The organism is Pseudomonas sp. JV414 (assembly GCF_032424305.1).
GTDB lineage: Bacteria > Pseudomonadota > Gammaproteobacteria > Pseudomonadales > Pseudomonadaceae > Aquipseudomonas > Aquipseudomonas lini.
Genome location: NZ_VYKC01000002.1, coordinates 459014 through 793974, shown reverse-complemented (window position 1 = coordinate 793974; position 334961 = coordinate 459014). Strand labels below are relative to the sequence as shown.

The 334961-nt window shown below is 58.0% G+C and carries 325 protein-coding genes, 2 tRNA genes, 4 pseudogenes and 2 riboswitches (1 of these 333 cut by a window edge); of the genes and pseudogenes, 160 read left to right on the top strand and 171 right to left on the bottom strand.

Going from position 1 to position 334961, the window contains the following annotated elements; genetic code table 11:
- Positions 1-524: 524 nt before the first annotated feature.
- The 11 genes from F6R97_RS04640 to F6R97_RS04590 all read right to left on the bottom strand — a co-directional run bounded on the left by F6R97_RS04640 (position 525) and on the right by F6R97_RS04590 (position 9567).
- Entirely contained in the window at positions 525-2018 is a 1494-nt protein-coding gene (locus F6R97_RS04640; protein ID WP_315866129.1) for a cytochrome D1 domain-containing protein, read from the bottom strand.
- The gene (cobA, locus tag F6R97_RS04635; protein ID WP_315866128.1) at positions 2015-2854 is read right to left on the bottom strand and encodes a uroporphyrinogen-III C-methyltransferase; all 840 of its coding nucleotides are present in this window, start codon (positions 2852-2854) and stop codon (positions 2015-2017) included. The genes F6R97_RS04640 and cobA overlap by 4 nt, the downstream gene beginning before the upstream one ends.
- A 70-nt stretch (positions 2855-2924) precedes the next feature.
- On the bottom strand, positions 2925-4103 hold the full coding sequence (gene nirJ / locus F6R97_RS04630; RefSeq protein ID WP_315866127.1) for a heme d1 biosynthesis radical SAM protein NirJ: 1179 nt from the start codon (positions 4101-4103) through the stop codon (positions 2925-2927).
- A gap of 26 nt (positions 4104-4129) precedes the next feature.
- Positions 4130-4633, bottom strand: a complete 504-nt coding sequence (locus tag F6R97_RS04625) for an Lrp/AsnC family transcriptional regulator (RefSeq protein ID WP_038982754.1) — start codon at positions 4631-4633, stop codon at positions 4130-4132.
- The gene (locus F6R97_RS04620) at positions 4608-5051 is read right to left on the bottom strand and encodes an Lrp/AsnC family transcriptional regulator (RefSeq protein WP_048397889.1); all 444 of its coding nucleotides are present in this window, start codon (positions 5049-5051) and stop codon (positions 4608-4610) included. The genes F6R97_RS04625 and F6R97_RS04620 overlap by 26 nt, the downstream gene beginning before the upstream one ends.
- Entirely contained in the window at positions 5044-5559 is a 516-nt protein-coding gene (locus tag F6R97_RS04615; protein WP_048397891.1) for an Lrp/AsnC family transcriptional regulator, read from the bottom strand. Before F6R97_RS04615 ends, F6R97_RS04620 begins: the two co-directional genes overlap by 8 nt.
- On the bottom strand, positions 5556-6014 hold the full coding sequence (locus tag F6R97_RS04610; protein WP_038982748.1) for an Lrp/AsnC family transcriptional regulator: 459 nt from the start codon (positions 6012-6014) through the stop codon (positions 5556-5558). The genes F6R97_RS04615 and F6R97_RS04610 overlap by 4 nt, the downstream gene beginning before the upstream one ends.
- Before the next feature lies 1 nt (position 6015).
- Positions 6016-7194: a cytochrome D1 domain-containing protein gene (locus F6R97_RS04605; RefSeq protein ID WP_038982746.1), complete on the bottom strand. Its 1179-nt coding sequence runs from the start codon at positions 7192-7194 to the stop codon at positions 6016-6018.
- On the bottom strand, positions 7191-7517 hold the full coding sequence (locus F6R97_RS04600) for a c-type cytochrome (protein ID WP_038982744.1): 327 nt from the start codon (positions 7515-7517) through the stop codon (positions 7191-7193). The genes F6R97_RS04605 and F6R97_RS04600 overlap by 4 nt, the downstream gene beginning before the upstream one ends.
- Positions 7518-7533: 16 nt before the next feature.
- A complete protein-coding gene (locus tag F6R97_RS04595) occupies positions 7534-7851 on the bottom strand; it encodes a c-type cytochrome (protein WP_038982742.1) in 318 nt (105 codons plus the stop codon).
- 24 nt (positions 7852-7875) lie between these two features.
- Positions 7876-9567 carry a cytochrome D1 domain-containing protein gene (locus tag F6R97_RS04590; protein WP_409999784.1) on the bottom strand — a complete coding sequence of 564 codons (1692 nt, stop codon included), beginning with the start codon at positions 9565-9567 and terminating at the stop codon, positions 7876-7878.
- A 199-nt stretch (positions 9568-9766) separates the two neighbouring features.
- On the opposite strand from F6R97_RS04590, the gene F6R97_RS04585 reads away from it, so the two are divergent.
- From F6R97_RS04585 to F6R97_RS04575, 3 genes are read left to right on the top strand one after another with little or no spacing between them, the layout of a single operon-like run.
- Complete coding sequence (locus tag F6R97_RS04585; RefSeq protein WP_038982739.1) at positions 9767-10558, top strand: CbbQ/NirQ/NorQ/GpvN family protein; 792 nt, start codon at positions 9767-9769, stop codon at positions 10556-10558.
- Complete coding sequence (locus F6R97_RS04580) at positions 10542-11129, top strand: cytochrome c oxidase subunit 3 (protein ID WP_050682843.1); 588 nt, start codon at positions 10542-10544, stop codon at positions 11127-11129. The genes F6R97_RS04585 and F6R97_RS04580 overlap by 17 nt, the downstream gene beginning before the upstream one ends.
- Positions 11130-11140: 11 nt before the next feature.
- Positions 11141-11398, top strand: coding sequence for a cytochrome C oxidase subunit IV family protein (locus F6R97_RS04575; RefSeq protein WP_050682844.1), 258 nt, complete (start codon positions 11141-11143; stop codon positions 11396-11398).
- A gap of 15 nt (positions 11399-11413) precedes the next feature.
- On the opposite strand, the gene F6R97_RS04570 is transcribed toward F6R97_RS04575, so the two are convergent.
- Genes F6R97_RS04570 through F6R97_RS04555 form a run of 4 tightly spaced genes read right to left on the bottom strand, consistent with a single transcriptional unit; the run spans position 11414 to position 19002 of the window.
- Entirely contained in the window at positions 11414-12544 is a 1131-nt protein-coding gene (locus F6R97_RS04570) for a hypothetical protein (RefSeq protein WP_315866126.1), read from the bottom strand.
- Positions 12528-16142: a toxin VasX gene (locus tag F6R97_RS04565; protein WP_315866125.1), complete on the bottom strand. Its 3615-nt coding sequence runs from the start codon at positions 16140-16142 to the stop codon at positions 12528-12530. The genes F6R97_RS04570 and F6R97_RS04565 overlap by 17 nt, the downstream gene beginning before the upstream one ends.
- Positions 16139-17005: a DUF4123 domain-containing protein gene (locus F6R97_RS04560; protein ID WP_038982842.1), complete on the bottom strand. Its 867-nt coding sequence runs from the start codon at positions 17003-17005 to the stop codon at positions 16139-16141. The genes F6R97_RS04565 and F6R97_RS04560 overlap by 4 nt, the downstream gene beginning before the upstream one ends.
- Positions 17002-19002 carry a type VI secretion system tip protein VgrG gene (locus tag F6R97_RS04555; RefSeq protein WP_315866124.1) on the bottom strand — a complete coding sequence of 667 codons (2001 nt, stop codon included), beginning with the start codon at positions 19000-19002 and terminating at the stop codon, positions 17002-17004. The genes F6R97_RS04560 and F6R97_RS04555 overlap by 4 nt, the downstream gene beginning before the upstream one ends.
- A gap of 300 nt (positions 19003-19302) precedes the next feature.
- Here F6R97_RS04555 and F6R97_RS04550 point away from each other — a divergent pair, with 300 nt between their 5' ends.
- The 3 genes from F6R97_RS04550 to F6R97_RS04540 all read left to right on the top strand — a co-directional run bounded on the left by F6R97_RS04550 (position 19303) and on the right by F6R97_RS04540 (position 23094).
- Positions 19303-19743 carry a c-type cytochrome gene (locus tag F6R97_RS04550; protein WP_038982840.1) on the top strand — a complete coding sequence of 147 codons (441 nt, stop codon included), beginning with the start codon at positions 19303-19305 and terminating at the stop codon, positions 19741-19743.
- Positions 19744-19746: 3 nt separating this feature from the next.
- Positions 19747-21174 (top strand): cbb3-type cytochrome c oxidase subunit I, encoded by a 1428-nt coding sequence (locus tag F6R97_RS04545; protein WP_315866123.1) that lies wholly within the window; start codon positions 19747-19749, stop codon positions 21172-21174.
- Positions 21175-21252: 78 nt separating this feature from the next.
- Complete coding sequence (locus tag F6R97_RS04540) at positions 21253-23094, top strand: nitric oxide reductase activation protein NorD (protein WP_315866122.1); 1842 nt, start codon at positions 21253-21255, stop codon at positions 23092-23094.
- Between the two features lie 217 nt (positions 23095-23311).
- Here F6R97_RS04540 and F6R97_RS04535 read toward each other — a convergent pair whose 3' ends face one another.
- Positions 23312-23512 carry a hypothetical protein gene (locus F6R97_RS04535; protein WP_038982834.1) on the bottom strand — a complete coding sequence of 67 codons (201 nt, stop codon included), beginning with the start codon at positions 23510-23512 and terminating at the stop codon, positions 23312-23314.
- Positions 23509-24192 (bottom strand): Crp/Fnr family transcriptional regulator, encoded by a 684-nt coding sequence (locus F6R97_RS04530; RefSeq protein ID WP_008075049.1) that lies wholly within the window; start codon positions 24190-24192, stop codon positions 23509-23511. The genes F6R97_RS04535 and F6R97_RS04530 overlap by 4 nt, the downstream gene beginning before the upstream one ends.
- 617 nt (positions 24193-24809) lie before the next feature.
- On the opposite strand from F6R97_RS04530, the gene F6R97_RS04525 reads away from it, so the two are divergent.
- A complete protein-coding gene (locus F6R97_RS04525; protein WP_038982832.1) occupies positions 24810-26000 on the top strand; it encodes an NnrS family protein in 1191 nt (396 codons plus the stop codon).
- 28 nt (positions 26001-26028) lie between these two features.
- Positions 26029-26466 carry a hypothetical protein gene (locus tag F6R97_RS04520; RefSeq protein ID WP_315866121.1) on the top strand — a complete coding sequence of 146 codons (438 nt, stop codon included), beginning with the start codon at positions 26029-26031 and terminating at the stop codon, positions 26464-26466.
- A 75-nt stretch (positions 26467-26541) separates the two neighbouring features.
- Here the strand turns inward: F6R97_RS04520 and ytfE are convergent, their stop codons facing one another.
- Entirely contained in the window at positions 26542-27216 is a 675-nt protein-coding gene (ytfE, locus tag F6R97_RS04515) for an iron-sulfur cluster repair protein YtfE (protein WP_038982829.1), read from the bottom strand.
- Positions 27217-27370: 154 nt separating this feature from the next.
- On the opposite strand from ytfE, the gene norR reads away from it, so the two are divergent.
- The 7 genes from norR (at position 27371) to F6R97_RS04480 (ending at position 34150) form a co-directional block, all read left to right on the top strand.
- A complete protein-coding gene (norR, locus tag F6R97_RS04510) occupies positions 27371-28900 on the top strand; it encodes a nitric oxide reductase transcriptional regulator NorR (protein ID WP_038982827.1) in 1530 nt (509 codons plus the stop codon).
- A gap of 78 nt (positions 28901-28978) precedes the next feature.
- On the top strand, positions 28979-29626 hold the full coding sequence (pdxH, locus tag F6R97_RS04505; RefSeq protein WP_315866120.1) for a pyridoxamine 5'-phosphate oxidase: 648 nt from the start codon (positions 28979-28981) through the stop codon (positions 29624-29626).
- Between the two features lie 247 nt (positions 29627-29873).
- Complete coding sequence (gene moaB, locus F6R97_RS04500) at positions 29874-30428, top strand: molybdenum cofactor biosynthesis protein B (RefSeq protein ID WP_315866119.1); 555 nt, start codon at positions 29874-29876, stop codon at positions 30426-30428.
- Complete coding sequence (gene glp / locus F6R97_RS04495) at positions 30425-31660, top strand: gephyrin-like molybdotransferase Glp (RefSeq protein WP_315866118.1); 1236 nt, start codon at positions 30425-30427, stop codon at positions 31658-31660. Before moaB ends, glp begins: the two co-directional genes overlap by 4 nt.
- Positions 31661-31792: 132 nt before the next feature.
- On the top strand, positions 31793-32788 hold the full coding sequence (locus F6R97_RS04490; protein ID WP_052964423.1) for a peptidase U32 family protein: 996 nt from the start codon (positions 31793-31795) through the stop codon (positions 32786-32788).
- Positions 32789-32798: 10 nt separating this feature from the next.
- Positions 32799-33689 (top strand): U32 family peptidase, encoded by an 891-nt coding sequence (locus F6R97_RS04485; protein WP_315866117.1) that lies wholly within the window; start codon positions 32799-32801, stop codon positions 33687-33689.
- Entirely contained in the window at positions 33683-34150 is a 468-nt protein-coding gene (locus F6R97_RS04480) for an SCP2 domain-containing protein (RefSeq protein WP_038982817.1), read from the top strand. The genes F6R97_RS04485 and F6R97_RS04480 overlap by 7 nt, the downstream gene beginning before the upstream one ends.
- A 900-nt stretch (positions 34151-35050) precedes the next feature.
- On the opposite strand, the gene F6R97_RS04475 is transcribed toward F6R97_RS04480, so the two are convergent.
- The 4 genes from F6R97_RS04475 to F6R97_RS04460 all read right to left on the bottom strand — a co-directional run bounded on the left by F6R97_RS04475 (position 35051) and on the right by F6R97_RS04460 (position 38731).
- Positions 35051-35449, bottom strand: a complete 399-nt coding sequence (locus tag F6R97_RS04475; protein WP_038982845.1) for a putative zinc-binding protein — start codon at positions 35447-35449, stop codon at positions 35051-35053.
- 74 nt (positions 35450-35523) lie between these two features.
- Positions 35524-36198 carry a Crp/Fnr family transcriptional regulator gene (locus F6R97_RS04470; RefSeq protein ID WP_038982846.1) on the bottom strand — a complete coding sequence of 225 codons (675 nt, stop codon included), beginning with the start codon at positions 36196-36198 and terminating at the stop codon, positions 35524-35526.
- 86 nt (positions 36199-36284) lie between these two features.
- Complete coding sequence (gene narL / locus F6R97_RS04465) at positions 36285-36932, bottom strand: two-component system response regulator NarL (protein ID WP_315866116.1); 648 nt, start codon at positions 36930-36932, stop codon at positions 36285-36287.
- Positions 36929-38731 carry a HAMP domain-containing protein gene (locus F6R97_RS04460; RefSeq protein ID WP_315866115.1) on the bottom strand — a complete coding sequence of 601 codons (1803 nt, stop codon included), beginning with the start codon at positions 38729-38731 and terminating at the stop codon, positions 36929-36931. Before F6R97_RS04460 ends, narL begins: the two co-directional genes overlap by 4 nt.
- Positions 38732-39035: 304 nt before the next feature.
- Between F6R97_RS04460 and F6R97_RS04455 the strand changes: the two genes are divergently transcribed.
- From F6R97_RS04455 to F6R97_RS04405, 11 genes are all read left to right on the top strand, one after another.
- Entirely contained in the window at positions 39036-40340 is a 1305-nt protein-coding gene (locus F6R97_RS04455; protein ID WP_315866114.1) for a nitrate/nitrite transporter, read from the top strand.
- On the top strand, positions 40318-41715 hold the full coding sequence (locus F6R97_RS04450; protein WP_315866113.1) for a NarK family nitrate/nitrite MFS transporter: 1398 nt from the start codon (positions 40318-40320) through the stop codon (positions 41713-41715). The genes F6R97_RS04455 and F6R97_RS04450 overlap by 23 nt, the downstream gene beginning before the upstream one ends.
- A gap of 69 nt (positions 41716-41784) precedes the next feature.
- Positions 41785-45558, top strand: coding sequence for a nitrate reductase subunit alpha (locus F6R97_RS04445; protein ID WP_315866112.1), 3774 nt, complete (start codon positions 41785-41787; stop codon positions 45556-45558).
- 1 nt (position 45559) lies between these two features.
- Complete coding sequence (gene narH, locus F6R97_RS04440; protein ID WP_038982852.1) at positions 45560-47098, top strand: nitrate reductase subunit beta; 1539 nt, start codon at positions 45560-45562, stop codon at positions 47096-47098.
- A gap of 2 nt (positions 47099-47100) precedes the next feature.
- A complete protein-coding gene (narJ, locus tag F6R97_RS04435) occupies positions 47101-47856 on the top strand; it encodes a nitrate reductase molybdenum cofactor assembly chaperone (protein ID WP_048392506.1) in 756 nt (251 codons plus the stop codon).
- Positions 47849-48529, top strand: a complete 681-nt coding sequence (narI, locus tag F6R97_RS04430; RefSeq protein WP_052964413.1) for a respiratory nitrate reductase subunit gamma — start codon at positions 47849-47851, stop codon at positions 48527-48529. The genes narJ and narI overlap by 8 nt, the downstream gene beginning before the upstream one ends.
- Positions 48530-48539: 10 nt before the next feature.
- A complete protein-coding gene (locus F6R97_RS04425) occupies positions 48540-49499 on the top strand; it encodes a peptidylprolyl isomerase (protein ID WP_315866111.1) in 960 nt (319 codons plus the stop codon).
- 25 nt (positions 49500-49524) lie between these two features.
- Positions 49525-50517 carry a GTP 3',8-cyclase MoaA gene (moaA, locus tag F6R97_RS04420; protein WP_315866110.1) on the top strand — a complete coding sequence of 331 codons (993 nt, stop codon included), beginning with the start codon at positions 49525-49527 and terminating at the stop codon, positions 50515-50517.
- A gap of 275 nt (positions 50518-50792) precedes the next feature.
- On the top strand, positions 50793-52808 hold the full coding sequence (locus tag F6R97_RS04415) for a ribonucleoside triphosphate reductase (RefSeq protein ID WP_038982859.1): 2016 nt from the start codon (positions 50793-50795) through the stop codon (positions 52806-52808).
- A gap of 32 nt (positions 52809-52840) precedes the next feature.
- Positions 52841-53008, top strand: coding sequence for an anaerobic ribonucleoside-triphosphate reductase (nrdD, locus tag F6R97_RS04410; RefSeq protein ID WP_048392521.1), 168 nt, complete (start codon positions 52841-52843; stop codon positions 53006-53008).
- Positions 53005-53700: an anaerobic ribonucleoside-triphosphate reductase activating protein gene (locus F6R97_RS04405; protein WP_173667524.1), complete on the top strand. Its 696-nt coding sequence runs from the start codon at positions 53005-53007 to the stop codon at positions 53698-53700. Before nrdD ends, F6R97_RS04405 begins: the two co-directional genes overlap by 4 nt.
- 15 nt (positions 53701-53715) lie before the next feature.
- Here F6R97_RS04405 and F6R97_RS04400 read toward each other — a convergent pair whose 3' ends face one another.
- From F6R97_RS04400 to F6R97_RS04380, 5 genes are all read right to left on the bottom strand, one after another.
- Positions 53716-55095, bottom strand: coding sequence for a 4Fe-4S binding protein (locus F6R97_RS04400; protein ID WP_315866109.1), 1380 nt, complete (start codon positions 55093-55095; stop codon positions 53716-53718).
- Positions 55083-55937, bottom strand: a complete 855-nt coding sequence (locus F6R97_RS04395; protein ID WP_315866108.1) for an FTR1 family protein — start codon at positions 55935-55937, stop codon at positions 55083-55085. Before F6R97_RS04395 ends, F6R97_RS04400 begins: the two co-directional genes overlap by 13 nt.
- Positions 55938-55959: 22 nt before the next feature.
- Positions 55960-56292: a cupredoxin domain-containing protein gene (locus F6R97_RS04390; protein ID WP_038982869.1), complete on the bottom strand. Its 333-nt coding sequence runs from the start codon at positions 56290-56292 to the stop codon at positions 55960-55962.
- Positions 56293-56823: an iron transporter gene (locus tag F6R97_RS04385; protein ID WP_038982871.1), complete on the bottom strand. Its 531-nt coding sequence runs from the start codon at positions 56821-56823 to the stop codon at positions 56293-56295.
- A gap of 87 nt (positions 56824-56910) precedes the next feature.
- Positions 56911-57270 (bottom strand): hypothetical protein, encoded by a 360-nt coding sequence (locus tag F6R97_RS04380; protein WP_315866107.1) that lies wholly within the window; start codon positions 57268-57270, stop codon positions 56911-56913.
- A 159-nt stretch (positions 57271-57429) separates the two neighbouring features.
- Between F6R97_RS04380 and F6R97_RS04375 the strand changes: the two genes are divergently transcribed.
- Positions 57430-57666: a DUF3079 domain-containing protein gene (locus F6R97_RS04375; protein ID WP_050681133.1), complete on the top strand. Its 237-nt coding sequence runs from the start codon at positions 57430-57432 to the stop codon at positions 57664-57666.
- A 65-nt stretch (positions 57667-57731) separates the two neighbouring features.
- Here F6R97_RS04375 and F6R97_RS04370 read toward each other — a convergent pair whose 3' ends face one another.
- On the bottom strand, positions 57732-58406 hold the full coding sequence (locus F6R97_RS04370) for a polysaccharide lyase family 7 protein (protein ID WP_038983693.1): 675 nt from the start codon (positions 58404-58406) through the stop codon (positions 57732-57734).
- A 286-nt stretch (positions 58407-58692) separates the two neighbouring features.
- Positions 58693-59484 (bottom strand): S24 family peptidase, encoded by a 792-nt coding sequence (locus tag F6R97_RS04365; RefSeq protein ID WP_082157780.1) that lies wholly within the window; start codon positions 59482-59484, stop codon positions 58693-58695.
- A gap of 300 nt (positions 59485-59784) precedes the next feature.
- On the opposite strand from F6R97_RS04365, the gene F6R97_RS04360 reads away from it, so the two are divergent.
- Positions 59785-60147, top strand: a complete 363-nt coding sequence (locus F6R97_RS04360) for a DUF6463 family protein (protein WP_315866106.1) — start codon at positions 59785-59787, stop codon at positions 60145-60147.
- A gap of 494 nt (positions 60148-60641) precedes the next feature.
- Here F6R97_RS04360 and F6R97_RS04355 read toward each other — a convergent pair whose 3' ends face one another.
- From F6R97_RS04355 to F6R97_RS04340, 4 genes and pseudogenes are all read right to left on the bottom strand, one after another.
- The gene (locus F6R97_RS04355) at positions 60642-61121 is read right to left on the bottom strand and encodes a hypothetical protein (RefSeq protein ID WP_038982879.1); all 480 of its coding nucleotides are present in this window, start codon (positions 61119-61121) and stop codon (positions 60642-60644) included.
- Between the two features lie 206 nt (positions 61122-61327).
- A complete protein-coding gene (locus F6R97_RS04350; protein WP_007895617.1) occupies positions 61328-61528 on the bottom strand; it encodes a hypothetical protein in 201 nt (66 codons plus the stop codon).
- Positions 61529-61546: 18 nt separating this feature from the next.
- A pseudogene (locus F6R97_RS29525) lies at positions 61547-61612 on the bottom strand (transcriptional regulator); the annotation flags it as partial.
- 840 nt (positions 61613-62452) lie between these two features.
- Positions 62453-63346, bottom strand: a complete 894-nt coding sequence (locus F6R97_RS04340) for a LysR family transcriptional regulator (RefSeq protein WP_038982881.1) — start codon at positions 63344-63346, stop codon at positions 62453-62455.
- A 94-nt stretch (positions 63347-63440) separates the two neighbouring features.
- Between F6R97_RS04340 and F6R97_RS04335 the strand changes: the two genes are divergently transcribed.
- From F6R97_RS04335 to F6R97_RS04325, 3 genes and pseudogenes are all read left to right on the top strand, one after another.
- Entirely contained in the window at positions 63441-64607 is a 1167-nt protein-coding gene (locus tag F6R97_RS04335; RefSeq protein ID WP_048392538.1) for an MFS transporter, read from the top strand.
- Between the two features lie 216 nt (positions 64608-64823).
- Positions 64824-65144: pseudogene (locus F6R97_RS04330) on the top strand (PLP-dependent aminotransferase family protein); the annotation flags it as partial.
- A gap of 62 nt (positions 65145-65206) precedes the next feature.
- Positions 65207-66754 carry a phospholipase D family protein gene (locus F6R97_RS04325; RefSeq protein ID WP_048393559.1) on the top strand — a complete coding sequence of 516 codons (1548 nt, stop codon included), beginning with the start codon at positions 65207-65209 and terminating at the stop codon, positions 66752-66754.
- 468 nt (positions 66755-67222) lie between these two features.
- Here the strand turns inward: F6R97_RS04325 and F6R97_RS04320 are convergent, their stop codons facing one another.
- Genes F6R97_RS04320 through F6R97_RS04295 form a run of 6 tightly spaced genes read right to left on the bottom strand, consistent with a single transcriptional unit; the run spans position 67223 to position 70166 of the window.
- The gene (locus F6R97_RS04320; protein ID WP_315866105.1) at positions 67223-68272 is read right to left on the bottom strand and encodes a tyrosine-type recombinase/integrase; all 1050 of its coding nucleotides are present in this window, start codon (positions 68270-68272) and stop codon (positions 67223-67225) included.
- Position 68273: 1 nt separating this feature from the next.
- A complete protein-coding gene (locus F6R97_RS04315; protein ID WP_315866104.1) occupies positions 68274-68516 on the bottom strand; it encodes a DUF4224 domain-containing protein in 243 nt (80 codons plus the stop codon).
- Between the two features lie 37 nt (positions 68517-68553).
- Positions 68554-69051: a hypothetical protein gene (locus F6R97_RS04310; RefSeq protein ID WP_315866103.1), complete on the bottom strand. Its 498-nt coding sequence runs from the start codon at positions 69049-69051 to the stop codon at positions 68554-68556.
- Between the two features lie 53 nt (positions 69052-69104).
- Positions 69105-69422 (bottom strand): hypothetical protein, encoded by a 318-nt coding sequence (locus tag F6R97_RS04305; protein ID WP_315866102.1) that lies wholly within the window; start codon positions 69420-69422, stop codon positions 69105-69107.
- Positions 69419-69784 (bottom strand): hypothetical protein, encoded by a 366-nt coding sequence (locus F6R97_RS04300; RefSeq protein WP_315866101.1) that lies wholly within the window; start codon positions 69782-69784, stop codon positions 69419-69421. Before F6R97_RS04300 ends, F6R97_RS04305 begins: the two co-directional genes overlap by 4 nt.
- A gap of 49 nt (positions 69785-69833) precedes the next feature.
- A complete protein-coding gene (locus F6R97_RS04295; protein ID WP_315866100.1) occupies positions 69834-70166 on the bottom strand; it encodes a hypothetical protein in 333 nt (110 codons plus the stop codon).
- Between the two features lie 150 nt (positions 70167-70316).
- Between F6R97_RS04295 and F6R97_RS04290 the strand changes: the two genes are divergently transcribed.
- Positions 70317-71279: a HEPN domain-containing protein gene (locus F6R97_RS04290; RefSeq protein WP_315866099.1), complete on the top strand. Its 963-nt coding sequence runs from the start codon at positions 70317-70319 to the stop codon at positions 71277-71279.
- Between the two features lie 184 nt (positions 71280-71463).
- Here F6R97_RS04290 and F6R97_RS04285 read toward each other — a convergent pair whose 3' ends face one another.
- Positions 71464-71964, bottom strand: coding sequence for a hypothetical protein (locus tag F6R97_RS04285; RefSeq protein WP_315866098.1), 501 nt, complete (start codon positions 71962-71964; stop codon positions 71464-71466).
- Positions 71965-72092: 128 nt separating this feature from the next.
- Here F6R97_RS04285 and F6R97_RS04280 point away from each other — a divergent pair, with 128 nt between their 5' ends.
- Entirely contained in the window at positions 72093-72959 is an 867-nt protein-coding gene (locus tag F6R97_RS04280; RefSeq protein ID WP_315866097.1) for a hypothetical protein, read from the top strand.
- 317 nt (positions 72960-73276) lie between these two features.
- On the top strand, positions 73277-73537 hold the full coding sequence (locus tag F6R97_RS04275; RefSeq protein ID WP_315866096.1) for a hypothetical protein: 261 nt from the start codon (positions 73277-73279) through the stop codon (positions 73535-73537).
- 33 nt (positions 73538-73570) lie between these two features.
- Here the strand turns inward: F6R97_RS04275 and F6R97_RS04270 are convergent, their stop codons facing one another.
- Positions 73571-75376 (bottom strand): DNA cytosine methyltransferase, encoded by a 1806-nt coding sequence (locus tag F6R97_RS04270; RefSeq protein ID WP_315866095.1) that lies wholly within the window; start codon positions 75374-75376, stop codon positions 73571-73573.
- Positions 75377-75444: 68 nt separating this feature from the next.
- Here F6R97_RS04270 and F6R97_RS04265 point away from each other — a divergent pair, with 68 nt between their 5' ends.
- The gene (locus tag F6R97_RS04265; protein WP_315866094.1) at positions 75445-76134 is read left to right on the top strand and encodes a hypothetical protein; all 690 of its coding nucleotides are present in this window, start codon (positions 75445-75447) and stop codon (positions 76132-76134) included.
- 119 nt (positions 76135-76253) lie between these two features.
- A complete protein-coding gene (locus tag F6R97_RS04260; RefSeq protein ID WP_315866093.1) occupies positions 76254-77057 on the top strand; it encodes a putative phage abortive infection protein in 804 nt (267 codons plus the stop codon).
- Here F6R97_RS04260 and F6R97_RS04255 read toward each other — a convergent pair whose 3' ends face one another.
- The 14 genes and pseudogenes from F6R97_RS04255 to F6R97_RS04190 form a co-directional block, all read right to left on the bottom strand.
- Complete coding sequence (locus tag F6R97_RS04255; RefSeq protein WP_315866092.1) at positions 77058-77396, bottom strand: hypothetical protein; 339 nt, start codon at positions 77394-77396, stop codon at positions 77058-77060. It lies immediately after the preceding gene.
- A gap of 156 nt (positions 77397-77552) precedes the next feature.
- Complete coding sequence (locus tag F6R97_RS04250; protein WP_315866091.1) at positions 77553-79388, bottom strand: hypothetical protein; 1836 nt, start codon at positions 79386-79388, stop codon at positions 77553-77555.
- A gap of 138 nt (positions 79389-79526) precedes the next feature.
- Positions 79527-81158 carry a YqaJ viral recombinase family protein gene (locus F6R97_RS04245; RefSeq protein WP_315866090.1) on the bottom strand — a complete coding sequence of 544 codons (1632 nt, stop codon included), beginning with the start codon at positions 81156-81158 and terminating at the stop codon, positions 79527-79529.
- Complete coding sequence (locus F6R97_RS04240; protein ID WP_315866089.1) at positions 81155-82012, bottom strand: ERF family protein; 858 nt, start codon at positions 82010-82012, stop codon at positions 81155-81157. Before F6R97_RS04240 ends, F6R97_RS04245 begins: the two co-directional genes overlap by 4 nt.
- A gap of 274 nt (positions 82013-82286) precedes the next feature.
- Complete coding sequence (locus F6R97_RS04235; protein ID WP_315866088.1) at positions 82287-82481, bottom strand: hypothetical protein; 195 nt, start codon at positions 82479-82481, stop codon at positions 82287-82289.
- Positions 82481-82669 (bottom strand): hypothetical protein, encoded by a 189-nt coding sequence (locus tag F6R97_RS04230; RefSeq protein ID WP_315866087.1) that lies wholly within the window; start codon positions 82667-82669, stop codon positions 82481-82483. Before F6R97_RS04230 ends, F6R97_RS04235 begins: the two co-directional genes overlap by 1 nt.
- Positions 82666-83085, bottom strand: coding sequence for a hypothetical protein (locus F6R97_RS04225; protein WP_315866086.1), 420 nt, complete (start codon positions 83083-83085; stop codon positions 82666-82668). Before F6R97_RS04225 ends, F6R97_RS04230 begins: the two co-directional genes overlap by 4 nt.
- Positions 83086-83523: 438 nt before the next feature.
- Positions 83524-84336, bottom strand: a complete 813-nt coding sequence (locus F6R97_RS04220) for a hypothetical protein (RefSeq protein ID WP_315866085.1) — start codon at positions 84334-84336, stop codon at positions 83524-83526.
- A gap of 374 nt (positions 84337-84710) precedes the next feature.
- Complete coding sequence (locus F6R97_RS04215) at positions 84711-84962, bottom strand: DUF1654 domain-containing protein (protein ID WP_050681156.1); 252 nt, start codon at positions 84960-84962, stop codon at positions 84711-84713.
- 151 nt (positions 84963-85113) lie between these two features.
- Complete coding sequence (locus F6R97_RS04210; RefSeq protein WP_315866084.1) at positions 85114-85599, bottom strand: hypothetical protein; 486 nt, start codon at positions 85597-85599, stop codon at positions 85114-85116.
- Between the two features lie 442 nt (positions 85600-86041).
- Positions 86042-86254, bottom strand: a pseudogene (locus tag F6R97_RS04205) (hypothetical protein); the annotation flags it as partial.
- 81 nt (positions 86255-86335) lie between these two features.
- Entirely contained in the window at positions 86336-87172 is an 837-nt protein-coding gene (locus tag F6R97_RS04200; RefSeq protein ID WP_315866083.1) for a DUF3037 domain-containing protein, read from the bottom strand.
- Positions 87169-87912: a HipA family kinase gene (locus F6R97_RS04195; RefSeq protein ID WP_050681160.1), complete on the bottom strand. Its 744-nt coding sequence runs from the start codon at positions 87910-87912 to the stop codon at positions 87169-87171. Before F6R97_RS04195 ends, F6R97_RS04200 begins: the two co-directional genes overlap by 4 nt.
- 144 nt (positions 87913-88056) lie before the next feature.
- The gene (locus F6R97_RS04190) at positions 88057-88719 is read right to left on the bottom strand and encodes a LexA family protein (protein ID WP_050681161.1); all 663 of its coding nucleotides are present in this window, start codon (positions 88717-88719) and stop codon (positions 88057-88059) included.
- A gap of 87 nt (positions 88720-88806) precedes the next feature.
- Between F6R97_RS04190 and F6R97_RS04185 the strand changes: the two genes are divergently transcribed.
- The 8 genes from F6R97_RS04185 to F6R97_RS04150 all read left to right on the top strand — a co-directional run bounded on the left by F6R97_RS04185 (position 88807) and on the right by F6R97_RS04150 (position 94228).
- Positions 88807-89022 carry a YdaS family helix-turn-helix protein gene (locus F6R97_RS04185; RefSeq protein WP_050681162.1) on the top strand — a complete coding sequence of 72 codons (216 nt, stop codon included), beginning with the start codon at positions 88807-88809 and terminating at the stop codon, positions 89020-89022.
- Positions 89023-89076: 54 nt separating this feature from the next.
- Positions 89077-89697 carry a hypothetical protein gene (locus F6R97_RS04180; RefSeq protein ID WP_050681163.1) on the top strand — a complete coding sequence of 207 codons (621 nt, stop codon included), beginning with the start codon at positions 89077-89079 and terminating at the stop codon, positions 89695-89697.
- Positions 89698-89928: 231 nt separating this feature from the next.
- On the top strand, positions 89929-90648 hold the full coding sequence (locus tag F6R97_RS04175; protein WP_082239547.1) for a Rha family transcriptional regulator: 720 nt from the start codon (positions 89929-89931) through the stop codon (positions 90646-90648).
- A 1-nt stretch (position 90649) separates the two neighbouring features.
- Positions 90650-91621 (top strand): phage replication protein, encoded by a 972-nt coding sequence (locus F6R97_RS04170; protein WP_315866135.1) that lies wholly within the window; start codon positions 90650-90652, stop codon positions 91619-91621.
- Positions 91608-92396 (top strand): hypothetical protein, encoded by a 789-nt coding sequence (locus F6R97_RS04165; RefSeq protein WP_315866082.1) that lies wholly within the window; start codon positions 91608-91610, stop codon positions 92394-92396. Before F6R97_RS04170 ends, F6R97_RS04165 begins: the two co-directional genes overlap by 14 nt.
- Positions 92389-92976 carry a DUF1367 family protein gene (locus F6R97_RS04160; RefSeq protein ID WP_129444647.1) on the top strand — a complete coding sequence of 196 codons (588 nt, stop codon included), beginning with the start codon at positions 92389-92391 and terminating at the stop codon, positions 92974-92976. Before F6R97_RS04165 ends, F6R97_RS04160 begins: the two co-directional genes overlap by 8 nt.
- Positions 92973-93554 (top strand): recombination protein NinG, encoded by a 582-nt coding sequence (locus F6R97_RS04155; protein WP_315866081.1) that lies wholly within the window; start codon positions 92973-92975, stop codon positions 93552-93554. Before F6R97_RS04160 ends, F6R97_RS04155 begins: the two co-directional genes overlap by 4 nt.
- Positions 93551-94228, top strand: a complete 678-nt coding sequence (locus F6R97_RS04150) for a hypothetical protein (RefSeq protein WP_315866080.1) — start codon at positions 93551-93553, stop codon at positions 94226-94228. The genes F6R97_RS04155 and F6R97_RS04150 overlap by 4 nt, the downstream gene beginning before the upstream one ends.
- Before the next feature lie 113 nt (positions 94229-94341).
- Here the strand turns inward: F6R97_RS04150 and F6R97_RS04145 are convergent, their stop codons facing one another.
- Positions 94342-94587, bottom strand: a complete 246-nt coding sequence (locus F6R97_RS04145; RefSeq protein WP_315866079.1) for a hypothetical protein — start codon at positions 94585-94587, stop codon at positions 94342-94344.
- Positions 94588-94830: 243 nt separating this feature from the next.
- Here F6R97_RS04145 and F6R97_RS04140 point away from each other — a divergent pair, with 243 nt between their 5' ends.
- Positions 94831-95154, top strand: coding sequence for a phage holin, lambda family (locus tag F6R97_RS04140; RefSeq protein WP_007941834.1), 324 nt, complete (start codon positions 94831-94833; stop codon positions 95152-95154).
- A gap of 85 nt (positions 95155-95239) precedes the next feature.
- Here the strand turns inward: F6R97_RS04140 and F6R97_RS04135 are convergent, their stop codons facing one another.
- Both F6R97_RS04135 and F6R97_RS04130 read right to left on the bottom strand, forming a co-directional pair.
- Positions 95240-95743 (bottom strand): MbeD/MobD family mobilization/exclusion protein, encoded by a 504-nt coding sequence (locus tag F6R97_RS04135; protein ID WP_315866078.1) that lies wholly within the window; start codon positions 95741-95743, stop codon positions 95240-95242.
- Positions 95744-95753: 10 nt separating this feature from the next.
- Complete coding sequence (locus F6R97_RS04130; protein WP_315866077.1) at positions 95754-96074, bottom strand: hypothetical protein; 321 nt, start codon at positions 96072-96074, stop codon at positions 95754-95756.
- 106 nt (positions 96075-96180) lie between these two features.
- On the opposite strand from F6R97_RS04130, the gene F6R97_RS04125 reads away from it, so the two are divergent.
- The 5 genes from F6R97_RS04125 to F6R97_RS04105 are packed head-to-tail and all read left to right on the top strand — an operon-like array spanning position 96181 to position 101093.
- Entirely contained in the window at positions 96181-96795 is a 615-nt protein-coding gene (locus F6R97_RS04125) for a putative metallopeptidase (RefSeq protein ID WP_315866076.1), read from the top strand.
- 31 nt (positions 96796-96826) lie between these two features.
- On the top strand, positions 96827-97288 hold the full coding sequence (locus F6R97_RS04120) for a DUF2280 domain-containing protein (RefSeq protein WP_315866075.1): 462 nt from the start codon (positions 96827-96829) through the stop codon (positions 97286-97288).
- Positions 97275-98576: a terminase large subunit domain-containing protein gene (locus F6R97_RS04115; protein WP_315866074.1), complete on the top strand. Its 1302-nt coding sequence runs from the start codon at positions 97275-97277 to the stop codon at positions 98574-98576. Before F6R97_RS04120 ends, F6R97_RS04115 begins: the two co-directional genes overlap by 14 nt.
- Positions 98573-100033 (top strand): DUF4055 domain-containing protein, encoded by a 1461-nt coding sequence (locus F6R97_RS04110; RefSeq protein ID WP_315866073.1) that lies wholly within the window; start codon positions 98573-98575, stop codon positions 100031-100033. The genes F6R97_RS04115 and F6R97_RS04110 overlap by 4 nt, the downstream gene beginning before the upstream one ends.
- Positions 100008-101093, top strand: coding sequence for a minor capsid protein (locus F6R97_RS04105; protein WP_315866072.1), 1086 nt, complete (start codon positions 100008-100010; stop codon positions 101091-101093). Before F6R97_RS04110 ends, F6R97_RS04105 begins: the two co-directional genes overlap by 26 nt.
- Here the strand turns inward: F6R97_RS04105 and F6R97_RS04100 are convergent, their stop codons facing one another.
- A complete protein-coding gene (locus F6R97_RS04100; RefSeq protein ID WP_315866071.1) occupies positions 101094-101579 on the bottom strand; it encodes a hypothetical protein in 486 nt (161 codons plus the stop codon).
- A 101-nt stretch (positions 101580-101680) separates the two neighbouring features.
- Here F6R97_RS04100 and F6R97_RS04095 point away from each other — a divergent pair, with 101 nt between their 5' ends.
- The 15 genes from F6R97_RS04095 to F6R97_RS04025 all read left to right on the top strand — a co-directional run bounded on the left by F6R97_RS04095 (position 101681) and on the right by F6R97_RS04025 (position 112313).
- On the top strand, positions 101681-102397 hold the full coding sequence (locus tag F6R97_RS04095) for a hypothetical protein (protein WP_315866070.1): 717 nt from the start codon (positions 101681-101683) through the stop codon (positions 102395-102397).
- Positions 102398-102408: 11 nt separating this feature from the next.
- Entirely contained in the window at positions 102409-103356 is a 948-nt protein-coding gene (locus tag F6R97_RS04090; RefSeq protein WP_315866069.1) for a major capsid protein, read from the top strand.
- 48 nt (positions 103357-103404) lie between these two features.
- The gene (locus tag F6R97_RS04085; protein ID WP_315866068.1) at positions 103405-103713 is read left to right on the top strand and encodes a hypothetical protein; all 309 of its coding nucleotides are present in this window, start codon (positions 103405-103407) and stop codon (positions 103711-103713) included.
- Positions 103714-103716: 3 nt separating this feature from the next.
- On the top strand, positions 103717-104220 hold the full coding sequence (locus tag F6R97_RS04080) for a DnaT-like ssDNA-binding protein (protein ID WP_315866067.1): 504 nt from the start codon (positions 103717-103719) through the stop codon (positions 104218-104220).
- 68 nt (positions 104221-104288) lie between these two features.
- On the top strand, positions 104289-104561 hold the full coding sequence (locus F6R97_RS04075) for a hypothetical protein (RefSeq protein WP_315866066.1): 273 nt from the start codon (positions 104289-104291) through the stop codon (positions 104559-104561).
- 18 nt (positions 104562-104579) lie between these two features.
- Positions 104580-104948: a hypothetical protein gene (locus F6R97_RS04070; RefSeq protein ID WP_315866065.1), complete on the top strand. Its 369-nt coding sequence runs from the start codon at positions 104580-104582 to the stop codon at positions 104946-104948.
- Positions 104945-105541 (top strand): hypothetical protein, encoded by a 597-nt coding sequence (locus tag F6R97_RS04065; protein WP_315866064.1) that lies wholly within the window; start codon positions 104945-104947, stop codon positions 105539-105541. The genes F6R97_RS04070 and F6R97_RS04065 overlap by 4 nt, the downstream gene beginning before the upstream one ends.
- Positions 105538-105954, top strand: a complete 417-nt coding sequence (locus F6R97_RS04060; protein WP_315866063.1) for a phage tail terminator-like protein — start codon at positions 105538-105540, stop codon at positions 105952-105954. Before F6R97_RS04065 ends, F6R97_RS04060 begins: the two co-directional genes overlap by 4 nt.
- 68 nt (positions 105955-106022) lie before the next feature.
- The gene (locus tag F6R97_RS04055) at positions 106023-106670 is read left to right on the top strand and encodes a phage tail protein (protein WP_315866062.1); all 648 of its coding nucleotides are present in this window, start codon (positions 106023-106025) and stop codon (positions 106668-106670) included.
- A gap of 9 nt (positions 106671-106679) precedes the next feature.
- Positions 106680-107063 (top strand): phage tail assembly chaperone, encoded by a 384-nt coding sequence (locus tag F6R97_RS04050; RefSeq protein ID WP_315866061.1) that lies wholly within the window; start codon positions 106680-106682, stop codon positions 107061-107063.
- A gap of 47 nt (positions 107064-107110) precedes the next feature.
- Positions 107111-107383 (top strand): DUF1799 domain-containing protein, encoded by a 273-nt coding sequence (locus F6R97_RS04045; RefSeq protein WP_315866060.1) that lies wholly within the window; start codon positions 107111-107113, stop codon positions 107381-107383.
- Positions 107384-107410: 27 nt separating this feature from the next.
- The gene (locus F6R97_RS04040; protein WP_315866059.1) at positions 107411-110449 is read left to right on the top strand and encodes a phage tail tape measure protein; all 3039 of its coding nucleotides are present in this window, start codon (positions 107411-107413) and stop codon (positions 110447-110449) included.
- The gene (locus F6R97_RS04035; RefSeq protein WP_315866058.1) at positions 110449-110787 is read left to right on the top strand and encodes a phage tail protein; all 339 of its coding nucleotides are present in this window, start codon (positions 110449-110451) and stop codon (positions 110785-110787) included. Before F6R97_RS04040 ends, F6R97_RS04035 begins: the two co-directional genes overlap by 1 nt.
- 9 nt (positions 110788-110796) lie before the next feature.
- Positions 110797-111546, top strand: coding sequence for a phage minor tail protein L (locus F6R97_RS04030; protein ID WP_315866057.1), 750 nt, complete (start codon positions 110797-110799; stop codon positions 111544-111546).
- A 2-nt stretch (positions 111547-111548) separates the two neighbouring features.
- Positions 111549-112313: a C40 family peptidase gene (locus tag F6R97_RS04025; RefSeq protein WP_315866056.1), complete on the top strand. Its 765-nt coding sequence runs from the start codon at positions 111549-111551 to the stop codon at positions 112311-112313.
- Positions 112314-112478: 165 nt separating this feature from the next.
- Here the strand turns inward: F6R97_RS04025 and F6R97_RS04020 are convergent, their stop codons facing one another.
- A complete protein-coding gene (locus F6R97_RS04020) occupies positions 112479-112808 on the bottom strand; it encodes a hypothetical protein (RefSeq protein ID WP_315866055.1) in 330 nt (109 codons plus the stop codon).
- A gap of 337 nt (positions 112809-113145) precedes the next feature.
- Here F6R97_RS04020 and F6R97_RS04015 point away from each other — a divergent pair, with 337 nt between their 5' ends.
- The 13 genes from F6R97_RS04015 (at position 113146) to F6R97_RS03955 (ending at position 124296) form a co-directional block, all read left to right on the top strand.
- Positions 113146-113529: a hypothetical protein gene (locus F6R97_RS04015; RefSeq protein WP_315866054.1), complete on the top strand. Its 384-nt coding sequence runs from the start codon at positions 113146-113148 to the stop codon at positions 113527-113529.
- Positions 113517-113939 carry a hypothetical protein gene (locus F6R97_RS04010; protein WP_315866053.1) on the top strand — a complete coding sequence of 141 codons (423 nt, stop codon included), beginning with the start codon at positions 113517-113519 and terminating at the stop codon, positions 113937-113939. Before F6R97_RS04015 ends, F6R97_RS04010 begins: the two co-directional genes overlap by 13 nt.
- Before the next feature lie 51 nt (positions 113940-113990).
- Positions 113991-114593 carry a tail assembly protein gene (locus tag F6R97_RS04005; RefSeq protein WP_315866052.1) on the top strand — a complete coding sequence of 201 codons (603 nt, stop codon included), beginning with the start codon at positions 113991-113993 and terminating at the stop codon, positions 114591-114593.
- A gap of 56 nt (positions 114594-114649) precedes the next feature.
- Positions 114650-118213, top strand: coding sequence for a phage tail protein (locus F6R97_RS04000; RefSeq protein WP_315866051.1), 3564 nt, complete (start codon positions 114650-114652; stop codon positions 118211-118213).
- Positions 118214-118538: 325 nt separating this feature from the next.
- Positions 118539-119219, top strand: coding sequence for a hypothetical protein (locus F6R97_RS03995; RefSeq protein ID WP_048392656.1), 681 nt, complete (start codon positions 118539-118541; stop codon positions 119217-119219).
- A gap of 24 nt (positions 119220-119243) precedes the next feature.
- A complete protein-coding gene (locus F6R97_RS03990; RefSeq protein ID WP_315866050.1) occupies positions 119244-120455 on the top strand; it encodes a phage tail protein in 1212 nt (403 codons plus the stop codon).
- Complete coding sequence (locus tag F6R97_RS03985; protein WP_315866049.1) at positions 120452-120784, top strand: hypothetical protein; 333 nt, start codon at positions 120452-120454, stop codon at positions 120782-120784. Before F6R97_RS03990 ends, F6R97_RS03985 begins: the two co-directional genes overlap by 4 nt.
- Positions 120781-121149, top strand: a complete 369-nt coding sequence (locus tag F6R97_RS03980; protein ID WP_315866048.1) for a phage tail protein — start codon at positions 120781-120783, stop codon at positions 121147-121149. The genes F6R97_RS03985 and F6R97_RS03980 overlap by 4 nt, the downstream gene beginning before the upstream one ends.
- 86 nt (positions 121150-121235) lie before the next feature.
- Positions 121236-121532 (top strand): hypothetical protein, encoded by a 297-nt coding sequence (locus F6R97_RS03975; protein WP_315866047.1) that lies wholly within the window; start codon positions 121236-121238, stop codon positions 121530-121532.
- Positions 121529-121903 (top strand): hypothetical protein, encoded by a 375-nt coding sequence (locus F6R97_RS03970; RefSeq protein WP_315866046.1) that lies wholly within the window; start codon positions 121529-121531, stop codon positions 121901-121903. Before F6R97_RS03975 ends, F6R97_RS03970 begins: the two co-directional genes overlap by 4 nt.
- Before the next feature lie 186 nt (positions 121904-122089).
- Entirely contained in the window at positions 122090-123274 is a 1185-nt protein-coding gene (locus F6R97_RS03965; RefSeq protein ID WP_315866045.1) for an SGNH/GDSL hydrolase family protein, read from the top strand.
- A 90-nt stretch (positions 123275-123364) separates the two neighbouring features.
- Positions 123365-123790 (top strand): cell wall hydrolase, encoded by a 426-nt coding sequence (locus tag F6R97_RS03960; protein WP_315866044.1) that lies wholly within the window; start codon positions 123365-123367, stop codon positions 123788-123790.
- Complete coding sequence (locus F6R97_RS03955; protein ID WP_315866043.1) at positions 123787-124296, top strand: lysis system i-spanin subunit Rz; 510 nt, start codon at positions 123787-123789, stop codon at positions 124294-124296. Before F6R97_RS03960 ends, F6R97_RS03955 begins: the two co-directional genes overlap by 4 nt.
- A gap of 482 nt (positions 124297-124778) precedes the next feature.
- Here F6R97_RS03955 and F6R97_RS03950 read toward each other — a convergent pair whose 3' ends face one another.
- The 4 genes from F6R97_RS03950 to F6R97_RS03935 all read right to left on the bottom strand — a co-directional run bounded on the left by F6R97_RS03950 (position 124779) and on the right by F6R97_RS03935 (position 126584).
- Entirely contained in the window at positions 124779-124967 is a 189-nt protein-coding gene (locus F6R97_RS03950) for a hypothetical protein (RefSeq protein WP_315866042.1), read from the bottom strand.
- A 238-nt stretch (positions 124968-125205) separates the two neighbouring features.
- Positions 125206-125898 carry an SOS response-associated peptidase gene (locus F6R97_RS03945; protein WP_315866041.1) on the bottom strand — a complete coding sequence of 231 codons (693 nt, stop codon included), beginning with the start codon at positions 125896-125898 and terminating at the stop codon, positions 125206-125208.
- A 120-nt stretch (positions 125899-126018) separates the two neighbouring features.
- Positions 126019-126492: a hypothetical protein gene (locus F6R97_RS03940; protein ID WP_315866040.1), complete on the bottom strand. Its 474-nt coding sequence runs from the start codon at positions 126490-126492 to the stop codon at positions 126019-126021.
- Positions 126493-126496: 4 nt separating this feature from the next.
- Positions 126497-126584, bottom strand: a tRNA-Ser gene (locus F6R97_RS03935).
- A gap of 124 nt (positions 126585-126708) precedes the next feature.
- Between F6R97_RS03935 and F6R97_RS03930 the strand changes: the two genes are divergently transcribed.
- Positions 126709-127380 (top strand): Bax inhibitor-1/YccA family protein, encoded by a 672-nt coding sequence (locus tag F6R97_RS03930; RefSeq protein WP_007898177.1) that lies wholly within the window; start codon positions 126709-126711, stop codon positions 127378-127380.
- A gap of 87 nt (positions 127381-127467) precedes the next feature.
- Here the strand turns inward: F6R97_RS03930 and F6R97_RS03925 are convergent, their stop codons facing one another.
- Entirely contained in the window at positions 127468-127905 is a 438-nt protein-coding gene (locus tag F6R97_RS03925) for an Lrp/AsnC family transcriptional regulator (protein ID WP_008006559.1), read from the bottom strand.
- Between the two features lie 135 nt (positions 127906-128040).
- On the opposite strand from F6R97_RS03925, the gene F6R97_RS03920 reads away from it, so the two are divergent.
- Entirely contained in the window at positions 128041-128934 is an 894-nt protein-coding gene (locus F6R97_RS03920) for a DMT family transporter (RefSeq protein WP_315866039.1), read from the top strand.
- Between the two features lie 6 nt (positions 128935-128940).
- Here F6R97_RS03920 and F6R97_RS03915 read toward each other — a convergent pair whose 3' ends face one another.
- On the bottom strand, positions 128941-130566 hold the full coding sequence (locus tag F6R97_RS03915; protein ID WP_315866038.1) for an NADP-dependent glyceraldehyde-3-phosphate dehydrogenase: 1626 nt from the start codon (positions 130564-130566) through the stop codon (positions 128941-128943).
- Between the two features lie 199 nt (positions 130567-130765).
- On the opposite strand from F6R97_RS03915, the gene F6R97_RS03910 reads away from it, so the two are divergent.
- The 15 genes from F6R97_RS03910 (at position 130766) to F6R97_RS03840 (ending at position 148478) form a co-directional block, all read left to right on the top strand.
- Positions 130766-131653: a Dyp-type peroxidase gene (locus F6R97_RS03910; protein WP_038982892.1), complete on the top strand. Its 888-nt coding sequence runs from the start codon at positions 130766-130768 to the stop codon at positions 131651-131653.
- Positions 131654-131669: 16 nt separating this feature from the next.
- The gene (locus F6R97_RS03905) at positions 131670-132638 is read left to right on the top strand and encodes a Gfo/Idh/MocA family oxidoreductase (protein WP_315866037.1); all 969 of its coding nucleotides are present in this window, start codon (positions 131670-131672) and stop codon (positions 132636-132638) included.
- Positions 132639-132833: 195 nt separating this feature from the next.
- A complete protein-coding gene (locus F6R97_RS03900; RefSeq protein ID WP_315866036.1) occupies positions 132834-133586 on the top strand; it encodes a GntR family transcriptional regulator in 753 nt (250 codons plus the stop codon).
- Positions 133583-135328 (top strand): fumarate reductase/succinate dehydrogenase flavoprotein subunit, encoded by a 1746-nt coding sequence (locus F6R97_RS03895; RefSeq protein ID WP_315866035.1) that lies wholly within the window; start codon positions 133583-133585, stop codon positions 135326-135328. Before F6R97_RS03900 ends, F6R97_RS03895 begins: the two co-directional genes overlap by 4 nt.
- A 25-nt stretch (positions 135329-135353) precedes the next feature.
- On the top strand, positions 135354-135599 hold the full coding sequence (locus tag F6R97_RS03890) for a ferredoxin family protein (RefSeq protein ID WP_003180418.1): 246 nt from the start codon (positions 135354-135356) through the stop codon (positions 135597-135599).
- 265 nt (positions 135600-135864) lie between these two features.
- Positions 135865-137268 (top strand): ABC transporter substrate-binding protein, encoded by a 1404-nt coding sequence (locus F6R97_RS03885; RefSeq protein WP_050681208.1) that lies wholly within the window; start codon positions 135865-135867, stop codon positions 137266-137268.
- 165 nt (positions 137269-137433) lie between these two features.
- Entirely contained in the window at positions 137434-138216 is a 783-nt protein-coding gene (locus tag F6R97_RS03880; protein ID WP_048392689.1) for an ABC transporter permease, read from the top strand.
- Positions 138216-139064 (top strand): ABC transporter ATP-binding protein, encoded by an 849-nt coding sequence (locus F6R97_RS03875; RefSeq protein ID WP_315866034.1) that lies wholly within the window; start codon positions 138216-138218, stop codon positions 139062-139064. The genes F6R97_RS03880 and F6R97_RS03875 overlap by 1 nt, the downstream gene beginning before the upstream one ends.
- Positions 139061-140023, top strand: coding sequence for a HEAT repeat domain-containing protein (locus F6R97_RS03870; protein WP_315866033.1), 963 nt, complete (start codon positions 139061-139063; stop codon positions 140021-140023). Before F6R97_RS03875 ends, F6R97_RS03870 begins: the two co-directional genes overlap by 4 nt.
- On the top strand, positions 140020-140304 hold the full coding sequence (locus F6R97_RS03865; RefSeq protein WP_048392695.1) for a DUF971 domain-containing protein: 285 nt from the start codon (positions 140020-140022) through the stop codon (positions 140302-140304). Before F6R97_RS03870 ends, F6R97_RS03865 begins: the two co-directional genes overlap by 4 nt.
- Positions 140305-140443: 139 nt before the next feature.
- The gene (gene lexA / locus F6R97_RS03860; RefSeq protein ID WP_048392697.1) at positions 140444-141061 is read left to right on the top strand and encodes a transcriptional repressor LexA; all 618 of its coding nucleotides are present in this window, start codon (positions 140444-140446) and stop codon (positions 141059-141061) included.
- Entirely contained in the window at positions 141061-141678 is a 618-nt protein-coding gene (imuA, locus tag F6R97_RS03855; RefSeq protein ID WP_123722357.1) for a translesion DNA synthesis-associated protein ImuA, read from the top strand. The genes lexA and imuA overlap by 1 nt, the downstream gene beginning before the upstream one ends.
- Positions 141679-141685: 7 nt before the next feature.
- Positions 141686-143101, top strand: a complete 1416-nt coding sequence (locus F6R97_RS03850; RefSeq protein ID WP_315866032.1) for a DNA polymerase Y family protein — start codon at positions 141686-141688, stop codon at positions 143099-143101.
- Positions 143098-146175, top strand: coding sequence for an error-prone DNA polymerase (locus F6R97_RS03845; protein WP_315866031.1), 3078 nt, complete (start codon positions 143098-143100; stop codon positions 146173-146175). The genes F6R97_RS03850 and F6R97_RS03845 overlap by 4 nt, the downstream gene beginning before the upstream one ends.
- Positions 146176-146366: 191 nt before the next feature.
- Positions 146367-148478, top strand: a complete 2112-nt coding sequence (locus F6R97_RS03840) for a PAS domain-containing sensor histidine kinase (protein ID WP_048392703.1) — start codon at positions 146367-146369, stop codon at positions 148476-148478.
- A gap of 172 nt (positions 148479-148650) precedes the next feature.
- Here F6R97_RS03840 and F6R97_RS03835 read toward each other — a convergent pair whose 3' ends face one another.
- The gene (locus tag F6R97_RS03835) at positions 148651-149172 is read right to left on the bottom strand and encodes a DUF4142 domain-containing protein (RefSeq protein WP_038982916.1); all 522 of its coding nucleotides are present in this window, start codon (positions 149170-149172) and stop codon (positions 148651-148653) included.
- Positions 149173-149390: 218 nt separating this feature from the next.
- Here F6R97_RS03835 and F6R97_RS03830 point away from each other — a divergent pair, with 218 nt between their 5' ends.
- Complete coding sequence (locus F6R97_RS03830) at positions 149391-149633, top strand: DUF465 domain-containing protein (RefSeq protein WP_038982918.1); 243 nt, start codon at positions 149391-149393, stop codon at positions 149631-149633.
- Positions 149634-149764: 131 nt separating this feature from the next.
- Here the strand turns inward: F6R97_RS03830 and F6R97_RS03825 are convergent, their stop codons facing one another.
- The 7 genes from F6R97_RS03825 to F6R97_RS03795 form a co-directional block, all read right to left on the bottom strand.
- A complete protein-coding gene (locus F6R97_RS03825) occupies positions 149765-150853 on the bottom strand; it encodes an SMP-30/gluconolactonase/LRE family protein (RefSeq protein ID WP_038982919.1) in 1089 nt (362 codons plus the stop codon).
- Complete coding sequence (locus F6R97_RS03820; protein WP_038982921.1) at positions 150850-151995, bottom strand: SRPBCC family protein; 1146 nt, start codon at positions 151993-151995, stop codon at positions 150850-150852. The genes F6R97_RS03825 and F6R97_RS03820 overlap by 4 nt, the downstream gene beginning before the upstream one ends.
- Before the next feature lie 110 nt (positions 151996-152105).
- The gene (locus tag F6R97_RS03815; protein ID WP_007898206.1) at positions 152106-152969 is read right to left on the bottom strand and encodes a LysR family transcriptional regulator; all 864 of its coding nucleotides are present in this window, start codon (positions 152967-152969) and stop codon (positions 152106-152108) included.
- 186 nt (positions 152970-153155) lie between these two features.
- Entirely contained in the window at positions 153156-154874 is a 1719-nt protein-coding gene (locus F6R97_RS03810) for a hydrogenase maturation protein (protein ID WP_315866030.1), read from the bottom strand.
- 334 nt (positions 154875-155208) lie between these two features.
- Positions 155209-157056 (bottom strand): amidohydrolase, encoded by a 1848-nt coding sequence (locus F6R97_RS03805; RefSeq protein WP_315866134.1) that lies wholly within the window; start codon positions 157054-157056, stop codon positions 155209-155211.
- A gap of 304 nt (positions 157057-157360) precedes the next feature.
- Positions 157361-157675: an SCP2 sterol-binding domain-containing protein gene (locus F6R97_RS03800; RefSeq protein WP_038982927.1), complete on the bottom strand. Its 315-nt coding sequence runs from the start codon at positions 157673-157675 to the stop codon at positions 157361-157363.
- A 64-nt stretch (positions 157676-157739) separates the two neighbouring features.
- A complete protein-coding gene (locus F6R97_RS03795) occupies positions 157740-158450 on the bottom strand; it encodes a histidine phosphatase family protein (protein WP_048392714.1) in 711 nt (236 codons plus the stop codon).
- Between the two features lie 202 nt (positions 158451-158652).
- Between F6R97_RS03795 and sohB the strand changes: the two genes are divergently transcribed.
- Positions 158653-159675, top strand: a complete 1023-nt coding sequence (gene sohB, locus F6R97_RS03790) for a protease SohB (protein WP_048392716.1) — start codon at positions 158653-158655, stop codon at positions 159673-159675.
- 83 nt (positions 159676-159758) lie between these two features.
- Here the strand turns inward: sohB and F6R97_RS03785 are convergent, their stop codons facing one another.
- Both F6R97_RS03785 and F6R97_RS03780 read right to left on the bottom strand, forming a co-directional pair.
- Complete coding sequence (locus F6R97_RS03785) at positions 159759-160253, bottom strand: DUF934 domain-containing protein (RefSeq protein WP_038982933.1); 495 nt, start codon at positions 160251-160253, stop codon at positions 159759-159761.
- Positions 160237-161895, bottom strand: coding sequence for a nitrite/sulfite reductase (locus tag F6R97_RS03780; protein WP_038982935.1), 1659 nt, complete (start codon positions 161893-161895; stop codon positions 160237-160239). Before F6R97_RS03780 ends, F6R97_RS03785 begins: the two co-directional genes overlap by 17 nt.
- 524 nt (positions 161896-162419) lie before the next feature.
- On the opposite strand from F6R97_RS03780, the gene F6R97_RS03775 reads away from it, so the two are divergent.
- Positions 162420-163505: an ABC transporter substrate-binding protein gene (locus tag F6R97_RS03775; protein ID WP_038982937.1), complete on the top strand. Its 1086-nt coding sequence runs from the start codon at positions 162420-162422 to the stop codon at positions 163503-163505.
- 6 nt (positions 163506-163511) lie between these two features.
- On the opposite strand, the gene F6R97_RS03770 is transcribed toward F6R97_RS03775, so the two are convergent.
- The gene (locus F6R97_RS03770) at positions 163512-163733 is read right to left on the bottom strand and encodes a DUF2970 domain-containing protein (protein ID WP_038982938.1); all 222 of its coding nucleotides are present in this window, start codon (positions 163731-163733) and stop codon (positions 163512-163514) included.
- Positions 163734-163888: 155 nt separating this feature from the next.
- Entirely contained in the window at positions 163889-167599 is a 3711-nt protein-coding gene (metH, locus tag F6R97_RS03765; RefSeq protein ID WP_048392721.1) for a methionine synthase, read from the bottom strand.
- Positions 167600-167754: 155 nt separating this feature from the next.
- On the opposite strand from metH, the gene F6R97_RS03760 reads away from it, so the two are divergent.
- Both F6R97_RS03760 and nfuA read left to right on the top strand, forming a co-directional pair.
- Positions 167755-170040, top strand: coding sequence for a fatty acid cis/trans isomerase (locus F6R97_RS03760; RefSeq protein ID WP_315866029.1), 2286 nt, complete (start codon positions 167755-167757; stop codon positions 170038-170040).
- 225 nt (positions 170041-170265) lie between these two features.
- Positions 170266-170850: a Fe-S biogenesis protein NfuA gene (nfuA, locus tag F6R97_RS03755; RefSeq protein WP_008011019.1), complete on the top strand. Its 585-nt coding sequence runs from the start codon at positions 170266-170268 to the stop codon at positions 170848-170850.
- A 201-nt stretch (positions 170851-171051) separates the two neighbouring features.
- Here the strand turns inward: nfuA and cobM are convergent, their stop codons facing one another.
- The 4 genes from cobM to F6R97_RS03735 form a co-directional block, all read right to left on the bottom strand.
- Positions 171052-171798 (bottom strand): precorrin-4 C(11)-methyltransferase, encoded by a 747-nt coding sequence (cobM, locus tag F6R97_RS03750; RefSeq protein WP_315866028.1) that lies wholly within the window; start codon positions 171796-171798, stop codon positions 171052-171054.
- Between the two features lie 82 nt (positions 171799-171880).
- Positions 171881-172294 (bottom strand): cobalamin biosynthesis protein, encoded by a 414-nt coding sequence (locus tag F6R97_RS03745; protein ID WP_007898224.1) that lies wholly within the window; start codon positions 172292-172294, stop codon positions 171881-171883.
- A complete protein-coding gene (locus F6R97_RS03740) occupies positions 172291-172998 on the bottom strand; it encodes a CbtA family protein (RefSeq protein WP_038982946.1) in 708 nt (235 codons plus the stop codon). Before F6R97_RS03740 ends, F6R97_RS03745 begins: the two co-directional genes overlap by 4 nt.
- Positions 172999-173009: 11 nt before the next feature.
- Positions 173010-173216: a CbtB domain-containing protein gene (locus F6R97_RS03735; protein WP_038982947.1), complete on the bottom strand. Its 207-nt coding sequence runs from the start codon at positions 173214-173216 to the stop codon at positions 173010-173012.
- 120 nt (positions 173217-173336) lie between these two features.
- A riboswitch (cobalamin riboswitch) is annotated at positions 173337-173564 on the bottom strand.
- Positions 173565-173760: 196 nt separating this feature from the next.
- A riboswitch (cobalamin riboswitch) is annotated at positions 173761-173977 on the top strand.
- A gap of 97 nt (positions 173978-174074) precedes the next feature.
- Here F6R97_RS03735 and cobW point away from each other — a divergent pair.
- The 5 genes from cobW to F6R97_RS03710 all read left to right on the top strand — a co-directional run bounded on the left by cobW (position 174075) and on the right by F6R97_RS03710 (position 182614).
- A complete protein-coding gene (gene cobW / locus F6R97_RS03730; RefSeq protein WP_038982949.1) occupies positions 174075-175148 on the top strand; it encodes a cobalamin biosynthesis protein CobW in 1074 nt (357 codons plus the stop codon).
- A 3-nt stretch (positions 175149-175151) separates the two neighbouring features.
- Complete coding sequence (cobN, locus tag F6R97_RS03725; protein ID WP_038982950.1) at positions 175152-179018, top strand: cobaltochelatase subunit CobN; 3867 nt, start codon at positions 175152-175154, stop codon at positions 179016-179018.
- 154 nt (positions 179019-179172) lie between these two features.
- Complete coding sequence (locus F6R97_RS03720) at positions 179173-180177, top strand: ATP-binding protein (RefSeq protein WP_048392731.1); 1005 nt, start codon at positions 179173-179175, stop codon at positions 180175-180177.
- Between the two features lie 119 nt (positions 180178-180296).
- Complete coding sequence (locus F6R97_RS03715; protein WP_315866027.1) at positions 180297-180833, top strand: vWA domain-containing protein; 537 nt, start codon at positions 180297-180299, stop codon at positions 180831-180833.
- Positions 180834-180967: 134 nt separating this feature from the next.
- Complete coding sequence (locus tag F6R97_RS03710) at positions 180968-182614, top strand: phospholipase D-like domain-containing protein (protein ID WP_048392736.1); 1647 nt, start codon at positions 180968-180970, stop codon at positions 182612-182614.
- A 176-nt stretch (positions 182615-182790) separates the two neighbouring features.
- On the opposite strand, the gene F6R97_RS03705 is transcribed toward F6R97_RS03710, so the two are convergent.
- Positions 182791-183228: a thioredoxin family protein gene (locus F6R97_RS03705; protein ID WP_038982955.1), complete on the bottom strand. Its 438-nt coding sequence runs from the start codon at positions 183226-183228 to the stop codon at positions 182791-182793.
- Positions 183229-183571: 343 nt separating this feature from the next.
- On the opposite strand from F6R97_RS03705, the gene F6R97_RS03700 reads away from it, so the two are divergent.
- From F6R97_RS03700 to F6R97_RS03665, 8 genes are all read left to right on the top strand, one after another.
- On the top strand, positions 183572-184420 hold the full coding sequence (locus tag F6R97_RS03700; RefSeq protein WP_038982957.1) for a transporter substrate-binding domain-containing protein: 849 nt from the start codon (positions 183572-183574) through the stop codon (positions 184418-184420).
- Between the two features lie 52 nt (positions 184421-184472).
- Positions 184473-185135, top strand: coding sequence for an amino acid ABC transporter permease (locus F6R97_RS03695; RefSeq protein WP_038982959.1), 663 nt, complete (start codon positions 184473-184475; stop codon positions 185133-185135).
- 9 nt (positions 185136-185144) lie between these two features.
- Positions 185145-185807 (top strand): amino acid ABC transporter permease, encoded by a 663-nt coding sequence (locus F6R97_RS03690; RefSeq protein WP_038982961.1) that lies wholly within the window; start codon positions 185145-185147, stop codon positions 185805-185807.
- Positions 185804-186595, top strand: coding sequence for an amino acid ABC transporter ATP-binding protein (locus tag F6R97_RS03685; RefSeq protein ID WP_315866026.1), 792 nt, complete (start codon positions 185804-185806; stop codon positions 186593-186595). Before F6R97_RS03690 ends, F6R97_RS03685 begins: the two co-directional genes overlap by 4 nt.
- A gap of 24 nt (positions 186596-186619) precedes the next feature.
- Positions 186620-187009: a RidA family protein gene (locus tag F6R97_RS03680; protein WP_038982964.1), complete on the top strand. Its 390-nt coding sequence runs from the start codon at positions 186620-186622 to the stop codon at positions 187007-187009.
- A gap of 170 nt (positions 187010-187179) precedes the next feature.
- A complete protein-coding gene (locus F6R97_RS03675; protein WP_038982966.1) occupies positions 187180-187944 on the top strand; it encodes an IclR family transcriptional regulator in 765 nt (254 codons plus the stop codon).
- Positions 187945-187983: 39 nt separating this feature from the next.
- Positions 187984-189201 (top strand): amino acid deaminase, encoded by a 1218-nt coding sequence (locus tag F6R97_RS03670; protein WP_315866025.1) that lies wholly within the window; start codon positions 187984-187986, stop codon positions 189199-189201.
- 157 nt (positions 189202-189358) lie between these two features.
- Positions 189359-190294: a sugar kinase gene (locus F6R97_RS03665; protein ID WP_315866024.1), complete on the top strand. Its 936-nt coding sequence runs from the start codon at positions 189359-189361 to the stop codon at positions 190292-190294.
- Between the two features lie 154 nt (positions 190295-190448).
- On the opposite strand, the gene F6R97_RS03660 is transcribed toward F6R97_RS03665, so the two are convergent.
- Together F6R97_RS03660 and F6R97_RS03655 are read right to left on the bottom strand one after the other, a co-directional pair.
- Entirely contained in the window at positions 190449-190724 is a 276-nt protein-coding gene (locus F6R97_RS03660) for a peptidylprolyl isomerase (protein WP_007898282.1), read from the bottom strand.
- Positions 190725-190791: 67 nt separating this feature from the next.
- Positions 190792-193329: a PAS domain S-box protein gene (locus F6R97_RS03655; protein ID WP_315866023.1), complete on the bottom strand. Its 2538-nt coding sequence runs from the start codon at positions 193327-193329 to the stop codon at positions 190792-190794.
- 119 nt (positions 193330-193448) lie between these two features.
- Between F6R97_RS03655 and F6R97_RS03650 the strand changes: the two genes are divergently transcribed.
- Positions 193449-194558 carry a PilT/PilU family type 4a pilus ATPase gene (locus F6R97_RS03650; protein WP_315866022.1) on the top strand — a complete coding sequence of 370 codons (1110 nt, stop codon included), beginning with the start codon at positions 193449-193451 and terminating at the stop codon, positions 194556-194558.
- A gap of 123 nt (positions 194559-194681) precedes the next feature.
- Here F6R97_RS03650 and F6R97_RS03645 read toward each other — a convergent pair whose 3' ends face one another.
- From F6R97_RS03645 to F6R97_RS03600, 10 genes are all read right to left on the bottom strand, one after another.
- Complete coding sequence (locus F6R97_RS03645) at positions 194682-196637, bottom strand: acetoacetate--CoA ligase (RefSeq protein WP_315866021.1); 1956 nt, start codon at positions 196635-196637, stop codon at positions 194682-194684.
- 131 nt (positions 196638-196768) lie between these two features.
- Complete coding sequence (gene hbdH / locus F6R97_RS03640) at positions 196769-197542, bottom strand: 3-hydroxybutyrate dehydrogenase (RefSeq protein WP_038982973.1); 774 nt, start codon at positions 197540-197542, stop codon at positions 196769-196771.
- A gap of 7 nt (positions 197543-197549) precedes the next feature.
- Entirely contained in the window at positions 197550-198941 is a 1392-nt protein-coding gene (locus F6R97_RS03635; protein WP_038982974.1) for a GntP family permease, read from the bottom strand.
- 281 nt (positions 198942-199222) lie between these two features.
- Entirely contained in the window at positions 199223-200638 is a 1416-nt protein-coding gene (locus tag F6R97_RS03630; protein WP_315866020.1) for a sigma-54 interaction domain-containing protein, read from the bottom strand.
- A 167-nt stretch (positions 200639-200805) separates the two neighbouring features.
- Complete coding sequence (locus tag F6R97_RS03625) at positions 200806-202380, bottom strand: ABC transporter ATP-binding protein (RefSeq protein ID WP_315866019.1); 1575 nt, start codon at positions 202378-202380, stop codon at positions 200806-200808.
- Positions 202381-202406: 26 nt separating this feature from the next.
- On the bottom strand, positions 202407-203429 hold the full coding sequence (locus F6R97_RS03620; RefSeq protein ID WP_038982976.1) for an ABC transporter permease: 1023 nt from the start codon (positions 203427-203429) through the stop codon (positions 202407-202409).
- On the bottom strand, positions 203429-204490 hold the full coding sequence (locus tag F6R97_RS03615; protein ID WP_038982977.1) for a microcin C ABC transporter permease YejB: 1062 nt from the start codon (positions 204488-204490) through the stop codon (positions 203429-203431). Before F6R97_RS03615 ends, F6R97_RS03620 begins: the two co-directional genes overlap by 1 nt.
- On the bottom strand, positions 204490-206358 hold the full coding sequence (locus F6R97_RS03610) for an extracellular solute-binding protein (RefSeq protein WP_315866018.1): 1869 nt from the start codon (positions 206356-206358) through the stop codon (positions 204490-204492). The genes F6R97_RS03615 and F6R97_RS03610 overlap by 1 nt, the downstream gene beginning before the upstream one ends.
- A 135-nt stretch (positions 206359-206493) precedes the next feature.
- Entirely contained in the window at positions 206494-206775 is a 282-nt protein-coding gene (locus F6R97_RS03605) for a peptidylprolyl isomerase (protein ID WP_007898306.1), read from the bottom strand.
- Between the two features lie 106 nt (positions 206776-206881).
- On the bottom strand, positions 206882-207763 hold the full coding sequence (locus F6R97_RS03600; protein WP_048392761.1) for an esterase/lipase family protein: 882 nt from the start codon (positions 207761-207763) through the stop codon (positions 206882-206884).
- Between the two features lie 337 nt (positions 207764-208100).
- On the opposite strand from F6R97_RS03600, the gene F6R97_RS03595 reads away from it, so the two are divergent.
- Positions 208101-209153: a hypothetical protein gene (locus F6R97_RS03595; RefSeq protein WP_048392763.1), complete on the top strand. Its 1053-nt coding sequence runs from the start codon at positions 208101-208103 to the stop codon at positions 209151-209153.
- 60 nt (positions 209154-209213) lie between these two features.
- Here F6R97_RS03595 and F6R97_RS03590 read toward each other — a convergent pair whose 3' ends face one another.
- Entirely contained in the window at positions 209214-210302 is a 1089-nt protein-coding gene (locus F6R97_RS03590; protein ID WP_315866017.1) for a 3-deoxy-7-phosphoheptulonate synthase, read from the bottom strand.
- Between the two features lie 641 nt (positions 210303-210943).
- On the opposite strand from F6R97_RS03590, the gene F6R97_RS03585 reads away from it, so the two are divergent.
- The 11 genes from F6R97_RS03585 (at position 210944) to F6R97_RS03535 (ending at position 222214) form a co-directional block, all read left to right on the top strand.
- On the top strand, positions 210944-211702 hold the full coding sequence (locus tag F6R97_RS03585) for a carbon-nitrogen hydrolase family protein (protein WP_315866016.1): 759 nt from the start codon (positions 210944-210946) through the stop codon (positions 211700-211702).
- A complete protein-coding gene (locus F6R97_RS03580) occupies positions 211703-212146 on the top strand; it encodes a GNAT family N-acetyltransferase (protein WP_038982983.1) in 444 nt (147 codons plus the stop codon).
- Between the two features lie 127 nt (positions 212147-212273).
- A complete protein-coding gene (gene uvrY / locus F6R97_RS03575) occupies positions 212274-212915 on the top strand; it encodes a UvrY/SirA/GacA family response regulator transcription factor (protein ID WP_008015884.1) in 642 nt (213 codons plus the stop codon).
- A 2-nt stretch (positions 212916-212917) separates the two neighbouring features.
- Positions 212918-214741: an excinuclease ABC subunit UvrC gene (gene uvrC, locus F6R97_RS03570; protein WP_038982984.1), complete on the top strand. Its 1824-nt coding sequence runs from the start codon at positions 212918-212920 to the stop codon at positions 214739-214741.
- Positions 214742-214774: 33 nt separating this feature from the next.
- Positions 214775-215335: a CDP-diacylglycerol--glycerol-3-phosphate 3-phosphatidyltransferase gene (pgsA, locus tag F6R97_RS03565; protein WP_007896267.1), complete on the top strand. Its 561-nt coding sequence runs from the start codon at positions 214775-214777 to the stop codon at positions 215333-215335.
- 62 nt (positions 215336-215397) lie between these two features.
- Positions 215398-215473, top strand: a tRNA-Gly gene (locus F6R97_RS03560).
- 222 nt (positions 215474-215695) lie between these two features.
- Positions 215696-217537, top strand: a complete 1842-nt coding sequence (locus F6R97_RS03555; RefSeq protein WP_315866015.1) for a tyrosine-type recombinase/integrase — start codon at positions 215696-215698, stop codon at positions 217535-217537.
- Positions 217538-217767: 230 nt separating this feature from the next.
- Positions 217768-218418, top strand: a complete 651-nt coding sequence (locus F6R97_RS03550; protein ID WP_315866014.1) for a hypothetical protein — start codon at positions 217768-217770, stop codon at positions 218416-218418.
- 512 nt (positions 218419-218930) lie between these two features.
- Positions 218931-220109: a CBASS cGAMP synthase gene (locus F6R97_RS03545; protein WP_315866013.1), complete on the top strand. Its 1179-nt coding sequence runs from the start codon at positions 218931-218933 to the stop codon at positions 220107-220109.
- 6 nt (positions 220110-220115) lie between these two features.
- On the top strand, positions 220116-221747 hold the full coding sequence (locus tag F6R97_RS03540) for a ThiF family adenylyltransferase (protein WP_315866012.1): 1632 nt from the start codon (positions 220116-220118) through the stop codon (positions 221745-221747).
- Positions 221735-222214: a Mov34/MPN/PAD-1 family protein gene (locus F6R97_RS03535; RefSeq protein ID WP_315866011.1), complete on the top strand. Its 480-nt coding sequence runs from the start codon at positions 221735-221737 to the stop codon at positions 222212-222214. The genes F6R97_RS03540 and F6R97_RS03535 overlap by 13 nt, the downstream gene beginning before the upstream one ends.
- Before the next feature lie 473 nt (positions 222215-222687).
- Here the strand turns inward: F6R97_RS03535 and F6R97_RS03530 are convergent, their stop codons facing one another.
- Together F6R97_RS03530 and mobH are read right to left on the bottom strand one after the other, a co-directional pair.
- Positions 222688-224433 (bottom strand): hypothetical protein, encoded by a 1746-nt coding sequence (locus F6R97_RS03530; RefSeq protein WP_315866010.1) that lies wholly within the window; start codon positions 224431-224433, stop codon positions 222688-222690.
- A 464-nt stretch (positions 224434-224897) separates the two neighbouring features.
- Positions 224898-226655 (bottom strand): MobH family relaxase, encoded by a 1758-nt coding sequence (gene mobH, locus F6R97_RS03525; protein ID WP_315866133.1) that lies wholly within the window; start codon positions 226653-226655, stop codon positions 224898-224900.
- 231 nt (positions 226656-226886) lie between these two features.
- Here mobH and F6R97_RS03520 point away from each other — a divergent pair, with 231 nt between their 5' ends.
- Positions 226887-227081, top strand: a complete 195-nt coding sequence (locus tag F6R97_RS03520; protein WP_025214500.1) for a hypothetical protein — start codon at positions 226887-226889, stop codon at positions 227079-227081.
- Positions 227082-227215: 134 nt separating this feature from the next.
- On the opposite strand, the gene F6R97_RS03515 is transcribed toward F6R97_RS03520, so the two are convergent.
- Both F6R97_RS03515 and F6R97_RS03510 read right to left on the bottom strand, forming a co-directional pair.
- Positions 227216-228178, bottom strand: coding sequence for an ArdC family protein (locus F6R97_RS03515; RefSeq protein WP_315866009.1), 963 nt, complete (start codon positions 228176-228178; stop codon positions 227216-227218).
- 130 nt (positions 228179-228308) lie between these two features.
- Positions 228309-228638, bottom strand: coding sequence for a hypothetical protein (locus F6R97_RS03510; RefSeq protein ID WP_315866008.1), 330 nt, complete (start codon positions 228636-228638; stop codon positions 228309-228311).
- 452 nt (positions 228639-229090) lie between these two features.
- Between F6R97_RS03510 and F6R97_RS03505 the strand changes: the two genes are divergently transcribed.
- Positions 229091-229489 carry a DUF3742 family protein gene (locus tag F6R97_RS03505; protein WP_124324815.1) on the top strand — a complete coding sequence of 133 codons (399 nt, stop codon included), beginning with the start codon at positions 229091-229093 and terminating at the stop codon, positions 229487-229489.
- On the opposite strand, the gene F6R97_RS03500 is transcribed toward F6R97_RS03505, so the two are convergent.
- From F6R97_RS03500 to F6R97_RS03480, 5 genes are all read right to left on the bottom strand, one after another.
- Complete coding sequence (locus F6R97_RS03500; RefSeq protein WP_315866007.1) at positions 229478-231019, bottom strand: conjugal transfer protein TraG N-terminal domain-containing protein; 1542 nt, start codon at positions 231017-231019, stop codon at positions 229478-229480. The genes F6R97_RS03505 and F6R97_RS03500 overlap by 12 nt on opposite strands.
- Positions 231020-231029: 10 nt before the next feature.
- On the bottom strand, positions 231030-231338 hold the full coding sequence (locus F6R97_RS03495) for a hypothetical protein (protein ID WP_281111760.1): 309 nt from the start codon (positions 231336-231338) through the stop codon (positions 231030-231032).
- A gap of 3 nt (positions 231339-231341) precedes the next feature.
- Positions 231342-232724, bottom strand: coding sequence for an integrating conjugative element protein (locus F6R97_RS03490; RefSeq protein ID WP_315866006.1), 1383 nt, complete (start codon positions 232722-232724; stop codon positions 231342-231344).
- Entirely contained in the window at positions 232721-233677 is a 957-nt protein-coding gene (locus F6R97_RS03485; protein ID WP_315866005.1) for a TIGR03756 family integrating conjugative element protein, read from the bottom strand. The genes F6R97_RS03490 and F6R97_RS03485 overlap by 4 nt, the downstream gene beginning before the upstream one ends.
- 115 nt (positions 233678-233792) lie before the next feature.
- Entirely contained in the window at positions 233793-234047 is a 255-nt protein-coding gene (locus F6R97_RS03480; protein ID WP_315866004.1) for a helix-turn-helix domain-containing protein, read from the bottom strand.
- A gap of 158 nt (positions 234048-234205) precedes the next feature.
- Between F6R97_RS03480 and F6R97_RS03475 the strand changes: the two genes are divergently transcribed.
- From F6R97_RS03475 to F6R97_RS03465, 3 genes are all read left to right on the top strand, one after another.
- The gene (locus F6R97_RS03475) at positions 234206-234463 is read left to right on the top strand and encodes a LasR-specific antiactivator QslA (protein ID WP_082339956.1); all 258 of its coding nucleotides are present in this window, start codon (positions 234206-234208) and stop codon (positions 234461-234463) included.
- 185 nt (positions 234464-234648) lie between these two features.
- Positions 234649-234897 (top strand): hypothetical protein, encoded by a 249-nt coding sequence (locus F6R97_RS03470; RefSeq protein WP_017529804.1) that lies wholly within the window; start codon positions 234649-234651, stop codon positions 234895-234897.
- The gene (locus tag F6R97_RS03465) at positions 234894-235640 is read left to right on the top strand and encodes a zeta toxin family protein (RefSeq protein ID WP_095973822.1); all 747 of its coding nucleotides are present in this window, start codon (positions 234894-234896) and stop codon (positions 235638-235640) included. The genes F6R97_RS03470 and F6R97_RS03465 overlap by 4 nt, the downstream gene beginning before the upstream one ends.
- 24 nt (positions 235641-235664) lie before the next feature.
- Here F6R97_RS03465 and F6R97_RS03460 read toward each other — a convergent pair whose 3' ends face one another.
- The 22 genes from F6R97_RS03460 to F6R97_RS03355 form a co-directional block, all read right to left on the bottom strand.
- On the bottom strand, positions 235665-238412 hold the full coding sequence (locus F6R97_RS03460; RefSeq protein WP_315866003.1) for a conjugative transfer ATPase: 2748 nt from the start codon (positions 238410-238412) through the stop codon (positions 235665-235667).
- The gene (locus F6R97_RS03455) at positions 238412-238828 is read right to left on the bottom strand and encodes a TIGR03751 family conjugal transfer lipoprotein (RefSeq protein ID WP_095973824.1); all 417 of its coding nucleotides are present in this window, start codon (positions 238826-238828) and stop codon (positions 238412-238414) included. The genes F6R97_RS03460 and F6R97_RS03455 overlap by 1 nt, the downstream gene beginning before the upstream one ends.
- Positions 238791-240305, bottom strand: coding sequence for a TIGR03752 family integrating conjugative element protein (locus F6R97_RS03450; RefSeq protein WP_095973825.1), 1515 nt, complete (start codon positions 240303-240305; stop codon positions 238791-238793). The genes F6R97_RS03455 and F6R97_RS03450 overlap by 38 nt, the downstream gene beginning before the upstream one ends.
- Positions 240295-241107 (bottom strand): TIGR03749 family integrating conjugative element protein, encoded by an 813-nt coding sequence (locus F6R97_RS03445; RefSeq protein WP_095973826.1) that lies wholly within the window; start codon positions 241105-241107, stop codon positions 240295-240297. Before F6R97_RS03445 ends, F6R97_RS03450 begins: the two co-directional genes overlap by 11 nt.
- Positions 241104-241745: a PFL_4703 family integrating conjugative element protein gene (locus F6R97_RS03440; RefSeq protein WP_095973827.1), complete on the bottom strand. Its 642-nt coding sequence runs from the start codon at positions 241743-241745 to the stop codon at positions 241104-241106. Before F6R97_RS03440 ends, F6R97_RS03445 begins: the two co-directional genes overlap by 4 nt.
- Entirely contained in the window at positions 241742-242155 is a 414-nt protein-coding gene (locus tag F6R97_RS03435) for a TIGR03750 family conjugal transfer protein (protein ID WP_095973828.1), read from the bottom strand. Before F6R97_RS03435 ends, F6R97_RS03440 begins: the two co-directional genes overlap by 4 nt.
- A gap of 7 nt (positions 242156-242162) precedes the next feature.
- Positions 242163-242534, bottom strand: a complete 372-nt coding sequence (locus F6R97_RS03430) for a TIGR03745 family integrating conjugative element membrane protein (protein WP_095973829.1) — start codon at positions 242532-242534, stop codon at positions 242163-242165.
- A gap of 17 nt (positions 242535-242551) precedes the next feature.
- Positions 242552-242791 carry a TIGR03758 family integrating conjugative element protein gene (locus tag F6R97_RS03425; protein ID WP_095973830.1) on the bottom strand — a complete coding sequence of 80 codons (240 nt, stop codon included), beginning with the start codon at positions 242789-242791 and terminating at the stop codon, positions 242552-242554.
- Positions 242788-243123, bottom strand: coding sequence for an RAQPRD family integrative conjugative element protein (locus F6R97_RS03420; RefSeq protein ID WP_095973831.1), 336 nt, complete (start codon positions 243121-243123; stop codon positions 242788-242790). The genes F6R97_RS03425 and F6R97_RS03420 overlap by 4 nt, the downstream gene beginning before the upstream one ends.
- A gap of 511 nt (positions 243124-243634) precedes the next feature.
- Positions 243635-244915: a hypothetical protein gene (locus tag F6R97_RS03415; protein WP_095973832.1), complete on the bottom strand. Its 1281-nt coding sequence runs from the start codon at positions 244913-244915 to the stop codon at positions 243635-243637.
- 109 nt (positions 244916-245024) lie between these two features.
- Positions 245025-245756, bottom strand: coding sequence for a TIGR03747 family integrating conjugative element membrane protein (locus F6R97_RS03410; protein WP_095973833.1), 732 nt, complete (start codon positions 245754-245756; stop codon positions 245025-245027).
- Between the two features lie 87 nt (positions 245757-245843).
- Entirely contained in the window at positions 245844-247949 is a 2106-nt protein-coding gene (traD, locus tag F6R97_RS03405; RefSeq protein ID WP_095973834.1) for a type IV conjugative transfer system coupling protein TraD, read from the bottom strand.
- A gap of 8 nt (positions 247950-247957) precedes the next feature.
- Positions 247958-248473 carry an integrating conjugative element protein gene (locus F6R97_RS03400; RefSeq protein ID WP_095973835.1) on the bottom strand — a complete coding sequence of 172 codons (516 nt, stop codon included), beginning with the start codon at positions 248471-248473 and terminating at the stop codon, positions 247958-247960.
- A complete protein-coding gene (locus tag F6R97_RS03395) occupies positions 248470-249018 on the bottom strand; it encodes a lytic transglycosylase (protein WP_048392824.1) in 549 nt (182 codons plus the stop codon). Before F6R97_RS03395 ends, F6R97_RS03400 begins: the two co-directional genes overlap by 4 nt.
- Positions 249000-249719 (bottom strand): TIGR03759 family integrating conjugative element protein, encoded by a 720-nt coding sequence (locus F6R97_RS03390; RefSeq protein ID WP_095973836.1) that lies wholly within the window; start codon positions 249717-249719, stop codon positions 249000-249002. The genes F6R97_RS03395 and F6R97_RS03390 overlap by 19 nt, the downstream gene beginning before the upstream one ends.
- A gap of 9 nt (positions 249720-249728) precedes the next feature.
- Positions 249729-250400 carry a chemotaxis protein gene (locus F6R97_RS03385; RefSeq protein WP_048392827.1) on the bottom strand — a complete coding sequence of 224 codons (672 nt, stop codon included), beginning with the start codon at positions 250398-250400 and terminating at the stop codon, positions 249729-249731.
- Entirely contained in the window at positions 250397-250939 is a 543-nt protein-coding gene (locus F6R97_RS03380) for a PilL N-terminal domain-containing protein (RefSeq protein WP_095973837.1), read from the bottom strand. Before F6R97_RS03380 ends, F6R97_RS03385 begins: the two co-directional genes overlap by 4 nt.
- A gap of 106 nt (positions 250940-251045) precedes the next feature.
- The gene (locus tag F6R97_RS03375) at positions 251046-251792 is read right to left on the bottom strand and encodes a hypothetical protein (RefSeq protein WP_048392830.1); all 747 of its coding nucleotides are present in this window, start codon (positions 251790-251792) and stop codon (positions 251046-251048) included.
- A 53-nt stretch (positions 251793-251845) separates the two neighbouring features.
- A complete protein-coding gene (gene radC / locus F6R97_RS03370; RefSeq protein ID WP_048392832.1) occupies positions 251846-252340 on the bottom strand; it encodes a RadC family protein in 495 nt (164 codons plus the stop codon).
- Between the two features lie 100 nt (positions 252341-252440).
- Positions 252441-252698, bottom strand: a complete 258-nt coding sequence (locus F6R97_RS03365; RefSeq protein ID WP_048392834.1) for a hypothetical protein — start codon at positions 252696-252698, stop codon at positions 252441-252443.
- A 70-nt stretch (positions 252699-252768) separates the two neighbouring features.
- On the bottom strand, positions 252769-253344 hold the full coding sequence (locus tag F6R97_RS03360; protein ID WP_048392835.1) for an STY4534 family ICE replication protein: 576 nt from the start codon (positions 253342-253344) through the stop codon (positions 252769-252771).
- A 900-nt stretch (positions 253345-254244) separates the two neighbouring features.
- Positions 254245-254586: a helix-turn-helix domain-containing protein gene (locus tag F6R97_RS03355; RefSeq protein WP_048392839.1), complete on the bottom strand. Its 342-nt coding sequence runs from the start codon at positions 254584-254586 to the stop codon at positions 254245-254247.
- A gap of 208 nt (positions 254587-254794) precedes the next feature.
- Between F6R97_RS03355 and F6R97_RS03350 the strand changes: the two genes are divergently transcribed.
- Entirely contained in the window at positions 254795-255052 is a 258-nt protein-coding gene (locus F6R97_RS03350; RefSeq protein WP_048392840.1) for a hypothetical protein, read from the top strand.
- Between the two features lie 43 nt (positions 255053-255095).
- On the opposite strand, the gene F6R97_RS03345 is transcribed toward F6R97_RS03350, so the two are convergent.
- The 13 genes from F6R97_RS03345 to F6R97_RS03285 all read right to left on the bottom strand — a co-directional run bounded on the left by F6R97_RS03345 (position 255096) and on the right by F6R97_RS03285 (position 267300).
- The gene (locus tag F6R97_RS03345; RefSeq protein WP_095973840.1) at positions 255096-257063 is read right to left on the bottom strand and encodes a DNA topoisomerase III; all 1968 of its coding nucleotides are present in this window, start codon (positions 257061-257063) and stop codon (positions 255096-255098) included.
- 152 nt (positions 257064-257215) lie between these two features.
- Complete coding sequence (locus tag F6R97_RS03340) at positions 257216-258226, bottom strand: hypothetical protein (RefSeq protein ID WP_141248944.1); 1011 nt, start codon at positions 258224-258226, stop codon at positions 257216-257218.
- A 207-nt stretch (positions 258227-258433) separates the two neighbouring features.
- Positions 258434-258901 carry a single-stranded DNA-binding protein gene (locus F6R97_RS03335; protein ID WP_095973842.1) on the bottom strand — a complete coding sequence of 156 codons (468 nt, stop codon included), beginning with the start codon at positions 258899-258901 and terminating at the stop codon, positions 258434-258436.
- A complete protein-coding gene (locus F6R97_RS03330; protein WP_095973843.1) occupies positions 258898-259416 on the bottom strand; it encodes a DUF3158 family protein in 519 nt (172 codons plus the stop codon). Before F6R97_RS03330 ends, F6R97_RS03335 begins: the two co-directional genes overlap by 4 nt.
- Positions 259413-260168, bottom strand: coding sequence for a PFL_4669 family integrating conjugative element protein (locus F6R97_RS03325; protein ID WP_048392848.1), 756 nt, complete (start codon positions 260166-260168; stop codon positions 259413-259415). The genes F6R97_RS03330 and F6R97_RS03325 overlap by 4 nt, the downstream gene beginning before the upstream one ends.
- 144 nt (positions 260169-260312) lie before the next feature.
- A complete protein-coding gene (locus F6R97_RS03320; RefSeq protein ID WP_095973844.1) occupies positions 260313-261500 on the bottom strand; it encodes an STY4528 family pathogenicity island replication protein in 1188 nt (395 codons plus the stop codon).
- Positions 261497-262045: a DUF2857 domain-containing protein gene (locus F6R97_RS03315; RefSeq protein WP_048392851.1), complete on the bottom strand. Its 549-nt coding sequence runs from the start codon at positions 262043-262045 to the stop codon at positions 261497-261499. The genes F6R97_RS03320 and F6R97_RS03315 overlap by 4 nt, the downstream gene beginning before the upstream one ends.
- Positions 262042-263613: a ParB family protein gene (locus F6R97_RS03310; protein WP_095973845.1), complete on the bottom strand. Its 1572-nt coding sequence runs from the start codon at positions 263611-263613 to the stop codon at positions 262042-262044. Before F6R97_RS03310 ends, F6R97_RS03315 begins: the two co-directional genes overlap by 4 nt.
- A 14-nt stretch (positions 263614-263627) precedes the next feature.
- The gene (locus tag F6R97_RS03305; RefSeq protein WP_095973846.1) at positions 263628-263837 is read right to left on the bottom strand and encodes a hypothetical protein; all 210 of its coding nucleotides are present in this window, start codon (positions 263835-263837) and stop codon (positions 263628-263630) included.
- Between the two features lie 86 nt (positions 263838-263923).
- The gene (locus F6R97_RS03300; RefSeq protein WP_095973847.1) at positions 263924-264766 is read right to left on the bottom strand and encodes a ParA family protein; all 843 of its coding nucleotides are present in this window, start codon (positions 264764-264766) and stop codon (positions 263924-263926) included.
- A gap of 4 nt (positions 264767-264770) precedes the next feature.
- Positions 264771-265001, bottom strand: coding sequence for an AlpA family transcriptional regulator (locus F6R97_RS03295; protein WP_048392860.1), 231 nt, complete (start codon positions 264999-265001; stop codon positions 264771-264773).
- 110 nt (positions 265002-265111) lie between these two features.
- Positions 265112-265861: a hypothetical protein gene (locus F6R97_RS03290; RefSeq protein WP_095973848.1), complete on the bottom strand. Its 750-nt coding sequence runs from the start codon at positions 265859-265861 to the stop codon at positions 265112-265114.
- Positions 265862-266532: 671 nt separating this feature from the next.
- Positions 266533-267300 carry an SDR family NAD(P)-dependent oxidoreductase gene (locus F6R97_RS03285; protein ID WP_095973926.1) on the bottom strand — a complete coding sequence of 256 codons (768 nt, stop codon included), beginning with the start codon at positions 267298-267300 and terminating at the stop codon, positions 266533-266535.
- Positions 267301-267410: 110 nt separating this feature from the next.
- On the opposite strand from F6R97_RS03285, the gene F6R97_RS03280 reads away from it, so the two are divergent.
- Positions 267411-268319: a LysR family transcriptional regulator gene (locus F6R97_RS03280; RefSeq protein ID WP_048392865.1), complete on the top strand. Its 909-nt coding sequence runs from the start codon at positions 267411-267413 to the stop codon at positions 268317-268319.
- Between the two features lie 81 nt (positions 268320-268400).
- On the opposite strand, the gene F6R97_RS03275 is transcribed toward F6R97_RS03280, so the two are convergent.
- The 4 genes from F6R97_RS03275 to F6R97_RS03260 form a co-directional block, all read right to left on the bottom strand.
- Positions 268401-269132 carry a RibD family protein gene (locus tag F6R97_RS03275; RefSeq protein ID WP_095973849.1) on the bottom strand — a complete coding sequence of 244 codons (732 nt, stop codon included), beginning with the start codon at positions 269130-269132 and terminating at the stop codon, positions 268401-268403.
- Between the two features lie 48 nt (positions 269133-269180).
- Positions 269181-269861 carry a class I SAM-dependent methyltransferase gene (locus tag F6R97_RS03270; RefSeq protein ID WP_048392867.1) on the bottom strand — a complete coding sequence of 227 codons (681 nt, stop codon included), beginning with the start codon at positions 269859-269861 and terminating at the stop codon, positions 269181-269183.
- A 731-nt stretch (positions 269862-270592) separates the two neighbouring features.
- Positions 270593-271501 (bottom strand): carbohydrate kinase family protein, encoded by a 909-nt coding sequence (locus tag F6R97_RS03265; RefSeq protein WP_304576039.1) that lies wholly within the window; start codon positions 271499-271501, stop codon positions 270593-270595.
- Between the two features lie 61 nt (positions 271502-271562).
- Positions 271563-272513, bottom strand: a complete 951-nt coding sequence (locus tag F6R97_RS03260) for an AraC family transcriptional regulator (RefSeq protein ID WP_304576040.1) — start codon at positions 272511-272513, stop codon at positions 271563-271565.
- Between the two features lie 292 nt (positions 272514-272805).
- Here F6R97_RS03260 and F6R97_RS03255 point away from each other — a divergent pair, with 292 nt between their 5' ends.
- Genes F6R97_RS03255 through F6R97_RS03235 form a run of 5 tightly spaced genes read left to right on the top strand, consistent with a single transcriptional unit; the run spans position 272806 to position 277932 of the window.
- On the top strand, positions 272806-274116 hold the full coding sequence (locus F6R97_RS03255) for an ABC transporter substrate-binding protein (RefSeq protein ID WP_304576041.1): 1311 nt from the start codon (positions 272806-272808) through the stop codon (positions 274114-274116).
- A gap of 59 nt (positions 274117-274175) precedes the next feature.
- A complete protein-coding gene (locus tag F6R97_RS03250; RefSeq protein ID WP_013692785.1) occupies positions 274176-275102 on the top strand; it encodes a carbohydrate ABC transporter permease in 927 nt (308 codons plus the stop codon).
- Positions 275103-275112: 10 nt separating this feature from the next.
- Complete coding sequence (locus F6R97_RS03245) at positions 275113-275946, top strand: carbohydrate ABC transporter permease (RefSeq protein ID WP_013692786.1); 834 nt, start codon at positions 275113-275115, stop codon at positions 275944-275946.
- 57 nt (positions 275947-276003) lie between these two features.
- Positions 276004-277101, top strand: coding sequence for an ABC transporter ATP-binding protein (locus tag F6R97_RS03240; RefSeq protein WP_013692787.1), 1098 nt, complete (start codon positions 276004-276006; stop codon positions 277099-277101).
- A 57-nt stretch (positions 277102-277158) separates the two neighbouring features.
- Entirely contained in the window at positions 277159-277932 is a 774-nt protein-coding gene (locus F6R97_RS03235) for an L-iditol 2-dehydrogenase (RefSeq protein ID WP_013692788.1), read from the top strand.
- A 188-nt stretch (positions 277933-278120) separates the two neighbouring features.
- Here F6R97_RS03235 and F6R97_RS03230 read toward each other — a convergent pair whose 3' ends face one another.
- The 4 genes from F6R97_RS03230 to F6R97_RS03215 are packed head-to-tail and all read right to left on the bottom strand — an operon-like array spanning position 278121 to position 282233.
- On the bottom strand, positions 278121-278837 hold the full coding sequence (locus F6R97_RS03230; protein WP_176167048.1) for an NADPH-dependent F420 reductase: 717 nt from the start codon (positions 278835-278837) through the stop codon (positions 278121-278123).
- On the bottom strand, positions 278834-280153 hold the full coding sequence (locus tag F6R97_RS03225) for an NTP/NDP exchange transporter (protein WP_304576042.1): 1320 nt from the start codon (positions 280151-280153) through the stop codon (positions 278834-278836). Before F6R97_RS03225 ends, F6R97_RS03230 begins: the two co-directional genes overlap by 4 nt.
- Before the next feature lie 3 nt (positions 280154-280156).
- Positions 280157-281320, bottom strand: a complete 1164-nt coding sequence (locus F6R97_RS03220; RefSeq protein WP_304576043.1) for an MBL fold metallo-hydrolase — start codon at positions 281318-281320, stop codon at positions 280157-280159.
- Positions 281321-281342: 22 nt separating this feature from the next.
- Entirely contained in the window at positions 281343-282233 is an 891-nt protein-coding gene (locus F6R97_RS03215; RefSeq protein WP_088500320.1) for an SDR family NAD(P)-dependent oxidoreductase, read from the bottom strand.
- A gap of 188 nt (positions 282234-282421) precedes the next feature.
- Between F6R97_RS03215 and F6R97_RS03210 the strand changes: the two genes are divergently transcribed.
- From F6R97_RS03210 to adeC, 7 genes are all read left to right on the top strand, one after another.
- Entirely contained in the window at positions 282422-283309 is an 888-nt protein-coding gene (locus F6R97_RS03210) for a LysR family transcriptional regulator (protein WP_048392883.1), read from the top strand.
- Between the two features lie 160 nt (positions 283310-283469).
- On the top strand, positions 283470-283823 hold the full coding sequence (locus F6R97_RS03205) for a cyclophilin-like fold protein (protein WP_079302510.1): 354 nt from the start codon (positions 283470-283472) through the stop codon (positions 283821-283823).
- Between the two features lie 102 nt (positions 283824-283925).
- Positions 283926-284831, top strand: a complete 906-nt coding sequence (locus F6R97_RS03200; RefSeq protein WP_095058137.1) for a LysR family transcriptional regulator — start codon at positions 283926-283928, stop codon at positions 284829-284831.
- A 51-nt stretch (positions 284832-284882) separates the two neighbouring features.
- Positions 284883-286061, top strand: a complete 1179-nt coding sequence (locus tag F6R97_RS03195) for an XdhC family protein (protein ID WP_095058138.1) — start codon at positions 284883-284885, stop codon at positions 286059-286061.
- A gap of 430 nt (positions 286062-286491) precedes the next feature.
- Positions 286492-287640, top strand: coding sequence for an efflux RND transporter periplasmic adaptor subunit (locus F6R97_RS03190; RefSeq protein WP_095058182.1), 1149 nt, complete (start codon positions 286492-286494; stop codon positions 287638-287640).
- Between the two features lie 3 nt (positions 287641-287643).
- Positions 287644-290799, top strand: a complete 3156-nt coding sequence (locus tag F6R97_RS03185; RefSeq protein WP_095058139.1) for an efflux RND transporter permease subunit — start codon at positions 287644-287646, stop codon at positions 290797-290799.
- The gene (adeC, locus tag F6R97_RS03180; protein ID WP_095058140.1) at positions 290796-292220 is read left to right on the top strand and encodes an AdeC/AdeK/OprM family multidrug efflux complex outer membrane factor; all 1425 of its coding nucleotides are present in this window, start codon (positions 290796-290798) and stop codon (positions 292218-292220) included. The genes F6R97_RS03185 and adeC overlap by 4 nt, the downstream gene beginning before the upstream one ends.
- Before the next feature lie 123 nt (positions 292221-292343).
- Here adeC and F6R97_RS03175 read toward each other — a convergent pair whose 3' ends face one another.
- The 12 genes from F6R97_RS03175 to F6R97_RS03120 all read right to left on the bottom strand — a co-directional run bounded on the left by F6R97_RS03175 (position 292344) and on the right by F6R97_RS03120 (position 305726).
- Positions 292344-292739 carry a hypothetical protein gene (locus F6R97_RS03175; protein ID WP_095058141.1) on the bottom strand — a complete coding sequence of 132 codons (396 nt, stop codon included), beginning with the start codon at positions 292737-292739 and terminating at the stop codon, positions 292344-292346.
- Between the two features lie 412 nt (positions 292740-293151).
- Positions 293152-294321: a pyrroloquinoline quinone biosynthesis protein PqqE gene (gene pqqE / locus F6R97_RS03170; RefSeq protein ID WP_304576045.1), complete on the bottom strand. Its 1170-nt coding sequence runs from the start codon at positions 294319-294321 to the stop codon at positions 293152-293154.
- A complete protein-coding gene (gene pqqD / locus F6R97_RS03165; protein WP_018607357.1) occupies positions 294293-294568 on the bottom strand; it encodes a pyrroloquinoline quinone biosynthesis peptide chaperone PqqD in 276 nt (91 codons plus the stop codon). The genes pqqE and pqqD overlap by 29 nt, the downstream gene beginning before the upstream one ends.
- On the bottom strand, positions 294565-295317 hold the full coding sequence (pqqC, locus tag F6R97_RS03160; RefSeq protein ID WP_304576046.1) for a pyrroloquinoline-quinone synthase PqqC: 753 nt from the start codon (positions 295315-295317) through the stop codon (positions 294565-294567). Before pqqC ends, pqqD begins: the two co-directional genes overlap by 4 nt.
- An 11-nt stretch (positions 295318-295328) precedes the next feature.
- Entirely contained in the window at positions 295329-296240 is a 912-nt protein-coding gene (gene pqqB / locus F6R97_RS03155; RefSeq protein ID WP_304576047.1) for a pyrroloquinoline quinone biosynthesis protein PqqB, read from the bottom strand.
- A 72-nt stretch (positions 296241-296312) separates the two neighbouring features.
- Complete coding sequence (gene pqqA / locus F6R97_RS03150) at positions 296313-296387, bottom strand: pyrroloquinoline quinone precursor peptide PqqA (RefSeq protein WP_020295432.1); 75 nt, start codon at positions 296385-296387, stop codon at positions 296313-296315.
- Between the two features lie 323 nt (positions 296388-296710).
- Entirely contained in the window at positions 296711-298039 is a 1329-nt protein-coding gene (locus tag F6R97_RS03145; protein ID WP_315866002.1) for a carbohydrate porin, read from the bottom strand.
- 326 nt (positions 298040-298365) lie between these two features.
- Positions 298366-299523, bottom strand: a complete 1158-nt coding sequence (gene tcuB, locus F6R97_RS03140; RefSeq protein WP_304575813.1) for a tricarballylate utilization 4Fe-4S protein TcuB — start codon at positions 299521-299523, stop codon at positions 298366-298368.
- A complete protein-coding gene (gene tcuA, locus F6R97_RS03135; protein WP_304575814.1) occupies positions 299510-300964 on the bottom strand; it encodes an FAD-dependent tricarballylate dehydrogenase TcuA in 1455 nt (484 codons plus the stop codon). The genes tcuB and tcuA overlap by 14 nt, the downstream gene beginning before the upstream one ends.
- Before the next feature lie 321 nt (positions 300965-301285).
- Entirely contained in the window at positions 301286-303721 is a 2436-nt protein-coding gene (locus F6R97_RS03130; protein ID WP_304575815.1) for a pyrroloquinoline quinone-dependent dehydrogenase, read from the bottom strand.
- Between the two features lie 58 nt (positions 303722-303779).
- A complete protein-coding gene (locus tag F6R97_RS03125) occupies positions 303780-305024 on the bottom strand; it encodes an SMP-30/gluconolactonase/LRE family protein (protein WP_304575816.1) in 1245 nt (414 codons plus the stop codon).
- Between the two features lie 144 nt (positions 305025-305168).
- Complete coding sequence (locus F6R97_RS03120; RefSeq protein WP_095058147.1) at positions 305169-305726, bottom strand: hypothetical protein; 558 nt, start codon at positions 305724-305726, stop codon at positions 305169-305171.
- Between the two features lie 555 nt (positions 305727-306281).
- On the opposite strand from F6R97_RS03120, the gene F6R97_RS03115 reads away from it, so the two are divergent.
- From F6R97_RS03115 to F6R97_RS03090, 6 genes are all read left to right on the top strand, one after another.
- Complete coding sequence (locus F6R97_RS03115) at positions 306282-308396, top strand: acetate--CoA ligase family protein (protein ID WP_315866001.1); 2115 nt, start codon at positions 306282-306284, stop codon at positions 308394-308396.
- A gap of 68 nt (positions 308397-308464) precedes the next feature.
- Positions 308465-309505, top strand: a complete 1041-nt coding sequence (locus F6R97_RS03110) for a CDP-6-deoxy-delta-3,4-glucoseen reductase (protein WP_095058149.1) — start codon at positions 308465-308467, stop codon at positions 309503-309505.
- 51 nt (positions 309506-309556) lie between these two features.
- Positions 309557-310294: an enoyl-CoA hydratase/isomerase family protein gene (locus F6R97_RS03105; RefSeq protein ID WP_048392910.1), complete on the top strand. Its 738-nt coding sequence runs from the start codon at positions 309557-309559 to the stop codon at positions 310292-310294.
- A 63-nt stretch (positions 310295-310357) separates the two neighbouring features.
- Positions 310358-311152, top strand: a complete 795-nt coding sequence (locus F6R97_RS03100) for an enoyl-CoA hydratase/isomerase family protein (RefSeq protein ID WP_013692813.1) — start codon at positions 310358-310360, stop codon at positions 311150-311152.
- Between the two features lie 55 nt (positions 311153-311207).
- Positions 311208-312140 carry a LysR family transcriptional regulator gene (locus tag F6R97_RS03095; protein ID WP_013692814.1) on the top strand — a complete coding sequence of 311 codons (933 nt, stop codon included), beginning with the start codon at positions 311208-311210 and terminating at the stop codon, positions 312138-312140.
- 193 nt (positions 312141-312333) lie between these two features.
- The gene (locus tag F6R97_RS03090) at positions 312334-313086 is read left to right on the top strand and encodes an IclR family transcriptional regulator (RefSeq protein WP_013692815.1); all 753 of its coding nucleotides are present in this window, start codon (positions 312334-312336) and stop codon (positions 313084-313086) included.
- Positions 313087-313207: 121 nt separating this feature from the next.
- Here F6R97_RS03090 and F6R97_RS29520 read toward each other — a convergent pair whose 3' ends face one another.
- The 6 genes and pseudogenes from F6R97_RS29520 to F6R97_RS03065 all read right to left on the bottom strand — a co-directional run bounded on the left by F6R97_RS29520 (position 313208) and on the right by F6R97_RS03065 (position 320466).
- Positions 313208-313975, bottom strand: coding sequence for a methyl-accepting chemotaxis protein (locus F6R97_RS29520; RefSeq protein ID WP_371856347.1), 768 nt, complete (start codon positions 313973-313975; stop codon positions 313208-313210).
- An 87-nt stretch (positions 313976-314062) separates the two neighbouring features.
- Positions 314063-315046 (bottom strand): annotated as a pseudogene (locus F6R97_RS29515) (sensor histidine kinase); the annotation flags it as partial.
- A gap of 286 nt (positions 315047-315332) precedes the next feature.
- Entirely contained in the window at positions 315333-316703 is a 1371-nt protein-coding gene (locus F6R97_RS03080; RefSeq protein WP_095058150.1) for an MFS transporter, read from the bottom strand.
- A 423-nt stretch (positions 316704-317126) separates the two neighbouring features.
- Positions 317127-318461 carry an NAD(P)-dependent oxidoreductase gene (locus F6R97_RS03075; protein ID WP_048392915.1) on the bottom strand — a complete coding sequence of 445 codons (1335 nt, stop codon included), beginning with the start codon at positions 318459-318461 and terminating at the stop codon, positions 317127-317129.
- A gap of 109 nt (positions 318462-318570) precedes the next feature.
- Positions 318571-319347 (bottom strand): SDR family oxidoreductase, encoded by a 777-nt coding sequence (locus tag F6R97_RS03070; RefSeq protein WP_048392916.1) that lies wholly within the window; start codon positions 319345-319347, stop codon positions 318571-318573.
- A gap of 3 nt (positions 319348-319350) precedes the next feature.
- Positions 319351-320466 (bottom strand): CapA family protein, encoded by a 1116-nt coding sequence (locus tag F6R97_RS03065; protein ID WP_048392918.1) that lies wholly within the window; start codon positions 320464-320466, stop codon positions 319351-319353.
- A 361-nt stretch (positions 320467-320827) separates the two neighbouring features.
- Between F6R97_RS03065 and F6R97_RS03060 the strand changes: the two genes are divergently transcribed.
- The gene (locus F6R97_RS03060) at positions 320828-321667 is read left to right on the top strand and encodes an SDR family NAD(P)-dependent oxidoreductase (RefSeq protein WP_304575820.1); all 840 of its coding nucleotides are present in this window, start codon (positions 320828-320830) and stop codon (positions 321665-321667) included.
- A gap of 52 nt (positions 321668-321719) precedes the next feature.
- On the opposite strand, the gene F6R97_RS03055 is transcribed toward F6R97_RS03060, so the two are convergent.
- Genes F6R97_RS03055 through F6R97_RS03045 form a run of 3 tightly spaced genes read right to left on the bottom strand, consistent with a single transcriptional unit; the run spans position 321720 to position 324480 of the window.
- Positions 321720-322892: a lactonase family protein gene (locus tag F6R97_RS03055; RefSeq protein WP_304575821.1), complete on the bottom strand. Its 1173-nt coding sequence runs from the start codon at positions 322890-322892 to the stop codon at positions 321720-321722.
- Positions 322893-323306, bottom strand: coding sequence for a Zn-ribbon domain-containing OB-fold protein (locus F6R97_RS03050; RefSeq protein ID WP_304575822.1), 414 nt, complete (start codon positions 323304-323306; stop codon positions 322893-322895).
- A 4-nt stretch (positions 323307-323310) separates the two neighbouring features.
- Positions 323311-324480, bottom strand: a complete 1170-nt coding sequence (locus F6R97_RS03045) for a thiolase domain-containing protein (RefSeq protein ID WP_013692824.1) — start codon at positions 324478-324480, stop codon at positions 323311-323313.
- A gap of 284 nt (positions 324481-324764) precedes the next feature.
- Here F6R97_RS03045 and F6R97_RS03040 point away from each other — a divergent pair, with 284 nt between their 5' ends.
- From F6R97_RS03040 to F6R97_RS03005, 8 genes are all read left to right on the top strand, one after another.
- Complete coding sequence (locus F6R97_RS03040; RefSeq protein ID WP_304575823.1) at positions 324765-326876, top strand: 3-hydroxyacyl-CoA dehydrogenase NAD-binding domain-containing protein; 2112 nt, start codon at positions 324765-324767, stop codon at positions 326874-326876.
- Positions 326877-327051: 175 nt separating this feature from the next.
- Positions 327052-327231 (top strand): rubredoxin, encoded by a 180-nt coding sequence (locus tag F6R97_RS03035; protein WP_343226763.1) that lies wholly within the window; start codon positions 327052-327054, stop codon positions 327229-327231.
- Positions 327232-327319: 88 nt separating this feature from the next.
- On the top strand, positions 327320-328792 hold the full coding sequence (locus tag F6R97_RS03030; protein WP_095058157.1) for an NAD-dependent succinate-semialdehyde dehydrogenase: 1473 nt from the start codon (positions 327320-327322) through the stop codon (positions 328790-328792).
- Between the two features lie 206 nt (positions 328793-328998).
- A complete protein-coding gene (locus tag F6R97_RS03025; RefSeq protein ID WP_315866000.1) occupies positions 328999-330159 on the top strand; it encodes an MFS transporter in 1161 nt (386 codons plus the stop codon).
- 461 nt (positions 330160-330620) lie between these two features.
- Complete coding sequence (locus F6R97_RS03020; RefSeq protein ID WP_060743005.1) at positions 330621-330938, top strand: antibiotic biosynthesis monooxygenase family protein; 318 nt, start codon at positions 330621-330623, stop codon at positions 330936-330938.
- Positions 330928-331212, top strand: a complete 285-nt coding sequence (locus F6R97_RS03015; RefSeq protein WP_259194248.1) for a LysR family transcriptional regulator — start codon at positions 330928-330930, stop codon at positions 331210-331212. Before F6R97_RS03020 ends, F6R97_RS03015 begins: the two co-directional genes overlap by 11 nt.
- Positions 331213-331267: 55 nt before the next feature.
- Complete coding sequence (locus F6R97_RS03010) at positions 331268-331756, top strand: cupin domain-containing protein (RefSeq protein ID WP_304575825.1); 489 nt, start codon at positions 331268-331270, stop codon at positions 331754-331756.
- 498 nt (positions 331757-332254) lie between these two features.
- Positions 332255-333283 (top strand): alpha/beta hydrolase, encoded by a 1029-nt coding sequence (locus F6R97_RS03005; RefSeq protein ID WP_304575826.1) that lies wholly within the window; start codon positions 332255-332257, stop codon positions 333281-333283.
- A 168-nt stretch (positions 333284-333451) separates the two neighbouring features.
- Here F6R97_RS03005 and F6R97_RS03000 read toward each other — a convergent pair whose 3' ends face one another.
- Both F6R97_RS03000 and F6R97_RS02995 read right to left on the bottom strand, forming a co-directional pair.
- Positions 333452-334357: a LysR family transcriptional regulator gene (locus F6R97_RS03000; protein ID WP_095058161.1), complete on the bottom strand. Its 906-nt coding sequence runs from the start codon at positions 334355-334357 to the stop codon at positions 333452-333454.
- A gap of 116 nt (positions 334358-334473) precedes the next feature.
- Positions 334474-334961, bottom strand: partial view of a LysR family transcriptional regulator gene (locus F6R97_RS02995; RefSeq protein WP_095058162.1) — the 3' portion only. The gene runs 424 nt beyond the window's last position; 488 of the gene's 912 nt are visible here — the last part of the coding sequence; its start codon lies off the right edge, out of view; the stop codon is at positions 334474-334476.

Below are 334961 nucleotides of genomic sequence, written 5' to 3'. Positions count from 1 at the left end.
GTTCGGTCAAGTCTGGTCAGCGGCGGTGTACCCGAATGCCATACCTGACAACATTTCAACTGTGGGAGCGGGCTTGCTCGCGAAGCGGCCGTGTCAGTCGACATAACTGTTGCATGTCAGTCCGCCTTCGCGAGCAAGCCCGCTCCCACAATTAATCAGTGTTGCTTCCAGAGGATGTGAACGATCAAGTCAGCGAAGCGCGCCCGCTTGATGCCTAGGTCGGCCCAGAGGCCGCCTCGCTTTTGCTGTTGCGGTAGTCGCCCCCTCGAGAAGCCGAGAGGAGGTTCTGCGCAGTGGGCAACCCGGCATGGATGCCGGGTTAGCCGCCCCCGGCCATGGATGGCCGATGGCGGCGGGCCCACGGAGCAGGACCGGAGCGAGGGCATGGCGAGCCGAAGCGAGCCACCGAACGAAAGGGGCAGAAGCGCTTTGGTTACTTTCGCGCTTTTCGAAAGTGACTCGCTGTAAAAGCGAAACCAATAGAAGCCATTACCGCAGAAACGGATATACACCCAGCCCAAGCCTTAATGCGAAGTCCCCTCCACAAACTCAATCTTGTTCCCCACGTTATATTTACCCGACGGCTTGTTCATCGGCAGTCGCTTGATCTCCTTAAGGGTATTGCTGTCATACACAATCAGCGCGCCATCGGTGGCCCAGACGCTCAACAACAAGTAGCGGCCATCGCGAGTGAACTCAACGTGGGCAGCCGTCTTGCCAGGCATCGGGCGCAAGGTGTGGGCGATTTCCAGAGTCTGTTTGTCAATCAGGTGGATCGCATCGTTATCAGGCCCGAAGAACACGTCAGTCCAGGCATACCGCGAGTTGACATGACTGCGCATGAAGAACCCCGGCCCCAGGGTCGGAATTTCCTTGATCAGTTTCCAGGTCTTGAAGTCGATGACCGAGATCAGTCCCTTGCTGATGTTCGGCGTGGCGAACACCCACTCACCGTTGCGTTTCCAGTAGGTCCCGGACCCCAGGTGCGGCATGCCCGGTAGCGGTATGTCAGTGACCACCTTGCCACTGTCGAGGTCGATCACCTGACCGCCCTTGGCCTTGCGCGATGTGGCCAGCAGTTGCTTGTAGTCCGGTGAAAAGGAAAAGTCGTCCAGCACGTCTTCGGCCTGGATGCGGCGCGGTTCGAAGTCCGGTGTGCCGGCGCTCGACAACTCCCAGACTTCCTTCACATCCTTGAGCGCCACGATGAAACTGTCCCGTGGCGGGGCGGTGTAGACCGCGCTGACCCGTGACGCGGTACCGTCCTGGCCGATCGCCGGGATGGTTTTGACCAGCGACAGATCGCGGGCATCGAGTACCACAAGGTTGCCCGGCAGATAGTTGCCCACCAGCACCCAGCGGCCATCCTTGCTCACCGCCAGGTTGCGGGTATTGAGCCCGGCGCGGACCTCGGCGATCAGCTTCAGGTTGTGCAAGTCGTACAGACTGACCCAACCATCGCGTGAGGCCACGTAGACGAAGCGTCCATCCGGTGAGAACTTCGGCCCGCCATGCACCGCAAAGTGTGAAGCAAACCGCGCCAGCACTTCGAAACGATCGCCGTCGAGGATGTCGATGTGATGGTCGCCGGCTTCCACCACCACAAACAGGTTCAGCGGGTCGGCGCCATGCTGGGGCGTGTCGGGCAGTTTGCTGATGTCGGCGAGAATGGAATGACTGCCGCGAATGTCATCGTTACTCCAGGTGGGTGGGGTGGCGGGTGGTTGCTGAAGGTAATCCACCAGCGCGTCGATCTGTGCCGGACTGAATACGTTGGCATACCCGGTCATCTGACTCGCGGGGCGGCCGTTCTGAATGACACTGCGGATTTCATCGGGTTTGATCCGGCTCAGACTTTCCGGCAGCAAGGCCGGCCCCGTACCGCCGAAACGGTTGGCGCCATGGCAGCTCTGGCAATGTTGTTGGTAGAGGTCGGCGGCTGCGTCGGAGGATGGAACCGTTGCGCCGGCATGGGCCGCGCCGATCCATAACAATGGGGCAAGCAGCATGCGCCTCATATCGCCACCTTAGCGTGGCGTTGCAACACGGGAGCGGAGTAAAAGCGCGCCGGGTATTCCTGCTGTTGGGTGGCGAACAGATCGACTACTTTGCCGATCACTGTCAGCGTCGGAATGCCCGGTGGGCAATCCAGCGCCAGGGTCGGCAACTGGTGGAGCTTGCCTCGGGCGACGTGCTGGTCGGGACGTGTGCCATTGCTGATCAGCGCCGCCGGTGTATCGGCGGCCATTCCGGCTTCGATCAAACGCTGGGCGATAATTCCGAGGTTCGATAACCCCATGTAAAACACCAGGGTCTGGCTGCTGTCGGCGAGGCTGCTCCAGGGCAGTGACAACTCACCATCGCGCTGCAAATGCCCGGTAATGAAGCGGCAGGAGTTGACCAGGTCCCGGTGGGTCAGCGGAATGCCCGCATAAGCACTGCAGCCGGAAGCGGCGGTGATGCCCGGGACCACCTGGCAGTCAATGTTGCGTTGCAGCAGATACTCCAGCTCCTCGGCGCCACGGCCGAATATGAACGGGTCGCCACCCTTGAGCCGGACCACGCGCTGCCCCGAATCGGCGAGGTCGGCGAGCAGTTCGTTGATCTGTTCCTGGGGCAGGCTGTGGCAGCCGCTGGCTTTACCGACGTAATGTCGGGCGCAGGTGAGGGGGATCAACGTCAGCAGCTCGGGGCTGATCAGGCGGTCGTAAACCACGGCGTCGGCCTGCATCAACAGGCTCCAGGCACGCAGGGTCAGCAAGCGTGGATCACCGGGGCCGGCGCCGACCAGGGCCACTTCGCCCGGTCTGAACGGGGACGCAAGTGCGGCCGGTAAAACAATCGATGGGTGCATGGGACGTCCTTGGTTCTTCATCAGATTGGCCGGCCCCATCCTTTGCCAGATGGCTCGCCAGGCGGGTGCTTCAGTGCATGACGCAAGGGATGGTCATTAATGGCGGCATACCGATTTCTTCATCGCTGAGGTGGCAACCGGGGTCCTGGCCCCAAAGGTCGCCTTCGGCCCAGGCGCGGGTGCGGGTATTGCCGTTGCAGATGTTCAACCAGCGGCATTGGCTACAACGGCCACCGACGGCGCGCGGATGCACACGCAGCTGCTGCAACAAGGCGTCCGGCTGGTCCAGCCAGAGCGTGCGAAACGGCGTTTGCCGGACATTGCCCACCGAGTGCTGCCACCAGTAGGTGTCGGGGTGCACTTCGCCGGTGTTGTCGATGTTGGCGATGCCGATGCCCGAGGCGTTGCCGCCCCAGGCCCGGAGCATGTGTTCCAGGCGCGGGTAATGTTCGGGTAGATGCAGGCCCACCCATTGCAGCAAGAGAATCGCGTCGGCATCGTTGTTGCCGCTGACAAAATCGCTGTCGCGGCCCTGCTGGATATCTTCCCAGGCCCGTTCGAAGATCAGCGTCATCGCCTCGCGGCTCATCTGCTGCCGGGCGTCGAGCTTGCGGCTGCGTTTGCCGCGACCGCTGTAGTTGAGGTGCGACAGATAAAACTTCTGCACGTCGTACTCGCGCATCAGCGCCAGTAACTGGGGCAGTTGTTGATGGTTCTCTTGGGTCAGGGTGGTGCGCAGGCCGACGCGAATCCCCTGTTCACGACATAGGCGGATCGCCCGCATGGAGCTGGCGAAGCTGCCCTTGAGTTGGCGGAACGCATCATGGGTGGCTTCCAGGCCATCGATGCTGATCCCGACATAGTCGAAATTAGCTGCGCGGATTTGCGCGATGTTCTGCTCATTGATCAGTGTGCCGTTGGTGGACAACGCGACAAAGAAACCCTTGGTGCGGGCGTAGGCGCTGAGCACAAACAAATCGTCGCGCAACAGCGGTTCACCGCCGGAAAGAATCAGCACCTTCACGCCGGCGTCGTGCAGATCATCGATCACGGTCAGCGCGGCGGGCGTATCCAGTTCGTCGCGAAAGATGCTGTCGGCGGACGTGGCGTAACAGTGTTTGCAGGTCAGGTTGCAGCGCCTGAGCAGATTCCAGATCACCACCGGCGGTCGGTTGCTGCCCGGTGGGCTGGTTCTGGGGGCAGGCGCCTGGCCGATCAGGGCACGCAGGTATTGGCTGATCCTCAACATGCAAATCTCCTTGAGCAAACGCGTGTTCAGCGTGGCACTGGCGGTAGCCGCAAACCGGTTTTCTTCAGGATGCGACTGCTCACCAGCATCTCGTCGGCGGCGCAGGCGTCGCCCAACAAGTAGCGCAGGTGTTCGCGGTAGCTGTCGATTTCCTCGCGGCTGCGGCCATGGACCATGGCGAACAGGTTGTAGCGCCACGCGGTTCGTCGCGGGCGTCGATAACAGTGGCTGACAAAAGGTTGTGCACCGATCAGCGCGCCGAGGCGCGGCATGTCCGTGTCGCGTACATCCCAGACCGTCATGCCGTTGTAGCGATAGCCCAGGCGATAGTGATTGGGGACGGCGGCGATGCGTCGGATGGCGCCCTCGGCCTGCAAGCGCTTGAGCAAATCCAGGGTGGATTCGATGCTCAGCTCCAGCTGTTCGGCGAGCCAGGCCCACGGGTCGTCCAGCAATGGCAGGCCGGCCTGGGTCAGCTCGATCAGACGGTGCGCCAGGGTGTCTTCAGACCGGGAAGTACAGACCGACATGGTAGGTCTCCTCTTTGGGCAAGTTGAGCAGCGGCAGGCCGATCAGGGTTTCGATGTGCTGCAGGGTCTGCGCAATACCTTGTTCGGTCGGGCAACCGAGCACGAACCACATGTTCCAGACGTGTTCGCGGCGGTAGTTGTGCGCCACTTCAGGCAGGGCCTGCAGTTGCTCGGCGACGTCTTCGAAACGCTCTTCCGGCACCGCCAATGCGGCAAGGGTGAAGGCGCCGCCGAGGCGTTCGATGTCGAACATCGGGCCGAAGCGCGTGAGCATGCCGTCTTCCAGCAATTCATGGAGGCGGTCGAGCAATTCGGTACTGCTGCTCTCCAGTTCGGCGGCCAGTGCCTGCCACGGGTGGCGCACCAGCGGCAGGCCCAGTTGCAGGCGGTTGATCAGCCGACGGTCGAGGTCATCCATGGGTGGGGGCTCCGGTAGGCGAGGGTGCGAAGCGTCCACCGCACTGTTTGAACGCGTGAGTGCTGAACAGCAGTTGGTGGGGCAGATCGCTCAGCAGGTGTTGTTCCAGCAAGGTCTGGATCTGCGCTTCGACCCGCTCACGTTGGCGCCCATGAACCATGCAAAAGAGGTTGTAGCGCCACTGCGGCAGGCGCCGCGGCCGTTGGTAGCAGAGGGTGATGCCGTGCGCCCGGCCCAGGCGCTGGCCGACTTCGTCGATCAGCGCGTCCGGAACATCCAGCACCAGCATGGCGTTGGCGGTAAAACCCAGCGCGCGATGGTTGAGCACCAGGCCGACCCGGCGAAACAGTCCTTGCTCGAGCCACTGATGCATTTGCGCGAGCACCTGGTTTTCGTCGGCGTCTATCCGTTCGGCGAGGGCCTGATAGGGGCGCGATACCCGCGGCAATCCGCCTTCCAGATGCCGACGCAGCGCCAGTGCCTGTTTGGGATTCAACCCCGGTGTCATGAGCTTTCTCCCAGCGCAAAACCGAGGTCGATGCGGTAAGCGGTCAACATCGGCAGATCCAGCGGCATGAGTCCGGTGTCTTTCTCAAGTTGTTCGAGAACGCGTTCGATGTGTTGGCGATCAGGGCCGGTCAGCACAAACCACAGGTTGTAGAAATGTTCCCGTGCATAGTTATGGTTGACCTCGGGGTATTGGCTGACGTGCTCGGCGACCTGTTGCAAGCGTTCGGCGGGTACGGCGAGGGCGGCGAGGGTGCTGGCCCCGGCGCGGCTGTGTTCGAACACCGGGCCGATCCGTGAGAGGGTGCCGGCCTGATCCATTTCTTCCAGACAAGCCATCACCTGGCCCACGCGACAACCGAGAATCCGCGCCATCTCTTTGTAAGGTTCCGCGCACAGCGGCATGCCGTGCTGGAAGCGGTCGATCAGTTGACGGCTGAGCAGGTCGAGGTTCATTTCAATAGCCCATTTTTTGCGCGCGACTGCTGAAGAAGATGCCGCTCGGCGCGGTGGCGGGAAGGGTGCTCAGTTGCTTCAGGCTGTACGGGTCCCAGACCTGAACCTGATCGCCATCGCGTAACGACAACCACAACTGATCGCCTCGCGCGGTGAATTCCATGTGCAGCACCGCTGGCCCTGGCCGCAGATCGGCGACCACGGCATGGGTTTCGCTGTCGATGACTTGAACCCGATCGTTGTCCGGGTAGGCGAAATTGACCCACAGTTGTCGACCGTCCGGCCGCGACGTGACGAACACCGGTTGGCCAGCCACCGGAATGGCAGCGGTCTGCTTCCACGTGCGCGAATCCATCACCAGCACCTGGTGACGGCCAACGGCGGGCACGAAGGCCTGGTGATCGGCGACGGCCCAGCCCTCAAGATGCGGCATCTTGTAGACGGGCAATTTCGCCTGGCCGCGTCCGTAATCACCGAGTACTCGCTGCACCCCGCGCTCCGGATGCCAGAGGTCGAGTTGCGCCATGCCGTCTTCGCCGAACAGTCCCGCCATGTAATAGCGACCCTCCGGGGTGACCAACGCGTCGTAGGGTTGCTGGCCGATGTCGGTGAAGCGGCTGATCCGGGGCGCGTTGCCCTGACTGAAATCGGCGGTCCAGATCTCGCCGGTATCGAACAGGCTGAACACAAAACGCTGACCGGGCGCGTCGACCAGGCCGACCACCCGTGAGCGCTTGGTGCCATCGGCCAGGGGCGTGGCCGGAATATCGGCCATCAATTGCAGGGTTTCGGCATCGAATACCTTGACCCCGCCGGGCACGTAGTTGGACACGGCGATGAGTTTGCCGTCCTGACTGATCGCGCCGCCGATACTGTTGCCGCCCTGTATCACCCGTTGATCGATGCGTTGGGTCAGCAGGTCGATCTTGCTCAGCCCGCCGTCGCGACCGAACACATAGGCATAACGCTGGTCGCGGGAAAACACCACCGAGGCATGGGACAGATCGCCCAAACCCTCGAGTCGGGCCAGTGCCTTGCGGGTGTCGCTTTCGATGATTTGTACGCTGCCGGTGGCGCGCTCCACCACCACGCCCAGATCGCCGGTACCACGCAACGGTGGCTGAACACACGCGGACAACAACAGCCCGGTCGCCGCTAAAAGCAGGGTTGAACGGATCATGGTGCGGGATATCCCTGGAGAAGAAGATCGACCAGCCAACGGATGTCGTCCGGGCTGAGCAGCGGGGCCCAACCGGGCATCGCGGTGCCGGGGCGGCCTTGGGTGACGGTGGCAATCAGGCTGTCCCTGGACTTGCCCGCCAGCGTTGCGCGGGTCAGGTCGGGACCCAGCCCGCCGGTCATGTGCAGGCCATGGCAGGCGCCACAGTCCTGGGCCAGCAGGTGTTCGAGTTGTGCCTGACGCTTGGCATCAGGCGCGGCAACCGAGGTTGCGCAAATGAGGAGGAGGGCCGCCAGAATCGCAGCGTGTCGATAAACCTTCATGACGCCCTCCCGTTGGCTATTTGAGACTCAGGACCCAGGTTGCAAGTGTCTTCGCTTCTTCATCCGTCACCGGGTTGGCCGGCATTGGCATCGGGCCCCAGTTGCCTTGCGTACCGTTCTTGATGTGGCTGGCCAGGGTGTCCACGGCCCCGGCCACGCCAGCGTTCTTGGCCGCGACATCCTTGAGCGCCGGGCCGACCAGCTTGGTGTCGATGGAATGGCAGGCGGCGCAGGGTTTGCTCTTGAACAGCGCCGGCCCGTCCTCGGCAGCCATGGCCGGCTGCACACTCAGCGCAGCGGTCAGGGCGAACAGTGAAAACAGAATATTTTTCATGGGGATTCCTTGCATTGATGGAGCTCAATAGATGTCGTGTTGGGTGTTGTAGACGTTGAATTTTCCGGTGGGTGTGATCAGTCGTTTGTCCTTTATGACTGATTTGAGCTTCAGCGTTTTGTCGTCGATCACTACCAGCGCCGATTCCTCTGACTGACCGCTCCACACGGAGAACCAGACTTCATCGCCGGCCTTGTTGTATTCCGGTTGCACGACCCGCATCGCGCCTTGCTTGATGCCGGCGTACTCGGCGATGGGCAGCACGGTGTAGCCGGCGTCGAGTTTGTCGATGTTGAACACCGCTACTGATTGGCTCAGCTTGGCGTCGGGGTTGAGGGTGGTGTCGACATACAGGTGACGGGAGTCAGGGTGGGTTTTGATAAACAGCGATCCGCCGCCCTGGCCCTTGAGTGAGGCGACCTGTTTCCAGGCGTATTGCGGGTGTTTGACCGGGTCGGTGCCGATCAGGGAGATGCCGTCATCACCCAGATGGCTGGTGGCCCAGACCGGGCCGTAGGTCGGGTGGTTGAAGTTGGCGCCGCGCCCCGGATGTGGGGTTTTGCCGACCTCCACCAAAGCTGCCAACTTGCGATCTTTGGAGTCGATCACGGCGACTTTGTTGGAGTTGTTGGCGGCGGTCATGAAGTAGCGGTGCGTGCTGTCCCAACCGCCGTCATGCAGGAAGGGCGCGGCATCGATGTAGGTGATGGTGAGGTTTTTGATGTCCTGGTAATTGACCAGCATGACTTTGCCGGTTTCCTTGACGTTGACGATGAACTCCGGCCATTCGTGGGAGGCGATGATCGCCGCGACCCGGGGTTCGGGGTGATATTCCTGCTTGTCGACGGTCATGCCGCGGGTCGAGACGATTTGTTTGGGCTCCAGGGTTTCGCCATCCATGATGGTGAATTGCGGTGGCCAATAGGAGCCGGCGACGGTGTATTTGTCTTCGTAGCCCTTGAACTTGGAGGTCTCCACCGAGCGCGCCTCGATGCCCACTTTGACTTCGGCGACCTTGGTCGGCTCCACCGGCCACAGGTCGATCATGTCGATCCGCGCGTCTCGACCAATCACCAGCAGGTAGCGACCGGAGGCGGAGATCCGCGAGATATGCACCGCATAACCGGTCTCGATCAGCTTGACGATTTTCTTGCTGTCACCGTCGATCAGGGCAATCTTGCCGTCATCGCGCAACGTCACCGAAAACAGGTTCGGCAGGTTGAGTTTGCTCAATTGCTTCTTCGGACGATCCTCAGGCTTGACCAGCACTTTCCAGGTTTTCAGCGTCTCGGCCATGCCCCATTCAGGCGGCGTTGGCGGTGCGTGCTGAATGAACTTGGCCATTGACGTGATCTGATCCTTGGTCAGCGCATTTGACGTCCCCCAGTTCGGCATGCCCGCCGGTGAACCGTAGGTAATCAACGCCTCCAGAAACGGTTGCCCGCGGGACAGGGTGATGTCCGGTGTCAGTGGTTTACCGGTGGCGCCTTTGCGCAGAACACCGTGGCAGCCGGCGCAGCGCTGGAAGTAAATTTCCTTGGAAGAGTCGAACTCGGCCTGACTCATGTCGGGCGCTCCGGCGGATTTGACCATGAGCGGATTGGCCGCAGCGGCAGCGGGCTCGGCGGCGTTGGCCGCATGAGTCACCGCAAGGGCCAGCGCCGAACACAATGTGGCGACAGTCAGAGCAAACGTTTTTCTATTGCTGATCAGCATTCCATTTCTCCTCAGGCAAGACCTTTGCGATGTGCTGAAACGGCAGCGCAGAACGCAGGTTCTTAGTGCCGTGCAAGGCTATGCCCGAGCAGGCCAATGCTCGCTTGACCGCGATCAAGTTTGCCGGCCATGTCACTTGCCAGGTTGTCGCAGGGGCCCGTAGCGTGTGGCTTGAATCCGCTTTTGGAACAGACAGCCCATGGACCGAATCCAGTCTTGCGAACCCTTCTATCAACCGCTCAACAATGAGGAGGCGCTGTTCGAGCAAGCCTGGCGACACGGCATGCCGGTGCTGATCAAAGGCCCGACGGGATGCGGCAAGACCCGTTTCGTCCAGCACATGGCCCATCGGTTGAAACTGCCGCTGTACACCGTGGCTTGCCATGACGATCTGAGCGCCGCCGACTTGATTGGCCGCCATTTGATTGGTGCCCAAGGCACCTGGTGGCAGGACGGGCCACTGACCCGCGCGGTGCGTGAAGGCGGCATTTGTTATCTGGACGAAGTGGTCGAGGCGCGCCAGGACACCGTGGTGGTGTTGCATCCGCTGGCCGATGATCGTCGCGAGTTGTTCCTGGAACGCACCGGCGAAGTGCTGCAGGCGCCGCCCTCATTCATGCTGGTGGTGTCGTACAACCCCGGCTACCAGAACCTGCTCAAAGGCATGAAACCCAGCACCCGACAACGCTTCGTGGCGATGCGTTTCGGCTATCCGCCGGTGGCCGATGAAGAGCGCATTGTCGCCCGGGAAGCGCAGGTGGACAGCGCGCTGGCGGCGCAAGTGGTCAGGCTGGGGCAGGCCCTGCGAAGGCTGGATCAGCATGACTTGGAGGAAGTCGCCTCGACGCGGTTGCTGATTTTCACCGCGCGAATGATCCGCTCCGGCATGAGCCCGCGTGAGGCGTGCATGGCCTGCCTGGCCGAGCCGCTGAGTGATGATCCGCTGACGGTTGCGGCGCTGATGGACGTGGTTGATGTCCACTTCGGCTGAGTCCGGACGCGTTGCGCCGGGTCACTTGCCAGGCGATCTGGCGATGTGGTTTTTCATTCTGGCCGAGCTGTCGGTGTTCGCCATTCTGATTCTGACGTTCGCCGTGACCCAGGCACTCAAACCGCAGCTGTTCGGTGAAAGCCGTCAGTTGCTCAACACCTCTACCGGCCTGGCGATGACCCTGAGCCTGCTCACCGCCGGGCTGTTCGCCGCGCTGGCCCAGGAGCAAGTCAAGCGCTCCCGGTCTCGCCATGGCGCTGTCTACCTGCTGGCAGCCTTGCTCGCGGCCAGTGTCTACGTGGTGTTGAAGATCACCGAATACCAGCACTTGCTGGCCTCGGGGCTGGGCATGGAGCACAACACGTTTTTCACCCTCTACTGGATCCTCACCGGTTTTCATTTTCTCCATGTACTGCTCGGCATGGTCATCCTCGGATGGCTGGCCGAGCGTTGCCGTCGTGGCCTGTACAACGCCGCCAACCGCAGCGGGCTTGAATCGGGTGTGCTGTATTGGCACATGGTCGATCTGATCTGGGTGGTGTTGTTTCCGCTGGTCTACGTTCTGAATTGACGGAGGTTCTGATGTCGGCTTCCAGGTTTTTGCTGGTCTGCTGGGCAGCGCTGGCCACGTTAAGCGTGTGCACGGTGGTGCTGGCACAGATGGGCGCGACGCGGCTGCTGTCGGTGGCCATTTTGCTGGTGGCGGTTGGCAAGGCCTGGCTGATTGCCGATGGCTTTATGGAAATGCGCCATGCCCCGCGATTGTGGCGGCGGTTGATGGTGAGCTGGGCGTTGGTGTTGGCCGCCGTTGTGGGGCTGACGCTGGTGTTGGTCGGTTAATTAACCTGAAACAACTCATGCCCGACGTTTCTCGGACGGGTTCAAGCGCTGCACTTCAGCAAAGATCTCGGTAATCGGTCGGCGAGGTTGGCGTTTATGCAGCTGTCGGACCTGTTCGCTCAGGCGCAGCAGTTCTTCACTCGGTTTCGCCCATTGTTCCTTCGGCAGCGGTTCGGACCATTGGCGCATCACTTCGGGCATGGCGTGCGGGGCCATTTTCTGGAGGCGGCGGACTTCCCATTCGGTCAGGTGGTTGGGAATCGTCCACAGGGTCATGACGTGGTACAGGTACCAGAAGAAGCCGGACAGCCGGCTGCGTTGGCCGTCACGGATTTGCTGGTGCATACGCGCGCGGGCGTTGTGGAAAGTGTGCAGGCCTTCGTGGGGCGGGTCGTCGGGGCCTTGCAGGTCTTGCGGGTCCTGGATGGGTTTGAGGTCGTGGATTTCGTATTCCATGTAACCGCGAATGGCTTCCCAGTGGCTGATGGCCAGGGAAAGACCGAAGCAGGGGAATTCGACGCTGGTCAGGGTCTCGCCGTGCTGGAAACCGATGCCCATGCCGTACTGGCGATGGATGCCGTATTGGGTGGCGCCTTGGGCTTCGATGACCCAGGCGGATAGGGATTCCCAAGGGACGAAGATGGGGGCGGTGGCGTCTTCGGGCATGAAGCAGACTTCACGGCGTTGGCGGTTGAAGCGGGTAGGGATGATGGCGGCGCGTTTGTTGTGATAGTGGAGCCAAGTGCAAAGGAGGATGGCTAAGGCGGAGAAACCGGTTACTAGCGCGTAGCCATAGCCTTCATCGAATATGCCGGTCACCGAGTCCCAGATATCTTCCCAGCCGTAACCAAAAATCACCCCTAGGAACCCGGTAAATAGCGGAAACAGGAATGCAATCGAGAAGGCAACGCTGAATGGTCCACCTAATACGACCTGCCATGAAAACACTTGCGGTGAACCCAGTCCGAAGTCCATGTACACGTCATTCATTTCCCCGATATGCGGACCGTGCGGCGGCAGCGGTGTCGGCAACGGCAACGGCGCGAGATAGGTGATTCTCCCACTGGGAAACGGCTCAACATCGCCGGCTTTTCGGGATTGCTCAAGGTGCGGCGTAGGCAGGGAGCTATCAATCTTGGTGGGCATGGTCGGCCAGCTCCAGCAGATGGGTTTCAACCAGCAATAACGGTGGATGCTCGGTAACGGATTGAGGGGCCAACGCCGGAAAACGGCCCTCACCCCGAGGGTTCAGACGAATGACCCGAATGTGAGAAACCCACGCGCCGTTGGCGTTCAAGGTCTGGATACAGATCGCCAGCTCCAGTGTTTCGGACGCCGGGGTAAATTCGGAATCAGGATCCGAGGGATATTGCAGGCATAACACTAACCGATCAGGCTCTGCTTGCACGATGCGCAGGCTGCTTGCGACTTCCTCACTGATGACGTCCTTGCGTTCGCGCGGTACTCCACGACTGTGGAGGGGAACGGAAAGACGGTGGGCGCCGATCCCCAGGCGATGAGCCGGTTGTCCACTCAACGGTGGCTGAAACTCATTGAGTTTGAGCCCTGGCAGCACCAAATGGATGTCTTTGGGCTTGGCCTTTAACAGCAGATTTTTCAGCCAGGAGTCATGTTCGTTCGGACCCAGTTGCGCATACGGGGCGTGAAGCAAATAGGCCAGATAGCGTTGGTATTCATCCAGGGTATGGTTGCCGCGTGTCTCGGTGTCCAGGCTCCACGGCGTGGTTTTCAGCCACTTGTCATGGGCACTGATGTTGTAGCGGTTGTACAGCCAGGTGCCACCCAGTTCCAGCACAGTGAACAACGCACCGGCCAGATTGAAGCGGAAAAACACGGTCGAGAGACGGGTTCCCGCAGCGGCCCAGGCGGCGGTTCTTGCAGCGCTGTTTTTTGCGACCAGCACGTTAAACGCGGCACGACCGGTGTGATTCAAACCATAGGCATTGACGGTCGTCATGCCGGTCGCACCCGCGGTGGCAAGCGCTGCACTGTTCTGCGCTGCAGCATTCCCACTACGTGTCGCCTGTTGCCAATTCTGGTGGTGGTTGATGAGGCTGACCGTTGAAGATGCAAACCCAAAACCGTAGGTGAAAATTCCCAGTCCAACATGCAGCTTTCCCATCTGCACATGCACATTCTGCAAAGCGTGGTGTTGAAGTCCCGCGACGAGTGCAGCGCTACGTGCCTTCAGCGCGGTATCAGCCAGACTTTGCGCCGTTGTAAAACCTGCCGCTCCGGTAGTGGCGAGCGCGGCGAAGAAAGTGGCCCGTTTCTTGGGATCTTTGGTCTGATTCATCATCTCCCGATACACCGAAACCAAATTCACCCCCTGCACCAAAAACACCAACAACCCCATCCCCTCGCTCCGAATCAACTTCCCATTCGGCACCGAGCTAACCCCCAGCCGAATATCCTTCAGCAAACTCCGCACCTCCAACTGCTGCGCCGGCGGAAACACCACCGTCACCCCCGCCCGAGCCGGCGTCGCGCCGTACAGGCGCGCCGACTGATCCGGCAGCTCCGCAATCGGGCTCAGCGCCCCGGCCAACCGGCCTTCAAGTTGCGTCAATTGCCCGCGCACCCGCACGATCTCGCCCTGTAACTCCACCGCCCGTGGCGTCTTGTGCCCCTGGCGGTTTTTGTTGTGGGTGAGCTGATTACGTTCACGGGTCAGGGTCTTCAGGTAATCGCGCTCCCTGAGCAGTTCCTTGAGGTTGGTTTGCAACGCCGCGTGTTCTGCCGGGCTGGCGACGATGAAGGTCACGCCGGTGGTTTTCGCCGCATCGAGGATCCGCCCCGACAAGGCCTTGGGCAGGCGCCGGAACAGTTCGTCGAGGTCGGGGATTTTTTCGCCCGACAAGTCAAACCCTTCCAGCGCCCGGCTCAGGCCCAGGTTCAGCGCGGGGCTCAGGCTGTGCTGGGCTGCGTCCGCAACGGCGCGGGTGTGTTCGGGCAAATCGTCGAGGGCCGGCAGGTGCGGTTGTTCGATTTTCTGCAACTCGCCCAACCAGTGCGGCAGGTTTTTGAACACGCCCATGCCGGCGTTGAACAACGTCGTGTATTGCGCGGCTTGTTCAGGTTGTAAGCGAAGGGGCAAGGTGTAGAACAGTGGCCGGGTCAATTCCGGGTGTTTTTCCAGATAGCCCAGCAGGGCTTCGCTGGCGTGGTCACTGCGGCAGATGTCCTTGAGGCAGGCGTATTCGGCGCTGAAGGCCTGACCCAGTTGTGTTGGTTCGTGCGCATCGTAATACCAGGCCGAACGGTGGTAACGCCCGGCGCACACCAGCATCGTGCGGTCGGCGGTGATGCGCTCGAGCAGGCGGTTCCAGCGGCTGAGGTCGTCGCGGTGCTGAAACAGCTCAGTGTCCATGGCCTCCCGGTCGATGAAATCGTTGACCCCGCGCTTTCCGCTCAGTACCGGGCCTTCGAGCACGTCCCGGATGCGCCGGTTGTTCTCCTGGCCGAGGTTGATCAGGGTTTGCAGGTGGCGGTCGACGAAGTCGGCGGGGGCGGCTTCGAAATGCTGGCGCGTGTAATAACGCCGGTCCGCTTCTGCAATGGCGCGGTTTTCGGCCGTGAAATCGGGGGCGAGGCTGTCGAACCTGCTGATCTCGCGCGCGTGGTCTATAGCTTTATCGCGCAACTGCTCCAATTCCGGCGTTGCCGGTACATTCGAAGGCTCGATGTTGCCACCCTTGTTCAGGTAGTCGAGCAAGGCATTGCGGGTGTTTTCCCGCTCCGGTTCGGGCAATTGTTCCAGATCGGCGAACAACGCTTTAACGCGTGGATCGTCGCTGGCGTCGGCCAGTTTGCCGACATCCACCGGGCTGAGCTGGCTCAAGGATTCGATGTAACAAGCCAGCAGGTAATCGCGTTCGTTGTTGTCGGCATTGCTCCAGTCGTCGACCCAACCGACCACGGTGTCTTGATACTCGGCCAGATCGCGCAGCACACCGAGGTCGTCCTGCACCACGAGGAACAGCGTGTCATCCTGATAAGGCGGGCGCACCCGCCCGAGAAACTCGCCAATGTGCGCCTCGCGAAAGCGCCGAGGCTGTTCCCACAAATAGGGTTCCCGTTCGTGCTCGGGGGCATCGCTGACGTGCACCGTCGGCAATAGAACGGCGTCCGGCTCGTCGGCACTTTGCTCCGTTTGCGTTTGAGTGGCTGCGTCCGTCGCAATCTCCGCCAGCCACTGTTTGCCTTGCGCGACCGTCAGCACGTGCTCGCCACCGGTTTCGCAATCGACCGGGCCGAGATCGACGACCTGCATGAAGTGTTCGCGTTCGTGGGAGCTGTCGAGCACTTGCATGCATTTGGCCACTGTCCATTGCACTTCGGCGAAGCTCACATGCAGGATGCTGCGTCTTGAAAATACCAGTGCGGGACGCTCTTCGATGGGCGTGCGCCGATCACCGGAAACCTTGGCGCCCTTGTGCAGCAGGGCGCTGACCATTCCATTGAGTACCTGATATTCGTGCAGGTGGCCGGTCATGCTGTCGATGACGTACAACCAGCCATCGCGCAGCAAACGGATGCCCACCGGGCGTGTAGTCAGGGCATAGGGCAGCTTCAGTTCGGCACTCGGGTCGAGGGGCTTTTCCACCAATCCATAGCGTAAGGGCAATAGCTGAACGTGGGTTTGCCGCAAGGGGCAGGCGCCGGGAGAGCCGATGGCGGATTTCGAAGCGGCAGCCGCAGCAAGGTTCGCAGGGTGGGTCATGAGCGTCCTCCTTGGCTGGCCCAGCGCTGGGCCAGATCAGCGGCCAGCGCCACGCGCTCGCCGGGGGATTGCAGTGAAGGCGTGTGGAGCAAATGGGCGATAGATGGATGTTGTTCGAGCGCTGTGTCGCCCAGCCAGGCCACGACGTTGGCGTAGTGGAGAAGCTCGGATTGGCTGCTCAGGCCCAAGGCGCCGGCCTCGGCCTCCAGCTGTTCGAGCATTGGCCAACGCTGAGCTACTGTTTCGCTGCCATGGCGTTCGGGAAAGTAATTGAGCAAATGGGCGTCGAGTTCGAGCAGCGAGCGGCGCCGATCAACACGGTCCAGTGCTGCATTGAGTTCATGGCTCAGGCGATAGGGCGTCGGCAGTGCCGGGCATTCTGGCAGTCGGGGTTGATGACGCTGCCAATGGGCGCTGACGCTATCGGCCATCACCACACAGGAAAGGGGACCAAACAAACGCTGATCACCGCTATCGAACAACGCCTGCGCCACGGCCGCATCGGCCAGGCGCAAAACCACCGGCAGACCTTCGGGCAACTCAACGGTCAGCAGTTTGCGTAAATGTTGAGCGACGTCATGCGCAGGCAGGGGGCTGAACAACAGCACTCCCCATTCTTCGTGCGCTTGTTGCAGGTAGAACTGAAAAACCGCTTCGTCAGGATGTGGGATTTCCACCAGCAGCGGTGAGATATCCCGCAGTGCGGTGAAGGGCGCGCTGTCATACAGCGCAACAGTGCTTACGGCGGGACTGAGTTTTTTCAAGCGCTGCGGCAAATCGCTGAAGGTCGTGCCGTCCAGCAACAGGAAAGCCTGTTGCTCGCTCCAGGGCAGGTCTTCAGGCAGGGAAGTCGAGAGGCTCATGCTTGGGCGGCCTCACAAATCAGGCAACGCGAGGCGCGGGTTGAAATCAGCGCATGGCGTTGCCGGGCCGCATCGAACGTCACTTTCAGCAAGGGCAAGGCGCCCGGCATCAGAGGCTCCGCCGGCATGCTCACGGGCGGGGAACCGCCCTGCAGAATCGGCACGCTGCTGAAAATTCCTTCCGGCCCTAGCGTCAGCCATTGACCGCCACCCATGAGCGCCAGGCGCGTTCCGCCATTGATGACGACTTGTTGTCCGGCGCTGAGGTGAATCTGCTGCAGGGCGCTCAGTCGCTGACTGGCGACGCGAATCTGTTGATCCCCCTGGACCAACAGGTGGTCGTCCTGTTTGAGTTCGGTCAAGCGGTTGCCATGGGTCAGGTGATGTTCTTCGCCGCGCAGGTCGTGGCTGGCGAGGCCGCCGATAACCACGGTGCGTTGGTTGTCGACTTGAATGCGTTCGTCATTGAGGACCAACTGCACGAAATCGCGCTGGGCACGCAGGGCAATCTCTTCGGCACCTTTTCGGTCCTCGATGCGCAACTCGTTGTAACCGCCCCCACCGGGGCTGCTCTGACTGCGATAAATGCTACGGGTGTGCTCGGCCGGCAAATCCAGTGGTACCGGTGTCGCGGCGTTGGGCAGGCAGGCAACGACGACGGGTTTGTCTGGATCGCCATCAGTGAAGCCCACCAGCACTTCCATGCCGACTCGCGGGATCTGCACGCTGCCGTAACGGTCATGGGCCCAGCCAGTGGCGACTCGCAGCCAGCAACTCGATTGTTCGTTGTCCTGGCCGTCGCGGTCCCAGAGCAACTGGACTTTGACCCGACCGTACTGATCACAATAAATCTCTTCACCGGGCGGCCCCGTGACGACTGCATGCTGATTGCCCGTTATCCGAGGCTTGGGGTGTTCAAGGGCCGGTCGGAATACCACGTCCCACGGTGTAGCGACAAAGTGGTTACGGTAGCCCTGACTGAAGCCATCCTGCGGACGACTGTCGGTGATCGACTCTTCCAACACTTGGGGTTGTAAGCCGACATGATCGACTTCAGTCAACAACCACAGGCCATTGCGGTCAGCGCGTGGGTGCTCGGTCATCTCGACAAAATGGCCGCTGCGCATAGCGCTTTGATCACTGCGCCCATCGGCTCGCCGGTAATCGGCGCGGTGGCGCTCCAATGCCCGATTGGCCAGATGTTTACCACGGTCTCGATGGGTGAACTGGCCTGGAAAGGTGTAGTCCTCAAGGTGTGGCTGCAGCGGGACTTCAATTTCGCTGTCCAGTTGCAGGCGCGGTTTTTCGAAGTCGTAATCACGCCGGCTGATGTGGGTCGGGCGGGTATTCAGGCGCAGCTTGAATTGGTCAATCACCGGCGCTTCGGCGACCATACCGCTGTCTTGCCTGTACGCGGTTGACTGGTCTGGTTTCGAAAAGCTGGTCTGATCGTCGCCGAACACCAGCACATGCCCATTAGCGCTGTGCTGAAAGTGAAAGTGCAAACCTTCTTCCTCACACAGCCTTTGAACGAAGTGCAGGGCCGTCTCGTACTGAACGCAATACAGCCGTGGCCGGTACTCGGCGCTCAACTGAAAGCGCCAGGTATCGGCCTGCATTCCTTGGTCTTTCAGCACGCTGGCAATGATTTGCGGCACGCTCTGGTGCTGAAAAATACGCTGGTTGTGGCAGTGGGTGAGATAGGCGAGGTGGGGCACCAGGGTCATCTGATAGCGGGTCAGGCGTTTGCCTGAATCGCCTTGGGCGATTTGATAGACCTGCCCATGAATGCCGGCGCCGTCAGGACCGAAGCGCAGAAAAGCCGAGCGATGCATCAGGTCGTCGAGGTCGAGGTCGGGGCGTTCGCTGACCAGTTCGAGATTGACTTCGTAGGGCTGGTTGAGCGCTTCCTTGGCGCGGAACTCGAGTACCTGAAGGTCGTGGGGAAAACCTTCAATGTCGAGTGTGAAAACGACGGGTTCGGCGGCGCTGAACATCCACATGTCCCTGTGTCTATTTGAATACACGGAACTGTGCGTGGATCGACAAATTGGTGATGTCAGACGAGTCCATGTTTAGCGTAGGACGCTTCCGTTAAGCCGGATCGTTGTCGAAGGCTCCGACCTGACGAGGAAAGCTCCGTAGGAAACAAAGTAAAGTCGCGAGCAGGCATCGCCACCGGTGAGCTTTCTGGCGCCAATACCCGACCAAAACCATCTGCCTTTCTTGATCGCCATCAAGCAGGTTTCAATCCTTCGCTTCCTATCATGGGCACGCCAAGCAAAGAGGAAGCGACCATGTCAGAGACCTTCACCAAAGGCATGGCCAGGAATATCTACTTCGGGGGAAGCATCTTCTTCTTCCTGATATTCCTGGCCTTGACCTATCACACGGAACAGACCTTTCCAGAGCGCAGCAATGAAGCGCAGTTAACCGAATCAGTGATCCGCGGCAAGACGGTCTGGGAGCAAAACAACTGCATCGGCTGCCACACGCTGCTGGGCGAGGGCGCCTACTTTGCGCCTGAGCTGGGCAACGTGTTCCAGCGGCGCGGCGGGGAGGCGGGGTTCAAACCCTTTCTGCATGCCTGGATGAAAATGCAGCCGCTGGGCGTACCGGGCCGGCGAGCGATGCCGCAGTTCAAGTTGAGCGAGCAGGAGGTGGATGACATCGCCGAGTTCCTCAAATGGAGCTCGAACATCAACACCAATGGCTGGCCGCCAAACAAGGAGGGCTAAGCGATGAGCATTGCTAATCCGCATCTGAAATTCGCCTCGCAAGCCGTGGCCAAACCGTACTTCGTGTTCGCCCTGATGCTGTTTCTCGGTCAGGTGCTGTTCGGTTTGATCATGGGCGTGCAATACGTGATAGGGGACTTTCTGTTCCCGATCATTCCCTTCAACGTGGCGCGGATGGTGCACACCAACCTGCTGATCGTCTGGCTGCTGTTCGGTTTCATGGGCGCCGCCTACTACCTGATTCCGGAAGAGGCCGACCGCGAACTGCACAGTCCGAAGTTGGCGATCATTCTGTTCTGGGTATTCGCCGCCGCGGGCGTGCTGACGATCCTCGGCTATCTGCTGGTGCCTTATGCGGGCCTGGCCAAACTGACCCACAACGAGTTGCTGCCGACCATGGGCCGGGAGTTCCTGGAGCAGCCGACCATCACCAAGATGGGCATTGTGGTGGTGTGCCTGGGCTTTCTCTACAACATCGGCATGACCCTGCTCAAAGGTCGCAAGACCACCGTCAGCATGGTGATGATGACCGGGCTGATCGGCCTTGCGGTGTTCTTCCTGTTCTCCTTCTATAACCCCGGCAATCTGGCCCGCGACAAGTTCTACTGGTGGTGGGTGGTGCATCTTTGGGTGGAAGGCGTGTGGGAACTGATCATGGGGTCGATGCTCGCTTTTGTCCTGATCAAGATCACCGGGGTCGACCGGGAAGTCGTGGAGAAATGGCTGTACGTGATCATCGCCATGGCGCTGATTACCGGGATCATCGGCACCGGTCACCACTTCTTCTGGATTGGTGCGCCTGAGGTCTGGTTGTGGGTAGGCTCGATCTTCTCGGCACTCGAACCGCTGCCGTTCCTGGCCATGGTGATCTTTGCCTTCAGCATGGTGAAGAACCGTCGCCGGCAACACCCGAACCGCGCCGCCACACTGTGGGCCAAGGGCACCACGGTCACCGCGTTCTTCGGTGCGGGTGTCTGGGGTTTTCTGCACACCCTGGCACCGGTCAACTTCTACACCCACGGTTCGCAACTGACGGCGGCGCACGGGCACCTGGCCTTCTACGGTGCTTACGCGATGATCGTGATGACCTTGATCAGCTACGCCATGCCGCGGTTGCGCGGGTTGGGTGAAGCCGCTGATGAGCGTTCACAGACCTACGAAATCTGGGGCTTCTGGTTGATGACCCTGTCGATGGTGATGATCACGCTGTTCCTCACCGCTGCCGGTGTCGTCCAGGTTTACCTGCAACGCTGGCAGGCCGACGGGATCGCGTTGCCGTTCATGGCCACGGTCGAACATCTGCAGGTGCTGTTCTGGGCGCGTCTGGGCGCTGGTCTCGGGTTCTTCGCCGGGCTCGGGTGTTACCTGTTCAGCTTCAAGCAGCGTAGCCGCGCCGCGTTGCGCGCCCCGGCTGCAGTTGTACCTTCATGAACGAGTGCAATGGCTAGAAAAGGTCGGCCCGGCTGATACAGCGGGCCGTTTTTTTGGTTTCCGGGAAGGGCAAGTATCATGGCGTTTACCGTCGAACTGGAAGAGTGGGTAGGCAGTGTCTGGCATCGTTTCATCACTCGGCGTGCCAGCCCGGACTTCCCTGAAGCGCGGGTTGAACTGGCCAGCCAGCAACGCCCGCTGGCGCTGTTGTTTCGTGCCATGGGCGGTGCCAATGGCATTGGTGTGGAAGCCGCCAGCGACCGCGATCTGCTGTTGCGCCGAAACGTGTTGCAGCAGATCGCCGGTACCTGCAAACAAGTACCGTTGGCGTGGTGTGACGCGAGTAATTTGCGGCTGCCATCGAGCCTGGCGGTCTTCCCTGAAGTCGCACTGAATGAGGAACTCTATCGCTGGCTCGCGTTGCTGGCGGCACAGGCCGGGCCGATGCGTCACTGGGGGCGGGACAATCAACGCTGGACGCAACAGTTGTTGCGACGCTATCCCGCGCTGCGTACTCGCTATAAACGTCTGGTCGATGCCCATCTGCAATTGCGCCCCGATCCGACCTCATTGAACGCTAGCGAAGCGGCACTGGAACGGGCGTTATGCCAGGCGCTGCGCGAACCCGGCAGTGTCGAACATTTTCCTCGCAGCGAACGGGCCGCGTGGCCGCTGCCGCTGTGGTTGTACCCGCCACAAAACCTCGCCAGCCCGCAGGCTGCCGATCTGGGCGATGAATCCGAAGAGTCTTTGACCACGCCACCCGGCGAGCAGAAAGGCGGAAGCAAACGAGCCAAGCGGATCGATGAAAGCAGCCGTGAAGGCGGGTTGTTAATCGTGCGCCTGGAGAACCTGTTCAGCTGGACCGAGCACGTCGACCTGGATCGCTGGTCGGACGACAGCGAAGACCCGGACGCGGCCAGAGTCGCCGAGGACCTGGACGAATTGAGTCTGTCGCGCACCCGTCTGCGCAAGGGCGGCGGTCTCAAGCTGCACCTGGATTTGCCACCGGCCGATATCGACGATATTCCCCTCGGCGAGGGCATCAAGTTGCCGGAGTGGGACTACCGCAAACAACAAATGCAGGACAGCTTCGTCAATCTGCAAATGATGGTGCCCCGCGACTGTGAGGCACAGCCATTGCCTTTACGGCTGAAGGCCTCGGCGCACCGCTTGCGGCGCCAATTCGAGCATCTGCGTAATGACCGCCAGTGGTTACGCCAGCAACCTCAGGGCTCAGAGCTCGACATGCAGGCCTGGTTGGATTTTCACGTTGAGCGCGAGCATGGCCAGTGTGCCGAACGCGGTCTGTTCATGGAGCAACGGCAGACCCGCCGCGACCTGGCGTGCCTGTTGCTGGCCGACGTGTCGATGTCCACCGACGCCCACCTGAACGATGAGCACCGCGTCATCGATGTCATCCGCGACAGCCTGCTGCTGTTCGGCGAAACCTTGTCGGTGCTGGGTGATGATTTCGCCTTGTACGGGTTTTCCTCGCTACGTCGTCAGCAAGTGCGCATGCAGGAACTCAAGTCGTTCACCCAGCGTTATGACGACAACACCCGAGGTCGCATTCAAGGGCTCAAACCGGGGTATTACACGCGCATGGGCGCCGCCATTCGCCAGGCCACGCAACTACTGGGCACGAGCAAGCGGCGCAGCAAACTGTTGCTGCTGCTCACGGATGGCAAACCGAATGATCTGGATTTGTATGAGGGCCGCTACGGTGTTGAAGACACCCGCGAGGCGGTGCTGGAGGCGCGGCGTCAGGGGCTGACGCCGTTCTGTATCACGATCGATCGCGAGGCCGGGGATTACCTGCCGTACATGTTTGGCGCCAATGGCTACACCTTGATCCGTCAGCCTGAGCAGTTACCTCTGCGTCTGCCGCAGTTGTATCGTCAGCTGACTCAACCGTGATGTCCTTGGCCACCTGGGTACATGTAGCAACTGCCGAGCCTGCAAAGCGCAGACTCTGTGGCGAGGGGGCTTGCCCCCGTTGGGTCGCGAAGCGGCCCTAACCTGGTGATCACGTTGTGGCAGATAAAACACACTGGCTGTTTTTACGACTGCTTCGCAGCCGAACGGGGGCAAGCCCCCTCGCCACAGGTGTGGGATTGAAAATTGCGGTATGGCATCAGGAGATGCTGCGCGGCAGCCAGAAAAACATCGTCACGCAGAAGATTGTCAGGCCGATGCAGAACCACTTGAATCGGCGCAACCGACGTTGCGCTACAAGTGCGGCCAATGCCGGCAGGGGCATGCCGCATTGGTGGCACTCGATCTTTTGTGGTGGGTTGGCATGTTGGCAATACAGGCAGACGGGCATGGCGCTCACTCGAACTGTTCCAGGCGCAGACGATCAAGAATGGCGATCTGACGGCCGTCCTGAGTGATGATGTTTTCATCGATCAAGCGGCGGATGATCCGCGAAAAGGTTTCCGGCTGGATCGACAGATGCCCGGCAATCAGTTGCTTGGCCATCGGCAGCTCGAATTGGCTGTCTACGGTTTGCTGGCGCACCAGTTGCGTGAGCAGATAACGCACGACCCGGTGGGTGGCGTTTTTTAGTGACAGGGTTTCGATTTCGTTGACCCGTTGATGCAAGCGAACGCAGAGCTTACCCAGCAGTGCAAAGGTCAGCCGACTATTGCTCTGCAGCAGGCGCATGTAAGTGCTGTTGGATAACCGGTAAAGCTGGGTGGGGCAGATCGCTTCGGCCGAGGCCACATAGTTCGGGGTGTCCATCAGCATCATCGCCTCGGCGAAGGTTTGTCGATCGCTGATGACCTCAAACACTTTCTCCTGCCCATCGGGTGTCAGCCGGTAGATTTTCACCGCGCCGGCAATGATGAAATAGAACGAATCGGCCGGCTCACCCTGACGGAACAACGGCTCGCCCTTGTCGATGCTCAGCAAGTGGCTGGTACTCATCAGTTCATCCAGCTGTTCTTCGTTCAACGGCTCGAACAAGTGATGACTGCGCAGAATCTGGTGATGGACGCGATGAAGCACCATGAGAATTCATCCTGAAAATAGAGAAGGGGGATCAGGTCAGACGAGACCCAGGGATACGCCGCTGGCCAGGGCCAGGATTGAGGTCAACACAACAAACCAGGCCAGTGGCTGGATGACTTTTTTCATGACGACTCCGGGTAATCGAGAGGGATCCAGGATTTTTAAAAGGTTGCCCATGCTGAGCAAGACGCGGGCCAGGCTTGGAGGGCCCTGCTTATTGGGGTTCTCAGGCGTGAGGGTAAAAAAGACTATGCTGTGTAGGGTTTAAATAACCCTCAAATGGTCATTTTTACCCTGACGACCGATCACCTTTGTGGCGAGGGGGCTTGCCCCCGTTCGGCTGCGCAGCAGTCGTAAAACCGGCTGAGGGGTTCTATCTGACGCGCCGGGGATGCCGATTCTGGGAGCGCTTCGCACTCCAACGGGGGCAAGCCCCCTCGCCACAGGGCCACCATGCTCCCAGTCCAGACAGGTTCGAATGAGCATCGGGGCACGTCCCTTGCACACTTGATCTATGACAAAGGCAATGAATCGGTAATACCCGATGATTGCCCATGGATTTACCTCGGCGCGTGCGGATTGGCGCCAGGTCAGCAAACAGGTAGAGGAGTGGCTTTATGCAAGTGCTTGACCGCCGTAAAGCGATGGCAATCGCGCCGCTGTTACGGCTGGCCTTTCGGCCGTTTTTCCTCGCCGGCTGCCTGTTGGCGGTGCTGGCCATTCCGCTGTGGCTGGCGGCTTTTGGTGGTTCGATTTCCGACTGGCAGCCGGCAGGCGGTTGGCTGGGCTGGCATCGGCATGAATTGCTGTTCGGGTTCGGCTTGGCGATTATCGCGGGCTTTCTGCTGACGGCCGTGCAGACCTGGACCGGTCGCCCCGGCCTCAGCGGTAAACCGTTGGCCGCTCTGGCGCTGCTGTGGTTATTGGCGCGCGTGGCCTGGCTGGTCAATGCACCGTGGCCGTTGCTCGCGGTGCTGGAACTGGCGTTCCCGTTGGCGGTGGCCGCGCTCATGGGCTTCACCTTGTGGAAGGTGCGGCAGAAACGTAACTACCCGATTGTGGTGGTGTTGCTCTTGTTAGCGGCGGCCGACGGGTTGTCCCTGTACGGCCTGGTCGAAGGACATGAAGGCTGGCAGCGCCAAGGCGTGCTGACCGGCATTTGGCTGGTGGCGGCGATGATGGGGTTGATCGGTGGGCGGGTGATTCCGTTCTTCATCCAGCGTGGCCTCGGCAAGGTCGATGGCGTTACCCCTTGGCCCTGGCTGGATTGGCTGCTGCTGATTGGCTCGCCCCTCGTGGCGTTGTTATATGCCGTCGGACCTGCGCTTGCCCCCAATCTCTGGGTGGGCCTGTTGTTCGCCGTGTTGACCGCAGGGCATCTGGTGCGCCTGGTTCGCTGGCATGATCGCGCCCTCTGGCACGTGCCGTTGCTGTGGTCGTTGTACCTGGCTTATGGCTGGTTGGCGGTGGCTTGTTTGGGGATGGCGCTGTGGCATTTCGGCGTGCCGATCAACCCGAGTCTGGCGGTGCATTGCCTGACCATCGGTGCCATGGGCGGCCTGGTGCTGGCGATGATCGCCCGAGTCAGCCTCGGGCATACCGGCCGTGCGCTCGAGCCGCCATCGGGGATGACCCTGGCGTTCATCTTGCTCAACCTCGCGTGCCTGAGCCGGGTCGTGTTGATCGAGTTCTTTCCCTTGCCGGCATTGTGGTTGGCCGGTCTGTGCTGGGCACTGGCGTTTGCGCTGTACGCCTGGCGCTATGGGCCGATGCTGTTGCGGGCCCGGGTCGACGGTCATCCGGGATGAGCACGCGAACTGACAGAGGCGGGCGCTGATGTATCCCTTTTTACTGGTCACGCATTTGCTGGCAGCGATTGCCTTCATCGGCACGCTGTTTTTCGAAGTGATTATCTGGCATCGAGCGCGCCAGCAGTTGGCGGATACCGCGCAATCCACGGCGGATCAGGCGATTGCCGTGCGTTCGCGCAAGGTGCTGCATGGGGTGGTGTTGCTGTTGTATGGCGCCGGCATCGGCCTGGCGTGGCAGTACCGGGGCGCATTGAGTCAGCCGCTGGCCAGCAATTTTGGCACGTTGTTGAGTCTGAAAATTATCCTGGCCCTGAGCATCATCGGCCATTACTTGCTGCTGGCCTATTGGCTGACCCATGCGCGCCTGACCGCGACTCGCGCCACCTGGATTCGCCGCAGCATCCTCGGGCACATGGTGTTGATCGTGATCCTGGCCAAGGCGATGTTCTATTGGCATGGCTGATCACAAGCCGTTCCGGATAAACAAAACCCGCGTCAACCGGTGGGCTGGCGCGGGTTGGGTGTGACAGGCAATTGATCAGTGACGAGGGTTCAGGGCGTTGATGAACAGCACGTTGTTTTCCAGATGGATGTGTTGCATCAGGTCGTCTTTGAATTCCAGCAGCCCGCGATAGAGGGCGCGCCAGGTGTTACAGGCATCGGCAGGCGGGATGATGTGATTGGTCAGGGCGAGCATTTTTTCCAGGGCTTCGCCATGTTGATCATGTTCGAAGCGCAGCACCTGGATCGGCGGCGCCGCTTGAGCACCGATGCCTTGTTGCAGCATCGGGAACAACACCTGTTCTTCCTTGAGCATGTGGCCTTCGAGCTCTTGTTGCATGTCGGTCAGAAGATCGGCCAGGCCGTTGGGGCAACTGCTGCGCGCACCATGGACCTGCTCGACGCGGCGGGCCAGGCGGATCAGTTCCGGCAATTGCTCGCGGTGGCGGGCGTGGTAGCGCGCCAGAAGGTGGGCGATCAACAGTTCCAAAGGTTCGTTACGCCAGTCGTGCTGGGTTTCACCGGCGTCTTGCAGAATGTTCAGGGCGTCGGCAATCAGGACCGGATCGAGGTGTTTGCCAAGGGCCGCTTCACGCAGGCTTTTATGCCCGCCGCAACAGAAGTCCAGTTTGAAGGTGTGGAAGATCCGGGTGGCACCGGGAATGTCGCAGGCCAGTTGGCCGAGGCTTTGTTCCAATAGGGTCTGGCTCATCAGGGTTCCTTGTTTGGGTTTCAACGGTTCTCCAGGTCCATTGCATCCGGCATGCCATATTTAAGTGATTGAAAAACATCGATTAATTTTTAGTTGTGGTGATAGGCACCCTGACGCTTCAGGGTGAATCCAACCATAGAGGGTGATTACTACCATGCTGCGAGAAAGCCTGGCAGCCGACCTGATCGTCGAGTTGCCCAATGCCGTGCGGTTGCAACGATTGGTCCAGACCCTGCGCGAATACTTCAACAGTGGTGCCGTAGGCTTGTTGCGTCTGGATGACGACAGCCTCAGGCCCGTGGCGACAGTGGGGCTGGTTCATGAAGCGTTGGGGCGCCGGTTCGTCATCGCCCAACATCCCCGGCTGGCGGCAATCATGGCGTCGCGCGAGCCGACCTGGTTCGAACCCGACAGTCGCCTGCCGGACCCCTATGACGGCTTGCTCGATAACCACGTCGGCGAACCGCTGCCGGTGCATGACTGCATGGGCGTGAGCCTGTATGTCGAGGGGCGGATCTGGGGTGCGATCACTCTCGATGCGCTGCACGCCGGGACCTTCGACAGCCGGGCGCGGGAAGAGCTCAAGCGCTGTACCTTGCAGATCGAAGCCGCCGTGCGGGTCACCCGACTGGAACAGGAAAACCGCAGCTTGCGCCTGTCCCGCAGCGATCCCCAAGACTTGCGAATGCCGGTCGAGGAGGGCGAGATCCTCGGGCAGAGTGAGGTATTGCATCAGTTGCTCAATGAGCTGGATGTACTGGCCGACTCCGATCTGCCGGTGTTGCTGTTGGGCGAGACCGGCGTCGGCAAAGAGCTGTTCGCCCGGCGCTTGCATCGTCTTTCTAGGCGCCACCACAAACCGCTGATACACGTTAACTGCGCCGCTTTGCCGGAGTCGCTGGCAGAGAGTGAGTTGTTCGGGCATGTCAAAGGCGCGTTTTCCGGCGCCACCAGTGACCGTGCCGGACGCTTTGATGCCGCCAACGGTGGCACGCTGTTTCTCGATGAAGTCGGTGAATTGCCATTGGCCGTGCAAGCGAAGTTGCTGCGCACCCTGCAGAACGGCGAAATCCAGCGCCTCGGCGCCGACAAGCCGCTGCACGTCGATGTGCGGATCATCGCCGCCACCAACCGGCACCTGCCGGACAGCATCCGCGACGGCTTGTTTCGCGCCGATCTGTATCACCGGCTCTCGGTGTATCCGGTGCCGATTCCGCCGCTGCGCGAGCGCGGTAATGATGTGTTGATGCTGGCCGGGCATTTCCTTGAACTCAATCGGGCGCGGCTCGGCCTGCGTGGTTTGCGCCTGTCGCCGGCGGCCGAGCGCGCGCTGCTGCTTTATACCTGGCCGGGCAATGTGCGTGAACTGGAACACGTGATCAGTCGGGCCGCGTTGAAGCAGCTCAGTCGCGGTACGAGTCGCGCGTTGATCATGACGCTGGAGCCTGAAATTCTCGATCTCGACAGCGCGATGGCGGCATCGGGGGCGGTGGTCGAACCATCCCCGGACGTTACGGCTGATCTGCCGTTCCAGCCCTTGGGCGAAGCCGTCGACGATTACCAGCGCAAGAAAATCCTCCAGGCCCTGAGCCTGTCCGGGGAAAACTGGGCCAGCGCCGCGCGAATCCTGGAAGTCGACCCCAGCAACCTGCACAAACTGGCGCGGCGGCTGCGTCTCAAGTAGGCGACAGTGTTGATGGCGGTCAAGGTGGTCTCGCGCAGTGCCTCGCACACTGCGTAAAACCTTCCGGAGATCACCGTCATGCCGCTTTCCCTGGCTCAGATGCGCCGTAACTACACCCTTAATGGCCTGCAAGATGAGGCTGCGCTGGATGATCCGCTGGCGATGTTCCGGCAATGGCTGCGACAGGCCCGCGACACCGAGTGCGCACCTGTCGAGGCCAATAGCATGGTGCTGGCGACGGTCGACCCTGAAGGACGGCCGCACTGTCGGGTTCTGCTGCTCAAGGGGTTGAGCGATGAAGGTTTTACTTTTTTCGGCAATTACCAGAGTGATAAAGGTCAGCAACTGGCCGCCAATCCCTATGCCGCGATGACGTTTTTCTGGCCGGGGCTGGAGCGTCAGGTGCGTATCGAAGGGCAGGTGTCCAGGCTCGATCCGGCGTTGTCGGATGCGTACTTCGATTCTCGCTCCATGGCCAGTCGCCTGGGTGCCTGGGCTTCACCGCAAAGCCGTCCGCTGACCAGTCGTTCAGCGCTGGAATCGATGCTGGCTGAAACCATCAAACGCTTCGTTGGCCAGACCGTGTCGCGTCCCGAGCATTGGGGCGGCTACTGCCTGCGCCCTGAACGTCTGGAGTTCTGGCAGGGGCGGGCCGACCGCTTGCATGATCGACTCGATTACCGGTTGCGTGATGGTCTGTGGAAGCGAAGCCGGTTGGCGCCTTAAGCCCCATTGCGCAGAACCTGTAGCGACGGAGGACAATGTGGGAGCGGGCTTGCTCGCGAATGCGGTGTGTCAGTCGACATTAATGTTGTTTGACACACCGCATTCGCGAGCAAGCCCGCTCCCACAGGTTTTGTGCCCGGCACATTCTCTCTATGTCCCCGACGAGGTACCTCCTTGGAGGAATAGGCTCGCTCACCATTCCGGTTCAGGCTTCGGGCCATACCCTCATCTACGGGAAGACCTGGATATGGCCCATCTGGCGCAACGCACGTTTGAACCCCTGAACATCGCCGTACTGACCATCAGCGATACGCGCACTTTTGACACTGACACTTCGGGGCAGACCCTGACGGATTTGCTGCAAACAGCCGGGCATGTGTTGATCGATCGTGATCTGGTCAAGGACGACATTTATCAGATCCGCGCAACCGTTTCCCGATGGATCGCCGACCCCAAGGTGCAAGTGGTGTTGATGACCGGTGGCACCGGTTTCACCGCTCGCGACAACACACCGCAAGCGGTCTTGCCATTGCTGGACAAGCACGTTGAAGGCTTCGGCGAATTGTTCCGTCAGGTGTCTCTGGACGAGATCGGCATGTCCAGCCTGCAGTCCCGAGCGCTCGCCGGCATGAGTAACGGCGTGTTGGTGTGCTGCGTTCCAGGCTCGCCGGGTGCCTGCCGGACGGCCTGGAACAAGATCCTGCTCGAACAATTGGACAGTCGCACCGGCCCGTGCAATTTCGCCCCGCATTTGAAACCGCAAGCGCAGCGGATCATCGACGCCTGCGGGACGCGCACATGACTGGCCGGGTGTGCGACATCGGCAACCTGATGCCGGTGGACGAGGCCATCAGCCGTCTGCTGGACCAGGCACCGCCGCCGCCCCTGGCGCAAATGATTCGTCTGGATCAAGCCATGGGGCGGGTGCTGGCGGCGGACATTCATTCCCCGGTGAACCTGCCGGCCTGGGACAACAGTGCCATGGACGGTTATGCCCTCAGGGCGGCTGACTTGCCCCAGGCGGGTGGCTCTTTGTCGATTGGCGGGCGCATTGCGGCGGGGGATCAAGCGTGCACGCCCTTGCTCGCGCAGCAGGCGGTGCAGATCTTTACCGGCGCGCCATTGCCACCGGGCGCCGATACCGTCGTGCCGCAAGAGCGCTGTCGGGTCGAGGGCGAACACGTCTGGTTCCCGCCTGTATCCGTTGGCGACCATGTGCGCAAGGAGGGTGAGGAAGTTCGCTGCGGGGATCTGCTGCTCAAGGCCGGTAAACGCCTGCGCGCACAAGAACTGGGGTTACTGGCCGGCGCTGGTATCGCGCGGGTCGAGGTCTATCGGCCGTTGCAGGTGTGCCTGCTCAGCAGCGGTAATGAGCTGCGTGAACCGGGCGATCCGTTGGCGCCGGGGCAGATTTACAACAGCAACCGGTATTGCCTCGCCGCGTTGTTGCGCGGCTGGGGCGTCGAAGTGCACGACTATGGCGTCATGGTCGATGAGTTGGCTGCCAGCCGGCATGCCTTGAGCCTGGCGTCTTCGGAATGCGACTTGCTGTTGAGTTCCGGTGGCGTGTCTGTGGGCGAGGAAGATCACCTCAAGCAGGCGATCGAGGAACTGGGCAACGTCGATTTCTGGCGGCTGGCCATCCAGCCGGGCAAGCCATTGGCGTTTGGCGAAGTGGCCGGTAAACCGTGGATCGGCATGCCGGGAAATCCGTCGGCGGCGCTGATCACCGCGTTGGTGGTGGTGCGTCCGTTCCTGCTCAGGGCCCAAGGCGTGACTGACGTACTGCCGGTGCCGTTGGCCGTGCCAGCCGGGTTCGACTGGTTGCAGCGTAACAAACGTCGGCAGTACCTGCGGGCCCGATTGACACCCGGCGCCGACGGCCAGTTGAGCGTGGAACTGCACCCTCAGCAAAGCTCGGCGATGTTGACCGCCGCGTGCTGGGCCGATGGCCTGGCGGTGATCGAGTGCGAGCAGCAAGTGCTCAAGCACGACAACGTAATGTTCCTGTCCTTCGCCGACCTGATGCATTGATGGCAATTGATTGCCGTCAAGGCCGTGCCTGCCGGTCTCGTTAGACTGGCAGCGCCTTTTTCGATCGCCCCGGACCGTCGTGTCATGGGCATCAGGCGATGGCCCGGATGCGTTTTTTCATGAGGATTACCCATGCAACTGGTCTGCCCGGCAGGGAACCTGCCTGCGCTTAAAGCGGCGGTGCGCCAAGGCGCCGATGCCGTCTATGTCGGCTTTCGCGATGACACCAACGCCCGGCATTTCGCGGGGCTGAACATGGACGACAAACAGTTCGACGCCGCGGTCGCCCACATTCGCCAGCATCAACGCAAACTCTACGTCGCGGTCAACACGTACCCGCAACCCAAGGGTTGGGAGCGCTGGCAGCGAGCGGTGGATCGCGCCGCTGATTTCGGCGTCGATGCGCTGATCGCCGCCGACCCCGGGGTGCTCAACTACGCCAGTCAGCGGCATCCGCAACTGGCGTTGCACTTGTCGGTCCAGGGCTCGGCGACCCATGCCGCCGCGCTGGAGTTTTATGCGCAGCGCTACGGCATTCGTCGCGCGGTGCTGCCGCGAGTGTTGTCGTTGGCGCAAGTACGCCAGGTCGCCGCCAGCAGCCCGGTGCCCATCGAAGTGTTTGGCTTCGGCAGCTTGTGCATCATGGCCGAAGGGCGTTGCCATCTGTCCTCCTACATTACCGGCGAGTCGCCGAACCTGTGCGGTGTCTGTTCGCCGGCCAAGGCGGTGCGCTGGAGTGAGGACGCCGAAGGCTTGAGCGCGCGCCTCAGCGAAGTGCTGATCGATCGCTACACCCCAGACGAGCCGGCCGGTTACCCGACCTTGTGCAAGGGCCGCTTCCTGGTCGGCGGCAAACGCTTTCATGCGCTGGAGGAACCCACCAGTCTCGACACCCTGGACTTGCTGCCGGAACTGACGGCCATCGGCGTCGAAGCCGTGAAGATCGAGGGCCGCCAACGCAGCCCGGCCTATGTCGAACAAGTCACCCGGGTCTGGCGCGCGGCACTGGACGCCCATCGTGGCGCGCCGGGCAGTTTTCGGGTCAAGGAGGAATGGCGTCAGGTGCTGGCCGGTTTGTCCGAAGGCAGTCAGACCACTCTGGGTGCTTATCATCGATCATGGCAATGAGGGATTCGACATGAAACTCAGCCTGGGACCGGTCCTGTTTTATTGGGACAAAGAGCAACTCAGCAACTTTTACGCCGAGATGTCGAACTTGCCCCTGGACGTGATTTATCTGGGGGAAACCGTGTGCTCGAAACGTCGGGCTTTTTCGCTGGATCAATGGCTGGGTTTGGGCCGTGAGTTGCAGGAATGCAGCCAGGCGCAATTGGTGCTTTCCAGCCTGACGCTGATCGAAGCGGCATCCGAACTCTCCAGCCTGCGCCGGCTGTGCGACAACGGCCAATTGCTGGTGGAAGCCAACGACATGGGCGCGGTGCAGTTTCTGGCCGAGCGCAAATTGCCGTTCGTGGGCGGGCCGGCACTCAATCTGTACAACGGTCATACGCTCGTGCAGCTTCTGGACTGCGGAATGACCCGTTGGGTGCCGCCGGTGGAATGTTCGGCGGCGCTGATTGGTGATGTGATCGAACAGGTACGCGAACTGGGCCATGCAGTGCCGGAAGTTGAAATCTTTGCCTATGGGCATTTGCCGTTGGCCTATTCCGCCCGCTGCTTTACGGCTCGGGCGGAAAACCGGCCCAAGGATGACTGCCAGTTTTGCTGCATCAACTACCCCGACGGCTTGGCGCTGACAAGCCAGGAAGGGCAGGCGCTGTTTACCATCAACGGTATTCAAACGATGTCGGCCGAGGTGACCAATCTGCTGGCCGACTACTCCGGGCTAGTGGCCTGCGGTGCCGATCTGTTGCGCTTGAGCCCTCGTGCTCAGGGCATGGCCGAAGTGGTCGCTGCCTATCAGCGGGTTCGGCTGGGCGAGACACCGCCGTTGTTCGTCGAAGGGTGCAATGGTTATTGGCATGGCCAGGCCGGCATGCTGCGTGTCGAGGAGGTCGGTCTGTGTTGAATCGAAAAAAGTGGCTGTTGAAAGGTGCCGATCGGTTGTTGCCGCTGGTGCGCCGGGTGCCTTTTGCCGTGCAGCGTCTGGCGTTGCAACAGGCACTGAATCACTGCCTTGCCGAGCCGTTGCGCGATGGTGAGTTTGAAGTGCTGCGAGGGCGTTGGTTGTGTTTGCGGATTCCGGATTTGGGCTTGTCCTGGTATCTGACGCTCAGTGGTAAAGGGTTGCGGATTGCCGAGCACGCTACGGCGCATGTGACGATCAGTGGTAACTGGCGGGAGTTTTTGCTGCTGGCGAGTCGTCAGGAGGATCCGGATACGCTGTTTTTTCGTCGGCGTTTGGTGATTGAGGGGGATACGGAGTTGGGGTTGGCGTTGAAGAATCTGATCGACAGTCTGGATCCTGATGTGTTGCCTGTTTGGTTGTGGCGCAATCTGGAGCGGGCGGGGAAGGGGTTGGCGGCCTGATAGGCTATCTGTTTTTTGGTCGGAGTACATATCCATTTCTGCGGTAACGGCGGCTGGCGGTTTCGCTTTTACAGCGAGTCACTTTCGAAAAGCGCGAAAGTAACCAAAGCGCTTTTGCCCCTGTCGTTCGGTGGCTCGCCTAGGCTCGCCATGCCCTCGCTCCGGTCCTGCTCCGTGGGCCCGCCGCCATCGGCCATCCATGGCCGTGCGCGGCTAACCCGGCATCCATGCCGGGTTGCCCACTGCGCAGAACCTCCTCTCGGCCTCTCGAGGGGGCGACTACCGCAACAGCAAAAGCGAGGCGGCCTGCGGGCCGACCTGGGCATCAAGCGGGCGCGCTTCGCTGACTTGATCGTTCGTAGATTCTGGACTTGCAATGAGTACCTGTGGGAGCGAGCTTGCTCGCGAAGGCGGACTTACATTCAACATTTATGTCGACTGACACGGCCTCTTCGCGAGCAAGCCCGCTCCCACAGTGGAAATTTTGTCAGGCATGGCATTCGGGTACACCGCCGCTGACCTTGAAGGACATCAGGTCGGCTATCAGGCCGCCTCGCTTTGGCTTTTGATTTTGATTTTGATCTGCCCCGTCGGAAGGCCGAGCGCAGGTTCTGCGCAGTGGGCACCGCGGCAAGGATGCCGCGGTAGCCGCCCCCGGCCATGGATGGCCGATGGCGGCGGGCCCACGGAGCAGGACCGGAGTGAGGGCATGGCGAGCCTAGGCGAGCCACCGTACGTCAGGGGCGAAAGCGTTTGGTTACTTTGCGCTTTTCAAAGTAGCCCGCCGTAAGGGCGGAACCCTAAGCCGCCGTTACCGAAGAAATGGATATACACCCTGCCGAGGCGAGTGTACCTGCCACATCGCGGGCAAGCCCGCTCCCACAGGGTTCTTGTTGTTCTTCAGGCCATCGTTTCCTGCCGGCTTACATGCTGGCGAGCATCACTGGCAATCAACTGCCTGATCCCTTCAAACAGCTCATCACTCTGCGCCTGCGTGCAATCCTCACCCTGGCGTTTACGCAGCCCGTAATGGCTGAGAATCAGGTGCACATCAGCATGCAGCCCATGCTGCTTCAAGCAGTTTTCAACGCATTGCAACGGGCAACCATCCAGCGCAAAAATCCGCCGCCCCGAGCGCGCTTTGTTGACCAGCGCCGCGACATGCCCGCCAACACCGACGATGCAGGACATTTCAGCCAGGCCGCTGCGGTCCAGTCGCACGGCCAGGGTGTTGGCCAGTTGGGCGACGTTGGAGCAACCTGAGCAGGAGTAAACCAAAGGCAGGGTTGAACGGGGCATTTGCACTCTCCGTGGGTGGACTCTGCCAGTGTGCAAGGTGCATGGCATTGCACCTTGATGACGGTCAATTCCGGCTATTGGAAAGCCGCCAGCTCCTCTTCAGCGAGAATGCTGATATGGCGACGCTCCATGGCGATCAGGCCGCACTCCACCAGTCGATGCAAAATCCGCGAGAAGGTTTCCGGCTGAATCCCCAGCTTCGACGCCACCAGGCGTTTGGACACCTGCAAGACAATCAAACCGGTGACCGGGTGGCGTTCCTGGAACAGAAAATTGATCACCCGACGACTCGCGCTGGCCATGGTCAAGGTATCGATGTCGCGCAGACGCAGGTGCAGGTGGACGCTCATGCTCGCCAGGATCGCCAGACAGACTTTCGGCTGGTCCTCCAGGGCGTTGCGGTAATGGTTGCCCTCGATACTCACCAGCACGCTGTCCTTCAGCGCGGTGGCGCTCACCGGGTAGAGCCGGGCCTGGCTGAACAGCAAGGCTTCGGCAAAGGTCTGGCCGGGCTGGATGATCTCCACCAGGTTTTCCTGGCCTTCGCCGGTGAGCCGGTACAACTTGACCTGGCCGCTGACCAGCAGGAAAAAACGCCTGGCCGGATCCCCTTGGTGCATGAGCGTGCTGTGACAACTCAGGCGCTTGAGCATGGCCAGGTTGCAGACTTCCTCGAAGACTTTCTCCGGGAGCTGGCTGAACAGATGATGACGGCGCAACGTTAAAACGATGGAAGGGTGGGTCAGCATGGCGTACCTCCGCTGACCGTCATAGTAGAGAGCGCAGGCCAAATGACCTATGCCTCTGCAGGCCTACCTCCAAGGAGGGATGCCCGTCAGCCCGCACTGCGCAGATGCTCCATGGCCCACACCGCCGCCTCCACCCGCGAGCGCAAGCCGAGTTTGTGCAGCAGGTTTTTCACGTGGACCTTGACCGTCCCTTCGGTGATGCCCAGCTTGTGCCCGATGACCTTGTTGCTGAAGCCGCTGGCGATGGTTTTCAACACCTGGCGTTCACGGTCGGTCAATTCCACCACGGCCTGGCGCGGCGGAGAACGTAGCGCCTGGGCCATGACTTGAGTCAGGCCGGGGCTGATCACCAAGGCGCCGTTCAAGGCATCGCGGATGTACTGGATCAACAGTTCGGGCTCCATGTCCTTCAGCAGATAACCGTCGGCATCGAGGCGCAGCGCATCGCGAATATCGTCTTCGGCGTCCGACACCGTGAACAGCAGCACTTTGCCGGTGTAGTTCATCGCCCGTAATCGGCGCAGGGTTTCGATGCCATTCATTTGCGGCATGTTGTTGTCGAGCAAGACCAGATCCGGTCGAAGCGGCTCAATCAAGCCGAGTGCTTCTTCACCCTGGCTGGCTTCGCCGACGATCAGGAAATCATCTTCGAGTTCGAGCATCTGGCGAATGCCGCGGCGCATCATCGGGTGGTCGTCTACCAGCAGGATTCTGTGTTGTGGGGACGGGTTCATGGGGTGCTGCCTTCTGTTTGCTGCCCGAGAAATTCCGGGTGGAATTCCAGTTGGACACGGGTGCCTTGGGGTTCCCTGGAGATGATCTGCAGCTGGCCGTGCAAGCTGCGAGCCCGCTCATCCATGATGTTCAGGCCGTGGTGTTCGCGTTGATCGACATTGCCGCTGAAGCCGCGACCGTCGTCTTCGACCGACAGCCTGACCGTCTCGCCGTCCTGGCGCAGTTGTAGCCAGGCGTTTTGCGCATGGGCGTGGCGCAAGCAGTTGGAGAGCGCCTCGCGGGTGATCTGCAGAATATGTATTTGTTCGCTGGCCGATAGCTGAAAGGCCAGCGTGTCGACGTGCAGATGCACCTGAAACTCCCCGCGACGGGAAAATTCCTCGGCGGTGTCCTTGAGTTCCTGCACCAGTCCGGCGTCGTGAATCTGCAAACGAAAAGTCGTCAGCAACTCGCGTAACTGGCGGTAGGCATTGTTCAGACCCTCGCGCAATTCGGCGGTGACGGTTTCCAGGGTCTGGACCGGTTCGCCCCGGCGCATCAGGGTCTGCATGCGGCTGACTTGCAGCTTCATGTAGGACAGGGCCTGGGCCAGTGAATCGTGCAGCTCGCGGGCGATGATCGTGCGTTCTTCGAGCAGCAGCAGGCGATGATCCTGTTCCCGTTGGCGCTTGAGCGACAGTGAGGTGCCGATCAGGTTGGCCAGGGCCTGGATCAGTCGGGTTTCCCAGGCTTGCATGGAATGCCCGTCGACAAAGTGCGCCTTCAACTCACCCAGTTCACTGCCCTGGTTGCTGATGCTGAAGGCTTGCGGATTGGCTTTATGGTGCTTCTGGCAAGTGGCGCAGTCGCTACTGGCGCAGACTTCGCGGATATTCGCGCCATGCAGGGCCAGTAGCTGTTGGGCCGGTGCCTGCAGTTGGCCTTGCAGACACAGCGACAGGCGCAAGCCGGGCAGGCGTTGCTGGAAGCGTCGAATCAATTCATCGAGGCCTTCGGCATTGGCCAGGCGTGTGGCCAGGCTTCGGCTGCTTTGATACAGAAGCTCCAGGGCGGCATTGGCTTGTTGCAGGTTCAGGGTTTTTTGCCGGACCTGACTTTCCAGAGTGCGGTGCGACTCTTCGATCGTTTCGGCCATGGTGTTGAAACTGGTGGCCAACTGGCCCAGCTCGTCCTGGGACTGATGGTTGACCCGCACCTTGAAGTCGCCGCGACGAAAGCGCTGGGTTGCGTCCACCAACTCCTTGAGGGGCGTGACGACACCGTACTGCAACTCGTACAACCCGATCAGCAGGACAATCATGGTGGTGAACAAGGCCATGCCCTGGATCGCCTGTTGCCAGCCCTGCTTTTGTTCACTTTGACGCTGCAACAGATTGACGAACTGGTTCAGTTGCTCAACGAAGGAATGAGCCTGGACTTGAAAGGCTGCCGCATCACCGCGCTCAAGTGCCGGGCGTAAATCCTCGTTCCATTGTTGCTGGATTTGCCCATAGCTGACTTGCAGGGCGGCGGTCGGGCCATCTTCCAGCACGGCCTTGAGTGACTGGCTGGTGAGACGGGTTTGCAGGCTGTCGGTGATAGCGGCGATTTCTGAGGGCGTTGCCCCCGCGGCCAGTTTCCAGCTCAGGTGATAGGTCTCCATGCGCACCGAGCCTGCGGTGTTGATGGCGGCGGCATCGCCCTGGCTGAACCAGGCGATCAGCCCGGCGCTCAACGAACTGGCGAGCGCCAGCACGGCGATCAGGATCACCGCCAGCCCGGCGCGAGCGGGCAGGGAGCTGCGCAACCAGCGCATCATCGGCGCAGGTCCCGGAAGAATTCAGGAAAACAGAGCATGTGCAGCACCAGAGTGGGGTTTTGCCGCCGATCCCTGGCGCGCTACCTCTAAAGAGTTGTCGACTGTTCCTTGTCAGCCAAATCGACGGTGGAAAACCTTACGTACCTGATAAATAAAGGGTTTTAAGGTTTCCCTGAACTACCTCCTTAGAGGTAGACCGCACAAGCATAGGCCTATGCCCCCATGGGCTTCGTTGACATGGATCAAGTTTTTGCGGGGTTCGCCTCTCTAGTCTGCCGGCATGGCTAACTGACTGGAGAGCATTGTGAACCCACCGCGTGTACGACAAGGCTTGGTGCTGGGCATGAGCACGCTGGCCTTCACTGTGTGCTTCATGGTCTGGATGATGTTTGCCGTGCTCGGGGTGCCGATCAAGGAACTGCTCCAGCTCAACGAAACCCAGTTCGGCCTGCTGGCCGCGACCCCGGTGCTGACCGGCTCGCTGGTGCGTTTACCGCTGGGTTTGCTGACCGACCGCTTCGGCGGGCGCAGCGTGTTCTTCCTGCTGATGCTGGCCTGCGTCGCGCCGCTGTATTTGATCAGTCATGCCACCGCCTACTGGCAGTTCCTGGTGTTGGGCTTGTTCGTCGGCCTGGCCGGCGGCTCGTTCTCGGTCGGGATTGCCTATGTCGCCAAATGGTTCGACAAGGAGAATCAAGGCTTCGCCATGGGCATCTTCGGCGCCGGTAACGCCGGGGCTGCGGTGACCAAGTTTCTCGCCCCGGCACTGATCGCTGCCGGCAGCTGGCAGCTGGTGCCGAAAGTCTTCAGCGCGATCCTCTTTATTACCGCTCTGCTGTTCTGGTTTCTGAGTGCCGAAAACAAGGACCACCACAGTGCCACCGGCGCCACCTTGCGTGAGCAATTGCGCTCGCTGAAAGACCCTGCGGTGTGGCGCTACTGCCAGTACTACTCGATCGTCTTCGGCGGCTACGTCGCCCTGGCCCTGTGGATGACCAAGTACTACGTGCAGGAATACGGTTTCAGCCTGCAAAGCGCGGCGCTGCTGGCGGCCTGTTTTTCCCTGCCCGGTGGCGTGTTGCGCGCCGTCGGCGGCTGGATGTCGGATCGCTGGGGTGCGCAAAGCGTGACCTGGTGGGTGTTGTGGGTCAGCTGGATCTGCCTGTTCCTGCTCTCGTATCCCCAGACCCAACTGCAAGTGCAGACCATCAACGGCCCGGTGGATTTCCACATCGGCCTGAGCCCTGCGTTGTTCACCGTGCTGCTGTTCGTCATGGGCATCGCCTTCGCGTTCGGCAAGGCCTCGGTCTTCAAGTACATCGCCAACGACTACCCGAACAACATGGGCGCGGTGTCCGGCATCGTCGGCCTCGCCGGTGGCCTGGGCGGTTTCGTGTTGCCAATCCTGTTCGGCGCCCTGGTGGACCTCACCGGCGTGCGCTCTTCCTGCTTCATGTTGATGTACGGCGTGGTCTGGGTCTCCCTCACCTGGATGTACTTCAGCGAAATACGCAAAAGCCCGGTGCTGGGTAAAGCGCCGCTGCTGACCCCGTCCCCGATTTCCAGCATTGCCCTAGGAGAAGAACATGTCCGTTCTGCAAAAGCCTGACAAAGGCCCGGTCATTCATGACTGGCGCCCCGAGGACCCAGCATTCTGGGGAAGTAGCGGCAAACAGACCGCCACGCGCAACTTGTGGATTTCCATTCCTGCGCTGCTGCTGGCCTTTGCGGTGTGGATGGTCTGGAGCACGGTGATCGTGCGTCTGAACGCCATCGGTTTCACCTTCACCACCGACCAGCTGTTCTGGCTGGCGGCGTTGCCGGGGCTGTCCGGCGCGACCTTGCGCGTCTTCTATTCCTTTATGGTGCCGATCTTCGGTGGCCGTCGCTGGACCGCCCTGAGCACCGCGTCGCTGTTGTTGCCCTCGATCTGGATGGGCTTCGCCGTGCAGGACCCGAGCACCTCGTACAGCGTGTTCGTGTTGATTGCCTTGCTCTGCGGTTTTGGTGGCGGCAACTTTGCCTCGAGCATGTCCAACATCAGCTTCTTCTATCCCAAGTCGCAGCAGGGGACAGCCCTGGGCCTCAACGCCGGGTTGGGTAACCTGGGCGTTTCGGTGATGCAGTTCTGTGTGCCGTTGGTGATTACTTTCGGGGTGTTCGGCTTCATGGGCGGCTCGCCGCAAGCACTGCCGGACGGTGGCCAGTTGTGGCTGCAGAACGCCGGTTTCATCTGGGTACCCTTTATTGTTCTGGTAACCGTACTGGCCTGGTTCGGCATGAATGACCTGTCCAGTGCCCGCGCTTCTTTCAGCGAACAGGCAGTGATCTTCAAGCGCAAACACAACTGGCTGATGTGCTGGTTGTACCTGGCGACCTTCGGTTCGTTCATCGGTTTTTCCGCCGCGTTTCCCCTGCTGATCAAAACCTCCTTCCCTGACGTGATTGCCTTGAAGTTTGCCTTCCTCGGCCCGTTGGTGGGTGCGCTGGTACGTCCATTGGGCGGCTGGCTGGCGGACAAGCTCGGTGGCGCGAAAGTGACCTTGTGGAACTTCGTGGCGATGATCGTGATGGTCTTCGGCGTGATGCACTTCCTGCCGCAGAACGGTACCGGCGGCAATTTCTACGGCTTCCTCGGCATGTTCATGCTGCTGTTCATCACTACTGGTGTGGGCAACGGCTCTACCTTCCGCATGATCCCGGTGATCTTCCGCACCCAGCATGAAAAAGCCTCGGCCGGGCAATCGCCGGCCATCCGCGAACAGGCCCTGAAGAACGCTGGCAAGGAGTCGGCCGCAGTGCTCGGCTTCAGTTCGGCCATGGGCGCCTTCGGCGCGTTCTTCATTCCCAAATCCTTCGGCTCTTCGATGGCCCTGACCGGCGGCCCGGAGATGGCCTTCTACATGTTCGTCGGCTTTTACCTGAGCTGCATCGTCGTGACCTGGTGGTGGTACGCGCGCAAAGGCGCCGCGACACCCTGCTGAGACGACCCGAATTCAACCATTGCGTGGGCGGGGCACAGACTCCGCGACAAAGCCTGAGAGGACTACACCGTGAGTCATTTACTGGATCAATTGCGGTTTTTCAACCGTAAGCAAAACGAGTTTTCCGACGGTCATGGAGAGACCCGCAAAGAGTCTCGCGACTGGGAGAACGTCTACCGTTCGCGCTGGCAGTACGACAAGATCGTGCGTTCCACCCACGGGGTGAACTGCACCGGCTCCTGTTCGTGGAAGATCTACGTCAAGAACGGCCTGATCACCTGGGAAACCCAGCAGACCGACTACCCGCGTACCCGTAACGACCTGCCGAACCATGAGCCCCGTGGCTGCCCCCGTGGTGCCAGTTACAGCTGGTACATCTACAGCGCCAACCGCCTCAAGTACCCGAAAATCCGCAAGCCGTTGCTCAAGCTCTGGCGCGATGCGCGGCAGACCATGGCGCCGGTCGAAGCCTGGGCCAGCATTGTCGAGGACAAGGCCAAGGCCGACTCCTATAAAAGCAAGCGCGGCATGGGTGGCTTCATTCGTTCCAACTGGGAAGAAGTCAACGAGATCATTGCGGCGGCCAACGTCTACACCATCAAGCAATACGGACCGGACCGGATCGTCGGCTTCTCGCCGATTCCGGCCATGTCGATGGTCAGCTACGCCGCAGGCTCGCGTTACCTGTCGCTGATCGGCGGCGCCTGCCTGAGTTTCTATGACTGGTACTGCGACTTGCCACCGGCCTCGCCGATGGTCTGGGGCGAGCAGACCGACGTGCCGGAATCGGCCGACTGGTACAACTCCAACTACATCATTGCCTGGGGCTCCAACGTCCCGCAGACCCGTACTCCCGACGCGCACTTCTTCACCGAAGTCCGTTACAAAGGCACCAAGACTGTCGCGATCACCCCGGACTACTCGGAAGTCGCCAAGCTTACCGACCTGTGGCTGAACCCTAAGCAGGGCACCGATGCGGCGCTGGCCCAAGCGTTCAATCATGTGATCTTCAAAGAGTTCCACCTGGACAAACCGAGCGCCTATTTCACTGACTACGCCAAGCGCTTCACCGATCTGCCGGTGTTGGTGCTGCTCAAGCAAATGGTCGACAAGGCACCGGGCGCCGGTTACCAGCCGGACCGCTTCCTGCGCGCCAGCGACTTGACCGACAACCTCGGCCAGGAAAACAACCCGGAATGGAAAACCATCGCCCTCGATGTCAGCGGCGAACTGGTGTCCCCTCAGGGCTCCATCGGTTATCGCTGGGGCGAGAAGGGCAAGTGGAACATCCTGCCGCGTGAAGGCGGCGAAGGCCGTGAGATCGATCTGAAACTGAGCCTGATCGGCGATGACGTCGCCGAAGTGGCGTTCCCGTATTTTGCCGGTGAGTCTCACGAGCACTTCCAGCACGTGGCCGGCGATGCCGTGCAATACCGCCGCGTGCCGGTGCATAACGTGGTGCTGGCGGACGGCAGCGTGGCCAAAGTCGCCACCGTGTTCGACCTGTCGGCCGCCAACCTGGCCATCGATCGCGGCCTCGGCGGCGATAACGTAGCCAAGGATTACGACGACGCCTCGGTGCCTGGCACCCCGGCGTGGCAGGAGCAGATCACCGGCGTCAGCCGTGAGAAAGCCATCCAGATTGCCCGTGAGTTCGCCGACAACGCCGACAAGACCAAGGGTCGCTCGATGATCATCGTCGGCGCGGCGATGAACCACTGGTACCACATGGACATGAACTACCGCGGGCTGATCAACCTGCTCATGCTCTGCGGGTGTGTCGGCCAGACCGGTGGCGGTTGGGCGCACTATGTTGGTCAGGAAAAACTCCGTCCGCAATGCGGCTGGCTGCCCCTGGCGTTCGGCCTGGACTGGAACCGTCCGCCTCGCCAAATGAACGGTACCAGCTTCTTCTACGCCCACAGTTCGCAATGGCGCCACGAGAAGATGAGCATGCACGACGTGCTCTCGCCGCTGGCCGATAAATCACAATTTCCCGAGCATGCCCTGGACTACAACATCCGCGCTGAACGCGCCGGCTGGTTGCCCAGCGCACCGCAACTCAACACTAACCCTTTGCACATTTGCCGCGATGCAGCTGCGGCCGGCATGGACCCGAAAGACTACGTGGTCAAGTCGCTGCAGGACGGTTCGCTGCGCTTCTCCTGCGAACAGCCGGACAGCCCGGTCAACTTCCCGCGCAACATGTTCATCTGGCGTTCCAACCTGCTGGGCTCCTCGGGCAAGGGCCACGAGTACATGCTCAAGTACCTGCTGGGCACTAAAAACGGGGTGATGAACGAAGACATAGGCCAGGTAGGCGATTGCAAACCCGAAGAAGCCGAATGGGTGGACGAGGGCGCCATCGGCAAGCTCGACCTGGTCACCACGCTGGACTTCCGCATGTCCTCGACCTGCGTCTATTCCGACATCGTCTTGCCGACCGCGACCTGGTATGAAAAAGACGACATGAACACCTCGGACATGCACCCGTTCATTCACCCGTTGTCGGCCGCCATCGACCCGGCATGGGAATCGCGTTCCGACTGGGAAATCTACAAAGGCATCGCCAAGGCGTTTTCCAGCATGTCCGAAGGGCATCTGGGCGTTGAAAAGGACCTGGTGACCATCCCGCTGATGCACGACAGCGTCGGCGAACTGGCCCAACCGTTTGGCGGCACCGACTGGAAAAGCGACGGCGTGGCACCGGTGCCGGGCAAAAACGCACCGAACCTGCATGTGGTGGAGCGTGACTACCCGAACATCTACAAACAGTTCTCGTCCCTCGGGCCATTGCTGGAAAAACACGGCAACGGCGGCAAAGGCATCAACTGGAACACCGAAGACGAAGTGAAATTCCTCGGTGAACTCAATCACAAAGAAGGCGATGCCGGTATTAGTCACGGCCGTCCGAAAATCGACACGGCCATCGACGCCGCCGAAGTGATTCTGTCCCTGGCGCCGGAAACCAATGGCCATGTCGCCGTCAAGGCCTGGGCCGCGCTGTCGGAATTCACTGGCATCGATCACAGCCACTTGGCGTTATCCAAGGAACATGAGGCGATTCGTTTTCGCGACATTCAGGCACAGCCGCGCAAGATCATTTCCAGCCCGACCTGGTCGGGTCTCGAAGACGATCACGTCAGCTACAACGCCGGCTACACCAACGTTCACGAAGGGATTCCATGGCGCACCATCACCGGTCGCCAGCAGTTCTACCAGGATCACCCGTGGATGCAGGCGTTCGGCGAGCAACTGATGAGTTATCGGCCGCCCGTCAACACCCGCACCATCGAAGGGGTGAAAGGCAAGCGCAGCAACGGCCACAAGGAAATCGTCCTGAACTGGATCACTCCGCACCAGAAGTGGGGCATCCACAGCACCTACAGCGACAACCTGCTGATGCTCACCCTCAGCCGTGGCGGGCCGATTGTCTGGCTCTCGGAGAACGATGCGAAAAGCGCCGGTATCGAGGACAACGACTGGATCGAGTGCTTCAACGTCAACGGTGCACTGACCGCCCGGGCGGTGGTCAGCCAGCGCGTCAAGGACGGCATGGTGATGATGTACCACGCACAGGAACGGATCGTGAACGTGCCAGGTTCGGAAACCACCAAGACCCGTGGCGGCCACCACAACTCGGTCACCCGCGTCGTGCTCAAGCCGACCCACATGATCGGCGGCTATGCCCAGCAAGCCTACGGTTTCAACTATTACGGCACGGTCGGTTGCAACCGCGATGAATTCGTCGTGGTGCGCAAGATGTCCAAAGTCGACTGGCTCGATGGTTCAAGTGGCGATGACCTGCCACGTCCGCTGCCGACCGATATCGAGGAGAACTGAGATGAAGATTCGCTCACAAATCGGCATGGTTCTGAACCTGGACAAGTGCATCGGTTGCCACACCTGTTCGATCACCTGCAAAAACGTCTGGACCAGCCGTGAAGGCATGGAATACGCCTGGTTCAACAACGTCGAATCGAAACCCGGGATCGGTTACCCGAAAGAATGGGAAAACCAGGACAAGTGGAAGGGCGGCTGGATCCGCAACGCCAACGGCACGATCAACCCGCGCATCGGCGGTAAATTTCGCGTGTTGGCGAACATTTTTGCCAACCCGGATCTGCCGAGCCTCGACGACTATTACGAACCGTTCGACTTCGATTACCAGCACCTGCACACCGCGCCGTTGGGCGAGCATCAACCCACCGCGCGCCCGCGTTCGCTGATCTCCGGCAAGCGCATGGAAAAAATCGAGTGGGGCCCGAACTGGGAAGAGATCCTCGGCACCGAATTCGCCAAGCGTCGCAAGGACAAGAACTTCGACAAGATCCAGGCGGACATTTACGGCGAGTACGAAAACACTTTCATGATGTATTTGCCGCGCCTGTGCGAGCACTGCCTCAACCCGACGTGCGCCGCGTCGTGCCCGAGCGGGGCGATCTACAAGCGTGAAGAAGACGGCATCGTCCTGATCGACCAGGAGAAATGCCGTGGCTGGCGGATGTGCATCAGCGGCTGTCCGTACAAGAAGATCTATTTCAACTGGAAGAGCGGCAAGTCCGAGAAATGCATCTTCTGCTACCCGCGTATCGAAGCCGGGATGCCAACTGTTTGCGCGGAAACCTGCGTCGGGCGCATTCGTTACCTCGGGGTGCTGCTGTATGACGCCGACCGCATCAGCGAAGTGGCGAGCACTGCCAATGAGCAGGACCTGTACGAGAAACAACTGGAGATCTTCCTCGACCCGAATGACCCGGCAGTGATTCGTCAGGCCTTGGCCGATGGCGTACCGCAGTCGGTGATTGATTCAGCCCAGCGTTCGCCGGTCTACAAAATGGCCGTGGACTGGAAACTCGCACTGCCGCTGCACCCGGAATACCGCACCTTGCCGATGGTCTGGTACGTGCCGCCGCTGTCGCCGATCCAGAACGCCGCCACTGCCGGTACCGTCGGTATGAACGGGGTGATCCCGGATGTCGACAGCCTGCGTATTCCACTGAAGTACTTGGCCAACCTGCTGACCGCCGGCGATGAAAAACCGGTCAAGCGTGCGCTCAAACGCTTGCTGGCGATGCGCGCTTACAAACGTTCCGAGCAAGTCGATGGCGTTCAGGATTTGCAAGTTCTGAAGGATGTCGGTTTGAGCGTGGCCCAGGTCGAGGAGATGTATCGCTACCTGGCGATCGCCAACTATGAAGACCGCTTTGTGGTACCGAGCGCGCACCGTGAAGACGCCATGAGTGACGCCTTTGCCGAGCGCTCCGGTTGCGGCTTCAGTTTCGGCAGCGGCTGCAGCGGCAGTTCCGACACCAACATGTTCGGTGCGAAGAAAGCCAACCGCCGCGACATCCTGAAAACCGTCCAGTTGTGGGAGGAATGAGCATGCAAATTCTCAAAGTGATTTCGCTGCTGCTCGATTACCCGACCGAGACGCTGATTGGCGGTCGCGACGAACTGGAGCAAGCGATTATCCAGTCACGGGAAATCAGCCCCAAGCAACGCGGCGCGTTATTCGAATTGCTCGAGCTGATCTGCGGCAATGACCTGATGGACGGGCAGGAGCACTACGGTGCGCTGTTCGGCCGAGGTCGCTCGCTGTCGCTGCTGTTGTTTGAACATGTGCACGGCGAATCCCGCGACCGTGGCCAGGCGATGGTCGACATGATGGCGCAATACGAAGAAGCCGGTTTTGCCATCGGCGTCAAAGAGCTGCCGGACTATATCCCGCTGTACCTGGAGTTCCTGTCCACCCGCGAAGACATCGAGGCCCGCGAGGGCCTGGCGGATGTTTCGCACTTGCTGGCCTTGCTCGCCGCACGTCTGGAAGAGCGCGAAAGCGCCTATGCCAGTTGCTTCCGGGCGCTGCTGCAAATCGCCGGGGCCGAGCCGCATCAAGCGGTCGCCGACCTGCGCGCGCAGGTGGCGGCGGAACCACGCGACGACTCCCTCGAAGCCCTCGACAAGATCTGGGAAGAGGAGGCCGTGGACTTCCTCCAGGCCGAACAGCAGGACCGTTGCAGTGGACTGCCAAGCGCACCGGGCAAGGCTCGGGAAGAAAGCGCGGTGCCGTTGCACTGGGTGGATTTTCAGCATGAAGGGTTGGCCGCCGCGCCAGCCAAGGAGGTCGGTAATGTCTAAATGGAATCTGTTGTTGTTCGGGATCTATCCCTACGTCGCTTTGGCCATTTGCCTGATCGGCAGTTGGGCACGCTTCGACTTGTCGCAATACAGCTGGAAGGCAGGTTCGAGCCAGATGCTCAACCAACGCGGTATGCGCGTGGCGAGCAACTTGTTCCATATCGGTGTGCTGTTCGTGCTGGCCGGGCACTTCGTCGGGCTGCTGACGCCTGCGTCGGTTTATCACCATGTCATCAGCACTGAGAACAAGCAGTTGCTGGCCATGGTGTCCGGCGGATTCTTTGGCCTGCTGTGCTTGATCGGCTTGCTGATGCTGGTCAACCGACGGCTCACCGATCCACGAGTACGTGCCACCTCCAGCCCTTCGGACATCCTGATTCTGCTGGTGCTGCTGGCGCAGTTGCTGCTCGGTCTGCTGACCATCGTCGCGTCCACCTCGCATATGGACGGCTCGGTGATGGTGATGCTCGCTGACTGGGCGCAGAACACCGTGCTGTTGCGGCCGATGGAAGCGGCGGCGGCCATCGCGCCGGTCGGGCTGACCTACAAGCTGCACGTGTTTCTCGGTTTGACCCTGTTTGTGCTGTTCCCCTTCACCCGTCTCGTACACATGATCAGCGCACCGATCTGGTACCTGGGGCGTCGTTATCAAATCGTTCGTCAGAAGTACTGAGGAGACAATCATGTCAGGTGGATGTGGATGTGGTGGTGGTAACGGCGGCAGCGGTGGCTGCGGGTCTTCCAAAAAAGCCGAGGACGTTCTCGATATCGCGCCAGTCGCAGCGGCGCAGTTTGAAGCACTCCCGGTTGAGCCGGCGGCTGCCGATGACGCCCCGGCGCAGTTGATCGCCAGCAGCGAGCAGGAGTGGCCGATCATCAGCGTCAACGAGGTGTCGATCACCCCGGAAGCGATGGCCCAAGAGCTGCAATATCACCCGGCCGAAAGCCGCGAGGAGGCGGTGTACCTGGCCGCCCGGGCGCTGGTGATCCGCGAGTTGTTGCAGCAGCGCATCGCCGAACTCGGCGTGTCGATGGAGATCGGTGCCGGCGAGAACGAAGAAGAAGCGGCCACGCGCTTGTTGCTTGAACGTGAGGTGCACGTGCCTCAATGCGACGAGGAAACCAGTCTCCGTTACTACGAAAACAATCGCGGGCGTTTCCACAGCGCACCGTTGCTGGCGGTTCGGCACATCCTGCTCGAATGCGCGCCGGATGATGTCGAGGCGCGCGCCGTTGCGCATGATCAGGCGGAAGTTCTGCTGCAACGTCTGGAAGATTTTCCCGGCAGTTTCGCCGAGCTGGCCGTGAAGTATTCGGCCTGTCCGTCGAAGGCTCAAGGCGGTTCCCTGGGGCAAATCAGCAAGGGCCAGACCGTGCCCGAACTGGAGCGTCAGCTGTTCACTCTGGCGCCGGGCCTGGCCAGCAAACCGCTGGAAAGTCGCTACGGCTGGCATGTGGTCAGTGTCGATCAGCGGATCGAAGGCATGCCGTTGCCCTATGAAGTGGTGTCGACGGCGATCCGTACGCAGTTGCAGCAAGGCGTCTGGCAAAAAGCGCTGGTGCAGTACCTGCAAACCCTGATCGGTGCGGCGGATATTCGCGGCATCCACTTGCAGGGCGCCGACTCACCGCTGGTGCAGTGAGCATCGAGGCAAACCGGGAGATGTGATGAACGCTGTAATGCAGGATGGCTTTGGACGGCAGATCGATTATCTGCGGATGTCGGTGACGGACCGTTGTGATTTTCGCTGTGTGTATTGCATGGCGAAAAACATGACCTTCCTGCCGCGTCAGCAGGTGCTCACGCTGGAAGAGTTGCAACGTCTGGCAACGCTGTTCGTCGGGTTGGGCATACGCAAAATCCGTCTGACTGGCGGCGAACCGCTGATTCGTCCGGGCATTGTCGAACTGTGCCGCAACATCGCCGCGCTACCCGGTTTGCGCGAACTGGTAATGACCAGCAACGGCTCGCAACTGGGTCGTCTGGCCCGGCCATTGGCGGAGGCGGGGGTCAAGCGTATGAACATCAGCCTCGATAGCCTGGACGGGCAGAAATTCCGTGCGATCACCCGCATCGGCGATCTCGATCAGGTGCTCAACGGCATTGAGGCAGCACGGGACGCGGGGTTTGAACGGATAAAGCTCAACTGCGTGGTGATGAAAGGGCGCAACTTCGATGAAGTCCCGGCGTTGGTGCAATACGCCATCGATCAGCGCATCGATATCAGCTTTATCGAAGAAATGCCCTTGGGCGACGTCGGACGTTCCCGGGGCGAATCGTTTTGTTCCAGCGACGAAGTGCGGGCGCTGATCGCCAGCCAGCATCGGTTACTCGACAGCACTGAAAACAGCGGCGGACCGGCGCGCTACGTGCGCCTGGAGCGCCATCCCGATACCCGGATCGGTTTCATTTCGCCCAACAGCCACAATTTTTGTGGCAGCTGTAATCGGGTGCGGATGACTGTTGAAGGGAAGCTGTTGCTTTGTCTGGGGCAGGAGGACGCGCTGGATTTAAGAGGGTTGTTGCGGCGATATCCGCTGGATGATCAGCCCGTGATCAATGCCGTGCAGAAGGCCTTGCGCGGCAAGCCGTTGCGCCACGATTTCAGCCCCGAAGGGGAGGTGCAGATAGTGCGGTTCATGAACATGAGTGGCGGTTGAGCTGATCTGCACGGTTTGTAAGAACACAGATGATCCAATGTGGGAGCGGGCTTGCTCGCGAAAGCGGTCTATCAGTCAACAATGATGTTGAATGTGATGGCCTCTTCGCGAGCAAGCCCGCTCCCACATTAGATTTTCTTTTGCCGTTACCGGACGTTTTTTTCACCGCAAAATCTTGATATCGATCAATTGCAGAACAGCCCTTTGTCCGTAGTCTTCACTGCATGTTGTGTTTGTTTGTCTATAAACATCTATATGTAGTATCTGGAGGCCGAATGCAGAGCACGCTGATCTCAGTAGGATGTAACCGCTTGCACAAGCGCGATGGCAGTCTGGTCGCCTTCGATGCGGACAAAATCCGTCAGGCGTTGATCGCTGCCGGCAAGGCTACGGGGGAGTACACCGAGGTTGAGGTTGAAGGTTTGCTTCAGGCGGTACTCGCTCGGCTGGACGGACTGCCAAGGCTGCATGTCGAGCAGATTCAGGATCGTGTCGAACGGGTGTTGATGGACGCCGGTTTCTTCTTCGCCATGCGCGCCTACATCGTCTACCGCGAACAACACGGGCGTTTGCGTCGTGACCGTCGGACCATGGTCGAAGTGGCGACTTCGATGAACGAGTACCTGGACCGTGAAGACTGGCGGGTCCAGGCCAACGCCAATCAGGGCTACTCACTGGGCGGGCTGGTGTTGAACGTATCGGGCAAAGTCACTGCCAATTACTGGCTGGACGAGGTGTACAGCGAGGCCATCGGGCAGGCACACCGCGAGGCGGATTTGCATGTGCACGACTTGGACATGCTCGCCGGTTACTGCGCCGGCTGGTCGCTGCGCACCCTGTTGCACGAAGGGCTCAACGGTGTGCCGGGGCGTGTCGAAGCCGGTCCGCCGAAGCACTTGAGCAGCGCGCTGGGGCAAATGGTGAATTTCCTCGGCACCCTGCAAAACGAATGGGCCGGTGCTCAGGCGTTCAGCTCGTTCGACACCTACCTCGCGCCCTATGTGCGCAAGGACCAGCTGAGTTATCAGGAGGTGCGCCAGGCGATCCAGGAGTTCATCTACAACCTCAACGTACCCTCGCGCTGGGGCACCCAGACGCCGTTCACCAACCTGACCTTTGATTGGGTGTGCCCGCAAGATTTGCGTGAGCAGATACCCGTCATCGGCGGGGAGGAAATGCCGTTTGCCTATGGCGACCTGCAAGTCGAAATGGACCTGCTCAACCGCGCCTACATCGAGGTGATGCAGGCTGGCGATGCGAAAGGGCGAGTGTTCACCTTTCCGATCCCGACCTACAACATCACCCATGATTTTCCGTGGGACAGTGAAAACGCCGACCGCTTGTTCGAGATGACCGCGCGTTACGGTTTGCCTTACTTCCAGAACTTCCTCAATTCGGATCTGCAGCCCAATCAGGTGCGCTCGATGTGCTGCCGGTTGCAGCTCGATGTGCGCGAGTTGCTCAAGCGCGGCGGCGGTTTGTTCGGTTCGGCGGAACAGACTGGGTCGCTCGGCGTGGTGACCATCAACTGCGCGCGTCTGGGCTATGTGTTCAAGGGCAACACCAGTGGTTTGTTGCAGCGACTGGACACGCTGATGGAGCTGGCGATGGAGAGCCTGGAGGTCAAGCGCAAAGTCATTCAGCACCACATGGACGCCGGTTTGTACCCGTACACCAAGCGTTACCTCGGGACCCTGCGCAACCATTTCTCCACCATCGGCCTCAACGGTATGCATGAAATGCTGCGCAATTTCACCGGCGACGAGGAGGGCATGCACACCGAACAGGGCCGCAAGTTTGCCCTGAATATGCTCGACCATGTGCGCGCCACGTTGCTGCGTTTCCAGGAGGAAACCGGTCATCTCTACAACCTGGAAGCGACACCGGCCGAGGGCACCACATACCGCTTTGCCAAGGAAGACCTCAAGCGTTATCCGGACATTCTCCAGGCCGGCAGTGTGCAGGCGCCGTATTACACCAACTCCTCGCAACTGCCCGTGGGCTACACCGAAGATCCCTTCGAAGCCCTGGAACTTCAAGACGAACTGCAATGCAAATACACCGGCGGCACGGTCCTGCACCTGTACATGGCCGAGCGAATTTCCTCGACCGAGGCCTGCAAGCAACTGGTGCGAAAAGCCCTTGGCCGCTTCCGCCTGCCATACCTGACCGTGACTCCGACCTTTTCCATCTGCCCGGTGCACGGCTACCTCGATGGCGAACATGAGTTCTGCCCCAAATGCGACGAGGTCCTGCTGCTGCAAGAACAGAAGGCCGGCGCCGCTCATTGATTTCGATCCACTCAACCGCAAGGAGCTTCACCATGACTGCATCGCAAACACTGCCCCAGGCTCAACGTCAACGCTGCGAAGTCTGGACCCGGGTGATGGGCTATCACCGTCCTGTGTCGGCGTTCAATCCGGGCAAACAATCGGAGCACCTTGAGCGGGTGCACTTCACTGAAAGCGCGGCACTGGCCGGGCGCCAATGAGTCGAATGCTTCGGGTCGGGGGCATGGTGCCCCTGACCACTATCGACTATCCGGGACAGCTCGCCTGCGTGCTGTTTTGCCAGGGTTGCGCCTGGCGTTGTCGTTACTGCCATAACCCGCAGTTGATCCCGCCTCGTGGCACAGACGAAGTGGATTGGCGGCGGGTGTTGGCGTTTCTGCAACGGCGTCAGGACCTGCTTGATGCCGTGGTGTTCAGCGGCGGTGAACCGACTCTGCAGGACGGTTTGCTTGGCGCCATGGATGAAGTGCGGGACATGGGATTTCGCATCGGCTTGCACAGCGCCGGCATCAAGCCGGCCGCGTTCGCCAAGGCACTGACCGGTGCGGATTGGGTCGGTTTCGATGTCAAGGCGTTGCCCGAGGATTGCCAGGCCATCACCCGGGTCGAAGGCAGCGGGACCGCCAACTGGCGCAGCCTCGAGCATCTGCTGGCCAGTGGTGTCGACTACGAATGTCGCACCACCGTGCATTGGCATCTGTTCGAACCGGCGCGTCTGCTGATCCTGGCCAAACGCTTGAATGCGCTTGGCGTCAAACGCTTCGCCGTGCAACTGGTTCGCACCGAGCGGATGTTCGATCCGCTGTTGCCGAGCGTTTCGGCTCAAGCGTTGCTGCCAGAGTTGTGGGAGGCCATGCGCGAGTTGTTTCCAGCCTTCGTGTTGCGGGGGTAACGGGGGCTGGGGAACTCAAGCCCAGCCCCAGAATTGCAACCACCAGCCAAATCCCACCATGCCTTCAGCCAGGAGCAGGCAAGCGATGGCGGACCCGCGTCGCACCTGGGAAAGACCTTCGCGGCTCAGCCGTTTCCAACCCAGTAGCAGGCTCCAGCCCATCGCGGCCAATAACAGACAGGCCCTGGCCGGTTGCACCCACTCCAGCAGCAGACCTTCATAACGCAGTAATTTGACGGTGGTGGCCGACAGCCCGAGAAACAGTCCGGCACCCCCCAGGGGCGTGAGTGTCAGCGCCAAGGGCCAATACAGTGTGCGATCTCGCGCCAGTCGGGCCGTCAGGCGCAGGAGCAGCATCAACGCCGTGCCGAGCACGATCGAACTCAAGCTCAGGTAAGCGACGATACTGAAACCGTCGAGCCAGCTGAAGCTGTCGTTGAGTTGCGGGTAATGGGTCAGCAGCCACCAGGGAGCATTGTCCTGCAGGGCCCAGAGTTGGTTGTGTTCGACCAGCCACTCGGCCAGGGATTGTTTGAGGGCGACAAACCATGGGCTGACCGTCCACTGAAACGCGCCCATGGCCAAACCGATCACGCCGAACAGCAGCAAGCGCGTATCCCAAGGGGACAGCGTCTGCGCCGTCGCGTGAAGAATCTCCTGATTGCTGGAGCGGGCGATCAGCTGAACGGCCCCGCGTTGCCCGCTGCAGCGTCCGCAGGCGTGGCAATCACTGGCCCCTTGCAGGCGACGGATATCGAGCAGGGGAGCGCAGTTGGGCGGCGGCAGGCGCGGTGCGGAATTTTCTATCCAACGTTGTTCATCGACCTGAAAGTGCACAGGGGCCAGCCGGGCGAGCAAGGCGAAGACGCCGCTGACCGGGCACAGATAACGGCACCAGACTCGTTTGCCCCGGGCGAACAATAACCCGACGACGACCGCTGCGACGGTCGAACCGCCCAGAATCAACAGCGCGGCCTGGGCGTAGTCATAGACGCTGATCAACTGGCCGTAGAGGGTCGTCAGGCAGAACGCCAAGGTAGGCCAGCCGCCCCAGCGCAACCAGCGCGGCACACCCAGGCCTTTACCGTAATGGCTGGCCCATTCGCTGAGCGAACCTTCCGGGCACAGAACGCCGCACCAGAGTCGGCCGAAGAACACCATCGACAGCAACACGAACGGCCACCAGATTCCCCAGAATAGAAACTGCGCGAGCAAGGTCAGGTTGTCGAGTATCCGTGCCTGGCTGTCTGGCAGCGGCAACAGCGCCGGGGTCACCAACAGCACCGCATAAAACACTACAACAGCCCACTGTGCTGTACGGATGACGGGCGCATGACGACGCATCCCGTCGCCCAGTCGTTGGAGCCATCGATTGCGCCGGCTCAGGTCGGGCATGGCAGATTTTCCGCAGTTCGTTGCCGTAGCCAGCCGCCGACGGCCAGCCAATAACCGATCCACACCAACAAGGTCAGGCCACTGGGGCTTGCCCGATAACCGGCGAAACCTGCAAGAAAGCCACCCAATCCGTGGCTGTCGCTCAGCAACGTGCTGCTGTCCCAAAGCGCTTCGCCAACGAGGCTGTAAACCACGTCCGGCAAATCCAGGGCGAGCAGTTGGCCGCCGATTCGTTCGGTACTGCTGACCAGCAACGCCGCGCCGAGCATGAGCAAGATGACTTCGCTGATGGCAAAAAATCGTTGCCATGAAATGAATCGGCGACTGCTGTGCAGCAGCGTAATGGTCAGCGCCGACAGCACCAGTCCCAATACGCCGCCAACAGCAAACAAACCGAGCTGCGGACCTCGCAACCGGGCGCCGGCGCCATAGAGAAAGACCACCGTTTCGCTGCCTTCGCGGCTGATCGCGAGCATTGCCAGCAGTAATAGACCAGCGCCACCTTGTCGAGCCAGGTGGCTATCGGCGTGTCGTCGCAAGTCGTGGTTGAGGCTGCGCCCGTGGCGGCGCATCCAGCTCACCATTTGCACCATCAACAGGCTGGCAACCAGCGCGAGTGCGGCTTGGAACCACTCACTGGCCGACCCGCTCATGGCCTCACCGGCAAACAGAATCAACACCGCCAGCAGACCCGAGAGCATCAACCCCAGCACCACACCCGCCCAGAGAAATTTGACCAGACGATTAGCTTGGCCTTGCTGGCTGGCCCAAACCTGGAGAATACCGATCACCAGTAGCGCCTCGACACTTTCGCGCCAGACGATGAACATTGATTGATTCATGGAAGCTCCGTGCGCTGACAGGTTATTTCGCGAGGATGCCGCCTTCGGGCAATTGCGGATTGAACTCATCGAAAAAGGGGTAGTGACCGGGCCTCAGGGGGTGAATGACCACGAAGGTCGTCACACCCGGCGACAGGACTTTTTCAACCCGCAACGGCGTGCTCTCGAACTCGGCCGGACCTTGGCCGACGTTCTTCAGAACGATCTTGAAGCGCTGTCCGGCCGGCACCTCCAGCAAGGCCGGCGTGAAGTGGCCATCGCGCAGGATCAGCTCAAAGCTCGGCAACTCGGCATGGGCCGTCAACGGTGCAACTGTTCCGGCGACAATCAGCCAGGCAAGATGCAGGCGCTTCATTCAATAGCCGCCTTTTTTACCGATGCCGGCGTAGATGAATTCGTAGTGCAGTTCGCAACGTTCGAACCAGGGAGCGACACCGGTTTCCTTATCGGTGTGGCGCCCGAGGGAGCCATGACCGCCGGGTGGCAGGACGGTGAACGTCAGCTGATATTTACCGGGGCCAAGCAGCTTCACATTGTCGCCATAGTGCGGACCGTCATTGGCCACCATGGCGTGAAAATCGCCTTTGATCTCGGGGTCGCTGCCGTGTTTTTTCAGGTTGAAAGAGACGTTCAGGTAGGGCACGAAACTGCCTTCCTGAAAGCCTTGCCGATTGTCCGCAGTGGCGCGAATGTCAGCTTCCAGGTGGACGTCGGAATCCGCGGTGGCGCGCATCATCCCCGCGGGTGCCATTTCTATCGGCTGCAAATACACCGCCCCGACTTCCAGCCCGGGACACAACTGGGGTTCCCCGATCGGGTATTCCTTGGCGTGAGCCAGTGGTGTGAGCAAGAGCAGGGCGAGTGATAGCGAAAAAGGGGTACGCATAATAGCTTCCTGAACACTGACGAGTAGGAGCCCGAGTCTAGGAAGCTTTGCTGCGAACAATAATGATTGTTATCAAGTTTTGAGCAATTAAACGGTTGGCTCGTCACGTTGGCGAAATCGCTGGGCGCGCTCAACGCTGTGGGTCATCTGTGCCGCCGCATGAACGGTCAATGGATGCTGGGTAAAACCGGGTCTGGGGGAAATGTAGTCGGCCATTTCCCGGGCAATGGCGAGCTGGCGTTCCGAGCCTTCTGCCAACAGCGCGATGACCAGGTTTTCCAAGGCAATCACCCGGACACGCAAGTGAACCAGTTCGGCGTTGGTCAAGGCGGGCAGGGCGGTAAACGCGTCGCCATCGATGGATGTTGCGGCGTTTTGATCGTCCCATGTCGACAGGGTTGGATGGTCTGGTGCCCCAACGCTTGGGAAAGGATTTTTATTGAGCATGAGCGACGTCTCCAAGTCTGTTCAGCCGTTGGAAGCTTAGCTGCAGGATCGCGATGGGGGGAGGGAAGTCGCTTGATGTCGATTCTTGATATGTATCAAGGCTGGCGTTGCGCAAGGGCTGTAGGTTGGAACGACGCCACTCAATGATCGGAGATCGGCATGGCCAAGAACTTCCCCGTCAACCCCAAGCACCCCGAGCGGATCTGTTGGGGATGTGACCTGTATTGTCCGGCGAAGTCCCTGGCGTGCGGCAATGGTTCCGAACGGACGATGCATCCGGCGGAGATGTTTGGAGAGGATTGGCACGTGCCTGGCGACTGGGGCCTTGATGCGGTCATTACGACAGACAAGGTGGTGGATGACTTCCAATCGCTGCCCGATGATGCGCTTTTGTAGGAGCCAGGCTTGCCGGCGAAGACGTTCTTAAGGACGCCTTCGCTGGCAAGCCTGGCTCCTACAGGTCAAGCGTGGGTGATGGAAAGGTCGCTGATGATGCACACCGAACCGTCTTCGGGGTCGGTGGTGTCGGAGTAATCGATCTGGTTGTACACACCGCCGTGGAAGGCCAGCGTTTTCGTGTCCCAGGTGTTGTCGAGGCGCATGATAGCGGAGGTCGATTTGACGCCGTTACAGCTTGCCGAAACGGAGACCGCGCCATTCGAATTGGCGTGAATGTTGATTTTGAAAAGTGCCCCGAGCGGCACGTTTTCCAGAACCGTCGTGTTCACCGGGTCTTCTTGAAGATAACTCGACCGGAACCCCATGGTGATGCGGCCTTTGTTCCAGAACACTTTTACAGGTGGTCGCTCTGAACCCTGCACATGAATCTGGCCGATCACGACCTTCTGCAGCGAGTTGACTTTCGTCAGCCGCATTTCTTGTCGGTTCCAGTGGTCAGCAGCGCTGGCGAACAGCCAATAACCCGGCTCCTTCCACTCGCAGCGCGTCCGGTGCGTGCTTTTGCTCGAAGCGCCGAGCGTCGGAGCCGTCATTTGCAGCGAGCCATCTGGAAGCATCGAAACGACTTCCGGACATTCAAGCAGTGCCCGCCAGCCAATGAGTTCAAGCGCGATGGGGTTGGTGTCGGAGATAGGAAGCGGTGTAGCGATTGTGTAGTTGCTGATGTCTACGGTCATGGTCATTTCCCTATTTCATTTGATGTCACCCTGTGCTCAGTTGAGCCTTGCGTTTGATGTAGGCCTACATCCCACTGCCCACTCAGTGAATGGGCAGAAGTGATGCTTTCGCTGTTGCTCGCGCCGCGACTTTTGATGCGGGTGGTGTTGTCTTGGCTTGAAGGTAAAAGTAGCAGCGCTTATAATTTTAGTAAATAGCACTGCTAATAATATTTTTAACGGACATAAGAAAACCCGCGCTAGGCGGGCTTCATTTGGTAAAAAACGGGTCTACGGTTTGACTCAATCAGCGGGCAAACATCCCCCACCAGAACACGTGGCCCAGGATCACGATTTGCTGCTCCTGGATCTCCGCGAAGGTGTAGTCCTCATCCGGATGCTCGTCGCGATTGAAGCTGCGCAGGCGGATGCCCGTCGGTAGGCGGTAAACCTGCTTCACCCGTAGCTGACCGTTGTGGTTGATGGCGTACATGTCGCCGTCAACGATATCGCCCAGTGAGCTCTTGCCGACGTTGATGCCCACGGTTGCGCCGTCACGCAGCACTGGCAGCATGCTGTTGCCGCTGACAACCACGCACTTCGCGTTGCTGAACTGAACGCCGTTATGGCGAAGGTCCTTCTTGAAAAAGCGCAGCCGGGCAGTGTCGCTTTCCTCAATCACGAAACGGCCTGATCCGGCCGCCAGTTCCACTTCGCGCAAGAAGGGAACGTAGACCTCATCGTCATCCAGGGGAGTGTCGTCATCCCAAGGCTGGATGTCCGACATCAATACGCTTGGCTGGATGCGTTCGGAAGACTGGACGCTGGCAACGGTCGACATCAGGCGTGGGCTCACTTCGCTGGCATCGAAGCGCAAGGCTTTTGCCAGTTTCAGGAGTGCCTCGACGTTCAGTGGAACCTTGCCGGTAGCGTACTGACTGAAGGCGCTTTGGCCAGACCATCCGCAGGCCTCAGCCACATCCGCTTGAGTGAGATTTGATCCAGCCGCTTTAGCAGAAGACTTTCGCTGGTCGTAAATAGCCTTGAGCCTGGTGCTGTCGGCGACTTCTTCAGGGGTAAGGGGGCGGCGTGTTTTCATGGCGACAAGAGTATTAGCAGAGCTGATGTTTCTGCAAGTAGTGCTGCTGGTAGTTTCCGACTGACAACAGCAGTTCTGCTGCTATGCTCGGCTCTCGCCGTTACACCGCATGCACGATCTACAACCTGCATGCGCATGCTCCAGGCGGCTGCTCCACAGTGAGCCATCAAATGTTTACGGCTGGCGTGCCATCGGTCGCGCAGCTTGACATGCGCCGCTCACTGCGCTCGCTCGGGACCGGATAGCGCCGGTCCCTTAACCAAACGTTAGGCACTTATCCCGTTACGGAGCACATTAGATATGTCAAACATCGTCGCATGGACCCTGTTCGCCTTGGGCGTCTTCCATATTCCATTCGGTATTATCAAGTTCAAAACGGCATTCGCCGCCGCTGTAGACTCTGGCTTCGTTGACCAGTTCAGAGCGCACGAAGATCGGCGTACTGCCCTCTGGTTTACCCTGCTGGGGCCGCTTTTTATGCTCGCAGGGCAGACAGCGATTCACGCCGTAGCAGTCGGCGATCTCGCGCTACTAAAAATTGTTGGCATCTATGTGTTTGTGATCTCGATCATTTGCGTCATTGCTGTTCCAAGATCCGGGTTCTGGGCAATGCTGCTGGTTTCTCCGCTGATCATCGCGGCAGGGTATGGCTTGTACGCCTGACAAACGGTTCAAGTCGTTCGCTTCGCTGATCCGTAGCGCACGACGAACCGCTAGCAGATCTTCCCGATCAGCGCGGGCGAGGAGACACTGACGGGCTCGACCATCTCCCCATATCCGGCGCGTCCATCTCTGCCTGAGTGCAGCTCAAGCGCTTCGCTCGTTCCCGGGTCGACCAGATTTCGCCGCCCGAATCTACTGGTCTGCCCTGCAATTTGAGAACGAACTTTTGGCCTTCGATTACGTTGCTCGTTCCCGCGCACTCCCAAACGCGCTGCTTTTCAGATGTGGGCATGGGCGCATCCAGTCTCGCCTGAGCACCTTCGGAAAGCTGGGGAGGCTTGCCGGCGCAACCTGCAAGGGCAAGCGCTAGTAGTACTGGGGTGAATCGCATTTAAAATCCTTTTAATTTGTTTGTATGCTTTCGAAACCGTACAACCTCAGGGTTGCTCAGCCTCAGCACTTTCGATGGCATCCAGTGATCGCCGGATAGCTGATCACTTGGCGGGTTGAGATTTTAGCTGCTTCATCGACCATCGCACCACATCCCTGCCAGCATCGTCACCAGAGGCCCAAACCGAGGCGGAAACGAACTCCATGACCAGCTCGTCGCCGTCAAAGCGCCCGTTAAAGGTCTGAGTGGCCGTGGCTTGAAGAATGCCCTCACTGCTTCGGTTGACGATGTGCCGCTCGCCCTTTAATTGGTCCCCCAGGCGCGTGTATAGGGTCGGATTGTCTACCCCGGGATGGTCGTGGGTGTAGTAGGCCAATCGCTTCATGACAACTTCCTGAGTTTCCGTGGTTCGCCACCAGATGAAGTGACTATCATCCTTAAAGTAAACATAAACGTGATATCGATAGTGATCGGGATCTTCTTTTTCTGCGTACCAAAGGCCATCGGGCACCTGGTAGCTTGGGGCTGTGGCGCAACCTGAAAGAAGCAAGCCTATAAAGAGCGAGAGAAGTAGCTTTTTCATAAATTCCATTTCAATTGATGTATCGGCGATCGGTAGCTAGAATTCAGCCGCGCGCGCCATAGAACTGGTTCAGCGCTATCAGTTCAAAAACAGCCACCAGCACGCAGAATGCAACAAAGCCGCGGGTGAAGACCCTACGAGGCTTTTCGTAAGGCTGGAGATTAGCGAGACCACCGAGAAGGTCGGATAAAAATTCGAGCAGCGTTTCAATGAAGAACCCTGCGGCTCTCTCCAATCCTGATCCGATCGAGCGCCCTGTTTAACGCATCCAAGGCATCGAGGAGGGCTTTCGCCTCAGCTTCCCGGCCATCGCCCCAGAGGCGTTCAGCCATTTTGTTCAGCGCCTGGATAGAGCGCTCAATGTCAGCAGCCGTCGCTGCTTTGCTCTCCTGATGTTTCTTTGGCATTGATCAACCCTTCTTCAGGTAGACCAGCTTCACGCGGAGCTGACCGTTGTGGTTGATCGCGTACATGTCGCCGTCGACGATATCGTCTGCATGAGACCGGCGCGCTCAGCAAGCTCGGTCTGGTTTAGACCTGCATGGCGACGGGTGGCTTTGAGTCTTTCTTTAAATTCCATCCGCGAAGTATTACGGGCGCTCCCATACCCTTGCAAGTCGGTATTCCATCACCGTGCTATATGGGTATTCCCGTATCGAGAGGCATCATGAACGCTATTCAAGGGCCTCGTTGACTACTTCGTTGGCGGGGCGCGGTCCTTGGTCCACTGCGGCCAGCATCCCCAGCGCACCATGTCGGCTTGCAGATAAAACGGGCCGAGTTATGGAACACAATGCCGAGCGGAAAGATTTTCACCAAACCCCAGAAACGACAAAGCCCTGAATAATCAGGGCTTTGTCGGTACAAATATGGTGGAGGCGATGGGATTGGAACTCATGGACCTGTTACAGGCGACGGTTTTCAAGTTCGAAGGTTAATCCTTGTATTTCAACATCTTAAGATTAATTAATGCTCTGGAGGCCTCTGGAATCAAGGGGTGGAAGTTTATTTGCGGAAACGAATTTGGCCGGTTTTTTGGCGTTCTGGGTGGGATCGCCCTAAATTTCGTAGCTGCAACCGAGAGACTGCGCTTGGTCGAAAGCGGCCTTCAGTCTGAAGTGGGATTTGGAGCCAGCCCTGGTCAGTCGTGACGGGCAGAAAACGGCCAGAAGCGGTCTTTCACGACGGCCATTTAAGACGTGCGGACGACCCATCAATGCCAGAGCTCACGATTGTTCCAGTAAGGCAAACCATCTATTGATAGTGCACCCAAAAATGTTTTGGTCACTTCAACATCACAAGTACCCGGAAATATCAGCTTACGCCTCCGCTTACATCCGGTGATGTTCCAGCAAGAAGTCCACGAACAATCGCACCCGCGCCGGCATTGCCGCCCCGCCGACGAACACCGCATGAATCGGTTCCTGGTCCCCGGGGTTCCAGGCTTCCAACAGCGGAATCAGGTCGCCGCGCTGCAGATCCTCGCTCACGCTGAACTCACCGATACGTGCAATGCCGGCACCTACTCGCGCGAGTTGTGCCAGCGCTTCACCACTGCTGCATTCGATGTTGCCGCTGACCTTTAGGGAAAACTCTTTTCCATCGCGGATGAACGGCCAGTTGGGTTCGGCACGCCGGAAGTTGAAGCGCAGGCAGTTGTGCTGTAACAGGTCTTCCGGTTCCTGGGGGATGCCGTGGCGCTGCAGATACTCGGGCGATGCCACCACTACCTGGCCGGTGTCGCCGATTCTGCGCGCGGTCAGCGGGCTGTCGGGCAGATGGCCAAAGCGGACCGCGACGTCGGCCTGCCCGCCGAGAATGTCGACCAGTTCGTCGCCGAGGGTGAGGTCGACGACGATGTTCGGGTAACGGGCGCTGAATGCTGCAACCAAGGGAACGATGGCCAGCCGCCCATGGCCAAGGGCGGCACTGACCCGCAATCGCCCCCTGGGTACGCCCTGGTCGGCGATGGCTTCTTCGACCTCGTCCATGTCGGCCAGGATACGCCGGGCGCCGCGCAGGAACGCTTCGCCCTCGGCAGTGAAGGTGATCGCTCGGGTGGTGCGCAACAGCAGGCGGGTGCCAAGACGTTGCTCGGTACGCGCGATGATCCGACTGACTGCCGAGGGTGTCAGGCCCAGTGCACGCGCGGCGGCCGACAGGCTGCCTTCCTGCGCCACGGTGGTGAACACGCTCATCTCACCTGACCTGCCGTTGAAATCCACTTGTGCCTCCTGCGCAAAGGTGATTGCCAAAAATGCTATCTACCGTCGGAAAAGACTGGATCGTAGCATTAGCGGCATAGATAAGGAGCCTTCCATGCGTATCAATCCACCACTTGTCGCACTCGCCATCGGTGCCTTTGGCATCGGCGTAACAGAATTCGCCCCCATGGGCATGTTGCCGGGTATCGCTGCGGATCTGGGCGTTTCCATTCCCGCCGCCGGTTTGCTGGTCAGTGCTTATGCGCTGGGCGTATTGCTCGGCGCACCGCTGATGACCCTGACCACCGGCAGGATTCCCCGGCGCTATCTGCTGATCGGGCTCATGGCGATTTTCACCCTGGGTAATCTAATGTCAGCTCTTGCCACCGATTACTACAGCCTCATGGTCGCCAGGGTGGTGACCTCACTGAACCATGGTGCATTTTTTGGCGTTGGCTCCATCGTCGCCGCCAGCGTGGTCGCCCCGGAGAAACGTGCCGGGGCGGTTGCGGCGATGTTCATGGGCCTGACCCTGGCGACCATCGGCGGTGTGCCGCTGGCCGCCTGGTTTGGTGAACTGTTCGGTTGGCGCACCGCTTTCTGGGGAATTACCGGCCTCGGCGTGGTGACCATGGCCGCGTTGTGGTTCGCCCTGCCTAACCTGAAGACGCCGCAAAGCGTCGGTGTAATGGCCGAAATTCGGGTACTGGGGCGTGGTCCGGTGCTGGGCGCGTTGGCCCTGACCGTAGTCGGATCGAGCGCAATGTTTACCGTCTTCACTTACATCGCGCCGATCCTCAGCAGCGAGACCAATAGTTCCACCGCCTACATCACCGCCATGCTGGTTCTTTTTGGTGTGGGGTTGACGCTGGGCAATATGTGGGGCGGCAAGGCCGCCGACCGCTCGATAGATCGCACCTTGATCGTCTCGCTAAGCGTTCTGATTCTCGTCTTGCTGGCGTTCACCCTGCTGATGCGTTGGACGGTACCGGCTGCTCTGGCCATCCTGATATGGGGTATCGCCAGTTTCGCCCTAGTGCCGCCGCTACAGATGCGCGTCATGGAAGCAGCGAAGGACGCGCCCAATCTTGCCTCTGCGGTGAACATTGGCGCCTTCAATTTTGGCAACGCGATTGGCGCAGCGCTGGGCGGAGCGGTGATCAACGCTGGTCTGGGTTATCCGGCGATTTCCCTGGCCGGAGCGGCGATGGCTGCTCTGGGGCTGCTGATGGTGTTGGCTTATGCCTGGCGTTCCAGAACGATTGAAGCAGCAGTGGTGTGACGAAGATGAGGGGAGTGGTTCGTTACCATCGATGAGTGGCGGCAAGTGGTAGAATTGCTGCCCTTGGCGAGGGGCGGCAATCGGTCAATTTTAGCCATTGCTGACCGGCAGCTTTGGGTCGACTGCAGCCCTTCACGACAAGCAGAAATCGGCCCATTGCTGCCCGTCACGGCGTGTTTGTTCTAGTAACTAGATCAAGTGGGATCACGTAAAGGCCAATATCAGCGCAGCCGCGACCTGATGATCGACTGGGTCACGCGCTACTTCCCCACCGGAACTCGGGCCAGCTGGCCCCTGGGCGATTTCATGCTCTGGGTGGAACTCCCGGAAAGTTTCGACACGCTGCGCTTAAACCGGGCTTTACTGGAATAAGGTGTGCAGATTGCCGTGGGCTGCATTTTCTCGGCATCGGGCAAGTACCGTAACTGTCTGCGAATGAACTTCGCTTCCAGGGCAACACAGGAAATCGAACAGGCGGTGCGCACGGTCGGCGCCACAGCCATACGCCTGCTGGATGAACTGGACGCTGAGTCGTAACCATTGGCGGGCTCGCGAGGTCAAAACTACACCCGTCGAGGTTGAGGACGAGCCCCATGCCCATGTCCCGGTTCTTCCCCGCCATGTTGCTCGCACTGCTGCTCGCTGGCTGCGCCACCACGCGCTTGCCCCACGACTTCAGCGAGGCAATACCCGCCAGCGATTCGGCTTTCGGGCGCTCGATCCAGGCCCAGGCCGCCCAGCATGAGGGGCGCTCGGGTTTTCGCCTGCTGCCTAACAGCAGTGAAGCGTTCCGGGCGCGCGCCGAGTTGATCCGCAATGCGCAGAAAAGCGTCGATCTGCAGTACTACATCGTGCATAACGGTCTCAGCACCCGGGCACTGGTGCGTGAAATACTGCTGGCAGCCGATCGCGGTGTACGGATACGCATGTTGCTCGATGACACTGCCAGCGACGGCCAGGAAGAAGTAATCGCTACCCTGGCCGTGCACCAGAACATCTATATCCGTGTCTTCAACCCTTTGCATCTGGGGCGCAGCACCATGGTTACCCGAACCATGGGCCGTCTGCTTAATCTTTCCCAACAGCACCGGCGCATGCACAACAAACTGTGGCTGGCCGACAACAGCGCAGCCATCGTCGGCGGACGCAACCTGGGGGATGAATATTTCGACGCCAAGCCCGATCTCAACTTCACCGACATGGACCTGCTGTGCATCGGCCCGGTCGCCGAGCAGTTGGGCCACAGCTTCGATCAGTACTGGAACAGCGCCCTGAGCCAGCCGATCAGTGACTTCCTGCTCAACAAGCCAACAGCCGAAGACTTGCTCAAGAGCCGCCAACGCCTGGAACAATCGCTCCAGACCACACGTATCGAGAACACAGCCTTGTACGACCACCTCATGACCTACCGGACACAACCGCAACTCGAGAATTGGCGAAAGCAGCTGATCTGGGCCCATAGCAAGGCGATGTGGGACGCCCCGAGCAAGGTACTGGCCGACGACGAACCGGCCCGCGCGCTATTGATGGCCACACAACTGCGGCCTGAGCTCGATAGCGTCAGTAAGGAGCTAATCATGATCTCGGCCTATTTCGTGCCCCAAAAGCCGGGCATGCTCTACCTCCTCGGGCGTGCCGATGCCGGTGTTGATGTGCGCCTGTTGACCAACTCACTGGAAGCCACCGATGTGCCGGCGGTGCATGGCGGCTATGCGCCCTACCGCAAGACCCTGCTCGAACATGGCGTGAAGCTTTATGAGGTGCGGCGCCAGCCGGACGACCCCAGTGGCGGTTCTTCCTTTGGCTTCAGTGGTGGCTCGGACTCCAGCTTGCACACCAAGGCCATGATTTTGGACAAGCAGAAGGTGTTCATCGGCTCTTTCAATTTCGACCCGCGTTCAGTGCTGTGGAACACTGAAGTCGGGGTGCTGGTCGACAGCCCTGAATTGGCCGGCTACATGCGCAAGCTGGCGCTTGAGGGCATGGTGCCAGCCGTGAGTTACCAGGCCCGCCTGGAAAACGGAGAAGTCGTCTGGGTCACCGAAGACGACGGCCGCCTGCATACCTTGCATAAGGAGCCCGGCGGTAAATGGCGCAGCTTCAAGGCCTGGCTCAGCGACAAGATCGGCCTGGAGAAAATGCTCTAGATCGAAGCCGGCGCCTCGAAGGCATTGCGCTGCCGCGCCAACAACATCAGACCCAAGGCGCCCGCGGCCATGACGCAGGTATTTGCCACACGGGAACTTGATATGTCCGACAACGACTTGAATTTCATGACCCCGTTTTGGCTCGTTCAGGCCTGATGGCAACAACACACAGCACTCTGTCCTCACAGCGGGGGCTGCGGAAACGATCCAGAAGCGCTGTGACAGAAGCTGCGTACCCAGAAACGACAAAGCCCTGAATAATCAGGGCTTTGTCGTACATAAGATGGCGGAGGCGATGGGATTCGAACTCATGGACCTGTTACAGTCGACGGTTTTCAAGACCGCTATTCAAAGCCGCTAAATCCGTGGCCTGTAGCGCTTTTTCGTTTCAATACTTTTGTTTTTCGGCCCCTCTGTAGACCGCATTCTACAAGGGGCGAAGTTTGAGTTTTGTAACGGGTTTTTGGCCTATTTTGACGGCTTCGCGATGGCGCCAATGCGACGGTAAACGCGCTCAGTGATGTCGCCCTTGGTGTGGCCCAAGAGCAGGCTGGCATCACCGACGTCGAGAATTTCAGATGCTGCCTTTGGCCTGATGTCACGGAATTGGAAGCTGCCAATTTTTTCGGCCAGGTGAACGTCGCCTTTCTCTTCAGCATCTTTCTTGGCCTTTTCCCGAGCCTTGTCCCACCGATCGCGAAGCATCTTCGCGGTCAAGCGCTTACCACGTGCGCTTACGATCAGATAGCTGCAAATGTGCTGAGCATTGCGCTCGGCCATTTTCGCGATCAGCAGCCCCAAGCTGTTCGCCTCGTCGCCGTCAGTCATCTGGATACGTAGCTTCTTGTGTGTCTTGTTCTGCTGCACACCCAAATATTTCCCCTCGACATCATCCTTCCTCATGACCAGAACATCTGCCGGCCGTTGCCCGGTCAGATAAGCCAGGTCCATCGCGTCTTTCAGCTCTTGAGCTGCCTTCTTGTAGACAGCATCCCAAACCACATCATTCGCGTAATAGTCCCGCGGCGTTTCCTTGTTTTTGCGCACGCCCTGGCAAGGATTCTCCTTGGTCGTTAGCCCCCATTCCCGAGCGATATTGAAGACGTGGGAGAGGGTGGCGATCTCGCGGTTTGCTCGAACCTTTGCCGTCCGTGCATCCCGGTACCCGGCAATGGTGGCCGGGGTGATCGAGTCGATGGGGGCGCTGTCGAACATCGGTCGGAGCTGCTTGATCTCTGACAGGTTGTCCTTCTGGGTGCGCGGCGCTTTTTTGGAGACGATGTCGCGGATGTACCGGTCGAAGATGCCCTTCATCGTGCGCAGGTCGAGCGGTTTTTCCTTGGCTTCAAGTTCTGCCCATTTGATCCTGGCCTTGTCCAGGTCTTTGCCCAGTGGGATCGCCTTGCCGGTCAGGTCCAGGTAGTAATAGGCGATCCAGTCCTTTCCGCTTTTCCTTGGCCGCGTCCATTGATACATACGGGGCGGCAAATTGCGTGTTTCGGCCTTGCGGGGTCGCATATCAATTCACTCGTGAGAAATCGGGCGTCCATGCCGGCGTCGCCGGTGGAGGGTTTGGGTCAGCGATGGTTGGGGAGACCATCCCCAGCTTCATGCGGGCGTACATCCGGCCAACCAATGGGCGCTTGCCGCGGCTTTCGATGAACACCCAATGACGGTCTGTCAGCCAGCGCCGCTGGTAGGCCCTGGCCTTGTAGCCGGTGAGATCTGCCAGTTCTTCGTCTGAGAGAATTTCAGTTTCCATGTTGATGCTCCATGCCGCGCGTTGCGGCAGAAGGTGATTATTGGGTGGCTGACGCTTTGGCATGTCCTACGCACACCTTGGTGGGTTCGCCCCGTTCATCCAGGTGTGCGTGGCACATAAAGCCTTTGCGGTCGTGGGCCATGAACTCAACATCGCAAGTAGTTCTGGGCGACTGATTGGCAATTGATCCCAGCCTGTAGGCGCACCCATGGCACGCGCCTTTCGGATCACATTTGCTGGCGATTAATACGCCCTGGCATGCGCCGATGATGGTTGGCAGGTTTACGCTGATGAATTTGTCGGGGTGGACGCCACATTCTTCGATCAGCACCTGGTCGCTCATTTCTGCGCAGTTCTCGGCGACCGCGTTGGCCATGCCGATGAACTGAGCCAGCAACTCCACCAAGCGTTGCGAGCCGTTTGTCTGGAGATAGCTTGTCAGCGCCTCCCTCCGCATCGCGAGATCGAGCTGAGCAATGCCCGTCAGGTCGATGGCATCGCTTCGGGTCATGCTGTATTCGCAATTGGCAGGCATGCGGATTCCTCACCCGCCGTACACCGGCAGGCTGTGAGTGGTCAATTTAGGGTTTACAGCTGGATGAAGTCGGCTGGGACGCGGACGGTGTTGCCGTGTTTGGCCCAGACCACGGCGCGGAACACGGCTATGGTTCGGGTTTCGCCGTCCATGCGGTGCCAGGGCTCGCGGTCGGTACTGGCCAGCCATGGGTAGTGGTAGCCGCGCTCGCACCAGACGCCGTACTTCTCGATCAGTTGCTCGGCGTCGATTTGGGTGAAGAGCTGTAATTGCCCAGCGGTAGGCGGCTGATCACCTTCAATTGCGGTGATTGCCCAATCCAGCGCCGGGCCGGCCAGCTCCTCGGTACCGATACTGACCATTCGGCTCATTGTCGACGCCCGGCTACAGCTTCAATCAGCTCGCACTCAGCGGCCAGCTTCAGAAGGTTTTTTGTAGTCGGCCTAAAACTGCCGGTGTCCGGGTAGCATTCCAAATCATGACCTTCAGGAAATTCCTTGAACGAACCGTGCCATGGCCAATTCATGCGCCAATCTTCCCATACGGTATAAGCGTCCTGGCCTTCACCCCAATAATCGGTGCCGCCGCCGACACTCAAGCAGTGACTATCCCTGGTGCCCTGCTCGAAAGCGAGCACTGATGGCTCATCTTTATCCAGCCATGCCTTGCGGTATTGCGCCGGATAAATCGCTACCAGTCGTTTGCTGAGCTTTTTCTCAATCCGCGCCTTCATCACCGCGGCCCCTTGTAGCAATACACGTAGGCGAACCAGGCGAGGGCGATCATGGCGTCACCCGTCGGCCCCAGATGCAAACAGGGCCATCCTCGGCGTCGTGAATCGACAGGATGAACCAACCAGGTTCGGCGGGGTGCTGAATCTCCCACGCCGAGCAATCAACCTGGCCGTCATCCATGTAGGCGTCGAACACATCGCTGGGCACGTCGCCCTCCATGTAGGTGATCTTCGTTTCCACCTGGTGGCGCAGGCACCATTCCTGGAACTGTGCTTCAGTGATTTCGTCGTCGAACTCAGACAGGTAATTGGGGTGAGACCACCAGCCCAGCGCGTCGCGTTCAACCGGTAGGGCATCAATCAAAACAGTTTCTTCAGGCATGACTGTTCCTTTGCCGCTATAGCGGCTGACTTTGAAGGGTAAGAATTTCAGGCTGCCATTGAGGGCAGAATGAAGAGCTAAAAGGTGGAAGCTCGTCTATTTCTTTTTTGTATGAGAAAGTAGTGGGAATTTAATTTAGGTGGGGTTTGTATGTGGAAGGTAAAGCTATTAACTACTGTTAGGTATTTGGATTTCAATGTTCCTTCTGGTAGTTATGAGTTTATGCCCGGCGTTAATCTAATTGTCGGGGCTAAAAATGTATCAGATTATATTGGGTCAGATTTTAGGCGTTATGCGGGGGAAATAGAATATGCTCATTTTCAAAGAGCAAGTAATATAGTGGTTGGTGAGTTTGATCATGCGGCTTGGGGTGATGATGCGACTTCTTCAGAGATTCTGTTTTGTTGGTTGGTGTGGATTGAGTGGATTCTGCAAGATTCATGGCTTGTCTATGATAGTTGCATTCACAGTGAAATTGCTTTCGCAAAAAAAAGTGAAAAAAACAAATCGGTAGAATGGTCGAATAATAACTTGGCATCACATGCTAGCGATTCTTATGGAAGTCGACTAGCTGTAACAACTATTAGCTTGAATGATCTGGAGCAGTGGATTGAAAGGAGTTTAAAGCTTAGGACTTATATACATGAGCGTGGTGTAACGATTGCAACTCCTGTTATATCAAAGAGTTATACTCGGTTTGCTAGATTCATAAATTTTGTTCAGTTGGCACGTAGGACCTCGCATCCTGCTATGAAAATAGCTCAGATGTGTAGCGCTCTTGAGAGTTTGTTTTCTACTGACACTTCCGAACTGACTCATAGGCTGTCCGAGCGAGTAGCGATGTTCTTGGGTGGTGACGGAGAAGCGATGGAAAAGAGCTATCAAATGATGAAAAAGTGTTATGCGGTGCGATCTCAAATTACGCACGGATCTCATATTAAAGATAGTGTGGCTGAGCAGATACCTGACATGAGTTTCGATATGATGGTGATGTTGCGAGAAATAGCATTAAAAATTATTGATAGTCCAGAATTATCCAAACTTTTTGATGGTGATAACGACGGTATTGAAGCGTATTTCAGGAGGCTTTTGTTCGGTATAGCTAGGACGTAGTGAGCCGGGTTTCCCGTTGTATGGCTAGCACCAAGATCACGAATTAGTCTTCATATGTTCACGACGTTGTGGTGAACAGCTGACTGTACCGTTTCGACAATGCGGCGTAGAGATGTGAATTCGTGGTTTTCTTCGACGGCCTTATCGCCGAGCGGGTAATGCCATTCCTCGCCGAACAGCTCAGTCAGCAGTTTGCTGTGATGCCAGCATTCGTTTGAGCTTTCGATGCTGGGCAGAACGTCGATGTCATGCCAAAGCTCCCGGGCTTCACCTTGCTCAGTTCGCCGAGCTCCCAGTCGTAGCGCCCGGTCTGTTGCCGACGGCGCTGGACGATGCACTTCTTGGCCAGGGTATGCAGCGCGTCACCGCTGAATCGCGTGCTACTGATACCGCGATCCAAGCAGTTCAGAACGTAATCCCAGCCGCAGTCGGCTACGAACTGCGCGACGGTACGCGGCCCCATGCCGCCCCAGTAGGCGTTCCAGCTATTGTCCCAGCAGTTGATGGTGATCTTGCCCTGGGCGGTCTGGTAGTTCGGGTTCGATTCTATCGGGCAGTCGCGGCGGCCGAAGTCCTCGAGGAACACTGTGATCGGATCAAGCCGCGGCGCGCCGGTAATAACCAGCTTCGTCACTGTCGAGCGCTCAACCTTCAGCGGCTCGACGATTTTGTTTTCTGTAGGCATAGGGCATCCTATGCCGGGTCATGCCCGGACGGTGGAAGTGAGTCGGGTAGGATCTAAAACATCGATAGTTGGAGGCGGCAGTAAAATGTGTATAAATGCCTGACTGGCCACGGGTGTGATGGATTGAAATGAAGAAAAATCAGGAAGTAGACTCTGTACCTAATGACATCGTTGGCAGTGGGGCCGGCCTTTTGGTAAGAAAGCGATGCTTTGTGGTTACCCCAATCGGCGGCGGTGACTCCCCCACACGCCGCGCAGCAGATGGATTAATAAGTTCGGTGTTGAAGCCTCTCCTCGCGGAGTTAGGTTTTGACGTTTTTGTCGCTCATGAAATCTCCATAACTGGCTCTATATCAAGGCAAGTTATCGAGCATATCCTTGAGGATGAGTTGGTTATTGCAAATCTTTCAGAACTTAATCCTAATGTAATGTATGAATTGGCTGTAAGACACTGCACCGGTCTGCCCGTTGTAGCGTTAGCTGAATCAGGTACGAGACTGCCTTTCGATATTTCAGACGAAAGAACAGTTTTTTATACAAACGACATGCGCGGAGTTTATGAGCTCACGCCTGCGCTTCGGTCCGCCATTGAGGACGTTCTAGTGCGCGGAGAGACGGACAATCCTATTTCTCGAGTCCAAAAAAATCGTGTTTTGCTGGATAATTTGGATCAGGGAGACGCTAAGACCATCCTCATAGAGCGACTGGATAATATCGAAACGCTCCTGAATGAAATTAGATCACCTCGATCTAGATGGAAATCAGAGACTTCTAAGCATGTAGCCAGGATAAGGTTAGAAGGTAGCAAAGAGAACATTACTTCTTTTGTTGATAAGGTTACAAAAGAGTCTGGTTTTTATAGTTGTGAAATAGATCACGCTTTAAGTGGTGGAGCCGATCTGTCGATTGTTTTTAATGGCCCAATCGATATGCAGCGGTTGTCTATGATATCTAATGCGGCAGGGATTTTGACGATGGCGATTACTTCATTTTGACAGATCACTTTTAGACTTTTGGCGCAGAGTCGTGAAAATTTTTATCTGCGCCGCACCGACTAGCCAGAGTGCCGCTAATTATCTCGAAGGACGTTTTAAACTCCAAGCTTGCAGACCTTGTCCAACTGCTGCGATATTTTTGCGCTGATCACAGTTTTAGGTCGCGCCATGTTGGCGAATCGCCCGGACTCATAAGCCGTTGCGCCTTCGAATTATTCGATTACTTTAGCTGGCGTGGATCCTCGCCGGCTGGCGTGATTCGTTGAAGTGGGGTATTTGTGTTCGTCCCGGCATGGGGCCGGATCAAGGAGAAAGCAATGGATATCCAAGAAATGGATATTGGATTCGCCCACCAGGTGAGCCTGGAGTTTTATGACAGGATCGAAATACGCCTGGGCGAGGGCAGGCAGGTGCCACTCTGGGGGAAAAACAAGGACGTCATTGCTGATGACGAAGATTCAGGCCAAGCAGTCCTTGTTTTTACATCGACAATTCCTCCAACGAAGTCAGAGGTGCAGCACGTTGTCGAAGTGCTCAGCACTCGCTTGAATGATGGATGGTACTTCGATCTGGCCTAACAGTTGATGTTCAGCGCAATAGGCGAGGGTGGGTCAGGCCGCAAGGCGCTGGTAAAGCTCGATGATGTCTGCGGCGTTGGCGCCGACCAAGGCTTCAGCCTCGTCCGGACAGACGCTATTGCCAATCAACCGCACTTGGTCGGTCTTGTTTATGTCGCGCCATTCTTCTGCTCCTGTGATCGGGTCGACAAATAGCCCGCGGTCGATGATGTAGTCCTTGTCGAAGCCCTGCGCTGCCTTCAGCTCAGGCGGTTGCAGCATGCGCAGGGTGATATCCACCAGGACATAGCCGCCAACCATCACCATTTCGGCCGGGTCTTTGAAATGCTCCGGCAGGTATTCGTGCATGAATGCGGCACAGCGGCGGGCGCCTTCCAATTGCTCCAGCGTCAGCGTATTTGGCACCTGCACAACCTCGACCAGCGCAACCCGGCCCTTCGTCGGCAGTGTATGCATCGGCTCGCGCAGCGATATCCCGTCCTTCTCGTTGCCGTAGTACTTCACCAGGTAGGCATTGACCAACCGCTGATTGGCGCCGGTCTGGCAGATGGTCGAGATCGGATCATAGGCCGATCGACCGTCGCCCTTGTAGAAACCACCGTTCGCCTGTTCGAAGAACGCAGCCGTTACCGCATGGTGCCCGGTGCTGGTAGCGACCACGCCAAGGGGATTGTCAACATCAGCCCCAACCGAACCTTTTCGCAGAGTGACCATGTTCGCCGCGGCCAGCGCGAAGTGCCCGCCCTTAACCTGGGCAACTTGCGTGCGCAGAGGCTCCAGCGCGCTAAAGTTGCGCTGTGCTGATCCATTGGCACACTCGGTGAGAAATGGCGCGGCCACCGGCTGCACCAAAGCGTGATGCGTGCCGCCGGCGCTGATGGTCGACAGTGCTTCATCCGTGCCGTGGGTGCTGGTGTGCGATTCCGATGTGCCGCGCATCGGCACAATGAACGGCTTCGCACTGGTCAGCACATGACGCCAGCAGCCCTTGGCGACGCGGCGCATGGTGTTCACCGCCATTGGCTTGTCGCGGAATATGGTGCGGCCGAGGTTGCTCCAGTCGATGCACTCGGCGGCAGTGCGCCAAGGTTGCTGTTTGGCGGTAGGCGTCTTGTGGCGCTTCGGAGCCGGCCAGACGATCGGCTTACCATCGCTTCGCGCTACCAGATACAGACGTTTGCGGATGGTCGGTGTGCCGGCGTTGGCCGCGATCCGCTCGCGCCATTCGACGTTATAACCGAGTCCGCGCACCAGTGCTTCCATCGGTACGAACTCGCCAATGGCCTGCATGATCTCCGGCATATCCGGGTGATCGTCGGGAAGCCCTGTGCTGATCGCCGCAATGAATGCCTTGAAGGTGCGCCCGCGCTCCGCCTTGATCGGTTGACCCTCGTCGTCGATCGGTCCCCAATCGCAGAACTCTTCGACGTTCTCCAAGAAGAGCAGCCTCGTCTTGGTAACGAAACACCAGCGGATCACCACCCACGCCAGCCCGCGAACGCCACGGTCACGCGGTGCACCACCTTTGGCCTTGCTGTGATGACGGCAATCCGGTGATGCCCAAATGATTGCCACTGGCTGTCCGCCGGTTGCTTCCCGCGGATCAACCTCATACACGTCGGCAACGTAGTGCGCCGTCTGCGGGTGGTTGGCGCGGTGTACGGCCAGGGCGATCGGGTTATGGTTCACGGCAACGTCCGGTTCCCGGTACGCCTGGGCAATGCCGGTACTCGCGCCGCCGCCACCGGCGAACAGGTCAACAACCAGTTCCTTTTCGAACGGCAGACCCATGCTTGGCTGGCCATGGATGAACTGGGGGTGTTTCTGGTGTGCGGACATAGGGGGCCCTCGCCGAGAGCCTATTGCTTCGGCATAATCATTGGAACTAGTGTTTTGGGAGAGGCAATTTGAAAAGGGATTGGGTCGTATGGCTCGGATGCGTTTCGCTTTTCGGTGCTGGTGTTGTGTGGGGAGCAATACCAAAAGGTACGGAATTTTTCGACGTAAAAAACGTCCATGACCTTGCGGAAATTATTGGATCGCTTGCAACAGCAGCAGCGTTGATTTTTGCAGTTGCTGGGTACAGCGCTTGGAAGAAACAGGTCGTCGAGACTTCAGATCATGAACTAGCCAAAAGAGCGTCGCTATCCTTTAGAAAATACAGGACGGTACTGCCGGATGCCTTTAGAATAACTAGTGGTCTGATGGAAAGAATTAATTTTCAGGTTAGCTATCGCGAGACACCTCATGAGCTATTGGAGGTTGTGAATGAGGAGTTGTCTAATTTGAAAAATATCAGTACCGAAGTTCATTCATTAGCACTTGAGTGTAGGAGCTCTTGGGGGGAAAGTGTTTGGCCAGCATTTCAAGATGCGTTTTTTTTAGGCGATCATTGCTTGGTATGTATTGGTGCTTTTGTTTCCTGGTCAAAAATAGATATGCCTGATAAATTAAGGGAGAAATACGCTGTCTCGGCGATTAACTCTTTCGAAGCGGTAAAAATTTTGGCTGGTGAAAATGTATTGGAAATTGAAAACTATTTTGAGGAGAAGTTTGGGCCGCTTCATCAGATGCTCAATGAAAAAAAACTGAAGTGATTGTCCGGTATAGGCACAGCCCTCCGTGACCGGATGCGACAGTGGGGGTAGTGGCAATTTGGTTTGAATTGAGTTATTAAGACACTAAGGTGTTGTAGCCAAATCATGGTGATTTGATAGTGAAGAATTGGAAATCGGGTCTGGCAATAATTGGTGTGTTGCTGGTAGTAGTTGGGCTTTATGTCGCTTACTACAATTTTTTGTATGAAGGCTATCTGATCGCGACCGACAAAGACGGTGCATTGGTTGGCGTAAGGTCAGGAACTTTTGGTGACGCTTTTGGTACGCTCAATGCACTTTTTTCGGGTTTGGCTTTTTCTGGTGTTTTAATAACGCTTTTGCTGCAGAGAAGGGATTTGGCAGGAAGCCAAGAGCAGAATGCTAAACAGCAAGCTGAATCTCAATTTTATAATATGCTCAGTCTCCAGCAGCAAGTTATTCAAGGGTTTGATTTACATAAGCCAGTTCCAAATGCGCAACATACGATTCAGGGTAGGGACTGCTTCAGGGATTGGGGGAGAAAACTTATTACCAGATACTCAGAGCTGGACGAAAAATACAGCAGTTTGTCTACGTTGGAGAGGGCGCTGGAGGCATACCAAAAAGTCTTGAAGTCGCATCAAGGAGATTTAGGTCTTTATTTTAGGAGTTTATACTCCGTTTTCAGGTTTATTGAAAATACTCAGCATGTCGATAAAAAACATTTTGGATTGGTTGTGCGGTCTCTTCTGTCTGATTATGAGTTGGTTTTGTTGTTCTATAACTGCCTAAGTGTGAAGGGTGAAAAATTCAAGCGGTTTGCAAAAACCTACGCGTTATTTGATAATTTGGATGTTGAGTTGTTAATTACTAGTAAGCATGTCCGGTTTATGGACAAAGAAGCTTATGGGGAGAACGAAGAAGCTCTTAGTTTCTTCAAGTGATTAATCGGTAGCAGGAATAGGCGGGCTAATTTCGTCACCCGGATCGCGCTTCAGCTCCGCCAAGCTCTCACTCCGAAACATCCGCGCCACGTTTTCATTTATCTGCACTTTGTGGCGCGGGCTTTCGATTGCCTGGTATGACAGTGTCGGCCCGAGCGCATGAGCGTTCAAAATCAGGTTCTGCACCGCCTCGTTGATTTCCTCGATGCCGTTCCAGACCATCAGCTCGTCAAGCTTCTGCCGGGTACCGAGCCGTAACCGGTGCCGCAATTCCTTCTCGTCGTACTGAATCCGTTTCGCGGCGGCCTTCGCCGATCGCTCTTGTCCACTCTTGGCCATGGCCTACCTCTTCAATTCCGCTGGCCGGCAGGTCCAGCCAGGACTGCCGGCGTCGTTGATTTACCCAGGTGTTGATCCGCCTCAAGCCTGTCCACCCGGGGTGACGCCGCTCTCTCTCTGGCGATCAGTTCCATGCGCTTGATTGAATGCCCATGGTTAAGTTAATACAGAGGTGGCTTTGAATACTGCTGTAGTACCAGCCAGTCCTGAAGTGGTGCATTTCCATCGATCCGGCACACCTGCACCTGTAGCAATGTTTTCAACGACATGCCCTTGAGTGTAATAAAACCCATCAGTCGGCACTGCAGAGGCAGAGTGAACAGATACAGACTGAAGCAAGAATTCAGAACCAGTCACGTAAGGTTGTATGCGCAGGAAAGTGGCTAGTCCACCGGCGGGGATAGTAATGTCCCGTCCTGCGCCGGTAACCATGTTGCTGCCAGAAGCGTTCTTAATAGTGACGGGGCCGGTACTTGCCCGTAGCACTAAAATTTGCCCTGGCAGTAAATTGCTGGATATATGGGACAGTCGTACAGTGCGATCAGCATTAGGGGCTATTGTCCCAAAGCTGTGTGAGCCCAGATCAATGTTGCCGCTAGCGTCCATAGCAGGCGATTTCTGTGGCAGGGTAGGCAGTATGGTAGGTCCGGTAGCATCAGTGCGCAGGCAACCCCACCAGTTGATGCCATTGCATTCGTTAGCCCCAGAAGACGTATCGGAAACCAAGTGGTCGTAAGACCCCTCTACAACGTTACCCTGACCCCAATCAATTTGGCCTTTGGCGCCTAAAGTCACGATATAACCTGATCCGGGTACACCGCCTGCTGTGGTGCCGATACCGGCATTGGCAAAATGGTTATTAGATAGACTAATGGTGCCGTTGCCTGTCATGGTCACTGCTTGTGCCAAGGTTTCATACCAGCAACCATCAGATGTAATATTACGCGCAGAGCCATTTACCCAAAGACCCTTCTGCGATCTCTGAAACGAGAAGCCATCACTAAACGTGATGTTGTGGCCGGATCGATCGGCATCACCTACACCGGAAACATCCGAAGTACTCTCACCATTGATGCCTTCATACGCAGTGGTTGAAGGGTCAGGATCAACTGTTACTTTGACCGAGTACTGCGCACGCTTGACAACAGTGGAACTGATGCTTTCCCCGTGGCCGCCACGTACTGAAATCTGACCATGTTGCCCGGTAAATAGCCAAGGCTCACCACCATCCTGCACCACAACTTGAACGCCAGAATAATCAATCCACTGGTGTGGTCGCTTAGAGTTGGCGTGGGTATAGCCACCACGAGACCAGATACCATTTTTGAAGTTCCAAAAACATACATCAACTAGCTTGGAGTGCCAGAATCCGCCATGTACATAACCAGCGTCGTACTGTGCATGGCAATAAAACCCCCATTGATTTTGGTTAACTACAGCTGCCCCGTATACAGAGGAAGACGATCCGCAAAAAGTAATACCGCTGATGTGAGCAGCTTGTACCGGCCCGGGAGCCAGTTCCAGCATGCCATATGGCTTGCCATTAGCAGGATCAAAAGGCAGGGCTGAGAGGTAGGTGTTGCGAGAACCCATACCTTGCAGCGGCGTGCCGCTGTAGTGAGTGATTCGGGTAACCGGATAAATGCCGGCAGTAAAACTTACGCCATACCCTCCATAGTTTTCTTTGGCCATAGACCGCGCTTTAGCCTGCGCACCCGCAATGGCCGGAGACCAATCCCATGTCGTCGGGTCGGACGGGTTAGGCTTAGTGGTAATCAGATGGGTGAATTCCCAAACACTGATCCAGGTAGTGCCTAAAGAGGCAGCGACTGTGCCTGCGTTAATAGAGGCCATAGGTGACCGAGTCCAACTAACTAACGCAGCATCTTCGGTGGGAACTTCGGCTAGTAATACGGTTTCAACCTCTGTCGCAAGGTTTATATTGGTGGTGGAAAGTGTGTCTACCACCTGATGTAAAGTATCGTTCGACATAAACACTCCATGTTGTTAAGTGCAGCAACTGAATCAGGCGGTCATTTTTTACGATCGCCCCATTTCATGATTTCATTTAAATCAGCAGGCCCAATCAGGACTGCCGGCGTCGTTGATTTACCACTCGCTTGATCTTGCTCATGCCGCGGCGTTCACCAGAGTTACGCCGGCCATGCTGAACAGCGAACCTTGTTGAGTAACCAGGGCATCGAGCGCATCCCAATTCACGGTCAGTACGTTGAGTGGTGCAAGGCCGCCGGCAACGGCGTGCACTAGGGCTTCCAGATCCGCGACTTCCGCTCGATAGGCCACTGGCTTTGCTGAGGCCGCGGTGGGCTTCGCAATTGCGGCAATCGCTGGAGCGGCTCTCATCGGGGAGGAGTTCTGTGTTGGTTGGGCGGATGGTGGCTCGATGATCGGTTTCGCCTCATCTGCAATCCGCTGCAACTCCTCCTTGCGAATGCGCTCGCGCTGCGCCTCTTCTTTGTCAGACTCGGCTTTCTGATGCTCCGAGATCCGTACTTTGATCAGGGCGACCAGGTCGTCATTGGCTTTGAGCACCAGTTGCTGGACATCGTTGAACAAGAACATGTAATCGGCGGCAAGCTCGACCAGACTGGTTAAGTTGACGCGGATGCTGTCGCCGATCTGATTGGCAGCGATTTTCGCCCGGGCCAATTCCGAGTCGGCGGCATCGCGCAGGCTGCTGATGCTCTTCTTGCCCTTGATGGCGCTGGCGAAGTCCGCCGCTACCGTTGGCATGCGAGCCTTGCCGCCCAGCGACGTGTTGATCTGGTCGATGTGGGTTTGCAGCGCTTTAGCCGCACCCATGACGATGTCTTCGCGGATGCTGACCTTGCGAGCTTTTACCAGTTTTTCCAGTTCGAGGCGCTTTCTGCGTGCCTCGGCGCTGATCTCGTTGATGGTACGGAAGAGGGCGTCGATGCTTTCGGTTTGGCTCAGCGCATGCTGCTTGGCGGCTTCCAGGCGCTCTTCAACATCTCCACACCATTTGACGGTCTTCTCGGCGTCCGCGAAGTGCTGATCGGTTTCCAGTTCAGTATTGATCGAGTCAAAGACCGCTAGCGAGTGAGCCTTGAACTGCTCCAGGTTGCTGGCGGTGACCATGCCGGTGACTTCGATGCGAAGCGCTGGCAGGCTATCCGGCGTCTTGCCGACAGCTTCCGGCATAACCTCGACCGGTGTGAAGTCGAGCAAGTCAGTCTGGAACTGCTTCCATCCTGCAACGAGTGTCGCGGCGCGGCCAGGCACCGGTGTGTATTCCATCGACACGAAATTGTTTTCGGTCCCATCGGAGCAAACGAAGATCACTTTCTCGGCGCCACTCACCAGCAGTTGCTGTTCGAGCTGCCAGTAGTAGTGCGGGTCAAGGTTGCCGGCCAGTACGTCGGCGGCGAGCTGCTCGTTCCACATTTTGTGCTCGAACAGTGTTTCGCCGAGCATGGTGCAGCCGTCGAGCGAGGCGAGCAGGTCGCCGTCGGTACCAACGACGGGAAAAAGGTCTTCTCCGATCCGCGCTTCCAGAATTGGCCGAGCTAGGGCTTCAGCTTCATGGCCTTTGTCGAATAGGTATTTTTGCACCCACCACGATACGTCGCGGTCGAGGCCGGTCTTTTTGGCGCTGAGCAGCTCGGTGCGCTTCATCTGTTTCGAGGCGCCCATCATGGCCGGTGCCTCGGAGGCGGTGAAGTAGTTGGCGCGGAGCGCATGCCAGGCTTCGGAACCTTGGATTACTGAATGAATTTTCAAGATGCGTCTCCTTCTTGTGATGGTGCGATGATTGCGAGGATGGTTTTTTTCTGGTGCTCGGTTAGAGATGCCTTAAGCCCGAGCATCACGACGATGTGTTCAGCAGTTTTTTGCCCGCCCAGAATCATGGCGACCCACTTAGGGAAGTTCTCAGCGAACTTTTCGGGAGGGTAGGGAGGAAGAGCTTCAGGTTCCGGCGGCGAGACCTCCGCGGGTGGAGTCCCCGAATTACCGTCATCGTCGTCATCGGTCGTGGTGACGTTGAAAATCATCTGAGTCAGGTATCGCCGGCCGTAGCTGATCGTCGAGCCGTTCGCTTGAACACCGGTTTTGTTTGTCTTACCGCCAGATCCTGCGGCATCAATCGGCAGGTCTAGCTGGTAAAGCTTCGTATGGCCGCCGGCGTGCATGCATTCACAGGTAACGCGAAGGTGGCCAGGCAGGCGAGAATCGGCGGTGCCGAAGGACAGCGAAAAACCTTCCTCTGTGAAGATCGGGCTGATCGCTCGGTCGATATCTTCGAGTCTGGCGTAGGTGCTGGCGGTGTGTTTGTTGAGCGCGTTGCGCGTCACCGGCTTGATTCGCTTCTGCGCGCTGACCATTGCGACGCTGAATGCCGCCGAAGCCTGTCGGTCGACGTGGCGCTCGTGCATCTGCATCAGCCGCTCCATGTTGCCGACATCGACATTCGGATTGGCGGCGACCTGGATAATCACGGACATGATGCTGGCAGCGTCGTTAGATTGAGCTGCAACCTCGGTTGCGACATTTGGCGATCGGCGCTGATCGATGGTGGTGACCACGCTCGACTCGACACCCTCCACAACTTGGCTAGGTTTGCGCTCTGCGGACATACGGGTTCCTTGCCGCGATGCACGCAGCGTTGAAGTGTGGAGTTATTGGGTTACGCGATCAGCGAGAGCGCTGAGCAGCATCAGAAAGGCGAAGACGGTGATAGCGGGGAACGAGCCGCGCCAGATCAGCAGGCGCCGCGCCCGCTGGCGGCTGGTCACTCGAAGAACCTGTGAGCGACTTGCGGTGGCTGGCAGACGCCGGATGCGTCTCGGATGACGTTGTAGGCCAGCATCACTATCAGCAGGCCGGCGGTGAGGAGCCAGAAGATTGGCTTCATGACCGAACTCTCACCGCAATCCGACCGCCCTTCATGGTTGTCGCCAGACGCTGAGGAAGATTCGCAACGCGCATTTCCCGCGGCTTACCGATCAGTTCATTGAAGGGGAGGCCAAAGCCTAGCAAGATCAATTTCGATTCGATCTCGTCGAGCTGCTCATCAATCAGCGTTTTGACTGGTGATGTCGTCATCATGCCTCCTTGCGCTGCTGGCAAATGTTTCGCAGCCGCTTGCAGTAGTGGTTGAATTCGTCAGAGGTGATTGCGCCATCGGTGAATAGGCGGGTGATCAGTGCCTGGACCAAAAGACTGATGTCCTCCTGGCCAATGGGTGTGGCCACGCCGTCGAGCGCCTGATCAATCAGGATGTGCGGGCTCACAGGTCATCGTCCTCAGCCTTGGCTATCAGCGCGTCATCGGCGAGCGGCTGTAGCAGTGCGTCTGCGATTTCGCCAAGCTTGCCCAGCGGGTGGTCGCTGTTGCCAAGCAGCTCGGTCACAGCGGTCTTGTCAGTGCTCCCAATCGCCGCCCTGATCAGCAGCCAACCCAGTGCCGGGGTATGCACTTCGCTATCGGCAAGGCGGTTGTTCACATACTCATCCACTGCCAGGGCGAACTCATCAGCGGTCACGCCTTGCGGAGCGTGCATGCGGCGTTGGAACGACACGCTGCAGCCGCGAAGAAGTTCTTCGGCTGCGTTGTAAAGCCATTCGGACCGAGCGTCCTCATGCGGGCTGTGGCTCACTGGAGGCGGCTTGCGGTGGTGTTTAGGCAAAGAACTATGCGGGGTGTTCATGATCGCCTCCAGATCGGCGAGATGGATTAGGGCGAGGGCCGCCCTGCATCCTTTTTAAACATATTGACCGTGAGGCCATTCAGGGTGATCCATCGGGCTTTAACCGGTGGTCGTCCAACAAAACTCGGCTGCACTCATCCGTTCCGCTGGTTGCCGTTGGGCGCGGAGGGGAGTGCATGCGGGTGGTGTCGGTGGGGAAGGGGTTGCCGGTTACGCTGTCCGGCTCCAGCGCTGACGCCGCGATAAACGACCTGGCCAACTGGACGATGGTGATGCAGGTGGGCGGTTATAGGCCGCGATTTCGTCCGCATCGGTAGTCGCTGTCGCCCTTGCCATACCCGCACGCGGAGGCCCGTGGTCCATCCAGACAGCGACTACCGATGCGCTCTCATAGAGAGGCTCGGGCAGTTAACGACAGGCTGTCGTGGCGCTGGTTGTTCAGTCGTAAATGCCGTAGCTGAATTCGTCTTCTTCGCAGTCCACCAGAATCATGGAAGCGCCGAAGTAGAGTGCAGCCAGAAGCTTCTCGAACTTCGTTCTGAATCGCAGCGTCTGGCCAATCTTCTCGTTATCGATCTTGGCTGCGTAGACGGTGCCGACTTCGCGGCCCTTTTCGTCACGATCCGTCCCGCGCTTGCTGAATGAGATATGGATGGCGTTATCCAGGCTGTACTCGTCACGCTCGCGGCTGCTGTAGAGCGAAGAGTCATCCTTGGGCTTCTTGTCGAAGTAGATGTGCAGGCCGCCATAATCGGATTCTTTGAAGCGTATATCCGGATGTTCCCAGCGCTCCTCGGCAGCGCTTTCCTTGTGATCCTCGATGAAAGCGTCCATGAGGTCTCGGAGACTGACCACATCCGGCATCTGATCCTTAGTTAGGACTTTGTCGATTGCCTCCTGTGCGCGGCGGACCATATCGGCCTCTACACCGCTTGTTTCCCACTTTTCTTTCAGCGCCTTGGCAATCAAGTCGTTGTAGCGCGTCAGTTCGAAAACAGTGGTCAGGTTGGCGGGTAGCGCCGACTTGATGGCCTCCTCAACCTGCTTGCTCAAGTCGCCGTAACGACCAAAGCAGTTGTCGATTACCTTGGTGAACATGATCTGCACATGCTCGTCGATTATGGCTTTCGGCTGATCACTTTCGGCAAAGGCAGTGACTCGCTCAGCCAGCAGCGCTTGAAGAGTTTGCTCGCTCATTTGGTGCTCCGTGCTTGTCGGTTGTTTTCCCAATGCACCCGTCACCAGGTGCATCAGTGAAAAATTCCATGTTGCTCGCGCTTCCTACTGGGTCATTCGCCAGTTCGGTCAACACCTCGTCCGCCGTCGCAGTTCTGCGCGTTGGTAGCCTTTCGGGGCTATCGGATCGCCGGTCGCCAGTAGTGGCAGCGCGATTTTGTTCACCTGACTTTCTCTCGCCCCACAGGTGTGGCCGGGGCTGACCTCCCGGTGAATAGCCGGGTAATCGTGTATGGCGCAGGTTGTTAAAGAGCGGCGCGGCTTTTCGCTGCTGGGCCGATGTTGCGTTGGCTTGGATGCAAATATAGGTAAACCCATATTTAGAGTCAATGGGTATTCCCATATTTTTATTTTGACCGATAAAAAACCCGCTCGAAGGCGGGCTCATTTCAGGCTTCGCAATACTCTCGCCACCCGATCCTTACCGCGCCGCTCTCTAGGCGCTCCATGCTTACACCGCTGGTCTCTTCAATCTCCTGAAGGACTTGCTGCCATGCTTCAGCGGGTTCTGCTTCGAGTCTGGTCACGGTTATGGCTTGAACCTTCTGAACGCCAGGCGCAGCTATCAGGCGCTGGATGCGCCGACCAACCAATTCATATGAGTCTCTGGTTTGTGATGCGGGTGACGCGATTTTTGACATAGGAAGCTCCTTGCTAATAACTGTATGTATATACAGTATTGTTCCTACCATATTTTGGCAAGAGAGATGTTCTATCTGGTGCGGGGTAGGGGGGCTTCTTCTCCGGGCACAAAAAAGCCCGCGCTTGGCGGGCTTGGGTCTCAGAACAACTTTACTCGGTCACTATCACTTTCACTTCTTCACCGTCGGCAACTGAGATTTCGCGAAGCAAGAATCCGCCTTGTTCAGCTAGGCCATATTTGGTTGGAGCCTCCCAGACAACGTTGCCTCCTATGTAGTACTTTCCAGCAGGAACACGCTTATATGAGAAATTTCCCGAGCCGTCAGCCTGGGTTCTTCGGGTGTATTCTCGAACTCTTGGATCAGCTTCTTCAAGGGGTTGCTTCGCTTTCACTGCTCGATATAGCACTGCGCTATAGCTAGTGGCGGGAATCAGTAGGATTTCACTACCGGCACCGTACTTCACATCACCACCCCGAGTTCTGAGAAATAACTGTCCCTGAATCACGCTGGTGCCGTCTTTTGCGAGGGCCTCGTACTCGCTTGCTGGGAACTCACCAAATGCGATTTTGTTCTGAGCACAGCTGGCGAGTAGGGCGGTAGCGAACAGTATCGCCAAGCGGCTTTTATGATTCATGGCATCCCTCCAAAATTGGGTGAACGACTCGTATTGCCATCATCGGTGGCACCCGTTCAGTCGCTTGCATCAGGCTTTTCCTCGTCTTCCGGCTCCCATCTGGCTATCAGCCCAGCCACCGCCTCAGCTATGCAAATTGTGTTTTCGGATAGCACGACTAGGTGGTCATCGATCCGGCCAGATACGGGCCGCAAAGCCGCGCTAATTAATCCAAAATGCCGATCTCTCAATCGCGAATCCGAGGGTTATGACGCTCTGATTGATTCGATGGAGCAGGGGGGTGTTTGGCATGGCTTATTCTTCCATTGACAGAGGAAAGCGTAGTCCAGGATCTAAAGCTGGCACACCGTTAACAAATTCAAGGCAGAAAAAAGCCCGCGCTTGTCGGGCTCATATTCTGTTGTGCATACCGGGAGACAGCCTCCTTGATCAGTCCGGTCCTTGAGCCTTGAGCCTTGAGCCTGGCCAGGCCCTGTTTGATATGCCCGGTGTTCTCGCGGATCGTATCCAGAGCGCCGCGGACGTTACCGCCTATCTCGATCGCGCCTTGACTCTCAACCAGTAGAGTCAGCTCCATAATGGCAGCCTCTAAAGCGTGTTGATTTTCGTGCATACGATCAAGTACATCGGGGAGGGAGTATTCGGTGCTGGACATAGCTTCGATTCCATTCGAGGGAGCTGAAAGCGTAGCAGTGGGGCAGGGAATGAAAAAGCCCGGCGCTAGGCCGGGCTCTCATTACTGCAGGGTAGGGGGGATACCCTTCTTTATCTGCCTGAGAATCTCGCCGTTGTCTTCGGCATAACTGATCACGCGAACATGCTCAAATGCCTCCAACTCTTTAGCGATCTCTCTGTAAGCCTTCAGCAATTTCGGCATTCCAGACTCTGGGGGCCCAGCAATAAACAATGTGTCGTCTGCAAGCTGTCCCGCTGCACTGAGCCTTCTCACCTTCGAAATCCACGCATCGCCATGCTCGAGAATCTTCGATGGCTCATCGTGACCAAGATGAATTGGTTTAATGGCCTGCACTGGCGCTTGGTTCTCACAAAGCACGAAAGGAAACTTCACGGGGTATTCAATTGTGCCTAGCTTTCTGTCGCTATACCGCTGACGCAAATTCGAATCAGTGAGAAGTCGTCCTAACTGCTTTTCAAGCACGGTTTCCTGATATTCCTTTGTTGCGAAGCTGTGATTGACGTAGTGATCAAACAGCGTCTTCAGGGCTGTGTCCGTGTTATCTGTCGCCATGGTTCCAGGATCACTAAAACGCATCATCGTTTCGCGAGGATGGATTAGGTGCTGGAAGGTACTAAGCAAAACCGAGATATCGCTCCGGTTCTGAGTGAAAAATCCACTCAACCTTGCCAATTCCGCATCGATCTCACGGCGAGCTCTTCTAAAAATCTTTGAGTCGAGGCTAGGAAAGAAGTTGGTAACTCTCTGCCTCTTTTGCTCGATTTTGAAGCGAAAGTCGCCATTATTGGCAATCAGAACGATGCCAATATTTACGAATTCGCCTGTTTCTGGGTAAGGCAAGAACCTCAAAATTGAGTAGTTACAAATGTATTTCATAGTGGCCCCCAGAACCGCTCTTCCCTGAACACTTCTAGAATTTCGAGGCGGTCAGCCAGTGTAGGCTCGGTCAAATCGATCTGGTCTTGATCGCGATAGATCCAGTCCTCCGGCAAGAGGCCGGTGATCGTACCCCAGTTCGACACAGCTTCGTGAAGCATTTGTGAGCATTCCTGACGGGTGACGTAATCCCGAAAATAAGCTCTGCAATCCCGAAATACGTGATTACTCATAAAGTCTTCGCAACTGAACGTTCTGTCAAACGCTAGGTTGTGATCGATGACATTGAGGTGTCCTTGTCCATCAAGGATCAGATTTACGTTTCCGCCCCGTTCTCCTAGACAGCGATCCTCATTGCGAATCCACCAGTCAAAAAGCAGGACTTTTCGCCTCAAATCGATCGGAGTTGAATTTATGCTGCTCAGGCTGTAATCCGTGGCGCTTTCTACCGCTCGCGAGGCAAATGCAAGCCCGCCAGCTAGATCCTGCACGTTGGGTACAGTACTGAATCCGATAAGCTCGGGAGGAATACGCATGAGACGCCACGGGGGAATTGGTAGTTCAAGGCATCGGCCCAGTTCTGCCCCGATCGCTTCAGAAATCAGTGCAGGACCGCCTGACTTTGCCAGTCCCTTCACAAAGTAGGAATAACCATCATCAGCCCGGACAATGAATGGTTTGATCGAATATCCCTGCTGACTTTGCCGCACGATCTCTATGGCATTTACGGTTTCAGGCATGAACCTGCTTTCCTTGTGCTGTGCACCCAATAGCCAAAAATGTAAAGCGCCTTAAAACTCTTAACTCTTCGACGATTGCTAGCGCGAATACATCGCCCACCAGAACACGTGCTCCAGGATCGAAATCTGCTGTTGGACTATCGCCTAAAACTTCTGCAGAGCGCGAACCACAACACCAACGATCCGACAGTCTTCATTGAACGGCTCGATTCGCCAAGCAGGATTTAGCGGCTTCAGGAAAAGCTTTCCGCCATCATTGACTAACTTCTTGAAGGTCGCTTCGTTGCTGTCCGGCAGCTTGGCGATCACTAGTTTCCCTGGGGCTGCTTCAGCCTCAGTGTCCACCAGGATCAGCGTGCCTTCTGTAACGCTTTGGCCGACAGGTGAGGTCATTGAGTCGCCTTTGACCTCAAGCCAAAACGCCGCACCCTTTGAGTCGTATTCGGAAAACTCGTATCGATCAGAGAATCCGGCAGGGTAGGGCTCAACAGCTTCGGCCCAAGAGCCGGCGGCGACCCAACTGATAACCGGATAGCGGTAGGACTCAATAGGTTGGCGGGCCTCGCCGACGTTGGAGTCTTCAGAGCCACCAGAACCTGTGGATGTCATGGGGCCGATTTCGTCGGACAACCACTTCGCACTCACACCACAGGCGTCAGCAATTTTCACTACGTGCGCAGTGGCTTTGGATTTTCCGCGCTCAAGATCAGAAATAGACGTCTGGGTAATGCCCGCCCGGGCGGCAAGTTCTACCTGATTGAGCTTTGCGTGCCGCCTTGCGGCCTTTAAACGATCTTTGAATTCCATTGGGGGAGTATTACGGGGGCTCCCATATCCTTGCAAATCGGTATTCCCATAACCTATTATATGGGTATTCCCGTATGGAGGGGCGACATGAACACTATTTATAAGGACCTCGTTGCCTACTTCGGCACCCAAGAGGTCACCGCTGAAAAGCTCAAGGTTGATCAAAGCACCGTTTCCGGCTGGGTTCGGGAAAAGCACGGCATGTCTCCAGTTGTTGCCAAGCGAGCGGAGGCGTTGACCGAAGGCGCTTTCAAAAAAGAATTCCTTTGTCCGTCTTTTCCCTGGGCCGAGATGGCCGCCTAAGAGACATCCCAGTCCGCCGATCCATTGAAACCAGATTAGAAGAGAGCAGCCCGTATGGAAACGTCCAGTTCAAGACACAGCGCCCAAACCCGTGACCAGGTGCTTGTCGCGCACGCGGCAAACCAGATTGCCCGAACCAGCTTGAGCCAGGACGACTTCGCCCAAGCGCTGAGCCGGGAAATTTACCTGATCGTGCCTGCTGCGAAGGTAGAGATGGCAAAGGTTCCTGATTTCGAAGAACTGGCGCGCCTGAACAACGTGGGCGAGTTCGTTAAGGCAACTGGTCGCTGGCTCAAACGCGTTCAGCGCTGGCTTTCTGGCGAACAAGAGATGCCGTCTTGGCTGGAAGAGTCGTGGGTGAATGCTCTGGAGCCTGAGTTCCGCGACCACTGCATCAACGAACTGGCCAGCCGCCACGGCTTGATTGGCGCCCGTCAGATGCCGAGTGAGCAGTGCGCAAACAAAAGCTTCGGCGCATTGATCCGCGCCTTGGGCGATGTGATCGACACCGGCAGCGAAGTGTTTGACGACCAGGTGATGTGCGAAGAGGACCTGCCGCATTTGCCGGCTTTCGCCAAGCAGTGCCGTCAGGTTGAGGCGCGGGCAGGAGAGTTGGGCCGGAAGGCTGAAGCCTTGCTTGTGAGGCATCGCCCGAATTTGAAATCCATTGCCTGATTTCCGCGCATGCGCGGAATTTTCTATCTGTACCCCACGGATCGGGGGCTTCGGGTTCGCATTAGTAAACAGCAGCCCCCGAAACACGGGCACAAAAAAGCCGGGATTGCGCCCCGGCTAATTCATTACCACTTGATGAGGTCAATTATGCAGAGCCAACTTAATTCAAGCAATACCCCTCCACATGTCGCGACACGTTTTGTTAATTCTGAAAACGTGTCGCGGACCACGATGTCTTCCCGCGAGATCGCAAATGTCACTGGGAAGCGCCACGACAACGTGAAGCGCGACATTGTGGCAATGCTTAAAGACCTGAAAGTAGATGTACTCAGTTTTGAGGACATCTACTTGGATGGTCGCAACCGGGAGCAGGTGCAGTACCTGCTTGATCGCGAGCACACCGACTGCCTCCTCACCGGCTACAGCGCGCCGATGCGCATGAAGGTGATTCGCCGCTGGCGTGAGCTCGAACACCAGCAGGGCGCCCGCAATCAGGTCCTGCTTAATGGCACCAAGGTCGTTGGCGAGATCGCCATCATGGAGTGCTTCACGCGCCTGCTGAAGCCAGCGCCGTCCAGCCAAATGATGATGCTGGCCAAGATCGCCGCGAACAATGGCCTGGAGTCGAGCTTTCTGCCCGGATACGCCATCGACGCCGCACCAGACGCCACCGGTAGTTCCATGCCGACCAAAGCCGTCACCGGGCTGATCAAAGATTTCGCCCTGCGTACATCAGCACCAGCCTTCAACAAGCTGCTGGAGGCACACGGCTTCCTCAAGGAGATGAAGCGCAAGAACTCCAAGCAGGAATACGTCGGCTTCTGGTCGGTGACCGAAAAGGGTCTGGCTTATGGCAAGAACCTCACCAGCCCGCAATCTCCCCGTGAAACGCAACCGCACTGGTATGTGGATCGCTTCCTTGAGTTGGCTAAATTGGTCGGGAAGGCCTGACATGCAATACACCGTCACGATCAATCAGGCGAAGGCGTTGGAGTGGGGGCTGAATTCTCAGCAAGCCCTACTGTTCGCTTTCGTCTACGAGTGCCCGAGCTGGGCCAATCCAATCAAGACGGATACCGGGATCTACTTCGCATTGAGTAAGGCCAAGATCGTTGACGAACTGCCGTTGCTCACTGATAAGCCCGACACCGCTTACCGCCTGCTGAAAGCCTTGCGTGATGCCGGCTTGATCGAGCTTTCCAGCACTTCGAGCATCACGTTGATTCGCCTGACCGAGAAGGCCAAAGAGTGGAACCGTAAACTGGATGGGTCGGAAAAATATCCGACCTCAGATGCTCTCGATGGTCGGAAAAAAATCCGGCCTACCTCGGATAAATCTCCGAGCAAGATCGGAAAAAAATCCGGGGCAGGGTCGGAAAAATCTCCGACAAATCAGGGTACCAATAATCAGGGTACCAATCAGGTAACCAGTAATCAGGATTTGCAGGACGGCTCGGGCAAGCCGAACCGGTCCGGCGGATTGGTCTTGGTGGTTGACCGCATCGAAGCTCCACGGGTTGAAATTCCCGCTGACATGCCGGGCCCCAAAGACCAGACCTGCAAGACATTCAAGACCTGGGCGAACTACGCCATGTCCTACCGCAAGCGGTACAAGGCCTGGCCGGTCTGGAATGCCAAGGTGGGAGGGCAGGTCGGTTTGCTGATCGGCCGCCTCGGTATCGACGTCGCTCATAGCGTCGCCGCGTACTACCTCGGGATCAATGATGCCCAGCTGATCCGCAAATGCCACAGCGTCAGCGAACTGCTGGCCAATGCTGAGAGCTATCACACCCAATGGGTCACCCAGACCCAAATCAACGGTCGCACCGCGCGCCAGCAGGAAGACACCCAAGCCAACATCAACGCTGCGCAGGAAGCTGCCCGGAACATCCGCGAGGGAGGGCCGCGCAATGCTTTCCTTTGACGAACGCGCACAGCTCGCCGGCGCAATCTGCGCCACCGCCGAAACCCTGGGCCAGACCATCAGCGCTACGGCTGCGGAGTTGATGGCTGAGGATCTTGCCGTGTTCCCGCCGACCGACATCCGTAAGGCGCTTCAATCGTGCCGCCGCGAATTGACCGGCAAGCTGACCCTGGCGGCGGTATTGCTGCGGGTACAGGCCGCCGATGGCCGCCCGGGCAAAGATGAGGCGTGGTCTATCGCGCTGACCGCAGGCGACGAATCTGAAACAGTCGTGATGACCGCCGAGATACGCCAGGCGATGGTCGCTGCGCAACCGATCTTGAGTCGGCGGGATGTGGTCGGTGCCCGAATGGCTTTCAACAGTGCCTACGAGCGTCTGGTATCTGCTGCCCGGGCTGAAGCCAAATCGACCACTTGGAACGTTTCCCTCGGGCTCGATCCGGCACGCCGGGTCACAGCGATCGAGTCAGCAGTCCGTATGCAGCTGATCACCCAGCAGGCGGGTACCCAGTACCTGACTGATCTGCGCATTGCGCCCATCACCATCGATGGTCAAGCCATCGCTGGACTAATAACCGGTTCTACCGCGGAGCCGTCTCCGCATCTGCGTGAGAAGCTCGCTGAAGTGCGCCAGATCGTCGATGCGGCGAAGGCCCGGCAGAAGCGCGAGCAGCTCAAGAAGGCCCAGGCAGATCGGGTCGACACATATCTGCGCAAGCGCAAGTTCCGAGCGGTCATCGCTGTCGCGCAAGGCAAGGAGGCATCCCGTGGCTGAGCTCGCATTGATCCGCACCGCCCAAGGCCTGGTACCGGCCACCGAAGCTGACCGTGAAACCGTCCAGAAGTGGAAGGCTGGCCAGATCATTCACGGCAAGTTCACCCGCATGCGCAACGGCAAGTTTCACGGCAAGTTCTTCTCGATGCTCGATCTGGCGTGGGAATACTGGGAGCCAGTCGGCGGGTTGATCCCGCGACAGGAGATGCGTGGTATTCAAGGGCTGGCCAAATTCTTCGAGGCGCAAAGCGGAAAACCGGGGCAGCTCTCGCACGCGGTTGCGGCTTACATCACTGGCCTTGAGTCGGCGCGCGCTGAGCGTTTCCCAGCAGTCGACAAGAGCCGTGAAGCCTTCCGTGAGTGGGTGACGATCGAAGCCGGGCATTTCCATCTGGTGCACACGCCCGAGGGGATCCGTAAAGAGGCAAAGTCGATCAGTTGGGCAAACATGGACGACACCGCTTTCGAGCCACTTTACCGCGATGTCTTCAACGCCTGCTGGCGATTGGTGCTGTCCGCACACTTTGAGAATGAAGCTGATGCGCTGTCCGCCGCTGATCAGTTGGGGAGTTACGCATGAGGACCACCATCAAGGATCGACGAAAGAAAACGTGTGGGAATGCGGCGTGTGGCGCCGAGTTCGTGCCTTACCAGCTTGGGCAGAAGGTCTGTGGTTGGTCCTGCGGCCTGGCGATCAAGGACGTGAATGCAGAGAAGGCTCGCAAGGCGATCGCCGATCTCGGCCGCAAGGAGATCCGAGCGGCCAAGGAGCGGATCAAGCCGAAGGGGCAGTACATGAAAGAGGCACAGACCGCTTTCAACGCGTGGATCCGCGAGCGTGACGCGGCTCTGCCGTGCATCAGTTGCGGCCGACACCACCAGGGCAAGTACGACGCGGGGCACTACCGGACAGTGGGGAGTAATCCGGCGCTGCGCTTCGAACCGCTGAACTGTCACCGGCAATGTTCTCCGTGCAATACGCACAAATCCGGCGACATCGTGAATTACCGCATCGAGCTGGTGAAGCGCATCGGCGCCGACAAGGTGGATTGGCTGGAGGGGCCGCATGACCCGAAGCGGTACACCATTGAAGACCTGAAAAACATCAAAGCCGATTATCTGGCGAAGACAAAAGAATTGAAGAGGGAAGCAGCATGAAGCTGATCAACGCAAGACAGGTATGGACTGAGTCGCAGCACGAATCGAATGCATCGATCAGCGCGGTGGCAATCGATAAGGCGGAGTCGGCACCAGTAAAGGCCGGTAACCGCATGCGCCGCCATGAGGCCGTGTTTGCTGCCTTGGGTGATGACAAGGAGGAACGCATCCAGATCGTTCGGCAAAAGATCAGCATCAGCGAGACGCGCCGCACGCCGATTGGTCGGTCCACCGCCCGCGCCGCGCACCTGGCCGCTATCGGCAAGGTCTTGCGCGCCATCGACACGTTACCGTTCCAGGTGCAGCAGTTCGGGCATTACCTCTACCACCCGGCGATGACCATGCGCCATGTCATGAACGCTGTGCTGCTGATCACCGCCAAGGCTGAGTTGCCAGACCTTACTTCGGCAAAGCGCGTGAAGGCTCAGTACTTGGTGACTCTGGCGTTGCAGTCGTACAAGGGGGAGGTAGTCGGGGCGGCAGAATGGGGGCCGGCCCGGGTCGCCGCTGAGATGAAAACCTTCTTCGGAGTGACGATTGATCCGAAGAACTGGACGCGTGACTGGCAGGACCTGTGGGAATCCCTGAAAGAAGTGATTGCGGAAGTGGATATTCAGGCACAACAGCCAGTTTGGCAGGTGATACACGCTGAAAAAGACGAAGAAGCGGCATAAACATATTGACATGACGGGGGTTTCTGCGTACTTTTCCCATAGTGCACAAGTAACGCGAAACGCACATCGATCCAAAAACCCGGCTATTACGCCGGGTTTTTTATGGGTTTGACTTACTCAACCATTTCCACTCGTACCTCAGCGGTAGATGCGTAGTAGCCCTTCGCGTTTACGGATTCGATCGCCTCAGCGATATTCAAACCAACTCGTGGGGCGGTTGGCACTAAATCCCACTGGTCATGCAACTTTAGGTCTTGAGCAAATTTTTGAACTTCTGCCGGGAGTTCCGAGATGTCCTTCCCAGGCAATACGAGTAGCAATTTTTTACGTGGATTGCTCATGTAGGCATCGACTTTCATAAAGACTCCTTTCCAAGTGTTGTCATAGTGACGGTTTGTGCCGAAAAAGACTGTTATCACAGATAGTGGCTATTTGGTACTCCATACCGCTACTGCACTCAGAAAAAATCATGCTTCCACGTCGACCAGACATCGCACTGGGGCAGAAAAGGCCTTTGGTAAAAAGTTTGTGCACCTATTCAAGGCCTCAGCATCTGCTGGGGCTTTTTCATTTATAGCTCCCTGATAGGGGAGGAACCTGAGATGCCACACATGCCAGAAAAAGACCCATCGTTCTGGGTGTTGGTCCTGACTGCCCTGAGAGAGAACGGGTTAGCCATGGGGCTGACCTTCGCCCTGACGTGGCTCCGCATTCAGTACGACGGCAAAGAGACGAAGCCTTTGCGTCAATTGATCGAGGCGGCGCTCGGTGCGCTGATCGTGATGGTGGTCGGCCTGACAGTGAAAGAGTTCGGCTTCAGCATTGCCTGGTCATTCGCAACCGCTGGCTTCATTGGTGTGCTCGGTGTTGAGCAGGCTCGTCAGCTCGGTAAGCGCTGGGCTGAAAGAAAGGCTGACGAGATCTAATCCGCGACACGTTTCGCGAATCAGCAAATTGTGTCGCGACAAGCGAGGACGCGGCCTGCATTGCTGTTGAGCCCCGCCTCCAGCCTTAGCTACGCGCGCTGTAACATGCCTGGAGAGATTCTTGGTACCCCTTCAGAACCTCTTGCAAATTGGCAACGGTCTGTTCTGTATAGCCATACCGAGCAGGGCGATTGATCGAGTCTTTCAGATCGGAGACTTGATCCAAAAGTGGATTGCACCGGTCATTTTCGAGGACGGCGAGTCTCTCCTGTTTGGCTTGCAGTATCGTCTGTTGGGCTTTATAGGCGTTGCGCCATTCTTCCAACTGTTTTACGAGCAGATCCTGTCCTTTGTTGAGCTCTTCGTTTTTAGCCTTGAGCGCAGAGAGATCGCTTTTTTGTTCGCCGAAATTCGCAGCGAAGGTAACTGCAGATGTCAGCACTGATAGCAGCAGTGAACATAACCCTACGGTAAGCCACGTTGGATTGTTCGATTGGGATGCTGTTTGAGATTGCATATCTGGTAAATGGGCCTGGGTTGGGATTTGGGCAGATTGGGTGAGGAGATGTGCCGCAGGTGAGTGCGGCATTTACGTCTGCCTATTGGATGAAATTGTACGAATTGATTTCAAAGGAGTGGTCGCCAATCGTTACGGTGGCTCCGATGTGATCGCCACGATGGGCATCATCCTCATCAGGCTGACCACTGGTTATGCTTACAGCGAGGCCCAGTTCGGGACTCAACCGTTTGTTGATCATGTTGACCGACCGTTTGTTGATGGCATCTGTCGGGCCGTTAGTGAGGTATTGATGAGCCGTACAACGCAGTTTCTCTTTGTCCTCAAGCGTTTTTGGGCTTTTTAGAAACTCGGCTGCTCCCTTCCTTAGGCTGTTGAGCTTTGTCTTAGTTGGATTTTTCATCTGTTCTCCATGGTTTCATTCGTGATTTTCTTTCCGTATGAAGGCCATTAGATATCATTTCAAGGTCGCAGAAAATGACCACTAAGCAACCCGACTGGGAGGCGACATGAACAGGCCATGTCCTCCATCGTCACTTCTTGAGCTGTCCGACTTCGGAATCCGCCTGACTCCGGCGCCTGAGGTGTGGGAATGGCTCCAGGCTGAAATCCTTACCGATACCGGCAGCATCCACAATGAAGACCATGCCCATCTATTGGATGCTGACATCCGGATCATGTGGGCGTCTTCACACTTCGAGAAGCAAGGTCGCACAGTCCTCGGCCAGGCCGAGCAGGTAGCGTTCCGCGCAGGGGGCTGGCAGAAAGCCAGAATGGAACAACAGATGCGTGATTGGTTCGGCGATGTGCCGGCCTTCATCATCACCCTGGCTGCCGATTACTGCGCCCAGTGCAGTGACCTTGAGTTCTGCGCACTGATCGAGCACGAGCTGTATCACCTGGCTCACGCGACCGACAAGTACGGTCAACCAGCATTCACCCAAGAAGGCGCACCGAAGATCAAGCTTCAGGGCCACGACGTCGAGGAGTTCGTCGGTGTGGTCCGCCGCTACGGTGCAAGCCCTGACGTTCAAGCGTTGGTGGATGCTGCAAACAGTCCTGCCGAGGTGGGGAAATTGAACATATCGAGGGCCTGCGGAACCTGTCTGCTCAGATCGGCCTGACCCCTGACAGACCTAAGACGGAATTTACCCTATGGCAGCCCTGAACAATGAGGTGAAAGGCTTCATGGTTCAGGCCTTGGCGTGCTTCGACACTCCTTCGCAGGTTGCAGCTTCTGTCCGAGAAGAATTCGGCATCGAGGTCACTCGCCAGCAGTGTGAGGCGCAAGACCCGACCAAGCGTGCCGGGAGAGATCTGGCGAAGAAGTGGGTGACGCTGTTTCATGATACGCGCAAGCGCTTCCGCGAAGAGACGGCGGAGATCCCGATCGCCAACCGAGCGTTCCGGCTCCGCGCTATGAACCGCTTCGTGGAGAGGGCCGAGACGATGAAGAACATCGGTCTGGCCATGCAGATTCTGGAACAGGCTGCGAAAGAAACCGGCGACATGTACGTCAATCGCAATCGAAAGGACGAGCCTGACGACGAGCCGGCAATCCCGACCCGCATTCAGGTCGATGTAGTGGATGCGAGGAAGCCGAATGCCGAGCCTTAATGTTCCGCAGGCTCACTTCCTCACGCTACCCCACAAATTCCGCGCATTCGTTGCAGGGTTCGGCTCAGGAAAGACCTGGGTCGGATGTTCGGCACTGTGCAAGCACTTCATGGAGTGGCCCGGCGTCAACGCTGGCTACTTCGCACCGACTTACCCGCAGATCCGGGACATCTTCTATCCGACGGTGGAAGAGGTGGCCTACGACTGGGGGCTGAAGACCAAGATCAACCAGGCGAACCATGAGGTTCACATTTACAGCTGCCGGCAGTATCGCGGCACTGTGATTTGTCGGTCGATGGAGAAACCGCAGACGATTGTCGGCTTCAAGATTGGCCATGCACTGGTGGATGAGCTCGACGTGTTGACGTCGATCAAGGCTCAGCAGGCCTGGCGCAAGATCATTGCCCGGATGCGTTACAACCTGCCGGGGTTGAAGAACGGCGTCGACGTAACCACGACGCCAGAAGGCTTCAAGTTCGTCTTTCTGCAATTCGTGAAGCAGCTCCGCGACAAGCCGAAGCTGAATGAGATGTACGGCCTGGTGCAGGCCAGCACGTTCGACAACGAGTTGAACCTGCCCGACGACTACATCCCTTCGCTGATGGAGTCGTACCCCGAGCAGCTGATTCGCGCGTACCTGAATGGCCAGTTCGTCAACCTGACGTCTGGATCAATCTACCACGCCTACGACCGCAAGCTGAACCAGTGCTTCGACACCGTGCAGACCGGTGAGCCGCTGTTCATCGGCATGGACTTCAACGTCGGGAAGATGGCAGCGATCACTCACGTCAAGCGCGACCAAGGTTTGCCCCGTGCAGTCGATGAGTTGATGGATGGCTACGACACGCCGGACATGATTCGCCGGATCAAGGAGCGCTACTGGCGTCACAACGGCAACGACTTCGAGAAGACCTGCGAAATCAGGATCTACCCGGACGCCTCAGGTGACTCGCGTAAGTCGGTCAATGCCAGCGTCACCGATATCGCCATGCTCAAGCAGGCAGGCTTCGCGGTCATCGCGCCAGCGGCCAACCCGCCTGTGAAGGACCGGATCAACGCCATGAACGCCATGTTCTGCAATGCGCAGCGCGAGCGGCGTTACCTGGTCAACCCGTTCACCTGCCCAACTTACGCCGACGGCCTTGAGCAGCAAGTCTGGGCACCCAACGGCGAGCCGGACAAGAGCCAGGGCAATGACCACGCCAACGACGGCGGCGGTTACTTCATCCACCGCGAGTACCCGATCGTTAAACCGGTCACCTCAATGAAAATGGGAGTCGCCCGATGACGGACGTCACTTTTACCCGCCCTGAGTACAAAGCGGCGCAATACCGCTGGCGCTTGGTGCGTGACGTCTGCAAGGGCTCGGAAACCATCAAGGCTGCTGGCGATCGATACCTGCCTCGGCCGAACGCATCGGACGAAAGCCGCGACAACAAGGCTCGTTACGACGCGTACAAGAAGCGCGCCGTGTTCTACAACGCCACCGGCCGGACGAAACACAGCCTGGTAGGTGCTGTGTTTCGCACCTGGCCAACGCTGACGGTTCCCGGTGCCCTCGACTATGTGTCAAAGGACATCGACGGGCAGGGTGTGAGCGTCTACCAGCAGTCGCAGTCGGTCATTGGGCATTTGCTTGAAGTCGGCCGTCATGGGCTGCTGGTGGATTACGCCGCCGTCAAGGCTGGCACCGTGAGCAAGGCAGATGAACAAGCCGGTCGGGCTCGGGCTAGCGCTGCCAGCTACCCGGCGGAATCGATCATCAACTGGAAGACCCGCAAAGTTGGCGGTCAGCATCTGCTGAGTCTGGTGGTGTTGCGCGAAACGGTCGACGTAGATACCGATGACGGTTTCGGCAGTGAGCAGGTTGTGCAATTTCGGGTACTGCGTCTGGATATGGCCGGCGTTTACACGCAGGAAGTCTGGGAAGAGGGCAGCAGCGAAACCAAAATGGTCACCGCGCCATTCTCTCCACTGAATGGCACAGGCCAGCAGTGGAAGGTGATCCCGTTCCAGTTCCTTGGCAGCGAGAACAACGACACCAGCATCGATGACTCGCCGTTGTACGACATGGCCGAGGTCAACATCGGTCATTACCGCAACAGTGCGGACTACGAAGAGGCAGCCTACCTGGTTGGCCAACCTCAACCGTGGATGGCGGGTCTTGATGAGCAGTGGCGTGACCACATGGAGAAGCAGGGGATATTCCTCGGCTCCCGTGCGCCGTGGCTACTTCCCGTCAACGGATCGTGTGGCGTCTGGCAAGCCCAACCCAACACGGTGGCCAAAGAGGCCATGGACAGCAAGAAAGAGGACATGGTGTCCCTTGGCGCCCGCCTGATTGAGCGGGGCAGTGCGGTGAAGACCGCAACCCAGGCCGACAACGACAGCGCCGCCGAACACAGCGTCCTTTCGCTGGTGGTCAGCAACGTCAGCGAGGCTTACAGCCAGTGCTTGGTCTGGATGGCTGAGTTCGTGAACGCCACGGGCGAAACCCTCTACAAGCTCAATCAGGACTTCAGCCAGATCACTCTGGACGCAACGATCCTTTCCGCACTGTTCAACGCAGTGCAGGGCGGCAAGTTGCCGGCGGGCGACTTCTGGCAGTACCTGCGCGATCGTGGGGTTATCGATCCCGAGAAGACAGACGACCAGATCCGCGACGAACTGGAAACTGAGAATCCCGGCCCAGATCTGGATGACGACGAGGTAATCCCGAATGGCCGCAAACCAGGCAATCCTTGATGCCACGATCCGGCACGCGGTCTTCCTCGAACAGCTGAAGTCAGGGGAGGTTGCCAAGTTTGGGCCGTTCCTCAAGGAGATTGACCGCTCGATCCGTGAGCGTCTCACACGGGCCGACCTGACTGATTACACCGTCGCTCGGCTGGAGCGGCTGCTGAGCGAGGTCGATAGCCTGCTGTTGGGCATCTTCGACCGGTACAGCGAGAAGCTGAACCTCGACCTGATCGACATTGCGAACTATGAGGCCGAGTTTGAGGCGACCAGCCTGACCCGGGCGGCACCGGCAGGAGTTTCATTCGATGCCGCGGTGCCAGGTGCTACCGCAATCAGGGCGGCAATCCTCACTAACCCGCTCAGCGTGCGCGGCGCGGATGGCGGCAAGCTGCTCAAGTCGTTCATTGATGGCTTCACCGCCACCGAGCGGCAACGCCTCACAGGCGCGATCCGGCAGGGCTTCTTCGAAGGCCAGACGAACTTCCAGATCATCAAGAACATCCGCGGGACCAAGGCGCTCAAGTACAGCGACGGCATCTTGGCCACGACCAACCGGAACGCCGGCGCCGTGGTTCGGACAGCGGTGCAACACGTTGCCACCCAAGCGCGCATGGAGACGCTGAAAGAGAACTCCGATGTGGTGCAGGCGGTGGAATGGGTCAGCACGCTGGATTCGAAGACGACCAGCCAATGCCGATCGCTTGATAAGCAGCGCTTCAAGCTGACCGAGGGACCGAGGCCGCCGATCCACATTCACTGTCGCTCGACGGTGGTGGCTGTGACTCGCTTCAGTGCGCTGTTCGCCAAGGACGCCACGCGGGCATCCATCGGTGACGGCGGCGCCCAGCAGGTGAGGGCAGACCTCAGCTACTACGACTGGCTCAAGCAACAGCCGGCGGCGTTTCAGGACAAGGCTATTGGGCCGGTTCGCGCCAAGCTTTTTCGCAAAGGCGGCCTGAGCATCGAACGATTTTCCGATCTGCAGCTTGATCGCAACTTTTCACCGCTAACCCTCGCGGAAATGAAATCTCTTGAGCCGTTGGCATTTGAGAAGGCCGGGCTATAACTAGCAACCCTTCCGTTCGTCTTCGAGCGCCTTAAGGAAGCTGCGATATTGCTCACTCCAGCTTGATTTAAGCTGAAGGTGATATTCATCGTCCTTCTGAGTTGATGTTTCGTTTTTTGAGTCAAGCCTAGTTCCAATGTTGAGAACCAAGAGTTGAGTTGTGGCTGCTAGCTTGCCATCAAGGTACGAACTTAATACGTACCCAGCTCTAGTAGTTTCATCAACGAGTCTTTCGACATCCGCGAAGGGGTGAGTTTTATGCGCCGCGAGCGATACGAGACCACCTTGAGCGGAGAGAAACGCCTCTGCTTTCTGCCTGATGAGTGACTCTTTTGCATCTATTCGAGTTACGCAGGACTGTCGATAGTTAATGGCTGCTGTCTGCGCAGCAGATGCCCATCCAATCCCGGCGGTAATAAGTGCTCCCAGCAGTGTAAAAGCCGCAGGATACAGAGCTACTTGCAATCCGTTATTTGCATTTGCCATTGCTTAAGACGCTCCATGTAAAAGCCACAGATTATCGTCGATTGATCTATTAATTTCCAATTGCAGGCAGGGCCTGCACCTACGTCTCTGGGAGACAACCAATGCTGAAATTCCAACTGGATACCCTGGAAGGGGTAGATGAAGCCGTGCGCGCTCTTTACACCGAGAAGGACGGCAAGTTCGTACTCGGCATTGAAGGTCTGCCACAACCCGAAGACGTTTCGGGTTTGAAATCCAAGGTTCAAGAGTTACTGGACGAGAAGAAGGCCGAAGCCGAGAAGCGCAAGGCTGCTGAAGATCAGGCCCGCCTTGATCGCGAAGAAGCGCTACGCAAATCAGGCAACGTCGAAGAGCTGGAAAAGTCCTGGTCTGAAAAGTACACACGCCGCGAAGCTGAGCTGAACGGCATGCTGGAACAGGAGCGTGGAACGCTGAGCACCCAGATCCGGGATCTGACTGTCGGCCGTACCGCTACTGATATCGCGTCTGCCCTGGCAATCCCAGGCAGCGCAGAAGCCCTGTTGCCTCACATCGAGCGTCGCCTGAGTGTCGAACAGCGCGACGGGAAGCCTGTGGTTGTCGTGCTCGACAAGCAGGGCAAGCTCTCAGCGGCATCGCTGGACGAGCTGAAAGCGGAGTTCGCAAACAACACCGCGTTTGCACCGCTGATCGCGGGTAGCAAGGCATCTGGCGGCGGGGCCGGGGGTGCTGGTCATGGCGGTGGGGCCGCTTTGAAACGATCTGAAATGACGCCTGTGGCCAAGCGTGAGTACATCACTGCTCATGGCCAAAACGCGTACCTGAAATTGCCAAAATAATGGAGTAACCCATGCCGACTACCGTTAACTCGGACATGATCGTTTACAACGATCTTGCCCAAACCGCCTACCTGGAGCGTATCCAGGATGTGATCGACGTTTTCAACGCATCGTCCAACGGCGCGCTGATTCTGGACAATGAACTGATCGAGGGCGATCTGCGCAAGCGTGCCTTCTACAAGCTCGGCGGCGCCATCGCTCACCGTGACGTCAATTCCACTGCTGCTGTCGCTGGCCAGAAGATTGGCTCCGGCGAAATGGTCGGCGTGAAGGTGCCGTTTAAATACGGCCCTTACGAAACCACCGAAGAGGCGTTCAAGCGCCGCGCACGCTCGCCTGAAGAGTTCTCTGAGCTGGTCGGCCAGGACTACGCCGACGCGGTGCTGGAAGGCTACATCCAGTACGCGATGGCGGCATTGAAGGCTGCCATCGGCGCGAACGCAAATATGGTCGCAACCGCCAGCTTTGCTACCGACGGCAAGAAGGCACTGACCAAGGGAATGCGCAAGTTCGGTGACCGCTTTGGCCGCATCGCGCTGTGGACCATGGATTCGGCCACTTACTTCGACATGGTCGATCAGGCCATCACCGAGAAGGTCTACGAAGAAGCCGGCGTGGTTATCTACGGCGGCCAGCCGGGCACCATGGGTAAGCCGGTCCTGGTATCGGACACCATCCCCGCGGAAACCATCTTCGGCCTGCAGGCGGGCGCGATCAAAATCACCGAGTCCCAAGCCCCAGGCTTCCGTTCGTACCCGATCAACACTCAGGAAAACTTGGCGATGGGCTTCCGCGCCGAGGGCACTTTCAATCTGGACCTGCTGGGTTACAGCTGGAAGGACTCTGTAGGCGGTGTGAACCCGAACCTGGCTGCAATCGGTGCCGGTGCCAACTGGACCAAGTACGCGACCAGCGACAAGGTTACCGCTGGCGTTCTGATCGATCTGTCCGCGCCTTAATTCGTGCTCGCATCAAGTGGCTCAGCGCGGGCCACTTTGGAGAACTCCATGGAACTGACTTACTCTTCGCAGAAGACGGATTTTGATCCGGACAAGCGCTATCGCAATCCTGAATATTTTGAGCGCCCGGAAGCGGGTGTGACCAAAGTCACCGTTGTGGGTGATTGGCCGATCGTGGTTGAGGCCTATAAGGCTGCCAGGGTAGAAGTGGATGTCGCCGAGTCCGACGGCTCTACCGAAACTGACCCAGCCAAAATGGGTGTAACGGACCTGCGAGATTGGTTGACCGCTCAGGGCATCGAGTTCGATCCGAAGGCCCCTAAAGTCGAAATTCTGAAACTCATTCCAGCGAGCTGATCCATGACACTCATCATCGAGGATGGCAGCGGCAAGCCAAACGCCGAAAGCTACGCAACCGCCGAGGACTTGACCATGTATGCCGAGAAGTTTGGTGCGACCATTCCTGCGGACGAGATTTCGCAGGAAGCGTTGCTTCGCCGGGCCGCCTTGGTGATGGACGGCATGACCTGGAAGGGCCGCAAGATGGATAGCGATCAAGCTCTGGCCTGGCCGCGCCGCGGGGTTGAACTGGATTGCCAGATCAAGCCCGACAACTACCTACCGGCTCGCATCCAGTACGGCCAGATGGCCCTGGCCGCCGAGATCCACACCGATGACATCGACCCGATCGACAAGCGCAAGGGTGCGGTGATACTCGAGCGAGTCGAAGGCGCGGTAACTCGCGAGTACGCGACGATTTCCAACACCAGTGGCCGTCTGTTACCGGCGGCGCCGGACCGGCCGAGTGCCACGCAGTTCGCTGACTATCTGCAAAAACGAGGTTTGTTTGCCGTGCGGGCTTGATGTTTGGATGAAGGAACCCAACGTAACCTCAGACAATGGCATTTAGCTATTTAAACTGGGGTTCAATTATGTTGAAACATGCTCAAGCGGTAGAGTTACTGGTTAGCGTCCTCACCATGCCTCATACCAATTTTGGAATTAACGAAGTCGGCATTCATGGTCAGATCATTGAGGATCACCTTGATGACTTTGAAGCTTGGTTCAAGGTCCCTGACACGCAATTCATCGCTTTTGGCTATCAAAATACTGAAACTGGTGAGGTAAATCGCACCCTGACAGTTCAGTTTTATATGTTTGCACTAGGGCGCGAATCTCTCCTCTTAAAGCAAGCGCGCTTGTAAAAATATAATGGAGCCACCATGGCCTTCTACGACGAAATGGCCGTGATGGCTCTGGAGATGATCACAGAGTTCGGCCAGCCCGTGATAATTCGCGCGACCACCGTCGGCGAGTATGACCCGGAAACCGGTACCGCACCGCCTGACACCGGCGCCGAGCAGACCGCCCAAGGCATCCTGCTCGATTTCACCGGCCAAGAATTCCAGAACAACAGCCTTATCAAGCAGGGTGACAAGAAGCTCAAGATCGCCGCGCATGGTCTGGCGTGGGTGCCTGACCTGCTGAACAAGGTCATTGTCCAAGGTCGCACCTGGTCAATCGTTCCACCTTTGAAAGAGATCAACCCCGCCGGCACGCCGATCCTGTACGAACTGCAGGTGCGGTCATGAGTCGCGCCGGTGCCGACCAGTCCGGCAGCTTCGCCCTGAGCCTCGCCGAGTTCGCCGCCCAGGCCACGGAAGCCATCGACGCCAGTCTGCGAGAGATCATCATTGAGGTGGGCAGCAGCGTTATCCGCATGTCGCCGGTGGGGAATCCCGAGATATGGGCGCAGAACACCGTAGCTCGCCAGTACAACAAGGCCGTGGACGATCACAACAGCGACCTGCGTAGCGATCCAGCCAACCTGACAAGGGCGGGGCGACTGAAGCCCGGGCGCAAGCTGAACGACGGCATGGATATCGTTGCCCCCGAAGGCTACGTCGGTGGCCGGTTCCGAGCCAACTGGCATCTTTCAATTGATGTCGTCGAAAACGTCACGTTTGGCGAGGTTGATCCGAGTGGACAAGAGACGATCGCCGCATTGGTTTCGGCCGTCAGTGATTTCACCGCCGGACAGACTGCATATCTCATCAACAACCTGCCATACGCTATCCCGCTCGAGTTCGGGCATTCGACCCAGGCACCCGGCGGCATGGTCCGCATCACCGTGGCCCGCTTCCAGCAGATCGTGCAGGAGGCCATCAGGAACAACCAGGTATGAGCCACAACATCATTGCCTCAATCTACGAGGCCAAGCTGATCAACTGGGCGAAAGCATTGCCGGTACCGCTGAAAGTCGTCGTCGAGAACGAGGCCTACACGCCAGTTGACGGCGCCACTTACCTGAAGGCTTTCACACTGCCGGCTGACACAGCGAGCAACACGCTCGGTGGCGACCACAAACGGTACACCGGCGTGTTTCAGGTCAGCATCGTGACGCCATCGGGCAAGTATCGCGGCGCAGCCGGTGCACTGGCTGATCAGATCGCCGACTTGTTCCCGCTGTATGAGCGAAACACGAAAGGCGCGCTGACCGTCGTCACCCTGACACCAGTCGACCCCGGTCCCGGAATTCCAGACGACACGACCTTCACTGTACCGGTCTCTTTTCAATACCGAGCCGACACAAACTAATTCGCCCATTGGGCAACCCAGAACCCGCCACTGCGCGGGTTTTGTCATTTCTGCAAAGAGGAAAACCCATGAGTGTCAAGATTCCCAACGGCACGACCTTCGAGATCGCCAGCGCTCTGAGCGCCCCGAAGCCGTTCACCGCGATCACCAACGCCAAGCCCGCAGTGTTGACCGCTGCCGCGCACGGCCTGGCCAATGGCGACGTGATCGTCATTGATTCGGCGTGGGCGAAGCTGAATGGCCGCCCTGCGCGAGTGATTGATTCCGAGGTGGGCGATTTCGCGGCCGAGGGCGTGGATACCACCAGTGTCAAAAACTACCCGGCCGGCTCTGGTGCGGGATCGGTTCGAGCTGCGTCTGGCTGGACCCAAATTTCTCAGATCACAGAGCCGACCGCAAACGGCGGTGAGCAGCAGTTTCTGACTTACGGCTTCCTCGAAGACGACGATGATCGCCAGCTGCCCACTACCAAGTCAGCCAGCAGCATGACGCTGCCAGTAGCGGATGACCCTGCTCAGGCATACGTCGCCGTGGTGGAAGCCGCCGATGAAGACAAGGAGCCGCGCTTGGTCCGTGCAAACCTCCCGGGTGGCGCGACCATCTACTACTACGCGTATGTGTCGATCACTGCGACTCCGACGCTGAGCCGCAACAACATCATGACGCGGACCATCACGCTGTCGTTCGCCTCCCGCCCAACTCGCTACAACCTCTAAGGGGATCTCATGGCAAAGTTTTCCATCGCGCCGAAGCCGACATTCACTGTCGATGTGGCCATCCCTCAGGTGGGCGGTAAACCAGCAATGGTTCCATTCACTTTCAAGTATCGCGATCGCACCGCCTTGGCCGAACTATTCGACACATGGAAGGAGAAAGCCGAAGCCTTGGCCGAGCGCTTCAAAGACACCCAACCAACTCTCACCGAAATCACCGCAGCGGAAGTGGAGCAGGGTGTCGAGCAGATCAAGGACCTGGTCGTGTCATGGGGCTTCAACGACAAGCTCAACGACGAGTCGATCACCGCTCTGGTGAAGAGCTGCATCGGCGTTTCGGATGCCGTCGTGAAGGCCTACAGCGAAGCCTTCGGGAAGGCCCGCCTGGGAAACTAACCGCCGCTGCCCATGCGCTCTACGAGTCTGACGGATCCGCCGAGCAGATGGCGTTGTTTGGCTTTTCACCTGAGGACTACGACGAAACTGTCGAGGTCTGGCCGGACAACTGGAAGTCGTTCCTCGTCATGGACTCGATGGGAACTCAGTGGCGCACAGGTGCATGCGGCGCGACCGGGCTCGATTACGGCGTTCTGCCCAATGTCATGAGGCTCGTCGGTGTTCCTGCGAAGGATCGCCCCAGCGTGTTTCAGGACATTCGTGTGATGGAATCGGAAGCCATCGCCGCCATGGCAGAAGCCCGCGACAACAGCCCGTGAAGACGGGCACTTATTCAAGGTGAGTCGATGAACATCGCAGAACTGGGCATCAAGATTGACTCAGCTGACACCGCCCGGGCCACTGTCGAACTCGACAAGATGACCAAGGCTGGCGATCGAGCGGAGCAGTCCGCCGTCGGCCTGATGAAAGAGATGGAAGCGCTGGAGAAGTCGTTGTCGAAGGGCGCGACCACCACGCAGGAACTGGCAAAGCAGCGCGAAAATCTGGCGAAACTCACTAAGACCGGTGCCTATGGCGAGGCCGAGTTCACCAAGATCAGCGCGCAACTCGACAAGCAGCAGGCGGCGCTGGCCAAGTCCACGCTGGATGAGCAGAAGGCCCTGAACAGCCTGCTCGGCGCGATCGACCCCGCCCGTGCGGCCATGGCCAAGCTCGATAATCAGGTTGAGCAGCTGGGCAAGCACCTCGATGCCGGCCGCATCAGTCAGGACCAGTACAACGCGGCGCTGGGCAAGCTGAACGGCAACTACGCATCACTGGAAAAAACTGCCACCGGTTTCGACAAGCTGAAACTCGGCACTCGCCAGGCTCAGGAAAACGTCGTTCAGCTCGGCAATGCGCTGTCCTCAGGCGACTGGGGCAGTGGCGTACGCGCTGTTGCTCAGTTGGGCGCTGGTGCGGGTGCATCGGCTGCTGGCCTGCTTGCCATTCTGGCGCCAATTGCCTTGGCCACTGCTGCCGTCGGTGGGCTGGCCGTTGCCTACTACCAGGGCAGCAAAGAGCAGGACGCCTATACCAAAGGCCTGGTGCTCACCGGTAACGCCTCTGGCATGACCGCCAGCCAACTTGGCGAAATGGCGCGGCAGGTCAGCGCGACCGTCGGCACGACTGGCCAGGCTGCCGAAGTGCTGGCGCTGCTGGCCGGCAATGGGAAAATCGCTGGCGAGAGCTTCGGCGGCATTGCCCAGGCTGCCGTGTCCATGAAGGAAGCGACCGGCAAAGCCATAAAAGAGACGGTTGCTGAGTTCGAAAAGATCGCAGACGAGCCGGTCAAGGCGTCAGCCACGCTGAATGAGCAATACCACTACCTGACAGCTTCGGTTTATTCGCAGATCGCCGCTCTGGAGGAGCAGGGCGACCATGCTGGCGCCGTGAAGCTGGCAACCGAGCAGTACGCAGATGCGATCAACGAACGCACCCCGAGGATCCTCGAAAACCTGAGCTTCTGGGAGAAGGGCTACAACGCTGTCGCGCGAGCTGCGGACAACCTGAAGAACCTGGGGCGGATCGATATCGATGCCGACATTGAGCAGGCCCGGTGGAGTCTGGAGCAGGCGCAATCGGGCAATGTGGGTGCCTTCCAAAACCAGAAAGAGATGGTTGAGCTCTACAGCAATCAGCTGAACATGCTGGAGGACCAGAAAGCTGCAGCGGCCGACATCGCCAAATACGAAGGCGAGCAGGCAAAGGCCCAGCAAGACGCTGTGTCCGCGATGGTCAAAGTCGATGCGCTGACAAAGTCCTCACTGACCAACGAGCAGAAGCGAGCCGAGGCAATCAAGGAGTACAAGAAGCAGCTCGACGACATCCGCAAGACTAGTCCGAACGATCCACGGCTTGATCCGGCTGCGGTCGCCAAGAACATGGCGAATCTCAACGACAAGTTCAAAGATCCGAAGGGCGCAGCAGGTAGCGTCGACCTGACGGGCTTCAACAACGCAAAAAACGTACTCGCCGAAACTCTGGCCTACTACAAAAACGCCGACAAGGAACTCGAAGCATCTCAGCGGGCCGGTGTTATCTCGCAGGCCAGCTACACAGAGCAGCGCGTCAGCCTGCTGAAGCAACAGTCGGAAGAGGTTGCCCAGAGTTACCAGTCAGAAATCGATGCGCTCGAAGCAGCCAAGGCCAAAAAGGGCACGACCGCGGCTCAGGTCATCCAGATCGATCAGAAGATCGCCGATGCCCGCAGCGCCATGGTCAAGGCGCAACAGGATAGCGACAGTGAACTGTCGATCATCGCCACCAATGAAGAAGGCCGCCTGCGCAAGCAGACTCTGGCCGTCAACACGTACACCAGCGCACTGCAGCAACAGGTCGAGACGCTTCGACAGCAAGGGCTGCGTGCGGCTTCAGGCCTTGGCCAGGGTGATCGACAGCGCGGACTGACAGATCAGCAGAACGGTATCGACGATCGCTTCAACCAGCAAAGCCTGGAGTTGGCAAACCAGTACGGCGATGGCTCGCGCGGCATGAGTCTCGACGAGTACACCCAGAAGCTGGCCGCGCTGAAAGCCACGCAGCAGGATCTGCACGACACCGTGCAATCCAACTATGACGAGATGACCGCCGCCCAAGGTGACTGGAGCGCTGGCGCATCGTCGGCGTGGCAGAACTACCTGGAATCGGCTCGGGATGTCGCCGGGCAGACGAAAAGTCTGTTCACCAATGCCTTCACTTCGATGGAGGACGCAATCGTCAACTTCGCTATGACTGGGAAGTTGTCGTTCGCGGACTTTACGAAGTCGATCTTGGCGGACATGGCGCGCATTGCTACTCGGCAAGCCAGCTCCGCGCTGCTGGGCAGTCTCATTGGCGCAGGTGCGAGTTACTTCGCCGGCGGTGCGGGATCAGCGGCGTCAGCAGGATCGACTCAGACGGGCTACAGCGGCGACCTATCTGGCTTCACACCGGGCAGCATTCAGGCCGATGGCGGCGCCTGGTCGTCCGGTGTGCAGTTGTTTGCCAACGGGGCAGCCTTCACCAATAGCATTGTGAGCAAACCAACAGCCTTTGGCATGGCCGGTGGCGATATCGGTGTTATGGGAGAGGCCGGCGAGGAGGCGATCATGCCGCTGACCCGGACTGCCGGTGGTCAGCTTGGAGTGCGAGCTTTGAGTGGTGGCAGCAGCGGATCGACCATCAGCATCAACGCACCTGTCACCGTGGCGATTCCGGATCGCAGCTCTGAAGGAATGCAGCTCGACCAACAGGCGCTTTCGCAAAACCTCCAAACGCAGATGAAGGCCGCAGCAGAGAGAGCCGTGGCCGAGTCGTGGCGTGCTGGCGGCGTGAGTTTCCGCAACGTTAATGGGAGAGCCTGATGGCGATTGAGACATTCACCTGGCCAACTCAGCACGGCGACGCACCTGAAATTACCTATCGGGTGCGCACCTCGCAGTTCGGTAACGGCTACAAGCAGACGGCTGGTGACGGCCCGAACAACAAAGAAGACGCCTATCCGATCACCTACAGCGGCCCAAAAGCCAAAGTGTTGGAGATCATGGCGTTCCTCGACCGGCACGCTGGCGCGAAGGCATTCCTCTGGACCACGCCGCTTGGACAGCTTGGTCTGTTCACCTGCATAAATCCCGTACCCACTCCGGTGGGCGGCGGAGTGTTCAAACTCACGGCCACCTTTGACCGTGCCTTCCAACCATAAGGGGCAACCATGCCGCTGATTAGTGACATCCAGGTCCTCGAACCTGGCAGTGAAGTGCTGCTCTTTGAATTGGACGGTACGGACTACGGAGCGGATGTGCTGCGCTTCCACGGGCATGCGATCCCGCATTCGCCCGCGGAGCTTATCGCCGCCGGCGCCAATGCAGACCTGCTGCCGGCGAAAGCGATCTGGTGGCAGGGCAACGAGTACGGCGCCTGGCCAATGCAGATCGACGGCATTGAGGCAAACGGTGACGGCACGGCTGTTCGACCAACGTTGTCGGTCGGCAACGTCAATGGGCGCATCACCGCGCTTTGTTTGGCATTCGACGATTTGCTCGAGTTCAAGCTGACGATGCGCCACACCTTGGGCACGTATCTGGATGCGGAGAACTTTCCGGCAGGCAACCCAACAGCAGACCCAACCCAAGAGACGATCGAGGTCTGGTACATCGACCAGAAGACGAACGAAGACGGGGAGACGGTCAGCTGGGAGCTGGCGAGCCCGGGCGACGTCGGCGGCGAGTCCATCGGGCGGCAGGCCACGACCCTTTGCCACTGGTGTCTCACCGGTGGCTATCGGGGGCCGAATTGTGGCTATACCGGTGGTTACGTCACGAAGGACGGTGTGCCGACCGACAATCCCGAACTGGATGAGTGTGACGCCACGCTGGGTCGGGGTTGTATCCCGCGCTTCGGCGAGGGCAATGCCTATCCGTTTGGTGGCTTCCCCGCCGTTTCCCTCATCGCCAGGAGCTGACCATGCGCAAGCACATCTTGAGCGCGATCCAGGATCACGCGGCCGCGGAGTACCCGAAAGAGTGCTGCGGCCTGCTGCTGGGTATTGGGCGCAAACAGCAGTATTACCCGTGCCAAAACATCGCATCGGAACCCAACGAGGAATTCCGGATTGACCCAGAGGACTACGCCGCGGCGGAAGACATCGGCGACGTAATCGCGGTGGTCCATTCTCACCCGGACGCCACCAGTCGGCCTTCACCGCGCGACTTGGCCATGTGCGAAGCAACCGCGATGCCGTGGCACATCCTGAGTTGGCCTGAGGGCGATCTGCGCACTGTGATGCCATCAGGTAAAGTGCCGCTGCTGAAGCGGCCGTTCGTCCATGGAGCCTGGGATTGCTGGCAGGTCTGCGCCGACTGGTACAAACGAGAGTGGGGGCTTGAGTTCGAAGCCTTCAAGCGCATCGACGGCTGGTGGGAGAGCACCGAGAGCAACAGTCTGTACGAGGCGAATTACGAGGCGGCCGGGTTCTACCGGGTTGATCAGCCGCAGCGTGGCGACATGATCGTGATGGAAGTAGGGCGAACGGTTTACCCGAACCACGCAGGGATCTTTCTCGGTACCGATCCGACGCTTCCCGGCGAGGATTCGGCGACGTTCGGCCCAGGGCCTTTCCTGCTGCATCACCTATACGGAAAGCCGTCGGAGGTCATCGTGTTCGGCGGGCCGTGGCTCGACCGGACACGCCTGATCCTCAGACACAAAGATGCACAATCAGCCATATGATGTGGCAGGGCTGGGGGAGACGCCATGAATCAGCCACTTGAAGTAACGGGGAATGTGCGCATTGTCGGGGCTTCGCCCAGGCGGGGGGTAAGGGCGACCGACTGATCCAAACAGTAAGCCGGTCGCGGCTGAGCATTACGACTCAACTGATTCAGTGCGAACCAGTCAGGAGGCGCGTCCAATATGCTCGATAAACGCTATCCGCTCTCCTTCGTAGAAAATTTCAACCGTTTTATAGATTGGCGTGCTTGGAGTCACGACTTGATCAAACCTAGCTTGTGTCCAGCTCATTTGTTGACTCCAGTTCCCTGGTCGCTGGACCAAATACAAATCCAACATCAGCGCTTCCGCGACAAAACCTTGAGGAGATCGTCTGATAAGGAAAGCCTCGACCCCTGGATTGCCAACTTCAACATCGCCAACTACGTGGAAGTCGTCAGGTTTTGGGGGCATTGTGTTCAGCCATGCATACCAGTCTTTACTTTTAATCGTCATTTTTCTATTCCTTGAGAAATGAAGCTCGAAGCTTGAGGTACTGCTGTCCGTATGGCGCTTCGTATGCCATCGAATTGAATGCCTGACACCGCTGAACTTCCCATTTCCTTGGATTAGCGTTGAAGGCGTATCTGACAGGTGTAGACGAGGAATTGGATCCGGCTCCTCGGTCAGGACGAACGGTATTCAACAGTCGCTAATTAGAGTGGAAAGCCAACCAAGCCGCTGGGCTTTTTCGTTTCTGGCGCCCAGTGCTACATTGCCCGCCTTTCCACAGGAGTGACCTGCATGAAATGTAGGGCTGCTACAGTCACTTGCTTTCAGGGCGGGAGAAACCATGCAAGCCAAGCCTGATCTGTCACTGGACTCGTTAGAAATGGATAGTCTGTCTCGCTTGAACGAAATTATGATCGAGCACAACTGCGTCGTTTCGATGAGCATCGAAATGCAGGGTTTTAAGTACAACCTAGTGTTGACGATGTCATCTTCCGATGACGCAGAGTTAGGGGCGGTAACGGTAAATTTCCAAGACGTCAGCGCGCTGAACCTAAGTGGTTTCGGCGGCGGGCTAACTCAATTCATGGATCTCGTCGTCTCCCGAGTCGACTCTGGTCTCGACAGAATTAGGTATGAATTGAGAGATGTTGAAGACGAAAAAATATCGTTCTATTTCTTTACCTTTAGTGGGCCAATTCATAAGGAGAAACCATGCGGATTTTGATAGGAGCGTTGGCTGTTGCGTTGCTGGCTGGGTGTGCATCGTCCGCCATCTCTGTCAATCAGGCTGAGCCGGTGCCGAGGGATGAGCTATACGCATTTCAGAGCAAGCCAGCTGGAGAAAGCGGAAAGGTCACTGTAGTCAGGGACTCGGGAGCAGTTGGCTCAGGTTGCGACATCGTTGTATACGTTGAAGGCCGCAAAGCCGCAAAAATTGGCACGGGCCAGCGCGCAAGCTTCTACTTGCCAGTGGGTACGCCAAGTATCGGCGCAGGCCTCGCGGGGACTGGCCTGTGCGCCGGAGCAGCGATCCGAACAGTGTCAGCAAACGTGCAGGCAGGAAAGGAAAGCTTATACCGAATCAGCGGTGACATTATGGGCTTCTATATAGGGCCTTACGTCGATTATCAGTAATACGCATCAAACAGCCGCCTCCGGGCGGTTTTTTGTTATCAGGAGCAAACAATGTCGGCGTCTATCGCACATTATCAGCCCATGACAACCATAAAGTTGTCCGGATCCCTTGCTCATAAATTTGGTCGAGTTCATCGGCGTCTTTTGGATTCTGGTCAAGCTTGGGAAGCGTTCAAGGCCCTGAAAGTAACGCTACAGGGTTTCAAGGAGGAGATTCAGCGCCTGGATCGCTTGGGAATGCGATTTGCGATTTTTCGTAATGGAAAGAACGTCGGTGAGAAGGAGTTCGGTCTGGGTGGCTCGAGTGAAATTCGTATCGTGCCCATTATCCAAGGCAGCAAAAGAGGGGGGCTGATTCAGACTATCGTCGGAGCGGTCTTAATTGTCGCTGGCACGTTCTTTTCGGCAACCCCTTTCGGGGCTCCACTCATTGGGGCCGGCATTGGCCTGGTCGCCGGCGGCGTCATTCAAATGCTCAGCCCTCAAGCTTCAGGCCTAAAGCAGAGCGCATCATCCGAGAACGCGCCGTCCTATGCCTTCGGTAGCGCCAAGAACACCACAGCGAGCGGCAACCCGGTACCGATCTGCATCGGCGAGCGTCGGTGGGGCGGCATGATCATTTCCGCATCGATCTACGCCGAAGACAAAGCGTAGTCAGGACACAGCAAGCAGGCCGCCCATAGGCGGTTTTTTTATGCCTGGAGGAAAGCATGGGCGCAGCACAGAAGATCGACATCCACGGCGAGAAGGGCGGCAGCAGTAAGCCGAAGTCGCCGACCGAGGCCAGCGACAGCCTGCGCTCGACCAACCTGGCCAAACTACTGATCGCCGTGGGCGAGGGTGAGTTCGACGAAACTCCAACCGACTATGACATCTATCTGGACAACACCCCGATCCGGGATGCGAGCGGCAACTACAACTACCCGAACGTGAAGTGGGACTGGCGCCCGGGCTCCGTCGACCAGACCTATATCCCGGGCATCCCTTCAGTTGAGAACGAAACCTCTCTGAACGTCGAGTTGCGCAGCGACTCCCCATGGGTGCGCTCGATCACCAACATTCAGTTGTCGGCCGTGCGCGTGCGTTTCGCCTGGCCAGCGCTGCAACGCCAGGATAATGAAGGCAACATTGTTGGCTACCGCATCGAGTACGCCATCGACGTGGCCACCGACGGCGGCGCCTATCAGCAAGTGGCAGTGGACGCCGTGGACGGTAAGACCACCACACGCTACGAGCGCTCGCGTCGGATCGACCTGCCGGATGCCACCACGGGCTGGCAGATCCGCGTGCGCCGCCTGACGCCGAACCAGAACAGCAACAAGATCGCCGACACCATGCTGATCGCCGGCTACACCGAGGTGATCGACGCGAAGTTGCGCTACCCGAATACCGCGCTGCTCTACATCGAATTTGACGCCGAGCAGTTCACCAACATTCCGGCCGTCACCGTGAAGTGCCGGGCGCGCCGCTGGCAGGTGCCGAGCAACTACGACCCGATCGCACGGACTTATACCGGCACGTGGGACGGCAGCATGAAGCAGGCGTGGACCAATAACCCGGCCTGGATCACTTACGGAGTGTGCACCGAGGACCGTTTCGGCCTGGGAAAGCGCATCAAACCGTTCATGGTGGATAAGTGGGAGCTGTATCGGATTTCGCAGTACTGCGACCAGTTGGTGCCGAATGGCCTGGGCGGTACTGAGCCACGCTTTCTGTGCGACATGAATCTGCAGGGCAAGGCGGACGCCTGGTCGCTGCTGCGCGATATCGCCGGCATTTACCGGGGCATGACGTACTGGGCTCAGGGCCAGCTGGTGATGCAGGCCGATATGCCGCGCGCGCAGGACTTCGACTACGTGTTCACCCGGGCCAACGTCATCGACGGGAAATTCTCGTATGGCAGCGCCTCGGCAAAGACCCGGTACACCCGGGCTTTGGTCAGCTATGACAATCCGGCGAACAACTACGACACCGACGTGATTCCGTTTGCGGACTTGGACCTTCAGCGACGTCTTGGCGACAAGCCGACCGAACTGAGCGCCATTGGCTGCACCCGAGCATCCGAAGCCCAACGCCGCGGCAAGTGGGCGATTCTGAGCAACAATCAGGACCGCACCGTCTCGTTCAAGACTGGCATGGAGGGCGTGATTCCGCTCCCTGGCCACATCATCCCGCTGGCGGATTCGCTGCTGGCTGGTCGCGAGGTGGGCGGGCGTATCTCTGCCGTCGCTGGTCGAGTGGTGACGCTCGACCGTGATACCCAGGCCAAGGCTGGCGATCGGCTGATCATCAACTTGCCGGGCGGCCGCGCTGAGGGTCGCACCGTGCAGAGCGTCAACAACCGCTCTGTGACTGTGACCACCAACTACAGCGAAGCACCGCTGCCGCAATTGCAGTGGGCACTGGACGCCGATGATCTGGCCATCCCGCTCTATCGCGTCCTGCGGACCAGGCGCACCGCCGAGGGTGATTTCGAAATCAGTGCGCTGCAGTACGAGCCGAGCAAGTTCGCTTTCATCGACACCGGCGCGCGCCTGGAAGAGCGGCCGATCAGCGCAATTACCATCACCGTCGTGCCGGCACCAGCCAGCGTCACGCTGGCTTCTACCTCTGTGGTTTCTCAGGGGCTCGCCGTGGCCACCATGACCATCACCTGGCCCGCGGTGAACGGCGCAGTTGGATATGACATTGAGTGGCGCAAGGACAGCGGCAACTGGATCAAGCTGCAACGCACGGGGATGACCAGCGTTGACGTGACGGGTATTTACGCCGGCGCTTACGTGGCACGGGTGAGAGCGGTCAGCGCCTTCGACATCTCGTCGATCTGGCGCAACTCAGTGCTGACCAGCCTCAAGGGCAAGGAAGGCCTGCCGCCAGCAGTGTCGTACCTGACGACCACGCCTCTGCTGTTCGGTATTTACCTGAACTGGGGTTTCCCGGCTGGTGCTGAGGACACGCAGCGCACGGAGATCTGGCACAGCTCGACTACCAGCCTGGAAATGGCAACAAAGCTGACGGACTTGTCGTACCCGCAAAGCGACTTCTCCATGCTGGGCTTGCGCGCTGGCGTGACCTTCTACTTCTGGGCACGCCTGGTGGACCGGATTGGAAACATCGGTCCATGGTATCCGGTGGGCATCGGTGTACAAGGCCAATCGAGCGCTGATGCTGCGGCGATACTTGAAATGATCGCTGGAGAGATCGGCCGCACGGAACTTGGCCAAGACATCTTGGAGGAGATCGACAAAATCCCGGGCCTTCAGGCTCAGATTGACGCGCTTGATGGGCTGAAGGGCTACGATCCTGAAGCAACCTATGAGGAATACGATCTTGTGGTTGTCGGAAAGCGGATCTACCAGGCGACCGGCGACGTCCCACTCGATACACCGCCCCCGAACCCGGACTACTGGCTCGACGTCGGACAGACAGTGCAGACGGCCAACGGACTTGCTCAACAGGTCACGACCAATACCGCCGAAATCACCGAGCTTGACGGCGTGGTGACTGCGCAGGCGACAGCGTTCCAGGCTCTGCGAGCTTCCTTCCGTGATGACGACGGAGAGGGCGACCTGGCAGATGCGCTGAAAGGTTGGTCCAGCACCGCTGCGATCGCCACGGAAGAGAAGGTGAGGGCATCTGAAAATCTAGCCAGTGCGCAGAAGATCACCACCCTTACCGCGGCAGTCGGCGAGAACGAGGCCAGCGTCACTGATCTCCGGCAGGTGGTGGCCACGGACAAGGAAGCCACAGCGCAGGCGATCACCCAGTTAACGGCTACGGTGGGTGAAAACACGTCAGCCATTCAGGACACTGCCGAGGCCTTCGCCGACGTGGACGGCAACTTGCGAACAATGTGGTCGGTGAAGATGTCGGTCACCGCCAATGGGCAGTATGTCGCCGCCGGCATTGGCCTGGGCATCGAGAATGTGGGCGGGGTATTCCAAAGCCAGTTCCTGGTGAGCGCTGACCGATTCGCCATCGTCAACACCATTGCTGGCGGCGCCATTTCCGTGCCGTTTGCGGTGCAGGGCGGCCAGGTTTTCATGAACTCGGCCTTCATTGCTGACGGCACCATCACCAACGCCAAGATCGGCAGCTACATCAGCTCGACGAACTACATCGCCGGCCAGCAAGGCTGGATCCTCAACAAGGACGGAACACTTGAGATCAACGGCATTGTCCCAGGGCAGGGGCGGCTGGTGATCAACTCTCTGAATGTGTCGGTCTACGACGCGAACAACGTGCTCCGCGTACGACTCGGCTATCTGGGGTAGAAAAATGGCTTATGGAATGCGCATTTGGGGGCCAGATGGATTGCTTCAGGTCGATGAGAACTCTTTCACTATGCGAGTCGTTCACAGCAGCTTGGTGACCGGGAGCAACACTATTGCCTTTCAAACCATCTCTGTTCCCGGAGTCACACCTGAGAACGCCACTGCTTTTGTAGTCCCGATAGGCGCGTACTCGTCGCTCGACAAACAGCTCGAAACAGAGGTGATTTCCGGGGGGGTTAATGTGTACAGCTATATAAGAGGGAGGGAGCAATACAGCAATAAAACCGGAATTACCATGCGGCTTGTCGTTATAAGGTTCTATTAAATGGGCTATGGATTAACATACACAAACAACAGTAATGTTGTGACCATTGACTCTGAATTTACAAGGCTGGTAGTTCTTGCAAAGGGAACATATCTGCCGACAGAGGAATCAGGCTTAGGATCCACTACGCACTTCCCTGCGACAATTACGAGCCAGGAACCTCCACTAGTATTCGTTCGGCCCTCGGGAAGCACCGGCGTGGCCGGCCTATGTTTGATGCGAGTCAACGGTTCGCCAGGTGCGTGGACGGGTTTCTATGTCAGAGCTTATGACATCAACACATCGCAGCCAAACGGGACTTATTTTGTATGCGGTTTCGCAGCAAGTCCGGTAGCGCAATATGGAATGCGCCTTTGGGATGGAAACGCAAAGCTGCTTTTTGATTCCGATACACCATATGCACGCTTTACACGTTCATTTCAAAACTGGGCATACATTAAGACCGACTACACAGCGCAGGGCGTGCCACGAAATTATTATCGGGTTGATTTCAATTTTCCCGCAGGCGAGCACATGTTGATCAACACATTTGGAATGAATATGTTGAATGATGGCGTGCAGAGTAGGCAGCTTTACTGCTGGTGGGATTTTTCAGGTGGGAACTTGTTTGCCTTGACCGTGGGTCTTGGTAATCCCTTCGCCTTCTTCCTGCCAGCAGTATTCGCCAAGCTCGGCGTATAAAAACTCTTCAAAGGAAAATAATCGATGCCTTGGTATAAAGCCGGGACGGTTTCTGTCACCCAAAATTCCAATTCAGTGATCGGCACCGGCACTGCGTTTATTGCAAATAGCCGGGTCGGTGATGGCTGGCGCGGTCCAGATGGTGGCTGGTATGAGGTGACCAACATCGCCAGCGATACGGCGCTGTCGATTGATCCACCATATCAGGGAGCGACTAATGCAGCGGGTATCTACGCGCTGGCTCCTCTCCAAGGGTATGTGAAAGATTCAGCCGATGCGCTACGCGCGCTGGTCAATCAGTTCGGTGATCAGCTTGCAGCGCTGACCGACACCGATGGCCTACCAGAGGGCCCCACCAACAAGTATTTCACCGATGCTCGAGTCCGGGAGGCAGTGCTTCAGGGATTTGTCACCACGGATGGGGCGCCAGTAGTTGCTGCTGACACCGTTATGGTCGGTCTTGGAAAGCTTCAAGCCCAAGTGACTGCCCGGCTGCCGCTTGCTGGCGGGAAGATGACCGGCGCGATCAACGATGCCACTCCGGTGCCATTGGCTTCAGCAGTGACGGTGGATATCGGCGCCGCAACTTCCAACATCGTCACCATCAGCGGCACCACAGCGATCACAAGCTTGGGCACGATCGCGGCTGGCGCAGTCCGCAAAGTCCGATTCCTTGGCGCATTGGTGCTCACGTACAACGTGACGTCGATGATTCTTCCTACCGGCGCGAACATCGCCACTGCGGCAAACGATACGGCAGAATTTTTGAGCCTGGGTGGGGGTAATTGGTTTTGCCTGAATTACACGCGGGCAAACGGCAAGGCGCTGGCCAAGGATTTCGCGTACGACCGCACCAACATAGTGGGGACCGTGACGGACACTAGCGGGGTGCCGAGCGGGGCAATTCTCGAAAGCGGTATCCTCAATTTTTGCTACTACGAGAAGCGCGCTGATGGATCGTTACTTCAGAGAAAACAGGTCGGTTTCGCCGGGGGCACCGCTGCCAATGGCACTGTATTCAGAAGTCTTATTGTGGACATGGGGTCGTTTGCAGTTCCATTTGTGGGTGATTACGAGATGGTTGCCTCTGGCATAGCAACGGGGCCAGGTGGTGGGTGGGCGGGACAACAACTGTTCGGAACTAATGGAACTTGGGGGTCGTGGGCTGTTTATACGTCATCTCTCGTAAGCGGAAACCTATCAATTAACTTGGTAGCAACAGGTAGGTGGAAATGATGGAAATCACTGTGTTCGGACAACGCTACGACAACGAGCCATTCGAGCTGATAAAAAAGGGCGATAGCCTATTTATCAATGGGGAGCAGTTTGATTTTTTTCCGATGCCAGAGGGGGCTACTTTGCCAGGTACAGCAGTCCAATCGAAATGGTTTTCTCTGGGGCAGATTACCAAAGAGGAAAATGTGATTAAGTTGTCACTTCTCTACCCTGTTCCCGCCAATTACAGTCCGGAGCAAGCCACGCCGCAATTGCTGACCAATGTCGCAGATGGCCCGGTAGCTCTTCCTCAGGCATTGGTAGCGCCAGAAGAGGAGGTTGAAGAGTGAGCAGTATCGACTGGTTGCAATTGATCACGAAGGAGATGAAGGATGCCGCTAATCGGGCTCAACACCTTTCCGACATGAAAGCAGCGCTTGCTGCCCGGAATGGCGTTGCCGCTGCCACGATCCTGCGAATACAGGACCGGATCGACACTTTGGGCTACGGCATTGATCTCGGTGAGGCCACGGAAGCGGACGAGGTTGAGCAGGCTGCTCTGCTCGTCAGCATTGCCGCATGGAAGAACTACAAGTTCGCGCTGGGTAAAGTCACAAAACAACCGACTTGGCCAGCCGCCCCGGCATGGCCTGTTGAGCCGGCCCAAACGGTTATTGATGCCGACCCGCAGGCGCGAACCGACGAAACGATATAACCCGCAGCACCTGCACTACGCACCCGCCATCGAGCGGGATTTTTTTGCCTCGAAGAAACTTCTGATCATTCGCCCGGGAGCAGTAAATGAACATAAAACGTGGCGACTCATTTCAGGTCGCCTTGGTGGTGAAGGTGAGCGGAGTGCCTCAAAACCTGACCGACTGGCAGGTTCGCGCATCCATAGGGACCTCTTCCCGGTTCATTGCAGAGCTTGCTGTTGAATTTACCGACAGGGTTGCCGGTGAATTCACCTTGAGTGCCGAAACCGCGACGTGGCCGACAGGCGCGCTCAGCTTCGATATCAGGTACACGACTGATGCGGAACAGATCCTCACGACGGATCCGGTTCGCGTTTTCGTCGCAAAAGGTATAACCGAATGACGATAACCACCGAAATCACAGTGGTTGGCACCGCAGAGCGGATCACGATTACGACCGAAGGGCAGTTGCGCGGTCCCGCTGGGCCTGCCGGAGTTCAGTACAACCTGAGCACCTGGGCATATACGCAAGCCTTTCAAGCCGTGACGGCCGCCCGTGATGCGAACGGCGCAATTGTCACAGCCAACATCGTTTGGCCAGATGGAATAGCAGGCGTGTTCACGACTGACGTTGCCAGTACTGCGTTCCCCGGCGCCATCGATGCTTGGCACGCCACCTATGCCAGTACGCCGAGCAAGACCATCACGCAGCCAGCGGTTACCCGAGATGCAAGCGGCGCCGTCATCGCTCAGCCAGCGATTACTATTTCTTGAGGGCATAAGCCTATGGGCCTTCTTGATATTCCGGGTATGAGCAGGGCGCAGGCTGACAGGTTCTACTCGCGCCTGTCCGTGATCGGCGGCATCGAGGGTGATAGCCGCGGTCAGCGCAACTCGTCGGCCAGTACTCTGGCCACCCGTCTCCACTCCTACGGTTGGGTGCACCACGCATGCGGGCTGATGCGCCAATGTGTGACCTTTCCAGTGGAAGCGAACTGCGCGTTCGGCGGCAGCACCACCAAGGACATACTGGATCGTAGCCCAGCCTCCATCGCCAAGTGGCTGTCGCTGGGCGTCACGTTCGTGGTCCTGTTCATGTCGCGTAATGACCGGGTGGCTGTGCCGGCGATAAGCGCTGAGCAAAGCATCATCAACATGACGGAGATCGAAAAACGCATCCGAGACGCCGGGATCACTGTGATCTGGATGACCGACATTCCGCCAACCGATGCCCAGGCCGTAGGCGCTCCGGTGTTCTCCCCGGATCAGGTTGCGGCCCACCACGCCTGCATCAACTGGCAGCGCTCGCGGCGGTTTCAACGCGGTGTGCTTGTCTGCGACCTCTCGCAGTTCGGTTGGCTGACCACCTCGACGCTGGGCTACGCCGTGCCCGGCTTCCTGCCGGACCACACCCATGTTGGCCAAGAGGGCAGCACTCGCCACGGTCAGGCCCTGGCCCGCGTGCTGGCGACGATCTTCCCGATCACCGACCTGCGCCCCTACGTGAATATCTCGGGGGCTTACAACGCCACCAAGAACCCCGGCGGGATCATCAATGCCAATCCGTTGACCATCGGCGTAGGTGGCACGATCACTGTCACCACCGGCACCTGTACCGGCGTAGTCGCCGACGGCCACGGCGTGCAGCACCTGAACTGCACCGGCGTCACTACCTTGTGCTCGAAGGAGGACATCGTAAACGCGTCCGGCATTGTCGAGCCCTGGCAGAAGCTGGTGATCACTGGCACCCCGACCGAATCGGCGCCATCGGTGGAGTTTCAGAACAACGTCGGCGTGGCTAATTTGTCGGGCGGAGATGTCATTGAGGCCTATTGCGAATATGACGCGCCGGCCGGAAACACCGGGTACTCCTCGATCTTCTTCGGGCTGCGCCTGGCGCACACCGCGTCGACCGTGATCATCGTGTGCGAGGACGGCGGCCTGGCATCCGGGGAGACGGCGTTTGTCGGCGACTCGCTGGCGCACCCGTCGTACCTGTTGAAGACCCCACCGCTGACCGTACCGTCGGGTGTAACGCTGAACTCGCTGCGCACGCGCGGCACCGTCGTGCTTCGCCAGGGTGTGCCGGCCAACGTCACAGTCCGGTTCAGGTCGGTGGACTGCCATAAAGTTATCAGTGCGTGAGACGGGTTTGTATTCGTCCGATATCGACATCAACCCAATTGAGATACATGCCCGCCAAACCGCGGGCTTTTTTTCGTCTGGAGAAAAGCTATGACACCTACCGAAAGAGACCGCGACGTCCTCGCCCGCACCTTGTGGGGTGAGGCTCGCGGTGAAAGCCTTACTGGTCAGATCGCTGTGGCATGGACCATCCGCAACCGAGTGAACGATGGCAAGGCCAAGTCGTGGTGGGGCGAGGGCTATGCCGGTGTGTGCCAGAAGCCTTGGCAGTTCAGCTGCTGGAATAAGAACGACCCGAATTTTTCCTACCTCAGCGGCGCGAAGCCGATCCCGGCTGGCGAGTTTGCCAGGGCGCAGAAGGCTGCCGACCTGGTGATGTCCGGTACCGAGCCAGATCCCACCGGCGGCGCCACTCACTACTACGCGACCACCATGCCGAAGGCTCCGACCTGGACTGTAGGAGCGAAACAGACGCTGAAGCTCGGGCGTCACATCTTCTTCAAGGAGGTGCCATGAGTCCCGCAGCATGGAAGTTGGCCGGAGTGCTGGCGCTGCTGCTGGTCACAGCCGGCGGGGTCTGGCAGGTACAGGATTGGCGCTACGGCAAGCAGCTTGCCGAGCAGGCCGGCTTGCATCAGGGCGACCTGGAGGCCATCAGTAACGCGGCTGCCGCCCAGGTTAGTGCTGATCAGGATAAGCGCGTGGCCCTCGAGCAGCGTCTGTCGGCCAGTGAACAAACCCATTACAGGAAATTGAGCGATGCACAAAAAGACCAGGCTCGCCTGCGCGATCGCCTTGCCACTTCTGATCTGCAGTTGTCAGTCCTCCTCGACGCTGCGGATCCAGCCAGTGGCTGTTCAGTGCCAGCCGGTACCGAAACCGGCGGCGTGGTTCATGGAGGAGCACGCGGCCGACTTGACCCAGCGCATGCTCAACGAATTGTCGACATCACCGGAGATGGAGACCAAGGATTGATTGCACTGGTGGCGTGCCAAGCATACGTTAGCTTTATCACGCGCTAGATGGCGGCATTTGGCAGTAACGTGTGTTTATCTGAATGCGATGGACTATGAGTGGCAAGCCTTAAGCTCTTAGCTATGGATTGATCTAAGGCTTAGCTAAGTATTTTGGCTGCGGAATGTAAAAACTTCCGTTGAGGTAGTGATAGCAGGTATCAACTAGGTGAATCGTACGACCCTTGCCAGGCCATTCGAAGTGAAGAACAACATCGCTGGTTTGGTACTTGGTGTGCACCGAAGTAAACGTAGGGACCCCCAAATGGTAATGCCAAAGGTGGTTTGCGTGGGTGTAAATGTAGTCAGCTGATCCCCGGGTTAGGCCTCTCCATGAAGGGGACACCTTGCCCGGATATTTTTGAAAGTCTGATAGGCCGTGGGCCAAAAAGGTCGCCACGAAATTTAGAACAGCAGTTTGCTGATCGACTGGGTAGTTTTGGAACTCAAGAGCGAACAGATCGTTATAAGAAACGGAATAGGCCAAGCGATCATCCTTGATGGGTTTTCAAATTGCCTTCCGCACGCTTGGCCGTAGCCAAAATATGCTCTCTTATCTGTTCAATTGTCAGGCCATCGGGAATGGTGCGGCGCGGCATATTCTGGGCCGTTTTCATTCGATCGACGTCAATTGCGACGGAGTGATCACTCGTTTCTGTTGAAGAATGCATGGTAACCATGATGTTTACCCCGGAGGGTGAGGGCTTACGAGCTAGAGCCTAGCTGAACTGTTTTCAAATGCTAGGATCGATTCGGCCTAAATTGGATAAAAAATTTGCATGAGCGTCGCATCGTGTTTTTTCGTCTTGACAATGTCAATGTTTAAAAAAAGTCAGTGACGAAGTGCATGCGTTATAGACAACCTCTTGCTACTTGAGTGCCTAATTTCTTCAATTTTCTTATGGAAGCTCTTTAGGTTCACATAGCGCCAGCTGGACCGGCCCTGATCAGGTCCGGCCCCTGATTCCGCACGTTTCCAATTGCCCGGTCCACCTTGAAGCACTCGAAAGCCTCAGTCCGTTCCCCCTGGAGCAGCACCATTTGCTCAGCGCGCTCGTTAGGTGTTGCCGGATCCAGCCATTCTCGGGCCAGCTCGGGGCTGAGCGTCACCGGCTGGCGATCGTGAATGTCCACCATGCCGCCCTTGCTGTCTGCGGTGATGATCACGAAGCCGTCATATTCACTCGGACCAAATTCGGCGCTTGGGTATTGGCCGATCGCGGCACACAGGATCGGCGACCGGTCTTTCCGGCGGATCAGGTAGGGTTGTTTCTTCGGTCCGCCTTCGTCGACCCATTCGAACCAGTTGTTGATTGCGATGATTGCCCGGTGTGGCCAAATCGCTTTGAAGAATGGACCGTGGGCGACTTTTTCCACCCTGGCATTGATTGGCGCGGCACGGTCCTTGGCCCAATGCGGCCGCCATCCCCAGCGAACCATGTCGGCCCGGAGAAACTGACCTTCCTGGTGGAAGAGAGCGAGCTGAGTGGTTGGTGCCGCGTTGTAGAGCTCGAAAGGCTGGTCGCCTGCGTAATTGATCAGCGCGTTGGGCATGCTTAGCGTCGCGACAAAGTCCTGAATGCCGCTGTATTGGGAAAGGCGTCCACACATGGGTCAAGTTCTCCTCCTGTGCATTTAGCGTAGTCCAGCTCCCCTGCTGCAAAAGGATGAAACGTTACCGATCGTCAGCGTCCAATTGAGCAATCGCCAATTCACTTGGATACTGTTTTTTTATCCAGTGTCGAGCAAGCAATGCTTTTCCTGATTGTGCCCATGAGAGAGGGCGGTGTCGCCAGAGCGAAAAGGGATATCGCCAGTGCCGAGCCAGTAAGGGGCGATATCATTTTTGCCAGCGCACCGTCGGACATCCTCAAAAGAACGTCCAGCACCGCATCTCTGCGGCATGGTGCCTGGCCGGGTGATGCGCCACCGCTTCGACCGCTTCTTGATGCTCGCCTGACTAGCATGGCAACGCTCGGCTTCACGCTGAGTGGTCTGGAAGAGGTCGATGGTGTTCTGTACGCGCAGTCTTGGTATTGCAGGGAGGCTTAATTGTGTATCGATAGGCAGGACGCCGGAGGAGGGAGAAAAGCGGAAAGTTTTGTAACGGTTACCAAATAGTTTTGTAACGCCTTCAAAAAACGAAGGCCGCGCCCAAACCCCAGAAACGAAAAAGCCCTGAATAATCAGGGCTTTGTCGTACATAAGATGGCGGAGGCGATGGGATTCGAACTCATGGACCTGTTACAGTCGACGGTTTTCAAGACCGTTGCCTTAAACCACTCGGCCACACCTCCGTTTGCGTTGCGGGCGCCATAATACCTGAATGAAACACACTGTCAAACTCTCTGCATGGCTTGTTACAGAGCGTCTGTTATGATCTTTGCGACTGAACGTTTCAAACCCAACAGGAGTGTCGCCATGCGCGAACAGGATTACGCAGTTAATAACAGCGTGCAGGCTGAGCAGCTAGAGGTTAGCCGCGTCCTGCGCAACACTTACGGCTTACTCGCTCTCACCCTCGCATTCAGCGGCGTGATGGCGTTTGTCGCGCAGCAGATGCGTGTCGGCTACCCGAATATCTTCGTGGTGCTGATCGGCTTCTACGGCCTTTTCTTTCTCACCAACAAACTCCGTGACTCGGCCTGGGGCCTGGTGTCTGCGTTCGCGCTGACCGGTTTCATGGGTTTCCTGCTCGGCCCGATCCTCAACCGTTACCTGGGTATGCAGGGCGGCGCGGAAGTGGTCAGTTCGGCCTTCGCGATGACCGCGCTGGTGTTTGGCGGCCTGTCGGCTTATGTGCTGATCACCCGCAAGGACATGAGCTTCCTCGGTGGTTTCATCACGGCCGGTTTCTTTGTGCTGCTGGGCGCGACTCTGGCAAGCTTGTTCTTCCAGATCAGCGGTCTGCAACTGGCGATCAGCGCAGGTTTCGTGCTGTTCTCGTCGGTGTGCATTCTGTTCCAGACCAGCGCCATCATTCACGGCGGCGAGCGTAACTACATCATGGCGACCATCAGCCTGTATGTATCGATCTACAACCTGTTCGTCAGCTTGCTGCAACTGTTCGGCATCATGAGCCGCGATGATTGATCGCCAGCCTTGAGTAAAAAACCCGCTTCGGCGGGTTTTTTATTGTTCGTGATTTGGCTCAGTTCGTGGGTTTCAACAAAACAGCACTCAAGCCATCGGCGGCAGCCGGCGCTTGACCGGGGTCTTCTTGACGATGGCGGTGTTGGTTTCGGCGTGGCTGTTGAGGCGGTCGAGGAGGGTGTCCAGTTGTTCCATCGAGCGCACATGCAGGCGGGCGATGAAACAGTCGTCGCCGGTGACTTTGTCGCACTCGGTGAATTCGGGGATGGCCTGAATCTGTCGCTCCACTTCCTGTAACTGGCCTGGCAACGGGCGGATGCGGACGATGGCCTGGAGTTGGTAGCCGAAGCATTTGGGGTCGATCTCGACGGTGTAGCCCTTGAGCACGCCACGTTCTTCGAGGCGGCGCAGGCGCTCGGCGACACTGGGCGAGGACAGGCCACTGATCTGTGCCAGGGCCTTGAGCGAGCGGCGTGAGTCTTCCATCAGCGCGCTGATCAGCACTTGGTCGATGTCGTCGGTCATGGCGAATCCCCTGTTAGGCAATCGGCTGAATAAGCCTTGATAAAAAAGGCAGAAGCCGAGTTTAGCCTGCTTTTTGCGCTGGAGAAGCCCCCCGGTGGATTGGCATACTTTGGGCTCAAACACGGGAGGTTGATGATGGACAAAACACTACGTCGCGGCTCATTCGAAATGACCGCCGCCATGCTGATTTCCGGGACCATTGGTTGGTTCGTGCTGGTGTCCGGGCAACCGGTGCTGGATGTAGTGTTCTGGCGTTGCGTGTTCGGCGCCGGCACGTTGTTGCTGATTTGTGCGGCATTCGGTTTCCTGCGCCCCGGCATTCTGACCCGCACCACGTTCTTGCTGGCCGTGCTCAGCGGCGTGGCGATTGTCGGCAACTGGGTGCTGTTATTCGCGTCTTACTCCCGCGCCTCGATTGCCATTGGCACGGCAGTTTATAACGTCCAGCCGTTCATGCTGGTAGGGCTTGCCGCGTTGTTCCTCAACGAGAAGATCACCCTGCAGAAACTGTTCTGGCTGGGCATTTCGTTTCTCGGCATGCTGGCGATTGTCAGCGCACATGGTGAGCAGGGTGAGGGCGGCAACGATTACCTGATGGGGATTGGTCTGGCGCTGGGGGCTGCCTTTCTGTACGCGATTGCCGCGCTGATCATCAAACGCCTGACCGGTACGCCACCGCATCTGATTGCGTTGATCCAGGTCTGCACCGGCGTGCTGTTGCTCGCGCCCTTTGCGCACTTCTCGGCAATACCGCAAACGCCCGATGCCTGGGCCAGTCTGGTGACCCTGGGCATCGTGCATACCGGTTTGATGTATGTGCTGCTCTACGGCGCGATTCAAAAACTGCCGACAGCGCTGACCGGTGCGCTGTCGTTCATCTACCCGATTGCAGCGATTTTCGTTGACTGGTTCGCCTTCGGCCATCGCCTGGAACCGCTGCAATGGATCGGTGTCGCCGCGATTCTGTTGGCCGCCGCCGGGATGCAGCAGGGGTGGGGCCTGAAGCTTCGGCGGGTGGCGGCGCAATAACAGACCTCAGAAGATGTAGTCAGTGGTCAGGAAGCTCGAGTTTCGTCCGCTGATGATCTCGCTGAGAAGCTCTTTGCTGCTCTCCTGGAATTTGGTCGCCACCAGGGTCCGAATCGAAAACACTCGCAGCGCATCATGTACCGACAGCGTGCCTTCGGCGGAGTTCTTGCGACCATTGAACGGATAGGTGTCAGGACCGCGCTGGCACTGGGCGTTGAGGTTGATCCGGCCGACCTGGTTGGCGAAGGTGTCCACCAGTCTGCCGACCGCCACCGGGTTGGTGCCGAAGATGCTCAGTTGCTGGCCGAAGTCGGATTCCAGGACGTAATCGATCACGGTGTCCAGATGACGGTAAGGCACGATCGGCACGACCGGGCCGAACTGTTCTTCCTGGTAGACGCGCATTTGCGGGTTCACCGGGTACAACACGGCCGGGTAGAAGAACGATGCGCGGGATTCACCGCCGTTAGGGTTGACCAGGGCTGCGCCTTTGCTGACTGCGTCCGCCACCAGCGTGTGCAGGTAATCGACCTTGCCTGACTCCGGCAATGGCGTGAGGGCCACGCCGCTGTCCCACGGCATGCCGGGTTTGAGGCTGGCGAGTTTGGCGTTGAATTTTTCGATGAACGCCTCGACCACATCTTCATGGACGAAGAGGATTTTCAACGCAGTGCAACGCTGGCCGTTGAACGACAGGGAACCGGTGACGGCTTCGCTGACCGCGTTGTCCAAATCGACCTCTGGCAGAACGATGCCGGGGTTCTTCGCATCCAGGCCCAGCGCCGCGCGCAAGCGGTGAGGCCTTGGGTGGAGTTTTTTCAGGTCGCTGGCGGCCTTGTTGGTGCCGATGAACGCAAAGATATCGATCTTGCCGCTGGCCATCAGCGCACTGACGGTTTCGCGGCCGCTGCCGTAAATGACGTTGATCACCCCGGCCGGGAAGCTGTCGCGGAACGCTTCGAGCAGCGGGCGAATCAACAGCACGCCAAGCTTGGCCGGCTTGAACACCACGGTGTTGCCCATGATCAGCGCCGGAATCAGCGTGGTGAAGGTTTCGTTCAGCGGATAGTTGTAAGGCCCCATGCACAACGCCACGCCCAACGGCACGCGGCGGATCTGGCCGAGGGTGTCCTGCTCCAGTTCGAAGCGGCTGGAGCGGCGGTCGAGTTCCTTGAGGGCGTTGATGGTGTCGACGATGTAGTCGCAGGTGCGGTCGAACTCTTTCTCCGAGTCCTTGAGGTTTTTGCCGATCTCCCACATCAGCAACTTGACCACCGCCTCGCGCTGTTCGCGCATGCGAGCAAGGAAGGTTTCGACGTGCTGGATACGCTCGGCCACGCGCATGGTCGGCCACAGGCCCTGGCCGCGATCATAGGCGCGGACGGCGGCGTCGAGCGCGGTCAGTGCGGTGTCGGCATCGAGCAGCGGCGTGCTGCCGAGGATCACTTGTTCGTCGCCATTCGCGCCGCTCAGGTACACCGGGCTGCGGACTTTGGCGAGGGGCCCGGACCAGGTTTTCAGTTCACCGTCGACCAGGTATTCGCGCTGTTCGGTCTGGCCGTTGAGGCGGTACTTTTCCGGGACGTTGTCGGCGGAGGGAAACAGGTTGCCAAGGATTTGTGCTGTGGTCATGTCGCTACCCCGTCTGGATTGGGTGATGCGGATAAGGTGTTATCGCTACGTTCCGTTATTAGGTCAAGGCCTGATCAGCATAGCTGAATCGTTTTACCAAGATCGCAACACATTGTCATGACCCGCTGATCTTTTGACCTGAGCGCACACAACTGAGCATCCCCCGGTTAAACTTCACGCTCTTTCTGAAGGAGTTCATATGAGTTATTACCAGCCGGGCATTCTCGCCACCCCTGTTCCGCCTCAAGCTCGTCATATGTTCTTCGCCCTCGAATCCGCCGAGGCACTGCCGGCTGCGCTGGATAACCTGATGCGCCTGGTGGACGGAAAGTCGGCGGTGGTCGGCTTCGGTGAATCCCTGGTCAAGGCGCTGCACGCGCAGATCGACGGGCTGCGTGCCTTTCCTGCGCTGGTCGGTGTCGGCGTCGACAACCCGTCGACCCAACACGCGCTCTGGTGCTGGCTACACGGTGTTGACCGTGGCGAACTGCTCAATCGCAGTCATGCGATCGAAGCCGCGCTGGCACCGGCCCTGCGTCTGGTGCAGATGAACGAAACCTTCCGCCACATGAGCGGCCATGACCTGACCGGTTACGAAGACGGCACCGAAAACCCTCACGACGAAGCCGCTGTCGCGGCCGCATTACTGAGCGAAGGCGCGGACGGGCTGGTCGGTGGCAGCTTCGCCGCGATCCAGCAATGGCAGCATGACTTGAAGGGCTTTCACGCGATGCCGTCCCACGAGAAGGACAACATCATGGGTCGGCGCCTGAGCGACAACGAAGAACTCGACGACGCGCCGATCTCCGCCCACGTCAAACGCACCGCCCAGGAAAGTTTCACACCCGAAGCCTTCGTGGTCCGTCGTTCGATGCCGTGGATCGAAGGCGATCGTGCCGGCCTGATGTTCCTGGCCTTCGGTTTTTCCCTCGACGCGTTCGAATCCCAGCTGCGGCGCATGAGCGGTCTGGAAGACGGCATCACCGACGGTCTGTATCGCATCAGCCGACCGATCACCGGCGGCTACTACTGGTGCCCACCGCTCAAGGACGGTCGCCTCGACCTGCGCGCACTGCGCATCGGTTGAACCTCAAGGAGTGTCTATGAGCGTGGTGCGCTGGGGCATGATTGGATGCGGCAGTGTGGCCGAGCGCAAGAGCGGGCCGGCGTTCTACAAGGCGCCCGGCTCGGCGCTGGTGGCGGTGATGGGGCGGCGTTTGGATGCGGTGACCGATTACGCCGCGCGCCACGGCATTGCCCGGGCCTACACCGACGCCGACGCATTGATCAATGACCCTGAGGTGGACGCGGTGTACATCGCCACGCCTCCCGACAGCCATCACGCTTACAGCCTGCAAGTGGCCGCCGCTCGCAAGCATTGCTGCGTCGAAAAACCGATGTCGCTGAATGCCGGGCAAAGCCGTGAGATGCAAAAGGTCTTTACCGAGGCCGGATTGTACTTGTTCGTTTCTTATTATCGACGCTCGTTGCCGCGCTTCCAGCAGGTGCGGCAATGGCTGGAGGAGGGCCGGATCGGCGAAGTCCGGCACTTGACCTGGACGTTGACCAAAGCGCCTTCACCGAGCGACCTTGGCGGCACAGACAACTGGCGCACCGACCCGGCGATTGCCGGCGGTGGTTATTTCGCCGACCTCGCCAGTCATGGCTTCGACCTGTTCCAGTACCTGCTGGGCGACATCGTCGAAGTCGCCGGTTTCACCGCGCATCAGGCTGGCCTCTATGCCGCCGAAGACGCCGTCAGCGCCAGTTGGCGGTTTGCCTCCGGGGCGTTGGGCATGGGCTGCTGGAATTTCGTGGCAGACCGTCGCGAGGACCGGGTGGAGGTGATCGGCAGCCAAGGCCGGATCAGCTTTTCGGTGTTCGACGAACACCCGGTACAGCTTGAAGCCGATGAACACCTCAGCCTGAACATCGAACATCACGACCACATCCAGTGGCACCACGTGCTGGGCATGAACGCCCACATCCGTGGTGGGGCTCAGCACCCGACGCTGGCCGAACAGGCGTTGAAGACTGATTGGGTGATGGACCAGATCCTCAAGCGCAGCTGAAGAAATAAATCAAAAGATCGCAGCCTTCGGCAGCTCCTACGGATGTACGCGACCCCCTGTAGGAGCTGCCGAAGGCTGCGATCTTTTGATCTTCGCGTTTTGCGCGAATCTAACCTTATGCCCAAACAATATTTCTCAACCCGCGCACCGCCTCTCTAAGATCACGTCATAACTCGTTATAACAAGTGATCTTCCATGACTGATAGCGTTCTTTCCCTCAGCAGCATCCCGCTGCACACCCAACTGCGTGATGTGCTTCGCGCTCGGATTCTCGACGGCGAATACCCGCAAGACAGCCAGATGCCCTCCGAAAGCGAGCTCGGCACGTTGTTCAAAGTCAGCCGCATCACCGTGCGCCAAGCCCTGGGCGATCTGCAAAAAGAAGGGCTGATCTTCAAGATTCACGGCAAGGGCACGTTCGTGGCCAAACCGAAAACCTTCCAGAACGTCAGCACCCTGCAAGGCCTGGCCGAGTCCATGACCGGTCGCGGCTACGAGGTGATTAACCGCCTGCGTAGCTTCAAATACATTGCCGCCGATAAGCTCGTCGCCGAACGTTTACAGGTGACTGAAGGCGAGATCGTGGCGCAAATCAAACGCGTGCGGCTGATCAATCGCGAGCCGATCTCGCTGGAAATCACGTATCTGCCCAAAGACATCGGTGAGCGGCTGGAGAAGGCCGACCTGGTGACTCGCGACATTTTCCTGATCCTGGAAAACGACTGCGGCCTGGCCCTCGGGCACGCCGATCTGGCCATCGATGCGGTGCTGGCTGACAGCGACCTGACCCAGGCGCTGAACGTCGAACCCGGCTCGCCGATCATGCGCATCGAGCGCCTGACCCACAGCGCCGATGGCCAGCCCCTGGACTTCGAACACCTTTACTACCGCGGCGATGCCTTCCAGTACCGCTTGCGGATCGACCGGCAAAAAGGGGCGCAGGCATGACCCACTGCTCTATCACCAGAAGCACTCTGGAACAGGAATACGACATCGTCGTGATCGGCGGCGGCACCGCAGGCCCGATGGCAGCGATCAAGGCCAAGGAGCGCAACCGCGATTTGCGCGTGCTGCTGATCGACAAGGCCAACGTCAAACGCAGCGGCGCGATCAGCATGGGCATGGACGGGTTGAACAACGCGATCATTCCCCGACACTCGACACCGGAGCAGTACACCAAGGAAATCACCATCGCCAACGACGGCATCGTCAATCAGGCGGCGGTGTATGCCTACGCGACCCACAGTTTCGAAACGATCGAGCAGCTGGACCGCTGGGGTGTGAAATTCGAGAAGGACGAGACCGGCGATTACGCGGTCAAGAAAGTCCACCACATGGGCGCCTACGTGCTGCCGATGCCGGAAGGGCATGACATCAAGAAAGTCCTGTACCGCCAGTTGAAACGAGCGCGAGTGAGCATCACTAATCGGCTGGTCTGCACGCGCTTGCTGACGGACGAGGAGGGCGCGGTCAACGGTGTGATGGGCTTTGATTGCCGTACAGCCGACTTCCATGTGATCAAGGCCAAAGCGGTGATCCTGTGCTGCGGCGCCGCCGGGCGTCTGGGTTTGCCATCCTCGGGTTACCTGATGGGCACCTACGAAAACCCCACCAATGCCGGCGACGGTTACGCCATGGCTTATCACGCCGGGGCCGAACTGGCGAACCTCGAATGCTTTCAGATCAACCCGCTGATCAAGGATTACAACGGCCCGGCCTGCGCCTACGTCACCGGCCCGCTGGGTGGCTACACCGCCAACAACAAGGGCGAGCGCTTCATCGAGTGCGACTACTGGAGCGGGCAGATGATGTGGGAGTTCCACCAGGAACTCGAAAGCGGCAATGGCCCGGTGTTCCTCAAACTCGATCACCTGGCCGAGGAAACCATCCAGAACATCGAAGAGATCCTGCACAGCAACGAACGCCCGAGTCGCGGCCAGTTTCACGCCAATCGCGGCACTGATTACCGCACGCAGATGGTCGAGATGCACATCTCCGAAATCGGTTTTTGCAGCGGTCATTCGGCGTCCGGCGTGTGGGTTAACGAGAAAGCCGAGACGTCGGTGAAGGGTTTGTACTCGGCGGGTGACATGGCGGCGGTGCCGCATAACTACATGCTCGGCGCATTCACCTACGGCTGGTTTGCCGGCACCAACGCGGCGGACTTTGTGGCCGGGCGCGAGTTTTCAGCGCTGGATGCGGATCAGATCGAAACAGAAAAGGCTCGGGTTTATGCACCGCTGGAGCGCGAACACGGTCTGCCGCCGGCTCAGGTCGAGTACAAACTGCGGCGCTTCGTGAACGACTACCTGCAACCGCCGAAAGTGTCCAAGAAGATGCAAATCGGCCTGCAACGCTTCAGCGATATCCAGCGCGACCTGGACCAGATCAAGGCCCACAACGCCCACGAATTGATGCGTGCGATGGAGGTCAGCATGATCCGCGACTGCGCCGAAATGGCCGCCCGCGCTTCGCTGTTTCGCGCCGAAAGTCGCTGGGGGCTTTACCACTATCGGGTCGACCACCCGCAACGCAACGACAGCGAGTGGTTCTGTCATTGCCACCTGAAGAAGGGCGATGACGGCGCGATGACCAGTTTCAAGAAAGCCGTCGAACCTTACATCATCCCGCTGGACGCCGAAGAAATGCAGGCTTACGACCGGCTGCGGGTCGGTGCCTTTGCCGCCTGAGCATCACCCAAGAGAGAAACCGCCAATGGCCTATCAACCCCAGGAAATCTTCTTCCGCTCCAACGCCCCCGTCACGGTCGACGAGGACAAATGCATCGCCCACAAAGGCTGCACCGTGTGCGTCGACGTCTGCCCGATGGACCTGCTGGCGATCAACCCGGCCACGCAAAAGGCCTACATGGCGTTCGACGAATGCTGGTACTGCATGCCGTGTGAGAAGGACTGCCCGACGGGGGCGGTGAAGGTCGAAATACCCTATTTGTTGCGCTGAGTGTGGGCACAGATGGCATCTCCATTGATTGATCGGACGCCTTCGCGAGCAAGCCCGCTCCCACAATGATTTGTGCTGTGCCTCAGATTTTGAAAACTCCAAAGAACCCTGTGGGAGCGGGCTTGCTCGCGAAGAGGCCAGCCCAAACAACCACAAAGCCATCCGGCAACTCCCGGACGCTCGATTCAAAACACCCCTCGTTTCCCACCGCGCCCTGATCGTGGCGGAGACGAACATCCTATAAATGATTCGAGGGGATACACCTATGTTGCGTGCAGCATTAGCCGGTCTGGTACTGGCCTCATTCACCTTGTCGGCTTCAGCCGAAACCATCCGCATTGCCATCGGCACGCAGGACACCACCATCAACTGCGCCGCCGGCGGTCTGCTGATCCGCGAGCTCGGTCTGCTGGACAAATACCTCCCTCACGACGGCTCCTACAAAGACGCCCAATACGACGTGCAGTGGAAGAACTTCACCAGCGGCGCGCCGCTGACCAACGAGATGGTCGCCGGCAAACTCGACTTCGGCGCCATGGCCGATTTCCCAGGTTCGTTCAACGGTGTGGCGTTCGAAACGGCGGGCAAGCACAGCCTGTTCATCAGCGTGCTGTCGGGCAGTATCAAGGGCAGCGGCAATGGCATCGTGGTGCCGAGCGCGTCGGGCGTGCAGTCGTTGGCGGAGCTCAAGGGCAAGACCATTTCCGTACCGTTCGCGTCCACCGCCCATGGCATGTTGTTGCGCGCCGTCGCGGCTCAAGGCTGGGACCCGCTCAAGGATGTGAACATCATCGCCCAAGCGCCGGAAGTCGCCGGTTCCGCACTGCAGGCCGGCAAGATCGAAGCGCACGCCGACTTTGTGCCATTCGCCGAACTGTTCACCAGCCGCGGTTTCGCTCGCAAGATTTATGACGGCTCCCAGGCCAACACGCCGACCTTCCACGGCGCCTTGGTCGATCAGAGCTACGCGAAAAAGTACCCGGAAATCGTCGTCGCCTATCTGCGCGCGAGCATCGAGGCCAATCAGCTGCTGGGGGCGGAACCGGAAAAATACAGCGAGCTGATCGCCAAGGTCACCGGTGTCGATGCCGAGGTCAATTACCTGTTCCACGGTCCGCTGGGCGTACAAACCCGGGACCTGAGCTGGAAGCCGGAATACCGTCAGGCGGTGGGCACGGCTATCGATACCCTCAAGTTGTTGAAGAAGGCTGATCGTGGTCTCGATCTGAATACCTTCATCGACGACCAGTACATTCGTGCCGCGTTCAAGGCGTCGAAACTGGACTACACCGCGCAACTGGCCAACTACGCACAAGCACCTCTGAAGGCGGTGGATGCGCTGGACGGTAAAACCATTACCGACTTCAGCCACGTGGCGGAAATCTGGGTGCGTGGCGAGCCGAAAGTCCGCCAATACGCCTCGGCGGAATCGGCTTTCACCGCGTTAGCCAGCCTGAAGCAGGAAGGCAAAAACATCCGCGCGGTGTATGCCCAGGCCAGTGACAGCGGGATCAAATTGCTGGCGGATCAGGCGTGGTTTGCCAGCGATGCGAAAGGGCGCCTCAGCGCGTTCTTGCTCAAAGGCCAGGCCCAACAATTCGCCACGGCCCAGGGCGGCAAAGTCTTCGACTTCACCGACGCCACCACCCAGGCCGTCGCCGTTCGCTAACCCCGATCCTCTGTACCCGATGGCTCGCGATTTAAACACGGTCAATGTAGGAGCTGCCGAAGGCTGCGATCTTTTGATCTTGTTCTTCGGTGGCTTTGAAACCGCCAAAAGATCGCAGCCTTCGGCAGCTCCTACAGGTGATGTGTTCGCCATTGGAAATTATGTATGTCCCGATCATTTTCACGCTGGCTCCCCCGGGCCTCCTCATTACTGCTTTGCCTGCTGTTCTGGCAACTCGCCGCCACTCACCACTGGAACCTCGGTCTGGTCACCTTCGCTAATGTCCCGACACCCATGGCAGTCATCGAAGCAGCCCTCGGTCTAGGCGATTCCGGCAAGCTCGCTCAACACCTGAGCAGCAGCCTCGGCCGGGTCTTCGCCGGTTACCTCGCGGCGCTGATCATCGGCATCGCTTTGGGCCTGGCCATCGGTCGTTCGAAATGGGCCGAAGATTTATTGCTGCCACCTCTGGAAGTCCTGCGCCCGATCCCTGCCGTGGCCTGGATTCCCCTGGCGATCCTGATGTTCCCATCGTCGGAATTGTCCATGGTTTTCATCACCTTCACCGGCGCGTTGTTCCCTATTCTGCTCAACACCGTGCACGGCGTCGAAGGCGTCGACCCGCGATTGATCGCCTCGGCGAAAAGCCTCGGGGCAGGGCGTCGGGCGATTCTGCTGGAGGTGATTCTGCCGGGCGCCGCGCCGAGCATCATCACTGGCCTCGCCATCGGCATGGGCACCTCGTGGTTCTGCCTGGTGACCGCAGAAATGATCTCCGGCCAGTACGGCATCGGCTACTACACCTGGGAGTCCTACACCATTCAGAACTACGCCGACATCGTGGTCGGCATGTTGCTGATCGGCGTGCTCGGGATGGGCAGCAGTCTGTTGATCAAACGCCTAGGCGGGCTATTCACGCCTTGGCACCGACCACGAGGAAAAGCCTGATGAGCGTGATGCAAAGTCCTGAAGGGCGGATCGACATCCACCAATTGTCCATCGTCCTCGGTGAAGGCCCGCAGGCGTTCGAAGCCGTGCAAGGCCTCGACTGCCAAATCGAACCGGGACAGTTCGTGTGCATTCTCGGGCCGTCCGGTTGCGGTAAATCGACCTTGCTCGGCGCGCTGGCCGGCCACCTGCAGCCGCGCAGCGGTACGCTGAGTGTCGACGGTGCGCAGGTTTCGGGGCCATCGCCGCAGCATGGCATGGTCTTCCAGCAACACACGCTGTTCCCTTGGCGCACGGTGCGCGACAACGTGGCGTTCGGCCTGAAAATGCGCGGCATCGGCACAGCCGAACGGCATACAGCGGCTGACGAAATGCTCGCCCTTGTGGGCCTCGAAGGCTTTGCCGAGCGTTGGCCGAATCAGCTGTCGGGCGGCATGCAGCAACGGGTGGAAATCGCCCGGGTGCTGATCAATCGTCCGCGCCTGTTGCTGATGGACGAACCCTTCGGCGCCCTCGATGCGCTGACCCGGTTGAACATGCAGGAACTGCTGCTGGACATCTGGACGCGAATTCGCACCACCGTGGTGTTCGTCACCCATGACATCGACGAAGCGCTGTTCCTCGCCGATCGCCTGCTGGTCATGAGTTCGCGTCCGGGCAAAATCATCGAAGACCTGCGCCTGGACTTCCCCCGGCCACGCACCACCGAACTGGTGACGAGCCATGAATTTTCCCGCTTGAAGCGTCATTGCCTCGAGTTGCTGCGTCACGAAGACGGTCGGCAGTTACCGCGCCTGAACCCTCTCGGACTTCCCCCTGAAAACCCACTGCCGCGATTTGCCCTATGACCTCTCTATTCGATGTAACCGATAACGACGACATCCTTGCCCTGCAACCGCGCCTGACCGATGAAGACCCTGTCGTGCGTCGTATCGCCTTGATCGAGCTGGCCGATCTCGAAGAGGCGGATGGCTTGCTGTGGCTGGTCAATCGATTGGCTGAAGACCCGACCGAAGAAGTGCGCGCCGAAGCCGCGCGATTGTTGGAAGCCTGGGAGGATGAACCAGTGGTCGAAGCGCTGTGCCAGGCGCTGACCGACCCGTCGCTGGCAGTGCAGTCTGCCGCTGCGCAAAGCCTCAGCCTGCTCAAGAGCGAGGCGGCGGGGAGGGTGATTCTGCCGTGGACCGCACATGCCGACATCAGCGTGCGCGTCGCGGCTTTCAGGGCCTTGCGCGAGTTGCGTTTTCCCGAGGCTGCCTCCGCGGCATTGTCAGCGTTGGACGATAGGGACGCCAATGTCCGGCGTGAAGCGGTCGGCGTACTCGGCTGGCTCAAGCAGCTCGATGCGTTGCCTGCCCTGGCCCGACTCGCCAGCCACGACCCGGACACCGAAGTCCGCCGCGCCGCCACCGGCGCCCTCGGCCTGTCGTCCGATGCGCAAGTGCTGCCGGCGCTGCGTCAGGCGTTGCAGGACCAGGCCTGGCAAGTGCGCGAAGAAGCCGCCACCACATTGGGCAAAGTCGGCCACGCCGACGCCGGTTCTGCCTTGGTCGAAGCCTTGAGCGATGATTACTGGCAAGTCCGCCTGCGCGCCACCCGCAGCCTTGGCCGTTTGCGTTACGTTCCGGCGCTCGAAGCGTTGATCGAAACCCTCGGCCATCGCATCAGCAATTTGCGCAAGGAAGCCGCCCTGGCCCTTGGCGAATTGAACGATCAAGGCGCCATCGCCGCATTACAGGCGGCGCAAGATGACGGCGACCCGGAAGTGCGCAAAGCCGTGCGCATTGCGTTGAGTCAGCTGCAATGAACCCGGTGGCGATTGGTAATTCCAAGAGCAAACAACAGCTGCGATTGAACTGGCCGGATGGCCGTGAGCAGGTACTCGATCACACCGAACTGCGCCGCCAATGTCCGTGTTCACAATGCCGGGCATTTCGGTTGCAGGGCCTGACGGTGAAAGTGGATGAGCGCATCCGCGTGGTCGAACTCAATGCCCAGGGCTACGGCCTGCAACTGATCTTCAGTGATGGCCATGAGCGCGGCATCTACCCGTGGCCCTACCTGTCCGGGTTAACCCCACCCCCGTAGGAGCTGTGTAGGAGCTGTCGAGTGAAACGAGGCTGCGATCTTTTGATCTTGTTCTTTAAAAACACATCAAAAGATCGCAGCCTCGTTTCTCTCGACAGCTCCTACAAGTGCTTGTCAGGAAAAACGCAAAAGAGTACAAATGTACTCCATGACGACTTTAACTCCCCGCCGTACCGCCATCCTGACCTTCATCCGCGATCGAATCGCCGAACACGGTCAGCCCCCGAGCCTCGCTGAAATCAGCGAGGCCTTTGGCTTCGCCTCTCGTAGCGTGGCGCGCAAGCATGTGTTGGCGCTGACCGAGGCCGGTTTTATCGAGGTCAATGCGCATCAGGCGCGCGGTATCCGGCTGCTGAATCAACCGCCGCGGCCCGAGTTGCTGGACGTTCCGGTACTCGGTCGAGTGGCGGCCGGTGCGCCGATCGGTGCCGATGCCGAAGTCCACAGCCGTTTGCTGCTTGATCCGTCGATCTTCTCGCGGGTGCCGGATTACATGCTGCGGGTGCAGGGCGATTCGATGATTGAGGACGGCATTCTCGACGGTGATCTGGTGGGTGTGCGGCGCAATCCCGAAGCGGTCAACGGTCAGATTGTGGTGGCGCGGCTCGATGGCGAAGTCACCATCAAGCGTTTTGAGCGGGTCGGCGATTCTGTTCGCCTGTTACCGCGCAACCCGGCTTACAAGCCGATCATTGTTCGAGCCGATCAGGATCTGGCCATCGAAGGGGTGTTTTGCGGTCTGGTGAGGCAAGGGTGATGGGCGCCGTCGTTGCGTTGGATACGCTGTTCAATGGTGGCCAGGTCTGGAAGGGCCGGCCTGCGCCACCGGCCGTCAGCCCACAACCCACCGGGCATGCGGCGCTGGATGCGGCATTGCCCACGGGCGGCTGGCCGGAAGCGGCGCTGACTGAAATCCTGCTGGCCGGGCAGGGCGTGGGTGAGTTGCAACTGGTGTGGCCGGCGCTGGCGCGGCTGTCGGCGGCAGGTGAGCGCATCGTGCTGGTGGCGCCGCCTTACGTGCCGTATCCCCAGGCCTGGCAGAACGCCGGGGTCGATCTGCGGCAACTGTCGATCATCCAGGCCAGCGAGCGCGATGCGCTGTGGGCGGCGGAACAATGCCTGCGTTCGGGCAGTTGCGGGGCGGTGTTGTGCTGGCCGCACAAAGCCGACGATCGAGCGTTGCGACGTTTGCAGGTGGCAGCGGAAACAGGGCAGACCCTGGCGTTCGCCTATCGCTCGATCAGTGAAGCCATCAACCCGTCGCCAGCGGCCCTGCGCATCGCCATCGACGCCAAACCTGCTCAGTTGCGGGTGCTCAAGTGCCGGGGCGGGCTGGCCCGTTCGGCGCCGATTGCCTTTGCCGTCGGGCATTGAGGTTGCCATGCGCTGGGTTTGCATTCTCTTCCCGCAATTGGCGCTGGACGCGGTACTGCGTCAGCGCCCCGACCCCAACGAACCGCTGGCGCTGCTGACCGGTCCGGCCCAGCGTCGGGTGCTGCAAGCGGTCAACGGTTCGGCGCGGGCGCTGGGCTTGCGGCCCGGCCAGTCGATGACCGCCGCTCAGGCCTTGAGCAAAGGTTTTGTCACCGCCGAATACGACGCAACGGAGATCGAACACTGGCAGCAGTTTCTGGCTGCCTGGGCCTATCGATTCAGCTCTCAGGTCAGCGTGCATTACCCGCGAGCCGTGGTGTTTGAAATCGAATCCAGCCTGGGCTTGTTCGGGCCCTGGCCGCAGTTCGAGGCGCGGTTGCGGGCCGAACTCGGCGAGCTGGGGTTTCGTCACCGGATTGTCGCCGCGCCCAACCCGGTGGCGGCGCGGGTATTGGCCAACGTTTATGACGGTCTGGTGGTGCCGGACAATGACGCTTTGCAGCACCACCTGGGGCAGTTGCCCGTTGACCGGATCGCTCTGGAGCCAAGCGTTGCCACGGCATTGTCGCGCATGGGGCTGCGCACCTTGAGTCAGGTGCAAACGCTGCCACGACATAGCCTGGCCCGGCGTTTCGAGGCTCAGGTGCTCAAGCATCTGGACACCCTGTTCGGCGAGCGACGGCTGGCGCTGGCGTTTTACCTGCCGCCGGACCGTTTCGATGTGCGCATCGAGCTTAATTTCGATGTGCAATCCCATCAGGCATTGCTGTTTCCGTTGCGCAGGCTGACCGGCGATCTGGCGGCGTTCCTCTGCGGGCGGGACAGCGGTGTGCAGCGTTTTGACCTGCTCCTGGAGCACTCCGGGTTGCCAGACACGCTGATCAAGGTCGGCCTGCTCAGCGCCGAGCGCGATCCGGCGATGTTGTTCGAATTGGCCCGGGGGCGGCTGGAACAGGTTCAGGTCGAGGCGCCGGTGCGCGGTTTTCGTCTGCGCGCCGAAGAACTACCGGCCTTTGTGCCCCAGTACCAGGAACTGTTCGATGATCGTCCGCAGCAATCCTTGCCTTGGGAGCAACTGCGCGAACGCTTGCGCGCGCGATTGGGAGATGACGCGGTGCAAGGCTTGCGGTTCCAGGCCGATCACCGGCCGGAATGCGCGTGGCAGGCTAGTGTCGACAGCCAGACTTGTGAGGTGCTGCCTGCCGTGCAACGCCCGGGCTGGCTACTGACTGAACCGCAGGCAGTACACGAAGGTTCGACGCGCATCCTCATGGGGCCGGAACGCATCGAGTCGGGCTGGTGGGATGGCGACGATGTGCGTCGCGATTACTATCTGATCGAAACCCGCTCCGGTCAGCAGGGCTGGGCCTATCGGGCGGTGGGTGAAGGCGGTCCGTTGTGGCTGCAAGGCTGGTTCGCATGAGTGTCGACTATGCCGAACTGCACTGCCTGTCGAACTTCAGTTTCCAGCGCGGTGCTTCCAGTGCGCTTGAGCTTTTTCAACGGGCGAAAAAGCAGGGCTATCAAGCGTTGGCGATCACCGACGAATGCACCCTGGCGGGCATCGTCCGTGCCTGGCAGGCGGCCAAGGCTGTGGAATTGCCGCTGATCATCGGCAGTGAAATACGCATCGAAGACGGCCCGAAACTGGTGCTGTTGGTGGAAAACCTCGAGGGTTACCAAACCCTGTGCCGACTGATTACCCGCGCCAGACGCCGCACGCAGAAAGGCCAGTATCAGGTGCTGCGGGAGGATTTCGGCGAGCCGTTGCCGGGGCTGTTGGCGTTGTGGGTGCCGGACGCCGTCGATGACTTTGAGCAGGGCCACTGGCTGAAGCAGACTTTCGCCGAGCGCCTGTGGCTGAGCGTTCAGTTACATCGCGGGCAGGATGACACCCGGCGACTGGCGGCGCTGCTGACCCTGGCGCGGGAACTGCGGATCCCGGCGGTGGCCAGCGGCGATGTGCACATGCACGCCCGCGGCCGGCGTGCCTTGCAGGACACCATGACCGCGATCCGCCATCACCTATCGGTGGCCGAGGCCGGGTTGCGTCTGCACCCTAATGGCGAACGGCATCTGCGCAGCCTCGACGCCTTGCACGATCTCTATCCGCAGGCACTGCTCGACGAAACGCTGAACATCGCCCGGCGCTGCACGTTCGACCTCGGTCAGTTGCGCTATCAATATCCCCGGGAACTGGTGCCTGAAGGTCACACGGCCACGTCCTGGTTGCGGGAGTTGGCAGGAAAGGGTGTTCGGTGGCGCTGGGAAAAAGGCCCTAAAGCCGAGGTGTTGGCGCAGATCGACAAGGAACTGCAGCTGATTGCCGAGTTGGGGTACGAAAGTTATTTCCTGACGGTTCACGACATTGTGAATTTCGCCCGCAAGCAACACATTCTCTGTCAGGGGCGCGGTTCTGCGGCGAACTCGGCGGTGTGCTACGTGCTGGGGATCACGGAAATCGATCCGGAGCGGAGCACGCTGCTGTTCGAGCGTTTTCTCTCCAAAGAGCGCAACGAGCCGCCGGACATCGACGTGGATTTCGAACACGAGCGGCGTGAAGAAGTCCTGCAGTACGTGTTTCAGCGTTATGGTCGGGCCCGCGCGGCGTTGACGGCGGTGGTCAGCACTTACCATGGGGCCGGCGCAGTGCGCGATGTGGCCAAGGCACTGGGTTTGCCGCCGGATCAGGTCAACGCCCTGGCCGACTGCTGCGGCCACTGGAGTGATCAGGCACCACCCGTCGAGCGCCTGCGCGAAGGCGGCTTCGATCCCGACAGCCCGGTGTTGCGCCGGGTGCTGAGCTTGACGGGGCAGTTGATCGGTTTCCCCCGGCACCTGTCCCAGCACCCTGGCGGTTTCGTGATTTCCGAGCAGCCCCTGGACAGCCTGGTGCCGGTGGAAAACGCCGCCATGGCCGAGCGCACCATCATCCAGTGGGACAAGGACGATCTGGATGCGGTCGGGCTGCTCAAGGTCGATATTCTGGCGCTGGGCATGCTCAGCGCGATTCGCCGCTGTTTCGACCTGCTGCGTCGGCACCGTGGCCGTGACCTGAGCCTGGCGACGGTGCCGGCCGAAGACCCGCAAACCTACGAGATGATTGGCCATGCGGACACCATCGGGGTGTTCCAGATCGAATCCCGGGCACAGATGTCGATGTTGCCAAGGCTCAAGCCCAAGAATTTCTACGATCTGGTGATCGAGGTGGCGATCGTTCGGCCGGGGCCGATTCAGGGCGGGATGGTGCATCCCTATCTGCGGCGGCGTAAGGGCGAAGAAGAGGTGATCTACCCGTCGAAAGAACTCGAAGCGGTGCTGGAGCGTACATTGGGCGTGCCGCTGTTCCAGGAACAGGTGATGCAGATTGCGATTGTCGCCGCCGACTACAGCCCCGGCGAGGCCGATCAATTGCGCCGTTCCATGGCCGCCTGGAAACGCCACGGCGGACTGGAACCGCACAAGGAACGCCTGGCGGACGGAATGAAGAAAAACGGCTACACGGCGGAGTTCGCCGCGCAGATTTTCGAGCAGATCAAAGGCTTCGGCGATTACGGCTTTCCCGAATCCCACGCCGCCAGTTTCGCCTTGCTGACCTACGCCAGTTGCTGGTTGAAATGCCACGAGCCGGCAGCCTTTGCCTGTGCGCTGATCAACAGCTGGCCCATGGGTTTCTACAGCCCGGATCAGATTCTTCAGGACGCCCGCCGACATGATTTGCAGATTCGTCCGGTGGACGTGCGGGCCAGTGACTGGGATTGCAGCCTGGAACCGATCACCGACGCGCAACCGGCCATTCGCATGGGGTTGCGGATGATCAAAGGCTTTCGCGAGGACGATGCCAGGCGCATTGAAGTCGCACGGTCGAAAGGGGCGTTTGCCGACATCGCCGACCTTGGCGAACGGGCGCGACTTGATGCTCGCGCCCAGGAGCAACTGGCCGATGCCGGTGCGTTGCGCGGATTGGCCGGTGACCGGCATCGGGCGCGCTGGGAGGTGGCGGGGGTGCAGAAGCAGCTCGGCTTGTTTGCCGGTTTGCCGAGTCAGGAAGAGCCAGCGGTGTCTCTGCCCAAACCCACCGTGGGCGAGGACCTGCAAGCCGATTACAACAGTGTCGGCACTACCCTCGGCCCGCATCCGCTGGCATTGCTGCGGGGGGAATTAAAAGCCCGGCGTTGCCGCAGTTCGAAAGAACTTATGGATGTCGAGCACGGCCGACCGGTCAGCGTCGCCGGGTTGGTCACCGGCCGGCAACGCCCGGGCACTGCCAGCGGCGTGACCTTCGTGACGCTTGAAGACGAGTTCGGCAACGTCAACGTGGTGGTCTGGCGTGACCTGGCCGAACGGCAACGACAGGTATTGGTTGGCTCGCAATTGCTCAAGGTCGATGGGCGCTGGGAAAAGGAAGGCGAGGTGCGACACCTGATTGCCGGGCGCTTGAGCGACCTGAGTTCATTGCTCGACGGTATCCATGTACGCAGCCGGGATTTCCGCTGACCCTGATCATATGCTCCTACAGAAGCAATCACGTTCGCCGAAATACGGCCCCGACAAGAGCCGCTCGAGAATAAGCTATACCTCTATGAAACCATTGGCGTCGGCGGTGCTCGAAACAAACGGGCACGCACCGTCTTCTCATGCCGTTGCACTGCCTGAAAACATGTCACTCACAGGACATAGGCCAGTCGATGCAGTTTCTAGACAATAGCCACGGATGTACCGGCTGGAGCGGCGAAATGGCCGGACGCATTCGCGCGTTCGACTGGAGCCTGACCGAGCTTGGAAGCATCGATACCTGGCCCGGGAGCCTGTGCAGCGCGGTGCAGTTATTACTCGCCTCACCCCTGCCGATGGTGATGCTGTGGGGGCGGCCCGGTTACATGATCTATAACGATGCCTACTCGAGATTTGCCGGTGGGCGCCATCCTTACCTGCTGGGTTCCCCGGTGGAGTTGGGCTGGCCAGAGGTCGCCGAATTCAATCGGCACGTGGTGGACACCTGCCTTGCGGGCGGTACCTTGTCCTATCACAACAAAGCCCTGGTGCTGTTGCGTGACGGCGTACCCGAAGACGTCTGGATGGATCTTTACTACAGCCCCGTCGCCGATGACGACGGGCACCCCGCCGGGGTCATGGCGATGGTGGTCGATACCACTGACCATGTGATTTCCGAGCGCCGCCGCCAGGAAGCCGAAAGCGCTTATCGCGCCGACAATGAAAGAGTTCGCCTGGCGCTCAATGCCGGGGCTTTGCTCGGCTCATTCGTCTGGGACATCAAGGCTAACGTGCTGTCTGCCGACGAACGCTTCGCCCGCACATTTTCCTACCCGCCCGACCAGGACCTGGCCAACCTGCCACCGCTCATCGCCGAGATGCAGATTCACCCCGACGACCGCAGTTGGGTTCAGGAGCGGATCAACCAATCGGTGGAAACCGGCATACCCTATAACGCCGAATACCGGGTTTTGCGTCCCGATGGCAGTTACCTGTGGGTGCTTGCCAGCGGGTGTTGCGAGTTCGATGAGCAAGGCGAGGCGTTCCGCTTTCCCGGGGTATTGATCGATATCCACGAACGCAAGACCGCCGAAGAGTCCTTGCTCAAATTCACCCGCAACCTGGAGCAGCGAGTCGCCGACGAAGTCGAAGCGCGGCTGGCGGCCGAAGAGCAGTTGCGCCAGTCACAAAAACTCGAAGCTATCGGCGGTCTTACCGGCGGCGTGGCCCATGACTTCAACAACCTGTTGCAGGTCATCGCCGGCAACCTGCATTTGCTGGCGCGTCACGAGCCGGACAACGCCAACGTGCAACGCCGGGTCAGTGCGTCGATTGCCGCAGTCGAGCGCGGTGCCAAACTGTCTTCGCAATTGCTCGCATTCGCCCGTCGTCAGCCTTTGTCGCCGGCGGTCTGCGATCCACGGCAGATCTTCGAAGGCCTGGGGGAATTGTTACAGCGGGCGCTGGGGGAAACCATCCAGATCAAGATGACGGCGCCTGACGATCCCTGGCATTTTTACGTGGACCGCAATCAACTGGAAAACGCCATTCTCAACCTCGCGATCAACGCCCGAGACGCGATGAACGGCGAGGGGACCATTGCCCTGAGCGCCGAGAACATTGCCCTCGACCACAAGTTTTGCGCGGGCAAAGGCATCGTCGCTGGCGACTATGTTTGCGTCGCGGTGGCTGACACGGGTGTCGGCATGCCGCCTCAAGTGCTCGCACAGGCCTTCGAACCATTCTTTACCACCAAGGCTGACGGCCAGGGTACCGGCCTGGGTTTGAGCATGGTGTTCGGTTTCGTCAAACAGAGCGATGGGCATATCGAGATTTCCAGCGTCGTCGGACAGGGCACTCGGGTGCAGCTGTATTTCCCGCGCAGCCTGCGCCCGTTGCCCGGTGAAACAACGCGCCATGATCTGCTGCACCGAGGCGGGCACGAAACCATTCTGGTGGTTGAGGACAATGAAGCAGTGCGTGGCTCGGCGGTGGACTTGTTGTGTGAGGAGGGCTATCAGGTCCTGACTGCGGCCAACGGTGACTTGGCCATGCAGATGTTGCTCGATGGCGTGGCGGTGGACCTGATCTTCACCGATGTGGTCATGCCCGGTCTGATCAAAAGCTCAGACCTGGCCGCTTGGGCCAAGGTGCAGAACCCTCCGGTGGCGGTGCTGTTTACCTCCGGGCACACCCGGGACATTATTTCGCGCAATCACCAACTCAGCTCCGACACTTATCTGCTGAGCAAACCCTATGGCCCTGAAGCACTGTTGAGCATGATCCGCAGCGTGCTGGGTGGTTGATGCTGCGCCTCTGTAGGAGCGAGGCTTGCCCGCGAAGAACGATGACGCGGGGTACCTGATACACCGCGGGGTCTTGTTCGCGGGCAAGCCTCGCTCCTACAAGGGCTAACCGACCGGCATCAAGGCTTACCCGCGATGAGCGATTACCGGGCAAGCCTTGTTCCTGTGGGGCTTATTTGTCGGGATGAGCGGCCTGGAGTTTTTTCGCCATACCCAGGTGTTTTTCCAGCGCCGGCAACATTTTTTGTGCAAAAGCCTTGAGTTCGGTGGCGCCTTTGGTCTTGTCGTCCGTCACTGTGTTGGCTTCTTTTTTGAACCGTTCAATGGCTTCTTCGTGAGCCTTTACCTGATTGTTTGCATAGGCGTTGTCGAAGGATTCATCGCGCCAGTCGAGAATTTTTTCCTTGGCCTGTTTGACCAACGTCGTCGTGTCCGGCACCTCAATGTCATGCTTTTTCGCCAGTGCCGCCAGTTCATCATTGGCTTTGGAATGATCGGTGATCATCATGTTGGCAAACGCCTTGACGTCAGCCGATGAGCTTTTTTCCAGGGCCAATTTGCTGGTTTCGACTTCCGCGATACCACCGGCAGTGGCGTCATCGACGAAGTCATTGGAGTCGGCAGCGAAAGCTGTGCCCATGCTGGTGCTCAAGGCAACGGCCAGGGCGAGGTGACGCAGATTGAATCCGTCCATTGGTCATTCTCCACTCAGGTTTATATGGGCGATCCGGATGATCGTTAATCAATGGAGGCCGGCTTTCGAACAAAGGTTTTATCGCATTTGCGACAGGACGACGAACGGACACCGCTGGTCTGATAGACGGTCGACAGAACAGGGCAAGCGAGGCCATTCTGATAGCTGGTGAGCGCAATCGATCGCGTTTGCTACCGATTAACAAACGGAGGTGTTCCATGCCGGTGACTCATGATCTGTATCAGGATCTGAAACTTTCAAAGGAAGAAATCCAGCAAAAACGCACCAAGGATCCGTTACTGGATTCACTGATCAACAAGTATTCGCAGGCGGACGCCGAGGTGTTGAAGGCCGAGTCCGCACAATCAGATGCGCCCAGCGATGAGGCACTGAAGAAACTCAAAGAGAAGCGCTTGCAAGTGAAGGACAAGATCGTCCAGCAACTTCAGACACGGTCCTGAGGCGTTATGTCGAGTCCCGATGACCAGTGACTGAACAATTCAAGATCAAAAGATCGCAGCCTTCGGCAGCTCCTACGCCGGCCCAATGTAGGAGCTGCCGAAGGCTGCGATCTTTTTTTGGCTGCCACGCCCTATTTTAATGCCGTACTCAACGGCAACCGCGCCATGTGCCGCGCTTTCAGCGACCCCAGATACAACCAGTCCCCATACTCGCGCACGGTGGTGATGGGTGAGTAGTTGCCGCTGCTGGCGTCCTGCAGATTGGCAATCACTTTGCCGTGGAGGTCCAGGCCGAGGGCGAAGGCGCGGTTCTCCACCGGAATGGGCAGGACCGTCATCGCGCGCACGATCATCTTGCGTACCAGAGGGTAGGGCGCCGTGGCGTCGAGCAGCGCATTGCGCGGTGCATACAGCGCCACCCAGAAACGGTCGCGACCATTGAATGCCAGGTTGTCCGGCAGCCCCGGCAAATTGTCGATGAACAGATCGTGGGTCCCGGCTTTCGGTCCGGTCAGCCAATAGCGGCTGATGCGATAGGCGCCGGTTTCGTTGACCAGCACAAACGCATCGTCAGGCCCCAGGGTCACGCCGTTGGCGAACTCCAGCTTATCCAGCAAGACCGTCGTCGTGCCGGTCTGGAAGTCATAACGCAGCAAGCGACCGTCGCCGCCGTGCTCGATGATCGCCTCGCCATCCTTGCCGTAACCCCAGCGGCTGGAAGCATCGCTGAAATAGGCGTAATGCCCGGCCTTGTCGATGGTCACGTCATCGGTAAAACCGAAGGGCACGTTGTTGGCCGTGGTGCTCAATGCAATCAACCGGCCTTGAGCATCGAGCGACAGCAAACCTTTGACCCCATCGGCGATCACCAGCAAACCATTGGGGTGTCGCGCCAGGCCCAATGGCCTGCCACCGGTATCGGCCAGCACCTTGGTGGTTTTGCCGTCGAGGCTGGTGCGAATCAACCGACCGTCATGCAGGCCGGTGATGAGGACGTCTTCCTCCAGCAGCAACGCCTCTGGACCGTCGATGTCAGCGGCGCCGACACGTTCCACGCCTTTGAGGCGCTGATTGTCTGTGTAGATGCCATCGATGAGGGAGGGCGCCGGTGACGGTGTCCAGGCGATCGGCTGGACTTTGGTGGGTAATAACAACAGGAAGCCGCCAACCACAATGATCAACAGCAACAATAAATGGCGAAATTTGAAAGTTCTTTTCACGCGGTGACTCCTGTCGAGGCCAGATGTTTTTGCGCCATCTCGCGTAATGCCAGCATCGATTGCGCTGATTCACGCTCGATGCGCCGCTTGAGCAACAATCGATTGGCGATGCGCATTCCTACACCGCTGAAGCAATATTCCAGGGTGCGGACAAACCGCGTGCCGTCTCCAAAAGCCTCGCACTCGTAAGTCACCACCAGCGACAGTCCATGATCGCCCCAAGCCCGAGCGCTCCAGCGGCGACCGGGCAGGTATTCGTCGACCTCCCAGCGCAAATGCCCCTCACGCCCGCCGGCCCGAATGTCTTCCTCGAACCGCGCACCGGCATACAGCGGGCCGCTCTGGCCATCGACCTTGAGGGAGGACGGATGCCACTCCGGCCAACGTGTCGCGGTGCTGGCGTAGGCGAGCACGGCGAGCGGATTTCCAGCGATGTCGACTGAGTGCTGCAGACGGGTCATGGGCGCTCTCGTCAGGTGCAGAGGCGCTTGCTCCGGTTCCCAGTACAAGGTGCCGAACAGGTAGTCCATCAGCGGAAACACGATATTGAAATTGCGCTCCTGCATCAGCTCGCGGCGATGGTGCAATGCGTGCAGACGGCGCATCTGGCGGATCCATGGCAGACGTGTCAGCGGGTTGCCGGGTGGTAGATGTTCGCAGGCATGGAACACTTCATAAGTCAGGTAGCCGAGGACCATACAGCCGCTAAACAGCCCTGCGACGTTGCCGTTGATCTGAGCCAACAGCCACCAGGCGGGCGTGGTGATGACGAGGGTATGCAACACGATCAGCCAGGCCGGAAACAGAATCACCCGCCAGTCCCGGGCGCTGTCGTAGGTCATGTGGCTGGGGGTGAAAAAGCTGTGATGGTCACCGGCGTGACGGGCGTAGAACATTCGCGCCAAGCGTTTTTTGTGGTGCCCCAGATGCCGATGTACGACATAGACACCGAAGTTGAAGAACAACAGGGTCAGCGGCACCGTCAGCCATTCCAGGGGGTGTACCTGATGCACGGTGCTCCAGAACGCGCCGATGGCCAGCAAACCGAACAGCAACACAAAGGCGCCATGCAGCCAGGGGTTGTAGAGCGGATGAATATCGGCACGGTAGCGCGCGCGGAATGCTTCGGTGGTCTGCCTCACTGCGTTCACCTGTGGTTATTGTTATAACCAGCAGATTAGTCGATCCCGCCGCAGAGGCTGGCCCAACCTTGAGGACACATGCGCCATGCTCCGGTGCAAGACGCCTGGCGTCAGGTCAAGGGGTTCCAGCGCTGGGACCAGTCGTCGTCCGTCTTGATCACTTCGCGCAGCAAATCGAAGGCTCGTTGCAGGGTCGCCGAGTCACGGTCCCGGGAGTAGACCAGGTAGGTCGGGTAGCTGAACTCCGGGGCTTTGGGCACTGGCTCCAGCACGCCGCTTTCCAGGTAGCTCTGGACCACGCGGGTGCGGAAATAGCCGCTGCCGCCGTTTTCCAGAATGTATTGCAAGGCCAGCGGTCCGAGGTTGAAGCTCAAGGCCGCCTTGGCTTTTTCTGGCAGTGCGGCATCGTGCTGACGACGGAAGTCCGGGCCCCAGTCGATATACACGTAAGGATCGGGCTGTCCGGCCAGGCGTACCAGGATGAGTTTTTCTTCCAGCACCTGCTCGACTTGCAGGCGTGGCCAGTACTCGGGCTGATAGACCAGCGCCGCATCCAGCACCCCCAGCTCCAGTTGGCGCAGGAGGTTTTCGCCGTCACGGATTTCCATGCGCAAAGCGTGGCTGGGAATTTTCTCGCGCAGCTCGCCGGCCCAACTGAGCATCAACGGGTTGCACAGACTGACTTCGCCACCGATGTGTAGCACGTCGCGGTAGCCCTCGGGCAGCGGCAAGTCCCGGCGCGCCGCTTCCCAGGTCTGCACCAGTTGATTGGCGTAAACCACAAAGGCCTCACCGTTCGGCGTCAGGCGCGCCCCGGCGCGGTTGCGCACGAACAGCGTGCTGCCGAGCTGACTTTCGAGCTTCTGCACGCGGGCAGTGATCGCGGTCTGGGTGACGTGCAACTTTTCAGCCGCCGCGGCCAGGCTGCCGTGGCGGACGATTTCCAGAAAGGTGCGGGCGAGGTCGATGTCCATGGGCTGGCCGATGTGGGAGGTGCGGGCATTGTAAGAGCAGCATTTGTCTTCCGATACCGCGTTATCGTTCTTCGCGAGCAAGCCCGCTCCCACATTCGATCTGCGATGTTACAAATATCTATGCCCAACACCCATTCAATGTGGGAGCGGGCTTGCTCGCGAAGAGGTCCTGTCAGGCACCGCGAATCAATCGGCCAATTCGACTTCCTGAACAGTCGCCCACTGCGCCACCAACCGCTGCGGCGTGCCACACGCCTTGCGCTTGAACACAAAATTTCGGCACTTTTCGGCAAACTGTTTGCGGTTCTGCACCATGTCCAGCTGCATCTCTTCCAGCTCGGCATTGCGACAGTGCTGCATCAGTTGATTATCGAGCTGGCTTTTACGCTCGCGCACCGCCTGATAAGCCGGATCACTCAACGCACCATTGGCCCGCTGTAACAACCACAGGCCAAACTCGTCGAGGCAGCGCGGGCCGATTTCCTGGACCATGCCCAGTTGCAAGGCCTGGGTGGCGCTGATCGGCAGGCAATCTTCCGTGAGTTTTTCCGCCATTGCCTGGCCGACAGCGCGAGGCAGGCTGTAGGTCCAGTACTCGGAACCGTACAGGCCCATGGTTTTGTAATGGGGATTGAGCACGATGTCGGATCGGGCGAAGACAATATCGGCAACCAGCGCCAGCATCACGCCGCCAGCTCCGGCGTTGCCGGTCAAGCCGCTGATCACCAGTTGCCGGGCGCTGAGCAACTCCTGGCAGACGTCATCAATCGCCTGAATATTGGCCCAGGCTTCCAGCCCCGGAACCGCTGCGGCCTGGATCACGTTGAGGTGCACGCCGTTGGAGAAACTGCCGCGTCCACCCTTGATCAGCAGCACTTGGGTATCCCGGGACTTGACCCAGCGCAGAGCTTCCACCAGTCGCTGGCACTGTTCGGTGCTCATCGCGCCGTTGTAAAACTCGAAGGTCAGTTCGCCGACATGGCCTGATTCGCGATAGCGGATCGGTTGATAGGACTCATTGTTGAAGGGCAGGGAAGCGATCGACCAATCAAGGGTCGGCACTTGCGCCAGCTGTTCGGCGAGCACATGCCGGGCCGGACGTTTGAACGTTTCTTCACCGGGCTGGGGTTTGTGTCGCAGCGAGCCGATCCACAGGCTGGTATCACCGGTCGCCACCAGCACCGCATCGTCATGCACCGCGAGAATCTCCCCCGGCGTGCCGTTGCGCGAATCCAGGTGAGCGTCATACAGGTAATACTGACCGCCGGCCAGACTCGCCAATACGCCGGGCTGGCCATCGGCCGCATCGATGCAGCGTTGGATGAAGCGTGAGCTGTCGTGCCAGCTGAAGGATCGGTCAGCTTGCTTCATGTTCGGCTGCAAGCGGCCAATCACATGGCGTTGGCTGTAATCCAAGGGCACCGGAATGAAACCGGCGATGAATTTTTCCACGACTTCGCGGATGCAGGAGATCGCCGCATCGCTGACGCGCCCGTTGTACAACTCGGATTTGCGCAAGCCTTGGGGAAGGTTGAATTCACAGGTGGCCCAGACCGGCCCGGCGTCCAGTTCCTCCACCGCTTGCAACGCTGTCACGCCCCAGCGGCTGAGTTCACGGGTGATCGCCCAGTCCAGTGCACTGGCGCCACGGTCGCCGACGATACCCGGGTGAATGATCACCACGGGACGCTGGCGGTTGCTCCACAACTGTTGCGGTACCCGGTCCTTGAGGAACGGGCAGATCACCAGATCGGCGCCGGAGTGTTCGATCTGCTCGCACACGGTGTCTGCATCGGTGAATAGCACCACGCTGGGCGAGTGGCCGGCCTGACGCAAGTCCAGCCAGGCCCGTTGGGTCAGCCCGTTGAAGGCTGACGCCAGCAGAATGATTTTCAATGACCGCATGATTGACTCTTCCTTGAGAATGACGGGCCAACAGGCTCCCAATGAGCCGTCCGTGGCCTTCGATGGAAGCGTGATGGTAGTGATTGTGCGGTGGGGAACAACTGATCGAGGTCAAGCTTGTGTCAGTGGGTGTTTCATTGGCGGCCGAGCGGCTTATTTCTGTGGGTGAGTGGATCCTGATTTCTTTATTGCTTCAAATGTATGTGGGGAATACTGGGGCTGAAGATCAAAAGATCGCAGCCTGCGGCAGCTCCTACAGGATTTATATTCACCGAAATATTGCGGGTGAACATCAATCCTGTAGGAGCTGCCGCAGGCTGCGATCTTTTCTTTTTCAGAACGCAAAACACGAACAGCCAAACGCCCCCCAGAACCCTTGAAAGTCACTGACCGGCGCCGACGACAACCGCGCCCGCTCATGGCTGTGGGCATGCACCGCGCAAGCGCCCACACACTGGTGCACTTGTGCGGTCAGCGGCGCCAATGGTTTCCAGTGTCCCGGTACATTCACCACGGGCGACCACTCAGGCACCACCGGAATTGGAGGTGGCCCCAGCTTTTCGAACTCGACGCTGCCATGGACGATCTTGCCGTCGACAATGGTCAGCACCGACTCGATCCATTTGATGGCTTCGTCTTCGATGTGAAAGTAGTCCGCCGACAATGCAATCAGATCCGCCAGTTGCCCGACCTTGATCTGGCCTTTCTTGCCTTGTTCGGAGGAAAACCAGGCGCTGCCGTGGGTGAACAGTTCCAGCGCCGTATCGCGGCTCAAGCCTTGCGGGTACAGCGCTAGCCCGCCGACGGTGCGGCCGCTGACCAGCCAGTACAGCGAGGTCCAGGGGTTGTAGCTAGACACGCGCGTGGCATCGGTGCCCGCGCCCACCGGCACACCCTCGGCCAGCATGCGCGCGATCGGGGGTGTCGCTTCGGCTGCTTTCGCGCCGTAACGGTCGACAAAGTACTCGCCCTGGAACGCCATGCGGTCCTGGATGGCGATGCCGCCACCGAGGGCTTTGACCCGTTCAATATTGCGTGGGCTGATGGTTTCGGCGTGATCGAAGAACCACGGCAAACCGTCGAATGGAATATCCCGGTTGACCTTCTCGAACACGTCGAGCATGCGGCTGATGGATTCGTTGTAGGTGGCGTGCAGGCGGAAGGGCCAGCGTTGTTCCACCAGATGCCGCACCACCGGCTCCAGCTCCTGTTCCATGGTTTGCGGCAGGTCGGGGCGGGGTTCGAGGAAGTCTTCGAAATCCGCTGCCGAGAACACCAGCATTTCCCCGGCACCGTTGTGCCGCAGGAAGTCATCGCCCTGACCGTAATGGGAAGTGTTGGTCCAGTTTTTGAAATCGGTCAGCTCTTCCTTGGGTTTTTGAGTGAACAGGTTGTAGGCAATGCGCACCGTGAGTTGTTGGTCCTTGGCCAGTTGCTGAATGACTTGATAATCGTCCGGATAGTTTTGATATCCGCCGCCGGCATCGATGGCGCTGGTGACGCCCAGCCGATTGAGTTCGCGCATGAACTGGCGGGTCGAGTTGACTTGATACTCCAGCGGTAATTTCGGTCCCTTGGCCAGGGTCGAGTAAAGGATCATCGCATTGGGGCGGGCGATCAGCATGCCGGTGGGGTCGCCGTTGGCATCGCGCTGGATCTCACCGCCCGGCGGGTTCGGCGTGTCGCGGGTATAGCCGACCACTTTCAATGCCGCGCGGTTGAGCAGGGCGCGATCATAGAGATGCAGGACGAACACCGGGGTGTCCGGCGCGGCCTTGTTCAGTTCTTCAATCGTTGGCAGACGCTTCTCGGCAAACTGGAATTCGTTCCAGCCACCGACCACTCGCACCCATTGCGGCGTTGGCGTGCGATCGGCCTGATCCTTGAGCATGCGCAAGGCATCGGCCAGGGACGGTACGCCTTCCCAGCGCAGTTCGAGATTGTAATTCAGACCGCCACGGATCAAGTGCAGGTGAGAGTCGTTGAGTCCGGGAATCACCGTTCGGCCATGCAGGTCGATGATCTGGCTGCCGGGGCCTTGCAGCGCCATGGCCTGGGCATCGCTGCCGACCACCACGAAGCGTCCGTCCTTGATCGCGACGGCACTGGCCTGGGGTTTCTTGCGGTCGACGGTGTGCAGGCGTCCGTTGTACAGAATCAGATCGGCCGGGGCATCGGGCATGGTTTTACTCCCTGCGAATAGTGGGCTGACCCAGGCACCGACGGCGCCTGCCGTAAGGCCTTGCAGTACACGGCGACGGTTGAATCCGTCGCGGTCGTCAGGTGGGCTCATGGCAGTGCTCTCCACAAAATTCTTCCAAAAGAAGTGAGGGCAAACAGCCGATGTCTGACGCATACGGCCAGAAGGAATATAGTCGGCAAATCCGCAGGTAGCCGTTTTCCGAGAGCGAAAACGACGAATCCCGCCACGAGGGGCGGGATTCGTTTACAGCCAGACGTGCTCCCGAAGGACGGGAGCGGCGTGCTTAGCTCGGGAACAGCTCGGACAGTTTCATCGCCAGCATCATGTCGCCTTCAGCGCGCAGTTTGCCGCCCATGAACGCTTGCATGCCGTCGGTCGAACCGTCAACGATGCCTTCCAGGGTTTCGCCGTCCATTACCAGAGTGACCTGGGCGTCCGGGTTCTCGCCTTCTTGCAGTTCGCAGGTGCCGTCTTTGACGATCAGCGAGAAGTTCTTGGTGTCGTCGATGCGAAAACCGAATACCAGGTCCAGACCGGCAGCAGCGGCTGGGTTGAACTTGGCTTTCATTGCTTGTACGGCATCAGCTACGGAGGTCATGGTTCGATCCTTTCTTGGGTAATTAGAGCTGGGTGATTACAGCCAGGGTCACAATAATCCGGACTCAGCGAAACGTGATGAGTTCCGGGGCCTTCAGCAGTTGCAGGTGTGCATGACTGTTGAAGGAAGCCAGGGCCACCTCGCGACCACGAAACTTAAGCAGGTTGAGCGAGGTGTTGACGATTTGCCAGTTCAGTTCAAAGGCCTGCTTTGCGGGCATTTGCGTAATCAGGTGGAGCAGGGCAGTGATGGTGCCGCCGGAGGTGAACACGGCGATTTTCTGGGTATTGTCGGCGTGTTCGAGCAATCGATGCAGACCGGCCTGCACGCGTTCGACGAAACCCAGCCAGCTCTCCAGGCCCGGTGTGTCGTAGGTGCCGGCGAGCCAGCGCTCGATGATCAAGGCAAAGATGCGTTGGAATTCAGCACGGTTTTGTGCGGCGTTGCGCAGGATATCCAGCGCTTGGGGCTCGTCATCCAACATGGCCGGCAGCAGGGCGCGGATCACCGCATCGGCGTCGAATTCGTTGAAGGCGGAATCGATTTCCAGCACCGGCACCGGCATCCCGACGGCGGCGAATTGTTCCAGCGCGCTGTTGGCAGTGTGTTGCTGGCGGCGCAGGTCACCCGACAGGCAGCGATCGAAGCTGACACCGAGTTCAGCCAGGTGCTGGCCGAGGAGTTCTGCCTGGCGAATACCGGTCGGCGACAGGACGTCATAGTCGTCTGCACCGAAGGAGGCCTGGCCATGTCGAATCAAGTAGATGCTGCCCACGTCCGCGTCATCCCGGTACGTTGAAGGTTTGGCGAGGTTATGAGGATGGCGGTGAGCTGTCAATGAAAAAACATACGCTTGTTTGAAATGCCCGTTACAGGCTTGTTGCCAGAGGTTTCACGGCTGGTCGTCAGGCTGGCGGATGGGTATGCTGGAGGTATCCCGCGCGTGTTTAACCCGCGCATTGATTGAAGGAGTCCCTGTGGAGCTTTTGTTCGAATACGCCATTTTTCTGGCCAAGACCGTGACTCTGGTGATCGCCATTCTGGTGGTCCTGGCCAGTTTTGCGGCGTTGCGCAGCAAAGGTCGACGCAAGTCGGCCGGGCAGCTGCAAGTCAGCAAACTCAATGATTTCTACAAAGGGCTGCGCGAACGCCTGGAGCAAACCTTGCTCGACAAGGATCAGCTCAAGGCCCTGCGCAAGTCCCAGGCTAAAACCGAGAAAAAGCAAAAGAAGACACCCGAGGCCAAACCGCGGGTGTTTGTGCTGGATTTCGACGGTGACATCAAGGCGTCGGCCACTGAGAGCCTGCGCCACGAAATCACCGCGCTGCTGACCCTCGCCACGCCAAAGGACGAGGTGGTGCTGCGCCTGGAAAGCGGCGGCGGCATGGTTCATAGCTATGGCTTGGCGTCTTCGCAACTGGCGCGGATTCGTGAAGCCGGCGTGCCCTTGACCGTGTGCATCGACAAGGTCGCGGCCAGCGGCGGCTACATGATGGCGTGCATCGGCGAGAAGATTATCAGTGCGCCGTTCGCGATCCTCGGCTCGATCGGCGTGGTGGCGCAGTTGCCCAACGTCAATCGTCTGTTGAAAAAACACGACATCGACTTCGAAGTACTGACGGCCGGCGAGTACAAGCGCACCCTGACAGTGTTTGGCGAAAACACCGAGAAGGGCCGGGAGAAATTCCAGGAAGACCTGGACATCACCCATCAGCTGTTCAAGAACTTCGTTTCGCGCTATCGCCCGCAACTGGCCATTGATGACGTGGCCACCGGGGAAATCTGGCTAGGCGTCTCGGCCTTGGACAAGCAACTGGTGGATGAGCTCAAGACCAGCGATGAATACCTTGCCGAACGAGCCAAGCAGTCCGAGCTCTATCACTTGCATTACGCCGAACGCAAAAGCCTGCAGGAGCGCATCGGTATTGCGGCCAGCGGTTCGGTTGATCGCGTGCTGCTGAACTGGTGGAACCGGTTGACCCAGCAACGCTTCTGGTAAGCCCCCTCGCGTAATCGCTTACGCCGGACACAAAAAAGCCCTGAACCGGATTTTCGATTCAGGGCTTTTTGTTGTACGCGTACTTAGCGGCGACGGAACAGCGGCAGCGGTTCGTCGGTAGCAGCCTGATAGGTCACAGAGAAGTCCTTGAGACCTTCCAGAGCTTCGTACGGGTCTTTATCGGCGCGGATCGCAAAGGCGTCGAAACCGCAGCGGTGCAGGTAGAACAGCTGGTCGCGCAGCACATCGCCGATCGCCCGCAATTCGCCTTTGAAACCATAACGGTCACGCAGCAGACGGGCGTTGGAGTAGTTGCGACCATCAGTGAAGGCTGGGAAATTCAGGGCGATCACCTGGAAATTTTCCACGTCGTCACCGATTTCTTCCGCTTCTTCATCGGCATCCAGCCATACGCCCAGGCCGCCATCGCGGGCCTTGAGCATGCGGCTGTGCTCGCGCCACAGCTGCAACGGGACGATCAGGTCGTCGCAGTTGCTGATCTCGTCGATGTTGAAGTCCTTGGGCAACAAGTGCCAGGTTTCGTCGACGACTTCGTTGTTCTTAATTATTCGCTGCATAGACGCGCTCCTTGAAGAGGTCGATGCCGATACGCTGATAGGTGTCGATAAAGCGCTCGTCTTCGGTACGTTGTTCGATGTACACGTCAATCAGCTTTTCGATCACGTCAGGCATGGCTTCCTGTGCGAAAGACGGGCCGAGGATTTTGCCCAGGCTCGCATCGCGACTGGCGCTGCCACCCAGGGACACCTGGTAGAACTCTTCGCCTTTCTTGTCCACCCCGAGGATGCCGATGTGGCCGACGTGGTGGTGACCACAGGCGTTCATGCAGCCGGAGATGTTCAGGTCCAGCTCGCCAATGTCGAACAGGTAGTCCAGGTCGTCGAAACGGCGCTGGATCGATTCGGCGATCGGGATCGATTTGGCGTTGGCCAAGGAGCAGAAATCGCCGCCCGGGCAGCAGATGATGTCGGTCAGCAAGCCGATGTTCGGCGTGGCGAAACCTTGCTCGCGCAACTCGCCCCACAGGGCGAACAATTGGCTCTGCTCGACATCGGCCAGAATGATGTTCTGCTCGTGGGAGGTGCGCAGCTGACCGAAGCTGTAACGATCGGCGAGGTCGGCAACGGCATCGAGCTGCTTGTCGGTGATGTCGCCCGGCGCAACGCCAGTCGGCTTCAGGGACAGGGTCACGGCCACATAACCCGGCTTCTTGTGGGCCAGGGTATTGCGGGTGCGCCAGCGCGCGAAGCCCGGGTGTTCTTTATCGAGCTCGGCCAACGCCAAGGTCTGGTTGTCCAGAGCCTTGTAGTCCGGATCGACAAAGTGTTTGGCCACGCGATGCACTTCGGCGTCGGTCAACGTGGTCTGGCCACCGCGAAGGTGTTCCATTTCCGCGTCGACTTTCTGCGCGAACACTTCAGGCGTCAGGGCCTTGACCAGAATCTTGATCCGCGCCTTGTACTTGTTGTCGCGACGGCCGTAGCGGTTGTACACCCGCAGGATGGCGTCGAGGTAGCTCAACAGGTCCTGCCATGGCAGGAATTCGTTGATGAACGCGCCCACCACCGGCGTACGGCCCAAGCCACCACCGACCAGCACACGGAAACCCAGTTCGCCCGCGGCGTTGTGCACCGGCTCAAGGCCGATGTCATGGACTTCAATGGCCGCACGGTCGGACGTCGAACCGTTGATGGCGATTTTGAACTTGCGCGGTAAATAAGCGAATTCCGGGTGGAAAGTAGTCCATTGGCGCACAATTTCGCACCACGGACGCGGGTCGATCAACTCATCGGCCGCGACACCGGCGAACTGGTCGGTGGTGACGTTGCGCAGGCAGTTGCCGCTGGTCTGGATCGCATGCATCTGCACGGTCGCCAGTTCAGCCAGGATGTCCGGGATGTCTTCCAGGGCCGGCCAGTTGAACTGCACGTTCTGCCGGGTACTGATGTGGGCGTAGCCCTTGTCATAGTCGCGGGCAACTTTGGCCATCATTCGCGTCTGGCGCGAAGTCAGTTGGCCATAAGGCACCGCCACACGCAGCATCGGCGCGAAGCGCTGGATATAAAGGCCATTTTGCAGGCGCAGGGGGCGGAATTCTTCTTCGCTCAGCTCGCCTGCCAGATAGCGTCGGGTCTGATCACGGAACTGCTTGACGCGGTCCTCGATGATCCGCTGATCGTACTCGTCGTATACGTACATATAAGTCCTGTTCTCAGGCTTGGGCCGGTCGGATCCAGTTGCGTTTTTCGCTTGCTGACGTCTCCGATACTGCCTCGGCAATTCTGCGCGCACGGCCGCGCACTCCCAACGGAGCGGAGGCAAGATACCAGTTTGCAGTTATGCGCAAAAGTGATGTTTGAGTATATGTAAAGAACCAAAACGACTAATGAAACTCACGGGAGCAAAACCCACATTTGTGGTGCGGGCAATCATCGTCTTAACTGTGCTCGAGTCTTTATGCAATCACCGATAAAACCGACAAGAGGCGATGCAATGAGCAACCCAACCAAAGCAGGGAAAAGCGATAGCACGGTCGATGCTTGGGCGATTTTGTTCCTGATCATCCTGGTCGTGGGAACGGCAGTGTTCTGGGTCAGCCATCAATAAACGACCCCGTCCGGGCCCGGCGCCGACGATTGTCGGACAAAATCCGGAATAAGCACCGTTCCAGGGAACTTCGCTGGCTATAATGCGCAGCGGATTTTCGGGGGCTCGGACGTTTAATGTTGAAGTTCTTTTGTGGGGTAGTGCTGGCGCTTGGTACGGTCTTGGGACCGTGCGCCCAGGCCGCGTCGGTATTGTTCCTCAATCCCGGGACCTCCCAAGAGGTCTTCTGGGTCAGTTACTCGCAGTTCATGCAGGCCGCCGCCAAGGACCTGGGCATGGATTTGCACATCCAGTATTCCGAGCGAAACGCTGAAACCACACTCAAACAGGCCCGCGAAGCCCTGCAAGGGCCGAATCGGCCGGACTATCTGGTGTTCGTCAACGAACTGTATGTCGCGCCCGAAATCTTGCGCCTGGCTCAAGGCAGCGGTGTGAAACTGTTTTTGGTCAACAACGGCCTGACCGCAGACCAGATGCGCCTGCTCGGCGCCCAGCCGGACAAGTATCCCGACTGGTTGGGCAGCCTGGTGCCCAACAATGAGGAGGGCGGCTACTTGATGCTCAAGGAGCTGATTCGCCTGCATCGCCCGGTCGCACCCGGTCAGATCATTGATCTCGTGGCCTTTTCCGGCCTGAAAATCACGCCAGCCGCGCAACAGCGTGAGCAGGGCATGATGCGCGCATTGGCCGAACACCCTGAAGTGCGGTTGCGCCAGTTGGTCTACGGCGGCTGGACCCGCGAGCGCGCCTATGAACAGGCCAGGTTATTGTTCAAGCGTTATCCGCAAACGTCGCTGGTCTGGTCGGCCAACGATGAAATGGCCTTTGGCGCCATGCAGGCTCACGCCGAAACGGGCGGCCAACCCGGCAAGGACGTACTGTTTAGCGCCGTCAACAATTCACCGACCGCGTTACAGGCGCTGTTGGAAGGGCGGTTGAGTGTGCTGTTGGGCGGGCACTTCACTCTGGGTGGTTGGGCCCTGGTGCAACTGCATGACTATGACCAGGGGGTGGATGTCAGCCAGTACGGCGGGCGCGACCGGCAAATTTCGTTGTTGCAGCTGATCGATCACGCACAAGCCAAGCGATTGCTGGCGTTGAGTGCTACTCAGGACTACGGCGTGGATTTCCAGAAACTCTCGGCCAAGGGCCGACCCACGTCGTATCGCTACCCGTTCAGCTTGCAAGCCCTGATGCACTGAGCCGGTTCAGATACCCGCCAGGTGCACCACCAGTTTGACGATGCCAAACAGCGTCAACGCGAACACTGCCGTGAACAGAATCCCCAGAATCACGAAATGACTTGGCTTGCCGTGGGTGAAATCCCGGGCCCGGTTCTTCCCGCTCTGCACCCCGAACGCCGCCGCCATGACGCTGTGCAGCATCTGCCAGAAGGTCGGCGGTTTGTTGTTGTCGACTGGATCGTCCATAAATCCCTCGTCATCAATGCATGAGAGGTAAGCATAGACAATACACCCGAAACCTGTGGGAGCGTGGCTTGCCCGCGATGGACGCGCCGCGGTCTCACAGGGAAACCGCATCATCGTTCATCGCGGGCAAGCCACGCTCCCACAGGAGGTGGGGGTTAGTTGTCGTAACCCAGATTAGGCGCCAACCAACGCTCGGTCACGCTCAATTCCTGACCTTTGCGCGAGGTGTAACTCTGCACCTGATCCTTGTCGATCTTGCCCACGGCGAAGTACTGCGCCTGTGGGTGAGCGAAGTACCAGCCGCTGACCGCTGCCGCCGGGAACATGGCGTAGTGTTCGGTGAGGAACACGCCGCTGCGGCCGGCCTTGAGCTCTTCCGCTTCCGGGTCCAGCAGTTTGAACAGCGTGGCTTTCTCGGTGTGATCCGGGCACGCCGGGTAGCCCGGAGCAGGGCGGATGCCGGTGTATTGCTCTTTGATCAGCGCCTCGTTGTCCAGCGTCTCGTCCTTGGCGTAGCCCCAGTAGTCTTTACGCACCTGTTGGTGCAGCCACTCGGCACAGGCCTCGGCCAAGCGGTCGGCCAAGGCCTTGACCATGATCGAGTTGTAGTCGTCGCCCGCATCCTGATAGGCCTTGGCCACTTCTTCGGCGCCGATCCCGGCGGTGGTGATGAAGCCTCCCACGTAGTCGGTCACGCCGCTGTCTTTGGGCGCAACGAAGTCGGCCAGGGAGAAGTTCGGTTTGCCGTCGGTCTTGATGATCTGCTGGCGCAAGTGATGCAGCTTGGCCAATGGCTTGCCGTCATCGCCGTAGACTTCGATGTCATCGTCGCGCACCTGATTGGCCGGCCAGAAGCCGAACACCGCACGGGCGCTGATGAGTTTTTCGTCGATCAGCTTGGCGAGCATTTCCTGGGCATCGGCGTACAGCGCGGTGGCGGCTTCACCGACCACTTCGTCCTTGAGGATGCGCGGGAACTTACCGGCCAAGTCCCAAGAGATGAAAAACGGCGTCCAGTCGATGTATTCGGCCAGCACCTTCAGGTCGATGTTGTCCAGCACCTTGGCGCCGGTGAACGTCGGTTTGACCGGTTCATAGCTGGCCCAGTCGAACTGCGGTTTCTTGGCGATGGCCACCGGGTAGCTCAGGCGTTCGGTACGGGCACTGCGATTGGCAGTGCGCTCGCGAACGTCGATGTATTCCAGGCGAGTCTTCTCGACGAAACCGGCCTTCAGTTCCTTGGACAGCAACTGCGTCGCCACGCCCACGGCGCGGGAGGCGTCGGTGACGTAGATCACCGCGTCGTTGCTGTACTTGGGCTCGATCTTCACCGCCGTGTGCGCCTTGGACGTGGTCGCGCCACCGATCATCAACGGCAGATGGAAGTCCTGACGCTGCATCTCGCGGGCCACGTGAACCATTTCGTCCAGCGAAGGCGTGATCAAACCGGACAGGCCGATGATGTCGCATTTCTGCTCTTTGGCGACCTGCAGGATCTTCTCCGCCGGCACCATCACGCCGAGGTCGACGATGTCATAGCCGTTGCAGCCCAGCACCACGCCGACGATGTTCTTGCCGATGTCATGCACGTCACCCTTGACCGTGGCCATGAGGATTTTGCCCTTGGCTTCCGGTTTGTCGCCTTTTTCCAGCTCGATGAACGGGATCAAGTGGGCCACGGCCTGTTTCATCACGCGGGCGGATTTCACCACCTGCGGCAGGAACATTTTGCCGGCGCCGAACAGGTCGCCGACGATGTTCATGCCGGACATCAGCGGGCCTTCGATCACTTCGATCGGGCGAGCAAAGGACAGGCGCGACTCTTCGGTGTCTTCCACGATGTGGGTGGTGATGCCCTTGACCAGCGCATGTTCGAGACGCTTGTTGACGTCCCAGTTGCGCCACTCTTCGGTCTCGGCTTCCTTGACGCTGCCGTCGCCCTTGTACTTGTCGGCGATGGCGAGGAGGGCGTCGGTGCCTTCCGGGGTGCGGTTGAGGATCACATCTTCGACGGCGTCGCGCAGTTCCGCCGGAATCTGGTCGTAGATCTCCAGTTGGCCGGCGTTGACGATACCCATGGTCAGGCCGTTGCGGATCGCATACAGCAGGAACACCGAGTGAATCGCCTCACGCACCGGATTGTTGCCACGGAACGAGAACGATACGTTCGACACGCCGCCGGAGGTGAGGGCGTACGGCAGTTCGTCGCGGATGTAGGCACAGGCGTTGATGAAGTCCACAGCGTAGTTGTTGTGTTCTTCGATGCCGGTGGCCACGGCGAAGATGTTCGGGTCGAAGATGATGTCTTCCGGCGGGAAGCCGACTTCGTTGACCAGAATGTCGTAGGAGCGTTTGCAGATTTCTTTCTTGCGCGCTTCGGTGTCGGCCTGGCCGGCTTCGTCGAAGGCCATCACCACCACTGCGGCGCCGTAGCGCTTGCACAGTTTGGCGTGATGAATGAACTGCTCGACGCCTTCTTTCATGCTGATCGAGTTGACGATGCCCTTGCCCTGGATGCACTTGAGGCCGGCTTCGATCACTTCCCACTTGGAGGAGTCGATCATGATCGGCACGCGGGAGATGTCCGGTTCACCGGCAATCAGATTGAGGAAGGTCACCATGGCCTTCTTCGAATCGAGCATCCCTTCGTCCATGTTGATGTCGATCACCTGGGCGCCGGCTTCGACCTGCTGCAGGGCGACTTCCAGGGCTTCGGTGTAGTTGTCGTCACGGATCAGCCGTGCGAATTTGGCGGAACCGGTGATGTTGGTGCGCTCGCCGACGTTGACGAACAAGGAGCTACGATCAATGGTGAACGGTTCCAGGCCCGACAGGCGACAGGCCTTGGGAATGTCCGGAATTTCGCGTGGCGCATAACCGGCCACCGCTTTGGCGATGGCTTCGATGTGGCCCGGTGTGGTGCCGCAGCAGCCGCCGACGATGTTCAGGAAGCCGCTTTGGGCGAATTCTTCGATGACCTTGGCGGTTTCCGATGGCAGTTCGTCGTACTCGCCGAATTCGTTCGGCAGGCCGGCGTTCGGGTGCGCCGACACGTAGGTGCTGGCCTTGTTCGACAGTTCTTCCAGGTACGGGCGCAGTTCACTGGCGCCCAGGGCGCAGTTCAGACCGACGGAAATCGGCTTGGCGTGGGCCACGGAGTTCCAGAACGCTTCGGTGGTCTGGCCGGAGAGGGTGCGGCCGGAGGCGTCGGTGATGGTGCCGGAAATCATGATCGGCAACTCGACACCCAACTCTTCGTAAACACCCTGCACGGCGAAGATCGCAGCCTTGGCGTTGAGGGTGTCGAAGATGGTTTCGATCAGGATCAGGTCGGCGCCGCCTTCGATCAGGCCTTTGGTGGCCTCGGTGTAGTTTTCCACCAGTTCATCGAAGGTCACGTTGCGGTAGCCGGGGTTGTTCACGTCAGGCGACAGCGAGCAGGTGCGGCTGGTAGGGCCGAGCACGCCGGCGACGAAACGCGGCTTGTCCGGGGTTTCCAGGGTCTTGGCGTCCGCCACCTTACGCGCCAGGCGTGCGCCTTCTACGTTGAGTTCGTACGCCAGGCCCTGCATGCCGTAGTCGGCCTGGGACACTTGGGTGGCGTTGAAGGTGTTGGTTTCCAGAATGTCGGCGCCGGCATCCAGGTAGGCTTTTTCAATAGCACCGATCACGTCCGGGCGCGTCAGCACCAACAGGTCGTTGTTGCCTTTTACATCGCTCGGCCAGTCGGCGAAGCGTTTGCCACGGTAGTCCTGCTCCTCGAGCTTGTAGCTCTGGATCATCGTACCCATGCCGCCATCGAGAATCAGGATGCGCTCTTTGAGGGCGTGCTTGAGAGCTTGAAGGCGAACGCTGCGATCGGACATTTGGACTACTCGGTAAGGCCATGACGAAGGGGCGGGATAATAACAAACCTGTGCGCTTTTGGAGCATGTGCGGGTTTTGCATGAATATCGTTCATGTTGGTGCGCGGGCCAGACCGGTAGAATCGCGGCGTTTTCTCATGATCAGGACCAGGGATATGTCGTATCGCGTCGTCACCAGCCTATTGATGCTGTTTTTAAGCGGGGGCGCCGCTGCACAAGGTCCGGATATTTCCTACGTCCGCGACATTCAACCGATCTTCACCGAAAAGTGCGTGGCCTGCCATGCCTGCTACGACTCCGCCTGTCAGCTCAATCTGGGCAGTGGCGAAGGGGCGGCCCGAGGCGCGACCAAAGCGCCTGTCTATGATGGCGAACGCCGTCAGGCCGCAGCACCGACCCGGCTGTTTTATGACGCCTTTGGCAAACGTGCCTGGCAGCAAAAGGGCTTTTATTCGGTGCTTGACGCCCAAGGCAGCCAAGCAGCGCTGATGGCGCGGATGCTCGAACTGGGCCACAAAACCCCGTTGCAACCCAACGCCAAGTTGCCGGAAGACATCGTCCTGGGCCTGAACCGGGAGAACATGTGCGCCATGCCGGCGGAGTTCGACGGCTACGCCAGCTCCCACCCGAAAGAAGGCATGCCGTTGGCGGTCACCGGCCTGACCGATCAGCAATACCAGACGTTGCAACGCTGGCTGGCCTCCGGCGCGCCAATCGATGAACAGGGCCTGGTACCCAGCGCCAAGGAAGCCTTGCAGGTGGTGCAGTGGGAAAACCTGCTCAACGCGCCGGGTGCCCGGGAGAGCCTGGTCGGGCGCTGGTTGTTCGAGCACTGGTTCCTGGCGCACCTCTATTTCAAGGACGGCGAGCCGGAGCATTTCTTTCAGTGGGTGCGTTCGCGCACGCCAACGGGGCAGCCGATCGACCTGATTAACACTCGCCGTCCGAATGACGATCCGGGCACTCAGGTCTATTACCGTCTATGGCCGGTGCAAGGCGTGATCGTGCACAAGACCCACATCACCTATCCGCTCAGCGCGGCGAAGATGGCGCGGATCAAAAGCCTGTTTTACAGCGGCAATTGGCAGGTCAACGCGCTGCCAGGTTATGGGCCGGAACGACGGGCCAATCCGTTCACGACCTTTGAGGCCATCCCGGCTCAGGCGCGTTACCAGTTCATGCTCGATAACGCCGAGTACTTCGTGCGCACCTTTATTCGTGGCCCGGTCTGCCGCGGCCAGATCGCCACCGACGTGATCCGCGATAACTTCTGGGCGCTGTTCCAGGCGCCGGAGCATGACCTCTACATCACCGACCCGAACTATCGCGGCCAGGCCACGCCGTTGCTGGCGATGCCGGGGCAGAACGATGACGTCGGCAGTGTCCTGAGCCTGTGGCATGACTACCGCAACAAACGCAACGAATATGAAGCCCTGCGGCGGGACAGCTACGCCGATCTGCCGGCACCGAGCTGGTCGACCCTGTGGGCCGGCAATGACAACGCTTTGCTGAGTATTTTCCGGCATTTCGACAGCGCCTCGGTGAACAAAGGCCTGATCGGTGACGTCCCGCAAACTATTTGGCTGTTCGATTACCCGTTGCTGGAACGCACGTATTACCAGTTGGCGGTCAACTTCGATGTGTTCGGCAACGTTTCCCATCAAGCCCAGACCCGGTTGTACTTCGACCTGATTCGCAACGGTGCCGAGCAGAACTTCCTGCGTCTGATGCCGGCCGACTCACGGGACGGCTACCTCGACGATTGGTACCAGAACGGCGGCAAGTTCAAGATGTGGCTGGATTATGAGTACATCGATAACGACAAGCCAACGGCGCTGACGCTGGACGAAAAGGACCCGAAACGCGATTTCACCCAGCAATTGTTGGCCCGGTATGGCGAACTCAACGCCAAACCCGATCCGATCAACCGCTGCGATGGCGCTTATTGCTCGCGGCCGAACATCGATCTGGCGTTGCAGAACGCCGAACAGGCCTTGAGCCGCCTGACTTCACGCCCGGCCGCCGGTTTGAAAGTCATCGATCTGTTGCCGGAAGCGACGATGTTGCGCATCGAGACCCAAAGCGGCAAACGCGAGGTCTACAGCCTGCTGCGCAATCGGGCCCACAGCAACGTGGCGTTCCTGCTCGGTGAGTCGTTGCGCTATCAGCCAGGGCTCGACACGTTGACGATTTATCCGGGTGTACTCAGCAGCTACCCGAACTTCGTGTTCAACATCCCGGCCGGGCAAGTGCCCACGTTCGTCGACGCGATGGAGAATGCCAAAGACGCCGCCAGTTTCGAGAAAATCGTCGAACGCTGGGGTATTCGTCGCAGTCATCCGCAGTTCTGGCAGTATTTCCATGATCTGAGCCGCTACATCCACGACACCGACCCGGTGGAAGAGGGCGTGCTGGACATGAATCGCTACGAAAACCTCTGAAACACCGTTTATCCCCTGTAGGAGCGAAGCTTGCTCGCGAAAGCGGTCTGACATTCAGCGTAGATGTCGACTGTCAGACCGCTTTCGCGAGCAAGCTTCGCTCCTACAGGGATTCGGCGGTGATCAGGTGTTCAACGACAGGTGCATCTTTCCCGACAAAAATACTAGGACTTTGTCCGGCGCGATGATTGGCGTAAACTGCGTCCAAGCCTGCGAGGAGTTTCCATGACCGCTATTACCATTACCGACGCCGCCCACGATTACCTGGCTGATCTGCTCTCCAAGCAGAACACCCCGGGTATCGGCATCCGCGTCTTTATCACCCAGCCTGGCACCCAGTACGCCGAAACCTGCATTGCCTATTGCAAGCCGGGCGAAGAAAAACCTGAAGACACGGCGCTTGGGCTGAAAAGCTTCACCGCGTACATCGACCACTTCAGCGAAGCATTTCTGGACGATGCGGTAGTCGACTATGCCACCGACCGTATGGGCGGCCAACTGACCATCAAGGCGCCAAACGCCAAAGTACCGATGGTCAACGCTGACAGCCCGGTCAACGAGCGCATCAACTACTACCTGCAAACCGAAATCAACCCGGGGCTGGCCAGCCACGGCGGTCAGGTCAGCCTGATCGATGTGGTCGAAGACGGCATTGCGGTGCTGAAATTCGGCGGCGGTTGTCAGGGCTGCGGCCAGGCAGACGTCACCCTGCGCGAAGGCATCGAGCGCACCTTGCTCGAGCGTATTCCTGAGCTCAAGGGCGTTCGTGACGTGACCGACCACACGCAGAAAGAAAACGCCTACTACTAAGGTGTTCGCTGCAGAAACGAAAAAACGGCACCCGTGAGTGCCGTTTTTTTATGGGCGATCGATAACCTGTGGCGAGGGGGCTTGCCCCCGTTGGGTCGCGAAGCGGCCCTCTACATTTTTCAGATACACCGAGTTGTCCGGTTTTACGACTGCTGCGCAGCCGAACGGGGGCAAGCCCCCTCGCCACAGGGTGTGGTTGGCTCAAGGGCGGTATAGATGCGCATGCCCCGCGCGATACAGCGACGATTCACTGAAGTGATCGCTACCCAACACCCGGCCCACCAGAATCAGCGCCGTGCGGCGAAATCCCTTGGCTTCAACCTTCCCGGCAATATCCGCCAGCGTTCCCACCACCCAATCCTGATCCGGCCAGGTCGCCCGATGAATCACCGCGATCGGGCAATCGGCGCCGTAGTGCGGCAGCAATTCGACGAGGATCTTCTCCAGATGATTGACCCCCAAGTGGATCGCCATGGTCGCCCCATGCTGCGCCAGACTACCGAGCTCTTCACCGGCCGGCATCGCTGTCTTGTCGGCGTAGCGGGTCAGAATCACGCTCTGTGACACGTCCGGCAAGGTCAGTTCAGCGCCCAAAAGGGCCGCGCAGGCGGCGGTGGCGGTGACACCGGGAATGATTTCGAAAGGGATGTCGAGTTCCCGCAGGTAGCGAATCTGCTCGCCAATCGCCCCATACAGACTCGGATCGCCGGAATGCACCCGGGCCACGTCCTGGCCGTTGGCATGGGCGGTCTTGATCAGCTCGATGATCTGTTCCAGGTGCAATTCGGCGCTGTTGACCACCTGTTCGGCCCGGTGGCCCTCCAGCACGGCGGCGGGTACCAGGGAGCCGGCATAGATAATGACCGGGCAGCTACGAATCAGCCGCTGGCCTTTGACGGTGATCAGTTCCGGGTCGCCGGGGCCTGCGCCAATGAAGTAGACGGTCATCGTCGTTTCCTGTCAGAAAAAGGGTATGGGCACGCTTCAGATGAAGATTGCTCATGATCGAAGGCGGGGATTATCGGGGATTTTACGCGGCGCTGGCCAATGCCAGGGTGGCCTGGGCGTATTTTTGTCGTGGAATCAGCAACTTTGCCGGTGCCTGAGCCAATTGTTCGGCCAGTGCCAGTGCGGCACTTTCCGCTACGCCGTAACAGCCGGTGCGTTCGAACGCGATGTCCGAGTGGTGGCTGAGTTGTGGTTCATAACCGGCCAATTGTTCGCTGCTGAAGTACATCAGCGGCAATGCCAGCTGTTCGGCCAGTTCGATCAGGGCGGGCTCTTCGCGCTTGAGATCGATACTGGCCAAGGCCTTGATCTCACGAAGCTCGATTTGATGGGCCTGTAACGCCTGATCAAGCAGCGCCCGCAGCGTGCTGACGGGGCAGCCGCGCTGGCAGCCCAGGCCGACCACCAAGGTCGGCGCTGCGCTGACGTCAGTCATGCGGAGTATTGGCCATCGCTTTTGCGGCGGAACAACCAGGCGCTGATCAGGCCCAGGGCCAGCCAGAACGCCATGTTGGTCAGCTGCGAAGCGATTTTGAACTGCGCTTCCAAGGCTTGCGGCGCCAGCATCGAATGCACTTCCGGTTGTGGCGCGCCGATCACATGAGGCACAGCCAGAATCGCCACGCCGAGGATCTTCATCAGCCAGTGACGGCTGAACACGATCAGTGCGATGCCGACAGCGGTGGATGCTGCAGTGCCGATCCACCAGATCTGTCGTTGCGCCAGATCCGCCGCGGCAGTGCCCGGCAGCTCAGGTGGCAGGCCGAGAGTTGGCGCCAGCACGAATGTCGCATAACCGGCCAGACCCCAGAGCAGGCCCTGAGAGGTACGGCGTGGAGCGCGCAAGGTGTAGAGGCCCGCGAGCATCAAAGCGAAACCGACTGCTACCACCAGATTGCCGCCGGTGGTCGACAGCACGCGCTGCCAGCCGTCTTCCGGCTCCCAGGCTTCGGCATCGTGGGTGTGAGCGGTGACAGCACCCGCGGCGTGCTCGTGGATTTCGACAGCGGCCGGCTCGGATTTTTCGTAGGTCTCGGCCTGCAAAATCAGCGGGGCCACCCAGAAACTTTGCAGCAGGGTCAGCAGCAGGGCGGCCAGCAGCCCGCTGAAACCTGCGGTTTGCGCAATACGCTTGATCATGTCAGCAGGTCTCAATGGCACGGAAAGGCGGAGCTGTGACGGGTGTCGTGCGCGGCGTTGTGCACCGCTTCGATGTGCGAGAAACCGGCGAAATACACAAGACTGGCGCCAAGGATCGACGCACAAAAAGCGGCGGTCAGGCGTTGGCTCAGGGTAGTGGTGGTGCTGATGGTGCTCTTTTTATCGGTGTTGCTGCCGGTGCTGCTGATGATCGACATGGCGCTTCCCTCTGGTCTGTCAGCGGGTGAATAGAGCGCATGAAAACCTCCGCACGCCGGGGCACGCAGAGATTTCGAACAGCGCCCGCCCACCGCGGGTTTGTTATTCAGTGAACGTAAAAGTCACTTTGTGTTGCGGGCCGGTCTCCGGGCTCGCGAGGGGCAGGGCTTGCGCCGACACCTGCAAGCATCACCTTCCCATGCCGTATGACAGGCACAGTGGATCTGACGCTTCACTCGCTTACCGTTGCGGGGGCAGCACCGGACTGACATGGCTTTGAGTAAAGCACATGATTCACCGGTTTCCCGTTTCACCCTGTGAAGGGCACCCGTAACAAGGCGTGTAGGAGAGCATGGGCGGGGGTTGGGCGTCAATTGGCATGGGTTCTCAACTCGGAACCCAGTCGCCTGCATCGCGGGCAAGCCACGCTCCCACATTGAACCGAGTTCTTCCATGGGAATGCGGTCAAAAGTGGGAGCGGGCTTGCTCGCGAAGGGAGCGCCGCAGATGTCATGTGGACATTGACCCGCCCCCACACGATGCGTAGCCTTGCGCTTTCGAGGTTCTTCGGCGTTTGCCGAAGCTAAGAAGGGAACGCGGTCGATGCCGCGGCTGCCCCCGCAACTGTGAACGGTGATGTTCGCTGCCACGCCACTGCAAGCCCTGATCCCTCAGGTTCGCGGGAAGGCGCAGCGAATGCCAGGCCAATAAGGCCGGCACACCGTCAGCCAGGAGACCTGCCTCGAAACGAATTCTCACTACAACCGGGCGGGGTGATCCGGTGGCGAAATCTTCCGCGCGCATTTGCAGCAGCGGTCGTCGTCCCGTATGCCCGCCACCTTGCCAAAGGGCATCCGATGAAAACACTGGCCAAACTCCCCGTCACCATCGTTACCGGCTTCCTCGGCTCGGGCAAAACCACTTTGCTGCGCCACATGCTCGACAACGCTCAGGGTCGTCGCATCGCGGTGATCGTCAACGAGTTCGGCGAGCTGGGCATCGACGGCGAAATCCTCAAGCAGTGCTCGATCGGTTGCACCGAAGAAGAAGCCAACGGTCGCGTCTACGAACTGGCCAACGGCTGCCTGTGCTGCACGGTTCAGGAAGAGTTCTTCCCGGTGATGCGCGAACTGGTCGCTCGTCGCGGCGACCTCGACCACATCCTCATCGAAACCTCGGGCCTGGCCCTGCCAAAGCCTTTGGTTCAAGCCTTCCAATGGCCAGAAATCCGTAGCGCCTGCACGGTTGACGCGGTGATCACCGTGGTCGACAGCCCGGCCGTTGCAGCTGGCACCTTCGCTGCGTTCCCGGATCAAGTGGATGCCCAGCGCAAACTCGACCCGAACCTGGACCACGAATCGCCGCTGCACGAGCTGTTTGCCGACCAACTGGCCAGCGCCGATCTGGTGATCCTCAACAAGGCCGACCTGATCAGCGCTGAAGACCTGGCCCGTGTGCGCCTGGAAGTCGCCGAAGAACTGCCGCCGGCGGTGAAAGTCATCGAAGCCAGCAGCGGTCGTCTGCCACTGGACGTGCTGATCGGCCTCGGTGCCGGTTCCGAAGAACACATCGACAGCCGCCACAGCCATCACGATCATCACCATGAGGGTGAAGACGGCCATCACGATGAGCATGACCACGACGCGTTCGATTCCATCTCGATCGAGCTGCCGCAAGCCGACGAAAGCCTGCTGATGGATGCGCTGACTCAATTGGTGGTCCAGCACGGCATCCTTCGGGTCAAAGGTTTTGCAGCAGTGCCGAACAAGCCGATGCGCCTGCTGATCCAGGGCGTGGGCACGCGCTTCGACAAGCACTTCGACCGTCAGTGGGGCGCTGAAGAAGCGCGCACCACCCGTCTGGTGTTAATCGGTCAGGACCTGGATGCCGCTGCGCTCGAAGCGCAATTGCGCGCTGCGCTCAGCGTTTAAACCATGCACCTGCTCAGGACCCAGCCCGGCGGTTTCGTGTCGGATGACAACATTGCCGACCTTGGACAAACCCCCGCCGAGCTGGTGATCCTGTGCAGCGGCGATTCCAGCCTGGCGTTGCTCGCCGAAGCGGCGCAGCAGTTGCCCGACGATTACCCGAGCGTGCGCCTGGCCAACCCGATGCAGGTGCAGAATCACGCCTCGGTCGATCTCTACGTCGACGAAGTGCTGCGCCACGCCAAGGTGATTCTGATCTCGCTGCACGGTGGCATCGCCTATTGGCGTTATGGCATCGAGCGTCTGGTGGAATTGTCCGAGCGCGGCGTGCAACTGATTCTGGTGCCGGGGGACGATCGTCCGGACCCGGAACTCAGTGACCTGAGCACCGTAACTCCGCAAGACCGCGACCGGCTCTGGTACTTCCTGCGTCAGGGCGGCATGGCCAATGCGCTCGACCTGTTTCGCTGCCTGGCCAATCGCTGGTTGGACCGTGATTACGCCTGGTCCGAGCCGCAAACCCTGCCACGCACCGCGATTTACCACCCGCAAAAAAGCCCCGCAGAACTGAAGGATTGGCAAGCCGACTGGCAAGCTGATCAGCCGGTGGCGGCAGTGCTGTTTTACCGCTCGCATTTGCAGGCGGCGAACACTGGTTTCATCGATATTTTCTGCCAGCGTTTGCAGGCGGCGGGGTTGAACCCGTTGCCGATTGCGCTGGCCAGTCTGAAAGAGCCCGGCTGCCTGACGGTGGTTGAGGACTTGCTGGATGAAGTCGAGGCGGGGGTGATTCTCAACACCACTGGTTTCGCCCAGTCCAGCCCCGAAGCACCCCATTTGCGGCCGTTTCGCCGCAATATTCCGGTGATCCAGGCGATCTGCGCCCAGGACAATGAACCCGGTTGGCGCGCCAGCGAACAGGGCCTCGGCCCACGGGATCTGGCGATGCACATCGCGCTGCCAGAACTGGACGGGCGGATCATCAGCCGGCCGATCAGTTTCAAGGACCTGGCCTGGCGCAGTGAGCGCAGTCAGTCCGACGTGGTCTGCTACCGGCCGCAACCTGAGCGCATGGATTTTGTCGCTGAACTGGCACGGCGCTGGATCGATCTGGCGCGGGTGCCCAATGGCGAAAAACGCATTGCCCTGATCCTCGCCAACTACCCGACTCGCGACGGGCGCATCGGCAATGGCGTTGGCCTGGATACCCCGGCCGCTGCGTTGAATATCCTGCGGGCCTTGCATGCCGAAGGTTATCCATTGCCAGCTGAACTGCCGGACAGCGGCACCGCGCTGATCCAGCAATTGCTCGGCGGCGTCAGCAACGACCTCGACACCCTCGACCAGCGCCCCTGCCATCAAAGCCTCGCGCTGGACGACTACAACCTGATGTTCAACGCGCTGCCCGAGGCCAATCACCAAGCCGTGCTGGAACGTTGGGGTTCGCCCGAAAACGATCCAATGTTCCGTGGCGGACGAATGATGATTGCCGGTCTGCGCTTCGGCCTGACTTTCGTTGGCATTCAGCCGGCCCGGGGTTACCAGGTCGATCCAAGTGCTGTCTATCACGACCCGGACCTGGTGCCGCCTCACGGCTATCTGGCGTTCTACTTCTGGTTGCGCAACACCTACGGCGCTCACGGCGTGATCCACGTCGGCAAGCACGGCAACCTCGAATGGCTGCCGGGCAAGGGCGTCGGGCTGTCGGAAAACTGCTGGCCGGACGCATTGCTCGGGCCGCTGCCGAACATCTATCCGTTTATCGTCAACGATCCGGGCGAGGGTGCCCAAGCCAAGCGTCGCACCCAAGCGGTGATTATCGATCACCTGATGCCGCCGCTGACCCGCGCTGAAACCTACGGTCCGCTGCGTAATCTCGAATTGTTGGCCGACGAATATTACGAAGCGCAATTGCTCGATCCGCGCCGCGCCCGGGAGCTGCAACGCGACATTCTGCAACTGGTGCGCGACACGCACATCGACCGCGAACTGCAGCTCGACGAGAAGCTCGACAGCGATGCCGATGCGGCGATCTGGTTGCCGCGCCTGGACACGTACCTGTGCGACTTGAAGGAGTCGCAGATCCGCGATGGCCTGCACGTGTTTGGCGAATCGCCGGTCGGTCGGTTGCGCATCGACACCTTGTTGGCTTTGCTGCGTATTCCTCGCGGCGATGGCCGTGGGGCGCAATCGAGCTTGCTGCGGGCATTGGCCAAGGCGTTTGAATTGGGCTTCGATCCGCTGGATTGTGCGTTGGCCGAGCCTTGGGTCGGGCTGCGTCCCGTGGAACTGCAATCGCTTAACGATGAACCCTGGCGCACCGCCGGGGATACCCGTGAACGCCTGGAGCTGTTCGCCACTCAACTGATTTCGCACACATTGAACCAGCCTCAAGCCCAACCCGGCCCCTGTGGGAGCGGGCTTGCTCGCGAAAGCGGAGTGTCAGTCGACATTGATTTGCCTGACACACCACTTTCGCGAGCAAGCCCGCTCCCACAGGAGGCAGGTTGGTCGGATGTGAGCGCGATCATTGACAGCCTGCGCAACGTTGTCGCGCCACGTCTGGACGCCTGCGGTCAAGCAGAAATGCGCGGCCTGCTCGACGCCCTCAACGGTCGATTCGTCCCTGCCGGCCCTAGCGGTGCACCGAGTCGCGGACGGCTGGACGTGCTGCCCACCGGGCGCAATTTCTATTCGGTGGACGTGCGCAACCTGCCAACCACCACCGCATGGCGCATCGGCTTCCAATCCGCGAACCTGATTCTTGAGCGGCACTTGCAGGACCACGGCGATCACCTGCGTCAGCTCGGCCTGTCGGTCTGGGGCACCGCGACCATGCGCACCGGCGGCGACGACATCGCCCAGGCCATGGCGCTGATGGGCGTGCGGCCGGTGTGGGCGACTGGCAGCCAGCGTGTCGATGACTTCGAGATTCTGCCGTTGAGCTTGCTGGACCGCCCACGGGTGGACGTGACTTTGCGCGTCTCCGGATTTTTCCGCGATGCCTTTGCCAACCTGATCCGGCTGTTCGATGCCGCCGTGCAAGCGGTCGCCGCGCTGGATGAACCGGACGATCTCAACCCGTTGGCGGCCAAGGTCCGCGCCGAGCGGCAAGCGCTGCTGGAATCCGGTCTGGATGAAGACGCGGCGCGACGGCAGGCCGGCTGGCGCATCTTCGGGGCCAAGCCGGGTGCTTACGGAGCGGGCGTGCAAGGCGCTATCGACGGTCGTTTGTGGCAAAGCCGCGAAGATTTGGCCGAGGTTTACCTGAACTGGGGTGGCTACGCTTACGGTGGCTCTGACGAAGGCACCGCCGCACGCCAACAATTCGCCCAGCGTCTGAGCCAGGTGCAGGCAGTGCTGCAAAACCAGGATAACCGCGAACACGACTTGCTCGATTCCAACGACTATTACCAGTTCCAGGGTGGCATGCTGGCGGCCGTCGAAAGCCTCAGCGGTGAAGCGGCGGCCAGTTACCACGGCGATCACAGTCAGCCGGATTTGCCGAAGATCCGCACTTTGAAGGAAGAGCTTAACCGGGTGATTCGTTCCCGGGCGGCCAATCCGAAATGGATCGACGGGGTCAAGCGTCACGGCTATAAAGGCGCGTTCGAACTGGCGGCGACAGTCGATAACCTGTTTGCGTTCGACGCCACCACGCAGTTGATCGACGACCACCAATATGCGTTGCTGGCGGACGCCTATTTGCTTGATCCAGCGACTCGGGAGTTTGTCCGCGAACACAATCCCCATGCCTTGCGCGACATGACCGAGCGCATGCTCGAAGCGCAGCAGCGGGGGATGTGGAAAGAACCGGGCGAGTACCGCGAGGCGCTGGAGAATTTGTTGCTGGACATCGAAGAAGACGGGTAACTCTGTGGCACCGCTAACCTGTGGGAGCGTGGCTTGCCCGCGAAGAGGTCCTAACAATCAACATTGATTTCGACTGAGCGGGCGCCTTCGCGGGCAAGCCACGCTCCCACAGGTACAAGGTGTGCCTGCCACCGACCATAACTGAGATTTGAAAATGACCGACACCCCCCATTTCCCGCTCTCCGCCGTGGTCGGCGCCGATGACTTGAAGCTCGCGCTGTACCTGACCGCCATCGATCCAAAAATCGGCGGCGTGCTGATCGAGGGCCCGCGCGGTATGGCCAAATCGACCCTGGCCCGAGGCTTGGCGGACCTGTTGGCCAGCGGTCAATTCGTCACCTTGCCCCTGGGTGCCACCGAAGAACGATTGGTGGGCACCCTCGATCTCGACGCGGCCCTGAGCGAGGGGCGCGCACAGTTTTCCCCCGGCGTACTGGCCAAAGCCGACGGCGGCGTGTTGTATGTCGATGAAGTCAATCTGCTGCCCGATCACCTCGTGGACTTGCTGCTCGACGTGGCCGCCAGCGGCACCAACCTGATCGAGCGCGACGGGATTTCCCATCGGCATTCGGCGAAGTTTGTGCTGATCGGCACCATGAACCCGGAAGAGGGCGAACTGCGCCCGCAATTGCTCGACCGCTTTGGCCTGAACGTTGCCCTCAGTGGCCACACCCCACCCGCCGGGCGCGGTCAGATCATCCGTCGTCGACTGGATTTCGACAGCGACCCGCAAGGGTTCTGCGCCGAGTGGGAAAGCCAGCAACACGCACTGCGCGAGCGTTGCCAAAAGGCGCGCTCGGCACTGGCGAATATTCCCCTCGACGATGCCGCGCTGGTGCAGATTACCGAGCGTTGTTTCGCTGCCAGCGTCGATGGCCTGCGGGCCGATCTGGTCTGGCTACGTGCAGCTCGGGCTCATGCGGCCTGGCGCGGAGCGAATGCCATTGGCGAAGAAGATATCGACGCGGTCGCCGAGTTTGCCTTGCGCCATCGCCGTCGCGAACATTCACCACCGGCGCCGCAACAATCACCCGCACAGCCGGCTTCCAATCAGAATCCCAACCCAAGCGAAAGTCAGGGCCAGTGGGGCGAAATGCCTGCCCAGGCGCTGCCGGTCGGCGCACGACGTGAAGTGCCGAGCTGGCCAAAAAAGCCCTAGGCATTCGCCCTCGATCAGACGCGGGGGCGAATGCCAGACCCCGCGCAGGACGGCTGGATCACGGCAGACAGGGCAAGCGTCACGCAGCCCGTAGCGGATCGATCAATTGGCCCGGCACCTTGCTCAATGGCCGACCGCGTCAACGCGACGATGTGCTGTTTCACCTGCGCACCCGCAGTCCTCATGAATTATGGCTGGTAATCGTCGACGCTTCGGCCTCGACCCGACGTCATCAGGCATTGAGCGATGCCAAGGGCTTGCTGGCGCAACTGTTCGACGATGCCTATCGACAGCGTGTGCGCCTGGCTTTGCTGACCGCCAGCGGCCATGCGCCGAAGTGGCAGGTGCAAGGGTTGAAAGCCTCCGCTGGCTTGCGCGACTGGCTTGACGGGCTCGGTGCCGGCGGCGGAACGCCGATGCTGGCGGCGCTGGGTGAGGCGGGGCGTTGGTTAGCAGCACGGCAAAAGCGTTTTCCGGCTGAACAGCAAAGGCTGTTGCTGGTGACGGATGGGCGGGTGAAGGAATGGTCAACGTTGTCGGCGCTGGAGTGTCCGGGGTTGCTGATCGACATTGAGCGCGGACCGATTCGCCTCGGACGGGCTAAAGTGTTGGCGGATCAACTGCAAACGCATTACCAGCATATCGATGATTTGTAGCCGAAAAGATCGCAGCCTTCGGCAGCTCCTACAGGACGTGGGTATAGCGGGTGCATCCGCGAATGATGGGTGTGCAACAATCAATGTAGGAGCTGCCGAAGGCGGCGATCTTTTGATCTTCACAGGAGTGACCCATGCGCGTTCTAGCCCGCAACGATCAGGACGATTTTCGCGTCAAAGCCTACGCTGGCACCAACGGCGTGTTGCTGGCGATCGATCTGGCTGAGCACCGTCGCAAAGGTCTGCTGGGGTTCGCCATCGAAAAACAGCAAGGCAGCAAACCCTGGTTGTTTCTGTTCAACAGCCTGACCTTCCCCGGCAAGGCTCATACATTCCCTCAGTTTCGCGCCACCCCCAGCGATACCGCGCCGTTGCAGAAGTTTCGCTGGGCCGACTACGCGGTCAATCCGGGTGTGACGATCCATTATCGGATTCACCTGGCCTACGGCACCGCCGATGCGCCGCAGTTGGGTGAGTTTCTGGAAGTAACGCTCACCACCGACAATGGCCTTCCAGCGGACCAAAACGTCATCTTCAATCGGGCGGTGGCCGCGAGTCAGGCCTTCCAGCGCAAATTCGCCGATGTCGATGCGTTGCTCAGCGCCAACAAAAAACTGCCCATCGAAGCCTGGCCCGACGCGCCGCGACAATGGCTGGAAAACGGTCTGCTCGCACGTTTGTTGGGGTTCATCGAACGGGCCGAGGATGGCCAATGGGCGTTGGACATCGCGATCTACGAATACCAGTTGAAGGTGATCGTCGATGCGGTGAACGCCGCCTTCGAGCGCGGCGTAAAGGTTCGGGTTCTGTACCACGCCCAACCGGACGAAGACACCACAGCACTGAACGAAGCCAGCCTGGAAAAAATCCCGGCGGCGAACAAGCGCGGGCGAGTCACGCACAACATCTTTCACAACAAGTTCATGGTCCTGAGCCGGCTCGACGCGGCGGGGCAGCATCAGCCCGAAGCGGTACTCTGCGGCAGCACCAATTTCACCGCCAACGGCGTTTATCGTCAGGCCAACGTTGTGCATGTGCTGGACGATGCTCGGGTTAGTGCCAGTTATCTGCAAACCTTCGAGCAAGTCTGGGCCACGCCAGCAGACGTCGGCGCCACCCGGGAATGGCTCACGGAAAACAATCCGATGCAGCCGGAGCAGGCGCTGTTCGCCGGCTTTTCACCGCGCTCGGGCCAGGGCGATTTGCGTGAGTTCGTCGAAATCATCGAGTCAGCCAAAAAAGACCTGCTGTTTGTCACGGCGTTTGCCTTGCCGGACGAAATACTCAACGCCTTGCTCGGCCAGCCCCACGACGACATCTTGCGTTACGGCCTGCAAAATACCGCCAGCAGCATCACCGGTTTCCACGCCGACCGCACCGCTCAATTTGCCGCCACCGCGCTGCTCAATACGGGTCTGGAAGGCTGGCTCAAGGAAAACATGAAAGGCCAGAAGGGCAACCTGCTGGTACACACCAAAGCCATCGTCGTCGACTTCACCACCGACACACCGACGATTATCAGCGGCAGCCACAACCTCAGCGCCGCGGCCAGCAACGGCAATGACGAGAACTACCTGATCATCCGTGGCGACACCGACCTGGCCGATCGTTACGGACTGGAACTGCTGCGCTTTTACGAGCATTACCGGTTCCGCTACTTCGCAAAGAAACTGCAACTCAAGCAGGTCCGACCGTTGGCTCCGGATGACAGCTGGACCGATGATTATTACCTCCAAGGCGATCTACGCATGTTGTCGCGGTTGCGCTTTGCCGGACGATAAACAGCCTGACGGGTCGCTGTAGGAGCGAAGCTTGCTCGCGAAAGCAGTGTGTCAGGCGACATCAATGTTGGCTGTGCCGCCGTCTTCGCGGGCAAGCCACGCTCCCACAGGGTTTGCGTGTCACCGGCATCAGGGCCTGCTCGCGATAGCGATTTGTCAGACGACTCAAACATGACTCACAACCGTGCATTCAACAGCCCCCGTGCCCGAGGCGCTGTGCATAAAGTGCTGAAGGTTTTCTGCAACCACGGCAAGTCGTGGCGGGGTTTGCGGGCAATCTGTTTGGGCCTGAGCTTGCCGATGTGCTTTTTGAAGTTTTCTTCCAGGGTTTCCCGGGTTCCAATCCCCTTGAGCTTCTTCAGTAATTTCCCTTCCTTGTAAAACAGCACGGTGGGTGTGCCGGTGACATCCGGATGCCTGGGCGATTCGCCGGTGTTGAGCATGTAGATTTGCGCGTGATGCCGATAGGGCTCTGCAATCTGACGAAAAACCGGCTCGGCCATTTCGCAGGCGGGACAGTGTTGGCTGCCGAAATACAGGATCACCGGGCGCCAGGTTTTCAGCGCCTTGCGGTAGACCGCAGCCATGGTCGTGTGGGTGGTCATCGAGCTCATTGAAATCTCCTTTTCAAAGACAATCGAAGGCCTGTCGACGTTAAAGGAGGCGAGCAGGTGGGGTCTACTGTCAGAAATTACAGGTGGGGCTCCTGCTTCGTTTTGAATCGCTACGGTTTCAAATGTGGTGCAAGTACTCGAGCGTTGTGTCCCACGGTAGCGTTCTCTTATTTGTGCGTTTCGTAACGCCTTCCTGGCGCTAACGCGCATCCATCTGATTCAAAACACTTTTCAATTCTCCCGAGATTCGGCCCACAACCTGTGGCACACTTTCTGCTGTCTATTCCGTTGTTACATACCAAGTTCCGGTATAGCGGAATAAACATGACCTGGAGTGCTTGCCATGCATCGCCGACCTTCGTTGTTTAAAGCGTGTGTTTTTCTGTTCGCGGCTTCGGCCGCTGTCATGGGTGTCGCCCAAGCGGCAGACAGCAAGCTCGACAGCGTGCTGGCCCGTGGGAAGTTGATCGTGGGCACGGGCAGTACCAATGCGCCGTGGCACTTCCAGGGAGCGGATGGCAAGTTGCAGGGTTTTGATATTGATATCGCGCGGATGGTGGCCAAAGGGTTGTTCAACGACCCGAGCAAAGTCGAGTTCGTGGTGCAGTCGTCCGATGCGCGGATTCCCAATCTGCTGACCGACAAGGTCGACATGAGTTGCCAGTTCATCACCGTGACCGCCAGCCGCGCCCAGCAAGTGGCGTTCACCCTGCCGTACTACCGCGAAGGCGTGGGCCTGTTGTTACCGGCCAACAGCAAATACAAGGAAATCGAAGACCTGAAGGCCGCCGGCGACGGTGTGATCGTGGCGGTGCTGCAGAACGTGTACGCCGAAGAACTGGTGCATCAGGCGTTGCCCAAGGCCAAGGTCGATCAGTACGACAGCGTGGATTTGATGTATCAGGCGGTGAACTCCGGCCGTGCCGATGCCGCGGCCACCGATCAGTCGTCGGTGAAATACCTGATGGTGCAGAACGCTGGTCGCTATCGCAGCCCGGCTTATGCCTGGAGTCCGCAGACTTACGCATGTGCGGTCAAACGCGGCGATCAGGACTGGCTGAACTTCGTCAACACCGTGCTGCATGAAGCCATGACGGGCGTTGAGTTCCCGACTTACGCCGCGTCGTTCAAGCAGTGGTTCGGTGTAGACCTTCCGACACCTACGATCGGTTTCCCCGTCGAATACAAATGATCCCGTGAGAGCAGGGCGGTTTTAAATCGCCCCGCTCAAGGTACTGCTGACCATGAACTATCAGTTGAATTTTGCCGCCGTCTGGCGCGATTTCGACACCTTGCTGGCGGGGCTCGGTCTGGGTCTTGAGCTGGCGCTGGTGTCGATCGCCATCGGCTGCGTGATCGGCCTGCTGATGGCGTTTGCTTTGCTGTCAAAGCACCGCGCATTGCGGGCGCTGGCGTCGGTGTATGTGACGGTGATCCGTAATACGCCGATTCTGGTGTTGATTCTGTTGATCTACTTCGCGTTGCCGAGCCTTGGCATTCGTCTGGACAAGATCCCGTCCTTCATCATCACCCTGTCGCTGTATGCCGGGGCATACCTGACCGAAGTGTTTCGCGGCGGGTTGTTGAGCATTCCCAAGGGACTACGTGAAGCCGGCCTGGCCATCGGGCTCGGTGAATGGCAGGTCAAGGCGTACATCACCGTGCCGGTGATGCTGCGCAATGTGCTGCCGGCCCTGTCGAACAACTTCATTTCGCTGTTCAAGGACACCTCGCTGGCGGCGGCGATTGCCGTGCCGGAGCTGACCTATTACGCGCGCAAGATCAATGTCGAGAGCTACCGGGTGATTGAAACCTGGCTGGTGACCACAGCGCTCTATGTTGCGGCCTGTTACCTCATTGCCATGATGCTGCGTTACCTCGAGCAGCGTCTGGCGATTCGCCGATAGGAGGCCCCCATGTACGAATCCCCCAGCTGGTTGCATGAGTTATGGGTGGCGCGGGAAGTCCTGTGGCAGGGTTTTCTGACCAGTGTGCAGTGCTCGGCGCTGGCGATTTTGTTGGGCACGCTGGTCGGCATCGTTGCAGGTCTGGTGCTCACCTATGGCTCGGTCTGGATGCGCGCGCCGTTCCGGTTTTACGTCGACATCATTCGCGGCACGCCGGTGTTTGTATTGGTGTTGGCCTGCTTCTACATGGCGCCGGCACTGGGCTGGCAAATCAGCGCATTCGGGGCCGGCACCCTGGGGCTGACACTGTTTTGCGGCTCCCACGTCGCGGAGATTGTGCGCGGTGCATTGCAGGCGCTGCCCAGTGGCCAGATGGAAGCGAGCAAGGCCATCGGCCTGACGTTTTACCAGGCGCTGGGCTACGTGTTGTTACCCCAGGCGCTGCGGCAGATCTTGCCGACCTGGGTCAACTCGTCCACCGAGATCGTCAAGGCTTCGACGCTGTTGTCGGTGATCGGCGTTGCCGAATTGCTGCTCAGCACCCAGCAGATCATCGCCCGGACGTTCATGACCCTGGAGTTTTACCTGTTCGCCGGTTTGCTCTTTTTCATCATCAATTACGCCATCGAATTACTCGGCCGGCACATTGAAAAGCGGGTGGCCTTGCCATGACACAAGCTCAAGTTTCGACACAGGATCAAGCGCTGCTGGACATCCACGGCCTGCACAAACAATACGGCCAGCTCGAAGTGCTCAAGGGCGTCGACTTGACCATGCAGCGCGGCAATGTGGTCACGCTGATCGGCTCCAGCGGCTCGGGCAAGACCACGCTGCTGCGCTGCGTGAACATGCTCGAAGAGTTCCAGGGCGGGCAGATTCTGCTCGACGGCGAATCCATCGGCTATCACGAGGTCAACGGCAAGCGCGTGCGGCACCCGGAAAAAGTCATCGCCCGCCATCGAGCGATGACCGGCATGGCGTTCCAGCAATTCAATCTGTTCCCGCACCTCACCGCGTTGCAGAACGTCACCCTCGGGTTGCTCAAGGTCAAAAAGCTGCACAAGGATGAAGCCGTGGCGCTGGCGGAAAAATGGCTGGAGCGGGTTGGCCTGCTGGAACGTCGCGACCATTACCCCGGTCAGTTGTCTGGCGGTCAGCAACAGCGCGTGGCGATTGCCCGGGCGATTGCGATGAACCCGAGCCTGATGCTGTTCGATGAAGTCACCTCGGCCCTCGACCCGGAACTGGTCGGCGAAGTGCTGAACGTGATCAAGGGCTTGGCCGAAGACGGCATGACCATGCTGCTGGTGACCCACGAAATGCGCTTTGCCTTTGAAGTGTCAGACAAGATCGTGTTCATGAATCAGGGGCGGATCGAAGAGCAGGGGCCGCCCAAGGAACTGTTCGAACGCCCGCAGTCGCCGCGTCTGGCGGAATTTCTCAAGAACACTCGCTTTTAACTTTTTCAAGCAGGAGAAACACTCATGAGCATTACTCGTTACGGCACCGGCAGCACCGCCGGTGGCGGCCAGCCCCGTCCTTTCGCCCGCGCCGTCGAAGCTGATGGCTGGCTGCACGTGTCCGGCCAGGTGCCGGCGCTGGATGGTGAAATCATTGTGGGCGGCATCGTCGAGCAGACTCACCAGACCATGAAAAACCTGATCGCGATTCTGGAAGAGGCCGGTTACGGTCTGGAAGACGTAGTCCGTACCGGCGTGTGGCTGGAAGACCCGCGGGATTTCTGGAGTTTCAATAAGGTGTTTTCCGAGTACTTCAAAAGCGAACACGCCCCGGCCCGAGCCTGTGTGCAGGCGAACATGATGGTCGATTGCAAGGTTGAGATTGACTGCGTCGCGTACAAGAAAAAGGCCTGAACCGAGGCGCGCCCATCGCGGGCAAGCCCGCTCCCACAGGGATGGAAGGTGTGTCTGCAATCTGTGGCGGCACATAGAACCCTGTGGGAGCGTGGCTTGCCCGCGAAGGCGGCCTAACAGTCGCCGCAGCACTCTGGTTAAACTCCCGGCACATTAATGGGAACACTGAAATGACCGAAGACACCATCAAGCGCCGGGCTCGCGGTCTGGACCGGGCGTTCGACATTCTCGATTTCCTCAAGGAAATCGGCCAGCCCCTGCGCCCGAATGAAATCGCCAGCGGCATCGGCAGCCCGAAATCCACGGTCTACGAACTGGTCGCGTCCTTGTTGGAGCGGCGCATTCTTGAACCTGTGGGCAAGGACGGTCACGTTTACCTCGGTCGTCAGCTGTACTTCCTCGGGCAGGCGCATTTGCGCCATTTCGACCTGACCCGCGAGGCCGATCTTGCCTTGCAAGAGATCGTCAGCCAGACCCGTGAAACCGCGCAGATGTGCCTGCTCAACGGGCGCAAATACACCGTGGCGTTGATGAAAGAGGGTGAGCGACATTTCCGCATTTCTTCGGACATCGGCGAGAACGCGCCGATCCCCTGGACCGCTTCCGGGCGCCTGCTGCTGGCGCACCTGAGCGATCAGCAGATCGTCGATTTGATCGACCCCGACGACTTCATCCTTCCCGGCGGTGAACACCTGCCGCTGGAGCGGTTTCTCGAGGAAATCCGCCAGGCCGGAATCGATGGGTTCTTTTCCTTCGATAGCGTCGCCGACACCTTTACCCATTGTTTCGCCGCCCCGGTCAAAGACCCGAACGGCGTGGCCATTGCGACCCTGTGCATCGTCGCCCCACGGGCCGATGCGAAGAACAATTACAACGACTATCGTCGGGTGCTGATCGACAGCGCCAACAGCCTCGCCCGGCGTATCAACGAATAACAGCGGCTGCCTGCGGCCGCGAATGTGAGGAGTTCGACCATGTCTTCTGCCAAAAATACTGCCGCCGTGGAAAAGGGCTTTGCCCACACAGGCGCCAATCTTGTGCGCGACGTCAGCCTGCCTGCGCTGGTGCTGCACCGCGAAGCGCTGGAACACAACATTCGCTGGATGCAGGACTTTGTCAGCAACAGCGGCGCAGAACTGGCGCCGCACGGTAAAACCAGCATGACCCCGGCGCTGTTTCGTCGCCAACTGGACGCCGGTGCCTGGGGCATCACCCTGGCCAGCGCCACGCAAACCCGCGCGGCTTACGCCCATGGCGTGCACCGGGTGCTGATGGCCAATCAATTGGTCGGTACGCCGAACATGGCACTGATCGCCGATCTGTTGGCAGACCCGACCTTCGATTTCTATTGCATGGTCGATCACCCGGATAACGTCGCGGACCTCGGCGCGTATTTCGCTTCGCGCGGTGTGCGCCTGAACGTGATGATCGAGTACGGCGTGGTCGGCGGTCGTTGCGGCTGCCGCACCGAAGCCGAAGTCCTGGCGCTGGCCGAGGCGATCGCAGCTCAACCGGCGCTGGCATTGACCGGTATCGAGGGTTACGAAGGGGTGATTCACGGCGATCACGCGGTGAGCGGCATCCGTGAGTTCGCCGATTCCCTGGTGCGTCTGGCGGTGCAGTTGCAGGACAGCGGTGCGTTCGCCATTGCCAAACCGATCATCACGGCGTCGGGTTCGGCCTGGTACGACCTGATCGCTGAGTCGTTCGAAGCGCAGAATGCCGGCGGGCGTTTCCTCAGCGTGCTGCGCCCCGGCAGTTACGTGGCCCACGACCATGGCATCTACAAAGAAGCGCAATGCTGCGTGCTCGACCGTCGCAGCGACCTGCACGAAGGTTTGCGCCCGGCGCTGGAAGTCTGGGCGCATGTGCAGTCGTTGCCGGAACCGGGTTTTGCGGTGATCGCCCTGGGCAAACGTGACGTCGCCTATGACGCCGGTCTGCCGGTGCCGTTGCTGCGTTACAAGGCCGGTGTGGTGCCGGCGACCGGCGATGATGTGAGTGCCTGCAAGGTGACGGCAGTGATGGACCAGCACGCGTTCATGACCGTGGCACCGGGGGTTGAGTTGCGGGTGGGCGATATCATTTCGTTCGGTACTTCGCACCCGTGTTTGACATTCGACAAGTGGCGCATTGGGTGTCTGGTGGATCAGCAGTTGAATGTCATCGAGACCATGGAAACGTGTTTTTAAGGTTCCAGACCGAGGTGCGGCCATCGCGGGCAAGCCCGCTCCCACAGGGATTTGTGAGTTGCCACAGATTGCAATCACACCAATAAATCTGTGGGAGCGGGCTTGCCCGCGATGACGGCCTACCAAACAACATCGCAATACCAGAGACCCCACAACGATGAGCAGCATCAACACCCTGGGCCCCAACACCCCGCGCATCGCCCTGATCGGTGAGTGCATGATCGAATTGCAGCAGCGCGCCGATGGCACGCTGCAACAAAGCTTCGGCGGCGATACCCTGAATACTGCGGTTTACCTGTCCCGAGAGTTGGGCAAGGGTGCCGAGGTGGATTACGTCACCGCTCTGGGCGATGACAGTTTCAGCGACGCGATGTGCCAGAGTTGGGCCAGCGAAGGCATTGGCCTGGAAATGGTCCAGCGTTTGCCCGGTCGCTTGCCCGGCCTGTATTGCATCCAGACCGATGCGGCCGGTGAGCGGCGTTTTCTCTACTGGCGCAACGAAGCGGCGGTGCGCGATTGCTTTACCACGCCGGTCGCCGCGCCGATTCTGGCGGCGCTGCCGGATTACGACGTGTTGTATTTCAGCGGCATCACCCTGGCGGTACTCGGTGAGCAGGGGCGGGAAAAGCTTCTGGAAACCCTGATCGAGGCCCGGCAACGGGATGCGCGGGTCGTGTTCGACAACAACTACCGGCCACGCTTGTGGGCGTCGATTGAAGAGGCACGGGCGGCTTATCGCAGTGTTCTGCCCTATATCGACCTGGCGTTGCTGACGGTTGACGATGAGCAGGCGCTGTTCGACTTTTCCGATTGCGCGGCGGTGTTTGCCGCTTATGAGCAGATGGGCACGCCTGAAGTGGTGCTCAAGCGCGGGGCCGAGGCGTGTCTGATTCGCTGTGGCGGTGAGTCGTTCGAAGTGCCGGCGCAAGTGGTCGAACGGGTGGTGGACACCACGGCGGCGGGGGATTCGTTCAGCGCGGCTTATTTGGCTTGTCGGCTCAAGGGTGGCAGCCCGGTTGGGGCTGCCGAGGCTGGGCATCGGTTGGCGAGTCGGGTGATTCAGGTGCCTGGGGCACTCATTCCCGGAGATTGAAATGCAATCCCTGTAGGAGCTGCCGAAGGCTGCGATCTTTTGATCTTGATCTTCCCGGGATCGCTGAAAATCAAGATCAAAAGATCGCAGCCTTCGGCAGCTCCTACGGGATTGTGTGTATCAGGGGGAGGGAATTAGCCCAGCTTCCAACCCATCAATCCCGGTAAAACACCTGCACCAGGTGATACCCGAACTTGCTCTTGATCGGCCCATGCACCACTCGCAGCGGTTTTTTGAAGATCACCGCATCGATCACGCCGACCATCTGCCCGGGCCGTACTTCGCCCAGGTCGCCGCCGCGTTTGCCGGACGGGCACGTGGAGTATTTCTTGGCCAGCACATCGAAGGCTTCGCCCTTGGCGATGCGTTGTTTGAGCTGCTCGGCTTCTTCCGAGGTTTTCACCAGAATATGGCGGGCTTGGGCTTTCATTGAGGCGTACCTTGCAACGGTGGTGGCTATGTTGGTGCCAGCGTGGGGCGCGCGATTATGCCTTAACTCAGTCCGCTTGGCCGATCATCGTGCGAATCTTGTTGGCCAGCAGGTCAATGGAAAAGGGTTTGGCCACCATGTCCATGCCGTCCTCCAGGAAACCCTGGCGTTCGGCGGCTTTCTCCGCATAACCGGTCATGAACAGCACCTTGAGGCCCGGGCGGTGCTGACGCGCGATTTCCGCCAGTTGCCGACCGTTCATGCCCGGCAACCCGACATCGGTCACCAGCAGATCGACCCGCAGGTCGGATTCCAGCAAGGGCAGGGCGGCCTTGGCGTCTTCGGCTTCATGAGCGTGATAACCCAACTCGTTGAGCAGGTCGAGCACCAGCATGCGCACCGCCGGATCGTCTTCCACCAGCACCACGGTTTCACCGGCAACCGCTGCCGGTGTTTCGCCGGTGATCGGCACCAACGTGTGTTCCGGCACCGCGACGTGCAGCCGTGGCAAATACAGGCGAACGCAGGTGCCCTGGCCCGGCAGGCTGTGAAGGCTGACGTGCCCGCCCGACTGCTGGGCGAAACCATAGATCATCGACAATCCAAGGCCGGTGCCCTGGCCGATGGGTTTGGTGGTGAAGAACGGGTCGAACGCCTTGGCCAACACTGTCGGGGTCATGCCGGCGCCGTTGTCGCTGACGGCAATCATCAGGTAATCCCCGGCCCTGACCGGTTCCAGGGGGGTGATGTCGCTACCATCGAGGTGAACGTTGGCGGTTTCGATCAGCAGCTCGCCGCCTTCGGGCATCGCATCCCGGGCATTGATGACGAGGTTGAGCAGCGCGTTTTCCAGTTGGCTGACATCAGTACTGACCGGCCAGACTTCATCGGCCAGCTGCATTTTGAGTTCGATATGGTCGCCCTTGGTCCGGCGGAACAAATCTTCCAGGGAATGCACGAGCTGGTTGGCATCAAGCGGCTTGCGATCCAGCGACTGACGCCGGGAGAACGCCAGCAGGCGATGGGTCAGGGCGGCGGCGCGGTGTGCCGAAGACACCGCGGCTTCGGTAAAACGCCCGATCTCGGCGGCACGCCCGTCGGCGATGTAGCGCTGCATCAAATCGAGGCTGCCGATGATCCCGGTGAGCATGTTGTTGAAGTCATGGGCGATGCCGCCGGTGAGCTGTCCCACCGCTTCCATTTTCTGCGCATGCCGCAAGGCGTCTTCGGCGCGCTCGCGCTCGAACATCTCGTTTTGCAGCCGCTGGTTGGCTTCGGCCAGTTGTTGAGTGCGGGCGCTGACGCGTTCTTCAAGGGTTTCGTTGAGGTTGCGCAGGGCTTCTTCGGTCTGTTTGCGCTCAGTCTCGTCGATTACGAAGATGTAAAAACCATTGACCGCGCCGTCCGAGCCATGACGTGGCAGGTAGTTCATCAGGGCCTGGCGGGTGCTGCCATCTCGGTGCGCGGCGCTGATGCTGAAACTGCAAGCCTTGCCTTTCAGCGCCTCGGCAATGTATTCGGCGCGCAGGGCATAGGCTTCGTCGCCCAGCACTTCACGGATGGTGTGGCCGTAAAGCTCCTGGGGCGTCAGGCCGTACCATTCCAGATAAGCAGCATTGTTCAGGCGAAAGCACTCCTCACTGTCGACGTAACTGATCAGGATCGGCATGGCGTTGATGATCAGTTGCAGCTCGGTCTGGCTCTGGCGAAGGGCTTGTTCGATGTGTTTGCGTTCGGTCAGGTCCAGCGCGGCGCCGAGGAAGCGGATGGGCCGGCCATGATGGTCCTTGTAGCAGCGGCCTCGGGCAAACACCCAGCGCAATTGGCCGTCGGCTTGCAGCAAGCGATACTCCTCGGCGTACTCGCTGCCATGAGTAATGCAGTGCTTGATGCTGCGGGCAATCATGGCGCGGTCTTCCGGGTGTACGCCGTGGAGGTATTCGCTGATGGGCAACTGGCTGGCCATGGTCGGGTCGACGCCATGCAATTGGGCGAAGTGGGCATCGGCGATGAAACGGTCTTCGCCGATGTCCCAGTCCCAGGTGCCGACGGCATCGGTGGCGGCCAGCGCCAGTTGCAGGCGCTGCTCGGTTTCCTGCTGGGCCTTGAGGCTGGCGGCGGAGCGTTGTTCGAGTTCCAGGGCGATGCGGCGGCGTTCGTTGGTTTCGATGGCCGTGACCAGAATCCCGGCAACCTCGGCGCTTTCATTGCGAATGGGGCTGTAGGTCAAATCCAGCCAGAAGTCGGAATCTCGCCCGTCGCGCTGCAAGGTAAAGCGCTGTTCGCTGTAGGTCCGCACCTGGCCCTGTAGGACGGCGCTGTAAATGGGGTCGGTAAAGTCTTTCAGTTCTGGCCAGATCAGGTGTGTCGGTTGTCCGAAAGCGTGAGGGTGTTTGCTGCCGGCGAGGAAGGCGAAGCCGTCGTTGTAGATCTGCGTAAGCTGCGGGCCCCACAGCAACAGCATCGGCATTGGCGAGTGAATCACAATGTCCACGGCGGTGCGCAGGCTCTGTGGCCAGTGATCGGCGGCGCCCAACGGGTTGTTTGTCCAGTCCAGTCGAGCAATCAAGGCCTGGGAGTCGCTGGCGGTCGGTGGTGCGTTCATTACAATGTCCTGCGCGTCAGTCGGTGTGGCGGCGTCTACTATCCTTGCAGGGCGGTAGACGCTTGATGATCCGTTTTGGGTCATTTTTTCAATTGAATGCTTCGCGGGTGTTTTTTGCCATGGAAATCGATGCACTGTTGCAAATTCTGGCCAGCCGCAATGGCTCCGATCTTTACCTGTCGACGGGCGCGCCTCCCAGCGCGAAATTTGACGGTGTACTCAAACCCTTGGCCGAGTACCCGTTCAAACCCGGAGAAATCGCCGCCATTGCCGCGTCCATCATGGACGCCGAACAGCGCCTGGAGTTCGACCGGGAACTGGAAATGAACCTGGCGCTTTCCCTGGCCGGCGTCGGGCGCTTTCGGCTCAATATCTTCAAGCAGCGCAACGATGTGTCTATCGTGGCGCGCAACATCAAACTCGACATTCCACGCTTCGAAGACCTCAAGTTGCCTGCGGTGCTGCTCGAAACCGTCATGCTCAAACAGGGGCTGATATTGTTCGTCGGTTCGACCGGTTCCGGCAAGTCAACCTCGCTGGCGGCGCTGATCGATTACCGCAATCGCCACAGCAGCGGCCATATCATCACTATCGAAGACCCGGTCGAGTTTATCCATCGACACAAGAAGTCGATCGTCAACCAGCGTGAGGTCGGCGTAGACACCCGCAGTTTTCATGCAGCGTTGAAAAACACCCTGCGCCAGGCGCCGGACGTGGTGCTGATCGGCGAAATCCGTGACCGCGAGACTATGGAGCACGCGCTGGCGTTTGCCGATACCGGTCATCTGGTAATTTCCACTTTACATGCGCACAACGCCAATCAGGCGCTGGACCGCGTGATCAACTTCTTCCCCGAAGAACGTCGGACGCAACTGCTCCATGACTTGGGCAATAACCTCAAGGCCTTTGTTTCTCAGCGCCTGGTGCGGACCTGCGATGGGCAGCGCCGGGCGGCGGTGGAGATCATGCTGGGAACGCCGACCATCGGCGACCTGATCCGGCGCAATGAGCTTTCCGAACTCAAAGGGATCATGGAGAAGTCTTCAGAGGTGGGTATGCAGACGTTTGATGGGGCGCTGTTCGAGCTGTTTGCCGAGGGCGCGATCGATGAGGCAGAGGCGTTGAAACATGCGGATTCGGTGAACAACTTGCGACTGCGCCTGAAAATGCACGCCGAGACTACGCCCGGGCCCCATACACCGCCGGGGGAATGGGGATTGGTGGACTAGCGCCGGCAACGACGATCAAATGTGGGAGCGGGCTTGCTCGCGAAGACGATTTCACATTCAACATGGATGTTGGCTGATAGACCGCTTTCGCGAGCAAGCCCGCTCCCACAGTGGATCTACGTTTCAATCATTCAATTCAGGGCGGTCACGAAACTGCTCCAGGGCCTCGGGATTGGCCAGTGCATCGGTGTTCTTCACCTTCTGGCCGTGCACCACATTCCTCACCGCCAGCTCGACCACCTTGCCGCTGATGGTCCGCGGTATGTCCGTCACCGCGACAATCTTCGCCGGCACATGCCGTGGTGTGGTGTTGGCGCGGATGACCTGGCGAATCTGTTGTTGCAGTGCGTCGTCCAGCTCGACCCCGTCACGCAACTTCACGAACAGTACCACCCGAACGTCATCCTGCCATTGCTGGCCGATGGCAACGCTGTCCAGCACCTGCGGGACTTTTTCCACCTGACGATAGATTTCCGCCGTGCCGATGCGTACACCGCCGGGGTTGAGCACTGCGTCGGAGCGACCATGGATCAGCATGCCGCCGTGGGGCAGTTCCTCGGCGTAGTCGCCCTGGGCCCAGACGCCGGGGAACAGGCTGAAATAGGACTTTCGCAGCTTCTCCCCGTCAGGGTCATGCCACAGGCCGGTGGGCATCGCCGGAAAATGTCGGGTGCACACCAGTTCGCCTTTTTCCCCGATCACAGGCTGCCCGGCGTCGTTCCAGACTTCCACCGCCATGCCCAGGCTCTTGCACTGCATTTCGCCACGGCGCACCGGCAGCACCGGGTTGCCAATCACAAAACACGAAACGATGTCGGTGCCGCCGGACATCGAGGACAGGCACAGGTCGGACTTGAACGCGCGATAGACGTAATCAAAGCTTTGCGGGGACAGCGCGGAACCGGTGGACAGCACGGTTTTCAGGCTGCTCAGGTCATGACTTTCGCACGGCTTTACACCATTGCTTTCCAGCGAGGTGAGGAACTTGGGACTGGTGCCGAAGACGTTGATGCGTTCATCGTCGATCAGATCGATCAAGCGCTCCGGGCCTGGATGAAACGGCGAGCCGTCATACAGCACCACGGCGCTATCGACGGCCAGGGCCGAGACCAGCCAGTTCCACATCATCCAGCCGCACGTGGTGTAGTAGAACAAACGGTCGCGGGAGCCGAGATCGGTGTGCAGGCCATGTTCTTTGACATGTTGCAGCAGCACGCCGCCGGTGCTGTGAACAATGCACTTCGGCACGCCGGTAGTGCCGCTGGAATAAAGGATGTACAGCGGTTGGGCGAAGGGCACGGGAACGAATTGCGGCTCGCCGCCCGGGTCGTAGAAGTCGTCCCAGAGCGTCACGTTGGCCCGGCTGCGGAAGTCTTCGATGCGCGTCTGGGGTCGTGCGTAAGGCACAACGATCAACTGCTGCAAGGACGGCAGTTGCCCAAGGATTTCATTAACCTTGGCTGTCTGGTCGATGTCTTTGCCGGCGTAGCGGTAACCGGCGCAGGTGATCAGCACTTTCGGCTCGATCTGGCCGAAGCGGTCGATCACCCCATGGGTGCCGAAGTCGGGTGAAGAACAGGACCAGATCGCGCCCAGGCTGGTCGTCGCGAGCATGGCCACCAGGGTTTGCCAGGTGTTCGGCATGCACGCGGCCACACGGTCGCCGAGGCCGACACCGGCAGCTTTCAGGCCGTTTTGAAAACCGGCGACATGGCTCGCCAGTTCGGCCCAGGTCAGTTGTTCCCGTTGGCCGTTTTCGCCGATGGCCACCACCGCCACAGCGTCGTCGCGACGGCGCAGCAGGTGTTCGGCGAAGTTCAGCGTGGCGCCGGGGAACCACTGGGCGCTGGGCATTTGTGCGCCTTCTATCAGCACCGCGTCTGGCTGATCGTGAAAACGAATGTCGAAGAAATCGACGATGGCCTGCCAGAAAGCTGCCCGCTGATCGATGCTCCATTGATGGAGGGCAGGATAGTCGGCGATCTCAAGGGTGTGTCGCTGATTGACGAAGCGCCGGAAGGCCTCCATGCGGGTCTTGACGATGCGCTCGGTGCCGGGTTGCCAGAGGATGTCGGACATGGCTTGGCCTCTCTCGTTCCCGCGCTCTGCGTGGGATGCCTCAATGGACGCTCGGCGTCCGCTTTGGGACGCGGAGCGTCCCGGGCTGCATTCCCACGCAGAGCGTGGGAACGATCATGCAGGCTGGCGGGTTACTGCGCCAACCACCCACCATCAATATTCCACGCCGCGCCACGCACCTGGCTACCGGCCTCGCTGCATAAAAACAGCACCAACTCACCCAGCTGCGGCGGCGTCACGAATTCCAGCGACGGCTGCTTCTCGGCGAGCAAATCATGTTGCGCCTGCTGCGGGTCGATCCCGGTCGCGGCGCGATCATCGATCTGCTTCTGCACCAGCGGCGTCAACACCCAACCCGGACAGATGGCGTTGCAGGTGACATTCGTCGTAGCGGTTTCCAGGCCGACCACCTTGGTCAGGCCGATCACGCCATGCTTGGCCGCGACGTACGCCGCCTTGCCCACCGAACCGACCTGGCCATGCACCGAGGCGATGTTGATGATCCGTCCCCAGCCCTTGGCGCGCATTCCCGGCAAACTCAAGCGGGTGCTGTGAAACACGGACGACAGGTTGATCGCAATGATCGAGTCCCAGCGCTCCACCGGAAAATCTTCCACCGACGCCACGTGCTGGATGCCCGCGTTGTTGACCAGGATATCCACGCCGCCGAACTCACGCTCGGCGTATTCAATCATCTCGGCGATCTGCACCGGGTCGCTGACGTCGGCCGGGTGATGGCCGACCTTGCCGCCGAATTGTTCAACTTCGGCAATTATCCTGGATGCGTCGCCGAAGCCGTTGAGGATCAGGTTGGCGCCAGCCTTGGCCAGGCTCAGGGCGATTCCCAGACCGATGCCGCTGGTGGAACCGGTGACCAGTGCGGTCTTGCCCGAAAGAGTCGTCATGAATACCTCACACAATGCCAGTGGCGTAGAAAGTACCGATCACCACAAAAACAGCGAGTGTCTTGATCAGCGTAATACAGAAAATGTCTTTGTAGGCCTCGCGGTGGGTCAAACCGGTAACCGCCAGCAAAGTAATCACCGCGCCGTTGTGCGGCAGGGTGTCCATGCCGCCACTGGCCATCGCGGCGACCCGGTGCAGCACTTCCAATGGAATATTGGCGGCGTGGGCGGCGCTGATGAACGTCTCGGACATCGCCGCCAGGGCAATGCTCATGCCGCCCGACGCCGAACCGGTGATGCCGGCCAGCAGGGTCACGGTAATCGCTTCATTGACCAGCGGGTTGGGAATGCTTTTGAGCCAGCCGGACAACACCAGAAAACCCGGCAGCGAGGCGATCACCGCGCCGAAACCGTATTCCGACGCGGTGTTCATCGCCGCCAGCAGCGCGCCGCTGACCGCACTTTTACTGCCTTCGGCCAACTTGCCGCGAATCGTCTGAAAGGCGAACACCAGCACCATGACGATGCCTACCAGCAAGGCTGCCTGAACCGCCCAGATCGCCGTCAGTTTGGCGATGTCGGTGGTCACCGGTGCTGCCATTCCCGGCAGCGAGAGGCTGTGAGTCTTGCCGTACCACTCTGGAATCCAGCGGGTGAACAGCAGGTTCATCAGGCCCACCATTAACAGCGGCGACAGTGCGATCCATGGATTAGGCAGCTTGATGTCCGGCGCGGTTTCCGGCTCGTTGCGCAGCTCGGAACCATAACCCTCACCCCTGCGCTGGGCCTTGTTGCGTTGGCTCTGAAGGAACAGCATGCCGGCGCTGAACACGAAAATCGTGCCGATCACCCCCAGCCACGGCGCCGCCCAGGCGGTGGTGTTGAAGAAGGTGCTGGGGATGATGTTCTGGATCTGCGGCGTGCCGGGCAGGGCATCCATGGTGAACGAGAATGCGCCGAGGGCGATGGTCGCCGGGATCAGGCGTTTGGGGATATTGCTCTGGCGGAACATCTCTGCGGCAAACGGGTAGACCGCAAACACCACCACAAACAGCGACACGCCGCCGTAAGTGAGCAGGGCGCAGACCAGCACGATCACCAGCATCGCCTGGCGTGTGCCGAGCAAGCGAATGGCCGCTGCGACGATGGAGCGCGAGAAGCCCGACAACTCGATCAGCTTGCCGAACACGGCACCGAGCAGGAACACCGGGAAATACAGTTTGACGAAGCCGACCATTTTTTCCATGAACACCCCGGTGAAGACTGGGGCAACGGCGGAAGGGTCGGTGAGCAGGACGGCGCCGAGGGCGGCGATCGGGGCAAAGAGGATAACGCTGTAGCCACGGTAAGCAGCCACCATCAGCAGCGTGAGAGCTGCCAAGGCAATGATCACACTCATGGTGTGTCTCCTGGATTGTTATTTTTGTAGGGTGAGGCTTTGTGGGGAGGGCTATAGCGAGTTTCGTGCCATAAGATTAAGTTATTGAAATATAAGATTTTATTATGATTTTTTTGAGCGCTTGGAAGACTGCGGTCTCTATTTTGAGACGTGCAGCGCCCAAAAAGATCGCAGCCTTCGGCAGCTCCTACAGGGGAACGCGGAAATTCACTGTAGGAGCTGCCGAAGGCTGCGATCTTTTGATCTTGAAAATATATCTACCAATGGAGACCAATGTCTCTTTATGTAGACTCGGCAATCCCCAACGCCACCATCTTCTTGTACAACGTCGACCGCCCCAGCCCCAACCGAGCCGCCGCGTCGATAACCTTCCCCCCGCATTGCGCGAGGGCGGATTCAATCAATTGCCGATCAAACCGTTCGCGAGCCTCACTGAAGGTTTCATGGGCAACCGGCTCGATGGCTAGGGGCGCCACACGCTGCACCGGGGTAAAACTGCCAATCGCCGCGCGGATATCCGCTGCGTTCAGCATCAAATCATCACTGAGCAACGCCGCGCGCTCCAGCACGTTGCGCAGTTCGCGGATGTTCCCCGGCCAGGCGTGTTGACCCAACAAATCCAAAGCTTCGGGGTTCAGTTCGTGCTGACTGCGCAGCTCCTCGAGGATCGCTTCGCTGAGGGCCGGCAGGTCGTCGAGGCGATCACGCAGGGGCGGGACCTGAATCGGCAGCACGTTGAGGCGGTAATACAAATCGGCGCGAAACTCGCCGCGTTTGATCGCCGCTTCCAGATCGGTGGAAGTGGCCGCGATCACCCGCACATCGCTCTGGATCACTTCATTGGAGCCCACCGGCTCGAACTCCTTTTCCTGCAACACTCGTAGCAACTTGCTTTGCAGTGGCAGCGGCATATCGCCGATTTCATCGAGAAACAGCGTGCCGCCCTGAGCGATTTGCAACTTGCCGGTGCGGCCCTTGCGATCGGCGCCGGTGAATGCGCCGGGGGCGGTGCCAAAGAACTCGGCTTCCAGCAGTGACTCGGGAATCGCCGCGCTGTTGATACTGACGAAAGCTTTATGCGCCCGAGGCGAAGCGCCGTGGATCGCCTGGGCCAGCAGCTCCTTGCCGGTGCCGGTTTCGCCGAGCAACAACACCGGTGACTCGGCACTGGCGCTGCGCCGGGCGCGGCGTTTGACTTCCAGGCTGGCGGCGCTGGTGCCGATGAAATGGGCGAAGTTGTACTTGGTCTGCCGCGCCCGCAGCAGCGAGCGGGTCGAGGCCAGTTCTTCCTGCATGCTCAGGTAGCGCTTGAGCATCGGCGACAGGCTGCGCAACTCGTCGAACAGGGCAAAACCGATGGCGCCAATCACCGCGCCGGCATCGTCGTGAATCGGCAGGCGCATCACCACCAGCGGTTCCTTGGGGGTGTCTTGCATGTCCAGCAGGATCGGCCGTCCGGTGCGCACCACCTCGCGTAACAGGCTGCCGGGGATCACGCTTTCACAGGCCCTGCCGATCGCACCTGCGGCCGACTCCAGACCGAAACGCCGGGCATAACGCTCATTCATCCAGACGATGTTCGCATCGCGGTCGACAATCACCGTGCCTTCGCTCGATTGCTCGATGATTTCGAACAGCGAACGGATCGCCAGGGTGCGAACGCGCTGGTAGTCCTTGAGGCTTTCGGTGGTGTTCATGGGGGCTGATCCTGATTAAGTATTGCCTGTGCTGGCCCAATCGCGGGCAAGCCCGCTCCCACAGGATTTGGGGTTGCCGCTGAATTTGGGCACGACATAAAACCTGTGGGAGCCGGGCTTGCCCGCGATGGCCGCGACGCGGTTCATCGGCGTACACGGGATTATGCTCACCCCGGATGCGCCGCCGCCAACAGCTCTTTGGTATACGGATGCTGCGGCGAGTCGAACACGTCGTGACTGGCGCCGCTTTCCACCACTTTGCCGTCCTTGATCACGATCATGTCGTGGGCCAGGGCGCGCACCACCGCCAGGTCGTGACTGATGAACAGGTAGGTCAGGCCATGTTTCTCCTGAAGTTGGCGGAGCAGGGCGACCACTTGTTTTTGCACCGTGCGATCCAGCGCCGAGGTCGGTTCGTCGAGCAGGATCAGCGCCGGTTTCAGCACCAGTGCGCGGGCAATGGCGATGCGCTGGCGTTGGCCGCCGGAGAATTCGTGCGGGTAGCGATCACGGCTTTGCGGGTCGAGGCCGACTTCTTCAAGCACCCGGATCACCTGGGCTTCGCATTCATCCGGGGTGGATTGGCTGTGCACCTCAAGACCTTCACTGATGATCTGCGCCACTGACATTCGCGGGCTGAGACTGCCGAAGGGGTCCTGGAACACCACCTGCATTTTCTTGCGCCACGGTCGCAGCTGCTTTTGCGTCAAGCCATCCAGCGCCTCACCCTGAAAGCGAATGCTGCCCTGCGAGTCGAGCAAGCGCAGGATCGCCTGACCCAGCGTGGACTTGCCCGAACCGGACTCGCCGACGATGCCCAACGTCTTGCCGCGCTGGACGTTCAGGCTGATGCCATTCACCGCGCGCAGGTAAGTTTTTCGCTGAAACAGGCCGCCACCGAGGGCGAACTGCACCTGCAAATTATCCACTTCCAGCACTTTTTCGCGCTCGTCCCGGGGCAGGGCTTCGCCTTCCGGTTCGGCGTTCAGCAGCACACAGCTGTAAGGATGTTTCGGCTCGGTGAACAGTGTTTCGCAGGGTGCCTGCTCGACGATTTCCCCGGCGTGCATTACACACACTCGCTGAGCAATGCTACGCACCAGATTGAGGTCGTGACTGATCAGCAGCAGCGACATGCCGAGCCGCCGTTGCAGGGATTTGAGCAGCAGCAGGATCTTGCGCTGTACCGTCACATCCAGCGCGGTAGTCGGCTCATCGGCGATCAGCAATTCCGGCTCGCAGGCCAGGGCCATGGCGATCATCACCCGTTGCCGCTGGCCGCCGGACAGTTGATGGGGATAGGCCTTGAGCCGCTCTTCGGGCTTCTGGATGCCCACCAGTTGCAGCAACTCGAGAATCCGCGCTTGCGCCGCTTTGCCGCCCAGTCCTTTATGCAGCAACAGGGTTTCGCCAATTTGTTTTTCGATGTTGTGCAGAGGATTGAGGGAGCTCATCGGCTCCTGAAAAATCATCGCGATCCGGTTGCCGCGCAGCTCGCGCAAAGTCTTGATGTCAGCGCCGATCAATTCCTGGCCGCGATAGCGAATGCTACCAGTGGTTTCAGTGCCGGTCTCGGGCAGCAGTTGCAGGATCGAGTGGGCGGTCACCGATTTGCCGCAACCCGACTCGCCGACCAACGCCAGGCACTCGCCGGGGCGGATGTCCAGGCACAGGTTGCGCACCACGGTCTGGCCGCTGAAGGCCACGGAGAGGTCACGGATTTCGATCAGGTTGTCACTCATATCAACGGTCCGCTTCATGATCGTGATCAAGATCTAGGGTCAAAGGCATCACGTAATGCCTCGCCAATGAACACCAGTAAAGAAAGAATCAGCGCCAGGGTGAAAAACGCTGTGAGACCCAGCCACGGTGCCTGCAGGTTCTGCTTGCCTTGACCGATCAATTCGCCCAGGGAAGCACTGCCAGCGGGCATACCGAAGCCGAGAAAATCTAGCGCCGTGAGGGTGGAAATCGCGCCGGTCAAAATGAACGGCAGATAACTCAGGGTGGCGTTCATGGCGTTGGGCAGAATGTGCCGCACGATTACCTTGCGATCGGTCAGCCCCAGTGCACGGGCGGCCTTGACGTATTCCAGGTTGCGTCCGCGCAGGAACTCGGCGCGCACCACGTCCACCAGGGCCAGCCAGGAAAACAGCGCCATGATTCCCAGCAGCCACCAGAAATTAGGCTCGACGAACCCCGACAGAATGATCAACAGGTACAGCACCGGCAGCCCCGACCAGACTTCCAGCAAGCGCTGACCGAGCAGGTCGACCCAGCCGCCGTAATAGCCTTGCAGCGCACCGGCGGCGATGCCGATCAACGCGCTGATGAAGGTCAGCGCCAGCGCGAACAGGATCGACACCCGCGCGCCGAAAATCACCCGGGCCAACACGTCCCGGGCCTGATCGTCGGTGCCCAGCCAGTTGACCTTCGACGGTGGACTCGGCGCCGGTTGGTTGAGGTCGTAATTGGGCGTGTCGTCGCTGAACGGGATCGGCGGAAACAGCATCCAGCCGCCGTCCTTGTGAATCAGCTTTTGCACGTATTCGCTGCGGTAGTCGGCTTGAAAGGGCAGTTGCCCGCCAAATTCCTGTTCGGTGTGGCGTTTGAATGCCGGGAAATACAGCGAGCCCTGATAACTGACCATCAGCGGTTTGTCGTTGGCGATCAGCTCGCCGCCCAGGGTCAGCAGGAACAGGCCGATAAATAACCACAGCGACCACCAGCCCCGGCGGTTTTTCTTGAAACGCTCGAAACGGCGACGGCCCAGCGGCGAGAGCTTGAACATCAGGCGTTCCTCGCGGCGAAGTCGATGCGTGGGTCGACCAGGGTGTAGCAAAGGTCGCCGATGAGTTTTATCAGCAGGCCGAACAAGGTGAAGATGAACAGCGAACCGAAGACTACCGGATAGTCCCGTGATACCGCGGCTTCGTAACTCATGCGGCCCAGGCCGTCGAGGGAAAAAATCACTTCGATCAGCAGCGAGCCGGCGAAGAAGACGCTGATGAAAGCCTGAGGAATCCCCGACACCACCAGCAGCATGGCATTGCGAAACACATGGCCGTAAAGCACCCGGCGTTCGCTCAAGCCCTTGGCTCGCGCAGTAACCACGTATTGGCGAGTGATTTCATTGAGGAAGGAGTTCTTGGTGAGGATAGTCAGGGTGGCGAAACCGCCGACCACCAGCGCCGTCACCGGCAGCACCAGGTGCCAGAAGTAATCGGTGATTTTGCCCAAGGTCGACAGTGACTCGAAATTGTCCGAGACCAGGCCGCGCACCGGGAACCAGTTCAACGAAGTACCGCCGGCGAAGACCACGATCAGGAACATCGCGAACAGGAACGCCGGCATCGCATAACCGATGATGATCGCGGTGCTGCTCCAGATATCGAAATGGCTGCCATGGTGCACAGCCTTGCGGATGCCCAGAGGGATCGACACCAGATAAGTGATCAGCGTGGCCCAGAGCCCGAGAGAAATGGTCACTGGCATTTTTTCCAGAATCAGGTCGGTGACGGTGGCACCGCGGAAAAAGCTCTTGCCGAAGTCGAGGCGGGCGTAGCTCTTGAGCATCAGCCACAGGCGTTCCGGCGCCGGTTTATCGAAGCCGTATTGCTTTTCGATCTCTTTGATCAGCTGCGGATCGAGCCCGCGACTGGCACGCGAGCTGCCCAGCACGGCTTCGCTGGAACCGCCGCCGACATTTGCGCCGCCGATGCCTTGCAGGCGCGCGATGGCCTGTTCCACCGGGCCACCCGGCGCGGCCTGGACGATAACGAAATTGACCAGAAGAATGATCACCAGTGTCGGAATGATCAGCAGCAAGCGCCGCAGTACGTAAGCCCACATCAGTGCGGTCCTCCGGGCTTGCCGCGTTTGATGAGCTCGGCAGTCATCTGTTGGTTGGTCAAGGGAGTGGAACTCACTTCCCACCAACTCTCGATGGCTTCGTCATTGCTCGCCTGTACAGAGGGAATGCCGAAGCGGTTCCACCACACAGTCGAGCTGCCTGGCGGGTAATAATTGGGAATCCAATAGAAGTTCCATTGCAGGACACGGTCCAGGGCATGTGCGTAGCGCAGCATGTCAGCCTTGGTGGTGGCGCGAACCAGGCCGTTGACCAGCGTATCGACCGCCGGATTCTTCAGCACCATGTAGTTGTTGGAACCGGGATCGTTGGCCGCCGCCGAGCCAAAATAATTGTACAACTCGTTGCCCGGCGACGTGGTGACCGGGTAGCCGGTGACGATCATGTCGTAGTCCCGGGACATCAGGCGGTTTACGTACTGGGAGGCGTCGATGCGGCGAATATTCAGGTCGATGCCGATTTGTTTCAAGGTGCGCTTATAAGGCAGCAGCAATCGATCCATACCGTTCTGGCTGATCAGGAAGGTGAAGCTCAGCGGTTGACCCTGGGCATTGACCAGTTGATCGCCATCGGGTTTCCAGCCGGCCTGTTCGAGCAGTTTCAGGGCCTGCAACTGTTTATCGCGGATCACGCCGCTGCCATCGGTTTTCGGTGCTTCGAAGACCTGCGTAAAGACCTCGTCGGGAATCTGCCCGCGCAGCGGTTCGAGAATCGCCCGTTCACCTGTGTCAGGCAGTTGTCGTGCGGCGAGGTCGGTATTGGAAAAGTAGCTCTGCTGGCGGATGTAGAGTTCGCGCATCATCTGCCGATTGCTCCACTCGAAATCCCAGAGCATGGCCAGGGCCTGACGCACGCGGCGGTCCTGGAATATCGGGTTTTGCAGGTTGAACACAAAGCCCTGAGCCGTTTGCGGTGCCTCTTTGGCCAGGTGGGCTTTTTGCAGGCGACCGTCGCTCAGGGCCGGGCTTTCGTAGCCGATGGAATAGGCGGTGGCGGAGAATTCGCGGTTGTAATCGTAGGCGCCGCCACGCAGGACCTGACGGGCAACGTCGGTATCGCCGAAATACTCGATGCTGAAATGATCGAAATTGTAGAGGCCGCGGCTGACCGGTAAATCCTTGCCCCACCAGTCGGCGTTACGCTCGAAGGTGATGCTACGCCCGGAGTCGACCTTGTTCACGCGGTACGGCCCGCTGCCCAGCGGTGGCTCGTAACCACCGCCGCTGGCAAAGTCGCGGGTTTTCCACCAGTGCTCGGGAAATACCGGCAAAGTGGCGATGTCGAGGGGCAGGGTGCGGTTTTCGTTGCTCTTGAAGTCGAACCGAACGGTGAGTGGCGACTCTACTTCGACGCCTTTGACGTCGGCGAATTGCGTGCGATAGCGCAGGCTGCCCTGGGTCATCAGCAGGTCGAAGGTATAGCGAACGTCTTCGGCGGTGATCGGCTTGCCGTCGGCGAAACGGGCCTTCGGATTCAGGTAGAAACGCAGCGACAGTCCGTCGTCGGAGCGCTCCATCTGTTGGGCGACCAGGCCGTAAACGGTATAGGGCTCGTCCAGCGAGCGCTGGGCCAGGGGTGAGTAGATCAAGCCGTCGATCTGCGTGACACCCGTGCCCTTGTCGATGTACGGCAGCATATGGTCGAAATGACCGATTTCCATCGCCGAACGACGCATCGTGCCGCCCTTGGGCGCTTGCGGGTTGGTGTAGGCGAAATGGCTGAAGCCCGCGGGATACTTCGCCGGCTCACCGTACACGGTCAACGCATGTTGCGGTGCAGCGTTCACACCGGCGGCGCCCAACAACAGGGCCACGGCAGTGAACAATAAAGTGGGGAAAGCCAGTCGCATTGTCAGCCTTAGAGCCGGGTGGTCGATAACCACAATTTGTACGCTAGCGGCGCGTCCCTCGCCAGCCGTATCACGTAACGAAAACACAACGGCCCACCAAAAGGCGGGCCGTTGTGTAGCAAACTCAAGCGTTGATCAGTCCTGACGGCTGGTCACTTCCAGCAGGTGGTAACCGAACTGGGTCTTGACCGGGCCTTGCACCACGTTGATCGGTGCGCTGAAGACTACGGTGTCGAATTCCTTGACCATCTGGCCTGGACCGAACGAACCCAAGTCACCGCCCTGGCGGCTGGACGGGCAGCTGGAGTTGGCTTTAGCGACTTCGGCGAAGTCGGCACCGGCCTCGATCTGGGCTTTGAGTTCGTTGCACTTTTCTTCGCTGGAAACCAGGATGTGACGGGCAGTGGCTTTGGCCATGGGAAAATACTCCATTCAATGTTCAATAAAGTGCGGAGCCTACCGGATTCAGTGGGCTATTTCTCTCTCAAAGTTCCGTCTTTATCGCGTGACATTGTGGCACTGCTTAAAGGCCGGCATTTCTCAAGCGTTCGGCGTGCTGTACGTACAGAGCGATCGGGTCGATGCCCTTGCGGACCTGACCGGTTGTCTGGCCGAGGCTGTCCAGATGATCCAGCGGATAGTCCGAACGGATCACTTTACCCAAGTGGGTGCTGAATCGGCCGACCATGCCGTCATTCTGCTCGGCTTCGGTGGTGAAATAGTGAGAGAAGGCGCGGAGGAACCCGTGCAGCGGATTGAGTGCATGGAGCCCCTCATTGAGAATGCTTCCTTGCAGGGTGCCGCTCCAAGAGTAGTAACGCACGCCGTTCACCAATTCGCGACCCTTGCCGCCCCAGATTTTCGGTAACCCTTGAGGGTACTTGTCATTGAATGCGCCAACGCCTTCGGTGGTCAGTGCATTGAGTGCGGCGATGGCGTTCTGCGGCAGGTGCCGGTTGCCACTGAGCAGCGACAGGAAATCGGCGAACAGAGTGGCCACCGCTCCGGCAACATGCTCCGGCAGGCGCCCGGGCGTCAGTGCCTTGCGCAGGAAGTCGGCCAGTTCCGAGCCATGGTTCGGCCCGCTGACCGATGTCACCGAAGCGACCGCCTCTGGCGCCAGCGCCCCCGCATACCGTGCAGCCAGTGCGCCCTGACTGTGACCGATCAGGTTGACTTTGCTTGCACCGGTTCCTTGCAATACCCGGTCGATCTGCGCCAACAGTTGTTCGCCGCGGGTTTCATTACTGTGGGTGGCTGACAGGTGTGGGATGAAAACCCTCGCGCCGGCACTTCTCAGGGCCAGTTTGACGTCATGGAACAGTTCCAGGTTGCCGATGCGATCGAAGCCGAAGAGCCCGTGGGCCAGCAGGATCGGATACTGAGTGGTTGCATTCCGTAGCATGTACATTCCTTTTTCGCAGTAGGTCAGGTGTGTGCTCAAGGGCGCACTCTAAAGCACACCACCCGCTCGGCGATGTATGAAAAAGCCGCTGTAACCTGATGAAAACGGAATAGAAATTGTACGAAAACTCGAATGAGCATGAGGTCTTGGTCGGAATATCCGGACATCTTTTTAACGATGACTGCGAGCTTCCTCGCAATGACCTACCGCTGAAACGTCCTTTTACCGTGCAAGCCGACGCAATTGTCCGGCAGCGCGAATCAGCACCGCGGGTTTCAATAGGCTTCGTTCGATGCCGACCTCAAGGCGGCATTTATTCCAAGGACTGGAGCGTTGAATGACTACTTGTAAAGCAGATATCTTGAATGTTGTAGAGCAATGCATGGCGGCACCACAGTTGGATCAGGCGTATAACGCCATCCTCGATCCATCTGACAATAAGGCCATTATTACTGTCTCTCCTTACCCGGACATGGCCTGCGGAGACAAACTGGTCATGTTCTGGTCAGGTATCGATTCCGAGGGTGTTGCGTATCGGCATGAGGTATCGCGTTTTGTCAGCGAAGCTCAGGTGGGCAGGGCGATTGTCTTTTGTGTATCGGCCACACATATCGCCGCATTGGACGGCGGGTCACTCGAGGTTTATTACGCTCTCTACACTGCGCGCCTTTGTGAACCTGTGGAGTCCGGGCGTTTATACCTGAGCGTCGGTGATGCCCGGTCAGATTTGCTGCCTGTGATTGTGAACGATGCAGTGGGCGGCACACTCGATCCGGACCGAGTCGCCCAGGGTGCACGCGTAACGATCAGACCGTATGCCCGGATGGCGGCTGGAGATCGGGTCTTGCTGTCCTGGGCAAGTGTTACGCCACAAGCGAGCTTCAATGACACATTGAGAATCGAGTCCTTTGCAGTGGGCGGCGAGTTGTCGTTCTGGGTAAATCCCGACTGTATTGCGCTCAATCTCGGGGCAGCCGTTACGATCGGCTACTGTGTCGAGCAGAAGGGGCAAGCGTCACGTTTCTCGGAGCCTGCACAACTGTTGATCGGCCCGTTGGAGCGAGAACCGCTTCTGCCACCTACCGTGCTGGAAGCCGACGAAGGTTGGCTGGATGTGCAAGATGCGATCGATGGTGTCACCGTCGTTATCGACAACGCTCAGGCCGAAGAGGGAGAACTGGTTTATCTGAAATGTGACGGTGAGCATTTCAATCACCGCGATGATCGTGAAGTCTCCAGGGAAATGGCCGGTCAACCGCTGGTATTTATCGTTCCCTACAGGTTTTGGCGCGAGCATCAGGACTTGACGATCCGAGTATCTTATTCGGTCGAGCGTCTCGACGATGTGAGCCAGCAGTCCGAAGTCACGTTGGTGCAAGTGCACTCGTAAACCGGTTTTAACGTCGATCGCCTTCCGGTTTTCGATTGAAAACCGGAAGGCGGGGATGGGTCACTTTGGCTGTTGAGTAAGGCGCTGCGTACGAAGTCGCTCGGCTGCCTGCAGCAACAACTGTTCCGTTCCGGTCCAGCCAAGGCAGCCGTCCGTTACCGACACCCCGTAACGCAACGACGGGCTCAACGGTTGGCAGCCTTCGAACAGATGGCTCTCAATCATCATGCCGACCAGCGAACGATCACCTTGCAGGCGCTGTTCGAGCACGTCGTTGAACACGGCTGGCTGGCGTAATGGATCTTTTCCGCTGTTAGCGTGGCTGCAGTCGACCATGATCCGTGCCGGGATCTTCAGTCTGGTCAAATCGCTGTGCACTTGGGCGATGCTGTCGCGGTCGTAGTTCGGCCCGCGATGGCCGCCACGCAGTACCAGGTGGGTGTCGGGGTTGCCCGATGTCTGAATGATTGCAGGGTGCCCTTGGCTATCGACGCCGAAATGGCGATGCGGGTGGGCGGCCGAGCGCATGGCGTCGCTGGCGACAGTCACACCGCCATCGGTACCGTTCTTGAACCCTACCGGCATGCTCAGGCCGCTGGCCATTTCCCGGTGGATCTGTGATTCGGTGGTACGGGCGCCAACCGCGACCCAGCTCAGCAAGTCGTCGAAGTAGCCGGCGGCCATCGGTTGCAGCAGTTCGGTGGCAACGGGTAAGCCCAGTTGGAGCATTTCGCGCATCAATTCGCGGGACAGCGTCAAACCGCCCGCCATGTCATCGCTGCCATCCAGATGCGGGTCGTAGGCCAGGCCTTTCCAGCCGATCGTGGTGCGGGGTTTTTCGACGTAGGCGCGCATCACCAGCAGCATTTCATCGCTGACTTCGGCGGCCAGCCGGGCCAGGTTGGCGGCGTATTCGAGGGCTGAACGGGGATCGTGAATCGAGCAGGGGCCGACGATGACCAGCAGACGGGAGTCTTCACCGTTGAGGATCGCGCGAACCGCCTGACGGTGGTCGGCGACTTGCCGGGTCAGGGCATTGCTGAGGGGTAATTGCTGTTTGAGTTGCAATGAGCTGGGCAGGCGCAAGGTCAGCGCTTCATTGGCAGGGCTCAGGGTGGACAGCGGCAGAGCAGAGACGGACGAGTTCATATTCGGGCTTCCTGGGCTGGCGGCGGGTTCGTTCCCGCGCGCTCGGCCCTACTGGGGTGTTCGACAATTGGCCGGATTGGCTGCGTGTGTGTGCTTGCCACCTGTGGGTGACCGATCGGAGGCGGCAGGCTGTCCCGAGCGGAGGCTGGTAAATCGCCAGGCGGTAAAACTGTCGTAACGGTAATAAGTGGCGTAGTTCATGTCGTGAATCCTCAAATTGTCTGGTTGACGCTAAAAATGTATGCAGCTAAATGCAGGGAGCTGAAAAAACAAAACCCCCGGTCGGGGAGCCGACCGGGGGTTGAGAATTCTCTGGTGGCGACCCGTTTAAAGTGGGCGCCGTGTGGGTATCAGGCGCGCCAGTGGCTAAACCAATACCCAAAATAAAAGCTGACCGAAGCACAAACGTCATTCGCCCGGGCAGCCGCAACCGAGCGCGGGGCGCTGGCGGTACGAAGCGGTGAGAGGGCGTTGAGCATGGTCTGTCTCCGATGAATGCACCGAGCTTACTAGAGGCCGGTACGCGGATTCAATCAGAAAATGCTATCGATGATCATGGGCTTTTCTATCGCTTGAGTACGTCGGGGGTTGTGACACACTTTGCGCTGCGCCCAACTACCACAACGTCACAAGGACGAACCATGACGACACTGACCATTGCCGCCGCTCAATCGATCTCCATCGCCGGTGATCTTGCCGCCAATATGGCCTGGCATCAGCGCTTCATGCAGGTTGCTGCGGAGCAGGGCGTGCAATTGCTGGTGTTTCCGGAACTGTCGCTGACCGGGTACGAACGCGGCCTGGCGGCGGAGCTGGCCATAGCGCCAGGCGCCGATGTGTTGCAACCGTTGCGCGATTTTGCGCGGGAAGTCGGTGTGACCAGTGTCGTTGGGATGCCGATTCGTCTGTCGGACGATTCGCCGGTATTGATCGGTGCGCTGGTATTGGGTGCCGACGGTTCGCTTGGTGTTTACAGCAAGCAGCATCTGCACCCGGGCGAGGAAGTGGCATTTGCCCCGGGAGCGGGCGGTTCGACATTAAAGATCAGTAGCGACACCGTCGCGCTAGCGGTATGCGCCGATTTTTCTCATGCCAGCCACGCGGCAGCCGCGGCACTGCAGGGCACTGACCTTTATGCCGCGGGCGTGTTGATCACAGAAAACGGCTACGCTCCAGATACCGCACTATTGCAGGGCTATGCTTGTACCCACTCGATGACGGTACTGATGGCCAACCATGGTGGCGCAACGGGTGGCTGGGAGTCGGCAGGGCGCAGTGCAATCTGGGCGGCGGACGGGATGTTGATTGTGGCGGCGCCGGGTACGGGGAACCTTATGGTCGTTGCACGTCGCAATGCTGATGGCTGGAAAGGGCAAATCGTCGCTGTGGCGGAGGCTTGAATGGGTTTCGAATTGCGTCCGGCAACGTCTCGGGATCTGGACTTCGCTCGTGACCTGACTTGTCGAAATATGCTTCGGTACTACATCCAACATGAGCTGTTGTGGCTGGACGAGGCCTTTGATGTCGCCTGGGAGGGACGCGAAAACTGGCTGATTGTGCGTGATGACACATTGATGGGGTATGTCAGTCTGAGCCGTGACGCCAGAGCCTTGTATATCCGCGAATTGCATTTACTTGAGGCGTACCGGGGGCAGGGCGCCGGTTCCTGGACGATCGATCAGGTATTCGCCATGGCGTGCAAGGAACGACGCCCGGCATTGCGTCTGACCGTCTTTGAAAATAATCCGGCAAAAATGCTTTACGAGAGAAAGGGTCTCAAGGTGGTCGGTCAAGACCAGTGTTTCCTGAGAATGCAGCGTGATATCAATGAACTGCATCGCTGAAACACACTGGCGGCAAGCCTCGCAAGAAGAATTGACACTTTTTATATGCTGCTTGCCGCTAGGTCTGCCAGTTGCTTTTTGCTAAGGTGTCCGACAACCCAATAAGACCAAATCGCGAGGTGTCTGCTTGATTAGGGTGCTAGTAGTCGATGACCATGATCTCGTTCGTACAGGCATTACACGAATGCTGGCTGACATCGATGGCCTGCAAGTAGTCGGCCAGGCTGAGTCAGGGGAGGAATCCCTGCTTAAAGCGCGTGAGTTGAAACCCGATGTGGTGCTGATGGACGTCAAGATGCCCGGGATCGGCGGTCTTGAAGCCACGCGCAAATTATTGCGCAGTCATCCGGACATCAAAGTCGTCGCGGTCACCGTGTGCGAAGAAGATCCGTTTCCTACCCGGCTGTTACAGGCAGGGGCTGCGGGTTACCTGACCAAGGGCGCCGGATTACCGGAAATGGTCCAGGCCATTCGCCTGGTGTTTGCCGGGCAACGTTACATCAGCCCGCAGATTGCCCAGCAATTGGCGATCAAGTCGTTCCAGCCAACCAATGATTCGCCCTTCGACGCGTTGTCGGAGCGGGAGATCCAGATTGCGTTGATGATTGTCGGCTGTCAGAAGGTGCAGATCATTTCCGACAAACTGTGCCTGTCGCCAAAAACAGTGAATACCTACCGTTACCGTATTTTCGAGAAGCTTTCGATCAGCAGCGATGTCGAGTTGACGCTGTTGGCGGTTCGTCACGGCATGGTTGATGCCAGCCTCTGAAAATGACTGAAATCTTCGATCCAAGTGCTTTTCTGTCGACGGTCAGTGGGCGGCCGGGCGTCTATCGCATGTTCGACAGCGATGCGCGGCTGCTTTATGTCGGCAAAGCCAAAAATCTCAAGAAGCGCTTGGCGAGCTATTTCCGCAAAGCCGGTCTTGCCCCCAAGACCGCCGCGCTGGTGGGCCGTATCGCCCAGGTCGAAACCACCATCACGGCCAATGAAACCGAAGCCTTGCTGCTTGAGCAGACGCTGATCAAGGAATGGCGTCCGCCTTACAACATCCTGCTGCGCGACGACAAATCCTACCCTTACGTCTTTCTCTCGGATGGCCAGTTCCCACGCTTGAGCATTCATCGGGGGGCGAAAAAGGCCAAGGGCAAATATTTCGGCCCTTATCCCAGCGCCGGTGCGATTCGCGAAAGCCTGAGTCTGCTGCAGAAGGCTTTTTTTGTTCGTCAGTGTGAAGACAGCTTCTACAAGAACCGTGCCCGACCTTGTCTGCAATACCAGATCAAGCGCTGCAAGGCGCCGTGTGTGGGGCTGGTGGAGCCCGAGGTGTACGCCGAAGATGTACGCCACTCGGTGATGTTTCTTGAAGGGCGCAGCAACGCCCTGGCGGACGAGTTGTCTGCGGCCATGGAGGAAGCGGCGGTCAACCTCGAGTTCGAGCGCGCCGCCGAGCTGCGTGACCAGATCTCTTTGCTGCGTCGGGTCCAGGACCAACAGAGCATGGAAGGCGGGACGGGCGATGTCGATGTGATTGCGGCGTTCGTCAACCCAGGTGGTGCCTGCGTGCACTTGATCAGCGTGCGCGGTGGCCGGGTGTTGGGGAGCAAGAACTTCTTTCCGCAGGTGGGTATCGAGGAGGACGTTTCCGAAGTCATGGCCGCGTTCCTCGGCCAATATTTCATCAGCAGTCCCGAGCGCGACTTGCCGAGCGAGCTGATCGTCAATGTGGTTCACGAAGACTTTCCGACCCTGATCGCAGCCATCGAAGAGCTGCGCGGTCGCGAATTGACCATCAGCCATCGAGTGCGCGGCACCCGAGCCCGCTGGCAGCAATTGGCGGTCACCAATGCCGAGCAAGCGCTGGGCGCACGTCTGGCTAACCGGCAACACGTTGCGGCACGTTTCGATGCCCTGGCCGAAGTGCTGAAACTGGACGAGCCGCCGCAACGTCTCGAGTGTTACGACATCAGCCATTCCAGCGGCGAAGCCACCGTGGCGTCCTGCGTGGTGTTCGGTCCGGAAGGTCCGATCAAATCCGACTACCGCCGCTACAACATTGAAGGCGTTACGCCAGGCGATGACTATGCCGCGATGCACCAGGCCCTGACCCGACGCTTCAGCAAATTGAAGGAGGGGGAGGGCAAGTTACCGGACATCCTGCTGGTCGACGGCGGTAAAGGTCAGCTGTCCATGGCCCGTGACGTGCTTAACGAACTGGCGGTGCCCGACCTGATTTTGCTGGGCGTTGCCAAGGGCGCGACGCGCAAGGCCGGTTTTGAAACCCTGTACCTCAACGACGCCGCCCATGAATTCACCTTGCGCGGCGATTCCCCCGCGCTGCATTTGATCCAGCAGATACGCGACGAAGCCCACCGTTTCGCCATTACCGGGCACCGCGCACGTCGTGGAAAAACTCGCCGTACGTCTACGCTTGAGGGCGTTGCCGGTGTCGGACCGACACGTCGACGCGATTTGTTGAAACATTTTGGTGGATTGCAGGAGCTGTCTCGTGCCAGCATCGAAGAGATCGCCAAAGCACCCGGAATCAGCAAAAAGCTCGCAGAGTTGATTTATGCAAATCTGCACAGCGAGTAGAATGCCCAACTCACCTCGTAGCCAGTTGTGCCGATGAATATCCCTAATCTGATTACCGTTCTACGCGTCCTGCTCATCCCGATCTTCATTTTGCTGTTTTACTTGCCTTACCACTGGAGCTATTTGGCGTCCGCTTCGGTCTTTGCCTTTGCCGCCGCGACCGACTGGCTCGACGGGTATCTGGCCCGACGTCTGGAACAAAGCACACCGTTCGGGGCCTTCCTCGATCCTGTTGCGGACAAGCTGATGGTCGCCGTTGCCCTGGTTCTGCTGGTGCAAGAGCATGGCAACCTGTGGCTCACGCTGCCGGCCGCCGTTATCATCGGTCGCGAAATTGTCGTCTCGGCACTGCGCGAGTGGATGGCCGAACTCGGTGCCCGCGCCCATGTAGCGGTGTCGAACCTGGGCAAATGGAAAACCGCCGCGCAAATGCTGGCGCTGGTGATCCTGCTGGCCAATCCGTCGAGTTTCAGCTTCTGGGTCCTGATGGGGTACGCCTTGCTGCTGGTGTCTGCTGGTCTGACGTTATGGTCCATGGTCCAATACTTGCGGGCCGCCTGGCCGCATCTGAAGACGGACGTGGAAAAGAAATAAACTTTTTTGAATCAAGGGGTTGACGGGGCATCTGGATTCTATAGAATGCGCCTCACCAAGACGCGGGAATAGCTCAGTTGGTAGAGCACGACCTTGCCAAGGTCGGGGTCGCGAGTTCGAGTCTCGTTTCCCGCTCCAAATATTGCGCTACAGAGTTCCAGTGAATTCTGTAAGCGATTGAAATCAGGGCCTTTAGGCCCTTTTTTCGTTCCAGCGGGCACCACTGAAATCCAGCACTATCCGGTGCGTTTAAGTCCAGAATTGAGTCCAGGATTCTGACAAGCACTGAATCGGTTAAATGCTGGAGCAGATTGTGTAGCGAGATGAGCATCTGGCCCTGACTCTGTTCAGGAGCTCGCGATGGCACTCTCAGAAATGACAGTTCGGCATGCCCGAATCACTGGTAACGACTACACCCTCGGTGACAGTGATGGTCTCACACTCAATGTGACGGCCAGAGGCGGAAAAGTCTGGCTCTTCCGCTACTACTGGGCAGGCAAGCAGAAGCGCATGTCCCTCGGTAGTTACCCCCAAATTGGGCTTAAAGAAGCCCGTACCCGTCGTGATGAAGCCCGTACCTTGGTTGCCCAGGGCATCAACCCCTACGAGCATCGTAAACAACAGCGACTTGCTGTTCATGCTGCGAAGGAGCACACCTTCGAGGCGGTGTTCAATCAGTGGGTGGAGTTCCGAAGGCTAAGCCTGAAGGAAGGGCGCCAGAGCACGCTCTCGCAGATCTTGAGAATCTTCAATAAAGACGTCCTGCCCGTACTGGGTGGGAGGTCCATTTATGATATCAATCGTCACGATCTGCTGGATTTACTGAGCAGGATCGAGCAGCGCAAGGCCTTAACGACAGCCGAAAAATGCCGGACCTGGTTCAACCAATTGTTCCGCTATGCGCTGGTGAAAATCGAGGGGCTGGAACATAACCCGGCTTCAGACCTTGATGTGGTCGCACTCCCCAAGCCGCCTGTTACGCACAATCCATTTCTCCGAATGGACGAGCTTCCGGCATTGATGGCTGCTCTTCGAAACTACGGTGGCGCCAATCAAACTCGGCTTGGCCTTCGGTTGTTGTTGCTGACCGGTGTCCGGACGGGCGAATTGCGGTTGGCAACACCCGACCAGTTCGATCTGGAGAAGCGCTTGTGGGTCATACCGGCGGAACTGGTGAAACAACTCCAGCTAGCGATGCGCAAGCCAGGTAAGCAGATTCAAAATGTACCGCCCTACATTGTCCCGCTATCGGTTCAGGCGCTGGAGATTGTGCGTCACTTGCTGGACCAGGTTGTTCCCGCGCAGCGCTACTTGTTTGCGCATCGAAGCAACCTGAGCAAACGCATCAGCGAGAACACGCTGAATGGCGCGTTGCGTCGGATGGGGTACGCCGATCAACTCACCGGGCATGGGATGAGGGCGACGATCTCGACGGCGTTGAACGAGATCGGATACCCGAAGGTTTGGGTGGATGCTCAGCTTTCTCATGCCGATCCGGACAAGGTGAGTGCGGCCTACAATCACGCGGAATACGTGGAGCAGCGCCGGACCATGATGCAGGATTGGGCGAACCGTCTGGATCTTTGGGGGCAAGGCCAGCTGAAAGCGGCTAGCTCTCCGCTTACTATTCGTTTAGAAGGTGCAGCTTCGTTACCTTCGTTGGAAAGCGCGAACGCAAACGCCGTTCTGTACAGCGGGGGTTTCCCAGCGACGACGGTTCCAGCCTCCAAAATGTCCGTCAGCAACGAACCGGTCCTTAACGCGGCTCAGTATTCACCTGTCCTACCTGCTCCAGCGCAGACTGAACAGCTGCGCGAACCCCAAGTATCAGACATACAACGTCAGCGCGCCGAGATGCTCGCCACCTATGAAGCTTCGAGTAATCTGCCGCTGCTTGTCTTCGCCAAGCTGGCAGGCAAATCCCGAGATCAGATCAACCGCGATATCAAGGCTCGGCGCCTGCTGTCCCTTAGCCTGGGGAATCGAGGTCAGCGCCTTCCCGATTGGCAGCTTGATCCACTGCGGCACAAGTTGGTACTTGCTGCGTTAGCGCGATTTCCGGATGTCGATGCTTGGAGACTTTATCGTACGGTCTGTGAGCCTCATGAGCGATTGAAGGGGCGTTCGCCAATCGATGTGCTCACACTGGAGAATTTCGACGTGACTGCACGAATAGTTTGCAGCGCCCTGGGCCCAAGCTGAGGTGCTGTCTTCGAGCGGTGACAACGGATAGGACTGTGCTTGTATATAGCAACGCAGTCAAAACCAGAACCGGCCATGAGCGTTCGGACGCTGTCACTTAGCAGGACGCTTGCGGCCTTCCCGACCGGAAGGTCGCTGCCGTACAAAAAAGCCCCATGACTCCCGTGGAGTGTGCGCCAGTTATGCATAACGGTGTACTGTGACTGCTGGCTAGTCGTAGAGGTGTTTTCATGTATCAGGTGCTTGGTATTCAAAAGTGTCTTGGTTACTTCGCTCTATTGTGTTTCATCGTTTTCGGGGGGCTGAGCTTCTGGCGCCTGCCTGAAGTGTTCAGTGGCTTTTCAGCTTTTTGGTCAGTAGCCAAGGTGGCGGTAGGCGTTTCAACGATTGTCCTGCTTGGCGTGGGTCAGACACCTATGTTCCCCTGGATCTGCAAGCTGCCCTTTCTTCGGAATTTTTTCCCACCTATTGATGGAGACTGGCTGGTAACCATCCGGTCGAACTGGAACGTGGTCAGGCAGCTATCGGGCCAACCAACTGGCGACGCGCTTTTTGAAAAGCAAGGCAAGGTCACCATTACATCCCGCTTGTTCGGCATACGGATGAAGTTTCAGTCTGATGATAAATACTCAAAGTCGAGCACCACGATTGTGGGGGTACGGCGCGATCCAGAGCACGGAACCATTGAACTCAACTATTCATACCTTAACGTCACCCGAAATCCGGAAGTAACGGATAGCGGCTGCCATCTCGGTTCGGCGCGATTGGAGGTTCATGACGGTGATGGTGGGGTAACTCTTGATGGGGAGTATTGGACGAATCGGAACTGGAACAAGGGCTTAAACACAGCGGGTATGATTTTCTTTGAGCGATTGAAGTAATTCACTTGCTGCCTCGGCCATTCGCTGGCTAGCTCAGGTTGGGCCGATCATAAAATGTGGTATCCCTCCCTTCCTGCCACTATTTGAGCCAATTTCCAAGAAGAAGCGAGTTCTGCTGGAGCTTCCTTCTAAGCAGGGCAGATTCTATTCGCGAAGTGTGGGGAGATTCCCGGGCGCCTTTGATACATCGCCTGAAGCTTCCTGGCTAGGGTGTTGTCGCCACCGCAGTGGGTCCAGGGTCCCTGCCACTGCTAGTCCAGCTGTTGAGTAGCGATAGCACAATATGTAGTGTCTTCTATCTGTATTCGTCCATGTATTGCACAATATGTAGGTGTCTGTCAGTATTGGATCCAGCTTGTGTCCGCTTCGCTACAGTTGCGCGCTATTTGGCTACGAATCTATTGCCGATTTGTGGCAGCACGGAAGAGGTTGGTTGTTGGGGAGGGTTCCCACCGCGAGGGTTAGCATGAAGACAGGCACGGTGCTCACTAGCCATCGACTGGAGATGTTTCATGCCCAACCTGAGCCCCTTGCTTTACACCACCAAAGACCTTCCCAATGGCGACGGAGCGGTCGCTGATCACCCGACGTATCTGAAGTCTTTGGATCTCACGACCGACGAGAAGCAGAAGATAGACGCGGCGCGGAAGGACATTCGCCAAGCCCTACGTGATGGCCTACCCCAAGCTCTGCGGGACCAAGGTTACGAAGGTGACACATGTGAACCGAAGTTCTATATCCAAGGTTCCTGGGCGTACAAAACGCTGAATCGCCCGTGCCAGACTCCGCCGCAACAGTCTGACGTTGACGACGGGGTTTATTTACCGCTGAGCATCATGAAGGAGGAGGAGAAGCCTCACCTAGCGATTGATGATTTCTTCGATGCGGTGCACGAGGTGTTGAAGCCATTGTGCAATGACAACGGTTGGTCGCTGGAGCGTAAACCCAACTGTATGCGGGTGGTGATTTCGACTTACGCACATATCGACCTGCCGCTCTATGCGATTCCTGATGTGCAGTACATGCTCTTGAAAGCCGGTATGGAAGCGCGTGGCATTCCAGTCATGGACGGTATCAATGCCGCCGCCACCACACAGAGCTGGAAGAAGCTCCCGTCTGACAAGATTTTGCTCGCGTGTGACCGTGGCTGGATCAAGTCCGACCCTCTGGCAATGAAAGAGTGGTTCGAATTGGAGGTCCAGGACAAGGGAGAACAGTTGCGTCGGGTGATTCGTTACATCAAGGGATTTCGTGATCAACATTGGGATGAGAAAGGACCTAGTTCGATTCTGCTGATGGCGGCCGCCTGCCCACTCTTCGAATTTGAGAATAAGCGTGATGACGAGGCGCTGCTTAACGTAGTGAAGGGTATCCCAAAGGCCCTGCGAGACGGTGTTTTGAGCCCGATTGACTCTGAAGTTTACCTTACTGCCGGGCTGTCTCAGGATGAACTCCAAGACACGGTGAAGAAGTTTGAAATGTTCGAGAGTTACCTTGGGGCTGCGATCAACGCAAGCTCCGAGGCAAAGGTGTCAGCTTGTGGCTGGATGCGAGATATGTTGGGTGATCGCTTTCCGAACCGGCCGGATCTGATTGATGACAAGCCAGTAGCCGCGCTACCCGCCGCGATGGCGGCTGTCGAACCGGAGCCAGGCGAGCTGGAAATACTGGAGCGTTCGAAGTCGGGTTGATGGCCAATGGTAATCCCTCTGCTTCTTCAATCCATTAAACCTTTGGGATTTCGACGCAAGGAATCCCAAAGCATTTCGGGCTACCTGGCAGTGGAGGGCTCGCTAGAAACGCGGTTTGGTTTGGTGCTGTGCGACGTATTAATTGATCGTGAGTTTCGTTCATTCCCGACGATCATTCTCCGACAACCGTTTCCAGAGCTCCTGCTTCCCTTTGCGCCGCATGTTGGGCCGGATGGCATTCTTTGCTATGTGGCGGAGGGGACAGTCGTGTTCGACATATACAGGCCGATCAGCCAAACGATCGCTGCCCTGAAGCGTGCGGCAGTCGTTCTTGACCAGATCATGGCCAAGGAGCGGGTGGATGATCTGGAGGAGGAGTTCTTCGCGTTCTGGCGTGGTGACTACTGCTACACCGATATCGAGAGGCCTGAATCTGGCGAGGTTTCTGCATTGAGCCTGGGTAAAAGGGAGGGGCTCGTTTTCACCGATGATCTGGCACGCGCGGAGTCAAAATTTGCTCACCGAGCAGGTCGCGTCGAAGTGTTCCTTGGCCTTACAGCGAAAATTACGACGAAGGTTCCTCCTCGGCCTTTAATTGGTGCCTGGCCGCCAAAGACTGTCGGTGAGCTTCTAGACTGGCAGTCGAAACTGGATCCTCCATGTCGCCGAAAGATCCTGGCTCGAATCGTCAAGACCTACCGTGCTGGAAAGCAAGGCGTCGTCGTTGTGATTGACGCGCCTACGATGCAGTACGGGTTCCTCGTGACGGACCTTCAGAAGTACAAACGCACATCCAAGGTGGATCAGGGCACTCCGATCTTTGAAGCGCCTATTGAGTTGATGCAGGTGGTCAGGATGGACGATCGATATATTGTAGGACGCAACATTCCCGGCCAGACAACTCTTGCAGGCAAGAGGATAGCGATGGTTGGCTGCGGAACTATTGGTGGCTACCTTGCGGACTTGCTGGTTAAGGCAGGTGCCGGCACGGGCGGAGGTGAGTTGCAACTGATCGACAATCAGAAGCTTGCTCCTGGGAATATTGGACGTCACCGACTCGGCGCCAATCGGTTAGAACTGAACAAGGCACAAGGTTTAATCGCAGAACTGAAGATCGGTATGCCCTCAGCAAATCTCATAGCGCTTCCCGAGGACGCCTTTTCGGTCAACCTTACAGGATTTGACCTGATCATTGATGCGACCGGTGAGCAGGGGCTCGGGAACTGGCTAGCTGGTCAACAAGCGAATGGTAGTCTGTCGAATGGCGAGTGGCAGACTCCGCTCCTTCATGTCTGGATTGAAGGTGCTGGTGAGGCAGTACGGGCGCTTCTCAAGCAGCATCGGTCTGAGGGATGTTACCGCTGCTTATGCGATTACGAAATCGAGCAGCGATTTCTTTCAGTAGTCGGTGGTGTGCGTCCGGTCCTCGCTGGAGGAGGCTGTGAGGGACAGTACGTGGCTTACCCTGCATCGGTGTCTGTTCAGGCAGCAGCATTAGGTCTGGATGCTGCTTTGGCTTGGGTAGGAGCAACGTTGTGGGGCTCCTTATCCACTCGAGTCATCAGCCGTACGCGTGATCCTGCTACAGGGGATGTCACTATCTTACCCCGACCCGGATGTCCCGCATGCGGTTCATAAACACGTGGACAGATCCGCTCAGTGAAGGGGTTGTGTATTTCGCTCCGCAGGTGATCGAAGTATTCGAGCGATACATCCAAGGCGAGAATGACGCAGAGGCGGGCGGCATCCTTCTTGGTCATGTTCGTGGTATCCATCTGGAGATATTAGAGGCCACGATACCCATGCCAAAGGATCGTCGGCTGAAGTACTTTTTCGAGCGCTTGCTTGATGGTCATCAAGGTATCGCCGAACGCCGGTGGCGAGATAGCAACGGGCTGGTAAGGTATGTCGGGGAGTGGCACACGCACCCTGAAGACCATCCGACGCCATCTGGCTTAGATCTCAGCGAGTGGCGGAAGCTTGCGGCTGTTCGGCGAGATGGGAGGCCCATGTTGGCGGCGATTGTTGGGCGGCAGGACTTACGTGTGGAGTACATGCAGTCGGATGGAGTGAGGCACCGTTTGTACCCCTTCAATGGTCAGTAACTGTGTACCTGAGGCGACCCGATCGTCTGATGAGTCCATGTTTGTAGTGGTGCTGCATACTCGAGAGGCAGTGTACTCGTGGAATATCCACGTCTGTGGGTAGTGCAGCTTACATCTCTGCTTACCTCATGTCGCGTCGGCTACCCGCGATACAGGCATTGACGCGCTCGAAATCGGCTTGAAGTGAGTTTCGTCCGCATAGTGACCAGTATAAGGTTTGGGATCAGCAAGGCACCTTGGCGGGACGCTTAATTCTTCCAAGAAGCACATTCACAGGAACCACGGAGAATTGTTTGTCCTTGTGTTTGTCGTAGAGTCTCAGGTTTCCGTTTGAGTAGCTCCACACACATAGATTGACCTAGGGTACGTAATGCTGCCGAGCAGTGAGTATCATGCAGATCGCCTAAGTAGGTGATTATTTCGTAAGGCCATACTGATCTGGTCGCGCTGGCGTTGCCACTGAAGCTCAGCATTCAGTCAGTGAGATAGCTCTCTTCCATGTCAGGATGCGCCTCAAATTTTTCCGTTCCAAGGTAGATCAGGCCTACTTCCTTCGGAAGCGCATCCAGTCTCTCGATCGTTTTGTTAAGTCGAGCGCACTGCTCGGGATTGACATAAAAACGATGATTGTTTAGCCAGTTACGATGGTCGTGGTAGTTGTCTAGCGTCGCTGCTTCCAATCCCGCAACATGGTCTTCGATTAGCTTACGGCTGACCAATCGTCTGATCTGCGGAATGATGTCGGTAGTACGATCATCTGACACAACAATTGCAAGCCTTCGATTAGTCTGCGCCAGTACATAGCGCACGCCTGAGTTGTATCGTGAGCCCCTTGAGGGAGTACATTGTTCTGTGGCCTCACCATCGAGAATAATTCCGATAGCGTGGCAGACCCCCGAGGGATCGAGCAAAATCGTTCCATCAATGCCGCTGAAACTCCTGAGAAGCGCTTCAGTAAGGCGGGTGGGCACGATACTGGTCCCTTGTTTGCTGAGACGGTGTGCTTCGCTGGCAGCGTCTTCCCCGACGACGATCATGCTGCCGCGCTCTTGACTAATCTGCGCGATCAGTAAATTCCACAAGTGCTGTGCATCTTCTGGCGATGACAAAGGAAAGAGTCGAGCATAATTTGCGAGGAAGGCCGCCTTGTCGAAAGGCTCCTGAGGAAGTGTTGGGACCGCATAGTGACTGCGAAGTAGTACTTGGTCTCTGTAGCGCAGCTCCCATAGATAGTGATCGATGAACGCAACCGTAAATGCATCTTGTGCGCTGTAGTCATGCGAACCCTTCAATTGCCCAAGTCCATAGATGTGGCGGCTGTCCGCGATAATTCCAACCCCTAGCGTAGCCATCTGCAAAACTTTTCGAACCCATCGAGGCTCACGAAAAGAAACTGGTGCAGAGAATTGAGCGAGGAACTCGACGCTTTCGTTGTTGGGGTCGACGAGGATGAGATGACCGACACCTTTTGCACCTTCGTACATGAGGGAGGAAATGAGGTTCAAGGAATCGAAGAGATCGGTATGAAAATACCGCCGCTCGATCGAAAGTCCCGGCGTATGCAGAAAGTCCTTTGCTGCCATACGCACGACTTCCTCGGCATCTCTCATGCTGCGATGAGTAAAACGCCCGGGATCTGGGTTGTGTAACTCTTCAGTTGCTTCCCGAAGAACTGCGTACACTGCCGCGTGTATCAAGCTGCGAAATCCATATCCCTGCTGCCGATTTTCAATCGGCTTGTTAGGCAGCGGGGGGAACTGCTTGAAGGTTGCATTGGGAATCTGCACGATCGGAGTGACGTAGTAATCACCGATGCGCCTAACCTCACCGCAGAACGATGTCACGTCATGCGCGGAATCGAAGGCCTTGAGTGCTTCGCCAACCGATGTGCGTACGGAGTCGCGACGGATCCATTCCGGCTTGTCGCGCATGCTCGGCTCGTCGCTGTAAAAGATGGTCTGCAGATTGTGATCGCGATAAGTCGACTCGACCGAATCGAGCAAGCCATCAAATAGAGTAAGCGGCCATTTCCCATCTTCGGGCTCGACACACACCGGGTTAGGGTTTTTGCTTTCAGGGCTACGAGCGCCGACGAGAAGCACTTCTGCCTCCGCCGGTGCGCCCAGCTCCTTCAAAACATTTCGAGCCAGCGAGCGAATGTGAATTCTGTAGCTAACTTGATATCCCCACATGAAAAGGTAGATGACTTGCCCTGCCATTAGAACTTCTCCAGTTTGTTGATTGCGCTGACCTTTCTACAGATGATTGGCGAAGCACCTCACCACACATTCCACAGCTTGATAGCGGCGTTGATAATCGCCCTCCCATGAGGTAGGCCTACGAGTTCGCAGTAGGTCGTATTGCTCATTGGTACACACCAACTCGCTCTTGGCCGCCTCCTGCTGAATCCAGTCATTACGTAACGGAAGAGTCGGCATGACTGTGACCAAACTGCTCGCTCGGCTCGTTGTAGAGCAGGACTTCCAAGTAGTGCGACGGGGCAACACCAGATAGCAAGTTCATTCTCCTAGTGCTTCCATGATTGCATCCAGTTTCTACCGACCTAATCTGATCTGAATCTCTGATGCCCGGGCCCCTTGCTGTCCGATTTTCAACACTTTGCAGACCGGGAATACGCCATTTTGCTCCAAAGTGGAGTTGGTTTTTCCCTACGGAGGTCGACTCAGTCCAGTGGGGATGCTATGGGAATCTGATGTCTTTCGATTTTCAGAAAAGGATTGCCGACAGGCACAGGCCCGGCTTCGAACAATAGTGCTGGTTTTTCTAGCAAATAGCCTTTGAGTTTTGCTTTCTTCCGGGGACCTTCCACCTGACAGACCCAGATATTTAAACCGTCGTCACGCTTTTTGTGGATCTTTAGTTTCTCAAACTGCTTCTGTACCCAGCGCCATTCCTCAACCTCCTGATCTGAACCCTGCGAAACGCCTGGAAACTCCTGCGCATAGCGTTGGAAGAGACCAGGCGTCACCAGAAATACGCTGCCACCCACCGTGTGGATTTTGGCCTTGCTGTCATTGATGATCAGCTTATGGCTCAGAATGCCTTCCTTGACCCAATTCAGGAATGTCTGGCCTGGATTATCCGATTGAAGCGTTGAAGCTTGGACAGCGCTTTCTGACAGTGTGTCACTGGCCTCAGGCTCATCCCGCTCGAACATGTCCAGCAGCGTGCCAAGGTAATCGGCATCCTCTACCGTCAAGGTATCCGGCTGCGATTGACTTTGACCTGATTTTGCACTGGCTGTCTCGGGCGTTAGCGTTAGTATCGGGGAGTCAGCTGAGTGTTCATGAGCCGCAATGCTCACCGTTCCACTGAAAGCCTCGGGCCGGTCTTCGTTCCCCCAAATCAGTGCCGGTTGAAGGCGCAGAAAGGTGAAACTCTGCTGCCAATTTCCCTGTGCCACAAGCGCGGTCCAGATGGCTTTTCCTTCCGGAGTGGACTCAACCAATCCATGCGATTGCAGCTCGTCGAACACCGCGAGGTTGGAAGAGGGAATGCCCTCAATCGATTGCGACAGCAGATAGGCTCGCAGCTTGTCCGTAACCGTCTTGCTGACCAGCCAGAGTGCGTCTTGAGTCAGCCATCCGGCGGCACCTGGCTGGTTGAGTTTCAGCTCGTGCTGAACCAGATGACGCAATCCACTGATCAAGTGATGTTGCAGCGAATGAGTCGGCGCTTGTAGCGCCTTACTTGGATTGCCACCGATGTTCTGCGCGGTGGAAACGCGGTCGGCCTGAATCACCAATTCGCCCAGCACGCCGGCACGTTCGTACTGACCCGCCAGGACATACAGCAGATTGGCCCACAGTGGCGGAAATCCACTGAGCCAATCGAGGATTGGCCGGTCGAGAATCTGGTTGTAGAGCAAGCCTGCGGCCGCGCCGTGCAAGTGGTAGTCGCGCCCCTTGAGATAGCGGAAACGATACGGCTGATCCAGGGAACCCTGCCAAGGATGCCAGACGCGGCCATCCTGGCGTTCGACCAGCAGGTCCACGGCGATCTTACCGATGTCATGGAGCAATGCTCCATAGGCAATGCCAGCTGACCAGGCATCGGTCTGGGCGGCTTGGTCTTCAGGTGCGGCGCCGGTGGGAAGCAGATACGACTGACGCAATTTCAAACTACAAGCGACCAGCTCCAACCCATGGTCGAGCATGCCGCCAAGATAAGCATGGTGGTGCGTCTCGCTAGCTGGAAGCTGCTGGACCAGCTCGGCGTAGCGATGGATCGGATTTAAATAGAGCTGGCTGAATTGCGGATGGGAGAGGGCGGTGTACTGCCAAATGCGATCAAGCAACTGGCGGCGATGCTCGGCTGCTAACAAGCCCTGGGACGATTCGATGGACAGGTACCCATCTGCGACGTTTCCGGTGGGTGGCGGAGGAGGCTTTTGCCTTTTTTGCCGAAACAGACTGAGCATCATGGTCCTCCCGGGAACTGGCAAGTCAGTGACCTTTTAGCCTTTTCGGATAGGGCTCTTACCCTTGACTCCCCCATTCCCTTCCAACCCTTACCCGTCCTTTTGCCGTGTGTCCCTTTGTGCGGCAATCGGAATATTGATTTGTCCTGGTGCCGTTTTATTGGATGTGCATGCTGGTACGAAAAAGGAAAGTGTCGGTACACTGCGGTGCGAATTTTATTGGGTCTTGTCATGAATCTCACTGACGCCACGCTCGTGCTGCTGCTCGCGGCACGTATCCATGGGACAGACGAAGCTGTTAGGGCCTCGGCGAAGAGCGTGGTCAAGAAGCTGCCGCGCAGCAAACGCGATCTGATCTACAAGGTGATCGACAGCCGAAGTCCACTCGAGCTGGTGGATTACCTGGCTGAGAATCTGGATACGTAACGGTGTACTGCGGTTACGGGATTACCTCATGTTCTTTGCGTCAGAGCTCCGCAGTGTGGGGATTTTTCTGGGCATAGAAAAAGGGTCCAACTCGTGTTGGACCCTGTGAAGCGATTGCAGCAGTGAGGTAACGATCAAGCTCCATCGTTCATGCATCGCGAATTATCCATTACCGTCTGCTTCTGTTGCTGCTCCAGGTCGAGCACATACTCCGAGGCGCATCGGGCCTGGCCACTGGCGCGGAAAATCGCGCGGTTGTCAGACTTGAGCAGGCCGAGCCAGGAGTCGATATAGCCCTCGTGCCGAAGCTCTCCCTGTATACCGGCGTAGGCACATAAAAAAGCGGCACCCATTTCGGCGATCAGCTCTTCAAATGCATAATCTGGCGAGCCGAATGGGCAAGGTGAGGTCACGCCTTCGCGCTGCAACCGAGAGTGGTGTCCGGTCCAGTGCGTCAGCTCGTGAAGTGCGGTGGCGTAGTATCCACCTTGATCGTGGAATTGCGATTTTGTCGGCAGTTGGATGAGATCCCTGATCGGGTGGTAAAAGGCTTCGTCGGCAAATCGATGAATGATATTTGCGCCCGAACTTAGCAACAAACTTTCCGCAGCAGCGTTGGGGAAGACGGGATCGCTCGGTTCCGTCTCGAGCACGGTTTCGTTAAGCGTTTCGAGCCCTTCCGTTTGCTCGATGTTGAACAGAAAATGCGTCCTGAGAATGCCAAAGTGAGCGACTTTTGGCTGACCGTTTTCATCGAGTACGGGTTGGCCTGCTTCGGTTTGTTCCTCGCGCTCCATCGGTTTGTAGAGCGCTGCCAAAGTGCTGTGCTCACCCTTACGGATGTGCCCGCCGGCTTTTTTGGCTTGATTGAAGGTCAGCCAGCGATCTTGAGTGAACCCCTGCAACCTGGCCTCGGCCCAAAGCAACGGTAAATTGATGCCCGAATAGGGACGCTGCGTGATGGCGTTGATGGGATAGGGCTGGTGATGAGCGAAGTCAGTTGAGCCATTTGAGGACCAGGGTTTGATCCAGGGCGCTACGCCTTGGTCTAACGCGGTAACGATCTTGTCTGTCACGTCTTGGTAGATATTGCGCATGGCATTTCCCTCGAAAAACCGCAGGAACGCCTTGCCCGTCGGGGAGGGTTCCCCGGTGGGTGTTGATTGGATTGATGCAGGACTGCGTATAGCCTGAGTTGGATCAGTGGCCGGGTATGGCCGTTTGCGTTTAGCGTTGCTGCTCTTCCGCAAGCGCTATCAGTAAGGCGTTAGGTTGGTCTGATGCCTGAAGCAGGCTGAGGCTCAGTCGCAGCAGTGGTTCATGTTCTGCATCACTCACTGAGCCGAACTTGGCTACCTCGAACACCACGTAGGGTGTGTTTGGATCGGCCAGGTGAGCTTTGAAGGCTGCGCGTACGACGTTGCTCAGCCTATCGAGCTGCAGCTTTTCAGGATGACTTGAACCATCGAGCAATACTGCGTGTTGCCACGCGTCTGGAGTGAACACAACGGGCAAGCGCAGAGTGTTCAGTGCTTTGCTTGTGAGTGAGTCGGACATGGTGTGCCTCCGTTGATAGCGCGAAGAAACCTGTCCCATAGGGGAAAGAATTTCCCCGCAGTGGGTTGAAGAAAAACAAGAGGGTTTGGGACGAGCCGAGCTCGAAAGAAGCTCGGGAGAGCAGTAGGCGTTCATCACCCGTGAAACGTGATCGTGCGAGCCACCGAACGCTAATCGCACTTGGGGGGAACCATCACCGGAGTGACGTAGCTTTGAAGGCTCTGGCTACCTGGGAAGGTGCTGTCGATAACAGCGATCCGTACCCTCTATGTAGCTGGATGATATGGATGGGTCAACGGCCATAGAGGCGCTGGTGCACGAGTTGCGTCTTCTGTCTTCCAGTGAAGAGTTTTTTGACCGAGCAAGCTGATAAACGGTTAAGCATGGGCGATTTTCAGTAGTAGGCTGTAGTCTCAATTTCCACAGGAACACGCTCAGAAGAGGGCCCAATCATGCCGGCTCAGCAGCCAGTTCAAATCTCCCGCGCACACCGCTGGGCATATGCATGCGGTATGTCGGTAAAACGTGTTTATCGTAGGTTGAAAGGATTTGAATCTCGTATGGCTAAACGTGCGGTGGCGACAGGTATGCCTCTGGGTGGGCTATTGGTTCGTGGGAGCTTTCTGGTTACGAAGCTGGCACTCATCCTTGGGTTGCTCTTTATCGGTTTCTGGTTGGTAGCTTCTGTCGTAACGATGATCGCTGTGATTGGTCTCCTGTTGTCCAAGGCTGCCATTGATGGGGATCTTAAAGAGGCGGAAACAGGCCCAGACTATCTCGGTGCCGACCTCTACATCGGTGACTTCGACGACAACGGGCACTACATCGGCGATAGCAAGTCATCTAACTGAGCGCTTAGCAGCCCCGATTATTTGATCTGTACCTTTGCTTGCTGAATCACTTGCGGCTTTGCTGCCATTGGCCAACATGCCTTGAATCCCATTTCCTACTGCATATCCCGTCCAGCTCATGGCTCCAAGGAACAACATCGGCAGTACGATGAACATCGCCCCCATCACATACTCAATCACCTGCGCCGTGACGGTTCCGTCCATAAAGCCGGATGTGGGCAGCGACAACAGCACCTGATTGGACGCCGACACTTGGTTGTACAAGGTATCGAGCATGCTGGAGTCGACCCAACGGGCCAACTCCCACCAGAAGGTCAGCATGTGCAGCGTGAACAGCGCGAACGTCACCGTCATGACGGTCTTTAGCTGGTAGGTACTGACCAGAAGGATCAGTGGCAGGCTGATGATGACGCCCATGATCAGGAAAGCCTGCACCATCGGCAGGGCCGCGCGTAGTGCATTCATTGCCGGGAAGTTGCTGAACGAGCCAAGGGCCAGCCCAGTGTTGGTGGCCAGGTTATTGAGCCCCTGATTGATCGACCCACCGCGAGCACGGGAGCCATAGTCCTGGTACACCTGTCCGGGCGACATGGACATCGATTGTTGGCGTGGGCTGACCAGTTCGCGCAGGGTGGCATCCTCGATCTCGTTGCTTGAGCGGCCAGTCAACCAGCCTTTCAGCTGGGTCAGCAGCGAAGGATCGACTTGCTCGATCAAGCGCGCTCGCAACCCGATACCGCTATCACTCCACCACTGTTTGCAAGTGGGGTAGCCTGCGCCATTCTCCAGCCGTGGCAATGAAACATCGCGGGTTTCATCATAGGGCCAGCTGACACGCGGTGTCCGTGAGCGATCGGTGTCGTAGTAGCCCGGAGTGTCGAGAAAATAGCTTGAGCCGACCCAGGACGCATCATGACTTTGTGCCTTGTCCAACTGCGGGCGATTGGTGAACAGCCGAGAGCGGGAATAGCCGTAGCAGTCGCGAGTAAAATCGGCGACTTCCTGTAGCAACACTTGGTTATCAATGCGAGAACTGTCGATCTCCATGCGCATCTGTCGGATGTCCGGTGCGCAGGGAATGGAGGCGGTGGCCGCTGCGGTCACTCCTTTACTCAAGGCGTGCACCAGAAACCACCAGATTGGCACGTTGGCAGAGCGTTCTCCGATGGTGTTGAAAGTGGTACCCCAGGCGGTTTCCGCTGGCTTGGCCACGCTGACACCGCAGCGTTGGCTCGCTGCATCGTCGAACGCCATTGAAGCGAGGTTTAGCGGAAAGACCGGCGCGCAGCCGAACAATACGACAATGTAGGCCAGCCAAAGCCGGTTCTCGATTCGAGGTACCGAGAGCAATCCTTTGTTGCCTTCATCCGCGCCTTGCTGACGGGCTGACAACCATTCTTGCAAGATGATTGCACCAAAGGGGGCGGCGAACAGGCCAGTATCGGACAGGACGTTCCAGATACCGTTGTTGATGATCCATGCCAGCAGGGAGAGGTAAAACTCCAGGTAGCTGTTGGTGCTCATGAGCATGGTGGTGACCTCACAATCGAGTGAGCTCGACGCAGGTAAAGAGCAAGAGCCCGAATGTCCCGGCGCGGTTCACGCGCAGTCGGTCCTGTGGTCGATGTCGGTAGCGCCTCAGCAGGTCGCACCAGAGTGCAAAGAGGACGCCGTAGAGCAGGGCGCGCCACAACCGCAGATAAGGCCGTATCGATTCCAAAGTTTGCTGCCAGACCTCGAAACTGCCCAGCGCAGTGCGGCCGATCCAGGCGACCAGTGCGGCGGTCAGGATCATCACTGCTGCAACCCAGAGACTTGAAAGCAAAGTGAATAGCAGTGAGCGTTTCATGGCTCACTTGCGCCTGGCGTCAGCGTCGTTGAGTCGGCCGGGTTCAGGGTCGCCTTGCTCGACGGTACGCGACGCATCAGCACCTCCGGCATGTCGATCGAGTGCAAGGCTGGCGGTATTGGTAGCCAACATTTGTCGGACCTGCAGCTCAGTCTGCAGTAGGCGTATTTCACGCTCCAGCGTGTCGATGTTTTTCGTCAAGGCCGTTTGGGCCGGTTCGGCGGAAGCGATGTTAGGTTCGTGGCTGCCTGCCAGCAGCGTGCGTAATAGCAGGAGCGCTTTGTCGAGTACGCTGGACAGGGCCGTCTCACTGGCCAGGCGCCGCGCCAGGAGCTCCTGATCAGGATCGTCGCGCAGGGCTTCGATCACACCACGGGTCACCGGCAGCATCGGGCTGGAGGCTTTGCCCAGATTGTCAGGGTTCGGCGGCAGAGATCCGGACAGCAATCCTTGCAGGGTCTTGAGATGTTCACCGTAGGCCTCCTGGATCAGCGGCGTCAGTCCGCTGCCAGCGGTAGCCCGCAGAGTTTCGCAGGTGTCGCAGGTTGCGACTTCGGTCTCGCCCAACACTCGAACAGCCCATTCGGATTCCTCTCGGGGTGAGGTCCATGCCTGGCAAATAGCGCCGTCCAGGCAATCACTGCTACTGATCGAGGCGCTGTCATCCACCGACCGGTTATGCAGCAGGTTGTAGCCCGCGCGCACCACATCGGAGGTTGCCCGGATGGGGGGTTGTCCGCTACCTCCAGCCTTCTGCCCGCCGACCCAAGACACTCCATTATTGCCGTTACGGGCCTCGGTTTTTTTGACCGCGGCCACCGCATCACCGCCGGTTTGTTCGAGGTTGCCCTGCATCTCCTGGTTCTTGGCCAATGCGCCCCAGCCGGCTTGACCGACCTTATCCGCCATCTTCTCGGCCATGGCCTGGCAGGTCAGCTTGGAACGGTCGAAGTCGATGCGCCCTTGCATCACCCCGTTACTCAACAGCTCATAAAGCCCGGGGTTAGCGCGCTGGATGATCAACGCCGGCAGCGACATCACCGCCTGGGTCGCGTTCTGCACAATGCTGCCCATGATCTGCTGGAAGCCTTCGGTGACGCCGTTTAGTTGGTTTTGCAGGGTGTTGGTGAGGCTCATGTTTCCGCACATCATGTTCGCTTGCCAGGATCCGCCGACACCGAGCCCGTTGGGACGATAGAGCGAGCTCGGCGAGCCCGTTGCCGAGCCACCACCGATGGTGTACATCACCCTGTCGTCGAGCACTTCGCCTTGAGTGCCTAGACGGTAATCGTCCTCGGCGGTGTGGGCATGCGTGGCCACGGCGAGCAGTCCGCAGAGCAACAAACTCCTCGGGCCCAACCATGGTCCTGCAAAAAGCCCACTCATGAAGCACCGCCTTCGAAGTCGATGCTAAACAGGAAGGTCTGTCCCTCACGCTTACAGCAGCTATAGGGGCGCCACAGCGACCAGGCGTAGCCGCCATCCGCGCTCTGCACCGAATTGCTGGGGAAAATGGCACATGTGGGTTGAACCTGAGGGTAGAGCAACTGCCATTTGTGAGTCGAAGCATCGTTTTCAATTATCGGGCCGGGAGGCCAGTAACCGTCGCGTGGCGCGGGTGTGAGCGGTAAGTACACATGCGGCTGCCAGTTGCGAGTAATGAAATCACCTGCCCGCTGCGCCATCACCGCAGCGGCTTTGAAGTCGTCGGGTTGTACCAGAAATCCTTGCCGGGGATAGACGTTGCCCCACATGTTGCCCGCGAGCTGACGACCGATCTCACGGACTCCCGGTAAGAGCGACTCGGGATAAAGGCTTTCAGGGATGCCATGACGCCAGGCCAGTGAGTCCAAAGTGCTCAAGTAGTAGGGCATGAACGCAGTGGCGCCGCTGGCGCAGGCGTAGCCGGATTGCGAGGCAAGTTGCGTGGTGGCCCAGCCACCGGGGTGGCCGATGCCATCAACATTTTTGAAACGAGGCAGGTTATCGCGTTGGGTGTTCGGCGTGATCAGGTTACCGCCACCTTCCGCACCGCTGATGGGAGAGGAGAGTGCGGCCATCTCGGTCCAAGGATTGGCACCGGTGGTGGCATAGCTCGAGACCACCAGTTCAGGAATGAAATGACGAACCTTGGTCGAGGTTTTAACCGTGCAGCCGAAGGGGGTACAGAGTAACCAGAAGCAGATGCCGACGACTTTGTACTCGAGGCAGTCTGGAGAAAGTACGGAGGCGGTAATGCTGCCGGTATCCAGCGCCACGCTTGACCCGGATGCCAGCAGAATGCTCAGCACCAAAGGATGTAACTTCTGGGGCGAAATATGCGGGCAGGCAGCAGACATGATCCAGGCTCTGGGTGTATGGCCTGGACAGGTTCAATGATCGAAAGAGGGGTGTCAGTGAGAAAGCCGAACGCAGGATAGTCGGTTTACAGCGACCTTCTAGATCAGCAGATAGTCATTCAGCGCTCAGCGTACGAGCAAGCGCGTCAGGCTCGATGAGCAACTGATCCGTTTTGATCTCGAAAATGTTGGCGAGTTTGCAGAGGACCAATAACGACGGATTTCCTACCCCCCGTTCGATTTGACTCACATAGGTACGATCCACCTCGGCCATGAGCGCCAATTGCTCCTGGGTAAGGTTCTTCACGCGCCGCATCGAGCGGATGTTTTCCGCCAGTTGCAGACGAAGCTGTTCGTAGTCTTGAGTCATGCGCGCAAACTGCGCCTTGAGGGACTCTCAATCCACGGGATATAGTCTACATTGGCTCTGATTCGGGCTTTTTTGATGCTTAAGCCGAGTGTCAATTTTGTTTCTATGCTGCTTAGAACAGACCGAGCATTAATAAATAATCGAAAGCTAAGGTGTCTATGGACGAAAATTACGTTTCAATTCCGGCGGCGGACGGCTGCCCGAGCCTTTTGACACCGTGGGGCAGCGAATTTGCGCCTATGATCGAACGTGGCGTGCAATGCGCCCAGGCCTGGCTTAATACACCCGGTGACGTACCGCTGTGGTGGGAACTGGCGCAGGCACGGAAGACTTGTCCGGCAGGAGAATCTCAGGATGCTTTCGAAGCAGGATTTTTATTGAGAATTCAGCAACGGCTTCAAGGCGTTTCACCGTAGCCGTGCGGCTCCAACCCTGACGATATGACCTACACGGGAAAATTTATTGGAAGGTATGGTTCCAGGCTCCATTCCTCTAGAATGGAGATCTGACAGAAATGGCGTTGGTCTGTGATAAACAGATTTACGTAGCTAGGATTCTGATAAGTGCAGATTCTGCACGCTCTGAGAACGTGGAGCGCGATATGAAAGCCGACCAAGTGTTGAGTGACGATCTGGTGAGCCGACTGGAGGGTAAAATCCCAGCCATGGCTGAAGGTGCGATCAATACGGCCTATATCAACGCGCTGGCGGCCGGACGCAGCGTGATGGAAGTCATGGACGGCAAGCTCGTTGAGACGACTGCCGACGGTAAGCACAAGGTTATTCGAGTGGCCAAGCCCAAGCATAAAGTGACCTTGGGCGGGATTATCAAGGTGCACCGCTGCTCATGACCGTCCCTCGGCTGAGGGTGTTTGCCGGCCCTAATGGTTCCGGTAAAAGCACAATGAAAAGTGCCGTCCCTTCCCACCTGATCGGGATCTACATCAACCCGGATGAAATCGAAAAGGCTGCCAAAGAGGGCGGACGCCTGGAGTTCAGCGATTTTCAACTGGAAGTCGAAGGTGACGAGGTTCTCGGCTTTATCAAGGCGCACCGACTGATTCGGTCGACCCAGCTCGTTGAAGAGGCAGCCAAAATAGGCTTCAGCAATAACGGCCTGAATTTCCAGTCCGTCGCGATGAACTCCTATTTTGCTTCCGTGCTCTCTGATTTCATGCGGCACAAGCTCCTTGAAGCCCAGTTGTCTTTCACCTTCGAAACGGTGATGTCTAGCGAGGACAAAGTCGCTTTTATGCTTAAGGCAAAAGCGTCGGGATATCGAACCTACCTCTACTTTGTCGCCACTGAAGATCCTGACATCAATATCAACAGGGTCAAGAACCGTGTCGCGGCAGGTGGGCACCCAGTCCCCACGGAAAAAATTGTGCAGCGCTACGGTCGTTGCCTGAACCTATTGCCAGCAGCCATCGCAGCCTCGAACCGGGCTTATATATTTGATAACTCCGGCGCTGATCTGGTGCTGCTCGCTGAAGTAACAGACGGGACTGACCTTGAATTCAGGGCTGATGAGCTCCCTGACTGGTTCATGCAAGCCTACGTGGAGAAGGTTTTCAAGGATTTGCTGCCGGGTTGATCGAAACCTAGGATCAGCTCCGTTTCACTTAATTCCTCGCATCCTATCGATCCGTTCAGCTACCCGGTAAGCCGCCTCCAATTCCGAGCAGCCGGTGCTCTGCATCAGTGTCCAGCGTTCGGCTTTTTCCTCGGGCTCCGTCATGGCCAGGGCGAGATAAAGACTTGGCGGCACGGCCCGAAACAGCGTCTCGAGCTTCTTCGACAGCACCACTCCTTCGGTGTATTTGCCCGGCTCCTTGCTGGCGGACAGCAACAGGGCTTTCTGTGCCGACGTGAGATTCTTGAAGCGAGCGATCTCTTCGATTTCTGATGGCGGCATGTTCAAACAAATCCACCATTCGATCATGTTGAGCATGGTTTGCGCCGCAGTGGGGAAGTCGGCAAGGTTTTGCGTCGCCAGCCAGAACCACGCGCCGAGCTTACGCCACATCTTCGTGCCCTTGACCACGAAGGGCGCCAGCAGCGGGTTTTTGGTAATGATATGGCCCTCATCGGTGACCATGATGATCGGTCGGCCCAGGTACTGGTCTCGTTCGGCAAGGTTATTCACGGTGTTCATCAGGCTGATGTAGCTGATGGACATCTGTGCCTCGTAGCCTTCGCGAGCGTAGGTGGCCAGATCGACAATGGTCACATCGCTCTCGGGCCAAGGCGTGCCTTCACGATCGAACAGTTCACCCTCGAAACCCTGGCAAAACAGGTCCATGGACTCGCCCATTTCCTGGGCACGCTCACGACGTTTCTCCGGCAAGTGCGTGTCGGCGGCGACGCGCAGCAACGCGTCGCGCACGTCGCGGGTCAGTACCTGGCGCTCCGCTGCGATACAGGTCTGTGCCGCATCCAGGATGCACTCGCGGATCAAGCTGCGATCGGCTCGACTCAGGCGCGCCTCTTCCTTGGCCTCGCCGCCGGTGATCATCAGGCGGGTGGTAATTTCCAGTTCGCCGAGAACATCGCGCTGGTCTTCGCGACTGGCTACTGCCTCATCGTCCAGCTCATCGATCGACAGACTCGCCACCTGATCCGGCTGCTCGACCAGGCGCCAGGCATCGACGAACGGGGCGAGGCTGATCGCGGTACCAGGTTTCAATTGGACCTTGTTGACCGACAGTCCTTTCGTTGCGAAGTAGTCGCCCTGCAAGCCGAATGAGTTCCCGGCCTCAACGATAAACAGGCGAGGGCGGTACACTGCCATGACCTGCATCAGCAGGGTGACCAGGGTGGCCGACTTACCGGCGCCGGTCGGGCCGAACAACAGCAGATGGCCGTTCATGGCCCGGTCTAGTCGTGACAACGGATCAAAGCTCAACGGCGAGCCACCACGATTGAACAGGGTGATGCCCGGGTGGCCGGTGCCGGTGCTGCGGCCCCACACCGGAACCAGGTTTGCCAGGTGCTGGGCGAACATCAGGCGTGTGTACCAGTTGCGCGTGTCGCGGGCCGGGTTGTAAGTCATCGGTAACCAACGCAGGTAGCTGTTGCAGGCGGCGACTTCATCACTCTCACGTACTGGTTGCAGCCCCGCACCCAACAGCGCGTTGGCCAGGCTGATCGAGCGCTGGTGCAGTTGTTGCTCATCGTGACCGCGCACGTAGAAGGCCAGGGTTCCCCGGTACAGTTTGTGCTGGCGACCGATGATTGCACGAGCCTCTTCGACATCTTGGCGGGCCTGGGTCGAGGCCAGGTTTTCGCCGATGGCTTTGCGCGCCAGACGGTTCAACTGCTCCTCGAGCACATCTTGGGGTTTGACCACCAGCGTCAGACCCATCACCGTGCCTTCGGGTAACTGGTCGAACAGCGCGTTCACCGCGTCGCCCTTGCGAGTTTCACCAGTGAGTTGACCAATCAAGGGAGGCCGCCGCAGTTTGTCCACCACCATCACCCGATGAGGTTGCCCATCGAAGTACCAAAGTCCCTGTTGTACATCCGAACGCGGTTCGTTGAAAAACAGCCGCTCGGTGAAGTCGTGATCGAAGGGCAACTCCAGCGACTCACCATCACCTGACTCCGGATAGGCCACGCATTGGTAGAAATCCTCGGGTGCTTCATCGGTGAGCCTGGGTGCCGGATTGAACCAGGGCAATAACCAAGCATACAGACCGTGGTCATCGACTCGCGCCGATTGCACTCCGCATGCGTGCAACGAGGCCGCGATACGTTCGCAAGCCTGCTGCAGGGATTGCACTGGGGTAAGCCCCGTCTCCTCGGCGCCAGACTCAATCCAGCGATAGATCACCAGGCGCACCCGTCGATTATTGCCGCGCCAGGGTAGGCGCGTGACGGCCTTGTCCTCGAACAGACCTCCCGGCTTGGCGATGGCTTTCAAATGGCGACGACTGAGTTCCAAAAACGTCTCGGTGAAGACCGTGCCTCGCGCGCTGTCTTGAATATAATCGGTGAGCCGCGTCAGGTAGGGGGCGAAGTCGTTGTCGTCCTGGCAGAAAAACTGCGCCACCCAAGGCGCTTGATCCAGTTCGTCAAAGCTATCCTGCAGGGCGTCTTCGAGGGCATCGCGGGCGGCCATCAGCCAATCGGGTTCGCGCCCTTCGGTGCCGATGGGCAGCAACTCGAACACTGCCCCCACCGAGCGATTGTCATCGAGTAGAAAACACTGCTCGGTCTCGAGGTACTCGACCCAAGGCAAGTGGTCGGTGAAGCTGGGGTTGTGTGCATAGAGTGCAGCTTCATCGGCCAAGGTTGCGCGAGGGCGCGCTGGGTGGCGCCAGGCTTTCCAACCAGAAGTGCGGTTGCCCGCATCGCCGGTACGCACTACAAGTCTTCCTGACGTTCACCCGGCAATGCGTACTGCACGCGTTGGTAAAACGGAAAGACGGTCGAGTAACCCGGGACCGGCGCCTGCTCAGTACCACTCAAATGCGGATACACGTACAGCACCAGATCGGGATTGGGCAAGCGAGGGAACAGGTTACGGATCTCGTTCGCTGCTGTACGCGTGTACGGCTCCTGGAGAGCAACGGAGATATCTGCTTGAGCCAGCGGGCGGCGTAACTGTTCCCGAGCATCCAGGAGTTGCTGCTGAGTACCCTGTGAGCCGGCGCCGTTCCATATGTCCAGCATGGTTTGCTCACCATGAGGCAGCAGCGTCTCCTTGTCGGTGGAACAGCCCGCCAGAATCCAGCAGAACACGCTAATCCAGGTCAGGTAGAGAGGCATGGTCTTTTTCATGGCGAACGCTCCGGCCCTTGGGCTCGTAGTCGATAGTGATTTCATGGTCGAGGTGCAGCGCAACTTGGGCGGCCGGTGGCACGTACACGGCAGCAAAGGTCTCGCCATACAATTTGTTGATCCACTCGCGGATGTCGCTGACCCCACCACTGAGAATTGAATTCAGCGCGCTATTGCCACTGCTGCTGGTGACCCCGAGCGTACTGCCGCCCGAATTGATCACGCTGCTGTTGTTCTGTTCATCCCCGAGCAAGGCGGCGACACCGGCGCCGGCGGCAGTAATCAAGCTCTGGCTGCCGAGGTACTGTTGAGCGTTTGAGCGGCGTTCGCCGGCAATGCACGGGATGCCATATGGATCGGATAGGTAACCGAGTCCGCCACGGATCTTGTCAGTGTTCGAGCTCTGGGTGGTGGATGCGTTGCGGCTGGCTACTGCCTTCGGCTGAGGCACCGTGCGGATGGTGCCGTCTGTGAATACGAAAGTGATCGACTCGACCTGTCCGCGTACGCAAGACAAGGTCCAATCACCGGACGCCGTGCCGCTCAACACGGCACCCGCGACGTCTGGCAGGTCGATCCCGTTGGCGGTCAGGTTCTCCGGGCCGACTAAGACTTTGAAGGGATAGGGATCATTCACGGTGCCGTCCACCGGGATTCGGCCGATCAGCGCGGTCATGGCGACCGAGCCCATCAGCGTTGCGTTTTCGGGAATGGTGTAGACCGGCTTCGCGCCTTCGGTACGATCAGCGGAGCGTGTCAGGTCACGTTCACCCTTGGTGACCTCGCGTAACTGCTTCTGGCTGCGGTCGATGGCATTGTCCTTCAAACCCTCCAGTGAGTTGAAGGCAGTAGGCAGACTCAGCGCGGACACGGTCTTGGTTTTGCCCTGGGCGTCGGTGGGCAGAGCATCCGAGGGCTCAATCCACTGCAATGCATCATTGGCAGAATGCTGCCCTTCGAACTGAATACCGTCGCCCGGCTCAAGCCCCAATCCGATCGGCATGTCCTTGCCTTTGCCGGTCAGCCCCGACAACTGTTCCTGCAATTGCGTCAGCAGACCGCGAGCCTGACGACTGTCTTGTTCTGCTTTGAGTCGGGCCTCGTTGGCTTGTCGGCGGCCTTCGTCGACCTGCTGGGTCACGCTGCCCAGCGCCGTCTGGATACGCGAATCGACACTGTTTTCCCGCTCGCGCAGGCGGTTGTTTTCCGCCTGCAGCGAATCGTTGTGTTTCTTCAAACCGAGCATGTCGCTACGCATGGCCTTCACTTGGCCGATCAAGGTGGCGACCGTATCGCGCGGGGTGTCGCCCGCGATACCGAGCGACTTGGCTTGCTCGGCGGATAACTGAATATTGCCCTGATCAACTGGGTGCTCTGGAGAGGAGGTGCTACCCGCGACCCAGGTTTTCAGGATGATGAAAGCCACGCCCAGCAGCACAGCTGGTACTAGCCATTTAAGTAAGGCGTTAGCTTTCATCGTCGGCACCTTCCGGAACAGACAGGAGCAGCACGGCGTGTTCAAGACCGGCACCGCGGGTGACGAGGTAGGCAACCGTAGTGTCTTCGGCGCTGCCGACAGGTCCGAGGAAGGTGTGCTGGAGTGCCGCGGCGAATAGCTTGGCCTGTAGCCGACGCGGATCGAGTTGCACCGTCGCTGAGCCACGATTGCGTAACTTCACTGCTGTAACCCAGTAGTCTCCGAGTTGCCAGGCGGCGATGGGCGTGCTGGACACGTTTTCGGTCGGCAGCAGGGTTGGCAATTCTGTGCGCAGCTTTAGCGGGACGCGGCGTACGCCGGGCAGCGACTCCACGGTGCGTAGAGGTGCGTACAGGCTTTGCGCGGCGTAGCGCGTCAAAGCGACTGGGGCCGGTGTACGTTCTGGAACAGGGACGGTGCTGGATTCAGCCTCGGTCGCCTGCCCCTGAGCATTTTTGATAATTCGCACGGGCTCTAGCGGTTGATCACCAGGCATGGCTGCGATATCCAGCAGGATGATCTCGCCCGTCGCGACCGATTGCAGTTGCAGCCGGGTCGGAGCAATGGCTTCCGACGCGCGCAGGTACAGCGCGCCACCGGTTGATTGCAAGCGCAGCTTGCCGGTCAGGGTTGAGGGCACGCCGACTCGAACAGCCTCATCGACAAAGACCACCCGTTCCTGATTGATCACCAGCGGGACAGCGAGGGGAAGGCGTTCCCAACGCATCAACTCGACGGCCTGCGCTGCAGCTCCCCATGACATCAGTGCGACGGTGAGTCCCAGGGTAGCAATCCGCTTCATGGCTCACCTCCAGGCAGGGAAATTTTTTGCGGTGTGCCCTGATAACAATCCAGCGCTAGTCCCCACTTATTGCGTTCAGGGTCCAGATCAAAACGCACCACGCGCAATGGATAACGCACCACCACCCGTTTCACCGGTTCGGCGGCGTAATACTCATCGGCGTTGAGGTCGAGCGTGACCAGCCAGCTGTCGTGGTCGAGTTGCTTGACCCTGAGCTCTGGATCTTCGCTGTAGCCTCGGCCCAGAATTTCGTAGACGCCACGCACCCGCTGGCGGAGTTCGCCGGCGGCCTTGCGGTATTCGTAGTCGCCGTCGAGGAAGGTTTTACAGGAGGGTGTCAGGTAGGACTGCAAGCTATAGATGGCGCGGCGATAATCCTGCTCGCCATCGGAGGGCCAGCGGTTAAGTTGGCCGAAGATGTACAGGGCAAATGCATAGACATTCTCTGAGGGGATATCCCACCACTTGCGCGTGCTACCCGAACGCAGGTCCGGGGGCACATGCACGGTCAGATCAGTCGGTGCCGAGCGCCAGCCATACCAAAGTCCAGCACATACCAGAGCGAGGATTACTACAGCCAGGCGCAGGCTGAGGATATGAGCCTGTTGGGCATCGACTTTGTTCCGAAATCGGCTCATGGCTGCCACCGGGACAGGGCAGGGCGCAATCGACGCGAGCGGCGAATCGTCCAGACGCCGGAGTGGAGGATCAAACTTCCACGGCCCAGGCGCCAACGGCTGGCCAATATCCATTCGAGCTTGCGGTACAACCAGGTCTCGGGGCGAGCCCGTTTGGCCCGACGCAGTAGCGTGCCACCGGCAAATAACACCAGCGCCATGCCAGCGATCATGCCGGTTGGCGCCACGGCAATGGAGGCAGTGGCGATCGCCAGAGGAACACCCATCAGCAGGCCAGTGACGGCGCCGGTGCCGAGCGCCACCCACATCTCATCGTTGGTCAATCCGCGCAAAACGGTAGGATCGCGATTGAGTCGTTCCGGGAGAAAAACCAAAGTACCGTCGGCAAGGCGTTCGATAGCGTCGTTCATGCCAACCTCACAGAATCGCGGCAGCCTTGGTCAAAAACCAGATAATGATCACCACCAGCAGGGCACCGATGCCCACCACAGCACCCAAATCCTTCCAGGTCTTGCGCTGATTCTGTACGTCGGCATAGACGGTCAACGAGTGCCAAGCCACGCCAAGAAAGGCGAGCAAGGCGATCAGTAGACCGAGCAGGATGCCGCCGTCGTAGGCGTAGTTTTTGATCGTCTCGATCAACCCGGAACCTTCACCACGTGAAGGGGCTTCCATGGTCGGGAGTTCAGCAAAAGCCAAACTTGGACCGAGAACTAGCAGCAGACCGATCAAGCGCTGACTGGCACGATCACGCAGGTTGTTTTTCAGGGGGATAAGGCACTTGAGCATGACGGTGATCTCCGGTGTTAGGACAGGGTGAAGAACATCAGGACCAGCAAGGTGAGCAGCACGCGCGCAGCACTGCCGCCGAAGGCTCCGAAGCGAACACTGCCGGATGTCCACCCCCGGTAAGCCGTCCACATCACCCAGGCACACCACAGCAAAGCCAGGACGAGAACCAGGGACAACCAGAGCGTGGAACTGCTCTGCGGTGAGAAACCGGCGGCGTTTTGGAAGGCCGCGGTCTGGGAATCGGTCATGCTCATGGCGAGGGCTCGGCAGACGGAGTGTCGAGGCGGTAATCACCGACCAGTTCACTGGGGTCACGGGGTTGAGCGCGAGAGGGGGACAGATAGTCCAGCAGGCCTTGGCGAATACGTTGGATGTCCTGAGACAGGCGGGGATAGTCGAAGCGATAGCGATCGTCGGGTTGAGGCATGCTGACTGCCTTAGCTTTCGTTGCAACGCGTTCGATTATGTCGAGTTGCTGCTGGACTTGGCTGAGCTGATCCTGCTCATGACCAGATGTGGCATAGCTGCTGTCATCGACGATAGCCAACGAGAGTAGTAAGCAGCGAAAGACGGTAGTAGTTGGCATGATGCTGCCCCATATGGATCTGAGGGCAGAATCAAGTCTGAGATCGATTTATTCAGCAGGAAATATGAGGTGTGATGGATCGCTTTTTGAAGGGAAGTACTGAGGATGTTTACTTGCAGTATCTATCCCTGCAGCTTTGGTGGAAAGCGCTGGAGGGCTAGGAGATTTCACTTCCAATGCGCTTCGATATGTTGCTCGCCGAGCATGATGCGAAAGCGAATGCAGCAATTCTGTAATCAAGGCAGAAGTAGTAAATCACCCTGGGTTTGTTGACCTCCGATGATCGGGGAAAAATTTAACGGCACGGCGGGGCTCGTCAAACGCGTAAGCGTCGCAGAGCTTTTTTGTTCATGATAGCCCGAGTGGCTAGCAAGCATCATTGATTCGGCCGTGGGCGTATAGACCTGCAATTTGAACGTGATCGATTATCGCAACCAACATTACCCCCAGGTCACATCCGAGCAGTGCACTCTGACAGGCTGCTCGGATATGCAGAGGAAGCACCTGGGTGTTAGAAAATAGTCCTATAGATACAATGCGCGGAATCTCCTATCGGCAACGGAATCCTGGTAGGTACACGTGCCGCCAGTAGACAAAATGGCTCTGGAAGTGGGCGTGTTGCTACCGGCGTGCGCTTCGCGGCCGCTTTCACCTTTGCATCTGACACTGCGATGCAACGATCGGAAAAAGCGTCAAGGAGCTTGAGTGAAAGTCCGGCGTAACGTCCCGGACATAGAAGTAGAACGTCGCCAAAACGGAATTGGCGAAAGGCGCTCACGCTGTAGAGACCCTCTGTGCCCTCGAACGACTGACGCTCCCAGGGCGCGGACTCAAATAGGGCTTTAGGATAGTCCTTTGCATCCAACACATAGCCGAGAGGTCGATTGTCACGAAGTTTAAGCAGGTTGGCGGCTGAATATACCCAGATATCGAAAATCGCGGGCATTAGCATGGCATTGAGAAAAATAGCCCCTAACATCGCAAGAGATGCTTTGCCTGCGCGTTGTACCAGACTCCCCTTAAACGAGTAGAACAAAATTACTGGGACTAGATAGATCATCATTACGAGTAGACAGGCTCCAATGGCTGCTCGCGCCTCCCAGCCATTTTCAGCTCCTCGCCAAGCCAGAAGCGCGATTTGCGCAGGTAGAACTCCGCTCATTGCAGTAAACGCAAGCAGGAAGCCCAATAGCGTCATTCGTAGGTATCGATGAGCTTTATGGTGGACCGGCTTTTTTTGACCTTGAGGTACCTCAAATGCCGCGTCGGCGAGCTCCTTGTGCGTAGACAGCAATACCTTCGCCGCCAACATTGATATGACCGTCACCAGCGCGAACGTCAACCATGGTGTCAGCTCAAGATCAAACGTGGAGGCCAGAAGATTCAACGCCATTATTCCGAAGCCCAATGCGATCACCCAGCTCAAGCGTTTGGCAAGCACCGGTTCTAAGTCGCGTCCAGGTTCAACCAAGCCCATGCAAAGCATGAATGACAGCGACGGTACTGAGAAGGTTACTAGCAGTAATAGAAAACCAAGTACCGTAAAGATCAGCCAAACTAGCAGATTCGAGGGGCTTCCAATGGAGCTCAGAATCAATTCTGGATGACCGATGACCCATAAATACTTCGACAGAAGTAAGATCGAAATTAGGCTAGCCATGGGAGCCAACCACCACTTGCCATCATTCAGAATTCCCAAGAAAACCTGAATGTAACCTATCGAACTTTGATTTTGTGCTTCAGTGTTTTGTGCCCTGATCGCTTCTTCTGAAGCGTTTGACTGTGCGTTCATCTACTGCCCTGCTTCCGTTGGTTTTTGAGTCGTCCGCTGTAAATATAATTTGTTTCGGCAGCTTGAGTTGAAAGCGTAGGGCTAATGGGAAAATAGCTTCGCTAAGCGTCTAGAGATATTTTTTGAACGTCGTCGCAGTGATCGCTACTGCCGTTCCAAGTACTACCGCGCAAGGCAAAAGAATAGCTATGGGATTGAGTGGAAAGGGCAGGGACAGGTAAATGACCCAAGGCGCGATCAGCAGTGGTATCACTGCTCGTTTAGCGCGGTGATAGACAAAACTGCTTTCTCGCCCAGCTCCAAATTTGCGTAGGTCGCGGCGCATCAAGCCATCGACAAAACCGGTGAACGACGCCAACAAAAATAATGGTGTGGCCAGGACCAGAATGGTCAGGCGCACCACGAAGGTAAAGGTCACATACACTGCAGCCAGCACGAAATCTTCGATGTTCACGTAGAGCTGATTGGTCCAACTCCAGAAGCCGTTGCCCTGGCTTGACACCCGCGCTTGCCGGGCAAAATCCGCAAAGCCAGTCTTGACTAGCAGCCACTGATTGAGGAAATCCAGCCACTGGACAATCGTTGGTCCGGGTTGTTGGAGGATGAGTGAAGCTTTGAAGTGCTCGTTGAGCCATTCCAGTTCGCTATTCAACATGGCTTGGCTGTGTCGCCAACCTTGGTCGCTCCAGAACAACAGCAGACCGGCGAACTCGATGAGGATAGAGAATAGCAACGAGGCGATCAGCAAACCGATGATGCGTAGAACTAAGCCAATCAGCGAGACGATTAATCCTGGGTGCTGGATCGGTTGTGGCGGCGTGTTAGGTGCGGAAGTCGTCATCGCTCACTCCAATGCGTTGCAGGGCTAATGTCGTAACGATGTTTTCTGGATCGTTTTCCGATGAATCAAAACCTGGAGCGAGGCTGGCTACCCCACCTGATCCAGATCGAAGTTGGTTGTTGGGCCGCCACCGCTTGCGCTCCACCATTGCCCCGCTTGCTCGTTGTAGGTGGCCCGCATCCGCTGGGTAAGCTCCTGCAGGTCCTTGGGCATGGCGTCGTCGTTGGAGGGTTTTGGTAAGGGCATGCGGACTTTCCAGAGCTGCCCACCGGCCTGGAAAGAAAACATTTGCCCCTTGGGCAAGCTGACGATGTGAGCAGGCTCGATCAGCGGCACACTGGTGCTGCTGACACGGTCCTGTGAGGAGGAGGTGAAGTCTGTGTTGGCCCCCGGATCGGAGGTGTCGGTGGCACCCGACACCAGGGTCTTGGTCAGCACATTAACCTTGGGCAACTGTTGAGTGAGCAGTTCCGCAGTGGCGGTTTCGCGCACCCGCAGCATCTGCAGGGTGTTGAAGTTACCAATGACCTGGCCGGCCTTGGCGCGGTTACCAATGCGTGCTTCGATATCGCTAAGGGTCTGGGTGTAGGCGGTTACCTGGATACCGGCACCGCCGCCTTTATTGATCAACGGAATGAATTCATCTCCCATCAACTCGTTGAACTCATCGGCGTGTAGGTTGATTGGCAGCTTGTCACTGCTCCTACCCGACTGAGGCAGGCCGTGGTCTATACCATGTTTGTAGATGTGGCCCGCGACCGAGACCAAGTCGGCGAACATGGAATTGCCCACGGCGGCAGCCACCTCGGCGTCGGTCAGTGCATCCAGGCCGACGTAGACGATGCCGCGTTTTCGGATAATCTGCATCCAGTCGAAGATTGGCCGCGGGTCATCTAGGTCGGTGTAGTTAGGGGCCAGCAGTTGGGCCGTCTTGCCGGTGGTGAGTTTCTCCAGCAGCGGCAGTAGCGAGGCAACGATTTTGTCGAAATAAGTGCGGTCATATCGTACCGCTGAACGCAGTCCGTCCATTACCGGATCAAACACCCGTTTCGCCGCCAGGTACTGTTCGATGGCCACCACGCGCTTTTCGCGCCCGATCATATGCCGGGGAATGTTCTTTTCGGTGAGTTTGCCTTCAAGCTGGACGATCACTTCCCACGCATTCGGGTCGGTCTTGGCGAAAAACTGCTGGGCGTACTCGATGAACAATGCGTCGATGTTGACCACATGCCGTTGGATTTGCAGGTAGTCTGGACGTCGACCCAACTCGATCAGAGCCCGGGCGATGATGTTGACGAAACGCCAGGCGAACTCACGAAACGCCGCCGAGTTACCTTCACCACTGAGTTGCCCTGCGATGCGTGACGCCACTTCCGAGATGCGTCCGAAACGTCCTACGGCGTTGTAGCGGGCAGAGATCTCTGGCCAACCCAGATGGAACACATAAAACTCTTTCTCCCGACCGGCGCGTTTGGCTTCGACGTACATGCGCTTGAGCAGGTCGGCATCACCCTTCGGATCGAAGACGATGACCACCTCATGTTCGATGCGATGAATGTCTTGAGTGATGTAAACCTCGGCGAGCCGGGTCTTGCCAACGCGGGTAGTGCCCAGCACCAGGGTATGTCCGACCCGTTCACCTAATGGCAGACTGACTTCCGTTTCGTCGGGCTCGACCCCGTGCAACAGCGGCGAGCCACCGACTGGGGGCAAAGGGCGCAATGGATTGAAAGCGCTGTCCCAAGCCGTGACACGGGCCAATGCTGAGAGCGGAAACGGTGCATGCTCCAGACGTTGTTCGAGTCCACGTGCTAGGCGGTATCGGGTCGGTTGCTCGATATATTGAGCGACCGCCGGATCTTGCGCCTCGACCAAGCGCTGAGTGTGCAGGCGGGTCCAGCGAAAACCGCGGCCCATGAACAGCCGCTTGCGGCTGACCGGAATCTGCCGGCTGGTCAGTTCGTAGCGAGGCAGCCGACGGATATTGCGCCGATAGCGCAACACCTCCCAGGCTTGTCGCAGTCGGATCAGACCGAACAGGGCGTAGGCCAGCGCCGCAACCAGACCGATCTCGGGTGATAGCGCCACAGCCCAGGGCGAATACAGGCACAACACCACGGACGCGATGCAGATCGCTACGGTGTACAGCTCCACCGCGGGCCGGAGCTTGGACTCCATCGCATGCTCGGCCATGACCTGACTCACTGTTCCAATGAGGTGGCGGTGATCAGGACGGGGTAGTGCTCAATCTGCAGGCGGGTGGCGATGTCGTTGCCGTTGACCGGCAGGATGGTGATGTCCGGAGCAGCTGCTCGAATTCGGGCCAAAGCTTCGGTATCGGTTACTTCAACCGCTAGACCTGCCGCGCCCATTTCCTGCAGTTCAGTCGCGCGTTGACGCAACCAAGCCAGTGACTGGGGATCCTCACCTACCAGGAAAAATGGCCGTAAGCCCGGCATGTTCAGGGCGCGAGACGTGATTTGGCCGGGGCTCAAGTGAGAGCTGCGGACGGGTAGTATCCAGGCTTCATCGGCAAAAGTGGACAGGTCCGCATGCATGGCCCGATTAGGCTGGATCTCGTTGTTTATTGGCGGCCTGGCGACCTGAAAATGGAGGCGGGTGAAGTCGCTAGGCTGATCCTCGGCTACGGTCAGTTCCGGCTGGGCGAAAGTAGCCAAGAGCAGGATGAAATAGCAGATAAGGGGTATTCGCTTCATGGTGGTGTGCCCTGTTTGAAGGAAACCTGCAATCGTTCGAGTTGTTGGGAAAAGCCGGCGCGGTAACGCGCGGCCGGCGTTCCTCCTGCCGGGCGGTGATAGCGGCCGGCTGCTGACACCCAATCACCGGTGACGGCGTGATGCTCTTGCAGCAGCGCGGCAGTCACGGCGAGATTTCGGTAGGGATCGAGGGCTTCGCAAGGGCTGGGGAAACGTTGTCCGTGGTAACCCAGGTTGGTTTGTCCAAGACCGACATCAACTCGCTTGGCGTCATGCCGGGCGAGTGCTTGAAGCAAGGCGTGACAGGCGGCCGCTCGGGTGGTGAATCGGTAAGGTATTCCTGCGATGTTCAGGGTCCAGGGCCAGGGCAGCAGTTGATCACGGACGCGGATACCACTCTCCTGCAGCGCAATCGCGAACAGCACCTTTGAAGGGATGCTGGCGTCATGCGCCGCTAGTTGATAGGCAGGCGGCGGAAGTTCGTCAGCCTGGGCTGCGAGCATCGTCAGCATGAGCGCAAGTCCACTCAGTCTAAGCGTTGCCATTGTCCGTTCACCTGTTGAAATGTGGCGGGCAATGGCCCCGCAGCACCCAGGCTGAACCAGCGATCTCGGTCATGGTTCAGGGTAATCTGCCGGCGCTGAACCTTGGCCGGATCGATGTCCGCTTGCCGAGCCCAGCGACGGACGCGTTCATCCTTGCCCTGGCTGCCCACCATGTAAATATCAAACGCCGTATCACTGCTTTGCAGACGCTGCGCTTCAGCGGTGCACGCTGGGCAATGGTCCTCGACAAACAGAGCTTGGCGCGGCTCTACCGATGAGCTGGCAGGGGACGGGGATGCCATACCCTGGATCGGCAACAGCCCCGGAAACAGCTTGGCCCAGGCCGCGGTGTAAGCATTTTGGTAGGCCAACTCGCGCTCGGCACGTTTGGCTTCCAGCGCTACCTGCAATTCGGCATAGCGCTGACGCTCCTGGTCGTTCTCTGCTTCGACGCCGAGTGCAGTCAGCGGATCGAGATTCGGGCTCCAGTAACCACGCGGGCCGGCTTGGATCTGTTTGAAGCGTGTCCACTCCTGCTCCGTCAGACCCCAGCTTGTCGCCTGTTCAGGGTGCGAGCGCCCCAGCGGAGTGGACTGTGTGTCCTGGACCCGTGACGGTGTCGTGACAGGGTTACCCATCGCAGCGCCCGTGCTAAGCAATGAAACGAGACAGACGACAGGGGACAGTAGCGCTCGGTTCATGATCGTTTCTCAAGGGAGTTGCACGGTCTGGTCTGGCTGAGTGGGCACCGTGAAGATGGCCGCGTTCGGCTCCAGCGCCTTCAGCTGCCATGTGCCGAGCTGCTCGCCGTTGTGCAGCAACCGGATATCTGTGAGCGAGCGACTATCAGGAGGTGAGACGGCCAGAAAACGCTCGCCACCGCGAGATTCAACACCCAGCATTGAGAATGGCGGTGAGAGCGGGACAGGTTTGGCGCGAGCGGCTTTATTCGGCTTGGCCGAGGAGGGCGTTGGTGGTGGGAGTGGTGGCTGGGTCTTGATGTCCAGGAGTTGCTGCTCGACGTGCTCAAGTCGTGCGCGTAGCGCGATCATGTCGGCTTCGGTGGCGCGGTCTGCCAGACCGTCGCGTAGCTCCTGTATCTCCTGCGCCCATTGATCCAACATCGGATCGAGGGTATTGGCCTGTTGCTCACCGGTATCGACCATTTGCTTCAGGTCTTTCAGTGCGTACTGCAGCTTCTCCTGTGCATCCATGAGGGTGCTTGAATCACGTTGCAGGGTATCCAGGGTCTGTAAGCGTTGGGCGTTCGCATTTTCCAGCTCGGTCACGCGTTGATACTGGTTATACAAGCCACCACTAAGCCCGGAGACCGCCAGACAAAGGGAGCCGACAATGAGAGTTTGAAATGTCGAGGCTTTCATGGGCGTGCATCCGACTGATGGGACGAGGTTGGTGTGACCCGCACCTTGCCAGCATCATTTTTCTCCCGTTCGAAGCAGACCGAACGGCTGACCTCATCGGTCGTGAGTTGCCATGCGGGGCCTGCCAGCACTTGTAGTGCGTTGCGTAATGAGATCGGGCCGAGTCGGTAATGGGCGGCGGGCAGAGCCCGGGTAAACAGTATTTTCACTGGTTCTTCGGCAGGGCAGAGCGAATAACCCGAGCGCTGCAGCACGTATTGCATTGCTTCCTGTACCGAAGGATTCAGGTTGGACGGAATGCTCACGTCAACGATTTGAGCGAGAAGATCACGTTGTTCCGTGGTGGGCTCGGTGCTGACCAGCGTATAGCGGCCATAGCGGAGCTCTGACGGATGGCTTTCGTCGGCTGGGCTCCTCGATAACTGGGGTCGATTGGAGCCACCGTCAATCTCTGGATGAGTCGGCAATGGGGTTGGGATTGGCGCGGTGCAGGCACTCAACAAGCCCAGCAGGCAGACAGGCGTGAAAAAACGCTCCATGGAAAAAACCTCATGTCAGATTCCGTGCAGAACCTGACATGAGGTGAAGGAGTCATTCAGTGAGAAAGTTGATTCAAGGCGAGTCGTGTTAACGCCGAAGGCATTGCTACTCATCAAAAATGGCTAGCCCATCCAAGACGGCAGCGTCGGGGTCGAAAATCAACAACCTCACATCCGCTAATGCCGCCAGATACAGTACGTTGACCAAGGCCTCTGGCGTACCGGCGTCGAGCTGCTCTTGCCTCAGCGAAGAGTAAGGATTGCCCTCGATCTTCACCAAGTTATCGTCGGTCCAGGGCGTGCCGATCAGCTTACATCCGACGCCATTGCAGTCTGGCAGGGCAAAGGGTTCAAACAGCAGTCCGGTTGGCTTGGAGTCGAAATTGCCAACCCAGCTTTCCAGGTGGCGCAGCGCTTCGTCAGTGAGGTGTGCGGTACTGATCTCCCAGGCTCGACTGTAGTGTCCTGTGTCGAAGCTCAAACGATGGACCATGGCTTGGGCTTCTTCCAAGGAGTACAGGTCACCGACATGATGTCGTTCGTTGAGCATTTCGCCAGTCACGGCATAGATCACTTGCCGCACCAGCCCGGTGGACTGGCAGCGTTCATTCAATTCATCCGGAATGGATTGACCCTCGCTGATCAGAGCGAAGTCGTCATTGAACAGGCAGGGAAACAGTTCTAACGCATCGTCGGGCAGGTGGGCTTGTGCGTCATGTACGGGGCGAAAGCAGGGAGGGCAGTCGTTTGCGTAGGTGATCTGTAGCAGTCGTTCAATATGCAAGTAGTCGTAGCCGCGAGCAAATGGGTTTGATGTTTCCAGCAGAGCTGGGGGTTGGGGTGAAGGGTTCATGAGGGTGCTCCAGAAGGAAATGAACAAGGCGTCCGAAGACGCCTATTGGGGGGCTAAAGCCAGCCATGCTCGGCAAGGGAGAGAGGACGACCTTCGCCTACGATGAAGTGATCCAGTAAGCGCACTTCGATCAAATCCAAGGCCTCTTTCAATCGTGCGGTCAAGGCGCGATCCGCCAGGCTGGGTTCCGTGCAACCGGAGGGATGGTTGTGAACAAAAATCGCGGCTGCTGCGTTATGCGCTAGGGAGCGCTTGACGACTTGGCGGGGGTAAACGCTGGCGCCATCGATGCTCCCGTGAAAGAGGATCTCGAATGCCAGAACGCGATGGCGAGCATCGAGAAAAATCACACCGAAAACCTCATGCTCTTGGGGTGCGATATGCAGTTTTAAGTATGAGGCCACGGCGTCAGGTGACGTCAGGTTGGGGCCGCGGGTGAACAGCCGACGATCCAGAATGTGCAGCGCTTCGTCGATCAGCTGGTTTTCCTGGGCGATACGATCAGCCTCGACATCCGAGGCTTCAATCAGGGTGAGCTGGGTGTTCATGAGGTACCTCCGAAGGGAACAATCCGGGGGTACACACCCGAGGGGAGTGTTGTCCCCGAGGTGGATATAGAGTGACGGGCATTGCCCGATGACGCGCTGTTTACAGCCGAGTGAATCGGTGGCGTTGTCCGTGCAGATGTGAGTCACAACCGTCGCAGGGCAACGGAGAGAAGGTTCTTATTCCCCGGCCAGTTTCGGGATCGAAGTCGGCACTGATGGGCATTAGCCGGACCAGTCCAAGATGGATACCGGCGATGCGTTTCTCGATCTCATCGGTCGTGTAGTAGAGCGATAACGTGCTGTAGTCCTCGTAAGCCGCAGCGAACAGGCAGTCGTCGCAAAGCCAGAAGGATTCCATGTGGGGTCTCCTGTGCTGATTGAAGAAAAGGCGCTCGATTGAGCGCCTTAATGTAAACATCGTGAATTGTTCAGGCGGGCTGAACAGTGCGTGTGGTGACACGGCGGGCCGTGCGGGGTGCAGATTCAGATTCAATCCTGGACTCTGCTGGGTTGTCGGTATCCTCAGCTTCGGCATCAGCCGACGTTGGGGATGGCTCACTGTTTGGCGCTTGCTCAGCTGGTGCTGTTGCCTCCTGCCTGGCAGGCGCTTTGTATTCGAACGTGCCGTTGACCTTGATCCAGTCGATGTACAGCAGACGACCTTTCAGGCTAGCGCCCGGTTGGCCTTGTTTATCGCCTTTCTCATAGAGAAATGGGTCGATCCACAGGTCGCCGATACGGAACGACAGCAAAACCTTTTTCTCGGCTTTGACGGCGTCCATATAGAGACGAATCAAGCGTTCAGCTTCGCCTCCAGCGACTTTGCAGTCGAAGCGAGTGTACTCGACCGCATCTGTGGCACCGTGCAGGGCGGCGATATCGCAGGCCATGAACGGCTGGCCACGGCGGACTTGTACTTCACGAACACGGTTCAGGTAGCCGATACCGATGGTGTGCAGATTGAAGTAAGAGGTCGCTTCTTGGGATTGGTTGGCGTGGGCCATGGTGGTTCTCCTTTCAGGGGAAAACGGCGACGCACGACCCCTGACGGGGAAGTGAGCCCCGTCAGGGTGGGTAAGGTGAAGGCAAGCGATGACGACACGCCACCGGCAAGCCAATGACAAACAGAACGATGCACCGTGGGAATAGCGGTGCAGCAAAAGAGAATCCGCAGCAGCGGTCTGCGGACCTGGGGTAGTAGGCATTCATCACCGCTGAAGCGGCAATCGTGCGAGCCTCCGAACGCTGATCGCACTTGGGTAAACCACCACAAGCGTGGCGTAGCCTTGAAGGTTCAAGCTACCTGGGCTGGGCTGTCAACGACAGCGAACCACACCCTTTGTATAAGCCTGTCATAGGGGAGCGTCAAGACGCCGCAAGCCGGTTTTTTATGGCCGGAATACAGTGGAAATTACTGGACTGAAGAAAGTGAAGAGTGGGCCTGGCTGGGGGCCAGGCGAGGAATAGAAAAGCCACCTTAGGCGGTCTGACGCAGTCGACAAGCTCCTCGCAAAACTTGATTTACCTGCGCCATGACCCGCCAACCGACCCTTGTCGTGGCCTGGGTCGGAACACGCTGGCACGCATCCGCGCACAAAGGGTGCCCAGTGATTCCCCGGCGGGCTCCGGGACTGAATATGATCGCCGAAGCGGATGACCACTGTTGCCTTGGAGGCAACAGTGGTCATCCGCCACCACGATCAGGCCGAGCACAAAACGGGAATGAAAAATTCCGCAGAAGAGAAGGCTCCGAACTCAAGGAGTTCGACCGAGCTACCCGGAGCGAATCGGTCTTGGGTCGCCGTTGGCGATGATCCTGAGGCACTACAGCAGAGAGGGGGAGATGACGTCAAGGCAGAGAGCCTCCCCTCAAAGGCCCGGATATCGAATACCAGCGCATAAGCTCATTTGTTGGCGAGATGAGCAGCCAGTTGTTCGACAGTAGCCAGGATAAAGGCACGGTCGCTTTCTTTCAGTCCACGCAGCAAACCCGCGATCATCTGGCCTTGGTCATTGGGGCGATTGCTCGACTCCGTCAGCAGTTCATCCATCCGGCAGTCGAAAATATCTGCTAACTGCATCAGCTTGACCACGGAGAGCTCCACCACGCCTCGCTCCAGGCGCGAGATGGCTTCACTGCCAATCCCCAGGCGTTCAGCCACCTCTTCCTGGGTCAGATTACGCTGGGTTCGGTGCTTAGCGATCATGCGCCCGATTTGGGCTTGGGTCGGATGTTTATGTGCCAAGTGATGAGTTCTCCAGTTCAACCCGAATGGTTGAGCAAAGACCCGTTGACATGAACATCCTTAAAGGTTGTGTATCGACTTATAAGGTTGTTATATTGGCTGAAATAGCTGTGTAATGCGACGAGGGTTCTGTTCCTCCAGGGTCAGACTCCAAGATGGCCATTGAGAATGAACGGTCTGATAAGGACAAGCTGAGGATTGGTTGAGCATGGAAGAGGAGAGCAAGGATGTTATGGATCGGATCTGGGAGCGAACACTGGAGCTGTTCATCAAGATTCATGATTGCCCTGAGAATTCCGAGCATTTCGACAGCCTTGTCCATTGGCTCAACGAAGATCCTGCTCACCTGGAAGCGTTCAACGAATTGGGGCAGATATGGATTGCGACAGGTCTCGCCTTGGCCCGTGAAATTGGACAACCACTAAGTGAGTTGGAGAGGGATCAGCCGCCGTTAATGATGCACTGACCCTTACATCGCCCCAACACTCATATTGATCTCCAATGGCGCGTCACGGGCGACGCGTATCTTTTCTGATGGGCACAGTGCCCTTACAGTCCGGATAGTGCGAGCATGACCAGAACGGCCCTGATTTTCCCTTACGCCTGAGCATTGAGGCATCGCAAATGGGGCAGACCGGACCGGCTTCGATAGGCATGGCTAAAGTAAGTGAGCCGCAGCTTGCCACCAGCTGCGCTATCCAATTCACTTGCTTGGCGACGAACGCATCCAGGCTCAGACGTCCCGCTTCGATTTCGTCCAGAGCCTGCTCCCAGATCGCGGTCATACCCGGATCAGTGACTGCAACGGGTACCGACTCGATTAGGGTATGGGCCGCCGCCGAGGCTATTAAGGCGCGTTTTTTCTTTAGCAAATAACCACGATCAATCAATCCCTTGATGATGCCGGCTCGTGTGGCTTCGGTACCGATACCGGTGGTTTCCCGAAGTTTCTGTTTCAGGCGTGGATCGTTGACCAACTTGGCCACATTTTTCATGGCCTTGATCAGATCGCCCTCGGTCAGCGCTTTGGGAGCGGCGGTGCGCATGGACTTGAGTTCGACGTCGTCCACGGCGCAATGAGTACCCTGTTGCAAGACTGGTAAAGCTTGGGCCTTTTGATTGGGCTCATCCTCCTCGGTGTTTTCGTAGAGCAAACCTTTCCAACCCTGAACCAGGATCTGTTTGCCAACGGCGGTCAGTCGTTCTTCACCACACTCCAGTTCTACGTGGGTCCGATCAAACTCATGATGTGGAAGAAACTGCACAAGGTAGTGGCTGCGAATCAGTTCGTAGACTTGGCGTTCTTGTTCGGACATCCGCGCAAGGTTCGCCGGCTCGCTGGTGGGGATAATGGCGTGGTGCGCGGTGACCTTGGCATCGTTCCAAACGCGGGAGTGCAATGATTGATCGAGGCTTCCGAGCGCAGGCCGTAGTGCGGGATCCGTTTTGAGCAGGGCATCGAAAACTGTGGGTACCTCGTTAAACATACTCTCTGGCAAATAGCGGCAATCGCTGCGCGGATAGCTGGTGGCTTTGTGCGTTTCATATAGGGCTTGGGCTATGTTCAGGGTTTCTTGAACGCCAAGCCCCAGCTTGCGTGAACAGACTTCTTGCAGTGTGCTCAGGTCGAAGGGTAGGGGTGGCGCTTCGCGGAAATGCTCAGTCTGCAGCGAGAGTACTGTGGCGGTTTTACTGCTGAAGATCGCTTCGACGGTCTGACTGGCAAGCGCCTGCTCTAGGCAACGGCCGGCCTCGTCACTCCCTGAGCTGGGTGGTAACCACGACGCGATGAATGGTTGTCCCATTGAGGACAGGTGCACATCCACTTCCCAGTAGGGCTCCGAGACGAAGCTGGCAATTGCACGATCTCGATCGACCACCAGACGCAATGTGGGGGTCTGTACGCGTCCAACGGACAATACGCCCTCGTAGCCCGCTCGCCGTCCGAGAAGGGTGAACAAACGACTGAGGTTCATGCCGATCAGCCAGTCAGCCCGGCTGCGGGCGAGGGCTGAGTAGTAGAGTGGAAAAGTCTCCTGACCAGACTTGAGCGAGGACAATGCCTTGCGAATCGACGCCTCATTGAGTGCCGACAACCAGAGGCGTTGAACGGGGCCTCGGTAATTGCAGAGTTCCAGTAGCTCGCGGGCAATCATTTCGCCTTCTCGATCGGCATCGGTGGCGATGACAACGGTGCGAGCTTCGCTGAGCAGACGTTTGATGACGTTGAACTGTGCCGCTGTCTTGGGCTTGACCTCGACCTGCCATTGCTTGGGAATGATCGGGAGGTGGTCCAGTGACCAGGATTTGAGATGCTTGCCATAGGCTTCGGGTGGGGCGGCCTCAAGCAGGTGGCCGACACACCAGGTAACGGTTATTTCGGGTCCGATCAGGCAGCCATCACTGCGCCGGTTGGCTCCGAGAACCTTGGCGATGTCACGACCTTGGGAAGGTTTCTCGCAAAGAAAGAGGCGCATAGAACTGCTCCGGATTGAGTTCGGAGCAGCGTTGTTGGAAACAGTAATGGCGAGATATGGGAAACCGGATTGCTAAGTTACCCATATTAATTTTGACGGGAAGCCAAGAACCGGAAAACTGCCAGGTCAGCAGTCATCAATAAGTACAGATTTTACCAATGGCACCCTTTAAGGTTTTCGCGCAGGATCTCAAGCAATGCGGAGTCGTCGTCAGGCTCTCCTGTGATAAGAAATGCGGCTCCTGGGACCGGAAGCATTTCAAGTTTCGGGTGAGTCTCCCAAGACCAGAACCTTCTGGGTAAAAGACTGGTGGGTCGGGCAATGGCGAGAAACGCCACGTGATCAGCCAATTCAAACCTGTGGTCCAGTTCAGAATAGGATTGCGCAATACCACAGTGTGGGCAGCACGAGACGTGCTCTTTGACTCCTCTTTTTTTGAAGTGAATCAGCTTGATCCTGCACATATCTTGAATGTGCCTGCTCTTGCGATGGATCGTGGAGACGATTTTCGGCATCTGCCGTACTAGATCCTCAGTAAATTCCGGGTCTAATAAACAGATGTGAATTTTGCAGCTCCAGCACCGCTTTCGATGGATTCTGATGTGGTGAAGGGAGGTATTCACTTTGTGCTCAATGAATCTAAGTTTTCCCGTGAGTGCTCCTTCAATAAATTCAGGGAAGTCGATGTCTTGCTTTTCGATGGATACGAGGTAGGTGCCAGTACTCTCGGGAGACTGACGCTTGCACTCAAATCGAGGAAGTGCTTTGGTTGGCTTGCTGATGTGATGACGATACGCTTTCTTGGAAATGTCGATCCAGATACAGCGAATACCTGTTTCCACGTAGACTCTCTGACGCTCCTCGTAGTCGACATCACGCTGTGTTGATCGTTGTATTTCGACAGCCACCTTGGTCTTGCCATTCGGATGAGTACAAAGAACGTCAGCCCGATAGAATTTACCGGAAGCTGTTACCCCTGACTGCTCAGGAAGTGCAGACCAACCCGCGGCTGTGGCAGCAAAGAGCGTTTTAATTTTAAGCATGACATGATCATCGCTTTCGCCGCCTGTTTGACTGAGTTTGCGCTCACCTGGCTTGTGGGAAAAGAAACGATGCCCAAGCCGTGAGACCTTGAGCACCGCTTGGCTTTTGGTCTCAGGCATGAAGAGATCCCGGCATTTGTTCAGTGCTTCGGTTTTCCATTCTTCGTCCGTTAGGAATACCGAGACAACGGGTGTCCCATCCAACCTATAGGCAAGCAGTCCCACAGTGCGTATCCATTGCATGATGTCGATGGGGCAATGGTACCTCGTACTGTTGTATCGCGCAGGGGCGCAATTACATACCTAGTTACATCATTTATTGACCAATTACTCTTTACGTTTTCTGGGTTTTGAGGTCGCTGACGAACTCTGATTGTTGGTCCGCTCTGCACTTTGCTGGACCTGTTTTGCAGCCGTCGTCTGTTCACTGGATCGTTCCCGCATGACCACGTTCTGCACGCGATGAGGCAGGATGCCGACTCGACGGGCTTCGATTTTGAACGTCACCCGGGCGTTATCTTCGGCGTCCTCCCACTCATCGCGCACGGTTCGGCCTTCGACCAACACACGCATACCTTTCTGGTACAGCGTACTCCAGTGTTCAGCCTCGCGGTGCCAGAGCTCAACTGGCGCCCAATAGCCGCCTCGATCTTCATAGCTACCCTCGCGTGGCACGGGGTTGTCAAAGTACACATTCAGCCGTAGCAAACGCCGTGGCTCGTCATTGCCTGATGAAAATTCCTGGAACTCTGGCGCACTGCCAATGTTGCCTTCGCCGACAAAAAAAGTACTCATCCTGATACCTCCACTGCGGTTGTGAGTTGGCTTAGCAGCCGTTCGGCACTGGCCATTTTGATCACGCAGGTCGATGCCTGGCGGTAGAGCGAATGCACCACGCTCATCTGCAAGTTCAGCGCAATGCGCTCGCATTCGAAACGGTACAATCCCTCGCGTATGGCTTGCAGCAAGGCTTTGTTGGAGACTTGGCGTTCCCAGACCGCAACCCCCATACGAGTGAAGTCACGGGTACGCCAACGCAAAAATGTGCTGCCTGCACTGGTGTTCTGCAGCACCAATCGAATATTCAGCAGTGAGTAAGGAGGTTGTGCGGCTTGCTGCACCACGGCCTCCATCAGGTGACATAACTGCGCCTCGATTTCCCTCGCCATCTGTGCCAGGTGTTCCAGCTCCCCCTTACCCTTAAATGGTTTTAAAAGGCCTTTTAGGGAGGCAGCGTGTTCGAGTTGTCGATAGGCATCCGGTGTCAATGCTTCGCGGGGCAATGGTTGAACGGGTGTCATGGGACTCATGCTTCGTCCTCCGGCCCATTCACTGCCGCAGATGGGGCTACCGCGTCCTCCATCAACGCATCAGCGTCATCCACTGGCACAGCGCCACGACGAATGATCGGTGGCGCGAACTGGGAACGGCGATGTCCCTCAAGGATGTCCATGGGGGGCAATCCAAACTTTTCCATGGCTGCCAGTGCGCGGGCATTGTTTGCGGCCATGTCATCGCGTGTGACACCGGCAAGTCGATAACGCTGTGCCTGGCCGAACAGGCTGCGCAGCAGATGGGCACCGTCGTCGATCCAGGCTTCCATGTCTCTGCGACCAATCAAGGCGGTGTGATGGGCCAATAGGGTGTGGCGCACCAGTGTGTCGTAGTCAGTCAGCAGGTAGACGGCGAGGAATCCTAGTTGGCTGCCGATGTACAAGGGCAAGGTGACGGGGTGGATATTGAGGTTATCGCTCATGTCGATCTGCGTCGGCAGGTCCCGTCTGATCTGATCCAATTGTTGGGTCAGTTCCAGCATCCCAGCCTTAGCCTGCAGCAGTTTTTCTTCGAGCTGCACGATAGCCCAATCGGCATAAGGGTCGTCCTGCGCTGCGGCTTGTTTGATCAGATTGGTGACGCTGATGTAGCCGGCCATGCCCATGATCGAATGGACGCCTTCACGTGCGGTTCGACCTTGCCAGATACGGGCGGCGTGGTGGGTGTGCAGTGTCAGGGTGATGCTGCTGCGCAATGAGCCCAGGTTGAGCTGATAGTGATCGGCCACGGTGTTGTCCTCGCATCTGCTTGGACGGGAACGTTGCGACAGATAAAGGTCAAGGACAGCAAAAAAGCTGAATGCGGTCTGTTCGGTTTGGTTCGAGAGGGCTAATTTCCGAGACGCTCGACACTGATGCCAGTGGCATCAAATCTACCGACGTCCAGGGCGTTTGCCGCGCAGCTGGCGCAACTCATTCAGGCATGCTTGGGCAAGGGCAGAGGCGGGTTCGCCCCGTTTTCTAAGTGGGCGTGACGGGACGGGTGGCGGTTCTGCAATAGGTAGCGATTCAGCCTGACCGGCCCAAGGACGAAACTCGCCTTTCAGCGCTCGCTGGATCAGGCTCATCAGATAGGCCGCTGGTTTGCGGATACCACCGGCGGCACATCGCGCGCCCGCTTCGTTGAGCACTGCCTGTCGATCCGCTGGTTTAAGTTTGCCCAGCGCCACGGTGACCGCCTGACGTTCGCTTGGGCTCAGCTGCAGAGGATCGGGCCAGTGCAGGTTATCCACCGCTGGGGTTGCGCGCGGTACAGTACAAATACTTTCTTTTAATACAGTACAAGCGGCGTTCGGATTCCGAACGGTGCCGGAAACAGTGGCGTTCAGACCCGGTTCGGAATCCGGATTAGGTTTCACTCGATTCCGAACGCGGTGATCACCTGCCAGTTCGGAATCGTGTAGCGCTTCATCGGTTCCTTGATCCAATCCTTGATGTGTCCAATGTTCGCTCCAACTGTCGAGCCGGGTGGGGAGTCGACCCAGGTCGATATCCGTGTCTTGGTGGATGTCTTTCACAATGTGCTGCGCGACAATACGTACAGCTTTGGTCGCATGATTGAGGGCATTTCCGACCAGCTCTAGATAATCCTGATCCAGCTCCATGGCTTCGGCGGGAGTTAACGGTTCATCGTGCAGGACATACAGAGAACCTTGTAGGCGCCCGCTGAGCTGATCGCGGCCACGACTCACCAAGCTAAGCCAGCGCGTCAACCTAAGCATCGTAAGGACGCGAGCGATGGTTTCGCGGGAGGCTGATACACCATAGGGAACGCTCGACAGGTAAGGTTGCAGATCTTCATAACGCGGGGTGACCACTCCCCGGCCCTGCAGCATGAGTCGAAATACTTGCCATGCATTACGTTCCAACGGAGTCAGCCGACAATCCAGCAGCAGGCGACGCGGCACGACTTCGTGTGATTGGCCGCTGAAAAGAAAGCCAGCCTGAAGGGCCTGGTTGGAGGGTGGTTCCGTGGTCGGGCGTGCGGGCCAGTGTTCACTCAACTGTTGGGTGCATTGCTGCAGAACACGCTGCCAGCGACTGGAAGGGGTGGTATTCATGTTCCGTTGCTGTAATGGTCGATCTGCTGCCAAACGATGGCCAAGCTAATCTGTTGCTCCTCCGCCAACATCATCATGGCGTCGAGCTGATCCTCAGCACCGTCCTGAGCGCGTAGCTGGCACCAACGCTGCCAGAGCGCATGTTCCTGCGCTTCGCTCAAGTTCTGAGGGCGGCCCTTACGGGTTTCTATCTTGAGCAGACGTCGGCGCAGGGCGGTTTCCGAATGCGCCAAGCCAAAGCATTGATACATGATAGTACTGCTGGCACCGAGCTTGAGCGCTCGGTTGATCAGGCGCTCGTTCTGTTCGTCGCGTTCGGCCTGGTCGATCAAGCGATGTAGCACCGACGAATCAATCTTGATCTCAACCCAGGGGACGGTGGCATGGGCCAGGCGTGACAGTGTGGTGGGCGGTAAGGATTGCAACAGGTAAATGTCCTCTTCACCCAGCCCGAGTGCTTTGCAGCGTTGCAGGTTACCCAGGCGCAACTCGTGAAGGACCTGAGTCAGCATGGCCTGGTTGAGCACATTGAAGGACAGGTTCATAGCTCCTCCCTTGGTGAGCCGCCTTCAGCGGTAAGCGTCAAGTCGATCAAGCGTCGAGCTAAGCGAATGAGGCGATACAGTTTGATTAAGAGACCGTCGGGCAGACGCTCCAGTCCTACGTCCACGGCGGGACGATCTGTCAGCGGGAGTTCATAGACCCCCAATAGCAGTTGCCCGAACAAGGCTGAGGGCAATTGCTTGCGATCCTCCCAGTTCACGTCGTCTTGGGCACGCAGCAGGGCCAGGAGCAATAGGTGAACGCCGGTTGCACGAGGTGCTGCAAGATCAAGTTGCTCGATATTCAGGACGAAGCCCAAGCCATACTTCTGATCGATGATGCTCTCGGGATGTCCTGCATAGGTCGCCATTTCCCGAGCCAGTCCGGCAATGGCTAAACGTAGTTGTTCGGGGGTATCCAGTGTTGGTGCGATGATCCAGATGTCGTCGATCGTGCAGGTTGCGACGTTCGGTGTTGGTTCGGTGGCAGTGTCGCGATCAATCTGTTCGCGAATTTTTTGGACACGTAACGGAGGGCTGACTGCTGATGCGACATTCGTTTCGGGCAGCGTGAGCTGCTCGTCTCGCGCTGTTTCGGTCCGGGTTCTAGTTTCAACTGATGGGGGGCGGGACTCGGAGGGGGGAGGTCCTGCCGCGGCTTCATCAACGCTCGGCAGGTGGCTGTTCTCTGAAGGCGTGATGACAATGCCAGGCCGTTGGGTGGCGCTCAGCTCCAAGGCCAACATGCGGTAGGACTGTCCGAGCAAGCGGCTCATACGTTCGAGCAGCTCATCCTGGATTTGCTCAAGATCGAAAGACTCGGGATCGGCATCAAATTGGCTCAAGGTTTCGAGCCAAAACTCGGGGAACGCAATGATGTCGGTTGGATAACGATTCCAGGTTCGTTCAGCCTGGCTACGCAGACCGATCAAACGTTCAATTTTGGGTTTACCCAATCCGGCATACAGGGTTTGTGGAATGGCGGGCAGGAGGTGTTCGAGGGTGTCGAGCATCCGGCTGATGTGCGGCTGTGAAATGGGGTAGCCCCCAGCGGCAAGACGGCGCGCCAGCGCTCGTTGCGAGAGTGTCGCTCCATCTAGTTCGAACATGGTTTTGAGTTTGGCTACCGCCAGAGCACGCTCAATGAAGGTGAGTTGGCCGTGCAGATCGCTTTCAGCCAGATGGCCGAGCAGGGCGGTGATTTCATTGCTCCAGGGGCGGAACAGGCAATGAATGCGGAAGAAGCGTTCATCGCGGGTTTCCTGCCACAACTCGCCGAGAATCGCCAAGCGCGTATTACCGCCGTTGCGGATGATGAAATAGGTTTCTCCCGGGCGGCGGGTAATCGGCGGAGGTTGATCCAATCCGCGTTCACGGATGGACGCCTTGATGTCGTCGTACAGCGGATTACGAATGAAGCGCGGGTTGTGTTCGTAGGGGCGTAGCTGCTCCAGCGTGACCAGCATAGGCGTGTCGATGAGTGGATCGGAAAGCCGCTCCAGTTCTGGACCCCGAGGGAAGTGGTCTTGATGCAGTTTGTCGGTGATCTGCTCCTGATTAAGCTTTTTCATTTGAGCAACCTCAGTCAACGCTGGTTGTACAAATTGTCGTCGACCTCGAACTTGACGATCTCGGCAGTGCCCGAACCTTCGAAATGGTGAGAAAGCTCTGCGAGGAGCCATCCTATGGCCGAGCGCCCACCCTGCAGGCGAAAAACTACGGTGCAGTACTCCTCGCGGGGTGGGTGGTTTAGTCGAAGAGGTGGTTGAACGATGATGGGAAGGTGATCCAGCATAAAGAGACTCCTTGCCAAACACCGTTGGCCTCAAGGTCAATCAAACTAAAATGACTTGGCGAGAGATACCGGCTTGGCGACTCATTTTATTGAGCCTGCTCGTGCCTGCTTACTGTAGAGATTGCTGTGCTCCACTCCGGAAACAACTCGATGGCCAGTGCTTGCATAGTTTCCAGTGCCGAGGCTGAGCGTCGTTTACCTGACCGGCGCGTCTCAATTCGGTGTACGGGCAGACCGAGAGAGGCGGCATTGAGATACGCCACTCGGTCTGGAACTACGGTGTCTAGAACGAAGATGTTGGTAGCCCCAGCGAAGGTCTTCCGCAGACCGCAGATGATCATTCGAGTGTCCATCCGAAGGGCGTTCACTTGGTTCAGTAGCAATCGCAAGGGGGGTGGTGAAATGCCCAAGTGGCGGAACGGTTCGAGTTCGCTGAGCAACTTCAAGGTGCCACGACGTAGCTCGCGCGCTGCGAGCATTTCCGGTGTGATGGGAGAAAGGGCGAGATCGGATGCCAGGACGGCCATCTCCAGTAGCACGCTACGTGCGCCTTGGGTGTCGATCAACAGCAGGTCATAACGGGTACGGAAATGGTCGAGCAAATTGTGCAGCCGTAATCGCCCGTCCGGGGCGTGAAGTAGCAAGGTACTCAGTCGGCCTTGGTCATCGTTCGAGAGAATCAGATCGAGACCGACGACCTCGGTCATGGAGATTATCTGCTCAGGATCTGTTTGATTGAGTGCAATGAGTTCGTACGCACCGGCGGGGGCCTCGTGGTTCAAAGCGTAATAGCTCGAGAGAGTGGGTTGACTATCCAGATCGAGCAGCAGGACGCGTAGGCCAGCATCCGCTAGCAGACCGCCAAGATTGGCAGCCACTGTTGTTTTTCCTACTCCACCTTTGGTGGATACCACTGACACCACACGCATGACATCAGGCCTGCTGCGCCAAACGTTCAGTGATCCACTGTTCGATCTCCAGTGAGTCCCAGCCTACGGCACGCAGTCCAATGCGTTTGGCTTGAGGGAAGTTACCTTCTTTCATCAAGTGATAAATGTGCGCCCGTTTAAACCCGGTTTTCCGCTCCACCTCTTCACGCCGCATGATGTGACGTTCGTTAATGGATTGAGGCGCTTCAGCTATGGGGAAAGGTTGGCTGGGCATAGTGGTCACTCCTGGCGCGGGTTGGCGCATAGTGGGAAGTGACCTGAATTGAATAGCACTGATGGGAGAGTGTCATTGCATTGCAATAGATAAGATTGCAATGCAATGCTTCAATTCCGAGAAAGGCTACGTCTTGCCGCAGCAAATTTTTTATCCAGGGAGCGCTTGCTCAATCCTGGAACACCTTCAAAGTGCGCAGTGATTGAGTCAACTATAGCGGCTTGCGACTTGAAGACAGAGTTAGGTACTCCTCCTGGTGAGGACCCAAGAAGGGTTTCGATTAAAGCTCCGATGGCGCATAAATATCCAGCCTCGCTACGGTCATTCAGCTCGCCTTGCGTCTCGACTAGATCGTGTAAGCGCTCCCTTTCTAAGCCTATCGCCTTGAGCTCCTCCAGGAGGGCCGCATGAGCGAGCTCTATCGCCCTAAGCTTGACTTCGAGGGCGTCTCGATCAGCTCGCAGCGTCAAGTAGGTATCAATACTTATTTTTGAATCATCAGGCGGCTTTCTTCCAAATAGAAAAGCGGGGCGTTGGTCTGGATAATAGTGAATCATCCAATATTTGAGATCCGTATGCCTGACAGTTACGAGTCTGCAGTCGATAGGGCTGTCTGGCCGAGTCGTCACACCGAAATAACCATAAGGGATCTCGTTGTTTCGTATGGCATCGAGAATTTTCCCTACATTGATATGCAGACATGGCCATTGTGGAAATTGCTTTGACAGCAAACCTGGACAATCCCAGGCGCTGTCTAGAATTTGAGCCTCGTGATCCATCAGCCCACACCAGCGTATGGCAGCATCAATCGGCCGGTAAAACGATTTTTCCCATGGATTGAAACTGTGAGCTGTGTACATGCTAGCGGCCTCATCCGGGATGCAGAACCGCTAGGTACCTTCTTAGACGCCTGTACTGGCCTTTGCTTCCTTGCGGTGCCTGTCTCTTGGTTCAGATCGGTCCCTTGATAAGCTCCGTCCTTATGATGGTCTAGGGAGATCTAACGAAGAGCTTTAGCTATTATTAACTTCCATTTGTTGGATAGCCCTATGATCCAGAACCACGGTGAGATTTTCAGGAATGGAAGACAGTGGCTGAGAAGCCTAATTGCGAGGCTCTTATGTAACGATCTCACATTCTGAATGCGTCCAAACGGGTCTTTTTGATCATTAGTTGTTCGTGAATAAATGTTGCGCAACCTGGTTTTATGAGGTTGTGGCTTCGCGCGGAGATAATATCTGGGCAGGATTCTTGTTAAAAGTTGGTGAGACAGAATACTGCTATGCACGAAAATGATAAATTGGGAATGTATAGGGCCGCAGATCCTCTGTAGCAATAATGCGCGACAAGTATGCGTTGGCATTACCTGTTGTGCAGGCCTACGAGCAGACGCGCGGTGTATTCACTAAGCTACCATCGCTGTAAGCCACCGTCTGCCCAGCCGCTGACAAATATATTCGTTGACGCTGCACGCAAGTGGAGAGTGCAGGCATCTGCCATCTCCACCGCTACCGCTACCGCTACCGTTGGCTCAGAGGAGCAGGCCCCCCGACGCCTCTATGCGTTGCCCGGTAATCCAGCCGGTACCTTCGCCAAGCAATGCGGCGACTACAGAACCGATGTCATCCGGGCGCGCATTACGACCCAGTGCGGTCATGCCAGCAAATTGCGCGTTCAGGGCCGAGTCATCGCGCAGAGCGCCTCCGCCGAAGTCTGTTTCCGTCGCGCCCGGCGCGATAGCGTTAACGCTGATCCTCCGCGAACCTAACTCTATGGCCATATAGCGCGTCAGCACGTCGACGCCGGCTTTCGCTGCGGCGTAGGCGGCGTAGCCGCTCACTGTGAAGCGGGTCAAACCTGACGAGGTGTTAAGAATGCGTCCGCCATCCTCTATCAGCGGAAGCAATTTTTGGGTCAAAAAGAACGTGCCTTTGAGATGAGTGTTGATCATGAGGTCGAACTCTTGCTCGGTGGTGTCGGCAACCGTCGCGTATGTACCACCACCTGCGTTGTTGATCAGGTAGTCGAATCGATCGCGCTGCCACTTTTGCTGCAGCGTGGTTTTCACATCGTTTGCGAATTTAGCAAACGTACCTGCATTGCCGACATCAAGGTGCAAGGCTACGGCGCGACGACCCAAGGCTTCGATTTCGCTTACAACTGCCGCAGCTGCGTCTGCACTACTCAGATAGGTAATGATCACATCGACGCCATTTTCGGCGAGTTTCAAGGCATTACTCCGTCCAATTCCTCGGCTGGCACCAGTAATAAGGGCAATGCGATCTGATTTTTTAGTCATCGTCATACAGTTCTCGGAAAAGATTCGGAGGTCAGACTTTACGGTTCTGAAGAACGCGAATAAAGTCGGGAAAAATTAACCCTCTGTTCATCTATAGAGAACAATCGACGATGGAGTTGAATGATCTACGGGTTTTTTGCCGCGTTGCCCAATTGGGCAGTTTTACTAAAGCGGCCGAGCAGCTCGGTGTTGCCAAGAGCCGGGCTTCTGCCATTGTGCGGACGCTGGAAGCCGATGTGGGTAGCCGGCTATTGCAACGCAACACCCGCAGCGTTCGGTTGACGCCTGATGGCGAGCTGTTTTTCGAGCGCTGCAGAGAACTGCTGAGGGAGTCAGATCATTTGCAGGGGATGTTTCGGCCTGCTGCCGGAGCTTTGCAAGGTAGGGTGCGTCTCGATATGCCGAGCTTATTTGGGCAGGAGCTGGTAATGCCGCATTTGCGGGAATTGCTGTCCGCGCATCCGCTGCTTGATCTCAGAATCAGTATCAACGACCGTCGGGTGGACATGATACAGGAGGGTGTTGATTGCTTGATCAGGATAGGCCCGCTGCCGGATTCGGATCTGGTCGCACGAAAATTAGGCACAATGAAGGCCTGCAATTTAGCCAGTCCAGCGTACTTGCGACAGTATGGTGTGCCGAGTTCACTCGCTGACCTCGCTGGTCATCGTGTTATTCACTACGCAAATAACTTGCGTAGTGAAGAGGCTGCTTGGCGCTATGCGGTAGATGGCGAGGTGCAGTCAGTACCCATGGTCAGTGCACTCGCCATAAACAGTGGCTCACTCCTGCTGGCGGCCTGCAGAAACGGGTTGGGCATCATGCAAGTGTCCGTACCGGCAAGCCAGCGCCTGATCGATAGCGGGGAGCTGGTTGAGGTACTGCCAGAGTTCAGGCCGCCCCCGATACAGGCTTCGTTGCTTCTCCCTCATCGTAGGCACGTTGCTCCGCGCGTGGAAGCAGTGCTGAACTGGCTCACTCAGGTGACCCGGCCCTATATGCAGGAGCGAGCGTCTTAAATACTGGAAGCGTAAGCACTTGCGCGACTAGAGCCTGACGCGAGGGCTCCCGCCGTTAGAGGTTTGCCGTTGTTGCGAGTGTCATGTGTGCGGTGACATCTTCGCAACGAGGTACCTGGCCCAGATGAAACCATCCTCAATCGTTTGCGTACTGATATGGCGCAGGGACTGGCCGGACGCAGGGCGTTCATCCGACTGGCCGTGATATTCAAATATGCTTGGTACCCCGCTCAAACCATCTATTCCTGGGTAAATCAAAAGGCTGATCTCATCGATCAGACCGGCCTTCAAAAAGGTCCCATTGATCACGCCGCCACCTTCGAGTAGCAGGGTCTTCAATCCAAACTGGGCGCCTAGCATCGCTAACGCTTGCTTAAGGTTTTCACAATGAGGGCCTGCGAAGAGATAGGAAATGCCCTGGTTTCGCAACGCCTGCAAATAGGCATCCGATACCGAGTCGCCGAGAATGGAGATAATCCGATGCCCGCCATCAATGGTATTCGTCTGGTAGTGCAGCTTCCCGGAGGGGTCAATCACGATCGCAACCGGGTCCCCTGGTTCATGCGCTATGTTGTGGTCCCGCAGACCACCGCTGTGTTCCCCTACAAACGGTGGTTTTGAAGAAATACCATCAAATGCTTCCATGGTCTTTCGGCCTATGATGAAACCGTCGCCGCCTAGGCGGGCGGCAATTCGCTCGTAATGATTTCTAATCGTTTGCTCACTGTCCCCATTGGGTAGAGATGTCCAACGAGAAGACACGAGGCGCCCGTCCACCGAGCTGATCATGTGGCATATGATTCGAGGGGGCATGAACTATCAATTCCATAAAGCTTGGATAAGTGGCTGATGGCCATTTTGTTATTTTTTGCGTAATACATAAACTCGCCACATGGCGTAGAGCGGTATGAAGTCCAGGGATTTCTGAACACGGAAACCGGCCTGTTCAAACTCTGCCTCGACAGTAGTAGCCGGCAACACGAACCGATTTTGGTAACCGTCCTGTTCTCCTTTGTTGCGACGACGCACTTCGGTACGCTTGCGTTTCCAAGCCTTGAAGTTGCCGTCCACCCATAGTGAGATAATTACGCTGTCGCGAGTAACGCGTTGAAACTCACGCAGAATCGCGAGTCTGTGCTCCGGGGCGCCGATGTGGTGCATCAAGCGCATGCAGAATATGTTGTCGACCGCGTTGTCCGGTAAATCGATAGCAAAGGCAGAGGTCTGCAACGGGCGAACCCGTTTCACCACCTCCGCCGGTTGGGCGATGGTTGCGACCTTCAACATCGACTCAGAATTGTCTGCGCCGATGATCACGCGACCAGGCTTTTGCGCCAGTAACGGCCAGAAACGCCCGGCCCCGCACGGCAAGTCCAGCACCAAGCCAGGCTCGCCAGCGGCGACCAACGCACTACGCGCCAATTGCTCGTCGCGTTTGTGGGATAAACGGCGGGCCAGATTGTCCTGATGCTTGAGTAAATAACTCTGCGCGTGCTTATCGTCGTACTTTTCGGAAAATTCAAGCTTGATCGGATCGGGCATCAATGGGGCTCCATTTGTTGCGGCAGAAAATTCCAGAGGGTATGAGTTGGGATCCTCATTCTGGTCTGGTGCGGTCATGGCAGTGGCCGGGGTATGCGCGCCTATGGGAGCTTCAGGTCATTCAAAAGAAGCCTTATGACTTCTATCAGGACGGGCGTGGAACCTATTGACGATAAGGCAGGGGACCGCGCAACCGTGGCATGATTTTACGACAGGGATGACGAAGAGCTAGCTGCGTGACTGCATATAACCATGAGCTGAATTGATGGCTGGGCGTCAATATCATCATTGCGTCGTCGGTGAGGTTGAAAGGTCTCATTTCTGGTCTCAATCGCTGCGACGTATGCCAGTTTTACTCAGCTGATAACTTACGAGTATTCATTCTTGACGACCTCAGCTTTGAACGAAAGACGGCTCGGGACGCCGACAGACGAAGTAAGCAAAGAGATTTGACGGATGAAGAGAACAGTTTGGCGGTTGGGGGCGGCACGCTGCTTTTCACCTTCGGGGTTTCCGCAGATGGAGCAGGCCCGACTTGCCGGGCGCCAGATCAAAAACTTGTAATAACTGGTGGGGGAGCGTTTGTTGCTCCTGGGCCACGAACACTGGTGCGGGTTCAACTGGCTAGTGGTGGACTGGTCCATCTGGCTCAACCCGCATGTGTACTCTATCCACTGCGCCTTGAGCCCCGTCACCTGACAAGATGGCTGTGTTCAATGCGAATTTCAGCGTCAATGTTGCATGCGGTATGACAGCAAGTTGTTCACTTCTTCACGACTAGGCGCGTAAGCCCCTGCATGTGAGCAAGACACCGACGCACAAGCCGCGGAGAACTCCAATCGTGCACGCGGCTCTTGGATGCCTAGAAGCGTCGAGGCGAGCCAGCCGGCCATACTCGAATCTCCGGCACCCACTGTATCAGCGACCTCAACGGCGATCGCGGGCTGTTCAAACTTTAGGTCGGTGTCATACAACACCATGCCTTTCGCTCCACGGGTGAAAAGAATCTGGGCACGAGTATTCATTGTCCGCAATTCTCGAAGGGCCTGTTCTTCGTTCAATCCAGGGTATATCTGACGAAGATCCTCATCCGAGAGCTTGATGATGTCTGCAAGCTCCACCATGGCCGGGAAAGTCAGCTCGCGGTAGCGGGTGTCCATCAGGTTGCGCCAGTTCGGGTCATAGCTAATCAGCTTGTCTTCTTCCTTCACCCTCCTGGCCACCTCAACAAGCCTGTCCCCCAATGGCTGACGGGCAAGGCTGATACAGCTGAAGTGACAGAGTCGAACCGCATCCAACCAACCTGCCGGGAGTTGGTCCACATCAAAAAGTAGATCGGCCTCGCCCGCAAAGAAATACCGGGGAGGGTGGCTGGAGGGCACGATCGCTACCAGAGGGTCAGCGTCAACTCTCTGGAGGAATCTCATGTCCAGACCGGCAGCCCTCGATTGCTGTGCGAGCTCATCGCCCAATGAGTCGGTACTGATCGAGCCGGCGAATGCAGTGGGCACGCCGAGGCGGCTCATTGCGCGGGCCACGTTCCAGGGCGCGCCACCTGGATAGCCCTGCCACCGTCCGGGCGAGTGTTGAACCACGTCGGTCAGTGCTTCACCAAACACAACAACGCTCGGCAATTGCATATTCATTCTCTCTTGTATCGGGCTGGGGACACTATCGTGCGTCACATCAATAGGCGCGGTCTCACCGCACCTGCGTGATCGGTAGCGATGGGTGAAGACTGTCTCGGTTGAAGAGCTTCACGGCAGTAGTACGCCGGTAGTCGCTCGGGGTCTGATGCATTTCATGACGGAAGTGGCGATTGAAATTGGAGACGTTTTCATAGCCAACCTCGAAGCAGATTTCGGCGACCGAGAGCTGTGTCTGGACGAGTAGCCGACATGCACGCTGGATGCGCAGCTTGCGCATCAGGTCCATGAATCCGTGGCCAGTGATTCGTTTGAAAAAGCGTGAAAAACCGGCCTCGCTCATCCCAACTCGCTCGGCGATGACAGATAGCCGGATGTCGGATGTGAGCTCATTGATCAGGTAGTCGAATGCCTGATTTATTCGCTCCGAGCTGCGCTCGTTCAACGAAGGCGAGTAGCAGGCGCTGGCCAATACCCGAATTTCGCGCTTTGGCGCCCTTGCGAGGGTGTCTATCAATTGCAGGAACATGATCAGGCGCTGAAGCCCCGTCGCCTCGCCGATTCTCTCAAGCAGCAAAGCGGCCTCGACGGCCGTCCCCCCAGTAAATTCGATCCCACGTTGTGCCAGCTCAAACAGCGTTTTCAGCTCCGATAGCTCAGGCAATGAACCTTGGAGGTCGAGCAGGGCAGCGCCGTCAAACTGCAGCACCACGTCGCGGCCTACGAGCTGTTCTCCCGGCGCGATATCTCCCATCCAATCATGGGGAAGACCTGGGCCAATCAGTGCGACATGTCCTGCGGTGAAGGGCCCGATGTAATCCCCAGCCAAAAGCTTGCCACTTCCTTGTCGAATCAGGTGGATTTCATATTCCGGATGGTGGTTCCAGCGGGCGAGGGCGTATGGATAGTCGTGCTCGTACCATCGAAAGCTCTGATCGGGTTCAGGAAGGATGACTTCAAGGTCGGCTGGTCGGTGCTCGAACAAAGCAGCGCGGTTGTCAGGCATCTCGTGCCCCTTTTTATAGTTATACGGTGGATCGAATGCGCCAACCATACGCCGAATTCGTCCGGGACTGCTAGCCCAACTATTGCAGCTGGTTGATACTTTTTTAACCCTTGTGGCTGCCGGTTATCGCGATCAAAAAAGTATCAGTTCGGCGTCCGCGATTCGTTTGAGGGCGGGGCGGGTAGGTGATCTAATCAATTCGCCCACCACTGCAATGCGGTCTTGTTTTGCTCACAAGTGGTGAACAACAACAATAATAGCTCCGGTCATCTGGCTTGGAGTGGAGAGCCCCATGAAGATTACGAATGCGCTAATTCTTTCTACTGGTCTGTCATTCGCCCTTGCCAGCCATGCCGCTGAGACGCTGACCATCGCGACGGTCAACAACGGTGACATGATCCGAATGCAACGGCTATCCAAGATCTTCGAGCAGCAGCATCCCGACATCAAACTGAACTGGGTCGTGCTCGAAGAGAACGTTCTGCGTCAGCGTCTGACCACTGACATTGCCACTCAAGGTGGTCAGTTCGACGTGTTGACGATTGGCACCTACGAGACCCCGATGTGGGGTGCCAAGAACTGGCTAGAGCCGATGAAGGACCTCCCGGCCGGCTACGACGTCGACGATATCTTTCCTGCCGTGCGTCAGGGCCTTTCTGTTAACGATACGCTCTACGCACTGCCGTTCTACGGCGAAAGCACCATCACGTACTACCGCACCGACCTGTTCAAGGCTGCAGGGCTGACGATGCCGGGGCAGCCGACCTGGTCGCAACTGGGCGAGTTCGCTGCCAAGCTCAATGATCCTTCGAAGGATCAATATGGCATGTGCTTGCGTGGCAAAGCTGGCTGGGGCGAAAACATGGCCTTGCTTACCACGATGGCCAACGCCTTCGGGGCGCGCTGGTTCGATGAGAAATGGCAGCCTGAACTCAATGGTCCTGAGTGGAAGGCAGCAGCGACGTTTTATGTTGATACCCTGAAGAAATATGGCCCTCCCGGAGTATCCAGTAACGGGTTCAACGAAACACTGGCCCTTTTCAACAGTGGAAAATGCGCGATTTGGGTTGATGCAAGCGTGGCTGGATCTTTCACCACCGATAAGGAGCAGAGCCGGGTGGTGGACAGCGTAGGTTTCGCTCCTGCGCCTATTGAGGTTACCGACAAGGGGTCCTCGTGGTTGTACGCCTGGTCATTGGCAATTCCTGCCACCTCCAAGCACAAAGAGGCCGCCAAATCGTTCGTCACCTGGGCCACCTCCAAAGAGTACATCCAGCTAGTTACCGATAAGGATGGCATCACGAACGTGCCACCCGGTACACGCATCTCGACCTACAGTGACGCTTACCTCAAGGCCGCGCCGTTTGCTCAGGTAACGTTGCAAATGATGAAGCACGCTGACCCGTCGCAGCCTTCAGCCAAACCTGTTCCGTACGTGGGCATTCAATACGTGGTGATCCCCGAGTTTCAGTCGATCGGTACATCGGTAGGCAAGCTTTTCTCCGCAGCGTTGACAGGACAAATGTCGGTTGAGCAAGCGCTGGCTTCTGCCCAGTCCACAACCGAGCGCGAGATGAAGCGTGCGGGCTATCCCAAAAAATAAATAGCCCCTTACCTCCGCCGGCTTAGCGCCGGCGGTCACAGCCGCACAGGTAAATAATCATGAACACGTCCATTATTCGAGCCCAGCTTGCGGCCTCGGCGCCATCACGCGCACGCCGTTTGATCAATCCAGGATGGTTTCTGGTGTCGCCATCGGTTGCACTTTTGTTGCTCTGGATGATCGTGCCGCTGGCCATGACCGTTTATTTTTCGGTGATCCGGTACAACCTGCTCAATCCAGGGGAAAACGAGTTCGTTGGCCTGGAGAACTTTGCCTATTTCGTGACAGATTCGGGTTTTCTTCCCGGAGCGCTTAACACGTTGATATTGGTGGGCAGCGTGCTGCTGATCAGCGTGATTTTTGGTGTCTTGATTGCAGCCTTGCTTGAGGCAAGCGAGTTCTTTGGACGCGGCATAGTCAGGGTGCTGCTCATTTCGCCGTTTTTTATCATGCCGACCGTGGGTTCGCTGATCTTCAAGAACCTGATCTTCCACCCTGTCTCCGGGATCCTCGCGGCGGTATGGAAGTTCTTCGGGGCACAGCCCGTCGATTGGCTAGCTCATTACCCACTCTTCTCGATCATCGTCATCGTTTCCTGGCAGTGGCTGCCTTTTGCGATCTTGTTGCTGATGACAGCCATGCAGTCGCTCGATCAAGAGCAGAAAGAGGCCGCTCGATTGGATGGGGCGGGTGCCCTGGCCATCTTCTGGCATTTGACCCTGCCACATTTGGCCAGGCCCATCGCGGTGGTGGTGATGATCGAGACGATTTTCCTGCTGTCGGTATTTGCAGAAATCTTCACCACGACAAATGGCGGACCTGGGTTCGCTTCGACCAACCTCGCCTATCTGATCTACAACCAGGCACTGGTGCAGTTCGATGTGGGCATGGCCTCGGCCGGTGGTCTGATTGCGGTGGTGATCGCCAACATCGCGGCGATTGTGCTGGTGCGCATGATTGGCAAGAACCTGACCGACAAAGCCTGAGGACAACGCCATGATGACGCTTAAACAATCCCGGTCTCTGCAAAGCGTACTGCTCGGCACCTTGGCCTGGGTCACCGCTTTGCTGTTGTTCTTTCCGATCTTTTGGATGGTGCTTACCAGTTTCAAGACCGAGATCGACGCCTTCGCTACGCCGCCACAGTTCATCTTCATGCCTACGCTGGAGAATTACTTGCACATCCAGGAGCGCAGTGACTACTTCCACTTCGCGTGGAACTCGGTGCTGATTTCCTTCTCCGCTACAGCGTTGTGCATGCTGATCGCGGTGCCGGCGGCCTACTCGATGGCGTTCTATGAGACCAAGCGCACTAAGCAGACGCTGCTTTGGATGCTATCGACCAAGATGCTTCCTCCAGTTGGGGTGCTCATGCCTATCTACCTTCTGGCGAAGGGGGCGGGGTTGCTGGACACCCGGATCGCGCTGATCGTGATCTACACCCTGATCAACCTGCCCATCGTGGTATGGATGATTTACACGTACTTCAAAGACATCCCCCGGGAGATTCTGGAGGCGGCCAGGCTGGACGGCGCGACCCTGGGGCAGGAGATGCTGCGCGTGCTGCTGCCCATCAGCAAGGGTGGGCTGGCGTCGACCATGCTGCTGTCGATGATCCTGTGCTGGAACGAGGCCTTCTGGTCGCTCAACCTGACGAGCTCCAGCGCCGCACCTCTGACCGCGCTGATCGCTTCCTACTCGAGCCCTGAGGGTCTGTTCTGGGCGAAGCTTTCCGCGGTTTCCACATTGGCCTGCGCACCTATCTTGATCTTCGGCTGGATCAGTCAGAAGCAATTGGTTCGTGGGCTGTCCTTTGGCGCCGTCAAATGACGACGTCGAGCATTCAATGATTTCGCGAAGGCTCCAATTTCATACAGGACTTTACGCATGGCCACTTTGAAAATAGAAAATCTCAAGAAAGGTTTCGAGGGACTGTCCATCATCAAGGGCATCGATCTCGAGGTTAAGGACAAGGAATTTGTGGTGTTCGTAGGGCCGTCGGGGTGTGGCAAGTCGACCCTGTTGCGCCTGATTGCAGGTTTGGAAGACGTCACGAGCGGCACGATCGAGCTCGACGGCCGAGACATCACTGAGGTGACTCCTGCCAAACGAGACCTGGCCATGGTATTCCAGACCTATGCTCTGTATCCGCACATGACGGTACGCAAGAATTTGTCATTTGCCTTGGATCTGGCCGGTGAGAAGAAGCCGGATGTGGAAAGGAAGGTCGCCGAGGCCGCAAGGATTCTCGAACTTGGTTCTCTGCTCGACCGCAAGCCTAAGCAGTTGTCAGGTGGTCAGCGCCAACGAGTCGCTATTGGGCGTGCGATTGTCCGAAACCCGAAAATTTTCCTTTTCGATGAGCCACTGTCGAACCTTGATGCTGCGCTGCGTGTACAGACGCGCTTGGAGCTGTCCCGACTGCATAAGGAGCTGCAGGCGACCATGATCTACGTGACCCATGACCAGGTCGAAGCCATGACGCTCGCCACCAAGGTCGTTGTGCTTAACGCTGGGCGGATCGAGCAGATTGGTTCGCCGCTCGAGCTCTACCATCACCCTGCCAACCTGTTCGTTGCCGGCTTCCTTGGGACACCAAAAATGGGATTCTTGCAGGCGACTGTGCATGCCGTGCATGCATCGGGGGTGGAGGTTAGATTCGCCTCTGGAACCACTTTGCTCATTCCACGCGACAGCAGTGCGTTGTCGGTTGGGCAATCCGTGACGATCGGGATACGGCCGGAGCATTTGACCCTGGGCGCTGAAGGCCAAGTGCCGGTCACGACGGATGTCACCGAGCGCCTGGGCAGCGATACCTTCTGCCACGTGAATGTCGATTCAGGAGAAAGCCTGACGGTACGTGTCCAGGGGGATTGCGAAGTGCCGTACGCCGCCCGGCGTTATCTCACCCTCGATGTCGCTCATTGCCATCTATTTGATGAGAGCGGTCTTTCGGTAAGCCCTGCGGCATCACGCGCGGCCTGACTTCCATCACGCGCGCTCTTTCGATGAAGCGCGCCACGAACCACAAAGGTAGATTCAATGAAACGTCTCGAAGGTAAAAGCGCTTTGATCACTGGTTCCGCGCGCGGTATTGGACGCTCGTTTGCCCAGGCCTATATCGGTGAAGGCGCTACGGTCGCTATCGCCGACATCAATTTGGAAAGAGCTCAAGCGACGGCCTCCGAGCTTGGGCCGCAAGCTTACGCGGTGGAGATGGACGTTACCCGCCAGGCGTCCATTGATGCAGCGATCGCGGAGGTCGTTGCCCACGCAGGAAAGCTGGACATCCTTGTGAACAATGCGGCGTTGTTCGATCTTGCACCGATCACCGAGATCACTCGGGAAAGCTACGACAAGCTTTTTGCAATCAATGTCAGCGGGACGCTGTTCACGCTTCAGGCAGCGGCGAAGCAGATGATCAGTCAGGGGCATGGCGGTAAGATCATCAACATGGCCAGCCAGGCGGGTCGCCGCGGTGAGGCGTTGGTAGGCGTCTACTGCGCCACCAAGGCGGCCGTCATCAGCCTTACACAGTCTGCTGGCCTTAACCTCATCAAGCACAAAATCAATGTCAATGCGATTGCCCCGGGGGTTGTCGATGGCGAACACTGGGACGGTGTCGACGCGCTCTTTGCCAAACACGAGAACCGACCCCTGGGTGAGAAGAAGCGGCTCGTCGGCCTTGAGGTTCCGTATGGAAGAATGGGGACAGCAGAGGATCTGGTAGGAATGGCAATTTTCCTGGCGGGCTCGGAGAGCGATTACATCGTTGCACAAACGTACAACGTTGATGGCGGGAACTGGATGAGCTGAGTGCAGGAGGGGGGGCGGGTGACAGGAGAGCGGCACATTTTCCGATCACCCGGCGGTTAGATTCAGCTTCCTCGCGATCACGCTGCCCGACTCATGAGAGCCTGGCAGTTTGATCCACCGGCCGATTGTTGAGGTGGGAGCTAGCAGCAAGGTTTCTTGCTTATCTACGCGGCCACCAGAACTCTGCACTACAGGCCGAGGAGGCGGCGCAGTTCCGGTGCGGTCAGATGGGCGCGGAAACCCGGCCTGCCCGGCTGGAACGAGGCGGAGGCAGCCAGGTTGCCCACGACGACTGGGTCGCAACCAGCATCGCGTACCAGGTCGGCGGCGACCCGCAAGGCCTCGGCGTCATCTCCTGCGACGGGCATGCCAATGCGCCCGCCCGCTCGTGAGGCAGACATTGCCACCACGGTGGCATCGACGGCACTGAATGCGCGCACCAGTCGCGCGCCGATCATGTACTTCGCGACGGTTTCAGCAACGCCCAGGTTGTGCGCTTCGCGGTATACATCGCTGCTGCTTGTGCCCCAAGGATTGGTGGAGTCCAGAACGATCTTGCCGCGGTAGGCACTGTGCAGGTCTCGCCCGACCTGGGGTAGCGCTTCAAACGGAATAGCCAACAGAAGCACGGTGCCGAATTCCGCTGCCGCCATCGGCAGGCCGACCGAAGCGCGTGGCCCTAACGCCTCAACCATGTCTTGCAATTGCTCTGGATGGCGGGAAGAGAACATGACCTCATGTCCAGCCTCGACCCACAGCCGACCTACCGTGCCGCCCAGCGATCCGCTACCGATCACGCCGATGCGGGTTGGCGCGACCGCAAAGGCGCGACTCGCGGGGATGAGCCAAGGCAGAGCGGCCAATACGCCAAGGGATTTCACTATGGAGCGGCGGGTAGACTTCATGTCCTGTCCTCAATCAATGATGGTGAGACCGTAGAATCGCGCTGTTCCTGCTTCAGGTGGGTTCGTCCCAACCAGACACTCAAGCCCAGCCAGATAGCTGAGAGGGGGACCGAGATCATGGGAATCTGCGCCAGGGTCAGGCCAAGGCCCATCAGGCTTGCGTATCCCCAGCTGGCGATTTGGTCACCGCCACGATAAACGACCGTGTCGATGAAGTTCTTGGCTTTGTAGCGATCTTCACGTGTGCTGGAGGTAAACAGGATTTCCCTGGCGGGTCTGGCCAGTGCGAAGTTCGCTACCCGGCGGGCGACCTGCGCGGCCACGATGACTGCGACGCTAGGGCTGGCGGCCAAGGCAGCGAAGCCGAACAGGCTGACCAGCGGCAGGACACACAGCGTTGCCACGATGCCCGCGGTGGCGATCATCCTGCCGGTGATGAACAGCTGGAATACCAGTGTGATCGCATTGACGATCAAGTCGATATTGGCAAAGAACGCCGTGCGGGCCGCACGATCAGGGAACGAGGTCTCGGCGATGCTGGCCTGCTGAAAATACAAGAAAGTCGATGTAACCGAGTACAGCAGAATGAATAGTGCCAACCCGACCAAGTAGGGCGAGCGCAGCGTGTGGACCATGCCGGTAAAGATGCCGCCACCCAAGGGTCGGTCAGGGTTTTCCTTGGGCGTGGTGTGGCTGAGCATCGGAGCAAGGCGAGATAAACGGCGTGATGCAAGTACCGCCACTTCCAGAAACAGGATGGCAATCACCATCAGCCAGGAGCGGTCCAACTGTTGGATCAGGCTGGAAGTGATAGCCGAGCCCAAGAGGCCGCCAATCGTTGCTCCTGCCGCGAGTAGCCCGAACAGCCGTTTGCCCTGCTCGCTGTCGAAGATATCCACCATGAACGACCAGAACACCGAGACGACGAACAGGTTGAACACCGAGACCCAGATGAAAAAGGCACGTCCCAGCCACACCTGCCACTGTGGATCGGTGAGATGCAGCAGCAGTGCAAACAACATCAGGTTGGCAGCGAAGAAACGATAGGCCACGACGATGAACTGCTTACGTGGCAGTTTGCGCACGGCCAGCGCGAACAACGGGCTGGCTACCAGCATCGCCAACAACGTACCAGTGAATAACCAGGGCAAGTTCTGGACCCCGCCGGCCACACCGAGCTCGTCGCGGATCGGTCGCAACAGGTAATACGCCAGAAATAGCGCGATGACGTAGAGCATCGACCACAGGACTGCGGGTGCTTCTTCGGGGCGCACGTTTGCCTGACGTAGCCACAACAGCGAGACGGGAGACTGCACGACTTACTCCTTCCTGGCTCCAGTTGCGACCTGAGGCGGAGTCTTCGCTGCGTCGTCTTCCCACCATGCCGTGAACGACTGCGCACGGCCGTCAAGGTAGACCGTGCGGCCGATTTCGGGCGTCCACAGCGCGAAGGTTTGCCCCTGACTGGCGACTTGCATGCGCTTGAACGGATCATCCCAATCGTGAGGGGCGATGGAGAAGCGGCCCACATGCGTCTGCATCAGCACTCGGGCGTGCAGGTCCTTGGCTGCCTGCGCGGCCTGTTCCGGATTCATGTGGACATTCGCCCAGCGCGGATCGTACTGACCTGCATCAATGGCGACATAGTCGAACGGACCCAGCCGCTGGCCGATCTCGGCAAAGTGCGGGCCATAACCCGAGTCGCCACTGAAAAACAACCGCTGCTCAGGAGACACAAGTGCAAAGCCGACCCACAGCGACTGATCGCGGGTAAAGGTGCGTCCAGAGTAGTGTCGAGCTGTGGTGACGTGGACTCTGACGTTCGGTGTCAGCGCGATGACTTCGTTCCAGTCGGCTTCGCGTACGACTCCAATGTCGTAGCCCCAGCGCTCGAAATGCGCGCCTACACCCAACCCCACGATAACCTTTCTGACTTTGGTCTGAAGCGCCTGAACGGTTGGATAGTCCAAGTGATCGTAATGATCGTGGCTGATCAACAAAGCGTCGATCTCGGGTATGTCATCGGCCGTGTAGAGGCTGGTGCCCTCGAATGCCTTGTTCACTCCGGGGATCGGCGCGGCGTAAGTGCTGAACACCGGATCGATCAGGATGCGTTGTCCGCCCAGTTGCACGAAGTAGGAGGAATGGCCCAGCCAAACGACTATATCCTGTGTAGGGTCGAGTGCTTTGAGGTCGGTCTTGACGGCGGGAATCGGGCTTGGCGGTCGAGGCTGTCCCTCTTGCCCGAAAAGGGTCTGCATCCACATCGATATCTCGGATTGGTCCGTGGTCTTCATGGGCGTGTCGATCTGGTTGCGGAACACTCCGTCGGCATGATTGGGCGAATGTTCGATGCGCGTCAGCCGCTCGCCGCTGGGCAGGTCGCCGAAGACCGGCTGCTGTAAATAGGCGAAGGCGCCAACGATGCCTAGCAGAGCGATACCGACAACGGCCATGAGAAGACGACCCCAGAATAATTTCATGCAGTAGTTACCGTGGAGGTGGTCACGACAGGTTCGTGCCGCTGGCGCGCGTGAGTTCAGCCAGCAGCAAGTCTTGGAATCGGGAGTCTTGGACCGCGGAATGCGGCTGTTCGCGTCGCTGATGGTGCCAATAGCCGCCGCTGGTGAGTGCCTCAGGGTCATTGCTGGTGGCAAGCCATTCCTGGGTCAGGTGTCCCAGGCGCAGGTCGTCAGGTGCGTTGGGACCTCCCATCTTCGTTGGGACCCAGCCCGGATCGACCGCATTACTGAGGACGTCGGGGTACAACCGCGCAACGGCTGCTGCGAGTGCGGTTACAAAGAGTTTGCTGTCCGAATAGCTGCCTGTGGGGGTGCTGCCCGACCAGTCCAATCCCGTCAGGCTGGCTCGTCCGCCCCTATGCATGCTGCTGCTCAGGTAGATCAGACGCTTGGGGCGCTGAATCAGGGCCGTGAGCATATAGGGGGCGACGACGTTGACGACTAGCAGTTGCGCCCCGCTGAGGATGCCAGCGTTGTGAACAATGGCATCCATCGCGCCGATGGCATTGACCTGACGGGCAAGGTCGCGAACCTGTTCAAGATCGCCCAAGTCGCCGACTGTCGCGATGGCGCCCTGGTCCACCAGTTCTTGCACGGCAGACAACCGGGCAGGGGAGCGCACATGCACGACAACCTCGTGGCCTTGGGCAAGCAGGGTTTTGGCGGTGGCATGGCCCAGTCCATCGGCCGAGCCGGTAATGAATACGCGGGCTTTGCCGCTTGCATTGTTGTCCCGTTGTGCGTTGGACGCGGGAGCCTCCCTTCGGGAATTGGTTGGGGCCTCTGCCCAGGATGCCGTTGCTTCCAGAAGTGAGCCTGCGATCAACGCCGAACCCAGTCCGGCGCCTCTGATGAGAAAGTCTCTACGATCCATGCACGTCCCCTCGGGTCACTTCGCGCCTCTCGTCCCAAGCGCCATGGCGATCGCTCGCGCTGAATACAACGAAGGGTTGGTTAAAAAGAGGTTGTTAATGTAACCGGCCCCCTTCGACGCCACTAGCTAATCAGTCCTTAAAGGGGCTATAAGGCCTGCTAATTAATGATTTATGAGAGACTTGGGCGATGGTCAGACGTAACCTCAATGATCTCTTATCGTTCGTAACGATTGCCCGTGAAGGCAGCTTCACGCGGGCAGCTTCCGTACTGGGCGTGACTCAATCTGCCCTCAGCCAGGCAATGAGCGGGTTAGAGGCCAGGCTGGAGATTCGCTTGCTTACACGAACCACCCGTAGCGTATCGCCTACGGCAGCGGGCGAGCGTTTACTAAAAGCCATTGGTCATCGCTTTGACGAAATCGAGGCAGAACTCGACGAACTGACCGAGATGCGCGATAAACCCGCCGGCACCGTGCGCATCACCTGTGGTGAGCACATTCTTCGAGCACATTTGCTTCCCAAGCTCACGCCGCTTTTGCTCGATTATCCGGATATCAAGATAGAGTTCGATATCAATTATGGTTTTCGAGACATCGTCGCCGACCGTTTCGATGCAGGCGTGCGTATGGGCGATACCATCGACAAGGATATGGTTGCGGTACCCATCGGTCCTCAACTGCGCATGGCCGCTGCGGCCTCCCCGATGTATTTCGAAAGGCATCCAACGCCCAAAAATCCACGGGACCTGCTAAAGCACAGTTGTATCAATCAGCGTATGCAAACAGCAGGGGGGCTATACGTTTGGGAGTTTGAGCGTCGTGGCCAACCGTTAAACGTACGAGTGGATGGCCAGCTCGTTTTCAACACCTCTCCCAGCATGGTGGATGCAGCCTTGGCCGGCCTGGGCATCGCCTATCTTCCTGAAGAAGAATTCGCACCGCATCTGGAAAATGGCCGCCTGGTTCGTGTGCTGGAAGATTGGTGTGCTCCCTTCCCGGGGTACCATTTGTATTACCCAAGTCGCAGGCAGCCGTCGCGGGCCTTCACGCTGGTTATGAATGCACTGCGTGTGTAAGGACGATTGATAAATCTCATTCATGACTTCAATCGCTGCGAGGTATTTCAGTTTTTCTGTCAGCTGATACCTTCTGGCGGGAAAGCAATTTGGCTGTCAGATCAATTCGGGTCGGGGGTAGGGCGTGCCCCGCAGCCCATCGGAGCAAAGTGGAGCAACTATGAAAATACGCATCGATGTTTCAGGCGGTCCGGTTACGGCAACGCTCGACAACAACGATTCCTCCATAGATTTCGTTAAACAGCTGCCGATGAAACTGACACTGGACGACTACGCCTCGACCGAGAAGATCAGCGTACTGCCCGAGCCATTATCGACACAGGGCGCGCCAGCTGGGTTCACGCCTTCGGCGGGTGACATTGCCTTCTATGCGCCTTGGGGAAATCTCGCCATTTTTCATAAAGGGTTCAAGTATTCGAGCGACCTTATCAAACTCGGCAGGATTGATTCCGGCCTGGGAATACTCGCGCGTCCTGGGTCCCTTGAAGTAACGATCACCTTGGTCGATGAGTGATACCCCAAAACAGTCAGAACCACGCCGGCAAAAACTGTCTGTGGCGCAGGGGGCGGGAGAGGCCCTTTCGTTCATACGTTTCACACCAATGGCAGAGAACTCATGCAGCTGACTCGTGCCAACTTTGGCGATTTTATCTACTTTTTAGCTGTCGCCCGCCATTCCAGCTTCAGTCGTGCGGGTGTTGAAGTAGGGATAAGTGCATCTGCGCTGAGTCATGCGATCAAGGGGCTGGAGGCGAGATTGGGGGTTCGTTTGCTCAATCGCACGACCCGCAGCGTCACCCTGACGGCAGCCGGTGAGGAGCTGCTGGCATTGATAAGCGAACCTGTCGACAAAATCGACCAGGCCATTGAGTTGTTGAATAAGTTCCGTGATGAGCCCACTGGTCGTATACGGCTGAATGTTTTCAGTGACGCGGCGCTCCTTTTGTTGGCACCCGTTTTATCGACATTTGCTCATCGTTATCCCGATATCGAAGTGGAAGTCTCAACCACCAACAGTATGGTGGACATTGTTGAAGGAGGCTTCGACGCTGGGATCAGGTATGGCGCTACCGTACCTGAAGGCATGATTGCCCAAAGTCTTTCCCCCCCTGTTCGATGGGTCGTGGTAGGAACCCCCGATTACCTCGACCGATGTGGCATGCCGCTGCACCCCGAGGATTTGAAACAGCACAGTTGTTTAAGGTTTCGGCTAGGCAACGGCCGGATGTACAACTGGGAGTTTGAGAAAGAGGGTGAAAAATTAGAGATCCCAGTGTCCGGTAATGTCGTGCTGGATGAGACGCGGATGATGCTCGCCATGGTCACCCAGGGCGCTGGGCTGACTTATTGTGCTGAACCCATTGTCGCGCCGCTTGTAGCGGAAGGAACTTTACAAGTGGTTTTGGAGGATTGGGTCAGTGTCGGTCCAGGCTTCCATATCTATTACTCAAGCTACCGGCAGGTGCCGATCACGCTACGTTTGCTGATCGACTTGATCAGAGAGTTGCGCCCGCTTGGATAGTTGGCGATCGACAGCGACTTCGCCGGATTCGCTTTGGGAGAGAGATCTGATATGTCCAGTTTGAACGCATTGCTCGATGCCATCCACGCCGAACAGAACGAGGGTCGAGAGTCTGTACTCGCCACCGTTGTGAAGGTCGAGGGGTCGGCGTATCGCCGTCCGGGGGCGCGCATGCTCGTTTCACAATATGGACGTCCGGAGGGCACTATCAGTGGTGGCTGTCTGGAGGCTGATGTGGTGCGAAAGGCCTGGTGGCTGAGTGAGTCGGGCCCGGTGATTCGTAGCTACAGCACGACCGAGGCCACAGACGAAGAGGGCGGTGAAGAGTCCCTTGGTTTTGGGCTGGGCTGCAACGGCAAGGTGTATGTGTTGTTTGAGCGAGTACCAGCTACAAAGCAATGCGCTGTGCTTGATGCTTTACGCAAAGTAAGAAGCAACCAGAGACCCGTAGCAATCGCAACGGTAATAGCGGGCTCACGCAATAGCCGTGCAGATGTTGGAGACCGTGTGTTCCTGGAATCTGGCGCGGCGCCCCTCGGAGGGCTCTACCATCCTGCACTGAACGAGCGAATTACCGCTGATCTGCGTCTCACATTGGACCAGCAAAAATCTACGCGGCAACGCTATACCGAAGGCTATGCGGAGGTAGAGGTTTTTCTGGAATACGTCGCGCCACCACCGCGTCTGATGATCTTTGGGGCGGGCCATGATGCGCAGCCGTTGGTACGGATCGCAAAAATCCTGGGGTGGCATGTCACCGTTGTTGATAGTCGCCCACATTTCGCCCGTCCGGAACGTTTTCCCGAAGCGGATCGGGTGTTGAGCGCCGATATAGGCGGGCCTTTCGAATTTCGAAAGTTCGTGGAGGGGGCGTGTGTGGCGGTAATGTCCCATAGCCTGAGCCAGGATGCGCATTGGTTGAAAGGCGCGTTACAAGGTAATCCCCGTTACATCGGTCAGCTCGGGCCGCGTGATCGGACCGAGCGTCTGCTTGATGAAATAACGCGACAGACAAACAGCCTGCCTGCGTTGGACCGATTGCACTATCCAATGGGTTTGGATTTGGGTGGGGACACCCCGGAAAGTGTGGCGATGGCGGTGCTTGGGGAGATGCAGGCCGTCCTGAATGGGCGAGCGGGTGGAAGTCTGAAGTTGCGGACGTCAACGATCCACGAAACTTGTCAGCTTGAACCCAGATGTTCCCGTGAATTATCCATGGCAGAGTCGTAGAAGACTTGAGTTGGAAGCTCCTGCAGGATATGAGCCTCGCCGATGCGCTGCACGCATTAGAGGCCAAAGCTGATCAAAACTCACTAATCGAAATGCTGTCCTTCGTTAATCGCTGGATATAGAGCGTTGTGAGTAATCTGCAAAATTCTGAAACCATTTTATTGCTGAATATCACTCATTGGTGATTTCAGTAAAGTCGGGCTAATCCTCAGGCCCCTCGATTGTTAGCATGCCTACATAACAATCCAATGCGCAGCGCATTGGCTCATCGGGTTTATTAACCCGGTCAATAAGCTTGATCTTCGCACCGCGCTTCTTGCGCGTACTTGCCGAACTCTTTCTCCCATTGCCACCAGCAGCTGTTTCAGCCTGTGCTGCGGCAGTTTGCAAACTCATGCGCGCATTTTTCAGCGCTGTGTTCGAGGACTTTATGCCATTCAAGCCTATCTATCCTGCTTTGGTAACCGCCATTGCTTTTGCCACGATGCTCAGTGGATGCAACAACGAGCAGGCTGCTACTGCGCCGGTGCAAGCCCCCCAAGTCAGTGTGGTGACCCTGAAAACCCAGGCTGTGACCTTGTTCAACGATCTGCCTGGGCGTACCAGTGCTTATCGCCTTGCCGAGGTTCGGCCGCAGGTGGATGGCATCGTCCTGAAACGCTTGTTCAAGGAAGGCGCAGATATCAAGGCTGGTCAGCAGCTTTATCAGATCGATCCATCAACTTACGAGGTGACGCTCGCCAGTGCGCAGGCCAGTTTGGAGCAATCTCGCTCGCTGACCACCCGGTATCGGCAACTGATCGATGAGCAGGCGGTGAGCAAGCAGGAGTATGACACTGCTCGATCTCAGCAGATGCAGGCAGAGGCACAAGTCAAGGGCGCCCAGATCAATCTGAGATATACCAAAATGTTCGCGCCTATCAGCGGGCGAATTGGACGTTCGGCTGTGACCGAAGGTGCGCTAGTTTCTAATGGCCAAGCAGCCGCCCTTGCGATTATCCAGCAACTCGACCCCATTTATGTCGATGTCACTCAGCCTTATGGCGAGGTGCTCAAACTGCGTCGGGCTCTTGAAAGCGGGCAGTTGCAGAAAACTGCTGATAAGGCTGCGAAAGTTAGCCTGACACTTCAGGACGGTAGCCAGTACCCGCTGCAGGGTTCGCTGGAGTTTTCAGAAGTCTCGGTCGACGAAGCAACCGGCTCGGTCACCCTGCGCGCCGTGTTCCCCAACCCCGATCACTTGCTGCTGCCCGGGATTTTTGTGCATGCGCGGTTGCAGGAGGGGGTCGCCGAGCAGGCCATTCTTGCTCCACAGATTGGTGTGACCCGGGATCTCAAGGGCACCCCGACCGCCATGGTCGTTACCGCCGATAACAAAGTCGAGCAACGCCAGCTCAAGGTTGGCCGCACCGTCGGTGCGAATGTGCTGGTGGAAAGCGGCTTGAGCGCCGGAGACAAAATCATCGTCGAAGGGCTTCAGTTCATTAAGCCGGGGAGCTCCGTGGTCGCTCAGGAAGCGATGACAGATGAGGCGAACAGAGCCCCTGTGGCGCTAAACACCAGCGCTAAGGCGGAGTAGACCATGTCGAAGTATTTTATTGATAGACCGATCTTCGCGTGGGTGCTTGCACTGATCATCATGCTCGTTGGGGCATTGTCGATCCTCAATTTGCCGATCAATCAATACCCTGACATTGCACCACCCGCTGTCGCGATTCAGGTTTCTTACCCCGGTGCTTCCGCGCAGACAGTGCAAGATACGGTCGTGCAAGTGATCGAGCAGCAGATGAACGGCATCGACAATCTGCGCTACATCTCTTCGGAGAGTAATGCCGATGGCAGCATGCGAATCATCGTGACCTTCAACCAGGGCACCAACCCGGATATTGCCCAGGTTCAGGTGCAGAACAAGCTGAACCTGGCCACGCCGCTGTTGCCGCGTGAAGTGCAGCAGCAAGGGCTTCGCGTCACAAAATTCCAACAGAATTTCATGATGTTCATTGGCCTGGTTTCCACCGATGGAAAACACACCAAGGAGGATCTATCCAACTACATCGTCTCAAACATCCAGGACCCGATTTCGAGGACTTCAGGTGTTGGTGATTTTCAGATCTGGGGTACGCAATACGCCATGCGAGTCTGGCTGGACCCGGCCAAACTGAACCAGTTCCAGTTGACGCCAGTCGACGTGACCGAGGCGATTGAGGCGCAGAACGTGCAGGTGGCTTCGGGCACGATTGGTGGTCTTCCGGCGCGCAAAGGTACGGTGTTTACCGCAACTATCATTGGCAAGACTCGACTGCAGACCTCCGAGCAATTTGGTGACATTTTGCTTAAGGTCAATAGCGACGGCTCCCAGGTGCGCCTGAGTGATGTGGCCGATATCAGTTTGGGCGGTGAAAACTACAGCATCAACGCCCAAGCCAATGGCAAGCCTGCCTCGGGTATCGCCATCCGCTTGGCCACAGGCGCCAACGCCCTTGATACCGCCAAGGCGATTCGCGCCACGGTCGACCGACTGAAACCATTCTTCCCGGCCGGGATTGAAGCGGTGTACCCGTATGACACGACGCCGGTGGTCACCGAATCCATCAGCGGTGTGATGCATACGCTGGGCGAGGCGGTGGTTTTGGTCTTTCTGGTCATGCTGCTGTTTTTGCAAAATATGCGTGCCACCATCATTACGACTTTGACAGTGCCCGTTGTGTTGTTGGGTACGTTCGGCGTCCTCGCAGCGGCCGGCTTCTCTATCAATACCTTGACCATGTTCGGGATGATCCTGGCGATCGGATTACTCGTCGACGATGCGATTGTGGTGGTTGAAAACGTCGAACGGGTGATGGCGGAGGAACACCTGTCACCCAGGGAGGCCACGCGTAAATCGATGGGGCAGATCCAGGGAGCGCTGGTGGGTATTGCCTTGGTGCTCTCGGCGGTGCTGTTGCCCATGGCTTTCTTTGGTGGCTCCACTGGCGTGATCTACCGGCAGTTCTCGATCACTATCGTATCGGCCATGGCGCTTTCGGTATTTGTTGCTTTGGTATTCACCCCGGCGCTTTGCGCGACGCTGCTCAAGCCAATCGATCCGACAAAACACGGTCAGCCCAAGCGCGGTTTCTTTGGATGGTTCAACAGACGGTTCGATGCCTGCGTCAACGGATATGAGCAGGGCGTAGGCCAGATCATTCGGCATAGGGTGCCGGGCTTTATGGTTTACCTGGTAATCGTCGCCGGCACGATTTGGATGTTCGCCCGGATACCGACCTCGTTCTTGCCTGATGAAGACCAGGGTTTGATTTTTACGCAAGTGCAGACGCCGGCCAACAGCTCGGCTGAGACCACGCAAAAAGTGCTTGATCGCATGAGTCAGTACTTGCTGGACAAAGAGCACGGAGAAGGTAAAGCCGTTGCTACAGTTTTCACCGTTAACGGCTTCAACTTTGCGGGCCGCGGGCAGAATTCAGGGATTGCGTTCGTCAACCTGAAGCCATGGGATGAACGAGACAGTGACAATACTGTGTTCAAAATTGCCCAGCGTGCCCAGCAAGAGTTCCTGAAGTACCGCGACGCCCTGGTATATGCGGTGGTTCCGCCATCGGTACTGGAGTTGGGTAACGCCACCGGCTTCGATTTCTACCTGCAGGACCAAGATAGCGTGGGCCATCAAAAACTCATGGAGGCACGCGGCAAGTTTCTTGAGCTGGCTGCCCAGAGCCCGGTCCTCGCTGGCGTTCGCCCAAACGGCTTGGCCGACGAGCCACAGTACCACCTGACCATCGACGACGAGCGCGCGCGGGCGATGGGCATTTCTCTGGCCGATATCAACACCACGCTGTCAGTGGCATACGGCAGTAGTTATGTGAACGATTTCGTTGACCGCGGTCGAGTTAAACGGGTTTACGTACAGGGTCAACCTGACTCGCGCAGCACCGCAGAGGATCTGAGTAAATGGTTCGTGCGTAATAACCAAGGTCAGATGGTCCCGTTCTCGGCATTTGCGAGTGCCGAGTGGATCTTCGGCTCACCAAAACTGTCACGCTACAACGGCGTCCCTGCCGAGCAAATTCTTGGGACTCCCGCCCCGGGTTACAGCTCTGGCCAGGCGATGGCGGAAGTCGAGCGAATTGCAGCGCAACTGCCGCCCGGCGTAGGCATCTCTTTTACCGGGTTGTCCTATGAAGAGCGTCTTTCAGGGTCACAAGCGCCTGCTCTGTATGCGCTGTCGATTCTCGTCGTGTTTCTATGTCTGGCGGCACTCTATGAAAGCTGGTCGATTCCGATTGCGGTCATCTTGGTCGTGCCTCTTGGGGTAATCGGCGCGCTAATGGCCACGGCATTGCGGGGGCTGTCCAACGACGTGTTCTTCCAAGTGGGTCTGTTGGTGACGGTGGGGTTGGCGGCGAAGAATGCGATCCTGATCGTCGAGTTTGCCAAGGAATTGAATGAAAAAGGTACACCGTTGCTGGAAGCGACGGTCGAGGCTTGTCGTATGCGTCTGCGTCCGATCGTGATGACGTCCTTGGCATTCATTCTCGGCGTGCTACCTCTGACCATTTCCAGCGGAGCCGGCTCTGGCAGTCAACACGCCATCGGCACGGGGGTGATCGGCGGCATGATAACGGCCACCGTTCTGGCGATTTTTTGGGTTCCCCTGTTCTTCGTTTCCGTTTCAACCTTGTTTAAAGGCAGCCGCAAGAAGCAGGACGAAACTGCTATGCGTGAGGAGGCAGGCCAATGACTCGCTCTTTAATCGGTCTCGCGATCAGCGCCGCTGTTCTGAGTGGTTGCTCACTGATCCCTGAGTATCAGCGACCGCAGGCTCCAGTTGCGGCGCAATATCCGCAGGGTCCTGCCTATCAGGCAACCAACGCTGCCGACCAGGCCGCTGTGGAGCAGGGGTGGCGCGAGTTTTTCCACGATCCGGCATTGCAGCGATTGATCCAGACCGCCTTGGTCAATAATCGTGACCTGAAGGTCGCGGCACTGAACGTTGAGGCTTTCCGGGCGCAGTACCGAATCCAGAGAGCTGACCTGTTTCCGGCGATTGGCGCCAACGCCAGCGGAACACGGCAGCGACTGCCGAGCGCTCAGGCGCAGTCCGGTCAGGCCAGTATTTCCAGCCAATATGACGTCAACCTGGGAATCAGTTCGTACGAGTTGGATCTGTTTGGTCGCATCGCCAGTCTAAGCCAGCAGGCACTGGAAACTTATCTGTCTACCGCCCAGGCCCGACGCTCGACCCAGATCAGCATCGTTTCGAGCGTGGCCAATGCCTATCTCACCTGGCAAGCCGACCGTGAATTGCTCAAGCTCACCGAGAACACGCTGGACGCCTACGAGGAGAGCTTACGTCTGACCACCCGCAGTAATCAGGTGGGTGTGGCTTCGGCGCTTGATCTCGCACAGGCGCGTACCTCGGTGCAAGGTGCGCGGGCGAGCCTGGCAAACTACCAGCGCCGAGTAGCCGAAGACGAGAATGCTTTGGTGCTTCTTCTCGGTACAGGACTGCCCGCCGATTTGCCGGAGCCACAGTCCTTGGATGGCGACCTGCTGGCCAACGTACCGGCTGGTCTGCCCAGTGATTTACTCACCCGTCGCCCCGATATCCTCGCCGCCGAGCATACGCTCTTGGCCGCTAACGCTAACATCGGCGCGGCGCGGGCGGCTTTTTTTCCTAGCATCAGCCTTACGGCAAATGCCGGCACCTCGAGCGCGAATCTGGATGGGTTGTTCAAGAGCGGCTCAGGCAGTTGGGCGTTTACCCCTACCATCAGCTTGCCGATTTTCAACGCAGGCGCGTTACGCGCTAGCCTGAATTACTCGGAGATTCAGAAAGACATTGGTGTGGCCAACTACGAGAAAGCTATCCAGGCCGCTTTCCAGGAGGTCTCCGATGGGTTGACTGCACGTAAAACTTACGTCGACCAGTTGCAGGCACAGAATGACCTCGTCAACGCCAGCCAGGATTACTATCGGCTTGCCGAGCGTCGTTATCGAATCGGCGTGGACAGCAACCTGACCTTTTTGGACGCGCAGCGCTCGCTGTTTAGCAACCAACAAAGGCTGATCAACGATCGCCTTGCGCAGTTGCAGGCTGAAGTGAACTTGTATCGTGCACTGGGTGGCGGATGGGACGAGCGGGGCGTGCAAAAACTCTGAGAACGACGACTATACAAAAACGCCCGGCGATAGGCCGGGCGTTTTTGTATTAGCAGTGAATGACACTATCATGATATTACGTGCTGAGTGGTGACGCCGCGCTGTCATTTACACGGCGGTTAATTACAAGCAGGGCATCTTGTCAGTTTTAGCCAAGGTATTACCTTTACTGTCCATAAGTTCAATTTTTACCTCTTTTCCCGCACTACTTTCCATCAGGGTGTAACGTTCATTCGGTAAAAAATTGTCATAGGACAGGGTGGCAACACAGCGGTGTTGGCTTTCCTGGTAGCCCTTGGTAACCACCCCAAGTTCCATCGTATGCGCCCCTGGCGATACTTTGAAATAAGTCAGGTTCTCTGCGCGTTGTGTATCCAGGCGTCTGGCCAGCATTTCATCACCGATCTGCTCGTGAAGGTTGACAATGGATTCGCCATCCTTAAGCGTCGGAAGTTCAGTCGCACAGCCAGCCAGGCCGGTGATTAAAATGATGGAAGCTGTTAGTTTTGCAAGGTTCATAAATGTCCTGAATTCTTTGGGGGTCCGAGAATAGCTATAAGCTTGTTCTGAACCGTTAAATAGGTAAGGTTTTAAATAAGCTGTTTCAGCCTAATAACGCATTGGCTTGGGAACGTGGGCCCGTTATTGTTTCTGCAGATGACGCAAGATGATCGAGGACGGCAAGGACTAAGATGCCTACTCGATATCTGGAATGATTTTGTTGTCGGTATGGGGATATTCTACAGGCTATTTTTTAATTGATTAGCCTGTGAGCTATTGATGCAGTGCTGAGCTTTATTCACCAATGATGTGCCATCAGCGACGCCGAGAACTTGAATCCCTCAGGTGTCGCACGTGGTATTTTCTGCGCGTCGGACGTTACCGTTCGAATCGATCGTCGATCAGTCAGTCATTTCTGTCGCTGAGACGATCAGCCCTTAACGATGAGGCGCGAGTTTCGGTCATTGCGAAAGGCCAATTGTTCGATGGTTTGCGTAGCGTGCTCGGCGTCTTCACGCGCCTTGAGAATCACCCCGTGATGTTCGGACTTGCTGCACACCGGGTCGGCGTTGCTGGCGTCGCCCGTGAGCATGAACGCCTGGCAGCGGCAGCCGCCGAAGTCTTTTTCTTTTTCATCGCAGGAGCGGCACGGTTCGGGCATCCAGTCATAACCGCGGAAGCGGTTGAAGCCGAACGAGTCGTACCAGATGTGCTGCATGCTGTGGTCGCGCACATTGGGAAACTGCACCGGCAGCTGGCGGGCACCGTGACAGGGCAATGCCGTGCCGTCCGGCGTGACGGTGAGGAAAATGCTGCCCCAGCCGTTCATGCAGCCCTTGGGGCGTTCTTCGTAGTAGTCCGGCGTGACAAAGATCAACTTGCACGGATTGCCTTGCGCTTCCAGCTTGGCGCGGTATTCGTTGGTGACACGCTCGGCGCGTACCAGTTGCTCCCGGGTGGGCAGCAGGCCGACGCGGTTGAGCTGCGCCCAGCCGTAGAACTGGCACGTGGCGAGCTCGACGAAGTCGGCTTCCAGGGCGATGCACAGCTCGATGATGCGATCGATCTTGTCGATGTTGTGCCGATGGGTCACGAAGTTCAGCACCATCGGATAACCGTGGGCCTTTACCGCCCGGGCCATTTCCAGTTTTTGCGCGAAGGCTTTCTTCGAACCGGCCAGGAGGTTGTTCACCTGCTCATCGCTGGCCTGGAAACTGATCTGGATATGGTCGAGGCCGGCCTTCTTGAAGTCGCTGATTTTCTGCTCGGTCAAGCCGATGCCGGAGGTGATCAGGTTGGTATAGAAACCCAGCTTGCGCGCCTCGCCGATCAACTCGGCCAGGTCCTGGCGCACCAGCGGCTCGCCGCCGGAAAAACCCAACTGCGCGGCGCCCATCTCGCGGGCTTCGCGAAAGACCTTGAACCACTGCTCGGAGCTCAACTCCTGGCCCTGCTCGGCGAAGTCCAGCGGGTTGGAGCAGTACGGGCATTGCAGTGGGCAGCGATAGGTCAGCTCCGCCAGCAGCCACAGCGGCAGGCCGACTTCAGGCTTGGGCGGCAGGCCAGAGGGCTCAGGCAAGTTCGATCCAGTGCTGTGCACGAGCGACCTCCATGAATTGCTCGATGTCGTCACCGAGTTCCGGCACGCCGGGAAACTGCTTCGCCAACTCGTCGATGATGGCCGCGACATCCCGTTCACCATCGATCAGGCCACCGATCAGCGCAGCGCTGTCATTCAGCTTGATCATGCCTTCAGGATAGAGCAGCACGTGGCCTTTCTGGGCCGGTTCGTACTGGAAGCGATAGCCGGGGCGCCAGCGTGGGGTTTTGCTGCGGTCGAAACTCATAAGGTGATCCCTTTGTGCCACACCCGTTGCCCGGTCACCCTGTGGTAGGGCGGGCGGTTCAATTCATAGGCCATGCTCATGGCGTCGAGCATGCTCCAGAGGATGTCCAGTTTGAACTGGAGAATCTCCAGCATGCGTTCCTGCCCTGCGCGGGTGGTGTAGTGCTGCAAGGTGATCGCCAGGCCATGTTCCACATCACGCCGAGCCTGACCGAGGCGGGTGCGGAAGTACTCATAGCCGGTCGGGTCGATCCACGGGTAGTGCTGCGGCCAACTGTCCAGGCGCGACTGGTGGATCTGCGGGGCGAACAGTTCGGTCAGCGAGCTGCTGGCGGCTTCCTGCCAACTGGCCCGGCGGGCGAAGTTGACATAGGCATCCACGGCGAAACGCACACCGGGCAGCACCAGCTCCTGGGAGCGCAGTTGATCGGGGTCCAGGCCCACCGCCTGGCCCAGCCGCAGCCAGGCTTCGATACCGCCGTCTTCGCCGGGAGCGCCGTCATGGTCGAGCAGGCGCTGGATCCACTCGCGGCGGATCTCCCGGTCCGGGCAGTTGGCCAGGATCGCGGCGTCCTTGAGCGGGATGTTCACTTGATAGTAGAAACGGTTCGCGACCCAGCCCTGGATCTGCTCGCGAGTGGCACGGCCTTCATACATCGCCACGTGATAGGGGTGATGGATGTGGTAGAAGGCGCCCTTGGCGCGCAAGGCTGCTTCAAATTCTGCGGTGGTCAATGGTGTATCAGTCATTTCGGGCGCTCCTACAGTTCGATGCTCATGCCGTCGTAAGCGACTTCGACATTGCGTCGCACCAACTCGGCCCGCTCGGAGGAGTCTTCATCGAGGATCGGGTTGGTGTTGTTAATGTGGATCAGCACCTTGCGCTGCTTCGGCAAATGCTCCAGCACTTCGAGCATGCCGCCCGGACCATTCTGGGCCAGGTGGCCCATTTCCCGGCCAGTTCGGGTGCCGACGCCACGGCGCTGCATTTCATCGTCGTCCCACATCGTACCGTCCACCAGCAGACAATCGCTGCCGGCCATGATCTCCAACAACGACTCGTCGACCTTGCCCAGCCCCGGGGCATAGAACAGCTTGCCACCCGTGCGCAGGTCTTCGACGATCAACCCGATGTTGTCGCCCGGGTGCGGGTCGAAGCGATGCGGTGAATAGGGTGGTGCGGCGCTGCGCAGGGGCAGTGGGGTGAAGCGCAGGTTCGGGCAGGCGGCGATGGTGAAGCTCTGGTCGAGTTCAATGCGATTCCAACTCAACCCGCCGTTCCAGTGGGTCAGCATGTTGAACAGCGGAAAGCCCGTGCTCAGGTCTTCATGGACCATGTCGGTGCACCAGACTTGATGCGGGCAACCTTCACGCAGGCCGAGCAGACCGGTGGTGTGGTCGATCTGGCTGTCCATCAGGATGATCGCGCCAATGCCGGTGTCGCGCAGGGCCCGGCCCGGCTGCATCGGGGCAAACGCCTGGAGCTGGGCGCGAATGTCCGGAGAGGCGTTGCACAGCACCCAGTTCACACCGTCATCGGACAGGGCGATGGACGACTGGGTACGCGCCTGGGCCCGCAGGCTACCGTTGCGAAAACCTGCGCAATTGGCGCAGTTGCAGTTCCACTGGGGGAAACCGCCACCGGCGGCAGAACCTAGTATCTGGACGAACATGGTTGCTCCATCATTCTGGAACCGAAAATAAAACGCCTCGGCAGGCCGAGGCGCTGTCCATCAGGTACAAACTTAACGGTTTGCGAAGTACATGGTGACTTCAAAACCAATACGCAGGTCGGTGTAAGCAGGTTTGGACCAAGACATGAAAGTACTCCTATCAAGTGATGAGACGTTTGTCAGGTACATATTTCTGAGTTTGGTTGGGATCATTTTGCAGCGTTCCAAGGCGCGCCCAACCCACGACGCCGTGTTTCGGTTGTCATACCTCGTCTTTTGCTGCCGGACGATCGGATAACAGGACGGCTTCAGGAAACTGCTCCAAGTACGAGAACGAGTGACTCGACAATTTAGCAACCAGGGCAGCGAAGCACTTCGCGAACGATTGAACTCGATTCTGCAGGGCACAAAATGTCATTGTCGTGCTCTCCCATGTTTGTACGAAAATAAAGTGCATTGGGAGAACCCCCTTACAGGCTGGTCTCGAATTTCAAACCGGCCACCCACGCATCCCTGACCTCGCTGACTCCGCCAGGATTGCCTACAAATTGCAGGTTGGGGCGCACGGTCAGCCACTTGGTCACGCCAAAGCCATAGTAAATTTCCATGTTGGTTTCTGAGCTTTGTGTCGGTGTGTAGCGGGGGTCGTCATAATCGCTGACACCCGCCCGGTCATTCAGTTGCTGCTGATGATCTGTGAAGCGGTTATTCACATGGAGACTGGCGATGGCGACGCCGATTTCGTCATTCGGGCGAGATTTGAAGGGGGCCGTGTAGTAAGCGCCTACTTGCGCATAACGATCGATCATATTGGTGGCTTTGTCATGCACGGTGGCATAGGCAAACACCGTCAGCCCGCGAGCGGCGAAGTCCGGATCTTTCCAGACTTGTTGTTGCCCGGCAATCCATGCGCCGTATTTACTATCGCGGGATTTTGCTATGCCGTTTTCTTCTGTGTTGACGTCATTTGCGTCACGGCTGCTGTAATACGCGCCCACACGGTATTCCCCTGGCAGCCGTCCGGCTCCCAGCGACGTGGTATGGACCAGCTCGACAGGTACCAAGGTACCCTCATTACCGCTGCCGCTGAGTTTGAAGCCGTTACCTATTTCCAGGTAGGACGGGTTCTGCTCGTACGCACCAATCTGCGCATAAGTGTCATCGCTCAACGCGACCTTTACGCGGCCCGCCCATTGGGTGATTGGCCAGTTATAAATGATATCGCCGGCCCAGTTACCCGGCTGTGCGCCGCAGAATGCCAGGTTCTGGAATTTGCAGGGGAAGCTGCCGAAGTCTTCGCCAAAGTTCATGCGGCCCAGTTTGATATCCAGCCCGCCGTCAAAGAACTTCTGACGATACCAGAGTTGCGTAAGCCGCCAGGTCTGGCCGCGCCCGTATACCTCTTGAACCTGACTGATGCCGCCTACCCGAGGATCGGTGATGACATCATTGGTGAGATTGCGCCCGTTACGATCCGATATCGTGAATTGAAAATCAGCGCCTTCCCAACCGAGTATTTTCTCAAGGTCAAAATTGCTCATCAGTGCAAGTTGGTCGGTATACCGCGCCGTGGTGTGCGAGTCGTAGCCACCGGCCAGATTCGTCGCGGCGTCGCCCGTGTAGAGCACGTTAAAGGTATAACCTTTTTCCAGCAATTCTGTGCGTAGGCCGCCCCAGTCTCCCAACATCCAAGGGGACTCAGGACTGAAGGCTTCTTGTGCATGACTGTTGGCCGCTCCGCAAAGCAGCAGCAATGCGACGGAAGTATTAAGCGTGTTGCAGTTCAAATGAGTGGTCATGATAATCTCTGCTTTTGTTTTTATTAGTCAGATAATCGAACACATCTTCAGGTTGATCTTCCGCCCGGAAGAGCATTAAAGAATGTCTGCAACGGGTTGATCCCAGCGAAGAGCGACTGGAGTCTGGGTTTGTAAAGGCGTCGAGCTTGACGTGACACACGGTAAGTTGATGAGACGACGGGACCTAACTCATGCCTCGTCTGTTCTTGCGAATCAGCTCGGTAATTTATTTGAGAATCGGTAATGCTCTCCTTGTGATTGCTATGAAGGTTGCTTTCAACTTAGCGGCGCCGATGATGCCGTCGGCACGCTCTTGAAAATACCGGTCATTCGCTGGCCGCACTGATCGGGTTGGGTTGGCGTTTTTCAATGGTGTATTTCAGCAAGGCAGCGCTGCGAAATATGCCGTGGGCAAATTTGCTATAGGGCATGGTCAGAAAGAACGCCATGACTAGGCCCAGGTGGATGGCAAGCAACAAGCCCAACGCACTGGTTTCGCGCCCGGCAAGCAATGCCAGGCCGCTAGCGCTTACCAGGAACAGAAGCGCGATGAAGCCACGATCCATCGGTTTCTGATTCTCGTCCCCTTGCTGCGGGTTACGCCGCAGATTCATCCAGAGCAAACCTGCTGGGCCGATCAGCAGACCTACGCCACCGAAAATGCCGAGTAGTACTGGCAGGCTTAAAACCGGGTAGGGGGCCGACCAATCCAGCAAAAAATGATAGAGAGTGGCAACGCCTGTGGCTGCGAAGCACAGCATGAACCCATAGAAGGTGAGGTGGTGAAAGCGGCGGCGCCATAGGGTGAATGCGTCGTCGGCGTTGTTGCAGCCTTCCCCATGTCCGCCGTCCAGGTACTTGAGTTGTGCGACGTTGGCGCCGGCCTCCAGTGCTGCACTGGCTTTCAGCGGCAGAGGTGCCTCGGCGGGTGAGATTTCGCGCCAGAATCGACGCACGCCGATGCCCAGGGCCAACACGGCAAAACCGAACACCGCGCTGAACATCAGTGCCAACGTGTTGTGTGGAAAAATCCCGTAGAAGTTACCGCCTGGCATGGCAACGAACAGGTTGCCCATGATCATCAAGGTAAGCGACAGGAACAGCGCCAACCCAGCGCCTGAAGCCAGCCCCAAGGTAAGGCCGTTGCGTTGGTACAATTTACCCAGTGGCTGCGGCCAGGCGTAATTGGTGTAGGTTTCCAGCCGTACCTTGGCCATGGCTTTGGGTACGTTGACTGCAAATTCGTGCGGGGCAGCGTATTGGCAAGCCGACAGGCACGCGCCGCAGTTGTGGCAAAGGTTCGCCAAGTAATGAATGTCGGCCTGACCGAATTCCAGATGCCGGGTCATTGCGGGGAATACGGCACAGAAACCTTCGCAATAGCGGCAGGCATTACAAATGGTCATCTGCCGTTCGACTTCGGTTTCCTGCAGGTTGAGGATCGGGATCAGTTGGCTGGATACCTGGGGATCAAACAGCTGCATGTTGAAGCTCCGAGTTCACAGGAGAAAGACCAAACCCCGCACAAAGCGCGGCCTGTACGCCGGCGATTCGTCCGAAGGCGGTACCGATGGCCATGCCAATACCCGCGGTATAACCCTTGCCCAGTACGTTGCCAGCCATCATTTCTCCGGCGACAAACAGGTTCGGGCTGGCCTTGCCATCAAAGTGCACGGCGGCCGTTTCGTCGGTCGCCAAGCCAAGATAGGTAAAGGTGACACCTGGCTTGAGGGGGTAGGCGTAGTAGGGTGGTTTGGTGAGTGGCCTTGCCCAGTGAGTCTTGGCGGGAGTAAGCCCTTCGGTATGGCAGTCGTCGAGCGTGGTGTGGTCGAACGTGCCGACATGGCAAGCGTTGTTGTAGTCTTCGATGGTTTTAACGAACTGCGTTTGCGGCAAGTTCAACAGGCGAGCAAGTTCTGGCAACGTCCGGGCTGTGGTTCCAGGGAAAACCGGCGGCATGAAGCGGCCAAGCGCCTGTTGGTCGATAATCGAGTAGGCTTGCTGGTTGGGTTGTCCCGCAACCAGACGGCCCCAAATCGCATAACGCTTGGGCCAGAAATCCTCACCCTCATCGTAAAACCGTTCGCCATCGCGGTTGACAACCACGCCCAGGGACACGCAGTCGATGCGGGTACATATACCGCCGTCGTAAAGCGGAGCCCGGGCGTCGATGGCAACCATATGTGCCTGAGTCGGGTCGCCGACTGCATCGGCGCCAAGATCGAGCATCCGTCGCAACAACACACCGGTATTGAAGCGAGTGCCGCGAATCAGAAAGTTGTCCGATGGCCATTCACCACGCTCGTTTTGGCCCCAAGCCTCCCGTAACCATTCGCGATTGGATTCAAACCCGCCAGCAGCCAGGACGCAGGCGCGAGCTTCGATACGCTCCGCTGGGAATCGCTGTCCATCTATCACCCGTTCGGCCAGGTGAGCTGCGACGAAAGCACCGTTTTCCAGTTCTATGTCGGTGACCTGAGCGTCATAACGGATCTTCACGCCCAAGCGTTCGGCGCTGCGAAAGTAGGCATTGACCAGTGCCTTGCCGCCGCCCATGAAAAACGCGTTGGTGCGCGCCACGTGCAGAGCACCCGACAAGGGCGGCTGAAAGTGCACGCCATGTGAACGCATCCAATCACGGCATGATGACGAGGCGCGAATGGCGATGCGCGCCAGTTTCTCGTTGGTAAGACCACCGGTGACTTTAAGCAGATCTTGCCAATATTCTTCTTCGGGATAGGCATCGACCAGCACATCCTGAGGCGCATCGTGCATGCAGCGAAGGTTGCGCGTGTGCTGCGAATTTCCGCCGCGCCAGACTTTCGGCGAGCCTTCCAGCAGCATTACGCTGGCGCCTGCCTCTCGTGCCATCAATGCGGCACATAACGCAGCGTTGCCGCCACCTATCACCAGAACGTCGACCATCGTATCTCCTCGATTCACTGGCAGGGCGAAGTGACTGCCGCCAGTGGATTAACCATAGGGATGGGCTCATCGCGGCGAAAGGCGGATTTAGAGGTGAGGGCTTCAGTTTTAGTGAAGGGTGATGTTTCTGTGCAGAGGGGTATGTGGCAGGAATTACCACGCTCCCAGAAATACAAAGCGCCCGATGCAAGTGCATCGGGCGCTTTGATATTGAAATGGATATAGCCCATTTCAGAGACAGGCAGATTTGCCCAATCCAAGACTTTGGAGACAGGTCACGATGGACTGGCTCCTTAGTCGATCAGCTATTGTCAGCAGCGATCACTTGCTGTCTGGAATTGCAAAGGCAACCAGCTTCGAACCAGGCTTCGTACGATAATGCGGACGCCCACCCTCGGCGACCACCACAAATTGCCTTCCGCTGACCGGACTGCGGTAGGTCATGGGCGTAGCATTTGCGCTGGTGGCCAGGCGGCTGCTCCACAGCTCCCGACCGGTGGCGGCATCCAGGGCACGGAACGTATGCTCTGCTGCGCCACCGATAAATACCAGGCCGCCACGGGTCGTCACGGCGCCACCGGCGGTCGGTGTACCGATCGGGATGGAGACCAGGGTCGGCAGACCGAACGGGCCAATGTCACGCGGTGAGCCAAATGGCTTGGACCAGATGAGCTTGCCGCTGACAAGATCAACAGCGCCAATCAGGCCCCAAGGCGGCGCATTGCAAGGAATGCCAAGCTGCGAAAGGAAGTTGACCCGATAAGCACCGTATGGCGTGTCAAGCATAGGCTGCTCGGCTTGTCCCCCTGCGTCCAGACCAGGTGCAATCTTGAAATTGCGTTGCGTTGCTTCTTCGCGTGTTACCAACTCGATTCGGTCAGGGACCTGAGTCCAGTTGACGATCATCAGCCCGCGATCAACGTCCAGCGAGATGCCATTCCAGTTCACACCACCCATTGAACCGGGATCGATCAAGACATTCTTGTCGAGCGTGATGGGCGTGAACTGGCCCTCGTAGCGCGATTGTTTGAACATGATCCGGCAAACCATCTGGTCGATCGGCGTCGCCCCCCACATGTCTTTTTCGCGCAGTTGAGGCCCCCTGAAAGCAGGGAGCTCGACAGAGGCAGGTTGGGTAGGGGACAGCCATTCGCCTTTGGCAATATCACGCTGAGGCACAGGCTGTTCTTCCACCGCCTTGATCGGCTCGCCAGTCTCGCGGTCGAGCACGAAAATCTCGCCGCGCTTGGTCGGTTGGATCAGTGCTGGCCGCATGCCCTTTGCGGTAGGCCAGTTCAACAGGGTGGGCTGAGAGGCGACGTCATAATCCCAGATGTCGTGGTGCGTGGCCTGGAATTTCCAGCGCAGCCGACCCGTCTCCGCGTCGAGAGCGATCACCGCACTGGAGATGTCCTCGTCATAGGGACGGCGCTGGCCACCGTAAGCATCAGGTGTCGCGTTGCCCACGGGCAAATAAATCAGGCCGAGCTTCTCATCCGCGCTGATGGGGGCCCAGCTGTTGGGCGTGGAAGGCGTGTAATACTGTCCTTCAGGTGGCAGGCCGAGGCGATTCGGCGCGCCGGCATCAAAAGCCCAGGCGAGTTCGCCTGTCACCGCATCGAAAGCCCTGATGACGCCCGACGGACCACCCCAATATTGCCCGTCGGGGATGCCGCCACCGACGACAATCTTGCCGCGGATAACTTGCGGTGCCGAGCTGACGTAGAACAAGCCATGTGGGTAAGGTGCGACGCCCTTTGTCAGATCGACCGCGCCGTTGTTACCAAACCCTGGGCAATATTCACCGGTTTTCGCATCCAGTGCCACCAGCGTGGGGTTGTGGCTGGGGGCGTAGATGCGTTCCGAGCAAAACCCATTGGCGTCAGGCACTTTGTAGTACGCCACACCCCGACAAGGTTTACCCGACTGCGGTACGCCGTTGGAAATGTCGCGGCGCCACAATTCTTTTCCGGTTTCCGCATCGAATGCATGGATGCCGTTATTGCCATCACACGCGTACAGGGAACTACCCATCATGATGGGGGTGCCTTCGATCGCGTTGAGATCGCCGTTCACCGGCGCCATGTCGGCTTCCCAGACTTTGACCAGGTTCGAGACGTTGGTTGTGTCTATGTCGGCAAGCGGGCTGAAGCGGGTCCCACCCTGGTCATTGCCGTAGGCTTGCCAGTCGGTACGTTCGTTGTTGGCCATTGGCTCAGGCAGTTTCGCTGGCGCCTGCGATTGCAAGCCGCGTCTCAACATCGGAAAGTCCGGTGCGTCAGGTCCGAAAGCGTGACTGACGCTCCCCAAGGCGATTGCAGCGGCCAGGCCGCCGGCAAACGATGGCCAGCCGCGTGGAAGCTTCCGGGTGTTCGGCGCAGGCGTGAGTCGGGTGAAATGCGGTAGCAGAAGTACTGCGCCGAGAACGAACGGACCAATCAGTCGGGGCGCCAGCTGCCAGCCGTTAAAACCCACTTCCCACAAGCTCCAGGCCGTGGTCCAGACCAGCATTGCGGCATAGACCCAAATCCCTCGCGCATCGCCGCGCCAGAGAAATACAGCGCTTGTGATGAAGGCTAGTCCGGTGATCAGGTAGTACGCAGAACCTGCGTCCGCAACCAAGATGACACCGCCAATGGAAAGGGCCAGGCCGAGTATCAGTAATACAATGGCAAAGATACGACACACCCATCGTGAAGCTTTCGTCGTATCGCGCTTGGCATTCAAAGAGTCAGGCTCTGCGCCAATAGGGGTCATAAGGGTTTCTCCATGTGATCAATAGGACACACGTGTTGGGAACAAGCATTGAGGCGGCTCATTTGAATGACGCCGGAGGCAAGCCATGGGTGAACACCTTGGCGCTGAATATTGTCGCTCCTTGCCCCTTATCTCCATCACTGGTGACGGAGTACAAGGTGTTCGTATTGGGATCAATGGCGAGGCTAGTCGATAGCAGGTTGTGCCCTTGTTCGCGCCCCGGCAGCAGCACCTGGCCAATCGGGATACCGATCTGGTTAAAGACCATTACACGACCTTGCCCATAGATCGCCACATAGACATTGCCATCGGCGTCGACCCGCATCGAATCGGGGGAGGGCCCCGTGAAACGGTAGGGGATGGACGAACTGATGGTGGCGATGGTAGTAGCGTTGGCCAGGTCGATGCGATGTAGAAGGTTGCGGCCAAATTCGGTTGCCCACAGCGTTTTTCCGTCTGGACTTAGCGTTACGCCGTTGGCCATCGAGAGATGGGGCAAGACGACAACAGGAGGCGAAAGATCGGGAGAAACGTAATAGATCCCGCCCTTTGGCTCGGTCGAGATACCTTTGAAATCACTGAAGTAGAAACCACCCTGTTTGTTGAACGCCAAGTCATTGGGCATGAATCCGGTGTCTTGCGCGATGATGGTTTGCATTCCCGTGCCATCGGGTTTGACCGCGAAAATCGCGCCGAGGTTGCGGTTCAGATCGAGAGCCGCGATGAACAGACGTCCGTCGGGATGAAATGCCAGTCCGCCAGGGGAGAGGTTCTCTATCGTGGCTACGATTGAAAGCTGTTTGGTCGGCGAGAGGCGAAGTACGCGTTTACCCGAAACATCACAGAAAAGCAGGTTGCCCTCGCGGTCAAATATCGCGCCTTCCAGTATCCGACCTTCGTTGGATGCTTTGAACCAGGTTTGAGCAGTAACCGTTGGAAGGCCTCGTTCCGATACTGGAATGGGTACAGGGCTTTGTGTCTGCTTGTCGTAGGCCAATGCTGAAGAGGCGGGGAGTTGTCCAGCGTATGCGCCTGTAGCGATGCCGGCGGCGCCGATAGCCAGACAGGCCAGCAGGCTGCTTAGCTGGAGCTTTCTGAGCACTCCAGGGACACGAGCGCTGCTTCTTCTATCCGAACGTTTCCTACCGGCATGAATGCTTGTCGTGTTGATCGCTGTGTGCACCGCAGGCATGTCGAGTTGTGTCAGCGTGGGTAAAGCGGTCGTAGCGAATAGCCGGCTGGGGGGCGCGCCGGATATCGGCGCGACCAGCCCTTTGAAATTGAACGTTACGCCAATGCTCATAACGAACTCCATTGTGCAAAGCCTTTTACTCCCCCTCAGGGGCGTAGACTTGTTTATTGTTTGATAGGGTGAAGCTGTGTTTCTTGCGCGCTAACGTTGGGCACACGACCAGCGAATGTCAGTCCGCCGGAGGGAACCCCTACTTCAAATCTCTTCCCGTGGGTACTGGAGCACGAGGACCTCGGCACCTTCGCCACCTGCTTGGATCTCGAACTTTTCCTCAGTTGATTCCACGACGATCATGGACCAGAGAGGAAGCTCTTCTTCGCCATGCAGCACGCTGCCGTTTCCGACGAAAACGTAATAACCGGATGCAATACCAGGGGGCGGACCGTCCACTTTCATACCAGCGCCCAATCGCAATACCTGAGCGCGCAGCCCATCTGCCTCATCTTCAAAAAGCAGTTCCCAACTCGCTTCTTCGCGGGCCTGCATCACAGGGGCAATGGAGAACTTGATGGGCTCGGACGTCAGGTGCCGGCGTTTGCTGGGACGCAGTTGCTCCCGGTAGCCAGGTTCACTCAAATAGACCGGTTGGGAGTTTCCGGTGTACATCCGCATGGCAACGAAGGACAGCCCTTGCGGACCCGCCACGATCGGTCCGTAAGCCGTGTGATGATCTTTGAACTGGACGGTGAGCGGTTCAAGTACCTGCCCGCGATTACCCAGTGTGCCACTGCCAGCGATGAACAACTGAAACATCGACACCCCGTGGAAATGAGGCACTACTGCTTCGTGTGCTCTGAGTTCAGACATTGTCGCCTGGGGGCCTGGGGCCCGCTCTTGAGAGCTCCGCGGGCCAAAGAAGGTCGTTCCCCAATGCTGGTTTCCGGTACCGGGCGAAACGATAACGCTCCGATTTGCAAGGGCGTCTGCCCCACTGCGCGTGTAAATCATCACCAATGCTCCTATTGAATCTGCATGTATGCAGGACAAATCAACCGTCCATACGAGGCCGTAGCGTGCCCTCGGTCGACGCAAAATCATACTAGCATGTGTTTTGATAATTAGCACAAGTTTCAATAGGTGAAACTTGTGAGTGGCAGATTCGTGCTGAGTTAGCGCCGGTGCAAGCTTGTGTAAGATGGTGTTTGTGGTTTCATTCATTGAAACCTATTCCAAAAATAATTGACTTTCGTCTGGCTGCGGACGACAGTGCACCGTGGCAGCTCTGCTTTTGGGGAGAGCAGAGAAACGACTGCATCTCTTTACCTCGTCTCCCGATTTTCGATAGCGATCAAGGGCTTCAGTACCGATATGAATAATTACAAAAACTTGCTTGAACCACGTTCGATTGCGGTTGTAGGCGTGTCGGAGGATGCGGGACGTCCCGGCTCTCAGGCCGTAAGAGCTCTGATGAGCAATGGATACACCGGCGCGATCTATCCGGTGAATCCCAAATACGAAACCTTTGAAGGTTTGAAGTGCTATGGGTCCGTTGCCGATATCGAAGGCGACGTCGACCTCGTGGTGGTTGGCGTTCCTGCGCAGGGCGTTTTAGCCGTGCTGGAATCGAGTGCGCAGAAGAAGGTTCCTTTTGCGGTGGTTCTGAGCGGTGGCTTTCGAGAGAGCGGTCCGGAAGGGATTCTCCGTGAGGAGAAAATGCTCGCGATTGCCCGGGCGGCGGGCATGCGTATTATCGGGCCCAACTGCCTCGGTTTTGCCAACATCCATTCTCGTGTCTACGCCGCATTCGGCAGCATTACGCGTGAACCGAAACTCGAGAAAGGGTCGGTATCGCTGGTGACGCAGAGTGGGGGATTCGGCTACAGCATCGCCCTTGCATGTGCCGAAGCCGGTATTGGTTTCCGGCATGTCATCGCGACGGGCAACGAAAGCGATGTCAACACGGTACAGCTCATTGAGGCGCTGCTTGATGATGACGAGACACACACCATCGTCGCCTATATCGAGGGAACCAATGACGGTCGTGCGCTGTTGGAAATCGGCCGCAAGGCTACGGCGCGCGGCAAGCCGATCCTGCTGTGGAAGGGGGGCGTCACCGAGCAGGGCGCACTAGCGGCCGCATCGCATACCGCCAGCATGACGGGTGTCTATGATTTCTATCGTGCCCTGTTCAAGCAAACGGGGATCGTCGAGATCAGAGAGATCCATGAAGCGGTGGATTTCCTCAAGGCATTGGAAAGCAAAAAATACCCGGACAATGGGGGGGTCGCGGTGATGGGGGTATCGGGCGGGTCTGCGATCGTATTCGCAGATGCGGGTGAGCCTGAAGGTCTGACCTTGTGTGAACTTGGTAACGATACCCAGCAAAAGCTGCTGGCGGTCGTACCTAACATCGGGGCCGTCCATAATCCAATCGACCTTACCGCAGGGTATTTTTCAGCGGCCAATGCGCAGAAGTTGGAAGCCGCTGTAAGCGCGACGCTTGAAGACCCCGCCGTAGGATCGCTTTGCATTAACCTGGCAACCACAGGCGCCTCTGGCAGCCTGGCGGCAGCCCAGGTATTGGCCCGAATTGCCGCGTCGGCGTCGAAGCCGATCCTGGTTTTTTCCTCAGCCCCCAGCGTTCAGATTGCAGAGGCGCTGCGTGTATTCGCTGATGCGGGAATTCCGGTGTTGCCTTCGCCGTCGCGAGCCGCCAAAGCTATCGCAATGCTGATGCGATTCAAGCGGACTCAATCGCGCATTTTGCAGATGCAAGAGGATGAGGGGCTCAAAGTAGAGCGAGCTTCTGTACCGCTTAGCACCGCCGTTGGCAGTCGGTCATCGTTGTCCGAGGTCGAGTCCAAGGAAATGCTGCGTTCCATCGGGATCCCCGTCACAACCGACCTGATCGTGAAGGGTTTTGACGCTGCGCTGTTCGACAAAGTCAAAGCGCCACTAGTCGTCAAGATTGTCTCTGCGGACATTGCGCACAAAACCGAAATAGGCGGCGTAAAGGTCGGCATTCGGACTGCCCAGGAGCTGGAGTCAGCGATCGAGCAGGTGTTAGCCAACGCGCAACGGCATGTGCCTGCCGCCCACATTGAAGGTGTCCTCGTTTCCGAGATGGTGACAGGTGGCTTCGAACTGATTGCCGGGGTGGTCAAGGATCCTTCATTTGGCCCGGTGGTGGTAGTCGGCGCAGGTGGGATTTATGCGGAAGTACTGAAGGATTCCGCGTGTCGAATCGCCCCTTTCGGCCTGCCAACCGCTATGGAAATGCTCGATGAATTGCAATGCAGCGTGATCATGAACGGGGTTCGGGGCGCGCCTCCCCTTGACGTCGATGCTGTTGCCCGCGCGTTGGTGGCGTTATCGCAGTTTGCCTGGGAGCAGCGCAGCGATATAGCCGAAATCGACATCAATCCAATGTTTGTATTGCCCCACGGTGTGATTGCCGCGGACGCCTTGATTGTGCGCGGTTAATGAACCGCCCCCAAGCTTGTCGCGAGAAAGAGCAATGTACAAAACATTCTGTAAAGGGGTGAATCGCTATGAATGACAGTCTGTCCGCCACATTGACGCATCGGGTCAATGTGAAGCCTATCGACCGCACGTTCGAGGTGCAGCAAGACGATACGATACTTGCTGCCGCCCTCAAAAGCGGGTGTCAACTGCCCTACAGTTGTCAAAATGGCATCTGCGGAACCTGTCGGGCCAAAGTACTCGACGGGGTGGTCGATCATGCGGAGTCCAGCATGGCGATACTTTCCAACGAGGACCGGCAGCAGGGATACGCGCTCCTGTGCCAGGCAAAGGCTTTAACCGCATTGACGATCGCCTGCGAGGTGGTGGAAGCAACACAAGACATCCCTATTCGACGGCTTGTTTCCCGTGTCGATCGTCTTGAGCGCCTGGCCGAGGATGTGATGAGAATTCGCCTACGCCTCCCTGCCAAGGAGTCTTTCAGGTTTTTGCCTGGGCAATACATCAACGTCGTGATGCCAGGCGGTATTCGTCGCAGTTTGTCGCTGGCAAACGTGCCCGACGACAACGTGTTGGAATTGCATCTCAGGAATTACGGTGGCCCGTTTAGCCAACACGTTTTCAATGTCATGAAAGAAAACGACCTGGTGCGCCTTGAAGGCCCGCTAGGTACTTTTTTTGTGCGTGAAGACAGCAGCAAACCAATGGTCTTCGTTGCCAGCGGCACAGGGTTCGCACCGATCAAAGCCATGATTGAGCGCGAACTTGAAAAAGCATCGAGTCGTGAAATAACGCTCTATTGGGGCGGGCGAAGGGCCTCGGATCTGTATTTGAGTTCCGTTGCCGAGGCTTGGACGAAAAGTCACAACGTCACGTTCATACCTGTCCTGTCAGAAGCGCACCCCGACGACCTATGGGAAGGTCGGGTCGGCTTTGTTCACCGTGCAGTCATGGAAGATTACGAGGATCTTTCCCAGCATCAGGTCTATGCCTGTGGAGCGCCCATCGTCGTGCAATCGGCAAGGCAGGATTTTGTGGCGTTACGCAACCTCCCCGAGGAAGAGTTCTTCGCGGACATGTTTGTGTCGGGACAAAAGGCTGTCCAGTAGAACTCGTGTCGTGTGTCTCGATTGAAAATAAAAACAAGCACGTGGAGGAAGATGTCCGTGGATGAACTAGCCAGCGAGTTGACGGTTGAGCGACATGAGTCGCTCCTGTGGATCACTCTGAATCGTGCCGCCAAGGCGAATGCCATGACGGTGGATATGATGGAGCGTGTGACGGCTGCACTGCAGGCAGCCACTGATGACCCGCAGATAAACGCGGTGATGCTGACCGGCTCTGGCGAGCGCGTGTTCTGCGCAGGGGTCGATATTCGTGAACAACCGGCGGACGGTGATACGGCACGCCAGCGTGAACGAAGGTCGTTAGCGTTGGCGGCGCTGCAGGACGCCGTGATGGACTGCCCCAAGCCAGTTGTCACAGTGCTCAATGGTACCGCGACGGGAGGTGGCGCGATGCTTGCGCTCTTGGCGGATGCCTGTGTCGCCGTCGATACCGCGAAACTGTCGTTGCCCGAAATTGATTTGGGTATCGCCACCTTCTCGGGTGCGAACATTTTAGAGGTCATCGGCGGACGCGCTTTGGCGCTTGATCTGATTCAGAGCGGCAGGGCGATGAAGGCTACCGAAGCATTGGCGAGAGGGCTGGTCCGCGAGGTAGCCCTGCGAGACGAACTCCATTTGAAAGCTTCGGCGCTGGGGCAGGCGTTGGGGGCAAAGAACCCGCGCACGTTTGCCGAAAACAAGCGGTGGCTCAATCGTTCGCTGAGAGCTGCATTGTTGCAGGCTCGGGACGAGCATGCACGACACCGTGCACTGGCTCAGGCCGAGCAATAGCGCAGCGGGCAACGAGTGTGGTTTTGCACGGGCGGCGTGTCCATATCGAACTGAGGGAATATGATGTCTGATCTAGAAGTCAGTACCGTTGGCCGGGTCATGGTAGCCAAGCTAAACCGGCCCGAAAAAAAGAACGCCTTGAGCGAGAGCATGCTGGATTCACTTCGCACTGCATTGCTGGCTGCCGATGAAAATGATGACATCGGTTGTTTCGTCATCACCGGTGCCGGTGATGCATTCTGCTCCGGAGGCGACCTGGGCCGTCGGGCCGCCGAAAGCGCAGAGGGGGATCCAACGCCGCTCGAGCGTAAAATCAGATTGCAAAAAGTCACCCACCAGGTGGCATTAGCGATCGAGAGCTTTGAAAAGCCACTCATTGCGGCGGTAAACGGCGCGGCGGTGGGGGCGGGCATGGATCTTTCGTTGCAGTGCGATATGCGTTTCGCATCAGAGTCGGCTCGATTTGCTGAGGCTTATATTCGTGTTGGCCTGATCCCTGGAAATGGCGGTTGCTATTTGCTGCCGCGCATAGTCGGTACCGCGAAAGCCCTGGAATTATTATGGACGGGCGATTTCGTCAGTGCTGAAGAGGCGTTGGCATTGGGCATCGTCAACCGAGTATTCAGTGATGACGAGCTCATGCAGCAAACGCTGGATTTTGCTACACGCCTGGCGGATGGCCCTCCCATCCAGCAACGCAGCATAAAGAAGCTGCTATACCAATCGCTGCGGACCGATTTACGGACGAGCTTGGAGTCGGTGGCTGCGCAGATGGCCGTGGTGCAATCCACGGATGATTACAAGGAGGCCATCAAAGCTTACAAGGAAAAAAGGAAACCGCGTTTTATCGGCAAATAGCGTGTCGTGCCTGGACCGACCGGTCCAGGCATCGTTGTGATAGTGGAGGTGTCCGATGGAACTGCGTCAACTGCGCTACTTTGTCCGGGTAGTTGAGTGTGGAAGCATGGGGCGAGCAGCGCTTGAACTCGATGTTGTCACCTCGGCCCTCAGTCAACAAATCAGTCGACTGGAGAATGAACTGTCCGTTCGGTTGCTGCTAAGAAAGAAGAGCGGCGTGCAGCCCACCAGCGCCGGATTGGCATTCTGGCATCGAGCACAACTGGTGTTGCGCAACGCAGAGGATGCGGCCCACGCGGCCAGGACTGGACGGTTCGCCGGGCATGTCACGGTGGGATTGGCTCCATCCACCTCAGGCGTCGTTGCACTGCCGTTCATGGAGGCGATGCGAGAGCGATACCCGGATATTTCCCTTCGTATTGTCGAGGCGTTATCGGGCAACCTGGAGCGGATGCTGAGTGCTAGACAGATCGATCTTGCGATATTGTTTGGCGCTGATCATGGGCGCAGATTCAGCACTCAACCGCTGGTAAATGAACGTCTTTTCGCTATTTCCGCAGCTGACTTTTCCCTGGTCCGCAAGAGTGAATCGCTGTCAATCAGTGAGCTTTCCAACGTCCCCCTTATATTGCCCGGCAGTACGCACGGCCTCAGGGCGCTGATAAACAATGCTTTTGAAAGAGAAGGCTGCACGATGAACGTCATCGCGGAAATCGACGGGCTTGCGATACTCATGGACGCGGTGGGGGCGGGCTTGGGGATGACGGTGCAACCTAGCGCGGCACTTGCAAGGCATGATAAAGACCGTTTCGATACGGTACCCATTTCCGAGTTCAATTTTACCCGCTTGAATCAAGTCGCCAGTTTGTCGGACGATGAGTTGTCGCCGGCGGGTTTGGCAGCACGTGTTGTTTTGGCTGACGTCGTTCGCACGTTGGTTTCGGATAAACGTTGGCTGGGCACGCAACTGGTAACGGTGCCCGACTGAACAAGGCGCGGTCGCCAGCCGTCTCGATGTGCCTCCGTTCTCGAGTTCGGTGGGTGGAACTGAAGTTGGCGAGTGAAATAGCGTCATGCTAGTATGTTATTTTGAGACTGATTCTCGTTTGTTGGCGAATGAAGCATTTCGTGTCGAGGAGGATCGTTACGATCAACGATTTTGATGGGGTTTTTCAAGAATGATGCGCTCTGTGCAACGTATCTTGGCAGTTTTCGAAAGCTTTAGTTCAGACCGCAGCAGCCTTACGCTTCAAGACATTGCAGACCGTATCGAGCTACCGAAGTCGACGACGTTTCGTATTGTCCAGAGTCTTGAAAAGGCTGGCTACCTGGTACGTCTCGAGCAGCAATATTGCTTGTCCTTCCGGTTCACGCGCTTGGCTGGCCTGGTAAAAAGTACCCTGGGTATTCGTGAGATCGCTCGACCCGTATTGCAAGAACTCGCTGAGCAGACTGAAGAAACAGTCTCCATCCATGCGGTGAGTGATCGCAATCGAGTCTGTCTCGACTCGGTCACTACCAGCTCGGCACCGTTGCGCGCGGTGGTCCAGGCGGGTGAACAGATTCCCTTGTTGGTAGGGTCTGCTTCAAAGGTCTTGATGGCCTATATGCCCAAAGCCCAGCTCACCCCGTTAGTCAAAAATGTTGCCAAAGCGACGAAGCGCACCAATGGCGCGGTGCTTGAAGAGTTCGCCATGATCCGGGAGCAGGGTTATGCCGTTTCCCATGGCGAACGGCTGTTAGGCATCTCGGCGATCTCGGTACCCATCAAGGACGTCAATCAAGAAGTGCACTATTGCTTGTCGGTGGGGGCACCGACTGTCCGAATGAACATGAATGAAAAGGAGTTTATCGAGTTGGCAGTCAAAGGTGCCGAAGTCATATCGCGACAATTCGGTGGAGAGGTGGCCTTGCCCGCCCCTACATCCGACTGATGATGTGCGCCTGACCTCAAGCCTGGATGTCTTGACAGCGGCTCATCGCGAGAACGAAACGCTCCGCTGGTCACTTCCATGCGAATGGACCAGTTGGGACTTCCAGGCGAACGACGACGGTTCACGATTTGAAGCGTCCCACCAGACCGTTCAGCTCATCTGACAGACTCGACAACTTGCCGGAGTCATCCTGTGCAGAGTTGGCCAAGCTCTCCACCAGCCGAGCCTCGTCATAAATCTGCTGGATATGCCGATTGATCTCTTCGGCCACGCTATGCTGCTCTTCAGCGGCGGCGGATATCTGCAGGTTTTGATCCCTTATTTCATTGACCGACAATTGGATGCCTTCAAAGCTGTCCCGGGTGCTTTCGATGGACGACACACTGGCTCGCGAAAGCTCAAGGCAACTTCCCATTTTGCCCATCACCTCCTGGGTCTTGCTGCCTAGGGCGCCGAGCAGTTGCTCGATTTCGCCGGTCGAATCGGATGTGCGTTTGGCCAGTGCTCTGACTTCATCTGCCACCACTGCAAATCCTCGACCTTGATCACCCGCCCTGGCGGCTTCGATGGCTGCATTCAGGGCCAGCAGATTGGTTTGCTCGGCAATGGCGCGAATGGTGCCAAGGATCTGGTTGATGCTGCGGCTGCCGGCTTCGAGCTCTGTCATGGACTGCGACGACTCGGTCAGACGGCGTCCCAGGCGATTCACGTTGTCCGTGGTGATCTCGATCTGCTGCTTGCCCTCCGCCACACGGCGATGTCCGTTCTCGGCGGACTCTGCTGCGCCGCTGCATGAGCGGGCCACCTCATTGGCGGTTGCGACCATCTCGTTGAACGCGGTCGACACCAATTCCACCGCTTCGCGCTGTCTCCCGGCGGCCTCGTTCATGTTGTTGGCAACCTCGCTGTTAACCCTCGAGGCATTTTGCAGATTGCTCGATGCGGCGCCGATGTGTTGGATCAACTGACGTATGGCGGTGAGAAACTTATTGAACCAGCCTGCCAGCTCAGCGGTTTCGTCGTTACCCTGAAACTCTAGTTCGCGACGCAGATCTCCCTCGCCCTGTGCGATCGATTGCAGTCCGGTGCTGACCTGGCTGATGGGTTTGACGATGGACTTGGAAAATGCCACGGCGACCAGGGCAAAAATGACTGTCAATCCTCCCACGATGAGGGCGGTGAGGTAGGTCATGCGAGTGGCCGCGCTCATGACTTCACTGCGCTCGATCAAGCCGATATAGCGCCAGCCAAGATCAGGCGACGTCCAGACGTTGGCCATGTAAGGGATCCCATTGAGTTCAACCTCGGTTGATCCCTGCGGGGTGGCGGCCAACTTTGCATAGGCCTCGCCCAGGTCCTTGAGCGGCTTGAAGCTATGCGTTGTGTCGCGGGGGTCTACCAGTACGACGCCGTCCTCGATCAACATCACGTAGCCGCTTTCGCCAAGCTTGATGCTTTTGACCAGCTCGGTGAGGTTTTTCAAAGACACGTTCACGGCTAACACACCTTTGACGATGCCATCGCTCGTGATCATTGCCCTGGCTGTCCCCACCAGTGCTGCATCTTCCTTACCGTAATCATAAGCCGGGTAAAAAGCGGGTGTTCGTACGGTTTTGCCAGGGCTCGCCATCGCCGCTTTATACCAGGGGCGTGAACGTGGATCGTAGTTGGCCAACTGAGGATCATCTGGCCATTTGGCATAGGAGCCGTCCTCCAGGCCGATGGAGAGAATCGCCGCGGACGGGTGGGCTGCACCGTAATGAGCAAACCTTTCGATCAGTTGCTGGGCCGCAGGAGGCAATGGCCGGCTGGCGGCATCACCGGTCTGATAGTTCTTCAGCGCGCCAACCGATACATAAACTGGATCGGTTGCCATTTGATCGACATTTTGCAGGCTTGCCTCGAAAAACTGGCGAATGTTGCCATCGATCTGGCGTATTTCCCGCGTACTGCCATCCATAAACTGATCAGCCGCTAGCGTTCGCGTGTTGGTCACGGAAACCACTGCGACCAGGCTCACGGGTATAAAGGCGACCAATACGAACGTCAGCACAAGCTTGTTTTTTATTTTCATTGTGAAGCCCATAAACAGGGAGGACGGGCAAACGGCCAATTTCACGCGGTAGTCGCCTTTACACCCGATTCTGCTCGGGTGCGATATGTTCGGCGGCTCCGCCGATGAAGCGGACTGTTTTCAGTCCGCACACATCTTGAGCCGCTCACCGATCAGTTGATTGCAAAAAGGGTTATGTAGAGAGCTCTTGCCGCATTGTCTTCTGGGGCTGCGGTAGTTCACTCGCCTTGTTGCTTGCCTTGTTGCCCACTGAGGTGCGCAGGTTTATTCCACGAGTCTCAGGAACAAACTGAGTTGTGATCAGACAGAGCACGGCAATCAACGTGACGTAAAAGGCCGGCGCCAGCGGGGAGCCAAACGCCTGGGACAGGTACGCAGCGATCAATGGGCACGTTCCGCCGAACATCGCGACACTTGTCTGATAGGAAATGGCGTGTCCGGTTGCACGGAACGATGTCGGGAAAAATTCCGCTGCGGCCACAAAGCTGGCTGCCCCATAAATCCCCAATCCGGCAGCGAGGAGTGTTTGCCCGGCCACGGCGCTAGCGAAAGAACCCGAGGCAGCCAAGTACATGGCCGGATATGCCGAGAGCGCTATCCATGCCGCACCAAATGTCAGTACTCGCTTGCGGCCAAACCGATCACTCAATAAACCTCCTAACGGAAGTAGGGCTGAAAGTACGATGACGGCGATGGCGTTTGAGATCAAAGCCGAGGTGGAATCCAGCTTTCCGACCTCAATTAGAAAGGTGTACATAAAGCCGAGCAATAGGTAAGCCCCTACCGAAAAAACCGGTTGGACCATGAACACGTGCAACATACCCCTCAATCCACCGCAGCGAATGGCCGCTATCAGCGGATTCTTCTTGATTTTGCTGGCTTTACTGGCCTGGCGGGCTTGCTTGTACTCTTCAGGCTCATCGATGTTGCGGCGCAGCCAGAACCCGACCACTCCGATAATGCCTCCAAGAAGGAAAGGGACGCGCCACGCCCAGTCTGAATACGCTTGATCCCCCGCTCCAAGCTGGAGTGCGACGACCAAACCGGCCACGACGGCGTTGGGCAGGTGAGAGAAAATCAGCGTGAAGCCAAGCCAGTATCCTCTGCGATTCTCCGGTGCCGACTCGACGATGTAGCTGGTCGAGCCGGTCGTTTCGCCACCCAGTGCCAAGCCTTGTGCGATTCGACAGAGCAACAGCAGTAACGGTGCGGCGATCCCGATGGTTGCATAGGTCGGAAGCAGCCCGATGATCGCGGTGCCTAGTGCCATGAGCCAAACGGTCATCGCCATGACCCTGATACGGCCAAGGCGGTCCGCCAGATAGCCAAACATCAAGCCACCCAGGGGGCGGGCTACGAAGGCCACTGCATAGACTGCGAACGTGCTCAGAAGCGCGGCAGTTCGATCTGAGCCGGGAAAAAAATGGACGGATAAAATGGGTATTGAGAACCCGAATACAGCGAAATCGTAGATCTCACCGAAGTTCCCGATAGCGCCAGCGGCTAGCGATCGCCGAGAACTGGTCGTTTTCGTCTTCGTCATGCGTCTTCTCCTGTGACAGGATGGTTTTTATTAGTTGATGCAAAGCTGATGCATCAAGACTGCAGGATGAAACAGTGTTGCTTCGCCATCAGGCCTTAGAGATGTTCGAGGCGTGGATCAATGTTGCGTTTTCGCCGGATGAATCGTGGTAGTCAGCGAGCGTAACGTTTGTGAAAAGCGTTTCTGCGATGACGCAATCCGCTAACGGAGGTTATGTTAGAAAGACGCGTGTTGCTGGGGTTTAAAAGCAATACGCGTTCACTATTTGTTAATAGGTTGGCGAGGTTTGCCGGGCCAGGCAGGTAGCCGAGCGTGGGCTTGTTTCCTGCAGAAGGTGCCACTGGCTTACCGCCGCATCAGGACAGATTTTGGTTTTCATATAGACCTCGATCGATTCCACGCTCACTATTCGTGAGCCGCCAATCAATTGCAGTTGGAGGAGGGCTTGAACTGAACCGCGGAAATAGAGCTGTAGAACGTGCTCAAGTCTTTTATCGGGACGGGTTCGCTGATCTGATGATCCGCTTGCTCGAAGAGGCTTCGTGCAGCATTGGCGATCAACATGGGAGCGCCAAGATCGTTGCCGCGCAAACAGGCCGCTTTGAGGATGGTTTTTTCGCTCGAGAGTGCCGTGTTATCCAGGGCGTGACTGGATAACAATTGGGTATAAATAGAGCGAGAGGATTCACTCCATCCCGATGTCTTTTCCAGGACCAGTGCCATGTCTTCCAATGCCAGCCCATATCGCAGGCCTGCCGCCGTGCATTCATAAGTAATCGCGCTGCATAGCGATGCGATCGCACCTGTGACCAGCTCGATGGCGTGATCTTCAGGGCACGCTTGAGGGGCACCATCCGTGTTCGGCGTCACGGCATCGCCGTCGTACAATTTTGTCGCCGCCATGCTTTCGATGAGCCCGACCATGTCTTCGAGCTGCGCGTTTGGCCCCAAGGTGTTGGTTCCGATTTGCAACAATGCCCTGACCAGAGCGGTTAGCGGCATCGGGACATCCCTGGACATTCCCAGCGCGACGGCTTGATCGACGTCTTTGAGCATCAAAGCGAGGGCGAAATTGGTGGAGGGTTTTCCCTGGGCGAGCGCGGGCAGCATCCTGTCTGTGGTTTGATTTCGCGCTTTGTTGCGGTTCAACACGTCCGCCATCAGGGGCAGTGAAAGGCCGGCTTTTTTGCCCATGGCCACGACCTCAAGGGTCCCTAGTCGGCAGCCAGCATTCATGGCGTTGTTGACCATTTTCATGGCTTGGCCGTCGCCGACCCTGTCGCCACAACGATAAATCGTTTGGGTAATAACTTGTAAAACGGGGAGGGCGCGCTCGTAAACCGTATCCGAGCCCGCAACCATCAGCGTGGCTTTGCCTTCGGCAACGACCAGCGGACTTGCAGACACCGCAGCATCCATCATGTCGATACCGCGTTCGGCCAGTTCTTCGGCCATACGTCTGGTCTCACCCGGAATGCCACTTGTCTGATCAATGATCAGTGTCCCCGGCACCAATCCGGCCGCGAGGCCGTTTGGACCGAACAGCGCAGACCTGACGTCCGAGCTGCGTGGCAGGCACAGGAAGATGACGTCACACCGGCGAGCCAGGTCGGCCGCCGTGGGCGCGACGTCGGCGCCCAGTTTCTTGAACGTGTCGACGGCGGCCGTGTTGATATCCCACACGCATAACGAGTGAGACAGGAATCGACGAGCGAGTTGACTGCCGAGGGCACCGAGTCCGATGTATCCGATTTTCATTGCCTGTCGCCTCTCTTGTGACCATTCAACCGACGCATGCGGCGTATCGGGGGAATGGTGCAGATACTTTTATTGTCCTGGGGTGCGATGAAAGCGTATTGCCTGAACGCTAAAGCAATGAACCGATCATGCCGCCATCAACGCTGATGCTCGATCCAGTGATGAAACCCGCCTGTGTGGATGCGAGAAACGCGACCACGCCACAGACCTCGTCTTGCTCCCCCATGCGGCCGAGCGGTGTGAGTTTGCGGCGTGCCTCTGCCTGCTCCGGGGTGTACGCGGCGGTGCCGGTGCGGTGCGATGTGTCGATCAATGCCGGCGCTACACAATTGACAGTGATGCCGCAAGAGCCCACCTCGTTCGCGAGATGTTTCATGTACGCGGTGACGCCGGCGCGAAAAACGGTTGAAAGGCTATGGTGCGGCATGGGCTGCTTCACCGATGCCGAGGTAATGGCGATGACGCGACCCCATTGTTTCTTGAGCATCTGAGGAACCATTTCCTTGGCGACCTGGATGGTCCCCCAGAGTTGATTTTGATAGGCCTCTTGCCACCGTTCCTCTTCAGTTTCGTCGAGCGTCGCCCGCAGCGGATTGGGGGCTCGTCCCGTGTTCAGGACGAGGATGTCGGTGCCGTTGAATGTAGCGTTCACCGTGTCGGCGAGGCGCTTTACATCAGCGGCGACGCGCATGTCGCCGGGAACCGCGACTGCACGCACGCCGTGCTTTGCCGTTATTTCCTGGGCGAGGGCGGTCAGTTTGTCCGCCGAACGTGCAAACAGCACCACATGAACGCCCTCGGCTGCCAGCGCGTGAGCAATGTTTTTGCCTAAACCTGCGCTGGCGGCGGTGATGACTGCCACTTTTCCGTTGATCTTCAAGTCCATGATTTACTCCGACACGATGATTTCATTGCCTTCGACGCTGAATCGATGTGGCATGTCTTCGGAGGCCCACTCCAGGTAGGAAAGCACTTCCTGGAATCGAGGATCGTCGTGATTCAGCACTTCAGGCCGATACCGTGCGTCCATGACCATCGGAAGGAACGAAACCTTTTGTATGCCGTCTTTGGTCGCCACTGCTTTGGCGAGCAAGCTCAACGTACAGGCCTTGCCGTAGGGCATAAAAGGATATTCGGGATCGAGGTCCGCGTGATTGCGAACCGCACCGTGAGACCAGGCGGGCTCGCTCCATGAAGGCGCGGGAAACGACTTGGTCATTGCGAACACGCCGAGACTGTAGAAGACGGCTTTGCCCTTATACATCTCGATCGCTTTGGGAATATGCGGTGCGTGGCACACCACCATATCTGCACCTGCATCAATGGCAGCATGGGCTACGGTCACCTGGTAATCGGAGATCACGCGCGGCAGCCGGATGACGCCGGAGTGAAAAGCCAGGATAACGACGTCTACCTCACCTTTCAGCTTCTTGATGTCCTCGACCAGGTTCGCCAGGTCGCTGGAGTCAGGTTCCGTGCGAATGCGAACGGGCTGGTGGGGACCTCGTGTTTCATAGGAGGTATCGACCTTGATACTGGTCACGCCAGGTTTTTGCAGTCCTGCCTCGCTGCCGGCAGGACCGAGCGAGGTATAGCCCAAGTAACCGACCTTGATGCCGTCGTGTTCAATGATGGCTGGACGTCGTGCTTCTTCCAGATCCCGACCTGCGCCTGTCACCTGGATGCCGCGCGAGACAAAAAAGTCCCGGGTATCCACGAGGGCATCCGGGCCGCTGTCGTAGCTGTGATTGTTTGCCAGAGTCACCGCGTCGAACCTGCCATTGGTGAAAATAGCAGCCATTTCAACGGGCTGACCGACTTGAGGGGCATGGTCTGCGCGCACGGTGCGATCCGAGTAGGTGCGCATGCAGTTGATGAAACGCATATCGGCCGAGGCAAGAGTCGGCAGGACGAGTTCTGTGTACCCCTCCACCGGGAAGCCGTCTTTCGCTCCATGCGTGGGGCCGCAGTCCCCGCCGATCAGTATGGTGGCGTTCGATGTCATTTTTCCCTCCTATTATTTTTGTGGGAAATTTATGGTTTCGATCAATGAAACAGATGCTGCTAGATAGAACTAATAATAGCACCGCGAAAACGGCATGACCACGATTTGTACAGGCATCATGTCGTTGGATAAAGAGTCAGTCTGGATTTTCGTGGTTCTGATGATTGGAACAGGTATCGATAATAAGAACATGTGATAGTATCGATTTTGACATCCGTCCGGGCGCAGGCGTTACCTACCTGACCGTCTCTATGGCAGGTCGAGGGTCGACACCTGTTCAGGAAAACGACGTTGGTGCCAGTCTACTATTTGAAATTATCAGTTAGTTCAATCGCTTACATGAAAATAAGAGAGGGCGGAAATGGCAAGGTCACTGGATCAAACGCAGGGGCACACACCGGCAGGGCGGCTTGCCGGGAAAGTTGCTGTTGTTATTGGTGCTGGACAAAGCCCGGGCGAAGGCATGGGTAACGGTCGAGCGGCGGCCATTCGATTTGCGCGTGAAGGGGCGCACGTCCTGGCCGTTGATCGGCAAATCGAGTCCGCTGAGGAAACTGCGGCGATGATCATTCAAGAGGGCGGCTCCGCTGCAGCATTTTCTGCGGATGTGACCCGGGAACACGAGTTGGCCCTTGCCATGCAGATGGCAAAAAAACGTTGGGGGTCCCTGGACGTCCTGCACAACAATGTGGGGGTCAGCCTCGCCGGTGGTGACGGCGACTTGATGGACATCACCGAAGATCAGTTCGATAACATTTGCCGTATCAATCTTCGCGGTACCGTCTTTGCTTGTAAGCACGCAGTAGCAATCATGCGTGAACAAGGGGGCGGGGTTATCGTCAATGTGTCATCCGCGGCGGCATTGGGTAAGTATCCCTATGTAACGTACAAGGCTACAAAAGCGGGTGTCATTGCTTTCACCGAGCAGTTGGCGCTTCAAAATGCCCCTTATGGGATCAGGGCGAACTGCATCCTGCCGGGCTTGATCTCGACGCCGATGGCGGTCGAGGCGCGTATTCAAGCGTGGAACCAGACGCGTGAGCAGGTCAGCGCGGAGCGCAACGCCAAGGTGCCGCTCGGCCGCCAGGGAACCGCTTGGGATGTTGCGAACGCGGCCCTGTTTCTTGCGTCCGATGAAGCCAATTTCATCACGGGTATCTCATTGGCGGTGGACGGCGGCCGGTTGCTCAATCGTATTTAATCGTAGTCCCCCACTGCTGGCAGTGGGGGACCATCGGCGCATTACCGCTCAATCAACGTAGCCCGACAATACCCATCCAGTACTGAAGTTGATTTCCTGGCGTCTCGACATCAACGCTTCGAGCGTACTTGAGATGCCCGTCATCACCTATCCGGAATATCGACAGTGTCGCGGGCGTTACGGTCAGCCCTTTTTCATCATCGTATGCGGCCAAGGCCTTGATACTCGCCGTGACGAGCAAGCGGCCACTGGGATCACAGGCAAATGTTCGGACGTGAAAGGAACGAGTGTCCACATGCTGAACAAGTGTGGGCTCGCCTGTTTCAGGGTTGATAGCGTAGACGGCTATGTTGTTTTCACCTCCGGAGAACACTGGGCGCCCCTGGTGGGAGTGCGTCGCATCTGCGCGATTTACCAGGTAAACAAACTTCCCGCTTGGATGGACATGGATTGCACCGGCGAGTTGTCGTGGGTGCACGTGCTCAGGGGTTCGCAGCGTTCCCCGCGTGAAGGCTGGCTCGGCCTCGATCCGGTCACCGTCATGTCGGAACATGTAGAGACGGTTGGTTCGCTCGTCGGCTGCGTAAAGCCATGGATGCGTCGGATGAAAGTCGACATGCCGCGGGCCGAAGTCATGGCCATGATTCGGCGCAACCACATCGCTCATTTGGAGATGTTCTTCAGTTAGCCGAAATGAACGGAGTGCCCCGGGATCTTCCAGCTTGTCTGTCGTTGCGTTATTGCCGCGGTCAACTACCAGGACGTGTTTGGCGGATGGATAAAACATGACCTGGTGCGGATAGACCCCAAAGTCGGTGTTCGGATCCTGAGCCTGGCAGCTGCCAATTGTGCAGTCTGCGTTGATGCGGTGCACAGTCAATGAGCCGCGCTTGAAATTGTGGGCATTGACGATAAATCGTCCCAGGGGGTCGATACACAAATGTACCGCTCGGTAGGGAAGTCGCGCAGGTAAGCCGTGAGTGTTGAGTTGCCCGTCAGGTCCCAACGAGTAAGCGCTGACTTGATTGTGATGGGACTCCACCCTCGGGCCACCGTCGCTTGTTGAGACATACAGGAAGCCGCCGGATGGATGAGGCCATGCGTATTGCACCTTTGAGGCCACAGTGACGCTTTCCATCCTGTGGAGCGTTGCGCTGTCTACGTCAATCATATAGCGCGTGATGACATCACCTACGGCGCTGTAGAGTACGGCGCGGCTGCTCATTCAAGCCTCCGAATGGTCAATGGTGAACATGGGAACGGACATGCCGCTTTCTGATTCTTTAAACGCGACCCTGACCCGCTGCCCGATGCGAACACTGTCCAGATCAACATCGACAATGTTCGTAAGCATCATCAGTCCCTCGTCGAGGCGCACATAGGCAATGCAGTACGGTGCTGATGCGCCACGTCGTGTGATGCTGAAGGTGTAGATCGCCCCAGTCCCGCTTGCGGTGATCCATTCGACATCGGTGCTCCAGCAAAACGGGCACAACGCACGAGGATAATGATGCGGTTGATGGCAGGCATTGCAGCTCTTCAAGAGCAGACGCCCCTCGGTCGCCGCGTCGAAATAGGGTTCATCACCGGGGTTCAGGATGGGGTCGCTGATGGGGCGTTCTGTGTAGGGGGTCGACATGTTTTTACTCCCTTTCCATGATGACGGTGGCTGCACCGTGCCGATGACCTATCGCGCCGCCGATGCCGGTGGCGAGGGCTAGCGAACAGTTGGGAACTTGCACCTTTGGATGAGCCTCGCCTCGAAGCTGTCGTACGGCTTCGATTATTTTTGTGATCCCGCCGCGATTGGCGGGATGGTTGTTGCACAGGCCGCCGCCATCGGTGTTGAACGGCAACTTGCCGATGCCCGAAATAAGGTTGCCGTCCGACACGAATTTTCCGCCTTCGCCTTTTTTGCAGAATCCCAGGTCTTCAAGTTGCAGGATGACGGTGATGGTGAAGCTGTCATAGATGGAGGCGTACTGGATGTCGGCCGGCGTCACACCTGCCTCTTCGAAAGCTCGAGGGCCGGTCCACGCGGCGCCGGTATAGCTCAAGTCGAGGCGTCCACCCATCTGGTGTTTAGTGGATTCACCGCAGCCAAGTATCCGTACCCGTGGTCTGTTGAGGGCCTTGGCAATCTCCGGGCGGGCAACGATAACTGCGCCGCCGCCGTCGCTCACGACGCAGGAGTCGAGACGCCGCAGGGGGTCAGAAATCATCGGCGATGCCAATACATCTTCGACCGAGACCACTTTGCGCAACATCGCCAGAGGGTTGTGTTGCGCATGATGAGAGGCAGCGACCTTGACCCAGGCCAGTTGCTCGCTGGTTGTGCCGTACTCATGCATGTGGCGCATCGCACACATGGCATAGAGGTTCAACGTGACTGGGTTATAGGGCATCTCGAATGGCGCGTCCGGTAGATTGACGCCTCGTACGCGCGCCTGTATCCCAGAGATGCCTTCAGAGTTGGGGCGACCGGCCAGTGTAATCAGCGCCACGTTGCATCTGCCCGCTGCTATTGATTCTGCAGCGTGGGCGATATGGGCGAGATAAGAGCATCCTCCCATATCGGTCGAATCGACATGCCTCAGCTTGTCCAGATTCAGGTAGTTGGCCATCGACCATACATTCCCGCCGGGTGCATCGCCCGCGCAGAAATATCCGTCGATGTCATCTTTGCTTAATCCCGCGTCTTCAATTGCTCCTTTCGCCGCCTCCGCATGTAGCTGCGCCACCGAATGATGGGGGGCCTTGCGTAGGGGGTGCTCATACGCTCCGACGATGTATGCCCTGCCTTTTATTGTCATCTCTAGGGTTTCCTCAGTGCATGAAGATGAAGCTCGAATGTGCTTTCCGGTACCTTCGTTCAGGGGGGGGGCGGCCCACCGTAAAAGACAAAAGTAGTATGACGCAAAGTTCCGGTCAGTGAAATCTGTGCTGATTATCAAAACTCATGCTACCATCGATTCAACGTTGTTTGGAGCGCAGGATGGCGCTGCACTCAAATTTCCGGGCCAAACCAGGATGCTCATTGGATGCGAGCGGTCGCGGGGTAGGGGCAGGCCTTATTTTTTTTTGACAGGAAGATGAGATGAGCGAAAGCCTGATGGTCAGTTACGAAGTCGAAGGCGTTGTGGCCGTAATCACAGTCAACAATCCGCCCGTCAACGCCCTGACTCCCGAGATGAGAGGGAGCATCATTGACGCCGTTGCCCATGCGAACGCCGACCCGGCTGTCGCGGCGATCGTGTTGATGGGGGGCGGTCAGAATTTCATCGCGGGTGCTGATATTCGACAGTTTGGCAAGGCGAGAACAATCACTACCCGCATGAGCGCCGCGGCACTTGACGCCGGCGCCAAGCCGACTGTCGCGGCTATTCATGGATATGCGCTGGGAGGCGGTCTCGAGCACGCCCTCGCTTGCCATTACCGGATTGCATTGCCCGCAGCCAAGCTCGGATTGCCCGAGGTCGCTCTCGGGTTGATACCGGGAGGCGGCGGTACGCAGCGCTTGCCGAGGCTGGTCGGGGCTGCCGTAGCCACCGATTTGCTCGTCTCAAGCCGCCATGTCCATGCCGTCGAAGCATTGAAGATCGGGCTTATCTCCCAGATTGTTCCAGGAACACAAAGCCAAGAGCTTCGTGATGCCGCCGTAAGCTATGCAAAGGCCGTGGCGCAGGCTCAACCGCAGCGCGTACGCGATTTGGTGCTCGAACCGATGGATGCGACAACCATGGATGTGCTGCAAGCGGCACGCCGCGAAGCAGCCAAAAAGTCTCCTCACAACAAAGCGCCACAGTACGCGATCGACTGTATCGAAGCAGCTTTCAGCCTGTCGTTTGATGAGGCTCTAGAGGTTGAGAGCCGCTTGTTTTCTGAGCTGGAGGGGTCTGATGTTGCCAAGGCACTTCGCTATGCATTTTTTGCTGAGCGTGAGGCTGCCAAGGTTCCGGATGCGCCCCCGGGTTTCAAGCCTGCTGGTGTGACGTCCGCTGCGGTGATCGGCGCGGGAACAATGGGCGCGGGTATTGCCATTTGCTTCGCTGACGCAGGCATTGTGGTGAAGCTCCTGGAAGCGAGTGCCGAAGCACTGGACAGGGGCCTGCAGCGCATACGTGACATCTACGCCGTAAAGGTCAAGCGCGGACGCATGACCGTGGAAGAGATGGATGCGTGCCTTCAGTTTGTCCAGCCTGTCTCCCACTACGAAGAAATCGGCGACTGCGATGTCGTGGTTGAAGCGGTGTTTGAACGGATAGATTTGAAGAAGGACGTATTCACCAAACTCGATGCCGTGATGAAGCCTGGCGCGCTGTTGCTGACGAACTCTTCCGCGATTGATATCAACGTCATGGCCAACATGACAGGCCGACCGCAGTACGTCGCCGGCGCTCATTTCTTCGCTCCCGCGAACGCGATGAAACTGTGCGAAATCGTGAAGGGTGATCAAACCTCGATCGAGACAGTTGTGCGGGCCATGAAGATGGGCCGCGATCTTAAAAAAGTCTGTGCGGTCTCCGGGACGTGCGATGGCTTCGCGGCAAATCGCAGTCGCGCGCCGCTGGTCACGGAAATGATGCTACTGCTTGAGGAGGGAGCACGCCCTGAGCAGATCGACAGGGTCATGGTTGAATTTGGCTATCCGATGGGGCCGTTCGCTGTGAGCGATCTGTCCGGTCTGGATGTCAGCTATGACACGCGCAAGCGTCGCGCGGCAGCTGACCCTCAATACAGGAAGCTCCATGTCCCGGATCGGATGGTCGAGCTGGGCCGCAAGGGCCAGAAAAATGGGGTCGGATGGTATCGCTATGAAGAAGGTGGCCGCACACCTCGTCACGATGAAGAAGTGATGCGGATCATCGCGACCGTCGCCCATGAGCTTGGCACGCCTCAGCGTACCTTTACCGACAGTGAAATCCTCAAACGTCTGTTATTCGCCTCGATCAACGAGGCCTGCAAGATCCTGGATGAAGGCAAGGCATATCGAGCCAGTGACATTGATGTCATGTGGTTGTACGGCTTTGGATTTCCTCGCCATCGAGGAGGGCTGCTGTACTGGGCTGACACGATCGGGGCCAAGGAAATCCATCTGCAAGTGCAGCAATGGCATGAGCAATACGGCAGGCGTTGGACTCCTAGTCCGCTGCTGTCGAAAGCGGCCAATGAAGGGCTGTCCCTGAGAGAGCTGAAATCAGTCATATGAAAAGCACGGCAACGATGGCCGTGTGCGGCCGGTAACGGTTGTTCTTTTAATGAAAGCAACGCCCTGGTTGCTGTCCCCCAAGGGTTACGAAACGCTTCCCATGGTCGGCAAAGGGGCCAACAAGTAGAAACGAAACGGAAGAAAAATCATGAGCAGTGACACGTCCACACAAGCCTTGTCCGAGGGCGAATTCAAAATTTGGCAATGCATTTTATGCGGCTTCATGTATGACGAAGCCGAAGGTATTCCGGAAGAGGGCATACCTGCCGGAACTCGGTGGGAAGATGTTCCCCAGGATTGGATTTGCCCTGAGTGTTCGGCGACGAAGCTGGACTTCGAGATGGTCGAGATTTGATTAATAGCCTTTCCGGCGCAGTGTTTTTTTTGGTGATTGAGGGCGATATCAACCGAGCCCCTTGGCGCCAAATGTAGAGGGAATTCAGATGTCCATTGAAACCAATAATAATGTCATCGCCGATGCTGATCATCCGCGCGTCGGCCTCTTCATCGACGGTGAATGGATTTTCGACCGCCCCTCTTGCTTTGAAGTGTTGGACCCCAGCACCGAAGCATCGCTCACCAGCGTTCCTGGGGCCACGACCGCTGACCTGGAACGCGTGTTGGCCGCCGCTGAGCGGGGGTTCAGAATCTGGCGGGACACACCAGCGGCTGAGCGTAATATCATCATCAGTCGTGCCATCGCAGGCGTGCGTGCACGTTCCGAAGAAATCGCGCAGATCATCACCCGAGAGAACGGCAAATTAATTGCAGATGCGCGTGCGGAGGTGGAGCGTTCGGCGAGCTTCTTCGATTGGGACATGGCACAGGCCCTGCGAGCCTACGGGACCATCGTTCCGGGCGAAGCCCAAATGCAGAAATCGATTCTTCGTCAGCCAATCGGTCCAGTTGCGGCGTTCACGCCATGGAATGTGCCGCTGAGCGCGCCGTCGCGAAAGATCAGCGGTGCACTGTGCGCCGGGTGCTCCATCATTTTGAAAGCCCCAGAAGAAACCCCTGGCGCGGCAGTAGCCATGGTTCAGTGCTTCGAGCGAGCCGGTTTGCCCAAGGGCGTATTGAATCTGGTGTTTGGCAACCCGGCGCTAGTGTCCTCGACCCTGATCGAGTCGCCAGTGACCCGCATGGTGACCCTGACGGGGTCGGTGGCAGTCGGCAAGCATTTGAGCCAGCTGGCGGGTGCGGCCATGAAGCCGGTGCTGATGGAGCTCGGCGGCCATGCCCCGGTCATCGTTTGCGAAGGGGTCAATGCCGCGGAAATCGGCAAGATGGCACTCAAGAGCAAAATTCGGATCAACGCTCAGTGGTGTGCTGCGCCAGGTCGTTTCCTGGTACACGAGAGCATCTACGACGAGTTCGTCGCTGCGTTTGTGGCAACCGCCGATCAGGTACGTGTGGCCAACGGCATGGATACGAAGTCTGACATGGGGCCGGTCACCAGTGTCCGGCGCCTCGCCGCGATGCAGCATTTTGTCGATGACGCATTGGCGCGTGGCGGCAAGGTTGCCGTGGGTGGGCATCGTGTAGGTGAGCGTGGTTATTATTTTGCGCCGACTCTGCTGGTCGACACTCCACTGGATTGCGCCATCATGACCGATGAGCCTTTTGGTCCGGTCGCTGTCGCGGTTCGTTTCTCGACCCTTGAGGAGGCCATCGAGATTTCCAACAGTCTATCCGTGGGTTTGGCTGCTTTTGCGTTCACCAATTCACTGGAACAGGCTGAACGATTGAGTCGTGAGCTGGATGTTGGAGTCCTGTCGATTAACCATTTCGGTGCGCCGGATCCTGACACGCCGTTTGGCGGTGTGAAGGACAGTGGTATTGGAAGAGAGGGGGGGCCGTGGAGCCTGGACTCCTACATGGTCAGCAAGACCGTGCTACAGAAAACTGCTCGCGTCTGACTCAGTGCCCCCAGTTTCCGTGACGGGCGTTGGGGGCTTTGGCTTTATTTGATGATCAAGGCCAATCCAGTGACCACTTGGATTCATAGGAGCATTCACTGAGGCAGGCATTTCCTGAAGCAGCTTCCTGCTAACGTCGGAGTTTTTTTGATACGCAAGGCATCAATGCGCCTTCGCAAGAACGCATCCGACTAAGGAGTCTGGCCATGAGTGCCCATAGTGGTCGCCTGCCTATGATCGGGCTACTTGCCCTGTCCACTACAGCGTTTCTCACCATTCTGACCGAGACGATGCCGGCAGCGGTTCTGCCTGCGATGTCGGAGAGCCTTGAACAGCCCCCCGCTGGTATCGGTTTATTGGTTTCCATCTATGCATTGGCCTCCGCTGCAGCCGCAATCCCCATTGTGGCGCTCACTCGAAGTCTGCCTCGCAAATCGTTGTACATCATGCTCGTGCTGAGCTTTGCAGTGGCTAACGGTATTACCGCCATCTCGACGTCTTATGCGCTGACGGTCGCGTCACGGGTGGTGGCTGGCCTGGCCGCAGGAGTTGTCTGGCCGGTCATCTGTGGTTATGCCATCCGCTTGGTCGATCGCAAAGACATGGGACGGGCTGTCGCGATTACCCTGGCGGGGAGTACCGTGGCCATGGTCGCCGGTTTGCCCCTGGGTAGCATGCTGGGCTCATTGCTTGGATGGCGTTTCAGCTATGGATTGCTTTCGCTGCTCGCGCTGCTTGTCATCGTTTGGGTTTTGCTGGTCGTGCCGCCCATGCCGGGAGAGGAGCGCAAGGACGGCACTTCGATTCATGACGTCATTCGCACCCCGGGGTTGAGAGTGATCTTGCTGTCGGCTTTTTGCGCGATCCTGGCTCATTACACGCTGTACACCTATATGGCGCCGCTCGCGGAAAAAACCAGGCTGTCAGGCGGGACCGCTCAGGGCCTGTTTCTGTTCGGTACGGGCGCCATCCTGGGCGTACTGATCGCCGGACGTTTCGTCGATACGAGGCTGCGGCTTATAGCGACCACCGCGTTGACGTGCACAGCTGTGACGATGGTTGTTCTGATAGCGGCTCCGTATCAAATGATCGCTTCGGCTGCGATATTTGTGTGGGGGGCTTCGTTCGGCGGCATGCCTACTGTTTTCCAATCAGCGACGGGGCGGGTGGCAGAAGATAATGCGGAGCTGGCAACGGCGATATTGACGACCATCTACAACTTGGGGATTTTTGGCGGAGGTGCCGTAGGTGGTTTGCTCCTAAGCTACTTCGGGATAGTAAGTCTCTCGGGGTTTGCGCTGCTCATCGTTAGCGCTTCCCTCGTGGTGGTTATGGGAGGGAGGTGTCACGCCTTTCCACGGCAGTAAATTATTGCGGGATATATCTCCCTGGAAGAGCGCGCGGCGTAGATGCATTCCTCTCGACCGCGTTTCATGGCTGCCAAATGCTCAGTCGGCATTCACCGGATCGCGACCCGACGATGTTCAAGTGATGCCATTCTGTTTATCGCGATAGCTCTTAACTCGTTGTTTTCATAGGTGCCTTCTTGATTCGGCGACATCTGTCTTTGCAGGACGTGCCGCTCATGGCTTAGCTACCGTCGTTCAACGGGACTCGTGGTGGCGCAGTTCAAGCACGAGCACTGTTGAGAAAAGTTCATGAGCGTATCAACAAGGTGCCGTATAGCCAGCGGTCGATGCCGGGGCTAGGTTTGTCTCGCTGCTGCAGCAGAAATGCTTTCGTTGGATGCGAGACTTGAACGCGCGCACCACAGGCATTGCACGCAGTCGTAATTTAATTTTATTACCCAAGCAAAGCAGGGCCGGATATGAATATCGCCGCAGTTAATACCTTGGAGATTCGAGTGATCGAAGAGGTTGACCAACACTTTGAACAGCGTTTAAAGGCGTACGCGGAGACTTTTGAAAAAGTACACGGATGCCTGGGCTATAGCGTGATTCGCAGCTCCCGCGATCCTGGTTTGTGGGTCTTCAGTGGCTACTGGAGCGCGGCATCGATGATGACTGAGCACTTTGAGAGTGAGTCGATGACGGCGTTGGTCAATCATTTGGTAACGTCATGTTCCAACCTGACGTTTGCCAGTTTCACGCCCCAAATCGGAAGGGGACCGCACGATGAAGCTTGATGAAGCGCTATTTACGGCGATCGATCTCAATGCCTTGTTCATTCTCTTGGTGGTCTATCGCGAGCGAGGCGTGACGCGGGCAGCCGAACGACTGAACGTAAAGCAGCCAGCGGTGAGCAATACGCTGGCGAAACTGCGCGTCCACTTTAAAGACCCCTTGTTTATCCGACGTTCGAAGGAGCTGGTGCCCACGGCCAAGGCCAACGAAATCGTGCGGGGGTTGGCGCCGGCATTGATGAGGATCCAGGACGTTATACGCCCCTCTGGAGGATGATCGGCAGTACCGTCCCTTCTTTTTTTGAGTACCCATTTCAAGCAGGAGCTTATCGATGAGAATAACGTTTGCCGTGTCAGTGCTTAGCGCAACCTTAATGATTTCAAGTTCGTTGCACGCTGCCGATGAGCCTGAGAACACGATGCAAATTGCCAGAAACGGGGAGCAACCTTCTGTCCTGGGCTCCTCCAGCAATTTCGTCGGCACCGTCAGGGTTGATCCATTATTTGCAGCGCGACCGCCATCAAGGGTTACGGCAGGTGCTGTAACCTTTCAACCAGGGGCCCGATCAGCTTGGCACACTCATCCTGCGGGCCAGAATCTGATTGTCACGGCCGGCGTTGGATGGATCCAGCAAGAAGGGGGGGAGAAAATCGTCATCAGGCCTGGCGATGTGATTTGGACACCTCCGGGTGTAAAGCATTGGCATGGGGCCACGAACTCCACCGGCTTGACGCATTTGGCAATTCAAGAGGTACAGGACGGGAAAAATGTCGAGTGGCTGGAACCGGTTACTGATGAGCAGTACGGGCACTTGCAATGAAGCCCTCCAGGCATCTGCGGTTCCACGCGGTCTAGTTTGAAACTGGGATGGAAAAGTCGACAACTAGGTTTGCATTATTCTGTTACATTGATGCTTGGCGCAGTGGGTCGCCGGTATCTTTTTTGTTATTGATTGAAGGGCAGGTCGATGAGCCTCCCGGACTCCGTGGGCGGTCCCTGAGCTGCCGCTAATAAAATCGTCAGTGCACCAGTCCTCGGTCTCAGGCGATTCGATCTCTATTAATTACTTTTATGCATGGTTCCATTCAATTGGATGTGGTGTTTTTCGGGCAGCGCCTCGAATACATTGACGTCGACGAATTGATCCTTTGTGGGCTTAGACGTAATGCCATGAAGGGAAGTGCCCGGCATAAAAGCCGAATGCCTCGTTCAGCGTAGCTGGCCAACTGGATTGGACTCTACTGGCGTTCATCGAGCCTGGGTCAGGCCGCGGTCGTTCTGGATGTCCACACATCGGTTCTTAATTAGGAACAACACCATGAAGAAATTATTTTTAACGCTGGCCCTGCTGGCGAGTTCGTTTACTGCAATGGCAGCCGATATGTCCAACGGCGCGAACAACTTTTTCAAGAGTGATAAGGTGACTGAGCAGAAGGTATCCTTCAATAATCAGTACCGCATGAAAGTCGTTGGGAATCTGTATGTGCCGAAGAATTTGAATAAGGCCAACAAAAGCCCTGCGATTATCATTGGCCACCCGATGGGTGCGGTCAAAGAGCAAAGCTCAAACCTTTACGCCCAGAAGCTCGCTGAACAAGGCTTTGTAACCCTTGCGATAGACCAATCATTCTGGGGCGAAAGCGAGGGGCAACCCCGTAATGCCGTGGCGCCGGATATTTACTCCGAGGCGTTCAGCGCGGCGGTCGATTATCTGGGCACCCAATCGTTCATTGATCGTAACCGTATCGGTGTACTGGGCATCTGTGGCAGCGGCAGCTTCGTCATCAGTGCAGCAAAAATCGACCCACGGATGAGGGCGATTGCAACCGTCAGCATGTATGACATGGGAGCGGCCAATCGCGATGCCCTCAAGCATTCGCAGACCCTTGAACAGCGCAAGCAGATCATCGCAGAGGCGGCTGAACAGCGTTATGCAGAGTTCACTGGTGGTGAGACCAAGTACACCAGCGGGACGGTACACAAACTGGACGCTAACACCCATCCGATCCAGCGTGAGTTCTACGATTTCTATCGCACCCCACGCGGTGAGTTCACCCCAGCCGGGTCGTCGCCTGACGTGACGACGCATCCAACGCTGACCAGCAACGTGAAGTTCATGAACTTCTATCCGTTCAACGATATTGCGTCGATTTCGCCTCGTCCTATGCTGTTCATCGCAGGTTCTGAAGCACACTCGCTGGAATTCAGCCAAGAGGCTTTCAAGCTGGCGGGTGAGCCTAAGGAATTGGTCATCGTGCCAGGCGCAGGCCACGTGGACTTGTATGATCGGGTGAATCTCATTCCGTTCGACAAGCTGACTTCTTTCTTCCGGACCAACCTGAAGTAACCCATCTTTGAAGCCGCAACTGCCCGGTTTGTACAGGATGTTGTGGCTTCAAGTCTGAACGTAGGTCGTAGTGCGCATCGCTTGACTTGCCCTTGGTGGAACGTTCATCCCTTGAGTCTTCATGGCTCTTTCAGGCCCTGCACGCTGTGCAGGGCCTTTTTTTATCCGTCATGACTCGTGTCGCAAGGCGGCGATCAATAAGGTCATAGCCCCTGAGGGTTGCCTACGGCTTGGGTAATAGAGATGAAGTCCTGTCCACAGGGGGCACCAGTCCTTCAGTACCGGAATCAGGTGGCCGGCCTTGACGTAGGGCTCGGCGATGTCTTCAGGTACATAGGCGATACCCAAACCGGCAATGGCTGCGTCAAGGCAATCATAAATGCTGTTGTAAATCAGCTGACCGTCAACCCGAATGTTAAGCTGTCGACCATCCTCCCCGAACTCCCAAGGCCACAATCCACCATGGGTGGGAAGACGCAGATTGATGCAATTGTGCTGCATCAGGTCTTCGGGTGTCTCTGGTTTTGGTCGACTGGCGAAGTAGCGCCTGGTCGCTACTGCGGTAAATCGCATGTCGGGACCGATGCGTACGGCGATCATGTCTTGGGCCACCGCTTCACCCAATCGAACGCCGGCATCGAAACGATCCGCAGCGATGTCGATGAGTCCATTGTCTGCGAACAGCTCGACTTTTATCCCAGGGTATTTCGGTAGGAATTTCTTTAGCTTTGGCGAGATGATCGATCGGATGGCGTGATCCGATGCGGTGATGCGTACGGTCCCGGTTGGGCTCTCGCCCAGTTCTGACAATGCCAGTAATTCAGCGTCTATCTCTTCGAAACGGGGACCGACCGTTGCCAGTAGCCTTTCACCGGCTTCCGTTGGCGAGACTGAGCGGGAGTTGCGCGCAAGCAAGCGCGTGCCCAGATTTCGCTCCAGTGAGCTGACGGCATGGCTGACCGCCGATTGAGACAGGCCAAGATGCGCCGCTGCTCGAGTAAAACTCTTTTCGCGGGCGACGGCAATAAAGGCCATCAATCCACCAAAGGATTGCTTAAGGATGTCGTCTTGCATGGCTTGAATGATCTTCGTGAGTGCGCATGAACAATAACATTCTGGTGCATTGTTCGCAGAGCTTACAGCGCGCAGGCCTTGCTATGCGCTGAGATGGTCGTGGCGAGGCGGCAGGGCTATTCCCGATCGTCGATGTGGTCGATCTGTTTGAAGCGTTCAATCAAGAAGTCGATCAGGTGCCGGACTCGTGCCGAGAGTTGCAGTTGCTGTGGATAGACTGCATAGACGTCCGCGTGGGTGGGCATATGGTTTTCCAGTACGAGGCGCAGTCGTCCGCTACGCACATAACGAGCTATATCCCATTCCGCTCTGAGCAATAACCCATAACCTTCCAGGGCCCAGTTCAAGGCAACCTCGCCGTCATTGCAGCACAGGGCGCCGTGTACCTTTATATTTTCCGTGCGTTCGCCGTTAGCGAATTTCCATACGCCGTAGGGCGATTCATTCTGACGAATAAAGATGCAGTTGTGGTGTTGCAGGTCCGTCAGTTTTTGCGGCGTTCCGTACTTTTCGAGATAGATAGGGGAGGCGCAAAGCAGGCGGCGGTTGGAGGCGATTTTACGCGCGTGGAAGGCAGCGTCTGGCAACGTACCGAAGCGAATGC

Coding starts and splice junctions, on each gene's coding strand:
- F6R97_RS04305 (WP_315866102.1), bottom strand. CDS start 69,422: ATGAGCCGAATGGTCAGTATCGGTACCGAGGAGCTGGCCGGCCCGGCG.
- F6R97_RS03985 (WP_315866049.1), top strand. CDS start 120,452: ATGATGGAAATCACTGTGTTCGGACAACGCTACGACAACGAGCCATTC.
- F6R97_RS03620 (WP_038982976.1), bottom strand. CDS start 203,429: ATGTTCAAGCTCTCGCCGCTGGGCCGTCGCCGTTTCGAGCGTTTCAAG.
- F6R97_RS03030 (WP_095058157.1), top strand. CDS start 327,320: ATGTCCATTGAAACCAATAATAATGTCATCGCCGATGCTGATCATCCG.
- F6R97_RS03885 (WP_050681208.1), top strand. CDS start 135,865: ATGTTGCGTGCAGCATTAGCCGGTCTGGTACTGGCCTCATTCACCTTG.
- F6R97_RS03215 (WP_088500320.1), bottom strand. CDS start 282,233: ATGGATCGTAGAGACTTTCTCATCAGAGGCGCCGGACTGGGTTCGGCG.
- F6R97_RS03445 (WP_095973826.1), bottom strand. CDS start 241,107: ATGAAGCGGATTGCTACCCTGGGACTCACCGTCGCACTGATGTCATGG.
- F6R97_RS03960 (WP_315866044.1), top strand. CDS start 123,365: ATGACACCTACCGAAAGAGACCGCGACGTCCTCGCCCGCACCTTGTGG.
- F6R97_RS03920 (WP_315866039.1), top strand. CDS start 128,041: ATGGACAAAACACTACGTCGCGGCTCATTCGAAATGACCGCCGCCATG.
- F6R97_RS03080 (WP_095058150.1), bottom strand. CDS start 316,703: ATGACGAAGACGAAAACGACCAGTTCTCGGCGATCGCTAGCCGCTGGC.
- moaA (WP_315866110.1), top strand. CDS start 49,525: ATGAACGCTGTAATGCAGGATGGCTTTGGACGGCAGATCGATTATCTG.
- F6R97_RS04370 (WP_038983693.1), bottom strand. CDS start 58,406: ATGACCGTAGACATCAGCAACTACACAATCGCTACACCGCTTCCTATC.
- F6R97_RS29520 (WP_371856347.1), bottom strand. CDS start 313,975: ATGAACGAGGCCGCCGGGAGACAGCGCGAAGCGGTGGAATTGGTGTCG.
- F6R97_RS03745 (WP_007898224.1), bottom strand. CDS start 172,294: ATGACTGACGTCAGCGCAGCGCCGACCTTGGTGGTCGGCCTGGGCTGC.
- F6R97_RS04195 (WP_050681160.1), bottom strand. CDS start 87,912: ATGCCTGAAACCGTAAATGCCATAGAGATCGTGCGGCAAAGTCAGCAG.
- F6R97_RS04490 (WP_052964423.1), top strand. CDS start 31,793: ATGCAACTGGTCTGCCCGGCAGGGAACCTGCCTGCGCTTAAAGCGGCG.
- F6R97_RS03485 (WP_315866005.1), bottom strand. CDS start 233,677: ATGTCTGCTGCCTGCCCGCATATTTCGCCCCAGAAGTTACATCCTTTG.
- F6R97_RS03665 (WP_315866024.1), top strand. CDS start 189,359: ATGAGCAGCATCAACACCCTGGGCCCCAACACCCCGCGCATCGCCCTG.
- F6R97_RS04060 (WP_315866063.1), top strand. CDS start 105,538: ATGAGCCACAACATCATTGCCTCAATCTACGAGGCCAAGCTGATCAAC.
- F6R97_RS03390 (WP_095973836.1), bottom strand. CDS start 249,719: ATGAACCGAGCGCTACTGTCCCCTGTCGTCTGTCTCGTTTCATTGCTT.
- F6R97_RS03200 (WP_095058137.1), top strand. CDS start 283,926: ATGCAGCTGACTCGTGCCAACTTTGGCGATTTTATCTACTTTTTAGCT.
- F6R97_RS03770 (WP_038982938.1), bottom strand. CDS start 163,733: ATGGACGATCCAGTCGACAACAACAAACCGCCGACCTTCTGGCAGATG.
- F6R97_RS03450 (WP_095973825.1), bottom strand. CDS start 240,305: ATGAAAGCTAACGCCTTACTTAAATGGCTAGTACCAGCTGTGCTGCTG.
- F6R97_RS03310 (WP_095973845.1), bottom strand. CDS start 263,613: ATGAAAAAGCTTAATCAGGAGCAGATCACCGACAAACTGCATCAAGAC.
- F6R97_RS04010 (WP_315866053.1), top strand. CDS start 113,517: ATGCGGATTTTGATAGGAGCGTTGGCTGTTGCGTTGCTGGCTGGGTGT.
- F6R97_RS03775 (WP_038982937.1), top strand. CDS start 162,420: ATGTTGAAGTTCTTTTGTGGGGTAGTGCTGGCGCTTGGTACGGTCTTG.
- F6R97_RS04520 (WP_315866121.1), top strand. CDS start 26,029: ATGTATCCCTTTTTACTGGTCACGCATTTGCTGGCAGCGATTGCCTTC.
- F6R97_RS03240 (WP_013692787.1), top strand. CDS start 276,004: ATGGCCACTTTGAAAATAGAAAATCTCAAGAAAGGTTTCGAGGGACTG.
- F6R97_RS03915 (WP_315866038.1), bottom strand. CDS start 130,566: ATGACCACAGCACAAATCCTTGGCAACCTGTTTCCCTCCGCCGACAAC.
- F6R97_RS03365 (WP_048392834.1), bottom strand. CDS start 252,698: ATGGAATCCTTCTGGCTTTGCGACGACTGCCTGTTCGCTGCGGCTTAC.
- F6R97_RS03710 (WP_048392736.1), top strand. CDS start 180,968: ATGCGCGTTCTAGCCCGCAACGATCAGGACGATTTTCGCGTCAAAGCC.
- F6R97_RS04155 (WP_315866081.1), top strand. CDS start 92,973: ATGAGGACCACCATCAAGGATCGACGAAAGAAAACGTGTGGGAATGCG.
- F6R97_RS03995 (WP_048392656.1), top strand. CDS start 118,539: ATGGGCTATGGATTAACATACACAAACAACAGTAATGTTGTGACCATT.
- F6R97_RS04165 (WP_315866082.1), top strand. CDS start 91,608: ATGCTTTCCTTTGACGAACGCGCACAGCTCGCCGGCGCAATCTGCGCC.
- F6R97_RS04135 (WP_315866078.1), bottom strand. CDS start 95,743: ATGCCGCACTCACCTGCGGCACATCTCCTCACCCAATCTGCCCAAATC.
- F6R97_RS03880 (WP_048392689.1), top strand. CDS start 137,434: ATGTCCCGATCATTTTCACGCTGGCTCCCCCGGGCCTCCTCATTACTG.
- F6R97_RS04320 (WP_315866105.1), bottom strand. CDS start 68,272: ATGCGACCCCGCAAGGCCGAAACACGCAATTTGCCGCCCCGTATGTAT.
- F6R97_RS04050 (WP_315866061.1), top strand. CDS start 106,680: ATGGCAAAGTTTTCCATCGCGCCGAAGCCGACATTCACTGTCGATGTG.
- F6R97_RS04335 (WP_048392538.1), top strand. CDS start 63,441: ATGCGTATCAATCCACCACTTGTCGCACTCGCCATCGGTGCCTTTGGC.
- norR (WP_038982827.1), top strand. CDS start 27,371: ATGCTGCGAGAAAGCCTGGCAGCCGACCTGATCGTCGAGTTGCCCAAT.
- F6R97_RS03975 (WP_315866047.1), top strand. CDS start 121,236: ATGAACATAAAACGTGGCGACTCATTTCAGGTCGCCTTGGTGGTGAAG.
- F6R97_RS04350 (WP_007895617.1), bottom strand. CDS start 61,528: ATGCCAAAGAAACATCAGGAGAGCAAAGCAGCGACGGCTGCTGACATT.
- F6R97_RS03705 (WP_038982955.1), bottom strand. CDS start 183,228: ATGAGCTCGATGACCACCCACACGACCATGGCTGCGGTCTACCGCAAG.
- F6R97_RS03270 (WP_048392867.1), bottom strand. CDS start 269,861: ATGCCCGATCCGATCAAGCTTGAATTTTCCGAAAAGTACGACGATAAG.
- F6R97_RS03890 (WP_003180418.1), top strand. CDS start 135,354: ATGGCCTATCAACCCCAGGAAATCTTCTTCCGCTCCAACGCCCCCGTC.
- F6R97_RS03835 (WP_038982916.1), bottom strand. CDS start 149,172: ATGGACGGATTCAATCTGCGTCACCTCGCCCTGGCCGTTGCCTTGAGC.
- cobM (WP_315866028.1), bottom strand. CDS start 171,798: ATGACCGTCTACTTCATTGGCGCAGGCCCCGGCGACCCGGAACTGATC.
- F6R97_RS03945 (WP_315866041.1), bottom strand. CDS start 125,898: ATGTGTGGACGCCTTTCCCAATACAGCGGCATTCAGGACTTTGTCGCG.
- pqqB (WP_304576047.1), bottom strand. CDS start 296,240: ATGTTCGTCCAGATACTAGGTTCTGCCGCCGGTGGCGGTTTCCCCCAG.
- F6R97_RS04425 (WP_315866111.1), top strand. CDS start 48,540: ATGTCAGGTGGATGTGGATGTGGTGGTGGTAACGGCGGCAGCGGTGGC.
- F6R97_RS03440 (WP_095973827.1), bottom strand. CDS start 241,745: ATGAGCCGATTTCGGAACAAAGTCGATGCCCAACAGGCTCATATCCTC.
- F6R97_RS03785 (WP_038982933.1), bottom strand. CDS start 160,253: ATGCAGCGAATAATTAAGAACAACGAAGTCGTCGACGAAACCTGGCAC.
- F6R97_RS04295 (WP_315866100.1), bottom strand. CDS start 70,166: ATGCCTGAAGAAACTGTTTTGATTGATGCCCTACCGGTTGAACGCGAC.
- F6R97_RS03805 (WP_315866134.1), bottom strand. CDS start 157,056: ATGCCCGATGCCCCGGCCGATCTGATTCTGTACAACGGACGCCTGCAC.
- F6R97_RS03275 (WP_095973849.1), bottom strand. CDS start 269,132: ATGCCCCCTCGAATCATATGCCACATGATCAGCTCGGTGGACGGGCGC.
- lexA (WP_048392697.1), top strand. CDS start 140,444: ATGTACTCCATGACGACTTTAACTCCCCGCCGTACCGCCATCCTGACC.
- F6R97_RS04210 (WP_315866084.1), bottom strand. CDS start 85,599: ATGAATCATAAAAGCCGCTTGGCGATACTGTTCGCTACCGCCCTACTC.
- F6R97_RS04115 (WP_315866074.1), top strand. CDS start 97,275: ATGCCGAGCCTTAATGTTCCGCAGGCTCACTTCCTCACGCTACCCCAC.
- F6R97_RS04355 (WP_038982879.1), bottom strand. CDS start 61,121: ATGAAAAAGCTACTTCTCTCGCTCTTTATAGGCTTGCTTCTTTCAGGT.
- F6R97_RS03550 (WP_315866014.1), top strand. CDS start 217,768: ATGTATCAGGTGCTTGGTATTCAAAAGTGTCTTGGTTACTTCGCTCTA.
- narL (WP_315866116.1), bottom strand. CDS start 36,932: ATGAACCCGTCCCCACAACACAGAATCCTGCTGGTAGACGACCACCCG.
- F6R97_RS03735 (WP_038982947.1), bottom strand. CDS start 173,216: ATGTCGATCATCAGCAGCACCGGCAGCAACACCGATAAAAAGAGCACC.
- F6R97_RS04390 (WP_038982869.1), bottom strand. CDS start 56,292: ATGAAGCGCCTGCATCTTGCCTGGCTGATTGTCGCCGGAACAGTTGCA.
- F6R97_RS03055 (WP_304575821.1), bottom strand. CDS start 322,892: ATGAGCAGCCGCGCCGTACTCTACAGCGCCGTAGGTGATGTCATCACG.
- F6R97_RS03220 (WP_304576043.1), bottom strand. CDS start 281,320: ATGAAATTATTCTGGGGTCGTCTTCTCATGGCCGTTGTCGGTATCGCT.
- F6R97_RS03815 (WP_007898206.1), bottom strand. CDS start 152,969: ATGGACATCGACCTCGCCCGCACCTTTCTGGAAATCGTCCGCCACGGC.
- F6R97_RS03125 (WP_304575816.1), bottom strand. CDS start 305,024: ATGAGCATTGGCGTAACGTTCAATTTCAAAGGGCTGGTCGCGCCGATA.
- F6R97_RS03115 (WP_315866001.1), top strand. CDS start 306,282: ATGAATAATTACAAAAACTTGCTTGAACCACGTTCGATTGCGGTTGTA.
- F6R97_RS04275 (WP_315866096.1), top strand. CDS start 73,277: ATGGATATCCAAGAAATGGATATTGGATTCGCCCACCAGGTGAGCCTG.
- F6R97_RS04525 (WP_038982832.1), top strand. CDS start 24,810: ATGCAAGTGCTTGACCGCCGTAAAGCGATGGCAATCGCGCCGCTGTTA.
- F6R97_RS03900 (WP_315866036.1), top strand. CDS start 132,834: ATGACTGATAGCGTTCTTTCCCTCAGCAGCATCCCGCTGCACACCCAA.
- F6R97_RS03925 (WP_008006559.1), bottom strand. CDS start 127,905: ATGACCGACGACATCGACCAAGTGCTGATCAGCGCGCTGATGGAAGAC.
- F6R97_RS04110 (WP_315866073.1), top strand. CDS start 98,573: ATGACGGACGTCACTTTTACCCGCCCTGAGTACAAAGCGGCGCAATAC.
- F6R97_RS03940 (WP_315866040.1), bottom strand. CDS start 126,492: ATGTACGACAAAGCCCTGATTATTCAGGGCTTTTTCGTTTCTGGGGTT.
- F6R97_RS03255 (WP_304576041.1), top strand. CDS start 272,806: ATGAAGATTACGAATGCGCTAATTCTTTCTACTGGTCTGTCATTCGCC.
- imuA (WP_123722357.1), top strand. CDS start 141,061: ATGGGCGCCGTCGTTGCGTTGGATACGCTGTTCAATGGTGGCCAGGTC.
- F6R97_RS03630 (WP_315866020.1), bottom strand. CDS start 200,638: ATGAACACCACCGAAAGCCTCAAGGACTACCAGCGCGTTCGCACCCTG.
- F6R97_RS03740 (WP_038982946.1), bottom strand. CDS start 172,998: ATGATCAAGCGTATTGCGCAAACCGCAGGTTTCAGCGGGCTGCTGGCC.
- F6R97_RS03615 (WP_038982977.1), bottom strand. CDS start 204,490: ATGTGGGCTTACGTACTGCGGCGCTTGCTGCTGATCATTCCGACACTG.
- uvrC (WP_038982984.1), top strand. CDS start 212,918: ATGACTGAAATCTTCGATCCAAGTGCTTTTCTGTCGACGGTCAGTGGG.
- F6R97_RS04090 (WP_315866069.1), top strand. CDS start 102,409: ATGCCGACTACCGTTAACTCGGACATGATCGTTTACAACGATCTTGCC.
- F6R97_RS04035 (WP_315866058.1), top strand. CDS start 110,449: ATGGCGATTGAGACATTCACCTGGCCAACTCAGCACGGCGACGCACCT.
- F6R97_RS04570 (WP_315866126.1), bottom strand. CDS start 12,544: ATGCCCACCAAGATTGATAGCTCCCTGCCTACGCCGCACCTTGAGCAA.
- F6R97_RS04020 (WP_315866055.1), bottom strand. CDS start 112,808: ATGACGATTAAAAGTAAAGACTGGTATGCATGGCTGAACACAATGCCC.
- F6R97_RS03295 (WP_048392860.1), bottom strand. CDS start 265,001: ATGCCCAGCCAACCTTTCCCCATAGCTGAAGCGCCTCAATCCATTAAC.
- F6R97_RS03865 (WP_048392695.1), top strand. CDS start 140,020: ATGAACCCGGTGGCGATTGGTAATTCCAAGAGCAAACAACAGCTGCGA.
- F6R97_RS03340 (WP_141248944.1), bottom strand. CDS start 258,226: ATGCCTGAGACCAAAAGCCAAGCGGTGCTCAAGGTCTCACGGCTTGGG.
- F6R97_RS04290 (WP_315866099.1), top strand. CDS start 70,317: ATGTGGAAGGTAAAGCTATTAACTACTGTTAGGTATTTGGATTTCAAT.
- F6R97_RS03965 (WP_315866045.1), top strand. CDS start 122,090: ATGCGCCAATGTGTGACCTTTCCAGTGGAAGCGAACTGCGCGTTCGGC.
- F6R97_RS04385 (WP_038982871.1), bottom strand. CDS start 56,823: ATGCGTACCCCTTTTTCGCTATCACTCGCCCTGCTCTTGCTCACACCA.
- F6R97_RS03930 (WP_007898177.1), top strand. CDS start 126,709: ATGCGCGAACAGGATTACGCAGTTAATAACAGCGTGCAGGCTGAGCAG.
- F6R97_RS03320 (WP_095973844.1), bottom strand. CDS start 261,500: ATGAATACCACCCCTTCCAGTCGCTGGCAGCGTGTTCTGCAGCAATGC.
- F6R97_RS03780 (WP_038982935.1), bottom strand. CDS start 161,895: ATGTACGTATACGACGAGTACGATCAGCGGATCATCGAGGACCGCGTC.
- F6R97_RS04240 (WP_315866089.1), bottom strand. CDS start 82,012: ATGTCCGCAGAGCGCAAACCTAGCCAAGTTGTGGAGGGTGTCGAGTCG.
- F6R97_RS04250 (WP_315866091.1), bottom strand. CDS start 79,388: ATGTCGAACGATACTTTACATCAGGTGGTAGACACACTTTCCACCACC.
- F6R97_RS04125 (WP_315866076.1), top strand. CDS start 96,181: ATGAACAGGCCATGTCCTCCATCGTCACTTCTTGAGCTGTCCGACTTC.
- F6R97_RS03335 (WP_095973842.1), bottom strand. CDS start 258,901: ATGAGTACTTTTTTTGTCGGCGAAGGCAACATTGGCAGTGCGCCAGAG.
- F6R97_RS04600 (WP_038982744.1), bottom strand. CDS start 7,517: ATGAAGGTTTATCGACACGCTGCGATTCTGGCGGCCCTCCTCCTCATT.
- traD (WP_095973834.1), bottom strand. CDS start 247,949: ATGGCCGAGCATGCGATGGAGTCCAAGCTCCGGCCCGCGGTGGAGCTG.
- tcuB (WP_304575813.1), bottom strand. CDS start 299,523: ATGCAGCTGTTTGATCCCCAGGTATCCAGCCAACTGATCCCGATCCTC.
- F6R97_RS03850 (WP_315866032.1), top strand. CDS start 141,686: ATGCGCTGGGTTTGCATTCTCTTCCCGCAATTGGCGCTGGACGCGGTA.
- F6R97_RS04460 (WP_315866115.1), bottom strand. CDS start 38,731: ATGATGCGCTGGTTGCGCAGCTCCCTGCCCGCTCGCGCCGGGCTGGCG.
- pgsA (WP_007896267.1), top strand. CDS start 214,775: ATGAATATCCCTAATCTGATTACCGTTCTACGCGTCCTGCTCATCCCG.
- F6R97_RS03350 (WP_048392840.1), top strand. CDS start 254,795: ATGGAAGAGGAGAGCAAGGATGTTATGGATCGGATCTGGGAGCGAACA.
- F6R97_RS03720 (WP_048392731.1), top strand. CDS start 179,173: ATGACCGACACCCCCCATTTCCCGCTCTCCGCCGTGGTCGGCGCCGAT.
- F6R97_RS03315 (WP_048392851.1), bottom strand. CDS start 262,045: ATGAACCTGTCCTTCAATGTGCTCAACCAGGCCATGCTGACTCAGGTC.
- F6R97_RS03875 (WP_315866034.1), top strand. CDS start 138,216: ATGAGCGTGATGCAAAGTCCTGAAGGGCGGATCGACATCCACCAATTG.
- F6R97_RS04150 (WP_315866080.1), top strand. CDS start 93,551: ATGAAGCTGATCAACGCAAGACAGGTATGGACTGAGTCGCAGCACGAA.
- F6R97_RS03670 (WP_315866025.1), top strand. CDS start 187,984: ATGTCTTCTGCCAAAAATACTGCCGCCGTGGAAAAGGGCTTTGCCCAC.
- F6R97_RS04470 (WP_038982846.1), bottom strand. CDS start 36,198: ATGCTGACCCACCCTTCCATCGTTTTAACGTTGCGCCGTCATCATCTG.
- F6R97_RS03430 (WP_095973829.1), bottom strand. CDS start 242,534: ATGCTCAAGTGCCTTATCCCCCTGAAAAACAACCTGCGTGATCGTGCC.
- F6R97_RS04550 (WP_038982840.1), top strand. CDS start 19,303: ATGTCAGAGACCTTCACCAAAGGCATGGCCAGGAATATCTACTTCGGG.
- nrdD (WP_048392521.1), top strand. CDS start 52,841: ATGACTGCATCGCAAACACTGCCCCAGGCTCAACGTCAACGCTGCGAA.
- F6R97_RS03000 (WP_095058161.1), bottom strand. CDS start 334,357: ATGCAAGACGACATCCTTAAGCAATCCTTTGGTGGATTGATGGCCTTT.
- F6R97_RS03070 (WP_048392916.1), bottom strand. CDS start 319,347: ATGGACTTGAAGATCAACGGAAAAGTGGCAGTCATCACCGCCGCCAGC.
- hbdH (WP_038982973.1), bottom strand. CDS start 197,542: ATGACGACTCTTTCGGGCAAGACCGCACTGGTCACCGGTTCCACCAGC.
- F6R97_RS03380 (WP_095973837.1), bottom strand. CDS start 250,939: ATGGAGCGTTTTTTCACGCCTGTCTGCCTGCTGGGCTTGTTGAGTGCC.
- F6R97_RS03105 (WP_048392910.1), top strand. CDS start 309,557: ATGTCCGTGGATGAACTAGCCAGCGAGTTGACGGTTGAGCGACATGAG.
- F6R97_RS03695 (WP_038982959.1), top strand. CDS start 184,473: ATGAACTATCAGTTGAATTTTGCCGCCGTCTGGCGCGATTTCGACACC.
- F6R97_RS04190 (WP_050681161.1), bottom strand. CDS start 88,719: ATGGAATTCAAAGATCGTTTAAAGGCCGCAAGGCGGCACGCAAAGCTC.
- cobW (WP_038982949.1), top strand. CDS start 174,075: ATGAAAACACTGGCCAAACTCCCCGTCACCATCGTTACCGGCTTCCTC.
- F6R97_RS03260 (WP_304576040.1), bottom strand. CDS start 272,513: ATGCCTGACAACCGCGCTGCTTTGTTCGAGCACCGACCAGCCGACCTT.
- F6R97_RS03555 (WP_315866015.1), top strand. CDS start 215,696: ATGGCACTCTCAGAAATGACAGTTCGGCATGCCCGAATCACTGGTAAC.
- F6R97_RS03760 (WP_315866029.1), top strand. CDS start 167,755: ATGTCGTATCGCGTCGTCACCAGCCTATTGATGCTGTTTTTAAGCGGG.
- F6R97_RS04045 (WP_315866060.1), top strand. CDS start 107,111: ATGGCGTTGTTTGGCTTTTCACCTGAGGACTACGACGAAACTGTCGAG.
- F6R97_RS03500 (WP_315866007.1), bottom strand. CDS start 231,019: ATGCTCATGAGCACCAACAGCTACCTGGAGTTTTACCTCTCCCTGCTG.
- F6R97_RS03490 (WP_315866006.1), bottom strand. CDS start 232,724: ATGAGTGGGCTTTTTGCAGGACCATGGTTGGGCCCGAGGAGTTTGTTG.
- F6R97_RS04065 (WP_315866064.1), top strand. CDS start 104,945: ATGAGTCGCGCCGGTGCCGACCAGTCCGGCAGCTTCGCCCTGAGCCTC.
- F6R97_RS03045 (WP_013692824.1), bottom strand. CDS start 324,480: ATGACAATAAAAGGCAGGGCATACATCGTCGGAGCGTATGAGCACCCC.
- F6R97_RS03205 (WP_079302510.1), top strand. CDS start 283,470: ATGAAAATACGCATCGATGTTTCAGGCGGTCCGGTTACGGCAACGCTC.
- F6R97_RS04080 (WP_315866067.1), top strand. CDS start 103,717: ATGACACTCATCATCGAGGATGGCAGCGGCAAGCCAAACGCCGAAAGC.
- F6R97_RS04140 (WP_007941834.1), top strand. CDS start 94,831: ATGCCACACATGCCAGAAAAAGACCCATCGTTCTGGGTGTTGGTCCTG.
- F6R97_RS03280 (WP_048392865.1), top strand. CDS start 267,411: ATGGAGTTGAATGATCTACGGGTTTTTTGCCGCGTTGCCCAATTGGGC.
- F6R97_RS03020 (WP_060743005.1), top strand. CDS start 330,621: ATGAATATCGCCGCAGTTAATACCTTGGAGATTCGAGTGATCGAAGAG.
- F6R97_RS03690 (WP_038982961.1), top strand. CDS start 185,145: ATGTACGAATCCCCCAGCTGGTTGCATGAGTTATGGGTGGCGCGGGAA.
- F6R97_RS03895 (WP_315866035.1), top strand. CDS start 133,583: ATGACCCACTGCTCTATCACCAGAAGCACTCTGGAACAGGAATACGAC.
- F6R97_RS03535 (WP_315866011.1), top strand. CDS start 221,735: ATGCGGTTCATAAACACGTGGACAGATCCGCTCAGTGAAGGGGTTGTG.
- F6R97_RS03005 (WP_304575826.1), top strand. CDS start 332,255: ATGAAGAAATTATTTTTAACGCTGGCCCTGCTGGCGAGTTCGTTTACT.
- F6R97_RS03145 (WP_315866002.1), bottom strand. CDS start 298,039: ATGACCACTCATTTGAACTGCAACACGCTTAATACTTCCGTCGCATTG.
- F6R97_RS04000 (WP_315866051.1), top strand. CDS start 114,650: ATGGGCGCAGCACAGAAGATCGACATCCACGGCGAGAAGGGCGGCAGC.
- F6R97_RS03410 (WP_095973833.1), bottom strand. CDS start 245,756: ATGACGACTTCCGCACCTAACACGCCGCCACAACCGATCCAGCACCCA.
- tcuA (WP_304575814.1), bottom strand. CDS start 300,964: ATGGTCGACGTTCTGGTGATAGGTGGCGGCAACGCTGCGTTATGTGCC.
- F6R97_RS04375 (WP_050681133.1), top strand. CDS start 57,430: ATGGCCAAGAACTTCCCCGTCAACCCCAAGCACCCCGAGCGGATCTGT.
- F6R97_RS04105 (WP_315866072.1), top strand. CDS start 100,008: ATGGCCGCAAACCAGGCAATCCTTGATGCCACGATCCGGCACGCGGTC.
- nfuA (WP_008011019.1), top strand. CDS start 170,266: ATGACCGCTATTACCATTACCGACGCCGCCCACGATTACCTGGCTGAT.
- F6R97_RS04145 (WP_315866079.1), bottom strand. CDS start 94,587: ATGAAAGTCGATGCCTACATGAGCAATCCACGTAAAAAATTGCTACTC.
- F6R97_RS03185 (WP_095058139.1), top strand. CDS start 287,644: ATGTCGAAGTATTTTATTGATAGACCGATCTTCGCGTGGGTGCTTGCA.
- F6R97_RS03465 (WP_095973822.1), top strand. CDS start 234,894: ATGACCGTCCCTCGGCTGAGGGTGTTTGCCGGCCCTAATGGTTCCGGT.
- F6R97_RS04365 (WP_082157780.1), bottom strand. CDS start 59,484: ATGAAAACACGCCGCCCCCTTACCCCTGAAGAAGTCGCCGACAGCACC.
- metH (WP_048392721.1), bottom strand. CDS start 167,599: ATGTCCGATCGCAGCGTTCGCCTTCAAGCTCTCAAGCACGCCCTCAAA.
- F6R97_RS04485 (WP_315866117.1), top strand. CDS start 32,799: ATGAAACTCAGCCTGGGACCGGTCCTGTTTTATTGGGACAAAGAGCAA.
- F6R97_RS04185 (WP_050681162.1), top strand. CDS start 88,807: ATGAACACTATTTATAAGGACCTCGTTGCCTACTTCGGCACCCAAGAG.
- moaB (WP_315866119.1), top strand. CDS start 29,874: ATGGCCCATCTGGCGCAACGCACGTTTGAACCCCTGAACATCGCCGTA.
- pqqD (WP_018607357.1), bottom strand. CDS start 294,568: ATGAGTTTCGACCGCAGCAAAACCCCACGCTGGCGCCCCGGCTATCGC.
- F6R97_RS04300 (WP_315866101.1), bottom strand. CDS start 69,784: ATGAAGGCGCGGATTGAGAAAAAGCTCAGCAAACGACTGGTAGCGATT.
- F6R97_RS03415 (WP_095973832.1), bottom strand. CDS start 244,915: ATGAACGCACAGTCAAACGCTTCAGAAGAAGCGATCAGGGCACAAAAC.
- F6R97_RS04615 (WP_048397891.1), bottom strand. CDS start 5,559: ATGACACCGGGGTTGAATCCCAAACAGGCACTGGCGCTGCGTCGGCAT.
- F6R97_RS03660 (WP_007898282.1), bottom strand. CDS start 190,724: ATGAAAGCCCAAGCCCGCCATATTCTGGTGAAAACCTCGGAAGAAGCC.
- F6R97_RS03235 (WP_013692788.1), top strand. CDS start 277,159: ATGAAACGTCTCGAAGGTAAAAGCGCTTTGATCACTGGTTCCGCGCGC.
- F6R97_RS04395 (WP_315866108.1), bottom strand. CDS start 55,937: ATGAATCAATCAATGTTCATCGTCTGGCGCGAAAGTGTCGAGGCGCTA.
- F6R97_RS04085 (WP_315866068.1), top strand. CDS start 103,405: ATGGAACTGACTTACTCTTCGCAGAAGACGGATTTTGATCCGGACAAG.
- F6R97_RS03195 (WP_095058138.1), top strand. CDS start 284,883: ATGTCCAGTTTGAACGCATTGCTCGATGCCATCCACGCCGAACAGAAC.
- F6R97_RS03015 (WP_259194248.1), top strand. CDS start 330,928: ATGAAGCTTGATGAAGCGCTATTTACGGCGATCGATCTCAATGCCTTG.
- F6R97_RS04625 (WP_038982754.1), bottom strand. CDS start 4,633: ATGTCGGTCTGTACTTCCCGGTCTGAAGACACCCTGGCGCACCGTCTG.
- F6R97_RS03300 (WP_095973847.1), bottom strand. CDS start 264,766: ATGCGTGTGGTGTCAGTGGTATCCACCAAAGGTGGAGTAGGAAAAACA.
- F6R97_RS03810 (WP_315866030.1), bottom strand. CDS start 154,874: ATGCGGTCATTGAAAATCATTCTGCTGGCGTCAGCCTTCAACGGGCTG.
- F6R97_RS04380 (WP_315866107.1), bottom strand. CDS start 57,270: ATGCTCAATAAAAATCCTTTCCCAAGCGTTGGGGCACCAGACCATCCA.
- F6R97_RS03545 (WP_315866013.1), top strand. CDS start 218,931: ATGCCCAACCTGAGCCCCTTGCTTTACACCACCAAAGACCTTCCCAAT.
- narH (WP_038982852.1), top strand. CDS start 45,560: ATGAAGATTCGCTCACAAATCGGCATGGTTCTGAACCTGGACAAGTGC.
- F6R97_RS04555 (WP_315866124.1), bottom strand. CDS start 19,002: ATGTTCAGCGCCGCCGAACCCGTCGTTTTCACACTCGACATTGAAGGT.
- F6R97_RS04545 (WP_315866123.1), top strand. CDS start 19,747: ATGAGCATTGCTAATCCGCATCTGAAATTCGCCTCGCAAGCCGTGGCC.
- ytfE (WP_038982829.1), bottom strand. CDS start 27,216: ATGAGCCAGACCCTATTGGAACAAAGCCTCGGCCAACTGGCCTGCGAC.
- F6R97_RS03265 (WP_304576039.1), bottom strand. CDS start 271,501: ATGCAATTGCCGAGCGTTGTTGTGTTTGGTGAAGCACTGACCGACGTG.
- F6R97_RS03510 (WP_315866008.1), bottom strand. CDS start 228,638: ATGTCCGACTCACTCACAAGCAAAGCACTGAACACTCTGCGCTTGCCC.
- F6R97_RS03970 (WP_315866046.1), top strand. CDS start 121,529: ATGACGATAACCACCGAAATCACAGTGGTTGGCACCGCAGAGCGGATC.
- F6R97_RS04595 (WP_038982742.1), bottom strand. CDS start 7,851: ATGAAAAATATTCTGTTTTCACTGTTCGCCCTGACCGCTGCGCTGAGT.
- F6R97_RS04235 (WP_315866088.1), bottom strand. CDS start 82,481: ATGACGACATCACCAGTCAAAACGCTGATTGATGAGCAGCTCGACGAG.
- F6R97_RS03210 (WP_048392883.1), top strand. CDS start 282,422: ATGGTCAGACGTAACCTCAATGATCTCTTATCGTTCGTAACGATTGCC.
- F6R97_RS03950 (WP_315866042.1), bottom strand. CDS start 124,967: ATGGTTACCATGCATTCTTCAACAGAAACGAGTGATCACTCCGTCGCA.
- F6R97_RS03845 (WP_315866031.1), top strand. CDS start 143,098: ATGAGTGTCGACTATGCCGAACTGCACTGCCTGTCGAACTTCAGTTTC.
- F6R97_RS04415 (WP_038982859.1), top strand. CDS start 50,793: ATGCAGAGCACGCTGATCTCAGTAGGATGTAACCGCTTGCACAAGCGC.
- F6R97_RS03610 (WP_315866018.1), bottom strand. CDS start 206,358: ATGCGACTGGCTTTCCCCACTTTATTGTTCACTGCCGTGGCCCTGTTG.
- F6R97_RS03040 (WP_304575823.1), top strand. CDS start 324,765: ATGAGCGAAAGCCTGATGGTCAGTTACGAAGTCGAAGGCGTTGTGGCC.
- radC (WP_048392832.1), bottom strand. CDS start 252,340: ATGAACACCCAGCTCACCCTGATTGAAGCCTCGGATGTCGAGGCTGAT.
- F6R97_RS03605 (WP_007898306.1), bottom strand. CDS start 206,775: ATGGCCAAAGCCACTGCCCGTCACATCCTGGTTTCCAGCGAAGAAAAG.
- F6R97_RS04055 (WP_315866062.1), top strand. CDS start 106,023: ATGAGTGTCAAGATTCCCAACGGCACGACCTTCGAGATCGCCAGCGCT.
- F6R97_RS03505 (WP_124324815.1), top strand. CDS start 229,091: ATGCCGGCTCAGCAGCCAGTTCAAATCTCCCGCGCACACCGCTGGGCA.
- F6R97_RS03685 (WP_315866026.1), top strand. CDS start 185,804: ATGACACAAGCTCAAGTTTCGACACAGGATCAAGCGCTGCTGGACATC.
- F6R97_RS03585 (WP_315866016.1), top strand. CDS start 210,944: ATGACGACACTGACCATTGCCGCCGCTCAATCGATCTCCATCGCCGGT.
- F6R97_RS03420 (WP_095973831.1), bottom strand. CDS start 243,123: ATGCCAACTACTACCGTCTTTCGCTGCTTACTACTCTCGTTGGCTATC.
- F6R97_RS04070 (WP_315866065.1), top strand. CDS start 104,580: ATGGCCTTCTACGACGAAATGGCCGTGATGGCTCTGGAGATGATCACA.
- F6R97_RS03290 (WP_095973848.1), bottom strand. CDS start 265,861: ATGTACACAGCTCACAGTTTCAATCCATGGGAAAAATCGTTTTACCGG.
- F6R97_RS03480 (WP_315866004.1), bottom strand. CDS start 234,047: ATGACTCAAGACTACGAACAGCTTCGTCTGCAACTGGCGGAAAACATC.
- F6R97_RS03060 (WP_304575820.1), top strand. CDS start 320,828: ATGGCAAGGTCACTGGATCAAACGCAGGGGCACACACCGGCAGGGCGG.
- F6R97_RS04360 (WP_315866106.1), top strand. CDS start 59,785: ATGTCAAACATCGTCGCATGGACCCTGTTCGCCTTGGGCGTCTTCCAT.
- F6R97_RS04620 (WP_048397889.1), bottom strand. CDS start 5,051: ATGGATGACCTCGACCGTCGGCTGATCAACCGCCTGCAACTGGGCCTG.
- F6R97_RS04130 (WP_315866077.1), bottom strand. CDS start 96,074: ATGAAAAATCCAACTAAGACAAAGCTCAACAGCCTAAGGAAGGGAGCA.
- F6R97_RS03905 (WP_315866037.1), top strand. CDS start 131,670: ATGAGCGTGGTGCGCTGGGGCATGATTGGATGCGGCAGTGTGGCCGAG.
- F6R97_RS03075 (WP_048392915.1), bottom strand. CDS start 318,461: ATGAAAATCGGATACATCGGACTCGGTGCCCTCGGCAGTCAACTCGCT.
- F6R97_RS03090 (WP_013692815.1), top strand. CDS start 312,334: ATGCGCTCTGTGCAACGTATCTTGGCAGTTTTCGAAAGCTTTAGTTCA.
- F6R97_RS04540 (WP_315866122.1), top strand. CDS start 21,253: ATGGCGTTTACCGTCGAACTGGAAGAGTGGGTAGGCAGTGTCTGGCAT.
- F6R97_RS04530 (WP_008075049.1), bottom strand. CDS start 24,192: ATGGTGCTTCATCGCGTCCATCACCAGATTCTGCGCAGTCATCACTTG.
- F6R97_RS04475 (WP_038982845.1), bottom strand. CDS start 35,449: ATGCCCCGTTCAACCCTGCCTTTGGTTTACTCCTGCTCAGGTTGCTCC.
- F6R97_RS03230 (WP_176167048.1), bottom strand. CDS start 278,837: ATGAAGTCTACCCGCCGCTCCATAGTGAAATCCCTTGGCGTATTGGCC.
- F6R97_RS03580 (WP_038982983.1), top strand. CDS start 211,703: ATGGGTTTCGAATTGCGTCCGGCAACGTCTCGGGATCTGGACTTCGCT.
- F6R97_RS03530 (WP_315866010.1), bottom strand. CDS start 224,433: ATGGCAGGGCAAGTCATCTACCTTTTCATGTGGGGATATCAAGTTAGC.
- F6R97_RS03120 (WP_095058147.1), bottom strand. CDS start 305,726: ATGTTTCAGTTGTTCATCGCTGGCAGTGGCACACTGGGTAATCGCGGG.
- F6R97_RS04270 (WP_315866095.1), bottom strand. CDS start 75,376: ATGTCCGCACACCAGAAACACCCCCAGTTCATCCATGGCCAGCCAAGC.
- F6R97_RS04120 (WP_315866075.1), top strand. CDS start 96,827: ATGGCAGCCCTGAACAATGAGGTGAAAGGCTTCATGGTTCAGGCCTTG.
- narI (WP_052964413.1), top strand. CDS start 47,849: ATGTCTAAATGGAATCTGTTGTTGTTCGGGATCTATCCCTACGTCGCT.
- narJ (WP_048392506.1), top strand. CDS start 47,101: ATGCAAATTCTCAAAGTGATTTCGCTGCTGCTCGATTACCCGACCGAG.
- F6R97_RS03455 (WP_095973824.1), bottom strand. CDS start 238,828: ATGAAAAAGACCATGCCTCTCTACCTGACCTGGATTAGCGTGTTCTGC.
- F6R97_RS03520 (WP_025214500.1), top strand. CDS start 226,887: ATGAATCTCACTGACGCCACGCTCGTGCTGCTGCTCGCGGCACGTATC.
- F6R97_RS03595 (WP_048392763.1), top strand. CDS start 208,101: ATGACTACTTGTAAAGCAGATATCTTGAATGTTGTAGAGCAATGCATG.
- F6R97_RS03385 (WP_048392827.1), bottom strand. CDS start 250,400: ATGAAAGCCTCGACATTTCAAACTCTCATTGTCGGCTCCCTTTGTCTG.
- F6R97_RS03870 (WP_315866033.1), top strand. CDS start 139,061: ATGACCTCTCTATTCGATGTAACCGATAACGACGACATCCTTGCCCTG.
- F6R97_RS04255 (WP_315866092.1), bottom strand. CDS start 77,396: ATGGCCAAGAGTGGACAAGAGCGATCGGCGAAGGCCGCCGCGAAACGG.
- F6R97_RS04025 (WP_315866056.1), top strand. CDS start 111,549: ATGCGCAAGCACATCTTGAGCGCGATCCAGGATCACGCGGCCGCGGAG.
- F6R97_RS03245 (WP_013692786.1), top strand. CDS start 275,113: ATGATGACGCTTAAACAATCCCGGTCTCTGCAAAGCGTACTGCTCGGC.
- F6R97_RS03130 (WP_304575815.1), bottom strand. CDS start 303,721: ATGACCCCTATTGGCGCAGAGCCTGACTCTTTGAATGCCAAGCGCGAT.
- F6R97_RS04200 (WP_315866083.1), bottom strand. CDS start 87,172: ATGAAATACATTTGTAACTACTCAATTTTGAGGTTCTTGCCTTACCCA.
- F6R97_RS04610 (WP_038982748.1), bottom strand. CDS start 6,014: ATGAACCTCGACCTGCTCAGCCGTCAACTGATCGACCGCTTCCAGCAC.
- F6R97_RS04095 (WP_315866070.1), top strand. CDS start 101,681: ATGCTGAAATTCCAACTGGATACCCTGGAAGGGGTAGATGAAGCCGTG.
- F6R97_RS03250 (WP_013692785.1), top strand. CDS start 274,176: ATGAACACGTCCATTATTCGAGCCCAGCTTGCGGCCTCGGCGCCATCA.
- F6R97_RS03395 (WP_048392824.1), bottom strand. CDS start 249,018: ATGGCAACGCTTAGACTGAGTGGACTTGCGCTCATGCTGACGATGCTC.
- F6R97_RS03475 (WP_082339956.1), top strand. CDS start 234,206: ATGGACGAAAATTACGTTTCAATTCCGGCGGCGGACGGCTGCCCGAGC.
- F6R97_RS04315 (WP_315866104.1), bottom strand. CDS start 68,516: ATGGAAACTGAAATTCTCTCAGACGAAGAACTGGCAGATCTCACCGGC.
- F6R97_RS04040 (WP_315866059.1), top strand. CDS start 107,411: ATGAACATCGCAGAACTGGGCATCAAGATTGACTCAGCTGACACCGCC.
- F6R97_RS03990 (WP_315866050.1), top strand. CDS start 119,244: ATGCCTTGGTATAAAGCCGGGACGGTTTCTGTCACCCAAAATTCCAAT.
- F6R97_RS03345 (WP_095973840.1), bottom strand. CDS start 257,063: ATGCGCCTCTTTCTTTGCGAGAAACCTTCCCAAGGTCGTGACATCGCC.
- F6R97_RS03435 (WP_095973828.1), bottom strand. CDS start 242,155: ATGAACGACGCTATCGAACGCCTTGCCGACGGTACTTTGGTTTTTCTC.
- F6R97_RS03050 (WP_304575822.1), bottom strand. CDS start 323,306: ATGTCGACCCCCTACACAGAACGCCCCATCAGCGACCCCATCCTGAAC.
- F6R97_RS04640 (WP_315866129.1), bottom strand. CDS start 2,018: ATGAGGCGCATGCTGCTTGCCCCATTGTTATGGATCGGCGCGGCCCAT.
- F6R97_RS03645 (WP_315866021.1), bottom strand. CDS start 196,637: ATGTCCGACATCCTCTGGCAACCCGGCACCGAGCGCATCGTCAAGACC.
- F6R97_RS04450 (WP_315866113.1), top strand. CDS start 40,318: ATGTCCGTTCTGCAAAAGCCTGACAAAGGCCCGGTCATTCATGACTGG.
- F6R97_RS04180 (WP_050681163.1), top strand. CDS start 89,077: ATGGAAACGTCCAGTTCAAGACACAGCGCCCAAACCCGTGACCAGGTG.
- F6R97_RS03625 (WP_315866019.1), bottom strand. CDS start 202,380: ATGAGTGACAACCTGATCGAAATCCGTGACCTCTCCGTGGCCTTCAGC.
- F6R97_RS03360 (WP_048392835.1), bottom strand. CDS start 253,344: ATGGCCCACGCCAACCAATCCCAAGAAGCGACCTCTTACTTCAATCTG.
- F6R97_RS03095 (WP_013692814.1), top strand. CDS start 311,208: ATGGAACTGCGTCAACTGCGCTACTTTGTCCGGGTAGTTGAGTGTGGA.
- F6R97_RS03840 (WP_048392703.1), top strand. CDS start 146,367: ATGCAGTTTCTAGACAATAGCCACGGATGTACCGGCTGGAGCGGCGAA.
- F6R97_RS04015 (WP_315866054.1), top strand. CDS start 113,146: ATGCAAGCCAAGCCTGATCTGTCACTGGACTCGTTAGAAATGGATAGT.
- cobN (WP_038982950.1), top strand. CDS start 175,152: ATGCACCTGCTCAGGACCCAGCCCGGCGGTTTCGTGTCGGATGACAAC.
- F6R97_RS03800 (WP_038982927.1), bottom strand. CDS start 157,675: ATGACCTCCGTAGCTGATGCCGTACAAGCAATGAAAGCCAAGTTCAAC.
- F6R97_RS03110 (WP_095058149.1), top strand. CDS start 308,465: ATGAATGACAGTCTGTCCGCCACATTGACGCATCGGGTCAATGTGAAG.
- F6R97_RS03700 (WP_038982957.1), top strand. CDS start 183,572: ATGCATCGCCGACCTTCGTTGTTTAAAGCGTGTGTTTTTCTGTTCGCG.
- F6R97_RS03540 (WP_315866012.1), top strand. CDS start 220,116: ATGGTAATCCCTCTGCTTCTTCAATCCATTAAACCTTTGGGATTTCGA.
- F6R97_RS04585 (WP_038982739.1), top strand. CDS start 9,767: ATGGACCGAATCCAGTCTTGCGAACCCTTCTATCAACCGCTCAACAAT.
- nirJ (WP_315866127.1), bottom strand. CDS start 4,103: ATGTTGAGGATCAGCCAATACCTGCGTGCCCTGATCGGCCAGGCGCCT.
- F6R97_RS04400 (WP_315866109.1), bottom strand. CDS start 55,095: ATGCCCGACCTGAGCCGGCGCAATCGATGGCTCCAACGACTGGGCGAC.
- F6R97_RS04560 (WP_038982842.1), bottom strand. CDS start 17,005: ATGAGCCTCTCGACTTCCCTGCCTGAAGACCTGCCCTGGAGCGAGCAA.
- F6R97_RS03515 (WP_315866009.1), bottom strand. CDS start 228,178: ATGCGCAATATCTACCAAGACGTGACAGACAAGATCGTTACCGCGTTA.
- F6R97_RS04220 (WP_315866085.1), bottom strand. CDS start 84,336: ATGCACCTGGTGACGGGTGCATTGGGAAAACAACCGACAAGCACGGAG.
- F6R97_RS03830 (WP_038982918.1), top strand. CDS start 149,391: ATGCCGGTGACTCATGATCTGTATCAGGATCTGAAACTTTCAAAGGAA.
- F6R97_RS04325 (WP_048393559.1), top strand. CDS start 65,207: ATGTCCCGGTTCTTCCCCGCCATGTTGCTCGCACTGCTGCTCGCTGGC.
- F6R97_RS04175 (WP_082239547.1), top strand. CDS start 89,929: ATGTCTTCCCGCGAGATCGCAAATGTCACTGGGAAGCGCCACGACAAC.
- F6R97_RS04005 (WP_315866052.1), top strand. CDS start 113,991: ATGTCGGCGTCTATCGCACATTATCAGCCCATGACAACCATAAAGTTG.
- cobA (WP_315866128.1), bottom strand. CDS start 2,854: ATGCACCCATCGATTGTTTTACCGGCCGCACTTGCGTCCCCGTTCAGA.
- F6R97_RS03375 (WP_048392830.1), bottom strand. CDS start 251,792: ATGAACCCTTCACCCCAACCCCCAGCTCTGCTGGAAACATCAAACCCA.
- F6R97_RS03955 (WP_315866043.1), top strand. CDS start 123,787: ATGAGTCCCGCAGCATGGAAGTTGGCCGGAGTGCTGGCGCTGCTGCTG.
- F6R97_RS04215 (WP_050681156.1), bottom strand. CDS start 84,962: ATGTCAAAAATCGCGTCACCCGCATCACAAACCAGAGACTCATATGAA.
- F6R97_RS03635 (WP_038982974.1), bottom strand. CDS start 198,941: ATGAGTGTGATCATTGCCTTGGCAGCTCTCACGCTGCTGATGGTGGCT.
- F6R97_RS04605 (WP_038982746.1), bottom strand. CDS start 7,194: ATGATCCGTTCAACCCTGCTTTTAGCGGCGACCGGGCTGTTGTTGTCC.
- F6R97_RS03100 (WP_013692813.1), top strand. CDS start 310,358: ATGTCTGATCTAGAAGTCAGTACCGTTGGCCGGGTCATGGTAGCCAAG.
- F6R97_RS03675 (WP_038982966.1), top strand. CDS start 187,180: ATGACCGAAGACACCATCAAGCGCCGGGCTCGCGGTCTGGACCGGGCG.
- F6R97_RS04590 (WP_409999784.1), bottom strand. CDS start 9,567: ATGCTGATCAGCAATAGAAAAACGTTTGCTCTGACTGTCGCCACATTG.
- F6R97_RS04565 (WP_315866125.1), bottom strand. CDS start 16,142: ATGACCCACCCTGCGAACCTTGCTGCGGCTGCCGCTTCGAAATCCGCC.
- F6R97_RS03190 (WP_095058182.1), top strand. CDS start 286,492: ATGCCATTCAAGCCTATCTATCCTGCTTTGGTAACCGCCATTGCTTTT.
- F6R97_RS03425 (WP_095973830.1), bottom strand. CDS start 242,791: ATGAGCATGACCGATTCCCAGACCGCGGCCTTCCAAAACGCCGCCGGT.
- F6R97_RS04575 (WP_050682844.1), top strand. CDS start 11,141: ATGTCGGCTTCCAGGTTTTTGCTGGTCTGCTGGGCAGCGCTGGCCACG.
- F6R97_RS03010 (WP_304575825.1), top strand. CDS start 331,268: ATGAGAATAACGTTTGCCGTGTCAGTGCTTAGCGCAACCTTAATGATT.
- F6R97_RS03910 (WP_038982892.1), top strand. CDS start 130,766: ATGAGTTATTACCAGCCGGGCATTCTCGCCACCCCTGTTCCGCCTCAA.
- F6R97_RS03025 (WP_315866000.1), top strand. CDS start 328,999: ATGAGTGCCCATAGTGGTCGCCTGCCTATGATCGGGCTACTTGCCCTG.
- F6R97_RS04170 (WP_315866135.1), top strand. CDS start 90,650: ATGCAATACACCGTCACGATCAATCAGGCGAAGGCGTTGGAGTGGGGG.
- F6R97_RS03650 (WP_315866022.1), top strand. CDS start 193,449: ATGGAAATCGATGCACTGTTGCAAATTCTGGCCAGCCGCAATGGCTCC.
- F6R97_RS03470 (WP_017529804.1), top strand. CDS start 234,649: ATGAAAGCCGACCAAGTGTTGAGTGACGATCTGGTGAGCCGACTGGAG.
- glp (WP_315866118.1), top strand. CDS start 30,425: ATGACTGGCCGGGTGTGCGACATCGGCAACCTGATGCCGGTGGACGAG.
- F6R97_RS03305 (WP_095973846.1), bottom strand. CDS start 263,837: ATGCTGGATCACCTTCCCATCATCGTTCAACCACCTCTTCGACTAAAC.
- pqqC (WP_304576046.1), bottom strand. CDS start 295,317: ATGACTGATACACCATTGACCACCGCAGAATTTGAAGCAGCCTTGCGC.
- adeC (WP_095058140.1), top strand. CDS start 290,796: ATGACTCGCTCTTTAATCGGTCTCGCGATCAGCGCCGCTGTTCTGAGT.
- F6R97_RS03600 (WP_048392761.1), bottom strand. CDS start 207,763: ATGCTACGGAATGCAACCACTCAGTATCCGATCCTGCTGGCCCACGGG.
- F6R97_RS04280 (WP_315866097.1), top strand. CDS start 72,093: ATGAAGAAAAATCAGGAAGTAGACTCTGTACCTAATGACATCGTTGGC.
- F6R97_RS03655 (WP_315866023.1), bottom strand. CDS start 193,329: ATGAACGCACCACCGACCGCCAGCGACTCCCAGGCCTTGATTGCTCGA.
- F6R97_RS03065 (WP_048392918.1), bottom strand. CDS start 320,466: ATGACATCGAACGCCACCATACTGATCGGCGGGGACTGCGGCCCCACG.
- F6R97_RS03400 (WP_095973835.1), bottom strand. CDS start 248,473: ATGAAGCGAATACCCCTTATCTGCTATTTCATCCTGCTCTTGGCTACT.
- F6R97_RS03330 (WP_095973843.1), bottom strand. CDS start 259,416: ATGAGTCCCATGACACCCGTTCAACCATTGCCCCGCGAAGCATTGACA.
- pdxH (WP_315866120.1), top strand. CDS start 28,979: ATGCCGCTTTCCCTGGCTCAGATGCGCCGTAACTACACCCTTAATGGC.
- F6R97_RS04580 (WP_050682843.1), top strand. CDS start 10,542: ATGTCCACTTCGGCTGAGTCCGGACGCGTTGCGCCGGGTCACTTGCCA.
- F6R97_RS04285 (WP_315866098.1), bottom strand. CDS start 71,964: ATGCCTACAGAAAACAAAATCGTCGAGCCGCTGAAGGTTGAGCGCTCG.
- mobH (WP_315866133.1), bottom strand. CDS start 226,655: ATGCTCAGTCTGTTTCGGCAAAAAAGGCAAAAGCCTCCTCCGCCACCC.
- F6R97_RS04225 (WP_315866086.1), bottom strand. CDS start 83,085: ATGAACACCCCGCATAGTTCTTTGCCTAAACACCACCGCAAGCCGCCT.
- F6R97_RS04075 (WP_315866066.1), top strand. CDS start 104,289: ATGTTGAAACATGCTCAAGCGGTAGAGTTACTGGTTAGCGTCCTCACC.
- F6R97_RS04405 (WP_173667524.1), top strand. CDS start 53,005: ATGAGTCGAATGCTTCGGGTCGGGGGCATGGTGCCCCTGACCACTATC.
- F6R97_RS03175 (WP_095058141.1), bottom strand. CDS start 292,739: ATGAACCTTGCAAAACTAACAGCTTCCATCATTTTAATCACCGGCCTG.
- F6R97_RS03680 (WP_038982964.1), top strand. CDS start 186,620: ATGAGCATTACTCGTTACGGCACCGGCAGCACCGCCGGTGGCGGCCAG.
- F6R97_RS03495 (WP_281111760.1), bottom strand. CDS start 231,338: ATGAAACGCTCACTGCTATTCACTTTGCTTTCAAGTCTCTGGGTTGCA.
- F6R97_RS03285 (WP_095973926.1), bottom strand. CDS start 267,300: ATGACTAAAAAATCAGATCGCATTGCCCTTATTACTGGTGCCAGCCGA.
- F6R97_RS04030 (WP_315866057.1), top strand. CDS start 110,797: ATGCCGCTGATTAGTGACATCCAGGTCCTCGAACCTGGCAGTGAAGTG.
- F6R97_RS04310 (WP_315866103.1), bottom strand. CDS start 69,051: ATGCCTGCCAATTGCGAATACAGCATGACCCGAAGCGATGCCATCGAC.
- F6R97_RS04100 (WP_315866071.1), bottom strand. CDS start 101,579: ATGGCAAATGCAAATAACGGATTGCAAGTAGCTCTGTATCCTGCGGCT.
- F6R97_RS03590 (WP_315866017.1), bottom strand. CDS start 210,302: ATGAACTCGTCCGTCTCTGCTCTGCCGCTGTCCACCCTGAGCCCTGCC.